This is a genomic window from Xanthomonas nasturtii (assembly GCF_023337365.3).
Classification (GTDB): Bacteria; Pseudomonadota; Gammaproteobacteria; order Xanthomonadales; family Xanthomonadaceae; genus Xanthomonas; species Xanthomonas nasturtii.
In genome coordinates, this window is sequence record NZ_CP142084.2 from 4,322,501 (window position 1) to 4,702,500 (window position 380,000).

Genomic DNA, 380,000 nt, shown 5'->3' on the forward strand with positions numbered 1-380,000 from the left:
CCGGCAGCCTTCAACGACCGTTGGACACGCCGCCATTGGATCCACGCCAGCCTGTTCGCCACCATCGGTGCGTTGGTTGCCACGATCGTGCCGGGTTTTTCCAACGCCATCGACACACCGCTTTCCAGCCATTCCACGCTGGCATTGCCGTTGCCGCCACTGGTGCCCAGCCGCAAGCAGCTGGCGCCAAGCACCGATTGGGAGATTCTGCAGGTCAAGTCGGGCCAGACGCTGAGCACCTTGTTCGGCGAGTTGGGCATCCCGACGGCGGTGATGTACCAGGTGCTGGCGCACCCGGGCACCAAGGAGGCGCTGACCAAGCTGCGCCCTGGTGCGGAAATTGCGTTTGACATGCCGACGCCGGGCCAGCTGCGCGCATTGCGCTTCGATCGCGATGACAGTCATCGGGTGGAGCTGCGCCTGCTGGGCGACAGCGTGCGCGAGAATGTAACCGAGCGGGCGACCACCACGCGCACGGTGGTGGCCAGCGGGGAGATCAGCAGCTCCTTGTATGCCTCCGCCGGGAAATCCGGGCTGTCGCCGGCGGCGGTAGCGGTCATGACCGACGACATCTTCAAGTACGACATCGACTTCGATAAAGACCTGCAGCCGGGCGACCGTTTCAGTGTGGTGATGGACGAGACCTGGCGCGAGGGCGAGCGGATCAGTACCGGCGACATCCTGGCGGCGACCTTCACCACCGGTGGCAAGACCTACACCGGCTTCCGCTTCGAGCGCGCCGGCAAGCCGGCCGAGTATTACGACATCACCGGCCGGCCGTTGAAGAAAAGCTTCATCCGCATGCCGGTGGCCTATAGCCGGATCAGTTCCACCTTCGGCGCGCGCAAGCACCCGGTGCTGGGCACGATGCGCATGCACAAGGGCGTGGACTATGCGGCCGCTTCGGGCACGCCGATCATGGCGGCCGGCGATGCGCGGGTGGTGTTTGTCGGCACCCAGCGCGGCTACGGCAATGTGGTGATCCTGGATCACGGCAAGAACTACAGCACGCTGTACGGGCATATGTCGCGCTTCGGCAAGATCAAGGCCGGCCAGCGCATCAACCAGGGCACGGTGATCGGCTATGTCGGCATGACCGGCCTGGCCACCGGCCCGCATCTGCATTATGAATTCCGCGTGGCCGGGCAGCAGCGCAACCCGATGTCGGTGACGATGCCGCCGCCGGAGCCGCTGCAGGGCGCCGAACTGGCGGCTTTCCGTGCACAGACTGCGCCGGCCATGGCGCGCATCGAGGGCATGGAAAAGTTGATCTATGCCGATGCCGCCGAGCCTGCCAAGGGTAAGTCGCGCGGTTGACCGCCTGCGGCCAGGTGACTGCGCTGCCGCTGTGGCGGCTGCGCGGGTGGACGACATAGAAAACGCAGACCAGCGTCTCTAGCCACGCCGCAAGCAATCGCGGTCTTGCAGCCATTTAGTGGACGCTGCCATTTCCGGCGCTTGGCGCCTGCCCTTGCCGGTCACCCTAGCTGACGTGAGTGCGAGCGTTGGCAACGCGGCATGCAGGGAGCCTTCGACGCACAGTTGGTCGTTCGCGACACGGGAGGCGAGCCTGCGACCCGGCAGTGATTCCCCTGCTATGCAGCCGATAAGAGCCTAAAGACCAGTTGACGGACCCGGCCCGGCTGCACAAGCTGGCCGGCCGTGTCTTTCTGGTTTCGGCATGCCTGTCTTGGAACACGTTGACTCTCCGCTGTATCTGGGCCTGATGTCGGGCACCAGCGCCGATGGGATCGATGCGGCGCTGGTGCGCTTTGCCGACACCACTCATCGCCGCTGCGACTTGGTGGCCGCGACGACGATGGCGTGGGAGCCGCAGTTACGCGAGACCTTGGTGGCGCTCGGCCAGGGCGCCGAGACGGTGGCCATCGATGCGCTGGGGCAGCTGGACGCGCAGGTGGGGTTGGCGTTCGCGGCAGCCGCCAATCAGTTGATCCGCGACAGTGGCGTGGAGCGCCAGCAGATTCGCGCGATCGGCTCGCATGGGCAGACCATCCGCCACCGGCCCAAGGCCGAGCCGGCGTTCACCTGGCAGATCGGCGATGCCAGCCGGATTGCCGAGCACACCGGTATCACCACGGTGGCAGATTTCCGCCGCCGCGACGTGGCCGCCGGTGGCCAGGGCGCGCCGCTGATGCCGGCCTTCCATCTGGCCATGCTGGGGGCGGGCGACGAAGACCGCGCCGTGCTCAATCTGGGCGGCATCGGCAACCTGACGCTGATCCCGCGCGATGGTGCGGTGCTGGGCTTCGATACCGGCCCGGCCAATGCATTGCTGGACAGCTGGTGCCAGCAGCATCGCGGCACGGCGTTCGATGCCGAAGGTGCGTTTGCCGCCAGCGGGCGCGCCGATACCCCACTGCTGCAGGCGTTGCTGGCCGACCCGTGGTTTGCGCTGGCGCCGCCCAAGAGCACCGGACGCGAGCAATTCCATCTGGACTGGGCGATGCAGGCGATGCGTTCGCTGGGAGACGTGGCGCTGTCTGCGGCCGATGTGCAGGCGACCCTGCTCGAACTGACCGCGGCCAGTGTCGCCGACGCGTTGCTGCAGCTGCAGCCCGATACCCGCCGGGTGCTGGTATGCGGTGGCGGGGTGCGCAATCCGGTATTGATGGCACGACTGGCGGCGCGATTGCCGGGCGTGGTGGTGGAATCCAGCGCGCGGCATGGGCTGGATCCGGACTATCTGGAGGCGATGGGGTTCGCATGGTTGGCCGCGGAGCTGCTCGCAGGCCGTGCGGCCAATCTGCCGTCGGTGACCGGGGCAGCCGGGCCGCGGTTGCTGGGAGCGATCCATCCGGCGTGACAGGCCTGGATCAGTTGCGAGCGCCCGCAGTCGCAGCATTCTCGCGCCGAATGGATGCGCACGCGAAGCAGCGCTGGCTGACCGTTTGCGGCTACGGGCTATTCCCCGCCGGCAGCGCCTTGAGCGCGGCGATCGCTTCGGCCAGGGCGTCGACTTCCGGGTGCTGCAGGCCGCCGGTGACTTCGTATTCGCTGGCGAACAGGCCTTGTTCGAGCAGATGCATGACGGTCTGGTGCTGGGTCCAGCCGCGTGCGACGGAAATGCGGCGAATGCGGTCTACCAGTACCGGGTCGATGTCACGCAATACCAGATCGGTCATGCCCTTCCTCGCGCGATGGTTTGCCCCGCCGGCATCATCGGCAACCTTGGTGGACGTTTCAATCCGGCTGCCTGTCGTGCGCCAACAGCCGCGGCCACAGCCAAGCCAGCAGCAGCAAGGTGGGAATAACGGTCAGCGCGCTGAGGATGAAGAAGGTGCTGTAGGAGGCAGCCTGGACCAGAAAGCCGGAAACACCACCAGCGAACTTGCCCGGCAGATTGGCCAGCGACACAAGCAATGCATATTGGGTTGCAGTGAAGTTGCGGTCGGTCAGCGATGACATGAAAGCTACCAGCACCGTTGCGGCAAAGCCCTGGAACAGGTTGTCGGCGCTGAGTGCGGCATAGAACGCCCACAGCTTGCCCGGGTTGTGCGCCATCAGCAGGAACGCCAGGTTGGACAACGCCACACCTAACGCGGCAACCAGCAACATGCGCCGGAACCCGAATGCGGCGACTGCCGCGCCGCCAGCGAAGGCACCGACAATGCCCATCCAGACACCGAACAGTTTGGACACGGTGGCGATATCGGCCTTGGTGTAGCCCGAATCCAGATAGAACGGCCCGGCCATGACGCCGATCACCTGGTCGGGGAACTTGTACAGGCCCACGAACAGCAACAGCACGATGCCCAGCGCCAGCCCGTTGCTGGAGAAGAAACTGGAAATCGGTTGCCAGAATGCACCGGCGACATCAACGCGGCGCACCACGGTCGCCTCGGGACGGTCGGGCTCGCGGCATAGCAGGGTGGTGATGATCGGCACCAGCATCAGTGCGGCCATGCCCACATACGCCCACGTCCAACCGAGGTATTCGGCCATGTACAAGGCGCCCGCACCGCCCAGGATCAGGCCGATGCGGTAGCCCAAGGTGTAGGTTGCCGCCAGCGCGGCCTGTGCGGTCTCCGGGGCGATTTCGATGCGATAGGCATCCACGACCGAGTCCTGGGTGGCGCCCCAGAACGAGGCGAACAGCACCCAGCTCACCAGACCGGTAACGCTCAGATCCGGACGCGAAAATGCCAGAGCAAACAGCCCGATCGTGACGCCGATCTGCGCCACCAGCAGCCAGGACCGACGGCGCCCCAGAAATGCGGTCAGCGGAAACGCATAACGGTCGATCAGCGGCGCCCACAGGAATTTGAGCAGATAAAAGAAGCTGGCCAGGCTGATCAAGCCGATGCTGCCCAGGTCCAGCCCCACATCACGCAAGCGGGTCGACAAGGTCTGCGAGGCGATCAGCAGGAACGGCAGCCCGCTGCCGAAGCCGAGCAGTGCCATGGTCGCCGCCGATGGCGTGGCGAATGCCTGCTGGATACCGCGCAGGCCTTTGTATCGTGGTGCGGACGTGGTCATGCGTGCAGCCGATGGACGCGGTTGGCCAAAACAAAGACGCCAGTGTCACCGGCCGGCGCGCGGGCAGCGCCGCCGGAGGCGAACATTCCGGTCATAGAAAGATGCGCACTACCAGCGCCGACCATCCTGCGGCGGCGTGCAGCCGGCATGCCGCTCCTTTTCACGGTCATGCGCCTGTTGGCCGCGGGCGCCGAACCGGTTGCACTGGCATGTCCTTTCCGCAGTGCGCCGACCAGCTGCAGGCGATCACTCACTGCGCGTAATCCACAATGTAAGGCGCGTGGTCGGAGAAGCGCTCTTCGCGGTAGATCGAGCAGGCCCGCAAGGTGTCGCGCAGGCCGGGGGTGACCAGTTGGTAGTCGATGCGCCAACCGACGTTGTTGGCGCGCGCGGCGCCGCGGTTGCTCCACCAGGTGTAGTCCTGGCCTTGCGGATGCAACACGCGGTAGCTGTCGACCCAGCCGCGGCCTTCGGCGGCGTTGGTGTCTTCCAGCGCATCGGCGCACAGTCCGTTGAGCCAGTCGCGCTCGGGCGGCAGGCAACCGGAGTTCTTCTGGTTGGACTTCCAGTTCTTGATGTCCAGCGCGGTGCGCACGATGTTCCAGTCGCCACACAGCACGTACTGGCGGCCACTGGCCAGCCACTCGTCCAGAATCGGCCGCAGCCATTCCATCACCTGGAACTTGTAGCCCTGGCGCAACTCGCCCGAAGAACCGGACGGGATATAGAAGGAGACCACGCTGAGGTTGCCGAAGCGCGCTTCGATGTAACGGCCCTCTTCGTCGAACTCGGGCCAGCCCAGCGCGGTGCGTACCTCGTCGGGCTCGTGCCGGCTATAGATCGCCACGCCGCTGTAGCCCTTCTTGGTGCTGGCGTCGCGAAACCAGGCCTTGTAGCCGGTGGGCAGGAACTCCGGTCCGGCCAGCTGATGTTCCTGCGCCTTGGTCTCCTGGATGCATAGCACGTCCGCGTCCTGGGTGGCGAACCAATCGAAGAAGCCTTTGCTGGCGGCCGAGCGCAGGCCGTTGGCGTTGAAACTGATGATGCGCATAGGCCGGGAATGGGGAGTCGGGAATGGGGAATCGTAAAGCCTACCCCAGCGCGGCCGCGAAGGCTGCCGAGGCGCGATGCGTTTACCATTCCCGATTCCCGATTCTCCATTCCCGTCCAATGACCGACCACCGCACCCGTTTCCTGCAGCTGGCCCTGGGCGCCGATGCCCTGCGCTTTGGCGAGTTCACGCTCAAGTCCGGGCGGCTCAGCCCGTACTTCTTCAACGCCGGGCGCTTCGATTCCGGCGCCAAGACTGCGCAGCTGGCGCAGTGCTATGCCGATGCGATCGATGCGGCCGGAGTGGAGTTCGACCTGCTGTTCGGGCCGGCCTACAAGGGCATCCCGCTGGCGACGGCGTTGGCCTGTGCCTACGCCGGGCGTGGGCGCGACCTGCCGTTGGCGTTCAACCGCAAGGAAGCCAAGGACCATGGCGAGGGCGGCAGCCTGATCGGCGCGCCGCTGGCCGGGCGCAAGGTGTTGATCGTCGATGACGTGATCACCGCCGGCACCGCGATCCGCGAGGCGCTGGGCATCATCCGCGCTGCGGGTGGCATCCCGTCGGGTATTGTCGTGGCGCTGGACCGCCAGGAAATCGCCTCCGAGCAGGATCGCCGTTCCGCTGCGCAGGCAGTGGCCGCCGAGGCCGGCATCCCGGTGATCGCGGTAGCCAACCTGGGCGACCTGCTTGCTTTTGCGGCAGGAAACGCCGACCTTGTGGGCTTCCGGGAACCGCTGCTGGCCTATCGTGGCCGCTACGGCACCGACACTACAGGCTGACGGCAGGCGACAGGGGGCTGCGATGATGCCGATACACACACGTTTGGCGTTATTGGCCGCCGTTGCCACGGCTGTTGCTGCGACATTTGCCGTGGCCGCACCCGCGAGCGCGCAAGACAAGCCGGCGGCCAAGAAGCTGTATTGCTGGAACCAGAACGGCGCCCGCGTGTGCAGCGATACGCTGCCGCCGGAAGCGGTGAACCAGGCGCGTGACGAGTTCAACGTCAAAAGCGGCATGCGCAGCGCCGAGGTGCAGCGCGCGATGAGCAGCGACGAGCGCGCCGCCGCCGCGGCCAGCGAGCAGCAACGCCAGGCCGACCTGGCCGCCGAGCAGATGCGCCAGCGCACCGACCAGGCGATGCTGATGTCGTATCAAAGCGAAGACGACCTGCGCCGGGTATTCAACGAGCGCATCGCCATCGTCGACAACAACATCCACACCGCGCGCTTCAATGTGACCAGCCTGCGCGAAGGCCTGGCCAGCATGCTGCGTAGCGCCGGCGACCGCGAGCTGGCCGGCCAGGCGGTGGCCGACAAGCTGGCCGCCGACATCCAGCAACGCCACCGCGAATTGATGGCGCAGCTGCGACTACAGACCAGCTTCGAGCAACAGCGCACCGCGCTGGACGGCGAAATCGCCGATATCCTGCAGCGCTACCGGGCCATGAAGGAGCCGCCCGGCGCCGCCTCGCCCGCAGGCTGAACCGCACGGCGTCATACCCGCTCGCCCGATGCCCCGCCGCGGGCGGCATTTCCCGATCCGACGCCCTGCCCGCATAATGGCCGGTCTTACTCCCTGCCCACGAGGCTCTCCCGCATGGCCCGGATCATCGCCATTGCCAACCAGAAAGGCGGCGTCGGCAAGACCACGACGGCAGTCAATCTGGCGGCCGGCCTGGCGCGCGCGCCCAAGCGTGTGTTGCTGGTGGATCTGGACTCGCAGGGCAACGCCACCATGGGCAGCGGCATCGACAAGCGCGATGTGGCCGCCTCCACCTGCGACCTGCTACTGGGCGAAAACACCGCCGCCGAGATCCGGGTGACTGCGCCGGAAGGCTTCGACCTGCTGCCGGGCAACATCGACCTGACCGCCGCCGAGATCCAGCTGATGGACCAGGGCGAGCGCGAGCAGCGGCTCAAGCGCGCGCTGGCGCCGATCCGCGACGAGTACGATTTCATTTTGATCGACTGCCCACCGGCGCTGTCGCTGCTGACGCTCAATGCGCTGACCGCCGCCGATTCGATCATCGTGCCGATGCAGTGCGAGTACTACGCGCTGGAAGGGCTGACCGCGCTGCTGGAAACCATCGAAGCGCTGCGCGCCAACCTCAACCCGGCGCTGGAAATCGAAGGCGTGCTGCGCACGATGTTCGATATCCGCAACAACCTGGCCAACGCAGTGTCGGCGGAGCTGACCGAGCATTTTGGCGACAAGGTGTTCCGCACCATCGTGCCGCGCAACGTGCGCCTGGCCGAGGCGCCCAGCCATGGCCAGAGCATCGTCGGTTACGACCGCACCTCGCGCGGTGGGGTGGCCTACCTGGGCCTGGCCGGCGAGATCGTGCGCCGGCAGAACGAGCGCAACAAGGCCTATCGGCCCGTGGAGACCGTCTGATGAACAAGCCGATCCCCGCAAAAAAGCGCGGCCTGGGCCGTGGCCTGGAAGCGCTGTTGGGTCCGAAGGGCGCAGCAGCGGCAGCGGCACCTCAGGCAAGCAGCGAGGATGCGCTACAGCCGGGCGATACGCTGCGCCAGTTGCCGGTGGACCAACTGCAGCCGGGCAAGTACCAGCCGCGCCGGGAGATGGACGAAGTCAAGCTGGCCGAGCTGGCGGAGTCGATCAAGGCGCAGGGCGTGATCCAGCCGATCGTGGCGCGCGCGCTGGCGCCGGGGCAGTTCGAGATCGTGGCCGGCGAACGCCGCTGGCGCGCCTCGCAGCTGGCCGGGCTGGCCGAGGTGCCGGTGGTGGTACGCGAGCTGGACGACCGCACCGTCATCGCGATGGCGTTGATCGAGAACATCCAGCGCGAAGATCTCAACCCGCTGGAAGAAGCGCAGGCGCTGCAACGGCTGATCGACGAATTTTCGCTGACCCATGCCGAAGCCGCCGGCGCGGTGGGCCGTTCGCGTGCCTCGGTCTCCAACCTGCTGCGGTTACTGGAATTGCCGGCGGCGATCCGGGTGCTGCTGGAAACCCGCCGCCTGGAAATGGGCCACGCACGCGCGCTGCTCACCCTGGCGCCGGAACTGGCCAGCAAGCTGGCACAGGAAGCGGCCGACCAGGGCTGGTCGGTGCGCGAAGTCGAACACCGTGCGCAGCAGTTCGCCGCCGGCAAGGTGCCCGGCTCATTGCGCAAGGGCAAGCCGGTGACCGTGGCGCCGCAAGCCGATATCGCCTCGCTGCAGACCGAGCTGTCCGAATCGCTGGGCACCAAGGTGGTGTTCAATCATGGCCGCGGCGGCAAGGGCAAGCTGGTGATCCATTACACCGACCTGGACACCCTGGAAGGCGTGCTGGAACGCTTGCGCGCCCGCCAGGGCTGATGCCCCCGGCGCAGGAGGATCAGCGATGCATCCCGCCAAAGTGGACCGCGCGCATCTGTTGCGCCTGACCGACCTGCCCAATGTCGGGCCGGCCTGCGAAAAGGACCTGCAGCTGATCGGCATTGGCATGCCGGCGCAGCTGCACGGGCGCGATGCCTACGACATGTACGCGCAGCTGTGCCTGCGCACCGGCGTCACCCATGACCCATGCGTGATCGATGTGTTCCTGTCGCTGCCGCGCGTCATGCAGGGCGAACCGGCGCGCAACTGGTGGGACTTCAGCGCCGAGCGCAAGGCAACGCTGGCGGCCGAGCGAGCGGGTGCACCGCCCACCGCTACGCTATCGCGGCGCCGGGTAGCCAGCAACAGCACTCGCACCGGCAACGACGGTGGACACGGCGCATGAGCCACGACGACGACGCGTTCAGCCCCTCCGGCAGCCCGATCCTGCATCACGCGCAGGCCAGGGGCTTCGCGCCGGCGCGCGGCGAAGAATGCATCGAGCAGATCAGCGCGCATATCGAACAGCATCTGGGGCCGATTTCCAGCGTATTTCATGAGGTCGTCTCCGACACCGTGCATCTGGACGTGCACATCGTGCCGCCCAACGCGCACTGCCCGCACCTGCGTCTGGTCACTTCGGGCATGAGCGATCTGCCGATGACGCTGCCCGACGGTGTGGAGGCGCCACGTTACATGGAGCTGATGCTGAGCCTGCCCGGCGATTGGCCGATGGACCAGCGCGACTTCGACGACGAGCGCCATTACTGGCCGATCCGCCTGCTCAAGAACCTGGCGCGGATGCCGCACAAGTTCGACACCTGGCTGGGGTTCGGCCATACCCTTCCCAATGGCAATCCGGCCGAGCCGTATGCGCCGGGCGTGGCCTTCGACGGCGCGATCGTGCTGCCGCCGGTGAGCACCCCGGAGCCATTTGCGCGGTTGCGCATCGATGCCGAAAAAACCATCGCTTTCATGACCGTGGTGCCGTTGTATCCAGAAGAAATGGCGCTGAAACTTAGCCAGGGCAGCGATGTGCTGCTGGACCGCTTCGATGCCTGCAACATCCGCGACAGCATCGACCTGCGCCGCCGCAACGTGGCAAAGAAGCGTTTCTTCGGGCTGTTCTGAGCGCCGTTCTCCCCGCCTTCCCTTTCGCTGTTTTCAGGATTACTGCCATGACCATCCTCGTTACCGGCGCCGCCGGTTTCATCGGCGCCTACACCTGCCGCGCCCTGGCTGCGCGGGGCGAGGCGGTGGTTGGGCTGGACAACTACAACAGCTACTACGACCCGCAGCTCAAGCGCGACCGGGTGGCGGCGCTGTGCCCCGGCATCGATATCCGCACGCTGGATCTGACCGATCGCGAGGGTCTGGCTACGTTATTCGAGCAGATCCAGCCCACCCGCGTGGTGCATCTGGCTGCGCAGGCGGGGGTACGGTATTCGCTGGAAAACCCCGCTGCCTACGTCGACAGCAACCTGGTCGGCTTCGTCAACATGCTCGAGCTGTGCCGGCACCGCGGCGTGCAGCATCTGGTGTACGCGTCGAGCAGCTCGGTGTACGGGGATTCGGCCACCCCGCCATTTTCCGAAGACCAGCGCGTGGACCAGCCACGCTCGCTGTATGCGGCGACCAAGGCGGCCAACGAGCTGATGGGTTATACCTACGCGCAACTGTACGGTCTGCGCGCGACCGGGCTGCGCTTTTTCACGGTGTACGGGCCGTGGGGCCGGCCGGACATGGCGCCGCTGATCTTCAGCCGCGCGGTGCTGGCGGGGCGGCCGATCGAGGTGTTCAACCACGGCAAGATGCAGCGCGATTTCACCTTCGTGGCCGACATCGTGGCCGGCGTGCTGGGCGCGCTGGACACCCCCAGCGGCGAGGCGATCCCGCACCGGGTCTTCAACCTGGGCAACCACACGCCGGTGGAGCTGGAATATTTCATCGACGTGATCGCCCAGGCTGCCGGCCGCCCGGCAGAGAAGGTCTACCGGCCGATGCAGCCGGGCGACATGATCCGCACCATGGCCGATACGCAACGCGCGCAGGCCGCCTTCGGGTTCGACCCAGCCACGCCGGTCGAGCGCGGATTGCCGCAGGTGGTGGAATGGTGCCGGCAGTATTTCGGCGAGCGCGTCTAGCGGCGGCCTGGATAGGCGGGTGGCGGCTGATGGTACGTGCGCGGCGTGGATGGGAGTGAGTGGCTGCAGGGCACGGGCTGCGAGGCGCTGTGGCGTGGCCCTTGACGCCTCGTCGCCCTCGCAGCATCTGATCGCGGGGCAGCGGGGCAGCGGGCAGCGGGCAGCGGGCAGCGGGCAGAGCAGCCTGCAGTACAAGCCCCCTGCACTGCTGCGCCAAGACGCATGATCTGCCCGCCAAGCCAGGTCTTTTGCGGTCGTCATGCGCCCGCACTGCACGCTACAGGCCGTTTTTTCGTTACTGCAATGCGCATAACGCGTGCTCGCTTCATGCCTGACTCAGACAGTCAGGGCACAATGCGCGATCTTTTTCGCTCAGCCTTCATCTGGCCACCCGCATCCATGAGCCAACCTCAGCTGTCCGTCGTCGTCCCGGTGTTCAACGAGCGCGATAACGTCGCCACGCTGGTGGGCGAAGTCGTCAGCGCATTGCGCGGCGTGGCGGCCTTCGAAATCGTCTATGTCGACGACCATTCGCGCGACGATACGCTGGCGGTGCTGCAAGGCCTGAAGGCCACCACGCCGGAACTGCGGGTGCTGCATCACGTCACCCAAAGCGGCCAGAGCACCGCGGTGCGCAGCGGGGTCAAGGCCGCACGCGCCAGCTGGATCGCCACGCTCGATGGCGACGGCCAGAACGACCCGGCCGACATCCCCAAATTGCTGATCGCACGCAGCCAGGCGCAAGCGCAGGTCAAGCTGTTTGCCGGCTGGCGGGTCAACCGGCAGGATTCCGGCTCCAAGCGCTGGGCCAGCAAGTGGGCCAACGCGATCCGCTCACGCATGCTGCACGACAACACGCCAGATACCGGCTGCGGCATCAAGCTGTTCGAGCGCGAGGCGTTTCTGGACCTGCCCTACTTCGATCACATGCATCGCTACTTGCCGGCGCTGATGCAGCGCGCCGGCTGGCGCACGGTGAGCGTGCCGGTGAATCACCGCCATCGCACCGCCGGCGTGTCCAAGTACAACAACCTCAATCGCGCCCTGGTGGGTATCCGCGACCTGCGCGGAGTGGCCTGGCTGATCACTCGCAGCAAGCGCACCGCGGTGCAGGAGCATTGATGGAACCGTCCTTCCTCGATCAACAGCTGACCTGGCTGTACTGGACCGGCATCCATGTCACCGGCTGGAAGCTGATCGGCTACGTGGGCGCGCTGATGTTCGGCGGCCGCTGGCTGGTGCAGTTCGTCGCTTCCAAGCGCGCCGGCAAGCCGGTGATCCCGCGCCTGTTCTGGTACATGAGCGTAGTGGGCAGCCTGATGACGCTGAGCTATTTCGTGTTCTCCGCCAAGCAGGATTCGGTGGGCGTGCTGCAGAACCTGTTCCCGGCGTTTACCGCGTTTTACAGCCTGTATCTGGATGTGAAACATCGGGGCTGGAAGCGGGATCGGGCGGGCCATTGAGGTTGGGATTGGGGATTGGGGATTGGGGATTTGAAGGGTGTGGGCCGGATATTTGGTTGAGGTCGAACCGAGTGGGTGAGTACCTGGCCGCGTGATGCGGTCCTGGCGTGTGTCGATGCAAAGCAGACTGTTGCCGCAGATTTTTGCTGATCGATCGTTGGTGGCGATGCCTCGGCGTACCGATGCGAGCCGAGTGCATTGCGGCTGCATCGCATCCCCTCACGCGTTTCTTTGTGCAGCGATTCATCTGATCGATGAGCGCCTGAGCGCATTGACGTGATCCGCGGACGTCAAATGATGTACCGCTTATCGTCGGACACGCGGCGATAGCGCTGAGGGTTGACGCCCGCTTTTCGGGCACGCCACCGCGCAAGTGGCCGACGCGATGACGGATGACCAGCCGATGTTGCCCCTGTCCGGTTGCGTGCAGGCTGTGGTCATGTCCAGCACGCTCCGCCATTGCCCCACATCCATGCCAACGCTCACTGCGGCGTATTGGCATCTACAGCTGCCCACGCATCAGAGCGTGCCCTTGTTCGCGGACTGGCGCTGCGCCCGCGCGGCAGCGGCAAGTTTGGCGCTGCCAAGGCATTGGCAAGATGCGCAGTTGCTGTGCTGGGTATTGCTGCCGGATGCGTGGTGCGGGCTGCTGCAGGCACCCGGCAAGGCAGGTCTGCTGCAGGCGGCTGCGACGGCGCGACAGCTGGCTGCCGATGCGGTCAATCGCGCACGCGGGCGTGGCGGAACGGTGTGGCAGCCGCAGATGCAGGCAACCGAGTTGCCGGTGCATGCCGATCATCGGCAGTTCGCCCGTGCCCTGGTCGCGCAGCCCCTGCGTGCAGGGCTGGCCGAGCAGATCGGCGGGTATCCGTATTGGGACGCGGTGTGGTTGGTGCAGGGTGATCACGATGCCGCACCGATCGCCGCGGCAGATGATCTTGCTCAGGTGACCGCGACGAGCAGAGCACGGTGGTGACCGTGTCTGCATGGCCGGTATCGCATGTCGCGCCGCCGCCTGTACCCGCTCAGCTGCACTGCCGCTCAACAGGCAGCACAGCTGCTGGACAGCTGCTGGTTCAGGCACCTGGCGATCAAAACGCCAAGGGCTGCTCCGGCAACAGGGCCTGCAGCTCGCTGCGGAACAACGCGCGGATGCGCTCCAGCGCAGCCTCGCTGTCGGCTTCGAAGCGCAGCACCAGGATCGGCGTGGTGTTGGAGGCGCGCACCAGGCCCCAGCCATCGACGAAGTCGGCGCGCAACCCATCGATCGTGGACAGGCGTGCCGATTCGAACGGCGACTCGTCCCCAGCCTGCGCACGCTCGACAAAGCGCGCCACCAACGCGTGCGCGTCGCCCTCCACCGGCACCTTGATCTCCGGCGTGGAGACGCTTTCGGGCAAGGCGTCCAGCACCTCGGACGGGGTTTCTTCGCGCTGGGCCAGGATTTCCAGCAGGCGAGCGGCGGCATAGATGCCGTCGTCGAAGCCGTACCAGCGTTCCTTGAAGAAAAAGTGCCCGCTCATCTCGCCAGCCAGTTCGGCGTCGGTCTCGCGCATCTTGGATTTGATGAGCGAATGCCCGGTCTTCCACATCAGCGGGCTACCGCCATTGCGCAGCACGTAGTCGGACAGCTTGCCGGTGCACTTCACGTCGTAGATGACCAGCGCGCCGGGATTGCGCTGCAGCACATCGGCGGCAAACAGCATCAGCAGGCGGTCCGGGAACACGACGGCGCCTTCCTTGGTGACCACGCCCAGGCGGTCGGCATCGCCGTCGAAGGCCACGCCGATATCCGCATCGAAGCGCTGCACCATCTTCACCAGATCGTCGAGGTTGTGCGGCTCGCTGGGGTCGGGGTGATGGTTGGGGAAGGTGCCGTCGATGTCGCAGTACAGCGGCACCACTTCGGCACCGATTGCTTCCAGCAGGCGCGGCGCGATGTCGCCGGCCGCGCCATTGCCGGCATCCACCACCACCTTGATCGGGCGGTCCAGCTGCACGTCGTCGGCAATGCGCTGGATGTAGGCGTCGCTGATGTCGCGCTGCTCCAGTTCGCCGGGCGTGGCAGCGGTATGCAGGCGGCCTTCGTTGATGCGCTGGTGCAGTTCGGCGATGGCGGTGCCAGACAGCGTCTCGCCGCCAATCACGATCTTGAAGCCGTTGTAGTCCGGCGGATTATGGCTGCCGGTCACCGCCACGCAGCTGCCGGCGCGCACCTCATAGGCGCCGAAGTACACCACCGGCGTGGGCGCCAGACCGATGTCGGTGACGTTGCAGCCGGCGCGGCGCAGGCCTTCGATCAGGCCATTGGTCAGCTCCGGCCCGGACAGCCGGCCGTCGCGCCCCACCACCACATCGCGCAGGCCCTGCGCCTGCATCACGCTGCCGATGGCCTGGCCGATCAAGGCGGCAACGCCGGGATTGAGGTCTTTGCCGACCACGCCACGGATGTCGTAGGCGCGGAACATCCCGGTGGCGACCTGCACCGCCGGCACCAGCGCTGGCGCTGCTGGCGACGTGTCGGCGTCCAGCGCGCGTGCTTCGCTGGCGACGCTGGCGTCGTGTTGCAGGCTCTGACTGAAGGTGGGCTCGTCGGCGCTCGACTCGCCAACGACCCGGCGCCGCGGCAAGGCCACGCGGCCGCGGCTGGCCAGCACCAGCAGCACCGCGATGCTGACCAGCAGCGCCGCCACGATGGCGCAACCGAGCGCGCCAAGGCCCAATGGGCCACTGTCGTTCTGCGGTACTGCGGCAGCCACGCGCAGGCCGCTGCTGGCCAAGGGCTTGGCCAGCGTCTCCGCCGCATCGGCCAGGCCCGCATCGCCCTGCTGGGCCACGTTGTAGCTGCCCTGGCGCAGCGCCAGATACGCGCTGCCAGGGACCGCGATCGCATCCAGCGGGCCGGTCAGCCGCAACAACGGCAGCCGGGCATACGCCACCGCCGGCTGCGCACCCAGGCGCACCGCCGCCGCAACGCCCAGGCGTACCTGCTTGGTGTCGCGCACCACGTGCACCTGCGCGCGTTCGGCCACCAGCGCCGACTCGAGCAGGCCCAGACGCGCGTAGCCGAAATCCTTGGGGTTTTCATACGCGGCGGCAAGGTCGCCAGGCAAAACCTGCACATCCTCGGCGCCCTTGAAGCGCTCGCGGATGGCCGATGCGGCCGCCAGCGCGTCGCCACCGGCCAGCGCAGCGACGACCGGCGGCTGTTTGAGCACGGCGTCGAGCTGGCTGGCCTGTGCGGCCATCGCCTGGCCCACGTCCTGCACCGCGCGGTCGCGCGCCTGCTCCAGGTCATGCGCCACCACGTCTTCGCGCCATTGCGCATAACTGCTCCAGCCGAACCAGGCGGCCAGCAGCAGTACTACGCCCCCCAACACCGGACCACTCGTACGCACGCTGGACATCGACTGCCTGCGCTCGTTCGCCTTGCTCATGTGACTTCCCCCGTCAGCGCACGCCGGTGTGGCCGAATCCACCCGCTCCCCGCGCGCTGTCGACGAAAGTATCCACCACTTGCAAGCCCACGCGCACGATCGGCAGGATCACCAACTGCGCGATGCGGTCGCCCGGCTCGATGGTGAAGGCGGCGCGGCCGCGATTCCAGGTGCTGATCAGCAGCGGCCCCTGGTAATCGGCATCGATCAGGCCGGTGCCGTTGCCCAGCACGATGCCGTGCCGGTGGCCCAGGCCCGAGCGCGGCAGGATCACTGCGCACAGCTGCGGGTCGGCAAGATGGATCGCGATCCCGCTGGGGATCAGCGCCGCATCGCCCGGCTCCAGCGTCATCGGCGCTTCCAGCGCGGCGCGCAGGTCCATGCCCGCACTGGATTCGGTGGCATAGGCCGGCAACGGCCACAGATCGCCAAAGCGCGGGTCGAGCAACTTCACCTGCAAGGACTGGGTTGGGGTGCTCATGCCTGCAATCTCTCCGCGATCAGGGCCAGCAGTTGGTCGGCCAGTTCGGTTTTGCTGCTACTGGGAAACGCGCGCTCGCCGCCCTGCCAATAGGCCGTTGCCGCGTTGTTGTCGCTTTCGAAGCCGCCGCCTTCGATGCCCACCTGGTTGGCGATGATCAGATCCAGCCGCTTGGCCGCCAGCTTGCCACGCGCGTAGTGCTCCACGTCGTGCGTTTCGGCAGCAAAACCGACCACCAGTTTCAAGGCGCCGGTCTGCGTGGCGACCTCGGACAGGATGTCCGGGGTGCGCACCAGTTCCAGGGTCAGCGTCTCACCGGTCTTCTTGATCTTCTGCGCGACCACCCGCTTGGGGGTGTAGTCGGCCACCGCGGCGGCACCGATGTAGATGTCGGCCGGGAATGCGCCCAGCACCGCATCGCGCATCTGCGCAGCCGAACGCACGTCGATGCGCTGCACGCCGGCCGGCGTGGTCTGGTGCACCGGCCCGCTGACCAGCACCACCTCGGCGCCCTGCCGGGCGGCTGCGGCGGCCAGGGCGTAGCCCATCTTGCCGCTGCTGCGGTTGCCGACGTAACGCACCGGATCCAGGTCTTCGAAGGTGGGGCCGGCGCTGATCACGATGCGCAGGCCATCCAACTGCGCGCTGCTGGGCACGAACGCCGGCGCAGCCGTGCCGCTGGCGCCGATTGGAGCGGCGCTCACGGGGGCGCCGCCAGCCAACGCGGCAATGATCTCCGCCGGCTCGGCCAGCCGCCCGGGGCCGGACTCGCCTTCGGCCAGCGGGCCGTCGTCCGGGCCCACCACGGCAACCGCGCGCGCGCGCAATGTCGCAACGTTCGCCTGCGTGGCCGGATGCAGCCACATCCGGTGGTTCATGGCCGGGGCCACGGTCAGCGGCGCGGTCGTGGCCAGGCACAGCGTGGTGACCAGGTCGTCGGCCAGCCCGTGCGCCAGCCGCGCCAGCAGATCGGCGGTGGCCGGCGCCACGATCACCCGGTCGGCCCAACGCGCCAGTTCGATATGGCCCATCGCCTGCTCGGCGGCGCTGTCCCATAGGGTGGTGCGGGTGGGTTGCCCGGACAGTGCCTGGAAGCTCAGCGGGGTGACGAATTGTTGCGCGCCGCTGGTCATGGCGACCTGCACCTGCGCACCGGCGTCGCGCAGGCGACGGACCAGTTCGAGCGATTTGTAAGCGGCGATGCCTCCGCCGACGCACAGCAGCAAACGCTGTCCGTCCAGGGGGCGGGCCTGAGTGGAGCCGATCACGTCGGGGTCGTCCTACGGTTACAAGGACAACTAGATTAGCCGATGCCCCCGCTTGGCCTGATGGGCGTGCGCGATGAGCACCGGCAATCTGGCCATATGCACATACACGACTGGCCCACCCACGAACGCCCGCGCGAGAAACTTCTGGCGCGCGGGGCCACTGCCCTCTCCGATGCCGAGCTGCTGGCGATCTTCGTCGGCTCGGGCCTGCGCGGCCAGGACGCGGTGCAGACCGCGCGCGACCTGCTGCACCGGCACGGCCCGCTGCGCCTGCTGCTGGACCGCCCGGCCAAGACCCTTTCGCGCCTGCCCGGGCTGGGCCCGGCCTCGGCCTGCAAGCTCGCTGCGGCCATGGAACTGGCCCACCGCCACCTGATGAGCGCGCTGGAACGCGGCGAAGCGCTCAGCGACCCGCCAAGCGTGGGCCGCTATTTCTCGCAGCGGCTGCGCGCGCGGGCCTACGAAGTGTTCGCGGTGCTGTTCCTGGACAACCGCCACCGCGCCATCGCCTTCGAAGAGGTGTTCACCGGCACCATCGACGGCGCCGACATCCACCCGCGCGAAGTGGTGCGGCGGGCGCTACTGCACAACGCGGCGGCGGTGATCGTCGGGCACAACCATCCGTCCGGCAATCCAGAGCCGTCCGAGGCCGACCGTGCGGTCACCAAACGGCTGCTGGACGGCCTGGATCTGGTGGACATCCGCCTGCTGGACCATTTCGTCATCGGCGATGGATGCCCCGTCTCGCTGGCCGAGCGCGGCTGGCTGGAATGACCGGCGTCGCGCTGACCTGAACCATCGGCCGGACCCCGGGCCGCGTGGTCGGGTAAAATCGCGGGTTTGGTTCCAAGCAGATCCCACGTGAAAGCCCTACTCCGCGCACTGATCGGCCAAGGCATCGAAGCCTTGCGCGCCAACGGCACCCTGCCTGCCGACACCCTGCCGCCGGACTTTGTGGTCGAGCGACCCAAGACCCGTGAGCACGGCGACTTCGCCACCAACGCCGCGATGCTGCTGGCCAAGGCCGCGCGCAGCAATCCGCGCGCGCTGGCGCAGGCGCTGGTTGCCGCGCTGCCGGCCAGCGAGGACGTGGCCAAGGTGGAAATCGCCGGCCCCGGCTTCATCAACTTCCACTTGGCCGCCACCGCGTATCAGCGCGAAGTGGCGCATGTGATCAAGCAGGGCCACGACTACGGCCGCGGGCTGGCTGGCAACGGCCGCTCGGTGGGCGTGGAATACGTTTCGGCCAACCCGACCGGCCCGCTGCATGTCGGCCACGGCCGCGCCGCGGCGATCGGCGACAGCCTGGCGCGCGTGCTCGATGCCAATGGCTGGAACGTCAAGCGCGAGTTCTACTACAACGATGCCGGCGTGCAGATCGAAAACCTGGCGTTGTCGGTGCAGGCGCGCGCGCAGGGGCTCACCCCCGACAGCGACGGCTGGCCGGAAAACGGCTATCGGGGCGACTACATCGCCGATGTGGCCAACGCCTACCTGGCCGGCGACAGCGTCGACCTGGAAGGCCATCTGGTCACTGGCACCAAGGATCCAGCCGATCTCGAATCGATCCGCCGCTTCGCGGTGGCGTATCTGCGTAACGAGCAGAACCACGACCTGGCCGCGTTCCGGGTCGATTTCGATATCTACTTCCTGGAAAGCTCGCTGTACAAGGACGGCAAGGTCGAAGAAGCGGTGCAAAAGCTGATCGCTTCCGGGCATACGTACGAGGAAGGCGGCGCGTTGTGGCTCAAGTCCACCGACTTCGGCGACGACAAGGATCGCGTCATGCGCAAGTCCGACGGCACCTACACCTACTTCGTGCCGGACGTGGCCTATCACCTGACCAAGTGGCAGCGCGGCTACGAGCGCGCCATCACCGAGCTGGGGGCCGACCACCACGGCTCGCTGACGCGCGTGCGCGCCGGCCTGCAGGCGATGGAGCTGGGCATCCCGCAGGGCTGGCCGGAATACGTGCTGCACCAGATGGTCACGGTGATGCGTGGCGGTGAGGAAGTGAAGCTGTCCAAGCGTGCCGGCAGCTACGTCACCCTGCGCGACCTCATCGAAGAAACCAGCGCCGATGCGGTGCGCTGGTTCCTGATCGCACGCAAGCCCGATTCGCAGCTCACCTTCGACATCGATCTGGCGCGCGCGCAGAGCAACGACAACCCGGTGTTCTACGTGCAGTACGCGCATGCACGGGTGTGCAGCGTGCTGCGCCAGGCGCAGGAAAAAGGCTACAAGTACGATCAGACCCATGGCCTGGCCGAGCTCGCACGCCTGGACGACGAGCATTCGCTCGCCGTGATGCTGGAGCTGTCGCGCTACCCGGAGGTTGTGGAAATCGCCGGCCAGGCGCTGGAGCCGTACCAGATCGCGCAATACCTGCGTGAATTGGCGCATGCCTTCCACACGTGGTATCACAACAGCAAGGTGCTGGTGGACGATGCCGCCGAGCGCGACGCCAAGCTCACCCTGGCCGTCGCCACCCAGCAGGTGCTTGCCAATGGCCTGGAACTGCTCGGCGTCAGCGCTCCGGAAAAGATGTAATCGCGCGGCAGCGTCAGGGAGCCAACGCAGGCAGCTGGCACAGTGCATGGCGCCGTGGCGAATGCCCGGTGAGCGCCACCTGGGGCGCTGCCGGCGCTCACCGGGCGATCAGTGCAGCAGCGCTGATCGCCGCAGCAAGTCGGGCCAGCTGGCTCGCAACGACACGATTCGGAGAAGTGGTAGATGGCAGCACGACGCGGTAAAAGTCAGGCCCGACGCAACACCAGCAATGGCACCCCAGGTTGGGTGTGGCTGGTGGCTGGCGCCGCGATTGCAGCAGTGATCTTCCTGGCGGCACCCAACCTGTTCAAAAAGGACGGCGACGGTTTCCTGCGTGTGGGCCCGCGTGCCAACCCGGATGCGCAGCCCGAGCCGGTGGCCGATGCCGACGTGGATACGCCGGCCGAATTGCCCAAGCCCAGCGCGCAGCCGCCCAAGCCGCAGGGCAAACCCGGCAATGCGCAGACCCAGTACGACTTCTACACCTTGCTGCCCGGCAAGGAAGTGCAGATGTCCGACGCCGAACTGGCTGCCAGCGCGCGCGCAGAAGAGGCTGCGCGTGCGCGCGCGGCATTGGAAGGCAAGCCGGTGCCACCGGCACCCGGTGCGGCCGCAAGCGTCGCCGCTGCGACGCCGGCCGCAAGCGTGCCGGTACCCTTGAACGAATCTGCCGCCAGCGCGCCCAAGCCGCTGCCGGAAACCGCTCCGGCACGGCCAGTTGCGACCCCGGCGCAGGCCGGTACTGCGGCCATCACCACGCCAGCGGCCACGGCGCCAAAGCCTGCGACAACGCCTTCGGCTGCTGCGCCCTCGCCCGCTGCAGCGGCGGTGACCGACAACACCCGCTACATCCTGCAGGCTGGCTCGTTCGGCGCCTCCGGCGATGCCGAATCGACCAAGGCCAAGCTGGCGATGATGGGCCTGGCCGCACGCGTGGAATCGGCCGAAATCAGCGGCAAGACGGTCTACCGCGTGCGCATGGGGCCCTACGGCAGCGCCGGCGAACTGGCCGAAGCCAAGCAGAAGCTCACCGGCAGTGGCCTGCCCGCCATTGCGATCAAGGCGCAGTAAGCGCGCGTGATGCGCCCCTGCGCTGGCGTGTTGCTGGGCGTGCTGGCGTGGGCCGGCCCGGCGCAGGCCACCGACCAGATTCCCGACCGCATCCAGATCGACGGCCAGCAGGCGACGTTGCTGGCCGAACCGCTGTCCGGGCCCCTGGACGACCCGGCCACCTGGAAGCGCTTCGCGGCGCACGCACGCAGTGCGATGGGCAGCTGCAGCGCCAACTGGCGCGGCTATCGCGCGGACTGGCGGCTGGACGCACAGCAGCTGGTGCTCGATCGCGTCGTGCTGGGCGCCTGCGCCGATACGCCACCGACCTTGCCGTTGGACGTCCTGTTCCCCGGCCAGCCAGCGCCAGTGCCGGCCGTGTGGATGGATGGCGAAGTCATCGTCGAGCTGCCGTCCACCGCGACGACGGCCACGCACGCAGCAGGCGCCTACGTGGTGCTGCGGCTGCGCCGTGGCCATGTCGTCTCGCGCGAGAGCTTGACCGAAGAGATGCTGCGTACGCGGCGTGCCGCAATGGCAAGTCCGCCCCCCCCTGCGCTCTGAAACCGCCTTGCATTGAACCCTGAATGCCCCCGTCCCCCTGGAGTTCCGCATGTCCAAGACCGTCCTGATCACTGGTGCCACCTCCGGTTTCGGCAGCGCCGCCGTGCGCCGCTTCGCCGCCGCCGGCTGGAAGGTCATCGCCACCGGCCGGCGCGCCGAGCGCCTGCAGGCGCTGGCTGCTGAACTGCCTGCCGGGCAGGTGCACACTGCCGCGTTCGACATGCGCGACGCGCAGGCCTTGTCCGCCGCGATCGATGCATTGCCGGCCGCATTCGCCGACATCGACGTGCTGGTCAACAACGCCGGCCTGGCACTGGGCACCGCGCCCGCGCAGCAGGCCGACCTGAGCCAGTGGCAGCAGATGATCGACACCAATGTCACTGCGTTGGTCACGCTCACCCACCGCCTGCTGCCGGCATTGATCGCGCGCCGCGGCGCGATCATCAACATCGCGTCGGTCGCGGCGACCTACCCGTACACCGGCGGCAACGTCTACGGCGGTACCAAGGCCTTCGTGCAGCAGTTTTCGCTGGGCCTGCGCGCGGACCTGCATGGCACCGGCGTGCGCGTGACCTCGATCGAACCCGGCATGGCCGAAACCGAATTCACCCTGGTGCGCACCGGTGGCAACCAGGTCGCGTCGGACACGCTGTACCGCGGCGCCACCCCGATGACGGCCGACGACATTGCCGAGCAGATCTTCTACGTCGCCAGCCTGCCGGCGCACTTGAACATCAACCGGCTGGAAATCATGCCGGTGACGCAATCGTTCGCCGGGTTCCAGGTGGCGCGCGACGCGCAATGAGGCAGTACGCCTGACAGGCGGCTGCAAACGGTCAGCGCGCAACCTGCGAGCTACGCGGTGTGATGCACCGCGCAAGCCATACGCCGCATCCAACGGAACATCGAAAAGCCGCGCACTGCGCGGCTTTTTCTTTTTCGGTTCCGCCCGTCAGATGGATGGACTGCAACCAGCACGTACAACGCGTCGTCGAGCTACGCCCACGACCCGGGCAGTGTGGCCACTAGCGCACCGAAGACTTGAGTGAACTCACCAGCCACTGACCGCATCACGCCAGCTCGGCATCACTGCGCGCAGCTGCACGTCGCCGTAGCAGCACACCGCGCAGCTGGAGAAACGGGCGCTCCACCGCGTAATGCAGCAACGCACCCGCCGCCAGCGCCACCACGCCATACACCACAAATGCCAGGATGCCGCGGCCGTCCAGCGTGGCGCCAAACCAGCTCTGGGTCACATGGAACATCGCCTTGTGGGTCAGATACACGCTGTAGGACATCGCCGCCAGCCACGCGGCGCCCGGCACGCGCAGCCGGCCAAGTGCGCTGCCGGTCGCAGTGCCCGCCAATACCAGCAACGCCAGCCCGAGCGAGAGCACCGGCCAGCCCACCGCGTTGCCGAGCAGGCCGGTGCGTTCGCGAAACAACCACATCGCCAGCGCCAGGACGGCCACGCCGGCAAGCGCCCAGGTGTTGCCGCGCTGCTGCAGCCACTGCCAGCTATGCTGGCGAAAGACCTTCAATACCGCCAGCACCACACCCGCCAGCAAACCATCCAGCCGGTTCCAGGTGGGGTAATAGATGTCTTCGACAAACCAGTTGCGCTGCTGCCCGCCGCCGAGTTGATCCAGCGCCGTGTTGTGCAGCCAGACGCTGGTGCGCAAGGCGATGCCGGCAAGAACTACCGCAACGCACACCGCGACCACGCGCTTGGCCGATGGGCGCCGCAACAGCAACGTCGCCAGCAGTGGAAACACCAGATAGAAATGCTCTTCCACACATAACGACCAGGCGTGCGAAAACGCGGCCTGCTCGCCGTAATCGACGAACAGGTTCAAGCTGAAGGTGACGAACATCCACCATGGCGCCAGCCCGGGCGACTCGCGGAAACCCGGCCATGCCATATATATCGCCAGCACCACCAAAAACGCCGGCAGGATGCGGAAGGCACGGCGCAGGTAGAAATCGGCAAAGTCCAACTGCTTGCCGCGCGACAGCGGAGTCAGCACCTGTGTGCCGATCAAAAAACCGCTCAGCACGAAGAACAGGTCCACGCCCATCCAGCCGTAGCGCGACAGCCACGCCCAGTCCGGCCCCAGCCCGCCGACCACGAACGAATGGAACAGCATCACCCAGACGATGGCGATCCCACGCAACAGGTCCAGAGCGCGATAGTGCATGCGGGCGCGAGCAGCCGAGGGAGCCCGATTGTGCCGTATGCCGATGGCGCGCAGCGCGTTGCTGGGCCTGCGTAGCAGCGCGATTGCGATCGCGATCAGAACCGACATCGAAACCGATGCGGCCAATCACAAGCATGGCGCACTGCTACCGCAGCTGCGTCCCCTCCCTGTGCCTGGCTGCTGGCGCATCACGACGGCGACGATTGCGACACGCGTACGCAGACTCGCATGCCGCTGCCAACCACGCAGTGCCGCGCTAGACGCTGCACTGCACGTTGCGAACGCTGCGGCCTGATCCGCAGCGTCCCCACGCTTACGCGACGGCATATTGCTCGATCCGTTACGCGACAGCGTGCTGTTCAGTGCGTGCGATCGCTGCTGGCAGCGCTGCAGCCGGTGCAAGCAGTTGCCAGGCTTCCAGCTGATCGACCGCATTGCGTACACCGTCTTCGTCGCGGATGCGTTGACCGAGCGCGCGCGCAGCCGCACGCATGGCCGGCGCGCTCGCCTGCTGGATGGCGGCGGCCAGGGTTTCCGGCTGCAACCCGACCCGCGCCAGCGCCGGCGGCGCAATGCCGCGCTGGGCCAGGCAATGCGCCCAGAACGGTTGGTCGTAGCCGAACGGCAACACCACCGACGGCACCCCGGCCGTCAGCGCCGCGCCGGTGGTACCGGCGCCGCCGTGATGCACCGCCACCGCCACGCGCGGGAATAGCCAATCGTGCGGGGCCTGTTCCAGATTGAAAAAGCGCTCGGCGTCCTCGTCGGCAGCGCTCTCCCCGGCCGCCAGCCCGCCCCAGCCGCTGGCCAGCAAGGCGCGTTGCCCGGTCAGCCGCACTGCCGCCTTGACCGTGGCAGTGAGCTGCGCCGCATCGCTGCTGGTCATGCTGCCGAAGCCGATGTACAGCGGCGGCGGGCCGGCCTGCAGAAACGCCTGCAGCGCCGCCGGTGGTTGCCACTGCGGCTGCGGCAGTTGCCAGAACCCGCAAACCTGCGCGCTGGGCGGCCAATCCGGCGGGCGCGGGCACAGCTGCGCGCTGTAGCCATAGATCACCCGCAGCGCACTGCGATCCGGGCCGGTCCAGGGATACGCCGGCAACCCCAGTGCCGGGCGCACGATGTCGTTGAGCGCCGGCCGCAGCAGCTGCCAGCCGGCAAAGCGCACCAGGTGATGCAGCGCCACGCTCACCCGCCCCGGCAGACGCACGCTGGGCATCACCATCAACGGCAGATGGCGCGACGCGGTGAGCGGCTGCAGTTGCGCGAACACCACCGGCACGCCGTACGCCTGGCCCAGGCTATGCGCCAGAAAACTCGCACTGCCCACGCCAAGGATCAAACCGGCATCGGCGCAGGCCGCGCGGCCCTGCTCGGCCCAGTCGCGTGCCCAGCTCAGCAGCTGCGCGCGCAAGGTGCCCCAGATGCCGCGCCAGCCACCACGCATCTCGGCCACCTCCGGGTTGCCCTGCAGCAGCTTCTGGTGATCGCCGCTGAGCGGGAAGAATTCCAGCCCGTTGGCGCGGATCATCGCTTCGAAATTGCTGCTGGTCAGGACCCGCACCGGGTAGCCGCGCGCCTGCAGGCCGCGGCCCAACGCGATGATCGGCCGCACATCGCCGTGGGTGCCCAGGGTGGCGATCACCACCGGACGGGTGGGCGTGATGCCAGCAAGAGACTCAGGCATATTCGGCCACCCCGTCGCTGGCGGTGGCGATGCTGCCGCTGCGTTGCGCGGCTTGCGCGGTGGCTGCATGCAGCAAACCACTGAGCGTGGCCGAATGCGCCGACGACAGCATCGAATGGTGATCGCTGTCCAGCGCGTGCAGGTGCAGGTTGCGCACGTATGGGCGCCAGGCCTGCGGGCGGTAATCCACCCACACCGCCTCATCGCCGCCGGAACTCATGCGCACGCTGGCTTCGACGAACAGCACGTCCTGGTCCAGCGGCTTGGGCCGATGACGCCGCGCCAGCTGCAGGTGATGCTGGGTCATACCTCCCATATCGTCCAGCAGCGTGGGGCGTTGTTCGAGCAGCTGGCGCACCGCGGGCAGATCGTCCAGCCCGTAGTGCGCCCACAGCAGGCTGGCCAGTTCGGCCACCGTGGTCGGCATCGGCTGGCCCGGTGCCGGATGCAGGCCCAGCGCGTGCACCGAGGCGCGCACGTTCTCCGATTCCGGCAGCGATGCGGCCTGCTCCAGATGCGGGTAACTGTCGAGCATGGCCAGCAACTCGACTTCTTCTCCAAGCGCAAGCAACTCGGCGGTCATGGCGTGCGCGATCAGCCCGCCCAACGACCACCCCAGCAACCGGTACGGCCCGGCCGGCTGCACGCTGCGCAGCCGCGCCAGGTAGTCGCGCGCGATCGCCTCGATACTTTCCGGGCGATGCTGCGGGTCGCTCAATGCCGGCGATTGCAGTGCATACACCGGCCACTGCGGATCCAGCTGACCGAGCAAGGTCAGATACGACCAGCCCAGCCCGACCACCGGGTGGATGCAGAACAGCGGCGTGATGCCGTCCGTGCCCGCACGCAGCGGCAGCAGCACGCTCAACGGGTCGTTGGGCGTGTGCGCGCTGCGCTTGATCACCTCGGCCAGGCCGGCGATCGTCGGCGCATGGAACAGCGTACCCAGCGGCAATTCCACCCCGAACAGCTGCGGGAAACGCGCAGCCATTTCCGCCGCACGCAGCGAGTCGCCGCCGAGTTCGAAGAAGTTGTCGTCCACGCCCACCACTTCGATCCCCAGCACGTCCTGCAACACTGCCGCCAGCTGGCGTTCGAGCGCATCGCGCGGCGCCAGGTGCGCGCGTTGCGGCAGCGCACCGGGCGCCGGCAATGCGCGCCGATCCAGCTTGCCGTTGGAGGTCAGCGGCAATGCCGCCAGCGGCACCCACAGGGTGGGAATCATCGATGCGGGCAACCGCTGCTGCAGATGCGCGCGCAGCAGTTCGGTCGATGGCGTGCTGCCGTGCTTGCCCACCACATAGGCCAGCAACTGCAAGGCGTGATCGCCATCGCTGTGGCCTACCACCACCGCCTGCGCCACCTGCGAATGCAGCAGCAACGCGTTTTCGATTTCGGCCGGCTCCACCCGATGCCCGCGGATCTTCAATTGCGCATCGGCGCGCCCGATGAATTCCAGCAGACCATCGCACCGCTGACGTACGCGGTCGCCGGTGCGGTACATGCTGCTGCCATCGTCGGCGAACGGATCGCGCATGAAGCGCTCGCTGGTCAGCTGGCGTTTGCCACGATAGCCCTTGGCCACGCCGGCGCCACCGATGTACAACTCGCCGATCGCACCGGTCGGCAGCGGTTGCCGCTGCGCATCCAGCACGTAGACGCGCGTATTGAGCAGCGGCCTGCCGATCGGCGGTGCGCCGGCATCGCTCAGCTGCAACGGCATGATGGTGGACCAGATGGTGGTTTCGGTGGGGCCGTACAACTGGGTCAGGCGCCCCACCCGGCTCAGCAAGTGCGTGGCCAGCTCCGGCACCAGCGCTTCGCCGCCGATCAACGCGTGGATGCGATCCAGCGCCAGATCCTGGTTGGCCAGCAGGATGCGCCACAGCGATGGCGTGGCCTGCACCACGCTGATCTGTTCGTGCGCGATCAGGCGCGCGAGGCTGCGCGGGTCGTGGGTGATGCCGGCTGGTGCGATGACCACCCGCGCGCCCACCAGCAACGGCAGATACAACTCCAGCCCGGCGATGTCGAAGGTGATGGTGGTGACTGCCAGCACACGATCGCGCGGACGCAATGCCAGCTCGTGCTCCATCGCATGCAGGAAATTGAACAGGTTGCGGTGGCTGATTTCCACGCCCTTGGGCGCGCCGGTCGAGCCGGAGGTGTACAGCACGTAGGCGGTGCCGTCCGGTGTGGCGAGCGGTGCGATCGCTTCCGGCAACACGGCCGGGCGCGGATCCAGCCAGACCATGCCGCCGAGCAGGTAGCGCTCGCACAAGGCCGGTTCGCACACCAGGGCGATCGCACCGGAATCGTTGAGCATCTGGCGGTTGCGCGCGGCCGGGCTTTCCGGATCCAGCGGCAGGTACGCCGCACCGCTCCACATCACCGCCAGCAACGCAACCAGCAGTTGCTCGCTACGCGGCAAGGCCACCGCAACCACATCGCCAGGGCCCACGCCATCGGCCACCCATTGCGCAGCGATACGCGAAGCGAGTTCGCACAGCGTGGCGTAATCCAGCGTGCGGTTGTCGTATTGCACCACCACCGCGGCGGGCATCAACTCGGCACGTTGCAGCATGCCATGCAACAGCGTGGCCGGTTCCGGCAGCGACGCTGCGGTGTTGTTCCAGGTGTGCAGCAGGCGTCGGCGTTCACTGTCGCCGAGCACATCGACCTGGCCCAGCGCACATTCCGGGTCGGCCAGCACCGCATCGGCCAGATGGGTCAGACGGCGGCAATGTTCGGCCAGCTCATCGCTGTCGTACAACGCCGGGTTGGCATCCAGATCGAACCGCAGTGCCGCGCCATCGCCACGCTCGTAGCAGAAGATGGTCAGGTCGTCGGCCGGGCCGTTGGAGAGGTTGTGCGGTACCGCGTACGCCTCGCCGAAACGCAAGGTGTAATCGAAGGCCTCGATGTTCACTGCCAGCCGCGCGAATTTCTGCTCGATGCCGAACATGCCCAGGTCGCGGCGCACATCTTCGAAACGATACTGCTGATGGCGCAAGGCATGCCGCACCACCGAGGAGACCTGCGCGAACAGGCTGTGGATCGGCTGTTGCGGATCCATTTTCAGGCGCAGCGAAACCACATTGGCGACCAGGCCTGCGGTTTGCCGGTAGCGCGCATTGATGCGGCCGGTCACCGGCATGGCCAGCACCAGATCCTCGGCACCGGTGCAGCGGTAGTAGTACGCGGCAATCAGCGAGATCAGCATCTGCGGCAGGCTGGCGCCGTGCTCCTTGCCCAACGCGCGCAAACGCACCACCTGCTGCGGCGAAAACTGCCCGGTGCCGCGCAACAACCCGGTGGACAGATGATTGCCCGGCCGCGCCAGCGTGGCCGGCGGCGGCAGATCGGCCAACTGCTGCATCCAGTAGGTGCGATCGCGCTGGAAGCGATCGGACTCGCGGTACTGCTGCTCCAGTTCGATCAGCGACAGCGCGCTGCCGTATTGCGCAGGCTCGGGCTCCACGTTGGTCACGTAGGCGTTATAGAGCACCGACATGCGCTGCATCATGATCGATGCGCAATAGCCATCCATCACCAGATGGCTGACGCACTGCACCCACATGTGGTGATCCTCGCCCAGGCGGAACACCGCGCAATGCCACAACGGCCCGTTGTGCAGGTCCTCCGGCTTGCGGATCTCTTCATCCACCCAATGCTCGGCAGCATTGCGCGGCGAAGGATCTTCGCTGACGTTGAAATACGGCACCGGGGCGGTGTACTCGGGCAGTACCACCTGCCGCGGCGCACCGTCTTCTTCGACGATGCACAGCCGCAAGGTGTCGAACTCGCGCGCCAGCTGCAAGGTGGCGCGGATCAGCAACGCGGGATCCAGCGGGCCGAACATTTCCAGCGCCTCGGACAACATCAGCGTGTTGTCGGTGTGCAATTTGCTGGCCACCCACAGGCCGCGTTGCGCTTTGGTCAAAGGAAAAACAGGAGAGGCGTCAGCGTGCATTGCGTGCATCCTTCTGGTGTGGCGCGCAGTCCGTCGATGCACCTTGACCGTCATGCGGTCAATGAACGCCGAATCAGCACCTGGCCTGAGAAAATGAGAGGTAAGAAACACCGCCGACTACCAGCGAGTGCCGGCAATACACGATGGAAACGCACAATTAAAGATGCCCAGCGAAGCAACGCACACCATCGAAACCACGATGCGCAACTGTCTTATTTGCAGCGCTTACATTCCTACAGGTAAAACGAACACTAACAATTCGCGCAGGTCTGAAACCGTGCAAAAAATCACGAAACACACGTGGTGCACGAAATATTTTTACCGAAGTGTGATTTCAACTAGTGTTCTGGATGCATACATACGTTCAACTCCGGCACCAAAGTCCAGATGGACCACAACGACAGCTCGCCTTATGCGTCGTGGGCGATAAATGCTGCTTTCAAGCGGAATTCGCGCTTTGCTTGGTATATCCGATGAGCGTTTGAATAAGACCAGTGATGCATCGACGTTGCTGCAATTACGTTATTCGGTAAATCACTTTGAGAGAGAAGTGCGTTTTACGGCGTCAGTGCCCGTTGCGGGCAACGATCACGCAACGGTCGTCCGGTTGTCATCGGTCTGCAGCACAACGCACTGAAAACGTGCACCGCCATGGCTTGCGACGCGTGGCATGCCGTCCGCACCAGCCGCATTTCTCGCTGCGGGCCTGCGTAGCAGCAGGCTGCGCAGGCCCGCAGCGGCCTGCGCAAGGCAATACAACACGGGGCACAGCAACGCATCAGGACAGCTCGGCGGCGCCGGTAGCCCACCGGCACGCCTATCCGGCGATGCTTCAAACACGCCCGCAACCGCTGCACCAGCGTGTTGTGCTTCCCTCGGCGCTGCGGCACCTGCCGCAGCGCGTGCACGATCAGCCCAACGGTTCGTCGGACAGATAGGTGTAGCCGGTGAGGCCGGCTTCCAGCGCCGCGCTGAGCTCCTGTGCGCGCTCGGGCGACAGCTGCGCGGCGGCGATGCGCTCGGCATAGGTGGCGCGCAGCGTATCCAGCTGATAGCCCACGTAGTCCAGCATCACATCGGTGGTATCGCCGCGGCGCTGCTGGGCGATGCGATAGCCATCGCCATCCACGGCCACTTCCACCGCATCGGTATCGCCGAATAGGTTATGGATATCGCCCAGGATTTCCTGGTAGGCACCTACCAGAAAGAAACCGATGCGGTAGCTTTCGCCCGGGTTCAACGTGTGCAACGGCAACGAGCTGTCCAGGCTTTCGTTCTCGACATAGGTCTTGACCATGCCGTCCGAATCGCAGGTCATGTCGGCGATGATGCCGCGCCGCTGCGGCGCCTCGTTCAAGCGCTCGATCGGCACGATCGGAAATACCTGGTCGATCGCCCACACATCCGGGATCGACTCGAACACGCTGAAGTTGACGAAGTACTTGTCCACCAGCCGCTCGTTGAGCTCGTCCAGCACCGGGCGATGGCTCTTTTCGTCGAAGCTCAGGCGCGCACGTACGCCGTGCGCGATGGCATAGAACAGGTCGTCGATGCGCGCACGGTGGGTCAGGTCGATCTGGCCCAGTGCATACGCGCTCAAGCCTTCGGCATGGAAGTGCTGCGCTTCCTGGAACAGTTCCACCGCCGGGCGCACATCCAGTTCGTCGTGGATCTCGCGCAGGTGGCGGATCGCCGCCGGTTCGTCGTCGTGCGCATCCGGCACGCGGCCTTCCGGCGCCTGCTCCACTTCGGACACGTTGGCGATCAGCACCGCATGGTGCGCAGTCATCGCGCGCCCGCATTCGGTGACGATGCGCGGCGGGGTCAGGCCGTGTTCTTCGCAGGCGCTGGCCAGCGGCTGCACGATGTTGCTGGCATACGAATGCAGGCCGTAGTTGATCGAGCAATAACTGCGCGAGCGGGTGCCTTCGTAATCGATACCCAGGCCGCCGCCGACATCTACGTGGCTGATCTTCGCGCCCAGGCGCGACAGCTCCACGAAATAGCGGGTGGCCTCGCGCATGCCGTTGGCGATGTCGCGCACGTTGGAGATCTGCGAGCCCATGTGGAAATGCAGCAACTGCAGGCAATCGGCGTACTCGGTGTCGCGCAAGGTCTTCCACAGGTCCAGCACCTGGCGCGGCGAGAGCCCGAACTTGGCCTTGTCGCCACCGCTGTTCTGCCACTTGCCTGCGCCCAGCGAGGCCAGCCGCATGCGCACACCCAGGCCCGGCTTGACCTCCAGCGCGCGCGCCTCTTCCAGCACCAGCTTCAGCTCGGAAGGCTTTTCAATGACGATGAAGGTCTGCAGGCCGAGCTTGCGCCCGATCAGCGCCAGGCGGATGTATTCGCGATCCTTGTAGCCGTTGCACACGATCAGCCCGCCCGGACGCGACAGTGCCAGCACCGCCATCAGCTCCGGCTTGCTGCCCGCTTCCAGCCCGAAACCGTCGCCGTGGTGGCCGGCCAGGGTGCCGGCCACGCCGCGATGCTGATTGACCTTGATCGGATACACCGCAGTGTAGCCACCGGCGTAATCCCATTCCGACTGCGCTTGCGCAAAAGCCGCCTGCAACTTGCCAAGGCGCTGGCCCAGGATGTCCGGGAAGCGCACCAGTAGCGGCAGCTTGGCGCCGGCCGCGCGCGCGGCGTCCACCACCTCGGGCAGCGACACCGCCGGGCCGTCGACGGTGGGGCTGACCACCACGTGGCCGGCAGCATTCACATCGAAATACCCGTCGGCCCAATGCGGGATCGAATAGGTCTTGCGGGCTTGGTCGAGGGACCAATCGCTCATTTCGCTGTCTCGGCTGGAATAAAAAAGGGCGTGAAGTGTAACGCCTGGCATGCGCAGGGTCCGTTACAATCCGCGCCGATTCACGCCCCTCGCCTGATTGGAGCGGGTGGAATGCAGGTTCAGCCACCGCGCAGTTTGACTGTACGAGGCTGCGCCCGACCCTCATCCGGCGCTTTGCGCCACCTTCTCCCGGTGGGAGAAGGAACAGCTCCCCTTTCTTTTCAGGATTTTTTGCATGAGCGCCAACGACAACTGGTACATCGAACACTTCCAGCCGACCGGCTCGGCGATCGGCTTCCGCATCAGCGGCAAGCTGGACGAGGTGCAGTCCCCGTTCCAGAAGATCGAGATCTACCAGACCACCGATTGGGGCAAGTTGATGCTCATCGACGGCGCGGTGATGCTGACCAGCCGCGACAACTTCTTCTATCACGAGATGATCAGCCACCCGGCGCTGTTCACCCATCCCGCACCCAAGCGCGTGGTGATCATCGGCGGCGGCGACTGCGGCACCCTGCGCGAAGTGCTCAAGCACCCGGGCGTGGAAAGCGCCACCCAGTGCGATATCGACGAGCAGGTCACCCGCATGTCGGAGACCTATTTCCCCGAGCTGTGCGACTCCAACCACGATGCGCGCGCCGAACTGTTGTTCGACGACGGCGTGGCGTACATGGCCAACTGCCCGGCCGGCAGCGTGGATATCGTGATCGTCGATTCCACCGACCCGGTGGGCCCGGCCGAGGGCCTGTTCAACAAGGCGTTCTATGAGAGCTGCTTCAAGGCGTTGAAGGACGACGGCATCCTGGTGCAGCAGTCCGAATCGCCGCTGGCGCTGCTGGACCTGATCAACCAGATGCGCACCGAAATGGGCAAGGCCGGCTTCCAGTCGTTCAAGACCCTGCCGTTCCCGCAGCCGTGCTACCCCACCGGCTGGTGGAGCGTGACCATGGCCAGCAAGCAGGCCAAGGCCGATTTTGCGTTCCGTCAGGACGCCGCGCAGGCCACGGGCTTCGAGACGCTGTATTACACCGCCCACCTGCACACCGGCGTGCTGGTCGCCCCGCCGTTTGTGGCCAAGGCGTTGGGCGAGTAAGCGCAGCGAACAACCCTTCGCCTGCGGGCGCGGACGGCGGGCGCAGGCGCGATGCTTGAATGGTTGCGGCCGATTAACGACACCGGCCGCAACGGCCTGGCAGTGACGCCCAGGTTGTCGGCAGCCACCCGTTGACGAGACTGCCTGCGCGCCTGCAACGCGCGGGCTGATCTGCCAGTGCGTTGCGCCTGGTGTGCTGGCGCACCGATGCCGATGGTGCGGCGATGCGCCGCTCACATTCCCTCGAACGGCGATCGATCGACAGTGCAGTCGTGCGCGGGATGCAGCGGTCTTGCGCGCCATTGCAGCGTCACGCTGCCGTCGATGCCGCTGCCCATGCCATGCCGACCAATGTATGGGACCGCGCAGCCTATAACCGGGCCAGGATTTCCGTTTTCTTGGCGTCGAATTCGTCCTGCGTGACCAGCCCCGCATCCAGCAATTGCCTGAGCTTGCTCAACACCTGCACCGGATCGTCTGTGGCGGGAACGGCACTGGCCTGAGATGGCACTGCCGCGCCGTGCGCACCCGGCGCGTGCACCACCACACCGCCGGCCGCCGCACGCAACTTGTCGATCTCCAGCTGCTGGCGCTTTTCGTAGGCGGATTCTTCCACCTGCTGCGCATAGGCATAGACGCGCCGCGCCTGTTTCTTGGGCAGGCTGTCGATGGATGCGTACGCGCCTTGCGTGGTGCGGCACATGATGGTCGCCCCAAGCATCTGTTCGCTCATGTGCACATCCAGCACCTCGCGCCAGGGAAAATCGCGGAATGTCATGCCGAACAACTTGGGGTAGACCACGATGAACCTGCGGTTGGTCAGTACCACCGCATCCGGCGACAGGTTCATCACCATCTTCTTCTGCACGGCGATGTACTCGACCTGCTCGTCGCGGGTCAGCAACTCGGTGACCTTGGGCAGGATCTTGCCGACTGCCACCGGGTCCTGCTCGTCTGTCAAAAACTGCGCCAATGCGTCCATCTGCCCTCGCCTACGGCTGATTCACTGCGTTGAGCGCGACACTACAACAACCCGCATGGATGGGTGTGCAATGCCGATGAGCGCCGGCGGCACGGCGTCACCTTCGCTGCGCTCAACTGCGCAGCCGATGCAATGCCAGCTCACGAAAAAGGGCGGACGTTGCCGCCCGCCCTTCGTGACCATCGCCCCGCATCAGAAGCGGACTTCGGCTCCGAAACTCAGCACTTCGGCACGATTGATCGTGAGATCTTCGTAGTCGTCGTAATACTCGTCAGCGTAGACATAATTCGTGTACAGCGCGCTCAAGCTGACGTGCTTGCCGATATCTACGCCAAGACCGGCGCCGACGTAGGCGCCATAGACGCGCTCGTTGTAGTCCTCACCTTTCGCCTTGCCGCCCCAATAGCCCAGCCGCACGAGCGCAAAAAGGGGAACATCGCCAAAGTTGAAGCGTGCCGTTCCACCGATGCTGCCAAAATCCACATTGGGAATGACGACAAAGCCATCCGCATCCTTGGAACCATCCACTTTCCCGGTTGCCGCTTCGATGCCGATCAATGTGACCGGACCTGCGCGCCAGCGGTAGCCAACGTTAAAGCCCTGCATATCCTGCTTGCCGTTTTCAAACACCTTGGCTTTGCCACTCTGCACGCCAAGGAACAGGCCGCTCTTGAGGCGCTGCTCTTCTTCGCGCAGCGGCGGCGGTACGTAGGCAGGCGCGACCGGCGCCGCTACTGTCGACGCCTGCTCGGCCACCGTACTGAATCCGCCAGCCTCACCGGTCTGGCTGGTGCCGCTTCCACCGACGGCAACCGGCGCGCCGCCGATGCCGGCTTGCGAGGGGCGCGACGACTGCGCTGCCGGCGCACTCGCGTCCTGCGTGCCGGTCTGCTGCTTTTGCTGTTGCCGGTAGCTGTCCCAGCCGCGCGACAACGATTGCGCCGAGGCCTGTGCCGTGACGCCGAAGGCCGTGCAGGCCAACAGCAGTGTTGCGGTCCTTTTCATCGCTTCCCCCAATGAGTCGTACTCCATCGTTCCCGCATCCTTGCGCACGCAGGGGTCACCTGACGGCGTCTGGAAGTGGCGCAGTTGCTGTCCAATTCGGGGGCTTTCCCCGCATCACCGGATGTCGTGCGACATCGATCCAGGCGCCGTCCCTGAGAACGTGCGCGTACTCACGCGTGATGCAGCCCCCTGACCGCAGCCGGCACAGTGTCTGGAGTCTCAGCAGCTGTCAAGAAGGGAGTGGATGGGCAGCTGGCGGTGGTCAAGGACTACGGCCGCTATCGCCGCACGCTGCTGGCCCCGATCGCGCGGCTGATGGTGCGCCACGAGGCCAGGATGCTGGCGCAGCTGAAGGGCTGGCGGCATGCGCCGGCCCTGCTCGGCACGCTGGGCGGCCTGGCGCTGGGCATGGAGTTCATTCCCGGCGACACGCTCAGCGCCAGCGCGGTAGTGGGCCAGGAGGTCTTTCAGCAACTGCAGCAGGCGTTACGCCGGCTGCATGCGTTCGGCATCACCCATAACGACCTGCATGGCACCAATGTGGTGGTCAGTGCAGGCGTGCCGGTGCTGATCGATTTCACTTCGGCGTGGCGATTCCCGCGCTGGTTGCGTCGCGGCACGCTGACGCGTCAACTGCAGCGCAGCGACGTGGCCAACTTCCAGAAAATGCGCCAGCGCCTGGCCGGCATCGCACCGACGGCCGACGAGTCGGCACGCAGCGCCGAACCGCGCTGGGTGCATGCCATTCGCAGCGGCTGGAAGCGGCTTTATCGGCGTTTGAAAGGCACTGCATAACCAGCGTTGCTGACCGAAAGCCGCTCTTGGAGCGGCTGGCCAACTTGCTACGTCATCCGCTGCGCTGATTGCATCGGTTTGATCTGCAGAGCGCAACATCCTTCGAGCGCTCTATGCCACGCCATGTGCTGCGATGCAGTGGCAGTGGCGCTGCCGCGTTTGCCTGCACCGCGACGCGAACAGGCACCCATGCGCGTCGCGGTGCCTGCGCATCAACCCATCACTTTGCCGGTGCCGAAGCGGCAACTGCCGGCGCGCGATAGGCGATCAAGCTCGGTGCATCGGTGACGAACCGGTCGAGCACGCCGTCGGCGATCTTGACCGGGCCCCCGAAGCGGGTGGCGCCGGGAATCGATGGGATGGCCGCGGCGTTGGCTGCAAGCGCAGCCGCCTGCGCAAACAACGCGGGCGCCTGCGTGTCGCCGCGACTGGCCGCATCCAGCCCGGCTGCGGTCTTCTGCAGCGCGCGGCCCCAGCCTTCCATTGCCTCCAGCCAGGGACGCGATTGCGCGGCAAAGCCCTTGTCGGCCACGCCGTCGCGGATGATCTGCGGCGCGGCCGCCAGCTCGTCGGCAGTGCGCGCCAGTTCGGCGATCGCCTGCGTGCGCGCTGCCGTATCGCCCAGCGCGATCGCTTCGCGCACATGGTCGAGCACGGCCTTCAGCCGTGGCGCCTGCTCCTGCCACGGCTGGCTGCCGAAGGTGGGCGCCAGGTGCTGGGTATCGAAGAAGGTCAGCAACGCTGCGGTGACGCGCGTATCGCCGCCGGCCAGATCGCGCGCCGCCGCATGCCAGGTGCGTTGTGCGTCGTAGCCTTTGTCGTTCCAGGCGAATGCGGTCACGCCCATCACCGCCACGCGGCTGGGCACTTCCTGATTCATCGGGTTGGAGACGATGCCCGACAACTCGGCCGACAGGCCGGCCTCGCGCCGCGCATACGGCGCCATCAGCAGGCGCCCGGCCGAGGTCTCGAAATCGTTGACCGGGTAGTTGTCCCACAGCAGCGTCTTGCGGCCGAACGCCTTGGTGGCAGCACGTGCATCGGGGATGGAAATGGCCGGCGGCACCACGTCGGTGCCGGTCCACTGCACCACCACCTTCGGGTCCAGATGCTTGCGCAGCGCCTCCTTGTACGGGCTTTCCTTGGCGTCGTAATACTCCGTCGGCACCATGATCAATTCCGACGCTGCATCGTGGCGCGCAACCAGATCGGCCTGCACCAGATTGAGCAGATGCGATTGCGCGATGCCCGCCGCCTGCGCGCCGGACTCACCGAAGGTGGTCTTGTCGCGCTCGCAATTCCATTTGGTGTATTCGATGTCGTCCAGCGCCACATAGAAACTGCGTACACCCAGTGCACGGAACGCATCGAACTTGCGCAGTAGCGCCTTGGCATCGGCCGGATCGGAGAAGCACACGGTGGGGCCCGGCGAAATCGCATAGACGAAATCGACGTGATTGCGCTTGGCAGTGGCAGCCAGCTGGCCCAGCGCCTTCAAGGTCGCCTTCGGGTACGGTTCGCGCCAGCGATCGCGCGCGTAGGGGTCGTCCTTCGGGCTGTAGATGAAGGTGTTGGCCTTGGTGCGGGCAAGGAAGTCGATGTGCTTGCTGCGGTCGCTCATCGACCACGGCGCGCCGTAGAAGCCCTCGATCGTGCCGCGGATCGGCATGGCCGGGTAATCCTGGATCGTCAGCGTCGGGATGGCCGGCCGCTCGAGCAGCTGACGCAGCGTCTGCGCCGCGTGGAACAGGCCATCGCCGTCGTGACCGGCCAGCGTGATCAGGCTGCCGCGATCGAGGGCAACGCTGGCCAGCGTGTAGCCCTCCTTGTGCGTGTCCTGCACCGCCCTGCTGCGCGTCAGCGCGTCGCGCACCACTGCGGCATCGCCGGTACCGAGCACGATGTGCGGGCGGTCCAGCGTGGCAGGCAGACGCGTGGCAGTGGCAATTTTGCTGACGCCGGCCGTCGTGAGGATGCTGCGCACCAGCGCGACTGTGGCCTTGTCCGCGCCCGGCGCGACCACCAGCACCACCGACCGGCCCAAGCTGACCGTCGCGCCGTCCAGAGTGATCGACACCGGCGTCGGATAGATCGCCGGCTGGGTCACCGGGTCGATCACCGCCTGCGCGAATGTCGGGGCGGCCACGCCCAGCCCGACCAATACCGAAAGCAGGCGCATGCCCGGCTTGCTGTTGCGTCGCTTCATGTCGAACTCCGGTATTGGAATGGTATTACGCCCTAGAGTAGGCAAGTCGCGCAGTGGCGACAAGCGCGGCCGCATTCGCGTCTGGGCCGGACCACTTAGCACGGTTGCCGGACCACTTAGCACGGTTGCCGGACCACTTAGCACGGTTTAGTTACGCGTCCGCCCAGCGCCAGCGCCGATCAGGGCGAGCCCGGCGGCGCCATGTGCGGTATTTAAATGGTATGAGCTTCGTTGGCCGGGATGGTCCCCATGCGCTGTCGCCGGCTCGGGAATGCACTCACTCGTCAGCCCGTCAGCCATCGCCATAACGACAATCGCCAGGCGCAGACGACCGGTGCCCGGCATCGGCATGTGCCACGCGCACGCTGCATTCCTGCGTGTCGCCAACACCCACCTGACGACTCCTTGCCGGGCAGCTTTAAGCCGCGACCTACAGCGCGTCGCTATCCAGCTCGCCGGTGCGGATGCGCACCACCGTGCCCAGGTCGTACACGAACACCTTGCCGTCGCCGATCTTGCCGGTGCCGGCCGCCGCCACGATCGCCTCGACCACGCGTTCGGCCTGGTCGTCGGTCACCGCCACCTCGATCTTCACCTTGGGCAGGAAATCGACCACGTATTCGGCGCCGCGATACAGCTCGGTGTGACCCTTCTGCCGGCCGAAGCCTTTGACCTCGGTCACCGTGATGCCTGCCACGCCGCAGCCGGCGAGCGCTTCGCGCACATCGTCGAGCTTGAACGGTTTGACGATGGCCATGATCATTTTCATCGGTGCAGATCCCAGGGCATGACGGCCGCGCAGCATACCGTGGACGCAGGCAACACTCATCCAATGCGGCAGCGCCGTCACCTCGGACCACAGCCGAATGGGACTATCCTTACTGCCTGCCGACTGCCTTGCCGATGTCCCGCATATCCCGGCCTGCATTAGGCTTCCTACGGACCTGCGGAGAACACCATGATCGATTTCAATCAGCTCGACGACCTCGCCCGCCGCCTCAGCGACCTGGTGCCACCGGGCCTGCGCCAATCGCGCGAAGAACTGCAGAGCACCTTCAAGGGCGCGCTGCAGGCCGGGCTGGGCAAGCTGGACCTGGTCACCCGCGAAGAGTTCGACGTGCAGCGTGCGGTATTGCTGCGCACCCGCGAAAAACTCGACGCGCTGGAGCAGACGGTCGCCGCACTGGAAGCGCGCGCGCCCGGTACGCCGCCCGCCGCACCGCCCACCACTCCCTGAGTTAAGGCCTTCCATCATGAGTCTGGCGCTGGTGCACAGCCGTGCCCGCGTGGGGGTGCATGCGCCTGAAGTTCGGGTGGAGGTGCATCTCTCCGGCGGTCTCCCCTCCACCCAGATCGTGGGCCTGCCCGAAGCAGCAGTGCGCGAATCACGCGAACGCGTGCGTGCCGCGCTGCTGTGCGCACAGTTCGAATTCCCCGCCCGGCGCATCACCATCAACCTGGCACCGGCCGACCTGCCCAAGGAAGGCGGCCGTTTCGACCTGCCGATCGCACTGGGCATCCTGGCCGCCAGCGGGCAGATCGACCGCCAGGCGCTGGCCGAGTACGAATTCCTCGGCGAGCTGGCACTCACCGGCGAGCTGCGCGGTGTCGACGGCGTCCTGCCCGCCGCGCTGGCGGCCGCGCAGGCCGGGCGAGGGCTGATCGTGCCGCTGGCCAACGGTGCCGAAGCCGCCATCGCCGGGCACGTCGAAGCCTTCACCGCACGCACCCTGCTGGATGTCTGCGCCGCACTCAACGGCAGCCAGAGGGCGCCCGCCGCCGAACTGGCGGTGCAGGCGCTCGGCGCGCGCGCCCTGCCCGACATGGCCGATGTCCGCGGGCAACCGCACGCCCGCCGCGCGCTGGAGATCGCCGCTGCCGGGGCCCATCACCTGCTTCTGGTCGGCAGCCCCGGCTGCGGCAAGACCTTGCTGGCTTCGCGCTTGCCCGGCCTGTTGCCCGACGCCAGCGAAGCCGAAGCCCTGGAAACGGCCGCGATCACCTCGATCAGCGGCCGCGGACTGGATCTGGCCCGATGGCGGCAACGGCCCTACCGCGCCCCGCATCACACTGCCAGCGCGGTTGCCCTGGTCGGCGGTGGCACGCATCCGCGCCCCGGCGAGATCTCGCTGGCCCACAACGGCGTGCTGTTTCTGGACGAATTGCCCGAGTGGCAACGGCAGACCCTGGAAGTGCTGCGAGAGCCGCTGGAATCGGGCCTGGTCACGATCTCGCGCGCGGCGCGCAGCGTGGATTTCCCGGCACGTTTCCAGCTGGTCGCGGCCATGAACCCCTGCCCATGCGGTTGGGCGGGCGATGGCAGCGGGCGGTGCCGCTGCAGCAGCGACAGTATCCGCCGCTATCGCAGCCGCATCTCCGGCCCGTTGCTGGACCGCATCGATCTGCATGTCGAAGTGCCACGGCTGCCACCGCAGGCGCTGCGCAGCGGCAACCTGGGCGAGGACAGCGCCAGCGTACGTGTTCGCGTGATCGCCGCACGGCAGCGACAACTGACGCGCAGCACCTTGCCCAATGCGCAACTGGATCAAGCCGACACCGACCGCCATTGCCGCCTGCAGCATGACGATCAGTTGCTGCTGGAGCGCGCGATCGAACACCTGCAGCTGTCCGCGCGCTCGATGCACCGCATCCTGCGCGTGGCACGCACCATCGCCGATCTCGACGACTGCGCAGACATCGCCACGCGCCATCTCACCGAAGCCATCGGCTACCGCAAACTGGATCGCGCGCTGAGCGCCGCCAGCGCCGCATAGCGCGCTGGGTGGGGTCATCCAGCGGCGTGCGATGTTGGGGTCAGGCACGGCCACACTGGGCTGCACATGCATGGCACGCGCAGTGTTAGGACGCTACGTAACTTCCAAGGGTGTTACTTCGTCGCAAGGGTGCTACGTCGTTCGCCGCCCATATGGCGTTCAACTCCTGACCCGCTCAATCAGTGGGGGACACGCTGGTCGATGGTTCAACGTGTTCAAGGCGCAGCATCAATACCCAAGCACGCCCAGCTCCCGCCCTGTCCGGCATCCCAACATTCATTTCATGGCGATGCACGTACAACGGGCGCCACTCCATTGTGCAGAGGCCCGTATGAGCCACCACCGCGAACTCGCTACCGTTCCCTCGCTGGATCTGAATCGCTATCTGGGCACCTGGTACGAAATCGCCCGCCTGCCCATTCGCTTCGAGGATGCGGACTGCACCGATGTCTCGGCGCACTATTCGCTGCAGGACGATGGCACGGTGCGGGTGCAGAACCGCTGCCTGACCGCCGAAGGCGCGTTGGAAGAAGCAATCGGCGAGGCGCGCGCCATCGACGACAGCCATGCGCGGCTGGAAGTCACCTTCCTGCCCGAAGGCCTGCGCTGGATTCCTTTCACCAAAGGCGATTACTGGGTGATGCGTATCGATGCGGACTACACCGCTGCGCTGGTCGGCGGTCCCGACCGCAAGTACCTGTGGCTGCTGGCAAGGCTGCCAAAGCTGGACGAAAACATCGCCCAGGCCTATCTGGCGCACGCACGCGAACAGGGCTTCGACCTGGCCCCGCTGATCCATACCCCGCACACCGGGCGACTGACCGAGCAACCGCTTCCCTGACGGCTGCGCGCAGCTCCAAAGGCTGCCAGCACTCTCACGGCGAGAGCCCGCACCCTTGCGCGGCGAGTGTCTCGTTCGCACAGGGAACTGGGGTGCACGGATAGATCAACCGTAGACGGCTGAACCGCTGCCGGGCTGCAGGCCCTCTGCCTGTCCACCATCGCGGCACACGCCGTGGATCCATTCCTCAAAGCTCTGATGCGGCATCCATGCCGCGTAGGGTCGCGCGATAGTGGGCAGTCAAAGACCCATCAAGATGTCGCTGTGCATCGGCGCAAACAGGGCAAGACGTGGGTTGTTCGGATGACGGTGTGCATCTCGAATGCCGCCCGGCTCAACCGTTGAGCGTGCCCAGATCCTTGGCGGCGGCCTGAGCGCCTTCCAGGCTGTCGAAAGCCACGCCGGTGTCGCCGACCACGTACTTGGTCAGTTCGCCGTCGCGTGTGGTTTCCTGCATCTTGAAGATCGGCACTGCATCGGTGCCGCCGACGCGTTCTTTCTGCGTTGTCATGGGTGATTCCTCCAGGTGAAAGCGCCTTGCATGGGACCGGATTGTCCCGCCGCTGCCGTGCGGCAGCGCAGGCGAGCCGACCCTAGCGCGGCGTCGCGTGCAGGCGCGTGAATCCACCGGCGAGCCCGACTGCCACGACCTACGGCGGGATGATCGGCAAAAAAATCACAGCCGCTTCGCTCCACCGACGCGCGCAATGCACGCGTGTGTCGTACATTCGCGACGTGCAGCCTCATCAGCCCATGCCCTGTGTCACCAATCGCTGCGTGCGACGCGCCCGCTCGCCTTCCGGGCCGGTGTGGGCCGTCCGCCAACGCCCGCGCTGTCCGCACTGCCCCGGGGGCTGTGCGTGAACTGGCCGCAGCGTCGATGCGGGTGGTGAGGTGAAGCGTCAACGCATCATCAGTGTGACCGTGCTGCTGGTGCTGCTGTGCGCAACACTTCCGATCGGTCTGTCATACTACCTGGCCTGGCGGCTGGCGTTGTCGCGCGAGGAGAGCAGGCTCAGCCAGCTGGCCGCACTGTCGATCCGGCGCACCGAAACTGCCTTCGACGAGGCGCATGGCGCATTGCTGAGCATGGCCGCCTCGCAGGCGCCGCCATGTTCGCCCGCGCACCTGGCGCAGATGCGCGCACTGGTGCTGACCAGCCATTACATCGTCGAGCTTGGGCATTTCCAGCAAGGTCGTCTGCGCTGTACCTCGTGGGGGCAACTGCCCGACAGCGTTCCGCAGACCGCTGCCGATTTCGTGGTCAAGCGCGGCATCGCGGTGACCACGCGGCTGCTGCCGTTGGCCAACCCGCAGCATCCCCTGATGGCGCTGCAACTGGACGACTACAACGTCCTGATCAACCCCAACACGCTGGCCGACATCAATATCCCGCCAGGCCTGCAACTGGCGATCGGCACACCGGACGGGCAGCTTCTCAGCAGCACCGGGACCGCCGCCGAACAGTTGCTGGTCGAGGCACCGGCAGACAGCGCGCCAGACCCTGAGCGAGCGCAGGTACTGTCCGGCCGCGACCGCCGGGGCGATTGGGCCGCGGTGGTCACCGAGCCGGTAGCCTATCTGCGCGGGCCACTGGCAGCGGCACGGCTGCAGGTGGTGCCGGCCGGCGTCGCGGTGGCGCTGCTGCTGGTCGGGGTGGTGCTGTGGATATCGCGACGTCGGCTTTCACCGCTGGCGCGTCTGGAGATTGCAGTGCAGCGCGGCGAGTTCATCGTGCACTACCAGCCGATCATCGCGCTCGACAGCGGTGCCTGCGTCGGCGCCGAGGCGCTGGTGCGCTGGCAGCAACCCGACGGCGTGCTGGTGCCGCCGGACGCCTTCATTCCGCTGGCCGAAGAAAGCGGCCTGATCTTGCCGATCACCGACCTGGTGGTGGCCGAAGTCATCCGCGAACTCGGCCTCACCCTGGCGGCCGACCCGGACCTGCATGTGGCCATCAATGTCTCTGCCGAAGACATCAAGAGCGGCCGCGTGCAAAGCGTGCTGGCGCAGGCATTGCGCGGTACCGGCGTGGACAGCGGGCAGCTGTGGGTGGAAGCGACCGAACGCAGCCTGATGGACATCGACGCGGCGCGCACCACCATCACCCATCTGCGTGGCGCCGGCCACACGGTGTCGATCGACGACTTCGGCACCGGCTATTCGAGCCTGCAGTATCTGCAGGGCCTGCCACTGGATGCGTTGAAGATCGACAAGTCGTTCGTGGACACCATCGGCACCCACTCGGCCACCAGCGCGGTGACCGCGCATATCATCGAGATGGCCAAGACGCTGCGGCTGCGCACCATCGCCGAAGGGGTCGAGCGGCAAGAGCAGCTTGATTATCTGCGCGCCCACGGCGTGGACCTGGCGCAGGGCTGGTTGTTCTCGCGCGCATTGCCGGCCACCGGCTTCATCGCGTATCACGCACAGGCGCGCAGCGGCACGCATTGACCGCAGCAACAAAAAAAGGCCGCCATGGGCGGCCTTTCGATGGCGATCACGCGCTGCGCAATGCGGTTACGCGCTCTGCAATGCCCCGCTGCGCTGGTGCACCGGCTTGGGCCGGCTCGGGAACGCGTGACGCACGATCCGCCACATCACCTGGCCGAACTGCCGCGGCAGCGAGCCGGTGTTGTAGTGCTGGCCGTAGCGCGCACAGACCTGCTTCACTTCCACGGCGATCTGCGCATAGCGATTGGCCGGCAGGTCCGGGTAGAAGTGATGCTCGATCTGGTGGCTCAAGTTGCCCGACAGCACGTTCATCAGCTTGCCGCCGGTGAGGTTGGACGAACCGCGCAGCTGGCGCAGGTACCAGTGGCCACGCGACTCGTTGCGGATCGATTCCTTCGGGAACACTTCCGCATCGGCAGTGAAGTGGCCGCAGAAGATGATCACGAAGGTCCAGATGCTGCGCAGCACGTTGGCGGCAAGATTGCCCAGCAGCACGGTCAGGAAGAACGGGCCGGCCAGCAGCGGAAACACGATGTAGTCCTTGAGCATCTGGCGGCCCATCTTGCGGCCGACCGGCAGGAACGAAGCGCGCAATTCGGCCGCCTTCATCTTGCCGGCAAACCAGCGGCCCAGACGCAGGTCCTGGATCGCCACGCCCCATTCGAACAGCAGCGCAAACACCACCGCGATGAACGGCTGCAGCAGGTAGAACGGGCGCCAGCGCTGCTCGGGGAAGATGCGCAGCAGGCCGTAGCCGATGTCATCGTCCATGCCGCGCACATTGGTGTAGGTGTGGTGCTTGAAGTTGTGCGTCTTGCGCCAGTTGTCGCCGGTGGCAACGATGTCCCACTCGTAGGTGTTGCCGTTGAGCTGCGGGTCGCCCATCCAGTCGTACTGGCCGTGCATGACGTTGTGGCCCAGCTCCATGTTCTCCAGGATCTTGGACAGCGTCAGCAGCACCACACCGGCAATCCACGCCGGAATCAGCACGCTGTGCACGAACGCGCCCAGGAACAGCAGCGCGCGGCCGGCCACGCCGGTCCAGCGCACGGCCGCCACGATGCGGCGGATGTAGCGCGCATCGTCGGCGCCGACCTGGCGCTGCACGCGGGCGCGGATGGCATCGAGTTCGTCGCCGAAGGACTGCAGTTCGGCAGCGGACAGGGCACGGTTATGGACTCGGCTCATGAAGATTCCTTACAGATCCAGGATCAGGTCAGTGCTCGGGGCACTGATGCACAGGCGGACCTGTGCGGTGGGTTCGTTGCTGCGCTCACCGGTCAACAGGTGCCGCGTGGTGCCGGATTGGCGCGCGCAGGCGCAGCTATTGCAAATGCCCATGCGGCAGCCATGTGCCGGCCGCAGGCCTTGCGCTTCCAGTCCTTCCAGCAGCGACTGGCCGCGCGCCAGGGTGAGCGTACGGCCGCTGCGTGACAGCTGGACCTGCACGTGCCCGGCTTCGCTTTCGTCCAGTGCCGGCACGCTGAAGGCTTCGGCCTGGAATGCGGCCACGCGCCCTTGCAGGCGCTCGCGCGCCGCCTGCACGAAGCCGCCCGGGCCGCAGACCATCACATGGCGCTGGTCCAACGCGGCAATGTGATCCAACGGATAGGTATCGATACGTGCGGCCGGCGTCTCGCCTTCGCGGGTGGTCAGCAACCGCACCCGCAGGCGCGGATGCGCGGCCACCAGCGCGTTGAATTCGTCGACAAAGCAGGCTTCGTCGCGCTGGCGCACCCAATACAGCAGGTCCACGTCCATCGGCATGCCGGCTTGCGCGGCGGCCTGCAGCAGCGCGCGCATCGGGGTGATGCCCGAGCCGGCGGCCAGCAGCAGTAGCGGGGCGGGCGTGGTCGGCAACAGCATGTCGCCGAAGGCCGGGTCCAGCGACACCACCGTGCCCAGCGCCGCATCGCGCGCCAGGTACCGGCTAACCTGCCCACCCTCGATCGCCTTGACGGTGATCGCAAGGCGGCCGTCGGCCAGCACCGTCGGGCTATAGCTGCGCAACAAGCGGCGGCCGTCGATCTCCACCCCCAGGCTCACATGCTGGCCGGCCTGCAGGCCCTGCCAATGCCCGTTGGGCTGCAACACCAGGGTCACTGCGTCGCGGCTGGCCGGGCTGCGCTCGACCAGCCGCGCCATCGGGCGCTCCAGCGTCCACAGCGGGTTGATCCGGGTTGCCCAGAAATCGAACAACTGCGGCGACACCAACCGACGCGCCAGGCGTGCCGGCAGCGGGGACTTGGACTTGGGAGGAGATGCCAGGTTCATGGGGTGCACTATACGCATGCATGCACAGCCGTGTATACACTTGTATATCGGCTGGAGGGGCTATGATTCACGCCCACGCCCGGCTGCCGACTCATGACCTCCATCGTCCTGCCTTCCCACGACGCGCCGCCGTCACGCAAGCCGGCGATTTCACGCGAGGACCTGATCGCCGCGGCGCTCTCGCTGATCGGCCCGCACCGCAGCCTGTCCACGCTGAGCCTGCGCGAAGTGGCACGCGAGGCCGGCATCGCGCCGAACAGCTTCTACCGCCAGTTCCGCGACATGGACGAGCTCGCCGTGGCCTTGATCGACCTGGCCGGGCGTTCGCTGCGCACCATCATCGGCCAGGCCCGCCAACGCGCCACCTCCACCGACCGCAGCGTGATCCGCGTTTCGGTCGAGGCGTTCATGGAACAGCTGCGCGCCGACGACAAACTGCTGCACGTGCTGCTGCGCGAAGGCGCGGTGGGTTCGGACGCCTTCAAGCAGGCAGTGGAGCGCGAGCTCAGCTATTTCGAAGACGAGCTGCGCGTGGACCTGATCCGCCTGGCCGCCGCCGACAACGCCAAGCTGCATGCACCGGCACTGGTATCCAAGGCGATCACGCGGCTGGTGTTTGCCATGGGCGCAGTGGCGATGGACTCCCCGCCAGAGAAAGACCCCGAACTGGTCGAACAGATCTCGCAGATGCTGCGCATGATCCTGACCGGCGCGCGCACCCTGGGCACGCACGGCGGTTGATTGTCTGCGTTGGCGATGGCGTCGGCACGCAGGAGCAGCGGCCTCTGCGCATGGACCAGCGTGCACGCCGATTCTGAGCGAGACGTACACACTGTCTGACGACTGCCTGCTACGTGCTGTCGGCGTGCGTCATCTGCAATGCCTGGCATCAAGTCATCGCCGGACACCGACCGTCGCATTCAAATGCAATACCGCCTTGCGGTCGTTACACAACTACATTCTCTTTCGACTATCCGAAGATAATCCGAAAAATAATTGCATAAAGTGCTTGCGCAATGAAAAAGACGCAGGTAATGTTCGCGCCCTCAGCAGGAATGCCTGCATTTCACCGAACCGACCTCATGCCCCTGCTCCATTCCGCCACATTCAATCGACTGCCCAGCGCACACCGCGCGGCGTCGTTTATGCGCACGAAGAAAGCAGCCGTGCGCATCACCCGATTCGACTGATGTCCTGACAAGGAGATCGGTCACCCGATCTCCGAGGCAAGCGAACGCCCTCGGATGCTGCATCCGGGGGCGTTTTTCGTTGTGCGTTCGCATCGTATCGTGTGGATGACCTTCCAGGCACCCGGGCATGGATTGCCCGACAACATGGACGTTGCAAAGCGGTCAGGCGCGAAAGCGCTGTGCCCAGGTGTCGGGCACGGGCGGCGCGTGGTCATGCACACACTAGAATTACCGTTTGAATAAAACGGTAATCAGAAACCGACGTCCCCCCGATTTTGAGTAGCGCCGCGGTTTGGATTCCAATTCCCTACCCGAAGGAGATTGGACGTGAAGAAACGTTTTACTGACGAGCAGGTCATCGGCTTTCTGCGTGAGGCCGAAAGCGGCGTGGCAATCAAGGGGAAAAGCGCGCGGTCAACTGCCACCACAACTATGTGCAGAAGGAGACGCACGCTGGCGAGGAGCTGTTGATCACCCGCAAGGGCGCAGTGAGCGCACGTGCCGGCGAGCTGGGCATCATTCCGGGCAGCATGGGCACGCGCAGCTACATCGTGCGCGGGCTGGGCAACACCGATAGTTTCCATAGCTGCAGCCATGGCGCCGGGCGCGTGATGAGCAGGACCGCTGCACGCGCGCAGATCACGCTGGCACAGCACCGCCAGGCTACCGTGCATGTGGAATGTCGCAAGGATGCGGCAGTGATCGACGAGTCGCCTGCCGCGTACAAGTCGATCGAGGCGGTAATGGCGGCGCAACAAGACCTGGTGGAAGTCCTGCACACCCTGCGCCAGGTGGTGTGCATCAAGGGATAGGCGAAGGGCCGCATGAGAGGCCCTTTTTTTGTCGCAGACAGGTTGCGCGCATGCGTCAGCAAGCTCATCCACGATGGCATGCACAGTTCAGTCATGTCGCGACAGCACTCACATCAAAGCACGCACGTTTCACTCTTCCAACGCCATCGTTGCGCCTCGTTCGCGGCCTGATTCCACAGGACGCATCCATCAGGCAACCGGAGGCGGTATGAGCAATCTCGACAAGCAGGAACGCAAGGAAGAAGCAAAGGATTTGAACCGCGACCCGATCTCCGGTGCACCCGGTTCGCATCCGGTAGGTGTGGGCGTCGGCGGCATCGCCGGTGGCGCGGCAGCGGGCGCGCTCGCAGGCACGGTGTTCGGCCCGTTGGGCACCTTGATCGGGGCGGCAGCCGGCGTACTCGCAGGCGCCGCAGCCGGCAAGGGCGTCGCCGAACGGCTCGATCCGACCGTGGAAACCGAATACTGGCGCCAGGAGCACCAGAACCGTCCTTACTACAAGGAAGGCACCGACTACGATCGCGATTACGCAACCGTCTACGGCTTCGGTCTGCAGGCACGCGAAACCCGCCCCACCAGTACCTGGGAAGAAACCGAAGCCACGCTGGCCGGCGAATGGCCGCGTAACCGCGGCGAATCGCGCCTGGAATGGGACCAAGCGCGCCTGGCGGCACGTGATGCCTGGGACCGTGCAGACCGTACCCACACCGTCTATCGCGACAACGACACGCATTACGAAGGCCGCTTCGACAGTGCCAGCTACCGCGATGCCGACTATTCCTATGACGACTATCGCCCGGCTTACCGCTACGGTATGCAGGCACGCCAGCAGCACGCCGGCCGCCAGTGGGACGACCATCTGGAACGCGACCTGGGCGATGGCTGGGACCGTTTCAAGGCCAATTCGCGCCTGAGCTGGGAGAAGGCCAAGCACGCAGTGCGCGAAGCATTCGATTCTGAGCAGCATGATGCAGCGGCCCATCGCAATCCGACCGATCCGCGGGTGTAAGCGCTGGGCATAGCCACGCGCTAACACGCAGCGCCACCAATGCACTCCGTTGAATCAGAACGGGCCCCAGCGGGCCCGTTCTGCGTTGCGCGGGTTATGCACGTTGAAAAGGGCGATCAGCGGCCGGCGAGGCAAATCGATGCCGGCATGCATTTCACGCCACGCATTCGCACAAGGCAACGCCAAGCGCGCTGCTCGTTGCAACACCGCAAGAACGACGCATGCGCGGTGGCCATCGCCACTGCATGCGCCTCAGCTCGTCACGGACCCTCAACCTGAAGTCTTTTCCACCGCACGGATATCGCCGCGGAATGCGGGAGCGACCTGTCCCGACGGCGTCGCAGCAGCGCCTTGCTGGCCCTTGAGCAATTGCTTGCGCGTGGCCACCACTTCCTTGGCCAGCGCGATGCGACGGCCGACCACCATTTCTGTCAGCCAGTCGATGAGTGCACGCGTGTATTGCTGCTGGTGTTCCTTGATGCTCAGCGCATGATCGGCGCCGGCAATCACCCGTGAGGTCAATGAACGTGCCTGCACGAAGGCCTCCGCATAGTTGCGTAGCACCGGATGCGGCACGATCACATCGTTTTCGGCTTCCACCAACAGCACATCGCCCTTGTAGGCAGCGCAGGCGGCCAGGGCGATGTTGTCCTGCGGAGCCAGGCGCTGCTGGCGATATGCCATCAACTCCGGGTCGGCATTGAGGCTGATCTTGGGTTGGTCCCAATGCGCATCCTTGTAGAGCGCCGGCGAACGCAACGCCAGCCATTCCACCGGGCGCTCGCGCGTCAGCAGCGCGGACAGATAACCGCCGTAACTCAGGCCGACCACCGCGATCGATTGCGCATCCACGTACGGCAGGCTCGCCAACTGATCGTAAGCGGCCTTGATGTCGTCCAGGTTCTGCGCGCGTGTGACGGTCTGGCGCATCGATGCATAGCCCTCATGGCCACGCAGATCGAAGGTCATGCAGATGCACCCCAGGCCCGCGGCCTCGCGTGCTCGTACCAGGCTGTGGTGCTGGCTGCCGCCCCAGCCATGTACGAACAGGACCGCAGGCATGCCTGAGGGCGTCAGCAAGGTGCCACTGAGTGCGTCGTTGCCGACCGGGATATCGATGCTGGAAAGTTTGGCTTCCATTACGTCGTAGCGACCCTCCTGTATTTGTAGCGCGGCCCCGGCCCGGGCTGCGTTGCGCGATAGTAGATCTGCGCGTCGGCCGGCGGCTCGCCCTGATAAATCTCATGGGTGGAGGCACTCACCCACTGCAATGCAGGATCGTGCTGGAACGCGCCAATTGCAGCGAGCTCGGCGGGCGTGGCGCCACCGATCCGCCAGGATTGTTCAAGCACGCCGCACACCCTCGTGTTGCTGGCATCCTCGCCGCTGACCACATCGTAGTTACGCCGCGAGATCTGCAGCTCAGGATAAGCAGCAGTGATGAATCGATCGTATCTGCAGGCCTGTTCGACCACACGCTGCTCCAGCGGCGGCAGCGCGGTCGCCATCAGCGCCTCCAGCGATCCCCGATACACGCGCAGCGACGAGCCGCCATAGACATCGCCGCCGTCTGCATTGCGCACGCTGCATTGGGTGCCGTAATACGCGATCCGGATGCCGGCGACACACAGCTCGCCCACGCTGTGGGTCAATGGCTGCAGGATATTGCGCTCCAACACCGCGCCATGCGTGCCCAGATAGTCCTCGGGCAGGCTATCCAACACCTGCATCAGTTGCACTGCATCGGCAATGCGCCACTGATCGTTGCCACCCACACCGGTGGGCAGTTTCAGGCGCACTTCCCCGCCGCTCGATAACGCCTGCCATGCATGTACCGCATCCGGGTGCGAAAACACGGTGTAGCCCGGTAGCGTTGCCGGAATCAATGCTTTAGCCAACGCCTGATCCCACCCCGCAAGACAGGCGGCATCGTCGGTCACCAGCGGGTGACCGATCACCTTGGTGGCAAGGAACGCATGCGGAACGATCCCACCAAGCAAATCGCCCGCGCCACGAATGCCAAGGCCACGTGCTTGCGTGGTGGTGAGCGTGTCGTCGGGCACATGAAATGTTCCAACCTCGATGAGGCCATCGCCCGCAACCCCGGCATCGCGCGCGCCCAACAACCTGGCGATCTCGCTGCATACCCATGCATGCGTGGCGCGTTCATGCCCATGCTCGGCCACCAGGCGCGTAGCGTGCCCACGCACCTGCCGATACTGCGTCTGAGCCATGACCTCTCCCCCTGCGGCTAGGCCGCGCGTCGTTGCTGGCCTCATCGCAGCTGAGGAACGGAAAGGACGGCGCAGTGGCGCGATACGGCTATTTCAATGCCAGATACAGGCCCAGCACGATCAGCACCACCACGATCAAACTGATGGCAACACGCCCACCACGCAGCTCCACCAAGGCATGCCACCACACCCGCGCTTCGGGAGTGCCGCTGGCATGGTGCGGCTTACCACCACTGCTTTTGCTGTCCTGCATCCTCAGTGCTCTTTCCATTACATCACCACACAGCTTAAGGATGCGACGTTACACAGGTGTGGAGCAGTTCAGAATCTTCCGTGAAATGCAGCACTGCGTGAGCGACTGCGCGTGTGATTTTGCATCGAGGCGCTTTCACAGCGTGCAAGGCGCAATCCGTTACGGTGAGCTGGCGTGCGAAAACGTGGCCGCCTTGCCATCAACGCCATGGCCACGGAGTCATCGCGTGCTTCATGTAATCACGTAGATACACCTGCATGCATAGCGTGTAGAAACGCCGGACCAGTCTGACCAATTAAGCCTGCACCGGCGCACAGCGCTGCAATGGTCGGGTTCGATGATCATTCGTTGACATACCCGCAGTTACCCTGCACGTCAAGTTTGTTTATCCCGGAACACCTCAAGTCATGAGCAGAGATCCATCCGTCATCGATGTACAAGCCGAAATCGCGCATTGGCAGGCGCGGCACGCCCAGGGCAACCTCGGCTCGGGCAAGTTCAGCGAGTTGTCCCCGGTGGTGAAAATGGCCTGCGATATCTATTTGCAGGCACCGCGATCGAGTGATCAGGAACGTCTGCGCCTGTTTCGCGACCGCTTGGAGCACCACTTCATTTCGTCCAACACCCAGTCCAACTACGAACAGCTAGCCACCGATTGCTGGCAGCGTCTGGGCACGCGCAATAGTTGAGTACGCAGTACCGAGCAATACCTGTTTTTCATTGGAGATCGTCATGAAAACCCCGTATCAAGTGCAGCAGGAGCTGGAACGACTGGAGCGGTTGGTTCCGCACATCGTCAGCGACCAGGGCGACCGCGCGGAGGAAATCCTTGGCTTCCACGTCGCCAGTTTGCTGGGTAGCGCCCCGACCAGCGAACACGCGCTGATCCGCGAACGCACGGCACGCATGGCACGCACCTGTCGCAGTGCGCAGGACGCAGTGCGCGCTCCGAAGATTCCAGCCAGATCATTGGGCATAACGCCCGTCGCCCAGCCGCAATGGGCCTGATCGACGCATTCCTCGGAGCCGCATAGCGGCTCCGTTGCATACACCCAGCGGCACTGCCGATTCATTCCAGGACATCCATGAAATCCACGCTCGTTACTGCTTCGCTGCTGGCCATGCTCACCCTTACTGCTTGCGATCGCCCTGGTGGCGATGCGTCGCGTACTGCCCCGGCAGTGTCGCCGGAACCGACCGCTGCACCGGTCAGCGGCAGCGGCGCGACCGAACTGGCCAAGGGGGACGCCGCAGTGCTGGGCGTGCTGGCAGCCATCGACGAGAACGAGATTGCGCTCGCCAAGCAGGCCATCGAACAGGATCTGGGCGGCGCCACCGGCGAATTCGCGCAGCAGATGCTGCACGACCACGAAGCCAACCTTGAAAAGACCAAGGCCCTCGGTGCAGCGGAAAGCCCGCGCGCCGACGCCATGCGTGCCAAGGGCAAGGCCTCCGTGGAAGCGCTGTCCAAGACCCTGACCCTGCCCGATGGCAAGGACGCCTACCGCAATGCCTTCATGCGCAACATGGTCATCGGCCACGGCGACACCATCAAGATCCTCGATTCGGAGCTGCTGCCCGCCGCCGAAAGCGCACCGGTGAAACAGCATCTGGAAGAGACCCGCCGCGTGGTGTCGGCACATTTCGAACGCGCCCACGCGGTGTCTTCGTCCAAGTAAGCAACTGATCAAGCCGTTACCTGCAAACGCGCCGGCACGCCCGGCGCGTTTGCGTTTGCGGGCCGGCAACGGCGTACCTGGGCCATGCGTTTGTCTTGGCCTAAGAGTGGCTGACAAAGTGCTGGGCAGTCGTGAGGCGGGCCCGACAACGCTTGGCATCGGCGCCGAAGTGCATCGGCATATAAGGATCTGGTGCGCCATGGCTCCTGGGCGGGTCCTTCCGCCTTGTGACGACTGCTCACCCTGTGTTGCCAGCCGCTCCGGGACCACAGCGCGACATGCAGCCGGCGTGCACGATGCATCGCCGCGCAGCTTCACCTCGCTTGGCTGCGCCCTGGCCTATCGTGCCGCATCGATTCGGCCCAGGGGCCTCTCATGCAATTGCTCATCACTGGCGGCACCGGCTTCATCGGCCAGGCCTTGTGCCCGGCATTGCTGCAGGCCGGGCACAAGGTCAGCGTCTTGACCCGCGACCCGCGCCGCGCCAGCCGCCAGCTGCCGGGCGTCACCGCAGTGGACACGCTGGACGGCGTGCGCGCCGATGCGGTAATCAATCTGGCCGGCGAGCCGTTGGCCGCCGGCCGCTGGAGCGATGCGCGCAAGCAGCGCTTCCGCGCATCTCGCCTGGGCATGACCCGCCAGTTGCATGACTGGATCGCGCAGCAGCCGGTCGCGCAGCGTCCCGCGGTGCTGATTTCCGGGTCGGCCGTGGGCTATTACGGCGAACGTGGCGACACCGTGTTGACCGAAACCGACACCGCCGGCGACGACTTTTCTGCCGTGCTGTGCCGCGACTGGGAAGCCGAAGCCAACACCATTGCCGCCCTCGGCCCGCGCGTGAGCTGGGTGCGCACCGGCATCGTGCTGGACCGCGATGGCGGCGCGCTGGCCCGCATGCTGCCGGCATTCCGCTTCGGCGGCGGCGGGCCGTTCGGCGATGGCCGCCACTGGATGAGCTGGATCCATCGCGCCGACATGGTCGCGCTGCTGCTGTGGTTGCTGCAGCACGGCGAGCCAGGCGCCTACAACGCGACCGCGCCGAACCCGGTCACCAACGCCGACTTCGCGCGCACGCTGGCCCAGGTGCTGCACCGCCCCGCCCTGCTGGCGCTGCCGGCCGGCGTGCTGCGGCTGGGCTTCGGCGAAATGGCCGACCTGCTGCTGGTCAGCCAACGCGTGCTGCCGCAACGCGCGCTCGCTGCCGGCTTCGGCTTCCAGTACGCCCACCTGGACGCGGCGCTGCGCGCCATTCTGCAGCGCTGAGCGGTAGCCAGGACGCTGGGCGGACGGCACGCCAGCCTGCGCTGCGTGCCGCCGGGGTGAAGTGACCCCCAAAAGTTGGACAGTTGGCAATCAGACGACGTGCGTGGCCTGTTGCCGGTACTTACCGGGCTCAGGCCTTTCAATTTCAGCTTGATGCGGTCTTCGTTGTGGTACCTGATGTACTCCACCAGCCCGGCTTCCAGGCTGTCGATGCTGTCAAAGCGGTTGAGGTAGAAAAATTCCGACTTCAGCGTCCCGAAGAAGCTCTCCATGGCCGCGTTATCCAGGCAGTTGCCGCGTCGGGACATGCTTTGTGTCAGACAGTGCTGTTCGAGCTGATGCCGGTAGGTCGCGTGCTGGTAGTGCCATACCTGGTCAGAGTGGACCAGCGGCCGAGCGTCGGGCGACAGTTTTTTGATTGCCTGATCCAGCACCAGCCTTGGCGCCTACGACGCGGCCAAGACCGGCATCCGCCCGGGCGCCAAACAGTTGGTCGAGGGGATGCGGTAGGCCTTGCTGCGCTCATCGCGTGCGTAGTGCGGGTGCGCAGGGAGAGTCCCTTCTCCCGCCGGGAGAGGTGCTCCGCAGGGGCGGATGAGGGTACGGGAGCAGCCTCGTGGGGTTTGGTGGTCGGAGCGTCGCGCTGCTGACCGAGCACCATGCGGTTGAACGAAGCGTCGCGCTGTCGAATGCGTGAGTGGCTTTGCCCCGTACCCTCACCCCAACCCCTCTCCCGCAGGAGAGGGGCTTTCAGTGGCGCGGTGCATCATCCCCTTCTCCCATCGGGAGAAGGGGCCCCGCAGGGGCGGATGAGGGTACGGGCGCAGCCTCGTGGGGTTTGGTGGTCGGAGCGTCGCGCTGCTGACCGAGCACCATGCGGTTGAACGAAGCGTCGCGCTGTCGAATGCGTGAGTGGCTTTGCCCCGTACCCTCACCCCAACCCCTCTCCCGCAGGAGAGGGGCTTTCGGTGGCGCGGCGCATCATCCCCTTCTCCCATCGGGAGAAGGGGCCCCGCAGGGGCGGTTGAGGGTACGGGCGCAGCCTCGTGGGGTTTGGTGATCGGAGCGTCGTGCTGCTGACCGAGCACCATGCGGTTGAACGAAGCGTCGCGCTGTCGAATGCGGGTGTGGCTTTGCCCCGTACCCTCACCCCAACCCCTCTCCCGCAGGAGAGGGGCTTTAAGCTCGGGGCTGTGCGAGGAGCGCCGACTTGTTTCAATACCGCACGTGGTGCGCACAGTGCACGCGGCCCGTTTAACCCATGCAACCCATGTGGCCCATGGGGCCTCCGCTAATGCTCCAACAGCGTCGCAGCATCAGCGCGTGACGCGCTTGACCGCCTTTTTCCCCACGGCCTTGCGGGCCGCAGTGGTCTTCGCCACGGCGCGCGTTGCCGGGGTCTTGGTGACCTTGGCGGCTTTCTTCAACGCGGTTTTGGTCACGGCCTTCTTGAGCGGGGCTTTCTTCACTGCGGCCTGTTTGGTTGCGGTCTGCTTGGCGACAGGCGCCTTCTTGGCTGCGGGCTTGGCCAGTGTCTTGGCAACCGGCTTCTTGACTGCCGCCGACTTGGCCGCTGCCTTCTTCGCTGCGGCGCGCGCATTCACCGTTGCCACGGCGGTCTTGCGCGCTGCGCTCTTGGCGGTGGTCTTGGCACTCAGCGCGGCCGCTTCGGCCTTGGCGTTGACCTTGGCGGTTTCCAGCTTCCGCTTGGTGGTGGCCTTGGTGTCGGTGATCTTCTTCTTGGCAGCGGCGCTGGTGCTGCTCAGCTTCTGCCTGGCTGCATCCCTGGTCGAGGTCAGCTTCTGCTTGGCCGCATCCCTGGTCGCGGTGAGCTTCTGCTTGGCGGCGTCCTTGGTGGCGACCAGCTTGTCCTTGGCAGCGTCTTTGGTGGCTGTCAGTGAGCGCTTGGTCTTGGTCACGCTGCGCTTCACGGCGGTGGCCGCATCGCCGGCTTTCCTGACCACGTTCTTTTCGGCCTTGACCACGGCCTTGCGCGCTTTTGCCACACGCGTCTTGACCTCTTCCACCGCCGTGCCGGCGACGTCCTGCACGCTGGCGACCGCCTCGCTGGTGGTGCTGGCGATGGTCTCGGTCAGCTCGGTGGCTGTGCTTTTTACGCTATCGACGGCGTCGGACAGGGTTGCCGTTACACCATTGCCGTTGCTCATAGACCCTCCTTAAGGGCGTCAGTGCGAAAAACCGGGCGATGCGCGACGGCACGCAACATGCTGAACAGGCATCGGATCAAGCGGACGCTACGCCGGGCCCGTCGGGCTGTCAACGCAATCGCCGCAAGGGGTGCGCGGCACTTTCACCGGCAGTTAAATTGCACGCAGGCACTCTCGTTCAGCTTGATTTACGCAGTCAGACGCCCTATTCCTCTTCCACCGCGTAACCCGGAATCCGTTCCATGCGACCGCTGCCTACCCTGCTGACTCTTTCGCTGGCCGCTGCCTTCGGCGGATTTGCCGCCACCGGCATCAATGCCTGGCTCGACAACCGTGCCGAAGCCACCCCGGCCGGCAATGCCGCCTTTACCCTGCCCGCGGCCGCCGCATTGCCGGCCGCGGTCGCCGGGCAGCCAGTGCCGTCGCTGGCGCCAATGCTGCAGCAGGCAATGCCGGCGGTGGTGAGCGTCAATACCAAGCAGGTGGTGCGCGTACGCAACCCGTTCTTCAACGACCCGATCCTGCGCCGGCTGTTTCCGCAGGTGCCGCAGGACCGCATCAACGAATCGCTGGGGTCGGGCGTGATCATCGATGCGCAAAAAGGCTACGTGCTCACCAATCACCACGTCATCGAAAATGCCGACGACGTGCAGGTGACGCTTGGCGACGGGCGCACCGTCAAGGCCGATTTCATCGGCTCCGATGCCGATACCGACATCGCGTTGATCCGCATCAAGGCCGACAACCTCACCGACATCAAGCTGGCCGACAGCAACGCGCTGCGCGTGGGCGACTTTGTGGTGGCGATCGGCAACCCATTCGGGTTCACCCAGACCGTCACCTCCGGCATCGTCTCGGCGGTGGGTCGTAGCGGAATTCGCGGGTTGGGCTATCAGAATTTCATCCAGACCGACGCCTCGATCAACCCCGGCAACTCGGGCGGTGCACTGGTCAATCTGCAAGGCCAGCTGGTCGGCATCAACACCGCCAGCTTCAATCCGCAAGGCAGCATGGCCGGCAATATCGGCCTGGGCCTGGCGATCCCGTCCAACCTGGCGCGCAATGTGGTCGAGCAATTGGTGACCAAGGGCGTGGTGGTGCGCGGCACGCTCGGCCTGGAAACCCAGAACCTGACGCAGCAGATGCTGCAAGGCCTGGGCGTGGATTCGTTGCGTGGTGCGGTGGTGACGCGCGTGCTGCCGGGCTCCGCAGCAGCGGCGGCGGGCGTACAACCGGGCGACGTGGTGGTGGCCGCCAACGACCAGCGCGTGGACAGCGCCGAGGCACTGCATAACTACGAAGGCCTGCAGGCGGTGGGCAGTGCGGTAACCCTGGATATCCGCCGCGATGGCAAGCCGCTCAAGCTCAAGGCCACGCTGAAGGAGCAGGACCGCGCGGTCACCGGCGACATGCTGGACCCGCGCTTGAGTGGCGCCACCTTCGTGGACCTGCCCGAATCGCTGCGTCAATCCGGCATTACCGGGGTGATGGTGAGTGAGGTCAAACGCGGCGGTCGCGCCGCAGCCAACGGCCTGGTGACCGGCGATGTGATCGTGGCCAGCAGCGTTGGCGAGTTCGCCGATCTGGCCAGCTGGCGCGCCAATTTCCAGCGTAAACCGCAGCAGCTGGTGGTGCGCATCCTGCGCGGCAACGCGCAGTACGACGCGTTGATGCGTTGACGCGATGTGCACTGCACGCCGCCTCCACTAACGCCTCCTACACCCCCCCGATGCTATTGATACTGCTCGACCGCACGTGAGTGGCGGCTGCCCTCAATGACCCAAGGAGATATCGCATGAGCCCCACCAATACCGATCAGCTGAAGGACAACCTGAGCGAAGCCGGCACCCACCTGAAGTCGGCCGCCAGCGCCGCCGGCGAAGCCGTCAAGGGCGCCACCAGCGCTGCCGGCGATGAGCTCAAGCTCGGCCGCGCCAACGTCAAGGCCGAACTGTCCGACACCGCACTGGCCGGCATGGCCGCTGCCGAGTTCGGCGGCGCTGCTGCCAAGGAACAGATGGACGTGCTGGTTGCCAAGGGCAACGATCTGCTCGAAAGCGCCACCGACCTGATCCGCGAGCGTCCGCTGGCCGCTTTCGGCGTGGCGTTTGCCGCTGGCTGGGTGATCGCCAAGCTGGCACGCAGCAACGACAACTAAGTCGTGACCGATCAGGCCTCTACTGCTGCCGGAACCGATGCGCTGAACGCGCGTGCGGAAACGCCAGGACTGGACGAAAGCGTACGTGCGGTCGGCGCTGCCGGCCGCGCGACGCTGGGCTCGGCCAAGGACACCAGCCGCGCATTGCGCCGACTGGTGTCGGCCGATCTGCAGCTGGCACGCAGCGCTTTCGGGCGCGGATTGGCGTGGGCGTGCGTGGCCGTGGTATTTGGTGCCTCGTCGTGGCTGCTGCTGGCCGGTGCGATCATCGCCCTGCTGCAACGCGCCGGGTTGTCGTGGTTCCATGCGATGTTCTTTACCGCGCTGGCGAGTCTGTTGGTGACCGGCATCGCGGCGTGGCGGGTGTTCTTCTACTTCGACCACACCGGTCTCAATGCAACGCGCCGTCAGCTGATCAAGCTGGGCATCTTCGACGACAGCAATGAAGACGACGATGCCGCCGCGACGTCGGCCAGTGGAGCACGCACATGAAGTTTGGAACCTTGCGTCAGCGCGTCGAACGCGCCGAGTTTCTGGTGGAAGGGCGTGCGCAGGAAACGCGCCTGCACTGGGGTGAATTGCGCCAGACCTGGCGTGCAGGGTGGTCTCCAGTGCGCATCGTGCTGGTCGGCTTCGGGCTGGGGTTTGTCACCGGCCGCAACGAGCCGCAGGCCGCGCTGGGCAGCATTGCCGGCAAGCTCGGCGGCATCCCCAAGATTCTGCAGATGATCAGCACGATCTCTGCGCTATTCACGGCGCATCGCGCGCAGGAAGCCTCTCAGCAGGCAGAACGGGCGGCCGACAATGCCGAGGAAGTGGCTGCCGACCCGCCGGTGACCGTGGTTCAGGTACCGGTCGACCGCGCAGCTTGATCCAGGCGTGGTGTATGCGGCGGCTGGCGATCTGCTACGCCGCCGCTCTTGGCACCGGCAGGTTCCGGGATCTGCATAAGAGCAGTTAGCAAAGCATCGGCGCGACACGGCCGCGGTGCGTGCTCCGGGTGCTTATGTACCGCTCGTACGCTGCGCTTGCGAAAGCACCGCCCGCAGCAAGCGACGATCAATCACGACATTTTTAGCCCGTTCAAGCCACTGCTGAACCACGGCAGCTGCCAGGGCGCATAGCCGGCGTGCCTATGGCTCGTTAATCAACCGGTATATCCCAAGCATGTATTTCGCTGCCTCGTGCCATCCTTATTCGCTGAGCAACTGCTTGTATCTTTTGTCGGCCTTTTCAGGCTTGAGATAGTGGGTTCGCATGCTCAAGATGGCGCGCCGTTTAGCCGAGCGCACTTTGCGTCGCAGCTAGCGTCAAACCGCGCGCAGGCTGTCCACGTTGAAGCCGCTCTGTCGCCAGAATCACAAAGGTCGCCGGCAGCGGCCACACGCGCGTCCACTCGACGTCTTGAGAACGGCACAAGTCCTTTTGCGGCCGAGGCCGCCAGGCAGCCGTCCGTTCCCTGACATCGCGCCCACAGGCTCTGTGCGCGCCGTTGACGCGTTGTGCCGATAATGGCGCACCGCTGGCGGTGTGCCAGTCTGTTGCCAGGGCGCGCATGTCTCTTCCCGTCGATTCATTGGATGCTGCCGCACCGGCAGAGTCGCTTCCACCCGCACCGGCGCCCCGCCCGCGCGCGCCTGCTTCGATGGTCGTGCTGGCCACGCTGGCCGTTGGCTACACGCTGTGGGCGGCACAGACGATCATCCTGCCGATCATGCTGGCCGCATTTTTCGCGCTGATCGGCAACCCGATCCTGCGCGGCCTGCGCAAGCTCTATATCCCGCGGTTTCTCGGCGCATTGCTGGTGTTGTGCCTCGGACTGGCCGGCACCGTGACCCTGGCTGCGCAATTGGCCGGCCCCGCCGCCGAATGGGCGCAGCAGGCACCGCGGCAGATGCGCCAGATTGCGCGCGATGTGCGCGACCTCACCAAGCCGGTGATGCAGGCCAACCAGGCCGCGGAAAATTTTGCACGCGCGGCCGGTGGCGAAGGCCAGCGCAGCGTGCAGATCGTGCGCACGCAGATGGACGACCCCTACAAGGCGCTGGTCCGCACGCCCAAACTGGCCGCGTCGGTGCTGGCCGTGGTGCTGCTGACGTTCTTCTTCATGGTGTATGGCGAGAGCCTGCAACGGCATGCGATTGCCTTGCTGCCCAACCGCCAGCAACAACGCTTCACCACCGAAATCATGCTGGATATCGAACGCGAAGTGTCGCGTTACGTGCTCACCATCAGCGTGATCAACACGCTGGTCGGGTTGATATTCGCCGGTATTTTATATGTGCTGCAGATTCCGCTGCCCGAGGCGATCCTGTGGGGCACGGTGGTGGCACTGCTGAATTTTGCGCCGTATGTGGGCCCCTTGATCGGCGTGATGCTGATGCTGCTGATGGGCTTTGTGGAATTCCGCACCACAATGTCTTCGCTGCTGCCGGCCATCCTGTATCTGGCACTGCACACCATCGAAGGCCAGGTGGTAACCCCTATCGTGCTGGGCCGCCGCATGGCGATCTCGCCGCTGATGCTGATCCTGGCGCTGATGCTGTTCGGCTGGCTGTGGGGCATGGTCGGCCTGCTGCTGGCGGTACCGCTGCTGGTCTGCATCAAGATGGTGCTGAGCCGGGTGGAGGGGATGCAGCGCTGGGCCAGACTGCTGGAGTAGCGGGGATTCGGGATTCGGGATTGGGGAATCGCAAGAGCGGTGGTGCTGCTCTGCCCATTTCCTACTCCCGATTCCCCATTCCCAACGCAAGACCGTAAAATCTCGCGATGAGCTTCCGCATCAGCGCCATCACTCTCGACCTCGACGATACGTTGTGGCCTTTTGCGCCGATCGGGGCGCGCATCGATCAGGTGTTGTACGACTGGATGTGCGAGCACAGTCCGGTCACCGCCGAGCGCTTTCCGTTGGAGGCGATGCGCGAGCTGCGTGAGCGCAGCTTTGCCGACAACCCGCACCTGCATCACGACCTCAGTGCGTTGCGCCGGTTGACGCTGGAAATGGCGCTGCGCGACAGCGGCGGCGATCTGGCGTTGCTGGAGCCGGCCTATGAAGTGTTCTATGCCGCGCGCAACCAGGTGGAATGCTATCCGGACGCGCTCGACGCGCTGGCGCGCATTGCCGCGCATGTGCCGGTGGCCGCGCTCAGCAACGGCAATGCCGATCTGCAGCGCATCGGGCTGATGCATCATTTCGCGTTTCAGCTGGGCTCGCGCGAACACGGCAGCGCCAAGCCAGACCCAAGCATTTTCCTGGCCGCCTGCGCCCGGCTCGAAGTGCCCCCCGCGCGCGTGCTGCACGTGGGCGACCACGTGCGCATGGACGTGCTGGGCGCACTGGATGCGGGCCTGCGCGCCTGCTGGATCAATCGCGACGGCGCCGTGTGGTCGCACCCCACCCAGCAGCCGGACCTGGAATTCGACAGCATGACCGGGCTGGCCGATTGGCTGGATGCGCGGCAGCCGCATCCCGGCCCCACGCACGCCGGCATCAGCATTCCCGCCTGAGCCCACTCTGCTCGGCGCATGGCGCCGCATTCGAGGATTTCCATGTCGCACCTCACCGGTTTCATCGATTCCAACGCCGCGGCCCTGCCGCTGTATGTGCTCGACCGCGAGGGCTTTACGCGCTGGTGCGCCGAACAACCCACCCGCGTGCTGTCGTGGGCGCAGGCCCAGCGTTTCGACGCGGCGCCAGGCAGCGTGCTGCTGTTGCCGGGCGACAACGGGCTGGCCGGTGCAATCCTGGGTGTTGGTGATCGTGCCGATGCCTACGCTTATGCGCATGCGCCGATGGCGTTGCCGCCAGCCAGCCGCTGGACCCTGGCCAACGCCTTGAGCGATGCCGAACAAGCGTTGCTGCACCTGGGCTGGGGCTTGGGCGCTTATCGTTTCGCGCGCTATCGCAAGGTGCCGCGCGCGCCGGCCGAGCTGGCCGCCACGCCATCGGCGCAGACGCGCGCCTTGATCGAGGCCTGCCTGCAGGTGCGCGACTGGGTCAATACGCCGACCGAAGACATGGGCCCGCAGCACCTGGAAGACGCCACCCGCACGCTGGCGCAGGCACATGGCGCGCAGGTCGATGCGATCGTGGGCGAGGCATTGCTGGCGCAGAACTTCCCCACCATCCATGCCGTTGGGCGCGCCTCGCATCGCGCGCCGCGGCTGATCCAGCTGCAGTGGGGCGATGCCGTGCATCCGCATCTGGTGCTGGTCGGCAAGGGCGTGTGCTTCGACACCGGCGGCCTGGATCTCAAGCCTGCCGATGGCATGCGCAACATGAAAAAGGACATGGGCGGCGCCGCGCATGCATTGGCGCTGGCCGGGCTGGTGATGGCGCAGCAGTTACCGGTGCGGCTGACGCTGCTGATTGCCGCAGTGGAAAATGCGGTGGGCCCGGACGCGTTCCGCCCTGGCGAAGTGATCACCACCCGCGCCGGCGTGACGGTGGAGGTGGACAACACCGATGCCGAGGGCCGCCTGGTGCTGTGCGATGCACTGAGCTATGCCACCGAACAACGCCCGGACCTGATCCTGGATTTCGCAACCCTCACCGGTGCGGCGCGCATCGCGCTGGGCCCGGACCTGCCTGCGTTGTTCGCCAACGACGATGCGTTGGCACAGGCCTGGATCAACGCTGGCGAACAGACCCGCGACCCGGTCTGGCGCATGCCGCTGTGGCGCCCGTACCTGCGTTATCTCAACAGCCATGTCGCCGACATGGCCAACGCCGGCTCGCGCATGGCCGGCGCCGTCACCGCCGCGCTGTATCTGGAACGCTTCGTGGCCCCGGGCCAACGCTGGGCGCATCTGGACGTCTACGCCTGGAACGACAGCGACCGCCCCGGCCGCCCGGCCGGTGGCGAAGCGCTGGCGCTGCGCTCGGCCTTTGCGATGCTGCAGCAGCGTTACGGCGGCTAACAATCCGGGCCGGTGTGGCGCTGGGGCCTTCGGCCCCGACCATCCCGGAAGCTGCAGGGGGGCGTTCGCTTGGCCAAGGACATGGAGGCTGCCGCGGGCATCACACGCCCACGGCAGCGTGTTCCGGATGATGCGGCACAGGCCGTGCCCGGCCGCGGGATGGTGACGCGGGCGCACACCCTTCCATACACCGCCCATTGCACCACCGGAGCCAGCCATGACGTTGCCACCTCCCTCGCCCCAGCACGCGCGCAGCCCTGTGCTGCCGCTGCTGGGCATTGCCGCCATTGCCGGCGGCGTTGCCATCGCATTCGCCTGGACGGCGGGCTGGATCGGCGGCGACCGGCTCACTGCCGCGCGCATGACCGATACCATCGAATCCAGCGGGCCGCCGCATCCGGGCTTCCGCCGCGCGCATACCAAGGGCGTGTGCGTGAGCGGGCAATTCCAGTCCAGCGGCAAGGCCACCTGGCTGTCGTCGGCGCGCATCTTCAGCCAGGCCAGCACGCCGGTGCTGGGGCGCATGTCGATCGGCGGCGGCGACCCCCACGGCCCCGATGGTCAGGCGCGCGTGCGCAGCATGGCGCTGCTGTTGCGCAGCGACGATGGGCAGGAGTGGCGTACGGCGATGAACAGCTTTCCGTTCTTCGTGGTGGCCACGCCGGCCGGCTTCCAGGCCCTGAATGTGGCCTCCAAGCCCGATCCGGCTACCGGCAAGCCGGACCCGGAGAAACTGGCGGCGTTCGGCAAGCAGTACCCGGAAGCGGCCAAGTTCCAGCAGTGGGCCAAGACTGCGCCATGGTCGGACAGCTGGGCCAATACGCAGTACAACGGCGTCAATGCGTTCCGCGCCATTGCCGGCGATGGGCGCGAACGCTACATCCGTTGGTCGATGCGCCCGCATACGCCATTCAAGGAATTGAGTGCAGAACAGCGCAAGCAGGCCGATGGCGATTTTCTCGCCACCGATCTGGACGCGCGACTGGCGCAGGGGCCATTGCGCTGGGACATGGTGCTGACCGTGGCCGAGCCCGGCGATGCGGTGGACGACCCGTCGCAGCCGTGGCCGGCCAGCCGCAAGCAGGTCGTGGCCGGCACGCTGTCGATCGAACGTGCGCAGCCGCAAGCCACCGGCCCCTGCCGCGATCTCAATTACGACCCATTGATTTTGCCCAAGGGCATTGCCGCATCGAACGACCCGATTTTGGCGGCGCGCTCGTCGGTGTATTCGCAATCGTTCAATCGCCGCGAGCGCGAAATCGCCAACGGCCAGGGCAGCGCAGCCACCGGACAGGGAGCACGCCAATGAGCAGCCGCACGCACTTCAATCTGCCCGCACGCGTGCTGCATTGGCTGATGGCCGCGATGATCCTGACCATGCTGTTCGTCGGTGTGGGCATGGTGGCCTCGGTGACGCAGCGGCCGTGGCTGATCGACCTGCATCGCCCGTTGGGTATCGCGATTCTGATCCTGGCGGTGCTGCGCTTGATCAACCGCTTGCGCCATCGCCCGCCGCCGTTGCCGGCAGACCTGCCGGCGTGGCAGAAGGCCGCCGCGATCGCGTCGCACTGGCTGCTGTATGCATTGATGCTGGGCATGCCGCTGATCGGCTGGGCGATGTTGTCGGCCGGCGGTTATCCGATCGTGTTGTGGCCAGGTGCGAACCTGCCGGCGATCGCACCGCACGACCCGGCGCTGTATGCCTGGCTGCGCAGCGCGCATGGCTGGCTGGCGTACCTGCTGTTCGCCACTGTGCTGGGGCATCTGAGCGCGGCACTGTTCCATGCCTGGGTACGCCGCGACGGCGTATTTTCCAGCATGGCGCGTGGGGAGCGGTCGGCACGTTGATGGAGTGGAGCTGGAGTGGATAACGTGTTGTGCAGAGTGATTTCGCTGCGCGGATGTACTCTCCACTGCGCGCCCTTTTCCAATGGGAGAGGGGCTTGTCCCTTCTCCCGTCGGGAGAAGGTGCCCCGCAGGGGCGGATGAGGGTACGGGCGAAGCCTCGCAATGCTCATTCCCATGTGGCTTCGCCCCGTACCCTCACCCCAACCCCTCTCCCGCCGGGAGAGGGGCTTGATTCCTCCTCCCCTTGAAGGAGACCGATGTCCCGACGAGAGGGGCTAGTGCACTGAATCCGAGGAATCGGATGTGATGCGTCGAGTTGGATCAGCGAAGGTCCATTTCAGCGGTTTTGGGTTTTTGTTGTACTGGCGGATGTAGCGCATGAGCTTCTTATCGAGGTCTTTGACTGAGGAGAAAACCCCGCGTGTGATGACATCACGCTGGATGCGGGCGAACCAGTTCTCGACCTGGTTCAGCCATGACGAGTAGGTGGGGGTGTAGTGCATATGAACGCGGGGGTACTCGGCCAGGAACGCATGCACGAGCGGCGTCTTGTGGCTGCTGACGTTATCGCAGATGACATGGATGTCCCGGCCGTTGGACTGACTGGCGACAACCTCTTCGAGGAAGGTCACGAACTGCTCGCTGGTGTGACGAGCTGCCGTTTTGCCCAGCACTTCGCCAGTGCCCGTATTGAGCGCGGCGAACAGGCTCAGTGTGCCATTACGCTTGTATTCGAATCCGTGGCTTTGCGCGCGTCCGGGTGCCAATGCAAGCATCCGGTCCTTGCGGTCCAGCGCCTGGATCGCGGTCTTTTCGTCCACGCAGAAGACCACCGCGTGCGCAGGCGGGTCCAGGTACAGGCCGATCACGTCTGCGGCCTTGGTCTCAAACTCCGGGTCGTTGGAGACCATGTGGGTGTCCAACCGATGCGGACGCACGCCGTGTTTGCGCCAAATGCGCTGGACGGCCGAGAACGACACATTGCCCAGCTCGGCAGCCAGCTTGCGACTGCTCCAGTGCGTCGAACCGTCTTTGGGCTTGTGCTTGAGCGTGCGGTTGAGCACACGCGCTTCCAGCTTGGCCGTCGGTATCTTCGGCGCACGCCCAGGATGCACCGACACCAGCCCGGCCAGTCCTTGCGCCTCAAACGCCGCCGTCCACTTCGAGACGAATGCGTCGTTGCAGGCAAGCTTAGTGCGTATGTGGACTCGACGTTCTCCATCGCTCCAAAGCACAACACACCGCGCGCGGCGCACCAAAGCGGCGTTGCCGTGACGCTTGCGCATCACCGCCTCCAATTCAGCACGCTGTTGGATCGTCAGCTTCGTTCTTTGCATGACACACTAACTGGGGATCATGCATCCGATTTCAATGATTCAGTGGACTAGTGTTTAACGCTGGCGTTTTGTTTTGACCGCAGGCGCAGATGCTTCGATGCCCTTGCCAGTCGCCGCCCAATAAATCCCGCCGTACAAATGCTCCAGATAACGTGGGTCGTTATAGGCCTCGGCCAGATGGCCTAGCGCAGTGGCGAAGACGCGGCCGCCTTCGAAGTGGTGGTACCACGCCACCGGGTGCTGTTTGCCCATGCCCTTTGCGACTTGGCCCGGCCAGATCAGGGTGGGGTCGTAGCTGCTTTCGTCCACAGTGAGCAGCGTGACCAGATCATCGCTGTAGGGCGGGTCGTATTCGTACCACTCATCGCTCCACACCCAGCGCTTGGGCAGACCGGCCGTGGCCGGGAAATTGGCATCCACCACATCCACCATCGCGGTCTGCATGTACGGGTGTGTGCGGAACGAGCGGCCGATCATGTGGTCGTACCATTCCCAATCGCCGCGCTTGATCGCAAACGCCTTGTGCACGGCGACCACGCCACCGCCGTTGCGCACGTAGTTTTGAAAGTTGGCCCGCTGCGCCGGGTCCAGATCGGTGGCCGGCGTATTGAGCAGCACGATGGCCGCGTACTGCGACAGATCGCCATCGAAGGCTTTCGCATTCCACGCCCACACCATCTCGACATAATGCTTGCGCGCCATCGCTTCGAATTGCGGCTTGGCCACGGGGATATAGTCGTGGTGATACTGGTTGGGAATGGCGGCCACCAAGATCTTGAATTGCTCGGCAGAGGCATTGAACGCGCACACCAACAGCAGGCCCGACAGCCACAGAGATTTCATGCATTACTCGCCATTTTTTCCGATGCTGCGCAGTGTACCTGCGTGCAAATCGCATTCCTTCGCACGCGTTTGGAATAGCTGCGCTTGGCCGAGTCAAGCGAGTGATGCCACGGTTTCGATGCGGGGTGCGTGAGGTGATTGCATCGAGCAAGCGCTGCCCACCTGCATGCAATCGCACGCGCAGAAACGCGAGCGGCCTGCGCACGCCATCAGTCGAATGAAGGCGCTACAACCAGCCCTTCTGCCGCGCCAGCCGGTACGCTTAGATGCGATTGGCCACGCCCAATTTGCCGATGCATTCGGACAGATAATTGCGCACGGTGCGATGCGAGAGCTGTAACTGCTGCGCAATCTCGCTGGCAGAGCGGCCTTCGCCGGCCAGCCGCAGCACGGTGCGCTCGCGTTCCCTCAGGGGGTCCGCTTCTACCCACGCATCGATGGCCAGCTGCGGATCGATCACCCGCCCGCCGCGCTGCACCTGGCGCAGCGCATCGACCAATTGTTCGGCCGGCGCATCCTTGAGCAGATAACCGGCCACGCCGGCGTCCAGTGCACGACGCAAAAATCCCGGGCGCGCGAATGTGGTGACGATCATGACGCGCACCGGCAGCGCGTGACGCTGGATCCGCTGCGCCAGTTCCAGCCCGGTCAGGCCGGGCATCTCGATATCGGTGACCAGCACGTCCGGCTGCAGGCGCTGCAGTTCGCGCCACGCGCTTTCGCCGTCGCCAGCGCTGCCGACCACGGCGATCTCGTCCTCCAGCCCGAGCAGGGCCACCAGCGCGCCACGCAGCAAGGCTTGGTCTTCAGCCAACAACACCCGGATCATCGGTTGCGCTCGCATGCAGACAACGATGGCGCACGATAGCAGCCGCTGCGCTCGCCGTGCATTCGTCCAGCTGCGGTCGGCGTCTGGGCGCTCAACGCGACTGCGGCACTGCCGGCATGGGCAGCGGCGACGTTGCCGGTGCGGTGCGCGGCAATGGCACGCTGGCGCGCAAGCGCATGCCACGCGGCAGCGCTTCCACCTCCAGTGCGCCGCCCAGGCCATGCAAGCGTGCGCGCATGCAGTCCAGGCCGTTGCCGGGCACGATCACGCCGCCGCGTCCGTCGTCGGTGATCTCCAGCACCGCCTGCTCTCCGTGCGCACGCAAATTTACCCGCACACGTGTTGCCTGGGCGTGGCGCTGCACATTGGTGGCCGCTTCGCGCACCACCAGCGCAAGCGCGGTTTCGTGTTCGGGCGGCAGCGGCAGCGTCTCCAGCTGCTGTTCCAGCGCGATGCCGTCCAGGTCCAGCAGCACCCGCGCCGATGCCAGTTCGGCCACCAGGCCAGCGGCACGGATGCCGGTGACCGCGCGGCGTACTTGCGCCAGCGCATCACGCGATATCTGCGCCACGGCGTCGATTTCGTTGCGTGCCGCCTGCGGGTCGCGTTCGACCAGGCGTGCAGCAAGATCGGATTTGAGCGCCACCAGCGACAAGGTATGGCCGAGCAGGTCGTGCAGATCGCGGCCAATGCGCTCGCGTTCGGCCGTGGCCGCCAGCCTTGGACTTCGTCCTGCGACAGGCGCAGAAATGCATCCTTGCGTTCGTTGATGCTGTACACCGCACCCACGGCTGCCATGCCCAGCACCGAAACGGGCAACCACACCAGCGACTGCAAGCGCGTGCCCAGCCAGTGCGCCCACCCCAGGTACAACGCGTTCATCAGCACCAGCATCGCGAAATGCCGCCACAACGCATGCCCCGTAGAGGGGCGCAGGCTCAGGCACGCGAAGCTGAAATAGCTGATGCCCGAGGGATATACCGGCAGCAACGCGGCACTGAGCGCGCCCATCGCCCAGGCATGGCGGTACAGCGTGTCGCGTGGCGCCAGCAACATGCGCGCATACAGCAGCAGGAACAGCGGATACGACACAACTGTGCACAGCAGCCAGGTGCTGCCATAGCCACGCGAGGAAAACACCGGCACCACGAACACCCATGCCGACCACAGCAGGTGCACACAGTCCATCCACGGCGACTGGCCTTGCGCCAGGCGAGCGGCCACTTGCGAATTTGCGGCCGGACGAAGCCAGGCCGGGAGCCTTGCATGCATCGGAGTGGATCCTAGTCGTTCAGCGGATTCTGCCACTGCCGGGTTCGCCTGCGTGCGGCTCCGTACAGGACGATATGGGGGAGCGGCCTCATGCATGCACGCCACCGGTGATTGCCAGGCTGCGATTGCGTGCTGACGCAGCCACTTGCCTGCGCAAGCGATGCAGATGCAGATGCAGATGCGAGCAAGGCATGCAGGTGGAACATTGCCGAGGAGCCGCCAGCATCGCCGCCCGCATCACTGGCGCACAGTTGCCGTTGTCATGCGCTGCAGGTGACAGCTGTCACTGGTGAGCGTGGTGGCGCTGGCTGCATGCTGCGCAGCATCTGGCCGTGCTCTCGGCGCACCGACCGTTCGTCGCCGCACCGCCGTTGGTGACTTCCGGCAGCTTGCGGCGCCGTCCGCAGACCGTCACATTTCGCGCAGCCTTCCGTCCTGGTCATCGATGAATACTTCCGCCGATCTGCTCAAGCAACTCCGCATCGACCGCCAGCGTCCTGCCACGCCACCGCCTGCACGTCGCGGCGGCTGGATCGCCGCTGCGGTTGTCATCGTCATCGTGCTGGCCGCCGCCGCGTGGTGGTTCACGCGCCGACCGGTGGTGAACGTGCAGACCGCGCCGGTGGTGGCGATCAGCGCCGGCAGCAGCAGCGCCTCGGTGCTGGATGCCTCCGGGTATGTGGTGGCGCGGCGCATGGCCACGGTGTCGTCGCAGGTCACCGGCAAGGTGCGCGAGGTCATGATCGAAGAAGGCATGCGTGTCGAACAGGGCCAGGTGATGGCCACACTCGACCCGCTGGATGCCGATGCGCAGCGTACCTTGTCTGCATCGCAGTTGTCGGCCGCGCGCAGCCAGGTCGACAACATGCAGGCGCAACTGGCGGTGGCCAATGCCGATGCCGCGCGCCTGCAGTCCCTGGTTGGCGCGCAATTGGTTTCCCGCTCGCAGTACGAGCAGGCCATCGCACAACGCGATGCCTTGCGCGCGCAGCTGCAGAATGCGCAGCGCAACGTGCGGGTTGCCTCGGACCAACTGGCCATCGCCGGCATCCGCTCGGACTTCAATGTGGTGCGCGCGCCATTTGCCGGCGTGGTGACGGCCAAGGCGGCGCAGCCGGGCGAAATCGTCTCGCCGTTGTCGGCCGGCGGCGGCTTCACCCGCACCGGTATCGGCACCATCGTGGACATGGAATCGCTGGAAATCGAGGTGGAAGTGGGCGAGTCCTACATCGGCCGCGTGCAGCCGAAGATGCCGGTGGAAGCCGTGCTCAATGCGTATCCGGAATGGAAGATTCCCGGCGAAGTGATCGCCATCATCCCCACTGCCGACCGCGGCAAGGCCACGGTGAAAGTGCGCGTGGCGCTCAAGCTCAAGGACCCGCGCATCGTGCCGGAAATGGGCGTGCGGGTGAGCTTTCTGGAACAGGCCAAGCCGCAGGAAACGGCCAAACCGCAGGGCGTACGCGTGCCGGCCGCCGCACTGGTGGAACGCGACAGGCGCACGGTCGCGTTCGTGGTTGGCGAGCACAACAGCGTCAGCGCGCGCGCGGTCACCACCGGCATGGTGATGGGCGAAGACAGGCAGGTGCTGTCCGGCCTGACCGCAGGCGACAGCGTGGTGCTGAATCCGCCGGCGGCGTTGAAGGAAGGCGACAAGGTGGTCGAAGCCGGGCCGGACGCCGAGTAACGCAAACCAAAGACAGTGCAGGCAGCCCAGCTGCTCGGGGGAACACGGCAAGCGTTGATGGAAGCGGTAGATATGCTGGCGCTGGCGCCGCGCTGCGATACACGCTGTCGAATTCAGTAAAGCACCATCGACTGCGTCAGCGCATGCGCAGTCGCGCTGCGCTTCAACATCGCTTCAATCGGTATAGCTGCACGCGTTCAAACATCGCTTCAGTCCGTGCAGCACTGCACGCGTTTCACACAGCGGCAGCGTGTTGCGGCGTGCATCGCCGTAGCAGCACCCGATACGCGGCAGCCGCAGGCAGCACCACTCCACCGCACACCACCTCGTCGTGTCACTGCAGTGCCGCATCCAACATCCGCAGTCGCGTTGCCGCATCGCTGTCACTCTTCCCATTGCACCGCCAGGAGTCGCCATGTCCGCTCTCGTCAGTTTGCGCAACATCACCAAGACCTACCAACGCGGCCCCGAGCAGGTGCAGGTGCTGCACGGCATCGACCTGGAGATCGCCAGCGGCGATTTCGTGGCGCTGATGGGTCCGTCCGGCTCGGGCAAGACCACCTTGCTCAATCTGATCGGCGGGCTGGACAACCCCAGCGGTGGCGAGATCGAGATCGAAGGCGAGCGCATCGACCGCATGAGCGGCGGCCAGTTGGCAACCTGGCGCAGCCACCACGTCGGCTTCGTGTTCCAGTTCTACAACCTGATGCCGATGCTCACCGCGCAAAAGAACGTGAAGCTGCCATTGCTGCTCACCTCGCTCAATGCGGCGCAACGCAAGCGCAATGCAGAAATCGCCTTGACCCTGGTCGGCCTGCAGGAGCGCCGCAACCACAAGCCCAGCGAGCTGTCCGGCGGCCAGCAGCAACGCGTGGCGATTGCGCGCGCCATTGTCTCCGACCCCACCTTCCTGATCTGCGACGAACCCACCGGCGATCTGGACCGCCACAACGCCGAAGAAATCCTGCGCCTGCTGCAGGAGCTCAATCGCGAACATGGCAAGACCATCGTGATGGTCACGCATGACCCCAAGGCTGCCGAATACGCCACGCATACCATCCATCTGGACAAGGGCGAGCTGGCCGACGCGCCGCTTGCACTGTAAGGGAGCGCTGCAATGAAGTATCTCTGGTTGGTGTGGGCCCAATTGTTCCGCAGCAAGACCCGCACCCTGCTGACCTTGCTCTCGGTGGTGGCGGCGTTTTTATTGTTCGGCATGCTCGATTCGGTGCGCGTGGCCTTCACCGCCGGCGGCAGCGTCAGCGGCGTGGACCGGCTGGTGGTGGCCTCGCGCCTGTCGATCACCCAGTCGTTGCCGATCAATCTGGAAGCGCAGATCCGCCGCGTGCCGGGCGTGCGCGATGTGACCTCGGCGATGTGGTTCGGCGGCATCTATCGCGACCCGAAGAACTTCTTCCCAAATTTTTCGGTGGCGCCCAATTTCTTCGATGTCTACAGCGAATACCAATTGCCCAAGGACCAGCTCAAGGCCTTCCAGACCACGCGCACCGGCGCGGTGGTCGGCGAAAGCCTGGCCAAGGAAAATGGCTGGAAACTCGGCGACACCATCCCGCTGCAGGCCACCATCTTTCCGCGCGGCGGCAGCAACGACTGGCCGCTGGAACTGGTCGGCATCTTTCGCATGAAAGACCGCACGGTGGCCGCCAACCAGGAACGTCAGTTGATGATGAACTGGAAATACTTCGACGAATCCAACGACTACATCAAGAGCCGGGTCAGCTGGTACACGGTGACGCTGCGCAATGCCGACCAGGCCTCGCGCGTGGCGCAGGCGATCGATGCGTTGTCGGCCAACTCCGATCACGAAACCAAGTCGCAGACCGAATCGGCGTTCCAGCAGGCCTTCCTCAAACAGTTTGCCGATATCGGCTTGATCGTCACCTCGATCATGGCCGCGGTGTTCTTCACCTTGCTGCTGCTCACCGGCAATACCATGGCGCAGGCGGTGCGCGAGCGCATCCCGGAGCTGGCCACGCTGAAGACGCTGGGCTTTCAGGACCGCACCGTGCTGAGCCTGGTGATGGTGGAATCGATGTTGCTGATCGGCCTGGGTGGCTTGATCGGCATGGGGCTGGCGGCGCTGGTGATCCCGGCAGTGGCAGCGCGCAGTGGTGGCCTGATGCCGACCCAGAGCGTGCCGCTGCAGACCCGACGTCCCCCCGATTTTGAGTAGCGCCGCAGTTTGGAGTCCAATTCCCTACCCGAAGGAGATTGGACGTGAAGAAGCGTTTTACTGACGAGCAGGTCATCGGCTTTCTGCGTGAGGCCGAAAGCGGCGTGGCGATCAAGGACCTGTGCCGGCGCCATGGCTTCAGCGAGGCCTCCTACTACCTGTGGCGCAGCAAGTTTGGCGGGATGAGCGTGCCCGATGCCAAGCGACTCAAGGACCTGGAGGCAGAGAACACGCGCCTGAAGAAGCTGCTCGCCGAGCAGGTGTTCCAGAACGATCTGATCAAGGAGGCACTGCAAAAAAAATGGTGAGCGCACCGGCGCGTCGTGCGCTGGTGCGCGAGTGGATGGGGCGAGGGGCCAGCGAGCGTTGCGCGTTGGCCGCGATCGGCATGAGCGCCAGTGCGCTGCGCTATTGCCCGCGCGAGGACCGCAACGTTGCGCTACGCGAGCGCATCGTGGAACTGGCGCATCGCCACAAGCGCTACGGCGTGGGGATGATCTATCTCAAGCTGCGCCAGGAAGGACGCCTGGTGAACTACAAGCGTGTGGAGCGCTTGTACCGCGAGCAGCAGCTGCAGGTCCGCCGCCGCAAGCGCAAGAAAGTGTCAGTGGGCGAGCGTCAGCCGCTGCTGCGGCCATTGCAGGCAAACCAGGTGTGGTCGATGGACTTTGTGTTCGACCGCACCGCCGACGGCCGGGCGATCAAGTGCCTGGTGATCGTGGACGACGCCACACACGAAGCGGTCGCCATCGAGGTGGAGCGTGCAATCTCGGGCCATGGCGTGACGCGTGTGCTGGAGCGGCTGGCCATCAGCCGCGGCTTGCCGCAGGTGATCCGCACCGACAACGGCAAGGAGTTCTGCGGCAAGGCGATGGTCACCTGGGCGCATGCGCGTGGCGTGCAGTTGCGACTCATCCAACCCGGCAAGCCAAACCAGAACGCCTATGTCGAATCGTTCAACGGCCGGTTGCGCGATGAATGCCTCAACGAGCACTGGTTCCCGACACTGCTGCACGCACGCACCGAGATCGAGCGCTGGCGACGCGAATACAACGAGGAGCGACCCAAGAAAGCAATCGGCGGCATGACGCCCTCCGCGTATGCCCAACAGCTGGCCAACACCGATATCATCAACCCCGGACTCTAGACCCGGCCGCTACTCAGGACGGGGGGACGTCGGACCTGGTTGGTCGCTTTCGGGCTGATGGTCGGCATCGGCCTTGTGGTGGGTGTGCTGCCGGCATTACGCGCGCAGCGCTTGAAGATCGTCGATGCACTCGCCGGCCGCTGACAGGAGCATGCACATGCAACGCAAATGGAAAGATCGTGGTTTGAACCTGCTGTCGGTCGTGCTGCTGGCGCTCGGATTGGCGGCCTGGATCGCGCTGCCGTGGATGGCGCTGCTGCCGATCGCGGCACTGCTGGCGGTGTGGCTGGTGGTCACCCGCAGCGGCCGGCTCTCGCTGGCGGCCGCGCGCATCGGTATCGCCACGTTGCCGCAACGCTGGGGGTCCAGCTCGGTGATCGTGGTCGGCATTGCCGGGGTGGTGGGCGTGCTGGTGGCAATGCTGGCGATGGGCCAGGGCTTCCAGGCCACGCTCAACAGCACCGGCGACGACACCACCGCCATTGTCCTGCGCGGCGGCTCGCAGGCGGAGACCAATTCGGTGATCACCCGCGATCTGGTGCCGCTGATCAGCAGCCTGCCCGGCATCGCCGCCGATGCCAGCGGCCGCCCGCTGCTGTCGCCGGAACTCTCGCAAGTGGTCAATATCGCCTCCCGCTCCGATGGCACCGACGTCAACGCGCAACTGCGTGGCGTGGGCGAACAGGCCTGGGCGGTGCATGACAAGATCAAGATCGTGCAAGGCCGCCGCTTCACCAACGGCCTGCGCGAAATGGTGGTGGGCAAAGGCGCGTTAAATCAATTTCGCGGACTGGAGCTGGGCAAGACGCTGACGCTCGGCAGCCAGCAATGGACCGTGGTGGGCGTGTTCGCCTCCGGCGACGCGCACGATTCGGAGTTGTGGACCGACGCGCAGACCCTGGCCACCACCTATAACCGCAGCGCCTATCAGTCGATCAACGTGCGCACCAGCGGCAAGGCAGGCTTCAGCCAGTTCAAGACCGCCATGGCCGCCGATCCGCGGCTCAAACTGGATGTGGAAACCACACGCGCCTACTACGGCAAACAGGGCGGCGGCTTGAACAAGTTGATCAGCATCCTGGGCACGGTGATCGGCGCGATCATGGCGGTGGGTGCGGTGTTCGGTGCGCTCAACACCATGTATGCGGCGGTGGCCACGCGGGCGCGCGAGATTGCCACCATGCGTGCAATTGGCTTCCGCGGCACGCCGGTGATCATGGCGCTGATGCTGGAAACCATGCTGCTGGCGCTGCTGGGCGGGCTGCTGGGCGGGGCAATCGCCTGGGCGGTGTTCAACGGCTACACCGTCTCCACGCTGGGCAACAACTTCAGCCAGGTGGTGTTCCAGTTCAAGGTGTCGCCGGAGCTGTTGTGGAGCGGGCTGAAGTGGGCGCTGGGCATCGGCCTGGTGGGCGGGCTGTTCCCGGCGCTGCGTGCGGCGCACCTGCCGATCACCACAGCCTTGCGCGAGGTGTAGGCGGGCCGTTGACCCGCCGGGATTCGGGATTCGGGGTTCGTAGAGCCGAGCTAGGCGATGCGCTTGGTATCTGAATGTATTGCAGGCTGTCATCGTTTTGTCACTGCGTTGCGGTAGATGCGCGGGCCAGGCAGGCCGTAGCCTGCCCGGCCGTTGCATCCATCGATCTTCGCCATGACGCGCCTGATTTTGCTGGCCTGCGCCTGCCTGTGGCTGGCCGGCTGTTCTTCCTCTTCGACCTCGCTCAGCGAGCGCCTGGTTGCGCCCGGCGGCACCTCACCGTTGCTGGACGAAGAACGCATTGCCGCCACCATCGCCACGGTGCCCAACCGCAGCGGGCATGTGGTCACGCGCGATGGCGTGCCGATCTTCTGGCGTGCGATCGATCCCGGCCAGTACGCCATGCAGTACCGCTACGTGGGTCAGCGCAACGACCCGGCGCATGCGCTGGATGTGGATTTCGGTTTCAAGGTCCCCACCACCGCGCCACCGACGCCACGCGGCACCGTGGTGCTGTTGCACGGCTGGATGATGGATGGCGATTCGCTGCTGCCATGGTCGCTGCAGCTGGCCCAGGCCGGCTATCGGGTGATCACCATCGACCAGCGCAACCACGGGCATTCCGGCGGTGGGCCGTCCGGCTACGGCACGCGCGAATCCGACGACGTCATTGATGTGCTCGATGCGCTGCAACCGCGCGGCGAAATCCGCGGGCCACTGTATCTGTTCGGGATTTCCTACGGCGCGGCCACCGCGCTGTTCACTGCCGACAAACTCGGCGCGCGCGTGACCGGCGTGGTGGCGATGGAATCCTTCGCCAATGCCGGGCGCGGCATTCGCGACATGGTGCCGCACCTGCTCGCCAGCCAGCCGCACGGGTGGCGCGGGCAGGCGGTGGCCGCCTATGCGCGTTGGCGCTATGCCGACCAGAATATCGATGCGGTGATTGCAGCAGCCGATACCCAGCTCAAGCTGGATCTTGACCATGTCGATGTCGCGCACGCCCTGGCCGACACGCGCAGCTGCGTGCTGCTGTTGCATGGCGATGCCGATCAGCACATTCCGGTGGCACATGGCCGCACATTGGCGTTGGCCAGCGCACGTGCGCATTACGTGGAGCTGCCCGGCGAAAACCATCTGAGCCTGCCGTTACGGCTGGATCTGCTCGGCGGGCCGATCGATCAGTGGCTGGCGCAGCTGCAACAAGACCCCACCCATTGCCCTGCGCCGCAGGCACTGCCGGCCTCCACGCTGGCGGTTGCGATGCCGCTACCGGTACCGCGTAGTTGAGCGCGGCAAACGCGCTACGCTGACGTGCAGCATTCGCGCTGCTCCATGCCACACGCATCACGTGCAGTGCGGCGCTGACTCAGCGCACGGCCACCGGCTGCCGCGAACGCGCCACGCTATCGCCGACGAACAGCAGCAAACCGACCCAGATCGCAGCGAAACCGATCACGCGCCCCTGGTCGAACGGCTCATGGAAAAACCACACGCCCAGCAACAGCTGCAGGCTCGGCCCGATGTACTGCAGGATGCCCACCAGCGACAGCGGGATGCGCCGCACGCCATACGCAAATCCGATCAGCGGCACCGCCGTCACTACGCCGCCGAAGATCAGCAGCAGATCGGTGCGCAGATCCCAGCCGCTGAAGAACGCGCCACCATGTCCCTGCTCGCCCCAGGCTGCGAGCAGCACTGCCGGCACGAACAGGTACACGCTTTCCACGCCAAGGCCGGCGACCGCGTCCACCGCTACCAGCTTGCGCAGCAAGCCATAAATGCCGAACGACGCCGCCAGCCCCAACGCAATCCATGGCGGGGCGCCGGCATCGATGGTCAGCCACAGCACCCCGATAGCGGCGCACGCCACCGCCAGCCATTGAATGCCGCGCAGGCGCTCCTTGAGCACCACCACGCCCAGCAACACGCTCAGCAATGGGTTGATGAAGTAGCCCAGACTGGCTTCGATCACATGCCCGGCATTGATGGCCCAGATATACAGGCCCCAATTGAGCGCGATCGCCACGCTGCTGCCGGCCAGCATCCACAACGCGCGCGGCTGGGCGGCAATCGTGCGCCACCACCTCAGGCCGGAGGTCGCCAGCAGCCACGCCACCACCAGCACGGTGCTCCACACGATGCGGTGCGCAATGATCTGCAGCGATGGCACCACCTTGAGCAGATGCCAATACAGCGGCACCAGGCCCCAGATCACAAAGCTCGCCGCGGTCATCAACAACCCACGCCGCGCTTCCAGCGCCGTCACCGGCACGGGCGCGCTCATCGCCGCGCCCTGGCGAAGGTGACCACCAACACGCCGGCCAGAATCACCGCCATCGCGCCGATATCGTGCGCACTGAAGCGCTCATGCCCCAGCCACGCACCCAATGCGACGGCAATCACCGGGTTGACGTAGGCATAGCTGCCGGCCAACGCCGGGCGCACGTGATGCAGCAGCCACACGTAGGCGGTGAACGCCACGATCGAGCCGAACACGCACAGGTACGCCACCGCCAGCAGCCCCTGCGGGCTCGGCACGCTGTGCGGGCGCTCGCCGATCAGCAGGCCGGTGCCGACCAGCAACACGCCGCCGCACAACATCTGCCCGGCGGCGGTCATGAACGGCGATGGCAGATCGCGTCCGCGCGACCACACCGAGCCGAACGCCCACCCGATCGGTGCGATCAGCAGCAACACCAGTCCGCCCGGTGTGGCAGTAAGGCTGCTGCCGGCGTTGAGCCACACCACCCCCAGAAAACCGATCACGATGCCCAACCATTCGCCGCCGCTGGCATGCTGCCCGCGCAGGGCACCGAACAAGGCCATCCACAACGGCACCGAGGCCACCGCCGTGGCGGCCAGCCCGGAGGACACGCTGCGCTCGGCCAGCACCACCATGCCGTTACCCAGCAGCAGCAACGCCGCGCCCATCAGCGCCACGTTCTTCCATTGCACGCGCGTGGGCGCTGCCACACCGCGCCAGCGCAGCACGCTGTAGAGCACGCTGCCGGCAATGATGAAGCGCGCACCGGACACCATCGTCAGCGGCTGCGCGCCGCCTTCCAGCGCAAACCGGATCGCCAGATAGGTCGAGCCCCAGACCACGTAGACCAGCAGCAACGCAAGAACGACCAACCCGCTGCGCGCAGGCGCGGCAGCATCGTGAGAGGAAGACATCGGAACAGTGCCAGGAAGTGCAGCGGAAGCTTCGATTCTAGAGCACATGCGCACGCCAGCAGCCGCCGGCTGCGCTATGGTGCCGGTCACCCCGCAACCGAGAGTGCATATGCAGCGTCGTCTTCCCTGGCTGGCCCTGGCCGCCCTGAGCGCACTGTCTACCACCGCAGTGGCACGTGCCCCCGAGCCGTGGGAACTCAGCGCAAGCAAGCTGATCGACGCCGGGCTGGACGGATCGCTGGCGCCGGAAATCACCGCACCGGAGCAGGCCGAACTCAAGGTCATGCTGTCGGCCAACCGCGCCGGCGCGTACCTGCTCGGCGTCGCCAGCGCCAGCTACCGCACCCAGTGGTGCATGCCGGCAGGCAAGGTCGGCCCGCCGGATCTGCAAGCGATCATCGCCGATATCGGCGCGCTGCCCGATGCCCGCCAGCACGACGCCGCACCTGACTTGATCGTGCAGGCGCTGGCCAAACGCTATCCATGCGGCAGCGGCAGCAAGCGCAAGAATGCCGGCAGCGGCAAATAAGCAGACGCCGGCGAGCCGTAGAGCGCATTTATCGGCAACCGCCCAATGCCTGGCCTTGGTCACCACGCCGGTCGTTTGCATTTACAGCGGAGACCCACACGTAGCAGCAGCCGCTTGCTGGCTTAGACGGCGCGCTGAGCCGCGCAGCGTACGAGTGGTGCCTGCCGATTACGGGCGCCAGCTGTGTCCGCCTGGCGATGCGCACAGTCGGTTTGCCAGGCGCTCTTCGCTGCGTGGTCGAGGGTGCGATGCCCTCACCACTCAAGCCTGACAGTGGCTGACAAAACGCTATCTGCAGTCGTCAGATGAGGCAGACGGCGCGGAGACACCGGAGTACATGCCGATTCCGGGCACCGGCCGCACCCGCAGGGCGGCGAGCGCAGTCGTCTTTAGCCACGCTTACTTACGCGCCGCATCGCTCCTGGCGCGGATCGCCTTGAACTCCGAGCCGTCCTGCCAGCTCGGCCACTGCCGGCCGTTGGCCAGCACCACGCCCACGTCGTACACCAGGGTGGTATCGGCGGCATGGCCGCTGGCATCCCATTGCGGCGTCCAGCGGTCGCACGGCTGGTGGTAGCAGTCGGCGAAGTATTTATCGCGCAGCGCCTTGCCCTTCGCGACGCCGCCATCGCGCATGTCCAGGCCGGGGCCAGCGGTGATCGCCGGCACGCCCATACGCGCGAACGCAAAATGATCGGCGCGGTAGAAGAAGCCCGCTTCCAGATTCGGGTCCGGCGAATAGCTGCGACCACGCGCCTTTGCGGCGGTTTCCAGGTCGCCTTCCAGCGACACCCGTCCACGCCCCCACGAGGCAATGTCGCGGGTCGGGCCATCCGGGCTGAACATCTCCATGTTGAGCACGGCCACGGTCTTGTCCAACGGCGCCAGCGGATGCGCCGCGTAATAATTGGCGCCAAGTAGGCCCTTTTCCTCTGCGGTCAATGCGATGAAGTACAGGCTGCGCTGCGGTTTGGAGCCGGCCGCGAACACGCGCGCCAGTTCCAGCACGCTGGCAACGCCAGTGGCGTTGTCCACCGCACCGCGTCGAATCGTATCGCCACCGGCATCGGCCTTGCCGATACCGAAGGCATCCCAGTGCGCGGAGAAGATCACCGTCTCATCCGGATGCTGGCTGCCGGTCAGTTTGGCCACCACGTTATGCGTGACCACACGCTCGCGCTTGAGCTTGAAGTCCACCGACAACGCCGAATCGCCCAGTGCCACAGGCGCGAAATCGCGTTGCTGCGCACGCGCCTTGGCCTGTTCGAAATCCAGACCAGCCTGTTCGAACAAGGACACTGCCAGTGCACGCTGCATCCAGCCACGCACCGGTACGTGCTGCATCCTGGCATCGGCGTCGCTGCGTTCGATGTCGAACAACGGCGACATGCCCGAGCTCTGCACCGTGGCCCAGCCATACGCCGCTGGCGCGGTCTCGTGCACGATCAACACACCGGCCGCACCACGCCGCGCCGCCTCTTCGTATTTGTAGGTCCAACGGCCGTAGTAGGTCACCGCCTTGCCGTCGAATGCGCCCGACTGCGGCGATTCGAAATCGGCATCGTTGATCAGCACCACCGCGATCTTGCCGCGCAGATCCACACCCTTGTAATCGTCCCACTGCCGCTCGGGCGCGCTGATGCCATACCCAACGAACACCAGCGGCGCATCCTTGAGCGCTACCGCCTTCTGCGGACGCAGGCTCTGCAAGGTCACATCGCTGCCGTTGACCAGCGCCTGCGTCTTGCCGCCAACGCGCAAGCTGGCGCGCACCGGGCCCTCCACCTGCGCACGCACCAACGGCACCGCCTGCGTCCAACCGCCCTGCTCGCCACCTGGCTCCAGGCCGGCCGCCTTGAACTGTTCCACCAGATAATCGACCGTGCGCTGCTCGCCAGCACTCGCCGGCGCGCGGCCTTCGAATTCGTCCGACGCCAGTAGACGCACATGCCGCGACAACGCCTCGGCATCGATGCCGCCGCCCGGCAGATCGTTGGCGGCCTGTGCCACACCTCCCACAAACAGGCAGGCGGACAACAGCAGGATGCGCATCGGATTCACGGTGAGGCCTTGCAACGGATAGATGACACACAGTTTACAAGCGTGCAGCCCGCGCTGGCGCGCTATGACACGAGAATGCATCAATCGCATCGGTTGCATGCATGACGAAGAGCGGCTGACAAAATGGTGCGAGCGGTCGTCAGGTGCGGGCAGGCGGCGCGCTCCAAACCACTGTGTACGAGTGGTACATGCCGGTTCCGAGTAAAACTGCGCACGTCTGATGGCTTCCGTGACGGTGCGCGGCCCAGGACCGTCGAGAGGGAGTCGGTGATGTTGCAATCAGCTCATAACTGACAGGGTTGCTGTAATTGCGTGCTCTACGAGCTTTCCAATTCAATCCAATTAACCGCAGAGCTTTGAAAAAAGTCCTCGACCAACTGTCAGATGCGGTGTCCTCATCGATTGCGGGACCGTTGGCGGCATGGATGCTGCCATCGAGCCCCATGGACGGGTGAACGGCGTGTCCTGCGGGCGGTGAGGGCACCGCGCACTCGACGACTTTGCGTTTTCTGCAGGGCCCTTGCCCGCCCACCATCGCAGGACACGCCGTGAATCCGTCCCTGGAGCCTCTGGCGCGGCATCCATGCCGCTCAAGGTCCCGCGACGGTGAGCGGGCAAGGACCAGTCGGGATGGTCGGTGCGCAGAGCTTTCAACAGCGCAACGATCAACGCTCTGGTGCGGAATTTTGTTTCTTCTGGTAAACCACCAGCCAACTCTCTGGTGCGGTGTCCTCGCCGATTGCGGGACCGTTGGCGGCATGGATGCCGCCACCGAGCCCCCATGGACGGGTTAACGGCGTGTCCCGCGAGCGGTGAGGGCACCGCGCACTCGACTGACCGGCTTCTAGCTGTACCCAAATGACGCGACAACTTGCTACGACGTTCTACAGACGTTGTCAGCCGCTCAAGCAGCCCTAATTCGCGCGTGTTGCACGATCCAGCCAACATCCCAGCCCTTGCGCGTTGAGCTCGATATCGGTTGCCAGCAGCTGCTCCACCGCCGCGTCGTCCAACCGACATCCATGCTGGCGTGCGCGCTCAAGATACAACGCGGTCAACGCCGCCACCATGCAGCGATGTCGGTCCGGACGCTGCGCGCAACCCAGCGCAATGTCGGTCATCGCATGAATCTGTTCGCCCAGCGCGCGTGCCAGTGGTGCTGGCGGCGCGACACGGCCGTAATGGGTGAGATACATCGCCTCCGGTGCGGTTTCCATCAGGCGCGCAATCGACTGCAGCATCGCTTCGGGCTCGAACTGCACCGGCGAGGAGGTTGGCAGGATGAAGGCGCCGGCCGCACTGTCCAGCTGCCGATACGACAGACCGAAGGTGTCGCCGGTAAACCAGCTGCGGCTGCGCGCATCCCACACGCACAGATGGTGGCGCGCATGCCCCGGCGTATCGATGGTATGCAGCGCGCGCGCGCCCAGCATCACCGTGTCACCATCGCTCGCCTGCACCACGCGCTCGGCCGGCACCGGCACGATGACGCCGTAACTGCGCGCCATTTCCGCCTCGCCATACACCGCGGTGGCACCGGCAATCAGCCGCGTGGGATCGATCAGATGCGGTGCACCGCGCGGATGCACCAGTACGCGCGCATTGGGCAGGTGCTGCAACAAGGCACCTGCACCACCGGCGTGGTCCAGATGCACATGGGTCAGGACCAACCACTCCACCTGCGCAGGCGTCAGCCCGGCGGCTTGCACTGCCGCCAGCATATGCGGCACCGACAAGGATGTGCCGCAATCAACAAACGCTCCGCGCTGCGCCTCGACAATCAGATACGCCGCGTCGAACTGCACGCCGCCAAAGCCGGTGTCGATGGTGTGGATGCCGGGATCGGCCAGTGCTGTCATTCCTGCTCCGTGGCGATAAGGACAGCCGCAGTGTAGGCGCAGGTAATGCGCGCGCGGTGTGCGGCTGGTTCCAGGCAACGATGAGTTAACACCGCTGCCTCACGCACAACAAAATCGTCTTGCCGGATCTCGGCACTGCACCTGCGATGCAATCCCCACGCGCAAGGCGGTCGCCGCACCTTGCGCGCGCATCGATCACGCCTCGCGCAACATCCGCATCGCCGCAAGGATCCCATCGGCTTGCACCTGCGCATGCACGCCTGGCAGCTGCAGATCGCTGGCCTGCTCGGCCTGTTTCAACCGTGCGATCAACTGGCCTGCATCGCGCGGCGAGGCGAAGCCATCGCTCTGCAACAGCAATGTGCCCGCGCCGTCGTTCAACTTGAAATAGAACTGGCCATCGCTTTCGCGGTATTGCTTGAACACCGGCAACGCAACCTTCTCGCCGGCATCGCTCGCCGCTGTGCCGGCCTGACTGGACAGATCGCGCAGGCCCACCGCATCGCGCAGCTCGGCCAGCAGCGGCGTGGCATAGCGCGCACGCAGGCGTGCACCACCGGCGCGCAGAATCGCTTCGATCTTGGCCGGCTCTGCCATCAATGCCTCGTAACGCGTCCGTAGCGGCGCGATTTCCTGATCGATCCGCTCGAACAGCTGCTGCTTGGCATCGCCCCAGCCGATGCCGTCGGCAAACACCTGCGCGAACACGGCAGATTCCTGCGGCGTGGCGAATGCCTGATACAGCTGAAACAACGCCGACCCCTGTGTGTCCTTCGCTTCGCCGGGCGCACGCGAATCGGTGAGGATGGAAAACACCAGCTTGCGCAATTGCTCGCGCGGTGCGAACAGCGGGATCGTGTTGCCGTAGCTCTTGCTCATCTTGCGGCCGTCCAGGCCCGGCAAGGTCGAGACCTGCTCGTCGATCACCGCCTCGGGCAAGGTGAAAAAATCGCGCCCGTAGACATGGTTGAAGCGCTGCGCGAAATCGCGCGCCATCTCGATATGCTGGAGCTGATCACGCCCCACCGGCACCTTATGCGCGTTGAAGATCAGGATATCGGCCGCCATCAGCACCGGGTACATGAACAAGCCTGCGGTCACGCCGGCATCGTCGTCTTCGCCATCGGCGCGGTTCTTGTCCACCGCCGCCTTATAGGCATGCGCGCGATTGAGGATGCCCTTGCCGGCCACGCAGGTCAGCAGCCACATCAACTCGGTGGTTTCGGGCACATCGGACTGCCGGTAGAACCACACCTTGTCCGGGTCCAGGCCGCAGGCCAGCCAACTGGCGGCGATTTCCAGCGTCGAACGCTGCGTGCGTGCCGGGTCCTGCGCCTTGATCAGGCTGTGCAGATCGGCCAGGAAATAGAAGCTCTCGGCATCGGCACCGGCGCTGGCCTGAATGGCCGGACGGATCGCACCGACGTAATTGCCCAGATGCGGGGTGCCGGAAGTGGTGATGCCGGTAAGGACACGAGTGGTCATCTGCGTAATGCCGGGAAGTCAGCGTGCAAGTTTAACGGTTCCGCGCCTGCCTTCGTCGCATTACGGCCGCAGCCAGGATTGAAGACGCGCAAACGCAGAACGGGCCGCACTGGGCGGCCCGTCGTCTGCAACCTGCCTGCCTCACCCGGCAAACAGCGTGGACAGCACTCAGGTGTCGTCGCGCAGCGACTTTTCGAACGCGCGCACTTCGGTCTGGGCGCGGTCGCGATCCCAGCCGTAACGTTCCTGGAGCTTGCCTTGCAGATATTCCGCATTGCCTTCGGCAACCTTGAAATCGTCATCGGTAAGGTCGCCCCACTTGGCCTGGGCCTTGCCCTTCAACTGGGTCCACTTACCGGAAATGATGTCAGTGTTCATGCGTTGACTCCGCTGATGCGGCCGCGATTGACCGTGCCGCCAGCGTGAGCACTGCTGCGTTTGCGATAGATCAAAAGGTGTCAAACCGCCGATCACGGCACTGAACCGTTGCCCACCCATCCACCCTGTTCGCGATGCGTCGATTGCGCCAAATACAGTACGTGGATCGCTTCCCGCCAGCGATCGTACACAAAAAAAACGGGCCTTGCGGCCCGTTTTTTGTTGCATGCGGCGTCACATTACTTACGCGCTGCGTCTTCCACTTTCTCGCCGGCACCCTGCACGTCCTTGCCAGCACCTGCGACGGTGTTGCAGCCCGACAGCATACCGACCGAGAACATCGACAGCACCAGCAGCACAATTGCACGCTTCATAACAAACTCCTTCGTGGGTAAAGCGGCGTGTTGCCGCAGATCAATCACATCAAACACGTGCCATGCGACGGTGACGAATCAGCACTTACCGTCGCTGCATTTATCGGCGGTCTTTTCGACCTTGTCGCCCGCACCCTGCATATCTTTGCCGGCGCCGGCCATGGTGTTACAGCCAGTCATCATGCCGGCCGAAAACAGGCCCAGCGCCATTAGTGTCAGCAGTCGCTTCATTGCTCTTCCTCGGTCTGCGCCCGGTGCCAACGCACCTCGCTTGGCGCCAAATCTGACTGCGCGGACGTGGACTTGATGTGAACGGCAGCACGCCACGTTCAGCACTGGATCAATCTCGCATCAGCGTGGACTTGCCGAACAGGCTCTCGACCAGATCCACCGCCAGCTCGGCGGTGGCGTTGCGGTTATCCAGCACCGGGTTCAGCTCGACGATATCCAATGACCCCATGCGCCCGGTGTCGGCAATCATCTCCATCACCAGCTGCGCCTCGCGGTAGTTGGGGCCACCGGGCACGGTGGTACCCACGCCCGGGGCGATGCTGGGGTCGAGGAAGTCCACATCGAAACTCACGTGCAGGTGCGTGTCGGCGCTCATGCCCTGCAATGCCGCTTCCATGGTGCGCTTCATGCCGGCTTCGTCGATGTAGCGCATGTCGTAGACATCGATGCGGTGCTGCTTGATCAGGCGCTTCTCTTCCGGATCCACCGAGCGGATGCCGATCTGCCGCACCTGCTCGGGCAACAGCGCCGGCGCGCTGCCGCCCAGATGCGTGAGCGCCTGCGGGCCCAGCCCGCACAGGCACGCCACCGGCATGCCATGCACGTTGCCCGATGGAGTCACTTCGCTGGTGTTGAAGTCCGAATGTGCGTCCAGCCACAGCACCCGCAGCGGGCGACCTTGCTCACGGCAGTACTTGGCCACGGCAGTGATGGAACCGATGCCCAGGCAATGGTCGCCGCCCAGCATGATCGGCATGCGCCCGCCCTGCAGTTCGGCGTAGCTGGCGTCCATCAGCGCCTGGTTCCAGGCCACCACTTCGTCCAGATGCCGGTAACCGGACTGCGGCGCCTGCCACGGATTGCGCGGGCCATCCAGATTGCCCAGATCGCGCACCTCCACGCCACGGCCGATCAAGGCCTCCTGCAAGCCGGCGATGCGCAACGCTTCAGGCCCCATCCGCGCGCCGCGGTGGCCGGCACCGATGTCGGTGGGAACGCCAATCAGGGAAACCGGCAGGTACTGCGTCGCCATGTATTGCTCCAGCATTGATAAAGCCGTGCAGTCTAGTGGCACGCCCGCGCAGTGACGCGCGGCAGCGCAGCACGCCAGGCCGCGCGCAGTGAACATGCGCACGAAACGACATGCCCACACACCAGAGGTTTAGATCTGCCTCGCCGCGCCGCTACAGTGACGTGCCACGGCACTTTGTGGCGCACCGGACTTTGCAGATCCTGCTTGTCTGACCGCCCAGTTAAGCAACTCAGGCTGGCGTGTCTGACTGCCCGGATATGGGTGGTATGGTGCGCCGGCCAGCGCGGCACGCCACACGCATGCATGCGCTCGGGCCATCAAGCAACAGGGGGATTTCATGCCGCATAACGCCGTCAACCAGGTCGTCAAGGCTGCCGTGGGCGAAGTCGCGCGGGCGTCGCATCAGTACGATCTGCAGCGCATCGGGCGCGAGTTTGCGCAGACCATCGAGCGCGAACCGGGCATTCGTCTGTTGATGCTCTCCACCGCCGACGGACGTGCCATTACCGAGCAATCCAGCCTGGATGTGGACGGTCGCCGACTGGCCGCCATGGCCAATTCGTTCCTGACCCTGGGCGAGACCCTGGCGCGCGAATCCAGCCTGAGCGAAGCCGACTACGCCACCATCAGCACGCGTGGCGGGCAGCTGGTGCTGATCCGCATCCGCGCCGACAAACCGCTGACGCTCACCGCCGTGGGCGGCAGCGACATCAATGCCGCTGCGCTGTTGTTCAACGCGCGCGACTGCGCCGGCCGCCTCGCCACCGTGCTGACGGTGCCGCAAGGCTGAGTGTTTGGCACTGTTCGTGCATGCCGCAAGGCATTCATTCCTCACCGTTTGCAAGGACCACTTGTGTCAAAACTCAATCTGGAACAACTGCATTCGCTGGCCGGCTTCGTCGGTGCGGCGCTGGTCGATAGCGACAGCGGCATGGCACTGGGCATGACCGGCGGCGCCGAGCTCAACCTGGAACTGGCGGCGGCCGGCAACACCGAAGTGGTGCGCGCCAAGCGTCGTATCGCCGAACAGCTCGGCTTGAACGACACCATCGAAGACATCCTGATCACGCTTGCGCGCCAGTACCACCTGCTGCGTCCGCTCGAAAGCAATGGCACCCTGTTCCTGTACGTGGTGCTGGACCGCGCCAAGGCCAACCTGGCCATGGCCCGTCACGAGCTCAAGGCGTTCGAAAAGACCCTCGATTTCGGTTGATGCCGACAGCGCGGTGCGACTGCACCGCCCGCTCCAGCCTGCCGGTGCTGACCGGCAGGCATCTCGCTATTCCAATGCGCCGCCACGGCGCCAGCTCATGACCACACCCATTCACGCCATGCGGGTCGCCACGGCCGGCCTGGACCTGCTGCACACCACGCGCCTGAAACTGGCGTGCTCGCTGCTGCTCGCCGAGCGCATCGACGTGCAATTGGGCGAATGGCCGCAGCACGCGGCCGATGTGGTGGTGCTAGGCCTGGAAACCGCCGACGGCCTGGCCGCCTGGCAGGCGCTGCAAGGCCAACCGGTGCGTGTGCTGGTGGTCTCGCGTACGCCGATGGCCGGTGTCTGGATCAAGCACGGCGCCACCGTGCGCGAACTCAACGAACACGTGCGCTTGCTGCTGTCCTCGCCGCACACTACCTCGGTGGCCGAGCCGGCGTTGTTGCTCCGGTATTGCCGGGGCGAATTCGGTACCGGCGCGGTGGTGTTGCAGCACGCGCAATTGCAGGTGCGGGTGGACCCGGCCAATGGCTGCGTGCAATTGCCGGCCGGGCTGGCGCTGGCCGATCTGGTCGCCGCACTGGATCGCCCGGGCTGGCAGGCCCTGCCCGCGCTTGTTACCGCTGCGTTACCGCAACGCATTTCATTCGAAGCACTGTATTTCGCGCTGCCCGAGCAGCTGCGCCCGGCACTGCCGGCGGTGGAGCTCAGCCATGCGCTGCAACTGCGCCAATGGCCGGAGCTGAGTGCAGAGACCAGCTCGCCGGCGCAGTTGCTCGCCATCGCCCATCTGCATGCGCGCCCGTGGCGCCCGCAGGCGCTGGCCAATGCTTGCAAGCTGCCGCTGCAAACGGTGGAATGCCTGTTCGCTGCTGCACTCGCCAGCGGCCTTGCCCAGACTGCGGAGATTCCCGTGCCTGCAACGCAGCGTCGTCCGGACAGCGGCAACTCGCGGTTCTTCTCCTGGGTCGCACGCCGGTTCGGCCTTTCCCTCTTTCAGGCGCAGTCATGAGTCTTCCAGCCAACAAGCTGGTGTTCGTCGGCGGCATGGGCGCCGGCAAGACCACCGCGGTGCGCGCCATCTCCGATGTGGAGCCGGTCAGCACCGAAATGCCGCTCAGCCAGGACGCCTACGGCGACAAGACCTACACCACCGTCGCGCTGGACTACAGCTCGATCGAGCTGGAAGACGGCGAGCTGTTGCACGTCTACGGCGTGCCCGGGCAGAAATACCTGGATTTCATGTGGCCGCTGGTGTGCGACGGCGCGCTGGGCGTGATCGTGCTGACCAATGCACGCGACCCGCAGATGCTCGCAGCCACCCTGGAGTTATTGCGCGAGTTTTCGCAGATTGCGCCCGAGGCCAGCCTGGCGGTGGGCATCACCATGACCGACGAGGTCGAAGACTTTCTGGTGCCGCCGTTCCGCGACGCCTTGGTGGCCGAAGGCTTCCGCATCCCGGTGATGCGTGTGGATGCGCGCTCGGCTACCCAGATCACCTTCCTGGTGAAGTCGCTGCTGTCGTATCGCTATACCTCGGCAACCAGCTGAGGCGGGCAGCTGATTGTCAGCGCGCGGGGCGCCGGCAGGTGCGGTAGCGACGTTCAAGAAAACAAGGAATCCGGTCACGACGGTGCCTGAGAGGGCGTCACGCGGGGGATGCCGCCTCTAGGGTGGCGGCGACGCGTCCATCTTCCTTGAAGCCAGAAACACGACTCGGTCGTGATACGAACGTGCCGTGTGTCTGACTTGTTCAGTATGGCGCGCAGCGAGAAGCGAAGAAATCGGGACATTCCCGACATCGAACAGGACATACCAGCGATAAGTAATAGGAAATATGCCGTCGCACGCGCCAGACCTTCTGCCTGGCCCGGCCAGTCACTGCAGACACAAGACGGCTGCAGCGAATGTCGCGATCGCGTCCGCAATATGCCCGCCTGTGCGGTGCAATCCGCCGCCGCGCGTTCGCCCACTCGGGTCGGTCACCGGCGGCCGCACTGCAGCGCCCCCCAAGACCCGCCCATCAGGATCAGCTTGCCGCAGCGCGGCCGGCTACAGATCCGTTGCCGCGATCAGATAAAGTAGCGTGATGACAATCGAACTGAAGCCCGGCGGTTTGTTGATCGCCATCGAAGGCATCGACGGCGCCGGCAAGACCACTCTCGCCCGCAGCCTGGCAAGCGCACTGGAAGCTGCCGGCGCGCGAGTCGTGCTGAGCAAGGAGCCGACCAACGGCCCCTGGGGCACCCAGTTGCGCCAGTCCGCCGCTACCGGCCGCCTGCGTGCGCATGAAGAAGCCGAGCTGCTGATCCGCGACCGCCACGAACACGTGGACACCCTTATCGCACCCGCGCTGGCGCGCGGCGACATCGTGATCCTGGACCGCTACTTCCCGTCGATGGTGGCCTACCAGGGCGCCGCCGGCCTGCCACTGGACGAACTGCTGGAACGCAACGCCTTCGCGCCGCGCCCGGATGTCCTGCTGCTGCTCGACCTGCCGCCGCCCACCGGCCTGGCCCGCATCCGCGCCCGCGGCGACGCGCCCAACCATTTCGAAACCCAGGACAACCTGGAACGCTGCCGCACCATCTTTGCCGGGCTGGAATTGCCGGGCAAACATGTGCTGGATGCCAGCGCCGAGGCCGACAGCGTGCTGCGTCAAGCCCTCACCATCGTCGTGGCGGCACTGGCCCAACGGCTGAGCGGCGACGCCGCCCATTCCGATGCAGACCAGGCCGCCCTGGAACTGCTCTCGGCCGGTCGCCCGGCCTGAGTTGCTGCGCACGCTTACGCGCAGATCACACCAGACTGCGCGAATCGAATGGCGTTAGTGGGCTGCTTTTATGCAGCACAACGCACTCCATCGCCCTCACCCCGCAAACCGATACCGCCGCCGAAATTCCGACGGCGTGCACTCTACTTCCCGCCTGAAAAACTTGTTGAAATTGGTCGCTTCATCGAAGCCCAGCTTGTCGGCGATGGCCGCAACCGGCATCGCCGTATGCACCAGCAAGCGCTTGGCCTCCAGATTGATGCGTGCGGCAATGAAGGCCTTTGCGGTGATACCCATTGCCGCGTGCACTGCGCGCGCCAGGCTCTTTTCCGTGCACCCGAGCCGGTCGGCGTAGTCGGCTACCTGATGCCACTGTGCATAGCTGTCGTCGACCAGCTGCTGAAACCGGTGGAAACGTCGCAGCGCCGCAGACACCGCAACGTCCCGCGCCTGGCGACGGCCATGCAGGATGCTCAGGCGCGTCAGCAGCGCATGCAGCTGATGACGCAACAATGCATGGAGGTCCTCTTGCGGCGCCTGCAGCAGCGTGTCCTGGCGCATTTGCGCAATCACATCGTTCAGCCGTTGCAAATCATCGCCACCGAGCAGCACGTGATCAGGCAGTGAGCCCAGATCGAAGGCGAGCTTCAGATCGCCCGGCGTTGTCGCTGCCGGCAGCACGAACTCCTGGCGAAAGATCACGTTCCAACCATCCCAGTGGTCCTCGATGCCATAGCTGTGCGCCTGCCCGGGCCGCACGATCAATAGCGAGCCAGGCGTGCAGGCGATCGCCTTGAAGTCGACCAGCTGGGTACACTCGCCCTGGGTGACGCACAGCAAGGTGTGGAACCCATAGCGGTGCGTCGCCTGCACTTCTTCCCTTGTCGCACGGGTTCGCAAATCGGCAACCGTGAAGATTTCAAGGTCGAGGCGATAGGAATCGGACGGCTGATAGGCCAGATGCGGAATCTGCAATGTCGCCTGCGCCACCGAGGCACGCCTGTGTCCGGGCGTCTTCATGCGTGTGCACCCTTCGAAATATGTCCAAAAATGATCATTACCCGTCCACTCTGGACCGCTCGTGCGGGTCAATCAAGTCCAATAATCACCCCACACCAAACACGCCCCCGCCTTGCCGAGAAAAAGACGATGCGCAGCGACATCGAACAGATTACCCAAACCATTCTGGCCGTGGACAACGGCATCAACGAACGCTGGAACCGCGGCGATGTTGATGGCGCACTGGAGGTCTACAGCGACGATGTGTCGTATTTCGACCCATTGACCGAATTGCGCCTGGACGGGCACGCGGCGGTGGAGGCGTATTTCCGCAAGGTGTTCGAGGGCAAGCTCGCAATCCTGCGCAACGACTACCTCCAGCCGGTGGTGATGGTCAGCGATGGCGGCGACATGGCCGTGCTGCACTACAACTTGCGCAACATCGTGAGCGACGGCCACGGCGGCGAGAAGCCGGGCACGCCCTGGAATTCGACACAGGTCTTCCGCCTCATCGACGGGCGCTGGCGCGTGGTTCATGTCAACTGGTCGATCACGTTGCATCCGGGCGCCCTGCAAAGCCTGATGTCCTGACCGATTGCCGCAGATCGCATGACGTTCTCCCACCACAAATCGGCCAGCCGGGCATGCACGCCTGCTGACCTTCCACCTCAACCTTTCAATCAACCAAGGAAAACAGCATGAACACCATCGACATTGCCAAGTCCTACATCACCGCAGTCCAGACTGGCGACTACGCAACGCTGGGCAGCATCATCTCGCCCGATGTGATCTGGCACCAGCCGGGTAACCATCAATTTTCCGGCACACACCACGGCATGGCCGTCGTCGGGCCGATGCTGGGCAAGATGATGGAAGTGTCAAACGGCACCTTCGCCATCAGCCGTGCAGACGACTACATGGCCAGCGGCGACTGGGTGGCCATCACCCTGGAATTTTCAGGCCAGGCCAATGGCGTCACGCTCAAGCAACCGGGCGTGGATCTGCTGCGCATCGAAGACGGCAAGATTGTCGAAGTCCGGCTGTTCTCGGCCGATCAAATCCAGGAAGACGCGTTCTGGGGACGGTGAGCCACGCTGCAGCCTTATTCCAGGCGACATGGACGTTGCCAGGATGCAGAGAAAGACCTGCGTGGTGCCGGCACCCGGATTCGAACTGGGGACCTACCGCTTACAAGTCAGGCGTTACACGCCTTGCCATGATTTGTAATCGGGCGGTCTGCCGGCGGCTTACAAGAGGATAGCACTGCGACCTAATGGCTTTCGAGGGAGCGCACGGCGCGACTGAACACAGCACTGTGTGGTGCGAAACCGTGTTCTCGCCGTGGCCCCGCAGCCCACGGAGCCAACAGATGAAGTCGAAGATTACCCAAGCGCTTGTCGAGCGCACCCCCGCCGCCGAGCGCGGCAAGAGCATCCTGCACGCGGACACAGAGATGAGGGGGTTCTACCTCATCGTCACCGCCAACAAGCGCAGCTTCTACGTCCAGTCTCTCGTCAACGGACGGCAGGTCCGCACGAAGCTGGGCGACCACCCCGCGATGGACGCCAAGCAGGCACGCGACCTCGCGAGGCAGACACTGGTCGGCATGCGAGGCGGCACCAACCCCAACGAGGAGCGCCGCAAGGCCCGTGCTCGCGGCATCACTCTGCGAGGGGCGCTGGACCTGCACCTCAACTCGCGCCGCCTCGCCGACAAGACGCGGAGCGGCTACGAGTACCACATCAGCTACTACCTCAAGGACTGGCTCGAGCGGCCTCTGACCGAGATTGGCTCCGACCGACAAGGCGTGCGCGAACGCCACCGCAGGATTACCGAGAGGAGCGGCGCCACCTCGGGCGACAACGTCATGCGGGTGCTGCGCTCGGTCTACAACCGAGCCCTGCGGCAGTTCCCCGACCTGCCGCCAAACCCGGTGGGCAACGTGGACATGAACGGCATGCGGCGTCGCGAGGTGGACGCCAGCCCCGACAAGCTCAGGGCTTGGGGAAAGGCGGTGCTGTCGCTGGGAAACCCTGTTCGTCGCGACCTCCAACTGTTCATGCTGCTGTCGGGCATGCGCCGGACCGCATCCTGTGAGGCAATGCGCTCGGAGCTTCGCGACGGTCAACTGCATGTGCCAAACCCCAAGGGCGGCTCTTCCAAGAAGTTCGACCTGCCGCTGTCGTCAGCGCTCGCTGACCTGCTCGCCCACCGAGCGGCCAGCGCAGACGGCGTGAGGCGAAAGACGCCCTACCTGTTCCCAGCCGACTCGGCGTCGGGCCGCGTCGCCGAGGTGCAGCAGCACGAGTTGGGCGACCTCACCGGCCACGCGCTGCGGCACGCGTACGCATCGCTCGCTCTGCAGGCAGGCGTGCCGCTGCTAGAACTGCGGTTCCTGCTGAATCACAGCGCGTCGAGCGGCGGCGTCACGATGGGCTACCTGCACCCGTCGATCGACCACCTGCGCGAATACCAAGAAAGGGCATCGCGCTACATCCTCGACGCACTCGGCCTCGTGCACGAGCCGGGAACGTGGCCGCCGAAAACCGCAAGCGCGCGCGCTGGTGCGTTGTAAATAAACGTTCTCTGGAACTGTCGATAGGACGGCAGTTCCAGCATTCGGTTACATACGGCGCCGAAAAGTGTGCTTAGCATCCCTCACCAGCTGGTCACCGGATCAGTGACAACCAATAAGCTGGGATATTCAAACATGAGCAGCAACAAGACGGCCACCAACAACCGTACCCTCGACAAGTGCATGGCCTTGGTGCGGGAAATCGAGTGCGGCAGTGACATCCGCATCTTCGCCGCACGGAACCTCTTCAAAGACAATGAGCGGTACGACCAGAACAGCTTCTATGCGGCGTGCCGCGATGAGCTGGGAGGCCGTGCTACGGCGGACGGGCTGTGCGAGGCCTACCCCGACAGCAAGGATCCTCTGAAGGATGCTTACGACACCTACCTAACGCTCTTCAAGGTGTACGGCGTCAACTGGCCCGAGCTCGCGCTGGCTCACTACTTCGAGCAGGTGCGCAAGTGCCAAGATCCCGTAGCGGCCGCCGAGCACCTGTGGGAGAACGTCATGCGGAACTGGTACAAGGACTTGGTGCTGCGCGCTGCCCACGACCACGGCCACAACGTCATCGAAGAGATGCGATTCGAGCAGCGGGACAACGATCTCGCCTCCGACATGACAGCCCGGCGCATCGACCAAGCGGCGATGTCGCGCCACAGCGCGGCTGCATAACCATCTGATCCGCAGTCGGTGCGCGATCGCGCACAAGGCGATGAAAAGAAAGGGTCACCTTCGCGGCGGCCCTTTCTCGTACACGGCGGGAGAACGGCGTCAGCCGTCGGACGGCGCGGGCTCGACCACGCGCACGGTGGACAGCGCCTCAGCGGACTCCTCCTCGTCCATGTCGGCCGGGTGGCGCTTCTGACGCATCGGCACCTCGACGCCCTTCTTACGCATGTCGTTGGCGTACCACCGGACCGACTTGGCCGTCGCCGCTGCACCCTCGATCTGCGCGTTGACCATGTCGGCCACCAGCGCGTGCGGGAAGCCCGCGGGGTCCATCAGGATCGCGCGCGCAAGCGCGCCCACGCCGAGACCGCGCGGCTTCTTTTCGGTCGCTTCGGGCGTCTCGGTGGCCTCGGCCTTCGGCTCTGCGCGCCGCTCGGCCGCCTTGGGCCTCTCCGGCTGCCCGAACGAGGCCAGGTCGATGTTCTTGTCGGCCGCGATCTGCTCGATCCGGGCGACTAGCTTGGTCCGCGTCGCGAAGGTCTTGGGTCCTGCGGGCTTGTCGGCAATGCGGTTGTGCAGGGCCAGCAGTTTATTGGTGGGCATTTCTTCCAGCTTCATGGCTTTCTCCTACGTGTGGGTGGGCACGTAGGCATTAGGTCGCGCTTCCCTCAATCTGGGAGCCCCCTCTTGCTTCTGCCCAACGTTATCCCCAAGAAGTACATGCCACCGAATCAGGAGAAGGCAATGCGCGACAACGATGAATGTTTGGGCACAGCACGTGTGCTTCACGAAGTAAGTGAGTACGACAAGCTTGAATCCGAGTACGACGAACAAACAGCGATTTCAGTCACCACCAAGGCATTTCAGCGCAAGTTCCCTGAAATTACTAAGCGAGATGTTCGGGGGCTGGTGAAGTGCACGCGTGCACTTCTTACCGGCAAAGTAGACATTGCCGCGGAGCATCGACTTATTGAAAATTCTGCGGCCAAGGCTGCAGAGGATCTTTTGGCTAGTGCTAGCCAAGCTATCGAGGTCGAACAGGTGGATTGAAGCTAGAAGTAGAAAGGAGGGGATGTCCCTCGGACATCCCCTCCGAAACACGGCCGGGCCACCCGTTGCCCTCTGCGCACCTAACCAACCCGGCCGGGTTTGCTCTGTCAGCCCGAGCAGAGCGCGAGGTGCGCCTGGTGGTAGCCAAGTCGGTCGGCCTGGCGCTTCGTGGCGCGGTCCACGTACAGGTCCAGCGCGCGGCAGTACGGCATCCCCGCAAGGCGCGCCGCGTCGTCGAAGTTGTCGGAGTAAGGGCGGACGCCCGCGGCCTCGGCCCGCTCGGCCAGGGAAGCGAGGAGGTCGTGGCCCGTGCGCAGGGCGGTGACCATGCCAGCGATTGCGATCGCCACCGGGTGGTCGGCCGCGTAGTGGGCCTGCTTATTCATCGCCGCCCCCGATCAGTTCGTGGTCGATGTCTTGCTCGCGCATCGCGAGCTGGATCGAGCTGATGGGGTTGGCCTTGCCGGCGTTCCAGGCGCGGATGTTGATCAGGATGCCCTGGAGGCGCGCGTCGCCCAGCTTCACGTACTCCTGGACCTTGAGGAAGTCGTTCATGCGCATGGCGGTGGCCAGCTCGACGGGGCTGACCGGGCGGTCCTTGGACGGCATGAGGTCAATCAGGGACAGCACGGCCGAGGCCAGGGCGACGTTCTTGGTGCCGACGGCGACCTGGGCCATGTGGCCGAGCTCGGCGGGGCCAGCGTGCTGGAGCTGCTGGAGGTACTCGGTGCGCTTCGGGTCACCCAGGGCCGCGCGGGCCAGGACCTTCGCCGGGGAGTCGTAGAACGGCTTCTGCGCGATGAGCTGCGCGTGCGGGTCGCCCGCCTCCTTAAGCAGCGCGTCCATCTCGGCCTTGGATTTGTCGCGGATCTCGCGAAAGGCCGCCAGGGTCTCATGCTGAGCGAAGCGCGCTAGCTCGCCGGAGCCGACGCCCGGAGCACTCTTCCAGCGCAAGGCGATCTCGGTCTTCCTGGCTGCGACGCTCTTATTGAGGCGCTCGATGGCCTTGAGGACGCGGGAGTGCAGCAGATCCAAGGTCGAGGCAAGCTCGCCGATCTGCTGGGTGCTGAGGAGGGGGGTGTCGCTGAGGGTTATCTTCATTGCTCATGTGCTCCGGTGGGTTGTCCTCCGGTCGCCTGTCACGAGCGCGTCCCCAGCCGCGGGTGGTCTGCGCGCCAATGCGCTGACCGGATGCGTTCAATGTGTCGAGGAGCGTGGGCGACGAACGCCATCGTTCTCCGACCGTGTTTCCTTCGATGCTGCCGCCGTCGTAGCGGCTTGCGGTTCATGGGCTTGGCGTTGCAGCGCTACCCGATCCATTGTCGGAAAGCTAAAAATGTCGCGGTATTTGCGACGCGCCCATGGTTTCATGCAAAAAGCATCGAACCGATGTGCGAAGGGGGGGCACCACTCATGGCCAATAATCTGATTGTTTCTTACGACCTGCACAGTCCCGGCCAGGACTACACGAAGGTTACTGATGCGATCAAAGCCCTAGGTTCGTGGGCAAAAGTCCATAAGTCGGTCTGGTACGTCAATTCGAGCTACACGGCCTCACAGGCGGTCGAGAAAGTCTGGGCAACGATGGATCGCAACGATTCCCTCTTCGTGGTCGATGCCACCAACAACGGTGCGGCTTGGCAGAATCTGAGCGATGAGGTCTCGAATCACATGAAGGATCAGTGGTTCAAGTAAGAGGGCGTTGGCCAACCACTGCGGCTAGTGCCCGCGGTTGACGCCGCCATACACACGGGCGTCTTCGTACTCGTCAGACATCGCCTGCCACGTCGCCGCGTCGAGGCGAGGCACCGGCCCGACGCAGGTCATCTGGCTGCGCCGGGCGAGTGCGTCGCGCCCGCCCATCATCGCAAGGGCCTCGGGGGCCGTCTGCTGGATCTCCCGCAGCGACACGTCGATCTGCTCGGCCTTGGCGAGCGCCTCGGCGACCGAGAACTTCTCACTCATCGTCTGGTTCCTCCTGCGGTCGCGCCGCGTTGTACTTGGAAAGCAGCGCCACTAGCTGCGCGCGCTCGTCGGTTGGCATCTGGAGTAGCGCGTCGGCGGACAGGCCGGTGTCCTCGACCTTGACCCGCAGCCTGTCCGCCATCTGCTCGCCGTAGCGGAACTTGAGCAGCACCTCCAGGAGCCTGTCACTGTGCTTCCTGACGGTGAGCGGCCTATCCTCGCCGGTCATCGGGTCGGGGATAGTGGCAAGTCGCCCCTGGTGGATCACGGGCTCGTCGTAGCCGAGCGCGGCGCGCCTGTACGCCTCGTCGAGCAGCGAGTCGAGCGCCACCTCGATCGCTTTCTCCCACCGGGTGCGGAACTCGACGTCGTTGGCCTTGTGGTAGAAGGCCGTCTGCCTGCTGATACCCGCCGCTGCCGCGGCCTGCTTGGGCGAGCACGTGTCCTCCAGCACCTGGAAGAACAGTTCGCGCCGCTCGGACGTGAAGGTGTTCGGGATGGACAGCACGGGTCGTCTCCGGGGTGATAAGTGGCTTGCGGCGTGATCGTGTCGTGCTTACGCGCGCGGGCACGCCATCGTTCAAGCAGTCGAATCAGCGACTTGGATCCCTCGGAACATCCGATGCACGATCGGAGGGCGCGGTCGCCCAGGGTAACGGGGGCGATGATCCTCGCGCGCGAGGGACACGGCGCTCACAGTCGGAAGGATGATCCGCAGCGTTTCCCCGCATCGGTCGCCACGCCCGCCGCGCTCGGCCAGGCTCAGTCCACACCGACTCCCGCACTCGACACGCAGCACGACTTTCTCAAGGGCAACTCGGAAGCCGTGCGTAAAGCTGTTCGTTGTTTTTCTTTGTTTTACTTAGCTTTATTGATCTATGAACAACTTGAACAACATGCACAGCATATTTCTCACCGACGACGAATCGATCATCTCCCTGCCACTGTCCGGGTCGTCGGTGGGGTCTGCGCGGCGCCGAAAATCCTTAAACGATTTCGGCGCCTAAAAAAACTCGTTCAGGCTGTTCGCCGAGCCTTAAGCGCATGATCCGAAAAGCAAAAAGAGCAAAAGGAACCCGTGCGACACGTCACGCGTCGCACGGCCTCGATGTTGTTCTCCCTCAGCCCCAGAGTTGCTTCTGGCTCATCCCTGCGATCGCTGCGAACTTGTCACGGGCCTGGTCGAGAGGGGGCACCACGTACACGCGCCTATCCTTGCGGGCGCCGCTCCTGATCTGTCGCCCGGTCACACCCACCTTGGAGAGCAGTACCTTCGCCAAGCCGGGGAACGGCCTAGGGTGCCTGGTACGGCTGCGGGCGAAGGTCAGGTAGCTCTCGTACAGGTCAGACTTGTCGAGCTCGACCTCGCCGGCCTGCCAGTCCCTTTCCTCGTCGTAGCCTGGCAGCTCGCCGTCGTAGAGCAGCGAGTGCCACCAGGAGAACTCGACGTCCATGCCGCGCAGCTTCTGCTCGGCCAGTGCGCCGTTCTGCGGGATGTCCTTGCGCGGGTGCCATCCCTCGATGTCGCGCGCGAGCATGTCGTGCAGGAATGCGGCGCGCCCCCCGTCGTTGAGCTGACGATTCAGCGCGTCGAAGAACGCGTGGTCGTCCTTGCGGGAGTCGTTTACCTCGAACACCGCGAAGCGCCGCTCCCCATCTAACCCTGCGGGGACCACCCAGTCGGAATTGGATGCCATGACGATGTGGATCAGGTTCTTACCCATCACGGCGTCCCGGCCCTTGCCCTCGTATGCGACCGTCGGCTCCGTCACGAGCGCCTTCAGCTTCGCCTCGCCTGACTTGTCGCCCGCCCAGAACGCCTCGTCGGCGAACAGGCAGATGCAGTTCTGGAGGTGCGAGTTGAAGCGGCCCGTAATGTGCTCCGGCGAGCTAATGTGCAAGCCCTGCGCCCCGGCAATGTGCTGGAGGATGCGCCCCAGCGTGCCCTTGCCCGTGCCCTTCGCACCCTTGAACGCGATCGCCACTTCCGCAGGCTGGGACGGTCGCTGGAACATCGCAGCTATCCAGTTCAGCACGTATCGATAGCCCTGCGGGTCGCCGTCGGTCAGCACCTCGCGGATGAGCCGGTCCAGCAGCGACCAGTCGCCCGGCGCCGGATCGACGGCCCAGCCGCGCCATAGGTTAAGCCAGCCGGCGTGGTCGCTCGACGGGTCGAAGGTGACGCCCTTGTACTGGCGACGCTGCGGGTGCTTCAGCCAGAACTGTGCCCGTGTCGTCGGCCTGTCGTTGAGCTGTTCGACGAAGCTGTTGCAGTAGAGGTTCTGGAAGTCCTCCTTGGTGGAGCGTTGGTAGAAGTGCCTTCTGAGTACCGGGTCGAACTCCTCGGTGAAGACGCGGAACTTGCCGTTCTCCATCACGACGCAGTGCTGGGAGTTCATGTCGTCCAGGGTCGCCTCCTTGCCCTCGGGCTTCGGGGGCTGGCGCAGCGTCGCGTCGTCCACGCCGCGGCCGAGCTCGGCTGGGTTCTCGTAGGCTTCGAAATCATCCTCAGGCGCGACGTGCGGGACGCCGGCCCCGTGCTTGGTGAGCACCTGGTGGAGGTGGCGCACCGTGGTCGGCCTGCCTCCCTGGCCGGTGCGAGAAGCAAGCGAATCCCAGCGGTAGCCGATGCTCTCCGCGTGGTCGTCGTACCCTGCGGCCTGCGTGCTCCAAGCAATGAACTCCTCGCGCGCCGCGCCCCCGGTTGAATGGTGACAAGCGCACATGAGTTGGAACCATTCGTCGTGTGCGCCCTCGCCGTATTCGTCTGGTGGCAGCTCGGCCAATGCGGCGGCGAGCTGCTCGGGCGCAATCTCCCCCCACCGATCTGCGTCACCGGTTCCGGCAGGCATTGCGATTTGGCGAACGCGCAGCAGTTCAAGCAGCGCGGCCGGGGCGTCGGGCGTCTCGTCGGGACCGAGCATCCAGAAGTCGGACTCGTACCTGCGCCCGGTCTCGGGGTGCACCGAGCCGGGGGCGACGACCTGCCCGCCCTGCTTCTTGAAGTCGATGCCGGGGTACTGCGGCAGCCGGCCGACCGTGGCGAGCCCCTCCGGCTTGCGCAGGTAGTAGTGGTGTCCCCCACCGCCCGTGGCGACGTGCGGGCAGCGATCCAAGTCCAGGCCGGCGTCTGCGACCAGTGCGCGGAGCGAGGCTTCGCCCCCGTTGCGCGGGTCTACGTCTACGACTAGATCGGTCGCACCGAGGCGCACGCCCAGATTCCCCCCGCGTGCGCGCGCCTCTGCGACCACGGCGGCGGGGTCGTATCGGCGATTCGGCCAGTCCCTGTCCCTTGGCGCCTTGCTGCCAGCCCTCAGGGGGATCACGTCGTGCCCGGCGCGGGCCAAGAATTCGGCGTCATCAAACGATGGCGTATCGGCGAGGCGCCGGACGGCATCATTGATCCCGTGAGCTTCGGCAGGCTCCGTCTCCTGGTTGGTCACCTCGCGCCCACGGTCTCGTACGCCGTGGGCGCTCTCTTTTGCGGCCATCGGTCAGCCCTCCGACTTCAGGCGGAGGCTGGCGGCGCGTCGGCGGCCGGCGAGCGCGGCCTGGGCGGCGCGCTGGACGCCGTCCCCCATCGCCTGGCCGCTGGCGTACTCGCGCAGGTCGCCCACGCGGTAGCGGATCAGCTTCGGGCCGACGCGGGAGAACTTGGGGCCGACGCCCTGGCACCTGTACCAAGCGAGCGTCGTGTACTTGAGGCGCAGGAACTGCGCGGCCTCGTCGGCGGTTAGCAGCGCCTCGTCGGGCAGCGAGTGCAGCTCCGCTAGCAGGTTCGTTTCCATCTCTCTTGACTCCGGGCAGGCTCCCGGCGCGGCGACGTGCCGCGTCGGGACTGCCTGCTGTGCGTCGCAGAGATGGACCCGTTATTCCCCTCAGTCGGCGGGGCGGGCCTCGGCTGTTTGGGCCACCGAAAGCCTGGCGGCGTCGGCGGTTGGTGGCGCCGACACGACACATGATGCGACAAGCCGGCGCGCGAATATGCCAACGTTCGTGCGGTCGCTCCGGTGAGTCCAGGAGGTCCGGCTAGGTACGGGCGGCTCAGCGCCGAGGCCAATGCGCCCGGACGCGGCACGGGCCAATCCGGGGATCGTGGTGGTACACAAACTGATTACGAAGCCCTGCGGTGATCTGACAGCCCCGCAACATCCGCATTCATCGACTTGTGTGACTCCGCAGGGGCGGTTAGCCTCACTGCATGAACGCAAATGCTCAGAATGACGAGGGATTGGATCCCACTGAAAAGAAGTTCCTCTGCGCAATCCGTCACCATCTCGCGGGATGGCGGAGCAAGATCAAAAAGGACTTTGGGAAAGAAGCTTACGATGAGGAACTCTTGAAGCTGGCTGGCGACCCGGTCTATTCAAAATTCGCTTTCGACTGCCCTGAATATGTACTCGTCCGCTTGATGGGGCGCATGAGCATCAGTGTGGGTCGGCGACTCGGTGAAATTTACGACAAAATCCCCCGGTTCGTGGCGTCTGCGCGCTTTGATGTCGCGCCTGAAAATGTCGCCGAGAAGTTCAACGGACTGGAACTTGACATCGGCCTTCGATATGAGCTTCTTTCCGACCAAGATAAGGCCCATTTGTCCGCCGTGCTGGCTAAATATGGTGCCGACGGCTCTGAGACTGGTGTAGGGATTGAGATAAGGTACAACTTCAATCCCAATGACAGCGCCCGACTCCGCAAAGACGTGGATATGGCGGGGTACGTGCAAGCCGAGGGCCTATTTCCTCTTTACCTCATCTACTCCGCAATCAGCCCGCGCGACGAAGCGATCGCGCGGCTAACTAGAGCTGGGTGGCACTTTCTTCAAGGCGAGGGAGCTTCTGACTTCACCACTCAACTCTTCGGTGCGGATTTCCTAGGCATCCTCGAACGACCAGAGGTGCGAGACAGAGTGCACGTAGAGGTGCGCGAACTCATGGCTAGCATCTTCACTTCGCACGCATTCGCGCAGGTTGCTCGTGAACAACCTGCAGTCGAGATTATTTCTTAGCGTAGACGATCGACTCGAAGAGATTTTTGCCGCTGTGGCGCCGGCGGAATCGGTGTACGTCAAACGTGCGGTAGCCAAGGCCCATGCGATCGACAATTTCACCTAGCATCACGTCAGTTTCGACGTAGATGCCTTTTATCCATGAGTTTCCAACTACATACGCGAGGCGAGCGTCCTTCGTAAGGATTGGCTCCATCTCTTCAATTTGCGCGGAAAGGCGATTGAAGTAGTGCATCACGTAGTTGGCCATTAGATTGTCTTGCGCCCTTATTGCCTCAGCCACGGGGCCTACAACGGCTGCAATCGCGGCATTCCTCGGCGCGAAGATTCCCTTGGACAGCTCTGAGGTCGCAGTGCCCCAAGTGCCGCCAATGGTTCTCTTATCAAGGTCCGACGCTTCCTTCGCGGTTTGCATCAAGCCCAACATAAAAAGATGAGGCCTCGTATTCCATACGTAGCTGTACCGATTCGGGTATGGCGGTGACGTAATTACCGCTGATACGCGTCGATCCAACTGTAGGTTAGACAGGTCAGTGCTGTTCTGGTGATAACAGCGGGCGCTTCCGCGCAAATGGGCTCCAGATGCACGTAGTTCGTCGAGATCTTCAGCGATCCGGCCAACATGGCTGCTGAAAATTGCCCAAACATCAATGTCATGATTGCTTCGGTCAATAAAATGCAACTGCAATCGTCCGAGCGTGACATTGGTAAGGTCTGGCACGAGAACTCCTGCCAGAGCAAGCAGGAGGAGGCGCTTTAAATGAGAGTCTTCTGTCGCGAAAATGGCGCGCCGTAAAAAGAGGAGCTGAACGAGCACATCGGGTCGCCACCAACGGGTTGGATTATGTATTGGCGGAATCGAGAGCCCGTGTACCTCGAGGTCGTCGAGCGAAACTCCGTCCGCTCCTGCGAACGCAGCACTGAGACGTGGCAGCTCATTGCGCAGCCGCTCAGGAGCCACCCCCCATTCGAGACTGGCTTCATTAACGAAGTGAAGCAGCGGATTGATTTCGAAGCCAACAGCGTCTCGACCCTCAAGCTTTGCCTCAATGAGAGTCGTGCCGGCACCTGCGAAAGGATCTAAAACGGTCTCACTGTCACAAACTTCTAGACGCTCCATCATCGCCTGAACCAACTCCGGCCCGAAGCTGGGCGTGAGCCTGAACCAGCGATGCACCTGGTTCGCGAGACCGTTTAGGAAAGTTGACTTGGAGACGTGAATGGCGTCGTAGCTTACAAGGCTGGAAACAGCCGCTGCTTCCCTCTCTTCAGCTTGAAATTCCAATGTCAAATTCTCATTCATTCTGTTTCCGGCCTCAGTACATTTTGCAGAGTAGATGTTGCTGTCGTCTCAAACTTAGAGACAGTGGAAACCATATCGCGACGCCACGAGTTAGTAAGCAATACAAGCTAAAAAGGGCAGCCATGTAGGCTGCCCTCCAGAATTGGTGCCGCTTGTCCGAATCGAACGGACGACCTACTGATTACAAATCAGTTGCTCTACCGACTGAGCTAAAGCGGCGATGTCGTACTTCTCTTGCTCAAACCGTGTCTGGCTCGCCTCGCAGTTTACGCGCTGGCGAGCCTAAAGCCTTGCCGTGCTTAGCTTTCGGTTCGGCTGACACAACAACCGCGTCCGAGTTACAAGGCGGTTGCTCTACCAACTGAGCTATGCCGGCACTGGTGGGCGCATTGCACACCGGACCACATTCTAGCGCAGGGCGGAGCAATCTAGCGATCGTTGACGCTTCGCACCTGCAGCGCTCTGCAAGGTGGCGGCCGCCACCGTGCTGCGCACATCGATCCACCAGCGCGATTGACCGTTGCCACTGGGCACCAACTGCGCGGGAAAGCCTGCGCTGACCAGACTGGCCTGGCGCCGCTCGGCGCGCTCGCGGCTTTGGTACTGCCCCAGCGCAACGGTGTTGTCCTCGCCCTGCGCAATCACGTAATAGTCGCCGATGCCGGCAGCCGTAATGCGCTTGACCAGAGCCTGCGCCGCGGCGCGGTCGCCCACATTGGGCAACATCACCCGGAACGTGCTGACCCCGGCGTCGGTATCCGCGCGCACGCTGGCGCGGCTGGCCTGGCCGCCAACGCGCGCCAGTGCGGCATCGGCGTCGCTACGTGCCGCGTACGGCCCGACGCTGACGCAGCGCTCCGGCGGTGTCGGCACGGACGCGGGCTTTGCGACGGCGGTGCTTTCGTCAACAGCTTTGGAAGCGCTGTTCGCTGCCGCTGCAGCGTCGACTGGACGCGGGGCCGTCTCGGCCATTGCCGGCGTTGGCACAGGCTCGGGCACAGACGCCGTCGCTGCCATCGGCGCAGGAGCCGGCGTCTTGGATGCAACCACTGCACTGGCATCAGGCGTTGCAGCTGTCGCCACGACGGGACGCGACACCGCGGCTGTCGCCTTGGTCGGCACCATCGGCAGCAGGTCCAGTCGAGCAACCCCGGGCGGTTGCGGCGGCGCGGCCGGCGGCGCCGGTGGTGGTTGCAACGCCCACCACAGCGCCACCCCGGCATTGAGGATGATCAGGACAACGATGAGCGCGCGTACAGACATGCGACGATTTTAGGGCCTGTCATGTGGCTTGGGGGGAGTGCGAAGCGGTCGCGGCTCGACCAGGCGCGCAACACACTCTCGGTGCGCCACCGGCCGGCGGCAACGCGTGTCCCCAGCTGCTCTGCCCGGGAGCTATGTCGCCGGTGTGCCAAGCACCCTGCTGCCGAGAACTCCGGCAGCCACTCGGCTACCGATGCCCCATGCTTCTCACCCAAGCCGCACACGGCAACGCTTTACAGCGAAGACGAATGCAGCGCCCAGGTCGCCAGTCCATCCAGCACCAGGGCCGCGCGGAAGGTGGCACCGGGCAGCAACGGCAGCAACGGCGGCGCGCCGCCGCCATGCACCAGCAGCCGCACCGGCACGCCCAGGCTGCGTTGCGCGTGCTGCAGGCTGCGCTCGATCAGCGCCACCGCCGCGCCATCGCAGCCGGAGGTCAAGGCATCGTCGGTGTCGTTGGCCAGCTCGACATAGTCGCCGCCGCTGGCTGGCAACTGCGCCGCGCGCGCATGCAGCGCTTCGCGCATGGTGGTGGGCGAGGCGGCGATCCGCCCGCCGTGGTGCTGCCCATCGGCACCGAGCACATCGATGGTCAGCGCAGTGCCCACCCCGGCCACCAGCACCGGTGCGTCGCCACGCGCACCCAGCAATGCCAGAAACCGGTCCACACCGAAGCGGCTCGGGTCGGCATAGGCGATGCGGATGCCGGCGCATTCGGCGGCCGTGCGCACGATGCGCACCTGCGCAAAGCGTTCCTGCAGGCAGGCGACCATGCGTTGCGTCAATGCCGGTGCAGCCACGCTGGCCACATGCGCGATACGCCCGGACGGCAGCGCCGCCAGCGCGGCCAGCGCGGCCGCATCCATGGCCTCGGCGCCGTGCGCCCATGCCTGCACCTCGCCGGCCCGGTCGCCGTGCAGCGGCGCGTACTTGAACCGCGAATTTCCCAGGTCGAACAACCACTCGCTCATGCAGGTCTCACGCTCACTTCTCCGGAGTGGAACAGGCGCACCGTGTCGCCCAGTTGCACCCGCAATGCACCGTCGGCGGCCAGGCCGAGCGCAACGCCATGATGTCGGGTGCCGGCCTCTTCGACCTGCACTGCCCGCCCGCTCAATAGATCCAGCGCCGCATAGCGCCCCAGGAAGGGCGCCAGGCCCTGTGCCTCGAACAGGTCCAGCGCCGGCAGCAGGCCGGACAGCACCGCTGCCGTGACCTGGTCGCGCGACACCGGCCGGCCGGCCAGGGTATCCAGATCGACCCACGGCTGGTCAATGCCGGCCGCTGCCGCCGCCGGCATGTGCACGTTCAACCCTAGCCCGATCACCGCACGCGCGTTGCCGGCCATCTCGCCGCCGCCTTCGATCAACAGGCCGCCCAGCTTGCGCTCGCGCGCCAGCAGATCGTTGGGCCACTTCAGCCCGACATCGGCGAACCCGCAGCCGCGCAGGGCCTCGGCCACCGCCACGCCCACGGCCAGGCTGAGCCCGGCCAGCTGGCCCAGCCCACCACTGAATCGGCGCGACGCCGACAGATAAATGTGCGCGCCCAGCGGCGAGGTCCATTGACGGCCGCGCCGGCCACGGCCGCCGGTCTGGCGCTCGGCCAGCAGCACCGCCACGCCCTGTTCGGGCGCCGGCTGCGCCAGCAAGGTGGTGTTGGTGGATTCCAGCGTCCAGGCCACGTCCAACGCCGCCAGGCCAGCGACTGCATCGGGCGCCATGCCGGCACGGATGCGCGCCGCATCCAGCAGGTCCAGCGGGGTGGCCAGGCGATACCCGTCGCCGGCGCGTCCTTCGATGTCGACACCGGCCGCGCGCAGGTTCTGGATGCGCTTCCACACCGCTGCGCGGGTCAAACCGGCATCGCGCGCCAGCGCATCGCCGGACAGCCGGCCGCCGGCAAGTCTGGCCAGCAACGCGCGGTCATCCACGGCTGCAACGCACGATAAGAGGTGAGGTGACGATGGCGCGGGCTTTTGCATGCCCAGACACGGCGAGCGCTGCACACCAGGCTGCTCGCCCGGGCAACGCGCAGAATGCGGCATCGGCGTGCCACACGACATCGGCCTTTGGGGTGGCTGGCAGCAGCGAAACTGCATGCGGCTGACCAATGCGCGCGCCAAGCTCACGCCTGGCAACCCGCGTGTCGCAGCGCCGGCCATCGGCGCCTCTCGTCTCAAAGTGCATCACACGCCCGAAGTACCGAATCCATCCGTGAAAGTATGCGCCAAGCCTTTCCGGGCGCCCAGCGCAGCTTGCGTGAGGGAGTGAAAAGCGCGTTATGATCGGCGACTCACGCCGCTTGCCCTGGATGTGGACGATGCGCCGACTCACGGTTTGCCTGCTCCTGTTGTTGGCTCCGCTTGCCGCCCTGGCATCGGACCAACTGGTCGACGGCGATCATGACAGCTGCGTCAGCACCAATTCGGCTGCACGCGGCAGAACGCCCCCCCCCGAGGCGGCACCGGTACGCACGGCTCCGCACAAGGCCGCACCGTCCACCGGTGGCGGTGGCAGCGATGGCGATTCGTTGTTCCCGCGCATGCGCACGATGCCGCGTTGGCACAGTTTCCTGCCGGGCATGTTCCGCTGATCCAGTGGTTGACGCGCTGGCTGCGCCGGCCGCCCCCCGAGATTGCTGATGCGTCGTGGCAGCGGCTGTGCCGCAGTTGCGCATGGGTTGCCGCGCTCGATCCGCCCCGCCAGCAACGGCTGCGCGCGTTGACCGCGCAGTTTCTGCAGCAGAAGACCATTTCGCCTGTCGACGGATTGCAGTTGCAACCGCACGACCAGCTCGTGCTGGCGGCCACCTGCTGCCTGCCGCTGCTGGAGATCGGCGCCGCCGGTTGGCGCGGCTGGTCGCAGCTGATCGTGTACCCGGATGCGTTCCGCGTGCAGCGCACGCATCTGGATGCCGCCGGCGTGATGCATGCGTGGGACGACACCCTGATCGGCGAAGCCTGGGAGCAAGGCCCGCTGATCGTCAGCTGGGCAGACGTACAGGCCGACCTGGACGATCCGCAGGCAGGCTTCAACGTGATCGTGCACGAGATGGCGCACAAGCTCGATGCACTGGATGGCGCGCTCGACGGCACACCGCCAATGCCACGCGATGCGCAACGCGCCTGGGCGCGGGATTTCCAGCGTGCCTACGATCTGTTTTGCCAACGCGTCTATGCCGGCGAAGCCACCGAGATCGACGCGTATGCAGCCGAAGCACCGGAAGAATTCTTTGCGGTGGTCAGCGAATATCACTTCTCCGCACCGCAGCTGCTGGCGCGTGCGATGCCGCAGGTGGCTTTGCACCTGGAACGTTTCTACGGGCCCTCGCCGTTCGCAGCGTCAGTGCAGCCTTGAGCGTGGTGCGCGGTTGACCTGCATGGTTGACGCCTTCATCGACGGCAACATCTGATCGAACGGCGAACCGCAGCCATCGCTTGCAGCACCTGCACCCGATGCCATGCGCATGTTTTACGCATGATCGATCGCCATTTGAACGCTCACACCAACCCGAGATCGCGCGGCGCGGCGCCGGGAAACACCCGCTCCAACTGCGCTGGCGACAGGCCCCACAAGCGACTGAGCAAGCCGCCAAACAAGCTGCGGTAATTGTTGAGGACCGGGTAATCGCGATTCTGCAGCAGCTGCGCCTGTTCGACCGCCACCTGTTCGCCGGCGATGCGGCCGCCGCGCACGCCACCGCCCAATACCCAATAGGTCGTGCCGTGCCCGTGATCGGTGCCCTTGCTGCCGTTTTCGCGGAACGTACGGCCGAACTCGGAAATCACCACCACCACGGTGTCGTTCCAGGCCGGGCCCAATGCATCGGCGTAAGCGGCCAGCCCTTCGCCGAGATTGCGCAGATTATTGGCCAGGCCCCCTTCCACACTGCCTTGATTGGCATGCGTGTCCCAACCACCGACATCGACGAATCCAAGGCGGTAGCGCTCGCGCATCAGCGTCGCCATGCGCCGGGTTTCATCGGCAAAGGTGCGTGCACTGGCGGCGCCGCGTCCGGCCTGCTCCATCTCTTCGCGCAACTGCGCGGTGACCTGCTGACGCAGGGCAAGACCGTCGCGCGCAGCTGCCGCCAGCGGCGTGCTGTCGTACATCTGCGACAGGATCTGCGCCTGCCGCGCATCCAGCCCACCCTTGCCGATGCCCCGCAACGACACGTTGGGCAAATCGCCACCGCCTTGAAAGGTCAACGGCAACGAATCGGTAAACGCGATCGCCGGCACCCCGCTCAGCACGCCCGACAGGCGCGCCATGAACCCGGAGCGGTAATCGCGACGCCTGCCCGCCTGACCGGATTCGATATCGTCCTGGGTTTCGAAATGGCTACGCGACAGATCGTCGGTGCCGGCGAACGGCACGAACGCCACCTGCTTGCGTTCCCACAACGGCAGCAGCGCATCGCGCATCACCGGGTTGAGACCCCACTGCGCGTTCAGCGCCACAGCGCTGTTTGGATTGGCGGCATCCGGCCGCGCAATCGCCAGGCTCGGCCGCGACTGGTAATAAAAATCGCTGCCGTGCGGCACCAGCAGGTTGTTGCTGTCGTAGCCACCGCGCAAAAACACCACCAGCATGCGCGCACTGTCGCGTGGCGCAGCGAACAGACGCCCGGCCCACGGCATGCTCGCAGCTGCTGCAGAGGCGAGCAGAAATTGACGTCGTTGCATGGCGCACTCCCGCGGCGATGACCGCTTGGCATTCGTTGTATCGGTGGGCGTGGATCGGTGGTGTTGAATCAGCTTCTCTGCATTGGCGAGCGTTGAGCCGGCAGCATTGAAACAGTGGTGTTGAGTCAGTAGCTTTGCGTCAGCGATAGTTGAAGTCAGGCGACGACAGTAGAAATCCATTCCATTCCGCAGGCGAGCGCGCCTGGTCCAGCGCCTGCCGCGTTCCGGCAGACAGCGACGGCGCCAGCCAGCGGTACGAAGGGCGCGTGTCGATTTGCGTCACCACCGGAATCGGCGTGTCCTTGTCGCCGTCCAGACGAAACAATTGCTTGGGCCCGCTGCCGATCGAACGCGCCACTTCGAAACGTCGCGCCAGTTGCCCGGAACTGGTCCAGGCCTGCGACTGCAGCGACCACCCATCGGGGGTGATGCGCCCGAACAACGGCTCGCCGAGCTGCTGCACCCAACTGGCCATCGGGGCGGCATTGATCACTGGCTGCTCCTCGTAGGCCAACCGCATCGCCGAGACGACATACCGGTTCGGGTCCTTGAACTTGCGCGGTTGCGCCTGTGCAAACTCCGGCGAGGCCAGCATGGTCTGCATCACCTTGGCGATATCGCCATCGCTGCGCTGGAAGGTGGCGGCCATGCGCGCAACCAGCGCAGTGGGCGGAGTGTCGCTGACGAAGTATTCGGCCAGACGTTGCGACACGAAATGCGCGCACGCCGGTTGCCGCACCAACAGCTGTACCGCGCGTTCGATCTCGTCCAGGCCACCACCGGCGATGCGCTGACCAAGCAGCATCTTGTCGCCGGGTTGATGACGCGCCGGATTGAATTCGAACAAACCTTTGCGTACGACCTGCGCCTGCCCGGGTGCGGCAGCTGGCAACGGCGGTGCGCCGTTTGCCTTGATCGGCACCAAACCTGCGCCGGTGAGGATCAGCGCCAACTGCTGCACATCCTGTTGGCTGTAGCCGCCGTGCACACCCAGCGTGTGCAGTTCCATCAACTCGCGCGCGTAGTTCTCGTTGACCTTGCCCTTGGCATTCTTGGCGTTGTCCAGGTATTCCAGCATCGCCGGGCTTTGCAGCGTGGCCATCACCAGCTCGGCGAACTTGCCGGTGGCATTCGGGCGGATCGCGTTCTCCATGTAATCGGCTGCCATCCATTTCACCCGCGCCTTGTCGGCATACACGCTGAAATGGTTGAGCCAGAACCACACCAGTTGTTCGCGCAGCTGGTCCGGCGCGTACACCGCGCGCAGCAATTGCGCCTGGCGCGCCTGCACCAGCATCTGCCCACCGCGTGCCTGCCAGTTCTTGCGCAAGGCAGCCTTGTCATCGCCATCGGGCATGCGCTGCAAGCGGATCTTGTCGGCCTCGTACTGGGTCAGCAGATCCACCAGCGGGGTGTGCAACGCATCGAAACGCTGCAACTGTGCGCGCACCGGTGCCGGCAACGCAGCGTCATCGCTGGGCTGCAGCAACAACGCACCGAAGCGCTTGGCCCCCAGCCGTGTCAATTGCGTCGCGCTGTTGGCATCCACGCCGTAGGTGGCGCGTTGCAGCCAGCGCTTCTGCGACGGTGTCAGTGGCACTTCGGCCGCGGTGCAGGCGAGCGCAGACAGGCTGCCGGCCAACAGCGGCAGCACGCGCCATCCACGCAGTTGCCGCGCGCGCGCCACGCGCGTGCTCACGCACACTGCCTGGTCAACCTGCTCGAACATGCAGCCCTCCATCGCAACGGCTTACCAAGCCAGTATGGTCAAGCCAACGCGCGAGGCGTTAAACGGTTGTCGGAACGGTTGCGGACATTGGCCACGGGTTCATCGGGCCAACGCCGACGGTCACAATCCCGGCGGCAGCGTCACATCGAAGCGGGCACCGCCCAGCTCCTGCGAGCGCACCACCTGCAGTTCGCCACGGTAGGCCTTGATCAGATCCTGCACGATCGACATGCCGATGCCATGCCCTTGCACGCGCTCATCGCCACGCACACCGCGCTGCAGAATCTTGGCCACGTCTTCCGGCGCAATGCCGGGGCCGTCGTCTTCCACCGACAGGATCAAGCCGGCACGGCGGCTGCCGGTGGTGGGTCCCGGTTGTGCGGTCAGCAGCACGCGGCTGCGCGCCCATTTGAAGCCGTTTTCCAGCAGGTTGCCGAGCAGTTCCTGCAAATCTCCCGGCTCGCCATGAAAGCGCGCTTCCGGCGAAATATCGAATTCGCACAACACGCCCTTGACCGAATACACCTTCTCCAGCCCGCGCACGATCTCTTCGGCGGTCGGCTCGATCGGCAACGGCGCGGCAAACAGCTTGTGCCCGCTGGAGGCTGCACGGGCCAGTTGGTAGGACACCAGGTCGTTCATGCGGCGTAGCTGCACATCCATTTCTTCGTGCAGGTCGCGCTCGGACTGCCCACTGTCCAGTTGCGTCCGCAGGACGGCGATCGGCGTCTTTAGGCTATGCGCCAGATCGGCCAGCGTATTGCGCTGACGCTCCAGGTTGTCGCGCTCGCTTTCGATGAAGGCGTTGATGCTGTCGGTCAACGGTTCCAGTTCGCGCGGATGCTGTTCGCTCATGCGCTGGATTTCGCCGCGCTGCACCTTGGTCAGCTCGTTGATCACCCGCCGCAGCGGGCGCAAGCTCCATTGCAGAATGAAGGCTTGCAGCACCAGCAACACCACACCGGCGCTGCCGAGGTAGAACCACACCGCACCACGGAACACGCGCAGCTGCGCGCCCATCGAGCGGGCGTCTTCCATTACGTAGATCGTGTACGGAATCTCGCCGCCGTGTTCGCGTTCGACATAACTCACGCCCAGGCCGTAGCGATACAACTGGCCCAGGCTGCCGTCGATCTGGGTCATCTCCAGCGGGCCGATGAATTCTTCCTGGCGCGGCTCCAGCATGCGGCCATGTGGAATGTTCGGGCCTTCGGCCGACATCGAGGTCCAGCTCTCGTCCGGCCGCACCACTTCCACGTACAACCCGCCACCGGGTACATCGAAGCGCGGGTCGGGCGGTTGTCCACCGATGTACAGCGAGCCGTCGCGGACGAAGTCGATATTGGCGGCGTACGCAGAGGCGTAGTTCTTCAGCCGCTCGCGCAGATTCTTTTCGGCAGTGTCGGCAAATGCCACATCCAGCGCGTAGCCCGCCAGCGCCAGGAAGGCCACCAGACTGAGACTGGCGGCCAGCAGCTGGCGGGCCTGCAACGAGCGCGGCCGCCAGCGTCTATACCACTTGGAGCGCACCGACACCGAGTTCTTCCTGTTTGCCGACGCGCGAACTCAGCCTTCGGTACGCGGAATGGCGAAACGGTAGCCACGACCGCGCACGGTCTCGATCGGCTTCAACTCACCATCGGGGTCGAGCTTCTTGCGCAGGCGACCGATGAACACTTCCAGCACGTTCGAATCGCGGTCGAAGTCCTGCTGATAGATATGCTCGGTAAGGTCGGCCTTGGAGACCAGTTCGCCGGCATGCATCATCAGGTACTCAAGCACCTTGTACTCATAGCTGGTCAGATCGACGTTGGCGCCATTGACGCTGACGGTCTGCGCAGCCAGATCCAGCGCCACCGGGCCGCATTCCAGCGTGGGCTTGCTCCAGCCGGCCGCACGTCGTAGCAGCGCATTGACGCGCGCCAGCAACTCTTCGACATGGAACGGCTTGACCAGGTAATCGTCGGCGCCCTGCTTGAGGCCTTCGACCTTGTCCTGCCAGCTCGAACGCGCTGTCAGGATCAGCACCGGAAACTTCTTGCCTTCGTCGCGCAGGGCCTTGATCAGCTCCATGCCCGACATCTTGGGCAAGCCAAGATCGATGATGCCGACATCGAACGGCACCTCACGGCCCATGTAGAGGCCTTCTTCGCCATCCTGTGCAGCGTCGACCGCAAAACCTTCGCGCTTCAGACGCGCCGCAAGGGTTTCGCGCAGCGGAGCTTCGTCTTCGACCAAAAGGATACGCATGCACTCTCCCTACTTACGTTGTCGGCCATCGGCCGGGGAATTAATGAGACTGAACGCAGAACTATCTACGTTCAGTGGTTATCGTCGCGTGGTGGCACATCGGCCGGTGCCGGGTTGCGCGGCGGCATGGCCTGCGCCTGCTCCGGCTCATACACGGTGTGCACGCGCCCGTCTTTCATGTACTTGACGCGATTGAGATTGCCGCCATCAAACGGCACGCGCTCGGCACCAAGGATTTCTCCGCCGGTTGTCCGCTGTACGTGCCGGATGGTGTCAGACAGTGTGCGCCCCTTGCTACGCGCCGAGGCGGGTAGCCCCTCGCGCCCGCTCTCCACCATCGGATAACCCTGCCCCCACGCCGACGGCGCGGCCATGGCGACCCAGAGGGCAACCAGAGCGACTTGGCGAGCGCGGCAGAGCAGTTGGGTCACAAACGAATCCTAGCGGGTTGTTCAGGAACATTCAAAATTCGTGAAAGCGGCCACGCGTCACAATGTGGCCGGACCCCGAAATCGAGCCAAATTCTTGATTTTTCGGGGTGAATCCGATCTGAACTTTTTAGCTTCGTGTTAACGGCATTCAGCGAAATGAATATCGATCGGGTCCAAAAACACCGCGGGGCGGGCCCTGCTGCAAACGCGCATGCCCCGAACGACCTCGAAACGTCCAATGTCCCGGCAGACCGTTCAGGAATGCAAGCGGTGGGCCAACCCTATGCGACCACCCGCCAGGAACGCGAATCGGTGCGCTGCAGGGCCTGCTCGACCAGCTCCCAACCGGCGCCCGGACGATGCGCGCCTTCGCTCAGAACCTGTCGGAACGCTCGCCCGCCGGGCTGACCATGGAACAGTCCCAGGACGTGCCGGGTCATGTGCTTCAAGGCCAGGCCCTGCTCCAGCTGGGATTCCACATAGGGCTGCAATGCGCGCAGCAAGGCGTCGCGCGGTTGCTCGGGCTGCTGGGTCAAGGCTGCGTCCAGGCGATGCAGGACATACGGGTCATGGTAAGCGGCACGGCCGAGCATCACGCCGTCGGTGTGCTGCAGGTGCGCCAGTGCGGTGTCCACGGCGGCGATGCCGCCGTTGAGTACCACCGCCAGGCCGGGCCGCTCCTGCTTTAGCCGGTAAGCCCAGTCGTACCGCAGCGGCGGCACTTCGCGGTTTTCCTTCGGCGACAGGCCCTTGAGCCAGGCGTTGCGGGCGTGCACCACCACCATGGCCGCGCCGGCCGCGACCACCTGGTCGACAAAGCTGGCGAACACAGCGTAGTCGTCATCGTCGTCCACGCCGAGGCGACATTTGACCGTGATCGGCAAGCGGGTGGCCGCGCACATGGCGGCAACGCAGTCGGCCACCAAAGCCGGCTCGCGCATGAGGCAGGCACCGAAGCGGCCGGCCTGCACCCGATCGGACGGGCAGCCGCAATTGAGGTTGATCTCGTCGTAGCCCCAGTCCCGGGCGATGGCGGCAGCCTGCGCGAGCAAGGCCGGCTCGCTGCCGCCAAGCTGCAGCGCCAGCGGATGTTCGACCGCAGCGAAGCCGATCAGCCGCGCGCGGTCGCCATGGATCACCGCGTTGGCATGCACCATTTCGGTATACAGGCGTGCGGACGGCGCCAACAGGCGATGAAAGACCCGGCAATGGCGGTCGGTCCAGTCCATCATCGGGGCGACGGACAGGCGCAGGGAGGCGGCGTAGCGATCGGCGGAAGCGGTCATCGACGGTTGGCCGCACTGGGCAGCCATTGGAATGCGAAGCAGGATCAACAGCTTACACGGGCGTCGATGAATCTGCGGCGGTGCGTCATGGCATGCTGGGCCCCCTGCCTTTCGGACCCGGCTGCATGATCACCTGTTCGCTGCGCTACGTCATCGACCCCTATCAACTGGCCGAATTCGAGCATTACGCGCGGTTGTGGATCCCGCTGGTGGCGCGCTTCGGCGGCCGGCATCACGGTTACTTTCTACCGTCGGAAGGGGCGAACAACATTGCGCTGGCGCTGTTTTCGTTTCCCTCGCTCGCCGAGTACGAGCGGTATCGGGAGGCATCGCTGCAGGATGCGCAGTGTCTGGCGGCGTTCGCCTATGCGGAGCAAACACGTTGCATCGTCAGTTACGAGCGGAGCTTTCTGCGTCCAGTGCTGCAGTAACCACTGCGCCCGGACGCCAGCCAGTCTTACGGGTTGCGGAAACCTACACGCTCTTCGGCGCTCAGCGGCTTGCCGAGGGCGTGGTACGAGGCGACCAGCGTGATCAGGGCGGTGCCCATGACCGTGTAGAAGCTCCACGACTTGGCCAACACGTGCACCTGGCCGAACACCAGCGCGACGACAGCGGTGGCGGTGCACAGCACCATGGCCAGCAGAGACATCAAGAAAGGGATGGAAGGATCGAGCTTCATGGTCGGGGGGTTCCAAGGTGCGATGCGATAGCTCCAGCATCGGCGTTCCCGGCGCTTTCTTGAACTGTTTCCTGCGCTTTTCTGCAGACAATTTTTAGCAGGTCAGCGAGCACTCAGTTTTCTGTCAAAGCCTTGGCGCACAAAGGTTTGCACGTCAGAAAATTCCTGACGCACTGGCGAAAAAATCACCACCTGTGCCAGAGTTCCAACGCGGCTGTGGCGGAAATCCGGCGGGGCTGCGCAGGGAGGTTCGGCGTTGCCAACAGCGGTTCCGGGAGTGCTGCGTTGCAGACACCCATCCCGGTCGATACGGGCGGTGGCGTTGCAGGACGACCCGAGGTGATGGGTGCAGAGGAGCGACCGAACGGGAACTCGGAAGGGGCGTGTACCACCACGCGTGGCGTCCTTCGCCTAGAGCTTAGGCATGTCACGAGAAGCGTTTTAGCGGCCGCCTGCCTGACGCAGGGCGAGCATCGGGCAGGAATGCGTTACGTGCCCACACGGGCACTGCACAGCGGTCAGAAACCAGGCATGGTCTCTTTCGCCCGGAACTGAGGAAGGTCGCAAGAAGAGCGCTTGAGCGACTGTCTGACGCCCGGCGACCTTCGTCCAGGAATGCGCCCCCCCCTTGCTTACGCGGGTAATCCGAAGCGAAACGAAGTGGGTCGCCTTGCGTCCGATTGGGGGCAGACCAGGAACGCGCGCACCTGACCGACAAACAAAACGGCGTATCAGCGCGCCGGAGCGGTGGCGAACTCGCCGCGTTGTAGCTTGGTCACGTCGTTGCCCTGCCCGTCCTTGAGGCTGAGGTCCGCGCCCTTGGCAGCCAGGTCCTTGAGCACGTCGGTGCGCTGGAACAGTGCTGCGTACATCGCAGCGGTCTGGCCGGCGCTGTTGCGCTGGTCGGGCGCGCAATCGGCCTGCATCAGGCGCTTGGCGATGCCCAGCTCGCCCTTGAAGATGGCGCCCATCAGCGCGGTGTTGCCACGCTTGTCCTGCGCGCAGGGGTCGGCGCCGGCGCCGAGCAATTGTTCCACTGCCGGGCGCTGGCCGTGGTACGCGGCCAGGATCAGCGCGGTGTAACCCTTCTCGTCGCGGGTGTTGAGGTCGTAATGCGAGCGGATGAACTCGGCCAGCATGTCCTGGCGGCCCTCGCGCGCTGCGTCGAAGAAATAGTCGCGCAGCTGCAGCTTGATCTGCGCAGGTGTGGCAGCCGCAGTGACATTGGTTGGGGTGGCAGAGGTGGGTGAGGCGGCGTTGGCGAGCGCAGACAGGCTGCCAAGCATCAGAAACAACAGGGTGCGCATGGGGATCTCCCGAAACGAAGACGCCATCGCGGCGCGGGCCGCGATGGCGTCGGGCGGATCAGTCCTGCAGGCTAGAGGCCAGCTGTCTGACGCGGGCCAGGTCGCCCTTGGCAACGCGGGCTACACCGGAACCGTACTCGGGGTCGGCCTTGTACAGGAACGACAGGATGAGGTGCTTGCTCTCGGTGTCGGTGGTGGCCAGCGACTCGCCAAAACTTTGCACCAGATCGGCACGATCCTTCTTGCTGTAGGAGCGATACAACTCACCGGCCTGCTTGAAGTTCTGCTCGCGGGTGATCTTGGCCTGCTGGGTGGTGCCCGACAGCGGCAACTCGCTGTAGCGCGCGGCGGTATCCTGCGGACGCGGCTCCAGACGGCTCGGCTCGTAGTTCACGCCGCTAGTGGTGTGCCCGGTGTTCGCTTCGCCATCCTGGTTGCCGTTGTTGACTGCCACGCGCGGGCGGTTGACCGGCAGGCTCAGGCCATTGGTGCCGATGCGATAGAGCTGGGTGTCGGCATAGGAAAAGATACGGCCCTGCAGCAGACGGTCTTCAGACGGCTCGATCCCCGGCACCAGATTGGCCGGCGCCATCGCCACCTGCTCGGTTTCCTGGAAGAAGTTGTCAACGTTCTTGTTCAACACCATCTGGCCGACCTTCTGCTCCGGCACGTCCGGCCAGATCTTGGTGGCATCGAGCGGGTCGAAATCGAACTTGGCCAAGTCTTCCGGCTTGAGCACCTGCACGTACAGGTCCCACTTCGGGTAGTCGCCCTTCTTGATCGCACCGACCAGATCATTGGTCAGGTGACTGTAGTCCCTGGACTGCACCGCAGCGACCTGCTTGGGATCGAGGTTCTTGATGCCCTGCAGCGTCTTCCAGTGGAACTTGACGTAATGCACTTCGCCCTGCGCGTTGACCAGCTTGTAGGCATGCACGCCATTGCCGTCCATGAAACGGTACCCGGCCGGCGTGCCTTCATTGGAATACAGCAGGGTCAGGGTGCGGGTGCTTTCGGGCACGTGCGAGAAGAAATCGAAGCGACGCGAATCGTCGTCCAGGTTGGTGCGGGGGTCCGGCTTGAAGGCGTGGACCATGTCGGGAAACTTGATTGCATCGCGGATGAAGAAGGTGGGGAAGTTGTTGCCGACCAGATCCCAGTTGCCTTCGCTGGTATAGAACTTGGTCGCAAACCCATGCGGGTCGCGCAGCGTTTCCGGCGAGTGATTGCCGTGGACCACGGACGAGAAGCGCACGAACACCGGGGTCTTTTCGCCGGCGCTGAACACCTTGGCCTTGGTCAGGTAGGACAGATCGGCGGTGGCAGTGAACTCGCCTTTGACGCCGGTCCCACGCGCATGCACCACGCGCTCGGGGATGCGCTCGCGATCGAAGCGCTGCAACTTCTGGATCAGCTGCACGTCCTGCAACAGCGTCGGGCCATTGGCACCGGCGGTTTGCGAGTTCTGGTTATCGCCGACCTTGGCGCCATTGTCGCGGGTCAGAACGGATTGGGCGAAGACCGGCGGAGCGATCAACGTCGGGGCTAGCAGGGCTAGCACCATGAGGGATCCAGGGCGCATGGCGTCAGCTCGTTTGAGGGAGTTGAATCATCGCTAGCAGGCAGAAGCGTGGGAAGTCGTTAGTTATGATCGCTGCGATAGGCGAACATGATGATGACTGCGTTGCGTGATTTACATCGCCAAACTCACGGGCAGTGGGTTACAGATAGACGCAACTTGAAGCAACTGCATGCGTCATTCGCTTTCGTCTTGCATGACCTGACGATCGATCACTCTCAGCGGATGCTGCGCTGCAAGGATGTGCGCACTGTCATCTCACGAGTCGTCATTGCGCGCCGCGCAATGCGGCTCTTGCCACGCATGCAGCGTGCATTGGCGGAAAGCTGCAGTGCGTAAGGTCATCAATGCTAGCAGTGCGCCGGCGCGGAGCGACTAACAACGCGTGATTGTTGCTGCACACTCCGGCGCTGGCGTGCATCGCGCGACAACCGCATTGGCGTGCCCCACGCGTCTTGGCTGCGTCAGCTCACACCAGCGCGCGCGCATGCGCGACGCGTCAGTGGTGGCGTGCGTAGTGGCAAACGATAGTCAACGCCCGATCACCCGCTTGAACGGCGGCAAGGCATCGATGATGCGTTTGCCGTAGCGACGGGTAAGCAGGCGCGAGTCGAGGATGATCACGCGGCCATGGTCGTTGGAGCTGCGGATCAAGCGGCCGGCAAACTGCGTGAGCGTGCGTAACGCATGCGGGATGGCGATCAGGTTGAAGGCGTTATGGCCGCGGCTTTCCAGCCATTCGCTCAAGGTGGAGGTTTGCGGATCGGTGGGCACGGCGAACGGCACCTGGGTGATGACCACCGTGGTGCAGGCTTCGCCGGGCAGATCCAACCCTTCGCCGAACGAGTTCAAGCCGAACAGCACCGAGCCTTCGCCGGCAGCGATGCGGCGCAAGTGTTCGGTGATCAGCTGCGACTTGTTGCCTTCGCCCTGCACCAGCACGCGGTTGCGTTGCACCAGCGGCATCAGGTCGGCGACCTTTTCCATCTTCCAGCGCGAGGTGAACAGCACGATGCTGCCCTTGGCGTTCCAGTCCAGTTCGCGCACCAGATACTTGGCCACTTCCTTGGGGTGCCCCTCGCGGTCGTCGGGCGTGACCGGAAAATTGGGCACGATCAATTCCGCCTGATTGGGCAGGTCGAACGGCGAAGCCAGCGAGGCCATTTCGGCGTGCTCGGGCACGCCATTGTCGATGGCGAAGGATTGAAAATCGCCGCCACCGGTGAGCGTGGCCGAGGTCATCACCACCGAATCCACCTCGTTCCAGATCATGGTGCGCAGCACCTGCGCAGCCGAGACCGGCGAGCAATGGCAGATCAGGTCGCCATCGCGCGAGAGGGTGATCCAGCGCGCCATCGGCGGCTGGCCTTCCTTGTCTTCGCGGCGCCAGCCGCTCCACAGATTGTGCTGCTGTTCGGCCATTTCCAGCGCCAGGCCCAGGCTGCGCTGCAAACGTTCGCGCGCAGAATCGTCCTGTTTTCCCTTGGCAATCGCGCTGTGCGCGGCATGCACCCAGTTGAACAGCGCGCGGGTTTCTTCGCCGAGCTCTTCGATGGCCGGGCCCCACTGCGGCGGCAGCTTGCCGTTGGACGCGCGCCACAACGGATCGCGCTCGCCGGGCTCGGGCTTCCACACGCGCTCGACTTCGGCATGGAAGGCCTTGAGCAATTTGGATACCCGCGCCGCCACCTCGATGGCTTCGTTGGGCAACAGGTTGCCGAGCTTGTCCTTGTCCACCGCGCGATAGGCGGCGGCGATGAGGATCTGCATGCGGCCGGTGCGCTTGGCCATCTCGTCCAGCGGCAGATTGGCTGCGCCCTGGTCGATGGCCACACCGGCGATATGGTGGCCTTCGTCGAGCACCAGCAGCATGTCCGACGGTGGCGCGATCAACGGCTGGCCGTTTTCGGCATCGCCCAGCGACAAGGAGGACAGCAGCAAGGCATGGTTGGTGACCACGATCTGCGCTTCGCGCACGTCGGTACGCGCCTTGAGCACCGGGCACTGCGCGGCATAACTGCAACGGCGGCCCGCACAGCCGGAGGCCGGCGTGGTGATGCGCATGCGCAACGGCACCGAGACCTGCTCGGGCGCGTCGTCCAGGTCGCCGTTCCAGGTGCGCGCGGCGTAAGCCTTGGCCAGCCGTTTGGCCAGATCGGCATCCACCGGGCTGAGCGGGCGGTCGTAGAGCACCTGTTCGTCTTCGAACATGGCGTTCTGGCTGGTGTCGCCTTCCAGCTCGGCGGCGTTGCGGGTGCACAGATAACGGGTACGGCCCTTGGCCAGCGCCACGGTGGCTTCCAGCCCCGTGGCCTTGAGGAAGGCCGGGATATCGCGCTCTACCAGCTGCGATTGCAACGCCACGGTGCCGGTGCTGATGACCAGCTTTTTCTTGGTGGCCAACGCGATCGGCACGCCGGCGGTGAGATAGCCCAGACTCTTGCCCACGCCGGTAGGCGCCTCGGCGATGCCGATGCCGCCGGAGGTGGCCAGCGCGCGCGAGACCAGGCCGATCATCTGGCTCTGCGCGCGCCGCGTAGCAAAGCCCGCCGTATTGGCCTGCAACTTGGCGTAGGCGTCGCGGATGCCGGCCTTGATCGGGTCGGTCAGAACTCGCTGGGTGGGAACGGGCGCCGACGGCGCGGCCGGTGGGGCAACTTCACTCATCGGGCTATTTTCGCACGGACCGGCGCAGTGCCTGCGACCGGCGTGGCGAACGGCTGAACGCGTTTGCCTGCCTGAGTCGGCGGTGCTGCCAACCTGATGCCGGGTGCGAACGCTGCACGGCCAGCCGCATGTTTCGGATCCGCTCATCGCACGCAAGCATTGGCGGCACGCTCGGACCCGGGTAATCGCGGGTTGAATGGCTCACCAAGCAACCGCGCTGCCTGACGAGCAGGCAGCGTCACTTCCAATGTCAGCGGCCTTGTGTCCGCGGCGACCACGCATGGCGCGCCCACACCAGGCCGATGGCCGCCATTGCCAGGCCCATCAGCAGCATGCCGACGCCCACGCCATTCGGCCCGAAGCGGTCGTACAGCAGGCCGCCGCGATTGACCGCCGCCAGCGTCTGCGGATGCAGCAGCGTCCACCCGCCCTGCCCGGCACTGAGCAGCCCCACCACCAGCGCGATGGCCTTGAGCGGAATCATGGGCGCGGGCCGGCGGTAGGCGGCACCCGTTGCAGGCTGCCTGCCAGCGTCCACACCAGCACGCCGATGCCCACGCCTTGCATGGCCATCAATACGAAGTGGGCGATGCTGACCACCATGCTGATCTGACGCACGTTGCCTTGCTGCAGCAACAGCATCGGAATGGCTTGGAAGGCGACCTCGGCAAACAGGCAGCCCAGCAGCAACCAGAGCGCAGCCAGCCCGGCGCGCCGCAACGCGGTGTGTGGCGCGCGCCACAGCAGCACCAGCCCGAGCAGCAACGCGATCAGCATCGGCACGCGCGACAGCAGGCTGGTGACCAGGGTCAGCAGGATATCGGTGGCGGAGACGCTGCCCACCTCAGTCGGCACTGATCAGCACGGCCTCGCGCGCGCGTAGCGCGGCGTAGACCGGGTCGGTGTCCGGGCGCACGCCGTGCCACAGCGCGAAGCTTTCGGCAGCCTGCTCCACCAGCATGCCCAAACCGTCGATGGCGTACCGACACTGGGCCGCACGTGCCCAGGCCAGGAACGCGATGGCGGTGGCGCCATAGTTGAGGTCAACCGCGGCGGTGAGGCTGTTGACCAGACCCAGCGGCATCGCGAACGCACCGGCGTCGCGGTCGCGGCCGGCAGCGGTGGCATTGACGATCAGCTCGAAGTCGCCCAGATCACGCAGGTCTTCGATGTAGCGCGACACCACGCGACCGGGTTCGCCCAGCGCGTCGCACAACGCATCGGCGCGCTCGGGCGAACGGTTCACCACCACCATTTCGGTGATGCCTGCCTCCAGCAGTGCCGGCGCCACGCCGCGCGCAGCACCGCCGGCGCCCAGCAGCAGCACGCGGCGACCGCGCAGATCCAGGCCATGCCGATCGGTGAGATCGCGGACCAGGCCGATGCCATCGGTGTTGTCGCCCTGCCACTGGCCATCGTTACGCACCAGCGTATTGACCGCTCCGGCCAGGCGCGCGCGGTCGCTCAGGCTGCTGGCCAGCGCACAGGCCGCTTCCTTCAACGGCAGGGTGACGTTGGCGCCCTTGCCGCCGTCATCGGCAAAGCGCTCCAGCGCGGCGGTGAACTCTTCCGGCGGTGCGTCGATGGCGGTGTAGTCCAGCGCAATGCCGGTCTGCTTCCCGAAGTCGGCATGGATGGCCGGCGACAGCGAATGGGCGACGGGGTGACCGAACACGGCATAACGGGATACGGGCATGAAACGCTCTCTGGTTGACTAGACTGTGCGCGATCTGAAGGCAGGAACACCGCATGCAATCTCGATGGACGCTGCTCACGCTGGCGGCAAGTTTACTCTGCGTCCCGTCTGCTTCGGGGCTTGCCGAATTCGGCATCGAGGGCATGGGCGTGGTCTCCACGCCGGCCAACGAGGCACGCGCCACGCTCAGCCCGGACGGGCAGCGCATCGTCTGGGCCAGCGACCGCGCCGGTGGCGCAGGCGGCTGGGATCTGTGGCGGGCACAGCTGCGCGGCGGGCGCTGGCAGGACGCGCAACCGCTGCCGGTCAATACCGCGCAGGACGAGACCACCCCATTGTTCAGTGCCGACGGCCGCTGGCTGCTGTTCGCCTCTAACCGGCCCGGCGGCGCGGGCGGCAGCGACCTGTACCGCGCGCCAGTGGATGCGCAAGGCGCAGTGGGTGCGGTGCAATCGTTGGGGACGGCGATCAACAGCGACGGCAATGAGCGCGCGCCGACGCTATCGCTGGACGGCACGCGTTTGCTGTTCGCCAGCAACGGGCATGGCGGCGCCGGCGGCATGGATCTATTCGTGGCGCACTGGAATGGACAGGCTTTTATTGCGCCGGTGGCCTTGGTCGACATCAACAGCGCCGCCGACGAACTGGACCCAGCCTGGCTCGGCGACGGGCGCGCGCTGGTGTGGGCGCGCGGAACAACCGATGGCCCCAGCCAGCTGCTGGTAGCCGCCTGCAAGGACGGGCATTTCGCCCAGGGCCAGGCGTTGCCGCTGTCGTTCAACGGGCCGCAGGAGCGCACCTTCGGCGCAGTGGTGGATGCGGCAAAGCCTGGCGAATTACTGGTGACCGGCAGCGCCCGCGCGCCGCGTGCCGGGCAACTGGATATCTACCGGATGAAGGCACCGGCGGCGAGTGGCGATGCGAGCTGCCGTTGAGGTGGATGCAGGCTGCTGACCAGCATGTGCAACCTGGTTGCAGGGCCCTTCCCCACTCACCATCGCGGGACACGCTGCAAGTACGTTCCTCTAGCTCTGGCGCCGCACCCATGCGTCTCAAGGTCCCGCGACGGTGGGCGGGCAAGGACCAGTCAAGTTGGTCGTTGCGCAGAGCTTTCCATAAAACAGCCAGCCAACTGTCTGGTGCGTTGATTCGTTCTTCAATAAACCACCAGCCAACTGTCTGGTGCGATGCCCTCACCGATTGCGGGACCGCTGGCGGCATGGATGCCGCCACCGAGCCTCCAGGGACGGATTCATGGCGTGTCCCGCAAGCGGTGAGGGCATCGCGCACTCGACCGAGCAGGCGTTTGATTGCATCACCAAGATAACTTCAACGGACCGCGCGCGGATGCCATGCAAAAGGCAAGCGGCCAACGCTCGGCATTGGCGTGCCATTCGTACGCCCCGATCCTGCGCTTGCGCAAGCGCTTAGCGCTCACTGACCTTGCTTGCTAGCCGATATGAGGCGCAGATACAGCAGTCGTCACCGCACTCAATACACATCGCGCCGATAACGGCCCGCCGCGGTCAACGCTTCCAGCCGCGTATCACCCAGGAGTTCTCGCAAGGTTGCGTCGACTTCGCGCGCCATGCTGTCCAGACTGCCGCAGACGTAAATCACTGCGCCGCGGTCGATCCAATGCCGCAGCGTGTCGCCGGCTTCGCGCAACTGATGTTGCACGTAGCGCTTATGCGGTTGATCGCGCGAGAACACCCACTCCAGTTGCTGCAGATGTCCACTCGCCTGCCAGGCCTGCAACTCGTCGGCGAACAGACGGTCGTGCGCGGCATGCCGTTCGCCGAACAACAACCAATGCCCATGCACGCCAGCCAGCTCGGCCTCGCGTAGCAGTGCGCGCAAGCCGGCAATGCCGGTGCCGTTGCCGATCAACACCAGCGGCGTTTTTTCGACGCGATGAAACCCGGGATTGGTGCGCAAACGTGCGCGCACCGACGTACCGATGGCCGCATGGCAGATCAGCCAACCCGAGCCCAGGCCGGGGCTGCCATCGGCGCGCGCAGTCAGCCGCACGACCGCCATCGCGGTACCGTCGGCCGGCACGCTGGCCAACGAATAGTCGCGGGTGGGCAACCAGGCGCAGGCATCCAGCCAGGTCTGCGGATCCGGACGATGGGCCGTTGGCAGTGCGGGCGGCTCCGGCAGCACGCGCTCGGCCGCGGCCTGCTGCAGCGGCAGCAACTGCGCATCCACGTGCACCAGTGCATCGGGCGATAACTCCCATGCAGCCAGACAGGCACGCACCTGCGCTGCGGCGTGCGCCGGCTGCACTTCGAGGATATCGCCGGCCTGCCAGCGTGACTCGGCAGGCGGCTGCAGATCGATGCGCCAGATCGGCGCGCCTTCGCTACCCGGGTTCAGATGCATGCGCGAGGACAACGTCCACCCGCTCAGCGTGGGCCGCGCCAGTGGCGCAGCGCTCACCGGCGCACCGGCAATCTGGCCCAGCTGCGCATGCCATTGCGCCAGCGCCTGCGGATCGACGTTGTCCATTTCCACCGCAGGAAACAGCGCGCGCGCGCCCTGCGCATCCAGCCACTGTTCGATACGCCGCGAGAACCCGCAGAACTGGGCGTACTGACGGTCGCCCAGCGCCAGCACCGCGTAGGCCAGTTGCGGTAATTCAACGCGTTGCCGCAGCAGTTCGCGCTCGAAGCCGCGTGCCGCATCCGGTGGCTCGCCGTCGCCGAAGGTGCTGATCACGAACAGCGCATGCCGGGTACGTTGCAGCTCCTGCGCGTCCAGCTGCGCCAGCGAACGCACCTGCACCGGCAAGCCGGCTGCCTGCAGGTGCCCGGCGGCTTGCCACGCCAATCGCGCGGCAAACCCGCTCTGGCTGGCGAAGGCGATCAACCATGGCGCAGCCTGCGAGGCCGGCGCCGCGCCTTGCAGCAGCACGCGTGCGGCACGCAGCTCGCGTTTCTTGCGGCGCCGATCCAGATACAGCATCCAGCCGGTAACGAAAAACACCGACATGCCGAGGCTGGCCAGCATCACCACGATGCGCCCCGGCAGCCCGAAGAAACTGCCCGAATGCAGCGCAAACATGCTGACCATCAGCTGCTGCCCGCGCGGCCTTGCCGCGTAGTCCTGCCTGCGCAGCACGGCGCCGCTGGCGGCATCGATGTCCAGGGCGTTCAAGGCGCGGTCGTGATCCGCGTGATCGGGCAGAAACCGCACATTCAAGGCCTGCCCGGCACGGGCGGGAATCCGCAGATCCAGCGCGGCGTGATGCGTGGCCGGGATGCCATCCAGGGTGCGTTGCACGCGCGCAAAATCCACCGTTGCCGGACGCCGGTCGCGCCGGTCGTCGCGCACCACGGGCTCGCCACCGAGCACGGCCGCCATGCCGTCGCGGTACCAGGTGTAGGACCAGGTCAGCCCGGTCAGTGCGACCAGCAGATACACCAGCAGGCACCAGGTGCCGAACACCGCATGCAGGCTCCACAGAAAACTGCGCCCCTGCCGCCGCCATTCCACTACCCACCAGGTGCGCGGGCTCCACCACCGTCGCGGCCAACGCAGATACAGCCCCGACGCGCAGAAGAACAGCAGGATCAAGGCGCTCGCGCCGGTGACCGCCTGCCCGCGCTTGCCGGCCGTCAGGTTGCGGTGCAGGTCTTCGATGAAGGCAAACGCAGCGCTCAGCCGCGGCGGCGCGACTTTCTCGCCCGTGTAGGGGTCGAAATACACCCGGCCACCACCCTTGCCGGCCAGGCGTGCGTTGGACGGGCGGGCGCCGGTGGGGTCGATCAACAGGCGCGTCACCGCCTGCTTCTGCCCCGCATCGGTCGGCGCCAGATCGAGCCGTTGCAGCAGCACATCCACCGGCAAGGGCCGTTCGCCTGCCGCGTGCCGCTGCGCCAGTTGCGCGATGGCCGGGTTGGCCACGCGCACGATCTCGTTTTCGAAGGACATCAATGCGCCGGTCAATCCCATCACCGACAGCACCAGCCCGGCGGTGATGCCAAGCAGCCAGTGCAGTTGGAACAGAACCGTCTTGAGCACGCGCGAACAACCTGAAGCAGCAGGGCTCGCCATTGTAGATGAGAATCGTTATCGCAGTTTCGTGAGGGATCGGTCGCAATTGCGTTGCCTCAGGCAAACCTGGCCGAGCACGACGCTTCTGTATCAGGACCAGGCATCTGCCTTGTCAGCTTGCGCGCCTTGGCGGGTGATCTGTCGGCTTGGCCAGTGACTGATCGAAGAAACGAGGTCACGCCACTGCAGTGCAGGTAGCCTTTGGTCGTTCATTACCTACGTGCGGAAACGAACCCGGCAAAACGATCAATTTCCCCTTCCTGCATCAGACGCAAGTGCGTCCGCATGCCTGGGAGGACGCGATGACAACACCTACAAAGCAACGCCGACAGACGCACTCAACCTTCGCGCAACCAGCGCGCCACCTGCGGCGCGAAATAGGTCAGCACGCCATCGGCGCCGGCACGCTTGAACGCCATCAACGCTTCGAGCACGCAGCTGCGCTCGTCCAGCCAGCCGTTGGCGCTGGCGGCCTTCAACATCGCGTACTCGCCACTGACCTGATACGCGAAGGTCGGCACGCGGAATTCGTCCTTCACCCGGCGCACCACGTCCAGGTACGGCATGCCCGGCTTGACCATCACCATGTCCGCGCCCTCTTCCAGATCCAGCGCGATCTCGCGCAACGCCTCGTCGCCGTTGGCCGGATCCATCTGATAGGTGGTCTTGTCGGCCTTGCCCAGATTGCCCGCGCTGCCCACCGCATCGCGGAACGGGCCATAGAACGCCGAGGCGTACTTGGCCGAATACGCCATGATGCGCACGTTGAGATGGTTCTCGGCATCGAGCGCGCGGCGGATCGCACCGATGCGGCCATCCATCATGTCCGAGGGTGAAATGATGTCCACACCGGCCTGCGCATGCGACAGCGATTGTTTGACCAGCGCCTCGACGGTGATCTCGTTGAGCACATAGCCCTTGTCATCGATAATGCCGTCCTGGCCGTGGGTGGTGTACGGGTCCAGCGCCACGTCGGTCATGACGCCCAGCTCCGGGAAGCGCGACTTGAGCGCCCGCACCGCGCGCTGCGCCAGACCGTCCGGGTTCCAGGCTTCGGCCGCATCCAGGCTCTTGCCGGCCGGGTCGATGACCGGGAACAGATCGATCACCGGGATGCCCAGTTCCAGCGCGTTTTCTGCCTCACGCAGCAACTCGTCCAGCGACAGCCGCTCCACCCCCGGCATCGAGGCAATCGGCGCGCGGCCGGGCAACTCGTGGACGAACACCGGCCAGATCAGGTCATCGGTGGTCAGCGTGTTTTCGCGCATCAGCCGACGCGAAAACACATCGTGGCGCATGCGGCGGGGGCGATAGTGCGGGTGGGCCATGACAAGGCTCCTGGAGACAGCGCATCAGTTTACGCCCGCCATCCCGCGCAGGACGCGCTGTGACGCAGCGTCGCAGCGCTGCAACGGCTAGATCACCCCGCCCCCAGGCTCAGGCGGATCACCCCGACCACGATCACCAGGCCGTTGAGCAGCAGGCCGGTCTTGGCGCGGCCGCGGTTGCCGGCCGAGGTAAACAACAGCGCGATCGCGGCGATCAGCGCGCCCACCGCTGCGAACGGAATCAGGAACCAGTTGCCCCAGCCCAGCAGCGGGATGAAGGCCAGCACCATCCACAGCAGCGCCACGATGCCCCATAACAGACTGATCAATCCCACGTGCCACCTCGCCTTGAAGAAAGCACGAGCTTACCGGCGCACCCGTCTTCACGCCGTGGGCGAGTGGTCATCATGACCAATGGCGGCTTGGCGGCAGCCTCACATCGGCATGGCTACGGTGCGCCAACGTCCGGTGGACTTCAGAACGGCCAACAACACGACTGCTCGCGCCGTCTTGTTAGCCACTCTTCAGTTCGGGCAACGGATTATCGCGGTCACTGTCGTTCAACAGGGGGCACCATCATGAACAAGCACATCGTCATCGGCGCCACGCTGGCATTGCTGCTGGCCGGCTGCGCCAGCAGTTCCAAGGTCATGCTGGGCCAGGCGCGCGCGCCGATCGACCCGGCGCAGGTGCAGGTGTATGCCAACGCCCCGGTCGGCTCGGTGGAGATCGCCCAGCTCGAATCCACCAGCGCCGCCGGCTTCGGCACCCAGGGCCAGACCGATGCCGCCGTGCAACGCCTCAAGCGCGAAGCCGCCAAGCTCGGCGCAAACGGCGTGGTCATCGTCGGCGTAGGCTCGGAACGCTCCGGCGGCGGCTTGTCGGTGGGCGGCGGCAGCTACGGCGGACGCGTCGGTGGTGGCCTGGGCATCGGCATCCCGACCACGCAGAAGCGCGCGGCCGGGATGGCGATCTGGGTGCCGGCGGGGGCGCAGCGGCGCGTTGCACCCGAGATGCCGCCTCCAACGCGCTGAGGCGGTCTACAGGATTGGAGAGCGTTTGCGAAGGCAGCGGTGCAACAGGGCGCGATGAGTGGCTGATTCCAGCTCCATCGCGCCCTACGTTTTTCACACAGCACCTTTTTACGCTGCATCGAACTGCTTAGCGCCTGCCTTGCTGCGCCGGAACGAACTGCGTCTCTACCGCCTTGGCCAGCTGGTCCGGCGGCAGCAGGCCCTGGTCGAGCAGGAAGTTGTTGAAGGCCAGGCGATCAAACTTCTTGCCTAGTGCCAATTCGGTGCGCATGCGTAACTCGAGGATGCGGGTGTAGCCGTAAAAGTAGCTGCCGGCCTGGCCAGGCGCGCGGACGGTGTAGCGGTCCAGTTCCTGGCGGGTCATCGCTGGCGAGAGGCCGACGTCGTCTTCCAGTACCTGGCGTGCGCGTTCGCGGTCGATCAGGCCTAGGTTGAGCATCGGGTCGAGCATGGCGCGGGCGGCGCGCAGCAGGCGGAACTGCAGGGCGATCAGCTGGCCGTCGAGCGGTTCGTACGGCACCATTTCGGCTTCGGCATACAGCGCCCAGCCTTCGACGTTGACCGAGTTGAACGCGAACAGGCTGCGCGCCAGCGAGACGCCGCGTTCGACCATGGCGGTGAACTGCAGTTCGTGGCCGGGGCGGCCTTCATGGGCGCTGAGCGTCCAGGCCGCCGAGCCGAAGTTGAAGTCGTCGTATTGCTCTTTCTTGGCGCCATCGGCGGTCGGGTTGCCCAGCGGCAGCACGAACTGGCCCTGCTGGCCGGTGTTGCCGATCAGCGGTGCGGGGAGGAAATGCGGCGCCGGTTGCGCGGCGCTTTCGGCGGCGCTGCCCAGGCGCATCTGCATCGGGCGGTTGGGCACATCGACGATGCGCTGCTGGCGAATGATCGGGTCGATCTGATCGATCACGCCGCGGTAGTGGGTTTCCAGCTGGTCGTCGGCGATGGTGTTGCCCTTGAGCGCACGGATCACCTGCACGTAATCGCTGCCCTGCACCCCCTTGGCCTTGGCCACCAGCGGGGCCAGCTGACGCATGGCCGAGCGGGTCTCCATGAACTCCAGTTGCGCGCGCTGGATCAGCTGCTGCGGGGCGATATCGATGCCCACCTGCTTGAGTTGATACGCATACAGCGGTTCCGGCAAGCGGGTGTCCTTGCGCGCCTTGGGCAGCACGTTGGTGCGAGTCCAGTTGGCGTAGTCCTTGAGCTGGGTTGACATGGCCTTGAGCGCTTCGTCGGCGCCGGCGATCTTGTACTTGGCGAACAATTCGCCGATGCCGGCGACGTAGGTGTCCACATTGGCCAGCGCCTGCTCCACTTCGCGCTGGGTGGGCTGCAACAGTGCGGTGTTGCCCAGCTGTTCTTCGTAGCGCTGGCGCGCCAGTGTAGTGGTGGGCGTGCTGCCCGGCACCAGGCCGACGTAACGCTTGAGGCGGTCCAGCGCCTTGGCGCGGCGCTCGGGCACGGTCTGGTCGGACAACAAGCCATTGAGGCCACTGAAGACCAACTCCGGGGCGTCGTTCCACGGCAGCAAATAACGCTCGTTGAGCTCGCTGCCTTCGATGTTCTGCTCGGCCGCACCGATCATGATCTGCAGATCCTGGCGCACGTTGGCATCGCGCTCGGTGGCCAGCTTTGCCTGCAATGCAGCGCGCGCCTTGCGCATCGCATCGCGATAGCGTGCGGCATTGTCCGGGCCCAGATCGATGACTTGATCGTCATAGCCCGGCACGCCGAAGAAACTGGCGTATTCGGGCTGGAACGGTGCCTGCGCGTTGAGCAGGATCTGCGCGTAGCCGTTGCTGGTCTGTACCCAGGCCGGGCTGGCGGGCTGGGTCGGCGCTGCCTTGCTGGTCTGTGCCTGCAATGGCAACGAGGAACCGAGCGCCAGCGCAACGGCGAGAACGAGTGGCTTCATGAGGCGGATCCGCAAGTTGAGTAGCGCGACCCTACCCATCTGCAGCAACCGCGGCAATCTGCCTTTGGTCATGGCAGGCAGGGCTACGGTAGCGATGCTGCGGCTGGCAACACATCGACCGGCTCGTCTCGAGTGCCGGCGAACGTCCGTGGTTGATAGGCCCAATGGCCATGCCTGCACGTGGCATGCACCTGCGCTCTGCCTTCGCGCGGAATCGGTGCGCAACGCGCGGACGCTCCGGTTCCTGGACGCCGCGCATGTCGAGCTGACAATCGCTCGCTACGTTTCGTGCGCCGCGCCTAGTCGTGCACCGGCATCAGACAGCGCTGCAAAAACGCTTCGGCGGTCTTGTAACGATGCAGTGCAGTGGCGCCTGAAAAACCATGTTTTGCACCGGGATAGGTCATCAGCTCGAACGCAGTGCCGCGTCGCTGCAACTCGCTCATCAGCGCAGTCGAATTGGTGAACAACACGTTGTCGTCGGCCATGCCGTGGATCAGCAGCAGCCTGGCGCGCAGGCCGTCCAGATGGGTGGCGATGCGTGCGTCGCGATAACCTGCCGTGTTTCCGGCCGGCAGGTCCATGTAGCGCTCGGTGTAATGGGTGTCGTACAAGCCCCAGTCGGTGACCGGCGCGCCGGCCACGCCGCAGGCATACGCGTCGCTGTGCTTGGCCAGCAGCATCAAGGTCATGTAGCCGCCGTTGGACCAACCCTGCACGCCGATCCGCCTGGCATCCACCCACGGCTGGCGCTTGAGCCAGGCCACGCCTTGCAACTGGTCCTCCACCTCGACGGTGCCCTGCTTGCCGTACAACGCGCCACCGAAGTCGCGCCCGCGCCGTGGGGTGCCGCGGTTATCCAGCGAAAACACCACGTAACCGCGTTGGGCCAGGTATTGATCGAACAGCGCATCGCCGCGGCTGGGCCAGGCATCGAGCACGGTCTGCGCGGCGGGGCCGCCGTAGACATAGACGATGACCGGGTAGCGCTTGGCCGGATCGAAATGGTCTGGCTTGGTCAGGCGGTACTGTAAGGGCGTCTTGCCGTCGGCGGCGCTGAGCGTGCCGAATTCGATCGGGCGCTGCGCGTCGCGGTACTTGGCGTATGGATGCTGCGGGTCGGCCAGGTCGTTTTTCAACAGCGTGGCGATTTTTTCGCCATTTGCGCGGAACAGTTCGATCTGCGGCGGCGTGGTGGTGTTGGACCAGCTGTCGACATACACGCTGGCGTTGTTTGCAAAACTGGCCGCGTGCGTGCCGCGGGTCTTGGAGCGTTTTTCGATCGCGCCGCCGGCCAGGGGTACCGCGTAGATCTGGGTCTGGGTCGGCGACTCTTTGCTGGCGGCGAAATACACCGTGCCGGCTTGCTCATCGACGGCCAGCAGTGCATCCACCACCCAGTCGCCGGAGGTCAGCGGCGTCAGCGTGCGACCGTCGTCGGAGGCAAGGTAGAGGTGCTCGTACCCGCTGCGTTCGGAGTTCCAGAGAAAGCGGCCGTCCTTGAGGAAACGCAGGTCGTTGGTCAGCGGCACCCAGGTGGGCGAGGTTTCGGTGATGAGCGTGCGCTGCGCGCCGCTGGCCAGCGTCGTTTCGATCAGCTCAAGGGTTTTCTGGTCGCGCGACTGGCGCTGGAAGGTCAGCCGCTGCGGATCGCGCCAGTCCACGCGTGCCAGGTAGATATCCGGATTCTTGCCCAGGTCGATCCAGCGCGGAGCCGCCTTGGCGCGCGGCGCGATCACGCCCAATTGCACCGCCACATTCGGCTGGCCGGCCTGCGGATAGCGCTGGCTGATCACCTCGGTGTGGTCTGCATACACTTCCGGGCGCTTTTGCACCGGCACCTGCGCTTCGTCGATACGCGCGAAGGCAATGGCCGAATCGTCCGGCGACCACCAGTAGCCGGTGTGGCGATCCATTTCTTCGTCGGCGACGAATTCGGCCACGCCATTGCCGATGGTCTCGCTGCCGTCGTGGGTGAGCTGCAGCGGCTTGCCGCTGGCCAGGTCGATCACCCACAGATTGCGTTCGCGCACGAAGCTGACGAAGCCGCCCTTGGGCGAGAGCTTGGCGTCGGTGGCGAAGCCTTCGCCGTGGGTGAGCTTGCGGACCGCTGCCGCGCCGGTCTTGCGCAGGTCGTACAGATACAGCTCGCCACCGAGCGGGAACAACAGTGCATGTGCGTCCGGCGCCCATTGGTAATCGACGATGCCGGTGAGCGCGGCGATGCGTTGGCGCTCGCGGCGCGCCTTTTCGACATCGCTCAGCACTTCGGTACCGGGCAGCACGACCTTCGAATCGACCAGCAGGCGGGTCTGGCCGCTGGCGATGTCGTATTCCCACAGATCCAGTTGATTGCGATCGCTATCCTTGCCGCGCAGGAAGGTCACGCGCGAGCCGTCCGGGGCCACCTTGGGCTTCATCAGCGTGGGGCCGGCGAGCGGCAATGGGCCGGTGATGGCCTCCAGGGTGAGTTTTTCGGCGTGGGCCATGGGCACGGTGCTGAGCATGAGGGCAAGGGCGGCGAACAGGGCGCGCATTGAAGATCCTGTCTGAAGACAGCGCACAGGATGCGGGGGCGTGCGATGTTTGAGAAGTGTGGCGGTCTTGGGTGGGGCGATTGGGAGACCGTAGGCGTGATGCTAGGTTGTATTAGGGATGTCGCGCACGGGCCAGCGAGTGTGCCGACTAAGTTGGCGCGCTGCGGATGGAGGCCACCGCGGGTTTGATGTGGCTCGGGTGATGGTGGCTTCGGATGTGATGCGAGATCCGTACCCTCACCCCAACCCCTCTCCCGCAGGGAGAGGGGCTCTGGCTTGCTTCTCCCAGCGGGAGAAAAAGTGGCTTAGCTTCCTTCTCCCGCCGGGAGAAGGTGGCGCGTAGCGCCGGATGAGGGTCGGGCGCAGCCCGGCCCTGCGATTGGTACCGCTGTGTAGTGCCGTGTCTGACCGCACTACTGCGCGCGGCGATCCAATCCAGGACATCTCCTATCCAAGGCAACCCCCGCGGCGCTCAACCCCAGCAGCCCTGCGCCTCAGCTCTCTGCCTCAGCACGACGCCTCAGCGCTTACCGAACAGGTGCTTGCGTTCTTCCTCGCTGAGCGGCTTGCCGGCGTTGGGGTTGACCTGCTCTTTCAGCGCGTAGGCGCGCTGGGTGGCCGGGCGTGCGGCGATGGCGTCGTGCCAGCGCTTCAGGTGCGGGAACGCGGCGAAGTCCGGCTTGAGGTCGCCATACACTTCGATCCACGGGTAGCTGGCCATGTCGGCAATGCTGTAGTCGCCGCCGGCCAGGAAGGCATGCTCGGCCAGGCGCTTGTCGAGCACGCCATGCAGACGGCGCACCTCAATGTTGTAGCGCTCGATCGCGTAAGGAATCTTTTCCGGTGCGTAGACGGTGAAGTGGCCCATCTGGCCACTCATCGGACCCAGCCCGCCCATCTGCCAGAACAGCCATTCCAGCGCGGCGATGCGCCCGCGTGCATCGCGCGGCAGGAAGCGGCTGGTTTTTTCCGCCAGGTACAACAGGATCGCGCCGGATTCGAACACGCTCTGTGCGCCGCCACCGTCGGCGGGTGCATGGTCGACGATGGCCGGCATCTTGTTGTTGGGCGAAATCTGCAGGAACGCCGGGGCGAACTGCTCGCCCTTGCCGATGTCGACCGGCTTGATGGTGTAGTCCAGCCCGGCTTCTTCCAGGAACAAGGTGACTTTGTGGCCGTTGGGGGTGGGCCAGTAGTACAGGTCGATCATGGGTGCTCCGGTAGGTAAGGGTGATGCGCGGCTGTGAGGGCGCCGCAGTTCCATCCGCGTGCACCGGCGTGCGTCAGCGATCGGCAACCGCGCTGTCGCCAGGACAATCTGCACGCCGGCTGTATGCGCCGATGCCCGCGCGGCCGCCCTGGCGGTCGCAGTGAGGCTAATTCGGGACGGAACACACATCAGGAGTACTACAGGCGTCGGCCAATCTCGAACGACGATCCCGACGCCTGACCTATGCCATCGACGCCCGATGTTACGACCCCCGCTGTCGTCCGCGCGTGCACCGGGCGATGCCCCTGCTGGAACGATGTGTGACGCGATTGGCTCGCGGCCGATGCTGCAGTGCAAATTGACTTCGTTAAGGCCGCACTAACAAATGCTCGATTGTTCCATCGACCTTTGCCTGTCCCGCTCGGGGCCGGCCTTATCTTTTGTTTGGGGAAGCAATCACCGTGAGAGAGACACGCACCCTGCCGCGCACGCGGCGCCTGACGTCTGCCCTGCTGTTCGCATTGTCGACGCCGCTGGCCGCGCAGACAGCGCCGGCGCCGCAATCGGCATCCACTGTCCCGGGCTCCAGCCAGGCCGACCCCGCCACCCTCGATACCGTCCAGGTCAGCGGTATCCGTGGCAGCCTCACCTCGTCAATGAACGTCAAGCGCGATGCGCAAGGCATCGTCGACGGCATCGTGGCCGAGGACATCGGCAAGTTCCCCGACACCAACCTGGCCGAGTCGCTGCAGCGCATCAGCGGTGTGTCGATCGACCGTTCGCTGGGCGAAGGCTCGCGCGTCACCGTGCGCGGCGTCGGCCCGGACTTCAACCTGGTGCTGTTGAACGGCCGGCAGATGCCCGGCGCCAGCATCGAAGAATCCAACGCCTCCAACTCGCGTGCGTTCGACTTCGCCAACCTGGCGTCCGAGTCGATCTCCGGCATCGAGGTGTTCAAGACCAGCCGCGCCAGCACGCCCACCGGCGGCATCGGTGCCACCATCAACATCAAGACCGCCCGGCCGCTGGACAACCCCGGCATGCATGCCAATGTGGGTCTGAAGGGCGTGCACGATCCGTCCAACGAGAATCTGCCCGGACGTTTGCAAGGCGATGCGCTGACCCCGGAAATCTCCGGCATCTTCAGCAACACCTCGGCCGATGGGCGCTTCGGCGTGTCGCTGAGCGGCAGCTACCAGGAACGCGACTTCGGCTACAGCCAGGTCGGCGTGCCCAACGGCTGGCGTTCGTTCCGTGGCGATTCCACCGCCTACGGCACCATCCCGCAGCCAGGTGCGCCTGGCTCGGAAAACATCGTCAACCGTCCTGGCCCGAACGATATCTATTCGGTGCCGCAGAACATCAACTACCGCGTAGTTGGGGTCGAACGCCAGCGCACCAACGGGCAGCTGGTGCTGCAGTACAAGCCGCTGGACAACATCACCACCACGCTGGATTACACGTACTCGGAAAACAAGATCCAGCAGCAGCGCAACGAAATGTCGGTGTGGTTCAATTACGGCCCGTCGGCCAGCGCCTGGACCAACGGCCCGGTGGCCGGTCCGATCACCTACTCGGAATTCGTCAACCCGGCCACCAGCGATCTGGCCACCGCCGGCTCCAACGCGGCCACGCGCAACCAGAACAAGTCGCTGGGCTTCAACGTGGATTGGGCGGTGAACGATCAGTTCAAGCTCAACTTCGACATCCACCGCTCCACTGCCGAATCAGGCGCGGACAGCCCGTACGGCTCGAGCAATTCGCTGGGCGTGTCCGGGTTCTACCGCGGCACCTCGGTGGTGGATTTCAGCAAGGATTTCCCGATATTGCAGCAGCAGCTGGGCTTCGGGCTGAACGGGCTGGATCCGTCGCGCACGCTGGTCACCGGCTCGGCATTCCGCAACAGCTACATGAAGTCGGAAATCGACCAGGCCCAGGTCAACGGCGACTTTACCTTCGAAAATTATTCGCAGCTGAAATTCGGCATCGGCAGCACCGAGGTCAAGAACCGCTCGGCGTTCTCCAACGTGCAGCGCGACACCTGGGGTGGCAACGGCACCGCGGCCGATTATCCGGACGACTTGTGGATTCCGAGCGCGTTCGCGCAATACTTCGATGCGATCGACGGCAGCGGCAATCCGGCGCAGTTCAATCAGTTGTTCCTGTTCGACTTCGAGCGCGCGCGCCAGGCCGCCGCGCAAGCAGCCGGCGACGAGGCGCTGTACCGCACCTCGCCGGTGTTCAATACCGACCGCCGCGTGACCGAAAAGTCCAAGAACGCCTATCTGCAGTGGAACAACAGCTGGGACGATCTGCGCGTGCCGATCAGCCTGGCCGCCGGCGTGCGTTACGAAGAAACCAAGGTGGACGCGCAGGCGCTGGTGCCGGTGGCAGTCGGCATCGATTGGGTTGCCAACAACGAGTTGCCGATCCGCCTGGCCGACTCGGCGTTTGCCGGCGGCAGCGGCAAGTACGAGTACTGGCTGCCCAGCCTGGACCTGAGCTTCAAGCTCACCGAAGACCTGGTACTGCGCGGCAGCTACGGCGAAACCATCGGCCGTCCGGGCTGGGGCGACATCCAGGGCGGGCAGACGCTCAACCAGATCGCGCGCCTGGAGGGCGGCACCGGCCAGGAAGGCAACCCCGGCCTGAAGCCGCTGCTGTCGCACAATATCGACCTGTCGCTGGAGTGGTACTACAGCGATGCCAGCTACGCTTCGGTGGGCTTCTTCCGCAAGAACATCGACAACTACATCGGCGTGACCACGCGCGACGATACCTCGCTGGGCTTGAATACCCCGATTGGCGGCACGTACTGGAACGAAGCGCTGGGCAACGGCTGCGCCTCGGCCGATCTGACCTGTATCCGCAACTACATCTTCCGCAACCGCGGCGGTGCGCCTGGCGTGGTGCGTGGCGCGGACGATGCCAACGGCAATGCCACCGGCGTGATCAGCGGGCAGCCGGGCGACCCGGTGGCCAACTTCGCCATCACCGCGCCGGCCAACCAGCGCTCGGCCTCGCTGGACGGTTGGGAATTCAATCTGCAGCACATGTTCGGCGCCAGCGGCTTCGGCGTGTCGGCCAACTACACCATGGTCGACTCCGGGCTGACCTACAACAATGCGGTGATCGGCGAGCAGTTCGCGCTGGAAGGTCTGAGCGATTCGGCCAACTTCGTTGGCTTCTACGACAAGGACAAGTGGCAGGTGCGTGCGGCCTACAACTGGCGCGACGAGTTCCTGGCTGCGCGTTTCGACGGCGGCAGCCAGCCCAACCCGGTCTATACCGAAGCCTATGGTCAGCTGGATCTGAGCATCGGCTACCAGTGGACCGAGAAGCTGTCGCTGAGCCTGGAGGCGATCAACCTCACCGACGAGGTGCAGCGCCAGCATGGCCGGCAGAAGAACCAGATCGTCTACGCCACCCAGACCGGCCCGCGCTACATGTTGGGCGTGCGCTACAAGTTCTGGTGATGCACGCCGTGGCGATGCAGGTTTGATGGCATCGCTGCAGTGACTCCATGCGTCCCCCGGCAGCCAGGCTACTAGGCTGCCGGGGGACGTACACGGCGATTGCATCCGGCCCGGCACGTAGGTGCGTGCGGGGCTTGCCGTGCAATGGCGATTCGTTGAAGCATGGGCCACGCGCCCCGCGTGCTGTACCACTCCCCATGACCAATGCCGTGTTGTTGAACAATCTGGATCATCGCGAGCTGCGCGTGATCACCGCGCACGGCGGCGCCTACGGCGACGACGTGATGTCGGCTGTGACCTTTCCGCAGGAATTCCGCCAGCTGCAGGCGCAATACCCCATCGTGTTCCATCGCAGCGACAGCGGGCGGTTTCAACCGCTTGCCCTGCTGGGACTACGCCTGGGCGAAAACCTGTTTCTGGATGGCACGCGCTGGGATGCGCCGTATGTGCCGCTGGCGATCCAACGCCAACCGTTTCTGATCGGCGAACAACCCGACGGGCCGATGGTGCACGTGGATCTGGACAGCCCACGCATCAGCAGCAGCGATGGCGAGTTGCTGTTTCGCGAACACGGCGGCACTACCGACTTTCTCGACCACATCAGCCAGGTGCTGCGCACGCTGCACGATGGGCTGGCCGCGAGTGAGGCGTTTGTCGAACGCCTGCTGCGTTACGACCTGCTCGAACCGTTCACGTTCGAAGCCAGCTTGAACAACGGTCTGGAATGCCGCCTGGTCGGGCTCTATGCCGTGCACGAAGAACGCCTGCGTGCGCTCGACGACGACGCGCTGCTTGCACTGCACCGGCATGGCGATCTGGAACCGCTGTACATGGCGGTGGCCTCGATCGCGCAATTCCGTCATCTGCTCGAACGCATGAATCGCCGTCATGCCGGCTGAGCCGCGCGCCATCGAAGAGCGCCACGGTCTGGACGCACGCCAGCTGGATCCGGCCATCCTTCGCTCCACCACGCCGCTGCTGCTGCGCGGGCTGGTGCGCGACTGGCCACTGGCGCAGGCCGGTGCGTCATCTGCGCAGGCAGCGGCAACGTACTTACGCGGTTTCGATCGCGGCCAGGCCGTGGTGGCGCAGGTCGGCCCGCCGGACATCGGCGGGCGCTTCTTCTACAACGCGGACATGAGCGGCTTCAATTTCCGCCCCGAGCGCGTGCCGCTGGCCGTGGTGCTGGACACCTTGTTGCGCGACCTGCACAACGCGCAGCCGCCGGCGATCTATGTCGGCTCCACCACCCTGGACACCTACCTGCCCGGCCTGCGCGCCGCCAATCCCATCGCGCTGCCGCAGGCCGAGCCGCTGGCCAGCATCTGGATCGGCAACCGCACCCGCATCGCCGCGCATCAGGACCTGCCGGACAACCTGGCCTGCGTGGTCGCCGGTCGCCGCCGCTTTACGCTGTTTCCGCCAGAACAACTGGGCAATCTGTATATCGGCCCGCTGGATCTCACCCCAGCCGGGCAGCCGGTCAGCCTGGTGGATATCGCCGCGCCAGATTTGCAGCGCTTTCCGCGTTACGCACAGGCGCTGGAACACGCATGTGTCGCCGAGCTGGAACCAGGCGATGCGTTGTTCATCCCCAGCATGTGGTGGCATCACGTCGAGGCGTTGGAAAGCTTCAACGTACTGGTGAACTTCTGGTGGCGGCAGAGCCCGGCCTACATGGATTCGCCGATGAACGCGCTGATGCTGGCGCTTCTCACCCTCCGCGACCTGCCAGCCGAACAACGCGCGATCTGGCAGGACGTGTTCGACCATTACGTGTTCGATGCCGACGCGCAGACCGCAGCGCACATCCCCGAGGCGGCGCGCGGCGTGCTGGCGCCGATGGACGAGACCCGCGCGCGCAGCCTGCGCGCGCGGCTGCTGCAACGTTTGAATCGCTGAGGATTTCGACATGCCCGACACCACGCCTTTGGACCCGCAACAGCGCCCGGTGCGCCGCGTCGTCATCGCCGGTGGCGGCACCGCCGGCTGGATGGCGGCCGCTGCGATGTCCAAGCTGCTGGGCCGGCACCTGCAGATCACCCTGGTGGAATCGGACGAGATCGGCACGGTGGGGGTGGGCGAAGCCACCATCCCCAGCCTGGTCACCTTCCACCGGTTGCTGGAGATCGACGAGGCCGCCTTCATGGCCGCCACCCAGGCCACCATCAAGCTCGGCATCGCCTTCGAACACTGGCGCGATGTGGACCGGCACTATATCCACTCCTTCGGCCATGCCGGTACCGATCACTGGAGTGCCGGGTTCCAGCACTTCTGGTTGAAGGGGCAGCAGCGCGGCGTGGCGCGCGACTTCGGCGACTACTGCCTGGAACTGCGCGCCGCGCAGGAAGGCCGCTTTGCGCACCTGCCCAATGGCGGCATGAATTACGCCTATCACCTGGATGCGGGGCTGTACGCGCGCTTCCTGCGCCGCTTCAGCGAAGGCTTCGGCGTGCAGCGCATCGAAGGCCGCATCGGCCAGGTGGAAACCGATGCAGAAAGCGGTTTTCTGACCGCGCTGACGCTGCAGGACGGCACGCGGGTGGAAGGCGACCTGTTCCTGGATTGCACCGGCTTTGCCGGCCTGCTGATCGGCAAGACGCTGAGCGTCGGCAGCGACGATTGGTCGCGCTGGTTGTTCGCCGACAGCGCGCTGGCGGTGCAGACCGAATCGGTGGGCCCACCGGTGACCTACACCCGCTCGCGCGCCGACCAGGCCGGCTGGATGTGGCGCATTCCGCTGCAGCACCGGGTGGGCAACGGCATCGTGTATTCCAGCCGCTACATGGACCAGGACAGCGCCCGCGCGGTGCTGGAACGCAACCTCACCGGGCGCGCGCTCACCGAGCCGCGGCCGCTGCGCTTCACCCCCAACCAGCGCCACCGGGTGTGGGAAAAGAACTGCGTGGCGCTGGGCCTGGCGAGCGGGTTCCTGGAGCCGCTGGAATCGACCAACATCCACCTGATCCAACGCGGCATCATCCGCCTGCTGCAGACCTTTCCGCAGGTCATCAACGCGGTGGACATCGCCGAGTACAACCGCCAGGCGGCCGAGGAGATCACCCATATCCGCGATTTCGTGATCCTGCATTACCACGCCACCGATCGCCGCGACACGCCGTTCTGGCGCGACTGCGCGGCAATGGACATCCCCGAGTCGCTGGGTCACCGGGTGGAGCTGTTCCGTCAGAGCGGGCGCGTGTTCCACCAGGCCAACGAGCTGTTCGCGGAGAACTCGTGGGTGCAGGTGATGCTGGGCCAGGGCATCGTGCCGCAGCAGCACCACCCGGTCGCCGACCTGATGGGCGATGCCGAGCTTCGTCATTTCCTGGACAACATCCGCACCCGGGTGGAAACGGCACTGGGGCGGCTGCCCGCGCACGCGGACTTCCTGCGCCATTACTGCCCCGCCCCGCCGCCGCCCGAACCGGCGGCACGCGTGCCGGCCGCCGCAGCCGTGGCGACCCCGGCGGGATGAATTTCGCCGGTTCGCCGCGCAACCCTTGGCTTAGACCGCCCCGGCAATGCTAGATTGCGGCATTGCCGTCCATTGCGGGAACAATGGCCGGCGCTCGCCGCAGCAACGTTATCTTTCGCACTCGGGGTAAGGGGGACGCATGTTGGATCTGACACAGGGCCGTATGGCACGCCGGATCGCGCCGGTCATTTTGCTGGTGGGCCTGGCCGCCTGCTCCAAGCAGGAAGACAAGGCCGCCAGCACCACGCCAGCCACCGGCGCAACGCCGGCCGCAACGGCCACCGCACCGACGCCGGCCACGGCGGTCTCGCCGCAGGTGCAGTCGATGGCTGCCGACCAGTTGCGCGCATCGGCCACCAAGGCGCTGCAGGACAACCGCATGTACGCCCCGGCCGGCGATAACGCGGTGGAGTACTACCTGGCCTTGCGTGAGAAGCAGCCGCAGGACGCCACCGTCAACAGCGCGCTGACCGACCTGCTGCCATACACGCTGATCGCCGCCGAACAAGGCATCAGCCGCGAAGAATTCCCGGAAGCGCAGCGGTTGATTGCGTTGATCGAAAAAGTCGACCCCAAGGCGCCGGCATTGCCGCGTCTTAAGGCCGGTCTGGAAACCGGCATGAAGACCGCCGCCAGCCGCTCCGAGCAGGATGCCGAGCAGGCCAAGAAGCTGGTCGAGGACAAGGCCAAGCAGGCCGCCGAGCAGAAGCGCCTGGCCGAGCAGCAGACCCGCGAAGCCGCCGCTGCCCAGCAGATTGCCGCCCAGCAGGAAGCTGCCCGCCAGCAGACCGCCGAAGCCGAGCGCCAAGCCGCTGCACGCCGTCAGGCCGAAACGCCGGCGCCGGCAGCACCGCGTCCGGCACCAGCGGCAGCGACGGCCGCTGCACCGGCCGCACAGTCGCTGCGCCCGATCAGCACCCCGGCGCCGCGTTATCCCCCTGAAGCCCTGCGCGCCGGCACCTCCGGCGAAGTGCTGGTGGAACTCACGGTCGGTACCGACGGCTCAATCACCGCCTCGCGCGTGCTCCGCGCCAACCCGCCGCGCGTGTTCGATCGCGAAGCGCTCAACGCGGTGAAGCGTTGGCGTTTCGAACCGGTTGCCGCACCGGTGACGACACGGCGTACGCTGTCGTTCAATCCAGGCGGTTGATGCCTGGAGCGTTGATAGCATAGAAACAGCAAAAGCCCGCAGCGATGCGGGCTTTTCGTCGTGGCTATGCTGCGCTGCGCTGCGTCGTAGCGCGCGGGGGCAACTGGTGCATGTGCGCGTGTGGCGGGTTGCAAGCCGTAGCTTCGCATACACGCTCAAGCATGCTGGTCGCAGACGCTCTAACCCGCCGCGAACTGCGCATTCCGTTGGTCTATCGCTTCCTGCGTTCTGGGGGCAATCATCTCGAGCCCGAAGTCGATCGCCTGTTTCTGGACCTCGTCGATGAATGGACGCAGGCGCGCGTCGTAGTCGCGGAAAGCATCTTCGTGCCGTCCCTCGTGTTCCATGAAGGCATCGGCAAGGGCTGCGGCCCCGACAATCGCCAACGATCCGCCCATGCCGGCAGCAGGCGTTGCGCAATACGCGGCGTCGCCGACCAATGCAACCCGTCCCTTGCTCCAGCTAGACATCCTTATCTGGCTGAACTTGTCGAAATAGAAATTGGGCGAACGCAACGCCTCTGCGATCATCTCGGGGGCGCGCCAGCCTTCGGTCTCGAAATGCTCCCGAATGATGCGGCGCTGCTGTTCGGCATCACGATAGTCGTAGTCGAATTCCTTCTCGGAATAGAAGCAGAAGCAGACATCGGTCTTCCCGTTGTAGGCGTTGAGCATCATCGTCTTGCTTGGCACGTTGTAAATCTGCGTGGTGTCCTGCGGAATCAGCAAGGTGTCGACGATGGCGATCGCGAAGTAGTTCTGCAGGAACAGGGCAAACTCCTTCTCTGGCCCGAAGATCATCTTTCGAAGCGATGAATGACTGCCGTCGCAACCGAACACCAGCTCGAACCGTCCTCGGTTCCCGCCCGAGAATGTCACCTCGACGTCGTCGCAGGACTGCTCGATCGCCGCGATACTGTCGCCAAAGATGCATTCGACCCGACCCTTGATCTTGCCCGATAGCAGTTCCAGAAGGACATCCCGTTCGATCTCATAGTCTTCTGCCTGCGGCAGCGTATGCTGGCCTTCCATCGTCGCGACGACCTGGTCTTGCGCGTTGCGGAACTCCGTTCGCTTCGGCGGCAGGCTCAAGGCGCGTATCTCATCGAGAAGCCCCATGCGGCGGACGATATCGACCGTTCCTTCGCGCACGTCGACGGGCGAACCGCCCTTCTTCAGCCCCTTGGCGACTTCGATCACCGTGACGGTGTAGCCGATCCGATCCATCCAGTAGGCAGTCGAGAGCCCGGCGAAGCTTGCGCCGACCACGAGGACGCGTGCGCCGCCGCCGATAGTTCCTGCTGTCGTGTCCATCATCGGTCCTGTGGGAATTCGTTGGGGTGTCGAGGTCATGGTGATCCGTAGCTGGCTCGGTCACGTGAGCCTCTATACGCCGGACCACTAGGCCGGGGCAAGTTTTAAAACAAGGCGTAGGGCAACCAACATCATCCTGAAATCGCAAGACGCTCCTGGTGATAACGGCGCAGTGCTGCATACCACAACAACGCCGCAACACCGAAACCCGCCAGCAGATACACCGCCCAGGTCTGCGCGTTGATGGTCTCGTGGCGGATCACCTTCAACAGCATCTGGTTCTGCGCCAGAAACGGCACCGCGAAATGCCATAGCTGCGTTTTCAGCGGATACGCCATCAGCGCGTAACCGGGCAGCATCGGCAGCAGCAACAGCCAGGTCATATGCGCCTGCGCTTCCTTCATGCTCTTGGCGGCGGCGGCCAGATAGGTCAGCAGCGAGGTGCCGACGAACAACATCGGCACCAGGATGAAGAGCATCTGCAGCATCGGCACGAAACCGACATTGAGCTGGCGCCCCAGATTCGAGGTGGATAGCTGCGCACTCAGTTTGAATGCCAACAACGTGAGCACTAGCGACACCATGCCGATCACGCAGGCCGCCGCGATCTTGCCGCTGACGATCGCGCTGCGTGGGGCGGGCGTGGCAAGCAAGGGCTCAAGCGATTGGCGCTCGCGCTCGCCGGCGGTGGCATCCAGAATCAACGAGGCGCCGCCCAAAAATGAGGTGATCACCAGCAGCACCGGCAACAGCATCGCCATCATCTGGCCGCGCTTGGCTTCGGCGGTGGCCAGGTCCTGCGCAGCGATTTCCAATGGCCGGCTCACCTGCGCATCGATACCGCGCGCCAGCAACCGCAAAGCACCGACCTGCTGGCTATAACCGCTGAGCGCGGCCTGCAGGCGCATGCTCGGCACGTCGGCCTCGCGCCGCGTGCTGTCCTTGATGACTTCCACCAGCGCCGGCCGGCCTTCGCGCCAATCCTGCGCATAGCTGTCGCTGATGCGCAGCGCCACGTCGACATCCTGGTTGCGAATCGCCGCGGTCAGATCGGCGGGCGCGTCCACCGCGTTGAGCCCTTGCGCAGCCAGAAACCGCACCAGATTCGGTGCGTTGGCGCGACCGAGCGTGGGGATGTCCAGCGGCTTGTCGATCTGCGTGCGCACCCGGCTTTCGCTCAGGGCGCCCATGCCCAGGATCAGGATCGGGTACAGCAACGGCGACAACAGCAACGCCAATGCCAGGGTGCGGCGGTCGCGTGAGATGTCGCGCAGTTCCTTGCGCAGCACGGTCCACAGCGTGGACAACAACGATGTGGTGCTCATGCGTGCAGCCCCTCGTCCGAGCCGATCACCTTGACGAAGGCGTCTTCCAGGTTGTCTTCGCCGGTGGCGGCGCGCAGTTCGTCGGCGCTGCCGGATGCCACCACCGTGCCCTTGGCGATGATGACGATGCGATCGCACAGCGCCGCCACCTCCTGCATGATGTGGCTGGAAAAGATCACGCAACGTCCCTCCGCGCGCAGCTGCTGCAGGAAGCCGCGCATGGCGCGGGTGGTCATCACATCCAGGCCGTTGGTGGGCTCGTCCAGAATCACATTGCGCGGGTCGTGCACCAACGCCCGCGCAATGGCGGTCTTGGTGCGCTGGCCCTGGCTGAAGCCTTCGGTCTGACGGTCCAAAATGTCGTCCATGTCCAACGCCTTGGACAGCAAACCCGTGCGCTGCGCGATCTGCGTGCGCGACAGGCCATGCAACTCACCGAAGTAGGCGATGTTTTCGCGTGCGGTCAGCCGCTTGTAGACCCCGCGCGCATCCGGCAACACGCCGAGCGCGCGGCGCACCGTCACCGGGTCGCGGGCGACATCCACGCCGTCGACAGTGACGCTGCCCTGGTCGGGCGACATCAGCGTGTAAAGCATGCGCAAGGTGGTGGTCTTGCCGGCGCCGTTGGGACCGAGCAGCCCGGTGATCTGGCCATCGCCAGCGCTGAAACTGACCCCATCGACGGCTTTCACCAGCCCGGTCTTGGTCTTGAACGACTTGTGCAGGGTATCGACGACGATCATGCGAGCGCCTCCGTGGCGTGGTCGATGCGGCTCATGGTTCCCATCCGTTGAACGAGGTAAAGGCAGGCACGGTGTTGAGGCTGGCCACGCAGCTGGTATCCAGCGCCTTGGCGTCGGCGGTCTGCAGAAACTGGCTCAGCACCTTGGGCATGCAACCCAGCCGGAACACGCCATGCCCCTGCCCGGGCGCAATCACGTGGCGGCCATTGGGCAGGCCTTGCAGCACCCGTTCGGCGTAGCGTGGCGGTGTCACCGGATCGAGCTGCCCGGAGAGCAGCAACACCGGCAGCGTCGAGCGGAACGGCGCGCTCGCAGCCGCCGGTGCCGGCTTTGATGGCCACACCTTGCACGGTGCGAAGAACATCTCGGCCACCTCGTTGCCCAGCAAGGTGGTGTCCTTCTGTGCGGGTGCGTGATAACGCCCGGCATCTTCGCTGCACAACACCGACCATTGCATCAGGCGATTCATCTGATCGGACATGCCCGATGCGCTCATCTGCGCCAACGCCATCAACGAGGCATAACGGCCTGCGGCGGCTTCGTCCAGCACCAGCGGCAACAGCGAGGCGGTTTCCGGCGCATACGAGAATCCGAACGCCAGCCCCACGACGGTGTCGGCAGTGACCTGCTCATGGCGCACGGCACCTGTGCGCGGGTCGCGATACTCCACGGCCACCGGTGCCTGCCGCAACCGCTCGACCACCTGGCGCAACTGCGTGGCGGTATCCACCGGAAAGCGCTTGGCGCAGGCAGGTTGTTGACGGCATTGCGCCGACTGCAGCGCGATCGCATCTTCGAAGGTGCGTGCGAACTCGCCGCCGATCACCAGATCGTTCGGCGCCACACCATCGATCACCACGGTGCGGGTGTGCTGCGGATAGCGCGCGGCATAGTGCTGCGCCACACGCGTGCCGTACGAGGCACCGATCAGGTTCAACGTTTGCACGCCCAATGCGGCGCGTACCGCGTCCAGATCGCCGATGGCTTCGCTGGTGGTGAAGTAGCGCGGGTCGGCATCGTTGCGCAAACCCTCGGCGCACCTGCGCGCATAGTCGGTCAGTTGCTCGGCGCTGGCCGCGCTGCTGTTTTCCAGGTCCAGCGGCTTGCCGGCCGCATCGCGACATTCCAGCGGATGCGAGCCACCGGTACCGCGCTGATCGACCAGAAAAATGTCGCGCTGCTTGCGCACCTCATGCAGCCCCATGTCCACGATGGCCGCGACCTCGGTTGCCGACTGCCCCGGCCCACCGGCAATGAAGAACACCGGGTCCGGCGTGCTGCCGGCGCCGGCATCGCTTTCCAGCCAGGCGATCTTCAAGGCGATGCTGCGCCCGCTCGGCGCGGCCGGATTTTCCGGCACGCGCAGACTGGCGCACTGCGCTTCGATATTGCCGGCGGCGCCGCCAGAGCTCAACGTGCACGGCGTGAACTGCAGCGCGCCGTAGCGATTGCCCGCGACGCTGCCGGGCGGCGTTGTCGCAGCGGGCTGCTGCGCGGTGTTGCCCGGGGTTGCGGCGGCAGTTTTTCCGGCAACGTCCCTCTCCTTGGCGGGCGCTGCGGCGCGCTGGCATCCGGCAGCCAGCATCGCGACCAGCACTGCCACCACTGTGGATTGCTTGAGCATCGTCATCCTATCTCCTGGTATTCCCTGTCCCCTGACATTGCATGCGGCCATACGTGACCGCTGCAACTAGAGCGTGTTATGTACTTTGAGGTGAGTGCGAAGCGTCCTGTGGCGCGTCGAGGCAAGGCGTGCGCTGCGGCCCAGGCTGCCCGCCTGGGCAAGGCGCGCAACGCGGTATCGGCGCGCCACAGGGCGCTTCCCGGAGGGTTGGCGGTCAGCGGCACGGAGCGCGCGCCGCTGACCGCCAACGCATCTCATCTCAAGGTGCATAACACGCTCTAATGCCCGTCTTCGTAAAGAAAAACGTGCTCGATCGACTCCCCGAACAACCGTGCGATCCGAAACGCCAACGGCAAGCTGGGATCGTATTTTCCGGTTTCCAACGCATTGATGGTCTGCCGCGACACGCCCAACCGCTCGGCCAGCTCCCCTTGCGACCAGCCACTGGCCTCGCGCAATTCGCGCACGCGGCTATTCATGCAAAACGACGCGTATGGATGCTTTTGGTGATGCCATAGATGGCGCACAGCAGCGGGAACACCCACAGCATCGCCGCGCTTGCCGGGATGTCGATCAGCTCGGCGGCCTGCAGAAATCCGGCGGTCATGTACGCAGGGCTGACCAGGCCGGCGGCAATGGCGATCGCTTCCAGCTCGATACGCCGTTGCATCTCGTCCCAATCGCGCACGTAACGCGCCACCGCGCGAATCACCAGCACCACCAGCAATGCCGGCAGCAAGGCAATCAGCACCCGCGCCCAGTTCGGGGCCACGTGCGCAAGCAGGTAACGCCAAAACAGCATCACCGCCACGTACACCAGCATCGGTACGCCGAATTCACGGTAATAGCGGTGTGCCAAGGCAGGGCGGGTGCTGTCGCGCATGTCGCTGCGCGCCAGCCACATCGGCAGCGACAGCAGCATGCACGAGCCACCGATACCGGCGCTAAGCCCGGCGATGTAATTGTTCAAGGGCAGCACCTGCCACACCCCCAGCAGCCCGATGCCGAGCAAGACCAGGCCCAGCAAGAACACCAGCAGCGCGTTGCGCTTGCAGCGGGTCATTTGCACGGCCTCGGCGCAACGGGTGCATGCACGGCGTACTCACTGCGCATACGTCCGGCGACGGTGTGCACAGCACGTTTTGCTGCGCAGCCATGCCCGCATTCCATTTGCTTACGCCGCTGCCGCATCGCATTCGCCTGTCAAGTGCGCTTGACAGGCAAGATGCGCTTGCCGAGTCCTTCTGTCAAGCATCCTTTACACATTCGAGCGGACACATCTGCGTACGTCTCCGTTGCCTGGTCCAGGAGCGGCTAACAACACGTCGCGAGCAGTCGTCAGTGGCTGCAGACGGCGCACAGGAACCGCAGCGTACGCGTGTTACGTCAGGGTTCGCAGCAACGGCGGGACCCGCCTGGCAAGTGCGCAGCCCGTCTGTCAGCCGTTCCATGTCACTTCGTCTGGTCTGCAGTGCTCTGCCGCACTGCGTTACGCTGCCTGCTCGACCTTCAGCGGAAGCGGCAATGCGTTCGGATTTTCTGCAAGCTGCCGATCGATTTCGTGACCACGCATACCTACGGCGTGGACGGCGGCTTTCTGGATGAAAACGGCAAGCAGGACGTCAAATTGTCTGCATCGCCGGATGCCATTGTTGGCGATGTGCGCCGCGTCCATGCACAGATCCAGGCCTCGCCATTCCCGGATCTGCCGCTGTACCTCACCGAGTGGAGCAGCAGCTACACGCCACGCGATTACGTGCACGACAGCTACATCAACGCATCCTACATCCTGACCAAGCTCAAGCAGGTCAAAGGCCTGGTGCAGGGCATGAGTTACTGGACCTATACCGATCTGTTCGAAGAACCCGGCCCGCCGCCTACGCCGTTCCATGGCGGGTTCGGGCTGATGAACCGCGAAGGCATTCGCAAGCCGGCTTGGTTCGCCTACAAATACTTGAACGCGCTCAAGGGCCGCGAGATTCCGCTCGCCGATGCGCATGCATTGGCCGCAGTGGACGGCAAGCGTCTGGCTGCGCTGGTGTGGGATTGGCAGCAGCCGGTGCAGGCGGTGAGCAATACGTCGTTTAATACCGAGCAGGCGCCAGCCACCGACAGCGCACCGCTGCGCATGCGCGTGACGCATGTGCCGGCTGGCACCTACCAGCTGCAGGTGCGCAAGACCGGCTACCGGCGCAACGACCCGCTGTCGCTGGATATCGACATGGGCATGCCCAAGGAGTTGGCGCCGCGTCAGTTGACGCCGCTGCAACAGGCCACGCGCGATGTGCCCCAACAGGATCGTCGCGTGCGCTTGGGCGCCGATGGCCTGGTCGAGATCAGCCTGCCGATGCGCAGCAACGATGTGGTGCTGCTGACACTGGAGCCGACGGCGCGCTGAGCGTGCATGGCACCGGGCCGCGCACTGCAATCGGCCATGCGCGGTCTGCGTCATCGGCACTCCACCTTGATGCAGGCACTCCAGCGCGCGACGCGCCTGTCCGCATCGCGCGCACCGTCTTTGCTGGCGTGAGGCGTGCGATGCGGTTTGTCACCCGCGTTGGCTCACGCGGTTGCATGCGTGAGACGGCCCGCGCATGCCGTACCAGGCGAAGACCACGCACACCTGACTACGCCCGCTCGTCGCGGTGGTCGCGCTTACTTGAGATAGGTCTTGAGGATGGCTGTGATGTCATCCACCGCCAGCTCGCGCTCGCCCAGTGCCTCCGGCGCGGCAACGTGATGCTTCAGATGCGCGCTGAGCAGCTCGACCATCAAGCCCTGCGCCGCGCCGCGGAACGCAGCCACCTGGGTCAGCAACGCGGTGCACTCCACGTCCTGCGCCAAGGCTTTTTCCAGCCCTTCCACCTGCCCACGGATCCTGCGCACGCGCGCAAGCAGTTTGGATTTGTCCTGATTCAGATGTGCCATCGAACTATACCCCCCAGGGGTATTTGGGATACCCTGTGGGGGTACCTTAGCCAGAGCCACCGCCGATGTCGATCACGCACCCCGCGCCGCATTGCACGCAGTCGCACACCTTTGCCAGCGCCAACCCGCTCGCCGAACGCAGCACCCGCAAGGCGGTGATCCTGACCGTGATCATGATGGTGGTGGAGATCGTGGGCGGTTGGACGCTCAACTCCATGGCCCTGCTCGCCGACGGCTGGCATATGAGTTCGCACGCGCTGGCGCTGGGGCTGGCGTTGTTCGCCTATCGCTTCGCACGGCAGCATGCCGGCGATGTGCGTTTCAGCTTCGGCACCTGGAAGGTCGAGGTACTGGGCGGTTACACCAGCGCGATCCTGCTGCTGGGCGTGGCCGGGCTGATGGCGTTCCAGTCGGTGGAACGGCTGTTGACGCCCAAAGCCATCCAGTATCAGGAAGCCACCGTGATTGCGGTGATCGGCCTGCTGGTGAACCTGATCTGCGCATGGTGGTTGCGCGATTCGCATGGGCATGGCCACGCGCATGGTCATCCGCACGGCCACGCGCACGCGCATGACAGTCATGGCCATGCGCACACGCACGGACATCATGGTCATGGTCATGGTCATGGTCATGGTCATGGTCATGGTCATCACCACGATGCGCACAGCGATCTCAATCTGCGTGCCGCATATCTGCACGTGGTGGCCGACGCGGCGACCTCGGTGCTTGCGATTGTGGCGCTGGTGGCCGGCATGCACTGGGGCGTGACCTGGCTGGATCCCATCATGGGCATTGTGGGTGCGGTGCTGGTCACCGTCTGGGCCTGGGGCCTGCTGCGCAGCACCGGCAGCGTATTGCTGGATGCGGAAATGGACGCACCGGTGGTAGCAGAAGTGAAGCAGGTCATCGCCGAGCTTCCCCATGCGATCGACATCGCCGATCTGCATGTCTGGCGCGTCGGCAGCGAGCGATATGCCTGCGTCGTCAGCCTGGTCACCGCAGCCGATATCGACGCGCAGCTGGTGCGCAACGCACTGCAGATCCACGAAGAACTGGTGCATGTCACGGTGGAGCTGCAGCGCCCGCCGGCGCTTCGGGCCGCAATGGCCTAGCGCCGCAGCAAGGCGGCGCCGCGCCGCCTGTCGTCACAGCGCACAGGCAGGGGCAGGCCGCGGGCGCGCCGCCTGCATGCCGCCTCAGACCTTGGGCGGCGTGGAGCTGACGTACTTCTCGCGACGGATCTGCGCACTGGGCAGCCCGGCCACCTTCAGCGCCTCCAGGCAGGTGTCCACCATGTCCGGGTTGCCGCACAGGTAGGCGATATCGTGCGCGGCATCGGGTGCGAACGCGGCCAGATGCTGCTGCACATAACCATGCCGCACATCGGCATGCGGTTGGGCGGGCAACTCGCGTGAGAAACACGGCACGTAGCGGAACTGCGGATGCGCCTCGGCAAACGCGCGGAAATCCTCGCCGTACAGCAGCTCGGCCGGCGTGCGCGCGCCCTGCAGCAGGACCACCTGCACGCCACGGGTGGCGATCGCCTCGGCCAGCAACGGCAGCATCGACCGGTACGGGGTGACCCCGGTGCCGGTGGCGATCAGCACATAGCGCTGGTTGTGGTCGCCCGGCTGCAGGCAGAGGCGGCCGTAGGGCCCGCTGGCCAGCAGCTGGTCGCCGATCTCCAGGCCTTCGAACAGCGCCGTGGCCGAGCCGCCGGGCACGAAGCTCACCGCGATCTCCACCGCCTCGCCCGGCCCCAGCGCGTGGTCGTGGATGGTCGCCAGCGAATAGCTGCGCTTGGTCGGCGTGCCATCGGCGTAATCGAAATGGATCTGGATGAACTGGCCGGGCTGGAAATCCAGCGGCTGCCCGTCGTCACGCACGAACTGGCAGTGGGCCACGGTGGGCGCAATCATGCGCCGGTCGACAAGCTTGAGGGGGAATTGAACGGGCACGAACGTATTTGGGACAGTCTGTGATCGGGGCAAACCCCAACGGGCTTCTATAATAACGGGCTGCAACTCGCTGCGCCGGCACCCTGGCGCGAAGGACCATCTTGAATTCACCCTCTCCCATGGCGCCCGCCCTGCGCGTGTGCGACCTGCGCAAGACCTACGACAACGGCACCCAGGCGCTCAAGGGCGTGTCGCTGGACGTGGTTCCGGGCGATTTCTTCGCCCTGCTCGGCCCCAATGGCGCCGGCAAATCCACCCTGATCGGCATCATCAGCTCGCTGGTGAACCTGTCCGGCGGGCAGGTTGAGGTGTTCGGTACCGACCTGGTCACCCATCGCAGCGAGGCGATGCGCCTGATCGGCCTGGTGCCGCAGGAAATCAACTTCAACCTGTTCGAAAAACCCTTCGACATCCTGGTCAACTACGCCGGTTTCTACGGCATGCCGCGGCGCGAGGCCGAGGCGCTGGCCGAAGTGGAACTGCGCCGCGCGCACCTGTGGGAAAAGGCCCAGGTCATGAGCCGCACGCTCTCCGGCGGCATGAAGCGCCGGCTGATGATCGCCCGCGCCATGATGACCCAGCCGCGCCTGCTGATCCTGGACGAACCCACCGCCGGTGTGGACATCGAGATCCGCCGCGACATGTGGCGCGTACTCAAGGACATCAACGCCGCCGGCACCACCATCATCCTGACCACCCATTACCTGGAAGAAGCCGAGCACCTGTGCCGCAACCTGGCCATCATCAACCACGGCCAGATCGTCACCCAGGGGCCGATGCGCGAGCTGCTGGCCAAGCTCGACGTGGAAGGTTTCCTGTTCGATATCGACGGTGACCTGCCCGCGCAGCTGCCGGCGATCGAAGGCACCACGCTCACCGCCATCGACGGCCATACGCTGGATCTGGACATGCCGCGCGCCATGGACCTCAACCGCGTGTTCGCCGCACTGGGCGATGCCGGCATCCGGGTGCGCTCGATGCGCACCAAGAGCAACCGGCTGGAAGAATTGTTCGTTCGCCTGACCGGGCCCGGCGAGACCCTTGCCGACCCGGCCCCTGCGGCAGCGGCGCCCGCGCGCCCGGCAGGTCACCCATGAGTCCTTCGGAGCCGTCGATGTCCGCCACGCCCGCCACACCCCGCCAACGCAACTGGATTGCGCTGGGCACCATCGTGCGCCGCGAAGTGCAGCGCATCCTGCGCATCTGGGGCCAGACCCTGGTGCCGCCAGCCATCACCATGACGCTGTACTTCCTGATCTTCGGCCGGCTGATCGGCTCGCGCGTCGGCGACATGGGCGGCTACAGCTACATGCAGTTCATCGTGCCGGGCCTGGTGATGATGAGCGTGATCCAGAACAGCTACGGCAACATTTCCTCCAGCTTCTTCGGCGCCAAGTTCGGCCGCCATGTGGAAGAGCTGCTGGTCAGCCCGATGCCCAACTGGGTGATCCTGTGGGGCTATGTCTCCGGCGCGGTGTTGCGCGGGGTGATGGTCGGGGCAATCGTGCTGATCATCGCGATGTTCTTCACCCCGGTGCGTATCCCGCATCCGTTCGTCACGCTGACCACCGTGCTGCTGGGCGCGATCATCTTTTCGCTGGCCGGCTTCGTCAACGCGGTCTATGCCAAGAAGTTCGACGATGTGGCGATCGTGCCCACCTTCATCCTGACCCCGCTGACCTACCTGGGCGGCGTGTTCTATTCGGTCAAACTGCTACCCGGCTGGGCCGAGGCGGCCACCCATGCCAACCCGATCTTCTACATGGTCAACGCCTTCCGCTACGGCCTGCTCGGCAGCTCGGACGTACCGATCTGGGTCGCCTACGCGCTGATGCTGGGCTTTGTCGCGGTGCTCAGCGCACTGGCGCTGTGGCTGCTGAGGCGTGGTGTGGGGTTGCGGAGCTGACAGTGCAGTTCAGCGACTACATCGTGTTTGTGGATGAAAGCGGCGACCACGGGATGGCCACCATTGACCCGGCCTTCCCGCTGTTCGTGCTGTCGTGCTGCTTGATCAGCAAACGCGATTACAGGGCTGCAGTGGTACCGGCCATTCAACGAATCAAGTTCGCGACGTTCGGCCACGATGCCGTGGTGCTGCACGAACGCGAGATACGCCGCGATATCGGCGCGTTTTCGGTGTTGCGTGATCGCCAGAAGAAACAGGCGTTTATCGATGCCCTGACAGATGCGTTGGCGTCCGCACCGATGACCATTTTTTCTGCTGTTATCGACAAGCGTCGCCTTCAGGATCGCCAGCGCGGGGAAAATCCTTACGAAATCTCGATGCGTTTCTGCCTTGAGCGGATGTACTACAAGCTCGGCAAACAGGGCCAGGTCGCGCAACGCGGGGCAGCATTGACCACGCACGTTCTGTGCGAGGCACGTGGACATAACGAGGATCAGGATCTGGAATTGGCATTTCGCCGCATCTGTGGCGGCGACAATTTTTCTGGTGTCGAAATGCCATTCGATCCGGTGATCTGCGACAAGAAAAGCAACGCGATCGGACTTCAACTGGCTGATCTGGTCGCGCGTCCAATCGGTATGCGGCAGTTGCGCCCCGACCAACCCAATCGCGCGTGGGATGTCATCGAGCAGAAGCTGGACAAGGATGCGACTGGCCGTTACCTCGGCTACGGATTGAAGTGCTTCCCATAAAACAAAAGGCCCCGGCGATTCTGCCAGAGCCTGATGCCGACCGAGAATCCCCGATCCGGTCGCCAGCTTAACACCCTGCCCCGACACGCTCCAACCATCAAGCTGAACGGAGATTTTGATGCATATCCTCATCCTCGGTGCCGGTGGCACCGGCGGTTATTTCGGCGGGCGCCTGGCGCAGGCCGGTATCGATGTCACCTTCCTGGTGCGCGATGCGCGCGCGGCGCAGCTGCAGGCCGAAGGCTTGCGCATCCGCAGCCCACTCGGCGATGCACAGGTGCCGGTGGCGCATGTCACCACGCAGGACTTGCCGGCGTTGGTGGCGCAGCAACCGTTCGATCTGGTGATCCTCAGCTGCAAGGCCTATGACCTGGACAGCGCGATCGAGGCGATTGCGCCTGCGGTGGGCGCGCACACCACGGTGTTGCCGATCCTCAACGGCCTGCGCCATTACGCAGCACTGGACGAGCGTTTCGGCGCGGCACGGGTGCTGGGCGGGCTGTGCTTCATCAGCGCCACCAAGGGCGAGCACGGCGAGATCCTGCATCTGGGCAAGCCGGCATCGCTGACATTCGGCGAGCGCGATGGCAGCGCGGATTCGGCGCGCGTGCAGGCGTTTGCCGCGGCGTGCACGCAGGCCGGCATCGACCATGTAGCCAGCGCGCAGATTGCGCAGGAGCAGTGGATCAAATACAGCTTCCTCACCGCGCTGGCGGCGGCCACCTGCCTGATGCGCGCGCCGGTCGGGGCGATCGTCGCCACCGACGATGGGCGGGCCTTGATCAACGGCCTGTACAACGAATGCCTGTGGGCGGCCGACGCGGCCGGGCAGTCGATCCCGGAAGCTGCGCGCGCCAAGGCGCTGCAGACCCTGCTGCAGGTGGACTCCCCGCTCAAGGCCTCGATGCTGCGCGACCTGGAAGCAGGCCAGGACGTGGAAGCAGCGCAGATCGTCGGCGACATGCTCAAGCGCGTACGCGAAACCGGCCGCAATGCACCATTGTTGATGGCGGCGCATGTGCATCTGCAGGCGTATCAGGTGTTGCGGCAGAGCTGATGGGGATGGCGGGCGACTGTGCGCATGCGACGCATGCCTCGCCCCCATCCGCCCTTCGGGCACCTTCCCCCGCAAGCGGGAGAAGGGAGTGATCGCTACCGCTGCATGACTGGCAGAACGGCCTGCGTACTCCTACGCCACTTGGCCCCGGCAGATCCGTCTCCCGCGTGCGGGAGAAGGTGGTGCGAAGCGCCAGATGAGGGCGCATCTGCTCGCCGTGGCCTTTGCGCCGCCGCGTCGACCTTCTTGCCACTCCACCGCCTAGCTCCGGTAGATCCCTTCTTCCGCATGCGGAAGAAGGTGGCGCAAAGCGCCGGATGAGGCCGGGTGTGCCTGGCGTAGCCTTCGCACCGCCGCGACGCCACGCACACGATGCTCTGCATCCCTCCATCGCCGTCATCATCATGAAGCTGCTTAGCCACCTGTTCCGTGCCGGTCATTTCGTAATCCTGGCGTTCTTCGTGCTGTGCGCGGTGGGTCTGGTGGCGATGGCCGGGTTGGAGTTGTGGCATGGCTTTACGCCGGGCGGCGACATGGTGGTACGCGACCGCTTCAACGTGGTGCTGGAGGCCATCGGCCTGCTTACCGTGGCACTGGTGACGCTGGAGCTGGGCCAGACCATCTTCGAAGAAGAGATCCTGCGCGATGTCAAAGTCAGCGGGCCCACGCGCGTGCGCCGCTACCTGTCGCGCTTTTTCGTGGTGATCGTGATCGCGCTGGCCATCGAGACGTTGGTGTCGATCTTCGAGCTGATGCACGACGACCCGGCCAAGCTGCCGTATGCGGCCGCGGTCGGCTCATGCGCAGCGTTGCTGCTGATCGCCTGGGGCGTATTCGTCAAGCTCAATCGCAGCGCCGAAGAGCTGGAGCCCGAAGCGATGGAAGAGACCAAGCGCGAAGACCGCGAGGTCGAGGAATAAGCGCAGCCAGCCGAAGCGCAGTCAGCCGGCGACGGCTGGCAACGGCGTCACCGCCGTCGGCTTGCCATCGGCACCGAGCGCAATCATCACGAAGTGGCCGCGCGTACACAGCTCGCGTGCGCCGCTGAGCAGGTCCTCGGCGATCAGTTCCACTTCCACCTTGATCGAGCTGCGCCCCACCGACACCACGCGCGCGACGGTTTCCACCATCTGGCCCTGCCGGATCGGCAACTTGAAATCCACCTGATCCGAGCGCGCAGTGACTACCGCACGCCGCGCATAACGCGACGCCGCCAGAAACGCGGCCTTGTCCATCCACGCCAACGCCTGTCCCCCGAACAGCGTGCCCATATGGTTGGTGTGGTTGGGCACACGATCTCGGCCATGCGGGCTTCGATCGGTGGCACGGATGTGGCGCTGGTCATGAGGCGGTACCGAAAGAAGAAAGGAAAGGCAGCACGATCAGCTGTGCAGCGTCGGCAGGAAGCTCAGGTCCATGGAGTAGCGCGCTGCGCGCTGCGGGTCGACGAACACGCGCAGCGCCTGCCCATCACTCAGGAACGGCTGCGGATCGGTCCACAGATTTTCGCTGCGATACTCGGTTAGCGTGTTGTGCGTGCGGTCGTGGCGTTGGGCAAGAATGCGAAACGGATGCTTGCCGTTGACCTCCAGCGAGGTATTGAGCTCGACCTCAACGAAGCTCGCTTCCACCACCGTGCCATGCCGGCGCAACCACGCGGCGCGGCGCGCATGCCACACGCGATAGCCGAGGATGCCTCCGCCCACGCCACCAAATGCCACACCCAACCGCAATAGGATCCAGCGCGCCTGATTTGGCAATAGCGCCGCACCGGTCAACAGCCCCAGCCCCGCCAGCAGGAAGCTCCAGGCGACGATGGTGACGGTCGTGCGCATTGCTGTCTGCGATGGACAGCCGGCATGCTCACAGGCCGTTGCGTACCGCCGCTTCCACCTGCGCCGGCGACTGGAAGCCAGGCAGCCGCGCCACCTCGCTGCCGTCGCGGTATAGCGCCAGGGTCGGCGTCTGGCGCAGGCCCAGGTCGCGGAAGAAGTCCTCGCCCACCACCTCCAGCTTGACCTTCAACAAGGCCACGCCATTGGCGGCATCGCTGTTGGCGAACTTGTCCAGCGACATGTCCAGCATGCGGCAACCCGGGCAGTTGTCCTTGTAGAAATCCACCAGCGCACGCGGATGCGCGGCCAGGGTCTGGGTGTAGTGCTCAGGCGACGTGACGGTAATGGTCTGCATTGGGATCGTTCTTGCATTGGGCCAGAACCGTATCGGTCCAGGCGACGATGGCCTGCGCGTCGCGCTGGCCGTGGGGCATCTGTTCGATGGTCAAACACGGGAACGGGCTGTCGAAGAAGCGCGCGATGCGATGCACCGCGCCGCAAAAAAATTCTTCGCCCCACTGCGTTTCGCCCGTCCCGAAGACGGCAACACGCGGCGGCTTGCCCAACGTCTCGACCAGCTCGACGATGAAACGTTTCATCTCTGCCGGCGTGCGGCCGCCGTTGCTGGTCCAGCTGCCAAGCAGAAACAAATCGTACTGCCCGGGCGCATGTGGCACCTGGTCAAGCCGCTGCACATCGGTTTCCAACCAGGTCACCGTGTGACCGGCCACCTCGCAGTGCAGCGCGACACTGCGCGCCACATCACGGGTGTTGCCGCTCAACGATGCCAGGGCCAGCAAAATTTTCATACGGTTCGAGTTACTTATCCGACTACTAATTTCAACTCTTCGAGCCTAATAGCCATGGCTTCATTACTGACGCCGAAAAGTTCAGCCAATGATTTAAAATTTTGCCCATTGAAACTAGCAGCACCCGCCAGATGCCGAGAAACATGACGAAGTGTTGGGAAAAGCTCTTCAACCTCCCATAGAGGCCGACCCATCAGCGCAAAAGAAGTCTGCTCATTAAGCGCAAATGGTCCGAGGAACCGCCAACCGAACTCTTCGCACACAAGCCGTTCTGGCATCAAAAAAATAGTTGCAAACGCATCAGCCTCGCGCTCGACGGGATTTCGCCCAATCTTCGCCCCCTTAAGAGGACGATCGCGATGTAGACCAGATAGATGTGGATGGAGAACCGCGTGCCCGATTTCATGAGCTGCAGTGAAGCGAGCAACGCTAGGCTCTATGTCTCGGGCAAGCTTAATCGTTCGACTAGCCTGGTCAATCAAGCCAGCCACAGCGATTTGCCTCCGACCTTGCATCATCCAACCGAGACTCGGTACTTCCTGAAATTCATAACCGAGTATTTTTGCTGCTAGCTCAGGTCGTAGAAGATCGATCGGCCGATGCCGAGAACCAAGTCCAAACTCATTCCTCCTGTTCCAAAGGTCGCGATGGAGAGCGCGCACAGCAAGCTTGATGGAGTCATCATTGTGAGATTTATCGACGTTGACCCTACGGCCTACGTCCCTGTCAGCATAACGATAAGGATTTTGGTAATGAGCAAGCTCCCATGCGCCTTCCAGTTCCTCGATGTGCGCGTACTGATTTCCAAGCAGAATTCTGCTTGCGCTAACCTCTCCGTCGATTTTGTTACCCATGACTACCTCAAAGTGAGATGAGAAGAGGCTAGCTTTCAAACAAAAAATCTGAAAGAGCTACAACCAACCTTACAAATCGTCGAAGCCGTTATCCGAGTTGGTCTTCTTGTAGCTGGCATTGCGCATCTCGAAGAAGTCGGTCTTGGTCTCGGTGAAGTTGTCGGCGTAGGCCTTGATCCACGGCATCACGTTGTCGTTGGCGCCTTCGTACAGCTTCTCGATGCCGAGCATGCCGGCCATCTTGTTGGCGCGGTACTTCACGTAGCGGATCATCTCGTCGACGTCGATGCCGTCGATGCCGTCCAGCACTTCGGCGGTCCACACCGTTTCCAGATCGATCGCGTGCTCGAAGGCCTTGTGCACGTAATCGGTGAGCTCATCGCCCTGCAGCGCCTGGTTCTCGCCGATGATGGCGCGAATCAGCTCGCTGATGAACTTGGAATGGGCCAGCTCGTCGCGGTTGATGAAGCTGATGATCTTGCCGGTGCCGGTCATGCGGTTCTGGCGGACCAGATTGTAGAAATACGCAAAGCCGGAATAGAAGTTGATGCCTTCCAGGATCGAGGACTGGATCAGCGCGCGGATCAGCGTTTCAGCCGTCTTGTCGCGCAGGAAGTCGTCGTAGGCGCCCATGATCGGTGCGTTGCGCTTGATGATGGTCGGGTGCGTGCGGGCAAGCTCGAACACGCGGTTCTGGTCAGCCAGGCCGGTGATCGAGGCCAGCACGTAGCTGTAGCTCTCGTTATGGATCACTTCCTGCTGGCCGATGATCGCGGCATTGGCATGCGCAGCCGGGTCGGTGATGTATTCGGCGACGTTGTAGATGAAGCGCGTCTGCGGCGAATCCAGCGTGGCCAGCAAACCGATGATCGAATCGTAGGCATTCTTTTCGCGCGCCGACAGCTCGTTGTACTGGCGCGCGTCGCCCTTCATGTCCACCTCGTCAGGGATCCAGAAGTTGGTCGACAGCTCCTTGTAGGCCCGATAGAAGGACGGGTACGGGATGTCGTTCCAGTTGAGGATGCCGGAGGTTTCGCCATTGATGATGGCGGTGGAGCGGTTCGGGTGACGCGGCTCCAGGATCTTGATGCGCTCAAGCGGTGTTGCGGACATGTGGGTCTCTACTCGTGTTCCGGGCAGTCGCCCGCGTGACGCGGGGACGGCGGCAGCAATCGTTCTGGAGGAAAGCCCCCTGAGTCAGGGGGCGCGCCAAAGGCGCGGGGTGTGGGAGCTGATGAAGCAGGGTCCACAGTTCGCAACGCGAACTGTGGAAGCGAAAGCGCGAATGCGCTTTAGCTACTGCACCACTCGCACTCGCTGATATCGATATCGTTGGAGCGCACGTAGTACGTGGTCTTCAAACCTTCGCGCCAGGCGGTCATGTGCAGATCCAGCAGCGTGCTCGCACGGATGGTGCTGGGCACGTAGAAGTTGAAGCTGATCGACTGGTCGATGTGGCGCTGGCGACGCGCGTTCTGGCGCACGCTGGCGAACTGGTCGACATGGTAGGCGCCCTTTTCGTAGTACGGCCAGGTTTCCAGCGACAGGCCGGGAGCGGCGACAGGACGACGGAAGTCCTTCTTTTCCTCGTAATAGAACGCGCTGTAGATCGGATCGATCGAGGCGGTGGAGCCGGCGATCTGCGCGGTGCTCATGTTCGGCGCAACTGCCAGCATCCAGGCATTGCGCACGCCGTTGACCGCCACCTGCGCCGACAGCTCCAGCCACTGCGGGCTATTGTAGTCGCGCGCACGGAAGTACTCGCCGGTGTGCCAGTCGCTGCCGCGAAACACGCTGTAGGTGCCCTTTTCCTTGGCCAGCTGCATGCTCGCCTGGACGGTCAGGTAGTTGATGCGCTCGTACAGCTCGTCGCTGTAGTCCTCGGCTTCCTTGGCATTCCAGTGGATGCTCTTTTGCGCCAGCAAATGGTGCCAGCCGAAGGTGCCAAGGCCAATCGCGCGGTACTTCTGATTGGTGATGGTGGCCTGCGGTACGGGGAGCTGATTGAGATCGATCACGTTGTCGAGCATGCGCACCTGGATCGGGATCAAGCGCTCCAGCACGTCGGCGCCCAGCAGATCGGCCTGGTCGTCCTGCGCGATGATCGCGCGGCCCAGGTTGATCGAGGACAGGTTGCACACGACGAAGTCGCCCGCTTTCTTGGTGGTGACGATCTGATTGCCGCTGATGATCTCCTGCATCATCCGCGTGGGGCTCATGTTCTGCAGGATCTCGGTGCACAGGTTGGACGAATAGACCATGCCCTCGTGCTTGTTCGGGTTCTTGCGATTGACTTCATCGCGATAGAACATGAACGGGTTGCCGGTTTCCAGCTGGCTGACCATGATGCGCTTGAAGATTTCGATCGCCTTGACCGTCTTGCGCGTGATGCGCTCGTCGGCCACCACTTCTTCGTACTTGCGACGGAAGCTGCTGTTGGCATCGCCCTTCTTCTCATCAAAGAAGTCCTGCAGGTACCAGCCCTTGATGCGCTTCACTTCGTGCGGGTCGAACAGGTACCAGTCGCCGCGACGCTCGACCGCTTCCATGAACAGGTCGGGGATGCACACCGAGGTGAACACGTCGTGCGCGCGCAGACGCTGGTCGCCGTTGTTCAGGCGCAGATCCAGGAACGACTCGATATCGCGGTGGAAGATGTCCAGATAGACCGCGATGGCGCCCTTGCGCTGGCCCAGCTGATCCACCGACACGGCGGTGTTGTTGAGCTGCTTGATCCACGGCACCACGCCGCCGGAGGAATTGGACACACCGCGGATCGCCGAACCCGACGAACGCACATAGCCCAGGTACGCGCCGACGCCGCCGCCGTGCTTGGACACGCGCGCCACGTCGGTGTTGGAGTCGTAGATGCCCTGCAGGCTGTCGTCGACGGTGTCGATGAAGCAGCTCGACAGCTGGCCGCCGACCTTGCCGGCATTGGCCAGCGTCGGGGTTGCCACCGTCATGTACAGGTTGGACAGCGCCCAGTAGGCCTCGCCCACCAGCTGCATGCGGCGCTCGCGGCTGCCCTTGCCGGTGCCGATCTCGTCCTGCATCAGGTACAGCGCAATCGTCAGCCAGCGTTCCTGCGGCAGCTCGAACACGCCGCGCGAGTTGTCGGTGGCCAGGTAACGGGTGGCCAGCAGATACAGGCCGTTATAGGCGAACAGCTTGTCGCGCTCGGGCTCGATCATCTTGCCGGCTTCGATCAGCTCGTCCTTGGAATAGCGGCGCAGGATGTCGTTGGAATAGACATTGCGGTCGGCCAGGCTTTCCTGCAGGCCCACGAACGAACCGTACTTCTGGCTGGCGTCGTAGAACCGGTTGCGGCTGGCGCGCTTGTACAGGCGGCGCAGGTACAGACGCGCAGCGAAGTGCTCCCACTCCGGGGTGGTCAGATCGACGCGGGCTTCTGCCTCGCGGATCAGGTGGTCGACCAGGTCGTCGGCGTTGACGCTGTCCTTGCGTTCGACAAAGCCGAACACCGAGCGCTTGTAGTCGGCCACGTCCAGCAGCGGGAATTCGGCGTGGATCTGGTCGATGGCGCGCTCCAGGCGCTCCGGCTCGAACGGAATCTTGCGATTGCCCGCTTCCTTGGTGATCCAGGTGGAGACGTTTTGTTCTTCGATGGTCTGTGCGTGCATTGCAATGGCTTGGCGGGGAGGCGGCACAACATCCGACGGGTCGGTGGATTCCGGCGCGCCGCAACCGGGCGCGCTGACACTGGCGGGAGCGCTGGTGGGTGTTGCGGTACCGGCGGCGATCGCGGCAAGGGTGTCGTTGGTGGTCATGCGTCCTCCATGCGTAGGCACACGAACCCGTTCGGGACGGGCTGCGACCGGATCCGGACTCCCTGGACAGCGATGACGGTGCGGGGCGAGCGGCACGCAAGACAGGAGTCTGCGGCGCATCGCCATCACCAGCCATCTCCTTACCGGAGATTCCACGGCCGCCACCGCGCGGTGTGCTGTCGCGAGGTGGTCGGTGGCGAAACAACCGCGGCGCAACAAGACCACGCCGCCGCGTCCAGGCCGAGGCCCGGATGGCTTGTAGTCTCTAAGTGCGACCGCTGCAAGGAGGCCCTCGACAGCGGCCCCGCCGCGATACGTGCTCCCACTGGTCCGGCCGCCTTGTGCGACCAACCACCGACTGCCCCAAGATAGTGGGGTCCCGGTGAGGGGTCAACACATAATGTGGGAAAAACCCGCAAACCCTTGTGGCGCAAAGCGCTGTCTGACGAACGGTCGATTCGGCCTCGCGGACTGCCCAATCCGGGTGCGCAGTCAAGGCCTGAGCGAGCGTTTTTGCTGACTGGTTGGGTCCGGTCGGGGTGGCTGTGACAGGCAGCGATATTGAAGCCGGTCACAGTTGGTCTTGCCGGTTGCTCGTTGAACCATGCACGCCGACCATCTCAACCGGTCTTCGCCTGCCCACTGTCGGGGGACCCTTGGCGGCATGGATGCCGTGCCAGGGCTACAAGGACGTACTTGCAGCGTGTCCTGCGATGGTGGGTGGGCAAGGGCCCAGCAGCCTCGGTCGAGCGCGCGGTGCCCTCACCGCTTGCGGGACACGCCGTTAACCCATCCATGGGGGCTCGGTGGCGGCATCCATGCCGCCAACGGTCCCGCAATCGGCAAGGACACCGCACCAGACAGTTGGTCGGTGGCCGCGTGAACGCTGTTTGTAGCGCGTTGCGCATCCGGTGTTGAGCCGGCGCGTCATGACCGAACAATGCGCACCAATCACGGCTCCTACTGAGCACACCGACCATCTCGACTGGTCCTTGCCCGCTCACTATCGCGGGACCTTGAGCGGCATGGATGCCGCGCCAGAGCCTCCATGGACGGATTCACGGCGTGTCCTGCGATGGTGGGCGGGCAAGGGCCCTGCAGCAACGGCACAGACGATCCGCTCTCTGCCCGATCTGTCCGTCATGAGCAATCAGATAGCGACGCCTGCATCGTGCCTATCGTGATCGCTTGGCGATCTTCAAGTCTGATTGAGGGCGTAGCGGCCTCAGATCTCGGTCGGGCCGACGTGGTGGCGCTTGCGGTAGCGGATCGAGGACCACACCGAGGCGGCGATGAAGGCCACCCCGATCAGGCCGGTCAGCACTTCCGGCACGTGGTAGACGGTGCCCACCAGCATGATGATCGCCAGTACGCCGATGGCGTAATGGGCGCCGTGCTCCAGGAACACGAACTCGTCCAGGGTGCCCTTGTGCACCAGGTAGACCGTCATCGAGCGCACGAACATCGCGCCGATCGCCAGGCCCAGCATGATGATCACCACGTCGCGGGTGATGGCGAACGCACCGATCACACCGTCGAACGAGAACGAGGCGTCCAGCACTTCCAGATACAAGAACGCGGCGATGCCCGAACGCTTGGCCGGGCCCATGCCGTCTTCGCTCTCTTCGGACTCGAACAGCGCATCCACGCTGCCGACCAGCAGATACAGCAGGATGCCGCCCAGCCCGGCGAACAGCACGCTCTGGAAGATGACCTCGGGCAGGAACAGCTTGGTGCACAGCAGGACCGTCACCGCCACGATCACCGACATCGCATCGGCCTTGCCCAGCTTGCCGACCAGCCGCTCCACCGGGCCCAGCCAGTGCAGCTTGCGCTCCTGGTCGAACAGGAAGTTCAGGAACACCAGCAGCAGGAACATGCCGCCGAAGGCGGCGATGGACGGGTAGTTGTCGGTCAGCACCTGGCTGTAGCGCTCCGGCTCCTTCAGCGCCATCTGCATCACCGGCACCAGGCCCATGCCGGTGGCGACCGAGACGATCACGATCGGGAACACCAGGCGCATGCCGAACACCGCGATCAGGATGCCCACGGTGAGGAACAGCTTTTGCCAGAACGCGTTCATGTGCTTGAGCACACCGGCATTGACCACCGCGTTGTCGAACGACAACGACACTTCCAGCACGCTCAGCACCAGGCATAGCCACAGCGCCTGCCACAGGCCCATGGAGGTGGTGTGGCCCCACCAGGCAGCAACGCCCAGGCAGACGGCTGTAACCAAGAACGACATTCTGAAATCGCGAAACATTGACACTCCCAGGCGGGCCGAGACGACAGCCGAAACAACGGGCCAGGGCAAGGCCCGGCAGATCCGGCATGCGGTGAGGAGGGGGAACCGCGGCGTGACGCGAAGGTCAGGCCGGGCGCGGCTCGCCCATTATAGGGAGTGTCACCGCCATCAGGGTCGCATCGTCCGGATCCGGGCGTACCCCGAAGCCCAGGCTCTGGCACATCGCCAGCATGGTGCGGTTCTCGCGCAGCACCTGGCCTTCGATCTGCTTCAGGCCCAGCCAACGCGCGTACTCGATCATGATGCGCATCAACTGCCAGCCGATGCCATGGCCCTTGAGGTCGGAGCGGATCAGGATGCCGTACTCGCCGCCCTCGTAATCGGCGTCGGCATGCAGGCGCACCGCGCCGAGCATGTCGCCGGTCTTGGGGTCGATGGCCACCAGCGCGATCGACCGCGCGTAATCGAGCTGGGTCAGCCGCGCGATGAATTCGTGGCTGAAATGCTTGACCGACTGGAAGAAGCGCAGCCGCAGGTCCTCGTCGGTGACCCGCGCGAAGAACGCGCGGAACAGCGCATCGTCTTCCGGGCGCACCGGGCGCACCAGCGCGTGGGTGCCATCTCCCAGGCCGATCTGGCGCTCCCATTCCTTGGGGTACGGAAAGATCGCAAAGCGCGGATGGCCGCGGCCCTTGTGCAGCTTGCGCGCCGGCGCCACCGCCACGCGCGCGTCCAGCGCAATCACGCCATCGCGGTCGGCCAGCAGCGGGTTGATGTCCAGCTCGGTGATTTCCGGGATGTCGGCCGCCAGCTGCGCCAGCTTGACCAGCACCAGCGCCACCGCGCGCTCGTCGGCGGCCGGCACGTCGCGATACGCCTTGAGGATGCGCGAGACGCGGGTGCGGCCGATCAGCTCGTGGGCCAGGCGCAGGTCCAGCGGCGGCAAGGCCAGCTCACGGTCGTTGATCACTTCCACAGCAGTGCCGCCGCGGCCGAACACGATCGCCGGGCCGAACACCGGGTCGTCGGCAATGCCGGCGATCAGCTCGCGCGCCTTGGGCCGCAGCACGGTGGGTTGCACGATCACCCCTTCGATCAGCGCGTTGGGGTGCGCGGCGCGGGCACGCGCCAGGATGCCGGTGGCCGCCTCGCGCACCGCCGCCACGCTGGACAGGTTGAACCGCACGCCATCCACGTCGGACTTGTGCGCGATCTCGCTGGACAACACCTTCAGGGTGACCGTGCGGCCGACTGCCAGTAACGGGTCTGCCAGCAATGCGGCTTCGTTGGCGGTGGCGGCCACCTGCAGCGGCACGATCGGGATGCCGTAGGCGGCCAGCAGCCGGTTGGTGGCCACCGGGTCCAGCCAGCGCCGCCCGGCCGCCAGTGCCTCATCGACCACGGTGCGGGCGATGCCGGCATCCACCACGAAGTCTTCCGGCAGGCTGGGCGGGGTTTCCATCAGCGCCGCCTGCGCCTCGCGATAGCGCACCAGGTGGGTGAAGCCGCGCACCGCATCCGATTCGGTGGCATAGGTGGGCACGCGCGCGGCGTTGAGCGCGGCGATGGCCGCATCGTCCTGGCCCAACCACACCGCAAATACCGGCTTGTCGCGCTGATAGCGGTTGCGCTGGTCCAGCGCGCGGGTCAGCGCCTTGGCCGCATCGGCAGAGGAAGTAAACGCAGTGGGCACGTTGACCACCAGCAGCGCGTCGTTTTCCGCATCGTCCAGCAGCGCTTCGATCGCCGCGGCGTAGCGCGCGCCATCGGCATCCACAATGATGTCCACCGGATTGCTGCGCGACCAGCCTTCGGGAAGCGACTGATCCAGCCGCTCCAGCGTCTTGGGCGACAACTCAGCCAGGGTGCCGCCGCGCAGCACCAGCTGGTCCACCGCCAGCTGCCCCACCCCGCCGCCATTGCTCAGGATCGCCAACCGCCGGCCGGGGAAGCTGCCGAGCCGGCCCAGGGTTTCGGCGGCGGCGAACAACTCGTCCAGCGCGCCCACCCGCAACAGGCCGGCACGCGCGAACGCGGCGCCATACACCGCATCCGAACCGGCCAGCGCCTGCGCGTGGGTGTCGGCATTGGGGTTGATGCGGAACTGGCGCCCCGATTTGACCACCACGACGGGTTTGGCACGCGCCGCCGCACGCGCGGCCGACATGAACTTGCGCGCATCGCCGATGCGTTCGACATACAGCAGGATGGCGCGGGTACGGTAGTCGGTGGCGAAATAATCGAGCAGGTCGCCGAAATCCACATCCAGCGTATCGCCCAGCGACACCACCGCCGAAAAGCCGACCGAACGTGCCACGCCCCACTCCACCAGCGCGGCGGCAATGGCGCTGGATTCGGAAATCAACGCCAGGTCGCCGGCCTGCGGGCAATGCGCGGCGATGCTGGCATTGAGCCGCGCGTGCGGCGCGATCACACCCAAACAGTGCGGGCCGAGGATGCGCATGCCTTTTGCCCGCGCAGCCGCCTCCATGCGTGCAGCGGGCGAGCCGGGCCCGTGCCCCAGGCCGGCGGTGAGGATGATCGCCGCGGCCACCCCGCGCCGCGCCGCGATGGAGACGATGCGCGGCACGATGCGCGCCGGCGCGGTGATCACCACCAGATCCGGCACCCACGGCAGATCGGTCAGCCGCGCCACCGTGCGCACGCCATCGATTTCGGTATAGCGCGGGCTCACCCAACCGATCTGGCCAGGGAAGCCGGCCGCGCGCAGGTTGCGCACCACCGCGCGCCCGGCCGAGCGCTCACGCGGGCTGCCACCCACCACTGCCACGGTGCTGGGGCGAAAGACCTGCTGCAGGTGGTAGGTACTCATCGTGCGGGGGACGCGGAAGCCATCGCGCTACGGTACACGCACTGGCGTGCGAGGGCATGGGGCAAGGGGGGCGAACGCGGAGTGGCGGTGGCCGATGGGTGCATGCAGGCCCTGCAATCAGGGACGCGGCGCAGCCGTCTTGCGGCATGGCCATCATCGACAATCGTTCGAGCGGTTTGCTGATAACCGTTCGCGCTGGCGATGTGTTGGTTGGTTGGGCAGTGCAGCACTGCCTGCGCCGGCGTGATGTCTTCCGCAGCGCGTTGCTGCGGCAAGCCCGTTGATGCCTGACTACTTCGACAATGTCGAGGTCGACGTGCTGCAACGCTCGGCGCCGTAGGCCACCGAATAAGATTCGTCGTAGCACTTGAGCAGGCCATCGACGACATCCAGATTGGGTGGCCAGCGCGCCTTTATCTCGGGCCGGCCCGATGTCGCCGGCAGGATCATGTAGCCATCCTGCAAGGGCGGCATGTCCTTGTCCTTCGGATACGGGACCGATGCAAGTCGCGCCCGTGCGGCTTCCACGCCGGCGCGGTCGCGTTTGAGGAACGCGATCATTGCGGCGACGTACGGATTCCACCCCGCAGCATCCTGATCGGCAGGCTTGTAGGATTGTTCGAACAAGGCGATCGCCTGCGCCGATTGCCCGGCCTCTGCACGCATCTGGCCTTCGTGCCAGGTCACCACGCCACCGGTAATCGCATGCGCCTGGCGGTAGTCGCGCAGCAGGTCGGCCGCGGCCAGCGCGCAACCGGGACGGTCGGAAATCGTGCGCCAGCCGCCCTGCAGATCCTGATCGAAGGCGTTTTCATCCAACGCCAGCATCGCCGCACGGTCGTAGCTGCACCCTGCAGGCTGGGCTGGGCCGGTTCGGCCCAGCCCGGCAGCGGCATGACGATCGATAACATTCCAGCCCACACGACGGACCACAGCACTCTGCCTCGCATCGCCAGCGCCTTGCCTGGGAGGAAACCAGACGCTACAACAACGTCCCGCTCAGGATTGCCGCAGCGATACTGAAATAAATCACCAGCCCGGTGACATCCACCAATGTGGCCACGAATGGCGCCGAAGCGCTGGCCGGGTCGAAGCCGAAGCGTTGCAGCACGAACGGCAGCATCGAGCCGGAGAGCGAACCGAAGGTGACGATGCCGATCAGCGCCGCGCCGATGGTCAGCGCCACCATCTGCCAATGCGGGCCGTAGTCGTACAGCCCGGCGTTTTGCCAGATCGCAATCCGCACGATCGCAAGCACGCCCAGGATGGCGCCCAGGGTGAGCCCGGTGGGCAGTTCACGCAGCGCCACTTTCCACCAGTCGCGCAGGCGGATTTCGCGCAGCGCCAGCGAGCGGATCAGCAAGGATGTGGCCTGCGAGCCGGAGTTGCCGCCAGAGCTCATGATCAACGGAATGAACAGGGTCAACACCACCGCCTTGGACAGCTCGTCCTCGAAGTGCTGCATCGCGCTGGCGGTGAGCATTTCGCCCAGAAACAACACGCTCAACCAGCCGGCGCGCTTCTTGATCATCTGGCCGAAGCCAATCTGCATATAGGGCTTGTCCAGCGCTTCCATGCCGCCGAACTTGTGCACGTCTTCGGTGGATTCGGCGATCAACGCATCCAGCACATCGTCCACGGTGACGATGCCGAGCACATGGCCGCGCGCATCCACCACCGGAATGGCGAGCAGGTCGTGGCGGCGGATCAGCCGCGCCACTTCTTCCTGGTCCAGCGCCGGGTCCACGGTGACCGGCGGATTGACTTGCGCCACCTCCAGGATCGGCGCATCCGCAGCCCCGGTGATCAGCCGGCGCATGGTGACCACCTGGGTCAGCACGCGGCTGTGCGGGTCGAGCAGATAGATGGCGTAGACGGTCTCGCGGCTGCGCTCCACTTCGCGGATGTGCTGCAGGGTGCGGCCCACCGTCCAGTCGGCCGGTACCGCCACGAACTCGGTGGTCATCAGCGCGCCGGCGGTGTTGGGCGGGTAGCGCATCAACGCCTGGATCGACAGCCGCGCTTCGGCGCTGAGCAACCACAGCAGCGGCTGACGCTGCTCGGCATCCAGGCCATGGAAGATGTCGGTGGCACGGTCGTCGGCCATCTGCCCGAGCAAGGAGGCGGCCTGCTCGGCCGGCAACAATGCCACCAGCGCGCTGGCATCGCGCAGCTCGGGTTGTTCGAGCAGCTTCACTGCACGCGGAGACGGCAACGCGGCCAGCACGTGCGCTGCGTCGTCGCGGTCGAGGGTGTTGAGATATTCCACCGCATCGGCCGTGTTGCGCTCGGCCAGGGGTGCGGTCAGTGCATCGACGCCTTGGGCAAGGCGCAGGGTTTGCTCGTACATGGTGGTTCGCCTGGTGACGACCGTCGTCGATGACAGCCGGCGAACCTGAGCCTCAGGCGCGCGCCAGCTGGGTCATCGACCCGGGTCTAGGGTGACTGTCGCTGGACATGGGTAGGGCTCCGAAGGCGCATACCGGCCGGTGATCCGGGCGGCGGCGCGGCGCAGTCTGCGCGCCTGAGCTGGCTTGGTCAATGCCCTGCTTAGGCGATGCTCAGCGGGCGTCCAGGCGGACGCCACAACGCAGGGCCTGTCATGTCGACAAGCGACTGCATTGCACCCGACTACCGGCCGTGCGCGACCGACCAGGACGGTGGATCATTGCCTGCAACGGCGGCTGCGTGCACGCGTGCAATGCGGAACGACGTGGCGCCATACGGCTCAGTCATGCGGACGACGTGGGAATTGCTGCCCGCGATGCGGTGCTGCCGGCTTGCATCACCGAACCAGAGCACACCGCCAATCCACACAGTTGCACGCAGCGCACGCCGATCCAGGCCAGCAGCCGACCGCGCGCGGCATAATGCGCACATCAACGGAGAGTGCACATGCATAGCGGTGGTCTGGAACTGGCGTTGGTGCTGATGCTGGCCGCCATCGTGGCAGTGCCGGTGTTCAAGCGCTTCGGCCTGGGCGCGGTGCTGGCCTATCTGGTTGCCGGCGTGGTGCTGGGCCCGGACGGCGTGGGCGTGGTCCAGGACGCCGAACGTATCAGCGGCGCGGCCGAGATCGGCGTGGTGATGCTGCTGTTCGTGATCGGCCTGGAACTGTCGCCGGCGCGTTTGAAAGTGATGCGGCATTCGGTATTCGGCGCTGGCGCCACCCAGGTGCTGGTGACCGCAGTGATCCTGGGCGGCCTGCTGATGGCGGCCCAGCTGGGCTGGAAGAGCGCGCTGATCGTGGGCGTGGCGCTGGCTTTGTCGTCCACCGCAGTCGGCTTGCAGCTACTGTCCGAACGCAAGGCGCTGGGCAGCGATTACGGGCGCTTGGCGTTCGCCATTTTGCTGTTTCAGGATCTGATCGCCATTCCATTGCTGGCGGCCATTCCGTTGCTCGGCGGCAGCAAGAACGCCACGCTGGAATGGCAGGACGTGGCCAAGGCGGTCGCGGCATTGACGCTGGTGATTCTCTGCGGGCGCTTTGTGCTGCGCCATCTGTTCAACATGGTGGCGCGCACGCGCATGCCGGAAGTGTTCACCGCCAGCGCCTTGCTGGTCGTGCTGGGCACGGCGTGGATCATGCAGGAGGCCGGATTGAGCGCCAGCCTGGGCGCGTTTTTGGCCGGCGTGCTGCTGGCCGATTCGCAATTCCGCCACGAACTGGAATCTCAGATCGAACCATTCGAAGGGCTGCTGCTGGGCCTGTTCTTCATTTCGGTGGGCATGGGCATCGACCTCAACCGCGTGGTGGCCGAGCCGGGCTTGATCGCCGCAGGCGTGGCGATCTTGCTGGCGGTGAAGTTCTCGCTGCTGGTCGGCATCGGCAGCGTGGCCAAGCTGCCGCTACGCAGTAGCCTGATGCTGGGCAGCGTGCTATGGCTGGGCGGCGAATTCGCCTTCGTGGTATTCAACGAAGCCGACCGCGTGGGCTTGCTGGACCCGGCCAATCACGACCGGCTGGTGGCCATCGTGGGCGTATCGATGGCGCTGACGCCGTTGTTGCTGCTGGGCATGCAACGCATCCTCAACGGGCCGCTGCGCCTGCGCGCGCCCAAAACCGATCGGCCATTCGACACCATCGATGCGCAGACCCCCAAGGTGCTGGTCGCCGGCATGGGCCGCTTCGGCCAGGTGGTTGCGCGCTTGCTCACCGCGCGGCATGTGCCGTTCGTGGCGCTGGAACATAACCCCGACACGGTGGAAGACCTGCGCCGCTTCGGCAGCCAACTGTATTACGGCGACCCCACCCGCCCCGAACTGCTGCGCGCCGCCGGCGCTGATCGCATCAAGGTGTTCGTGATCGCGGTGGACGACCCGGAAACCAATATCAAGACGGTGCGGCTGATCCGCCGCCTGTACCCACAGGCCACGGTGCTGGCGCGCGCGCGCAATCGTCAGCACGCCTGGAAGCTGATGGACCTGGGCGCTGAACCGTTCCGCGAAGTGTTCGCCTCCAGCCTGGAACTGGGCGAACGCGTGCTGACCTCGCTCGGCCTGGGCGAAGCACTGGCGCAGGACCACGTCAAACGCTTCCGCCAGCACGACGAAGACCTGCTGCGCCGCCAGCACCTGGTCTACGACGACGAAGCCAAGGTGATCCAGACCTCGCGCGATGCCCGCGCCGATCTGATGAATCTGTTCGAAGCCGACGTCAAGGCGGATGTGGACAGCGAGCCCGCGCCCACTACACAGGATCGCTAGCCTTTTCGTAGAAGCGCGCTTCTACACGGGTTTCATGCGACCGCAGCGGCTGCGTGTTGATCGCAGCACTCAGCTACGCGGTTTGCGCGCTACGGTTTTACTGGCCGACTTCTTCGCTGCGCTTTTGCCCGCCGCAGTTTTGCCGACAGCCTTTGCAGCGGCCTTTGCGACCTTCCTGGTTGCGCGTTTGGTCACTGCTTTCTTTGCGGCACTACCCGAGGACGCGCCCGCGGCTTGCGACGGTTTGGCTGCAGCGACCGATGCGCGCTTGGCTGGCGCCTTGCGCACAGGTTTTGCCGTCTTCGTGGTGTTCTTCGCCGTTTTCCTGGTGGCTTTCTTGATCGGCGTCGTCGCGCTGCTGCGTGCCTCCGGCGGCCGGCGCGGTGGCGGCTTGCGACCCGGGGTGAGCGCGCGCCAGGCGTGCCCGCCATTCATGGCCAGCAGTGCGTCCGCGGCCGATGGGCCGGCGCTGCCGGCGGCATAGTTGGGGAAGTCGCTTGGCGGTTGTTTCCACGCATCCAGGATCGGTTGCACGATGCGCCACGCGCCTTCCACCATGGCCGCGTCCTGGAACAGGCCGGCCTCGCCCTTCATGCAGTCCTGCAGCAGGCGTTCGTAGCCCACCGTGTATTCCTTGGGAAACCAGTCGCGGTAGCGGAAGTCCATGCGTACCGGGGCCAGCGCCACCTGGGCGCCCGGGCGTTTGACGTCGAACTGCAGCGAAATGCCTTCATCCGGCTGGATGTGCAGCACCAGCCAGTCGGGGCCGTAGCCGCCCACTTCGGTACTGCGGAACGGGGCCAGCGGCGCCGGCTTGAAACGGATCGCGATCTCGGTGGTGCGCTCGCGCAGGCGTTTGCCGGTGCGCAGATAGAACGGCACGCCGGCCCAGCGCCAGGTGTCCACCTGCAGCTTCATCGCCACATAGGTTTCGGTTTCCGAATCTTCCGGAACGGTGTCTTCTTCGCGATAGCCCGGCACCGCGGCGCGGCTGACCGCGCCGGAAGCGTATTGCCCGCGCACCACATCTTCGGGTTTGATCGGGCGCACCGCCTCGATCACCTCGGCGCGACGACGATGCATCGCTTCGGTAGTGAACGCGGCCGGCGGCTCCATCGCAATCATCGCCAGCAACTGGAACAGATGGTTCGGCACCATGTCGCGCAGGCAGCCGGTGGGATCGTAAAAACGCCCGCGGCCTTCCACGCCGATGGTTTCGGCGGCGGTAATCTGCACATGGTCGATACGGTCGCGGTTCCACACCGGCTCGAACAAGCCGTTGGCAAAACGGAACGCAAGAATGTTCTGCACGGTTTCCTTGCCCAGGAAATGATCGATGCGGAACACCTGATCTTCGTGCAGCACCTTGGCGACGGTGGCATTGAGATGCTTGGCACTGGGCAGATCGTGGCCGAAGGGTTTTTCCACGATGACGCGACGCCAGCCCTCGCCTTGGCGCTGCTTGACCAGACCGGCTTCACCCAGGTTCAGCAGCACCGGCTCGAAGAAACGCGCAGCGGTGGCCAGATAGAACAGCACATTGCCCTGGGTGCCGTAGCGCTTGTGCAGTTTTTCCAGCACGCCATCCAGCGCTTGATAAGCATCAAGGTCGGTGAAATCACCGCGCAGATAATGCATGCGCTCGCGCAACCAGTCCCAGGTGTCGGTATCGAATTCGTCGGTCTGGAATTCGGCATCGCGGCTGCTGAGCAGCTGCGTCATCGATTGGCCCATGGTGCTGCGCCAGGCGCGCTCGCTGATGTCGCCATGGTCCATGCCGACGATGGCGAATTGCTCGCCCAACGCACCGGCGCGGCGCAGGTTGTACAGCGCCGGCATTACCAGGCGCTTGGTCAGATCGCCGCGCGCGCCGAACACCACGATGATGCACGGCGGGGTGGTTTCTTGCTCACTCATGGATGCGTTTCCTTTTCGCCCATGCATCCATGCAGGCGCAATGCCGCATTGACCAGGGCCACGTGGGAATACCCTTGCGGGAAGTTGCCGAGCATGCGCTTGCTGCGCGGGTCGTATTCTTCGGCGAGCAGCCCCACGTCGTTGCACAGCCCGAGCAGACGTTCGAGCAGCGCACGCGCCTGGTCGGTGCGGCCGATCAGTGCATAGTTTTCCACCAGCCAGAAACTGCAGGCCAGGAAGGTGCCTTCGCCGGCCGGCAGGCCGTCGGCGCTGTCGTCGGCACGATAGCGTTCGACCAAGCCGTCGATGGTGAGGTCGCGCGCGATCGCATCGGCGGTGGCGGCGATGCGCGGATCATCCGCCGGCAAGAAACCGACGATGGGGATCAGCAGCAGCGAGGCATCCAGTCGATCGGAGCCGTAGCTCTGCACGAAGTGGCCGTCCGGGTGCACGCCTTTTTCCAGCACTTCGGCACGAATCTCTTCGGCAAGCCGGCCCCAGTGAGCGCGTTTTTCAGTATTCGCATTGGTGATGCCGTCGCGTGCGCCGCAGTCGAAGGCCAGCCACGCCATCACCTTGGAATGCACGAAGTGGCGGCGCTCGTCGCGGATTTCCCAGATGCCTTCGTCCGGTTCGCGCCACAGCGTTTCCAGTGTGTCCAGAATCTTTTCCAGCAGCGACGCAGACGAGCCATCGTCGTCCGATGGCGGGCCCACGCCTTTTTCGCGTGCGTAATGAAAGGCGCCGATCAACTCGCCATACACGTCGAGCTGAAACTGATCCACTGCACCGTTGCCGATGCGCACCGGGCCGGAATGTTCATAGCCGGGCAGCCAGTGCGCTTCCCATTCCTGCAAGCGGCGTTCGCCGGCAATGCCGTACAGCGCCTGCAATTGATCGGGCGAGCCGGCGATGGTGCGTTGGACCCAAGCGCGGAATGCCACCGCTTCGTCGCGGTACCCGGCCTGCAGCAAGGCGATCAGCGTGAACACAGAATCGCGCAGCCAGCAGTAGCGGTAATCCCAGTTGCGCGTGCCGCCCAGATGCTCGGGCAGCGAGGCGGTGGGCGCGGCGACAATGCCGCCGGTGGGCAGATAACTCAGCCCTTTCAACACCACCAGCGAGCGACGTACCTGCTCGGTCCACGGGCCGACGTCGGTGCACCGGCGCGCCCAGCCATGCCAGAACGCGGCGGTGCGCTGCAATGCCTGTTCGGGGTCGATCAGCGGGGGCGTGGCCAGATGCGAGGCGCCGTGACTGAGCAAAAACCAGGTACTTTCCCCTTCGCGCAAGGTGAAGTCGGTTTCGGTGCCCATGTCTTCGCCGTGCAGGGTTTGCGGCGAACGCAGTGCGAGTTGATCGGGGCCGGCAATGGCGCGGATGCCATCGACGATGCGCGTCACCCACGGCACCGTGCGGCCGTAGTTGAAGCGGAAGGTCAGGCGCATGTGCATCGGCACGCTGCCTTGCACGCAGCGCACGATGCGCACCAGATGCTGATGGATCTCGGTGTCTTCGCTGGCCACCATGAAGTCGACCAACTCCACCGTGCCGCTGTCGGTGCTCATGCGCGTGCGCAGCACCAGACTGTCGTCTTCGTAGGCGCGCTCGGTGCGGAAGTCGGCAGCCGGCGACAACGCCCATTGCCCGTGTTGCTCGTCGCCCAGCAGCGATGCGAAGACCGCATCGGAATCGAAACGTGGCAGACACAGCCAGTCGATGGTGCCGCGGTGGTCGACCAGGGCCGCGCTGTGGCAATTGCCCAGCATGGCGTGGTCCTCGATACGCACGCTCATCGTAGAGGCGCTTCCTTCGTGCGAGGGAGCGCCCAGTCTTGCATGCGCGGTGTCGGGATCAGGTTACGAATACGCCGGCAGGCGCAGCAACGGTGGCACCGTGTGTTCCAGCCGACGGATCAGTGCCGGGTCCATGTACGCATAGTCGTCGGGAATCTGCAGGCAGATCACCCGGCAATGGCGCAAATGTGCGGCGAAGCGTTTGCGCAGCAGTTGCAGATGGCGAGCTTCCATCACCAGCACCACTTCGGCTTCCTGCAGCAACTCCGGGGTGACCTGGACGTCGGCATCGGCGGCCAGCCCGGCCGATTGCGCCTGCACGCCGGGCCAGTCGGCGAACACGCGCTCGGCGGTGGGGCTGCGCAGGCGGTTGCGGCTGCACACGAACAACACCCGCAGCGGTTGCCCGCCGCGCCGGCTCAGCGGCCTTCGCGCAGGAAGCGCGCCATCGAGGAGACGCCTGGCAGCGCGGGTTCGAACTGGCCGGCCACATCGATGAAGCCGCGCATGATGGCGATCTCGCGCGGGGTGCGGTTGAGCGCGTCGCGCCGGTCGGCATCGGCGCCGGCGCGCAGCAGGCGCTGCACCAGCAATGGCAGCCCGTGCAATGCGGCCAGATGCAGCGGGCCGAAGCCGCGTTGGTCGGCCACATCCAGCGAGACATCTTCGTCGAGCAGGCGTTCGACCCCGGCCAGCACGACCTGCTCGTCGCAGGCGGTGCCCGGTTCGGCGCGCGCGCCCAGCAACAGCAGCAACGGGCTGACCCGGCCACCGGCCAGGGATTCCGGGTCGGCACCGGCCAGCAGCAAGGTGTCCAGCAAGGCCAGCAGGCGGCTCTTGTCGCGCGCGGTGAAACCGTACAACGCGGCGCAATGCAGCGGCGCCAGCCACTGATTGTCGGTGGCATGCACGTCGGCCGCGGCGGTGAGCAGGCGCGCCACGATGTCCGGCAGCCCCAGCGCACAGGCCAGCATCAGCACGGTGACCCCGCCCGGCAGGCGGTGTTCGATCTGCGCGCCGGCCTGCAGCAAGGCAGCGACGATCTCGGTCTGGCGCATGCTCACCGCCGCCGACAACGGCGTGGCGCCGCTGTTGGCCGCGCGTTGCGGATCGGCGCCGCGGCCGAGCAGATGCGCCACCACGCCAAGATGGCCGCCACCGGCGGCACGCAGCAGTGCGGTGCAGCCTTGTGCATCGATCGCATCGACCGGCAGGCCGAGGTCGATCAGGCGCCGCACCGCATCGGTGTCGCCGGTCATCGCTGCCGCCGGCACATCCGCTTCGCGCAGCGTGCGGCCTGGCAGCGACCAGATCCGCCAGTCCAGCCAGTCGGAAAGATCGCGGCGGCCGATCGACAGCGCCACGCCGAGCGGGGTCTGCCCGTCGGCAGCGCGCGCTTCCGGCGAGGCGCCCTGCTTGACCAGCAGTTTCAGCGACGCGTCGCGGCCCAGCGCGGTGGCCAGGTGCAATGCAGTCATGCCGTGGCTGTCGCGCGCTTCGCGGTCCACGCCATGTTCCAGCAACCACTGCTGCAGACGCAGCCAACCCAGCCGCACCGCCAGCGACAACGGCGGATCGCCAGCGGCCGACGGCGCGAACGGGTCGGCGCCGCGTTCGAGCAACTCCAGCGCGAACTGTTCCAGCCCGCGCGATGCCGCATCGTGCTGCACGCAGGCGCTGAGCAGCCGGGTCAGACCACCGGCGCCTGCCGGGGAGACGCCATGCCGCAGCAGCGCCTGCATGGCCGGCACCGCCTCCACGCCGCGCGAGAGCAGCGCGAACATCGGCACATCGCCGCAGGCGTCGCGCACTTCGGCATCGGCGCCGTGGCGCAGCAGCCAGTCGACCGCCTCGGCGTTCAAGGCCAGATGCGCGTCGTGCAACAGGCCGCCGAGTTCTTCCGCGGCACACAGCCGCGCCAGTGCAACCAGGCCGTCGCGCTGTCCGAACTGCAGGCCTTCGCGCAGCAACACCAGCGGCGGGCGATCGGGCAGCACGGTAACGCCAGGCGTGTCGCCATGCCCGTCGCTGACCGCGGCCGGCAACGGGTAGGCCGGATCGAGCAATTGCACAATCGCCCAACGCCCGGCCTCGGCCGCCACATCCACCGCGCGACGGCCGTGCGCGTCGACGCTGTCGGCCGGCACCTGCAGATCCAGCAACCGGCGGATCAATGCCGGCGACACGTTGTCGGCGGCGCAGGCCAGCATCACGGCATTGCGGCCGTCGCCGTCGATGGCCAGCACATCGGCCTTGCGCGCGACCAGGCGTTCGAGCACCGCGCTACGCGCCTGCCGCGCGGCGTCCAGCCACGGCGTACGGCCGAGCAGATCGCGTGCTTCCAGATTGGCCCCGGCCGACAGCAGCGCCTCGACGATGTCGCCGTGGCCGGCCAGCGCGGCTTCGTGCAGGGCGCTGCGGCGCTGCTTGTCGCGCGCATCCACGCGTGCCTTGTGCTTGAGCAGCAGCTGCACGCCGGCCGGGTCGTCTTCCTCGGTGCCGGCAGCAGCCAGAAGCACCGGTGCGCCACCGTCGGGTTCGGAATGCGCGCCGCGTTCCAGCAGGAACTTGGCCAGCCGCCAGTTGCCGACCTGGCAGGCCATCGCCAGCGGCGAGTGGCCTTCGTTGTTGAGCGCATCGAGCTCGGCGGCGGCATCGCGCAGCAGCGCGGCCACGCCCGGGTCGGAACTGCGCACCGCATGATGCAGCGGGGTATTGCCGTCGTTGTCGCTGGAGCGCGGGTCCGCACCGTTGGCCAGCAGCGTCATCACCGCATCCGGGCGGCCGTGCCAGCTGTCGCGGGTGGCGGCCAGCAACGGAGTCATGCCGCGGTGCGGTTGGTTGACGTCGACGCGGCGCACGATCAGCTCGCGCAGCAGGCGCAGGTCCGGCAGCACCGCAGCCAGCGCGGGCAGGCTGCGTTGGTCGCGCCATTCCGGCAGCGGCAGCGCCTGCGGGTCGGCACCGGCCTCCAGCAATTGCAGCGCGCGGTCCACCCGGCCACTGCGCGCGGCTTCGAACAGTTCGGGGACCAGCTGATGCTGGGCCACCGGCTCCAGCGGGCGCGGTTCGGCCGCAGCTTCGGAGAAGAAATCGGCCGCCTGGCGCGCCGGCGGCGCATCGCTGCGCATCGGCGCGGCGGTGCGTTGCAGCAGCAGATGGGCGGCCGGCAGCAGCACGCCGGCGGCAACCGCCAGGCCCCAGCGCAGGCCACCGGACAACCAGCCCGGCCACGCCAACACCACGGCCAGGGTGCACATCGCCAGCACCAGCGCGGCCGCCAGCAGGCCGCGCCAGGCCTGCAATTCCTGCGTGGCCAATGCGTGCCAGCGTGGCGCCAGCGCGCCGCCGTCGCGTTCCACCTCGCCCCACAGCGGCCAGGTGCGCCACAGCCCGAGCAAGGCGGCGCTGACCGCCACGCTCAATGCCAGCGCGGCGGCCAGGCTGCCGCTGTCGCGCAGGGCGGTCAGCGGCCAGCTGATCAGCGCGGCCAGTGCCAGCAGGCCGACGCCCCAGATCGCCAGCAACGGCGGCAGCGCCTGCGCGATGGCGCGCGGCTGGCTTGGCACTGTGCGCGTCCCGCGTGCCCACGACACCGCCAGCGCAAATGCCGGCTGCGCCAGCCACAGGCTCAGCGCGGCAACCACGCCACCAAGACCACCGAGTAGGCACAGCACCACGCCGGCCGCACCGGCCAGCGCTGCTGCACGCATCCGTGCGCCACGCGCAGGCTCAGTCATAGTCGCACTCGCCCGCGAGCACGAGCGTCTTGGGCAATTGCAGATAGAAGCCGTGCTTGGCCAGCGCTTCGCGCACCGTGGCCACATCGGCCTGCGCCAACCTGCGCTCGGGCGTCAACGCCACCTCCAGCACGAACGAAAACGGCGCCAGCTGCGCCTGCACGGCGGCAGGAAGACCGGAGAAGTCGTCACGCGTGGCGAGATAGACGAAGGTGTCCTGCTTGCGTTGGCTTTTATAGACGTAGGCGTGCATGCGCGCGTGGTCGCGCTCGATCGAGAAGTGGGTCGCATCGATTGTGTCGCAATTGCGGCGACGGCGAAAGCGCGGCCTGCGCGAAAAATCTCAGCCGCGTCAGCGACATGACCGCCACGTTCAGTTGCGCCATCCACGGGGCGGGCGCACGCCATCGATATACTGGCTTCACTTTTTGCCAGCCAGACCATCGTGAGCCAAGCGCAGCATTCGTCCCAGATGGCCCCGGTCGCCGTCACCGCGTTCACTTCCACCACCGCGCTCGGCGCCGGGCTTGCCGCCCAGGCCGCCGCGCTGACGGATCGCCGCAGCGGCCTGCGTCGCAACGATTTCGGCCCGCAACCGCTGCTGCCCTGCTGGGTTGGCCGCGTCGACGGCGTGGAAGCAGTGGCGCTGCCCGCCGCGCTGCAAGACTGGGATTGCCGCAACAACCGCCTGGCCTGGCTGGCCCTGCAGCAGGACGGCATGGCGCAGGCCGTGCAGGCGGCAGCGCAGCGCTATGGCGCCGAGCGCGTGGCGGTGATCATCGGCACCTCCACCTCCAGCATCGGCGCCAGCGAAGAGGCGTATACGCGGCTGGTGGAAGACGCCGACGGTGCGCGCTTCCCCGAGGATCTGAATCGCCCGATCGTGCACACCCCGCATTCGCTGGGCGACTTCGTGCAGCACGCCACCGGCTTGCGTGGCCCGTGCGTGACCGTGGCCACGGCGTGTTCGTCCAGCGCCAAGGTGTTTGCGCAGGCGGCGCGGCTGATGGATGCCGGGGTGATCGACGCGGCACTGGTCGGCGGCGTGGACACCTTGTGCGGCAGCGTGCTGTTCGGCTTCAACGCGCTGCAGGTGGTGGCGCCGGAGATGTGCCAGCCCTTCGATGCACGCCGGGTCGGCCTGAGCCTGGGCGAGGCGGGCGGCTTTGCGCTGCTCGAACGCCCTGCCGCCGCACCCGACGCACCGCTGTGGCTGTACGGCTATGGCGAATCCAGCGACGCGCACCATATGTCGGCGCCGCATCCGCAGGGGCTGGGCGCGCAGCTGGCGATGCGCGGGGCGCTCGACCGTGCCGGCCTGGAGCCGGCTGCGGTGGGCTACCTGAATCTGCACGGCACCGCCACGCCGGCCAACGACAGCGTGGAAGCGGCCGCGGTGGCCGCGATCTTCCCCGCCACCTTGCACGCCAGCTCGACCAAGGCCTGGACCGGCCACACCCTGGGCGCGGCCGGCATCGTCGAATCGGTGATCGCACTGCTCGCACTGCGCGACGACGTGCTGCCCGGCACGCTCAACAGCGCCGTGCCCGACCCGGCCTGCGGCCCGCAGATCCGCTTCGACAACGCCCATGCCCGGATCGACTACGCCATGAACAACTCCTTCGGTTTCGGCGGCAATAACTGTTCGCTGCTGTTCGGGCGGGCCCGCTGATGCTGACCGCCACCATCGAAGGCATCGGCTTCTGGACCCAGGGGTTGCCCAGTTGGGAAGCCGCCAGAGCCTTTGCGCGCGGCGGCGCGCTGCTGGAAACCCCCACCCGCCCGGCACCGCAATTGCTGGCCGCCAACGAACGCCGCCGCGCGCCGGACACGGTGGCGGTGTCGCTGGAATCCGCGCTGGCCGCCTGTCGCGCCGCTGGCCGCGACCCGGCCAGCCTGCCGTCGATCTTTACCTCCACCTACGGCGACCTGGCCATCTCCGACTACATGTGCACCACCCTGGCCAGCGACCCCTCGGCGATCTCGCCGACCAAGTTCCATAACTCCGTACACAACGCCGCAGCCGGCTACTGGACCATCGGCGCCGGCGCGATGACCCCGGCCACCGCGATCAGCGCCAGCCTGGGCAGCTTCGCGCAGGGCCTGCTGGAAGCGCTGGTCCAGCGCGCTGCCGGCATGGACGCGGTGCTGCTGGCCGGCTACGACGCGCGCTCGGTCGGGCCGCTGGGGCGGGTTGCCCCCAGCCAGGGCCTGCTCGGCGGCGCGCTGGTGCTGGGCGCGCCCGGCCAGGCCGGCAAGCCGCAGCTGCACGCGCATCTGGACGACGGCACGCCCTCGCCCGGCGCTGGCGCGCTGGCACGCCATGTGGCCAGCAATGCGATGGCGCCGATGCTGCCGCTGTTCGACCTGCTGGCCGGCAGTGGCGAGCGCGTGGCGCTGTATGCCGGCCCGGACCGGGTGCTGCACGTGGAGATCCGGCGATGAGCCGGCAACCGCTCAGCCGCGACGACACCGCCATCCTGGTGCCGGCATTGAACGAGGCGCTGCGCATCCGCGAAGTGGTGACCGACGCGCTGACCTATTGCTCCAACGTGATCGTGATCGACGACGGCTCCGACGACGGCACCGCCGAGTGCATCGCCGGCATGCCGGTCACGCTGATCCGCCACCCGCAGCGCATGGGCAAGGGGGCGGCCTTGCGCAGCGGTTTTGCCGAAGCGCAGCGGCTTGGCATGCGCGCGGTGATGACCATGGACGGCGATGGCCAGCACAAGGCGGCCGATTTCCCGCGCCTGCTGGCCGCCGCCAACCGTTACCCCGGCTGCGTGATCGTGGGTGCGCGCATGCGCAAGCGCGCCACCCAGCCCACCATCCGCCGCATCGGCAACGACTTCGGCGACTGGGGCATCGCCTGGGCCTGCGGCTTCCAGCTGGTGGACAGCCAGAGCGGCCAGCGGCTGTATCCGGCCTCGGTGTTCACCCTGCCCGACGTGCCCGGCGAAGGCTTCGTGTTCGAAGCGCAACTGCTGATCTCGGCCGCACGCCAGGCTGGCGCGCGCGTGGTCGCGGTGCCGATCGAAACCCGCTACGCCGGCACCTCGCCGGGCACCTTCCGCAAGAGCCATTTCCGGCTGGTGCGCGATCTGTGGGAAATCACGTCGCATGTCGTCGTCCAGGCCTGGAACTACGGGCATATCTGGCGCGAGTACCGACGCGTGCGCGCCAACCCGGTGATCATTGACGATGCCGACGGCGAATTTGCTACTGTCCCTGCGGTCACCAAGAGCAACCAGTCCCCATGAATGCACAGCGCACCGATGTCGTGATCACCGGGGGTGGCCTGGCCGGCCTGAGCCTGGCGCTGCAGTTGAAGCAACGCGATCCTGAGCTTGCCATCACCGTGCTGGAACGGCGCGCGCATCCGGTCCGCGAGGCCGCATTCAAGGTCGGCGAATCCACGGTGGAAATCGGCGCGCATTATTTTGCCGACGTGCTGGGCCTGCGCGAGCACCTGGAGACCGAGCAGATCCGCAAGTTCGGGTTCCGCTTTTTCTTCTCCGACAAACGCGAGGACATCGACCGCTGCACCGAGCTGGGCGTGAGCAAGATCCTGCCCACGCCGTCCTGGCAGATCGACCGCGGCCGCTTCGAAAATTTCCTCGGCGAGCGCGCGCGCGCGCAGGGCATCACCTTCGTCGACAGTTGCAGCGTCAAGGACATTGCGTTGTCCGAAGACGACACCGACCATGCGGTGCGCTTCGAACGCGATGGCACGCCCGGCACGCTGAGCGCGCGCTGGGTAGTGGATGCCAGCGGCCGCGCCGGCCTGCTCAAGCGCAAGCTCGGCCTGGCGCAGGACAACGACCACAACGCCAATGCGGTGTGGTGGCGCGTGGAAGGCCTGATTGATCCCAATGGCTGGTCGCAGGACAGCAGTTGGCTGCAGCGCTGCACCCCGCCGGACCGCTGGCGTTCGACCAACCACATGTGCGGGCCGGGCTACTGGTTCTGGCTGATTCCGCTGTCTTCGGGTGCGCATTCGCTGGGCATCGTCTGCGATGCGCAGATGCACCCACTGGAAGGCATGAACACCCATGAGAAGGCGATGGCCTGGCTGCGCACGCATCAGCCGCAGGTCGCCGCCACGCTCGACCAGGCCGACTACCGGCTGCAGGACTTTCTGTTCCTGCGCAACTTCTCTTATGGCTGCAAGCAGGTGTTCTCGCCGCAGCGCTGGGCACTGACCGGCGAAGCGGGCGTGTTCCTGGACCCGTTCTATTCGCCCGGCAGCGACTTCATCGCCATCTCCAATACCTACATTTGCGAATTGATCGGCCGCGACCGCGCCGGCAAATCGCTCAGCCCGTATGTGGAGTTGTACCAGCAGCTGTATTTTTCGTTCTACGAAAACACCCTGACCCTGTATCAGGACCAGTACGCGCTGTTCGGCGACGAGCAGGTCATGCCGGTCAAGGTGATCTGGGATTACACCTATTACTGGTCGTTGCTGGCGCCGCTGTTCTGCAGCGGGCGCATCGCCGACCTCAGTCTGCTGTCGCGCATGAAGAACGATCTTCTGTCTGCGCGCGACATGAATCTGGCCATGCAGCAGGTGCTGCACGACTGGGGCGCGCGCAATACTGCCCAGGGCGTCGCCACCGGTCACGGGCGGCTGCTGGATCAATACCTGATCGGCTGGTTCAACGAACTCAACGGCGCCTTGAACGACGCGCTCGACGACGACGCGTTTGTCGCACGCATCCACGGCAACGTGGCACAGATGGCGGTGCTGGCACGCGAGATCCTGCAACAGGCACGCCAACGCCATCCCGACCTGCCCGACCACGGCCTGGACGCACTGACCGCAAATGCCACTGGCGATCCGATCCTTACCGCCACCTGGTACGCCGACGCGGCGTGAGTTTGTCGAACGCGCCAGCCCTGGCGCGTTTTCCAGAAACGCGTGTTCTTGACCGGCACGTGCTGCACGTGGGCGCGCTCTGGTCATGAAGAGAAGCGAAGGCCGGCGGCCAAGCCGGTATGGTTTGCTCGCCGCCCTGCATACCGACACTCTCGACTGGTCCTTGCTCGCCTACCGCGGCGCGGCCTGACGCGGCATCGATGCCCCCGGAAGAGCGACAGGGACATACGTGCAGCGTGTCCCGCGATGATGGGCGAGCAAGGATCTGCAGCGCACGCGCAGCGTCGAGCGTGCGGTGCCCTCACCGCTCGCGGGACACGCCGTTAACCCGTCCATGGGGGCTCGTTGGCGGCATCCATGCCGCCAACGGTCCCGCAATCGGTAAGGACACCGCACCAGATAGTTCGCTGGTAGTTGTGTTGAAGAGCGAAGACACCGCGTCGCGCGGCTTGATGATCGCTGTTGAAACTGTGCGCACCGATTTGCTGATCGCTTGTTGAAAACTCTGCGCACCGACCTTCTCGACTGGTCCTTGCCTGCTCACCGTCGCGGGACCTTGAGCGGCATGGATGCCGCGCCAGAGCTTACACGGACGTACTTGCAGCGTGTCCCGCGAGGGTGAGCGGGCAAGGGCCCTGCAGCAAACTCAAAGACGTTGAGGGCGCGGTGCCCTCACCTGCCAGCCTGGTCGCGTGCTGATAGAAGCCACAAGGCAGGCCACGCCCACCTGGCGACTGCGCAGTAGTTTTGGTGGCCGCTCTCAGCCCATCCCACCATTGATGCCGATGACCTGCCCATTGATGTAGCTAGCCGCCTCCGAGCACAGGAACGCGACCAGTGCGGCCACTTCATCGGGCTTGCCGACGCGGCCGGCCGGTACCAACTGCTTGATCACCTCCGGCGCGAAACTGTCGCCGACCATCTCGCTTTCGATCACGCCGGGCGCAACCACATTCACTGCGATGCCGCGGCTGGCCATTTCGCGCGACAGCGACTTGCTGGCGCCGTGCAACGCGGCCTTGGCGGCGGCGTAGTTGGTCTGCCCGCGATTGCCGAGTACCGCGGCCACCGACGACACGCTGACGATGCGGCCCCAACGCGTGCGCGCCATCGGCAGCAGCAACGGCTGGGTGACGTGGAAGAACCCGTGCAGCGACACATCGATGACGCGGTGCCACTGCTCCACGTTCATGCCCGCCATCGGCGCGTCGTCGTGGATGCCTGCGTTGTTGACCACGATCTGGATCGGACCGCCTTCCAGCAAGGTCTCCAGCGCCGCCAAACTGGCCTGCGCATCGGCCACATCGAAGGCGACCGCCTGTGCGCTGCCGCCATCGGCCACGATGGCAGCCACCACGGCTTCTGCGCGCGCAAGGTTGCGATTGGCATGCACGATGACATGCCGGCCCTGCGCGGCCAGTTGGCGGCAGATCGCACCGCCAAGATCACCGCTGCCACCGGTCACTAGTGCACGACGCTGCGGAATGGATGTGCTCATGACAGTTCCGATAAAGCCGCGTAAAAGACGGCGGAAAGAGCCTCATCCTAACGACTGGCAGCAGGCACAGGAATAGGTCGCCCGCATCGATCGCCCACATCCGGTAGGAGCGCACGCGCGCGCGATGAGGCGTTAGCGGTGATGCTTCATCGCGCGCAAGCGCGCTCCTACAGGGCCTGCGCAGCGCCCAACATCACCGTCGCCCGTCCTTCGGCAAGCAATTGCTCGCCGTGGGTCAATCGAAAACTGTATTGCTGGCTGTCCTCGCCCTGCATCAGCACTTGCGCTTCGCAGTCGATCGCATCCGGCAGCGTGTCCAGATACGTCACGTGCAGCTCAACGCCACGCAGCGCCACCAGCATGCCCGGGCGTACCGGCTTGCCGGATGCACGGCCCAGCAGGCCACCATGCACGGCCATGGCCTGCGCGCCGTATTCGCACAGATGCAGCGCGCGCAAGCGCCCGTTGGAACGCAATGGATGGGTATCGCTGCGATGCGCGTGACTGCGCACCACGATGCGCTGCGCATCCCACTCCACGACCTCTTCCCACAGGCACATGCTGCCTTGATGCGGAATCAATGTGGCAATCGCGTCACGCCCCTGCATGCGGCTCTCCGTGTGCACTGCGTTCCAGCGCCGGTTCGCGCGACACCAGCAAGGCCAGAATGAAATTGAACAACACGCCCAGCGCCACCGTGCTGCCGATTGCGCGCAACACCGGAATGCTGGAGGCGGCCAACAACGCGAACACCAGCAACGTCATCAGGCTGCACACGATCAGCGCGTGCAGCGTGCGCAACTGATCGGCGTGATCGTCGCCGGCATGATCGAAGAACAACGCGTAATCCAGGCCCAGGCCGGCAGCCAGGATCAGCGCGATCAGATGGAACAGATTGAGCTCCACCCCTGCGCCGCGCAGGATCGCCAGGATCAGCACCGTGGTCAGCGCCATCGGCAGCAACACGCGCACGATGCGGCGCGGGCTGCGCAGCGCGATCGCCACGGTCACTGCCAGCAACACTGCGGCCAGCACCAGCGCGCCGAGCACGCGTCCACGGTAGGCAGCCACCAGCGATTCGGAAGCGTCCTTCAGATCCAGCAATTGCGCGCCGCTGCCCTGCACGGCGGCGGCCACCACGGCCGGGTCGCGCAGACCGGTCAACGAGACCAATGCCGTGCTGCGATCGCCGCGGCCCAGCAGCAACCCGCCCACCGACGTGGCCAGCGGCGAGCCGGCCAGATCCTTCGGCAATAGCGGTGCCACGCGCTTGGCCGCGTCCAGATCCTGCAGGAACGGCGCAAACGCATCGCTGCGGAACGGCGTGGTGGCGACGGCGCGCTCGGTCAATGCGCGCGCCTGCGCGGCGTCGGGCAATGCGGCCTGCCGCACACGCTGGGTCTTGGCGCTGGGCAGATAGCGTGCCGCCATGTCGTAACCGATCAGCGCACCATCGCGCACCAGCGCATCCAGGCGCGGGCGCAACTGCTCGCTGGCCTGCAACGCGGCCTCATCGTTCGCGGCCGGCAGCGCCAGCACGTAACGCACATCGGGGGCGCCCAGTTCCTGACGCAACTGGGTGTCCTGGGCCAATGCCTTGGGGGGCACCGGGGTCAGCTTCGACAGATCGTTTTGCCAGAACTGCCCCGGCGCAAACGCGATCACCGCAATGCCGATCAGCGCGATCACTGCCAGGCTCACACGCGGGCGCGGCAGCCGCGCGATGCCACGCCACAGCATGGCCAGCACGCGCGAGTCGGCGTAGTCGCGCGGCGCCGGGTCGATCAACGACGGCAGCAACCAGCGCGTGGTGATCGCAGCGGTGGCAAGGCCAGCGATGGTGAACACCGCCAACTGCCGCAAGCCATCCACCCCGGAGAACAGGAAGGTCACATAGGCAATGCAGGTGGACACCACGCCGGTGGCCAGCGTCGGCCACAGATGCCGCGCGTTCGCGCGCGGATCCAGGCCGGGGCGCTGATGACTGAACAAATGGATCGGATAGTCCTGCACCACGCCGATCAGCGTGAACCCGAACGCCACGGTGATGCCGTGCACGCCGTCGAACAGCAACGCCACCGCGCCCAGGCCGGCGAGGCCGGCACTGGCCAACGGCAACACGCCGAGTACCGGAATCTTCCAGCTGCGATATGCGACCAGCAGCAACAAGACCAAACCCACTGTATCCAGCGTGCCGATCCACTGCGCCTCGCCTTGCGTGCGCGCGGTAATTTCCACCGCGAACGCACCCGGCCCGGTCAGCGTCAGCCGCGTGGCAGTGCCCTTGCTGATCTTGGCAAACGCCGCCTGCACCGCGTCGTAAGCCAACTGCTGCCCGGTCGGATCGAACCCGGCCGCGCGCGTCTGCACGATCAGCAGTGCAGAAGTGCCGGCACGATCGAACCAGACCTCGTTGCGCGTCTGCGGTGCAGCGGCGGGCTGAAGGGTTTCGGCCAGGTGCAGGATTTCCAGGGTGGGGTCGCGTGGCAGCAACGGCTCCACCATCGCGGCTGCCGGCGAGCCCAGATCCTGCACGCGCGCCTGCAACGCCGCTTCCAGCGTTGAGGCATCCAGCGCAGTGGTGTCGAAGCTGTCGCTGAGCAGATAGCGATACGGCAGCAAACGCTGCGGAATCGCCTCCAACCCGGCATTGCCGCCGTTGCCGACCAGCTCGAACAGTTCGGGCTGTGCGGATAGCGCCTGCTGCAGTTGCTGCGACTGCTCGGCAAGCACCGCCGGATCGCTGTTGGACAACGCCATCAGCAGCAGCCGCGAGCCGGGGCCTTCGCCAAGTTCTTCGATCAGCAATTTTTGCGCCGGCGTGCGCGGGGCGGGCATGAATTTGCGCAGATCGCCGGTGACCTTGAGCGTCTCGCTCAGCCACAACCCGGCCGTTGCCAGCAATGCCAGCCACAGCAGCGCCAGGCCGATGCGGCGGTTTGCGTTCAACTCAAACGCCATGGTGTGGATGTCCTGCTGCAGCGGCCGAACGTCCACCGGCCGCGCGCGCGGCATCGGGCTGCAACGGCGCTTTGTTTTTTCTGCGGGCGGGCATAAATTTACGCAGATCGCCGGTGACCTTGAGCGTCTCGCTCAGCCACAACCCGGCCACTGCCAGCAATGCCAGCCACAGCAGCGCCAGGCCGATGCGGCGGTTTGCGTTCAACTTAAAAAACGCCATGCGGAAGCCTCACTGCGCCAGCGCAACGCCCGACGGCTGCATTCGCGGCATGCATCGTCATCGGCAGCACGCGCCTGCAGGATGCGGAGGTTGTGACTTTTCTGCAGACGACCCGCGCAACCCTCCCGCGCGCGGTCACGCGCCCGAACCGTGGCACAGCGTGGTCAGCGCGCCGGCATCGGTGACGCCGGCCGCTTCGCGCGCCGCACCAGCCAGCAGCGTGCGCTGCACGTCGCCCTTGGCCGGCACGCTTTCGATACACCGCAGCTCGTCGTTGCGCCCGTACAGACGCAGTTCGCGCACCTGCTTGGCCACGGCGGCGTCCTTGGGCTGCAGCGTCAACTGCCAGGCCTGCGGCTGGCCCTGCCCGCTGACACGGTACTGCTGCTCCAGCAGCGCGCGGTCGCCGGCCAGCAGCGCGCCGAAGCCGGATTTCAAACCGGCCAGCTCGGGCACGCGGCTCAACGAAAAACGTCGCGGCGTTTTGCCTTCGCGTTCCAGCACGCCTTCGTCGCCTTGCAACGTGGTGGTCTCGCGATACGGCGCGCTGACCTCGCGCACCAGCGTCTGCGCATCCGGGCGCCGGTAGTGGCCCTGCACGCGCAACGGTGTCTTCAGCAGGGCCGAGCCACGCAGTTCGACGAACTCGGTACTGACCGGTGCGGGGCGTGCCAGGCGCTGCAGCACCTGGCCGACGTCCAGCGTCTCAGGCGGTGCGGCGCATAGCGGTGCGGCGCTGAACAGCAGTATCAGCATCCACGGCAGGGTGCGGCACATCGGCATGGTGGGTGTTCCAGAAATCGTAGAAGTTGAACCAGTTGTACGGCGCGTAGCGGGTGTAATGTTCCAGCCTGGCGGCGTAATCGCGCATGAGTACCGCCAGCACCGGCGCGCGCTGACGACGCGGCACGTCCAGGCCTTCGCTGAAGGTCTCGAAGGCCAGCTCGTAATGATTGCCGCCGCGATACAGGCCGAATGCCAGCACCACCGGCACCTTGAGCGCAGCGGCGATCAGCCATGGCGAGGTCGGGAACATCGCGTTGCGGCCGAGGAACATCGCCGGCAACGCCGGGTCGCCTTCGCGCGGGCGATCGATCAGCAGCGCCACCAGCGCACCGGCATCGGTGGCTTCCTTGATCGCCATGACGATCGACGTCGCATCCATGCCGGCGTCGATGATGTTGGCGGCCAGCTGCGGGTTGAGCGCACCCAGCAGCTCGGTCATGGCGCGGTTGTGCGCCTTGTCCAGCACCACCTTGACCTGCACGTCGGGGCGCTCGGTGGCCAGCACGCGCAGCGCATCGAAGCTGCCCAGGTGCGAACCGAAGATCAGCACGCCGCGGCCGCGATCCATCTGCGTGTGCAGCTGATCCAGCCCGGTGATGTCGACGCGGAAGCGCTGCATCTGCCCGCACAGCATGTAGACGCGATCCAGAATGGTCGAGGCGAAGGTGTGGATATGCCGCGCCACGTCGCGCAGCGTTGCCTTCCGCCCCAGCACCCGCGCCAGATAGGCACGCGAAGCGGCGCGCTCGGGCGCACGCACCAGCAGGAAGTACAGCGTGATCGGATACAGCAGCGCGCGCCCCACCGCACGCCCGGCATGCCGTGCGATGCCGCGGATCAGCCACAACGCAAAGCGCCCGCCACCTTCCGGACGCTGCTTCCAGTGCTTGCTCATGCCGCCGCCTCCGCCACCAGTTCGCCGCTGACCAGCAGTGCCTCCTCACGCTGCACGCGGAAGCGCCAGCGCGGGCCATCGCCTTCCAGCACGACCGAGGCGGTCTGGCCGGGCAGCAAGGGCTGCACGAACTTCACCTGCGGCAGCCGTGCCGCAGCGCGCGGGCCATGCAGCGCTTCCACTGCCTGCAGCACATGGTCGAGCACGACCACGCCAGGCACCACGGGGCGACCCGGGAAGTGCCCGGGCAGGCAGGGATGATCATGCGGCACAACGAAATCCATAAGCGCAGAACTCAGATTCTGGGTTGAAGCATTGCAGCCACGGCCTTGTGTGCCTGCTCGGTCAGTTGTTGGCGATCCGGCGCATCCGGCCCGGTCACCGCGATCGGCGCACCGATCCGTACGCGAATGATGCCCGGGCGCACCCTGAACACACCATCGACCGGCAACACCTTGCCGCAGCCGTCCAGCGCCACCGGAACCACCTGCACGCCAGCATCGATAGCGGCCTGCAGTAGCCCGGCCTTGAATGGCAATAATGCGCCGGTGCGGCTGCGCGTGCCTTCCGGAAACAGACACAACTGTTTGCCCTCGCGCAGCAGCGCGGCGGCCTGACGGCGCACCAGCGCCCCGGCCCGGCGGCTGTCGCGGTCCAGAAACAGCATGCCGGTGGCGCGCGCATACCAGTTCACGAACGGCACCTTGAGCATTTCTTCCTTGAGCAAGAAGCGCAGCGGCACCGGCAGCGCGTAGAACAGCGCACAGATGTCGATGATGGACTGGTGGTTGCTCACGAACAGATAGTTCTTGGACCAATCGACCTGCTCGCGCCCTTCCACGATCACCGTGGCGCCCGCGCCGCGGAACAGCACCCGCGCCCACATCCAGGCGCCCATGCGCAGCAACCGGTCGGCATCGCGCGTGATCGCCAGCAATGCCAATGCGTAGACGATGCCGCCGGCGGTAAAGGCCAGTGTGAACGCCAATTGCAACAGGTTGAACACAGCCCACGCCAGGCGCGACGGCATCCTTGCCAACGGCATCTTTGTCTTGTCCCCGAAAATATGCACGTACGTCGCTGCCCCTGGCCACGCTCTCAGCGCAGCAGATCGCGCCAGAAGTCCGGCCCGAGCCGCGCCATCTGGCGCAAGAAGTCTGGCAGATTACGATAGGGGCGCTGTGGAAACCAGCGGCCGCGCACTAGATATTCCCCAATGAAGAAGCCGCCCACCACACCGTAGGCAAGCAGATTGGCGAATAACGAGGCGCGCGCGTCGCTGATCGGCAGCGGCGAGGCGTAACCCAGCTGCGCCAGCACGCCGCTGGGTTCGGCGCACAGGCCCAGCACCAGGTTGACCAGGGTCAGGCCGCACAGCAGCAGCGCCCAGGCCAGCGTAAGGCGGCGCGTGTAGCGGTATTGCTCCGGCGTGATCGGCATGCCGGCCTGGCGATACAGCCCTTCGACAATGCGCGTGATCAATGGCGTTCGCCCGCGGCGCAGGCTGCGCCCGAAGAACCAGGCGATCCAGCCGGTGAACACTACCGGCGGTGCGGCCAGCACCAGCATCGCGTACGGCGACTGCCACAGCGCTCCCAGTCCGGCAAACGTCAGCAGTGCCAGCGCCCAGGCCCAGGCCCGGCGCGCCACCATCGGTTCGATCAACACCATCAGCACCAGCAAGCCGCCGGCAATGACGGCCAACTCCGGGCGATGACTGGCATTGGCCCAATGCGCCAGCGGCGAATACGCCACCGCCAGCAGTACGCCCAGCCCCAGCACCCATGCGGGCGCGTCGGCGGGTTCTGCAGTTGGCAGATCAGACGGTCTTGTTGGCTTCGACATGCGCCGACAGTGCGCGCAGCGACGCGAAGATGCGACGGTTCTCGTCGTTGTCCGAGCGCAGCTGGAAGCCGTAGCGCTTGCTGATCGCCAGCGCCAGTTCCAGCGCATCGATCGAATCCAGCCCCAGCCCGGTGTTGAACAGCGGCGCCTCCGGATCGATGTCGGCGGGTTGGACGTCTTCCAGGTTCAGGCTTTCGACCAGGAGTTCGGCCAGTTCACGTTCGGCAGCGGTTTGCGAAGACATCCGGGATTTCCACAGGTCAGGGTCGGGCAACAAGAGTGAGAACGAGCAACCGGCATCGCGCGCGCATCGGCATGAGATGGGCGTTGCGCCGAACCGCAGTGTACGTTGCCGTCGCTGGCGTTCCGGGCGCCTGCAGCACCGGTCTGGCCGGTAGCTGCGCGCGTTGTCGGTCGTTGTTCAAATGGATCAATGGCCCGCACAGCTGTCCGGGCTGCCGGTCAGGCTATCATGACTGCATGACGCTCGCCCGCTGCAGGTTCGTTCCAGGATGATTCCCACCGCTGTTCGCCCCACCCCGGCCGCCATGCCGGCAGCCGGGCCGGCTCCCGGACCGGAGTGTCCGGATGTGCTCATCATCGGCGGCGGGCCGGCCGGCTGCGCGGCCGCCATCGTGCTTGCCGAGCTCGGCTGGGCCGTCACCCTGCTCGAAAAGGAGCAGCACCCGCGCTTTCATATCGGCGAATCGCTGCTGCCGATGAACATGCCGATCCTCGAGCGCCTGGGTGTGCTCGAAGAGGTGCGCGCCATCGGCGTGCTCAAGCGCGGCGCGGATTTCCCGAACGACAGCGGCGGCTACAACACCTTTCGTTTTTCGCACGCGCTCGATGCCAAGGCCGATTTCGCCTTCCAGGTGCCGCGTGCGCAATTCGACCAGGTGTTGTTCAAGCGTGCGCGTGCGGTGGGCGTGGATGCGCGCGAACAGGTCAGCGTGGAACAGGTGGCCTTCGATGGCGAACAACCGGTGTTGCAGGCACGCACGGCGGATGGCGGCATGCAGCAGTTCCGCCCGCGCTATCTGCTCGATGCCAGCGGCCGCGACACCTTTCTGGGCACCCGGCTCAAGCTCAAGCGCGCCAACCCCAAGCATCAATCCGCCGCGTTGTTCAGCCACTTCCGTGGCGTGACGCGGCGCCCCGGCGAGGATGCCGGCAACATCAGCATCTACCGGCATGCACACGGCTGGATGTGGCTGATCCCGCTGCCCGACGACATCATGAGCGTGGGTGCGGTCTGCTACCCGGAGTACATGAAGACCCGCAAGGGCGACAGCGAGGGCTTCTTGATGCGCACGCTGGCGCTCAATCCGGAGCTCAACGCACGCATGCTTGGCGCCGAGCGCGTGGCACCGGTGCATGCCACCGGCAATTACGCCTACGAGTGCACGCGCATGGCCGGGCCGCGCTGGTTGATGCTGGGCGATGCCTACACCTTCGTCGACCCGATGTTTTCCTCCGGCGTGTTTCTGGCCATGCATGGCGCCGAGCGCGGCGCGGCGATGGTGGATGCCGCGCTGCGCACGCCGCAAGCGGAGGCGAAACTGCAGCGCGCGTTGCAACGCGAACTGACCCGCGGCGTGGATGAATTCAAGTGGTTCATCTATCGCTTCACCTCGCCCACCATGCGCGCCCTGTTCGCGCAGCCGCAGAACACCTGGCAGGTGGAACAGGCGGTGGTGGCGATGTTGGCCGGCGATGTGTTCGACAGCCCCAAGGTGCGCATCCGCCTGCGCGCCTTTCGTGCGCTGTACGCGCTCACCACCTTGTCGATGATGCCGCGCGCCTGGCACTCCTGGCGCCACCGCCGGCGCCAGGCCAAGCTCGGCTTCGACGGCGACACCTTGCAACGCGACACGCAACAACGAGACGCTCAATGACCGCTTCCCAGGCCCAGACCACGCACGTCATGCGCCATCCCCGCCTGCAGGTCGACTATGTCGACCAGACCGACCCGGCCGTGCTGCTGGCCGACCCGCAGGTGCTGGCCGTGTTCGGCTTTGGCGATGCGGCGCCGCGCCTGCACGACCCACGCTATTTGCGCGTGCCGTTGCAGCCGTATCAGGCCAGCGTACTGGAAGTGTGGCGCACCGATGCGCCGGTGCGCAGCGGCCGTGAGGGCAACATCGCCTGGTCCAGCGACGGGCACCTGCAGTTCGGCGTGATCGAAATCGACGAGCAGGATGTCGACATCGAAGACGCTGCCGCCAAGGCGTATGCGCAGATCACCGCCTTCGTCAGCGGCAGCCAGACGCCGCGGCTGCTGCGGATCTGGAATTACCTGGACGCCATCACCCTGGGCAGCGGCGACCGCGAACGTTACCGCCAGTTCTGCGTGGGCCGTGCACGCGGGCTGGGCGCGTTCGATACCGCACAGCTGCCTGCCGCTACTGCGGTGGGCCGTTGCGATGCCGAGCGCATCATCCAGATCTACTGGCTGGCCGCTGCCGATGCCGGCACGCCGCTGGAAAACCCGCGCCAGGTCAGCGCCTACCACTACCCGCGCCAATACGGCCCGCAGTCGCCGAGTTTTGCGCGCGCCATGTTGCCGCCGGCCGGCAGCGATATGCCGTTGCTGCTGTCAGGCACGGCCGCGGTGGTGGGCCACGCATCGATGCACACCGGCCAGTTGCTGGCGCAGCTGGAAGAAACCTTCGCCAACTTCGATGCGCTGCTTGGCGCCGCGCGTCAGCATGCGCCCGCGTTGCCCGCGCAGTTCGGCGCCGGCACCCGCCTGAAAGTGTATGTGCGCGAACACGACGACCTACCCAAGGTCGCTCAGGCACTGGACGCCCGCTTCGGCGACGCAGTTCCGCGGCTGTTGCTGCACGCGGTGATCTGCCGCGATGAGCTGGCGGTGGAAATCGATGGGGTGCATGGGTAAGTCATTGAGCGCATTGGGCAGGGTCTATAGCAGTGACGGTGCCGTTTTCGTTCACTGTCACCTTGGCTAAGCCGGCGGGTGGGTTTGCAGCCCAGGTCATCGCCCATTGTTGGCCAAGCACATCGGCTCTCGCTAGATCTGCTGGCGTTGCTTGCCGCTGCAGCCAGGCCAAGTTGGCCTCGATCATCTCACGCGACCGTGGCGTCGCCGTTGCGGGTAGCAACTGAATGCCGCGCCGATAAAGCGCCAGTGAACTTGCCAAATCCGTTTTGACCACTTGAGCGAGGAAAAGCTTCTCTCCAGTATCACGACGTGGCGAATAGGCCGCTGCAAGTACAAGCGATGTTTGTAAGTCTCCTTGCGCAGATGCCTCAAGCGCCAGGGATTCTGCTTCTTTCCGATAGCGCTGCAATTCCGGCAGCACCTCCAACATCTCTCGCCGCCGGAATGCGTTGCCCACAACGTAATGCGCTAAGGCGCCGGAATTTCCGGCAAGCGCGCTCTGCCGCCACAACGCGACCAGCTCTGCTGCAGTGACTTGTCGAACGCCATCACAACGTTCTGCTGCCTGCACTATTCCAGGGGCCATGCTGTCCAGCATTCTCTTCCACGCCGCTCGGCCTTCCCGGTCAGCAACTTCGACATCATTTTTCTCTTCGGCGCGTTGTAAGCGCCATACCTGGTCGTCATAGCCGGCCAGCCGCTCCTGGATTCCGTCACACCGTTCGAGCTCGGCTGCTAGCCTGCACGCGGCGGCCGAATCACCTGCTTTTGCTCGCCGACTGAGCTCGTCAAACACTTGACGAAGGGGCGTATCAACAGGCGGTAATGGAGCAGACGTGACAACCGCACCAGGCTCCGCTGCCTGCCTGGCGATGGACGTGACTGGTACTGGTGCCACAGCACTACCGCGCTCGGCAGGCGGCGGACGCGTCCATATCAGATACATCGCCAGGACCACCAATAAAACCGTAGCAGTCATCAGCAACGTGTTTGCAAATCCCTTGCGCATGTGACGCCAGCTCCTTGATGTCCGCTAAGTATCGCTCAGCCGTTGAGCAATCCCAGCACCACATCGCGCGGCAGTTTGCCGGTTTCGTTGCGCGGCAGCGCGGGGAGTTTGCGCAGGCGGCGCGGCAGGAACACCGGGTCCACGCTGACGCGCAGGGCGGCCAGCACCTGGGCTTCGTCCAGGGTGGGGGCCACCACCAGCGCGGCGATGCGGCCGACCGCCTGACCGGGCTCGGCGGCGAGTTGCACGATGGTGCCGTCGAGCACGCCGGGGATGGCGAGCAGGCGCCGGGTGAGGTCGGCCAACGATGCCCGTTTGCCGGCAATTTCCAGCAAATCGGCCTGACGACCGTGCACCTGGAAACGGCCGTCGTCGGCCACGTCCATCATGTCGGCCAGCAGCACGGGCGTGGCCAGATGCGGCGCATGCACCAGCGTGCCGGCGGCCTGGGTTTCCAGGCGCACGCCGGGCAATGGCGTCCACGCCGCTTCCAGCGCAGTGCGACGCACGGCGAACACGCAGGTTTCGGTGGAGCCGAACATCTCGCGTACTTCACCGCCAAAACGCGCTTCGGCCGCAGCGGCGATCTCCTGCGCCAGCGGCGCGGTGGCCGACACGATGCCGACCAGCGGCGGCAGCGCCACGCCGGATTCGACCAACGCGCGCAGGTGCACCGGCGTGGTCACCAACACACGCGGTGCGGGAATATCGGCCAGCGCACGTGCCACATCGTCCGGGAAGAACGGTCGCCCGGCATGCACCGCCAGCGTGGTCACCATCGGCAGCAGCACCGACAGCTCCATGCCGTACATGTGCTGCGGCGGCACCGTGGCAACCACGTGCGGCACTGCATCGGTGTGCGCCCACAGGCTTTGCAGCGCAACCAGATCCTGGCGCGTGCTGGTCAGGAAACTGCCCCAGGTCTTGGGATTGGGTTGCGGGCTGCCGGTGCTGCCGGAGGTGAACCCGATCGCCACCAGCGCATCGTCGGCCAGCTGCGGAATCGGGCCGGCGGCCTGCGGCAACTCGGCCGGCAACTGCCAATACCGTGGCGGTGCCAGCTCCAGTGCCAGATCCCCTAAGCAATACGCATCGGCGTGACGCGCCTGCACTTCGCCCACCACCGCCGGTGCGCGCGAAGACGGCAGCAGTGACACCTGCCCGCGCAACGCGCATGCGTAGAACGCCACCATGAAACGGTAGCGGTCCTCGCACAGGTTCACCGCATGGCTGCCCTCGGGCAGTTGCTGCGCCAGGCCGTGCACGTGCGCAATGAAGGTGGCCAGATCGACCGACTGCCCCGCGCGCCAGGCCAGTGGCCGGTCGGGCGCACCAACGGCCATCGGGTGGGAAATAGCGGGAGCAGGCAGGCTGGACATGGAAACCGACAGTCGCAAAAGCGCGTTAGCTTGGCCGCCACCTGCGCTGCTGGCAAGTCGGGAGGTTCCTTCTGCGGCATGCAGGGTCGATCGATACGGGGCGTGGGTTGCCGCAGGCGAGCGCTATTGGCAGTTCGGCAGGCGCCGCTGCGGGCGGGCAATCACCAGCGCGCTTGTTGACGATCTTTCCCGTGCGGTTGCACGGTGCCGGTTTTCTTCCAATGCGGACGGCGAGCGTGCTGAATCGCTGCAAGCGTTGCGTTTCAGGCTTTACGGCAAGCCGTTCCTCGCTTGCACCTGTGTGCTTGCACCTGTGTGCTTGCACCTGTGTGCTTGCAGCAGCACGCGTGTGCGTTTGGCATCGCCGTCACAGTGACGTTGGTGTCTTCATTCTTTCGCTGTCGCACCTCGCCTGCCTGATGCCGCGCACGTCTGTGTCACCAGCGGCCGCGCCGTGCGCAGCGTACGAATGCCTGCGCCCGCTCAGCTCGAACGAGTGGTTCTGCCTTGCGCTGCACGTCGCCAGGCACGCATGACCTGTGGCCCAAGCCCGCGGTGGAGGCGAACTGCTAGGCTTGCGCGCTCTCCTTTGCGTCCAGCCGTGCCCGATGCCCAGATTGTTGCCGTTGACCCTTCTGCTGCTGGCCGCCACTGCGCATGCGCAGTCTGCCGCCCCGCTCACCATCGAACAGGCGATGGCCGACCCGGACTGGATCGGGCCCTCGGTGGACCAGGCCTGGTGGCAATGGGACGGCAAACAGGTGCAATACCTGCTCAAGCGCGATGGCAGCCCGGTGCGCGACACCTATCGCCAGAACACCGGCGGCGGCACCGCCGCACGTGTGGCCGACACCGCCCGCGCCGGCCTGGATGCGGCAAACCCCAGTTACGACGCAACCCGTCAGCGCATGCTGTTCGCGCGTAACGGCGACATTTTCCTGCGCGATCTGCGCTCCGGTGCGCTGACCCAGCTGACCCGCAGCAACGAGACCGAATCGCGTCCGCAGTTCGCCAGCGACGGCGGTGCGATCTGGCGCGCGGGCAACAACTGGTACCACTGGCGCGCCGATGGCGGCACCGCGCAGGTGGCGGTGGTCAAGGCCGAGCGCGACCCCAACGCCGCCCCCAAGGCCGATGTGCTGCGCGAGCAGCAACTGGCCACGCTGGCCACCTTGCGCCGCGACCGCGAGCAACGCGACGCACTGCGCATGCAGGAAGACGCCTGGCGCCGCGCCGATGCCACGCGTGCGGCAGCACCGGTGTATCTGGGCGATGAGGTGGAGATCGTCGACAGTGCGTTGTCGCCGAACGGTCGACATCTGCTGGTGGTGACCCAGGCCAGGAATGCCGAAGAAGGCCAGGCCGGCAAGATGCCCAGATACGTGACCGAATCCGGTTACGAAGAATTCCAGGAAACGCGCACCCGCGTTGGCCGCAACGCACCGGTGGCGCACGCACTGTTGCTGGTGGATGTCAGTGCGGGCACGGCCAAGTCGCTGTCGTTCGATCCACTCCCCGGCATCGCTACCGACCCGCTGGCCGCATTGCGCAAGGCGGCAAAGGGCGATGCACTCAAGGGCAACCGCGCGGTGCGCGTGGAAAGCGATGGCGACGGCAGCGGCCCTGCGGTGCACTGGAGCGACGATGGCCGCAACGTGGCGGTGGAAATCCGTGCGGTGGACAACAAGGACCGCTGGATCGCCAGCGTGGACCTGGACAACGCCATGCTGCAACCGCGTCACCGCCTGAGCGATAGCGCCTGGATCAACTGGGACTTCAACGATTTCGGTTGGCTGCCGGACAACCGCACGCTGTGGCTGCTGTCGGAAGAATCCGGCTATTCGCAGCTGTACACCGTGGAAGGCAACGGCAACCCGCGCCAGCGCACGCGCGGCAAGTGGGAAGTGTCGAGGCCGGTGCCCAACGCCGATGGCAGCGGCATGTTCTTCCTGTGCAACCAGAAATGGCCGGGCGATTACGAAGTCTGCAAGCTCGACCTGCGCAACGATCAGCTCACCGAAGTCACTGCGTTGAACGGCGTGGAAGACTTCAGCCTGTCGCCGAACGGGCAGCAGTTGCTGGTGAGTTACTCGGGTAGCTATCTGCCGACGCAACTTGCCGTGGTGCCGGCCATCGGTGGCCAGGCCACCGTGCTCACCGACACCCGCACACCTGCATTCAAGGCGCAGCCGTGGATTGCGCCACAGTACGTGCAGGTACCGTCCAAACACGGCGCCGGCACGGTCTGGGGCAAGTATTACGGGCCTAAGACGCCCGAGCCGGGCAAGCAGTATCCGATCGTGATGTTCGTGCACGGCGCCGGGTATCTGCAGAATGTGTCCGAGCGCTACACGCCGTATTTCCGCGAGCAGATGTTCCACAACCTGCTGGTGCAGCAGGGCTACATCGTGCTGGATCTGGACTACCGCGCCTCCGAAGGCTACGGCCGCGATTGGCGCACCGCGATCTACCGCAACATGGGCCACCCGGAGCTGGAAGATTATCTGGACGGCCTGGACTGGCTGGTCGCCACCAAACAGGGCGATCGCGCACGCGCCGGCATCTATGGCGGCTCGTACGGCGGTTTCATGACCTACATGGCGCTGTTCCGCAGTCCCGGCACCTTCAAGGCCGGTGCGGCGCTGCGCCCGGTCGCTGACTGGATGCAGTACAACCACGAATACACCTCCAACATCCTCAACACGCCCGAGCTCGACCCGGAGGCCTACAAGACCTCCTCGCCGATCAACTACGCCGATGGCTTGCGCGACCATCTGCTGATCGCGCACGGCATGATCGACGACAACGTGTTCTTCCAGGACTCGGTGGACATGACCCAGAAGCTGATGGAACTGCACAAGGACAATTGGCAGGTGGCGCCATATCCGCTGGAACGCCACGGCTTCACGCGTGCCGATTCGTGGCTGGACGAATACAAGCGCATCCTCAAGCTGTTCAACGAGCAGGTGAAGCCTTAGAGCGTGTTCTGTACTTTGAGGTGAGTGCGAAGCGTCCTGTGGGGCGTCGAGACAAGGCGTGCGCTGTGGCCCAGGCTAGCCGCCCGGGCAAGGCGCGCAACGCGGTATCGGCGCGCCACAGGACGCTTCTCCCGAGGATTGGCCGCCAGCGGCACGGAGCGCGCGCCGCGCAGCTTGCCTTGGCGCCAGCAGCACCCGCTCCGTACCGCTGGCGGCCAACGCATCTCCTCTCAAAGTGCATAACACGCTCCAAACCCGTCGAGACTGCGCGTGCCGCCCGTGGATAGAGATGGACGACACGCGCACGGCTCGGGTGTTGCACGTATTGCACGCAGATGCCGGGTCAGGCCATCTCGCAGTCACGATCCGCCCTGACCAACCGCGCAGAACCTTGCCGATCCGGCCATCGGCAGCGACGACGTTGCGATCATGATCAACGACGTGGCGCGTGCGCAGGCACACCAACCTCGGCGTCTGGGTTGCTTCGCACTCACCTGTTGCTACGCCAGTGGCTCTAAGCTTGGCGCAGGACCGGCAAGTTGCCATCGCTGCACGCGTGCTGCTCACCGGTCCGCCGCATGACCGGTGCGCCGCCGGCATGATGCCGCTTCCACTCACCAAGGGCGCAGGGAAGGGAGACGCGATGGGCCTGTGGGACCGTTTGTTTGGACGCAAGAGCACTGCGGCAAACACGCCGCGCACGGAACCGACGGCAGCGTCTGTCGCTGCCGCAGACGCGCCGCAGGCGACGGCCGAGATCGACCCCGTCCTGCAGCCGGCGCTGAGCGCGTTTCAGCGCGGCGACCATGTCGGTGCCTACAACGCTGCGCAGGCGCAGCTCCACCTTGGTGCCGATGCGCAGCGCCTGTGCGCGCTGTCGTTAAGCGCGCTGGACCGCTATCGCGAAGCCTACCCGCACTGGCTGGCGCTGTACGCGCTGGAGCCCAGCGCACACAACGCACTGCAGCTGGCAACCACCTCGGTGATGTGCAACGAGATCGCCCAGGGCGAGCAGTGGCTGCTGACCTTCGACGATCTCAATGCGCAGGAGCGGTCCACCTCGCCGGCGACCGCGCGTACCAGCTTCCTCACCGCGCTCACCCGCGCCGGCCACGGGGCGTACGCGCTGCCGCACCTGGAATGGCTGCGCGAGGCATACGCTGGCATGTCCATTACCGACAGCCACTTCCTGTACGTGCGCGGGCTGCCGTTTCTCGAAGCCTTTCTTGAGCGCAGCACGCCGCTGTTGCGCCAATGCCTGCCTGCGGATGCAGTGCCCGAGTGGTACGCGCAACTGCAACCTGCGCTGGATCCGCCAGGGCAGGCGATGGTGGCTGCCCACATCGCATCGCTGCAATGAGCGCCGTCCGGCCAGCATCGGCGCAGCAGCGTGGCGGCTTCGTCACACCGTTGGCGTGGGTTTCGCTGTTGCTGGGCGTGGTCAGCGTGCTGGCCAATCTGGTGCAGATCGCGCTGATCGCGCTGACCCCGGATGCAGGCTCGTTAGGACTGCCCGAAGGCATCACGCTGCCACACTCCTGGCAATGGCTGATCGACCATGCACTGTCGTTATCCGTCGCCGGCGTGGTGCTGTCGGTCGCCTTCGCGTGGTTGAGCTGGGCGCTGCTGCAGCGGCGCGAATGGGCAAGGGTCGGTTTCGTGATCGTGCTGCTGGTGACCGGCCTGCTCAATTTCGGCGGGCTGGCATTGATCGGACCGTTGTTCGACGGCGTGCAGACGCTATTACCCGCCGATGTGCTGCACAGCCCGGAATGGCCACAGATGCAGGCACGTTTGCAGGCAACCCGGCAGATGGCGTTGGTCCTCACCGGCCTGGGCGCAGTGGCAATCGGCTGCGTACACGCAGCAGTGGCATGGCGGCTGTGCACGCCTGCGGTGCGCGCGGGATTTGCCTAGGGATAGTGGCTTAGGCGTAGGCAGGGCCCTGCAGCAAACGCGCAGCATCGAGGGCGCGTTGCCTTCACCAGACAGTTGCTTGGCTGTTTTATTGAAAACTCTGCACACCGACCATCTTGACTGGTCCTTGTCCGCTCACCGTCGCGGGACCTTGAGCGGCATGGATGCCGCGCCAGAGCCTCCAGGGACGGATTCACGGCGTGTCCTGCGATGGTGGGCGGGCAAGGGCCCTGCAGCAAACGCAAAGTCGTTGATTGCGCGGTGAGGACACCGCACCAGACAGTTGGTTGGTGCCTTCATTGAAGAACGAATCAGCGCAGCAGACCGTTTGCTGATGGTTTCGTTGAAGAGCGAAGACACACCGTCGCCTGTTTCTGATCGCTTGTCGAAACCTGTGCACACCGACCATCTCGACTGGTCCTTGCCCGCTCACTATCGCGGGACCTTGAGCGGCATGGATGCCGCGCCAGAGCCTCCAGGGACGGATTCACGGAGTGTCCTGCGATAGTGGGCGGGCAAGGGCCCTGCAGCCAAACCTAAGATCAGCAGCTCTTCAGCTCTTCAGCTCTTCAGCTCTTCAGCAAAGCATCCACCTTCCGCATCGCCCTGCGACAGACGGGCGCATTTGCCTGAACGCACCACGTGCAATGCACCGCTTAGAATTGGGACATGAACGAATTCGACCGAGTACGCGATTACCTGACCGGCCTGCAGGACCGGATTTGCGCCGCCGTGGAAGCTGCCGACGGCAAGGCGCGGTTTGCCGAGGATCTCTGGAAGCGCGAGGAAGGCGGCGGTGGCCGCACCCGCATCCTGCGCGATGGCGCGGTCTTCGAGCAGGCCGGCATTGGCTTTTCGGATGTCTCCGGCACACGGCTGCCGCCGTCGGCCAGCGCGCATCGGCCCGAGTTGGCCGGCGCCACCTGGCGCGCTTGCGGCGTGTCGCTGGTGTTCCACCCGCACAACCCGCATGTGCCCACCACCCATGCCAATGTCCGCTATTTCCGTGCCGAGCGCGATGGCGAGGTGGTGGCGGCCTGGTTCGGCGGCGGCTTTGACCTGACCCCGTTCTACCCGGTCGATGAAGACGTGCTGCACTGGCACCGGACCGCGCAGTCGCTGTGCGCCCCGTTCGGCGAGGAACGCTATGCCGCGCACAAGCGCTGGTGCGATGAATACTTCTTCCTGCGCCACCGTAACGAGACCCGCGGCGTCGGCGGCCTGTTCTTCGACGACCTTGGCCAGGACTTCGAGCGCGACTTCGCCTACCAGCGTGCGGTGGGCGACGGCTTCCTGGATGCGTACCTGCCAATCGTCGAACGCCGCAAGGACACGCCGTACGGCGAGCGTGAACGCGAGTTCCAGCTGTACCGGCGTGGCCGCTATGTCGAGTTCAACCTGGTCTACGACCGCGGCACCCTGTTCGGGCTGCAGAGCGGCGGGCGGGCCGAAAGCATCCTGATGAGCCTGCCGCCACGGGTGCGCTGGGAGTATGGATTCAATGCAGCGGCTGGCAGTGCCGAGGCGCGCCTGCTGGACTATCTGGTGCCACGTGACTGGCTTGGCTGACTCGCTCAACTAAAACCGCGTTGAATGAAACGCTGTGTTGATTGAGCGAGTTAATCGCGCCCATTTACATTTGTGGTTGCCAACGCAGCTGCAGCATTCGCCATTGAATGAATGGCTTATGTTGCGCTGCAAGAATTTCGAGCCGGAAAATAAAAAGCCCCGCAGACCAGGGGGAGGTCGGCGGGGCCAGGGAACGGAAACTTGGGGAGGAGTTTCCGCTCCGAGATCTGCTCCAGGGGATGGGAGAGATCTGCCGACAGGCGTTGCGCCCGTCGAGGGATATAACAACATTTTGCACATTGATGGATCGTGAAGATAACTGTTAAAAAAATGTAGAATTTAGCGGTTATTCATTCCATCGGCGTTCCCCAGATACGCATTATGTCTGGTCTGCGCATTCAGCATATCAGCGCCATTCGCTGCGTCAGTGCGCCTCGTCCCAGTTATCGCCAACGCCCGAATCAACCACCAGCGGCACGCGCAATTCGGCCGCGGCCGACATGCGCGTGGTGACTTCGCTCAGCAGCGTGTCGACGAAATCGGCATCGGCCTCGAACACCAGTTCATCGTGCACCTGCAGGATCATCAGCGCGCGCTGCGCATGGTCGGCGATCCAGCCGTCCACGCTGACCATGGCGCGCTTGATGATGTCGGCCGCCGTACCCTGCATCGGCGCGTTGATCGCGGCGCGCTCGGCGCCGGCGCGCTGCCCCTGGCTGCCGGCGTTGATGAAGTCCAGATACAGCCGGCGGCCGAACACGGTTTCCACGTAGCCCTTGTCGCGGGCCTGCTGGCGGGTGGTTTCCATGAAGTCGCGCACGCCCGGGTAGCGGCTGAAGTACAGCGCGATGTAGTCCTGCGCCTCGCCGCGCCCGATGCCGAGCTGGCGGGCAAGACCAAATGCGCTCATGCCGTACATCAGGCCGAAATTGATCGCCTTGGCGGCGCGGCGTTCGTCATTGCTGACGGTGTCGATGGTGCGGCCGAAGACTTCCGCCGCGGTGGCGCGGTGCACGTCGGCCCCGGACTCGAACGCACCCACCAGGCCGGGGTCGCCGGACAGGTGGGCCATGATGCGCAGCTCTATCTGCGAGTAGTCACAGGCGATCAGCTTGCGCCCGGGCGGTGCGACGAAGGCGCGGCGGATGCGGCGGCCGTCTTCGGTGCGGATCGGGATGTTCTGCAGGTTGGGGTCGGACGAAGACAGCCGCCCGGTGGCGGCGCCGGCCTGGTGGTAGCTGGTGTGCACGCGCCCGGACTGCGGGTGGATCATCTCCGGCAGCTTGTCGGTGTAGGTGCTGCGCAGCTTGGTCAGGCCGCGGTATTCCAGGATCACCCGCGGCAGCTCGTGCTGGTCGGCGATAGCTTCCAGCGCTTCTTCATTCGTCGAGGGCTGGCCCTTGGGGGTCTTGACCACCGCGGGGAGCTTGAGCTCGTCGAACAGCAGCGCCTGCAGCTGCTTGGGCGAATCCAGGTTGAAGGTGCGCCCGGCCAGCTCGGTGGCTTTTTGCTGGGCGGCGAGCATGCGCTTGGACAGGTCCGCGCTCTGGCGACGCAGTTCGGCCGCGTCCACGCACACGCCGTTGGCTTCGATGCGCGCCAGCACTTCCACCAGCGGCATCTCGATCTCGCGGTAGACCTGCGCCAGGCCAGGTTCTGCGGCCAGCCTGGGGCCGAGCACCTGGTGCAGGCGCAGGGTGATGTCGGCATCTTCGGCGGCGTAGCGGGTGGCGTCTTCCAGGCTGATCTGGGCGAACGGGATCTGCTTGGCGCCCTTGCCGCAGACGTCTTCGTACTTGACCGTGTCATAGCCGAGATAGCGCTTGGCCAGGCTGTCCATGTCGTGGCGGGCGCTGCCGGAATTGAGCACGAAGCTCTCCAGCAAGGTGTCGTCGTGATAGCCGGCCAGGGCGATGCCGTGGCGGCGCATCACGTGCAGGTCGTACTTGCCGTGCTGGCCGAGCTTGCGCACGCCAGGGTCGGTGAGCAGCGGTGCCAGCTGCGCCAGCGCCTGGGCGCGTTCGAGCTGGGCCGGGGCGCCGGGGAAATTGTGGCCGAACGGCAGATAGGCCGCCTGGCCGGGCTCGGCGGCCACGCTCAGGCCGATCAGGTCGGCCTGCAGCGGGTCCAGGCTGTCGGTTTCGGTATCGAAGGCGAACTGGCCGGCGGCGCGCAGGCGGGCGATCCAGCTGTCCAGCTGTTGCTGGGTCAGGATGGTCTCGTATTGGCCGGGTGCCGACAGCGCCGGGTCCACCTCCACCGGGGCGCTGACCGGGCCGGACACGAAGCCGGTACCGCGGGCGCGCCCCGGCTCGGTGCGCGCCGTGGCGGCGGCAGCGCCCAGCGCCATCGGTTCGGACGACAGCCCGGCCTGTGCCGGCGCGCCGCCCATCTCGCGCAGCGCCTGGGTGAAGCCGTAGCGGGCGTACAGCACCGCCAGCGTTTCGGTGTTGGGCTCGCGCAGGTCCAGCGCGCGCGGGCCGCTGGCCAGGGTCACGTCGGTCTTGATGGTGACCAGTTCGCGGTTGAGCGGCAGCCGCGGCAGGGCGGCGCGCAGATTGTCGCCGATCTTGCCCTTGATCTTGTCGGCATTGGCGATGACGCCGTCGAGCGAATCGTATTCGGCCAGCCATTTGGCGGCGGTCTTGGGACCGCACTTTTCCACGCCGGGCACGTTGTCGACGGTGTCGCCCATCAGCGCCAGCAGGTCGACGATCTGGTTGGGCCGCACGCCGAACTTGGCGATCACCGCCGCGTCCGAATCCATGCGGCTGCCGCTCATGGTGTTGACCAGTTCGATACCCGGGCGCACCAGCTGGGCGAAGTCCTTGTCGCCGGTGGAGATGGTCACGCTCAGGCCATCGGCGGCGGCTTGCAGTGCCAGCGTGCCGATCACATCGTCCGCTTCCACCCCGTCGATGCGCAGGATGTCGATGCCCAGCGCATGCACGATGTCGCACATGGGTTGCACCTGCGCGCGCAAATCGTCCGGCATCGAGGGACGGTTTGCCTTGTAGTCGGCATACAAGTCATCCCGGAACGTCTTGCCCGGCGCATCCACCACAAAGGCGACGTACGCGGGGCGTTCCTTCAAGGTGGCGCGCAGCATGTTGACCACGCCGAACAAGGCGCCGGTGGGCTCGCCCTGGGCATTGGTCAGCGGCGGAAGCGCGTGGAACGCGCGGTACAGGTAACTGGACCCGTCGATCAGGACTAATCTGCTCATGCTCCAATTCTACGCTGCACACCCACGCCGCACCGCGCCGGCGCATACTGGCCGACGACCTAAACGGATGACGACGATGAAGAGAGCAAGTCTTTTGCTGCTGCCGTTGCTGCTGCTCGGCGGCTGTGCCACCAGCGGTGGTGGCGGCGATGTGCCGGCCGGTGCGGATGTCACCAGCAAGACCATGGGCAACGGCGACAAGGTCGACGAGTACCGCGTCAACGGCCAGCTGGAAATGGTGCGGGTGACCCCGGCACGCGGCGCGCCCTATTTCCTGTACGACCGCGACCACGACGGGCATACCGATGCCGAGAAGGACAAGGTCAACAAGGTGTATTGGCAGTTGTATAGCTGGTGATTCGGGATTCCCGAATCGGGAATCGGGAATCGGGAATCGTAGAGCGTAAGCACAGCGCCTGTTTGGCCACTGGTGCCGGTAACGTCGACATTGGGTGGCGTTGCAGGGTGCGATGGCACTTCGGTTTCAGTACTTCTTAGCACAGCAGCGGCTTGCGACGCCGTTGCTGCTGCTCCGCAGAATCAGGCGTGGCTGAAAGCAATGCTCAGCTGTCTTCCAGCGGGCCGGTGACGCGTTGCAGTTCGTCGATGCCGCCTGGGGCCAGTTCCTTCATCAGCGCCAGGAAGTCGCAGCCGACCAGGCGTTGCGCGCGACGCAGCAGCATCGGCACCGGGCTGGAGGGTTCATGCCGGGCGTAATAGGCGCAGATTTCTTCCAGTCGCCGTTTCACATCGTCCGGGCCGGCGATGTCGCCGTTGCGGCGCGTGGCAGTGGCTGGCGTGGCCGCGGGCTCTTCGCCGGCAGCTTGCTCGCCTTCTTCGGTCACCGCTGCGATGCCCTGCCGCGCCTGCCAATGCGGCAGCACGAAGCGTTCCAGGTCGCGCAGGTCGGTCAGCAGCGGGCGCAGGTCCGGGGCAGCGGTGCCGACGCGCTCGCTCAGCAGCGCATCGATGGCGCGCGCATGCGTTGCATGCCTCGCTGATCGCCTGAGCAGAGGCGGCCAGTGTCTCTGGAGCGCAGTCCTGACAGCAGGCTTCGATTTCGGTGAGGCTGGGGCCGCTCTGGCCGTCGGGCAACTTTATGCTGCCATTGGCCACGCGCAGATCGCGCAGGCTGAAACGGCCCAGCCGCGGCGATGTTTGATCCCAGGCTTTGATGGTGCATTATTTTCCCACGAATGGAAGGAAGCACTATGGGCCAGGTTCTGCATGGGAGCGCCACTACGACAGAGGCGATCCGTCGAGCGATACAAAATAGTCAAGAGAGCCTGAGAGCGCTCTCCAAGCGCTACGGCATCAATCAAAAGACGGTGGCCAAGTGGAAGAAGCGAACCTCGGTTGCCGATCTGCCCACTGGGCCGAGGCAGCCGTGTTCCACCGTGTTATCCGTTGAGGATGAGGCGGCGATCGTCGCCTTCCGCAAGCACACCTTGCTGCCGCTGGACGACTGTCTCTACGCGCTGCAGCCGAGCATCCCGCATCTGACGCGCTCTTCGTTACACCGTTGCCTGCAGCGCCATGGCGTCTCGCGCTTACCCGACATCCAAGGCGAAAAAGCCGTCAAGAAGCGGTTCAAAAGCTATCCGATCGGCTACTTCCATCTCGACATCGCAGAGGTGCACACGGCCGAGGGAAAGCTCTATGTTCGTGGCCATCGACAGGACGTCAAAGTTTGCGCTCACCGAGCTGCATGCCTCGGCCAACAAGATGGTTGCAGCGCAATTGCTGCGCAATGTGATCCAGGCGGTGCCCTACACCCTGCACACGGTTCTGACGGATAACGGCATCCAGTTCACCAACCGCAGTTCCGACCGCCATGCCTGCCCCCACATTTTCGGTCGAGTCTGCGAGGAACACGGCATCGAACACCGCTTGACCAAGGTCAAGCACCCCTGGACCAACGGGCAGGTCGAGCGGATGAATCGGACCATCAAGGAGGCCACTGTCAAACGCTTCCATTACGACGATCACGCACAACTGCAACAGCATTTGGCCGACGTCATCGACGCCTACAACTACGGTCGCAGGCTCAAAGCCCTGAAGGGTCTGACACCGTATGAATTCATCTGCAAACAGTGGACATCCGAACCCGATTTGTTCAAGGTGGATCCGATCCATCTAATGCCGGGACTGAACAACTACGTGCCGATGTGGGGTTTCATGCGCGAGCTGAGCCAGGATGCACAACACGGTTATGCACCGGCGCGTGCCGGTTCGCTGCTGGCGCATCCTGCTCCGCTGATGCATACCGAAGCACTACGGCGTCTTGCCCAGCCGGCACGCCGCTTTGCGGGTCAGCCGGAACCAATGGAAAACTGATCCGCTCGACGTAGGAGCACGCCTGCGTGCGATGAAGTGTTACCGATAACGCTTCATCGCGCGCAAGCACGCTCCTACGAAAGAATCGGCGCCCTGAACCATATGCCGCGTTGCGGGTGTTCTTGTGCAGCAAGACATCTGCCGATCAACGAATCACCAGCACCGGAATCGTGCTATGGGTCAGCACTTCCACCGTCTGGCTGCCGAGCAGCATGCGCCGCACACCGCGGCGGCCATGCGAGGTCATGATGATCAGATCGCTGTTGCATTCCTTGGCGGTCTGCACGATGCCTTCGGCCGCAAAGCGATCCAGCACGTGCCGCGGCGTGGCCTTGATGTTGGCGGCGGCGGCCAGCTCCAGCGCCGGGCGCAGGATCTTTTCGGCGGCTGCTTCGCGCTCGGCGCGGTATTCCGGGCTGGCCTCGTAACCCACACTCCAGCCCATTGCGTCGTACATACCCATCGCCCACGGTTCGGACACGGTGACGATATCCACTTTTGCAGCGGTCGCCTTGGCCAGCTCCAGGCCTTGGAACAAGCCGCGATGCGACAGCTCGGATGCATCGATGGCGATCAGGATTCGTTTGTACATGATGACCTCCCGGATGGACCGGCGGCCTCGCCGGCGACTTCAGATTGACAGCACTCAGCAACACATACCTTGATACGGATCAATCGGGCAACTGGCAGACGGTAACGCTTGCAATGCCGGCCCACCGTGGCGAGCGGCAGTCAAGCACGTGCCGGCAGCACGCGCGAACCTGCAGTGTAAAAGCGACATCCCTCGCGCGGTGTCGGCCGTGCCTGAATGACCGCACGCAGCCACCCTGTTCACCGCTGTCAGTCGGTGGGCACGGCATCGGCCGCGTGCCGCGGTTCGCGCACGCGCGCCGGGTTGCCAACGGCGGTGGCGCCGGCCGGCACGTCGCGCGTGACGACCGCACCGGCACCGATCAGCGCATCGTCGCCGATGCTGACACCGGGCAGGATGATCGCCCCGCCCCCGATCCACACGTTGCGCCCGATGCGGATTGGCCGCCCGAATTCCAACCCGCTGGCACGCCCGGCCGCATCGCGCGGATGGTCGGCGGCATAGAACTGCACCGCGGGGCCCACCTGGGTGCCATCGCCGATATGCACGTCGCAGATATCCAGAATCACGCAATTGAAATTGAGGAACACGCCCGCACCCAGACGGATGTTGTAGCCGTAGTCGCAATGAAACGGCGGCCGGATCACCGCGCCCTCCCCCACCTCGGCTAACCGCTCGACCAGCAATGCATGCCGCTGCGCGGGCGGCTGCGCGCCGGTGGCGTTATAGCGCACCATCCACTCCGCAGCTGCCGCCTGATCGGCCTGCAGCTGCGCATCGGCAGCGTTGTAGAGTTCGCCTGCCAGCATCTTTTGTTTTTCGGTTTGCATGCCGCCGCGTGCCTGTGTGCAATGAAGTGGTGGCAGGGTGGCATGGGTGGAGTTCGGTACGCATCGAGCGATGCACCAATCGACTCGATTACCGATCTAAAGCGGCTAATAAACGTAGTGCGCGCGCTTGGCAGCGAGGGCATGGTTTGTCGGCCGCAATGGTGGATGCAGTCGGAAATCCGGATCAAACCCTGAGTGAGTCGAGCGCGCAGTACCCTCGCCGCTCGCGGGACACGCCATGAACCCGTCCATGGGCTCGCTGGCGGCATCCATGCCGCCAACGGTCCCGCAATCGGTAAGGACACCGCACCAGATGGTTTGCTGGTGGTGTTATTGAAAGCCAAAAGCAACGGAGGCCACGCTTCATCCAGCTACCGCTTGCCGCACACAGTCACCCGATCTTGGCTCAGCGCGTAACCTGCACCAGCGGCCGGCTGCTCTTGCTCCGCTCACAATGCACTCGCGCGCCGTCTTCGCTGCCAAACAAAAAGCAATCGCAGGCAAGTGAAACTGACTACACCACCGTCAGATTCGCGTACGCCATCACCAGCCACTTGGCGCCGACTTCGTCGAATTGCACCTGCACGCGCGCATGCGCGCCGGCGCCTTCGTAATCGACGACCACACCGCCACCGAACTTGGGGTGCTCGACGTTGGCGCCGAGCTTGATCGGCGCCGCTTCCACCACGCCATGCACGGGCCCGCCGCGCGCCGCGCCCAGCGAAGCAGTGCGCGAAACCTGTACCTTCGGGCGCACTTCGTGCAGCAGATCGCGCGGGATTTCACGCAAAAAGCGCGAGGGCACGTTGTAGTTGTCCTGGCCGTGGATACGCCGCGATTCGGCATAGCACAGCACCAGTTTCTGCCGCGCGCGGGTGATACCCACGTACGCCAGGCGCCGTTCTTCTTCCAGCCGCCCGCTCTCTTCCAACGAACGCGCGCTCGGGAACAGTCCATCTTCCAGGCCGACCAGAAACACGATGGGGAATTCCAGGCCCTTGGCCGAATGCAGCGTCATCAACTGCACGCCTTCTTCGCCGGCCTGTGCCTGGCCTTCGCCGGCTTCCAGCGAGGCATACGCCAGGAACGCGACCAGCTCGGTCATGCCCTGGCTGTCTTCATCGTCGGGGCGATTGAAGCGCGAGGCGACCGAGACCAGTTCGTCCAGGTTCTCGGTACGCGATTCCGAATCCAGCCCGCCGCGGCTTTCCTTGGCCCAATGCTCGCGCAGGCCCGAACGCATCAGCACGTGGTCGATGCGTTCGGCCAGTTCCATTTCACCGGTTTCGGCATGCAGCTGGCCGACCAGGCTCAGGAACGTAGCCAGGGCGTTGCGCGCGCGTGCGGCCAGGGTGTTTTGCTGCGTGCACAGCATCGCCGCTTCCCACAACGACAGCGCATTGGCGCGCGCCAACCGGCGCACTTCGTCCAGCGTGCGATCGCCGATGCCGCGCGTGGGCGTGTTGACCGCGCGCTCGAACGCCGCGTCGTCGCTGCGATTGGTGAGCAGGCGCAGGTACGCCAATGCATCCTTGATTTCGGCACGTTCGAAAAAGCGCATGCCGCCATACACGCGGTAGGGCAGCTGCTCGGAAATCAGCGCTTCTTCCAGCGCGCGCGATTGCGCGTTGCTGCGGTAGAGCACCGCCACTTCGCCGTAGCTGCCGCCGTCACGCACCCACTGCCGTGCGCGCTCGACCACATAGCGCGCTTCGTCCACTTCGTTGTAGGCCGCGTACAGATCGATCGGGTCGCCATCGCCCGAGTCGGTCCACAGCTGCTTGCCGATGCGGTCCGGGTTGTGCGCGATCACCGCATTGGCCGCGCCCAGAATATTGGCGCTGGAGCGGTAGTTCTGCTCCAGCCGCACAGTCTGCGCACCAGGGAAATCCTTCAGGAAGCGCTGCACGTTTTCGACCTTGGCACCACGCCAGCCATAGATGGCCTGGTCGTCGTCGCCCACCACGAACACGTTGCCGGACTCGCCGGCCAGCACGCGCACGAAGGCGTACTGGATGGCGTTGGTGTCCTGGAACTCGTCCACCAGAATCTCGCGGAAGCGCGCACGGTAATGCGCCAGCAACGCAGGCGTGTCGCGCAGCAGTTCGTGCGCGCGTAGCAGCAATTCGGCGAAGTCCAGCAAGCCGGAGCGGTCGCAGCGTTCCTGGTAGGCCGCATACACCTGCCGGCGCACCTCGGTCCAATCGTCGTTGGGCTCGGGCTGGATGTGCTGGGGGCGCCGGCCTTCGTCCTTCTGTTCGTTGATCCACCAGCTCATCTGCTTGGGCGGATACTTGCTCTCGTCCAGTTCCAGCGATTGCACCACGCGCTTGACCAGCCGCAGCTGGTCGTCGCTGTCCATGACCTGGAACCCTTCCGGCAAGCGCGCGTCCTGCCAATGCAGACGCAACAGCCGATGCGCGAGCCCATGGAAGGTGCCGATCCACATCCCGCGGCTGCCATTGCGCAGCTGCAGGTCGGTGCGGTGGCGCATTTCGCCGGCGGCCTTGTTGGTGAAGGTCACCGCGAAGATGCCGTGGTTGGGCACGCCCTGGACTTCATTGAGCCAGGCGATGCGATGGATCAGCACGCGCGTCTTGCCGGAGCCGGCGCCGGCCAGCACGAGGTAATGCCCCGGCGGTGCGGAAACGGCCTCGCGCTGGGCGGGGTTTAAATGATCGAGCAAATGAGAGACATCCACCGCAGCATTTTACCGGTTGTGGCGTCGCTGCGGCTGAGATTGCGATGAAGCGGTTGGGATTGCGAGGCTTCGCACGTACCCTCATCCGGCGCTATGCGCCACCTTCTCCCGGCGGGAGAAGGAACAAAGCCCCTCTCCCGGCGGGAGAGGGGGTGGGGTGAGGGTACGGGGCGAAGCCGCTCCCAATGGTGGGTGGCCCAAGGCTTCGCCCGTACCCCCATCCGCCCCTGCGGGGCACCTTCTCCCGAGGGGAGAAGGGAACAATCGGACCAATCACCGCCCCAGCATTACCAACACATCCCGCGCAATCGCCGCAGCCTGCTCGCGCAACTCCGGCACCGCCAGGCTTTCCCACAACGAACCGATACGCAGGCTACCGATCACCCGCAGCCGCGGATTGGTGCGGCCATCGGCATCGATCAGGCTACCGTCCGCGGCACTCTCCACACCGATCCCGTGCGGGCCGGCCACCGCAATACCCTGCCCCAGCAATTGCTGCAGCAAGGGGTTGCGCATCGCCTGCACGCGCATTTCCACGCCGGTGGCATTGACCAGGGTCTGCACATCCAGCTGCAACGCATGCCCGGCACTGGCGGCCCCGGCGCTCACGCGTACGCAGGCGCCCACCTCGAAGGCCACATCCAGCCGCGCGCGATGCACCTGCAGCTGCCCACGTGCCTGCATCGCCTGCAGCTGCGCATGCACCGGTGCGGCGATGCGATGCCGATGCACATCCCAGTAACGCACCACATGCCGCAGAAAACGGCGCTGGTCGGCCACCGACAGCGTCTGCCACAGCGCCTGGCTCAACGGCCGGATGCGCTCCATCACCCTCTGCCAGGGCAGGCCCTGCGCTGCGGCGGCACGCACGTGCCGGCGCAGCGTGCGCATGCGCATGCGCAGCGGCATCGCCAGCAGCGGTTGCGGATCGAACGCGGCCACGCCGCCATGCGCCTGCGGCAACGGCAACAACCCATGCCGCGAGACCACATGCACGGCGCCGCGATGCGCCTGCGCCGCCAGCGTCACCACCGTATCGGCCATGCTCAACCCGGAGCCGACGATGCATACCGCCGCGTCCTGCGGCAATGCTGCCACCGCCTCAGTGTCCCAGGCCTCCACCCGCTGCGCATGCGACAACCCGGCGGCACCGCGCAGCGGTAGCGGCCGCAGCGCATTGCCGACCGCCAGCACCACGCTAGTGGCCTGTAGCGTTTGCCCATCGTCCAGTTGCAACAGCGCGCCGGCTGCGTTGGGCTGCAACGTCTGCACGCGTGCAGCGTGCATGGTCAGCGTTGCAGGGCTATGCACACGGGCAGCCTGCAGGCGATCGCGCAGATACGGCGCGTAATGCCGGCGCCCCACGAACTGCTGCGGCAGCTGTGCATCGTCCAGCTCGGGGCAACACGCATTCGCACGCAGGTAATCGACGAAATCCTGTGGCGCTTCCACCAACGCACTCATCCGCATCGCCGGCACATTGAGCAGGTGTTCGGCGCGCGCTGTGGAATACGCCACGCCTTCGCCAAGCGCCGCGTGCGGCTCGATCAACACGATTCGCACCGGCGCGGTGGCCTGACGCAACAGCTGCAGCGCCACCAGCACACCGGATGCGCCGCCGCCGACGATGGCGATCACTGCATCGCCGGGATCACGCAATGTATTCATGGGGCAATTGTAGGCGATGCGTCACGCCGCACCGATGACAGCCGCCATCCGGCCGGCGCGCAGATAGAGCGGTCGCCTGACGCGTCCGTTGCAGGGCCGGCACTCCAGGGCCTGGCCAGGGCGTGCCAATGCGCGCTTGCTCGCACCACTGCCCCCACAGCCGCAGACATCGACACACCTACCAACCGGCACTGCGCCGCCCCAGACCACGCATACGTGCACACCTACATCAATGCATCGGCCAGGCGCGCAATACCTTCGCGGCTGCGGCGCCAGGCCGGGCGGCGCCGCCACTGCTCCAGCTCCAGTTGGCGTGCATTGGCCAGATAGTCCTGTTCGATCTCGCGCAAGCGCCGCACCACGCCGCTGTCGTAGCACAGCATGCCGATCTCGGCGTTGAGCGCGAACGAGCGGATATCCAGATTGATCGAGCCCACCAGCGCGATGTCCTCGTCCATGCTCAGGTGCTTGGCATGCAGAAAGTGCGGGCGGTACAGCGCAATCTTCACGCCGCAGCGCAGCAGCTCTTCGAAATAGGCTTCCTGCGCCCACGCAGCCAGGCGCTGGTTGTTGCTCTCCGACAGGATCAACTGCACATCCACGCCCGAGACCCCGGCGATGCGCAACGCGCTCAGCAAGGCCTCGTCGGGCACGAAGTAGGGCGTCACCAGCACCACCTTGCGCCGCGCCAGATGGATCACCGCATTGATCGCATCGCGCGCGTTTTCGAACGGGTACGCCGGCCCGCTGGGCAGCAACTGCGTGGCGATATTGGCCTCGCACACCGGTGCGTCCGGCCAGACATCCAGACGCTGCCCGGTTTCGGTGAACCAGTCGCTGGCGAACACCGCTTCCAGATGATTGACCACCGGCCCGCGCACGCGCGCCACCAGTTCGCGATTGGGCACCCCATGGATGAAGCCGGCCTCGGCCAGATTCTGCGAGCCGACAAAGCCCACATGGTTGTCGATCACCGCAATCTTGCGATGGTTACGCAGATCCATGCGCCCGCTGCGACGCCAGCGCAGGCCGCCGGGCAATACCGCCAGCACCTCCACGCCGCCGGCCTGCAGCCGCTTGCGATAGCGCCGCAGACCGCGCTTGGCGCCCACCGCATCCAGCAGCACGCGGCAGCGCACCCCGCGCGCACTGGCGCGCTGCAGCGCCGCCACCACCGCATCGCCCACCGCATCGTCGAACATCAGGTAATACAGCAGGTGCACGCGCTTTTCGGCCGCATCGATCGCGGCGATCAGCGCCTGCAACGCGTGCGCGTAGTCGTCCAGCAATTCCACCGCGTTGCCCAGCGTCGGCATGAAATCACCTTCGCGCTCGATCAGCGGCACCACTTCGGCGCTGCTGGTGTCTGCCTGCGGGGTCCAGCGCAAGGCGTGCAATGGCAGTTGTTGTTCGCGAATCACCTGCGAGGCGGTGGCCTGCCGCTCCACCCGCAGACGCGACAACCAGGGGTGGCCGAACAGCAGATACAGCGGCAGGCCGACCACCGGCACGAAGCCGATCAGCAGCAGCCAGCTGCGCGCCGCACCGGGCGTGGTGCGGGCGGGAATCCATAGCAGCGCGGCCAGTCGGATTGTCCAGTCCAACGCCAGCAGCCAGGTCCCTGTCACCCAATCGGGCAGCATCAGTGTTCCGTTTTCATCAGAAAACCGATTCTGACTTGGCCGCGCGTAAACGCAACGGCAGCGGCGCACAGGCAGGCACGCAATAGCGAAACGGCCCGCCCTGCGCATCGGCCGGCTGCACGCGTTCGGCACAGACCTGCCGCAACGTCTGCACGAACGCCGACTGCGCGCGGGTGGGGTACCAGTCGCTGCGCGTGGTCATGCCGATCTGCCGGCGCAGCAACGGCCCGGCGCTGCCGATCTCTTCGAGCAGCCCGGCGCGCCGCTCGAACAGGAACTGATCGCGCGACATCAAGGTCAGCCAGTCGTCCTCCAGCAGCAGCCCGCGCACAGTCAGCTCGGCGCCGCATTCGATCCGCAGCGGCGGCGGCTCCAGCTGATGCTCGCGGAACAGTTGTTCCCAGCGCGCGCGCACCGGTGTGCCGGCGGCGGCGATCACCCAGGGGTAATCGAGCAACTGCGCGAACGCATAGGCCCGCCCGGCCAACGGGTGGCCGCTGCGCGCCACGATCACCGGCTCGTCGTCGAACAGCGGCTCCTGCAGCACATCGCGCACCGGCAGCGGCTCGCGCAGCGCACCGATCAACAGATCCAGCCCGCCTTCGCGCAGATGCGCCAGCAATTCAGCGTACGGGCCCTCGACCACCTGGACGCTGGCCCCGGGATACGCGCGCGCAAACCGCGCCAGTACCTGCGGCAACAGGATCGCCCGCGCCAGCGGCATCACCCCCAGGGTGAGGCGGCCGGCGTGCTGCGAGCGCAGTGCGGCGACATCGTCCAGCCCGGCACGCAACTCGGCCAACGCCAGCCGCACCTGCCGCAACAGCCGCACCGCCACCGGCGTGGGCTGCATGGTCTTGCCGCGGCGTACCGTCAGCGGCACTTCGATCACATCGGCCAGCGATTGCACCGCGCGGTAGATCGCCGGCTGCGAGACGCCGGCGCGCACCGCCGCCAGCGAATAACTGCCCGCCACATCCACCGACACCAAGGCCTGCAATTGGCCCAGCGACACCCGCCGTTCCAGGCCGGGGCGCGCCGGCAGGCGCAATGCACGCCGGGCCACCCGGATGCCCCGGCCCAGATGCGCCAGCACCCGCTCGATGCGCGGCACCAGCAACTGGGTGGCCTCGGTGCCCAGCATGCCGCCCGGATGCCGGTCGAACAGGCGTACCCCCAGTTGCTGCTCCAGCCGCGCCACCGCCTGGGTCAACGCCGGCTGCGACAGATTCACCTGCGGCGCGGCCGCGCTGATGCTCCCGGCCTGGTGCACCATGGCCAGGGCATAGAGGTGACGCAGATTCGGTTCCGGGATCGGCTGCATGCTCTAACTATAAGCAAAACCAATATGCATACCTCAAATTAATCTTGAGCCAGCTTGCTCTGCCCAGCCAGACTCGGCGCACCCTTAACGAGGATGGATGGATGAGCCAGGTCGTCACCCGGATCGCGCGCACCCCGCTGGCCATCGTCAACGGGCTGGCGCAGGCCGGCGTGGCCACCGTGCACGAGGCGCAGGGCCGCAGCGGGCTGCTGCATCACCGCCTGCGCCCCATCTATGCCGGCTGCCGCATCGCCGGCACCGCGGTCACCGTGTCGATTCCGCCCGGCGACAACTGGATGATGCATGTGGCCATCGAGCAACTGCACGCAGGCGATGTGCTGGTGGTGGCGCCCACCAGCGACTGTTGCGACGGCTACTTCGGCGACCTGCTCGCCACCTCGGCGCAGGCGCGCGGCTGCCGCGGGCTGATCATCGATGCCGGCGTGCGCGATGTGCGCGATCTCACCGCCATGCAATTCCCGGCCTGGAGCCGCGCCATCTGCGCGCAGGGCACCATCAAGGAGACGCTGGGCTCGGTCAATGTGCCGCTGGTCTGCGCCGGCGCCTTGGTGCAACCCGGCGATGTGGTGGTGGCCGACGATGACGGCGTGTGCGTGGTGGCGCGCGAACGCGCCGCCGATGTGCTGGCCGAAGCGCAGGCGCGCGAGGCACGCGAGCTGCTCAAGCGCGAGCGCCTGGCGAATGGCGAACTGGGCCTGGACATCTACGCGATGCGCGAACGTCTGGCAGCCAAAGGCCTGCGCTATGTCTGAGTGCGTGCGCGCGATGTGGATGCGCGGCGGCACCTCCAAAGGCGGCTTCTTCCTGGCCGACGAGTTGCCCGCCGACACCGCCGCGCGCGATGCGTTTTTGCTGCGTGCTTACGGCTCGCCGGATCTGCGCCAGATCGACGGCATGGGTGGCGCCGACCCGCTGACCTCGAAGGTGGCCGTGGTGTCGCGCTCCACACGTGCCGATGCCGACGTGGACTATCTGTTCCTGCAGGTGGCCGTGGAACAGGCGCAGGTCAGCGATGCGCAGAACTGCGGCAACATGCTGGCCGGCGTCGCCCCGTTCGCGCTGGAACGCGGCTTGCTACCCATACGCCATGGCCAGACCGAGGTGCGCATCTTCATGCGCAACACCGGCACCCTGGCCACCGCCACCGTGCAGACGCCCGATGGCCAGGTGCGTTATGACGGCGATACGCGGATCGATGGTGTGCCCGGCACGGCGGCGCCGATCGCGCTGGCATTTGCCGATATCGCCGGTTCTTCGTGCGGCGCGCTGCTGCCGACCGGACACGCGGTGGATACGCTCGACGGCTCGCAGGTCACCCTGATCGACAACGGCATGCCGTGCGTGGTGGTGCGCGCCAGCGATGTCGGCATCAGCGGTTACGAAGACCGCGCCACCCTCGATGCCGATGCTGCGCTCAAGGCGCGCCTGGAAACGCTGCGCCTGCAGGCGGGCCCGTTGATGCGGTTGGGTGATGTGCGCGAGGCCACGGTGCCGAAGATGATGCTCATCGCCGCGCCGCGCGCGGGTGGCGCGATCAGCGTGCGCTCGTTCATCCCGCACCGCTGCCATGCGTCCATCGGCGTGCTGGGCGCAGTCACCGTCGCCACCGCCTGCCTGTTGCCCGGCTCGCCCGCCCACGCGCTGGCGCAGTTGCCCGGTGGGCGGACACAACGGCTGGATGTCGAACACCTCAGCGGGGCGAGCAGCTGCCTGATCGATCTCGACGCACACGGCGCCGTGGTCCGTGCCGCGGTAGTGCGCACGGCACGCAAACTATTCGATGGGGAGTTATATGGCTGACTATTCCGATGCATCGCTGCGCTGCAGCGACCGCGATCACCGGGTCACATCTCTGCGTGTGCCGCGCGATGCGGCTGCTGGAACGCAGTGCGCGGCGACCTTTACGCGCCTGCATGCGGGACCTACGACATATGTCGGGGCCTGCAGATTCCGTGCACCCAACCGGCCCACCTTACGCACGGGCAACCGCTCGCTCGCCGCTTCCGCTGCAACCCACAGACCATCGCCATGATCATCGACTGCCACGGCCACTACACCACCGCGCCCGCCGCGCACGATGCGTTCCGCAAGGCGCAGATCGCGCATTACGACGATGCGCAAGCGCCTGCACCGGTGTATCCGCACATCGGCGACGACGCACTGCGCGAAAGTATCGAACTGCATCAACTGCGTCTGCTGCGCGAGCGCGGCGCCGACATGACAATCTTTTCGCCACGTGCCAGCACCATGGCCCATCACATCGGCGACGAAGCGGTCAGCCAGGTGTGGACGCGCCACTGCAACGATCTGATCGCGCGCGTGGTGCAGCTGTATCCGCAGACCTTCATCGGGGTGTGTCAGCTACCGCAGTCGCCGGGTGTGTCGATCGCGCATTCGATCGCCGAACTGGAACGCTGCGTCAATGAACTTGGATTCGTCGGCTGCAACCTCAACCCCGACCCATCCGGCGGCCACTGGAACGGCGTGCCATTGACCGATCGCGCCTGGTATCCGTTCTTCGAAAAGATGGTCGAACTCGACGTACCAGCCATGGTGCATGTATCGGGCAGCTGCAACGCCAACTTCCACGCCACCGGCGCGCATTATCTCAATGCCGATACCACCGCGTTCATGCAGTTTCTGGAAGGCGATCTGTTCGCTGATTTCCCCGACTTGCGCTTCATCATCCCGCACGGCGGCGGCGCGGTGCCGTATCACTGGGGCCGCTTTCGCGGCCTGGCCGACATGCTCGGCAAACCGCCGCTGTCCACGCATGTGATGCGCAATGTGTTCTTCGACACCTGCGTGTATCACCAGCCCGGCATCGATCTGCTGTTCGAGGTCATCGACATCGACAACATCCTGTTCGGCTCGGAAATGGTGGGTGCAGTGCGCGGTATCGACCCGCAGACCGGCCACTACTTCGACGACACCAAACGCTATATCGATGCCCTGGCGATTTCCGATGCCGACAAACGCAAGGTATTCGAAGGCAATGCGCGGCGGGTGTATCCGCGGCTGGATGCGCAATTGCGTGCGCGGGGTTTGTAGCCCTTCTCCCACCGGGAGAAGGTGGCCCGAAGGGCCGGATGAGGGTACGTGCGAAGCCTCGTGTCATCCGTCCCGAGTGGCTTCACCCGTACCCTCTCCCCAACCCCCGCTCCGCGCCCCGGCCCGCGCCAGCGGCGCGAGCGCTCCAAGGCACGCACACCTTCGGTGCGCAAGCCGTGCCTTGTCGCCCCGAGGGGAGAGGGGCTTTGTCACGCACCAATACGGAATTCCAAATCCACAAACGCAAACACCCGCCGTTCGGCGGGTGTTTGCTTGAATGCAGATCGCGTAATCGGTGGATTACTTGATCTTGCCTTCCTTGTACATCACGTGCTTACGCACGACGGGGTCGTATTTCATCATTTCCATCTTCCCCGGAGTGTTTTTCTTGTTCTTGTCCGTGGTGTAGAAGTGGCCGGTAGCGGCCGAGGAAATCATACGAATCTTGTCACGCTTGCCTTTTGCCATGACTGCTTACTCCTCAGACCTTTTCGCCGCGCGCACGCAGCTCTTTCAGAACGGCATCAATCCCGTTCTTGTCGATGGTGCGCAATGCATGCGCGGAGACACGGAGCTTCACCCAGCGGTTTTCGCTGGCAACCCAGAAGCGACGCTCGTGCAGGTTGGGCAGGAAGCGACGACGGGTTCTGTTGTTTGCGTGGGAGACGTTGTTACCCGTCTGCACACGCTTGCCGGACACTTGGCATACGCGGGACATTACGCACCTCGATAAAGTTTGGTGTCTTCCTTAGCCAGGAAAACGGCGGCCCCGACAGCAGTTTGGCTGCCACGCAACGTTGGGAATCAATCACTTAACGCTGGGAACAGGCCGGCACCACATCGCGCTGGGTGCCGCCGTCCGGAACGATCCGGGCACAGCGAGCCGCGCATTATGCACGGCAATCCCTTGTGCTGCAAGCACTTAGGCCAGGCGCCGGTGACGTGCGGCGGCCATCTTGCGCACGGTGCCTGCGATGCGGCCTGCCTGCCACATCGCTTGCCGTCGCCACCGCCAGACGTCTCCTGCCGACGCCGCGAGCGAGGTGCCGGCCGCTTGCGCGCGCTCGGGCCGCAGCAGAAAACGCCGCAGCACTCCCGGGACAGGTCCCGCCCCGGCATCGGCGCGAGCCCGCCCGCGTTGATCGCCGCCCCGGTTACACCCGGCGCCACCGATGTGCCTCCAGCGCGAACAGGACACGCTCACGCCCCGCCCCGCTGCGGAACAGCACCATCCGCTGGCGCCGCACGCGCGGCCTTGTCCCGATGCAGCCAGCGATACAGCACCGGCAACACCAGCAGCGTCAACAAGGTGGACGAGACGATACCGCCGATCACCACCGTGGCCAGCGGGCGCTGCACTTCGGCGCCGGCACCCACATTGAAGGCCATCGGCACGAAGCCCAGCGCAGCCACCAGGGCGGTCATCAACACCGGGCGCAAACGCGACAGCGCGCCTTCGCGCAGGGCCTGCTCCAGCGACATGCCTTCGGCACGCAAACTGCGCACGAAGGCGATCATCACAAGGCCGTTGAGCACCGCCACGCCCGACAACGCGATAAAGCCCACGCCTGCGGAAATCGACAACGCCAACCCGCGCAGCGCCAATGCCACCACGCCGCCGGTCAGCGCCAGCGGCACGCCGCTGAACACCACCAGCGCATCGCGCAGCGAACCGAACGACCAGTACAGCAGCGCGAAGATCAACAGCAAGGTGCCCGGCACCACCCAGGCCAGGCGCTGGCTGGCGGAGATCAACTGCTCGAAGGTGCCGCCGTAGCCGATCCAGTAGCCGGTGGGCAGTGCGACCTCCGCCCGCACGCGCTGCTGCACCTCGGCGACAAAACTGCCCAGATCGCGATCGCGCACGTTGGCGGTGATCACGATGCGGCGTTTGCCGTCTTCGCGATTGATCTGGTTCGGGCCAAGCACAGTCTCGATCCTGGCGACCTCACGCAACGGCACGGTGGTCGGCGCGCCGCTACGCCAGCCGGCCGCGCGGCTGGATTCGTCGACATCGCCACGCTCGCCGTCGCCGCGCAGCGGAATCGGCAGATCCGCCAATGCCGTCGGGTCCTGTCGCAGCGATTCCGGCAGGCGCACCACGATGTCGAAGCGACGGTCGCCTTCGAACAATTGCCCGGCCTGCCGCCCGCCCACCGCAGCCGCCACGGTGTCCTGCACCACGCCGGGATTGAGCCCGTAACCGGCCAGCGCGGCGCGATCGGGCACCACCGCCAGCATCGGTAGCCCGGTGGCCTGTTCCAGGCTCACATCGGCCGCACCCGGCACCGCGCTGGCAATCTCCTGCACGCGCTGCCCGAGCGTGACCAGCGTGTCCAGATCGTCGCCATAGACCTTGATCGCCACATCCGCACGCACGCCGGAAATCAGCTCGTTCATGCGCATCTGGATCGGCTGGGTGAACTCGTAGTTGTTGCCGGGCAGTTGTTTGACCGCCTGCTCGATCTCGGCCAGCAACTGCGCCTTGGGCTTGCGCGGGTCCGGCCATCGATCGCGCGGATGCATGATCAAGAACGTATCGGCCACCGACGGTGGCATCGGGTCGGTGGCCACTTCGGCAGTGCCGAGTTTGCCGAACACATGCGCCACTTCCGCAAACTGCTTGATGCGTTTTTCCAGTGTGGATTGCATGGTGATGGCCTGTTCCAGGCTGGTGCCGGGAATGCGCAAGGCATGCAGCGCGACATCGCCCTCATCCAGGTTCGGGATGAACTCGCTGCCCAGGCGCGTGGCCAGCACCGTGCATAACGCCACTGCTGCCAACGCCGCAATGCCCACCCAGCGCCCGTGTTGCAGCGCGCGATCGAGCAAGGGCGCATAGACGTCGCGCGCCCAGCGCATCGCACGATTTTCCTGCTCGGCCACCTTGCCGCCGAGCAGCAACGCAATCGCTGCCGGCACGAAGGTCAACGACAGCAGCATCGCCCCGCTCAGCGCCAGCACCACGGTGATCGCCATCGGGTGGAACATCTTGCCTTCGATCCCGGTGAGCGCGAACACCGGCAGATACACCGCGGTGATGATGCCCAGCCCGAACAGGCTGGGGCGGATCACCTCGGCGGTGGCTTGGGCGGTGAGCTCAAAACGCTCATCTCGCGCGAGCACGCGTCCCAGGCGCAATTGCGCTTGGCCGAAGCGGCGCAGGCAGTTCTCCACGATGATCACCGCGCCATCGACGATCAAACCGAAATCCAGCGCGCCCAGACTCATCAGATTGCCGGACACGCCGCCGCGCACCATGCCGGTGAGCGTGAACAGCATCGCCAACGGAATCACCGCGCCCGTGATCAACGCCGCACGCACATTGCCCAGCAGCAGGAACAACACCACGATCACCAGCAACGCGCCTTCGATCAGGTTCTTGGCGATGGTGACAATGGTGCGGTCGACCAATGCGGTGCGGTCGTACACCGGCACTGCCTGCACGCCGGCCGGCAAGCTGGCGTTGGCCACTTTCAACCGCTCGGCCGCGGCCTGCGCCACGGTGCGGCTATTGGCACCGACCAGCATGAACACCGTGCCGAGCACCACTTCGCTGCCGTCCTGGGTGGCCGCGCCGGTACGCAACTCGCGTCCTTCGCCCACCTGCGCGACATCGCGCACGCGAATAGGCACCCCTTCGCGCCGATCCAGCACAATCGCGCCGATCTGCGCGATGTCGTCCACCTGCCCCGGCACCCGCACCAGAAACTGCTGGCCGTTACGTTCGATATAGCCGGCGCCGAGATTGCGGTTGTTGGCCTCGACCGCCTGCGCGACGTCATCCAGGGTGAAGCCCAATGCCACCAGGCGCGCCGGATCCGGCGTGATATGGATCTGCCGCGCATAGCCGCCGATGGTGTTGACCTCGGTCACGCCCGGCACATTGCGCAGCTGCGGGCGCACCACCCAATCCTGCAGGGTGCGCAGGTCGGTCGCTGTCCACGCACTGCCATCGGGCTTGCGCGCATTCGGCTTGGCTTCGACCGTATACATGAAAATTTCGCCCAGCCCGGTGGCGATCGGGCCCAGTTGCGGCTCCAGGTCGGCCGGCAGTTGCGACTTGACCTGCTGCAAGCGCTCGGCCACCTGCTGCCGCGCGAAATACAGATCGGTGCCATCGGCAAACACCGCCGTCACCTGCGACAAGCCATAGCGCGACAACGAGCGGGTGGATTCCAGCCCAGGCAGCCCTGCCAGCACCGTCTCCAGCGGAAATGTCACCCGCTGCTCGGATTCCAGCGGCGAATAGCCAGGCGCCGCGGTGTTGACCTGCACTTGCACATTAGTGATATCGGGCGTTGCATCGATCGGCAAGCGCGAAAAGCTCCACGTCCCGATTGCAATCAACACGCCCGTCAGTGCCAGCATCAGCCAGCGCTGTGCGATCGCAAAGCGGATGATGTTAGTCAGCATGGCGACGACCTCCACGCACACGCAGCATGAGTGCGCGCGCTTGCGGTCGAGGAAGACGCAAACCGGAGACGCGAGGATCAATGATCATGCGAGGCCCCCGACTTCTCGATATCGGCCTTCACCAGATAACTCTGCTCCACCACCACCGCATCGCCCGCTGCCAGACCCGATAGCACTTCCACCTGCTGCGCATCGCGCGCGCCCAGCTTCACCGGCCGCGCCTCGTACACATCACCCACGCGCACGAACACCACGTCCCAGTCGCGGAACTGCTGCAACGCCCCCACCGGCACCACCATCGCCGCCGGCTGCTGCGCCACTGTCACCCGCGCCTTCACTGCAGAGCCCGGGCGCCACAAACCGTCGCTGTTGCGCAACACTGCGCGCGCCACCGTGCTCTGGCTCGCCGTGGCGGTGCCCGGCAATACGCGCTCCAAGGTGGTTTGCGCCACCATGCCATCGCTGATGCGCGTCACTGTCACCGGTGCGCCGGCGGTGATGTGGCCGGCGTCGGCGCCGAAGATGTGCAGATCCACCCACAAGGTGGACAAATCGGCGATTTCGAACAGCGTCTGGCCTTCACCGGCGTTGCTGCCCAGGCTGGCATTGCGGGCAAGCACGGTGCCAGCGATCGGTGCGCTCACCGAATAGGTGGTCAGGCTCAGGTTGCTCTCCACCGTGGCCAGTACCTGGCCGGCGCGCACCTGGTCGCCGACATTGACGCGCAGGCTGCGCACCGGGCCGGGGAAGCGCGCAGTGGCCTGCGCCTGCGCACCTTCTGCCGGCGTCAACAGACCTTGCACTTCATGCTGGTCGGCGATGCTGCCAGCGCCCACCGGCGCGATGCGAATGCCGGCGTCCTGGGCGATCTTCGCAGCGATGGTGGTGCGGCCTTCGTAGCTGGGATAGCGCCAGCGATGCGGCTTGCCCTGCACGGTGGCGCGCACGTCCACATCGAAGGAATGCGGTTCGCCCACGGTGCTGTCGGCCAGCAGGCTGCCATCGTCGCGTGGCCGCAGCCGATGCACTTCATCGACGCCGCCGAGCCGCTTCAGGTGCACTTCCACATTGCCGGCAGTGGCCGGCAACGGTTTGCCATCGCGGTAGAGCCAGGCCTGGTAGGTGGGCGGTGTGCCGTCTTCGGCGATCGCCAGCTCCACGCTGTCGCCGTCCTGGCTGAGCAGGCGCCCGCCATGTGCGCCTTTTTGTGCTTCTTCGCCATGTGCGTCGGCTTCGCTTTCGCCTTCGGCGGCGTGCCCTGCGTGGTCGTCGTGCGACTCTTCGCTACTGCGGCCGCAGCCGCTCAGCAGCAGCGCCAACAGAAGCGGCGCCATCAAAAAACGTGTCATCGCAATGGGTCCTGGTTGGCGCCGATGCAGTGCGTCGGGCGAACGAATGGAGATGGCTTGTGCTGGACGCGCGCCAGGCATGGGCAGTGCTTCGCGGCCGCTGGAGGATGCAGTTCCGACTGCAGTTGCAGTTGCAGCAGAGCCAACCGTGCGTACGCAGTCCGCGCGAGAAGATGAGAAGGCGTCAGCGCTCATGGCGTCACCTGCGCGGCGCTGTCGAGCACGAACGGCTGCCCGGTCAGGCGCTGGATTTCGATCAACGCGGTCTGCGCTTCCAGTGCGGCGGCCAGTTGCTGCTGACGTGCATCGCTGCGCTGCGCCTGCAGCTGCGCCCAATCCAGATAACTGGTGGCACCGGCGCGGTAGGCGCGTTCGGCGGCGGCATCGGCGCGCGCGAGTGCGGGCAGCACATCGCTGCGCATGCGCGTGGCTTCCAGCTGTGCGGCGCGGTAGCGGCCATGCGCATCGGCCAGCGTGGCGTACAGCACCAACGCCTGCGATTGGCGTTCGATATCCAGCAACGACAGCTCCGCTTCGGCGGCGCGAATCTCCGGCTGCACGCGGGCAGCGCTGCCCAACGCCAGCGAGACGCTGCCAAGCAATGCAGTGGCGTCGTTGCCTTCGAGCCGGCGCACGCCCACCTGCCAGTCCAGATCCGGGCGCGCCTGGCTGCGTGCCAGCCGCACACGCGCCTCGCGCACGCGCTGCTCGCCGTTCAGGCGCGCCAGTTCCGGCGTGGCATCGAGCAACTGCGCCAGCACCTCGAATTCGGGAATGGCCGGCAGCTGCAACGGATCGCCAGTGATTGCGCCGAAATCCGGCGTGCGCTGCCCCCACAACACCGCCAGCTGGCGGCGTGCGGCGAGCAGTTCCTGCTGGGCGCGATCGCGTTCGAGTTCTGCGCGCGCCTGCAGGGCCTGGGCGGTCAGCAGCACCGATTCGGGCGAGGCACCGGCCTGCAGCCGCTGGCGCGCGGCACTGACGGTGCGCTGGCGCTGGGCCAGGGTTTCCAGCGCCACCGCATGCCGTTGCGTGGCCATGCCGATGGCCAGATAACGCCGGGCGACATCGGCCAGCACATCCAGCCGCGCCATTGCACGCTGCGGCGCCAGTGCGTCGATACGCGCCTGCGCCAGGGTGCGGCGCGCGTCGAGCTTGCCGCCGCGTTCCAGCACGCCGGCCAGGGTGACAGTGAGCTCGGCCTGGTCCAGCGCGCGGGTGGGGCCGGTGCCGAACACGTTTTCCAGTTCGGCGCCGATGCGCAGTGGCGGGCGCAGTGCATCGCGCTCGGCGTCTGCTGTGAGGACCGCGCGTTGGCCATCGGCCAGGCGCAGGTCGGGATGCTGACGGGCGACGCGCGCAATGGCGTCGTCCAGGGTCAGCACGGGTTTGGGCAGCAGGCCCTGCGCATTGGCGCACGGCACAACTACAAAGACGGCAAGCGCCGTCAGTCGCAACCACATGAGGGTGTCTCCAAAATCGGGATCGATGGACAGGCCGGCAACTGCCGGCGGTGCATCAGGCCGCGATCGGAGGGCGCAACAAGGTCTCGCTCAGATGCGAGCGGTAATCGGTGGCCAGCACGGGCGGCTGGGTCTGCGCGCGCGCAGGCAACGGGCCCCAGGCCAGCGCCGACAGCATGGCCGGGCTATGCCCATGGCAATAGCCGCTGTGCATCAAGGCATGCAGCAAACCGGCGCCATCGCGCTCGCCGGCATCGCCTTCGTCGGCGCCGTCATGGCCGTGCGGTGCGGTGTCGTCCAGATGCGCCTGGTCGTGCGCCAGCGCATGCACATCGCCCAGCGCGCAGGCGATGGGTGCGACCAGCACGCCCATGACCAACACCGCCAACGCCAACAGGCGCAGCAGCGGGTGCAACAGGCGGGCGCGACGAAGCAGCATGGGCGCAGCGTATAGACCCCAGGGTGGTTACACAACTGCATGCGGGTGTGGCGTGGTTTGGTCTGCTCGGATGGTCTTTCTGCACGGATACTCTTAAAGCGTGGTGGGTCGAGTGCGCGGTGCCCTCACCGCTCGCGGGACACGCCGTTAACCCGTCCATGGGGGCTGGGTGGCGGCATCCATGCCGCCAACGGTCCCGCAATCGGTAAAGACACCGCACCAGACAGTTGGCTGGTGGTTTACTGAAGAGCGAAGTCAGCGCACCAGACAGTTTGCTGGCTGCTTTATTTTGCACACCGACCATCTCGACTGGTCCTTGCCCGCTCACTATCGCGGGACCTTGAGCGGCATGGATGCCGCGCCAGAGCCTCCAGGGACGGATTCACGGCGTGTCCTGCGATGGTGGGCGGGCAAGGGCCCTGCAGGTGAGTCGCAGCGTCGGTCGAGTGCGCGGTGCCCTCACCGCTTGCGGGACACGCCGTTAACCCGTCCATGGGGGCTCGTTGGCGGCATCCATGCCGCCAACGGTCCCGCAATCGGCGAGGACACCGCACCAGAAAGTTGGTCGGTGGTTTTACTGAAGAGCGAAGACACCGCGTCGCCGATCTGCTGATCGCTATTCTGAGAAGTCTGAGCACCGACCATCTCGACTGGTGCTTGCGCCCACCGTCGGGGGACCTTGAGCGGCATGGATCCCGCGCCAGAGCCTCCAGGGACGGATTCACGGCGTGTCCTGCGATGGTGGGCGGGCAAGGGCCCTGCAGCAAACGCGAAGACGTCGAGTGCGCGGTGCCCTCAGCGCTCGCGGGCTCTCAACTCGATGCCCTCGGACGCCGTTACCGGCACATCACGGTGCGCTGGCAGCGGCTGGCGTGGACTTGATCGGGCGTGCCTTGCTCTCGGCGATGAAGGCGCGCACCTGCTGCTCCAGCACTGGCAAGGTGACCGAGCCCTGGCGCAGGACCGCGTCGTGGAAGGCCTTGATGTCGAAGCGCTCGCCCAGTTCCTTTTCTGCCTCGGCGCGCAGCTTGACGATGGTGATCTCGCCCAGCTTGTAGCTCAGCGCCTGGCCGGGCCAGGAGATGTAGCGGTCCACTTCGGTGGTGACTTCGTGCTCGCTTAGCGCGGTGTGGTCGCGCAAGTAAGCCAGCGCCTGGTCGCGGCTCCAGCCGTCGTGGTGCACGCCGGTGTCGATCACCAGCCGGCAGGCGCGCCACATTTCGTAGGTGAGCCGGCCGAATTCTTCATACGGGGTTTCGTAGATGCCCATTTCCTGGCCGAGCTTTTCGGTGTACAGCGCCCAGCCCTCGCCATAGGCGGAAATGTAGTTCTGGCGCCGGAATGCCGGCTGGTCGCCCTGCTCTTCGGCCAGTGCGCCCTGCAGCGAATGGCCGGGCGAGGACTCGTGCAGGGTCAGCGCCGGCAGGTTGTACAACGGTCGCGAGGGCAGGTTGTAGGTGTTGAGCCAATACGTGCCCACGCCGCCGCGGCCGGCGGTCCAGAACGGGGCGATGTCGGCCGGCACCGGCTTGATGGTGAAGCGCCCGCGCGGCAGCGTGCCGATGAACTTGCCCACCTGCCCATCCACGCGCTTGGAAATCCACGCGGCGCGATCGAGCAGTTCCTGCGGGGTCTTGGCATAGAACTGCGGGTCGGTGCGCAGGAAGGTGAGGAACTGCGCGAAGCTGCCCTTGAAGCCAACCTGCTGGATGATCGCGTTCATTTGCGCCTGGATACGCGCCACTTCGTCCAGGCCGATCTGGTGGATCTGCTCAGGGGTCAGTTCCAGCGTGGTGTATTCGCGGATCTGCTGGCGATAGAAGGCCTTGCCGTCGGGCAATGCTTCGGCGGCCAGGGTGGTGCGCGCCTTGGGCATGTAGTCGTTGCGGAAGAAGGTCAGCAGCTTGCCGTAGGCCGGAAGGACGGCGGTGCTCAGCGCGGCTTTGGCCTGTTCGCGCAGCTGCGCCTGTTCGGCGGCGGGGATCTGCGCAGGCAGTTGCTTGAACGGCGCGTAGAAGGTCGATTCGGTGGGGTCTTTGACATCGGCCACGGTGGCGATGGAGACATCGCGCCCGTCCAGCACCGCGCGCGGTACGCTGAATCCGCGTGCCAGGCCGGTGCGCATGTTGACCATCTGCTGGTCGAAGTAGCGCGGCACATCGTTGAGGCGTGCGATATAGGCGCGGTACTCGGCGGCGCTCTTCATCGGCCGCTGCGCCATGAAGCCCAGGTTCGACCAGAACGAGCTGTCGGAGTTGAACGGCATTTCGTACAGGCGCAGGCGCACTTCGGCGGCCAGGTTTTCCACCTGCGGGCGGTAGATGGCGAGGTTGATCCGGTTGGCCGGCGAGAGCTGTTTCGGGTCGATGCCGTCGAGCTGCTTGAGCACACCGTCCCACACCGCCAGGCGCGCCTGCTGCGCGGCTGCGCTGACATCGGGCAGATGGGTGTTGTCGCCGGTGGTGTCGCTGTCCTCGTCGGCCTGGCCGGTTTCGGCCTGGCGCCAGGCCCACTCTTTTTCGTAGATCGTGCGGAAGCGCGCGTCGGCGGGTGCTTCGGCGGTGAGCGTGGCCGGGGCGGGCGGCGTGGCGGCCTGCGCCGAGGTGGCGGCGAAGCCTGCGCCCAGCAGGGCGAGCGAAAGTGCGGCGGCGAGCGGAGAGGTCACGTGCGGAAAGCCTGAGCTGGAACGAACGCCCGATGATGGCAGCAGCGGGGAGCGCTGCCATGGGCCGGAAGTCCCTGCAGGTGTCGTGGCGCGCTGCCGTGCCCGCTTGTTCTCAGGCGACGGCGCTGCCTATGCAGCTGCCATCGGTCTCGGCCCTCAGGCCTTGCGCACCACCACCAGATGCCGCTCGCCGTCCAGGCCGGGCACCTGCAGCGGATGCACCTCGCTCATGGTCCAGCCGGCGGGCAATGCGGCGATTTCGTCGTGCGGGTAGAGGCCCTTCATCGCCAGCAGGCTGCCGCCCGGGCGCAGCAGGTGGCCGCCGACGGCAATGATGCCGGCCAGCGTGTCCAGCGCGCGCGCGGTGAGGTGGTCGTAGGCGGCCGGCTCGTCCAGCGCTTCGGCGCGCGATTCGGCCACGCGGGCGTTGCGCAGCTCCAGGTGGCGCAAGGCCTCGCGCATGAAGCGCGCTTTCTTGCCGTTGCTTTCCACCAGGGTCACCTGCAGCTGCGGGCGGGTGATGGCCAACGGGATGCCGGGCAGGCCGGGGCCGGTGCCCAGGTCGGCCAGGGTGCCGCTGGCGATGTAAGGCTGCATGGCCAGCGAATCGAGCAGGTGGCGGGTGACCATCTCGCGCGGGTCGCGCACCGCGGTGAGGTTGTAGGTCTTGTTCCAGCGCACCAGCAACGTGAGGTAGCGCAGCAGCGGTGCGGCGAAGGCCGCGTCCAGGGATTGGGCCTGCAGGCCGCGTTCGAGCGCGGCGGAGACATCGGGGGCAAGTGCGGCATCGTTCATGGCGCGATTATCGCAGCTGGTGTGCCGTGCGGGCGCGGGGGTGCAGGTGCCTGTTGAGTGCAGACTTCTGTGCTGCGGCGAAATTGGTTGCTTGGTTGCTTGGTTGCTTGGTTGCTTGGTTTCTGATTGCTGGTTGCTCGGTCTGCCAGTGCCAGTGGCGGTCTGCAAGCATCACCAGTCGATGCGGCACCTGCCGCATCACCGCCGCCGCCCGTTTCGACCATGACGCCCTGTGCGTCGGCAGCGACACCCCTGCCGCTGCCACCGAACGGACATCCGCCGGTCGCACTATGGTCGCGTCCGCTAAATCGCTTGCGTCCTCATGTCCCTGATAGACCCGTCTTCCGCATCCCCCCTGCCCGGCCCCGACCACGCGACACCCCCGGTGGATCGCGGCCGCCGGCGCATCCTCGTTGCCGGCGCCGGCCTGGCGGCGGCGGGGCTGCTCAGCCCGTTCGCGCGCGCCAGTGGCAGTGCCGACCCCTTCACGCTGGGCGTGGCGGCAGGCGACCCGTTGGCCGACGGCTTCGTGATCTGGACACGGCTGGCGCCCCGCCCGCTGGACCCGGACGGCCGCGGCGGCCTGCGCGCAGTAGTGCCGGTGCGCTGGCAGGTGGCCAGCGACCCGAACATGCGCAACGTGGTGCGCCAGGGCGAGACTGTCGCCAGCCCGGCGTGGGGCCACGCGGTGCACGTGGAGCTCACCGGCCTGGCCGCCGATCGGCCTTACTGGTACTGCTTCCAGGCACTGGGCGCACGCAGCCCGATCGGCAGCGCGCGTACCTTGCCGGCAGCGCATCAGATGCCGGACACGGCGCGGTTCGGCTTCGTGTCCTGTTCGCATTGGGAGCTGGGGTACTTCAGTGCCTACCGCCACCTGGCTGCCGAGCAGCCGGATCTGGTGTTCTTCCTCGGCGATTACATCTACGAATACAGCAACCACGGCGAGGCGGCCAACAAGATCGTGCGCCCGCATGGCAGCGGCGAATGCCTGGATCTGGCCGGCTACCGCAACCGCTATGCGCTGTACCGCACCGATCCCGACCTGCAGGCGCTGCACGCCGGCAGCGCCTGCGTGGCGACCTGGGACGACCACGAGGTGCAGAACGACTACGCCAACCGCTGGTCGCAGGATCCGTCGATTGCAGTCGACACCTTCCTGGCCCGACGCGCCGCCGCCTACCGCGCCTTTTACGAACACTTCCCGCTACGCGCGCGGCACCGCCCGCATGGCGCGGACATGCGCATCTACCGCGCGCTGGACTACGGCCAGCTGGCACGCCTCTACGTGCTCGACGGGCGCCAGTACCGCAGCGAACAACCCTGCCCGCAGGCCAATGGCTGGCGCCGCGGCCGCGTGGTGGACGACAGTTGCCAGGAGCGCACCGACCCGCGCCGTACCATGCTTGGCTGGGAGCAGGAGCGCTGGCTGCATGGCGGCTTCGCGCAATCGCCCGCACGCTGGAACGTGATCGCGCAGGATCTGCTGGTGGCGCCGATGGCGCAGCCCGGTCGCGATGGCACGGTCGGCCACTGGACAGACGGCTGGGACGGCTACCCGGCCACGCGCACCCGCATGCTCGATGCGATCGCCAAGACCCGGCTGCGCAACCCGGTGTTCTGGGGCGGCGACATCCATTCGTACTGGGTCACCGATCTGAAGGCCGACCCGGCCGACCCGGATTCGGCAACGCTGGCCACCGAATTCGTCGGCACCTCGGTCACCTCCGACGGCCAGCGCAATGCCGAACTGCACCAGACCATGGCGCTCAACCCGCACGTGCATTACGTCGACGGCGAAACACGCGGCTATGTCTCGGTGACGCTGACGCCGGGCCGGATGGAAACGCGCCTGCAGGGCATCTCCGACCGCCGCGACCGCCAGGCCACGGTGTCGACGTTGAAGCGCTTCGTGGTCGAAGACGGCAAGCCCGGTGCGGTGGAGGCGTGAGTCCAGCGCTGCGCTGCGGCAGCTCGTGGTTGCTGCATCCGCCACTGCGCATGCGTCGTTCGCCGACAACAGTGGCAGCACGCATGCAGCGCTAGCCACGACCTCGCCATGCACACGCTCACCTGCGCGCTAGGCATTGCGCTGCCTGCACGCACACAGCGCACGCGCAGCTGCGCCACCGCAGCGATGGACACGTGCCGGTAAGACAGCGGCGCTATAGCTGGACACCGCTGCCAGAGTTTGGGGAACGCCATGCCCGCCGCCGCATCCTGCAAGGCCTGGGTGCCGGTTTGTCGCTGCCGGCCACTGCCGGTTGGCCCGCACGTCACCTGGCCGCACCGTCCGGGCGGCCGATCATCACCGATGGCGTGCAGAGCGGCGATGGCGTGGATGCCCGCGCCATGGTGTGGAGCCGCGCCGATCGGTCGTCGCGGCTACGTGTGGAATGGGATACGCGGCCCAGCCTGCGCCAGGCGCGGCGCGTGGACGGGACGATGGCCGGTTACCAGTTCTTCGGCGAAGTGGAAATCGATGGCGGCAGCGGCGTGCTCACGGTGACCTTGCGCGATCTGGACGGCGTGGCGCAGTTTCGTCAGCCGATCCTGCCGCACGGCGCCGCGTAGGCAACCGCAGCGGGCGTATCAGGCGCCCGCCAGCGGATAAAACGCCAATGCGGCACGACATTCCGGCGCGGCCCACCATTCGTGCAGCTGCCATTGCGCAGCCTGGCCAAGTGCCGGATCGCACCACTGCAGCCGCAGCGCACCTTCAGGCGTGAGTGCATACGCCAGCCGATGCAACCCGAACGACAGGCCATGCCCGTAGGCCTTGAGCAAGGCTTCCTTGGCGCACCACAGCCGAAAGAACAGCGCATGTTGTGCCTCCGGCGCCAGCGCGGTGAGCAAGGCGATTTCGTCGGGATGGAAGAAGCGTTGCGCGATCTCCAGAACCCGCGGACGCGCGCGAATGCGCTCCAGGTCCACGCCCAACCGCACGCCGTTGCCCAGGCCCACCAGCAAATACTCGCCGCTATGGCTCCAACCGGTATCTCGTTCGGGCAGCGCCGGCTGCAGCGAGGGACGCCCGCGTGCATCGCGCTGCAGCGGCACCTGCGCAGGGTCAATACCCAGCGCCGGGCCAAGCAATTGACGCGCCTGCGGCTCGCCACGTTCGCCATGCCGGTGCGGGCGCAGCCACAGCTGCACCGGCCCGACCTGCCAGCTTGCGTACGCTGTCACGCCTCGTGCACCAAACCGAACACTCGGCCATCTCGTTCATTGCGCTCGACAGCTGCTTCACGCACGGCTGCGTTGAATGGCGCCCATGCACCACTTCCGGTGCAATCGAACGAGGAGATCGGCAACATGGGCATCATCATCTGGTTGATCGTCGGCGGCATCGTGGGTTGGCTGGCCAGCATCATCATGCGCCGCGATGCGCAGCAGGGCATCATCCTCAATGTGGTGGTCGGCATTGTGGGCGCACTGATCGCCGGTTTCCTGTTTGGCGGCGGCATCAACCAGGCCATCACGCTGTGGACCTTCGTCTGGTCGCTGGTGGGCGCGGTGATCATGCTGGCCATCGTCAACCTGTTCACCCGAGGCCGCGTGCGCTAACGCGCAGCGGCAGTTACACATCGCGTCATCAACGCCCGGGCCTGCCCGGGCGTTGTCGTTTCAGCCCTCCGCCGCAAGCCGATCGGCCGGGTGGTGCACGCCGTCTTCCACCGGCACGGCGATGTTCAAGGCATACGGGTTGACGCCTTCCAGACAGCCGACGTTGTAGCCGTATTCGTTGGGGTTGGAGCGGCGCCGGTGATGCGTATAGATCCCGCACACACCGCAGAAATAATGCGCCGCCGTCTGCGTGTTGAACTGATACAGCCGCAACACGTCTTCGCCCTGCAACACATGCAGGCCGTCCAGCGTGACCGAAGCGACGATGGCGCCGCGCCGGCGGCACATCGAACAATCGCAGCGGCGCGGGTCGAGCAGGCCGTGCGGCAACTCCAGGTCGATCTGCACTGCACCGCAGTGGCAACTCAAACGGTGCACCGGCCCCAGCGTGACATCGCCCACCTTGTGCGTGCTGCGACGCAGATGCCGCTCGCTCATGCGCCCGCTTCCGCCAGCCGCACCCACGCCGGTGCGTGATCGCTGGGGCGCTCCCAGGTGCGCGGTTCGCGGTCGATGCCCGATTCCACGGCACGTGCGCGCAAGGCCTCCGAGACCAGGGTCAGGTCGATGCGCAGGCCGAGATTGCGGCGGAAACCGGCCTGGCGGTAATCCCACCAACTGAACTGCTCGGCTTCCTCGTGATGCAACCGGAATGCATCGTGCAGGCCAAGCGCCAACAATCTTTCCAGCGCGGCGCGCTCGGCGGTGGAAGTGAGGATATGGTGCTCGTTCCACACCGCCGCATCGTGCACGTCACGCGCATCCGGGGCGATGTTGAAGTCGCCCAGCACCACCAGCTGCGAATGGCGTTGCAGTTCCTGCGCGATCCAGTCGTGCACCGCGTCCAGCCAGCGCAGTTTGTAGGCGTATTTGTCGGTGCCCACGTCCTGACCATTGACCACGTACAGATTGATGATGCGCACGCCATCGACAGTGGCGGCGATCACGCGCTGCTGCACGTCGTCGAACCCGGGGATACCCAGTTGCACGTCCAACGCCGGCGAGCGCGACAGGATCGCCACGCCGTTATAGGTTTTCTGCCCGCAAAACACGCTGCGATAGCCCAGCTCGGCCAGCGCGGCATCCGGGAACTTGTGGTCTTCCAGCTTGGTTTCCTGGATGCCCACCACGTCCGGCGCAAACGCGCCGAGCCACTGTTGCAGGTGCGGCAGGCGCACGTTGAGCGAGTTGACGTTCCAGGAGGCGATCTTCATGGCGGCGGCCGTGGTTCAAACCGCCAATGGTACCGCGGCCATGCTGGTCAGTCCGACGCGCCCGGCCGGTCGTGATGCTCGGGGCCGGCCGTCATGGCCGCGGCCTGACCGTGCGGTATTGGTTGCGCTCCCCGCTGCGTGCTCCGCGTAGGTCGATGTTGGCGCACAGGCGGTTTCCACACAGGACGACATCGCTGTTGGCCACCGCGTGCAGCACCTTGGCGTCCAGCCGGTAGCGGGTCAGATCCTGGCGCGCCTCGGTCAGCAGGTACACGCTTGAAGCACAGGCCAGCACCGTCGCCACGATCAACCCAGCGCAGGTAAGCCAGGCGCGGGTGAGCCACCGCCTGCGCGGCGCCTCGTGCGCGGTTTCCGCCGCCTGCAATGCGGTGCCGGAGCGCGAGATCACTGCGTCCAGCCGGCGCGAGGCCGGTGCCAGACTGCTATCGAGCGCCCGTTGCCAGGCCTGCTGCAGCTGCGGCACCGCGCCGCCGACCAGGCGGTCGATTTCATCGCCGTTGCGCGCGAACAGGGCGCGCAGCGCTGCCATCTCCCGCTCCAGTGCGGCGTGCTGACGCTGATCGCGCGCTTCGATGGTGGCCGCCAGCGTGCCCAGCGCCCTGGCCAGGTCCTTGAGCTCTTCTTCGCGCATCCGTCTTCTCCGTCACCACGCATCTCACCCTGGACGTGATAGGCGACCACGGTGTCGGCGGTGTCGTAAAGCTGCACACCGGGCGTGCTCTTTGCAAAGCGCTGCGCGGTTTCTGGATGCAATCGGGCTGCGTTGAACGTGGTTGCCGGAACGCCGCTCACCGCCGAGGCTGCCGATCCCATGCCGCCGCCCAGGGAATGGCCGGCAATTTCAAAATCGATTCGCTGATCCTTCATGCGCAATGCCAATCGCATGGCGCGATCGTAGTAATCGGTCTGCATGCCAACCGACTGCGGGAAGTTGTTGGCCAGAAAATCTTCGGCGCTGGTGTCCCGCAGACCATCGGCGGTTGCCACTTCTCCCGCTGAGCCTTTGTAGACCACGGTGGGCTTGTAGCCGGGTCCGAGAACTGCCGGATCGGGATAGCTTCGATCGTTCCAGAGTCCATGCGATGCACGGGAACTCCTCTATTGAACACCAGCGTAGGATCCGCCTTGCGTTTCAGCAACCAATGGACCTCCTCGAATGCGCCACCAATTGCGTAATTATCGATCAGCGTTCCTCCCATGCCTGCTAACGCATTCACGTCAGCGCCGCGTTCGACCAACAACTGGATGTCCGCCCGTTTATTTTGTTTGATGAGTGCGTGAAAAAGTAAGGTTTCGTTGTTCGCATTGCGTGTATTGGGATCACCACCATGATCCAACGGCAATTTGAGATAGATCGGGTCATCCTGCTCGGCTGCCCAGACCATTGCATTTGAGTTATTGCGTGCGCCTCGATCCAACGTCTGGTAAGGCAGCGCCACATTCGGATCGGCCCCATTGTCCAGCATCGCCCACCCTATCCAGCGACACCGGCGCGTCGCCGCCGGCAGGCGCGGCCGGGACGGCGGGCTCGCCGGCATAGACGCTCAGGCTGGCGCTCACGCACAGCGCCAACAGGCACACACGGGGAAGCGGACAGGAGCGATCGCGTGACATGGGACAACCGTAGGTGACAGAGGCTACCGATTTAATACCTTACTGTGAATTAATTATTTCGTGGAAGCAGGTAAGCTAGCCATTCCCACGTGACACCGCTCGCCATGCCGTCCTCTGTCGCCGTCGCCTTGCCTCCACATTCGCCTGCCTTCCTCGGCCTGAGCCTCAACGAGCGCGACATGCTCGACCGCCTGCGGCTGGCCGGCGTGCTCACCCGCGCCGACCTCAGCCGCGGTACCGGGCTGACCGTGCAGACCGCAGTGCGCCTGATCGAAGGCCTGCAGGCACGCGGCATGGTGCAGATGGGCGAGGCGGTGGCGCGCATGGGCCGCGGCAAGCCCGGGGTGGCGGTGTCGCTGAATCCGGCGCACGGCCACACCCTGGGCATTTCCATCGCCACCGACGCGCTGACCCTGGCGCTGGTGGATTTTTCCGGGGCGGTGCTTGCCGTCAGCGAGGTCGCGCTAACCGATACCACGTTGTACGGCGTGCTCACCCAGTTGCAGGCGGCCGATGCCGCGGTGCTGGCGCGCGTGGACGATGCCGGCCAGCGGCTGGGCATCGGCGTGGCGATGAGCGGGTTTTTCACCGGCGAGGATGCCTTCATCAACCCGCCCGAGCCGCTGCGCGCCCTGGGCCAGATCGCACTGTGCCCGTGGCTGGCCGACGCCTTCGGGCAGCCGGTATGGATGGACAACGACGGCAGCGTCGCCGCTGCCGGCGAAGCGATGCTGGGCATCGGCCAGCGTCATCGCGACTTCGCCTATCTGTATCTGAGCTACGGCCTGGGCGGTGGCCTGGTCATCGACGGTCAGGTGATGCGCGGTGCACGCGGCAATGCCGGCGAGTTCGCCGGCATGTTGCCGGCGCTGCAGCTGGAACGCGCCACGCTGGAATTGCTGCGCGAACTGCTGGCCGAAGACGGCGTGACATTTACCGATGTGCGCAGCTTGCTGGCGGCTTACGACCCGGCCTGGCCGGCGATCGACCGCTGGATCGCGCGCAGCGCACCGGGGGTGTCGTTGATCGTGTCGGCCATCACTGCAGTGTGCGACCCCGAAGCCATCGTGTTCGGCGGCCACCTGCCCGGCGATCTTGCCCAGCGGCTGATCGCCGCGGTGCAGATCGACAACCTGCCACGCCATGGCCAAGCCCGCCCACTGCCGTTGCTGCTGCCGGCCGAAGCGCCCGCCGATGCCTGCGCGATCGGTGCGGCCACCTTGCCGTTGAAAGCGCGTTACTTTCGGTAACGCCGCAACCGCGCCGGCCGGCACCGAATCCGTCCCGGCATGCGCATCGCGCATCGCCCGGATTGGAGCAGCATCACTTGCATGGCGGCAAACATCTCAGCGAGCGCAGCACCTTGGCATGCAACTCGCGGGCAAGCAGGACCACCTGTTGCTGCGTGACTGCATCCATGTCGTCGAACATCTCCTCGCCGCGCAACGGCGTTGCGGGCTGCAACGGGCGGCCAAACGGCTGCTGGAACACCAGCCGCCCGGCATCGCCATACAGCGGCTCGGCTATGTCCAACAGGGGCGAAGACAGCAGCTGATCCAGCACCGGCATCGCTGCCCGGTCGCCGTGCATTGCCCTTTCTTCCAGGTTGGCCAGTGCCTGCTCGGCCTCGGCACGGCCCGGGAACGAGAGTGGTTGTGGCCGGCCATCGGCCCCGAGGTCGGGCTGCTGCTCGATGAACCGACGTGCGCGTTGACGCAACAGTTCGAGCTGCGCATCCGGATCACCGCCGACTGCGGCCTGACGCAGCGGTTGCTCCACCTGTGCGTAGTCGCCCTGGCCGATGTGCCGGCAGGCCATCAGTTGTGCCGCGTGGTCAGGCGCGCGTTGCAAGGAGCCCTCAGTCGCATCGCGCGCCGTCGCATCCGCGGCACCCACCGAGCCTGCGGTGGAATGCGCCGCCTCGGTGAGCGCGGCGCAACGCGCGTACATGTGCGCGCGCGCATAAGGCGCCGCGACGGCGGTGCGCATGGCGGCACGGCCACAGTGACGCCACTCGGCCACACCACCTTCCGCCAAAACGCAGAACGCCGGCACTGGGCCGGCGTTCTGCGTTGTCAGCCGTTGCTTGCGCTATCGGTCAGTGACCCGAGGCACCGCTCGCACCCAGGCCGGTTTCGGCACGGATCTGCTGCGCCTTGAACGCGGCACGTTCGTTGGCGGCCTGCGGGCTGCGGTCCAGCACCGAGAACAGCCAGATGCCGACAAAACCAACCGTCATCGAGAACAGCGCCGGCGAGGTGTACGGGAACGGCGCCGAGCCGGCCGCATTGCCCAGCGTGTCCACCCACACCGACGGCGACAGCACCGTCAGCACCAGCGAGGAGATCAGGCCCAGGAAGCCGCCAGTCACCGCGCCACGGGTGGTGCAGTTCTTCCACAACAACGACAGGATCAGCACCGGGAAGTTGGCCGAGGCCGCGATGGCGAACGCCAGCGACACCATGAAGGCCACGTTTTGCTTCTCGAACACGATGCCCAGCAGCACTGCGATCACCCCCAGCACCAGGGTGGTGGCACGCGAGACCTTGAGCTCCGAACCCGGCGCCGGATTGCCCTTCTTGATCACCGTGGCGTACAGGTCATGCGACACCGCCGACGCGCCGGACAGGGTCAACCCTGCAACCACCGCCAGGATGGTGGCAAAGGCCACCGCCGAGATGAAGCCCATGAACACATTGCCGCCCACCGCATTGCCGACCAACACCGCCGCCATGTTGGCTGCGCCCTTGCCGCCGTGGATGGTGCCGGTGGCGACATCGGCAAACTGCGGGTTGGTCAGCACCAGTGCGATCGCACCGAAGCCGATGATGAAGATCAGGATGTAGAAGTAGCCGATCCAGGTGGTGGCCCACAGCACCGACTTGCGTGCCTGCTTGGCATCGGGAACGGTGAAGAAGCGCATCAGGATGTGCGGCAGGCCGGCGGTGCCGAACATCAGCGCCATGCCGAACGAGATCGCCGAGATCGGGTCCTTGACGAAGCCGCCCGGCCCCATGATCGACAGGCCCGCTTTGGCTGCATCCTCCGGCGATGCACCGCCGTTGGCCGCAATCGCGGTCTTCACCCGCACGCCCTCGGCAAACAGCGCCTCGAAGCTGAAGTTGAAGTGCCACATGATCGCCACGGCCATGAAGGTCACGCCGGTCAGCAGCAGCACCGCCTTGATGATCTGCACCCACGTCGTTGCGGTCATGCCGCCGAACAGCACGTAGACCATCATCAGCACGCCGACCAGCGTCACCGCCACCCAGTAGTCCAGGCCGAACAGCAACTTGATCAACGCACCGGCGCCGACCATCTGTGCGATCAGATAGAACAGCACCACCACCAGCGTGCCCGATGCGGCAAAGCTGCGGATCGCCGTTGGTGCGAAGCGATATCCGGCCACGTCGGCGAAGGTGTACTTGCCGAGGTTGCGCAGGCGCTCGGCCATCAGGAAGGTCAGGATCGGCCAGCCGACCAGAAAGCCGATCGCATAGATCAGGCCGTCGTAGCCATTGGCCATCACCGCCGCGGTAATGCCCAGGAACGAAGCCGCCGACATGAAGTCACCGGCAATCGCCAGGCCGTTCTGGAAGCCGGTAATACCGCCGCCAGCGGTGTAGAAATCTGCGGCCGATTTGGTCTTGCTGGCCGCCCACTTGGTGATCCACAAGGTGCCCAGCACGAAGAGGCCGAACATGGCAATCGCCACCCAGTTGGTGGGCTGCTTGTCGACCTGGCCCATGTCGCCACCGGCGGCCAGTGCCAGGCCGGTCGGCAGCAGGCCGGCCAAAATCAGGAGAAGGCGCGAAGTCTTGCTCATTTGCGGGCTTCCTCCAGGATCTGCGCAGTCAGCTGGTCGTAGGTGTTGTTGGCACGGCGCACGTAGATGGCGGTGATGATGATGGTGAACACCATCACTCCGATCGCGATCGGAATGCCGATCGAGGTCACCCCTGCGCCGATCGGTTTGGCAAGGAATTCCTTGTCGAAGGCGATCAGGCCGATGTAGCCGTAATAGGCCAGCAACATCAGCACGGTGAGTGTCCAGCCCAGCGTATTGCGCTGACGCTTGAGTGCGTGGTACTTCGGATTGGCATCGATCTTGGCGATCAGTGCGTCATTCGAGACGGTCATGGTCTGTCTCCTGGAGTGCGGGCGGCACGGCCCGCCCACATGCGTGGCGGGCTGCCGGCGGGGTGAATCTTAGAAGCTGTACTTGGTGGTGAACTGCAGACGCGAGATGTCGCCGCTGTCGCCGTTTTCGGCTTCGCGACGGCCATACATCAGCTCTGCACCCACGTCGACCTTGGGCAGTGGCGAATAGAAGACGTTGGCACGGATGCTCTGCTGCGACTTGCTGGCAAGCCCGCCGGTGTTGGCCAGGCTGTGGTCGTAGTCCACGCGCGAATACATGATGGTGCTGCGCAGCTTGGCGTTGTAGTCGTGGCGCCAGGCCACCCAGCCAGCCACGGTGCTGACAGTCTGGATGTTGCCGTCGATGTCGATCTCCACATCCGAGCCGTTGCCCAGACCCAGATAGCGGCCAAGACCTTCGCCATAGGCCAACTGATAACGCAGGTCGTTGCTGGAGTTGATGATCCAGCGCCCGCCGCCGGCAATGGCGCCGCCGAAATCGGTGTCGTTGGTCAGCGCACTGCGGGTGCGGTACTGGCGCGCGATGGCCGACAGGCCGAACGTACCCCAGGTGCCCTTCCAGTTGTAGCGCGCGGTCAGGTCCGGCATCGCGCCGTGGTCTGCGGCCAGGATGGTGTTGCCGCCCTGGTAGGGCGTTGTCAGTGTTTCGGTGTTTTCGGCCGAGACGCTGAAGGCGCCGCGGGTGTAACGGATCTGGGTCTGACGGCTGAACAACACACCGTCGGTCGGCCCGACGATATCGGCCGCTTCGGGCAGGATGGTGGCATCGACGAAGTTGGACCAGGTCTGGCCGGCCAGCCAGTTGTTCCAGCTCATGTAGGCATGTCGCAAGGTGCCGCCGTACAAGTTGTTGACCTGGTTGGCCAGCGCGTTGCCGAAGAAATCCAGTTCGATGAAGCCGGTGAGCTTGTCGCCGTTTTCGGTAACCGTGTCCACGCCCAGGTTGAAGCGCGAGAACTTGGCGTGGAAGTCGGTGTCCGTGCTCGACGCCTGCCCCCCGACAGGCGTCTGCGTCGGAATGTACAGGTAACGCCCAACCGCACCTTCCGGCAAGGCGCCGTCGCTGGTCCGGGTGGTCATGAAGTCGGCCTTGATGAAACCGTCGAAACGAAACGTTGTCCCCGGCAACGCGTTCGGCGTAATGCTGCTCAGCTGGATCGGCCTTTTGCCGGCAGGCACCACCGGCGCGGCAGGCATCTGTGCCTGCAAGGTGCGCACTTCCGTGACCTGGGTCTGCGTCTGGGCAATCTGGCCCTGCTGCTGTTGCTGCGCCGAGACCAGCAGCTGAACCTGACGCTCGAGCTCGGCAATGCGGGCTTCCAGCGCTTTTTCCTTGGACGTTTGCGCGAACGCCACGCCCGGCAGGATGCTGGCCACGAACAAGGCAGCCGCCAACGGATGGCGCACCAGCGGTGCAGTACGGTGTTTCATGGAACCCTCTCCCCAATGAAGGCCTCGCGCTTGATGGCGATGCTGTGCGGAGCGTGAGGCAGTCCGCGCTTCGCAGCCTATTCGCCTTTGGTCGTAGCTGCAACGCAGCATTCCACAAGGTGACCATTGGTCGCACCAGAACTCGCAATGGGTGTGCGGCAGCGCACACCCCAGGTTACGACCATGGTCTAACGCGCCGTTGACTAACGGGACAGAGTGGATACGGCACACTGAGAACCTACTGAGGGCAGCGGCAACGCCTTCTCCCGACACGTTCATTGCAAGTGAGGCTGCCATGGCTGATGTTTATCCCGTCGATCCCGCGTTCGCCAACGGCGCACGCGTCAATGGCGAACAGTACGCAACGCTGTACCGCGAATCGATCGAGCATCCCGAGCAGTTCTGGGGCAAGGCCGCACAGCGGTTGAGCTGGTTCAAGCAACCTACCCAGATCAAGGATGTCAGCTACGCGCTGGACGACTTCCACATCCGCTGGTTCGGCGACGGCGAGCTCAACGCCAGCGTCAACTGCCTGGACCGCCAGCTCGCCACGCGCGGCGACAAGACCGCGCTGCTGTTCGAACCCGACAGCCCGGACGCAGCCTCTTACCCGGTCACCTACCGGGAGTTGTACGAGCGCGTCTGCAAGCTGGGCAATGCGCTGCGCAACCTGGGCGTCAAGAAGGGCGACCGGGTCACCATCTACCTGCCGATGATCGTCGATGCCGCCGTGGCCATGCTGGCCTGTGCGCGTATCGGTGCGGTGCACTCGGTGGTGTTCGGCGGCTTTGCCGCCAACTCTATCGCCGACCGCGTGATCGACTGCCAGAGCAAGTTGATCATCACCGCTGACGAAGGCCTGCGCGGCGGCAAGAAGATTCCGCTCAAGGCCAATGTCGATGCGGCGCTGAAGATTCCCGGCACCAATACGGTCGAAACGGTGCTGGTGGTGCGCCACACCGGCGGCGCGGTGGAGATGCAGGCACCGCGCGACCGCTGGTTCCATGATGTGGTCGACGGCCAGCCGGCCGAGTGCGAACCCGAGCGCATGAACGCGGAAGACCCGCTGTTCATCCTCTACACCTCCGGTTCCACCGGCAAGCCCAAGGGCGTGCTGCACACCACCGCCGGCTACCTGTTGTTTGCCAGCTACACGCACGAAGTGGTGTTCGACCTGCGCGAGGACGACATCTACTGGTGCACCGCCGACGTGGGCTGGGTCACCGGCCACAGCTACATCGTCTACGGCCCGCTCGCCAACGGCGCCACCGCGCTGATGTTCGAAGGCGTGCCCAATTACCCGAACGTGTCGCGCTTCTGGGAAGTGATCGACAAGCATCAGGTCACCTTGTTCTATACCGCGCCCACCGCGATCCGCGCGCTGATGCGCGATGGCGAAGCGCCGGTCAAGAAAACCTCGCGCAAGAGCCTGCGCCTGCTCGGCAGCGTTGGCGAGCCGATCAATCCGGAAGCCTGGCGTTGGTATTACGAAGTGGTCGGCGACAGCCGCTGCCCGATCGTGGACACCTGGTGGCAGACCGAAACCGGCGGCATCCTGATCTCGCCGCTGGCCGGCGCGGTCGATCTGAAGCCCGGCTCGGCCACGCTGCCGTTCTTCGGTGTGCAACCGGCGCTGGTCGATGCCGAGGGCAAGATCCTGGAAGGCGCCACCGAAGGCAATCTGGTGCTGCTGGATTCGTGGCCCGGCCAGATGCGCTCGGTCTATGGCGACCACCAGCGTTTCATCGACACCTATTTCCGCACCTATCCGGGCAGCTACTTCACCGGCGACGGCTGCCGCCGCGATGCCGATGGCTATTACTGGATCACCGGCCGCGTGGACGATGTGATCAATGTCTCCGGCCACCGCATCGGCACCGCCGAAGTGGAAAGCGCGCTGGTCTCGCACCCCAAGGTCGCCGAGGCGGCCGTGGTCGGCTTCCCGCACGACGTCAAGGGCCAGGGCATCTATGCCTACGTCACCCTGATCGCCGGCGAGACGCCGAGCGAAGAACTACACAAGGAATTGATCACCTGGGTGCGCAAGGAGATCGGCCCGATTGCATCCCCGGATCATCTGCAGTGGGCACCAGGCCTGCCGAAGACCCGCTCGGGAAAGATCATGCGCCGCATCCTGCGCAAGATCGCCGAGAACGCACCGGATCAACTCGGCGACACCTCGACCCTGGCCGACCCATCGGTGGTGGATTCGTTGGTAAGCGAGCGGTTGACGCGCTAACGCGCTGGCGCGCGTTGGGCATCGGGAGTGGGGAATCGATCAAGCGGTTCCCTGCGAACGGAGGGAATGAAGAATGGGGAATGGGGATCGTTGGGCCGGTTCCCTGCCAGCGGGCGAAGAGGCGGCAGGGGAATTGTAAAAACAGTCCTCCGCCCACCTCTGTTAACCGGTGTTTAGCACTCTCCCGAACCACCATCCGCACCCAATGCACCCATTTCTCGCTGCTGTCCTTAGCTGTTGATGTCACTCTTGGCGTTTGCTTTTGCGATTCCCGATTCCCGATTCTCGATTCCCCCTCCCGATTCCCGGCGCCAAAATGACCACCCTGCTGATCGCCGACGACCATCCCCTGTTCCGTGAAGCCTTGCGCGGGGCGGTGCAGCGCGTGATGCCGGGGGTGCAGTTGTTCGAGGCTGACACGGTGGATGCCTTGTACACCCTGGCAGATGCGCAGCCGGATGCCGATCTGTTGCTGATGGATCTCAACATGCCGGGCGCGCAGGGATTCAGTGCGTTGGTGCACATGCGTTCGCTGCATCCGCAGTTGCCGGTGGTGGTGGTGTCCGCGCGCGAAGAGCCTACCGTGATGCGGCGGGCGATCGACCACGGCGCGTTCGGATTCATTCCCAAATCTGCCGATTCGGACACCATCGGTCGCGCGCTCGCCACCGTGCTCGATGGCGAGCGCTGGATCCCGGCCGAAGCGCAGAACCTGCCGCCCACCGACAGCGAAGAGCGCGAGGTCGGCCAGCGGCTACGCGATCTCACCCCGCAACAATTCCGCGTGCTGCAGATGCTCGGCGCCGGGCGGCTCAACAAGCAGATCGCCTACGACCTTGGCGTGTCCGAGGCCACCATCAAGGCGCACGTCACTGCGATCCTGCGCAAGCTCGGCGTCACCAACCGCACCCAGGCGGTGCTGATGGCCGGCAAGCTCGCCATCGATGCCGACGGCATCGTGCTGCCGCCGCCGGAAGAGGATTGATTTGCGCGGTGCCTGCGGAGGGCGCACTGGAATCGCCGCATCGCGTCCGCGTCCGCGTCCGCGTCTACAGACCGATTCGCACTCCAGCTGGCCGTGCGGCAAGAGCAACAAACCAACACCGTTGTAGGAGCGCCCTTGGGCGCGAGGGCTTTATCGATAGAGCCTCATCGCGCGCCAGCGCGTACCGCTCCGGCGCCTTGCGCCCTGCCCTCGACTCCGGCGCGCGGGCAGGGCCTTGCGACCCTTCGGTGGCATGGACAAGTTGGTGAAGCCAGCGGGTCCAGCCGGTGGCGGCGAAGGCTCTGGAGATGTCGCTGCCGTCGTCCAGCAGCGCCAGCCCACACAGCCGGACGGAAAACGCCATCGCACGCATTACATGATCCTTCGCCGGTCGGCGCGCGCCGTGGCGCATGGCATAGGCAGGTATGGCCGCACGCCGGGTCGTGCATAGCGTTGCGCAGTAGTCCACCAGGTACTTTGGTGCATCTGGCGCTTCTGTGATGTGGTGCCACTGGTGCGCCTGGAAACCTGTGAACACCACGCTGGTGGCGAGCAAGCTCGGGGTTCGCTCGATCGCCGCGGCTTCTTGTGCCGGGAATCACGCACGTGGGCGAAATGGAACGGGGTTGGTTGTCGACCGCAAGCTGACGGACGCAGCGTTCAGCGCATCCCTTGGTCCAGCGTATCGCCTGCGTGCATTTCCGCGACCATTGCTGCGTGCACGTGGACCTGGGGTGACCTTGAACGCAGCGTTTAAACGTCAACACGCTTGTGTCTGCACACTCGCACCGACACGTCGTCGCACCGGTGCGCAAAGAGCTGATTGCGCAAACACCATCCCAACCGCCAAGCGCCAGTAACAAGCCCAAGCGCAGGGGCGTGATCGCATCCACAGCCGTGCGCCGCGCGCCATCTCAGTTGTCGATATCACCATTGACCATGAGCTGATGCCTGGGCAAGGCTCGGGCATCAAGGACGCTTTGGAGCTGGCATGGCGCGACGTTTCCCCTGGCTCTGGATGGGCCTGTTGATGGCATGTGCACTGATTGCGGTGCTGGCCTGGCAAAACAAGCAGCTGCGTGTGCAGCAGCAATGGCTGCAGGCGCGCATCAGCACGCCGTATGACGGCATGTATGTGCCGCGTATCGAAGTCACCGATGGCGATGGTCGGCGGCACATGCTGGGCGCACCGCACGGGCCGGCGCAGGTGTTGTTCTTTTTCACCACCACTTGCCCGTACTGCCAGCGCTCGGCGCCGACCGTCTTGCGCGCAGCGCGGCAGCTGCAGGCCAACCTGCCCGGCCGGCCGCAGCTGCTGGGCGTGTGCCATTGCGACGCCGCGCAGGCCGCGCGCTATGCGCATGTGCACGGCTTCGATTTTCCGGTGGTCACGTTGACCGATCGTCGCGCGTTGATGCTGTTTCGCGCGCGCAACGTGCCACTGCTGATGGCCATCGATGGGGAGGGGCGCGTGCGCCATTCGCATCTTGGCGTTTTCGATACCACGGAGCGGGTGCAGGACCTCGTCGCCGCCTTGCGCCGCACGGATGCGCCAGCGGCTTTTGCAACGGTGAAGGAGTAATGCATGAAGAAGCGTTGGGCAACCTTGCGCAGTGCGTTGATGGCGGCGACCTTTCTGGCCAGCACCGGGTTTGGTGCGTTCCAGGTGATGGCAGTCGACAACGTACAGCCGAAAGTGGAATCGTGTAGTGCATGGGCCTGCAAAGCCGAGTGTCCGGAGTTCGGCGGCGACCTGGGCCAGGGCAACGTCTGCTACTGCTGCGGCTAACAGCGCCCGATAGAGCAACTACGCCGCTGTCAGATGGAGAGGGCTGGTGGGACGGAAGCGGTGTGCACCACGCACACATGCCGGTTGTGCGTACTGCCAGCATCTTGCGGACACTGCACGCATCATCTTGATCATCGCTGTGACCAATGACGGCGAGGTCCCCCAGGGCTTCGCCGTTTATGGGTGAAATGCCGCAACCCGATGCCGGGACAGGGAAAGGAACGACCAAGACATCATGTCGTCATCCTCGTCATCGGATCAGGGCTGGTGTCTAGACCTCCGCGCCAGTGCAAGGCAACCGCGCCGGCCGCATCACACTTGCAACATCCAGCGCCCCGCTGATTTCGTCCGGCGAGGCGCCGTGTTGAACCGGCAGCGTCTCAGTTACGACCGGCCATGACGCCTCCATCGACATCCCAGATTGCGCCCGTCACCCAGGCCGCCTTGTCCGATAGCAGGAAAGCGACTGTCTCGGCCACATCCTGCGAGGTGCCGATACGGCCGATCGGGTGGAAGCTGTTGAAGCCCTGCAGCGCGTCATGTACCTGGTCCTTGGGAATGAAGCCTTCGTAGATCGGCGTCTGCACCACGGCAGGGGACACCGCATTGACACGGATGTTGTGTGCGGCCAACTCCATCGCCAGATGCTGGGTGAGCGAATGCAGGCCTGCCTTGGCCATCGAATAGGCCGAGGATGGAGTGGCCGCAATCGCCTGACGCGCCCACATCGAACCGATGTTGACGATGGCACCGGGGCGCGCATTGGCGATCATGCCGGACGCTACCTGCCGGGTAATGAAGAAGAACGCCTTGTTCAACTGCATGTACTGGTCGTAGTCGGCCTGGGTGTGTTCCAGGAACGGCTTGGGGAAGAACACGCCAGCGGCGTTCACCAACAGATCCACATCTGCATGCGAATTGCCGATGTCGGTCAACAGAGCGTCCAGACCCTGCGTGTTGCTCAGGTTGGCGGTCAGCGCGCTGACGTCGCCGATCTGCGCCAGTTCCGCGCGTGCCAGCGCGCTCTTGTCGGCGCGCTGGCCGACGATCACCGCGCGCCCGCCGCCTTGCAGCACCTTGCGCGCCGATTCCAGGCCGATGCCGCTGGTGCCACCGAGCACCAGAACCTTGTTGCCCTTGAAGATGTCGTTCACTTGGTGCCTCTTTAGTGTGCTTGGCTGGGAAATGCCGCGCGAATGGAAAACAGGATCAACCGGGGCCTGGCAGGGCTGCTTGCCAAGATCATCGCGTGCCGCCGTGCTGAGTCGACGGGGCAGATCCTGCGCCCGAGCGACGCTCCGCTCAAATGCTTTAATCTTTGCCGCACGAAAATAAAAACTATCTCAGGCATGAAGGCACATCTGAACTTTACGGGGCTGAGAGCACTTGAAGCTGCGGCACGTCATCGCAGTTTCAGTGGCGCGGCCGGCGAGCTGCACGTCACCCCAGCCGCGATAGGCCAGCTTGTTCGAGCGCTGGAAGATGCATTGGGCGTCGAACTGTTCGTCCGGGACAAGAGCGGGCCCCGGCGCCTGACGCCGACCGATGCCACCGAGCGCGCGCTGCCGGATATTCGCGCGGGCATGGAGCGACTCACGCGCGGACTTTCCCGCCTGCAGGAAAGTGCCAAGGGCGGTTTGCTCACCGTGACGACCAGCCCGGCGTTTGCTTCCAAATGGCTGCTTCCGCGCCTGGAGCGCTTTCAGTGCGACTGCCCAGAAACCGACGTACGTCTGCACACCGGGCTGAACCTGGTGGACTTCGAGCAGGACGGCATCGACATCGGCGTGCGCTACGGGCGGGGGCAGTGGGCGGGATTGACTGCCGAAAAATTGATGGACGAAGAGGTATTTCCGGTCTGCTCGGCGGCCTGGCTGCAGAGACACGGCCCGTTGGAGCGACCCGCTCAGCTGCAGGGACATCCGCTCATCCACGACTCGTCTGTCGATGGCCGCACCGGGTTCATGACCTGGCAGCATTGGCTGCACCGCGCAGGCGCCGACAACGTGGATGCTGCGCGCGGCATGCAGGTCAACAACTCGGCGGCGGTGCTGCAGTCGGCCATCGAAGGCAAGGGACTGGCGCTGGCGCGCAGCGTGATGGCGCAGGACGATGTCGCCAGCGGGCGGCTGGTGCGGCTGTTTCCTGAGCGATCGGTCGCGGCGGCGCTGGCCTACTACGTCGTGTATCGCCCCGAGTGCGCGTCCCTGCCGAAAGTGGTGCGCTTCAAGCAGTGGCTGCATGAGCAGGCGCATCAATGAACTGCCCGAATGACCTCGACATCTGCTGTGATCCGGGTGGTCGGCATGACCAACAAGCGCAATCCGCCCAGGACAGGCCTGCTGCCTGTCCGGCGACCCATCGTGCTATCGCGCGGTCCTGCAGGAAAGGACAGCTGCGCTGTCAGAGCACCCGCCAGAGCATGTAGCCTGCGGTGAGGAAGATGAGGAGCGCAAATGCGCTGTTGAGCAATCCGCGATGCCCGGCCAGCGCCGTCGCCGCACGTGCTCCCGCGACGCCTCCTGCGCTGCCAGCGACGATCAACACCGCGGCCAGGGGCCAGTTCACCAGCCCCGAGTACGCGTAGTTCAGCGCCGTGGTCAGGCCGAAGGCGAAGACCGCCACGAGTGAGCTCCCGACCGCCGCCAGCATTGGCATGCCGGTGGCGGTCATCAGGCCTGGCACGATGAGAAACCCTCCACCAATGCCGAAGAAGCCGGAAAACGCACCGGAGAGGGTCCCTAGCCCGATCAGCGCCGGCGCATTGCCCTTGCCGAGCCGGGCATTCGCATTCTCTTGGGCGTTGCGCCTGCGCAGCATGAGCACGCCGATCACCACCATCAGGACGGCGAACAGGGCCAGCAGCCGCTGTCCGTCGAAGGCCTTGCCCAGGGTCGAACCGAGGTAGGCGCCGGCGATTCCCGCCGAGGCGAAGACCGAGGCGCACGGCCACCTCACATTGCCACGGCGGGCATGCACGAACAGGTTGGACAGCGCGTTGGCAGCCACGGCCAGCGCGCTGGTGCCGATGGCCACATGCGGATTATCGACACCGATCAGGTAGAGCATCAGCGGCACAGCGAGAATGGAGCCTCCACCACCGACCAGTCCCAGTACGAAACCGACCAGGATTCCGGAGAGCCCGCCCAGCGCAAGCTGCAGCAGCGAAAGGGTCTGCATGGCGAATGGCTACTCAGGCTTGGGCGGTGGGGCGCAGCCGAGGCGCGGAGCGAGGGTGGAAAGGTCGTAACCTGCGCCGGAGGCAATCGACAGGAGCTGGTCGCAGGTGAGCCTGGCGCTGCGTACCTGGCACAGCGCCCACAACGACGTCGAGCGCGCACCTGTCCTGCAATAGGCGGCAACCGGAGCGGGAAGTTGCCCCAGCAGTTCGCAGAATTGCTGCACCTGGCGATCGGAGATGGCGCCGGCCACGACCGGTAGATAGGCAAAACGCATGCCCGCGCTTGCGCAGGCCGCCTGCATGGTCAGGTGATCGGGCTGATCCAGCTGCTCGTCGTCTGGCCTGTTGCAGACAACGCTGGCGATACCCTGGCTGGCCAGGGTGGTGAAATCGGCAGGAAGCAGTTGGTCGGTCACGAGTATGTCGGGCGAGAGCGAGCGAAGTTTCATGAGACGTTCTTTGCCCAGGGAGAGCGGTGCAGGCGCCAGTGGATGAGCATTCCCGCAACCAGCGATGTAGCGAAAACCAGTGCGAACGCGTGGCCGCTCGCCAAGAGCGCGACGGCTGGGCCTGGGCAGACCCCGGCAAGTCCCCAGCCGATGCCGAATAGTGCTGCACCGATGAGCAGCTTGCGGTCGATCCGTCGGTGCTGCGGCAGGTGCAGCGTTGCGGCAAGCAAAGGGACGTTGCGCGCGCGTACCCATCGGTAGGCGATGGTCGAAGGGATCAACGCGCTCGCCATCACCAAGGCCAGCGAGACATTCCAGGCGCCAGTGACATCGAGGAAGGCAAGGACACGCGCAGGATTGGCCATGTCCGAGACCATCAGGCCCAACCCGAACAACGCCCCGCAGAGAAACGCCGCCAAGCGGATCATGCGCCGGCTCCTGCGACCATCCGCACCACTGTCACCGTTGCCATGCCCAGCAGCACGAACACGGTGGTGGCGACGATGGACCGCGGCGACAGTCTTGCCAGCCCGCTCACCCCGTGTCCGCTGCTGCAGCCAGCCCCCAGACGCGTTCCATAGCCCACCAGCACGCCGGCCAAAATCAGCACAGGCATGCTGGTGCCGGTCAGCGGAACGAGGGGGATCGGCTTGATCGCCAATGCCACGCCAGCGCTTGTCAGAAGCCCGGCCAGGAACAGAAAGGACAGCGAACGCGCGCCGTTGGCCTGCAGGCCGAGCGCGTCGGCGAGCATGCCGGAGATGCCGGCAATGCGGCCGACGAGCAGGAGATAGGCGCCAGAGGCGGTACCGATCATCAGGCCTCCGATCACTGGCCAGTACCATGCAAGGTGTGGAAGCGTCATAACAGGTCCAGTGGCAGCTTCAGGTAATGCACGCCGTTGTCGTCCGGCGGCGGCAGATGACCGGCGCGCATGTTGACCTGCACCGATGGCAGGAGCAGGCGCGGCATCGGGAGTGTGGCGTCGCGCTTGTCACGCATCTCGACGAACTCCGTCTCGCAGACGCCTTCATGCACATGCACATTCGCGCTGCGTTGGGCACCGATCGTGGTTTCCCACGCGAAATAGTCGCGGCCAGCGGCCTTGTAGTCATGGCAGACGAAGACACGGGTGGCGTCCGGCAGCATCAGCAGCCGCTGGATGGACCGATAGAGCTGGCCAGCCGAGCCGCCCGGAAAATCGCAGCGCGCGGTGCCGTAGTCCGGCATGAACAAGGTGTCACCCGCAAACACCGCATCGCCGATGACGTAAGCCATGCATGCCGGCGTGTGCCCCGGCACATGCAGCGCCACCGCTTGCAGATGCCCGATGGTGAATGCTTCGCCGTCGGCGAAGAGATGGTCGAACTGGCTGCCGTCCCGCCTGAATTCCGCACCGGCGTTGAAAATGCTGCCGAAGGTGTCCTGCACGGAGCGAATGCGCTCGCCGATGGCGAGCTGCCCACCCAGGTGCTGCTGCAACCATGGCGCAGCCGACAGATGGTCGGCATGCGCATGTGTTTCGAGTAGCCACTGCACCTGCAGGCCCTGGTCACGCACGTATTGCGCAAGCGCCTCAGCCGAGCCGGTTGCGGTTCGGCCGGACGCCATCTCGAAGTCGAGCACGCTGTCGATGATCGCGCAGGCCGACGAGCCGGGATCCCGCACCACGTGGCTGGCGGTGAATGTCGCAGGATCAAAGAACGTCGCCACGTGCGGCGCGGGCATGCTGCCGGAGTGGGCGCCGGTCACCACCGTGCGCGCCATTGCCAGAGAGGTGTCGAGTGCGGCAGAAGCAATCACGATTACAACGCCGAGAGGAAGTGCAATGACAATTTCATAGATGCATATACACTGCAACTATTAATCGCTATGCGGAGCTGTCCGTTCAGTCGCCAGAGGGCTCAGCCGTTACGCTCTACATCTCCCTGACCCGTAGTCCTCCACGCCCCGTGACCGAAACAACTCTCTCCGTCAGTGATCTTGCCGCCATGAAGGAGCGCGTGCCGGAGGTGGCCGAACTGCTGCGCTTCATGGCCACACCGTCACGTCTGCTGCTGCTGTGCCAGTTATCGCAGGGCGAGTCCACCGTGAGCGGCCTGGAAGCAACGACAGGCATCCGGCAGCCGGCCTTGTCCCAGCAACTGGCCGACCTGCGGCAGCGGCAATTGGTCCTCACCCGTCGCGAATCCCGATCCATCATCTACCGCTTGGGCGATCCAAAGGTGGCTGCCTTGCTGAGCGCCATGCATGCGATCTTCTGCGCAGAAACCGGCCAGGACGATCGCCACCCCTGAGCCTTGCGTTTTGTTGACACTGCAGACTTCGCAAACGCAAGCGACGTGCAGAGGTGCAGAGGTGCTACGACACTGCGTCGAACCCCCGCACCACGTCTGCTGCTTGCTCGAATCAAGCGTCGACCCAGGGTTGCAGCACCACTTTGCCCGTCGTCTGGCGGCTTTCCAGCAGCCGATGCGCCTGGGCCGCCTGTGACAACGGCAGCACGGTGTTGACTTGCAGTGCAAGTTGTCCGGACAGGATCAAGCCCATGATTTCCGTCAGCGTGGACTGGATCAGTTGCGGGAACGCCAGGTAGCTACCCACATAGAAACTGGTCAGCGTGTGGTTGGGAACAATCAACTGCCATGGGTCGATCAGGGCGGTGTTGCCGCTGGATTGGCCGACGAAGATCAGGCGCCCGAACGGTGCCAGGGCCTTGAACGCCTCTGCGACGTTGTCGCCGCCAGCGATTTCGACGATGACGTCCACACCCTTGCCATCGGTCAGGGCACGGACCTGTTCGGCCCAGTCGGCAGCGGTGTAGTCCACCGCCGCGTCAGCGCCCAACCGGATCGCCATGTCCCGCTTTTCCTGCGTGCTGGCTGCAGCGATGACCTTGCCGGCGCCATAGAGCTTGGCCAGCTGCACCGCGAGGGAGCCCAGTCCGCCGGCTGCGCCTTCGATCAGGACGGTTTCACCTGGCGCCAGCCGCGCGGCATTGCGCAACACCAGCGCGGCGGTCAACCCGTTGGCCATCACGGCCGCGGCCTGGACCGCCGGTACGCCATCGGGCAGCGGCACCACGATCGCCTCCGGCACACAGATGTACTGCGCGTAGCCGCCGGCGCCCGGTGTTGCCAGTACCGACATGCCCGCTTGCAGCGCAGTCACCGCCTTGCCGACCGCAACGATCGTGCCGGCAACTTCCGCGCCCAGAATGAAGGGCGCTGGCGACGGCTCGGGATAATCGTCTCCCCGGCGTCGCATGACGTCGGCGAAGTTGAGGCCGGTCGCTTCGACCCGGATCAGCACCTCGTGGTCCTGCGGCGTCGGATCGGGAACGTCCTCGTAGATCAGGACATCGGCGTCGCCGGTCTGGTGAAATCGAACAGCTTTCATGTCGCATCCTTCATGTCGTGGATTGATGGGCCTGATGCCCGGGAATTACGCCAGTCCGAACTGCTTGTGCAGCACCTTGTCGAACAACGCGCGAGGCAGGAACCGACGGGCGAATGCGCCTTGTCTGGCGTCCTTGCCCGACGCATAGCGCAACTGCGGACGCTGCTCGCGTGCGGCCAGGACGATGGTGTCGGCGACGCTCTCGGCGGTGGCCGCGACGGCGATCGCGCTTTCGTAAGCCGCCCGATACTTGGCGCGGAGCGCGTCGTAATCGGCCAGTGGCCGATCCGACCAGACGGTGCTGGTCTCGAATGCGGTGCGGGTCGCGCCCGGCTCGATCACCACCACCCGCACACCGAACCCGCGCACTTCGTGGTCGAGGGATTCGGAATATCCCTCCAGCGCATGTTTGGTGGCCGAGTAATAGGCGTTGAATGGCGCAGGGATCAGACCCAGGCCTGAGCCGACATTGAGGATGCGCCCGCTCCCCTGCTTGCGCATGAGGGGCAAGACCGCGTTGGTAACGCGGACCACGCCGTAGAAGTTGGTTTCGAACAGCGAGCGGACCTGTTCGATCGAGCTTTCTTCCGCCGCACCCTGGACGCCGACACCGGCGTTGTTGACCAGCAGATCCAGACGGCCTTCGCGCTGCTGCAGCTCGGCGATCGCAGCGGCGACCGACGCGTCATCGGTCACGTCCAGCGCCAGCAGCGGAAACGCCGCCTGACCGGCTCCCGCACCGCGCCGGCTGGTGCCATAGACCGTATAGCCGGCGGCGAGGAGTTGCCGGGCAGCCGCTTCGCCGATGCCCGAGGAAGCGCCGGTGACCAGCGCCACAGGTTTATGTGTCTTCATGAAATGTCCTTGGTGAGGTGAGGCGGTGGTGGTCGACAGGTGCGTTCGACCGCGTGAATTTATGATGTCGATCAAACTCAAAAATGTCAACAACTTTGATTGTGGTCGACATCAATGTAAATTGGCGGCCTGCCGTCGACCCTGGAACACAATGAAAATCACCAAAGCGCAATCGCTGGAGAATCGGGCCCGCATCGTCGAAACGGCCTCCGCGTTGTTTCGTGAACGTGGCTACGACGGGGTGAGCGTGGCCGATCTGATGGCTGCCGCCGGCCTCACCCATGGCGGCTTCTACAAGCATTTCGGGTCCAAGGCGGATCTGATCGCCGAGACGGCCCAGCATGGCCTGCAACAGATCGCCGGCCAGATCGAAGGTACGGAAATCCGTCAATTCATCGATTTCTACGTCTCGAGAACGCACCGGGACGGGCGCGGCGACGGCTGCACAATGGCGGCACTCGGCGGCGACGCAGCGCGTCAATCGACAGATATCAAGGCGATGTTCACCGTCGGTATCGAGAACATGCTGGCGATGGTGGAGCGGACCGCAATGCTCTCTGGCGGCGATGGGCACGATGATGTTCGGTCCAGAACGATCAATCTGTTCGCGCATGCAGTGGGCGCGGTTGTGCTGTCACGGGCCTGCGCGGACGACTCGCCATTAGCGGATGAAGTTCTGGACGTGTGCCGCACGCAGTTGGTTGCGTCGCTTGCACCAGCTGACAGCGCTCAACCCATGCCTGCGTCTGATTGATCCAGGTTGCAGGCAAGCGCGTAGCCGCATCGCACGTTGCCAGCCTGGCGACCTCTCATTTCGACTCAGCCGCGCATGGCCATCGTCTGACACTGGATGAACGTGCAGGCGCGCATCGTCAGCCGGTCGCCGCCAGGTGAGCACGGAGACATCGGGCCACGCGTGGAGCGATGGTTCGGGAGCCTGACAATTCCTGAGCCGGTTAAGCCGCATAGCGCGGGCAAACGACTCCTAACTCTGTCGCTGGCTCACGCGCAGCGCCTACATGGCCCCCTCATGCTGCACTGCAGCGTGATCTGTTCATTGATGATTGCCATATTCATATGCGAACAGCCCGGCACCTGTCGGCTGGTGGACGTTGCAATGCTCAGCTCCCGCTTTCCAGATCCTTCCAGTGCCTGCGCTGCCGCCCTCGCTCCGGAGCGGTGCGCATGAGCGGCGTGGCACGGCAGCGTCTCGGCAGCACCGACGTGCAGCTGTCGGCACTGGGCTTCGGCGCTGCGCCGATCGGCAACCTGTACACCGAAGTGGACGAGGCGGACGCGCTGGCTGCGGTGACGGGCGCATTCGAGGCCGGCATCCGCCATTTCGATACCGCGCCCTACTACGGCTACGGCTTGAGCGAAGCGCGCCTGGGCCGCGGCCTGGCCGGCGTGCCGCGCGCTGCGTACACGCTGTCGACCAAGGTCGGCCGCTGCGTCTACGACGACGCCCAGGCCGTTGCCGGCCGCGATGGCTTTGCGGTGGGCGGCCGCCGCGCCGAGTTCGACTACAGCGCCGACGGCGTGCGGCGCGCCTTCGCCTCCAGCCTGGAGCGCCTGGGCACCGACTACATCGACGTGCTGCTGCTGCACGACATCGGTGCGCTGACCCACGGCGACAACCACGCCCATGTGCTGCAGCAGGCCTTGGAGGAGGCCTTGCCGGCGATGGCGGAGTTGAAGGCGTCCGGGGCGTGCGGGGCGATCGGCCTGGGCGTCAACGAGCAGGACGTGGCGCTGGAGGTGCTGCCGCGCTTCCCGCTCGACTGCGTGATGCTGGCCGGGCGCTACACCCTGCTGGAACAGCACGGCGCACGCGCGCTGCTGGATCAGGCGCAGCAACGCGGCGTGTCGATCCTGTCGGCCGGGCCATACAGCTCCGGCCTGCTCAGCGATGCGCGCGGCCCCGGCGCCACCTACAACTACGCCCCGGTCGATACCGCCACCTTGCAGCATGCGCAGCGCCTGTATGCCGCCTGCGCCGCGTTCGGGGTGGATATCGGCGCGGCCGCGTTGCAGTTCCCGCTGGCGCATCCGGCAGTGATCACGGTGGTGGCCGGCATGCGCACCGTGGCCGAGGTGCACTCGGCCGCTGCACGGTTGCAGGCGGCCATTCCGGCTGCACTGTGGCAGCGCCTGCGCGACGGCGGCCTGCTCGATACGGACCTGCCCACGCCATGAACCGCGTCGATGCGCATCTGCACTTCTGGCATCTGGCGCGTGGCGATTACGCCTGGCTGACGCCCGAGCTTGCGCCGCTGTATCGCGACTTTGCACCGCACGATGTCGGCGCTGCGCTGGACGCGGCCGGCGTTGGCAGCGTGGTCGTGGTGCAGGCTGCCGCAACGGAAGCGGAAACCTGTTACCTGTTCGAGCTGGCGCACGCTGCGCCGCGCATCGCCGGCGTGGTTGGCTGGGTGGATTTTGCCGCGTCCGACGCCGCCGCCCGCATCGGTGCGCTGGTGCGCGCCGGCGGCGGCCTGCTCAAGGGCTTGCGCCCGATGGTGCAGGACATTGCCGACGTGCAGTGGCTGGCAGGCGCCGAGTTGGACGCCGCCTTCGATGCGATGCTGGAACACGATCTGGCCTTCGATGCCTTGATCCGCGCAGCGCATGTGCCGGCCTTGCAGGCGCGCCTGAAACGGCATCCGGCGTTGCGCGTGGTCGTCGATCACGGCGGCAAGCCGCAGATTGCGGCCGGCGAATTCGTCGCCTGGGCCGCCGGCATGGCCGCGTTGGCGCAGCATCCCAACGTGCATTGCAAACTCTCCGGCCTGCTCACCGAAGCTGCCCGCGGCGCCGGCATCGACGCACTGGAGCCATATGTCGCGCACCTGTTCGCGCGCTTCAGTGCGCAGCGCCTGCTGTGGGGCAGCGACTGGCCGGTGCTGACCCTGCGCGCCGATTACGCACACTGGGTCGATCTTGCACAGCAGCTCGTCACCCGGCATGCCGCCGAACACGCCGATGCGGTCTTCGGCGACAACGCACGCACGTTCTATCGTCTGCCACGGCCGGCGGCCCCCACCCACGGAACTTTATCGGTATGACAGTCTCCATTCCCACCACACCCACCGCCCGCCTGCAGGGCAAGCGTTGCCTGATCACCGCCGCCGGCGCCGGCATCGGCCGCGAAAGCGCGCTGGCCTGCGCACGTGCCGGCGCGCAGGTGATCGCCACCGACATCGACGCCGCGGCCTTGCAGATGCTGACGGCCGAATCGGACGCCATCACCACCCAGCTGCTGGACGTCACCGATGCTTCGGCGATTGCTGCGCTGGTCGCGGAGCACGGCCCGTTCGATGTGTTGTTCAACTGCGCCGGTTACGTGCATCAGGGCAGCATTCTGGACTGCGACGAGCCGGCATGGCGCCGTTCGTTCTCGATCAACGTCGATGCGATGTACTACACCTGCAAGGCGGTGCTGCCAGGCATGCTCGAACGCGGACGCGGCAGCATCATCAACATGTCCTCGGTCGCTTCCAGCATCAAGGGCGTGCCGAACCGCTTCGTCTATGGCGTGACCAAAGCCGCCGTGATCGGCCTGAGCAAGGCCATTGCCGCCGACTACGTGGCGCAGGGCGTGCGTTGCAACGCGATCTGCCCGGGCACCATCAAGACGCCGTCGTTGGGGCAGCGCGTGCAGGCCCTGGGCGGCGACGAGCAGGCAGTGTGGAAGAGCTTCACCGACCGCCAGCCGATGGGCCGCCTGGGCGACCCGCGCGAAATCGCGCAGCTGGTGGTGTATCTGGCCTCGGACGAATCTTCGTTTACCACCGGCCAGACCCATATCATCGATGGCGGCTGGTCGAACTGAGAGGCGCTGGCGAAATGGCGTGCAGCGACAAGGTGCACGACGGCTTGCTACGTTCTTGATCGCTCTCTGCCCGCTGACACCAGGCCGCATCTCACACCTGGCGTCAGCGTTGTTTGCAGCATGCATCACCCGCATTCCTGTTCCGAGCGCACCTTGCGCACCCGTCCGCGCCGTGTGATTGGCCGCTCCACTCCTCCCCTGCAAAGGAAGACTGCATGAAACTCGTACGTATTGGCGCCGAAGGCCACGAACGCCCCGGCGTCATCGATAACGAAGGCCGTATCCGCGATTTGAGCGGCGTCATCGACGATGTGGCCGGCGAGCACATCACCAACGCCGGCCTGGACAAGCTGCGCGCGCTGGATGTGACCACGCTGCCGCTGATCGAAGGCGACGTGCGTTACGGCGCCGCAGTGGGCCGCATCGGCAAGTTCATCTGCGTGGGCTTGAACTACGCCGACCATGCCGCCGAATCGGGCATGGAAGTGCCAAAGATGCCGATTCTTTTCATGAAAGCCACCACTGCGGTGTGCGGCCCCAACGACACCGTGATCATCCCGCGCGGCTCGGTCAAGAGCGATTGGGAAGTGGAACTGGGCGTGGTGATCGGCGATGTGGCGCGCGATGTGTCGGTGGACGAAGCCTTGAACCATGTGGCCGGCTACGCGGTGATCAACGACCTGTCCGAGCGCGAATTTCAGCTCGAACACGGCGGCCAGTGGGTCAAGGGCAAGAGCGCCGATACCTTCGGCCCGATCGGCCCGTGGCTGGTCACCCGCGATGAAGTGCCCGACCCGCAGAACCTGTCGATGTGGCTGGAGGTCAACGGCCACCGTTACCAGAACGGCAGCACCCGCACGATGGTGTTCGGCGTGGCCGAACTGGTCAGCCACATCAGCCGCTACATGACGCTGATGCCGGGCGATGTGATCAGCACCGGCACCCCGCCGGGCGTGGGCCTGGGCCAGAAACCGCCGGTCTACCTCAAGCCGGGCGACGTGATGGAGCTGGAGATCGAAGGCCTGGGGCGCCAGCGCCAGCCGGTGGTGGCGCATCCGCGTGATGCGGCCTGAAGCCCCTCTCCCCTCGGGAGAGGGGTTGGGGTGAGGGTACGTAGCGACGTGTTCGAGCAGCTGTTCGCGATGTCCTTTGTTTTTAGGCCTGGCGTGTCGGCACGTGTGTCGATGTGTCATACGCATTTAAGCGGTGTGCGGGTACGTGGAACGTCCAGACGCTATAGCGCTTCGATGGCGATAAGCAGTTGGTCGTGCAATCGATTCTGTGATTTGAGTTGCACCCGCTTGAATCACTGCAGCGCTTCAACATCTTCAGCGCTACGCGTTCGTACCCTCACCCCAACCCCTCTCCCGGTGGGAGAGGGGCTAAAGCGCGCTTCACTGCTGTCGTTTTTTTGATCCTTCGTTCTTGCACCCATCTGTTTTCCGCCCGTTTTCACTTCCCGCTTGCCATCGCCAGGACTTTCATGCGCACCATCATCGCCCTCGAGACCCACGACGTCCGCTTCCCCACTTCGCGCGAGCTCGATGGGTCGGACGCGATGAATCCGGATCCGGATTACTCCGCCGCCTATGTCGTGCTGCGCACCGATGCGCCGGATGACCTGGCCGGCTACGGCCTGGTGTTCACCATCGGACGCGGCAACGATGTGCAGACCGCTGCGGTGGCCGCACTGGCCGAACACGTGGTCGGCCTGCACGTGGATGAGGTCGTCGCCGACCTCGGCGCCTTCGCGCGCCGGCTCACCAACGATTCGCAACTGCGCTGGCTGGGCCCGGAAAAGGGCGTCATGCACATGGCGATCGGCGCGGTGATCAACGCCGCCTGGGACCTGGCCGCACGCGCCGCGAAGAAACCGCTGTGGCGCTACATTGCCGAACTCACGCCCGAGCAGCTGGTCGACACCATCGACTTCCGCTACCTCACCGATGCGCTCACCCGCGATGAAGCGCTGAGCATGCTGCGCGCTGCCGAACCGCAGCGCGCGCAACGCATCGCGCAGTTGATCGAACAAGGCTACCCGGCCTACACCACCTCGCCCGGCTGGCTCGGTTATTCTGACGAAAAGCTGGTGCGGCTGGCCAAGGAAGCGGTGGCCGATGGCTTCCGCACCATCAAGCTCAAGGTTGGCGCCAACGTGCAGGACGACATCCGTCGCTGCCGCCTGGCACGCGAAGCGATCGGCCCGGACATCGCGATGGCAGTCGATGCCAATCAACGTTGGGACGTGGGCCCGGCGATCGACTGGATGCGCCAGCTGGCCGAATTCGACCTCGCCTGGATCGAAGAACCCACCAGCCCGGACGATGTGCTCGGCCACGCCGCCATCCGCAAGGGCATCACCCCGGTGCCGGTCTCCACCGGCGAGCACACCCAGAACCGCGTGGTGTTCAAGCAGCTGCTGCAGGCCGGCGCGGTGGACCTGATCCAGATCGACGCCGCCCGCGTGGGCGGGGTCAACGAAAACCTCGCCATCCTGCTGCTGGCTGCCAAGTTCAACGTGCGCGTCTTCCCGCACGCCGGCGGTGTCGGTCTGTGCGAGCTGGTGCAGCATCTGGCGATGGCCGATTTCGTCGCCATCACCGGCCAGATGGAAGACCGTGCGATCGAATTCGTCGACCACCTGCACCAGCACTTCCTCGACCCGGTGCGTATCCAGCACGGCCGCTATGTGGCACCCGAAGTCCCGGGTTTTTCCGCAGAAATGCATGCCGCCTCGATTGCGGAATTCAGCTATCCGCACGGACGTTTCTGGGTCGAAGACCTGGCTGCCAGCGCGCAAGGCTGAGCCTACGACCCCTCATCCGCCCTTCGGGCACCTTCTCCCGCGCGCGGGAGAAGGAAGCAGCGGCCGGAGGTCTGGGGATGCGCAGGCCGGCCATGGCCGGGCGGGATGGTGAGTCAGCCGGCTTGGCGCTGCGGGTCGGCGCTTCTGGGGCCAGGTCTTGGGCCTGGCGGAACAACGGGTGGCTGACACGCAGCCCGCTAAAGACACCAAGCAGGTGGGGTGCATGGCGCAGACGCACCACCGCCCCGGTGCCAACGCCGAATACGCCCTTCTCCCGCCTGCGGGAGAAGGTGCGTATGAGGCCGCGGGCTCAGCGCTGCGCCTGGATCGCTTCGCTCAATGCAAAGATGCGCCCGGCCTCGCGCCACTTTTCTCCAGGCGCACTGCCCGGCAGCGCTTTCTGGAACCGCCACATCAGGTCTTCCCACGCCTGAATCCGTGGATCGGCGGCGTCGCGCGCCGCCTTGGCGCTAGGGTCGTAGTCGTCGCCGACGTCCATCAGCATCACCAGCCGGTCGCCACTGCGAAAGATCTCCAGCTCACGAATGCCGGCCTGCTGCAGCGAGGCCACCACCTCCGGCCACACCTCGCCGGGCTGATGCCAGCGCTCGTATTCGGCAATCAGCGCGGCATCGTCGTGCAGGTCCAGCACATAGCAAAGACGCGGCATGCTCAGGCTCCTGCAATTACAGGCGCAGCGCGACGTGCGCGCAACGCGAACACCAAAATCACCGCGAAGCAGGCGCCTGGCACGACCATCGCCCAATGGATGCCGGCCATGTCCGACACCGCGCCCATCACTGCGGTGAGCAGCGCGCCGCCAATGATGGACATCACCAGCAACGAGGACCCCAGCTTGCGGGCATCGTCATGCATGCCGTCCAGGCCCAACGCGAAGATGGTCGGAAACATCACCGACATGAACACGCTTGCAGCCACCAGCGCGTACAAGCCGGTCCAGCCCGGCAACGCGATGGCAACGGCGCATAACACCAGATTGATCGTGGCAAAACTGGCCAGCAATTTGGCCGGCGCCAGATAGCGCAACAGCGCAGTGCCCACGAAGCGCCCGGCCATGAACAACACCAGCGAGATGGTCAGATACGTGGCGGCGGTTTTTTCCGGCGTACCGGGAACGGCATCCTGCAGATAGCGGATCAGGTAGCTCCAGATGCCGACCTGCGCGCCCACGTAAAAGAACTGCGCCACCACCGAAAACACGAACAGCCGGTTACGCAGCAGTTCGCTGAAGCGGGCGCGCCTGGGTGCCACGCCGGCATCGGCCTCCGGCGCGCCGGTGGGGAAGCGCACCAGCGCGATCAGGATCGCCCATAGCACCACCACCACGCCGATGATCAGGTACGGCATCTGCACGGCCGACGATTCGGTGGCGAAGAATGCCTCGCGCGCCGCCGGCGCCATCGCCGCCAACTCGGCCGGGGTGTGCTCCACGCCGGAGAAGATGAAGTGCTGGCCCACCAGCACGCCGGTGATCGAGCCGAGCGGGTTGAATGCCTGCGCAAGGTTCAGCCGCCGCGCCGCGCCGTCGGCGGGCCCCAGCACGGTCACCAGCGGGTTGGCGGTGGTTTCCAGAAACGCAAGACCGCTGGCGATCACGAACAACGCCAGCAGGAACAGCCAATAGGTATGCACCTGCGCGGCCGGGTAAAACAAGAACGCCCCGCAGGCATACAGCAGCAAGCCCAGCACCACCGCAGCCTTGTAGCTGTAGCGGCGCATGAACATCGCCGCCGGCATCGCGAACACGAAATAGCCCATGTAGAAGGCGCTTTGCACCAATCCGGCCTGCAGGTCGGTCAGTTCGAAGGCCTTCTTGAACTGCTTGATCAGGATGTCGTTGAGGTTGTTGGCCATGCCCCATAAAAAGAACAGGCTGACGATCAACAACAGGGGAACCATGGCGGTACGCGCCAGGTTGCCGCGCGGTGACGCGGCAATGTCACTGTGATGCATGCGACCGATCCCCTCCCAAGGCTGTGGCGCTTGCGTTGCAATCCGGCGAGCGTACTGCGCACGCCAACGCCATGCAAATATAAAATCTTTGTTTATATTTGCACGCACAGCATCCCCCTGACCCCTGCCGCGCTGCCTGTACCCTGGCGCACCGCAGCCTTGCCTGGAGCCGCAAACGGATGAGCACCGAACCCGCCAAGTACCGGGCGCCTGCGTTGGACAAGGGCCTGGACATCCTCGAACTGCTGGCCCGCCAGGCCCAGCCGATGAGCATGGGCGCGATCTCGCAGGGCATCGGCCGTTCGCGCGGGGAGATCTTTCGCATGCTGCAGGTACTGGAAGAGCGCGGCTATCTCACCCGCGATGGCGAAGGCGACTATGTGCTGACCAACCGGCTGTTCATGCTCGGCATGCAGCAGCCGCAGGTGCAGAGCATCAGCGAAGCGGCCTTGCCGGTGATGCGTCGGCTGGCCGATGCGATCTATCAACCCTGCCACCTGGTGGCGCCGTCGGGCGACCAGATCGTGGTGATCGCGCAGATGGACGTGCCCAGCGACCTGGGCCTGGTGGTGCGCCCGGGCCACCGCCGCCCGTTGACGCATTCCAGCTCCGGGCTGGTGCTGTTCGCCTTCCAGCAGCCGGAGGTACAGGCACGCTGGCTGGACATGCTCGACGCCAGCGAGGTGCCGTTCGGGCGCGCGCAGTTCCTCGCCGCTGCCGCGCAGGCGCGCAACGATGGCTACGCCATGCAACCCAGCGAGGCGGTGGTGGGCGTGGTCGACCTGACCGCACCCATCATGCAACGCGGCAGCGCCACCTATACGCTCACCGTGCCCTTCATCGCACGCCGCCCGGAGCTGGTTGGCCCGCAAGCGGCCTTGCAGGCCTTGTGTGCGGCCACTGCCGAGATTTCCGCCGCGTTGCTGTAGCCGCGGCGCGCGCCGGGAGTCCGATTCGGCGCGCTAGCAGCTTGCGTCGGCGCTGGTTGTTGCGGTTGCCCGCGTCTGGCGGCTGACTCCTGGTGTCTACCTGCTGCGCGGCTGGCCGTTCGCTTACAGCACTGCCCGATCATTCCGCCATGCTGCGATGGCAACCTGGGCATCGCACTCGACTCCACGGCTTCGCAAGCACCCCCTGCGACATCGCAAACCGCGCAAACCGAAGCGCTGGGGGAGATCGCTGCATCGTTGCTGGTGGCTGCATCGACGGCTTGAAAGTCGGCACCGAAGTGCTGGCTCTTGCACGCGCGGCCACACATGAAATGCCATCGTGCACTGCTTGCAGCACACCCCCACATCGGCGGCTTTTCCCGCGCTCATCGCTGCTTGCATCACCGGCATGAAATCCGTTCGTCACTATAGCCAAGGCTATCGCACGCCACATCGGTCCGTTGCGTGGACGTGTTTCCCCGGCTTTGACGCGTTTAAAAAGGCAAAAAACTCCATCAACCCGGGTCGCAATAGCCACGGCTATAAAGATCAGACCGACCTTCGCGTGCAGTGCAGACGCACCGAACGCTGCAATGCGTTGGTACACTGCGCGCCCCCTTGGGGAGTAGCCTGCTTTCGTCCATCGGAAGCGCCTGCATCAACATACTCGGCCGTTGCGCCGTGGTGCAGGCAACCAATCGTGGTTTGGCGAGACCAGCGGCATGCGCGCACAACAACGGTTGGCGCGGGCGCATGCCGGTGTGACCGTGCCCAACCCGAGAATGGCGATGTCCCCGTATTCCATTGTGTTGATCGGCTTTGCGATGTCCACCGATGCGTTTGCCGCAGCGATCGGCAAGGGCGCGGCGATGCGCAAGCCGCAGTGGCGCGATGCGCTGCGCGCGGGGCTGATTTTTGGCTGCATCGAAGCGATCACGCCGGTGATTGGCTGGCTGTTGGGCCGCGCCGCCTCCAGCCATTTGCAGGCGTTCGATCACTGGATCGCCTTCGGCCTGCTGGGCGCCCTGGGCGTGCACATGATCGTGGCCGGCCTGCGCGCCGATCCCGATGACGCCAACGACCAAGACGATGCGCCCAAGAAAAACGGCATGCTTGCACTGGCTGCCACCGGCTTTGCCACCAGCATCGATGCGATGGCAGTGGGCGTCAGCCTTGCGTTTCTCGATGTGCACATCGGCGTGGTGGCGGTGGTGGTGGGCCTGTGCACGTTCAGCATGGTCACCGCTGGCGTCATGCTGGGCCGCGCGCTCGGTAACCTGATCGGCAAGCGTGCCGAAATCCTCGGCGGTGTGATTCTGGTGATCGTTGGCAGCGTGATCCTGTACGAACACCTGCGCGGCGCGGCATAGCGCAAGGCTGTTTTGCGTAGGAGCGCGCTGGCGCGCGATGAAGCGTGATCGCTAAGCCCAATCGCGCGTTAGCGCGTTCCAACAATGCATGGCCTTGCTGTGCACGCGAAGAGGCATTGCCGCATTTTCAAGCAATGCCGCGTGCATCCTGCATCTCCCGGTGATGCACTCGATGCACCCGTCAGCGCTTCTTCGCATCGTGGTACGCACTCAAAAACGCGCGCAGCGAAGCCGGCTTCACCGGTTTGGTCAGCAGGCGGTAGCCGCGTTCGCGCGCAAGCTGCTTGAGCTCGTCGCGACCGTCGGCGGTGAGCAGGGCACCGGCGATCGGTGCGGTTGCCGCGGCCTGCACGGCGTCGAGCGTATCCAGGCCATCCAGGCGGTCGTGCAGGTGGTAATCCACCAGCATCACATCCGGTTGCTCGCGCGCGCAGGCCAGCGCCTGATCCACGGTGCTGGCGGTGATCACCTCCACCTGCCAGCGGCCGAACAGCGCGCGCATGCCATCGAGGATTTCGCGGTCGTTGTCCACGCATAGCACGCGCAGGCCGGCCAGCGACTCACCATTGGGCCGCACACGTGCGGCCGGCACCGGCAACAACGGCGCCACCGGCACCGGCGCCACGCGCGGCAACAGAATCGAGAACATGCTGCCGCAACCGACCTGGCTGCGCGCACTCAGATCGTGATCGAGCAGGCGCGAGATGCGTTGGCAGATCGACAAGCCCAACCCGAGGCCCTGCTCGCCCCAATCGAACGGCTGCTGATAGCGACGGAACTCTTCGAAGATCTGCCGCATGTGATGCTCGGGGATGCCCGGGCCGGTGTCCCACACCTGCAGTTCCACATGGTCGCCGCGCCCGCGCATGCCCAGCACGATGCGGCCCTGGCGCGTGTAACGCAGCGCATTGGCCAGGAAGTTCTGCATCACCCGACGCAGCAAACGGCGGTCGCTGCGCACCCAGATCGGCCGGCTATGCACCTGCAAACGCAAGCCGCGGCTGGACGCCACCGGCGCGTATTGCGCGGCCAATTCGTGCATCAGCGCGCTGGCATCAAAGTCTTCGACCGTAGGGCGCAGCCCGCCGGCGTCCAGCCGCGAGACGTCGAGCAGGCCGTCAAGCAATTCTTCGGCCGCACGCAGCGAGGCATCCACACGCTCGGCCAGGTGGCGCTGCTCTTCGTTGTGCTGATGGCTCTCGCGCAATGCGGACGCAAACAGCCGCGCGGCATTGAGCGGCTGCAGCACGTCGTGGCTGATGGCGGCCAGAAAGCGCGTCTTGGACTGCTGCGCCAGCTCGGCTTCACGTGAGCGATCAGCCACGCGTTGTTCCAGGTTTTCGTTGGCGTCCAGCAGCGCGCGCTCGGCGCGTTTGTAGTCGGTGATGTCGTTGTAACTGGTGACATAGCCGCCGCCGGGCAGCGCCTGGCCACGCATTTCGATCACCTTGCCGTCGCTGCGGGTGCGCTCGAACACATGTGGCGAGCCGGCACGCATGTGGCGGATACGGCGGTCGATCTGGTCTTCGATATCGCCTTCGCCCAACTCGCCACGCTCGGCGTTATAGCGGATCAGGTCGGCCACCGGGCGGCCCACATACAACATGCCATCGGGATACCCGAACAGCTGCTGGTAGCGGCGATTCCACGCGGTCAGGCGCATTTCCGGGTCGACCACGCTGACCGCGGCGCTGATGTTTTCCAGCGTGGTAGAGAGAATCTCGCGATTGAAGCGCAGCTCCTGGCCGGCTTCGTCCAGCACCGCCACCACCTCGCCCAGTTCCATGCCCGAACCGCGCAACAGGCTGGTCAGCACCAGCCGTGCGGAGGCGGCACCGATCGATGCGGCCAGCAGGCGCTCGGTGAACTGCACCCAGGCGCGGTCGGCCACCACGGTCGGCTGCAGCTCGCGCTCCAGCAGCAAGGCCTGGTCGACGAAGGCGCGATGCGCATGCCGCTCACCCACCACGCGCTCGGCCAGGGCTTGCAGATCGGCCACGCGCACATGCCCAGGCCAGTCGCCAGCCACTGCCGGACGCTGCGCATATGGGTCCAGAAACGGTGCTGCACGCAGCCGCTCGTCCACACCCGGACGCCAGCGTGCGGAAACCAGCATCATCGCGCCGACGTTGATCAGCAGCGACCAGAACGTGCCGTGCGCCAGCGGGTCCCAGCCGCGCATGCCGAACAACTGCTGCGGCTGCAGCCACGCGATGCCGAATGGCCCGTCCACCAGCCACTCCGGCTGCAGCCAGCCCGCGTGCGTAGCCGCCGGCAGCAGCAGCGTATAGATCCAGGTCATGAAGCCGAGCACCATGCCGGTTTCCACGCCCTTGCGGCTGGCACCGCGCCAATACAGCCCGCCGATCACGCCCGGCGCGAACTGCGCCACTGCCGCAAACGCCATCAAGCCATAGGCCGCCAGCGTGGTGCCGTTGGCCACGCTGCGGTGATAGCCGTAGGCGACCAGCGCCAGCAGCAAAATGGCGACGCGGCGGATCCACAGCACCCGCGAAGCCACCGCCGCCCGCGCATCGGCGCTGACGCGGCGGCGCAGCAGCACCGGCATCACCAGGTCGTTGCTGACCATGGTGGCCAGCGCGATGCTGGCCACGATCACCATGCCAGTGGCGGCGGAAAAACCGCCCACGTAGGCCACCAGCGCCAGCACCGTGTTGCCCTGGCTCAGCGGCAGCGCCAGCACCACCGCATCGTCCACCACCGCACTGCCCTTGCCGAACAGCGCGATGCCGGCCGAGGCGATCGGCACCACCATCGCCGAGATGATCACCAGGTACGCACCGAACAACCAGCGCGCGCGGCGGATGTCGCCGACATCGCTGCATTCCACCACCGCCACATGGAATTGCCGCGGCAGGCAGATCACCGCCAGAAAGCTCAGCAGCGTCTGCGAAATGAAGCCCACCGACGGCGTGTGTTCGAACAAGGTGCGCGCCGAATCGGCGATATGCAGCTGGTGGTCGCTCAACCACAGCCAGGCGAACAAGCCCACCGCCACGATGGCGATCAACTTGATCACCGACTCCAGCGCAATGGCCAGCATCATGCCGTGATGGTGTTCGGTGGCATCCACCTGGCGGGTGCCGAACAAGGTGGCGAACAAGGCCATCAACAGCGCCACATACAACGCCGGGTCGGCGAAGATGCCGCGCCCGGCACTGCTATGCCCGGTCAGCACCTCCAGGCTCATTGCCACCGCTTTGTACTGCAGCGCCAGGTACGGCACGATGCCGACCAACGCGATCACCGCCACCAATGCGGCCAACCGCCGCGAGCGGCCATAGCGCGATGAAATGAAATCGGCGATGGACACGGTGTTTTCGGCCCGTGCGATCAGCGCCAGCCGCTCGATGATGCGCCAGCCGAACAGCAGCAACAGCAGCGGGCCGAGATAAATCGGCAGATAGCCGATGCCGTTGCGCACTGCCGAGCCCACTGCGCCGTAGAACGTCCACGACGAGCAGTACACCGCCAACGCCAGGCTGTAGACCGCCGGCCGCAGCCAGGGCCGGTCCGGATACATCGGCCGGCGGTCGCCCCACCACGCCACGCCAAACAGCAGCGCGGCGTAGCCGAGCGAAACCAGCAGCAGGATCCAGCTTGATACCAAGGTGCATTCCCAGGCGGTGCGATGCGAGCCTGGAGTTTACGCAGTGGAATTGGGGATTGGGGAATCGTGCCTGACTGCTTGGCGGAGGATGATGCTCTGGAAGTTCCTGCCGTCTTGCAGGAGGCGTGGTGTCGTCATGTAGGCGGTCCGCGCTGCCGGGACGCCGCTGCTTTGAATCAGCCCCTGACCAGGGGCATCGGGCTGAGGGTCAAACGCTCCCCATCCGCCCTTCGGGTACCTTCCCCCGCGGGCGGGAGAAGGTACCGCGGTTGCGGTGTGCCACCCACCGGCCTGCCGCATATCCGGCCCACCAGGCCAGCCATGCGGCAGGAGGCGTCTGCCGCATGGCTGTACGAGATTGTGCACGGTCGGTCCACATGCACCGTTACGGTCGGGCGACGCTGCGCCGTTGTCGCGATCAGCCGATGATGCGGCGGCTACCCGGTGTTGGCCGCTCCCCTCTCCCGCCTGCGGGAAAGGGTGCCCGGAGGGCGGGTGAGGGCCGCTCAGCCCGGCAGCCGCACCTGCACCCGATACACCCGACCGGCGGTCACCGCGTGCACGTGCTGGTCCGCGCTGACCACGCCATCCACCAGCACCTCCGTCGCCACGCGTCCGGCTTCGCGCTGCAGCTGTACTTCGAACTGCGCACCGCGGAACTGGCGCGTCACCTGCGCGTGCGGCCAATGCGACGGCAGCTGCGGGCGGATCGCCAGTGCGTCGCCCTCGCCGACCAGCCCGAACAAACCTTCCAGCACGCAGCGATACACCCACGCCACCGTGCCGGTGTTGAACAACTGGCTGGACCGCCCGGCGGTACGCGGGTACTGATGCCACGCGCCACGGTAGTAGTTGGGCAGCGACACCGGCAGATGGCCGCGTTGCAGCACGTCCTCGCGCGTCGGGCCCGGCAGCATCGCGCGCAGGATCTCCCACGCGCGGTCGGCCTCGCCGATCTGGTACAGGCTGTACAGGTAGAACGCCACCGCATGGTTGTAGACCGCCCCGTTCTCTGCCGCGCCCGGCCACTTCTGGGTCAACCGCCCCACGTCGTCGCGCATGTGGGTGTAGGCCGGCGCCAGCATCACCGGTCCATACGGCGTATGCAGCTGCTCGCGTACCGCCTCCAATAGCGCCGCGCGTTGCTGCGCATCCGCAGTGCCGGCCAGCAGCGCAAAACTCTGCGGATTGAGATAGATGCGCCCCTCCACATCCTCGGCGATGCCGAAACGCACACCGTCGTCGGTGATGCCGCGCGCATACCAGTTGCCGTCCCACAGCTCACGATTGGCGTCGGCATTGACCGCGGCCACCGCCTGGCCAAATCTTTCCGCCTGTGCGCTGCGTCCGTGCGCAGCGCAGATGCTCGACCACAGCCGCAGCGCGTAAGCCGTCGCCACGGTCAGCCAGCCGGACACGCCCTTGCCGCGCCAGCCGACCATGTTCATCGGGTCGTTCCAGTCACCCTGGGCGATGAAGCTCAACCCGCGTGCATCGCGTGCGTCCAGCAACCATTGCATGGCCGCATCCAGCCGCTCGGCCACGCTGAGCGCGTGGCCGTCCCGCGTGCGGACCACTGCCTCCAGCACGCTGGCATCGCCGGTTTCGGCCAGATACGCGCTCAGGAAGATCGGCAACCACACGCAGTGGTCGGTATGCGGTACCTGGTTGATGTATTTGAGCTCGGCGCCTTCCACCAGCAGGATGCCGTCCGGCATCGCCCCGCTGGGTTCCTGCTGCGACAGCGCATGCAGCAGCGCCGCACGCGCGGTGGCCGGCTGCAGATAGGCCATGCCCATGTGGTCCTGCAGATAATTGCGCGTCTGCGGATCGGTGCTCAGGCGATTGACGTCGCCGTGATAGAACACCTGACGCGGCAGCCAATGGTTGACCAGGTTGTCCAACGCTGCATCCGGCGTGGCGATCTGCACGCAGCCATGGCCGGCCTGCAGGTACTGCGCATACTCACGCGCCGCTTGCGCAAAGCCTGCTTCCGACAGGTAGCGCGCACGCAGTGCGGCAATTTCTGCATCGTCCTTGGCCGGCCCGAATGCGAAGCGGTACACGCTGGCCGCATCGGCCTCCAGCTGCAGACGATATTGCAACGCGGCGGCCGGTGTTTCGTAATGCGCCTGGCTGTTGCCCAGCTGTTCGGCCTGGATGGCAGAGGGCGCATGCAACCCGCCCTCGCCTTCGAAGGCTAACTGCTGCGCGTCCCACGCTACCGGCGGCTGTTCGTGCAGCAGGAAGGTGCAGTCCTTGAAATCGCGCTGGCGAAAGTAGTCGTCCACTTTTTGATACGGCGCCACGCTACGGCAGACGATGCCGCCCAGCGCCGGCTCGTAGCCGCCGGCCTGATGCATCCAGGACATGTAGCCGACCGGGAAATACACATACAGGCTCAACCGCCGCGCGCGCCCGGAGGCGTTATGCACGCGACATTCCCATAGTTCCACCACATCGTCGGTGGGCAGGGCCACGCACAGCTCCACCACGATGTCGTCATGCTGCACGCGCCAACGCACATCATGCTTGCCCGCAGAAAATTCGAATGCCTGCGGCTGCGCGCGCACCGGCTCGTGCGGCACCGAGTACAGGGCACCGCTATCTTCATCCTTGAGATAGAAAAAGCGCCCGGGATGGTGCGCGTAATAAGGCTGTTCCGGCATCATGAAATTGCGCGCTTCCAGCACCGGCGCATGCGCGTACTTGGATGGCTCCGGCTGCATGAACTGGCCGGTGGCATAGCCACGGCAGGTGAGCTGCAACATCATGCGGCGGTTCCACAGGAAGCCGCCGGCAGTGGGCATGGCGGTGGGGCTGTAGAGCGCGTAGCGCGTGCCGTCGGCGCTGGGCGCCAGCAAGGTTGAAAGATCGTCGGACGCAGCAGTGGGCAGTGCAGACACAGTCAGGGGTGCTCCGGTTCGTCGCGCTTGCGCGCGGCCAGTTCAAGCTGGATGCGGCTCAACAAGCCATCGTCCAACGGATAGAAACGCATGGTCCAGGCGGCAAGCAGCGCGACCACACCGGGGATCACCGTCAGCAGCAGCACGATGCCGGTCAACGACCCGCTGGACTGCGCGCTGTTGGCCACATAGCCCATGCCGGCCAGAACCCAGGCGATACCGGCCGAGGCGAGCGCGCCGCCAAGCTTCTGCGAAAACGTGGCCGCCGCAAACGTCATCGCGGTCGCACGCCGGCCGGTGCGCCATTCGGTGTAGTCGGCGCTGTCGGCATACATCGAAAACGCCAACGGCGACTTCGGCCCCAATGCAAGGCCGATCAACATGTTCAACCCGAAGATCGCCCACACCGCATCGGCAGGCACGAAGTACATCGCACAGCTCAGCAGGCCAACGATCACCATCAGCCCGCACATCAGCTGGCGCTTGTCCCAATGCCGGGTCAGCAGCGGCGTGATCGCCGCACCCACACCCAACGCCACCGAATAGCAGCCCAGGAACAGGCCGACCAGATCCGGGCGCTGCACGTAATACTTGAGGTAGTACACGCCCGAACCGCCGCGCATGGTGATGGTGATCATGATGATCAGCGACAGCACGAACAGCACGCACCACGGCTTGTTCTGCAACAGGTCGGCGATATCGCGGCGCACCGGCGTGCGTTGTTGCGGCGGCGGCTGCACGCGCTCGCGCGTGGTCAGGGCCACACCGACGAACAGCGCCACCGCGATGGCGCCATACAGCATCATCGTGCGCTGCCAGCCCAGCGCATCGTTGCCGCCGCCGAACCAGCGCACCAGATCCATCGTGAAGTAATTGACCAGCGTGGTGCCCGCAAACGCGCCGATGAAACGCAGGCTGATCAGCCCGGTACGCTGCTGGCTGTCGGCGGTGATCACGCCCGACAACGCCGAGTAGGGAATGCTCACCACCGTGTAGGCCAGCATCATCACCAGGAAGGTGATCGTGGCCCACACCATGCGGCCGGTCTGATCCAGCTCCGGTGTGGTGTAGGCAAGCACGCCGGTCAGCGCCATTGGTATCGCGCCCCACAACAGATACGGGCGGAACTTGCCCCAGCGGCTGCGGGTGCGGTCGGCGATGGCGCCCATGGCCGGGTCGGCGATCGCATCGGCGATCTTGGTCAACAAAATCATCGTGCCGACCGCAGCAGCCGGCAGGTGCAGGGTGTCGGTGTAGAAGATCAGCAGAAACGCCGAGATGTTGGCCCAATAGAGATTCAGGCCCAGATCGCCGGCGCCGTAGCCGAGCTTTTCGCGCCAGCGCAGGGGCGCCGATGCGGGAGACGTTGCGGGTGGTGACGTCATCGGCAGACCTTCGCATGCGTTGTACCCGGCCGGGCACGCCGTTACGCTGGGTGCCCGCTCACCTGGCAAGGAGCGCCGACGCTACACCACGCATCGGCTGCCGCCAACGTGAATCCGCTCGAATGCCGAATCTACCCAGAGATATAACCTGACGTGATGGACACCGCTGCACATGCCACGCCCGCGTCCGCTTCGCCGCTTGCCATCGTGGTGATGGGCGTCTCGGGCAGCGGCAAGACCACCATTGCGCAGGCCCTGGCAGCGCATTACGGCTTCCGGTTTCTGGATGCCGACGACTATCACAGCGTGGCCGCGCGCGCGCAGATGGCTGCCGGCCAGCCGCTTACCGACGCACTGCGTTTGCCGTGGGTGGAGCTGCTCTCGGCCACCTTGCGCGACTGCGTGCAGGCCGGCGAATCGGTGGTGCTGGCGTTCTCCGGTTTGCGCGCGACGCACCGTCAGTTGCTGCGTGGCAGCGGCGTGCCGATGCGCTTCGTGTTCCTGCATGCGGCCCCGCACGTGATCGCCGCCCGCCTGAGCGCGCGCGCCGGCCACTTCATGCCACCCACGCTGCTCGACAGCCAGCTGCAGACGCTGGAGCTTCCGCTGGACGAAGCGGATGTGGTGTCGGTGGACGTGGATGCCAGCGTGCCCGCAGTGGTGCAGGACGCGATCACGCAGCTGGCATCGATCGGTCCCGCTGCGGTGCAACATGCATCGCGCGCATCGGAACGCGTGTGAGTGGGTAGGCGCGATTGTCGCGTGAGGCATGAGGTGATTGCCGCCTAGTGTGCGGTACGAGTGTTTGTCCCTCGATACGCTTACTCGGTGCGTTGTGCGTTGTGCGTTGTGCGTTGTGCGTTGTGCGTTGTGCGTTGTGCGTTGTGCGTTGTGCGTTGTGCGTTGTGCGTTGTGCGTTGTGCGTTGTGAGGGTGCCGCTCCTGCTTTACGTTTGGCAACACCCTTCTCCCTGCAGGAGAAGGTGCCCCGAAGGGGCGGATGAGGGTACGGGCCACGCCTGCATGACCCATCCCACTGCAATCGCACACTCACGCGACACTCTTGCCACTACGCAGCCCGATTACGCATAGCGCCCAGCCCGCAAACCCCTTCGACGCAGCCGCAGAGCGCACTGAACCCGGCCAGCTGCACACAGCACACCAGCCTCTTATCGCGCATCTCCCGCCACGCCTGAATCGCCGCAGCGCCACCTCCGCAAGGTTGCGCAAAATTTCCTGGTTACTTCTTGCAAACCACCGCATACCACGCAGATGCAGGCCTAATCGCACGAATCATTTTTTCTATCGCTGCCCCAGCAGATAGTGATGAATCATCACCATCTGTGCGAATAGCGAACACGATGAACGCAATTTTTCCGAGCTGGTTGCACCAGATGCAAACGGACCCGACCGCTCTCTGAATGCAGCGCCGTGCAGGTGTTGCGCGGTCAACTCAATCGTCCATCTTCGTTCGGCAGATCCGGGGGGATCCAGCGCTTCCTTCCATCTATGGACATGCCGTGATGACCAATTCCAAACGCCGTTTGCGGTTCCGCAGTTTGACGCTCGTTCCCTGCCTGCTGGTCAGTGCAGTGGCTTTCGCCCAGTCTGGCGCCACAACCGCGCAACAGCCGGTGTCGTCCCTGGATACCCAGGCGTTCGCGCGCTCCGGCGAAGTTTGGCGCAGCTTCGGCAGCAACCTCCCCTTCGCCAGCCCCAGCAGCTGGCCCACCGCCGGTGGCGGCTACTTCAATTCGCGCTTCGCTCCGGGTGAGTGGAAGATCAATCGCACCACCGTCAAAGGCCTCAAGCCGGCCTGGACGCTGACCACCACCGGCGACATCTCGGCCACGCCGAGCGTGGAAGGCGGCACCCTGTATGTGCCCGACTGGGGCGGCACCCTGTATAGCGTGGACACTCAGACCGGCAAGCCGAACTGGCAGGCCAAGTTGTCCGACTACACAGGCAACGCCGCCTCGGTGACGCGCAATACCCCGGCCATCAGTGCCAAGAGCATCATCGTCGGCGACCAAGCTGCAGGCACCGTACTGGCGCTCGACAAGAAGACCGGCAAGCTGCTGTGGTCGAGCACCGTCGAAGCCAACCCGCAGGCCCGCATCACTTCCTCGCCGGTGATCTACGGCAACCGCATCTACGTGGGCATCTCCTCCGGCGACTGGGGCAACCTGGACCCCACTCACACCTTCAGTTTCCGTGGCAGCGTGGTGGCGCTGGATCTGAACACCGGCAAGAAGGTGTGGCAGTTCTACAACGTGCCGGAGGGCTATAACGGTGCCGCGGTGTGGGGCCAGGTGGCCATCGATCCGATCAGCCGCCGCCTGTATTTCGGCACCGGCAACAACTACAGCGTTCCGGCCAATGTGGCCAATTGCGTGGCCAACATGCGCGCTTATCACAACGGTCCGGGAACGCCGATACGCGACGAACTCAACTGCATGGCACCGGACAACTATGTCGATTCAGTGATTTCACTGAATCTCGATAGCGGCAAGCTGGTCTGGGCCGATCGCGTCCAGGGCTATGACGCCTGGAACCTGTCCTGCATCGCAGCACCCACCAACGGGCTTTGCCCGAACACGGTGTACAAGGACCTGACCGGTCCGGATTACGACTTCAGCGGCGCCGGCGTCAACCTGTTCACCGTGCAGCGCAACGGCCGGTCGCAGCAACTGATCGGTGCCGGGCAGAAGAGCGGCATCTACTGGGCCTTCGACGCCAGAACCGGCGCCAGGGTGTGGTCCACCCAGGTCGGGCCGGGAGGCACCACCGGCGGCGTCGAATGGGGCACCGCGTTCGATCCGTACAAATCGCAGGTCTATGTGGCCATCAACAACAGTTCCAATGCCACCTATACGCTGGGCCCGGACAACACCGTCAGCCACAACGGTGGATCGTGGGCGGCGTTGGACGCAGCCACCGGCAAGATCAAGTGGCAGGTCAAGGTACCCGGCATCAACCGCGTCAATCCAACCGTACCTGCTGGCGGCCAGGGCTCGCTGACCGTGTCGCCGAACCTGCTGTATGCCGGTTCGATGGCCGGCAACATGGTCGCCCTCGACACCGATACCGGCGCCACGCTGTGGAACTACGAGGCCACCGGCTCGGTGATCAGCTCGCCCGCGATTGCGGACGGTGCGCTTTACTGGGGCGCCGGCTACGGCCGCTTCAACTTCGGCACGGCTGCAAGCAGCAACCAGCTGATCAAGTTCGTGCCGGACAGCAGCGCGGCCAAGTAAGCGTCAACGCAAGTGATCTGCGTTGAATGAGGCGTAGTCACGGCAGAGCGACGGCGCCACCTTCGGGTGGCGTCGTTGTGTGTGAGGTTGCCAGGGCCCTGACGCAGGATGCGGTGGACTGCCGATGCCTGCGCGCCGGTTGGCGCGGCGGCAATGACTTACATCGGAATCCCGTGCAAACCGCTACAACCGCGTAACCTGGCACAGCCGGATCTGCCCAGCCTCCAGCCCATGCGCCTCGGCCGCGCGACGGCGCAATGCGCACACCAGTCCGGCGGCATCCAACTCACCCTCGGCAGGTACCTCCACGCTGTGGGCGAGTTGCCCCCACAGCACCGGCCGACCATCGCAATAGCCTTCGTAGTCGGCGAAGTAATGCAGCTGACGCGGCTCAGGTACCGACGTGGACATCGCCCTGAATCTCCGTGCAGCCTAGATGTTCCAACGCGATTTCCAGCCCCAGCAGATAGCTCTGCGCGCAGTAACCACGCACCGTGGCGATGCATTCGCCAAGACCCGCCGGCAGGCAACGCACTGTCGTCGTGCGTTTCCACATAGGGATAGCGCAACGATGCCAGCACCCGATGCAGCCGCACGCTGTCCACGCAACTTCCCGGATCAATCAACGCGATTTCCATCCGCGCCTGACCGGCCACGCGCAAGGCATCCAGCAATTCCTGCTCCGAGCTACAAGCCCGCAGCGCCACCGTCCTGCCCGCATCCGCGGCACACTGCACCAGCTGCCGGATGACGGCCCGCGGCAATGGCTGCGGCCCGCGCACCAACGGCATCGCCGCCTCCGGCCCACGCAAGATCATGATCGACATGGCATGCTCCTCAGGCAGCAACGCACAATGGCGCGTGCAACGACGGCAGGCAGCGCGCAGCAATGCCCAGCGACATCGCATACGCACGCGGCGCATCGTGCGGCGTGATCACCACCGCCAACGGCGCGTGCTGCGCATGCAGCCACGGCTCCAGTTCCTGATCGGCATCGGTATGCAGCTCGATATACGGCGTAGGCAATGCATCCACGGCAACGCGCAAGGCCTTCGCACAACTGCGCTCAGACAACGGTAGATCGCCCGAATCCAGCAACACCAGCTCCACCTCGGCATTGCCACCGGCCGCATGCAACTCGGCGATCAAGCTCTCCACATCGGCACACGCCAACGTGCGCAATGCACGGCCAGCACACTCAGGCAACTGCATCGGCACCAACGGCGCCGGACCAGCCTGAGGACCTTGCAAAATCAGGATACACATCGTGTTTGGCTCAACGCACCACTGTGCGGGAGTGCCAAGGTAGGCTTGGGGTGCGTAAAGGGGCTAGGCACGCGCCGATGTGCTGGCATAAAGAGTGAGTAAAACGTATGGAAACCGACGCACGTCGGCCGGTCTCTCACCCTCCAAGAAAGGGCAAACTTAGTAGCGCTAAAGCTCGATCACGGCGTGCAACAACGGCCTTTTCCTGGGCTTGAACAAGCCTAAGGAAGCTCTGAACAAAGCAGCATGATCTGCGACAATCGATCAACGAACCGAGCGGACGATTTCGATGCAGCTGACCTTCGGCGATGCGGAGTACAACGGCAAGCGCAAGCAGACGCGGCGCGAGGTATTTCTGGCCGAGATGGATCAGGTGGTGCCGTGGAAAGACCTGCTGGCGCTGATCGAGCCGCATTATCCAAAGTCGGGGCAGCCAGGGCGACAGCCGTATCGGCTGGAGACGATGCTGCGCATCCACTTTTTGCAGCAGTGGTACGCATTGAGCGATCCATCGGCGGAAGAAGCCCTGTACGACACGGTGTCGATGCGGCGTTTTGCAAAGATCGGCGGCCTGGATGAGGTGCCGGACGAGACGACGATACTCAACTTCCGCCACTTGCTGGAGCAACACGATGTGGCGCGCAAGCTGTTCAACCGGGTCAACGCGCACCTGTCGCGCAAGGGACAGAGCCTGCGCAGCGGGACGATCGTAGACGCCACGATCATTTCAGCGCCAAGTTCGACCAAGAACCAGGACGGCAAGCGTGATCCGCAGATGCATCAGACCAAGAAGGGCAATCAGTATTACTTCGGAATGAAAGCGCATATCGGCGTGGACGATGTGTCCGGGTTGGTGCACCACGTAGAATGCACGGCAGCCAACGTCGCCGATATCACGCAGGCGCACAAGCTGCTGCATGGCAAGGAAGACACGCTCAGCGGGGATAGCGGATATACCGGGCTGGACAAGCGCGAGGAAATGGCGAGCAAGCGCACGTTGCGCTACCTGATCGCAGCCAAGCCCTCCAAGCTGAAGCAGATCAAGAACCAACGCGAATTGAAGCGGGCCAAGCGTTGGGAGCACACCAAGGCCAGCTTGCGCGCGAAGGTGGAACACCCGTTTCGGGTGATCAAACGCCAGTTCGGTTACGTCAAGGTGCGCTATCGCGGTTTGGCGAAGAACACCGCGCAGGTGCTGACGCTGTTTGCGCTGTCGAACCTGTGGCTGAAGCGAAAGCAGTTGATGCCTGTCGTGGGGAAGGTGTGCCTGTAATCCAGGCAACACCCCGCAAACGCGGCGGAAATGGCAAAAAATCGAGGGTCTGAGTGCCATCAGAGTGGCTGATGCGGTTTAGATCATCCTCCGACGCCGTTGATCAGACCATCCCTAAAGCATTACGCTGTTTGAATGAGACACCCCCTTTCGGCCAGATATCCAAGCATCCATCCATACAAAAGGCCGGCAGTGATTTTGAAGTCCCAAATTGGATCACCTTCTCCAAACTGACGCTTGCCGCTACCTGTGCTGTAGAGCTCAATCGCGCTCACCATGACGCTGGGGACACTTGCAAATAGCACCTCGCGCACAGCATCTACCTGTTCGGCAAAGCTGGAAACATCTTCGCGTTTAAGCTGATGGCCGAGCCTATGCCCTAGTTTATTTCGCAGTCCATTTAAATCAAGCGCCGCTAGTCCCATCTCCACTGGCATGCCAAATGCAGTGGCGAGCTGAACTTTGTGAGAAAAGTTCTGAGGCACCGTGATTATCTTTGCGATTTCGGTCGTTATTGACGAATTTAACAGTACAGCCAGCAACTCCTCAACATGAAGATGGAGACGAAGTACGCAGCCGATAATATCTTCAGTCTCGAGGGCCCTGACAAATTCGTCTTGAGAAGAGGGCCCGATAAAATCTGCAGTAGTTAGCATTATTTATCCTTCGCGCTCTTGCCATACTCGCTCTTCTGGACCGGAAGCTACTTCTCCCGCCGCCAGTTCACCGACCCCTTGGTCTCCACCGTGCTCGATTCGGCTTCCACGTCGAAGCCGCGGCTGAGCAGGTATTTCAGCGTCAGCACCGAGCCGCCGCCGATCATCGAGACGCCGTAGCCGACGTACAACTTGGGCGAGAGATATTTGCCGAAGCCCACCACCGAGCCCAGGGTGCTGGATTGGCTGACGCCGGCTTCGTCCAGGCCGAGCTTGGCGCCGATCTGCGAGGCGATCAGGCTGCTGCCGGCCGACAGTGCCGCCGAGGCGGCGCTGACCTGCTGGGTTTCGTCGCTGCTGGCGGTGGACAGCCCGCGGCCAAGCACCAGGTAGGAAAGTGCTTCGGATTGCGACATGGCCGGCTCGGACCACACATCGGCGCGCGGCGATTCGGCGCGGCCACTGACGTCGATGCCGGCGGTGACATCGCCGATCTTGCGTTCGGCGCGCAGGCTCACGCGCGGGTCGGAGACGATGTTGTTGTTCCAGGTCAACTGGCCGCGGCTGATGGTCAGATCCTGGCCGTAGGCCTTGTAGCGACCACGCACATCCAGCCCGCCGTTGGCCGTCATTTCGCGCCCCGGGCGCGCGCGGATCTGCATCTGCCCGCTCAGCCCCCCCTTCAGGCCGAAGCCGCTCATGTTGACCTTGTCGCCGAGCACGATGGCCAGGTCCATATCCAGCGGCGAGGCCGGCGTTTCTTCCGGATCCACCGGATCCAGCACCACCACGTCTTCGGACACCGAGGTGCCGCGGTCCAGCCGCTCCAGATCGATATCGGCTTCGGGCACGGTGACCTTGCCGCGCAGCTGCATGGCGTTGTCGGTGATACCGAACTGCATGTCCGGGTTGGCGATGATGCGCAGCTCGCTGGTGTTGTAGGCCAGCACATTCTGCCCGCGGATATTGAGCAGCAACGGCGTGCTGGTGCCGAACCACGACAGGCCGCCGTCGATATTCAGCGTGCCTTCGCCGGATCTGGCCGAGGCGGTGATCTTGGCCGAACCATCGGGCAGCGCGTCGAAACGGCCCTTGCCCTCGCTCAAGGTCAAACCCATCGACGGGTATTCGGCAGTGAAATCGCTCAGGGTGGCATCGCCGCCGAGCAGCGGCTTGTCGCGGGTGCCGCGCAGACTTACATGGCCTTCGACCAGACCCTTGGGCCGCACCACGTCAGCCACGACCAACTCCAGCCAGTACAGCCGCGACATGTTGAGATACAACTCGCCGTTGAGCGGCGCATACGCATCCCAGCCAGTGTTGAACTTGGCATCCACAAAGCCCGCGCCCTGGAAGCCGATACCGAGCTTGGCCTGGATCTGCTGCTGGGTGAAATCGGCCTGCACGCTGAATTGGTCGTAGCGCAGCGACTCGCCGCGATTGGGATTGCCGGCCACCGCGGCGTAGCGGGTTTCGCCGAGGCGGATGCCGCCTTCCGGCGAGGCGATGCGCAGGCTGCCTTCCCAGGCATTGCCGCGCGGCTTGAAGCTGCCGTCCAGCGACAGCTCGCCGCGCAGATAGATCTGCCGGCCTTCCTGCTTGGGCAACCACGGTTGCACCAGCGCCAGCGGCAATGCGTCGCCGTGGACCACCATGCCCTCACGCGGCCAGTTGGCGCTGGCGCATAACGCGCCGCCGGTGGCCGCGCCCAGGCAGGTATCGGACAAGGTAAATGCGGCGCCATCGGTGCTGAACTGCGCCGGCTGGCGCAGCGTCCAGGCATCGCCCTTGGACGGGGCGATGCGCAGCGTGGCGAGCTGGCCCTGCCAGCGCTCGCCATTGCGGCGCACATCACCCTGCAAGGCGACGCTGGCCATGCTGTTGGCGATCTCTGCATCAAGCCGCAGCGCTTCCACCGCGCCGCGCGCCTGCACGCGCACGCTATCCAGTACCGCGCCGGCTTCGATGGCAGTGCCCTGCAAGGCCAGTTGCCCATCGCTGCCACGCCACGGCAACCGGCCACGCAAGCTGATGCTCTGCGCGCTATAGGTGTTCCAACGCAGGCCGTTGCCGGCGATGTCGGCGGTGATGTCCGGCGCATCGCGCTTGCCGCTGACCTGCAGGTGCCCGCGCACGGTGCCGGTGGCCCCAGGCAGCGCGTCGTCCAGTTGCAGCGGCTGCAGCTGTGCGGCGATGTCCAGCTGGTCGCCGACCTTGCCCTTGGCAGTGATGCGGCTATTGCCCAGCGCCAGCTGCAGTTCGCCCTCGCCCTGCTCACCGCGCAAGGCGAACTTGCCATTGGCCGACAGTGCGCGCTGGCGCAGCTGGCCGGTCAGGGTCGGAATATCCGCGGTGGCCTCGAAGCCCGGCGACACGCCGCCGGCCGGTGCCGGCAACTGCCGGCCCTTGGAAGCGACGTTGCCAGAGAGATTGCCGTTCCAGCCCGGCGCAAAATAGCCCGGGTCGAACTTGGCCAGCTGCGCGGTGACATCCCATTGCAGTTCCGGTGCCCAGCCCACCTCGCCGGTGACATCCAGCGAGCCGCCCGGCGTCTTGGCCTGCACCTGCTTGAGCTGCGCGCGTTGGTCGTTGCCGCGGCTATCGAACACCAGCGCGGCCTGTTGGCCGTCGCGCTCCAGCGTGGCGCGGCCGATCGCCGCCCAGGCCTTCAAGGTGCCGGCAACGCCCAGGCGCGCCTCTTTCAACTCCACCGGCACCAGCGGTGCATCCGGGGTGGCCGGGTCTTGCGTCGGGGTGAAGCGCAGGCCACTGGCATTGACGGCAAAACGGAAACTCGGATTCTGGGTATCGCGGAAGTCGGCGGTGCCGCGCAGTTGCGTGCGGCCTTCGAAGGTGTCGATCACCAGCGGTTCGACGGTCAGCACCTGATCGGCCAGGCTGATATGCGACGGCTGCAGGGTGGCGCTCAACTCGCCCTGTTTGACGCTGCCCTGCAGGTCGGCGTTGCCGCCCTTGCCGGAGGCGGTCAGGTTCAATGCGATCGGCGTGGCCGGCGCGCTGGCCGCGCCATCGGCAGCCGGAATCAACAGCGAGGTATCCAATGCCTCGGTGACGGCCTTGAACGCCCAGGTCGGGTCGTCGCGGCCGGTGAACACCAGGCTGGCGTGCAGCGGTGCCGGCGCGCGGCCGGCGATGGCCACTTCCATCTTGTCCAGATCGCCGCGTGCCACCAGCCCCAGGCTGGCCGGCGTGCGCCCGCGTGCGGCCGGCAGCACCGCGGTGGCGGTGAGGTCGGCGCGGTAATCGTCGTTGGGGATGTAGTCGCCATGCAGGCGGAAATCGCCCATGTCGGTGTCGACCACCAGATCGCGCGTGCGCAGCTCGCCGGTGGCCACTTCCAGGCCACCCTGCACGGTGTGCAGCACGATCATCGGCTGCTGCAGCTGGGTGATGCGCAGGTTCTGCACATCGATCTTGTCGGCCTGGATCGCCAGCGGCACGTTGATCTGCGGCAGCGACTCGGGCCAGCTGGGCAAGGTGAACGGTTCGTCGCTCTTGCCCAGATTCAAGGTGGCGTTGCTGACCTGCACCGCATCCAGTTGCAGCTTGCGGCCGAGCAGCGGGCGCAGGTCCGGTTCCAGATACACGCGCTCGGCGGTGAAGTGGATGTCCTGATACTTGAAGTCGACATCGCGCAAGGTCAGCGGGCCGGCGACCGGGCCTTCGACCTTGCCGTAGGTAAACGTGGCGCCGACCGGCAAGCGCGCCACCACCTGCGCCAGCAACACATCGCGCCCGGCCACGGTCTGCAGCAACCAATACACCGCGATCAAGACCAGCAGCACCAATCCCAGCACGGTCAAGCCCGAGCCCACCCAGAACCGGCGGCGGCGATAGAAACGCGCGCGGCGCGGTGCGGGGGGCGGCGTAGGTGCGCTCACAGGTTGGCCCCGATATCGATGTAGAGCTGGAACTGCGAGTCGGGGTCATTCAAACCATGCGCGATATCCACGCGCACCGGGCCCACCGGCGAGCGCCACCGCAAGCCGAAGCCGATACCGGTGTGCCAATCGGGCGTGTCGTCGAAGGCGCTACCGCTGTCGACGAACACCGCCCCGCCCCACGGGCCGCCCTTGAGGTAATGCTCGTACTCGGCACTGGCGGTGACCGCGTTCTTGGCACCCAGCGCGAATTCGTCCGGCTTGGGCGTGCGTGGGCCGACTTCGCGGAACGCATAACCGCGAATGCTGTTGGCGCCGCCGGCAAAGAAGCGCAGGCTCGGCGGCATCGCCACCAGATCGCTGGTCCAGGTAGTGCCGCCTTCGCCGCGCAGGATCACCCGCCCGTTGTCGCCAGCGCCCAGAAACCAGCGTAGCTGGCCGTAGACCTGGCCGAAGTTGGTATCCGAGCCGGCGCCTTCGGCACCGCCGCGGATGAACGCCTGCCCGGACACACCACTGCGCGGAAACAGGCGGTCGTCGACGTTGACGTAGTTCACCTGCAACTGCGGATAGACCAGCGTGGAAGTCTCGTACACCGCACCTTCGAAATCGTCGCCACTGCTGAAACGCCAGCGCTCGCGCAAGGCGTTGATGGAGGCGATCGCGCTCCAGCGCTCGTTGATCTGGCCGCTGCGGCTGCCGGTGAGCTTGACGTTGCGCAGGTCGATGTATTCGGTCTGTTCGTCATACAACCGCGCCGAGGCCGTATACCAGCCGTCCAGCCAGCGAAACGCCGGCACCCGGTAACTGGTGGTCAGGCTCTTGCGGTTCTGCGCGTAGTCCAGCTGCGTGTCCATCTTGTGGCCGCGCGAATTGACGTAACGTCGCTCCACGCCGCCGCGCACACCGGCGCCGCTCTCGCTGCCGTAGCTCAGACCGGAGGTATAGACGGTGCGCTTGGCGCGGGTGAGCTTGACCTCGACCGGCACGCGGCCATCGGCGTCGGCTTCTTCGGGCTTGGGCTGGATATCGATGGTGCTGAAGTAATCCAGCTTGGTCAGCGACTCGCGCAGCCGATCCAGCTTGCCTTCGTGGTAGTAACTGCCCTCGTCCCAGTACACCAGCGGCTCGAACAGGCCGGGGCGGAAGTAGTCGTAGTCGAAGCGCACCTTGCCCATGTCGTAGCGGCGGCCGCTGTCCCAGTTCAGATCGATATCGGCGGCGTGCTCTGCGCGCGTCACCGCAACGCGGCGCTGGGTGAAATCGGCATCGAAGTAACCGCGCTCGGCCAGACGCCGGGTGATGCGCACCTTGCTGGCTTCATATTGCGGATGACTGAAGACCTGGCCTTCGCGCGGTTCGAACTGCTTGAGATCCTGGCCCAGGTAACGGTCCTGCTCGGCCCAGCCGGTGATGGAGATATGCGACTGCCGCACGCGTACCGGTTCGCCGCGCTCCACGGTGATCACCACCGTCACCTTGTCGCCGGTGCGCGGTGCGGCCAGCTCGATGGTTGGCGAGTAATAGCCAAAGGGCTCCAGCGCTTCGCGCGTCTGCCGCTCCGCCTGGGCCAGCAGGTACTCCAATCGCGACTCGCCCTGCTCCTTGCCCACGGCCTCGTACAGAGACAGGGAGACCTGGATGTTCTCGATCATCTCCGCGTCGGCGCCGCCGTCCAAGCCCTTGATTTCGATCTTGTCGATGGTTGCCCGGGCGAAGACAGGGCCGGCCAGGATGCACAAAAGCAAGAGAACGGGGCGAACCCGGAAAATGAATCGCATTGGCGCAGGATACCGGGAGGACCGCGAAGGTCTGTTAATGGGGCGTCTAGGGGTCGAGAGTGCCATGTCCCCTGTCACGTGCGCATGCACATTCACGCACATGTCGTTGGCCAAACGAGATCGCAGTCCTTGAGCGTGCATGGACGTCGGGAGGCAATCCCCTCACAGGGCCGACAGACCCGTAGGGGTCGACCTGATGCAACGTTCTCCTTTACCGGGAGGATGAGGCATCCATGCATCGTGTCGCACCACGGCGGCAACGCTGCAGCGCACCACTGATGAATCGGTCAGGCGCGGATATCACGGGCCGGTGTGTGACGGCGGCAAGGGCCGTCACGCCCATCGTCAATCAACTGGACAGATGCTCGATGGCGGCAACGCTGCCGAGACGGTCGCCGAGCTTCTTCAGCAAGGCCAGTCGGTTGGCGCGCAGTTGCGGATCTTCGGCATTGACCATGACGCCATCGAAGAAGGCATCCACCTGCGGGCGCAGGCGGGCCAGGCGGGCCAGCACGGCGACGTAGTCGTGGCGATGCAGCGCATCGCCGGTGTCGCCGATGGCCGCTTCCACGGCTTCGGCCAGGGCTTCTTCGGCCGGTTCGCGCAGCAGGCTGGTGTCGATGTCGCCGGGGATGTCGCCCTCGACCTTGCGCAGGATATTGCGGATGCGCTTGTTGGCGGCGGCCAGGGCTTCGGCTTCGGGTAGCGTGGCGAAGATGCCGATGGCCTCGATGCGGCGGTCGAAGTCGTAGAGGGAACCGTGGGTTGCGCCCAGGTGCGCTCCTACGAGCCCCGTAGGAGCGCCCTCGGGCGCGACCGAGAACAGTGCGGCGACCGCATTGAAGTGGGTTGCCGGCACACCTTTGTCGGCGTAATAGACGCGTAGGCGGTCGAGGATAAAGTCGAAGATTTCATGAGTGCTGGACAACCACTTCGCTTCAAAATCTTTCTGCTCGGGCAATTTATCGAGTAATTTTTCGGTGTTAAAACTAATTCCCATCGACGACATATCACTTGAGAGGGGTTCTGCCTTAACCAGAAAATCAACAGATCGCTTTCTGGTAGCTGCTAGCTCAGCATTGATAACCGCAGTGAGCACGCACTGTTTTAGGTTGAGATCAAACCCACTCTCAATCACCGTCCGCGCCAACCCCAGCGCATTACGCCGCAGCGCAAACGGGTCCTTGTTACCGGTCGGCTTCAGCCCGGCCGCAAACCCACCGGCCAGCGTGTCCAGCCGCTCGGCGATCGCCAGTACCTTGCCCAGCGGCGACAGTGCGATGTCGTCGCCGGCAAAACGTGGTTGGTAGGCCTCGTCGATGGCCAGCGAAATCTCGCTCGGCTCGCCAGCGGCCTTGGCGTAGTGACGCCCGGCGATGCCCTGCAATTCCGGGAATTCGTTGACCATGCGCGATTGCAGGTCGTTCTTGGCCAGTTCCGCAGCGCGCCGGGCCTGCACCGGGTCGGCACCCACCTGCGGCGCAATCGCCTCGGCCAGTGCCGCCACGCGCGCGACCTTGTCGGCCACGCTGCCCAGCTTGGCCTGATACGTGACAGTAGCCAGGCCTGCGCCCATCGCTTTCAGCCCCTGCTTGAGGTCTTCGTCGAAGAAGAACTTGGCATCGGCAAAACGCGGGCGGATCACGCGCTCGTAGCCCTTGGCCACTTCGGCCACGTTCCGGGATTCGATATTGGCGATGCCGATGAACTGCTCGGTCAACTTGCCACCGTCATCCAGCACCGGGAAGAACTTCTGGTTGATCTCCATGGTTTCGATCAGCGCTTCCTGCGGCACCGCCAGGAAATCGCGCTCGAAACTGCACAGCACCGCCGACGGCCATTCGACCAGGTTGACCACCTGCTCCAGGTTGTCGTCGCTGATGCGCGCACTGCCGCCGGCCTGTTTGGCGGCCGCTTGCACTTCTTCGACGATGCGGGAGCGGCGCGCGTCGGCGTCCACCAGCACATGCGCTGCGCGTAGCGCGTCGATGTAGTCGCCCGGCGCAGCCAACGACACCGCGCCTTCATGCATGAAGCGGTGCCCGCGCGTCACGCGATCGCCGCGCACGCCCAGCAATTCGGCCGGACTCACCTCGTTACCGAACAACAACACCAGCCACTGCACCGGCCGTGCGAAGGCGTACTCGTGCGCGCCCCAGCGCATCGGCTTGGGGATCGGCATGGCAGCGATGGCTTCGCGCAGGATGTCGGGCAGCAACGCGGCAGTGCGCGCGCCCGGCGTCACCGCGCGATGCACGAAGCGCTCGCCCTTGGCGTCGCTGGTGCGCTCCAGCGCGGTCCAGTCGATGCCGGCTTTTGCCGCAAATCCAGCCAGCGCCTTGGTCGGTTGGCCTTCGGCATCCAGCGCAATAGTGAGATACGGCCCAAGCACTTCGGAGCGCTGCTCCGGCTGCTCGGTCGCCACGCCCGGCAGCAGCACCGCCAGCCGGCGCGGCGTGGACAACGGTTTGGCATCGCCGCGGGTGACCGCGATACCGCGCTTTTCCAGCCCGGCCAGCACACCGTCGAAGAAAGCCTGCGCCAGGCCCGGCAGCGCCCTGACCGGCAGCTCTTCGGTGCCCAGTTCGACCAGCAGGGGAAGTTGTTCGCTCATGTCAGGTGGACCTTGTGCATTGTTCCCTTCTCCCATCGGGAGAAGGTGCCCCGAAGGGGCGGATGAGGGTACGGGCGAAGCTCTGTGGAGTTTGAGTGCATGAGGGCTGCGCCCCGTACCCTCACCCCAACCCCTCTCCCGACGGGAGAGGGGCTTGTTGCTTCCTTCTCCCACCGGGAGAAGGTTCCCCGAAAGGGGCGGATGAGGGTACGGGCGAAGCCCATGGAGTTTGGATGCAAGAGAGCTGCGCCTCCGTACCCTCACCCCAACCCCTCTCCCGGCGGGAGAGAGGCGTTGCGTTACTTCTTTACCCCGGGAAAGCCCAGCTTCTCGCGCTGCGCGTAATACGCCTGCGCCACGCCCTGGGCCAGCGCGCGCACGCGCAGGATGTAGCGCTGGCGTTCGGTCACGCTGATGGCGCGGCGCGCATCCAGCAGGTTGAACGCGTGGCTGGCCTTGGTCACCTGCTCGTACGCCGGCAGCGGCAGGCCCACCTCGACCAACTGCTTGGCTTCGGCTTCGCAGGCATCGAAGCGATGGAACAGCTCGGCCACATTGGCGTGCTCGAAGTTGTAGGTGCTCTGCTCCACCTCGTTCTGGTGGTACACATCGCCATACGTCACCGCGGCGCCATCCGGGCCGTAGGTCCACACCAGGTCGTAGACGTTGTCGCAGCTCTGCAGATACATGCACAACCGTTCCAGCCCGTAGGTGATCTCGCCCAGCACCGGCTTGCACTCCAGGCCGCCAGCCTGCTGGAAGTAGGTGAACTGGGTCACCTCCATGCCGTTGAGCCAGACCTCCCAGCCCAGGCCCCAGGCGCCGAGCGTGGGCGATTCCCAGTTGTCTTCGACAAAGCGCAGGTCGTGCACCAGCGGGTCGATGCCCAGCGCCTTGAGCGAGCCCAGGTACAGGTCCTGGATGTTGTCCGGGTTGGGCTTCATCGCCACCTGGTACTGGTAGTAGCGCTGCAGGCGGTTGGGATTTTCGCCGTAGCGGCCATCGGTGGGACGGCGCGAAGGTTGCACGTAGGCCGCATTCCACGGCTCCGGCCCCAGCGCGCGCAGGAAGGTGGCCGGATGGAACGTGCCTGCGCCCACTTCCAGGTCCAGCGGCTGGATCAGCACGCAGCCCTGCTCGGCCCAGTACTGGTTGAGGGTCTGGATCAGGCCCTGAAAAGTGATTGGAACGCGCCGGGAATCGGACATGCAGCAAAGGCCGTGCGGAAGGGGTGCGCTAGTATACCGGCCGACCCGTAGCGCTTTGCTGCGGAGCACCGCTGCAGGGGACCAACACGCATGGAACAGCGGCGCACCGCCGATCCGGATAACGCCGTGGCACTGCTGCCGCGCGGCCGGCTGATGTTCGACCCGGTGGCCGCTGCCCTGCTCGCCGATGGCATGGTGGTGCCGCACGAACACGAGCGTGTGCAGTTCTCCGCGGCCGGCGCGCGCACTGCCAGCGACGTGCATCCGCTGGTGCTGCTGGCCAATCTGAAGTTGCATGCCGCGCAGCCGCCGGCCGGTGAACTCGGGCTGGAACGACTCACCGAGTGGCTGGCCACCCGCACCGGCCTGCGCTATCTACGTATCGATCCCACCCGCATCGATGTGGCCGCGGTCACCGGCGTGGTCTCGCATGCCTATGCGCGCCGCCACCGCATCCTGCCGCTGGCGCTGGATACCGAACGGGTGCTGATCGCCACCAGCGAGCCGCTGGCGCTGGAATGGCTGGCCGACGTGCAGCACTTGAGCCGGCGCCGCATCGAGCTGGCGCTGATCAACCCGCTGGATCTGCATCGCTACACGATGGAGTTCTTCGGCGTGACCCAGTCGGTACGCGGCGCGCGCGGCGATGCGCGCAGCACCGAGTCGAACGCGGGCCTGCCCAGCTTCGAGCAATTGGTGGAACTGGGCCGCGCCGGCGACGTCAATGCCGACGATCACCACATCGTGCATATCGTCGACTGGCTGCTGCAATACGCCTACGAGCAGCGGGCCAGCGACATCCATCTGGAGCCGCGCCGCGAGGCCGGGCGCATGCGCTTCCGCATCGATGGCGTGCTGCACAAGGTGCTGGAAGTGCCGCCGTCGGTGATGACTGCCGTGGTCAGCCGCATCAAGGTCCTAGGCCGCATGGACCTGGCCGAACGCCGCCGCCCGCAGGACGGCCGCATCAAGACCCGCTCGCCGGGCGGGCGCGAGGTGGAAATGCGTCTGTCCACCATGCCCACCGCGTTCGGCGAAAAATGCGTGATGCGCATCTTCGACCCGGATTCGGCGTTCAAGAGCATCGAGCAACTCGGTTTCAGCCCCGAAGAAGCCGCCGGCTGGAGCGCGCTGGTCGAGCGACCGCACGGCATCGTGCTGGTCACCGGCCCGACCGGTTCGGGCAAGACCACCACGCTGTATTCCACGCTCAAGCGCCTGGCCACGCCGGACGTGAACGTGTGCAGCGTGGAAGACCCGATCGAAATGATCGCGCCGGAATTCAACCAGATGCAGGTGCAGCAGAACATCGACCTGGATTTTGCCAGCGGTGTGCGCACGCTGCTGCGGCAGGACCCGGACATCATCATGATCGGCGAAATCCGCGACCTGGAAACAGCGCAGATGGCGGTGCAGGCTTCGCTCACCGGGCACCTGGTGTTGTCCACGCTGCACACCAACGATGCTGCCTCGGCGATCACCCGCCTGCTCGACCTGGGCGTGCCGCATTACCTGGTGGCCTCCACGCTCAACGGCGTGCTGGCGCAGCGGCTGGTGCGCACCCTGTGCGTGCACTGCAAGCGCCCGCACACGCTCAGCGACGACGCGTGGGCGGCCATCCGCGAGCCGGGCGAAGCGCTGCCGGAGGTGCTCAACGTGCACGCCCCGGTCGGCTGCCTGGAATGCCGCCGCACCGGCTATCTGGGCCGCGTGGGCCTGTACGAATTGCTGCCGGTCACCCCGCGCTTGCGCAGCCTGATACGCGCCGACACCGATCTGGCCAGCTTCAGCCACGCCGCCCGCGGCGAAGGCCTGCGCACCCTGCGGCGCACCGGCCTGGAAAAGGTCGCCGCCGGGCTGACCACGGTGGAGGAAGTGCTGTCGGTATTACCGCCGCGGGAGTGAGCGGATCCTCCGTGCTGCTTGGGCGTGGTTGGCGACTGGCACGCGCGTGCATGATCGGGGGATTCTCGAGGCCGCAAGGCATCGAGGGTCGGAGGATTGAGTAGAGAATTTTTTGCGCACAGTGGGACCGATCCCTGCCGATCGCCCGTTTTCGCTCAGGCACGTTGTCGGTGGGCACGCACGCAGAAGCGTGCCCGGTTTCCACGCCGTTTTCGTACGCCGAGGGCTCGATCGCGATGACGACGACCGACGCACGCGCTCGATGTTGCCGCACCAGTGCAACTCGGCGCTCATGCCGTCATGGTGGAGACGCCATCTGGCCCGCAGCTCGATCTTTCCAACTGTCGCACTTGTCCACGTTCCGGAAGATGGATTGGCCTCATGCACGCGCTCCCAGACGCCCGACCCCGGCGGGTTTGCGCACCTTGGCGGTCATCTCGTGCATGGCCTTTTGGTGCGCTGCGATCTCCTGCGTCAGTTTTGCCTGCCTGACCGGATCGGGTTGAGGTTTTTGCTGCTGCTTGGCCAGCCTGCTCTGCGCCAACTGCATCCGCTTGTAAGGCAGGTGCGTTTGCGCCTTGGCGTTGAAACTCTCGGCCGTGTGGAACTGCACTTCAAACGCGTAGCCCTCGGCGTCGGTGAAGCTGGCATTGATGCCCCGGTAGGTGCCGTCTCCCGAGGTGAAGTAATTTTTCAGGTTCACGCACGTGATTCCTTGCCGACGCAGTGCGTCCTGTGCCGCCAGCACCTTGATCACGAAACCCTCGGACGGCAGCTCAAGCGCATAGCGCAGCGCATCGCCCACGCTCTGCACGGCCTGTTCGGCAGTCATGCCGGCGCGCAGATGGTGCCGGATCTTGTCCTTGATCGAGGCGACCGATTTCTGGAACGGGGCCTGTTGCACCTGCTCGATCCGACCCTGCTTGGCGTCGTAGCGTACGTTGCCCCAGAGCCGCGCGCCCAAGCCTTCGGCCAGCGTGTCGAGCACAGGGGTCAGCGCCGCTTGCTTGCTTGCGGCGGTGTCGAACACACCGGATGCCGACGATGGGTCTGCAATGCCGGCAGTCTGCTCGGCGCCGGGCGTGGGCGTCGCGCTTGGCAACGCCGGCACGGTCTCTTCCTGCCAGTTGTCGATCTCCTCGCATCCTGGCGGCGAGGCCACGCGCTTGAAGGCCTCCAGTGCAGGCGCCTGCAAGGTGCGTTGCTCGGCCCGCGACGCACCGCCAACCGCCAGCGCATGGGCGCGCTTGTACAGATCGTGGAAGCGCTCCTTGAGCGCGAAGGTCTCCGGCGTGTGGAACTGGATCTCCCACAGTGCACCCTCCGGGCTGCGCAGCGTGACGTTGATGGCCTTGAAGACTGGCGGGTAATCGGTGAATTGATTGGTCAGCTTGACCCGTGCATGGCCCTGATCGTCCAGCGCAGCCAGCGTGGCACGCAGACCGGTGGTGAAGTCCTGCGGTTCCAGCACCACGCTGTAGCGCAGCGCATCGTTGACGCCCGCCGCCGCTTCTTCCAGCGTCTGCTTTTTCAGTGCCACCCGCTGCTTGAGCTTTTCCTGCAACGAGCCGTAGGACTTCAGTTGATGCTGCGTGCCGGCCAGTTGCCCACCATGGCGGGCGGCAATGCGCTGCAGCATGTCGGTGACCTGCGGCTCCATCTGGCGAGCGCGCCCGAGCAAGGCCTGTGCCTCAGCCGCAATGTCCTGCGGCTGCACGGCGCGCAGCCGCTCGGCCGGCGGCTGCGAGCGGGCGATCCAGCCGGCCTGCTGTAGCGCCTCGAGCGCGTCTTCCATGACGCCAGCGGCCATCGATGGCATGCGCTGCAGCAGCAGCTTGGTCTGTTCGGGATCGAAGCGCCCGTCCTGCATGGCCCGGGCGGTCGCCCTGCTGTATGGCGGGACGCGGACCCGCTCTGCGAAGCTGCGCTCGGACCGTTCGCAGGCCTCCACGATCTTGGCGAACAACGCCGTGCCGGTGTCGGACTTCAGCGCATCGGTGCCGACCTTGATGGCAATGGTGAACAGGTTGCGCATGGTCAGTTCCGGCTCGCCGGGGACCAGCCCGGGTTGCCCATCCGGAAACTGCGCATGCGATAGCCGGCACACCGGGTAGTTGTCCAGGATGGCGTGGATGCGCGCCTGCACGCCAGAGGCGGCCGCGTAGGCCTTGGCCAGGCCGGGAAACGCCTCGGCCAAGGCCTCGGGCAACGCCGGCGCGGCGCTGTCGGCGGCCGAGCCCGTCTCAAGCGCAAGCAGCTGCGCGTGCAGCAATGCGGCCGCTTCCCGCGCTTCGGGCAGATGCGCGCGCTCGATCGCATCGCGCGCCTGCACGCGCAGCGTGGCCAACACCACTGGATCGCGGGCCGGCTCTTCGAGCAGCTCGCGCAAACCGTTGCGCAACTCGCGCTCGATGCCATCGTAGGTGCCGAACATCATGTCGCGCGCCATCGCTTCACGCAGCGCGTCCGGTTGCGCCATGAAACGCGACGCCAGCGTGGCCGCCGCCGAGGTGATGCGCTGACCGCGCTTGAGGGACATGATCTCCGACAGCCGCCCGGGCTGGTAGTGGCCGGTGACCGGCTCGATGGCCGGCGTGGCCGTCTTCGGCGGCTTGAAGGACTGTTGCCGGCCGCGCAGGGCCTGGCGATCCACCATCACCCGCGAAATCAGCGCCGCCAGCTTGGGGTAGCCTGCGTAGACAAACGCGTCGTCGCCGTCGGTATCCATGTTGCGTTTGCGCAACTCGTCAATCGGCAGTGCGCCCAGGCGCCCAGGCTCCACGATGTCCTTGAGCCGCAGGCTGCCGGTGCTGAGGATGTCGCGCGGCAAGGCACCGCGGTCGCGGCCGCTCGTCCAGCACGACAGCGTCTTCAGATCTTCCTTGGAGCAGGCCAGGTCGGTTTCGCTGAACGCGGCCGGCCACTGCTGCTCGGGCACCACCACCAGCATGCCCTTGCTGTGCAGCATCTGCGGATCGGCGCCGGAACGATCATCGAAACCGGTGTAGCTGTACTGGATGCCGAAGCACCGCGAGAGGAACGCGGCGGTGGCGTCGCCCTTGGCCACGGTGGCGATGCGTTGCTCCGGCACCGGCAGCAGATTCTCCTTGTCGTAGGGGGGCTTGCCGAGCAGCAGCGGGCCGCCGGCCAGGTCGAAGGCCTGACTGCGCTGCAGCGGCAGATGCACCTTGTCGTCGGCCGAAGGCACCGCCCGCACCCGCTGCCCCTGGTAGCCGCCGCTGATCAGCGGCCGGTAGACCCACAACGGGTCATCGCCCGTCGGCTCCAGTGTCTGCAGCCGGTCCTGCATCGCCGCGTGCGCCTCTTCCAGTGCCGCCGCATCGCGCGGGTAATGGTGCAGCGCCTGCGCTGGCATCAGCGAAGGGCCCTTGTCCTTGGCCACCAGCTCGCGCTGCTCCTCGGTGGCCTGGTTCGCCTGCACTGCGTGCCAGGCATCGTAGTGCTTGCGGAAGGCCGGAATGGACAAGGCCGCCTCCAGTTTCAGGAAACCGCAGCCATCGTTGGGGCACAGCGCCAGGGCAGTGCCATCCACCGCCAACGGCTTGAACGGATGCGCAGGGCCCTCGACGTCATCGAACACGCCCAGGCGCAGCGTGCCCTCCACGACATGGTCACTGGGCACCATCTCCAGCAGCGAGCGCTGCATGCGCGACCAGTCCTCGCGTTGCGGAGCGAGCTTGGCGGCCAGCTGCATCAGGCTGCTGCCCGGGGCGGTGTCGGCATAGCGGAATGCCGGCAACAGCGACGCTGACTCCTTGCGTTGGGAAATCACCAGACTGCTGCTACCGGATTTGCTGCGCGCGGCGCGGCTGCCGCCGAACAGGTCCAAGCGCCAGGGCTCGCCGTTGTAGTTGAACGTCCGCGCGAGCATGAAGGTCGATATGTCACCAGGCAATTGCACCTCCACCAGCGGCAGCCCGGTCAGGCGTGCAAACAGCGAGTACGGCTTGTCCGATTCGGACCGATTGGTCGACAGCTCCTTGCCCACCAGATCGACCACCACATGGGTCGTGCTGCCGCGGCCGGGCGCCGGCGCCACCGGCCGACCGGGAACCGTGGACATGCTCAAGCGCCCACTGTCCAGGTCGAAGCGGGTCGGTGGATGGGCCTGGGTGATCGTCGGCGCGTCCTTGGCCATGCGCAGGTCCAGGGCGTCGAACACCTGCTCGCCGGCCTCGATCTGCGCGATCAGGTTCCAGCTCATCTCGCCGAGGTCCACCTCGATCGCCTCGCGCGTGCGCGCCAGCGTCAGGTCCACCCACTTCACCAGCTCGTCGCGGCGCTGGCGCAGCTGCTTGCGCGGGCCGTCAAGATGGCGCGCTTTCCATTGCCGGCTCACCACCGCGTAGGCCTTGAGCACCTGGTAGAAGGTCAGCGCCGGGCAGCGTGTTGCATGTTCTTCGATGTCGGCCGACGCGCCCTTCTCGCCGCCACGCAGATAAAGGTCGATCTTGCGTGCGACGATGGGCTGCAACGCATCGAACACACGCAATGCCTGGCCCCGATGGCGGGGCCTGAGCTCCGGACTGCGGATCAGCGGCAACAGTCCCATGCACAGGCTGCCGATCCCCTCAAGGCTGGCCTGGCGTAATCCATCGTCCCCGATGAGGGCCGACACCCGCTCCAGCGCCGGCTCCCCCAGCGGACGCATCTGGCGTTGCAGCCCCGCCGATGCAAGGGCCTTGAAGAGCACGCCGATTTCGGCGGCCGAGGCGGACGCAAACCGCTCGCGGTGCAGGTCGAGGTGGCCGGCCATCGCCTGCAGCTTGGCGATACCCAACGTCCGGAACGGCTCATCGTCCTCATCGTCTAGGTGCAGCAGCCGGGACATCGCGTTGGCCATCACCGCGATCCCACGCATCTGGAACTGCCGCCACGGCTGCTCGGCCGAGCCTGCGCGCTCGGCGAGCAGCACGAATGCCGAGTGGCACACCGGCCTGGCGAGACATTTGCTCAGCGCGTTGAGCGCGATGGCCACGCCTTGCGCGTCCAGGGCCTTGCGCAAGCCGGGCTCGTTGGCCAGCTTCGCAGCCAACAGGTCGGTGGCTGTCTCGCAGGCCGGGGAGCCGGGCCATTTGCTCAGGGCGTTGAGCGCTTGGGTCGCGTCGATAGGGCCGAAGCCCTTGCGCAAGTCCGGATCGTCGGTCAGCCGCGCGACCAGCGCCATGGCGGCGGCTGCACAGCTCTCGTCGGCGGGCCATTTGCTCATGGCGCCGAGCGCATTGGCAATGCCTTGCGGGTCCAGGGCATGGCGTAACCCGGGATCGTCGGCCAGCCGCGCGGCGAGCGCGTAGACCGCGTCGCCACAGACCGGCGTGTCGGGCCATTTGCTCAGGGCGTTGAGCACTAGGGGCACGCCGGAAAAGTCGAGGGCCCCGCACAACTCGGGGTCGTTGGTCAGCCGCTCGGCCAGCGCGTGGGCCGCGTCGCCACAGACCGGCGTGTCGGGCCATTTGCTCAGGGCGTTGAGCACTAGGGGCACGCTGGAAAAGTCGAGGGCCCCGCACAACTCGGGGTCGTTGGTCAGCCGCTCGGCCAGCGCGTGGACCGCGTCACCACAGAACGGCGTGTCGGGCCATTTGCTCAGGGCGTTGAGCACGGTCGCCACGCCATGCGGGGTCAGGGCCTGGCGTAACTCCAGATCGTCGGCCAGCCGCCCGGCCAGCGCACTGGCGGCAGCCGCACAGACAGGCGTGCCGAACCACTTGCTCAGGGCGTTGAGCACGCTCGCCACGTGGTGGGGCTCCAGGGATTTGCACAGCCGGGGCTCGTTGGCCAGCCGCTTGGCCAGCGCGCTGACGGCGGCCCCACAGATTGGCGTGTCGGACCACTTGCTCAGGGCATAGAGCACGCTTGCCACGCCTTGCGGGTCCAGCCCCTGGACCAACCCAGGGTCGTCGGCCAGCCGCTCGGCCAGCGCGCGGGCGGCTGCCGCACACACCTGGTTGTCCGGCCATTTGCTCAGGGCATGGAGCGCGTTGGCCACCTCTTGCGGCTTGAGCGCTTGGCGCACATCGGGCTCGGATGCCAGCCGCGCGGCCAATGCGTTGACCGCGTCGCCACAGACCGTCGTGTCGGGCCATTTGCTCAGGGCGTTGAGCGTGATGGCCAAGGCTTGCGGGTCCAGGGCGTTACGCAACCTAGGATCGTCGACCAGTCGTGCGGCCAGTGCACTGGCCGCCGCAGCACAATCTTCGTTGTCGGGCCATTTGCTCAGGGCGTTGAGTCCGGTGGCCACGTCAAATGGATTGAAGGCCGTGCGTAACTCCGGATCGTCGGCCAGCCGGCCGGCCAGCGCATTGGCGGCGGCCGCACAGTCCGCTTTGTCGGGCCATTTGCTCAAGGCATTCAACGCATTGGCCACGTCCAGTGAATTGAAGGCAGTGCGCAACAGGCCATCGTCGACGACGCGCCTGGCTAGCGCACTGGCGGCTTCGGCACAGGCCTGGTTGTTTGGCCATTTGCTCAAGGCATTCAACGCGTTGGTCAGGTCTACCGCGTTGAGTGCCTCGCGCAAGCCGGGATCGTCGGCCAGGCGCTCGGCCAGCGCGCTGACGGCCTCGGCGCAATCGGCCATGTCGGGCCATTTGCATAGGGCGTTGAGCGCGGCGATCACGCTTTGCGGGTGGAGCGCCGTGCGCAAATCGGGCTCGCATGCCAGCCGCTGGGCCAGTGCGCTGGTGGCGGCCGCACAGCTCGCATTGTCGGACCACTTGCTCAAGGCTTTGAGCGCGACGGCCATCAGCAGCGGGTCGAGCGCCACGCACACAGCAGGATCGGTGAGCCGCTTGGCCAGCGCGCTGCCGGCGGACGCGCAGACCTCGTTGTCAGGCCATTTGCTCAGGGCATGGAGCGCGGTGACCACTTCTTGCGGCTTCAGGGCGTCGCACACATCGGGCTCGCATGCCAGCCGCGCGGCCAGCGCGCTGCCGGCGGACGCACACACCTGGTCGTCGGGCCATTTGCTCACGGCACCCAGCGCTTGGGTCAGGTTGATCGCGTCGAGGGCCGTACACAACTCCGGCTCATGGGCCAGCCGCCAGGCCAACGCACTGACGGCCTGCCCACAGATCGGCGTATCGGGCCATTTGCTCAACGCGTTGAGCACGTTCGCCACGCCTTGGCGGTCCAGGGCCTGGCGCAACTCGGGATCGTCGACCAACCGCTCGGCCAGCGCACTGGCGGCCTCTGCGCAGACCGGCGTATCGGGCCATTTGCTCAGGGCGTTAAGTACGTTGGACACGCCTTGCGGGTACAAGTCTTCGCGCAGCTCGGGATCGTCTGCGAGCTGCCTGGCGAGCGCAGCGACGGCGGCCGCACCGACCGCGTCGTCGGGCCATTTGCTCAGGGCGTTGAGCACATTGGACACGCCTTGCCCATGCAAGGCCGCGCACAACGCGGGCTTGTCGGTCAGCCGCCCGGCCAGCACGCTTGCGGCGGCCGCACAGACCAGCGAAATGGGCCATTTGCTCAGGGCGTTGAGCGCTTGCGCCACGTTGATGGGATCCAGAGCCGCGCACAACGCGGGCTCGTCGGTCAGCCGCTCGGCCAGCACACTGGCGGCGGCCGCACAGACCGGAGAATTGGGCCATTTGCTCAGGGCATTGAGCGCATTGGTCAGTTCTTGCGGACTGAGGTCCTCGCGCAACTCGGGTTCGTCGGCCAGCCGCTCGGCCAGCGCGCCGACGGCGGCTCCACAGACCGACGTGTCGGGCCATTTGCTCAGGGCGTTGAGCGTGGTTGCCACGCCCTGGGCATCCATCGTATGACGCAAGCGGTTGTCGCTTGCAACACGCGCGGCGAGCCGATGCGCCGCGACCTGGCAATCCGGATGATCGGACCACTTGCTGAAGGTATTGAGTGCCAGGCTGATCTGCTGCCCATTCAGAGACTGCCAGGCGTGGTCATCACGCAGCAGGTGACGTGCCACACGCGCCACCGCGCGTTCACACCGACCGCTGTCGATATTTTTTGCGAAGGCGTTCAGGAGCAGAACGGACGGGTAGCTACCCAGCCCCAAAAGATCATCGGCCTGATCGACTTGCCCTGCGATCCACGCGATTGCCTCCATGCACGCGGGCTGGTGCGGGTGCTTGCTCAGCTTGTTGCCCACATGCGCCAGCTGCGTTAGCGATGTGCCTTCGAACCACCCGGTCTGGTAGAGGTACTGCGCTGCAAGCTCGGTGCAACGATCGAGATCGCGGGATGGCGTTACCCCCCTGCCGCGCCGTGCATTGGCAACCAGCTGAAGGTATTTGTCGAGCCGACTGGCGTTGACTTGCGCATGCAAACTCTCTTCCAGGAAGGGCAACGCCATCCCGCCACGCATGCGATCGGCCAGCTCGTTGTCGCATGCCATCGATACGCACAGGCCGGCGTTGTGGTTCCGCCCGATTCCGTGAGGCTCGCTCAACTGTCGCCGCTGTTGCTGTCGCTGCGCCTGTAGCCGTTTTTGTGCCGCCACGTCCAGATGATCTTCGGCCCTGCGCAGTTCGGCTGTCAGCCGCGTGCCATGGCCTGAGCGCTTTGACTGGCGATCGGGTTCTTGCTCTTCGCGCGAGCGTTTTCCTACGATTCGCTCGGGTTGCCGCTCGGTCGGTCGAAAATTTTCCCTTGTTTCCAAACCATGCTGCGTCGGTCGTTGGGGCCGACGATGCGATGAAGAGGCGCCGACGTCGGCGCTCACCTTGTCGGGGTACCGCTCGGTTTTAATGCGCTCGTTTTTTACGGCCGGGGGCTGCCTGTCGCGCGTCGACGCTCCTCGGTCATCCGACTCCATCCTCCGCCGTTTTCTAGGCGGCAGTTCAAGGGGTTGATGCGTGCCGCTGGTGCTGGCCGCTGCCTGATCCTTCGTTAGCCTGGGCTTTTCTTCAGGAGCGTAAGGCGAGTTTGTGCGGAATGCAGTTGGATGGGTGGCATGGGTTTTCATGCCCAAAATTTTTAGTCAACCTGCCCGCGAGCGACTTGTTCGATACGAAGTATCGACGACGTGTGCGACGCGCGCTGCGTATTGGACAAGTGGCTCCCAGCACATTGCATGGATGAACGCCTGGGATGCAGCACGCCGGCACGGTGACGTGCTCCGCAGCCGTCAAGCACAGTGTGTTGATTGCTATGCACGATTCGACGTTTTTCCATATCAATCCAGCCGAACCTTGCGTCAACCTGACCACAGCGACGGCACCAAGGCCCTGTCAGTCCAGTCATGCGCTTTTCTGCCGATATATACGGCGTGCCACCGCCGGCAACGCCCGTCACCACCACCGCCAACCAGCTGCGAGGGAATCAGGACATGTCATTCGGCAATGACCCGCAGCACGCGTCCTGGAGTGCCGCTTGAAAAAAACACGCCCCTGCCGCCTACAATCGGGGGCATCTGTCGTGTCCGGGTCTTCGCGCATGTCTGTTTTGCCGTTCCTGATCATCGAAACCGGGCACCCCGTGCCGGAGATGAAGCGCTACGGCCGTTTTCCGCACTGGATCCGGGTGGCGGCCGGGCTGGCCGAGCAGGAAACCGTGGCCATCGACGTCGCCAATGGCGACCCTCTGCCGGACCCCGCCGGCTTTGCCGGCGCCATTGTCAGTGGCTCGGCCGCGTTCGTCACCGACCGCGCCGACTGGAGCGAACGCAGTGCCGAATGGCTGCGTACCGCCGCCCATCAGGGCATGCCGCTGCTGGGCATCTGCTACGGGCACCAGTTGCTGGCGCACGCGCTCGGCGGTGAGGTCGACTACAACCCGGCCGGGCGCGAATCGGGCACCATCGCGCTGGAACTGCACCCGCCGGCCGAGCAAGACCCTTTGTTTGCAGGCCTTCCGGCGCAGTTTCCGGCCCATGCCACGCATCTGCAGACGGTGGTGCGCGCACCGGACGGCGCCGTCGTGCTGGCGCATTCGCAGCAGGACCGCTGCCACGCATTCCGTTGGGGCCGGGCCACCTGGGGCGTGCAGTTCCACCCCGAATTTGCCACCCACCACATGCGCGGCTATGTCCGTGCGCGTGCCGAATGCATCGCCCGCCATGGCCGTTGCGCCCGCACGGTCGCCCGCGAGGTCACCGCCGCACCGGTCGCCCGCAAGCTGCTGCGCCGGTTCGTGCACCACGCACGCGGCATGCAAACAGTGCACGCTCATTCCGCCGCGCACACATAAAAGCAGCGATAATCGCGGTACGCCGGATGGTCCGGCGCGCGTATCGATTCGGAATGGGAATGAGCGAAATTCGCAAGGTGCCGGCATCTGCCGGCGCAGAATGGCTGTTGACCGGTTTCTCGCTGTTGAAGCGGGCGCCGCTGGCGCTTGGCTCGCTGGGGGTGATCTGGAGCGTGGCCGCCTCGCTGGTGGTGTCGCTGTCGCTGCTGGTCCCGCTGCTGGGCTCGGCACTGCAGTTCCTGCTGGTGCTGGCCGGCCCGTTATTCATGGGCGGCATGTTGTGGGCGATTCGCGAGGTCGACGAAGGCCGCATCGCCAAACCATCGCATCTGCTGCACGGCCTGCAGGATGGCCGCGCGCCGCATCTGCTGGTATCGCTGCTGCCGCAGCTGATTGCCGGCCTGCTGCTGGGCGTGCTGCTGCTGGCGATGATCGGTGCCAGCGGGCTGCAGCAGCTGGCGGAGGTGATGAACAAGATCAACCAGATCAGCCAGTCCGGTGCGCAGCCGGACCCGGTGCAGATCGAGCAACTGGCCGCCAGCCTGCCGGCCGGGCGCATCCTGCTGTGGCTGCTGCTGACCATCGCCACCTTTGCGGCGATGACGCTGGCGCTGTTCGTGATGCCGCCGCAGGTGATGTTCGACCGCAGCACCGGCGGCCACGCGCTGCGCGAAAGCCTGCGCGCCAGTCTGCATAACCTGCCGGCGATGCTGGTGTTCTTCGTGCTCGCCTTCATCGCCATCTTTGCGATCTATTTTGCGGTGATGATCGTCGCCCTGATCGTCGGCCTGGTCGCCGGCCAGACCGTGGCGATGTGGCTGGCCCAGCTGCTGCTGATGGCGGTGCTGATGCCGGTGTTCGCCGGCTCGGTCTACGCCGCCTGGAAGCAGATGTTCAGCCACGAAGGCGCCGTCGCTCAGCCCACTCCGCCCTCGCGCCCGGATGTGTTTGCGGCTTGAGCCAGGCTGGCACTGCCGATCCCTGATAAAAAAGCCGCTCGAAAGAGCGGCTTTTTTGTTTTTCCAGGGTGAATGGTGGAGCCCTGCCGACGCCAGATTCTCGTGTTTAGGGCATCGGCCACGGCATCAAGAACATCACCTCTATCCCTCAGCCAGCAGCGTTGGACGCAGTATCCTTCGGCCCCACAGCCCGCGAGGCGATGATGCCCAGCTCGTAGAGCAGGCACATCGGGATGGCCAGCATCAGCTGCGAGACCACGTCCGGTGGGGTGAGCACGGCGGCCAGGATGAAGATGCCGACGATGGCGTAGCCGCGGCCTTCGCTGAGCTGTTTCGGCGTGACCCAGCCCAGCAGCACCAGGATCACCAGCGCCACCGGCAATTCGAAACTCGCGCCGAAGGCGAAGAAGATCGCCAACACGAAATCCAGGTAGGAATTGGCGTCCGGGGTAATGGCGATCACGTCCGGCTTGAACGTGGTCAGGAAGTGGAACACCGCCGGCAACACCAGGAAATACGCGAACGCGCAGCCGATGTAGAACAGCGCCACCGCCGAGGCCAGCAGTGGGAATGCCAGTTTCTTTTCGCGCTGATACAAACCCGGCGCCACGAATGCCCAGGCCTGGTACAGCAGCCACGGCACGCTGAAAAACACCGCTACGAAAAAGGTCAGCTTGAGCGGGGCGAAGAACGCGCCGGCCGGGTTCATCGCGATCATCGTCTGCCCCAGCGGCAGCTGCGAGACCAGCGGCGCGGCCAGCCACGAATAGATCGCCCGCGAGAACGGCAGCAAGGCCAGCAACACCACGCCCAGGCCGATCAGCGCGCGGACCAGGCGGGCGCGTAATTCGATCAGATGCTCGATCAGACTGCTTTCGGCCTGTGCGTCGTCGAACAGGCTCACGGCTGTTTCTCCTGGATCTGGGTTGGCGCAGCAGGTGTGCCCACATCGACTGGCGCGACGCCTGCCGACGCAGGCGCGCTGGTGAGATGCGCGGCATGCGGCGCCGGCACTCGCGTGTCGTGGGGAGCCGGGACCGGGGTTTGATGCGGCGCAGGCGCAATGGGTTGAGCCTGCGCAATCACCGGCGCGGTGTGTGCAGTTCCTGCCGCATCCGTTGCGCCTGCTGCCGTATCGATAGCAGGACTGGAAGATAAGTCTGCATGCGCCAGTTCCAGCGGCGTTGCCACCGGCGTGGCGCTGCTGCGGATATCGATATCGCGGCCGACATCGTCGTGCAGCGCGCGGGCGCCCTGCTCCAGGTGCTGCTGCTTGTTGCGCAACTGGTCTTCGGCCTCGCGCAGCGAGGTCTGCACGTCCTGCAGGCTGCGCTTGAGTTCTTCGGCTTCCAGCTCACGCTCCAGTTCCTGCTTGACCGAATCCCATTGCATGCGCGCGCGGCGCACCCACAATCCGGCAAACCGGGCCGCCTTGGGCAGACGCTCGGGACCGAGCACCACCAGGGCGACGACCGCAATGAGCGTCAGTTCGCCAACACCTATGTCAAACACCGACGCCGCTCCGGATCAGCGCGCGTCGCGGTCGCGTTCGGCTTGCGCCTCACGCGCCTGCTCGGCCGTGCGTGCGTCGTCGCCAAGCTTTGCGGCCGGCTTGTCGTCGTCGTGCATGCCTTTCTTGAATTCCTTGACCGCGCTGCCGAGATCCTTGGCACCGCTGGTGAGCCGCTTGGTACCGAACACCAGCAACACGATCACCAGCACGATCAGCCAGTGCCAAATGCTGAAACCGCCCATGATCTGCTCGCTTGCTGAAAAGAAGGAAGACGCAGGATACCCCAGCGCACCGCGCAGGGGGATGACAGCGGTTTAGCGGTTGCCGTCCAGCGATTCGGTGCGAATTTCGCCATCGGAGACCGGCTGGAATCCCTGTTGCGGCGGCGGCGTGGTGCTGGGCTGCATCGGTACCGTGCTGGCCTCGCTGGCCGGCGGCGGGGCCGATTGCGCTGCCGGGGCGGCGCTAGCCGCGCGCGCCGGCGGCGGCGGCGGCGGGGTCTCGCCGCTGTCGCTGTCGCCATCGCTGGTGCGATTGGCGCGCGCGATGTAGGTGACTTCTTCCAGCCTGTCGCGGAAGGCGATCACATCGGTGGACGGGCGCTCGTTGGTGCGGCCTTCGAAGATCATGCGCGGGGTGGCGCCGCTGCCGTAGGCGTTGAGGTCGGCGGCATCGTCGATCTGCAGCACCGCGCCATCCAGCGCCACGCCGGCGAACAGGCCGCGGGCACGCGACCACGACCAGATTTCTGCCTTGAGCTGGCCATCGGTGGCGGCCGCGGCGTTGCGGCCCACCGGGCCTGCGGCCACGCCGGCATCGGCGCCGAGGGTGAACTTGCCGTTGACGATGTTGTCCAGGCTGCGGTCGTTGCGGAACACCAGCACCACGTCGGACGACTGCACGCCGGCCTGGAAGCCGATGCTGCCGCCGGTGAGCTTGACGAACACCGGCTGCGACCAGCTGCCGTCGGCGTTCTTCATCGACATCACACCGTGCCCGCGGCGGCCGCCGATCACCAGGCCGGCCTTGAGCGTGTCGGGGATGACCACGATGGCGCGCGCCTCGTCGAGCAGCTTGTCCGGGATGGACTGCTCGGGGATCTTCATGATCTCGTTGAGCACCCGCACCGCATTACGTGCGCGCTGGTCTTCTTCCGGGCCGGCGACGGCGTGGCCGGCGGCGAAGGTCAGCGACAACAACAGGGCCAGGCGCGACAAACGAGGCATGACAAGCTCCAAGGGATATTCCGTCAAAGATAGCAATGCCGCGACGGTAGTGCTGGCGCAATGAATCGGTGGTGAGCGCAAACCGGGTAGAAGGCGCGACCGATCGTCGCCATTGGTGCAGTGTTCTCGGCAGTTCTGCCCGGCTCTGCCAGAATGGCACGCATGAACACCACTCCTGATACCGCCCTGCTGGTCGTCAACCTCGGCACCCCCGAATCGCCGACCGCCCCGGCCGTGCGCCGCTACCTGGCCGAGTTTCTCAGCGACCGCCGCGTGGTCGCGATTCCGCCGCTGTTCTGGAAGCCGCTGTTGTACGGGGTGATCCTGCCGATCCGCGGGCCCAAATCGGCCGAAAAATACGCCAAGGTGTGGCTGCCGGACGGTTCGCCGCTGGCGGTGTACACGCGCCGCCTGGCCGAAGGCCTGAAAACGGCGATGCCCGACTGGCATGTGGAATGGGCGATGCGCTACGGCGAGCCGGCATTGCGCAAAACGCTGGATGGGCTGCGCGCGCGCGGCATCAAGCGCATCGTGGTGTTGCCGCTGTACCCGCAGTACTCCACCACCACCACCGCCTCGATCCAGGACGTGGTGGATGCCTGGCGCCCGAGCGCGCCGGAGATTGCGGTGCAGGTCATCCAGGACTACTGCGAAGACGCTGGCTGGGTGGCGGCGATAGCCGACTCCATCCGCGCGCATTGGCAGGCGCATGGGCGCAGCGAGAAGCTGATGTTCTCCTTCCATGGCCTGCCGCAGCGCGTGGCCAATGCCGGCGACCCGTATCCGCAGCAGTGCGAGCGCAGTGCGCAGGCGATTGTGGCGGCACTGGGCCTGGGCGCGGACGAATGGCAGATGGGCTACCAGTCGCGCTTCGGCGCCGAACGCTGGTTGCAACCCTACGCCGAACCGACCTTGTGGGCATTGGCCGAAGGCGGCGTGCGCAGTTTCGATCTGGTCTGCCCGGGCTTTGCCACCGACTGCCTGGAAACACTGGAAGAAGTGGCGCTGGGTTTTGCCGAAACGCTGGCCGAACGCGGCGCCACGCTCAGCTATATCCCCTGCCTCAACGCCAGCGATGCGCATGCGCAGGAACTGGCGGCCGTGGCGCGTCGCGCGTGAGGTTGGAGCCGTTTGCGTGCGAGCTGGCCATTGGCCGGGTTACCGGACTGCGCAACCCGGATCGCGGCGCGCGCCGGGTACTGGCCCTGCATGGCTGGCTCGATAACGCCGCCAGCTTCGTACCGCTGAGCGCGCATCTGCACGCGCAGGAGCTGGATCTGGTGTTACTGGATCTGCCCGGCCATGGCCACAGTGCGTGGCTGCCGGTGGGCGCCGAATACACGCTCAGCAGCGCGATCCACAACCTGTTGCAGGTGGCCGATGCGTTGGGCTGGGACCGGTTCACGTTGTTGGGCCATTCGCTCGGTGGCGGCGTCGCCAGCCTGATGGCCGCCGCCGCGCCGGAACGCATCGAGGCGCTGGTGGCCATCGAGGCGCTGGGCGCCCTGGCCGAGCCGGTAGAGAGCACGGCCGAACGCCTGCGCGATTCGGTACGTTCGACGCGCAACCTGCCGCAGCGGCCGCTGCGGGTGTTCGCCTCGATGGAGGCACCGGTGCGCGCACGCATGATGGCCAACCAGCTCACCGAACCGGCCGCACGGCTGTTGGCGGAACGCGGCCTGCGTGTGGTGGAAGGCGGCTATAGCTGGTGCACCGACCCACGCCTGACCCTGCCCACCGCCATCCGGATGACCGAGGCGCAGATCGACGCGGTGCTGGCTTCCATCGTGTGCCCAACCCAGGCGATCTTCGCCACGCCGGCGCAACCGTATTTCTCCGATACGCTGCGCGACCACCGCGTGGCGATGGTGCCCGACGCGCGCCTGGCGCTGCTGCCGGGCACGCACCATGTGCACATGGAAACGCCGCAAGCGGTGGCGGCGGTGATCAATGGGTTCTTGCAGGCGTTGCCGAACGCGTGATGCACGCATGCACAGCATGCAGGTGAACTAGAGCCTGTTAACACTAATGATTTGAGCGGTTAAACTATTGCGCATGGAAATCACACCCGCACAATTTTCTCTCATCGAACAGTGTCTGCCGAGGCAGCGCGGCAATGTCGGCATGACCAACCTGCAAGTAGTCAATGCCATCCTTTATGTTGCCGAGCATGGCTGCAAATGGCGCGGCCTGCCCAAGCGCTTTGGCAATTGGCACACGGTGTACACACGCATGAACCGTTGGGCCAAGGCAGGTGTGCTGGACCGGATGTTTGCTGAACTGCAGAAGTCCCACATCGTGCGCATCAAAATCGAGGCGGTCTCGCTGGACTCTACCAGCATCAAGGTGCATCCGGATGGGACTGGTGCGTTAAAAAAAACGGCCCACAATCCATCGGTAAATCGCGCGGCGGATGGAATACCAAGATTCATATGGTTGCCGCAGATGCTCGAACAGCGATCACGTTCGGATTGACGCCTGGCAACGCCCATGACGCACCTGCGGGCCGCACGTTGCTTGAACACCTTGGGCCTGTGGAGCGACCGATTCATTTGTTGATGGATCGTGCTTACGAAGGCAATGAGACGCGCCAACTAGCGCTTGATCTTGGCTACGTCCCGGTGGTCCCGCCAAAAGCCAATCGGGTCGAGCCCTGGGAGTACGACCGAGAAATGTACAAGCGGCGCAACGAAGTGGAGAGGCTGTTTCGTCGCTTGAAGGGCTACCGCCGGATTTTCTCGCGCTTCGAAAAGCTGGATGTCATGTTCCTCGGATTCTTAAGCTTCATCCTTGTCGTTGATGGACTTCGGATGTGTTAACAGGCCCTAGTTTGGCTTGCCGGGTTGGATCAGCCGCAGCTGCACGCCACGCGCATGCGCCCAGGCCACCATTGCCTTGCCGCAAAACTCCTTGCCGTTGTCGGTGCGGATCACCGTTGGCAAGCCGCGGCTGATGGCGAGCCGCTCCAGCACACGCGTCACGCCATGGCCCGAGATTGCACGCTCCACCTCGATGGCGACCGCTTCGTGCGTAGCATCGTCCACGATCACCAGGCACTTGATCGCCCGGCCGTCGGCGGTGCGGTCGAACACAAAGTCCATCGACCACACCTGGTTTGCCTGCAATGGCCGCAGCAGCGGCTGACGCTCGCCCACTGGCACTTTCTTGCGCTTGCGGCGGCGGACTTGCAGCTGCTGCTCGCGGTACAAGCGCTCCACACGCTTGTAGTTCACCAGGCGCCCTTCCTGGCGCAGCTTGAGATAGATCATCCCCACGCCGTAGCGCTTGTGGCGATGCGCCAGTTCCACGATGCGCTCGCGTAGCGCAACGTTGCGGTCCTCGCGCGGGCAATAGCGCAGCGCACTGGCGCTCATGCCGATCGCGGCCAACGCGCAACGCTCGCTGGCCCCTCGCCCCATCCACTCGCGCACCAGCGCACGACGCGCCGGTGCGCTCACCATTTTTTTTGCAGCGCCTCCTTGATCAGATCGTTCTGGAACACCTGCTCGGCGAGCAGCTTCTTCAGGCGCGTGTTCTCTGCCTCCAGGTCCTTGAGTCGCTTGGCATCGGGCACGCTCATCCCGCCAAACTTGCTGCGCCACAGGTAGTAGGAGGCCTCGCTGAAGCCATGGCGCCGGCACAGGTCCTTGATCGCCACGCCGCTTTCGGCCTCACGCAGAAAGCCGATGACCTGCTCGTCAGTAAAACGCTTCTTCACGTCCAATCTCCTTCGGGTAGGGAATTGGACTCCAAACTGCGGCGCTACTCAAAATCGGGGGGGCGTCGCCGGGAAAGCAACAAGGCTCTCCTGGCGCGGAGAAGCGTTTCTTGCAGCAACTGCGCGCATTGATTCCAGACGATGTGCGTCCGATCCTGGTCACTGATGCCGGCTTCCGCACGCCATGGTTTCGTGCGGTGTCGGCGATGGGCTGGGATTGGGTCGGGCGACTGCGCGGACACACGCAGGTCAAGCCGCAAGCCGTGCCCGATGATGTAACGCAATGGATCGATAGCCGGAACCTGCATGCATTGGCTTCCAACCGTGCAAACGAATTACCACCGATGCAGATCAATCGTAGCGATCCACTCAATTGCCGCCTGGTGCTCTATGCCAAAGCACGAAAAGGGCGTCAGCACCGCAACCGGCGCTCACCTGCCAACGTCTCGCGTGCATCATCGAGCCTGAAAGCAGCAGCGCGTGAGCGCGAGCCGTGGTTGATCGTTGCATCACCGCAGTTACAAGCACCCAGCGCGAAGCAATTGGTCAACCTGTATGCACGACGTATGCAGATCGAGCTGGCATTTCGTGATCTGAAGTCACATCGCTACGGCCAGGCGATGGAAGACAGCTTGACCCGACGCGGTGAGCGGCTGCAGATCCTGTTGTTGCTCAATACGCTGGCCACCTTCGCCAGTTGGCTGGCAGGACTGGGCTGCGAAGCCACCGGCATCGCGCAGTGGCTGTCGCCGCGCAACAGCACCCGCAAGCTCTATTCGACACTGCGTGTCGGCCGCGAGGCGTTGGTCAGGCGCTGGCCGATGGAACCGGTCTCACGCTGGCTAGAACGCTTACGCACACTGCCCGACGCAGTGCGCGAGCAGATGACGTTGGTGCTGTAAAACGTGGGGATACCTAAGAACCTGACCCTGTTCCTTAGCTGCAAGTTTCTGAAAAACATCCCGCCTTTGTAGCGGTCCAGCCACCCATCACCATGTGCTATGGCCGCATCTTTGCAGCGACCGTCCGTTACAACAAAAGACATGTGGCATAGCGATGGGGAGAAACGGAGTCAGATTGGCTTTACAGTCAGACTGACCCCGTTCTTTGGGGATTCGTAAGCGCACCCCGACCTATCACACTAAAAAAGAAGCATGATCGTCTACGGCGAGTGCCAATGCGCCTTGTCTATGACGTGATCATCCTGGTCTAGCTCCACAGACCAAGCTTCAATTCCTAAGCTCAGCTTGTTCTCAAACCATAGACGTTCCTTGCATGAGCCTTCGCAAGGTTTGCTCGCATAACGCGCAAATAGCTTTCCCGGTAGTTCGCGCACATCTGGAACGCCAAGCGCATCAACGACGGCTTCTCGGCTATCGCCATGTTTAATGACTTCGAACGCGTGCGACTTGCTTGCCGAAAGTCCAGAGCAGGTGGCTAAATATATAACTGCGCCACATACCAGTAACAGCACGACAATCTTCATTCTCCACCCTCTAATAAGTCGCCCCTGAAAAATCCCCTTCAAGCACCAAAGGTCAGCGGCGACCGGTGCACCAGGCTCAAGGATGCCCCTGCCATCGCCTGCAACCAGGCACGCAAAAAGGCGATCCAGCGCATCAGCCAGCGCAGGTTGTAGCCGGCGGCGCAGCCGAGCACGTGTAGTGCATCGCCTTGGGCACCCTTTAGATAGCAGCGATTCAAGCGGCAGTCCTGTTTCAGATGTCCAATCACCGGCTCCACCGCTTGCCGGCGTTTGATCCAGCTCCATTGCCGTCGTGTCAGCGTCTTGGCCTTGCCGCGATGCAGGATCTGCACGCCATCTACCTCACGTCCGCGATACCCCAGGTCCACGATCGCTACCTGCGGGGTCACATTCACATCCTGCAGCAACCCACGCGTCTGCTCCAGCTGCTCGGCCAACGTATCGCCGTCGTAAGGATTGCCGGGAAAACTGCGCGCGCCCACGATCAAGCCTTTGCGCGCACTCACCGCAATGCCGACCTTGACGCCAAATTCGTAAGGTGTCCTCGCCTTGCCCTTGCTCATGCATTCCACTTCCGGCGCATGCAGGGCGTAGAGCTTTTGCTTGTCCTTGGGGCGTTGTGTCAACACCCGTTGTGCGCGTTCCAGCCAGACACTGATGCGCTCACGCACCAAGGGGTCCAGCTTGCGTTGCAGATCGCGTAATACGCGTCCCAGGAGCGTGCGTTGGCGTCGCAGCACCTTGTGCATGCGCTTGAACTGGCGCGCATGCGCATAGCGCCCGGCCTTGCGGCTCAAGACCGGGCCTTGCCGCGCATAGGTCTGTCGTAGTGCGATGCCGTGGCGCTTGGCCAGCAGCACCAGCTTCTTGCGCGCCACCTCCAGCAGCCGGCTGTCGGTGGGATGGGCGATCGCCTTTTCCTGCACGGTGGTGTCCACGATCACCCGCGACAACTCGCGTGCATCCACCGCCTTCATCGCATGCGCGGTGTTGATCGTGTGCGCCAATAGCTCTTCCATGCCCGCTTCGCCCAGACGCTGTCGCCAACGTGTCAGGGAACTGGGATCGCACGGCAAGCAGGTCTGGAATACCACCTCGCCGGTGAAGAACTGCCAGTACGGATTTTCCAGCCAGCGCGCGCATACGGCCTCGTCGGACAGGTCGTAGGCGTGCTTGAGGTAGAGCAGCCCGGCGATCAGACGCATCGGCAGGCCGGGCCGTCCGCCGCTGGCAGTTGTGGCCGGCAATCGCGGCAATAGCGCCTGCTCCAACGCACTCCACGGCAGCCGATGGCTCAGCTGAACCAGTGGATGGCGCAGGTCGATCTGGTTTTCCAGACGCGAACGAAACAACTCATCGGCAGGCAACTGCTCGGCGGCAGGACGGCGTGTACGCATGGGCGAAAACTGCCAGAAACCAGCGCGTACAGTAACGAAAACTGGCAGTTCCAGCACGCCGAAAATGCGGGGGACGCCCTGCAATGGATGTGGTTTGGGGGTTTTTCAGGGGCGACTAATAATGGACCCCGATCAAAGACAGGCAGAATTTTTAACAATCCCTGTGGAATAGGACCGCGCTGCGGGATGAAGAAAGTTTGAGCGCCAGGCAGGGTTCCCGCTGCACGTGATAGACCGCCAGGAAATGGGGATTGGAGGGATGGCTTGCCTCCGGCCATCAAGCCCTCGTTAGTTCTGACTGCGCAGTTATCCAAGTAGCCAACATCATTCTTATCTGAGTGGTTCAGGCCTAGATATTTCGTAGCGGCAGCGTCCTGTGCTGCCGTGGCTGGAACGACTGTAACCGTCTGATTACGGAACTGGCTTTGGCTCTGCAGATAGCCAATAACAGAACCCCCAAGCGGCGTATCGTTCCCATAACTGAACATGCCGTTGCCAGTTATAGCCATACCGACATGACCGAAGAAATTAATGCTGCCGTCTCTAACGCCGCCACCGATCACCAAGAAGTCCAAGCCTGAAGGATCTATCTGCGCAACCGGGTTACCCCCGACATAGGCATATGTCGAAAGCCCTCCATTCAACCCAATCGGATCACTCTGCCCATACCGACCAGTCGCCGCATCATAATCCCGAAAGTAGTTCTGATTGAACCCGCTGGCCGCATCAAACCGCTGCCCTGGGAAACGCATGTCGAACACCATCGCAGTGCCATCTCCATCCGGATCCTGGTTGGGCGCGGTGTTGCCGAAGGCTTCGCCTTTCAGGCTCCAGTTCCATACGGCTACGTCGCGGGCGGCATCCACGACCACACGCGGGCTGCCTAGGTGGTCGGGTTCGATGTAGTGCAATTGACCACCGTTGGCCAGCAGGCCCACCGGCAGGTCGTCCAACCAGATCGCTTGTTGCTTGGGTGCACCGTTGGTGTCGTAGTCGCCGAGCCAGTGGCCGGCCTCGTCGTAGAGCGTATAGGTGTTGGTGGTGCCCAGATAACGGCTCACCTCCTCACCTTAGCGTTATACCAGCATCTAATGACCACGCTGCACTATCGCAAACATATTTAAAACTAGCTCCGGCTCCTTATCCTAAAATGAATGCCTGTCGCCAATCCAGCTCCCGCACCAAACAGCCAACCACCCAATACCAAAGAAATTGCCACATGAAGCAATATTAACTCGTACAAACCCCCGCCCCTTATTGATTTTAAATAATAACTATATCCGGAAGACCACACCGCAACCACAAAAGTAGATATCAACCCCAAAACAGCCCCTAGAATTACGCCAACAAGAATCTGAACCGATAATTCACCTGAAATATTCGAAATAGTTATGGGGAGCATAGCGAAAGACAAGGCAAAAATAATTTTGTAACCAAAGGCCATTCCATCGCTTTTAATAACCGATGACACAGAATAAGGCCATACATAAAAAGAAATTGCCAAATAAGTTAATGAAAGAGCAGCTCCCAACATTAAAAGAGAGAAAGAGTTTTTCATCGCTATTCCTCGCCAGGACAGGTATTTTACGATTCTCTTCTTTTTGCTTCGTCAGCCATTTCTGCTAATTTTCCTGGAAGAAACGTATGACTAATGTAACAGTAGCCGGACATTACTGAAGAAACGGAGTCCGCGCAAAATAAACCTCGCGGATCGCTTATCTCTTCAGCTAAATCCTTAAACTTCGCCTCTTGGCTAGCATTAGTGTTCAAAATAATAACCTTTACCTTACTACCCATACCTTTTCCTGATTAGCCCCATCCCTCAGCCATGGAAGTTGCTTGCCATGCGCAAAACGCGCTCTGGGCAAGGCATGCAGCGCATCAGCGCCGTCGCCAGTCGCGGCAGCATTTGCTCCAGATGAAACCTGCGGTTGAATCGATAGGCCGCTTCGGCCAGGTAGCGCCGCGCATACTTGGCTTGGCGCACCGCATGGTAGGTGCCGCTGATGGCACGTTTGACGTTGGCCAACACCACATTCAACCAACGCGCCCCCTGGACGTCGGTTGCGGCACGGCCACCGCCGGTGTCCAGGGTGGTGTGGGCATGCCCGGCCTCCTCCAGACGGCGGAAACACGCCAGCCCGTCGCTGTAGACCTCGCATTCCGGCTCCAGACGTCGTTCGATCCAGTCCTTCAGCGAGGCGTTGTCAAAGGCTTTCACCGGCTCGATCACCGCGAAGATAGGATGTTCGTGGTTGTGGTCCACTTGCACCGCGATCACGAACGGCTGTTTGTTCTCCGACCCTCGTCCGCGCTTGCCGCCGGTGCGTTCCCCACCCAGATACGCATCGTCGATTTGCACGAATCCGCTGAGTTTTCGCGGTTCTTCGCGCTCGACCATCGCCTGCATGATCTTGTGCTTCATGCGCCAGGCCGCCTTGTAGTTCACGCCAAGATGCCGCTTCAACTCCAGCGCTGCCACGTTGGTCTTGCTGGAGGTCAGCAGGTAGATCGCCTGCATCCACAAGCGCAAGGGCAGCTTGCTGGACTGGAACAGCGTGCCGGCACGCAGGGTTGTTTGATGCCGGCACGCCCGGCATTGGTAGTACACCAGCCCATCACGTCGAAAGCGCGAACGCGCGCGCCCCTCGCACTGCGGGCAGCAAAATCCGGTCGGCCAGCGCCACCGATACAACGCCCGGTAACACTTGGCTTCGGTTCCGTAGCCATCCACGAACTCGCTCATCGACAATCCAGGCTGAAACTGCACGATGTTGATACCCACGTCCCACCCCTGCTGTCTTCACGTGGGGTCATTGTCCAACTGACTTGTCGCAAATCCTGCAACCGCCGGCTGAGCGATGGGGCTAATCAGGATAAAATTTGACGAAGTAACAGAGCCAGGCGCCAAAGAACAGCAGATTGCTCACCCATGCAATACATTGGCCGTCCAGTATCTGGATCCAGCCAAACAACAGGATGATCAGGCCACCTACTTGATCCGCGCCCCCGTCCAGTGCAGGAAGACACAGCGCAACAACGTAAAGAAGTGCCGACGCGATCAGCAAAAATGATTTCACGAACGTCCTTGTTTGAGAGGGGGAACATGTGTCGCGCAGCGTGTTCTGGTATCCCGGGCGTGTTATCAACCTGCTGCCCCAGCACTATAACAAAGCAAGACTGCATCCATGCCTTGCTCGGCCGTGCTTTGTCGCACACGGATTTCCGCATTGCGCATGCTATGACATGCTGGCGTCCCACAGTAGCGACACGTCTTTCAGATTCCCCGACCAAATGGCGACACGTAAAAAACAGGATCTACCGGAAAAGGTATGCGTTCGATGCGGCCGGCCATTTCGTTGGCGCAAGAAGTGGGAGCGCGTGTGGGATGAGGTGAAGTACTGCTCTGACCGCTGCAGGGGCGAGAGCAAGCGCCAGCGCCCTGCTCCGTAGCCGGCACCTGCTCGGCGCAGGCTGCTTACCTGCAGGCCGCTGGTGCGTGCACGCACTCGCCTACGTGCAGCTTGCGCTTCCGCTGGGATTTGCCGATGCCGTTATTTCTTCCCTGCGCCGTTCTTCGGGGCGCCGTTCTGAAGTGACCCCCGGAAGTTGGACACCCCGTCCAACTCCGAGGATTTCATGAATCGATATGATGCACGCTTCAAACTTCAGGTCGCCAAGGAGGCCTGCAAGACCTCAATCTCGCTCAAGGCGGTGGCCCGCAGTTATGGTCTGGATTTCTCTACGGTCAGGCGTTGGGCAGCGACCTACCGGCTACATGGTTGGCGCGGGTTTGACCGCAAGCCTCGGTCCTACGATGTCCCGTTCAAGCTGGAGGTTCTTGAAAAGATGCGCCAGGAGGGGATGTCTGCGCGCGAGGCCACGAGCTACTTCCAGATAGGCAGTGCCGGCGCGGTGGCACAGTGGCAACGGCTGTATGCTGACGGCGGCGCCCAAGCGTTAGCGCCACCTCCATTGCCGCCTCACAAACCGATGAAAAAGACCAGCTCGTCCAAGCCCGCCGAGGACATGAGCCGCGATGAGCTGCTCAAGGAAGTGGCCTACCTGCGTGCGGAGACGGCCTACCTAAAAAAACTCGATGCCTTGATCCAGCAAGAGCAGGCGGCGCAGCGTACAAAGCGCACGCCGTCCAAGGATTGAGGCAGACCCACGCACTGCCGCTTTTGCTCGAAGCGGCCGAGCTATCACGCAGCACGTTTTACTACCAGATGCATGCCCTGGCCCATCCCGATCAGGGCGAGGTCGCGCTGTGTGAGCGCATCCGCGCGATTTACGATGAACACCAAGGGCGCTATGGCTATCGCCGCATCACACTGGAATTGGCCAATCAGGGTGAGGCGATCAACCACAAGCGGGTGCAGCGTCTGATGGCCGCACTGGGCCTGCAATCGCGGGTACGCATCAAGCGCTACCGCGCATTCAAGGGCGCAGCCAATGTCATCGTGCCAAATATACTGGACCGCCAGTTTGAAGCCGCTATGCCTAACCAGAAGTGGGTGACCGATGTCACCGAGTTCAAGGTGCAGGGCATGAAGCTCTATCTTTCACCAATCATGGATCTGTACAACGGCGAAATTGTGGCTTACCAGATGAAACGCCGGCCGGTGTTGGACCTGGTAGGTCAGATGCTGGATCAGGCAATCAAGAAACTGTCACCCGACGCTCGGCCGATGATCCACTCTGACCAGGGATGGCACTACCAGCACGAAAATTACCGGCATAAGCTCGCAAACCATTCTCTGAAACAAAGCATGTCCCGACGCGGCAACTGCTTGGACAACGCGGCCATGGAGAGCTTCTTCGGGACGCTGAAGTCAGAATTTTTCTACCTCAACAGCTTTGACAGCATCGAACGCCTAGAAGCCGGGCTGGTGGAGTACATCAGGTACTACAACGAAGACCGGATCAAGTTGAAATTGAACGGCCTGAGCCCGGTAAAGTACCGGCAACAGGCCGAGCTAGCTGTCTGATCGCCCAACTGTCCAGCTTTTGGGGGTCACTTCATTCTTCGGGGCGCTTGGCTTGGTAGCGCGCTTGGTCGTGCCGCGCTTGCTGGCCACCGCCATGTTATCCACCAGGTTCGGGTAAGGGCGGCCAGCCGCTTTGGCGCGTTTGCGGGCCTGGGTCTTTTGCGCCGCAGACAGCGGCTTGGCGCGCGCGGCGCCCTTCGGGTTTGATTGATTCCAGGGTGCCGAATTCTTGCTTGCAGCTTTTGTTGCAGTGCTTGCAACGGAGGCACTCTTCTTCGCCGCACCGCGCTTGGCCGGCGCCTTTTTGGTCGTGGGTCTCTTTGTAGCGGTTTTCTTTGTTGCGGTTTTCTTTGCGATCTTCTTGGATGCCTTTCTTGCAACTGGCGACGACGCAGCATTTTTGATGGAGGCACGTCCGGCCGCAGCCTTTTTCGTCGCGCTCTTCTTGACCGCGCTCTTTTTTGCACTTCCCTTCTTTGTTGCGGTCTTCTTTGACCCATCTCCAGTTTCAGCACCCTTCTTGGGGGTTACGTCCTGCAGACGCTGGTACAGACGGGCTGCCCAACGTTGGCCCGCATCGCCACCCCAGAGCAGCCAGGCGATGTAGCCGGCCGACGGTGCCTTGGCGTCCGCCCAGCCCTTGCCGTTCTTGTCGACACTGTGCCGTGCGAAGTACAAGTACATGCGGCGAATGATTTGAGCGGACAGCGCCTTTTGCGCAGACAGATCGCGCGCACGCGCCACACCGATCGCGGTACCACCACGGCCATGCTGCTGGCGCAACTTCAACCCGCGCGCCGCCGCCTGCGCAACGTTTTTGGGTGGCGACAGATCAATCGTATGAGATGTGGCGGTGCGCGGCATGCGGTGCTCTCGGTGTCCAAGGCTAGCCGGTAGTGTTCGCATGCAGCGAGCTAATCTGCGTGAAGGCACGAGAATAGCCTGGTGGCTATCGGCGAGCGGCTCTATCTGATCGGTGGGCGCGGCCAGCGGCCACTGGACATCTACGACACCCGAACGCAGCGTTGGTCGCAAGGCAGTGCGCCCCCGCTGATGGTCAGCCATGCGCAGGCAGTGGTGGTGTCGGGCAAGCTGTATTTTGTGGGTGGGTTCACCGGCGACTACCCGGAAAAAGCCTCGCTGAGCCACATGCTGATCTATGACCCGCAGACCGACACTTGGCAAGTGGGGCCGGAAATTCCCGCGCACCGTCGGCGTGGCGCGGCTGGCGCGGTTGCGCATGATGGCGTGCTGTATCTGGTGGGCGGCAACACGCGCGGGCACATGCGCGGTTATGTGCCGTGGCTGGATGCCTTCGATACCAAAACCCAGCAATGGACGCAGCTGGCCGATGCCCCGCATGCGCGCGATCATTTTCATGCAGCAGTGATCGACGGCAAACTGTATGCGGCAGGTGGGCGCCGGTCAGCGCATGAAAGCGGCAACACGCTGGCGCAGACGATTCCGGAAGTGGACATCTACGACATCAAGCGCGGCACCTGGTCGGTGGCGCAGGCGGCGTTACCGACGCAGCGTGCCGGCGCCGCTGCCATCGCTCGCAAGGGCCAGCTGCTGATCATCGGCGGCGAGAGCATGCGCCAGGTCAAGGCGCACGACGAAGTGGAGGCCTACGACCCGCACGCAGCCGTGTGGACCACGCTGGCTGCGCTGCCGCAGGGGCGACATGGCACGCAAGCCGCAACTATCGATGGACGGCTTTATCTCGCTGCAGGCAGCGCCAACCGAGGCGGCGGGCCGGAGCTGGACGACCTGCTGATGCTGGATGCAAAGACGTTGACAGAGTAGTCGGTGGCGCATCGAAGGCTCGGACATCGCTGATGCGGATGCATGTGAACGCAACCAAGTTGCGCGCGCATGTGTTGGATGCATCAACGTACGAACTGCAACCCCAGCGACTTCACCCGCACCCGCGTCAGCATCGCGTGCGAGGTCATGTACAGGGTGTGGCCATCGTTGCCGAACGCGCAGTTGGAGACCGCCTCGCCGGTGGCAATCCGGCCTAGCCGCTTGCCGGCTGCATCGAACACGATCACGCCACCGGGGCCGGTGGCGAACAGCGTACCGTCCGCGGCCACGGCCATGCCGTCGGGCAAGCCGGGGACGTCTTTGGCCATCAGGTCGGAGGCATCGGCGAACACGCGCTTGCCGGTGACCGCGCCTTGCGCATCGAGTGTGTAGGCCATCCAGATCGGGCGCTTCGGATCGGAGTTGGAGACGTACAGGGTGCGCGCATCCGGCGAGAGCGCGATGCCGTTGGGGAAGCTCAGGCTGTCGTCCAGCAGGTGCACGCTGCCATCGGTGTCCAGGCGATAGACGCCGTTGAAACGCAGCTCCTTGACCGGCGATTGATCCAGGTCCTTCAACCCGTACGGCGGGTCGGTAAAGAACACCACGCCATCGTTGCGCCGCACGACATCGTTGGGGCTGTTGAAGCGGTGGCCTTCGAAAGCGGTCGCAAGCGGGGTTTTCTTGCGCGTGACCGGGTCGAGCCTGGCCAGGATGCGGGTGCCGGAGTCTGCAAGCAGCACACTGCCGTCGGGCTCGGCATACAGGCCATTGGCGCCGGCTTCGCGCAGCGTGGGCAGCTCCGGGCCGGTGTAGCCGGAAGGCGACAGCAAGACCGACAGGCCGGCCTCTTCGGACCAGCGATACAGCTTGTTTTCCGGTACATCGGTGAACAGCAGATAGCCGCCGTTGCGCACCCATGCCGGGCCTTCGGACCAGGTGAAGCCTTCGGTGAGCTTTTCGATGCGTGCATCGCTTGCGACCACAGCACCGAAGCTGCGGTCGAATGTCTGCAACTGGCCGATGGCAGGGAAACGCGGCGTCGGTGGGGTCTGCTTGGTGCAGGCAGCAAGCACCGCCAGCAAGGGCACGGCCAACAGCAGATAAGGCGGCAAGCGCATCGGTCAGTCCTGTCTCAAGGTGCGGGCATGATGCCATCATGCGTGTGCAGGCTGCTGCGCGGGTTGGCAGCCGCTAGCGGACGTCGCTCGCCGCCGGCACCGCCAGCACCGCATCCAGCGCCGGTTTAGGCTGATGATTGCGGTCGAACAGCAGCGGATAGTTGCTGCGGCCAGGCACGGGGTAATCGTTCTTCCACGACATGGCATCGCTCACGCCCCACACGCTGACGCGCGCGAGTTTGTCGCGCTTGCGCCAGAACAGGGCGAACAGTTCGGCGTAGCGGTCGCGCAGTTGCGCCTGCACATCGGCAGGCAGGCCATCGCGATACGGGTCGAGGAAGCGCTTGAATTCCGGCAGTTGAAACTGCTTGTGCGCCAGCCCGGTGCCGATGACCTGGCCCTCCTTGGTGAGCGGCAGCACGTCGATGTCCAGCTCGGTGATCATGACCTTGACGCCAAGCGCGGCGTACGCATCGATGGCGTCTTCGATATCGCGCAGGCTGGGGTAATTCAGGCCCCAATGACCCTGCATGCCCACGCCATCGACGCGGATACCGGCCTGCTGCAGCATTCTGACCATGCGCACGATGCCATCGCGCTTGGCAGGCCGCCATGCATTGAAGTCGTTGTAGTAGAGCTGTGCATCGGGCGCGTAGCGCTGCGCAAAGCTGAAGGCATTACGCACCACTGTGTCGCCGTCGCCAATGCGCTGCACCCAGTTGGTCGAGCGGTAGCTGCCGTCTTCGTCGATGATTTCGTTGACCACGTCCCAGGCTTGCACCTTGCCTGTATAGCGCCCGGCCACCGTTTGGATATGTGCGCGCATGCGCTCCAGCTGTTGTGCAGGCGTATTGGGTTGACCATCGGCGGTGGTGAAAAACCATTCCGGCGTCTGGTTGTGCCAGACCAGGGTGTGGCCGACCACGAACTGCTGGTTGCGTTGTGCGTAGGCCACGAACGCGTCAGCGGCACTGAAATCGAACACGCCTCGTTGTGGTGCGAGCACTTCGGCCTTCATCACGTTCTCTGCGGTGACGGCATTGAAGTGGCAGGCCACCAGCGCGGCAGATGCGGCGTCCTTGCCGGAGACGATCTCGGCATTGACCGCAGTACCGAGCAGAAAGCCATCTGCATATGCATGCTTGAGCGAGGTGCCAGCGGTGCCGCACGCGGCCAAAGCCTGCGCCGTGAGCAACCCACTCACGCACGCCACAAGCAGTGCCAGGCATCTGCTGCGGCGAACGCCTTGATTGTGCATGGCAGAAGCTCCGTTGAGGTGCCGCAGGGTTCGATTGCACTGTATCGCCATCACTGCACCACCAGCTGTGTCTGTGCGCTTTGCAAGGTGTCCGATTCCACGTGCAGGGTGATCGTGCCGCGCGCCCCGGTTTTCGCACGCACAATCGCCAGGCATAGCCCGTTGAACGCGTTGCGTTGCGAGGAGGCGAACACTTCCAGGTTGGTGGGATCGCCGTTGTCGGTGGCCACCAGTTCGCCGGGGCCGTCGATGCGGAAACGCAGGCGGTCGCCGGCGGTCGGTGCAGGACGTCCCTCGCGGTCGAGCAGGCGCACGCTGACAAAGCTCAGGTCCTGTCCGTCGCCACGGATGTTGCTGCGGTCCGGCGTCAGCTGCATGCGTGCGGCGGGGCCTGCGGTGTGCACGCGCTCGCTCGCCCACGGCTTGCCGTGCTTGTACGCCTGCACGCGCAGTTCGCCGGGCTGGTACACCACCGCGTCCCAGCGTAGCCGGTACTGCAGCGGTGCCTTGCGCTTGCGCCCCTGCGAGATGCCGTTGACGAAGAGCTCGGCCTCGTCGCCGGAGGTGAACACATGCACGGGCGTGACCTGTCCTTCGCGCCCTGGCCAGCTCCAATGCGGCAACAGATGCGCCACCGGCACCTCTGGCCGCCAGCGCGATTGATACAGCCAGTAGCGATCCTTGGGAAAACCGGCCAGATCGAAAATACCGGAGTACGAACTGCGCGAACTGTAGTAAGGCGTGGGTTCGCCCAGGTAATCGAAACCGGTCCAGACGAACTCGCCGGCGACATAGGGGTGCCGATCCAACGCGGCGAACACCTTGTCGGCGCTGGAGCCGAAATCCACCGCATGCAGCTCGTAGGCGCTGACCTGATGCGCCACAGGGTCGCCCCCACGGCCATCGCGTACCGGTGCGCTGTTGTCCGGCGTGACCGGAAATAGATACACGCCGCGGCTGCTCAGTGCCGATGCGGTCTCGCTGCTGAGGATGGCCTTGTGCGGAAACCGCGCATGAAACGCCGGATACTGCGGCTGTTTGCGAATGCGCTCGGTGCCTTCGAACTCGGGCGCATCGCGAATACCTTCGCCTTGGTAATTGAGGCTGATGACATCCAGTGCAGCCGGTAGCGGCATCGCGGGCGAGGCGTAGTTCATCGCCACCGTGGCCGGGCGTGTCGGGTCTTCCTCATGCACGATGGCGTGCAGCGTGCGTGCGATCGCTGCGCCTTGTTCGCCGGTGTATTGCTCGCCGACCTCGTTACCCACGCTCCACAGCACCACCGAAGGATGGTTGCGGTCGCGCCGCAGCATCGCGCGCAGATCCGGCTCGTGCCACTGCGCAAATACCAGATGGAAATCCAGCGGGGTCTTCTTCATCTCCCAGCTGTCGAACACTTCATCCACCACCAGCAGGCCCATGCGGTCGGTGAGCTCCAGCAACTCCGGTGCAGGCGGGTTATGGCTCATGCGAACGGCGTTGGCACCCATCTGCTGCAGCAATTGCAGTTGGCGCTCGGCCGCGCGCACGTTGAACGCCGCGCCGAGTGCGCCCAGGTCGTGATGGTTGTTCACCCCACGGATCGGCACGGGTTCGCCGTTGACCAGTAGCCCCTTGTCGGCATCGAAGACGATGCTGCGGATGCCGAAGCGGGTTTCGTAACGGTCCACCACACGCCCGTGCTGGCTGACCTCGGTGATGGCCACATAGCGATGCGGTTGCTGTGTGGGTGGCGGCCCCCACAGACGCGGCGCCTGGATGCGGGCGCTGCCTTGCACGCGCGCGGAGCCATCGGCAGGCACGCTGACCGGCTGTGCTGGAATGCGCGCGACCGGCGCGCCGCTGGGCGTGCCGCTCGCATCGTCGAGCAGATAGATCGCCGTGTTCACCTGCGCCTGTGCCGCGCTGCGTGCTGTATTGTCCAGCGTCACCGCCAGCTGCACCTGCGCAACATCCGATGCCACCTGCGGCGTGGTCAGCTGCGTGCCCCACTGGGCGATATGCAATGGCGCCGCTTTGGTCAGCCACACATTGCGATACAGTCCGCCACCGGGATACCAGCGCGCAGACTCGGGCGGGTTATCCAGGCGAATGGCCAGTTGATTGCGCTTGCCCGCAATGGCGTACGGGGTCAGGTCCACGCGCCAGGAGCTGTAGCCGTACGGCCAGCCGCCGACAAGTTTGCCGTTGAGCCAGACCGTGGCGTACGCCATCGCGCCATCGAGATCCAGAAACAGCGCGCGGCCGCGATCGCTGGCCGGGATGTCCAGGCTCTTGCGATACCAGCCGATGCCCCAGCTCGGCAACCGCCCCATGCCACCGTACGGCCCATCGGCCAGGAACGGCCCGGCAAAGGCCCAGTCATGCGGCAGGTCTACGGTTTCCCATGCGTTGTCGTCGAAGTGCGGCTGCACGTAAGCCACCGTGCTGCCCGGGTTGCCCGGTGGGCGTGTGTGCCGCTGGGCCGGATCTGCGATCAAGCCGTTGGCGGTGGGCAGGATCCACGGTTTGAGCACGCGCACGGCCGCCGTATCGACGTGCTGCGCCTGTTCGGGTTGCGCATCGGCCACCTTGCCGTCTTCGCTGCGTATCATCTGTGGGCGTACCGCGTAATCCAGGGTTTCCTGGTTGCCGGGCGGGTCGCCACGCTGAAAGCGCCACTGCGCGTTGAGCGATATACGTTCGCGTGGGGTATCGGCGCTGGCGTGTGGTGCGGCCGCTGCGGGCAATGCGGGCAATGCGATGCAGAGCCAGGCAAGCGCTGCGCAGGCGCGTCGCGCGTGGTGCGCGAACAGGTGCCGCATCGTGCCGGTGCCAGCAGCGCTGCAAAGCCTTTCGCGCCGCTTCACAACCTGTACGCCTGCTTGGGCAGGCGATATGCCAGATCGATCGCCACCTCGAGCGCCTCGTCCTCTTCCAGCCGATGCTCGGCCACCAGTTTGGCGAGGAAGGCGCTGTCCACGCGCCGCGCCACATCGTGCCGCGCCGGAATGGACAGGAACGCGCGCGTGTCGTCGTTGAAACCCACGGTGTTGTAGAAACCGGCGCTGGCCAGGGTCTGTTCGCGAAAGCGCCACATGCCCTCCGGCGCGTCATGGAACCACCACGCCGGGCCGAGCAGCAGCGATGGGTAATGCCCGGCCAACGGCGCCAGTTCGCGGCTGTAGCTGGTCTCGTCCAGGGTGAACACGATCAAGCGCAAGCGCGGGTCGTTGCCGTAGCGATCCAGCAAAGGCTTCAACGCATGCACGTAATCGGTGCGCATCGGAATATCGGCGCCCTTGTCGCGCCCGTAGGTGTCGAACACCTGCCGGTTGTGATTGCGAAAACAGCCCGGATGCAGCTGCATCACCAAACCATCGTCCAGGCTCATTGCCGCCATTTCGGTCAGGACCTGTGCGCGGAACAGCTCGGCCTGCTCCGGCGTTGCAGCACCGCGCACCACCGTGTCGAACAGGCGCTGCGCCTCGGCCGGCGACAGATCTGCGGTGGCGGCGCTGGGGTGCCCATGATCGGTCGAGGTGGCACCGTGCGCAGCGAAGAACACACGCCGTTGCCGGTGCGCACGCAGATAGCCGGGCCAGCTCAGCACGTCCTCACCGGTGAGCGCGCCGAACTGCTGCAATGCACCGGCAAAGTGTTCGTGGTCCGGGTCCACCACCGGGTCGGGGCGATACGCAGTCACCACCCGTCCCTGCCAGCCGCTGGCGGCAATGGCCGCATGGTGCTGCAGCGGATCCAGCGGCGATTCGGTGGTGGCGATCACCTCGATGTTGAAGCGCTCGAAGAGCGCACGCGGGCGAAAGCCCGGCGTCTGCAGCGCAGCAGTGATGTGGTCGTAGTAGTGATCGGCGGTGCCGGCATCGAGCCGGATGCGCAGATCGAACACGTTGTGGAACACATGATTGAGCCACAGCGCCGACGGAGTGCCACGCAACAACGTGTAGTGCTCGGCAAACACACGCCACGCCGCGCGCGGGTCCACTGCTGCGCGCGTGCCATCGGCGCGTGGGATGCCCAGCGCATCCAGGCCGATGCCCTGGCTGTACAGTATGCGGAACACGTAGTGGTCCGGCACCAGCAACAACTCGGTGGCGTTGGCGAACGGCGCATTGCCGGCGAACCACGCCGGGTCGGTGTGGCCATGCGGGCTGATGATCGGCAGGTTGGCGATCTGCGCGTACAGCCTGCGGGCGATTGCACGCGTGCCGGGGTCGGCAGGCAACAGGCGGTCGTCGTGCAGCGTCAGGGGTGAGGGCATTGGCATGAGTCAGGACACCGGGCAAAAACGTGTGTGGGCGCTGCGCGTTGCAAGAGCAGTCATGGCGCAGGCGTGCCGGGGTGCGCAGCCACGTAATCACGCAGCCACGCCAGCGCGGGCCGCTCGCTGCCATTGGCGCGAATCAGATACGCCGCTTCCTTGTCCCGCCACAGACCGGGCCGAAACCCCCACAAGGTGATGCCATGGACTGCCGGGTGTTCCCAGAACACCGGAAACACGCGTTGATAGTCGGCCAGCTGCTGCGCATCGGTGGGCCCGTCCAGATCGAACTCGGTGATGTAGATCGGCAGGCCGGTGGCGGCCAGCGCATCCAGATTGTCGCGATGTACCGACATCGCCACGTTCGGCGTGGTCTCGAAGGCATGCTCCTGTACGCCGATGGCGTCGATCAGGTGCTCGCGCTGCAGCAGCCGTACGATCTGCAGATATTTCTGCGTGGCCTGCGTGCTGTTGGTGATGCTGTAGTCGTTGATCATCAGCTTGGTCTGCGGAAAGTGCTGACGCGCAAGCCGAAACGACTGCAGCACCCATTCCCAGCCGCTGTCGCCATCCCCGCCCAGTGCCTGCAGGTAGTTGCCGCCGCCGGTATCGGCCTTGCTTGGCGGGTCGTTGAGCGGTTCGTTCACCACTTCCAGCAGCGCGATGTCCGGGTAGCGCTGCGCAACGGCCGCAAACCATTGCTCGATCTCGCGGCGCTGCTCGGCCGGCCGCAAGGTCTTGATCCACTCCGGCTGCTGGTTGCCCCACACCATCACATGCATCTGGAACGGCAGGCCGTTGGCCTGCGCGAACCGGTAGGCGGCGTCGAGCGTGCTCCAGTCCATCTGGTCGCGCACCGCCTCCACGGTGCCCCATTTGCCGCCATTCTCCGGGGTGAGCTTGTTCCAGTACTGCACAAACCCGGGCGCCTGTTGCGGGGCATAGGCACTGCCCAGAAACTTGGATGCACCGGCCGCCAACGGCGCGGCCTGCGCAGTCGGTGCGTGGCTTGCCGCCAGCAACAGGGCCAGGGTGAACAGGCGCAGATGCATGATGATTCCTCAGGACGAAGAAGGCGTTGCAGTGGTTGCCGGCAGCTGCGCCGGGTCCAGTCGCGGCACCAGAGAGTGCACCACTGCCAGCGCCAGCAGATAGGCCGACCCTGCCATCAGGAACACCGGCACATAACTTCCGGTCGCCTGTAGCAAAAAGCCGATGAAGGTGGCAATGAGCATGCCGCCCACCGACCCGGCAAACCCGCCGATGCCCACCACGGTAGCCACCGCATGCCGCGGAAACATGTCCGAAGGCAGCGTAAACAGGTTGGCCGACCAGCCCTGGTGCGCAGCCGTGGCCAGGCCGATCAGCGCCACCGCCAGCCACAGGTTGTCGGCACGCGCGGCAAACACGATGGGCACGACCGAAATCGCGCAGATCAGCATCGCGGTCTTGCGTGCGCGGTTGACGCTCCAGCCGCGCGCGATGAACCGCCCGGCCACCCATCCACCGGCAATGCTGCCGATATCGGCCAGCACGAAGATCACAATCAGTGGCGCGCCCAACTGCAACAGGCTCAAGCCGTATTCGGCGTGCAGGAACTTCGGCAACCAGAACAGGAAGAACCACCAGATCGGGTCAGTGATGAGCTTGCCCAGCACAAATGCCCAGGCTTGGCGATGGCGCAGCACCTGCAACCACGACAGCCGGCGTTGCACCGGCTCATGCGCATCGCTGCGGATATGCGCCAGTTCTGCGGCCGACAACCCGGGTTGTTGCTCGGGCGGGTGATAACTGAACCACCACACCGCCAACCAGGCGGCACTGAGCACACCGGTGAACAGGAATGCCGCCTGCCAGCCCCAGGCGGTGGCGATCAACGGCACCAGCAATGGCGCAACGATGGCACCGATATTGGAGCCGGAATTGAAGATGCCGGTGGCCAGCGCACGCTCGCGGCGCGGGAACCACTCGGCCACGGTCTTGAGCGCTGCGGGAAAATTGCCGGATTCGCCAAGGCCCAGAAAAAACCGCGCAATCGCAAAGCCAAGCACGCTGGTAGCCAACGCATGCCCCATCGCCGCAAGGCTCCAGATACCGATCGCCATTGCATAGCCAAGCCGGGTGCCGAAGCGGTCGATCACCGCACCGCTGCACAGCAGGCCCAACGCATACGCAGCCTGGAATGCGGTGACGATGTAGCCGTACTGGATTTCGTTCCAGCCGATCTGCGTCTGCAAAAACGGCGCCAGCACGCCCAGCACCTGGCGGTCCACATAGTTGATGGTGGTGGCCGCCAGCAGCAAGGCGCAGACGCGCCAGCGCACCCGGCCCAGCCGTGCCGACGCAGCGACAGGCGCAGCGGTGGGCAGCTCACTCATGCGTGTGGCCTGCACCACCGCAGCCGATCGCCTGCGGTCTGCACAGGTTGCACGGCGCTATGCATGCGTGAGCCAGCCAGCTGCCAGCCGGGCATATCGCTGCCGCGTTCTTCGGTTCGATTCATCGGCCACTGCACCTGCACGAAGGTGGCCTTGCGCCACGGGTGATAGCGCTACCATTACCACGACATTGCGATAAATCCATCGCGCAGTGCAGCACTGCGCCACCGTATGCACGCGCTTGAGCGCTGGTTTCCGCGCTCGCGCCGGCTGCTTGCGGCCATGTCCACGCAACTATGCTGCCCTGCAGCGTGATGTTCCGAATTTGGTAGCGCTAACATCCAGCGCACTGATCGTCCGTCTCCCCCATCGCACCATCGTCGCGCCGCTCACCGGCAGCGGCACTCCCTGCGCAGGGGCGATGCGTAGGACATCTGCTCACCTGTTAGGGAAGGGATTACGGTGAAGAACAGCTACGCACGTACCGCGCTGTCCTGCGCGTTGGGGTCCATCCTGCTGGGAATGGCCAGCACCGCCGCCTGGGCACAATCCACCGACGCCGACAGCGCCGCGCAAACGCCACCGGCCGCTGCCGGCAACGCCGATGCAGTGACCCAGCTGGACACCGTCACCGTCTCCGGCTACCGACGCAGCATCCAGTTTTCCACCGATGCCAAGCGCGATTCGGTGGGCTTTGCCGACACCGTGTTTGCCGAAGACATCGGCAAGTTTCCGGACATGAATATCGCCGAGTCGCTCAACCGCATCCCCGGTGTGCAGCTGTCGCGCGACGTCAACGGCGAAGGCCTCAACATCGCCATCCGCGGCCTGGGCACCAGCTTCACCAAGACCACGCTCAACGGCGCCAGCATCGCCACCGCTTCGATCGGCTTGAATGCGCAGAACCAGAATCGCGAAGTCGATCTGAACCTGTTTCCCACCGAATTCTTCACCCAGCTCACGGTGAGCAAGACGCCCACCGCCAGCATGCTCGAAGGCGGCGTCTCCGGTGTGGTGGACATGCGCAGCGCGCGTCCGTTCGATCGCCCCGGTGTGCACTTCACTTATCAGGCGCAGGCCGACTGGAACAGCACCAGCGAGAAGACCACCCCGCGTGGCGCCTTCATGGGCAGCTGGACCAACGAAGCAGGCACGCTCGGCGCGTTGTTCGGCGTGGCGTCGGTGCGCAGCAAGCTCGGCGTGCGCGGCTTCGAGAGCGTGGGCTGGACCAACCCCGGCCTGACCTACACCCAGTGCGGTCTCACCCCGCCCGCGGGCACGCCGGCCACCAATCAACCGGCCGCCTGCAACGTCAATGGCGGCGGCAACTGGCGCATTCCCGACCGCGTGCCGGCCACCGCCGGCAGCGGGCTCACCACCGGCGAAACCATCGACGCGGCGTGGCTGCTGGCACGCAACCCGGGCCTGAGCATCGACCAGATCAGCGATGCCTTGATTCCGCGGTTAGGCCGCCAGGTCTACATGAATGGCGATCGCGACCGCGATGCCTCGGTGATGTCGCTGGAATGGCGCCCCTCCGACAGCATGCATTTCTACCTGGATACGCTGTATTCCGAAGCCAAGCGCACCACCGAGCGGATCAGCATGAATCTGATCGGCCGCAACGGCAACATGATTCCACTCGGCATGCAGCTGGACCAGAACAACGTGGTCACCAGCGCCACCTTTGCCAATGCGCAGTACTTTCTGGAAGCGCGCCCGTACCGCGAAGAGGTCAAGTTCTGGAGCGTCAATCCCGGCGCGGAACTGCTGTTCGGTGCCGAGCAGGACATCAAGCTCAATGTGCAGGCCAATGCCACGCGCAGCTGGCTGGACCGCGAATCGCCCAGCATCCTGGTGACCTCGCCGTTCACCACCGTGGACTATCGCAACCAGGGCGGCGACCGCCCCTCGATCAGCAGCCCGCTGGATCTCAACGACCCCAACCTGGGCTGGGGCTGGAACGGTGGCCGGGTCAATATCCAGAACGAAAAGCGCATCACCGAAACGCGTGGCGGCCGTGCCGACCTGCAGTTCGGCGAAGACAAGCGCAACATCAAGATCGGCGCCGCCTACGACCAGGCCGAGCGCACCATTCGCGGCTTCGACAACAGCGTGGCGTGGGAACAGGTGGTGTGCCGCGGCGGTGGCGGCAACGTGTGCAACGGCGGGCCTGGCTCGGCGATACCGAATTCGGCACTGGCCGGCTATTTGCGGCCAGGCCCGGACGGCTTCATCACCGCCGATTTCGGCCGCTTCCTGCGCGACACCAACTATTACCCACTGCGCGATTCCGCACCGGAAACCAACTCCGCCAACACTGGCGCTTCGGCCGGCGGCATTCGCGAAAAGAACCTGGGGTTCTACATCGAAACCAATGCCGAAACCGAAGTGTGGAACCGCACGCTGCGCTTCAACGCCGGCGTGCGGTATGTCACCACCGACCAGACCATCACCGGCCCGGTCACCATCAACGGCATCCGCCGCGTGCAGGTGCTGGATTCGGATTACAAGGAAACCCTGCCCTCGTTCAACGCCGCCTGGGATGTGGCCGACAACGTGGTGCTGCGCCTGTCCAGCTCGCGCACGCTCACCCGGCCGGATCCGAGCGCGATGTTGCCCAACACCAACTTCAGCGACCCCTCCGCGCAGACCGCAACCCAGGGCAATCCGAACCTGGCGCCGTACCTGTCCACCAATGTGGATTTCGGCGGCGAGTGGTACACCGGCGGCGAGGGCTATGTGGGCCTGACGCTGTTCAACAAGCGCATCAGCGGCTTCACCGTCAATGGCGTGCGGCGCATTCCCTTCAACGACCTGGGCGTGCCGTACGAGAGCCTGCTGCCGATCCAGCAGGCCGGGCTGGACCAGCGCGGTGGCCCGAACGCCGCCACGGTCGATGTGCAGACCCAGGTCAATGCCGATGGCGTGCTCAACATCCGCGGCACCGAAGCGATCTGGGTGCAGCCGCTGGACAAGCTGGTCGACGGCATGGGCTTCAGCGTGAACTACACCCATGTCACCCAATCCTCCGAAGGCGAAGGCATCCCGGCAGTGGCGGTCGGCGTGGCGCCGAACCTGTGGAACGGCACCGTGTACTGGGAAAAAGACGCCGCCTCGGTGCGCCTGTCCTACACCTGGAACGACGACATGGTGATCTCCGGCGCCAATCAGAACGGCATCCCGTACGCACGCCTCAACGCCGATGCACGCGGCCAGCTGGATCTGTCGGCCAGCTATGCGCTGGACTGGCTGCCGTCCAAGCCGCAAATCACCCTCAACGTCACCAACATCACCGACGAGCCACTGCGCACCACCTACGCCTGGCCCAACGCCACCTACGATCTGTACGAGCCCGGGCGCACGGTGATGCTCGGCATCCGCGGTACGTTCTGAGCGTGCGCATCGCCATGACGACGCAGATGCCGGGCCGATGCGGCCGCGCCACCGCACGCGCGTGGCCTTGCCGCATGCTCCGCGCAGCGCGCGCCGTCGCCCCCTCCCTGGCGACGGCGCGCACGGTTTTGCTGGACACTTCAGCCGCCATGCCTGCTGCCGCGATCCGGATGGGTCGCGGTCAGCAGCATGGCGCGCGCCGCGGCGTTTTCCGCAGCATTCTTCGAGCCCGCCTCACCTCATGAACGATCGGTCACAGCAGCTCTCCGTGCGCGAAAAGATCGGCTACAGCCTGGGCGACCTGGCGGCCAATCTGATCTTCCAGACGCTGGTCACCTTCCTGGCGTTCTTCTATACCGATGTGTTCCGCATCCCGGCGAGCGCGGCGGCCACGTTGATCTTCGTGGTCGGCCTGCTCGGCGCGTTCGTGTTCACGCCCATCATCGGCATCCTGGCCGATCGCACCCGTACCCGCTGGGGCAAGTTCCGCCCGTGGATCCTGTGGACGGCACTGCCGTTCGGCGCATTGTCGCTGGCGGCGTTCAACACGCCCGACCTGGGCGAGCACGGCAAGATCACCTACGCCTTCGCCACCTACACCTTGCTGATGCTGGTCTACGTGGCCAACAACCTGCCGTATTCGGCGTTGAGCGGCGTGCTCACCGGCAGCATGGAGCAGCGCAACAGCCTGTCTGCGTATCGTTTTCTGGCGGTGACCTTCGCGCAGTTCATCATCCAGGTGTTGCTGCTGCCATTGGTGTTGATCCTGGGCAATGGCGACAAGGCGCAAGGATTCCGCAACACCATGGCGCTGTTCGCGGCAGTCGGCACGCTGTGCTTTCTGATCACCTTCTTCACCACCCGCGAGCGCGTGCTGCCGATCGCCGAACAACGCAGCAGCGTGCGCCAGGACCTCACCGACCTGGTGCGCAACAAACCCTGGCTGGTGATGCTGGCACTGACGATTTTGGTCTTCATCAATCTCGCCATGAAGGGCGGGATGTACATCTACTACTTCAAGTATTACCTCGACGCCGGTGCGCTGACCCACTTTCTCGACGCAGCAGGATTCAACCGCTTCATTGCTGCCATCAACAGCGTGCTGACCGGCGCCGGCATGAGCGCCTTGCAATGGCCGCAGGACGCACCGACCTCGGCCTTCAGCGTGTTCAGTGCCGGCGGCATCGTGGCGATGATCGTGGGCATCGGTTTTTCCAAACGTCTGGCCGACCGCTACGGTAAGCGCAACGTCTTCGGCGGCGCGCTGCTGATTTCCACGCTGTTTTTGCTGGCGTTCTACGTGTATCCGCCAAATGCGATTGGCTGGGTATTCGCCTCCTACGTGCTGCACGGCTTTTTCTACGGCATCACCATCCCGCTGCTGTGGGCGATGATTGCCGACGTGGCCGATTACTCGGAGTGGAAGAACCACCGCCGCGCCACTGCGATTATTTTTTCGGCAATGTTGTGCGGCCTGAAGATCGGCCTGAGCGTGGGCGGCGCGCTGGTCGCCGGCATCCTGGCGTTTTACGGCTATGACGCAGCACTGCCGCAGCAGAGCGCGGCGGTCACCGACGGCATCCGCCTGGCGATCAGCGTGTATGCGTCCATCCCGTTCCTGCTCGGCACCGCGCTGCTGGCGCTGTACGAAATCGACAAACCGCTGGAAACCCGCATCGAACACGAACTGGGCGTGCGCCGTCAGGCCGTTCCATCCGCTTCGCTGTGATGTCTCTCTCCCACCTCATGCACAGGTACGCGCATGTCCGATGAACTGGAAGCCGCTGCATTGCAGGCGCTGACGCGCACCGCCATTTCCGCACCGCTGGTCACCCACCTCTACACCGCCGACCCGTCCGTACATGTGTTCGACGGCGCGTTGTACATCTATCCCTCGCACGACATCGATGCCGGCGTGGCCTTCAGCGACGACGGCTCGCATTTCGACATGGCCGACTACCACGTCTTTCGCATGGCGCATCCCGATGCGCCTGTGGAAGACCTGGGGCAGGTCCTGCACGTACGCGACGTGCCTTGGGCACAGCGCCAGATGTGGGCACCGGATGCGGCGCAACGCAACGGCAAGACCTACCTGTATTTCCCGGCCAAACGCGCCGACGGCATCTTCCAGATCGGCGTTGCGGTAGGCGACCAGCCGCAAGGCCCGTTCGTCGCCGAACCCGAACCGATCGACGGCACCTACTCGATCGACCCGGCCGTGTTCGCCGACGACGATGGCACGCATTACCTGTATTTCGGCGGCATCTGGGGCGGCCAGCTGCAGCACTACCGCAACAACGCTTACGCAGATACGCATCAGGAACCGGTGGGCGACGCGCCCGCACTCGGCCCACGCGTGGCGCGTCTCCGTGACAGCATGACCGAACTGGCCGAGCCCACCCGCGAGATCGTCATCCTCGACGAACGCGGCGCCCCGCTCCGCGCCGACGACCACGCCCGCCGCTTCTTCGAAGGCCCCTGGGTCCATCGCCACGCCGGCCGCTACTACCTGTCGTATTCCACCGGCGACACCCACCGCATCTGCTACGCCACCAGCGATTCACCCTATGGCCCCTTCGTCTACCAAGGCGTGCTGCTCGCACCGGTGGTCGGCTGGACCACGCATCACTCCATCTGCGCCTTTGACGGCCAGTGGTATCTGTTCTATCACGACGCCAGCCTGTCGCAGGGCCAGACGCATCTGCGCAGCATCAAGATGGCACCGCTGGCGCACGACGCCGATGGCAAGATCGCGACGATTTATCCATATGGGGCCGATGCGGTGTCGCCTTGGTGAGGCACCCTTGGGCAACTGCCTGCCGGGTTGCATCAAGCCCGTCATCGCTCGCCCGCTGGCATTGAACGACACGTCGTGTCACCGCTGCGGTTTCAAGGCACATCGTGATCTCACTGCGACGCATCAGACCTAGCGCAAACGGCTCATTGAGCGAGCATTTCGTGGCATGCGCAACGCGTGCCTCGGGGCGCTTCAACGCTACCGTGATGTGGCGAGCGCGACCGTCATGCCGCTGCCAACGACTGCATGTTGCGCCGAAGCCGGTACTGCAGCGCATGAGGTTGCATCCGGACGCATCGCAACTACGTAGGTGCATGCACCTGCCCTTGAGTTGGAGATTGCCATGCGACGTCGTTCGATGCTGCTGTTGCTGACGCTCGCGGTCTGGGGGAGTGCAAGCGGCAGCGAAGCGCGCTCCGCCCTGCCCCGCGCAGATAGCGTCGACGTGCCACGCTTCATGGGCGACTGGTATGTGATCGCACACATTCCCACCCGGCCGGAGCGCAAGGCCTATGACGCGGTGGAGAGCTATGCGCTGCGGCCGGACGGCCGCATCCAGACCACCTTCACCTTCCGCAAGGGCAGCTTCCAGGCGCCGCTCAAGTCCATGCATCCAGTCGGCCAGGTTGCAAAGGACGGCAATGGCGCGCTGTGGAGCATGCAGTTCCTCTGGCCGTTCAAGGCCGAGTACGTGATCGCTTGGTTGGATCCAGGCTATACACAGACCATCGTGGCACGCAGCAAGCGCGACTACGTCTGGTACATGGCGCGTACCCCGCAGGTCTCCGATGCCGACTATCAGCAGGCAGTTCAACGTATCGCCGCAATGGGCTACGACGTGTCACAGCTGCGGCGTGTACCGCAGTCGCAGCGATGATGCGGTAAAAGGTGCGACGAGCCCAGCGATGCAGTGACTGCATCGCAGGCTCTCGCACACCGACTGCGTCAGGCGTCCTTGTCATCCACGGAGAATTCCCAGCCGTCATTCAAGCCTCCCAACGGCTTGGCCTCCAGGTCCAACTCTTCCTCGAACGCCGAAATCGCCTTGTGCGACGGGATCATGGTTGGATACACCGTCACGTCCATCGGAAACGCCGTGTTTTCCGGGTAATGGCAGCAACGCACCTTTTGCTCGAAGCGCAGCATCGTCACCGAAAATTTCAGCGCAGACTCCTTGCTAGGGCCTGTTAACACATCCGAAGTCCATCAACGACAAGGATGAAGCTTAAGAATCCGAGGAACATGACATCCAGCTTTTCGAAGCGCGAGAAAATCCGGCGGTAGCCCTTCAAGCGACGAAACAGCCTCTCCACTTCGTTGCGCCGCTTGTACATTTCTCGGTCGTACTCCCAGGGCTCGACCCGATTGGCTTTTGGCGGGACCACCGGGACGTAGCCAAGATCAAGCGCTAGTTGGCGCGTCTCATTGCCTTCGTAAGCACGATCCATCAACAAATGAATCGGTCGCTCCACAGGCCCAAGGTGTTCAAGCAACGTGCGGCCCGCAGGTGCGTCATGGGCGTTGCCAGGCGTCAATCCGAACGTGATCGCTGTTCGAGCATCTGCGGCAACCATATGAATCTTGGTATTCCATCCGCCGCGCGATTTACCGATAGATTGTGGGCCGTTTTTTTTAACGCACCAGTCCCATCCGGATGCACCTTGATGCTGGTGGAGTCCAGCGAGACCGCCTCGATTTTGATGCGCACGATTTGGGACTTCTGCAGTTCAGCGAACATCCGGTCCAGCACACCTGCCTTGGCCCAACGGTTCATGCGTGTGTACACCGTGTGCCAATTGCCAAAGCGCTTGGGCAGGCCGCGCCATTTGCAGCCATGCTCGGCAACATAAAGGATGGCATTGACCACTTGCAGGTTGGTCATGCCGACATTGCCGCGCTGCCTCGGCAGACACTGTTCGATGAGAGAAAATTGTGCGGGTGTGATTTCCATGCGCAATAGTTTAACCGCTCAGATCATTAGTGTTAACAGGCTCTAGGGAACACCACGGAAAACGCAATCTCACGTGGCCTGGAAAGATCCACGCCCTGCTGAGCGATATGCCAGAGGGTCTCGCCGTTATCGTCTTTGGGATACAGCTCCGGGTTTCGTTGCATGGCACTTCGTTATTTGATGACCGACTGGCCGACAGAAAATTATAACGTGTGGTCGTGTTGCGCTGGTCATTAACTGCAGCCCTGAGACCAACTGGTGTCAGAATGCTCTTCAAGCTCACCATATTTCCGGCGATCGCACCATTTCCTGCCTCACTAGCTGTCGTAGTGAAGTTATTAATGTATCCGGCTGGGCTGAAACGCCTGCATGTTAATTTCTACATCTCTGCGACATGTCATTGATAACCGAAAGCGCGCGAGGATTCTAAGCCTACGTCTTGACTCATCCATGCATCGGTAGCACACTCCTCCACGGAGCGTAGCAACTCCGCAAACAGCGGTACCACCCCCGTCAAGCGGTGGTTTTTTGTGCCTGATGTTCGGGCACATGCTCGGCGTCTCCACGCCGGGAGGGCGGCGAATACAACACCCGCAAGGGAAATAAGCCCGCCGTCTGTTTGCGGTTGCTAACCTCCCGGCATCCCGCCGCATCGTGCGGCGGGAGCCTGTTCCGGAGGAGTAAGCATGGAGCAGTCTCTGTTCGGGTATTACCTGCTGCCGGAAGGCGCGCAGCTTCGGTTGCTGCAAACGCGTGATCATCTACGCTTTTTGGCAGCGTTGGCATGTCCCCATTGCACGTCGAACACCTCAGGCATCAGTAAGCCTCCCGTGTCACTGGATGCTCTGGCGTTTTGCTTCGATCTGTTGGCTGAGCAATTGGATGATGTGCTGACCCAGACCAAGGCGCCTGGCGACATGACAGAGCCGCATGCTTCGTAATAGCATGCATATAACTTGAATCAACAGTGGTAATCGCTGCGGCCATGAACCCGGCGACCTGATGCTGCTTTTACAAGCTATAAGAAATTTGACAGGAAAATGCACTAAGTCCCTGTACATCGTCAGGCAACAGAACTTTTCAGCTGTGCACTTGGCAAATGAAGGGAGCATGCGAAGTGAAATTCAAGGCAAATCTAGTGGTAGTCGTAGCACTTATCTGCTTGGCAACGTCTTGTGCAACTGCCAAACCTTCGGCTGAAGAACCTCGAGGAAGAGACATGACCACACACACTGAGCTGACACCCCAAGCCCTGCTGGACCGTCTCTTCTCTTTAATAGAAAATGTCGAAAGTTTTGATGAATTATCGCCATTACTTCTTGAGAAGTATCTAGAAGTTCCATTCACCAAGAGTGCAGGTGAAAATTCTGGGTTTTATACGCTCGATCAAACAGCTCCTTATTCAGGATACGGCATCACGTATAACTTCGACAAGAAATTTACGCAGTACTCCAATGTCACTCTGGAACTTTTACCACCGAGTAGCATCCCTCCTTCAACCACTCCTCCTTGCGAGCTAGCCTTCGAGCAATATGATAGAGCGTTGAAAGATGCTGGATTCAAAGCCGAGCTGGGACTCTATAACGAATTTGGATGGATTCTGTCTTTTCAGTACTCACGCAAAAATATACGTGCCCAGATCAATCCATGGCACCCAGCCTCCCCTGAACCTCAACAAGCAAGTGTCAGCTGCGTTAAGTCGATCAGTCTTCACAAGATTGAGGAGTAATGGTCATGGCCGTTCCAAACGCTCAACTGCAATCCGCTTTGACTCGATTTGCAAATCGACCGGATGTAACTCCCGATCAGGAAGCGCAGCTACGGGCAACGGTTGCGGCCGATCCAGACCTTACACAGAGGCTCAATCAAGAAGCAGCCAGGGGTCATCTGAGAGCATTCGAGCCAGGCGTTGGCGGTTCCGAACCGCTGACAGGCTCCTACGATAAGGCATCCGGAATCGTCACTCTCCCGACGCTTGATCCAGGATCCGCACCGACGGCGAGCTTGCGCGGTTCGCTCCGGCTGCAAGAGATGGGTATGCGTTTCGCCAATAGTTCGTATATGGATGCAAACCAACAAAGCCAGCCTGTAACGCAAGATATGGTCACCAACCTGCAGGCGACAATCAACAGTTCGCCGACGCTGGCGAACGAGATGAAGCGAGCTGTTACGACCATTGACAGCAGCGACCCCCAAAAACGCATGCTGCTGGAAAATTTCGCTCCTCTCGGCGGCACAGTAGCAGGGGGGACGTTCAACCCAACCAGTAAAACCATGAGCATTCCACCAGCCACGGTCGGGCAAACCCAAAGTCAATTCAATAAATTCAACGCTATTGATCTAACATTTGTTCTTGGTCATGAGACGCAGCATGCCTTCAATCAAGTAAGCATGGCCAACTCATACAACCAATTTGATTCCGCAGTGAAAGCGATTGCAAAAGATAATAATCCGGTCAACGATTACACGCTACCCGTAGAGAATCTAGTTAAAAGTGCGCGCGACGATGAGGCCAAAGCTCAGATTTCAGGTTGGAACGCATTGATTGATCGGGAGCGGCAAATCAACCCAGCCGTCGATTTGAATGCAATGAGACGTCTCGGAAACGGCCGTTTGGATGACTTTGTTGAAGCCAATCCGAGCAACAGAACGCAGACGCAGGCGCGGCAAGGGATTACGTTCAATCAGGACGGCTCACTGCCCATGACGCCTCAGAATGTATCTGCACAAGCGACCTACTACTTCGACAAACAGCCCAAAGGCACGCCAGGACTTCCGCAAAATCAGACAACAGGCATTGGATTCCACGGTGACTCGGACTATCCCAACTACTATGGAGCCGGTGCCGTCAGCCGTGCTATTGCATTCGATAGGGCGTATGCGCATCCAGTGGGTGGGGTTGCTCCGCAAATGCAGCTTGATATGCAACGCTTGCGCTTCAAGGAAGAACTTCTAGAACACAACGGAATCACGCTGCCCACGGGCACCACCGCTACACCGCAGATCTATTGGGACACCAGCAGCAATCCGCCGACCCGCGGGCTGTTGCAACACACAAAAGGATCGCACCAGCACATCAGCCCGACTCCCGACATCGACCCTCAACAGCCGGCACTCAACGTTCCCTACAAGACAGGGAGACCAGACAATGAGCTGTTGGAGAAGATCCGTAGTGGCGTTCGCGGACTTGATCAACAAGCAGGGAAATCATGGGATGAGAATAGCGACCGCCTAAGCGCAAGTTTGATGCTGATGGCTGCAGAAAAGGGCTTTACAGCAAAAGACGATCTGAAATTTGCATTTAATTCGCCAACCGAAAAAATGGCTGGCGGCGAAATTCTCCACATGTGGCGAGAGGGCCACCAGTCCCCAGATCCCGCTGCGCATCGAGCGCACATGCCTACGCAGGAAGCGCTTTCTGTTCCTGCGGATCAGCGTATGGCACAAGTAGAAGTAATCCAAGAAACAAAAGCGCAGGAAGTAATGCAAGCTCAACAACAAGAGGCTTTGCAGGCACAAACGGCACAAATCCGCTCGATGTAAGAAGTACCCGATCAGCCGGTGCCCCGGCTCCAGCGCCGGCATGCTTCTCTCTGCGTGGACATAGGCCTCCTGACTGAGAAACGTCGGGCCAGCCTATAAGTCAGCAACACCAACAGCGCTGCCCGTGAAAGGGTAAGGAGGACTGGTCTCGTCTGCGGGCTTATAGCTGCAGGGCCGCTGAGTACTAAGATTAATCAGGTTCTGCTCTAGAGTCCAGCGGCTATTTCTTGATCTTAAGCTATTTCTCTAGAAATAACCCAAAGCCGCATTTATTACACTCGATAAAATTGGGTCGTCCGCCATACCATTCTATCGAATCTTAAGAAAGGTGCGGTATGCAGGGTGTATTGCCCATGTAATGCGGCCCGCCCTATTTTCGTTTGATCTATACAAGTCGGGATCGTCGGAGAAATGTGTAAATTTCTTACCGTCCGGATGGACGCGTGAAACCAAATTTAGTTTATATAAAAAGTGCCCAAGGTCTTCTGCGTCCACATATCTTGAACCATCTATTGAGGGAATATCGGTCGAAATCCGACCCCTGATATAGTTTTCATTTATTAAATTATTAATATCCTGGTGTTTAAATTCTCGATCGGCGGCGCGAAACGCATCGATTAGAGCCTCAAGCTCTTTAAATTGATGCCCATGCTCTTTTATCAAATCATCGCGTCTTTTTTTACCAAAATCCTCTAGCACATAATCAATGTGATCAAAATTAATCTTTCTTTTCCTCATCTCTCTCGCTTTTGACGCAGACATCCGACACAGCTGCACCATCCAACGAGGCCTCCTATTGGAGAATGTGCTAATTGCATCGAATAGCTTAGCATCTCTATCTCCTCCCCATTCAATCGGGGAAATAAATACGAGATCAAGAATTTTATTATAGTCTCTTGATATCTGGTACTTCGCCTCTGGAGACTCCGGATTTTTCCTCTTAACATAAGAGAGAATTTTTCTTACAAGCATTTCTCGCATGTAGGCCTTATTCCAAAATATCTCAATTAAATACTGATCAAGCTTATCTAAATCTTCGAGATGCCGAAGACACGACCATACATCACTCCGCACAGTGGCTCTAATGCGAATGTTTTTTTGTTCAAATGCAAGCCCTCTGATCGCGCTGAAAAATGATCCAACCCGTGCTTGATATTCAGCATTGTTCTGGAATTTAGCATCAATATCGTCAACCAAAACCCACACGACGTGATTCTCGTATTTCGATTGGAAATTTTTCAAAAGTGCTTCACAATTTTCAGGGATAGAGTCCTTCTTTTCAAAATTTAGAAGAGGTATTTTCCCGAGAACTCGCGAAACCAGACTACCCACTAGATTTTTTGACTTCAGGCCATCCAATTCTGCCAATTCAACCATCGACATCTCGTCGCTGGTTAGGGCAATTTCAATTCTACTTCCTATTTCCAGAATTATTTTCTTACAGATGATTTGTTTCCAGTAATTTTCAAAATATGCCTGATCTTTTTTTGAAAAATCCCCTAGGCCCAGCAGATCGTTTCCTTTAGCTGTGACAATTATTGGATCATCATACAAAGCATCGAATTCAAGTCTATGCCTTAGTTGCGATATTAGCGCAGACTTCCCCATCCCTTTGCGGGCACTCACGACAGATATATTCTTGCTCTTATCGAAAAAAGAATTAAACACTTCATGATTAACAAAATGTTCGTTTAATCGAAACTGATCTTCGTCCTCACCGGCTTCGTTGCCAAATATACTTTCGTCAGACAAGTCAAGATTTAGCAATTTAGAGATCCTTTTTCGCCACTAATTAAATGCCTGAATTTCAATTGGAAATTTCGAATTCAGGTGTGCATGCGAGAGCCCTTAAGAACTTGCTCTCACTGCACCCAGATCAGGTTCATCAACTGCGGATCCGCCGTCACCTTGACCAGCTTGCCGCTGGGGCCGAACTGCACCTGGTACTCGGAGAAGCTGTCGCGCCAGTAGCGCCACAGCGAGGCTTCCAGGTTGGGGTTTTCGCTGCTGATCGGGTAGCCGACCGCCATCAGCACCTGCTCGCGGGTCATGCCACCGGTGAGCTTGCCGTCCACGATGGCCTGGCGGATCTTGGGCGGGAAGGTGGCGAGCTTGAGTTTGGGGTCGGCGGTGACAACGTAGCGGGCGGCGAAGGCGGTGTTGTCCAGGTCGCGGCTGTAATCGTTGCCGATGGACTGCTTTTCGCCGGCGATCTTGAGGTTGACGCGGTTGCGGCCAAAGCCGGTGACGCTGACCGGGGTGCCGACGGGCAGCACGCGCTTGCCGTCTTCGGCGTAGTTGCTGTCGCTGATCCAGCTGCCGTCGGTGCGCAGGTTGCAGCACAAAAAGCCGTCGTACTTGGCAACGTCGGCGGCGTTGGCCAGGTTGGCGGCGGTGAGCAGGCCCAGGGCCAGCAGGGAAGACTGCAAACGCATCGTAAAGACTCCTTTCTCGACGGCCGTGGCCGCGCGGCAATGATGGGATGAGGCGCGCCGCCGTTTCCCCGGGGGCGCGCTGGCATTGTCGCAGCCTTGGGCGGGTTGGCAAGCGCCCCGGGTGACGCGGCCGGCCCGTGGTTGTGTATGCTCGGAGCCGTGGAAACTCTCTCACCCGCCGAGATCACCGAGCAGATCGCCGAGTTGCGACGCGCCCATCGCGCGTTGGACGAGGAGATTCAGCGCGTGCCTGCGAACGTGGAGGACGAGTTGCAGATGAAACGCTTGAAGAAGCGCAAGCTGCATCTCAAGGACTGCATTACGCGGTTGGAGATGGAACTGGTGCCCGACGAACCGGCGTGAACTGAGGCGCGCGGCGGTTTGGATTTGCGCTGATGGGTCTTTAGCGCGGTGATGGGTGGTTCGATTACGGGGTGATGTGGCGGCTTGGTTTGTCGGGGCCGTCTGTTTGGGTCGGGGCGTGTCGGGTTGGTTGATTGGGCCGTACCCTCACCCCAACCCCTCTCCCGAGGGGAGAGGGGCTCTGATCTGCGATCTCCCGCTCGGGAGAAGGCTTTTGTCTCCCTGCCTTTTTGGCGCAAGCGCGCTTGAGCGGCCTGCGCTCCTGTCTTCAGCCTGCGCGCAGCAGGATCTTGCCGCGGCGGCCCGGTTCGGCGCTTGCGGCTGCCGCTTTTGCGGCATCTTCCAGGTCGAACACCGCTTCCACTGGCAAGGCCAGGCTGCCGTCGACGGCGGCCTTGAGCAATTCGCCGATCATGCGGCGCTTGTCTTCGGGTTTGGTGGCCTGCATGACCTTGCTGCCCCAGAAGCCGCGCACCGTGGCCTGCTTGAAGATCACATCGCCGCTGGAGATCTCCAGGGGCTCACCGGTCATCGAGCCGAACGAGACCAGTTCGCCACCTTCGGCAAGCAGGCCCAACAGATCGCCTGCCGCCTTGCCGGCGACCGAATCGATAGCACGCACGATCGGTGCGTCGCCGACCAGCGCGCGTACATTGTCCTGCCAGCCTGTTTGCGCGGTGGAAATCGCGTTGCCGATGCCCAGTGCCTTCAACTCGTCCACGCCGGCATCGCGGCGCACCAGATTGATCACGTTGATGCCGCGTGCGGCGGCGAGCATGGCCACGGTCTTGCCGACCGCGCCGTTGGCGGTGTTCTGCACGATCCAGTTGCCTTTTTCGACGTGCAGGGATTCGATCAGCATCAGGGCGCTGAGCGGCATGGCGATCAGCTGGCAGCCGCGATCGTCGTCTAGTGCGTCGGGCAGCGGGACAACGCCGGTTGCATCGGCCAGAAAGAACTCCGCCCAGCTTTCGTGCACGCCGGCCGCGACCACGCGCTGACCAACCTGCAGACCTTCAACGCCTTCGCCGAGTGCGTCGATCACGCCGGCCGCTTCGCTGCCGCCGATGGCGGGCAGCTCGGGCTTGTAGCCGTAATTGCCGCGCACCGTCCACAGGTCGTGGTTGTGGATCGGCGAGCGGCGCATCGCGATGCGGACCTGTCCCTTGCCTGGTTGCGGTGTGGGGCGTTCTGCGAGTTCGAGCACCTTGGCCGGGTCGCCGAACTGGGTGTGGATGGCTGCGCGCATGGAGGTCTCCTGCCGGGCACGCTCTTGCTGCGACGCGCCCGATCGTTGTGAAAGGTGGCGCGATGCTATCGGCAGGGCTGCAAGGGAGGGATGAAACGAACGGAACTGCTGTGTGAAGCTGTTGGCGTGCGCGAGCAGTGACGTTGGTCTGCAGCGCTGGAGGATTTGCGTGCTGGCCGACCCTCATCCGCCCTTCGGGCACCTTTTCCCGAAGGGAGAAGGGAAGCGCCTTGCGCGTCTGCGCCTACCTACGTGCCCTGCCATTGGCCCACCCTCAGGTGCGGCAGGGAGACGATGGCGGTTGCACCGCCGCTTACTCAGCCGGCGGCGACACCACATCCGGCTTTGCCGCTTCAGGGCTCACCCGCTCGATGGTGTGGCGCAGCTCGCGGCCAAGGATGAACTTGGCATCTTTCGCCCAGGCATCCAGTCGGTCGTCGAACATCAGCTTGCTGTTCTCGTCCGGCCACACCAGACGCAGCTCGCGCAGTTTCTGGATGAAGCTGCGGAACAGCGTCTTGTCGAAGAATTCCGGCGCGGCCGGTGCGTACAACAGGCTCAGACGCTGTGCGGCCTGTTGGCACAGGCTTTCCAGTTCGCCGGCACCGAGCACGCCGGGGCCATTCTTCACCAGCACCGAGATGGCGATGTAATAGCGCTCGAAGGCCTGCTGCAGCGAATGGCCGATCGCACGCAGACGGAACACTTCATCGGTTTGCCCGGTGTTGCGCGCCAGGATGCCGCCGTCGTCGTCGGTGACGTTGAGCAGCAGGCCTTCGCGCACGAACATGTCGATGGTCTGTTCGATGCGCTCGGCAAAGCGGTCTTCGCTCCACGGCAGGAACAACTCGGCCTGCAGGAACGGGTACACCGTGCGGCCCAGCCGCAACAGGCCGGCGCGGCTCATGCGGCGGTTGTTCTGGAAACAGCACGCCACCCACGAGGAGGCGGTAAACAGGTGCAGCACGTTGTTGCGGAAGTAGCTCAGCAACACCGCGGTGTCGCCGCTGACGCTGAGCACATCGCCCAGCGGATGCGACACGCGCGTGAGCACGTTGATCTCTTCGGCGTGGGTGATGATGCGCGCCGGGGTGTGCGGGGTGACGGTGACGCGGTCCGAATACGGCATTTCGGCCAGCAGCTTCTTGCACAACTCGATCTGTGCGATCAGGTCGGCCTCGCCCATCGCGTGCTTGGGCGTGGACAGCAGCGCCAGCGCCAGCAGGTTGATCGGGTTGACGTCGGCGGCGCAGTTGATCCGGGTCTGGATCTGGGTGGACAGCGTGTCCACCGCCGGTGCCAGCCAGCTGGGCTTTTCGTCTTCGGGCAGTGGCTGGCCGTCCCAATCCGGGGCGTGCTTGGCCAGCACGTCGTTGAGCGCGATCGGCTCGCCGAAGTTCACCACCACCTGGCCGTAGTTCTGTTTGAGCACCTTGGGAATCGACCACAGCAGGCCCCAGATGGATTCCTTTTCCTTGGGCCGGCCGGTGAGCTCGTCCAGGTAGCTGTTGCCTTCCATCAGCTTTTCGTAGCCGATGTACACCGGCTGGAACAGCACCGGCTTGCGCGGCTGGCGCAGGTAGGCGCGCAGCGTCATGGCGATCATGCCGCCCTTGGGCTGCAGCAACCGCCCGGTGCGCGAACGCCCGCCTTCGACGAAGTATTCGATCGAATACCCGCCGGCCACCAGCTGCGCGACGTATTCGCTGAGCACTGCCGAATACAGCGCGTTGCCCTTGATCGAGCGGCGGATGAAGAACGCACCGCCCTTGCGCAGCAGCGTGCCGACCACCGGCAGATTGAGATTGATGCCGGCCACGATATGCGGCGGCACGATGCCGCGTTCGTACAACAGGTAGCTCAGCAGCAGGTAATCCATGTGGCTGCGGTGGCTGGGCACATACACCACTTCATGCCCGGGCGCGGCCTGTTTGAGCTTGTCCAGGTGATGCACCAGCACGCCGGCGTAGATGCGGTTCCACACGTGGGTGAGCAGGAAGCTGGCCGAGCGCACCACCGGGCTGGAGTAGTCGGCGGCGATTTCCCAGGCATAGGCATGCGCCTTGCGCCAGGCATCGACCGGCTTGCTGCTGTCGCGCCGGGCCTGGGTGGCGATGGCCTCGCGCACCGAGTCGGCCGCCAGCACCTGGTCCACCAGCAAGCGGCGGGTGGACAGATCCGGCCCGATCACCGCCTCGCGAATGCGCCGGAAATGGGTGCGCAACACGCGCTGCAGCTTGCGCAAGGTGCGCTCGGGCGGCAGCCCTTCGGCCATGGTCTGGCGCAGCGAGATCGGCGGGGCGAACCGCACGATGGTGGTGCGGCCATTGAGCAGCACCGAGAGCAGGCGACGGAAGCGGCCGACCAGCGCCCAGTTTTCAGAGAACAGCACCGCGAACCAGCCGCTCTGCTTGTCCGGCGCACGGCCGACGAAGATCGACACCGGCACCAGATGCACGTCCAGGTCGTCGCGCACGCGGTGCGCCTGCAGCAGCTTGGCCAGCGAGTCGGAATGGGTCTTGCCGCCGCGCTGCTCGGGGATCAGCGAATTGCTGCTGCTCCGGCGCGACAACGCCAGATAGGCGCGCTTGCGTTCCAGCGGGTCGCCCGGCAACGGCACCAGCGGCGACGGCAGGCCGACTTCGCGGCAGGCCTTGTCCAGAATCAACGCGTTGGACAGGCCGTAGTCTTCCAGCACATACACCACCGGGCGGCCGTCGTCGTAACGACCCGGTTGGTCCGGTTCGATGGTCAGGCTCAGCCACGGGTCGGCCAGGCGGCCGAGCAGACGCGCCCACCAGGGGCGTTTGGCGCTGCGTGCAGCGGCGACGGCGGGCGCGATCGATGGCGCAACCTCCGGCGGCACCGGCTGGGCAAGCGGCAGTGCCGCCGTCGTGGCACCGGTGTCGGCGGCAGCGCTGGGCGGAGCGGGCTGGCCGTCCGGGAACGGCAGGGGATTCTGTTCTGGCATCACCGTCATTATCGCCCAGCCGGGCGTTGCCCGGTGTCGGCAGGCGTGGCCGCTGCGGTGTCGGGCGCTGCAGTGGCTCCGGGTAGGGGCGCGGCCTGGATGCCGTCGAGCAGCGCCTGCACGTCGTTCTGGGTCTGCAGCTGGTACCAGTGGCCATCGCGCTTGATCAGCGCAACGCTCAGATCGATGTCGTGCGCGGCCAGCGGATAGCGCAGCCGGACCTGGGCGGTGTCGGCGTCCTGCCTGATCAAGCCGGTGCGCAGCGCATCCAGGCTGCTGTCGATCGACAGGCCGTAACGCGCCAGCACCTTCTTGCAGGTTTCCCAGAACGGCCCGAGCCGGCGCAGGCTTTCTTCCATGCCCAGCCGCTGCAGGTCGGCATCGGCGGTGATGCCGGTGGCGCGGGCGGCGGCGACCAGGTCGGCGATGCTGGCCTTGGCGCGCGGGCGGTCGGCCAGCGGCGCGGTGGCGGCCCAGGCGCTCAGCGCGTCGACCAGCTGCACGTAATGTGCGCGCTGCTCGGGCTGGTAGTCGTTGCGGCTGCGCAGGTACTGCACGCCGAACTGGCCCAGCGATTGCGCGGCCTGGGCGATGCCCTGTGCCTGGCCGGCCAGCTGCGCATCGAAGGCCTGCTGCAGGCGGCGTTCGGCGTCGGGCGCCGACAACGACCCCAGCAGCGCGCCCACTTCATTGGGCAGCGGCAGTTCGGTCAGCGGCCAGCGGCTGGCACCGCTGCGCCAGGCCGCCTCCAGCTGGGTGAATTGCGCAGGCGTCACCCGGATTCGCGCATACGCCACCAGATCGTTGCGCCGCAGCGGCAGGGTCATCGACTGCATCGCCGCGGCCGGCTCGGCCTTGGCGCCGGGCAATGCAGCTGCGGTCTCGTTGCGCTGGCAGCCGCTCACGCATAGCGCGGCCAGCAGCAGCCACGCGACGGACTGAAACCGCCCTGCGCGGACGGTAGGTAGCGACATGCGCACGATGTTCCCCCTGATCGATCGGCGCATCTTGCTGTCTGAATGCATTGGCGGCAAGGCGCAGCCGAACCGTGCGCCAGGGTATGGTCGGCAGATGTTACGTTTTCGTAGTTCCTTGCACGTTGTCGACCAGTGTCCGACATTGACTGCCGATGTCTTATCTGGACAAACTTGTCCAGCGCTCGGGTTGCAGCCCTTGCGCCGCCAGCGTTTGGCACTATGCTGCGACGCATCATGTAAGCGCTTGCAGTTCCTGCTAGCGTGCGCTGCATCTCGCTTGGGGGGCGCCATCGGATGGGGCCGATGTCATTCATGTGCATGTGTGACACGAACGTTCTGCGCCAGCGGACCGTGCGCCCTACCCCGGCGCGCGACGCCACGCGCGTTGATTTGGAGAAAGCCACAGCATGAGTCGGCCACGGTCCGAAGGCGGCAGCGTCACCATCAAGGACGTTGCGCGCGTAGCGCAGGTGTCGGTGGCCACGGTTTCGCGAACCATGAACGGGCATCAGCACGTGGCCGAGTCGGTCCGCGAGCGTGTGCTGCAGGTGGCGCGTGCGCTCAACTACATCCCGCACCATGCTGCGCGCAGCCTCAGCAGCCGGCGCACCCACACCATCGGGGTGGTGCTGCCGGACCTGCATGGCGAATTCTTTTCCGAGTTGATCCGCGGCATCGACCAGGTGGCGCGTGACCAGGGCTATCACCTGTTGGTGTCCAGCTCGCATGGCGACCCGCAGGCGCAGCGCAGGGCGCTGGAGCGTCTGCCCGGGCGCGTGGATGGTGTTGTAGTGATGTCGCCGTCGCTGGGCGATTCGGGTGTGCACGAAGACGCCCTGCCCGGCGGCCTGCCGGCGGTGCTGCTCAACTGCGCCGGCAGCGCCAGCCAGCGCCCGGTGCTCAATGTGGACAACTACGGCGGCGCGCGGGTGATGACCCGCCACCTGCGCGAGAGCGGCCACCGCCGCATCGCCTTCATCGCCGGGCCGGCCGACAACTTCGATGCGCACGAGCGCCTGCGCGGCTATCGCGACGAACTGGCGCTGGATGCCGACGCACAACCCTGGGTGCTGCCGGGCAACTTCGATGAAGAATCCGGTTACCGCGCCGGCCAGGCGCTGGCGCAGGACACGCGCCCGGACGCGGTGTTCGCCGCCAACGACATGATGGCGCTGGGCTGCCTGTTCGCGCTCGGCCATGCCGGGCTGAAGGTGCCGCAGGACATCGCGCTGGCCGGGTTCGACGACGTGCCGATGGCGCGCTACGTGTTGCCGGCGCTGACCACCATGCGGGTGGATATCGCCGGCCTGGGCGCGCGTGCGTTGCGGTTGCTGCTGGGCCAGCAGCTGGTCGATGCGCCCGCCCCGCCTGCCGATGCCGCACCGCCGGCGTTTTCGGAGATGGTGCCGGAGCTGATCGTGCGCGCCTCCAGTGCACCGCGGGCCGCGCCTAACGGCTGAACACATGCGCAGCGTGGCATCTTCACTAATTATTTACTATTTCTTATGCTTTTTATAACGCCTGCAGCCCGCTTGCCGTTGTTCTGTCGTCTTTGACACATCGCACCACCCGCGCCACGCCGACCACTTTGCCGGTAAGCGCCTGACCCCTGGGAGGGGGAAAGCCATGAAGACCTACCGCACTGTCGTCACCCTGCCGGCGCGCAGCCTGTTGTGCTGCGCCCTGGCCGCCTCGCTGTTCGCCGCTGCCCCGGCCATGGCGCAATCCAGCAATGCCACGTTGCGCGGCCAGGTCGCCGCGACCCAGGCGGGGACCACGGTCACCGCGACCAATGTCGCCAGCGGCGCGGTGCGACGGGTCACCACCGGTGCCGACGGCAGCTATGCGCTGGTCGGCCTGCCGCCGGGCACCTACAAGGTCGACGCCGGTCCCGGTACCGAAAAGACGGTGACGCTGTCGGTGGCTTCCTCGGTCAGCCTGGACCTGGGCGGCGCCAGCGATACGGCGGCGGCTCCGGCCGGCGATGCCACCACGCTGGACGCGGTGCAGGTCACCGCCACCACGCTGCAGGAGGTCAAGACCTCCGAGGTGGGCACCAACATCTCGCTCAAGCAGATCAACACGGTGCCGCAGCTGACGCGCAACTTCCTGGAGTTTGCCGACACCGTGCCGGGCATGCAGTTCGAGACCGATGCCAACGGCAACAGCCGCATCCGTGGCGGTGCGCAGGCCAGCTCGGCGGTCAACGTCTACATCGACGGCGTGGGCCAGAAGAGCTATCTGTTTGGCGGCGTGTCCGGCCAGCAGCAGAGCGCGGGCAACCCGTTCCCGCAGTTGGCGATCGGCGAATACAAGGTCATCACCTCCAACTACAAGGCCGAGTTCGACCAGGTGGGCTCGGCGGCGATCGTGGCGTCCACCAAATCCGGTGGCAACGAATTCCACGGCGAGATCTTCGGGCGCACCACCAATACCGATTTCCGCGCGCGCCAGGCCGACGAGCGCGCCGGCGCGCCCAACGCCGACGGCAACAAACGCCAGACCCACCAGGACGAATACGGCGTTGCGTTCAGCGGCCCCATCGTCAAGGACAAGGCGCACTTCTTCTTCAGCTACGAAGGCAAGGGCTTTGAGGTCTCGGCCAACCCGGTCGCGGTGCCGGATCGCTTCAGCGCACTGAGCGACGACCTGCCGGCCGGCGTGCAGAGCCGCCTGGGCTCGGTCACCCGCCCGTTCAACGAAGACCTGTACTTCGGCAAGATCGATTGGGACATCGGCGACAACGATCGTGTGGAATTCACTGCCAAGTATCGCGACGAAGAAAGCCGCGACAGCGTGGGCGACCAGAACACCGCCATCGCCGCCAAGATCAACCTCAACACCGAAGAGCGCTACGACCTGCGTTGGCAGCATTTCGGCGAGAACTACATCAACGAAGCGCGGCTGTCGTACGAAGACGTGCTGTTCAACCCCACCGCCTACACCATCGGCAGCCAGACCGTGTACACGCGCGGCATCGCCGAAGACGATGTGCTGCTCAACGACGATGCCACCAGCGGCCTGGCAATTCAGCGCAAGGGACAAAAAGGCCCCAGCTTCCAGAACGACCTGACCTTCAACAACATCGAGTGGCACGGCAGCCACGTCATCAAGATGGGCGTGAAGTACAAGGAAGTGGAGCTGACCCAGAGCGAAAACTCTGCGGTCAACCCGTCGTTCTACTACGGTGTCAACGATGGTCAGGGCACCGCAGCGATTCCGTACCAGGTGCGCTTCAATCTGCCGTTTGCCGGCGCCGCGCCGTCGGTGACCACCACCAGCAAGCAGCTGGGCCTGTACATCCAGGACGATTGGGACGTCAACGACAAGCTGCAGTTGAATCTGGGCGTGCGCTGGGATGGCGAAAAGATTCCGTCCTACCTGGACAACGTGACCCCGCCGGAAGTGGTCGCCGCACTGAATGGCCCCGGCACCGATCCGGCGGTCAGCGCCACCTATGCCGAGCAGCTGGCCAAGGGCGGGGTCAACATCAACGACTACATCAGCAACGGTCGCAATCGCAAACAGGACAACAACAACTTTGCGCCGCGCCTGGGCTTTTCGTACGACTTCCGCGGCGACGAATCGCTGGTGCTGTTCGGCGGTGCCGGGCGCAGCTACGACCGCAATCTGTTCGACATCATGGGTCTGGAACAGGTCAAGTCGGCGCTGTCGCAGTACACCATCCGCTTTGTCGAATCCTCCAACTGCACGCCGGCGCCGGGCACCTGCACCAACTTCAACCCGGCCTTTGTCAGCAACCCGGACAGCCTGGGCAGCCTGGTCAATGCGCGCGTGCGCAATGGCGAGATCAACCTGCTCAACAACGATTTGAAGACGCCGTATTCGGACCAGTATTCCATCGGCCTGCGCACGCGGGTGGGCGAGTGGAGCAACTCGGCCACGGTGTCGTATATCCACAGCAAGGACGGTTTGATCCTGACCCTGGGCAACCGCTATCCCAATGGCGATTTCTTCCAGAATGGCGGACAGCCGTGGACCCAGTCACCGGCGGGGTTCGGCAACCTGATCATCGGCAACAATGGTGTGGAGACCAAGACCGCACAGCTGTTGCTGTCCACCGACAAGGCCTACACCAAGGAAAGCGGCTGGGGCCTGACCGCGGCGTACACGTTCTCGCGCGCACGCGGCAATCGCGGCAACGACGAGCAGTACGGATTCGATGCCGCCACCATCGCCAACTACCCGTACCTGGATCTGAACTCGGTGCCGCGCCATCGCCTGGTGGTCACCGGTATCTACGACCTGTTCTGGGGCATCAGCGCCTCGGCCAAGCTGACCCTGGCCACGGTGGCGCCGCGTAACGAAGCGGTCTCCTTCGACCAGTACGGTGGCCCGCCGTCGGACAACATCCGCATCGTCTCGGTGGATGCACCCGGCGGCAAGTTCCTGGCTGGTGGCGATATCTTCGGCACGCGGCAGCTGGATCTGTCGCTGTCCAAGGACATGCATGTCACCGATGCGCTCACCGTGCAGGTGCGCGGCGATCTGATCAATGCGCTGAACTTCCGCAACTACGATCAGTACGCCATCGACTGGGGCAACGGCGGGGTGTTCAACCCGCGCGCCAGCATCAACCAGTACGGCGCGCTGTCCACGCCGCCGCGCACCCTGTTCTTGAGTGCCCGCATCATCTGGTAACCGTCCCGGCGGCGTTTCGACAATGTGTTGAAACGCCGCAGGTCGCGCCACCGAAGTTCCGTTTTTATTTCCGCGCAAGGTCACCGCTTCGTTCTGGACTGGTAACGGTTACTGGTCCGTCGCTGACGGTGCACCGCTGCGCACGCCGTGCAGCAGCCCGCAGTGCAGGCGCTGGGCGCCCGGCGCGTGGTGGATCCATTGGCAGTCTTGTTTGTTTGCAGTCCTGTTGTTTAGTGCTGTTGCCCGTTGTCCCGTATCACTCACATCAAAGTACCAACCTCGACGCGCCAGTCACTCCACTGGTTCGCGCTTTACCCCTGGGAGGGGGAAAGTCATGAAGACCCACCGTACCGTCTCCATCCTGCCGGCGCGCAGCCTGTTGTGCTGCGCCCTGGCCGCCTCGTTGTTCGCCACCACCCCGGCCATGGCCCAATCCAGCAACGCCACGTTGCGCGGCCAGGTCGCTTCCGCGCAGAGCGGCAGCGAAGTCGTCGTCACCAACATCGCCACCGGCTCGGTGCGTCGTGCGCCGGTCAATGCGAACGGCAACTACACCATCGTCGGCTTGCAGCCGGGTACCTACAAGGTCGAATCCAACGGCATCAGCCGCACGGTGACCTTGTCGGTGGCCTCCAGCGCCACGGTGGATCTTGGCAACGACGCGCCTGCCGCGCCGGCAGGCGATGCAACCACGCTGGACACGGTCACGGTCAGCGCGCCGATGATTCGCGACGTCAAGACGTCTGAGGTGGGTAACACCATTTCCGCACGGCAGATCCAGCAGTTGCCGCAAGCCACGCGCAACTTTCTTGAGTTTGCCGACACCGTGCCGGGCATGGTGTTTCAGGTCGATGGCAACGGCAACACCAAGCTACGCGGCGGTGCATCCAACGCCAGCGCCGGCAATCTATATATCGATGGCGTCGGCCAGAAGAGCTACGTGCGCAGCGGCGGCGTTGCCGGCCAGAGCGATACGCAGGGCAACCCGTTCCCGCAGCTCGCCATCGGCGAGTACAAGGTCATCACCTCCAACTACAAGGCCGAATACGGCCAGATCAGCGGCGCTGCGATCACAGCAGCCACCAAGTCCGGCACCAACGAGCTGCACGGCGAAGTGTTCTACCGCTACACCGATCAGGATCTGCGCGACAAGCGGCCCGACGAAGAAGAAAACGGCAAGATCGATTCGCAGACCAAGGAATACGGGTTTGCGTTGGGCGGGCCGATCATCCAGGACCGCATGCATTTCTTCGTGGCCTACGAAGGCAAGGAGAACGTTGCGCCCAAGAGCGTGCAGCCGAGCGCCGAGGCAGCCGCCTTCGTCAACCAGCTGCCGTCCAACCTGGCCAGCCAGTACGGCCCGGCCAACATGCCGTTCGAGGAAGACCTGTTCTTCGGCAAGATCGATTTCGAGCCCACCGACCGCGATCGCATCGAGCTGAGCACGATTTATCGCGACGAAACCCAGACCGCGAATGTCGGCGGCACCAATACGCTTGCGCAAGCCACCGACAAGATCAACAAGGACAAGCGCACCAACCTGCGTTGGCAGCACAGCGCCGACAGCTGGTTCAACGAGGTCATCGTCGGCACCGAGAACTCGGAGAACAACCCGACCCCGCGTACGCTTGGCAACGGCATCGTCTACACGTACTTCCAGCCGCGCTCCGGTTCCACCGATATCGATGAGCGGACCTTCCTGACCACCGGCTCGGCGGGCGGTCTCAATGCGCAGCGCAAGAGTCAGAAGGGCTGGTTCATCCAGAACGATCTGACCTTCACCAGCTTCCAGTGGCATGGCGAACACACCATCAAGATGGGTGTGAACTACAAGGACGTCGAGCTGACCTCGCAGGATGCGGCGGCGGTGAATCCGCAATTCAGCTATCGGGTCAACGGTGGCAGCGTGGAGGCTACGCCGTATCGCGTCGACTTCGTGGCGCCCTACACCACGCCCGGCCAGCGCGCGACGGTGGTGTCGCCGTCCAAGCAGTACGGCATCTACCTGCAGGACGATTGGGCCGTCACCGACAAGCTGATGATCAACATCGGCGTGCGCTACGACTACGAAGACACACCGGCCTATACCAACTTCGTCACCTCGCAGCCGTTCGTGGACGCGCTGTACGCAAACGATGCGGAAAATCCGGGCCAGCCGTGGGCCAACCGTCTGCTGCCCAGCGGCATCAACGTGGCCGATTACATCAGCACCGGCAACAACCGCAAGAACTTCAAGGACGCCTGGGCGCCGCGCTTCGGCTTCTCCTATGATTTCTTCGGCGATGAAAGTGCCGTGCTGCACGGTGGTGCGGCGCGCTCGTACGACCGCAACCTGTTCGAGCAGTTGGCACTGGAAACCAGCAAGGCAGCGTTGTCGCCGGTTGCCGTGTATTTCGAAAATCCCGCGACCCAACAGTGCTATCGCGCCGACCGTCCCTGCATTGCGTTCGACCCGCGCTATCTCAACGGTATCGATCAGCTCAACACCATTCCCGACGTCAGCGGCAGCGCCGAGCTGTTCATGTTCAACAACAAGCTCAAGACGCCCTACAGCGACCAGTACAGCATCGGTATCACCAACCAGGTGGGCGAGTGGCTGACCGATGTCACCTTTCAGCGCATCCTGAGCTACGACGGCTTTGCGATGGGCTTGATCAACCGCTATCCGGACGGTTCGTACTTCCAGAATGGCAACGTGCCATGGGGCGAGCCGGTGCCGGGCTACCAGAACACCATCCTGGGCACCAATGGACTGGAGCAGCGCAACAGCCAGGTCCTGCTGTCGGCCGACAAGCCGTACACCAAAGAATCCGGTTGGGGCCTGACCTTGTCCTACACCCACACCAGCGCGCGCCAGAACCGCAACATCGATGAACCGTATGGCTTCGACAAAGCCACGATTGGCGACTATCCGTTTGTGAAGTCTGACGCGGTGGCCGCGCATCGCTTCGTGGCCTCCGGCTCGATCGATATCCCGTGGGGTGTGACACTGGGCGCCAAGTTGGTGCTGGCAACGCCTGAGCCGATCAACACGATCGCCTGCTTCGGCTTCACCGATCCCGATGGTGCGACCTGCCAGCAAGTGGGCGTCACGCCTCCGGGCAGCGGCAAGTTTCTGGTCGGTGGCGATATCTGGGGCTACCGCACGGTGGACTTCCAGGCCACCAAGGAATTCACCGTGGTTGGCGATTTCAAGATGTCGGCGCGCATGAACCTGCTCAACGCCTTCAACTTCAAGAACTACAGTGCGTACGCCTATAACGGCTTCGGCAGCAACGGTCAGTTCGATCCGGACATTGCGATCAATACCAGCGGCGAGATCACCTATGTGCCGCGCAGCGTGGTGCTGGAACTCGGCGCCAAGTTCTGATTGGCCTCCACCGCCACACGTGCCGGCATGGACGTGTGGTGTTTCGAACGGGGCCAGCTGGCCCCGTTCGTGTGTCCGTCCGCTGTCTTTGCTCAGGAATGCACAGGCATGAGTCCCGCTCCACTTCGCAACATCGTCATTGTCGGCGGCGGCACCGCCGGCTGGATGGCCGCCGCGGCCTTCGCACGCGTGCTGGGCCCTAGCTTCAACGTGCACTTGATCGAATCCGAACAGCTCGGCACCGTCGGTGTCGGCGAGGCCACCGTGCCGCACATCAAGGCCTTCAATAACCTGCTCGGCATCGACGAAGCCGAGTTCGTGCGGCAGACCCAGGGCAGTTTCAAACTCGGTATCGCGTTCGTCGATTGGCAACGCCCCGGTACCTCGTACATCCACGGCTTCGGCACCCAGATCGGGCATCCGCTCGGGCTATTGCCGTTCCACCAGTACTGGATCAAGCAACACGCACGCGGCAAAGCGCAGCCGCTGGGTGCGTACACGCTCAATACCGTGGCGGCCGCGCGCGGTAAGTTCATGACATCGGCTGGCGATGTGCCGGCCACCTCGCCGCTGGCCAACATTGCCTACGCCTATCACTTCGACGCCACGCAGTACGCGCGCTTTCTGCGCAAGTATTCCGAACAGCGCGGCGTCACCCGCATCGAAGGGCTGGTCGAGCAGGTGCAGCTGCATCCGGAAACCGGCCATGTGCAATCGCTGCAGCTGGCGTCCGGGCAGCTGGTGCATGGCGACTTGTTCATCGATTGCTCCGGCTTCCGTGGCCTGCTGATCGAAGCTGCGCTGCACACCGGCTACCACGACTTCACCCACTGGCTGCCGTGCGACCGCGCGTTTGCGGTGCCCTGCGAAAACGTGGGGCCGCCCACGCCGTACACGCGCTCCACTGCGCGCGCGGCCGGCTGGCAATGGCGCATTCCGCTGCAGCACCGCACCGGCAACGGGTATGTGTATTGCAGCGCGCACATCAGCGACGACGAAGCCGCCGCCACCTTGCTGGCCAATCTGGATGGCAAGCCGCTGGCCGACCCGCGCCCGCTGCGCTTCACCACCGGGCGGCGCAAGCAGGTCTGGAACCGCAACGTCGTCGCGCTGGGCCTGGCCAGCGGTTTTCTGGAACCGTTGGAATCGACCAGCATTCATCTGATCCAGTCCGGCATTTCCAAATTGCTGGAGCTGTTTCCGCGCGAGGGCATCAGCCCGGTGCTGGTGCAACGCTACAACGACCGGCTGGCATTCGAGTTCGACCGCATCCGCGATTTTCTGCTGCTGCACTACCACGCCACCGAACGCGACGACAGCGCGTTCTGGCGGCATTGCCGCAGCATGCCGATCACCCCGGAGCTACAGACCGCGCTGGACCTGTTCCGCGACAGCGGGCGGTTCTATCGCAATGCCGAAGAAATGTTCGCCGAGATCAGCTGGGTGCAGGTACTGGTGGGCCAGGGCATCCTGCCGCAGGGCTATCACCCGCTGGTGGATCAGGTGCCCGACCGCGACGCCGAAGGTTTCCTGGCCAGCGTGGCGCAGACCATCAGCCATTGCGTGGATGTGATGCCGACGCACCAGCAGTTCATCGACCGCTATTGCAAGGCGCCGGCAGTGCCGTAACGGGGCGGTGGTCGACCACGGGTCTCCGAGGCCGCACCGGCGTACCGAGCCGCGTGTGCTCGGTGGACTGCCGATGATGTTCCACCTTCCCTCGCCACTGGTCCTGGAACATCTGATGAGAGGCGTTGGTAGTCGGCGCTGCGTGCGCCGGCTTGGCAGCCGCGCGGTGCCCGCTGCGTGCAGCTTCCCCGCACCCCCCCATCCAGGAAGTGACCATTGGCGGCGCGCGAACGCCGGCCAAAAAAAAGGATCGGGCACAAGGCCCGATCCCTTCGAAAACCGGGACAAGCCCGGTGGACAATGAGTGGCACAGCTTCCGACTGACATCGGACGCGGCATGCTAACCAGACTTTAACGTTAAAGCAACACTTTAATTCTACTCAACTAACTCATTGATTTTGTTCATGCAGTAGGCACTGGCGTACGGTGCGCTCGATCAGCTGTGATGCTGGGTGAGAGCCGCCCGGATCTCGGCTTGGATTGCTGCTGCCGCCGCTGCCGGATCAGCCGCCAAGCGAATCGGGCGGCCGACGACAATCGCATCGGCGCCATCGGTGAAGGCCTGCGCCACGCCCACCGTGCGCTGCTGGTCGTCGCCGACCGGGCCGCCGGGGCGGATGCCGGGGCAGACGATCGAAAACGCAGCGCCAGTGGCACGGCGAATCGGCCCGGCTTCCTGGCCGGAGGCGATGACGCCGTCGATACGGGCGGCCTGTGCGGCCAGCGCGCGCTCCACCACCACGTCCACCGGTTCGCGGTCGATGCCCATCGCCGCCAGGTCCGGGCGGCCCATCGAAGTCAGCACGGTCACTGCCAGCAGCCGCATGTCGCCGTGATTGGCTTCGGCGGCGGCGTGCAGCATGCCCGCATGCCAGCCATGCACGGTGCAATAGCTCACCGGCCACTGCGCCAGGCGGCGGATGGTGCCGGCCACGGTGGCGGGGATGTCGAAGAATTTGAGGTCCACGAACACGCGCTTGTCGCGCTTGGCCAGCGCATCGAGCACATGGAAATACTCGCCGGAGGCCAGCAGCTCCATGCCGATCTTGTAGAACGCCACCGACTCGCCAAGGCGGTCCACCCAGGCGATCGCCTCGGCATGGCTGGGCACATCCAGCGCGAAGATCAGCCGCTCGTGCGCGGCCAGCGGTAAGGGGGGGCGGCTCATCGTGCAAGCTCCAGTGCGGCGCGCTTGGCGTCGTGGCGGGTCTGCCAGGGTTGTGCATAGTCGTTGTTGAACTGCGCCGGCTCCCAGCCACCGTAGCTGGGGTTGGGCAGCATCCACCAGCGTTCGCCGAACCAGTCGTGATACTGCTGCAGCAGCGCGCCACGCGCCTGGCCGGTGTTGGCGGTGACCTGCACGAAATCGCCCAGCTGGTCGCCGAACTGCATCAGCACGCGGTACTTCTGCCCGGCCAGCTGGCGGCGACAATTCTTCTCGCTACCGGCCTGCTCGCAGCCGGGCACCACCGTGCCCAGGCCGAGGAACACGCTGTCGTCGGCCACCGGCAGGCCGGCGCTGCGCAGGTTGGCCAGCGTGGCGTCCTTGAGGTGCACGGCGCGGTTGGAGATGTAGATCAGGGTGATGCCGCGGGCGTTGGCGGCCTTGGCGAAATCCACCACGCCGGGGATCGGCTTTGCCTTCTTCTCGGCCACCCACTGGTCCCAGCTCAGTTCGTCGTATTCCTTGCCATTGCGCAGCAGGCGCGCCTGGTAGGGCGAGTTGTCCAGCACGGTCTCGTCCACGTCCAGCACCACCGCCGGCGTCAGGCCGGTGGCGGCATTGCCGCGTTCTTCCGGCACCAGTGCGTCCCAGTTGGGTTGCTTGAGCGCGGCATCCAGCTTGTCGGCAGCGGCGCGGTAGGTCTGCCCGGCCACGGCGCGGTATTCCTCCGAGCGCTGCATCCACAACACTGCGTTGAGGTTGTCGTCGCCGGCCGGGGTGGTGGTCGCCGAGGTTGCGGCCTTGGTGACCGCGGCGCTGGCATCGGCGTTGGCAGTGGTGGCCGCATCCTGCGCGCGCTGGGCCGGCTGCGTGTCGCCAGGCTTGCAGGCGCTCAGGGCCAGCACGGTGCAGGCGAGCAGGGACAACGGTGCGTAAAGCGAGGGGCGCATGGCATCCACCAGAACAGGAGCGGTAATGAAGACCGCGATTTTAACGGGTTCGCGCCAGGCCGCTTGCTGTTGCTGATGGCGGTGCGGTTGGCACTGGTCGATGCACAGGGATGCAGGCTTGGGCGCGGCAGGCTTGCCGACGGCTTGGACCGCGACGGGGTTTCGGCACTGGCGATGCTGCGGGTAGATACCAGCCTGCCTGCACATGTGCAGGCTGCGGTTGCTGTCCTGGGCTGGCTTCGGCGCAGAAGTCGATACAGATGCGGCACGCGCGTAGCCGCGCCCAGCGGAACAATGCCGGCCCCGGATCGGCATATCCTTGTGCGCTGATTGCCCCAGGAGTCACCCATGACAGAGTCCTCGCCCCCGCCCGTCCTCGACACCGCCCAAGCCCGTGTGCTCGGCTGCCTGATCGAAAAAGAGGCCACCACGCCGGATGCGTACCCGCTCACCGTCAATGCCGCGCAGGTGGCCGCCAACCAGAAGACCGCGCGCGAGCCGGTGCTGAATCTGCAGACCGGCGTGGTGCATCACGCACTGCGGCAGCTGGAAACCCTGGGCCTGGTGCGCCAACAGTTTTCTTCGCGCGCCGAGCGTTACGAGCACCGCCTGGGCAGCGTGCTGGATCTGACCCGCCAGCAAGTCGCGCTGATCGGGCTGCTGCTGTTGCGCGGCCCGCAGACGCTGGGCGAGCTGTACGCACGCAGCGAGCGACTGGCGCGCTTCAACGACACCGAGGACGTGCGCCATCACCTGGACCGGCTGATCCAGCGCGGCCTGGCCGCGCAGCTGCCGCGCGCCAGCGGCCAGCGCGAAGACCGCTATGCGCATCTGCTCAGCGGCGAGCTGGATGTGGAAGCGCTGCAAGCCGCAGCGGCGCGTGCCGCACCGAGCACACGCAGCGGCAGCGACACCAGCGAACTGGAGGCGCGGGTGCAGACACTGGAAGCCACGGTCGCCGACTTGCAGGATGCACTGGCTGCGGTACAGGCACGGCTGGACGCGGCCGGCGCCTGATCCGACGGTCAGCAGCCGGCAGCAGCAGCGCTGTGGCCGGTCTGCAGCGCTGCTGCCTCTGGCCTTGGGTTGAGGCCAAGGGCGGCTAACGCAACGCATCGTCATTGCCGGCGCTCCGCCCGCGCTTCGACGCCGGGATCGGAGCACTGCCGGCTCAGGTCGGCGTATCCACCTCGTCCCACTCGGCATCTTCGAAGTGCAGCAGCCAGTTGAGCGCGTAATGCCGCTCGTACACCACGCCCGGCACGATGCCGGCGGGTACCGGCTGACCGGATGGCCCGGCCTGGCGCACCGCCCAGTGCAGGCGCAGGTGACGGTCCAGCACATCCAGCAGCTCGGGCAGCGGACGTAGCGCCAGCACAGGGCGCACCGCGGCGGCTGCGTGGTCCAGCGCGCGCTGGGCAGCCAGCGGTACGTCGCACGGGGCGACCGGTTCCGGCAGCGCAGCCGCCAAGCCCAGGGTCCATTGCAGCACGGCCAGGCTTTCGTAGCGCCAGCCGAAGTTGGCCAGCGCCTGCGCATCCGGTGCTGCCTGGGCGAAGAAGGCGCGCTCCTGCGGCGACAGCGCCACCGCTGCGCCGGGCAGACGCGCCGCCACCTCCTCCAACGATGGCGGCGTATCGCCGGCCGCCAGCATCTCTGCACGCAGTGCCACCGCAAACAAGGCCAGCATGCGTAGCGTCACCATCGCCGCGTCGCGCACCCTCGCTTCGCCCTCGCCGGCCACCGGTGGCAAGCTCGGCAGTACACGGATGCCCTGCGCGCTCAGCTGCGCCAGGTGGTGCGCCCGCCGTTCGATCGCATCCGGCGGATACGGCACCTGCGCATCGTCGTCGATGGCCGGCTCGCCCTGGCTGATCAACACCCGTCCCTGCCGGTCGCGCACACTGCCATCGGCCAGGAAGCACACTGCATTGGCCTGCTCGGCCCACTGCGCCAGCGCACCGAAGTCCGCGTCGTCGACATCGAACGTAAAGTGCTGCCGCAGAAGACAGCGCGTCGCTGGCGCTCAGCCAGCCCTACCGGCAGGCGCAAGATCGATCGCGTAATACAGCACTGCAGGAGTGTCGGGGCTCAACACCCGCAGGCCTTGCTGCTGCAACCCAAGCGTTTCCAGCGCACGGATCGAATCGGCATTGTCCGGCGACACGATCGCGCACAGCTGCGGCAAGCCCAGCACATCGCGGGCGTACGCAAGCACTGCGCGCCCGGCTTCGGTCACATAGCCCTTGCCGCGATACGCAGGCAGCAGCGCAAAACCGATATGCGGCACCGGCAACGTGTCGCGACACAACAGGCCCAACGTACCGATAAACGCGGCATCTTCGCGCGTCTCCACCGCCCAGTGCGCGAACCCATAACGGGCATGGTGGGCCTGCGCCCATTCGCGCAGATGCTCACGCACCTGCTCGCGGGTACGGATGCCGCGGTCGTTGATACCGGCGATGAAGCCGGGGTCGTTGACCAGTTCCAACATCGCATCGGCGTCATGCTCGGGGTCGAGCGTGCGCAAGCGCAGCCGCGGGGTTTCGATCACGACGGTCACAGCGCACTCAGGCATCGGGACAAGCCAGACTGCCGTGCCGCTGCGTTACTGGCAAGCGATGCAGCGCGTTGCGCGTGCAACGGCGCACCACGCGTCAGTCGAACAATGCCTGGATCGCCGCCAATCCCGCGCTGGCACGTTCTTTCTTGCGCTCGGCATCGGCCACCGGGTCGGCGCCGTCGCGTTGCAGTTCTTCGGCCGGAATCTCGTCGAAAAACCGGCTTGGCTTGAGCCGCACATGCTCACCGAACTTGCGCGTCAGCTTGCTGTGGCTCATCCACAGCTGCTCCTTGGCGCGGGTGATGCCCACGTACAACAAGCGGCGCTCTTCCTGCAGGTTGCCTTCTTCCAGGCTCACTTCATGCGGCAGCACCCCGTCCTCGCAGCCGACGATGAACACGTAGCGGAATTCCAGGCCCTTGGACGCATGCATGGTCATCATGCGCACCTGGTTGCCGCCATCGTCCTTGTCGTTGCGCGACAGCAATGCCAGCTGCGCGGCCAGATCGCTGGCACTGGCGCCACGCGGGCCGCCTTCGAACCACTCGGCCAGCTCGTCCAGATTGCGCTTGCGCCGCTGGAACCCGGTTTCGTCCTTGGACTGGTTGCGCAGGTCGTTGAGCAGGCCGGATTTTTCGGCCAGCGTGCGTACCAATTCGCCGGCCGGCATCGTGGCCGAGTGCTCGCGCATGTCGCGCAGGATATCGGTGAACGCACTCAGGCCATTGGCCGCACGCGGCGGCAAGTGCTGCAAGGCGCCCATCGATTCGGCCGCACGCGACATCGGCACCGACTTGGCGCTGGCAAGCTCGGCCAGGCGCGCCAGCGAGGTCGCACCGACTTCGCGCTTGGGCGATTGCACCGCACGCAAGAATGCCGCGTCATCTTCGGGGTTGACGATCAGCCGCAGCCACGACAGCACGTCCTTGACTTCTTGCCGTTCCAGGAACGCCGTGCCACCGGTGAGGTGATACGGCACGCGCAGCAGCTGCAATGCTTTTTCCAGCGGCCGCGATTGAAAATTGCCACGGAACAGAATGCAGAAATCGCTCCACGGCACCTGCTTGGCGGTGCCCAGAAACGAAATCTCCGCGGCCACTTTCTCCGCCTCATGCTCGCTGTCGCGGCACTCCCACACGCGGATGCGCTCGCCGTCGGCCTGGTCGCTCCACAGCGTCTTCAAGTGCTCGTGCGGGTTATGCGCGATCAAGGCATTGGCCGCGCGCAGCACACGATTGGAGCAGCGGTAGTTCTGCTCCAGCTTGATGATTTCCAGCGCCGGGTAATCGCGCGCCATCTGCTGCAAATTTTCCGGGTTGGCACCGCGCCAGGCGTAGATGCTCTGATCGTCGTCGCCCACGCAGGTGAAATTGCCGCGCGGCCCGGCCAGCATCTTCAGCAGCCGGTACTGCGCATCGTTGGTGTCCTGGCACTCGTCCACCAGCAGGTAGCCGATGCGCTCGCGCCAGCCCATCACGATGTCTTCGTTGGCTTCCAGAATCTGCACCGGCAAGCGGATCAGGTCGTCGAAGTCCACCGCATTGAAGGTGGTCAGCCGCGCCTGGTAGCGCTCGTACAGGCTGGCCGCTTCTTTTTCGCGATTGCTGCGTGCTGCCGCCATTGCCTGCTCGGGCGACAGGCCGGCATTCTTGGCGCGCGAGATCAGGTTCTTGGCATCTTCGATCGCATCGGGCTTGGCGCCATGCATCAGGTCCTTGATCTGTGCGGCGGCATCGTCCGAGTCGAAGATCGAGAAGCCGCGCTTCAAGCCGGCCGCGGCATGCTCGATCTGCAGGAACTTCAGGCCCAGCGCGTGGAAGGTGCAGATGGTCAGGCCGTCAGCCCCATCGCCGCGGATGCGCTTGGCCACACGCTCGCGCATTTCCTTGGCGGATTTGTTGGTGAAGGTGATCGCGGCGATGCGCTTGGCCGGATAACGGCCGATGGCGATCAGATGCGCGATCTTTTCCACAATCACGCGTGTCTTGCCGCTGCCGGCACCGGCCAGCACCAACAAGGGACCTTCGCAGTGCAGCACCGCGGCGCTTTGCGGGGGATTGAGACCGTGCATAGAGGCTTCCGACAGAGCGCGCCATTGTACCGGGGCTGCCCGCGGCTGGCCGGCGCGATGGGTTCATGTAGCTGTTGCAGCTGGCCTTCGCTGCGCAACTGCGGGCTGTGCACGCCTGCTCATCGACGCCACCGACGGTCACATCGCCAAGCCACGCCAACAGTGCGCACGCAGGGGCCGCATCCAGCCGCCCGGCCCGGTAAAATCGCCCGATGGCCAAGCTCTATTTCTATTATTCGGCAATGAATGCCGGCAAGACCACCACCTTGCTGCAGTCGGCGCACAACTACCGCGAGCGCGGCATGCGCACGCTGATCCTCACACCCAAGCTCGACCACCGCGCCGGTAGCGGCGTGGTCGCCTCGCGGATCGGCCTGCGCGCGGACGGACGCATCTTCGAGCGCGACACCGAGTTGCAGCAGTTGGTGGAACGCGACATCCACAGCGACGGTGCCTTGCATTGCGTGCTGGTGGACGAAGCGCAATTCCTCAGCCGTGCGCAGGTGTGGCAGCTGAGCGAGGTGGTCGACCGCCTGCGCATTCCGGTGCTGTGCTATGGCCTGCGCACCGACTTTCGTGGCGAGCTGTTCGAAGGCAGCCAGTTCCTGCTGGCCTGGGCCGACGAGCTGGACGAGATCAAGACCATCTGCCACAGCGGCAGCAAGGCGACCATGACCGTGCGCGTGGACGCGCAAGGGCACGCGGTGCAGGACGGCCCGCAGGTGGAAATCGGCGGCAACGAGCGCTATGTGTCGGTCAGCCGCGCCGAGTTCAAGAAGATCATGCGCGGCGAAGGCCGCATCGATCCGCTGCAGATCGCCTTGCCACTGCCGACGGCGTAGCGCTGAGCTCCGGCGACGCAGCCGTGGCGATCGCTGCATCGCAGCCAGTCTCGCCTGCGTGATCAACGCGATCGCGCACCTCTTCGCGCCGTCACACGCAACCGGTGTGGCAGCGCGGAGGCAACACAGGCCTGCTCGAACAGCAGGCGTTGCGCCACTCGGCCGCATTGCACACCATCAGCGCCGAGCGGATGCCAGCGGCGTAAAGCACCTTGCCTGCACGTGGCACAACATCGCCTTGCGCAGTGGCCAACTACGATCCACCAACCGCGATCTATGCGCTGCGCAGGCACTGCTACACCTGTGCGGGCATGCGGTCACGCAAGCATCGCCTTGACCGTTGGACCAGCGTATCGTGACGCATTAAGTGCAGCGCCGCGTCGCCCAACCGGGCGCAACCGCGGTCCTGTAAACTGGCGATCATCCACTCATCGGGAGGCATACATGGGTCCGCTTCCTTCCGAGTTACGCGCCGACATCGCGCGTGTTGGCCGGCTCTCGTCGGTTCCCGACGTCCTGACCATCCTCACCCGTCTGACCGGAATGGGTTTCGCCGCCGTCGCGCGCGTGACCGATACGCGCTGGATCACCTGCCAGGTGCGCGATGATCTGTCTTTCGGTCTGGCGCCCGGCGACGAGCTGCCATTGGTCACCACCTTCTGCGACAGCGTGCGCACCCAGGGCAACGCGGTGTGGTTCGGCCATGCCTCCGAGCACCCGGTCTTCCGCGACCACCCCACACCACGGCTATACGGCTTCGAAAGCTACGTCTCGGTCCCGATCAGGTTCGACGACGGCAGCGTGTTCGGCACCCTATGCGCGCTGGATCCGCTACCGCGCGTCATGGACGCGCCGCTGGTGGAAAAGGTCGAACTGCTCGCGCAGTTGCTGGCCGCACAGATCCAGGCCGAGCAGCGTGCCGAAGAAAGCGCGCTGGAATCGCGGCGGGCACGCAGCGAACTGGGCCGTGTCGGTGCGTCGGCGCGTTTGCGCGAAGAGTTCATCGGCATTCTCGGGCACGACCTGCGCAACCCGTTGCAGTCCATGCATGCGGTAGTGGACATGTTGTCCATCGACCAGCTCAACCAGCGCCATGGCAGCGCCATCCGTTCGATGCAGCGCAGCCTGCGACGCATGGAAGAGCTGATCGATTTCGCCTGCGATTTCGCCCGCGGCATCGAACGCGACTGGCTGCAGCTGGACTACGGCGACGGGAGCGATTTGCTCGATGCACTCTCCCAGGTCGTGGACGAAACCCGCGCGGCCTACCCCAACCAGGTGTTGTCCACGCATGTGGCCATCGATGAGCCGGTGCATGGCGATGCGGTGCGGTTGGCGCAGATGTTCGGCAGTCTGATGATCAACGCCGTGGTACAGGGCCAGCAGAGTTCGCTGATCAAGGCGATCGCCGTGACCGAGTACGGACGGCTGCGCATCGAAGTCTGCAATCTGGACGGCATCGATCCGCGCCGGCTGGATGTCCTGCACGCGTCCACCCATGTGCATACCGGCGGGCGCGCCCTGCCCGACGTCGATCTGGGCCTGCACATGGCAGCGCAGATCGCGCAGGCCCATCAAGGCGAATTACGCATCACCAGCGGCAAGGACGGCACCTGTTTCCGCGTGGAACCTGCCTGCATCCGCCCGCGCGGGCGTCTGCAACTGGTCAACACCTCGGCACCTGCCTGAGCGACGTCCGCAGGGACTGCAAGGCAGCGCGACGCTGGCGGCCAGCAACGGTCGCCAGCCGCTTTGCCATCCGTCCTCAGTAAATCCTGCGCTCGCTCGCCGCTGGCGGCGTCCACTGGTAGAGCCAGGTTTCGGTAAGCGGCTTGCCGTTGGCGCGCAGATACAGGCGGATATCGATCTGCTGGGTGCCTTCGTCCGGCGGCACCAGATCGAACATCGCCCGATAACCCTTGAGCTCATGCAGCGGCCGCGCCGACACGATCTCAGTGCTGCCGCGCGAAACCTGCAGCACGGTCTCGACCTTGGCCTTGGAGTCCTTCACCAGCGCTGCCAGTTGGCCGCCGGCAAAATCCACCGCAAACCGCCAGGAGAAATGACTGCGCTTTTGCCCCACAATGCCGCCCAGACCGGTACGCGTGGCCACGCAATGCGCCAGCGGCGAGCTGGCCGGCGGCTGCGCGCCCCAGTACAACCGGTAGCCCATCAGCAGTTCCTGCCCCGGCTGCGGCTTGGCCTGCGGGTTCCAGAACGCCACGATGTTGTCGAAGGTCTCGTCCACGGTCGGAATCTCGACCAGCTGCACCGAGCCCTTGCCCCAACCGCTCTTGGGTTCCACCCACAGGCACGGGCGCTTCTCGTAAAACACGCCATCGTCCTGGTAATGGTCGAAGTTGCGGTCGCGCTGCAGCAGCCCGAACCCGCGCGGGTTCTCGTCGACGAACATGTTGAAGCGCAGCTGCGGCGGGTTGCACAACGGCCGCCAGATCCATTCCCCGCCGCCGGTCCACATCGCCAGGCCATCGGTGTCGTGGATTTCCGGGCGCCAGTCCCAATCCATCCGGCTGTCGTTCTCGCCGACCTGGTACATGCTGGTGCACGGGCCGATGCCGAGCCGTTCGATTGCCTTACGCGGGTATAGCGCGCTGTCGATGTCCATCACCAGCACTTCGCCATTGGTGATGGCGAACCGGTACGCGCCGGCAATACTGGGCGAATCCAGCAAGCCGTACACCACCACCGTGTCCGAATCGTCGGCCGGCTGTTCCAGGTAATAGGCGATGAAATCGGGAAACTCCTCCGGCCCACCGGTGCCGGTATCGATCGCCAGCCCACGCGCCGATTGCCCGTACTGGCCTTCCTTGCCGACAGCACGGAAATAGCTCGCGCCCAGGAACGCCGAGAAATCGCGATCGGTGTCCTTGCGTGTATTGAGGCGAAAGCCGGCAAAACCCAGGTCCTTGGGCAACTGCTTGCCGCCCAGCCCGCTGCTGCCGTAATCGAACGCTGCCGGGTCGTAGGCCAACTGCTGCGCCTTGCCATCGACGATGTCGTAGATATGCACCGGGGTATGGAAATACAGCCCAAGGTGGAAGAACTTCGCCTGGAACTTGCCGTTGCCATCGGCCCACAGCGCATGATCCTGACGGTAGCGGATCGACTGGTACTGATCCCAGTTCAACGCCTCCAACGGTCCCGGCAACACCTGCTTGTGGCTTTTGTACGGCGCCTTGGCCAGCGCACGCGCCTGACCCTTCAGCCAGGCGTAGTCGAATGGCTGCGGCTGGCCGAGTCGACGCAGCCCAACGGCCTTGGCTGCCAGCGCCCAGTGCGGCAACGTCGGCAAACCGAGCGCGGCCAAGGCGGCAGCGGCATTCTTCAGGAAGTGGCGTCGTTGCATGCGCATCGATCTGGTCAGGGATTGGGCGACATCATAGCCACTGCCCGGCATCGCGGTGAATGCGCAACTCAGCGCGGCACGGGTGGCGCATCGCAGGCGTTGGCCAACTGCAACGCGTTGGCCTTGCCGCACAGGAACTGCCGCTGCGCCTGTTCGTCATCCGGCCCGGTGTAGCGCAGCAAGGTCCATTGTTCCTGCGCCTGCATCTGCGCCCCTGGCGCGAGCTGCCGGTACGGTGCGTGGACCTCCATTTCCAGCAGTCCCTGCTCGGGATGCTCAGGTGGCGCATCCAGGTACAACTCCACCTGCCCCTGCTCGGGATGGATCGCCGCCAACGGCTGATGAGCAAAGCGAATCACCAGCACCTGCCCGCCTGCAAAACCGGCCATCCACCCAGCAGACGGCTGCAGCAACAGCTTGCCGCGCTGGATTAAGCCGTCCTTGCGCGCATCGGCGCGCAGCGCAAGGACACCGCGCGCGTGCTTGTAATGGGGCGCCACCGTCCCGACTTCGCTTGGCGGCTGCACACGAATATCCGTCGCGGCGGCCACCGGCACAAAGACCCGTGTCGAGGCCGCAACCCGCGTGTTGAACCAGAGATCCCAGGCAATCGGCTGCGTGCGGATATTGCGTGCGCTGGCCTGGATGTCCACGGTATCCGCATGCGCTGCAGACAGTTTGATGTGCTTGCGCAATTGCACACCGGTCAGCGGGCTCGGCACACCTTCGAACTCCAGTGCGTCCTGACTGCGCTGGGTGATATGCGTCTGCGCCAAGGACAGATACGGATCCGGCGGCCACACTGCTGCCGCCGCCTGACGCGTGCGATTGAGCTGCTGATGCAGCCACCACTGGCTCTGTGGCCCGATCCATACATCATGGCCGAGATAGGCGATATCCCCCGCAGTGGCTGACACCTCGGGCGCCGGCTGTTGTTCCACCGCTGCGCCGACCTTCAGCACGTTGGGCTGACCGCGCAGGCTGAACGACAACACGCGCCCACCGAAGGCGGGCGTGGCGCTCAGCTCTACTGCCTTGCTGCTCAACTGGATGCGCTCTACGGCAGCTGCGTCCGTGGGCGCGGGCGCAACCGCACCCGTCGAGGTCATCGGCAGCAGCGCAAACGCGCCGATAACCGCCAAGGGAGTGAAACGCTGTGGCGAGTTCAGCATGGAATGCTTCCAAACAAGGGCATCGCGATTGTGGCCCGCTGCATGCAGGGAAACCAGACGCACACAGCGGTAGTCGCTTCGTTGCAGCTCGTTGGGTGAATCCGAGAGACGTGCCGGATCACTGCAGTTGTCGGCCATGCCTGGGCATGGCTTGGCGCTTACCGCTGACAACTCCCGCACCACACCGTCGCGCGTTGGCCGATGGTGGCGTGCTTCAGCACCCGCCCGCATTGTTTGCAGGCCTCACCTTCGCGTCCGTAGACGGTGAGTTCCTGCTCGAAGTAACCGGGCGCACCATCCGGACTGATGAAGTCGCGCAACGTGGTACCACCGCGGTGGATGGCGTACGCCAGGATGTCTTTCACTGCATCAGCCAGACGCCGGTAGCGATCCAGCGACACCTTTCCCGCCTCGCGCAACGGGCTGATTCCCGCCCGATGCAGGCTTTCGGCAGCGTAGATATTGCCAACGCCGACAACCACTGCCTGATCCATCAAGAAGGTTTTGACAGCGGCACGCCGGCCGCGTGCCAACCCATGCAGATAATCGCCAGTAAATGCATCCGATAATGGTTCCGGACCAAGCGCGGCAAGCAATTCATGTGCGTGTGTATCGGATTGCCACAACAGGCAGCCAAAGCGACGCGGGTCGTTGAAGCGCAGTACGCGTCCGTTTTGCAGGCTGATATCCACATGATCGTGCGCACGCGGCAACGTATCGCCAGGCAGGACACGCAGGCTTCCGGACATTCCAAGATGCAGCAGTGCACTGCCACCGGCGTCCGTATCGATCAGTAAATACTTCGCGCGCCGACGCACGCTGGTGATGGTGGCGCCGGGAAGCAGGCGCTCGATTTGCTCAGGGATCGGCCAGCGAAGATCGGGACGCCGCAGGATGACGCCATGGATGCGTTGTCCGAGCAGATGCGGCGACAGGCCACGCAGCGTTGTTTCGACCTCTGGCAACTCGGGCATCAATGCATCCAAGGAACGACCGGTCACGCACCGGCAAGCCAGCAGATGGAGGCTGAAACGCCCAAATGCAATCAACGTAACGCTGCTGCCGCTCAATTGTTACAGCGTTTTTGCTTCCCTGATATGGAAAACGCGCTTTCGATGTAACGATGCGAATTCATGCATTGGTTAAGTCGGCAGAAGCCATCGCATACGCGACGCATAAGCTTTGCGCTTCAATCGCCTTGGTCTTCCACCACTTATGAGTCAGCTGTTTGCAGCCTTGTGGAGCAACCCAGTACTTGCGAGCGTCTTGGTTTTCTCAAATTGCAGGCAAGAAGAAACCCTCCATCCTGTTGGATAGAGGGTTTCGGGTAAAGCCCCTGGCGATGACCTACTCTCGCATGGCTTGAGCCACACTACCATCGGCGCAGCTGCGTTTCACTTCCGAGTTCGGGATGGGATCGGGTGGTTCCACAGCGCTAATTTCACCAGGGAGACGGTTGGAGCGTCGCCAGTTGCTGCTTCCTCAAACGTATGCACGGGTGTGCAAGCGTTTGCGTATGGAAGCACCTACGGCGCTCAGCCTCGCATAGTTAACTTGTGACGTAGCTTGCGTTTGCGGATCTACCAACGTTCGTTGGGACCAAGGCAACTTGAGGTTATATGGTCAAGCCGCACGGATCATTAGTATCAGTTAGCTCAATACATTGCTGTACTTACACACCTGACCTATCAACCACGTAGTCTACATGGTTCCTTTAGGGGGCTTGTGCCCCGGGAAGTCTCATCTTGAGGCGCGCTTCCCGCTTAGATGCTTTCAGCGGTTATCGCTTCCGAACATAGCTACCCGGCAATGCCACTGGCGTGACAACCGGAACACCAGAGGTTCGTCCACTCCGGTCCTCTCGTACTAGGAGCAGCCCCTCTCAAACTTCCAACGCCCATGGCAGATAGGGACCGAACTGTCTCACGACGTTCTGAACCCAGCTCGCGTACCACTTTAAATGGCGAACAGCCATACCCTTGGGACCGACTACAGCCCCAGGATGTGATGAGCCGACATCGAGGTGCCAAACACCGCCGTCGATATGAACTCTTGGGCGGTATCAGCCTGTTATCCCCGGAGTACCTTTTATCCGTTGAGCGATGGCCCTTCCATACAGAACCACCGGATCACTAAGACCTACTTTCGTACCTGCTTGATCCGTCGATCTTGCAGTCAAGCACGCTTATGCCTTTGCACACAGTGCGCGATGTCCGACCGCGCTGAGCGTACCTTCGTGCTCCTCCGTTACTCTTTAGGAGGAGACCGCCCCAGTCAAACTACCCACCATACACGGTCCCTGATCCGGATAACGGATCTAGGTTAGAACGTCAAGCACGACAGGGTGGTATTTCAAGGATGGCTCCACTGCAGCTAGCGCCACAGTTTCATAGCCTCCCACCTATCCTACACAGACGAACTCAACGTTCAGTGTAAAGCTATAGTAAAGGTTCACGGGGTCTTTCCGTCTTGCCACGGGAACGCTGCATCTTCACAGCGATTTCAATTTCACTGAGTCTCGGGTGGAGACAGCGCCGCTGTCGTTACGCCATTCGTGCAGGTCGGAACTTACCCGACAAGGAATTTCGCTACCTTAGGACCGTTATAGTTACGGCCGCCGTTTACTGGGGCTTCGATCAAGAGCTTCGCCTTGCGGCTGACCCCATCAATTAACCTTCCAGCACCGGGCAGGCGTCACACCCTATACGTCCACTTTCGTGTTTGCAGAGTGCTGTGTTTTTGATAAACAGTCGCAGCGGCCTGGTTTCTGCGACCCTCTTCAGCTATAGCTCGCATGAGCCACCAAAAAGGGTGCACCTTCTCCCGAAGTTACGGTGCCATGTTGCCTAGTTCCTTCACCCGAGTTCTCTCAAGCGCCTGAGAATTCTCATCCTACCCACCTGTGTCGGTTTACGGTACGGTCTTCGTGAGCTGAAGCTTAGGAGCTTTTCCTGGAAGCGTGGTATCAGTGACTTCGCCATAAAGGCTCGTCTCGGTGCTCGGTCTTAAAGAATCCCGGATTTGCCAAAGATTCAAACCTACCGCCTTTCCCCGGGACAACCAACGCCCGGTACACCTAACCTTCTCCGTCCCTCCATCGCACTCACGCGAGGTGCAGGAATATTAACCTGCTTCCCATCGACTACGGCTTTCGCCCTCGCCTTAGGGACCGACTAACCCTGCGTCGATTAACGTTGCGCAAGGAAACCTTGGGCTTTCGGCGTGCGGGCTTTTCACCCGCATTATCGTTACTCATGTCAGCATTCGCACTTCCGATACCTCCAGCAGACTTCTCAATCCACCTTCGCAGGCTTACGGAACGCTCCTCTACCGCGCATAAAACCGAAGTTTTACGCACCCCAAGCTTCGGTTCACTGCTTAGCCCCGTTAAATCTTCCGCGCAGA

Annotated in this window: 305 protein-coding genes, 1 tRNA gene, 2 rRNA genes, 2 other RNA genes, 21 pseudogenes and 1 riboswitch (2 of these 332 running past the window's edge); of the genes and pseudogenes, 143 read left to right on the forward strand and 188 right to left on the reverse strand. The window is 64.9% G+C overall.

The features are described from left to right. Window positions 1-1,317, forward strand: the 3' portion of a protein-coding gene (locus tag M3O59_RS18950; RefSeq protein WP_064632623.1) for a M23 family metallopeptidase. The gene continues 102 nt to the left of window position 1, outside the view; 1,317 of the gene's 1,419 nt are visible here — the last part of the coding sequence; the start codon falls outside the window, past its left edge; its stop codon occupies window positions 1,315-1,317. Window positions 1,318-1,681: 364 nt separating this feature from the next. Then, entirely contained in the window at window positions 1,682-2,824 is a 1,143-nt protein-coding gene (locus tag M3O59_RS18955) for an anhydro-N-acetylmuramic acid kinase (protein ID WP_064632625.1), read from the forward strand. A 91-nt stretch (window positions 2,825-2,915) separates the two neighbouring features. Here the strand turns inward: M3O59_RS18955 and M3O59_RS18960 are convergent, their stop codons facing one another. The 3 genes from M3O59_RS18960 to M3O59_RS18970 form a co-directional block, all read right to left on the reverse strand. Then, a complete protein-coding gene (locus M3O59_RS18960) occupies window positions 2,916-3,143 on the reverse strand; it encodes a hypothetical protein (RefSeq protein WP_064632627.1) in 228 nt (75 codons plus the stop codon). 58 nt (window positions 3,144-3,201) lie between these two features. Further along, a complete protein-coding gene (locus M3O59_RS18965) occupies window positions 3,202-4,497 on the reverse strand; it encodes an AmpG family muropeptide MFS transporter (RefSeq protein ID WP_181920574.1) in 1,296 nt (431 codons plus the stop codon). Between the two features lie 250 nt (window positions 4,498-4,747). Continuing rightward, entirely contained in the window at window positions 4,748-5,548 is an 801-nt protein-coding gene (locus M3O59_RS18970; RefSeq protein ID WP_116906020.1) for an exodeoxyribonuclease III, read from the reverse strand. Between the two features lie 119 nt (window positions 5,549-5,667). Here M3O59_RS18970 and pyrE point away from each other — a divergent pair, with 119 nt between their 5' ends. The 10 genes and pseudogenes from pyrE (at window position 5,668) to M3O59_RS19020 (ending at window position 13,454) form a co-directional block, all read left to right on the forward strand. Further along, the gene (gene pyrE, locus M3O59_RS18975) at window positions 5,668-6,327 is read left to right on the forward strand and encodes an orotate phosphoribosyltransferase (protein WP_116906021.1); all 660 of its coding nucleotides are present in this window, start codon (window positions 5,668-5,670) and stop codon (window positions 6,325-6,327) included. A 52-nt stretch (window positions 6,328-6,379) separates the two neighbouring features. Continuing rightward, a complete protein-coding gene (locus M3O59_RS18980; RefSeq protein WP_147308506.1) occupies window positions 6,380-7,030 on the forward strand; it encodes a hypothetical protein in 651 nt (216 codons plus the stop codon). Window positions 7,031-7,144: 114 nt separating this feature from the next. Beyond that, window positions 7,145-7,942: a ParA family protein gene (locus M3O59_RS18985; RefSeq protein WP_064632635.1), complete on the forward strand. Its 798-nt coding sequence runs from the start codon at window positions 7,145-7,147 to the stop codon at window positions 7,940-7,942. Then, a complete protein-coding gene (locus M3O59_RS18990) occupies window positions 7,942-8,871 on the forward strand; it encodes a ParB/RepB/Spo0J family partition protein (protein ID WP_116906022.1) in 930 nt (309 codons plus the stop codon). Before M3O59_RS18985 ends, M3O59_RS18990 begins: the two co-directional genes overlap by 1 nt. 25 nt (window positions 8,872-8,896) lie before the next feature. After that, window positions 8,897-9,184, forward strand: a pseudogene (locus tag M3O59_RS18995) (helix-hairpin-helix domain-containing protein); the annotation flags it as partial. Window positions 9,185-9,273: 89 nt separating this feature from the next. Next, entirely contained in the window at window positions 9,274-10,002 is a 729-nt protein-coding gene (locus M3O59_RS19000; RefSeq protein WP_116906024.1) for a suppressor of fused domain protein, read from the forward strand. A 47-nt stretch (window positions 10,003-10,049) separates the two neighbouring features. After that, window positions 10,050-11,015 carry an SDR family NAD(P)-dependent oxidoreductase gene (locus tag M3O59_RS19005; protein WP_064632643.1) on the forward strand — a complete coding sequence of 322 codons (966 nt, stop codon included), beginning with the start codon at window positions 10,050-10,052 and terminating at the stop codon, window positions 11,013-11,015. Between the two features lie 399 nt (window positions 11,016-11,414). Beyond that, window positions 11,415-12,137 (forward strand): glycosyltransferase family 2 protein, encoded by a 723-nt coding sequence (locus M3O59_RS19010; RefSeq protein WP_116906025.1) that lies wholly within the window; start codon window positions 11,415-11,417, stop codon window positions 12,135-12,137. Continuing rightward, the gene (locus tag M3O59_RS19015; protein ID WP_064632647.1) at window positions 12,137-12,478 is read left to right on the forward strand and encodes a lipid-A-disaccharide synthase N-terminal domain-containing protein; all 342 of its coding nucleotides are present in this window, start codon (window positions 12,137-12,139) and stop codon (window positions 12,476-12,478) included. The genes M3O59_RS19010 and M3O59_RS19015 overlap by 1 nt, the downstream gene beginning before the upstream one ends. 403 nt (window positions 12,479-12,881) lie before the next feature. Beyond that, the gene (locus tag M3O59_RS19020) at window positions 12,882-13,454 is read left to right on the forward strand and encodes a hypothetical protein (RefSeq protein WP_064632724.1); all 573 of its coding nucleotides are present in this window, start codon (window positions 12,882-12,884) and stop codon (window positions 13,452-13,454) included. A gap of 115 nt (window positions 13,455-13,569) precedes the next feature. On the opposite strand, the gene M3O59_RS19025 is transcribed toward M3O59_RS19020, so the two are convergent. From M3O59_RS19025 to coaBC, 3 genes are read right to left on the reverse strand one after another with little or no spacing between them, the layout of a single operon-like run. Then, entirely contained in the window at window positions 13,570-15,915 is a 2,346-nt protein-coding gene (locus M3O59_RS19025; RefSeq protein WP_147308504.1) for a phosphomannomutase/phosphoglucomutase, read from the reverse strand. 13 nt (window positions 15,916-15,928) lie between these two features. Further along, window positions 15,929-16,396 (reverse strand): dUTP diphosphatase, encoded by a 468-nt coding sequence (gene dut, locus M3O59_RS19030; protein ID WP_064632651.1) that lies wholly within the window; start codon window positions 16,394-16,396, stop codon window positions 15,929-15,931. Continuing rightward, complete coding sequence (coaBC, locus tag M3O59_RS19035) at window positions 16,393-17,664, reverse strand: bifunctional phosphopantothenoylcysteine decarboxylase/phosphopantothenate--cysteine ligase CoaBC (protein ID WP_064632653.1); 1,272 nt, start codon at window positions 17,662-17,664, stop codon at window positions 16,393-16,395. Before coaBC ends, dut begins: the two co-directional genes overlap by 4 nt. Before the next feature lie 96 nt (window positions 17,665-17,760). Between coaBC and radC the strand changes: the two genes are divergently transcribed. The 5 genes from radC (at window position 17,761) to M3O59_RS19060 (ending at window position 22,633) form a co-directional block, all read left to right on the forward strand. Continuing rightward, entirely contained in the window at window positions 17,761-18,438 is a 678-nt protein-coding gene (gene radC, locus M3O59_RS19040; protein ID WP_116906053.1) for a RadC family protein, read from the forward strand. A gap of 87 nt (window positions 18,439-18,525) precedes the next feature. Next, window positions 18,526-20,214 carry an arginine--tRNA ligase gene (argS, locus tag M3O59_RS19045; protein WP_064632655.1) on the forward strand — a complete coding sequence of 563 codons (1,689 nt, stop codon included), beginning with the start codon at window positions 18,526-18,528 and terminating at the stop codon, window positions 20,212-20,214. Between the two features lie 183 nt (window positions 20,215-20,397). Further along, window positions 20,398-21,285 carry an SPOR domain-containing protein gene (locus M3O59_RS19050; protein WP_064632657.1) on the forward strand — a complete coding sequence of 296 codons (888 nt, stop codon included), beginning with the start codon at window positions 20,398-20,400 and terminating at the stop codon, window positions 21,283-21,285. 6 nt (window positions 21,286-21,291) lie between these two features. Continuing rightward, window positions 21,292-21,828 carry a hypothetical protein gene (locus tag M3O59_RS19055; protein ID WP_116906026.1) on the forward strand — a complete coding sequence of 179 codons (537 nt, stop codon included), beginning with the start codon at window positions 21,292-21,294 and terminating at the stop codon, window positions 21,826-21,828. A 49-nt stretch (window positions 21,829-21,877) separates the two neighbouring features. Then, window positions 21,878-22,633, forward strand: coding sequence for an SDR family NAD(P)-dependent oxidoreductase (locus M3O59_RS19060; protein WP_064632662.1), 756 nt, complete (start codon window positions 21,878-21,880; stop codon window positions 22,631-22,633). Between the two features lie 265 nt (window positions 22,634-22,898). Here the strand turns inward: M3O59_RS19060 and M3O59_RS19065 are convergent, their stop codons facing one another. The 4 genes from M3O59_RS19065 to speA all read right to left on the reverse strand — a co-directional run bounded on the left by M3O59_RS19065 (window position 22,899) and on the right by speA (window position 32,480). Continuing rightward, the gene (locus M3O59_RS19065; RefSeq protein WP_064632664.1) at window positions 22,899-24,026 is read right to left on the reverse strand and encodes an acyltransferase family protein; all 1,128 of its coding nucleotides are present in this window, start codon (window positions 24,024-24,026) and stop codon (window positions 22,899-22,901) included. A gap of 340 nt (window positions 24,027-24,366) precedes the next feature. Beyond that, window positions 24,367-25,710 carry a glycosyltransferase gene (locus M3O59_RS19070; RefSeq protein WP_064632668.1) on the reverse strand — a complete coding sequence of 448 codons (1,344 nt, stop codon included), beginning with the start codon at window positions 25,708-25,710 and terminating at the stop codon, window positions 24,367-24,369. Continuing rightward, on the reverse strand, window positions 25,703-29,626 hold the full coding sequence (locus tag M3O59_RS19075; RefSeq protein WP_249047071.1) for an amino acid adenylation domain-containing protein: 3,924 nt from the start codon (window positions 29,624-29,626) through the stop codon (window positions 25,703-25,705). The genes M3O59_RS19070 and M3O59_RS19075 overlap by 8 nt, the downstream gene beginning before the upstream one ends. Window positions 29,627-30,593: 967 nt before the next feature. Beyond that, window positions 30,594-32,480, reverse strand: coding sequence for an arginine decarboxylase (gene speA, locus M3O59_RS19080; protein ID WP_249046049.1), 1,887 nt, complete (start codon window positions 32,478-32,480; stop codon window positions 30,594-30,596). Between the two features lie 235 nt (window positions 32,481-32,715). Between speA and speE the strand changes: the two genes are divergently transcribed. Continuing rightward, window positions 32,716-33,573 carry a polyamine aminopropyltransferase gene (gene speE, locus M3O59_RS19085; RefSeq protein ID WP_116906030.1) on the forward strand — a complete coding sequence of 286 codons (858 nt, stop codon included), beginning with the start codon at window positions 32,716-32,718 and terminating at the stop codon, window positions 33,571-33,573. A 370-nt stretch (window positions 33,574-33,943) separates the two neighbouring features. Here the strand turns inward: speE and M3O59_RS19090 are convergent, their stop codons facing one another. Both M3O59_RS19090 and M3O59_RS19095 read right to left on the reverse strand, forming a co-directional pair. Then, window positions 33,944-34,555, reverse strand: a complete 612-nt coding sequence (locus M3O59_RS19090) for a PH domain-containing protein (RefSeq protein WP_116906031.1) — start codon at window positions 34,553-34,555, stop codon at window positions 33,944-33,946. A 192-nt stretch (window positions 34,556-34,747) separates the two neighbouring features. After that, a complete protein-coding gene (locus M3O59_RS19095; protein ID WP_116906032.1) occupies window positions 34,748-35,560 on the reverse strand; it encodes an outer membrane beta-barrel protein in 813 nt (270 codons plus the stop codon). 240 nt (window positions 35,561-35,800) lie between these two features. On the opposite strand from M3O59_RS19095, the pseudogene M3O59_RS19100 reads away from it, so the two are divergent. Next, window positions 35,801-36,355 (forward strand): annotated as a pseudogene (locus M3O59_RS19100) (RIO1 family regulatory kinase/ATPase domain-containing protein); the annotation flags it as partial. 220 nt (window positions 36,356-36,575) lie between these two features. Here the strand turns inward: M3O59_RS19100 and M3O59_RS19105 are convergent. Both M3O59_RS19105 and M3O59_RS19110 read right to left on the reverse strand, forming a co-directional pair. Then, a complete protein-coding gene (locus M3O59_RS19105) occupies window positions 36,576-38,561 on the reverse strand; it encodes a beta-N-acetylglucosaminidase domain-containing protein (RefSeq protein ID WP_116906033.1) in 1,986 nt (661 codons plus the stop codon). A 430-nt stretch (window positions 38,562-38,991) separates the two neighbouring features. Beyond that, a complete protein-coding gene (locus M3O59_RS19110) occupies window positions 38,992-39,366 on the reverse strand; it encodes a P-II family nitrogen regulator (protein WP_199680230.1) in 375 nt (124 codons plus the stop codon). Between the two features lie 153 nt (window positions 39,367-39,519). Between M3O59_RS19110 and ubiK the strand changes: the two genes are divergently transcribed. The 3 genes from ubiK (at window position 39,520) to M3O59_RS19125 (ending at window position 42,176) form a co-directional block, all read left to right on the forward strand. After that, window positions 39,520-39,798 carry a ubiquinone biosynthesis accessory factor UbiK gene (gene ubiK, locus M3O59_RS19115; protein WP_064632685.1) on the forward strand — a complete coding sequence of 93 codons (279 nt, stop codon included), beginning with the start codon at window positions 39,520-39,522 and terminating at the stop codon, window positions 39,796-39,798. Between the two features lie 16 nt (window positions 39,799-39,814). Continuing rightward, window positions 39,815-41,335, forward strand: coding sequence for a YifB family Mg chelatase-like AAA ATPase (locus M3O59_RS19120; RefSeq protein ID WP_116906034.1), 1,521 nt, complete (start codon window positions 39,815-39,817; stop codon window positions 41,333-41,335). A gap of 331 nt (window positions 41,336-41,666) precedes the next feature. Continuing rightward, complete coding sequence (locus tag M3O59_RS19125) at window positions 41,667-42,176, forward strand: lipocalin family protein (RefSeq protein WP_147308505.1); 510 nt, start codon at window positions 41,667-41,669, stop codon at window positions 42,174-42,176. 334 nt (window positions 42,177-42,510) lie between these two features. On the opposite strand, the gene M3O59_RS19130 is transcribed toward M3O59_RS19125, so the two are convergent. After that, window positions 42,511-42,687 (reverse strand): hypothetical protein, encoded by a 177-nt coding sequence (locus M3O59_RS19130; protein WP_010374782.1) that lies wholly within the window; start codon window positions 42,685-42,687, stop codon window positions 42,511-42,513. A 383-nt stretch (window positions 42,688-43,070) separates the two neighbouring features. On the opposite strand from M3O59_RS19130, the gene M3O59_RS19135 reads away from it, so the two are divergent. Next, window positions 43,071-44,630, forward strand: a complete 1,560-nt coding sequence (locus M3O59_RS19135; RefSeq protein ID WP_116906036.1) for an EAL domain-containing protein — start codon at window positions 43,071-43,073, stop codon at window positions 44,628-44,630. Between the two features lie 66 nt (window positions 44,631-44,696). On the opposite strand, the gene M3O59_RS19140 is transcribed toward M3O59_RS19135, so the two are convergent. Together M3O59_RS19140 and M3O59_RS19145 are read right to left on the reverse strand one after the other, a co-directional pair. Continuing rightward, the gene (locus M3O59_RS19140) at window positions 44,697-45,818 is read right to left on the reverse strand and encodes a fatty acid desaturase family protein (RefSeq protein WP_116906037.1); all 1,122 of its coding nucleotides are present in this window, start codon (window positions 45,816-45,818) and stop codon (window positions 44,697-44,699) included. Window positions 45,819-45,827: 9 nt separating this feature from the next. Next, on the reverse strand, window positions 45,828-46,904 hold the full coding sequence (locus M3O59_RS19145) for a ferredoxin reductase (protein ID WP_181920575.1): 1,077 nt from the start codon (window positions 46,902-46,904) through the stop codon (window positions 45,828-45,830). Between the two features lie 93 nt (window positions 46,905-46,997). Here M3O59_RS19145 and fabR point away from each other — a divergent pair, with 93 nt between their 5' ends. The 4 genes and pseudogenes from fabR (at window position 46,998) to M3O59_RS19160 (ending at window position 49,915) form a co-directional block, all read left to right on the forward strand. Beyond that, complete coding sequence (gene fabR / locus M3O59_RS19150; protein ID WP_116906039.1) at window positions 46,998-47,645, forward strand: HTH-type transcriptional repressor FabR; 648 nt, start codon at window positions 46,998-47,000, stop codon at window positions 47,643-47,645. Window positions 47,646-48,421: 776 nt separating this feature from the next. Then, a pseudogene (locus tag M3O59_RS21165) lies at window positions 48,422-48,493 on the forward strand (transposase); the annotation flags it as partial. Beyond that, window positions 48,490-48,906 (forward strand): annotated as a pseudogene (locus tag M3O59_RS19155) (RtcB family protein); the annotation flags it as partial. The pseudogenes M3O59_RS21165 and M3O59_RS19155, both read left to right, overlap by 4 nt. Before the next feature lie 208 nt (window positions 48,907-49,114). Beyond that, window positions 49,115-49,915: a hypothetical protein gene (locus M3O59_RS19160; protein WP_116906040.1), complete on the forward strand. Its 801-nt coding sequence runs from the start codon at window positions 49,115-49,117 to the stop codon at window positions 49,913-49,915. 270 nt (window positions 49,916-50,185) lie between these two features. On the opposite strand, the gene M3O59_RS19165 is transcribed toward M3O59_RS19160, so the two are convergent. From M3O59_RS19165 to M3O59_RS19175, 3 genes are all read right to left on the reverse strand, one after another. Further along, entirely contained in the window at window positions 50,186-51,055 is an 870-nt protein-coding gene (locus M3O59_RS19165; protein WP_116906041.1) for an alpha/beta hydrolase family protein, read from the reverse strand. Then, window positions 51,055-52,149 (reverse strand): DUF3182 family protein, encoded by a 1,095-nt coding sequence (locus M3O59_RS19170; protein WP_116906042.1) that lies wholly within the window; start codon window positions 52,147-52,149, stop codon window positions 51,055-51,057. The genes M3O59_RS19165 and M3O59_RS19170 overlap by 1 nt, the downstream gene beginning before the upstream one ends. Before the next feature lie 88 nt (window positions 52,150-52,237). Beyond that, a complete protein-coding gene (locus tag M3O59_RS19175; protein ID WP_064632714.1) occupies window positions 52,238-52,402 on the reverse strand; it encodes a hypothetical protein in 165 nt (54 codons plus the stop codon). Between the two features lie 407 nt (window positions 52,403-52,809). On the opposite strand from M3O59_RS19175, the gene M3O59_RS19180 reads away from it, so the two are divergent. The 4 genes from M3O59_RS19180 (at window position 52,810) to M3O59_RS19195 (ending at window position 55,344) form a co-directional block, all read left to right on the forward strand. Continuing rightward, window positions 52,810-53,091: a hypothetical protein gene (locus M3O59_RS19180; protein ID WP_064632716.1), complete on the forward strand. Its 282-nt coding sequence runs from the start codon at window positions 52,810-52,812 to the stop codon at window positions 53,089-53,091. Window positions 53,092-53,134: 43 nt separating this feature from the next. After that, window positions 53,135-53,410, forward strand: coding sequence for a hypothetical protein (locus M3O59_RS19185; protein WP_064632729.1), 276 nt, complete (start codon window positions 53,135-53,137; stop codon window positions 53,408-53,410). A gap of 77 nt (window positions 53,411-53,487) precedes the next feature. Further along, window positions 53,488-54,081, forward strand: coding sequence for a DUF4142 domain-containing protein (locus M3O59_RS19190; protein ID WP_116906043.1), 594 nt, complete (start codon window positions 53,488-53,490; stop codon window positions 54,079-54,081). Window positions 54,082-54,456: 375 nt separating this feature from the next. Continuing rightward, entirely contained in the window at window positions 54,457-55,344 is an 888-nt protein-coding gene (locus M3O59_RS19195) for a TIGR01777 family oxidoreductase (RefSeq protein WP_116906044.1), read from the forward strand. A 104-nt stretch (window positions 55,345-55,448) separates the two neighbouring features. On the opposite strand, the pseudogene M3O59_RS19200 reads toward M3O59_RS19195, so the two are convergent. Next, window positions 55,449-55,778 (reverse strand): annotated as a pseudogene (locus tag M3O59_RS19200) (IS3 family transposase); the annotation flags it as partial. Window positions 55,779-56,660: 882 nt separating this feature from the next. After that, window positions 56,661-57,512, reverse strand: coding sequence for a histidine biosynthesis protein HisIE (locus tag M3O59_RS19205; protein ID WP_116906045.1), 852 nt, complete (start codon window positions 57,510-57,512; stop codon window positions 56,661-56,663). A 242-nt stretch (window positions 57,513-57,754) separates the two neighbouring features. Between M3O59_RS19205 and M3O59_RS19210 the strand changes: the two genes are divergently transcribed. The 9 genes from M3O59_RS19210 (at window position 57,755) to M3O59_RS19250 (ending at window position 66,438) form a co-directional block, all read left to right on the forward strand. Continuing rightward, on the forward strand, window positions 57,755-59,191 hold the full coding sequence (locus tag M3O59_RS19210; RefSeq protein ID WP_064634429.1) for a Do family serine endopeptidase: 1,437 nt from the start codon (window positions 57,755-57,757) through the stop codon (window positions 59,189-59,191). Window positions 59,192-59,307: 116 nt separating this feature from the next. Further along, window positions 59,308-59,670: a hypothetical protein gene (locus M3O59_RS19215; RefSeq protein WP_064634428.1), complete on the forward strand. Its 363-nt coding sequence runs from the start codon at window positions 59,308-59,310 to the stop codon at window positions 59,668-59,670. Window positions 59,671-59,673: 3 nt separating this feature from the next. Beyond that, complete coding sequence (locus M3O59_RS19220) at window positions 59,674-60,162, forward strand: phage holin family protein (RefSeq protein ID WP_116906046.1); 489 nt, start codon at window positions 59,674-59,676, stop codon at window positions 60,160-60,162. Next, complete coding sequence (locus tag M3O59_RS19225) at window positions 60,159-60,542, forward strand: hypothetical protein (RefSeq protein WP_064634426.1); 384 nt, start codon at window positions 60,159-60,161, stop codon at window positions 60,540-60,542. The genes M3O59_RS19220 and M3O59_RS19225 overlap by 4 nt, the downstream gene beginning before the upstream one ends. A gap of 683 nt (window positions 60,543-61,225) precedes the next feature. Further along, a complete protein-coding gene (locus tag M3O59_RS19230) occupies window positions 61,226-62,332 on the forward strand; it encodes an AI-2E family transporter (RefSeq protein WP_064634425.1) in 1,107 nt (368 codons plus the stop codon). A 107-nt stretch (window positions 62,333-62,439) separates the two neighbouring features. Next, a complete protein-coding gene (locus M3O59_RS19235; protein WP_116906047.1) occupies window positions 62,440-63,177 on the forward strand; it encodes an HAD family hydrolase in 738 nt (245 codons plus the stop codon). Between the two features lie 42 nt (window positions 63,178-63,219). Next, window positions 63,220-64,590, forward strand: a complete 1,371-nt coding sequence (locus M3O59_RS19240; RefSeq protein ID WP_064634423.1) for a leucyl aminopeptidase family protein — start codon at window positions 63,220-63,222, stop codon at window positions 64,588-64,590. Window positions 64,591-64,807: 217 nt separating this feature from the next. Continuing rightward, a complete protein-coding gene (locus tag M3O59_RS19245; protein WP_116906048.1) occupies window positions 64,808-65,899 on the forward strand; it encodes a catalase family peroxidase in 1,092 nt (363 codons plus the stop codon). Next, entirely contained in the window at window positions 65,896-66,438 is a 543-nt protein-coding gene (locus tag M3O59_RS19250) for a cytochrome b (RefSeq protein ID WP_116906049.1), read from the forward strand. Before M3O59_RS19245 ends, M3O59_RS19250 begins: the two co-directional genes overlap by 4 nt. A gap of 275 nt (window positions 66,439-66,713) precedes the next feature. Here M3O59_RS19250 and M3O59_RS19255 read toward each other — a convergent pair whose 3' ends face one another. From M3O59_RS19255 to M3O59_RS19270, 4 genes and pseudogenes are all read right to left on the reverse strand, one after another. Beyond that, window positions 66,714-67,724, reverse strand: coding sequence for an IS630 family transposase (locus tag M3O59_RS19255; protein WP_082925906.1), 1,011 nt, complete (start codon window positions 67,722-67,724; stop codon window positions 66,714-66,716). Between the two features lie 105 nt (window positions 67,725-67,829). Continuing rightward, the gene (locus M3O59_RS19260; RefSeq protein ID WP_116906964.1) at window positions 67,830-68,618 is read right to left on the reverse strand and encodes a ThuA domain-containing protein; all 789 of its coding nucleotides are present in this window, start codon (window positions 68,616-68,618) and stop codon (window positions 67,830-67,832) included. Between the two features lie 262 nt (window positions 68,619-68,880). Beyond that, entirely contained in the window at window positions 68,881-69,447 is a 567-nt protein-coding gene (locus tag M3O59_RS19265; protein ID WP_116906963.1) for a response regulator transcription factor, read from the reverse strand. A 91-nt stretch (window positions 69,448-69,538) separates the two neighbouring features. Next, window positions 69,539-70,719, reverse strand: a pseudogene (locus M3O59_RS19270) (sensor histidine kinase). Between the two features lie 445 nt (window positions 70,720-71,164). Between M3O59_RS19270 and M3O59_RS19275 the strand changes: the two are divergent. The 6 genes and pseudogenes from M3O59_RS19275 (at window position 71,165) to M3O59_RS19300 (ending at window position 78,514) form a co-directional block, all read left to right on the forward strand. Further along, window positions 71,165-72,406, forward strand: a complete 1,242-nt coding sequence (locus M3O59_RS19275) for an efflux RND transporter periplasmic adaptor subunit (RefSeq protein ID WP_181920682.1) — start codon at window positions 71,165-71,167, stop codon at window positions 72,404-72,406. A gap of 415 nt (window positions 72,407-72,821) precedes the next feature. Continuing rightward, window positions 72,822-73,511, forward strand: a complete 690-nt coding sequence (locus M3O59_RS19280; protein WP_116906962.1) for an ABC transporter ATP-binding protein — start codon at window positions 72,822-72,824, stop codon at window positions 73,509-73,511. A gap of 12 nt (window positions 73,512-73,523) precedes the next feature. Continuing rightward, window positions 73,524-74,576: pseudogene (locus M3O59_RS19285) on the forward strand (ABC transporter permease); the annotation flags it as partial. Between the two features lie 68 nt (window positions 74,577-74,644). Next, window positions 74,645-75,747 (forward strand): IS3 family transposase gene (locus M3O59_RS19290; protein WP_330462629.1). Its coding sequence is split into 2 segments (ribosomal slippage): window positions 74,645-74,894 and window positions 74,894-75,747, totalling 1,104 coding nucleotides; the frame shifts between segments, so codons are not numbered across the junction. A gap of 157 nt (window positions 75,748-75,904) precedes the next feature. Next, window positions 75,905-77,224, forward strand: coding sequence for an ABC transporter permease (locus tag M3O59_RS19295; RefSeq protein WP_181920414.1), 1,320 nt, complete (start codon window positions 75,905-75,907; stop codon window positions 77,222-77,224). 174 nt (window positions 77,225-77,398) lie between these two features. After that, a complete protein-coding gene (locus M3O59_RS19300; protein WP_116904863.1) occupies window positions 77,399-78,514 on the forward strand; it encodes an alpha/beta hydrolase family protein in 1,116 nt (371 codons plus the stop codon). Window positions 78,515-78,593: 79 nt separating this feature from the next. On the opposite strand, the gene rarD is transcribed toward M3O59_RS19300, so the two are convergent. Together rarD and yedA are read right to left on the reverse strand one after the other, a co-directional pair. Beyond that, entirely contained in the window at window positions 78,594-79,511 is a 918-nt protein-coding gene (gene rarD / locus M3O59_RS19305; protein WP_116904862.1) for an EamA family transporter RarD, read from the reverse strand. Further along, window positions 79,508-80,452 (reverse strand): drug/metabolite exporter YedA, encoded by a 945-nt coding sequence (yedA, locus tag M3O59_RS19310; RefSeq protein ID WP_181920413.1) that lies wholly within the window; start codon window positions 80,450-80,452, stop codon window positions 79,508-79,510. The genes rarD and yedA overlap by 4 nt, the downstream gene beginning before the upstream one ends. A 28-nt stretch (window positions 80,453-80,480) precedes the next feature. On the opposite strand from yedA, the gene M3O59_RS19315 reads away from it, so the two are divergent. Next, a complete protein-coding gene (locus M3O59_RS19315; protein ID WP_064634411.1) occupies window positions 80,481-80,933 on the forward strand; it encodes a Rap1a/Tai family immunity protein in 453 nt (150 codons plus the stop codon). 399 nt (window positions 80,934-81,332) lie between these two features. On the opposite strand, the gene M3O59_RS19320 is transcribed toward M3O59_RS19315, so the two are convergent. The 8 genes from M3O59_RS19320 to rocF form a co-directional block, all read right to left on the reverse strand. Continuing rightward, complete coding sequence (locus M3O59_RS19320; RefSeq protein WP_147308427.1) at window positions 81,333-82,985, reverse strand: M28 family metallopeptidase; 1,653 nt, start codon at window positions 82,983-82,985, stop codon at window positions 81,333-81,335. Window positions 82,986-83,107: 122 nt separating this feature from the next. Then, window positions 83,108-83,184: non-coding RNA, sX9 sRNA (locus M3O59_RS19325), on the reverse strand. Between the two features lie 724 nt (window positions 83,185-83,908). After that, window positions 83,909-84,853: an MBL fold metallo-hydrolase gene (locus tag M3O59_RS19330; RefSeq protein ID WP_064629128.1), complete on the reverse strand. Its 945-nt coding sequence runs from the start codon at window positions 84,851-84,853 to the stop codon at window positions 83,909-83,911. A gap of 195 nt (window positions 84,854-85,048) precedes the next feature. Further along, window positions 85,049-86,338: a tryptophan--tRNA ligase gene (locus M3O59_RS19335; protein WP_116904860.1), complete on the reverse strand. Its 1,290-nt coding sequence runs from the start codon at window positions 86,336-86,338 to the stop codon at window positions 85,049-85,051. A gap of 168 nt (window positions 86,339-86,506) precedes the next feature. Next, window positions 86,507-86,716, reverse strand: coding sequence for a CsbD family protein (locus tag M3O59_RS19340; RefSeq protein WP_016904514.1), 210 nt, complete (start codon window positions 86,714-86,716; stop codon window positions 86,507-86,509). A 239-nt stretch (window positions 86,717-86,955) separates the two neighbouring features. Beyond that, the gene (locus tag M3O59_RS19345; protein WP_064629125.1) at window positions 86,956-87,090 is read right to left on the reverse strand and encodes an entericidin A/B family lipoprotein; all 135 of its coding nucleotides are present in this window, start codon (window positions 87,088-87,090) and stop codon (window positions 86,956-86,958) included. A gap of 78 nt (window positions 87,091-87,168) precedes the next feature. After that, window positions 87,169-87,321 carry an entericidin A/B family lipoprotein gene (locus tag M3O59_RS19350; protein WP_064629122.1) on the reverse strand — a complete coding sequence of 51 codons (153 nt, stop codon included), beginning with the start codon at window positions 87,319-87,321 and terminating at the stop codon, window positions 87,169-87,171. 109 nt (window positions 87,322-87,430) lie between these two features. Beyond that, on the reverse strand, window positions 87,431-88,354 hold the full coding sequence (gene rocF, locus M3O59_RS19355; RefSeq protein ID WP_064629150.1) for an arginase: 924 nt from the start codon (window positions 88,352-88,354) through the stop codon (window positions 87,431-87,433). 337 nt (window positions 88,355-88,691) lie between these two features. Between rocF and M3O59_RS19360 the strand changes: the two genes are divergently transcribed. The 5 genes from M3O59_RS19360 to tmk all read left to right on the forward strand — a co-directional run bounded on the left by M3O59_RS19360 (window position 88,692) and on the right by tmk (window position 92,343). After that, window positions 88,692-89,144: a roadblock/LC7 domain-containing protein gene (locus M3O59_RS19360; protein ID WP_064629120.1), complete on the forward strand. Its 453-nt coding sequence runs from the start codon at window positions 88,692-88,694 to the stop codon at window positions 89,142-89,144. Window positions 89,145-89,207: 63 nt separating this feature from the next. Then, window positions 89,208-89,567 carry a roadblock/LC7 domain-containing protein gene (locus M3O59_RS19365; RefSeq protein WP_064629118.1) on the forward strand — a complete coding sequence of 120 codons (360 nt, stop codon included), beginning with the start codon at window positions 89,208-89,210 and terminating at the stop codon, window positions 89,565-89,567. Window positions 89,568-89,664: 97 nt separating this feature from the next. Then, window positions 89,665-90,582, forward strand: a complete 918-nt coding sequence (locus tag M3O59_RS19370) for a hypothetical protein (protein WP_116904859.1) — start codon at window positions 89,665-89,667, stop codon at window positions 90,580-90,582. Next, complete coding sequence (locus M3O59_RS19375; protein WP_064629114.1) at window positions 90,579-91,121, forward strand: GTP-binding protein; 543 nt, start codon at window positions 90,579-90,581, stop codon at window positions 91,119-91,121. The genes M3O59_RS19370 and M3O59_RS19375 overlap by 4 nt, the downstream gene beginning before the upstream one ends. 538 nt (window positions 91,122-91,659) lie before the next feature. Next, a complete protein-coding gene (gene tmk, locus M3O59_RS19380; RefSeq protein WP_116904858.1) occupies window positions 91,660-92,343 on the forward strand; it encodes a dTMP kinase in 684 nt (227 codons plus the stop codon). Between the two features lie 96 nt (window positions 92,344-92,439). Here the strand turns inward: tmk and M3O59_RS19385 are convergent, their stop codons facing one another. Further along, complete coding sequence (locus M3O59_RS19385; protein ID WP_116904857.1) at window positions 92,440-93,363, reverse strand: AraC family transcriptional regulator; 924 nt, start codon at window positions 93,361-93,363, stop codon at window positions 92,440-92,442. 129 nt (window positions 93,364-93,492) lie between these two features. On the opposite strand from M3O59_RS19385, the gene M3O59_RS19390 reads away from it, so the two are divergent. From M3O59_RS19390 to M3O59_RS19405, 4 genes are all read left to right on the forward strand, one after another. After that, window positions 93,493-93,933, forward strand: coding sequence for a YybH family protein (locus tag M3O59_RS19390; RefSeq protein ID WP_064629109.1), 441 nt, complete (start codon window positions 93,493-93,495; stop codon window positions 93,931-93,933). Window positions 93,934-94,040: 107 nt separating this feature from the next. Further along, on the forward strand, window positions 94,041-94,430 hold the full coding sequence (locus M3O59_RS19395; RefSeq protein ID WP_064629106.1) for a nuclear transport factor 2 family protein: 390 nt from the start codon (window positions 94,041-94,043) through the stop codon (window positions 94,428-94,430). Window positions 94,431-94,711: 281 nt separating this feature from the next. Further along, window positions 94,712-95,917, forward strand: coding sequence for an integrase family protein (locus tag M3O59_RS19400; RefSeq protein ID WP_116904879.1), 1,206 nt, complete (start codon window positions 94,712-94,714; stop codon window positions 95,915-95,917). A gap of 135 nt (window positions 95,918-96,052) precedes the next feature. After that, entirely contained in the window at window positions 96,053-96,589 is a 537-nt protein-coding gene (locus tag M3O59_RS19405) for a hypothetical protein (RefSeq protein WP_116904856.1), read from the forward strand. Window positions 96,590-96,688: 99 nt separating this feature from the next. Here the strand turns inward: M3O59_RS19405 and M3O59_RS19410 are convergent, their stop codons facing one another. Then, window positions 96,689-97,204 carry a hypothetical protein gene (locus tag M3O59_RS19410; RefSeq protein WP_116904855.1) on the reverse strand — a complete coding sequence of 172 codons (516 nt, stop codon included), beginning with the start codon at window positions 97,202-97,204 and terminating at the stop codon, window positions 96,689-96,691. A gap of 126 nt (window positions 97,205-97,330) precedes the next feature. On the opposite strand from M3O59_RS19410, the gene M3O59_RS19415 reads away from it, so the two are divergent. Then, entirely contained in the window at window positions 97,331-97,636 is a 306-nt protein-coding gene (locus M3O59_RS19415; protein ID WP_147308424.1) for a hypothetical protein, read from the forward strand. Window positions 97,637-97,743: 107 nt separating this feature from the next. Here M3O59_RS19415 and M3O59_RS19420 read toward each other — a convergent pair whose 3' ends face one another. Then, a complete protein-coding gene (locus M3O59_RS19420) occupies window positions 97,744-98,022 on the reverse strand; it encodes a hypothetical protein (RefSeq protein ID WP_116904853.1) in 279 nt (92 codons plus the stop codon). Beyond that, window positions 98,015-98,737 (reverse strand): hypothetical protein, encoded by a 723-nt coding sequence (locus M3O59_RS19425; protein ID WP_116904852.1) that lies wholly within the window; start codon window positions 98,735-98,737, stop codon window positions 98,015-98,017. Before M3O59_RS19425 ends, M3O59_RS19420 begins: the two co-directional genes overlap by 8 nt. A gap of 186 nt (window positions 98,738-98,923) precedes the next feature. On the opposite strand from M3O59_RS19425, the gene M3O59_RS19430 reads away from it, so the two are divergent. Next, window positions 98,924-99,331: a hypothetical protein gene (locus M3O59_RS19430; protein ID WP_220375923.1), complete on the forward strand. Its 408-nt coding sequence runs from the start codon at window positions 98,924-98,926 to the stop codon at window positions 99,329-99,331. Between the two features lie 24 nt (window positions 99,332-99,355). Here the strand turns inward: M3O59_RS19430 and M3O59_RS19435 are convergent, their stop codons facing one another. Next, a complete protein-coding gene (locus M3O59_RS19435; protein ID WP_116904851.1) occupies window positions 99,356-99,601 on the reverse strand; it encodes a hypothetical protein in 246 nt (81 codons plus the stop codon). Continuing rightward, window positions 99,594-100,109, reverse strand: a complete 516-nt coding sequence (locus M3O59_RS19440) for a hypothetical protein (RefSeq protein WP_116904850.1) — start codon at window positions 100,107-100,109, stop codon at window positions 99,594-99,596. The genes M3O59_RS19435 and M3O59_RS19440 overlap by 8 nt, the downstream gene beginning before the upstream one ends. 156 nt (window positions 100,110-100,265) lie before the next feature. On the opposite strand from M3O59_RS19440, the gene M3O59_RS19445 reads away from it, so the two are divergent. Next, window positions 100,266-100,649, forward strand: a complete 384-nt coding sequence (locus M3O59_RS19445; RefSeq protein WP_147308423.1) for a hypothetical protein — start codon at window positions 100,266-100,268, stop codon at window positions 100,647-100,649. 73 nt (window positions 100,650-100,722) lie between these two features. Here the strand turns inward: M3O59_RS19445 and M3O59_RS19450 are convergent, their stop codons facing one another. Beyond that, window positions 100,723-103,092 carry a bifunctional DNA primase/polymerase gene (locus M3O59_RS19450; RefSeq protein WP_116904849.1) on the reverse strand — a complete coding sequence of 790 codons (2,370 nt, stop codon included), beginning with the start codon at window positions 103,090-103,092 and terminating at the stop codon, window positions 100,723-100,725. Between the two features lie 3 nt (window positions 103,093-103,095). Continuing rightward, the gene (locus tag M3O59_RS19455) at window positions 103,096-103,389 is read right to left on the reverse strand and encodes a helix-turn-helix transcriptional regulator (RefSeq protein WP_116904848.1); all 294 of its coding nucleotides are present in this window, start codon (window positions 103,387-103,389) and stop codon (window positions 103,096-103,098) included. Window positions 103,390-103,802: 413 nt separating this feature from the next. Here M3O59_RS19455 and M3O59_RS19460 point away from each other — a divergent pair, with 413 nt between their 5' ends. Beyond that, window positions 103,803-104,606 (forward strand): hypothetical protein, encoded by an 804-nt coding sequence (locus M3O59_RS19460; RefSeq protein ID WP_116904847.1) that lies wholly within the window; start codon window positions 103,803-103,805, stop codon window positions 104,604-104,606. Here M3O59_RS19460 and M3O59_RS19465 read toward each other — a convergent pair. From M3O59_RS19465 to birA, 5 genes are all read right to left on the reverse strand, one after another. Further along, on the reverse strand, window positions 104,596-105,909 hold the full coding sequence (locus tag M3O59_RS19465; protein ID WP_116904846.1) for a DNA methyltransferase: 1,314 nt from the start codon (window positions 105,907-105,909) through the stop codon (window positions 104,596-104,598). The two genes, M3O59_RS19460 and M3O59_RS19465, sit on opposite strands and share 11 nt — an antisense overlap. Before the next feature lie 143 nt (window positions 105,910-106,052). Beyond that, window positions 106,053-106,128, reverse strand: a tRNA-Thr gene (locus tag M3O59_RS19470). Between the two features lie 189 nt (window positions 106,129-106,317). After that, window positions 106,318-107,172 (reverse strand): SPOR domain-containing protein, encoded by an 855-nt coding sequence (locus tag M3O59_RS19475; RefSeq protein ID WP_116904845.1) that lies wholly within the window; start codon window positions 107,170-107,172, stop codon window positions 106,318-106,320. A gap of 233 nt (window positions 107,173-107,405) precedes the next feature. Next, on the reverse strand, window positions 107,406-108,143 hold the full coding sequence (locus tag M3O59_RS19480; protein ID WP_116904844.1) for a type III pantothenate kinase: 738 nt from the start codon (window positions 108,141-108,143) through the stop codon (window positions 107,406-107,408). Next, window positions 108,140-109,156: a bifunctional biotin--[acetyl-CoA-carboxylase] ligase/biotin operon repressor BirA gene (birA, locus tag M3O59_RS19485; protein ID WP_064629146.1), complete on the reverse strand. Its 1,017-nt coding sequence runs from the start codon at window positions 109,154-109,156 to the stop codon at window positions 108,140-108,142. Before birA ends, M3O59_RS19480 begins: the two co-directional genes overlap by 4 nt. A gap of 299 nt (window positions 109,157-109,455) precedes the next feature. On the opposite strand from birA, the gene M3O59_RS19490 reads away from it, so the two are divergent. Both M3O59_RS19490 and M3O59_RS19495 read left to right on the forward strand, forming a co-directional pair. Continuing rightward, entirely contained in the window at window positions 109,456-109,767 is a 312-nt protein-coding gene (locus tag M3O59_RS19490) for a hypothetical protein (RefSeq protein WP_064629071.1), read from the forward strand. Between the two features lie 8 nt (window positions 109,768-109,775). Continuing rightward, on the forward strand, window positions 109,776-110,531 hold the full coding sequence (locus tag M3O59_RS19495) for a M90 family metallopeptidase (protein ID WP_116904843.1): 756 nt from the start codon (window positions 109,776-109,778) through the stop codon (window positions 110,529-110,531). Window positions 110,532-110,674: 143 nt separating this feature from the next. Here the strand turns inward: M3O59_RS19495 and M3O59_RS19500 are convergent, their stop codons facing one another. The 6 genes from M3O59_RS19500 to dusA all read right to left on the reverse strand — a co-directional run bounded on the left by M3O59_RS19500 (window position 110,675) and on the right by dusA (window position 117,555). After that, on the reverse strand, window positions 110,675-111,859 hold the full coding sequence (locus M3O59_RS19500; RefSeq protein ID WP_116904842.1) for a DUF1501 domain-containing protein: 1,185 nt from the start codon (window positions 111,857-111,859) through the stop codon (window positions 110,675-110,677). Window positions 111,860-111,998: 139 nt separating this feature from the next. Beyond that, entirely contained in the window at window positions 111,999-113,588 is a 1,590-nt protein-coding gene (locus M3O59_RS19505; RefSeq protein WP_116904877.1) for a DUF1800 domain-containing protein, read from the reverse strand. A gap of 120 nt (window positions 113,589-113,708) precedes the next feature. Then, window positions 113,709-115,079 carry an ATP-binding protein gene (locus M3O59_RS19510; RefSeq protein ID WP_181920419.1) on the reverse strand — a complete coding sequence of 457 codons (1,371 nt, stop codon included), beginning with the start codon at window positions 115,077-115,079 and terminating at the stop codon, window positions 113,709-113,711. 75 nt (window positions 115,080-115,154) lie between these two features. After that, window positions 115,155-115,838, reverse strand: a complete 684-nt coding sequence (locus M3O59_RS19515) for a response regulator transcription factor (protein ID WP_002808458.1) — start codon at window positions 115,836-115,838, stop codon at window positions 115,155-115,157. Window positions 115,839-115,909: 71 nt separating this feature from the next. After that, entirely contained in the window at window positions 115,910-116,212 is a 303-nt protein-coding gene (locus M3O59_RS19520; protein ID WP_064629062.1) for a hypothetical protein, read from the reverse strand. Window positions 116,213-116,550: 338 nt separating this feature from the next. Beyond that, complete coding sequence (gene dusA, locus M3O59_RS19525) at window positions 116,551-117,555, reverse strand: tRNA dihydrouridine(20/20a) synthase DusA (protein WP_064629142.1); 1,005 nt, start codon at window positions 117,553-117,555, stop codon at window positions 116,551-116,553. A gap of 125 nt (window positions 117,556-117,680) precedes the next feature. Between dusA and M3O59_RS19530 the strand changes: the two genes are divergently transcribed. Next, entirely contained in the window at window positions 117,681-117,986 is a 306-nt protein-coding gene (locus M3O59_RS19530) for an NIPSNAP family protein (protein ID WP_116904841.1), read from the forward strand. Window positions 117,987-118,012: 26 nt separating this feature from the next. Here M3O59_RS19530 and M3O59_RS19535 read toward each other — a convergent pair whose 3' ends face one another. The 7 genes from M3O59_RS19535 to aroE form a co-directional block, all read right to left on the reverse strand. After that, entirely contained in the window at window positions 118,013-118,237 is a 225-nt protein-coding gene (locus tag M3O59_RS19535; protein ID WP_064629058.1) for a hypothetical protein, read from the reverse strand. Window positions 118,238-118,968: 731 nt separating this feature from the next. Next, the gene (locus M3O59_RS19540) at window positions 118,969-119,544 is read right to left on the reverse strand and encodes an ankyrin repeat domain-containing protein (protein ID WP_116904840.1); all 576 of its coding nucleotides are present in this window, start codon (window positions 119,542-119,544) and stop codon (window positions 118,969-118,971) included. Window positions 119,545-119,602: 58 nt separating this feature from the next. Continuing rightward, window positions 119,603-121,108, reverse strand: a complete 1,506-nt coding sequence (gene katB, locus M3O59_RS19545) for a catalase KatB (protein WP_181920411.1) — start codon at window positions 121,106-121,108, stop codon at window positions 119,603-119,605. A 546-nt stretch (window positions 121,109-121,654) separates the two neighbouring features. Next, on the reverse strand, window positions 121,655-123,790 hold the full coding sequence (dinG, locus tag M3O59_RS19550) for an ATP-dependent DNA helicase DinG (RefSeq protein WP_116904838.1): 2,136 nt from the start codon (window positions 123,788-123,790) through the stop codon (window positions 121,655-121,657). Window positions 123,791-124,040: 250 nt separating this feature from the next. Continuing rightward, entirely contained in the window at window positions 124,041-124,274 is a 234-nt protein-coding gene (locus tag M3O59_RS19555; RefSeq protein ID WP_181920410.1) for a hypothetical protein, read from the reverse strand. Continuing rightward, window positions 124,271-124,645, reverse strand: a complete 375-nt coding sequence (locus tag M3O59_RS19560) for a hypothetical protein (RefSeq protein ID WP_064629047.1) — start codon at window positions 124,643-124,645, stop codon at window positions 124,271-124,273. The genes M3O59_RS19555 and M3O59_RS19560 overlap by 4 nt, the downstream gene beginning before the upstream one ends. After that, the gene (gene aroE, locus M3O59_RS19565) at window positions 124,635-125,486 is read right to left on the reverse strand and encodes a shikimate dehydrogenase (RefSeq protein WP_116904837.1); all 852 of its coding nucleotides are present in this window, start codon (window positions 125,484-125,486) and stop codon (window positions 124,635-124,637) included. The genes M3O59_RS19560 and aroE overlap by 11 nt, the downstream gene beginning before the upstream one ends. Before the next feature lie 53 nt (window positions 125,487-125,539). Between aroE and M3O59_RS19570 the strand changes: the two genes are divergently transcribed. Beyond that, on the forward strand, window positions 125,540-126,421 hold the full coding sequence (locus tag M3O59_RS19570; protein WP_116904836.1) for a TolB-like translocation protein: 882 nt from the start codon (window positions 125,540-125,542) through the stop codon (window positions 126,419-126,421). A 556-nt stretch (window positions 126,422-126,977) separates the two neighbouring features. On the opposite strand, the gene M3O59_RS19575 is transcribed toward M3O59_RS19570, so the two are convergent. The 3 genes from M3O59_RS19575 to M3O59_RS19585 all read right to left on the reverse strand — a co-directional run bounded on the left by M3O59_RS19575 (window position 126,978) and on the right by M3O59_RS19585 (window position 131,202). Beyond that, window positions 126,978-129,512, reverse strand: a complete 2,535-nt coding sequence (locus M3O59_RS19575; RefSeq protein WP_116904835.1) for a PepSY domain-containing protein — start codon at window positions 129,510-129,512, stop codon at window positions 126,978-126,980. Window positions 129,513-129,883: 371 nt separating this feature from the next. Next, window positions 129,884-130,873: a porphobilinogen synthase gene (gene hemB, locus M3O59_RS19580; protein ID WP_064629038.1), complete on the reverse strand. Its 990-nt coding sequence runs from the start codon at window positions 130,871-130,873 to the stop codon at window positions 129,884-129,886. Between the two features lie 92 nt (window positions 130,874-130,965). Further along, the gene (locus tag M3O59_RS19585; protein WP_249054432.1) at window positions 130,966-131,202 is read right to left on the reverse strand and encodes a hypothetical protein; all 237 of its coding nucleotides are present in this window, start codon (window positions 131,200-131,202) and stop codon (window positions 130,966-130,968) included. Window positions 131,203-131,451: 249 nt separating this feature from the next. Between M3O59_RS19585 and M3O59_RS19590 the strand changes: the two genes are divergently transcribed. Continuing rightward, a complete protein-coding gene (locus tag M3O59_RS19590) occupies window positions 131,452-131,907 on the forward strand; it encodes a hypothetical protein (RefSeq protein ID WP_116904834.1) in 456 nt (151 codons plus the stop codon). 127 nt (window positions 131,908-132,034) lie between these two features. Here M3O59_RS19590 and M3O59_RS19595 read toward each other — a convergent pair whose 3' ends face one another. The 3 genes from M3O59_RS19595 to M3O59_RS19605 all read right to left on the reverse strand — a co-directional run bounded on the left by M3O59_RS19595 (window position 132,035) and on the right by M3O59_RS19605 (window position 137,572). Then, window positions 132,035-133,825, reverse strand: coding sequence for a DUF885 domain-containing protein (locus M3O59_RS19595; RefSeq protein ID WP_181920409.1), 1,791 nt, complete (start codon window positions 133,823-133,825; stop codon window positions 132,035-132,037). Window positions 133,826-134,124: 299 nt separating this feature from the next. Next, window positions 134,125-136,362 carry a S9 family peptidase gene (locus tag M3O59_RS19600; protein ID WP_181920408.1) on the reverse strand — a complete coding sequence of 746 codons (2,238 nt, stop codon included), beginning with the start codon at window positions 136,360-136,362 and terminating at the stop codon, window positions 134,125-134,127. A gap of 520 nt (window positions 136,363-136,882) precedes the next feature. Next, complete coding sequence (locus tag M3O59_RS19605) at window positions 136,883-137,572, reverse strand: glutathione binding-like protein (RefSeq protein WP_116904831.1); 690 nt, start codon at window positions 137,570-137,572, stop codon at window positions 136,883-136,885. A gap of 461 nt (window positions 137,573-138,033) precedes the next feature. On the opposite strand from M3O59_RS19605, the gene M3O59_RS19610 reads away from it, so the two are divergent. The 5 genes from M3O59_RS19610 (at window position 138,034) to M3O59_RS19630 (ending at window position 145,676) form a co-directional block, all read left to right on the forward strand. Next, entirely contained in the window at window positions 138,034-141,048 is a 3,015-nt protein-coding gene (locus M3O59_RS19610; protein WP_116904875.1) for a TonB-dependent receptor, read from the forward strand. Between the two features lie 197 nt (window positions 141,049-141,245). Continuing rightward, entirely contained in the window at window positions 141,246-141,947 is a 702-nt protein-coding gene (locus M3O59_RS19615) for a SapC family protein (protein ID WP_181920407.1), read from the forward strand. Further along, complete coding sequence (locus M3O59_RS19620; protein ID WP_116904830.1) at window positions 141,937-142,950, forward strand: cupin-like domain-containing protein; 1,014 nt, start codon at window positions 141,937-141,939, stop codon at window positions 142,948-142,950. Before M3O59_RS19615 ends, M3O59_RS19620 begins: the two co-directional genes overlap by 11 nt. Window positions 142,951-142,960: 10 nt before the next feature. After that, window positions 142,961-144,526 carry a tryptophan halogenase family protein gene (locus M3O59_RS19625; protein WP_116904829.1) on the forward strand — a complete coding sequence of 522 codons (1,566 nt, stop codon included), beginning with the start codon at window positions 142,961-142,963 and terminating at the stop codon, window positions 144,524-144,526. Window positions 144,527-144,665: 139 nt separating this feature from the next. Continuing rightward, window positions 144,666-145,676 (forward strand): energy transducer TonB, encoded by a 1,011-nt coding sequence (locus tag M3O59_RS19630; protein ID WP_116904828.1) that lies wholly within the window; start codon window positions 144,666-144,668, stop codon window positions 145,674-145,676. Between the two features lie 179 nt (window positions 145,677-145,855). Here M3O59_RS19630 and M3O59_RS19635 read toward each other — a convergent pair whose 3' ends face one another. From M3O59_RS19635 to M3O59_RS19665, 7 genes are all read right to left on the reverse strand, one after another. After that, complete coding sequence (locus M3O59_RS19635) at window positions 145,856-147,028, reverse strand: FAD-dependent monooxygenase (protein ID WP_220375922.1); 1,173 nt, start codon at window positions 147,026-147,028, stop codon at window positions 145,856-145,858. 92 nt (window positions 147,029-147,120) lie between these two features. After that, the gene (locus tag M3O59_RS19640; RefSeq protein WP_064629020.1) at window positions 147,121-148,314 is read right to left on the reverse strand and encodes an ABC transporter permease; all 1,194 of its coding nucleotides are present in this window, start codon (window positions 148,312-148,314) and stop codon (window positions 147,121-147,123) included. Beyond that, window positions 148,311-149,057 carry an ABC transporter ATP-binding protein gene (locus tag M3O59_RS19645; RefSeq protein ID WP_116904826.1) on the reverse strand — a complete coding sequence of 249 codons (747 nt, stop codon included), beginning with the start codon at window positions 149,055-149,057 and terminating at the stop codon, window positions 148,311-148,313. The genes M3O59_RS19640 and M3O59_RS19645 overlap by 4 nt, the downstream gene beginning before the upstream one ends. A 31-nt stretch (window positions 149,058-149,088) precedes the next feature. Beyond that, window positions 149,089-150,687 carry an alpha/beta fold hydrolase gene (locus tag M3O59_RS19650; protein ID WP_116904825.1) on the reverse strand — a complete coding sequence of 533 codons (1,599 nt, stop codon included), beginning with the start codon at window positions 150,685-150,687 and terminating at the stop codon, window positions 149,089-149,091. 272 nt (window positions 150,688-150,959) lie between these two features. Next, the gene (locus M3O59_RS19655; RefSeq protein WP_064629013.1) at window positions 150,960-151,160 is read right to left on the reverse strand and encodes a helix-turn-helix transcriptional regulator; all 201 of its coding nucleotides are present in this window, start codon (window positions 151,158-151,160) and stop codon (window positions 150,960-150,962) included. Next, window positions 151,157-151,744: a hypothetical protein gene (locus tag M3O59_RS19660; RefSeq protein ID WP_116904824.1), complete on the reverse strand. Its 588-nt coding sequence runs from the start codon at window positions 151,742-151,744 to the stop codon at window positions 151,157-151,159. The genes M3O59_RS19655 and M3O59_RS19660 overlap by 4 nt, the downstream gene beginning before the upstream one ends. A gap of 249 nt (window positions 151,745-151,993) precedes the next feature. Beyond that, window positions 151,994-152,068, reverse strand: a non-coding RNA gene (locus M3O59_RS19665) — sX9 sRNA. 156 nt (window positions 152,069-152,224) lie between these two features. Between M3O59_RS19665 and M3O59_RS19670 the strand changes: the two are divergent. Beyond that, window positions 152,225-153,079: pseudogene (locus M3O59_RS19670) on the forward strand (GH39 family glycosyl hydrolase); the annotation flags it as partial. Window positions 153,080-153,336: 257 nt separating this feature from the next. On the opposite strand, the gene M3O59_RS19675 reads toward M3O59_RS19670, so the two are convergent. After that, on the reverse strand, window positions 153,337-153,609 hold the full coding sequence (locus tag M3O59_RS19675; protein ID WP_064629010.1) for a metal/formaldehyde-sensitive transcriptional repressor: 273 nt from the start codon (window positions 153,607-153,609) through the stop codon (window positions 153,337-153,339). A 65-nt stretch (window positions 153,610-153,674) separates the two neighbouring features. Between M3O59_RS19675 and dmeF the strand changes: the two genes are divergently transcribed. Continuing rightward, entirely contained in the window at window positions 153,675-154,721 is a 1,047-nt protein-coding gene (dmeF, locus tag M3O59_RS19680) for a CDF family Co(II)/Ni(II) efflux transporter DmeF (protein ID WP_116904823.1), read from the forward strand. 84 nt (window positions 154,722-154,805) lie between these two features. Here dmeF and M3O59_RS19685 read toward each other — a convergent pair whose 3' ends face one another. Then, window positions 154,806-155,633 carry a ferredoxin--NADP reductase gene (locus tag M3O59_RS19685; protein WP_181920405.1) on the reverse strand — a complete coding sequence of 276 codons (828 nt, stop codon included), beginning with the start codon at window positions 155,631-155,633 and terminating at the stop codon, window positions 154,806-154,808. A 35-nt stretch (window positions 155,634-155,668) separates the two neighbouring features. Here M3O59_RS19685 and M3O59_RS19690 point away from each other — a divergent pair, with 35 nt between their 5' ends. The 5 genes from M3O59_RS19690 (at window position 155,669) to M3O59_RS19710 (ending at window position 160,202) form a co-directional block, all read left to right on the forward strand. Continuing rightward, window positions 155,669-156,664, forward strand: coding sequence for an ABC transporter ATP-binding protein (locus tag M3O59_RS19690; protein ID WP_064629004.1), 996 nt, complete (start codon window positions 155,669-155,671; stop codon window positions 156,662-156,664). Further along, window positions 156,661-157,473 carry an ABC transporter permease gene (locus tag M3O59_RS19695; protein WP_181920404.1) on the forward strand — a complete coding sequence of 271 codons (813 nt, stop codon included), beginning with the start codon at window positions 156,661-156,663 and terminating at the stop codon, window positions 157,471-157,473. The genes M3O59_RS19690 and M3O59_RS19695 overlap by 4 nt, the downstream gene beginning before the upstream one ends. Then, on the forward strand, window positions 157,437-158,225 hold the full coding sequence (locus tag M3O59_RS19700) for a DUF3800 domain-containing protein (RefSeq protein ID WP_116904820.1): 789 nt from the start codon (window positions 157,437-157,439) through the stop codon (window positions 158,223-158,225). The genes M3O59_RS19695 and M3O59_RS19700 overlap by 37 nt, the downstream gene beginning before the upstream one ends. A 118-nt stretch (window positions 158,226-158,343) precedes the next feature. Then, entirely contained in the window at window positions 158,344-159,282 is a 939-nt protein-coding gene (gene panE / locus M3O59_RS19705) for a 2-dehydropantoate 2-reductase (RefSeq protein ID WP_116904819.1), read from the forward strand. A 404-nt stretch (window positions 159,283-159,686) separates the two neighbouring features. Further along, window positions 159,687-160,202 (forward strand): hypothetical protein, encoded by a 516-nt coding sequence (locus M3O59_RS19710; RefSeq protein WP_064628997.1) that lies wholly within the window; start codon window positions 159,687-159,689, stop codon window positions 160,200-160,202. Between the two features lie 21 nt (window positions 160,203-160,223). Here the strand turns inward: M3O59_RS19710 and M3O59_RS19715 are convergent. From M3O59_RS19715 to M3O59_RS19755, 9 genes and pseudogenes are all read right to left on the reverse strand, one after another. Then, window positions 160,224-160,627: pseudogene (locus M3O59_RS19715) on the reverse strand (acyl-CoA thioesterase). Window positions 160,628-160,664: 37 nt separating this feature from the next. Next, on the reverse strand, window positions 160,665-161,117 hold the full coding sequence (locus M3O59_RS19720) for a hypothetical protein (protein ID WP_064628995.1): 453 nt from the start codon (window positions 161,115-161,117) through the stop codon (window positions 160,665-160,667). 28 nt (window positions 161,118-161,145) lie between these two features. Next, window positions 161,146-161,472, reverse strand: coding sequence for a thioredoxin family protein (locus M3O59_RS19725; protein WP_054318877.1), 327 nt, complete (start codon window positions 161,470-161,472; stop codon window positions 161,146-161,148). Then, window positions 161,444-161,926, reverse strand: a complete 483-nt coding sequence (locus tag M3O59_RS19730; RefSeq protein ID WP_116904818.1) for a flavodoxin — start codon at window positions 161,924-161,926, stop codon at window positions 161,444-161,446. Before M3O59_RS19730 ends, M3O59_RS19725 begins: the two co-directional genes overlap by 29 nt. Before the next feature lie 14 nt (window positions 161,927-161,940). Continuing rightward, the gene (locus tag M3O59_RS19735; protein WP_249047034.1) at window positions 161,941-162,780 is read right to left on the reverse strand and encodes an ImmA/IrrE family metallo-endopeptidase; all 840 of its coding nucleotides are present in this window, start codon (window positions 162,778-162,780) and stop codon (window positions 161,941-161,943) included. A gap of 69 nt (window positions 162,781-162,849) precedes the next feature. Continuing rightward, a complete protein-coding gene (locus M3O59_RS19740) occupies window positions 162,850-163,893 on the reverse strand; it encodes a ribonucleotide-diphosphate reductase subunit beta (protein WP_064628986.1) in 1,044 nt (347 codons plus the stop codon). 179 nt (window positions 163,894-164,072) lie between these two features. After that, a complete protein-coding gene (locus tag M3O59_RS19745) occupies window positions 164,073-166,571 on the reverse strand; it encodes a ribonucleoside-diphosphate reductase subunit alpha (protein ID WP_116904815.1) in 2,499 nt (832 codons plus the stop codon). 1,225 nt (window positions 166,572-167,796) lie between these two features. Then, window positions 167,797-168,837, reverse strand: coding sequence for a DUF475 domain-containing protein (locus M3O59_RS19750; protein WP_064628982.1), 1,041 nt, complete (start codon window positions 168,835-168,837; stop codon window positions 167,797-167,799). Between the two features lie 106 nt (window positions 168,838-168,943). Further along, window positions 168,944-171,652 (reverse strand): bifunctional acetate--CoA ligase family protein/GNAT family N-acetyltransferase, encoded by a 2,709-nt coding sequence (locus M3O59_RS19755; protein WP_064628981.1) that lies wholly within the window; start codon window positions 171,650-171,652, stop codon window positions 168,944-168,946. A gap of 146 nt (window positions 171,653-171,798) precedes the next feature. Between M3O59_RS19755 and M3O59_RS19760 the strand changes: the two genes are divergently transcribed. Then, window positions 171,799-171,936, forward strand: coding sequence for a hypothetical protein (locus M3O59_RS19760; protein ID WP_181920403.1), 138 nt, complete (start codon window positions 171,799-171,801; stop codon window positions 171,934-171,936). A gap of 7 nt (window positions 171,937-171,943) precedes the next feature. Here the strand turns inward: M3O59_RS19760 and M3O59_RS19765 are convergent, their stop codons facing one another. Together M3O59_RS19765 and mgtE are read right to left on the reverse strand one after the other, a co-directional pair. Beyond that, window positions 171,944-172,480, reverse strand: coding sequence for a hypothetical protein (locus M3O59_RS19765; RefSeq protein ID WP_249047033.1), 537 nt, complete (start codon window positions 172,478-172,480; stop codon window positions 171,944-171,946). Between the two features lie 154 nt (window positions 172,481-172,634). Continuing rightward, a complete protein-coding gene (gene mgtE / locus M3O59_RS19770; protein ID WP_116904814.1) occupies window positions 172,635-174,002 on the reverse strand; it encodes a magnesium transporter in 1,368 nt (455 codons plus the stop codon). A gap of 545 nt (window positions 174,003-174,547) precedes the next feature. Here mgtE and M3O59_RS19775 point away from each other — a divergent pair. Further along, on the forward strand, window positions 174,548-176,359 hold the full coding sequence (locus tag M3O59_RS19775) for a monovalent cation:proton antiporter-2 (CPA2) family protein (protein WP_116904812.1): 1,812 nt from the start codon (window positions 174,548-174,550) through the stop codon (window positions 176,357-176,359). A gap of 69 nt (window positions 176,360-176,428) precedes the next feature. Here the strand turns inward: M3O59_RS19775 and zwf are convergent, their stop codons facing one another. The 5 genes from zwf to M3O59_RS19800 form a co-directional block, all read right to left on the reverse strand. Continuing rightward, on the reverse strand, window positions 176,429-178,276 hold the full coding sequence (gene zwf / locus M3O59_RS19780; RefSeq protein ID WP_181920402.1) for a glucose-6-phosphate dehydrogenase: 1,848 nt from the start codon (window positions 178,274-178,276) through the stop codon (window positions 176,429-176,431). Then, window positions 178,273-180,072 carry a glycoside hydrolase family 15 protein gene (locus tag M3O59_RS19785; protein WP_064628971.1) on the reverse strand — a complete coding sequence of 600 codons (1,800 nt, stop codon included), beginning with the start codon at window positions 180,070-180,072 and terminating at the stop codon, window positions 178,273-178,275. The genes zwf and M3O59_RS19785 overlap by 4 nt, the downstream gene beginning before the upstream one ends. A gap of 63 nt (window positions 180,073-180,135) precedes the next feature. Then, window positions 180,136-180,465, reverse strand: a complete 330-nt coding sequence (locus M3O59_RS19790) for a low molecular weight protein tyrosine phosphatase family protein (protein WP_116904810.1) — start codon at window positions 180,463-180,465, stop codon at window positions 180,136-180,138. A 26-nt stretch (window positions 180,466-180,491) separates the two neighbouring features. Continuing rightward, window positions 180,492-183,812 carry an ankyrin repeat domain-containing protein gene (locus tag M3O59_RS19795; protein ID WP_116904809.1) on the reverse strand — a complete coding sequence of 1,107 codons (3,321 nt, stop codon included), beginning with the start codon at window positions 183,810-183,812 and terminating at the stop codon, window positions 180,492-180,494. Then, window positions 183,805-184,065, reverse strand: a complete 261-nt coding sequence (locus M3O59_RS19800) for a YcgL domain-containing protein (RefSeq protein ID WP_064628967.1) — start codon at window positions 184,063-184,065, stop codon at window positions 183,805-183,807. Before M3O59_RS19800 ends, M3O59_RS19795 begins: the two co-directional genes overlap by 8 nt. A 219-nt stretch (window positions 184,066-184,284) precedes the next feature. Here M3O59_RS19800 and M3O59_RS19805 point away from each other — a divergent pair, with 219 nt between their 5' ends. The 4 genes from M3O59_RS19805 to M3O59_RS19820 are packed head-to-tail and all read left to right on the forward strand — an operon-like array spanning window position 184,285 to window position 188,694. After that, a complete protein-coding gene (locus tag M3O59_RS19805) occupies window positions 184,285-185,484 on the forward strand; it encodes a beta-ketoacyl-[acyl-carrier-protein] synthase family protein (protein ID WP_116904873.1) in 1,200 nt (399 codons plus the stop codon). Next, window positions 185,484-186,257, forward strand: coding sequence for a beta-ketoacyl synthase chain length factor (locus tag M3O59_RS19810; RefSeq protein ID WP_116904808.1), 774 nt, complete (start codon window positions 185,484-185,486; stop codon window positions 186,255-186,257). Before M3O59_RS19805 ends, M3O59_RS19810 begins: the two co-directional genes overlap by 1 nt. After that, window positions 186,254-187,075, forward strand: coding sequence for a glycosyltransferase family 2 protein (locus M3O59_RS19815; protein WP_064628963.1), 822 nt, complete (start codon window positions 186,254-186,256; stop codon window positions 187,073-187,075). The genes M3O59_RS19810 and M3O59_RS19815 overlap by 4 nt, the downstream gene beginning before the upstream one ends. Next, entirely contained in the window at window positions 187,072-188,694 is a 1,623-nt protein-coding gene (locus tag M3O59_RS19820; protein ID WP_116904807.1) for an NAD(P)/FAD-dependent oxidoreductase, read from the forward strand. Before M3O59_RS19815 ends, M3O59_RS19820 begins: the two co-directional genes overlap by 4 nt. A gap of 760 nt (window positions 188,695-189,454) precedes the next feature. Here M3O59_RS19820 and fabG read toward each other — a convergent pair. The 10 genes from fabG to xanC form a co-directional block, all read right to left on the reverse strand. Next, the gene (gene fabG, locus M3O59_RS19825) at window positions 189,455-190,192 is read right to left on the reverse strand and encodes a 3-oxoacyl-ACP reductase FabG (protein WP_116904806.1); all 738 of its coding nucleotides are present in this window, start codon (window positions 190,190-190,192) and stop codon (window positions 189,455-189,457) included. Window positions 190,193-190,359: 167 nt separating this feature from the next. Further along, window positions 190,360-190,800 carry a hotdog family protein gene (locus M3O59_RS19830; protein ID WP_064628957.1) on the reverse strand — a complete coding sequence of 147 codons (441 nt, stop codon included), beginning with the start codon at window positions 190,798-190,800 and terminating at the stop codon, window positions 190,360-190,362. Beyond that, entirely contained in the window at window positions 190,787-193,153 is a 2,367-nt protein-coding gene (locus tag M3O59_RS19835) for an MMPL family transporter (protein ID WP_116904805.1), read from the reverse strand. The genes M3O59_RS19830 and M3O59_RS19835 overlap by 14 nt, the downstream gene beginning before the upstream one ends. Further along, complete coding sequence (locus M3O59_RS19840) at window positions 193,143-193,373, reverse strand: hypothetical protein (protein WP_116904804.1); 231 nt, start codon at window positions 193,371-193,373, stop codon at window positions 193,143-193,145. Before M3O59_RS19840 ends, M3O59_RS19835 begins: the two co-directional genes overlap by 11 nt. 135 nt (window positions 193,374-193,508) lie before the next feature. Continuing rightward, complete coding sequence (locus M3O59_RS19845) at window positions 193,509-194,156, reverse strand: LolA-related protein (RefSeq protein ID WP_116904872.1); 648 nt, start codon at window positions 194,154-194,156, stop codon at window positions 193,509-193,511. Next, window positions 194,080-195,054, reverse strand: coding sequence for an LpxL/LpxP family acyltransferase (locus tag M3O59_RS19850; protein WP_064628951.1), 975 nt, complete (start codon window positions 195,052-195,054; stop codon window positions 194,080-194,082). The genes M3O59_RS19845 and M3O59_RS19850 overlap by 77 nt, the downstream gene beginning before the upstream one ends. Next, the gene (locus M3O59_RS19855; protein ID WP_239686919.1) at window positions 195,051-195,278 is read right to left on the reverse strand and encodes a hypothetical protein; all 228 of its coding nucleotides are present in this window, start codon (window positions 195,276-195,278) and stop codon (window positions 195,051-195,053) included. The genes M3O59_RS19850 and M3O59_RS19855 overlap by 4 nt, the downstream gene beginning before the upstream one ends. 71 nt (window positions 195,279-195,349) lie before the next feature. Continuing rightward, the gene (locus M3O59_RS19860; RefSeq protein ID WP_116904803.1) at window positions 195,350-196,099 is read right to left on the reverse strand and encodes a lysophospholipid acyltransferase family protein; all 750 of its coding nucleotides are present in this window, start codon (window positions 196,097-196,099) and stop codon (window positions 195,350-195,352) included. Between the two features lie 53 nt (window positions 196,100-196,152). Continuing rightward, window positions 196,153-196,836, reverse strand: a complete 684-nt coding sequence (locus M3O59_RS19865; protein WP_181920417.1) for a COG4648 family protein — start codon at window positions 196,834-196,836, stop codon at window positions 196,153-196,155. Window positions 196,837-196,873: 37 nt separating this feature from the next. After that, window positions 196,874-197,143 (reverse strand): xanthomonadin biosynthesis acyl carrier protein XanC, encoded by a 270-nt coding sequence (gene xanC / locus M3O59_RS19870; RefSeq protein ID WP_011260626.1) that lies wholly within the window; start codon window positions 197,141-197,143, stop codon window positions 196,874-196,876. 304 nt (window positions 197,144-197,447) lie between these two features. Here xanC and M3O59_RS19875 point away from each other — a divergent pair, with 304 nt between their 5' ends. Together M3O59_RS19875 and M3O59_RS19880 are read left to right on the forward strand one after the other, a co-directional pair. After that, complete coding sequence (locus M3O59_RS19875) at window positions 197,448-198,797, forward strand: NAD(P)/FAD-dependent oxidoreductase (RefSeq protein ID WP_064628943.1); 1,350 nt, start codon at window positions 197,448-197,450, stop codon at window positions 198,795-198,797. After that, entirely contained in the window at window positions 198,794-199,801 is a 1,008-nt protein-coding gene (locus M3O59_RS19880) for a chorismate transformation enzyme, FkbO/Hyg5 family (protein WP_181920401.1), read from the forward strand. Before M3O59_RS19875 ends, M3O59_RS19880 begins: the two co-directional genes overlap by 4 nt. Before the next feature lies 1 nt (window position 199,802). Here M3O59_RS19880 and M3O59_RS19885 read toward each other — a convergent pair whose 3' ends face one another. Both M3O59_RS19885 and M3O59_RS19890 read right to left on the reverse strand, forming a co-directional pair. Then, a complete protein-coding gene (locus tag M3O59_RS19885; protein ID WP_147308422.1) occupies window positions 199,803-200,813 on the reverse strand; it encodes a hypothetical protein in 1,011 nt (336 codons plus the stop codon). 35 nt (window positions 200,814-200,848) lie between these two features. Further along, window positions 200,849-202,192, reverse strand: a complete 1,344-nt coding sequence (locus M3O59_RS19890) for an AMP-binding protein (protein ID WP_181920400.1) — start codon at window positions 202,190-202,192, stop codon at window positions 200,849-200,851. 617 nt (window positions 202,193-202,809) lie between these two features. On the opposite strand from M3O59_RS19890, the gene M3O59_RS19895 reads away from it, so the two are divergent. The 4 genes from M3O59_RS19895 to hemF all read left to right on the forward strand — a co-directional run bounded on the left by M3O59_RS19895 (window position 202,810) and on the right by hemF (window position 208,656). Continuing rightward, window positions 202,810-205,170, forward strand: a complete 2,361-nt coding sequence (locus M3O59_RS19895; RefSeq protein WP_249047167.1) for a S9 family peptidase — start codon at window positions 202,810-202,812, stop codon at window positions 205,168-205,170. Window positions 205,171-205,690: 520 nt separating this feature from the next. After that, window positions 205,691-206,530, forward strand: a complete 840-nt coding sequence (locus M3O59_RS19900; RefSeq protein ID WP_181920416.1) for a hypothetical protein — start codon at window positions 205,691-205,693, stop codon at window positions 206,528-206,530. Then, complete coding sequence (locus M3O59_RS19905) at window positions 206,527-207,087, forward strand: hypothetical protein (RefSeq protein WP_116904799.1); 561 nt, start codon at window positions 206,527-206,529, stop codon at window positions 207,085-207,087. The genes M3O59_RS19900 and M3O59_RS19905 overlap by 4 nt, the downstream gene beginning before the upstream one ends. 669 nt (window positions 207,088-207,756) lie before the next feature. After that, window positions 207,757-208,656: an oxygen-dependent coproporphyrinogen oxidase gene (hemF, locus tag M3O59_RS19910; RefSeq protein ID WP_116904797.1), complete on the forward strand. Its 900-nt coding sequence runs from the start codon at window positions 207,757-207,759 to the stop codon at window positions 208,654-208,656. Window positions 208,657-209,080: 424 nt separating this feature from the next. Here hemF and polA read toward each other — a convergent pair whose 3' ends face one another. Further along, complete coding sequence (polA, locus tag M3O59_RS19915) at window positions 209,081-211,882, reverse strand: DNA polymerase I (RefSeq protein ID WP_116904796.1); 2,802 nt, start codon at window positions 211,880-211,882, stop codon at window positions 209,081-209,083. Between the two features lie 76 nt (window positions 211,883-211,958). Here polA and M3O59_RS19920 point away from each other — a divergent pair, with 76 nt between their 5' ends. Further along, complete coding sequence (locus M3O59_RS19920; RefSeq protein WP_064634861.1) at window positions 211,959-212,240, forward strand: DUF2782 domain-containing protein; 282 nt, start codon at window positions 211,959-211,961, stop codon at window positions 212,238-212,240. A 205-nt stretch (window positions 212,241-212,445) separates the two neighbouring features. Here the strand turns inward: M3O59_RS19920 and M3O59_RS19925 are convergent. Then, a pseudogene (locus M3O59_RS19925) lies at window positions 212,446-213,037 on the reverse strand (type VI secretion system protein TssA); the annotation flags it as partial. A 56-nt stretch (window positions 213,038-213,093) separates the two neighbouring features. Here M3O59_RS19925 and M3O59_RS19930 point away from each other — a divergent pair. After that, window positions 213,094-214,036 (forward strand): annotated as a pseudogene (locus M3O59_RS19930) (IS481 family transposase); the annotation flags it as partial. Window positions 214,037-214,364: 328 nt separating this feature from the next. Here the strand turns inward: M3O59_RS19930 and M3O59_RS19935 are convergent. The 6 genes from M3O59_RS19935 to M3O59_RS19960 all read right to left on the reverse strand — a co-directional run bounded on the left by M3O59_RS19935 (window position 214,365) and on the right by M3O59_RS19960 (window position 222,977). Beyond that, window positions 214,365-214,811, reverse strand: coding sequence for a universal stress protein (locus M3O59_RS19935; RefSeq protein WP_064633116.1), 447 nt, complete (start codon window positions 214,809-214,811; stop codon window positions 214,365-214,367). A gap of 248 nt (window positions 214,812-215,059) precedes the next feature. Continuing rightward, window positions 215,060-215,641 (reverse strand): sugar O-acetyltransferase, encoded by a 582-nt coding sequence (locus tag M3O59_RS19940; RefSeq protein ID WP_064633114.1) that lies wholly within the window; start codon window positions 215,639-215,641, stop codon window positions 215,060-215,062. A gap of 514 nt (window positions 215,642-216,155) precedes the next feature. Then, window positions 216,156-218,342 carry a DNA helicase II gene (uvrD, locus tag M3O59_RS19945; protein ID WP_116904794.1) on the reverse strand — a complete coding sequence of 729 codons (2,187 nt, stop codon included), beginning with the start codon at window positions 218,340-218,342 and terminating at the stop codon, window positions 216,156-216,158. Between the two features lie 273 nt (window positions 218,343-218,615). Continuing rightward, entirely contained in the window at window positions 218,616-220,010 is a 1,395-nt protein-coding gene (locus M3O59_RS19950) for an FAD/NAD(P)-binding protein (RefSeq protein ID WP_116904793.1), read from the reverse strand. Between the two features lie 224 nt (window positions 220,011-220,234). Then, on the reverse strand, window positions 220,235-221,653 hold the full coding sequence (gene cls, locus M3O59_RS19955) for a cardiolipin synthase (RefSeq protein WP_064633108.1): 1,419 nt from the start codon (window positions 221,651-221,653) through the stop codon (window positions 220,235-220,237). 16 nt (window positions 221,654-221,669) lie between these two features. Next, the gene (locus M3O59_RS19960; protein WP_116904792.1) at window positions 221,670-222,977 is read right to left on the reverse strand and encodes a LysR substrate-binding domain-containing protein; all 1,308 of its coding nucleotides are present in this window, start codon (window positions 222,975-222,977) and stop codon (window positions 221,670-221,672) included. Between the two features lie 101 nt (window positions 222,978-223,078). Here M3O59_RS19960 and M3O59_RS19965 point away from each other — a divergent pair, with 101 nt between their 5' ends. The 3 genes from M3O59_RS19965 (at window position 223,079) to M3O59_RS19975 (ending at window position 226,049) form a co-directional block, all read left to right on the forward strand. Beyond that, window positions 223,079-223,750, forward strand: coding sequence for a 4-carboxy-4-hydroxy-2-oxoadipate aldolase/oxaloacetate decarboxylase (locus tag M3O59_RS19965; RefSeq protein WP_116904791.1), 672 nt, complete (start codon window positions 223,079-223,081; stop codon window positions 223,748-223,750). Next, entirely contained in the window at window positions 223,743-224,798 is a 1,056-nt protein-coding gene (locus M3O59_RS19970) for a 4-oxalomesaconate tautomerase (RefSeq protein WP_116904790.1), read from the forward strand. Before M3O59_RS19965 ends, M3O59_RS19970 begins: the two co-directional genes overlap by 8 nt. A gap of 228 nt (window positions 224,799-225,026) precedes the next feature. Then, window positions 225,027-226,049, forward strand: coding sequence for an amidohydrolase family protein (locus tag M3O59_RS19975; protein ID WP_064633100.1), 1,023 nt, complete (start codon window positions 225,027-225,029; stop codon window positions 226,047-226,049). A gap of 300 nt (window positions 226,050-226,349) precedes the next feature. Here M3O59_RS19975 and rpmG read toward each other — a convergent pair whose 3' ends face one another. The 8 genes from rpmG to rsmG all read right to left on the reverse strand — a co-directional run bounded on the left by rpmG (window position 226,350) and on the right by rsmG (window position 237,176). Beyond that, window positions 226,350-226,517, reverse strand: a complete 168-nt coding sequence (gene rpmG / locus M3O59_RS19980; RefSeq protein ID WP_002809462.1) for a 50S ribosomal protein L33 — start codon at window positions 226,515-226,517, stop codon at window positions 226,350-226,352. A 13-nt stretch (window positions 226,518-226,530) separates the two neighbouring features. Further along, window positions 226,531-226,767 (reverse strand): 50S ribosomal protein L28, encoded by a 237-nt coding sequence (gene rpmB / locus M3O59_RS19985; RefSeq protein WP_002809459.1) that lies wholly within the window; start codon window positions 226,765-226,767, stop codon window positions 226,531-226,533. 482 nt (window positions 226,768-227,249) lie between these two features. Next, the gene (locus M3O59_RS19990; RefSeq protein WP_181920399.1) at window positions 227,250-230,465 is read right to left on the reverse strand and encodes an efflux RND transporter permease subunit; all 3,216 of its coding nucleotides are present in this window, start codon (window positions 230,463-230,465) and stop codon (window positions 227,250-227,252) included. A gap of 77 nt (window positions 230,466-230,542) precedes the next feature. Then, window positions 230,543-231,814 (reverse strand): efflux RND transporter periplasmic adaptor subunit, encoded by a 1,272-nt coding sequence (locus M3O59_RS19995; RefSeq protein WP_064633096.1) that lies wholly within the window; start codon window positions 231,812-231,814, stop codon window positions 230,543-230,545. 191 nt (window positions 231,815-232,005) lie between these two features. Then, window positions 232,006-233,277: a TolC family protein gene (locus tag M3O59_RS20000; RefSeq protein ID WP_116904788.1), complete on the reverse strand. Its 1,272-nt coding sequence runs from the start codon at window positions 233,275-233,277 to the stop codon at window positions 232,006-232,008. 55 nt (window positions 233,278-233,332) lie between these two features. Next, a complete protein-coding gene (locus M3O59_RS20005) occupies window positions 233,333-233,716 on the reverse strand; it encodes a hypothetical protein (RefSeq protein WP_181920398.1) in 384 nt (127 codons plus the stop codon). 847 nt (window positions 233,717-234,563) lie between these two features. Continuing rightward, the gene (locus M3O59_RS20010) at window positions 234,564-236,381 is read right to left on the reverse strand and encodes a DUF885 domain-containing protein (protein WP_116904786.1); all 1,818 of its coding nucleotides are present in this window, start codon (window positions 236,379-236,381) and stop codon (window positions 234,564-234,566) included. A 156-nt stretch (window positions 236,382-236,537) separates the two neighbouring features. Then, window positions 236,538-237,176, reverse strand: coding sequence for a 16S rRNA (guanine(527)-N(7))-methyltransferase RsmG (rsmG, locus tag M3O59_RS20015; protein ID WP_064633088.1), 639 nt, complete (start codon window positions 237,174-237,176; stop codon window positions 236,538-236,540). A 322-nt stretch (window positions 237,177-237,498) separates the two neighbouring features. Between rsmG and M3O59_RS20020 the strand changes: the two genes are divergently transcribed. Continuing rightward, complete coding sequence (locus M3O59_RS20020; RefSeq protein ID WP_116904785.1) at window positions 237,499-239,127, forward strand: alkaline phosphatase D family protein; 1,629 nt, start codon at window positions 237,499-237,501, stop codon at window positions 239,125-239,127. A 230-nt stretch (window positions 239,128-239,357) separates the two neighbouring features. After that, window positions 239,358-239,663: pseudogene (locus M3O59_RS20025) on the forward strand (PhoD-like phosphatase N-terminal domain-containing protein); the annotation flags it as partial. 105 nt (window positions 239,664-239,768) lie between these two features. Here M3O59_RS20025 and M3O59_RS20030 read toward each other — a convergent pair. Further along, window positions 239,769-240,365, reverse strand: coding sequence for a 4'-phosphopantetheinyl transferase family protein (locus tag M3O59_RS20030; RefSeq protein WP_116904784.1), 597 nt, complete (start codon window positions 240,363-240,365; stop codon window positions 239,769-239,771). Window positions 240,366-240,491: 126 nt separating this feature from the next. On the opposite strand from M3O59_RS20030, the gene M3O59_RS20035 reads away from it, so the two are divergent. Beyond that, complete coding sequence (locus M3O59_RS20035; protein ID WP_116904783.1) at window positions 240,492-240,743, forward strand: GlsB/YeaQ/YmgE family stress response membrane protein; 252 nt, start codon at window positions 240,492-240,494, stop codon at window positions 240,741-240,743. Between the two features lie 60 nt (window positions 240,744-240,803). Here the strand turns inward: M3O59_RS20035 and M3O59_RS20040 are convergent, their stop codons facing one another. The 4 genes and pseudogenes from M3O59_RS20040 to M3O59_RS20055 all read right to left on the reverse strand — a co-directional run. Next, window positions 240,804-241,241, reverse strand: a complete 438-nt coding sequence (locus tag M3O59_RS20040) for a GFA family protein (RefSeq protein ID WP_064633075.1) — start codon at window positions 241,239-241,241, stop codon at window positions 240,804-240,806. Then, window positions 241,238-242,017, reverse strand: coding sequence for an exodeoxyribonuclease III (xth, locus tag M3O59_RS20045; RefSeq protein WP_116904782.1), 780 nt, complete (start codon window positions 242,015-242,017; stop codon window positions 241,238-241,240). Before xth ends, M3O59_RS20040 begins: the two co-directional genes overlap by 4 nt. 91 nt (window positions 242,018-242,108) lie before the next feature. After that, window positions 242,109-242,669, reverse strand: coding sequence for a hypothetical protein (locus M3O59_RS20050; protein ID WP_116904781.1), 561 nt, complete (start codon window positions 242,667-242,669; stop codon window positions 242,109-242,111). Between the two features lie 361 nt (window positions 242,670-243,030). Further along, window positions 243,031-243,507: pseudogene (locus M3O59_RS20055) on the reverse strand (ankyrin repeat domain-containing protein); the annotation flags it as partial. A gap of 249 nt (window positions 243,508-243,756) precedes the next feature. On the opposite strand from M3O59_RS20055, the gene M3O59_RS20060 reads away from it, so the two are divergent. Further along, window positions 243,757-244,902, forward strand: a complete 1,146-nt coding sequence (locus M3O59_RS20060; RefSeq protein ID WP_116904780.1) for an ROK family transcriptional regulator — start codon at window positions 243,757-243,759, stop codon at window positions 244,900-244,902. 73 nt (window positions 244,903-244,975) lie between these two features. On the opposite strand, the gene M3O59_RS20065 is transcribed toward M3O59_RS20060, so the two are convergent. The 4 genes from M3O59_RS20065 to M3O59_RS20080 form a co-directional block, all read right to left on the reverse strand. Then, entirely contained in the window at window positions 244,976-245,641 is a 666-nt protein-coding gene (locus M3O59_RS20065; protein ID WP_147308420.1) for a hypothetical protein, read from the reverse strand. Window positions 245,642-245,750: 109 nt separating this feature from the next. After that, window positions 245,751-247,478: a cation acetate symporter gene (locus M3O59_RS20070; RefSeq protein ID WP_064633066.1), complete on the reverse strand. Its 1,728-nt coding sequence runs from the start codon at window positions 247,476-247,478 to the stop codon at window positions 245,751-245,753. Next, complete coding sequence (locus M3O59_RS20075) at window positions 247,475-247,792, reverse strand: DUF485 domain-containing protein (RefSeq protein WP_005995490.1); 318 nt, start codon at window positions 247,790-247,792, stop codon at window positions 247,475-247,477. Before M3O59_RS20075 ends, M3O59_RS20070 begins: the two co-directional genes overlap by 4 nt. A gap of 69 nt (window positions 247,793-247,861) precedes the next feature. Continuing rightward, window positions 247,862-249,244, reverse strand: a complete 1,383-nt coding sequence (locus tag M3O59_RS20080; protein WP_064633064.1) for a DcaP family trimeric outer membrane transporter — start codon at window positions 249,242-249,244, stop codon at window positions 247,862-247,864. Between the two features lie 295 nt (window positions 249,245-249,539). Here M3O59_RS20080 and acs point away from each other — a divergent pair, with 295 nt between their 5' ends. From acs to M3O59_RS20100, 4 genes are all read left to right on the forward strand, one after another. Continuing rightward, complete coding sequence (acs, locus tag M3O59_RS20085; RefSeq protein WP_064633063.1) at window positions 249,540-251,483, forward strand: acetate--CoA ligase; 1,944 nt, start codon at window positions 249,540-249,542, stop codon at window positions 251,481-251,483. Between the two features lie 316 nt (window positions 251,484-251,799). After that, window positions 251,800-252,468: a response regulator transcription factor gene (locus tag M3O59_RS20090; RefSeq protein WP_016901792.1), complete on the forward strand. Its 669-nt coding sequence runs from the start codon at window positions 251,800-251,802 to the stop codon at window positions 252,466-252,468. Between the two features lie 1,018 nt (window positions 252,469-253,486). Further along, window positions 253,487-254,050 (forward strand): peroxiredoxin family protein, encoded by a 564-nt coding sequence (locus M3O59_RS20095; protein ID WP_181920415.1) that lies wholly within the window; start codon window positions 253,487-253,489, stop codon window positions 254,048-254,050. 3 nt (window positions 254,051-254,053) lie between these two features. Beyond that, complete coding sequence (locus M3O59_RS20100; RefSeq protein WP_116904777.1) at window positions 254,054-254,257, forward strand: hypothetical protein; 204 nt, start codon at window positions 254,054-254,056, stop codon at window positions 254,255-254,257. 380 nt (window positions 254,258-254,637) lie between these two features. Here M3O59_RS20100 and M3O59_RS20105 read toward each other — a convergent pair whose 3' ends face one another. Continuing rightward, a complete protein-coding gene (locus M3O59_RS20105; protein ID WP_116904776.1) occupies window positions 254,638-255,411 on the reverse strand; it encodes an SDR family NAD(P)-dependent oxidoreductase in 774 nt (257 codons plus the stop codon). Between the two features lie 42 nt (window positions 255,412-255,453). On the opposite strand from M3O59_RS20105, the gene gcvA reads away from it, so the two are divergent. Then, a complete protein-coding gene (gene gcvA / locus M3O59_RS20110) occupies window positions 255,454-256,518 on the forward strand; it encodes a transcriptional regulator GcvA (RefSeq protein WP_249046185.1) in 1,065 nt (354 codons plus the stop codon). A gap of 142 nt (window positions 256,519-256,660) precedes the next feature. Here gcvA and M3O59_RS20115 read toward each other — a convergent pair whose 3' ends face one another. Genes M3O59_RS20115 through M3O59_RS20135 form a run of 5 tightly spaced genes read right to left on the reverse strand, consistent with a single transcriptional unit; the run spans window position 256,661 to window position 259,615 of the window. Then, window positions 256,661-257,422: a sulfite exporter TauE/SafE family protein gene (locus M3O59_RS20115; protein ID WP_116904867.1), complete on the reverse strand. Its 762-nt coding sequence runs from the start codon at window positions 257,420-257,422 to the stop codon at window positions 256,661-256,663. A 24-nt stretch (window positions 257,423-257,446) separates the two neighbouring features. Beyond that, the gene (locus M3O59_RS20120; protein ID WP_116904774.1) at window positions 257,447-257,887 is read right to left on the reverse strand and encodes a protein tyrosine phosphatase family protein; all 441 of its coding nucleotides are present in this window, start codon (window positions 257,885-257,887) and stop codon (window positions 257,447-257,449) included. After that, window positions 257,884-258,315 (reverse strand): DUF6691 family protein, encoded by a 432-nt coding sequence (locus M3O59_RS20125; RefSeq protein WP_116904773.1) that lies wholly within the window; start codon window positions 258,313-258,315, stop codon window positions 257,884-257,886. The genes M3O59_RS20120 and M3O59_RS20125 overlap by 4 nt, the downstream gene beginning before the upstream one ends. Beyond that, the gene (locus M3O59_RS20130; protein WP_116904772.1) at window positions 258,312-258,752 is read right to left on the reverse strand and encodes a YeeE/YedE family protein; all 441 of its coding nucleotides are present in this window, start codon (window positions 258,750-258,752) and stop codon (window positions 258,312-258,314) included. The genes M3O59_RS20125 and M3O59_RS20130 overlap by 4 nt, the downstream gene beginning before the upstream one ends. Next, complete coding sequence (locus tag M3O59_RS20135; RefSeq protein WP_249046202.1) at window positions 258,749-259,615, reverse strand: MBL fold metallo-hydrolase; 867 nt, start codon at window positions 259,613-259,615, stop codon at window positions 258,749-258,751. The genes M3O59_RS20130 and M3O59_RS20135 overlap by 4 nt, the downstream gene beginning before the upstream one ends. Window positions 259,616-259,878: 263 nt before the next feature. Between M3O59_RS20135 and M3O59_RS20140 the strand changes: the two genes are divergently transcribed. Then, a complete protein-coding gene (locus M3O59_RS20140) occupies window positions 259,879-260,184 on the forward strand; it encodes an ArsR/SmtB family transcription factor (protein ID WP_064633056.1) in 306 nt (101 codons plus the stop codon). Between the two features lie 112 nt (window positions 260,185-260,296). Here the strand turns inward: M3O59_RS20140 and M3O59_RS20145 are convergent, their stop codons facing one another. Together M3O59_RS20145 and M3O59_RS20150 are read right to left on the reverse strand one after the other, a co-directional pair. Next, the gene (locus tag M3O59_RS20145) at window positions 260,297-261,286 is read right to left on the reverse strand and encodes a quinone oxidoreductase family protein (RefSeq protein ID WP_249047038.1); all 990 of its coding nucleotides are present in this window, start codon (window positions 261,284-261,286) and stop codon (window positions 260,297-260,299) included. Window positions 261,287-261,331: 45 nt separating this feature from the next. Further along, entirely contained in the window at window positions 261,332-262,123 is a 792-nt protein-coding gene (locus M3O59_RS20150; RefSeq protein ID WP_239686991.1) for an oxidoreductase, read from the reverse strand. Window positions 262,124-262,292: 169 nt separating this feature from the next. Between M3O59_RS20150 and M3O59_RS20155 the strand changes: the two genes are divergently transcribed. From M3O59_RS20155 to M3O59_RS20185, 7 genes are all read left to right on the forward strand, one after another. Beyond that, window positions 262,293-262,895 (forward strand): TetR/AcrR family transcriptional regulator, encoded by a 603-nt coding sequence (locus tag M3O59_RS20155; protein ID WP_249047039.1) that lies wholly within the window; start codon window positions 262,293-262,295, stop codon window positions 262,893-262,895. 237 nt (window positions 262,896-263,132) lie between these two features. Next, entirely contained in the window at window positions 263,133-263,330 is a 198-nt protein-coding gene (locus M3O59_RS20160) for a hypothetical protein (RefSeq protein WP_373419019.1), read from the forward strand. Next, on the forward strand, window positions 263,327-264,337 hold the full coding sequence (locus M3O59_RS20165; RefSeq protein WP_249047040.1) for an aldo/keto reductase: 1,011 nt from the start codon (window positions 263,327-263,329) through the stop codon (window positions 264,335-264,337). Before M3O59_RS20160 ends, M3O59_RS20165 begins: the two co-directional genes overlap by 4 nt. Next, entirely contained in the window at window positions 264,334-265,206 is an 873-nt protein-coding gene (locus tag M3O59_RS20170; protein ID WP_116904767.1) for an amidohydrolase family protein, read from the forward strand. The genes M3O59_RS20165 and M3O59_RS20170 overlap by 4 nt, the downstream gene beginning before the upstream one ends. Continuing rightward, on the forward strand, window positions 265,203-265,973 hold the full coding sequence (locus M3O59_RS20175; RefSeq protein WP_249047041.1) for an SDR family oxidoreductase: 771 nt from the start codon (window positions 265,203-265,205) through the stop codon (window positions 265,971-265,973). Before M3O59_RS20170 ends, M3O59_RS20175 begins: the two co-directional genes overlap by 4 nt. A gap of 215 nt (window positions 265,974-266,188) precedes the next feature. Beyond that, window positions 266,189-267,046, forward strand: a complete 858-nt coding sequence (locus tag M3O59_RS20180) for a fumarylacetoacetate hydrolase family protein (protein ID WP_116904765.1) — start codon at window positions 266,189-266,191, stop codon at window positions 267,044-267,046. Between the two features lie 410 nt (window positions 267,047-267,456). Next, complete coding sequence (locus M3O59_RS20185) at window positions 267,457-268,779, forward strand: L-fuconate dehydratase (RefSeq protein ID WP_249054638.1); 1,323 nt, start codon at window positions 267,457-267,459, stop codon at window positions 268,777-268,779. A 310-nt stretch (window positions 268,780-269,089) separates the two neighbouring features. Here M3O59_RS20185 and M3O59_RS20190 read toward each other — a convergent pair whose 3' ends face one another. After that, complete coding sequence (locus M3O59_RS20190) at window positions 269,090-269,449, reverse strand: L-fucose mutarotase (protein WP_249046190.1); 360 nt, start codon at window positions 269,447-269,449, stop codon at window positions 269,090-269,092. A 2-nt stretch (window positions 269,450-269,451) separates the two neighbouring features. Next, window positions 269,452-270,753, reverse strand: coding sequence for an L-fucose:H+ symporter permease (gene fucP / locus M3O59_RS20195; protein ID WP_116904763.1), 1,302 nt, complete (start codon window positions 270,751-270,753; stop codon window positions 269,452-269,454). 179 nt (window positions 270,754-270,932) lie between these two features. Between fucP and M3O59_RS20200 the strand changes: the two genes are divergently transcribed. Continuing rightward, window positions 270,933-271,682: an IclR family transcriptional regulator gene (locus M3O59_RS20200; protein ID WP_249046191.1), complete on the forward strand. Its 750-nt coding sequence runs from the start codon at window positions 270,933-270,935 to the stop codon at window positions 271,680-271,682. A 613-nt stretch (window positions 271,683-272,295) separates the two neighbouring features. After that, a riboswitch (yybP-ykoY riboswitch) is annotated at window positions 272,296-272,469 on the forward strand. A 1-nt stretch (window position 272,470) separates the two neighbouring features. After that, the gene (locus M3O59_RS20205) at window positions 272,471-273,052 is read left to right on the forward strand and encodes a manganese efflux pump MntP (RefSeq protein WP_116904865.1); all 582 of its coding nucleotides are present in this window, start codon (window positions 272,471-272,473) and stop codon (window positions 273,050-273,052) included. A gap of 181 nt (window positions 273,053-273,233) precedes the next feature. On the opposite strand, the gene M3O59_RS20210 is transcribed toward M3O59_RS20205, so the two are convergent. The 3 genes from M3O59_RS20210 to M3O59_RS20220 all read right to left on the reverse strand — a co-directional run bounded on the left by M3O59_RS20210 (window position 273,234) and on the right by M3O59_RS20220 (window position 280,974). Then, on the reverse strand, window positions 273,234-276,683 hold the full coding sequence (locus M3O59_RS20210) for a hybrid sensor histidine kinase/response regulator (protein ID WP_249046192.1): 3,450 nt from the start codon (window positions 276,681-276,683) through the stop codon (window positions 273,234-273,236). A 506-nt stretch (window positions 276,684-277,189) separates the two neighbouring features. Continuing rightward, window positions 277,190-279,589 (reverse strand): GH36-type glycosyl hydrolase domain-containing protein, encoded by a 2,400-nt coding sequence (locus M3O59_RS20215; RefSeq protein WP_249047043.1) that lies wholly within the window; start codon window positions 279,587-279,589, stop codon window positions 277,190-277,192. Between the two features lie 2 nt (window positions 279,590-279,591). Next, entirely contained in the window at window positions 279,592-280,974 is a 1,383-nt protein-coding gene (locus M3O59_RS20220) for an MFS transporter (protein WP_249047044.1), read from the reverse strand. Window positions 280,975-281,130: 156 nt separating this feature from the next. Between M3O59_RS20220 and M3O59_RS20225 the strand changes: the two genes are divergently transcribed. Both M3O59_RS20225 and M3O59_RS20230 read left to right on the forward strand, forming a co-directional pair. Further along, on the forward strand, window positions 281,131-281,715 hold the full coding sequence (locus M3O59_RS20225; RefSeq protein WP_116904760.1) for a gluconokinase: 585 nt from the start codon (window positions 281,131-281,133) through the stop codon (window positions 281,713-281,715). A 781-nt stretch (window positions 281,716-282,496) separates the two neighbouring features. Beyond that, entirely contained in the window at window positions 282,497-284,230 is a 1,734-nt protein-coding gene (locus tag M3O59_RS20230) for an outer membrane protein assembly factor BamB family protein (RefSeq protein WP_147308419.1), read from the forward strand. A 183-nt stretch (window positions 284,231-284,413) separates the two neighbouring features. Here the strand turns inward: M3O59_RS20230 and M3O59_RS20235 are convergent, their stop codons facing one another. The 3 genes and pseudogenes from M3O59_RS20235 to M3O59_RS20245 all read right to left on the reverse strand — a co-directional run bounded on the left by M3O59_RS20235 (window position 284,414) and on the right by M3O59_RS20245 (window position 285,496). Next, window positions 284,414-284,641 (reverse strand): hypothetical protein, encoded by a 228-nt coding sequence (locus M3O59_RS20235; protein ID WP_064631115.1) that lies wholly within the window; start codon window positions 284,639-284,641, stop codon window positions 284,414-284,416. Further along, window positions 284,622-285,057 (reverse strand): annotated as a pseudogene (locus M3O59_RS20240) (3-dehydroquinate dehydratase). Before M3O59_RS20240 ends, M3O59_RS20235 begins: the two are co-directional and overlap by 20 nt. Before the next feature lie 10 nt (window positions 285,058-285,067). Continuing rightward, window positions 285,068-285,496: a hypothetical protein gene (locus M3O59_RS20245; RefSeq protein ID WP_116904759.1), complete on the reverse strand. Its 429-nt coding sequence runs from the start codon at window positions 285,494-285,496 to the stop codon at window positions 285,068-285,070. 289 nt (window positions 285,497-285,785) lie between these two features. Between M3O59_RS20245 and M3O59_RS20250 the strand changes: the two genes are divergently transcribed. Further along, window positions 285,786-286,769 (forward strand): IS5 family transposase, encoded by a 984-nt coding sequence (locus M3O59_RS20250; protein ID WP_373418983.1) that lies wholly within the window; start codon window positions 285,786-285,788, stop codon window positions 286,767-286,769. A 122-nt stretch (window positions 286,770-286,891) separates the two neighbouring features. On the opposite strand, the gene M3O59_RS20255 is transcribed toward M3O59_RS20250, so the two are convergent. The 5 genes from M3O59_RS20255 to glyQ form a co-directional block, all read right to left on the reverse strand. Next, window positions 286,892-287,425: a hypothetical protein gene (locus M3O59_RS20255; protein ID WP_116906640.1), complete on the reverse strand. Its 534-nt coding sequence runs from the start codon at window positions 287,423-287,425 to the stop codon at window positions 286,892-286,894. A gap of 47 nt (window positions 287,426-287,472) precedes the next feature. Beyond that, window positions 287,473-291,327, reverse strand: a complete 3,855-nt coding sequence (locus M3O59_RS20260; protein WP_116906641.1) for a translocation/assembly module TamB domain-containing protein — start codon at window positions 291,325-291,327, stop codon at window positions 287,473-287,475. After that, window positions 291,324-293,108, reverse strand: coding sequence for an autotransporter assembly complex protein TamA (locus M3O59_RS20265; RefSeq protein ID WP_161945024.1), 1,785 nt, complete (start codon window positions 293,106-293,108; stop codon window positions 291,324-291,326). The genes M3O59_RS20260 and M3O59_RS20265 overlap by 4 nt, the downstream gene beginning before the upstream one ends. Window positions 293,109-293,457: 349 nt before the next feature. Then, complete coding sequence (gene glyS, locus M3O59_RS20270) at window positions 293,458-295,722, reverse strand: glycine--tRNA ligase subunit beta (RefSeq protein WP_116906642.1); 2,265 nt, start codon at window positions 295,720-295,722, stop codon at window positions 293,458-293,460. A 299-nt stretch (window positions 295,723-296,021) separates the two neighbouring features. Further along, on the reverse strand, window positions 296,022-296,930 hold the full coding sequence (glyQ, locus tag M3O59_RS20275) for a glycine--tRNA ligase subunit alpha (RefSeq protein WP_064631123.1): 909 nt from the start codon (window positions 296,928-296,930) through the stop codon (window positions 296,022-296,024). A 90-nt stretch (window positions 296,931-297,020) separates the two neighbouring features. Here glyQ and M3O59_RS20280 point away from each other — a divergent pair, with 90 nt between their 5' ends. Then, window positions 297,021-298,835 (forward strand): GspE/PulE family protein, encoded by a 1,815-nt coding sequence (locus M3O59_RS20280; protein ID WP_116906643.1) that lies wholly within the window; start codon window positions 297,021-297,023, stop codon window positions 298,833-298,835. 379 nt (window positions 298,836-299,214) lie between these two features. On the opposite strand, the gene xopAD is transcribed toward M3O59_RS20280, so the two are convergent. Further along, window positions 299,215-307,785 carry a XopAD/skwp family type III secretion system effector gene (gene xopAD, locus M3O59_RS20285; protein ID WP_181920645.1) on the reverse strand — a complete coding sequence of 2,857 codons (8,571 nt, stop codon included), beginning with the start codon at window positions 307,783-307,785 and terminating at the stop codon, window positions 299,215-299,217. Between the two features lie 470 nt (window positions 307,786-308,255). On the opposite strand from xopAD, the gene M3O59_RS20290 reads away from it, so the two are divergent. After that, a complete protein-coding gene (locus M3O59_RS20290; RefSeq protein WP_116906645.1) occupies window positions 308,256-309,008 on the forward strand; it encodes a glutamine amidotransferase in 753 nt (250 codons plus the stop codon). Window positions 309,009-309,067: 59 nt separating this feature from the next. After that, window positions 309,068-309,967 carry a BPSS1780 family membrane protein gene (locus M3O59_RS20295; RefSeq protein WP_064631131.1) on the forward strand — a complete coding sequence of 300 codons (900 nt, stop codon included), beginning with the start codon at window positions 309,068-309,070 and terminating at the stop codon, window positions 309,965-309,967. A 148-nt stretch (window positions 309,968-310,115) separates the two neighbouring features. On the opposite strand, the gene tatC is transcribed toward M3O59_RS20295, so the two are convergent. From tatC to M3O59_RS20315, 4 genes are all read right to left on the reverse strand, one after another. Beyond that, window positions 310,116-310,871: a twin-arginine translocase subunit TatC gene (gene tatC / locus M3O59_RS20300; protein ID WP_064631133.1), complete on the reverse strand. Its 756-nt coding sequence runs from the start codon at window positions 310,869-310,871 to the stop codon at window positions 310,116-310,118. After that, entirely contained in the window at window positions 310,868-311,479 is a 612-nt protein-coding gene (gene tatB, locus M3O59_RS20305; RefSeq protein ID WP_116906646.1) for a Sec-independent protein translocase protein TatB, read from the reverse strand. Before tatB ends, tatC begins: the two co-directional genes overlap by 4 nt. 15 nt (window positions 311,480-311,494) lie before the next feature. Then, complete coding sequence (gene tatA / locus M3O59_RS20310; RefSeq protein ID WP_006449086.1) at window positions 311,495-311,722, reverse strand: Sec-independent protein translocase subunit TatA; 228 nt, start codon at window positions 311,720-311,722, stop codon at window positions 311,495-311,497. Window positions 311,723-311,794: 72 nt separating this feature from the next. Further along, on the reverse strand, window positions 311,795-312,706 hold the full coding sequence (locus M3O59_RS20315) for a lipid-binding SYLF domain-containing protein (protein WP_181920646.1): 912 nt from the start codon (window positions 312,704-312,706) through the stop codon (window positions 311,795-311,797). Window positions 312,707-312,859: 153 nt separating this feature from the next. On the opposite strand from M3O59_RS20315, the gene hemH reads away from it, so the two are divergent. From hemH to M3O59_RS20330, 3 genes are all read left to right on the forward strand, one after another. Then, entirely contained in the window at window positions 312,860-313,825 is a 966-nt protein-coding gene (gene hemH, locus M3O59_RS20320) for a ferrochelatase (RefSeq protein WP_116906648.1), read from the forward strand. Beyond that, the gene (locus M3O59_RS20325; protein ID WP_116906649.1) at window positions 313,822-314,688 is read left to right on the forward strand and encodes an alpha/beta fold hydrolase; all 867 of its coding nucleotides are present in this window, start codon (window positions 313,822-313,824) and stop codon (window positions 314,686-314,688) included. The genes hemH and M3O59_RS20325 overlap by 4 nt, the downstream gene beginning before the upstream one ends. Window positions 314,689-314,761: 73 nt before the next feature. Continuing rightward, a protein-coding gene (locus M3O59_RS20330; protein ID WP_330462227.1) for an IS5 family transposase occupies window positions 314,762-315,525 on the forward strand; the annotation gives its coding sequence in 2 pieces (ribosomal slippage) (window positions 314,762-315,077 and window positions 315,077-315,525; 765 coding nt in all). Between the two features lie 9 nt (window positions 315,526-315,534). Here the strand turns inward: M3O59_RS20330 and M3O59_RS20335 are convergent. Continuing rightward, window positions 315,535-316,424, reverse strand: a pseudogene (locus tag M3O59_RS20335) (IS3 family transposase); the annotation flags it as partial. 65 nt (window positions 316,425-316,489) lie between these two features. Between M3O59_RS20335 and M3O59_RS20340 the strand changes: the two are divergent. Then, window positions 316,490-317,326: pseudogene (locus tag M3O59_RS20340) on the forward strand (IS4 family transposase); the annotation flags it as partial. 260 nt (window positions 317,327-317,586) lie between these two features. Here the strand turns inward: M3O59_RS20340 and M3O59_RS20345 are convergent. The 7 genes and pseudogenes from M3O59_RS20345 to M3O59_RS20375 all read right to left on the reverse strand — a co-directional run. Then, window positions 317,587-317,910, reverse strand: coding sequence for a hypothetical protein (locus M3O59_RS20345; protein ID WP_116907067.1), 324 nt, complete (start codon window positions 317,908-317,910; stop codon window positions 317,587-317,589). A gap of 38 nt (window positions 317,911-317,948) precedes the next feature. Then, window positions 317,949-319,307: an IS5 family transposase gene (locus M3O59_RS20350; protein ID WP_249061114.1), complete on the reverse strand. Its 1,359-nt coding sequence runs from the start codon at window positions 319,305-319,307 to the stop codon at window positions 317,949-317,951. 575 nt (window positions 319,308-319,882) lie between these two features. Further along, window positions 319,883-320,377, reverse strand: a pseudogene (locus M3O59_RS20355) (RHS repeat-associated core domain-containing protein); the annotation flags it as partial. A gap of 56 nt (window positions 320,378-320,433) precedes the next feature. After that, the gene (locus tag M3O59_RS20360) at window positions 320,434-320,865 is read right to left on the reverse strand and encodes a hypothetical protein (protein WP_147308619.1); all 432 of its coding nucleotides are present in this window, start codon (window positions 320,863-320,865) and stop codon (window positions 320,434-320,436) included. 26 nt (window positions 320,866-320,891) lie between these two features. Further along, a complete protein-coding gene (locus M3O59_RS20365; RefSeq protein WP_147308620.1) occupies window positions 320,892-321,104 on the reverse strand; it encodes a hypothetical protein in 213 nt (70 codons plus the stop codon). A 25-nt stretch (window positions 321,105-321,129) separates the two neighbouring features. Further along, on the reverse strand, window positions 321,130-322,092 hold the full coding sequence (locus M3O59_RS20370; RefSeq protein ID WP_330462198.1) for an IS1595 family transposase: 963 nt from the start codon (window positions 322,090-322,092) through the stop codon (window positions 321,130-321,132). A gap of 97 nt (window positions 322,093-322,189) precedes the next feature. Next, window positions 322,190-322,387 (reverse strand): annotated as a pseudogene (locus M3O59_RS20375) (hypothetical protein); the annotation flags it as partial. 214 nt (window positions 322,388-322,601) lie between these two features. Here M3O59_RS20375 and M3O59_RS20380 point away from each other — a divergent pair. The 4 genes and pseudogenes from M3O59_RS20380 to M3O59_RS20395 all read left to right on the forward strand — a co-directional run. Beyond that, complete coding sequence (locus M3O59_RS20380) at window positions 322,602-322,760, forward strand: DUF2256 domain-containing protein (RefSeq protein ID WP_116907062.1); 159 nt, start codon at window positions 322,602-322,604, stop codon at window positions 322,758-322,760. Between the two features lie 186 nt (window positions 322,761-322,946). Then, window positions 322,947-324,298, forward strand: a protein-coding gene (locus M3O59_RS20385; RefSeq protein WP_409350119.1) for an IS3 family transposase whose coding sequence is annotated in 2 segments (ribosomal slippage) — window positions 322,947-323,403 and window positions 323,403-324,298 — 1,353 coding nt in all. Because the reading frame shifts where the segments join, the coding sequence is not laid out codon by codon here. A 229-nt stretch (window positions 324,299-324,527) separates the two neighbouring features. Then, on the forward strand, window positions 324,528-324,905 hold the full coding sequence (locus tag M3O59_RS20390) for a hypothetical protein (RefSeq protein WP_249047166.1): 378 nt from the start codon (window positions 324,528-324,530) through the stop codon (window positions 324,903-324,905). Between the two features lie 320 nt (window positions 324,906-325,225). Further along, window positions 325,226-326,104: pseudogene (locus M3O59_RS20395) on the forward strand (Kelch repeat-containing protein); the annotation flags it as partial. Window positions 326,105-326,187: 83 nt separating this feature from the next. Here the strand turns inward: M3O59_RS20395 and M3O59_RS20400 are convergent. The 6 genes from M3O59_RS20400 to M3O59_RS20425 all read right to left on the reverse strand — a co-directional run bounded on the left by M3O59_RS20400 (window position 326,188) and on the right by M3O59_RS20425 (window position 335,122). Beyond that, window positions 326,188-327,225: an SMP-30/gluconolactonase/LRE family protein gene (locus tag M3O59_RS20400; protein WP_116906802.1), complete on the reverse strand. Its 1,038-nt coding sequence runs from the start codon at window positions 327,223-327,225 to the stop codon at window positions 326,188-326,190. A gap of 73 nt (window positions 327,226-327,298) precedes the next feature. Continuing rightward, window positions 327,299-328,483 (reverse strand): endo-1,4-beta-xylanase, encoded by a 1,185-nt coding sequence (locus M3O59_RS20405; protein WP_116906803.1) that lies wholly within the window; start codon window positions 328,481-328,483, stop codon window positions 327,299-327,301. A 50-nt stretch (window positions 328,484-328,533) separates the two neighbouring features. Next, window positions 328,534-331,287 (reverse strand): beta-galactosidase GalB, encoded by a 2,754-nt coding sequence (gene galB / locus M3O59_RS20410; RefSeq protein ID WP_249047165.1) that lies wholly within the window; start codon window positions 331,285-331,287, stop codon window positions 328,534-328,536. Window positions 331,288-331,328: 41 nt separating this feature from the next. After that, window positions 331,329-332,744: a glucuronate isomerase gene (gene uxaC, locus M3O59_RS20415; protein ID WP_116906804.1), complete on the reverse strand. Its 1,416-nt coding sequence runs from the start codon at window positions 332,742-332,744 to the stop codon at window positions 331,329-331,331. 59 nt (window positions 332,745-332,803) lie between these two features. Beyond that, window positions 332,804-333,796: an endo-1,4-beta-xylanase gene (locus M3O59_RS20420; RefSeq protein WP_116906805.1), complete on the reverse strand. Its 993-nt coding sequence runs from the start codon at window positions 333,794-333,796 to the stop codon at window positions 332,804-332,806. 9 nt (window positions 333,797-333,805) lie between these two features. After that, window positions 333,806-335,122: an MFS transporter gene (locus M3O59_RS20425; protein ID WP_116906806.1), complete on the reverse strand. Its 1,317-nt coding sequence runs from the start codon at window positions 335,120-335,122 to the stop codon at window positions 333,806-333,808. A gap of 462 nt (window positions 335,123-335,584) precedes the next feature. Here M3O59_RS20425 and M3O59_RS20430 point away from each other — a divergent pair, with 462 nt between their 5' ends. From M3O59_RS20430 to M3O59_RS20445, 4 genes are all read left to right on the forward strand, one after another. Then, a complete protein-coding gene (locus tag M3O59_RS20430) occupies window positions 335,585-338,518 on the forward strand; it encodes a TonB-dependent receptor (protein WP_181920664.1) in 2,934 nt (977 codons plus the stop codon). Window positions 338,519-338,759: 241 nt separating this feature from the next. Then, window positions 338,760-340,247, forward strand: a complete 1,488-nt coding sequence (locus M3O59_RS20435; protein ID WP_116906808.1) for an MFS transporter — start codon at window positions 338,760-338,762, stop codon at window positions 340,245-340,247. A 33-nt stretch (window positions 340,248-340,280) separates the two neighbouring features. Next, window positions 340,281-341,315: a glycoside hydrolase family 43 protein gene (locus M3O59_RS20440; RefSeq protein ID WP_116906809.1), complete on the forward strand. Its 1,035-nt coding sequence runs from the start codon at window positions 340,281-340,283 to the stop codon at window positions 341,313-341,315. Window positions 341,316-341,658: 343 nt separating this feature from the next. Next, window positions 341,659-342,192 carry a lipocalin family protein gene (locus M3O59_RS20445; protein ID WP_116906811.1) on the forward strand — a complete coding sequence of 178 codons (534 nt, stop codon included), beginning with the start codon at window positions 341,659-341,661 and terminating at the stop codon, window positions 342,190-342,192. A gap of 68 nt (window positions 342,193-342,260) precedes the next feature. Here M3O59_RS20445 and M3O59_RS20450 read toward each other — a convergent pair. The 3 genes and pseudogenes from M3O59_RS20450 to M3O59_RS20460 form a co-directional block, all read right to left on the reverse strand. After that, window positions 342,261-342,497: pseudogene (locus M3O59_RS20450) on the reverse strand (ribonuclease E inhibitor RraB); the annotation flags it as partial. A gap of 5 nt (window positions 342,498-342,502) precedes the next feature. Next, window positions 342,503-343,266 (reverse strand): IS5 family transposase gene (locus tag M3O59_RS20455; RefSeq protein ID WP_116906511.1). Its coding sequence is split into 2 segments (ribosomal slippage): window positions 342,503-342,951 and window positions 342,951-343,266, totalling 765 coding nucleotides; the frame shifts between segments, so codons are not numbered across the junction. A 44-nt stretch (window positions 343,267-343,310) separates the two neighbouring features. Next, window positions 343,311-343,430: pseudogene (locus tag M3O59_RS20460) on the reverse strand (ribonuclease E inhibitor RraB); the annotation flags it as partial. A gap of 522 nt (window positions 343,431-343,952) precedes the next feature. On the opposite strand from M3O59_RS20460, the gene M3O59_RS20465 reads away from it, so the two are divergent. From M3O59_RS20465 to M3O59_RS20475, 3 genes are all read left to right on the forward strand, one after another. Further along, entirely contained in the window at window positions 343,953-344,207 is a 255-nt protein-coding gene (locus M3O59_RS20465) for an XAC0095 family protein (RefSeq protein ID WP_116906512.1), read from the forward strand. A gap of 278 nt (window positions 344,208-344,485) precedes the next feature. After that, window positions 344,486-344,995, forward strand: a complete 510-nt coding sequence (locus tag M3O59_RS20470) for a hypothetical protein (RefSeq protein ID WP_116906513.1) — start codon at window positions 344,486-344,488, stop codon at window positions 344,993-344,995. Window positions 344,996-345,000: 5 nt separating this feature from the next. Further along, window positions 345,001-346,809, forward strand: a complete 1,809-nt coding sequence (locus tag M3O59_RS20475; RefSeq protein WP_116906530.1) for an XVIPCD domain-containing protein — start codon at window positions 345,001-345,003, stop codon at window positions 346,807-346,809. A gap of 309 nt (window positions 346,810-347,118) precedes the next feature. Here the strand turns inward: M3O59_RS20475 and M3O59_RS20480 are convergent, their stop codons facing one another. Both M3O59_RS20480 and M3O59_RS20485 read right to left on the reverse strand, forming a co-directional pair. Beyond that, window positions 347,119-348,561 carry a P-loop ATPase, Sll1717 family gene (locus M3O59_RS20480; protein ID WP_373418986.1) on the reverse strand — a complete coding sequence of 481 codons (1,443 nt, stop codon included), beginning with the start codon at window positions 348,559-348,561 and terminating at the stop codon, window positions 347,119-347,121. A gap of 110 nt (window positions 348,562-348,671) precedes the next feature. Beyond that, window positions 348,672-349,244: a hypothetical protein gene (locus M3O59_RS20485; RefSeq protein WP_116906515.1), complete on the reverse strand. Its 573-nt coding sequence runs from the start codon at window positions 349,242-349,244 to the stop codon at window positions 348,672-348,674. Window positions 349,245-349,403: 159 nt separating this feature from the next. On the opposite strand from M3O59_RS20485, the gene M3O59_RS20490 reads away from it, so the two are divergent. After that, a complete protein-coding gene (locus tag M3O59_RS20490; protein ID WP_042828019.1) occupies window positions 349,404-349,607 on the forward strand; it encodes a YdcH family protein in 204 nt (67 codons plus the stop codon). 268 nt (window positions 349,608-349,875) lie between these two features. Here the strand turns inward: M3O59_RS20490 and M3O59_RS20495 are convergent, their stop codons facing one another. From M3O59_RS20495 to M3O59_RS20505, 3 genes are all read right to left on the reverse strand, one after another. After that, window positions 349,876-350,856 carry a zinc-binding dehydrogenase gene (locus M3O59_RS20495; protein WP_116906516.1) on the reverse strand — a complete coding sequence of 327 codons (981 nt, stop codon included), beginning with the start codon at window positions 350,854-350,856 and terminating at the stop codon, window positions 349,876-349,878. A 313-nt stretch (window positions 350,857-351,169) separates the two neighbouring features. Then, complete coding sequence (plsB, locus tag M3O59_RS20500; protein WP_116906517.1) at window positions 351,170-353,836, reverse strand: glycerol-3-phosphate 1-O-acyltransferase PlsB; 2,667 nt, start codon at window positions 353,834-353,836, stop codon at window positions 351,170-351,172. Next, window positions 353,836-354,801 carry a hypothetical protein gene (locus M3O59_RS20505; RefSeq protein WP_116906518.1) on the reverse strand — a complete coding sequence of 322 codons (966 nt, stop codon included), beginning with the start codon at window positions 354,799-354,801 and terminating at the stop codon, window positions 353,836-353,838. Before M3O59_RS20505 ends, plsB begins: the two co-directional genes overlap by 1 nt. Before the next feature lie 410 nt (window positions 354,802-355,211). On the opposite strand from M3O59_RS20505, the gene M3O59_RS20510 reads away from it, so the two are divergent. The 4 genes from M3O59_RS20510 (at window position 355,212) to M3O59_RS20525 (ending at window position 364,465) form a co-directional block, all read left to right on the forward strand. After that, complete coding sequence (locus tag M3O59_RS20510; protein WP_116906519.1) at window positions 355,212-356,264, forward strand: LacI family DNA-binding transcriptional regulator; 1,053 nt, start codon at window positions 355,212-355,214, stop codon at window positions 356,262-356,264. A 166-nt stretch (window positions 356,265-356,430) separates the two neighbouring features. Beyond that, complete coding sequence (locus tag M3O59_RS20515; protein ID WP_116906520.1) at window positions 356,431-359,466, forward strand: TonB-dependent receptor; 3,036 nt, start codon at window positions 356,431-356,433, stop codon at window positions 359,464-359,466. 334 nt (window positions 359,467-359,800) lie between these two features. Next, entirely contained in the window at window positions 359,801-362,836 is a 3,036-nt protein-coding gene (locus M3O59_RS20520) for a TonB-dependent receptor (protein ID WP_116906521.1), read from the forward strand. A 27-nt stretch (window positions 362,837-362,863) separates the two neighbouring features. Next, a complete protein-coding gene (locus M3O59_RS20525; RefSeq protein WP_147308549.1) occupies window positions 362,864-364,465 on the forward strand; it encodes a tryptophan halogenase family protein in 1,602 nt (533 codons plus the stop codon). A 436-nt stretch (window positions 364,466-364,901) separates the two neighbouring features. On the opposite strand, the gene pyrF is transcribed toward M3O59_RS20525, so the two are convergent. Then, window positions 364,902-365,633 carry an orotidine-5'-phosphate decarboxylase gene (gene pyrF / locus M3O59_RS20530; protein ID WP_116906523.1) on the reverse strand — a complete coding sequence of 244 codons (732 nt, stop codon included), beginning with the start codon at window positions 365,631-365,633 and terminating at the stop codon, window positions 364,902-364,904. Further along, a complete protein-coding gene (locus M3O59_RS20535; RefSeq protein WP_116906524.1) occupies window positions 365,630-366,589 on the reverse strand; it encodes a 5'-nucleotidase, lipoprotein e(P4) family in 960 nt (319 codons plus the stop codon). The genes pyrF and M3O59_RS20535 overlap by 4 nt, the downstream gene beginning before the upstream one ends. A gap of 339 nt (window positions 366,590-366,928) precedes the next feature. On the opposite strand from M3O59_RS20535, the gene M3O59_RS20540 reads away from it, so the two are divergent. Further along, window positions 366,929-367,597, forward strand: a complete 669-nt coding sequence (locus tag M3O59_RS20540; RefSeq protein WP_116906525.1) for a YceH family protein — start codon at window positions 366,929-366,931, stop codon at window positions 367,595-367,597. A gap of 154 nt (window positions 367,598-367,751) precedes the next feature. Here the strand turns inward: M3O59_RS20540 and M3O59_RS20545 are convergent, their stop codons facing one another. The 3 genes from M3O59_RS20545 to rep all read right to left on the reverse strand — a co-directional run bounded on the left by M3O59_RS20545 (window position 367,752) and on the right by rep (window position 371,214). Then, entirely contained in the window at window positions 367,752-368,585 is an 834-nt protein-coding gene (locus M3O59_RS20545) for a DUF4272 domain-containing protein (protein ID WP_116906526.1), read from the reverse strand. Between the two features lie 21 nt (window positions 368,586-368,606). Continuing rightward, window positions 368,607-369,158, reverse strand: a complete 552-nt coding sequence (locus M3O59_RS20550; RefSeq protein WP_116906527.1) for a GNAT family N-acetyltransferase — start codon at window positions 369,156-369,158, stop codon at window positions 368,607-368,609. 79 nt (window positions 369,159-369,237) lie between these two features. After that, complete coding sequence (gene rep, locus M3O59_RS20555) at window positions 369,238-371,214, reverse strand: DNA helicase Rep (protein WP_116906528.1); 1,977 nt, start codon at window positions 371,212-371,214, stop codon at window positions 369,238-369,240. Window positions 371,215-371,426: 212 nt separating this feature from the next. Between rep and M3O59_RS20560 the strand changes: the two genes are divergently transcribed. Both M3O59_RS20560 and M3O59_RS20565 read left to right on the forward strand, forming a co-directional pair. Beyond that, a complete protein-coding gene (locus M3O59_RS20560) occupies window positions 371,427-372,056 on the forward strand; it encodes a thymidine kinase (protein WP_064634113.1) in 630 nt (209 codons plus the stop codon). A 444-nt stretch (window positions 372,057-372,500) separates the two neighbouring features. Continuing rightward, the gene (locus M3O59_RS20565; protein ID WP_116906529.1) at window positions 372,501-373,745 is read left to right on the forward strand and encodes a GAF domain-containing sensor histidine kinase; all 1,245 of its coding nucleotides are present in this window, start codon (window positions 372,501-372,503) and stop codon (window positions 373,743-373,745) included. A gap of 76 nt (window positions 373,746-373,821) precedes the next feature. Here the strand turns inward: M3O59_RS20565 and M3O59_RS20570 are convergent, their stop codons facing one another. The 3 genes from M3O59_RS20570 to mutM form a co-directional block, all read right to left on the reverse strand. Then, on the reverse strand, window positions 373,822-375,423 hold the full coding sequence (locus tag M3O59_RS20570; RefSeq protein WP_116906531.1) for a glucan biosynthesis protein: 1,602 nt from the start codon (window positions 375,421-375,423) through the stop codon (window positions 373,822-373,824). A gap of 68 nt (window positions 375,424-375,491) precedes the next feature. Then, complete coding sequence (locus M3O59_RS20575) at window positions 375,492-376,595, reverse strand: DUF4380 domain-containing protein (RefSeq protein WP_116906532.1); 1,104 nt, start codon at window positions 376,593-376,595, stop codon at window positions 375,492-375,494. Between the two features lie 158 nt (window positions 376,596-376,753). Further along, a complete protein-coding gene (gene mutM, locus M3O59_RS20580; RefSeq protein WP_064634117.1) occupies window positions 376,754-377,569 on the reverse strand; it encodes a bifunctional DNA-formamidopyrimidine glycosylase/DNA-(apurinic or apyrimidinic site) lyase in 816 nt (271 codons plus the stop codon). Between mutM and M3O59_RS20585 the strand changes: the two genes are divergently transcribed. Continuing rightward, on the forward strand, window positions 377,498-377,716 hold the full coding sequence (locus M3O59_RS20585) for a hypothetical protein (RefSeq protein WP_249050107.1): 219 nt from the start codon (window positions 377,498-377,500) through the stop codon (window positions 377,714-377,716). The two genes, mutM and M3O59_RS20585, sit on opposite strands and share 72 nt — an antisense overlap. A gap of 213 nt (window positions 377,717-377,929) precedes the next feature. Here the strand turns inward: M3O59_RS20585 and rrf are convergent. Continuing rightward, window positions 377,930-378,044 (reverse strand): 5S ribosomal RNA (gene rrf / locus M3O59_RS20590). Window positions 378,045-378,214: 170 nt separating this feature from the next. Next, window positions 378,215-380,000: ribosomal RNA gene (locus M3O59_RS20595) — 23S ribosomal RNA — on the reverse strand; it runs 1,097 nt beyond the window's last position.

Bases quoted from the DNA above. Each gene is read 5' to 3' on its own strand.
- M3O59_RS20165 (WP_249047040.1), top strand. From the start codon at position 263,327: ATGAGCGGCGTGGCACGGCAGCGTCTCGGCAGCACCGACGTGCAGCTG.
- M3O59_RS20470 (WP_116906513.1), top strand. From the start codon at position 344,486: ATGACCACACACACTGAGCTGACACCCCAAGCCCTGCTGGACCGTCTC.
- M3O59_RS19860 (WP_116904803.1), bottom strand. From the start codon at position 196,099: ATGCCGTTGGCAAGGATGCCGTCGCGCCTGGCGTGGGCTGTGTTCAAC.
- M3O59_RS19370 (WP_116904859.1), top strand. From the start codon at position 89,665: ATGACCACACCCATTCACGCCATGCGGGTCGCCACGGCCGGCCTGGAC.
- M3O59_RS19320 (WP_147308427.1), bottom strand. From the start codon at position 82,985: ATGCGCATCCTGCTGTTGTCCGCCTGCCTGTTTGTGGGAGGTGTGGCA.
- M3O59_RS20060 (WP_116904780.1), top strand. From the start codon at position 243,757: ATGCCGTCCTCTGTCGCCGTCGCCTTGCCTCCACATTCGCCTGCCTTC.
- M3O59_RS19845 (WP_116904872.1), bottom strand. From the start codon at position 194,156: ATGCCGATGTGCCGCACCCTGCCGTGGATGCTGATACTGCTGTTCAGC.
- M3O59_RS19205 (WP_116906045.1), bottom strand. From the start codon at position 57,512: ATGAGCAACGGCAATGGTGTAACGGCAACCCTGTCCGACGCCGTCGAT.
- M3O59_RS19385 (WP_116904857.1), bottom strand. From the start codon at position 93,363: ATGAAGACGCCCGGACACAGGCGTGCCTCGGTGGCGCAGGCGACATTG.
- M3O59_RS20050 (WP_116904781.1), bottom strand. From the start codon at position 242,669: ATGCGCGAAGAAGAGCTCAAGGACCTGGCCAGGGCGCTGGGCACGCTG.
- M3O59_RS19625 (WP_116904829.1), top strand. From the start codon at position 142,961: ATGCCCGACACCACGCCTTTGGACCCGCAACAGCGCCCGGTGCGCCGC.
- M3O59_RS20100 (WP_116904777.1), top strand. From the start codon at position 254,054: ATGAAGAAGCGTTGGGCAACCTTGCGCAGTGCGTTGATGGCGGCGACC.
- M3O59_RS20220 (WP_249047044.1), bottom strand. From the start codon at position 280,974: ATGACGTCACCACCCGCAACGTCTCCCGCATCGGCGCCCCTGCGCTGG.
- M3O59_RS19405 (WP_116904856.1), top strand. From the start codon at position 96,053: ATGAGCAGCAACAAGACGGCCACCAACAACCGTACCCTCGACAAGTGC.
- M3O59_RS20315 (WP_181920646.1), bottom strand. From the start codon at position 312,706: ATGCCTCGTTTGTCGCGCCTGGCCCTGTTGTTGTCGCTGACCTTCGCC.
- M3O59_RS19070 (WP_064632668.1), bottom strand. From the start codon at position 25,710: ATGCCTGAGTCTCTTGCTGGCATCACGCCCACCCGTCCGGTGGTGATC.
- M3O59_RS19965 (WP_116904791.1), top strand. From the start codon at position 223,079: ATGAGCCAGGTCGTCACCCGGATCGCGCGCACCCCGCTGGCCATCGTC.
- M3O59_RS19760 (WP_181920403.1), top strand. From the start codon at position 171,799: ATGGCCATCATCGACAATCGTTCGAGCGGTTTGCTGATAACCGTTCGC.
- M3O59_RS20380 (WP_116907062.1), top strand. From the start codon at position 322,602: ATGGCGACACGTAAAAAACAGGATCTACCGGAAAAGGTATGCGTTCGA.
- pyrF (WP_116906523.1), bottom strand. From the start codon at position 365,633: ATGAGCCGCCCCCCCTTACCGCTGGCCGCGCACGAGCGGCTGATCTTC.
- aroE (WP_116904837.1), bottom strand. From the start codon at position 125,486: ATGCCCGTATCCCGTTATGCCGTGTTCGGTCACCCCGTCGCCCATTCG.
- M3O59_RS19245 (WP_116906048.1), top strand. From the start codon at position 64,808: ATGACGTTGCCACCTCCCTCGCCCCAGCACGCGCGCAGCCCTGTGCTG.
- ubiK (WP_064632685.1), top strand. From the start codon at position 39,520: ATGATCGATTTCAATCAGCTCGACGACCTCGCCCGCCGCCTCAGCGAC.
- M3O59_RS19330 (WP_064629128.1), bottom strand. From the start codon at position 84,853: ATGACAGCACTGGCCGATCCCGGCATCCACACCATCGACACCGGCTTT.
- M3O59_RS19995 (WP_064633096.1), bottom strand. From the start codon at position 231,814: ATGACACGTTTTTTGATGGCGCCGCTTCTGTTGGCGCTGCTGCTGAGC.
- M3O59_RS19400 (WP_116904879.1), top strand. From the start codon at position 94,712: ATGAAGTCGAAGATTACCCAAGCGCTTGTCGAGCGCACCCCCGCCGCC.
- M3O59_RS19230 (WP_064634425.1), top strand. From the start codon at position 61,226: ATGTCTCTTCCCGTCGATTCATTGGATGCTGCCGCACCGGCAGAGTCG.
- M3O59_RS19675 (WP_064629010.1), bottom strand. From the start codon at position 153,609: ATGGCACATCTGAATCAGGACAAATCCAAACTGCTTGCGCGCGTGCGC.
- M3O59_RS20095 (WP_181920415.1), top strand. From the start codon at position 253,487: ATGGGCCTGTTGATGGCATGTGCACTGATTGCGGTGCTGGCCTGGCAA.
- M3O59_RS19145 (WP_181920575.1), bottom strand. From the start codon at position 46,904: ATGAACCTGGCATCTCCTCCCAAGTCCAAGTCCCCGCTGCCGGCACGC.
- M3O59_RS19505 (WP_116904877.1), bottom strand. From the start codon at position 113,588: ATGTTCGAGCAGGTTGACCAGGCAGTGTGCGTGAGCACGCGCGTGGCG.
- hemH (WP_116906648.1), top strand. From the start codon at position 312,860: ATGGCACGCATGAACACCACTCCTGATACCGCCCTGCTGGTCGTCAAC.
- M3O59_RS19240 (WP_064634423.1), top strand. From the start codon at position 63,220: ATGTCGCACCTCACCGGTTTCATCGATTCCAACGCCGCGGCCCTGCCG.
- M3O59_RS19635 (WP_220375922.1), bottom strand. From the start codon at position 147,028: ATGACCTCGACACCCCAACGAATTCCCACAGGACCGATGATGGACACG.
- zwf (WP_181920402.1), bottom strand. From the start codon at position 178,276: ATGAGTGAGCAAGAAACCACCCCGCCGTGCATCATCGTGGTGTTCGGC.
- M3O59_RS19630 (WP_116904828.1), top strand. From the start codon at position 144,666: ATGTTGGATCTGACACAGGGCCGTATGGCACGCCGGATCGCGCCGGTC.
- M3O59_RS20080 (WP_064633064.1), bottom strand. From the start codon at position 249,244: ATGAAACACCGTACTGCACCGCTGGTGCGCCATCCGTTGGCGGCTGCC.
- plsB (WP_116906517.1), bottom strand. From the start codon at position 353,836: ATGACGGTGATGCCAGAACAGAATCCCCTGCCGTTCCCGGACGGCCAG.
- M3O59_RS20540 (WP_116906525.1), top strand. From the start codon at position 366,929: ATGACAGAGTCCTCGCCCCCGCCCGTCCTCGACACCGCCCAAGCCCGT.
- M3O59_RS19905 (WP_116904799.1), top strand. From the start codon at position 206,527: ATGAGCGCCGTCCGGCCAGCATCGGCGCAGCAGCGTGGCGGCTTCGTC.
- M3O59_RS19255 (WP_082925906.1), bottom strand. From the start codon at position 67,724: ATGCGCAAGCGTCACGGCAACGCCGCTTTGGTGCGCCGCGCGCGGTGT.
- glyS (WP_116906642.1), bottom strand. From the start codon at position 295,722: ATGAGCGAACAACTTCCCCTGCTGGTCGAACTGGGCACCGAAGAGCTG.
- M3O59_RS19180 (WP_064632716.1), top strand. From the start codon at position 52,810: ATGAGCAGAGATCCATCCGTCATCGATGTACAAGCCGAAATCGCGCAT.
- M3O59_RS19935 (WP_064633116.1), bottom strand. From the start codon at position 214,811: ATGTACAAACGAATCCTGATCGCCATCGATGCATCCGAGCTGTCGCAT.
- M3O59_RS19335 (WP_116904860.1), bottom strand. From the start codon at position 86,338: ATGACCACTCGTGTCCTTACCGGCATCACCACTTCCGGCACCCCGCAT.
- katB (WP_181920411.1), bottom strand. From the start codon at position 121,108: ATGGTGCTAGCCCTGCTAGCCCCGACGTTGATCGCTCCGCCGGTCTTC.
- M3O59_RS19235 (WP_116906047.1), top strand. From the start codon at position 62,440: ATGAGCTTCCGCATCAGCGCCATCACTCTCGACCTCGACGATACGTTG.
- glyQ (WP_064631123.1), bottom strand. From the start codon at position 296,930: ATGTCCGATTCCCGGCGCGTTCCAATCACTTTTCAGGGCCTGATCCAG.
- M3O59_RS19130 (WP_010374782.1), bottom strand. From the start codon at position 42,687: ATGACAACGCAGAAAGAACGCGTCGGCGGCACCGATGCAGTGCCGATC.
- M3O59_RS19480 (WP_116904844.1), bottom strand. From the start codon at position 108,143: ATGAGCGAGTGGTTGTTCGACCTGGGAAATTCGCGGTTCAAGTACGCG.
- M3O59_RS19640 (WP_064629020.1), bottom strand. From the start codon at position 148,314: ATGAGCACCACATCGTTGTTGTCCACGCTGTGGACCGTGCTGCGCAAG.
- M3O59_RS19455 (WP_116904848.1), bottom strand. From the start codon at position 103,389: ATGGAAACGAACCTGCTAGCGGAGCTGCACTCGCTGCCCGACGAGGCG.
- M3O59_RS20350 (WP_249061114.1), bottom strand. From the start codon at position 319,307: ATGCGTACACGCCGTCCTGCCGCCGAGCAGTTGCCTGCCGATGAGTTG.
- M3O59_RS20245 (WP_116904759.1), bottom strand. From the start codon at position 285,496: ATGTGTATCCTGATTTTGCAAGGTCCTCAGGCTGGTCCGGCGCCGTTG.
- gcvA (WP_249046185.1), top strand. From the start codon at position 255,454: ATGGAAAACAGGATCAACCGGGGCCTGGCAGGGCTGCTTGCCAAGATC.
- M3O59_RS19120 (WP_116906034.1), top strand. From the start codon at position 39,815: ATGAGTCTGGCGCTGGTGCACAGCCGTGCCCGCGTGGGGGTGCATGCG.
- M3O59_RS19570 (WP_116904836.1), top strand. From the start codon at position 125,540: ATGCAATCTCGATGGACGCTGCTCACGCTGGCGGCAAGTTTACTCTGC.
- M3O59_RS19125 (WP_147308505.1), top strand. From the start codon at position 41,667: ATGAGCCACCACCGCGAACTCGCTACCGTTCCCTCGCTGGATCTGAAT.
- M3O59_RS20475 (WP_116906530.1), top strand. From the start codon at position 345,001: ATGGCCGTTCCAAACGCTCAACTGCAATCCGCTTTGACTCGATTTGCA.
- M3O59_RS19275 (WP_181920682.1), top strand. From the start codon at position 71,165: ATGAATACTTCCGCCGATCTGCTCAAGCAACTCCGCATCGACCGCCAG.
- M3O59_RS19475 (WP_116904845.1), bottom strand. From the start codon at position 107,172: ATGTCTGTACGCGCGCTCATCGTTGTCCTGATCATCCTCAATGCCGGG.
- M3O59_RS19970 (WP_116904790.1), top strand. From the start codon at position 223,743: ATGTCTGAGTGCGTGCGCGCGATGTGGATGCGCGGCGGCACCTCCAAA.
- M3O59_RS20180 (WP_116904765.1), top strand. From the start codon at position 266,189: ATGAAACTCGTACGTATTGGCGCCGAAGGCCACGAACGCCCCGGCGTC.
- M3O59_RS19750 (WP_064628982.1), bottom strand. From the start codon at position 168,837: ATGTTTCGCGATTTCAGAATGTCGTTCTTGGTTACAGCCGTCTGCCTG.
- acs (WP_064633063.1), top strand. From the start codon at position 249,540: ATGGCTGATGTTTATCCCGTCGATCCCGCGTTCGCCAACGGCGCACGC.
- M3O59_RS20290 (WP_116906645.1), top strand. From the start codon at position 308,256: ATGTCTGTTTTGCCGTTCCTGATCATCGAAACCGGGCACCCCGTGCCG.
- M3O59_RS20255 (WP_116906640.1), bottom strand. From the start codon at position 287,425: ATGCTAACTACTGCAGATTTTATCGGGCCCTCTTCTCAAGACGAATTT.
- M3O59_RS19025 (WP_147308504.1), bottom strand. From the start codon at position 15,915: ATGAGCAAGGCGAACGAGCGCAGGCAGTCGATGTCCAGCGTGCGTACG.
- M3O59_RS19300 (WP_116904863.1), top strand. From the start codon at position 77,399: ATGACGCGCCTGATTTTGCTGGCCTGCGCCTGCCTGTGGCTGGCCGGC.
- M3O59_RS19390 (WP_064629109.1), top strand. From the start codon at position 93,493: ATGCGCAGCGACATCGAACAGATTACCCAAACCATTCTGGCCGTGGAC.
- rarD (WP_116904862.1), bottom strand. From the start codon at position 79,511: ATGAGCGCGCCCGTGCCGGTGACGGCGCTGGAAGCGCGGCGTGGGTTG.
- rocF (WP_064629150.1), bottom strand. From the start codon at position 88,354: ATGGCGACGCAGTACCTGCCGGTTTCCCTGATTGGCGTTCCCACCGAC.
- M3O59_RS19805 (WP_116904873.1), top strand. From the start codon at position 184,285: ATGGCCCCGGTCGCCGTCACCGCGTTCACTTCCACCACCGCGCTCGGC.
- M3O59_RS18960 (WP_064632627.1), bottom strand. From the start codon at position 3,143: ATGACCGATCTGGTATTGCGTGACATCGACCCGGTACTGGTAGACCGC.
- M3O59_RS19920 (WP_064634861.1), top strand. From the start codon at position 211,959: ATGAAGAGAGCAAGTCTTTTGCTGCTGCCGTTGCTGCTGCTCGGCGGC.
- M3O59_RS20550 (WP_116906527.1), bottom strand. From the start codon at position 369,158: ATGCCTGAGTGCGCTGTGACCGTCGTGATCGAAACCCCGCGGCTGCGC.
- speA (WP_249046049.1), bottom strand. From the start codon at position 32,480: ATGAGCGATTGGTCCCTCGACCAAGCCCGCAAGACCTATTCGATCCCG.
- M3O59_RS20205 (WP_116904865.1), top strand. From the start codon at position 272,471: ATGTCCCCGTATTCCATTGTGTTGATCGGCTTTGCGATGTCCACCGAT.
- M3O59_RS19340 (WP_016904514.1), bottom strand. From the start codon at position 86,716: ATGAACACTGACATCATTTCCGGTAAGTGGACCCAGTTGAAGGGCAAG.
- M3O59_RS19110 (WP_199680230.1), bottom strand. From the start codon at position 39,366: ATGCTGCGCGGCCGTCATGCCCTGGGATCTGCACCGATGAAAATGATC.
- M3O59_RS20000 (WP_116904788.1), bottom strand. From the start codon at position 233,277: ATGTGGTTGCGACTGACGGCGCTTGCCGTCTTTGTAGTTGTGCCGTGC.
- rpmB (WP_002809459.1), bottom strand. From the start codon at position 226,767: ATGTCCCGCGTATGCCAAGTGTCCGGCAAGCGTGTGCAGACGGGTAAC.
- M3O59_RS20560 (WP_064634113.1), top strand. From the start codon at position 371,427: ATGGCCAAGCTCTATTTCTATTATTCGGCAATGAATGCCGGCAAGACC.
- M3O59_RS20135 (WP_249046202.1), bottom strand. From the start codon at position 259,615: ATGCCCGCGCCGCACGTGGCGACGTTCTTTGATCCTGCGACATTCACC.
- radC (WP_116906053.1), top strand. From the start codon at position 17,761: ATGCACATACACGACTGGCCCACCCACGAACGCCCGCGCGAGAAACTT.
- M3O59_RS19740 (WP_064628986.1), bottom strand. From the start codon at position 163,893: ATGTCCGCAACACCGCTTGAGCGCATCAAGATCCTGGAGCCGCGTCAC.
- dusA (WP_064629142.1), bottom strand. From the start codon at position 117,555: ATGACCGCTTCCGCCGATCGCTACGCCGCCTCCCTGCGCCTGTCCGTC.
- M3O59_RS20075 (WP_005995490.1), bottom strand. From the start codon at position 247,792: ATGACCGTCTCGAATGACGCACTGATCGCCAAGATCGATGCCAATCCG.
- M3O59_RS19515 (WP_002808458.1), bottom strand. From the start codon at position 115,838: ATGCGTATCCTTTTGGTCGAAGACGAAGCTCCGCTGCGCGAAACCCTT.
- M3O59_RS18985 (WP_064632635.1), top strand. From the start codon at position 7,145: ATGGCCCGGATCATCGCCATTGCCAACCAGAAAGGCGGCGTCGGCAAG.
- M3O59_RS20295 (WP_064631131.1), top strand. From the start codon at position 309,068: ATGAGCGAAATTCGCAAGGTGCCGGCATCTGCCGGCGCAGAATGGCTG.
- birA (WP_064629146.1), bottom strand. From the start codon at position 109,156: ATGCAAAAGCCCGCGCCATCGTCACCTCACCTCTTATCGTGCGTTGCA.
- M3O59_RS18970 (WP_116906020.1), bottom strand. From the start codon at position 5,548: ATGCGCATCATCAGTTTCAACGCCAACGGCCTGCGCTCGGCCGCCAGC.
- tmk (WP_116904858.1), top strand. From the start codon at position 91,660: ATGACAATCGAACTGAAGCCCGGCGGTTTGTTGATCGCCATCGAAGGC.
- M3O59_RS19265 (WP_116906963.1), bottom strand. From the start codon at position 69,447: ATGATCCGGGTGTTGTTGGCTGAAGACCAAGCCTTGCTGCGTGGCGCG.
- xopAD (WP_181920645.1), bottom strand. From the start codon at position 307,785: ATGAAAACCCATGCCACCCATCCAACTGCATTCCGCACAAACTCGCCT.
- M3O59_RS19500 (WP_116904842.1), bottom strand. From the start codon at position 111,859: ATGCAACGACGTCAATTTCTGCTCGCCTCTGCAGCAGCTGCGAGCATG.
- M3O59_RS19260 (WP_116906964.1), bottom strand. From the start codon at position 68,618: ATGAAATCTCTGTGGCTGTCGGGCCTGCTGTTGGTGTGCGCGTTCAAT.
- M3O59_RS19555 (WP_181920410.1), bottom strand. From the start codon at position 124,274: ATGATTCCGCTCAAGGCCATCGCGCTGGTGGTGGGGCTGCTCAGTGCC.
- M3O59_RS20575 (WP_116906532.1), bottom strand. From the start codon at position 376,595: ATGCTGAACTCGCCACAGCGTTTCACTCCCTTGGCGGTTATCGGCGCG.
- M3O59_RS19960 (WP_116904792.1), bottom strand. From the start codon at position 222,977: ATGCAGCCGATCCCGGAACCGAATCTGCGTCACCTCTATGCCCTGGCC.
- M3O59_RS19450 (WP_116904849.1), bottom strand. From the start codon at position 103,092: ATGGCCGCAAAAGAGAGCGCCCACGGCGTACGAGACCGTGGGCGCGAG.
- fucP (WP_116904763.1), bottom strand. From the start codon at position 270,753: ATGCATCACAGTGACATTGCCGCGTCACCGCGCGGCAACCTGGCGCGT.
- M3O59_RS19890 (WP_181920400.1), bottom strand. From the start codon at position 202,192: ATGTCCAGCCTGCCTGCTCCCGCTATTTCCCACCCGATGGCCGTTGGT.
- M3O59_RS19800 (WP_064628967.1), bottom strand. From the start codon at position 184,065: ATGCACGCCTACGTCTATAAAAGCCAACGCAAGCAGGACACCTTCGTC.
- M3O59_RS20365 (WP_147308620.1), bottom strand. From the start codon at position 321,104: ATGGGTAGTAAGGTAAAGGTTATTATTTTGAACACTAATGCTAGCCAA.
- M3O59_RS20565 (WP_116906529.1), top strand. From the start codon at position 372,501: ATGGGTCCGCTTCCTTCCGAGTTACGCGCCGACATCGCGCGTGTTGGC.
- M3O59_RS20070 (WP_064633066.1), bottom strand. From the start codon at position 247,478: ATGAGCAAGACTTCGCGCCTTCTCCTGATTTTGGCCGGCCTGCTGCCG.
- M3O59_RS19850 (WP_064628951.1), bottom strand. From the start codon at position 195,054: ATGAGCAAGCACTGGAAGCAGCGTCCGGAAGGTGGCGGGCGCTTTGCG.
- dinG (WP_116904838.1), bottom strand. From the start codon at position 123,790: ATGAGTGAAGTTGCCCCACCGGCCGCGCCGTCGGCGCCCGTTCCCACC.
- M3O59_RS19195 (WP_116906044.1), top strand. From the start codon at position 54,457: ATGCAATTGCTCATCACTGGCGGCACCGGCTTCATCGGCCAGGCCTTG.
- M3O59_RS20225 (WP_116904760.1), top strand. From the start codon at position 281,131: ATGGACACCGCTGCACATGCCACGCCCGCGTCCGCTTCGCCGCTTGCC.
- M3O59_RS19140 (WP_116906037.1), bottom strand. From the start codon at position 45,818: ATGAGCCGAGTCCATAACCGTGCCCTGTCCGCTGCCGAACTGCAGTCC.
- M3O59_RS19520 (WP_064629062.1), bottom strand. From the start codon at position 116,212: ATGGCCGCGCCGTCGGCGTGGGGGCAGGGTTATCCGATGGTGGAGAGC.
- M3O59_RS19375 (WP_064629114.1), top strand. From the start codon at position 90,579: ATGAGTCTTCCAGCCAACAAGCTGGTGTTCGTCGGCGGCATGGGCGCC.
- M3O59_RS19810 (WP_116904808.1), top strand. From the start codon at position 185,484: ATGCTGACCGCCACCATCGAAGGCATCGGCTTCTGGACCCAGGGGTTG.
- M3O59_RS20435 (WP_116906808.1), top strand. From the start codon at position 338,760: ATGAACGATCGGTCACAGCAGCTCTCCGTGCGCGAAAAGATCGGCTAC.
- M3O59_RS20440 (WP_116906809.1), top strand. From the start codon at position 340,281: ATGTCCGATGAACTGGAAGCCGCTGCATTGCAGGCGCTGACGCGCACC.
- M3O59_RS19315 (WP_064634411.1), top strand. From the start codon at position 80,481: ATGGTGCCGGTCACCCCGCAACCGAGAGTGCATATGCAGCGTCGTCTT.
- M3O59_RS20125 (WP_116904773.1), bottom strand. From the start codon at position 258,315: ATGATCCGCTTGGCGGCGTTTCTCTGCGGGGCGTTGTTCGGGTTGGGC.
- M3O59_RS19345 (WP_064629125.1), bottom strand. From the start codon at position 87,090: ATGAAGCGTGCAATTGTGCTGCTGGTGCTGTCGATGTTCTCGGTCGGT.
- M3O59_RS20190 (WP_249046190.1), bottom strand. From the start codon at position 269,449: ATGCCGCGTCTTTGCTATGTGCTGGACCTGCACGACGATGCCGCGCTG.
- M3O59_RS19720 (WP_064628995.1), bottom strand. From the start codon at position 161,117: ATGCGCACGACCGTCACCATCGTCGCCTGGAGCTTCCTGCTGGCGGGG.
- M3O59_RS19605 (WP_116904831.1), bottom strand. From the start codon at position 137,572: ATGATCGACCTGTACTACTGGCCCACCCCCAACGGCCACAAAGTCACC.
- M3O59_RS19050 (WP_064632657.1), top strand. From the start codon at position 20,398: ATGGCAGCACGACGCGGTAAAAGTCAGGCCCGACGCAACACCAGCAAT.
- M3O59_RS20425 (WP_116906806.1), bottom strand. From the start codon at position 335,122: ATGAGTGAGCTGCCCACCGCTGCGCCTGTCGCTGCGTCGGCACGGCTG.
- M3O59_RS20140 (WP_064633056.1), top strand. From the start codon at position 259,879: ATGAAGGAGCGCGTGCCGGAGGTGGCCGAACTGCTGCGCTTCATGGCC.
- M3O59_RS19725 (WP_054318877.1), bottom strand. From the start codon at position 161,472: ATGCAGACCATTACCGTCACGTCGCCTGAGCACTACACCCAGACCCTG.
- M3O59_RS20585 (WP_249050107.1), top strand. From the start codon at position 377,498: ATGGATGCGTTGTCCGAGCAGATGCGGCGACAGGCCACGCAGCGTTGT.
- M3O59_RS20420 (WP_116906805.1), bottom strand. From the start codon at position 333,796: ATGCATCTGCGCCTGTTCACCCTGGCCCTGTTGCTGGCGGCAAGCCAC.
- rep (WP_116906528.1), bottom strand. From the start codon at position 371,214: ATGCACGGTCTCAATCCCCCGCAAAGCGCCGCGGTGCTGCACTGCGAA.
- M3O59_RS19875 (WP_064628943.1), top strand. From the start codon at position 197,448: ATGCCGGCAGCCGGGCCGGCTCCCGGACCGGAGTGTCCGGATGTGCTC.
- M3O59_RS19410 (WP_116904855.1), bottom strand. From the start codon at position 97,204: ATGAAGCTGGAAGAAATGCCCACCAATAAACTGCTGGCCCTGCACAAC.
- speE (WP_116906030.1), top strand. From the start codon at position 32,716: ATGAGCGCCAACGACAACTGGTACATCGAACACTTCCAGCCGACCGGC.
- M3O59_RS19820 (WP_116904807.1), top strand. From the start codon at position 187,072: ATGAATGCACAGCGCACCGATGTCGTGATCACCGGGGGTGGCCTGGCC.
- M3O59_RS19940 (WP_064633114.1), bottom strand. From the start codon at position 215,641: ATGCAAACCGAAAAACAAAAGATGCTGGCAGGCGAACTCTACAACGCT.
- M3O59_RS20145 (WP_249047038.1), bottom strand. From the start codon at position 261,286: ATGAAAGCTGTTCGATTTCACCAGACCGGCGACGCCGATGTCCTGATC.
- M3O59_RS20280 (WP_116906643.1), top strand. From the start codon at position 297,021: ATGGAACAGCGGCGCACCGCCGATCCGGATAACGCCGTGGCACTGCTG.
- mgtE (WP_116904814.1), bottom strand. From the start codon at position 174,002: ATGTACGAGCAAACCCTGCGCCTTGCCCAAGGCGTCGATGCACTGACC.
- M3O59_RS20265 (WP_161945024.1), bottom strand. From the start codon at position 293,108: ATGCGATTCATTTTCCGGGTTCGCCCCGTTCTCTTGCTTTTGTGCATC.
- panE (WP_116904819.1), top strand. From the start codon at position 158,344: ATGCATATCCTCATCCTCGGTGCCGGTGGCACCGGCGGTTATTTCGGC.
- M3O59_RS19885 (WP_147308422.1), bottom strand. From the start codon at position 200,813: ATGCGCAAGGGATTTGCAAACACGTTGCTGATGACTGCTACGGTTTTA.
- rpmG (WP_002809462.1), bottom strand. From the start codon at position 226,517: ATGGCAAAAGGCAAGCGTGACAAGATTCGTATGATTTCCTCGGCCGCT.
- M3O59_RS20465 (WP_116906512.1), top strand. From the start codon at position 343,953: ATGGAGCAGTCTCTGTTCGGGTATTACCTGCTGCCGGAAGGCGCGCAG.
- M3O59_RS19530 (WP_116904841.1), top strand. From the start codon at position 117,681: ATGATCACCTGTTCGCTGCGCTACGTCATCGACCCCTATCAACTGGCC.
- M3O59_RS20495 (WP_116906516.1), bottom strand. From the start codon at position 350,856: ATGCGCGCAGCCATCCACACCCAGTTCGGCGACCCGGCCAAGGTGCTC.
- M3O59_RS19695 (WP_181920404.1), top strand. From the start codon at position 156,661: ATGAGTCCTTCGGAGCCGTCGATGTCCGCCACGCCCGCCACACCCCGC.
- M3O59_RS19765 (WP_249047033.1), bottom strand. From the start codon at position 172,480: ATGCTGGCGTTGGATGAAAACGCCTTCGATCAGGATCTGCAGGGCGGC.
- M3O59_RS20485 (WP_116906515.1), bottom strand. From the start codon at position 349,244: ATGCGTTTGCAGTCTTCCCTGCTGGCCCTGGGCCTGCTCACCGCCGCC.
- polA (WP_116904796.1), bottom strand. From the start codon at position 211,882: ATGAGCAGATTAGTCCTGATCGACGGGTCCAGTTACCTGTACCGCGCG.
- fabG (WP_116904806.1), bottom strand. From the start codon at position 190,192: ATGAGCACATCCATTCCGCAGCGTCGTGCACTAGTGACCGGTGGCAGC.
- M3O59_RS20020 (WP_116904785.1), top strand. From the start codon at position 237,499: ATGTCCCTGATAGACCCGTCTTCCGCATCCCCCCTGCCCGGCCCCGAC.
- M3O59_RS19215 (WP_064634428.1), top strand. From the start codon at position 59,308: ATGAGCCCCACCAATACCGATCAGCTGAAGGACAACCTGAGCGAAGCC.
- M3O59_RS19745 (WP_116904815.1), bottom strand. From the start codon at position 166,571: ATGACCACCAACGACACCCTTGCCGCGATCGCCGCCGGTACCGCAACA.
- M3O59_RS19735 (WP_249047034.1), bottom strand. From the start codon at position 162,780: ATGGGTAACAAAATCGACGGAGAGGTTAGCGCAAGCAGAATTCTGCTT.
- M3O59_RS19535 (WP_064629058.1), bottom strand. From the start codon at position 118,237: ATGAAGCTCGATCCTTCCATCCCTTTCTTGATGTCTCTGCTGGCCATG.
- M3O59_RS20185 (WP_249054638.1), top strand. From the start codon at position 267,457: ATGCGCACCATCATCGCCCTCGAGACCCACGACGTCCGCTTCCCCACT.
- M3O59_RS19415 (WP_147308424.1), top strand. From the start codon at position 97,331: ATGCGCGACAACGATGAATGTTTGGGCACAGCACGTGTGCTTCACGAA.
- M3O59_RS19775 (WP_116904812.1), top strand. From the start codon at position 174,548: ATGCATAGCGGTGGTCTGGAACTGGCGTTGGTGCTGATGCTGGCCGCC.
- M3O59_RS20035 (WP_116904783.1), top strand. From the start codon at position 240,492: ATGGGCATCATCATCTGGTTGATCGTCGGCGGCATCGTGGGTTGGCTG.
- M3O59_RS19755 (WP_064628981.1), bottom strand. From the start codon at position 171,652: ATGAGTACCTACCACCTGCAGCAGGTCTTTCGCCCCAGCACCGTGGCA.
- M3O59_RS19000 (WP_116906024.1), top strand. From the start codon at position 9,274: ATGAGCCACGACGACGACGCGTTCAGCCCCTCCGGCAGCCCGATCCTG.
- pyrE (WP_116906021.1), top strand. From the start codon at position 5,668: ATGACCGACCACCGCACCCGTTTCCTGCAGCTGGCCCTGGGCGCCGAT.
- cls (WP_064633108.1), bottom strand. From the start codon at position 221,653: ATGCTGCCCGATTGGGTGACAGGGACCTGGCTGCTGGCGTTGGACTGG.
- M3O59_RS18955 (WP_064632625.1), top strand. From the start codon at position 1,682: ATGCCTGTCTTGGAACACGTTGACTCTCCGCTGTATCTGGGCCTGATG.
- M3O59_RS19250 (WP_116906049.1), top strand. From the start codon at position 65,896: ATGAGCAGCCGCACGCACTTCAATCTGCCCGCACGCGTGCTGCATTGG.
- M3O59_RS19225 (WP_064634426.1), top strand. From the start codon at position 60,159: ATGAAGTTTGGAACCTTGCGTCAGCGCGTCGAACGCGCCGAGTTTCTG.
- M3O59_RS19165 (WP_116906041.1), bottom strand. From the start codon at position 51,055: ATGGAAGCCAAACTTTCCAGCATCGATATCCCGGTCGGCAACGACGCA.
- M3O59_RS19295 (WP_181920414.1), top strand. From the start codon at position 75,905: ATGCAACGCAAATGGAAAGATCGTGGTTTGAACCTGCTGTCGGTCGTG.
- M3O59_RS19170 (WP_116906042.1), bottom strand. From the start codon at position 52,149: ATGGCTCAGACGCAGTATCGGCAGGTGCGTGGGCACGCTACGCGCCTG.
- M3O59_RS19460 (WP_116904847.1), top strand. From the start codon at position 103,803: ATGAACGCAAATGCTCAGAATGACGAGGGATTGGATCCCACTGAAAAG.
- M3O59_RS20065 (WP_147308420.1), bottom strand. From the start codon at position 245,641: ATGCGCACCGCCGTCGCGGCGCCTTATGCGCGCGCGCACATGTACGCG.
- uxaC (WP_116906804.1), bottom strand. From the start codon at position 332,744: ATGCCCTCACCCCTGACGCTGCACGACGACCGCCTGTTGCCTGCCGAC.
- M3O59_RS19060 (WP_064632662.1), top strand. From the start codon at position 21,878: ATGTCCAAGACCGTCCTGATCACTGGTGCCACCTCCGGTTTCGGCAGC.
- xanC (WP_011260626.1), bottom strand. From the start codon at position 197,143: ATGTCTTCGCAAACCGCTGCCGAACGTGAACTGGCCGAACTCCTGGTC.
- M3O59_RS20570 (WP_116906531.1), bottom strand. From the start codon at position 375,423: ATGCAACGACGCCACTTCCTGAAGAATGCCGCTGCCGCCTTGGCCGCG.
- M3O59_RS18990 (WP_116906022.1), top strand. From the start codon at position 7,942: ATGAACAAGCCGATCCCCGCAAAAAAGCGCGGCCTGGGCCGTGGCCTG.
- M3O59_RS20360 (WP_147308619.1), bottom strand. From the start codon at position 320,865: ATGAAAAACTCTTTCTCTCTTTTAATGTTGGGAGCTGCTCTTTCATTA.
- galB (WP_249047165.1), bottom strand. From the start codon at position 331,287: ATGCGGCACCTGTTCGCGCACCACGCGCGACGCGCCTGCGCAGCGCTT.
- M3O59_RS19950 (WP_116904793.1), bottom strand. From the start codon at position 220,010: ATGAATACATTGCGTGATCCCGGCGATGCAGTGATCGCCATCGTCGGC.
- M3O59_RS19430 (WP_220375923.1), top strand. From the start codon at position 98,924: ATGGGCTTGGCGTTGCAGCGCTACCCGATCCATTGTCGGAAAGCTAAA.
- M3O59_RS19830 (WP_064628957.1), bottom strand. From the start codon at position 190,800: ATGCAGGGGCGTGACGCGATTGCCACATTGATTCCGCATCAAGGCAGC.
- M3O59_RS20345 (WP_116907067.1), bottom strand. From the start codon at position 317,910: ATGAAGATTGTCGTGCTGTTACTGGTATGTGGCGCAGTTATATATTTA.
- M3O59_RS19015 (WP_064632647.1), top strand. From the start codon at position 12,137: ATGGAACCGTCCTTCCTCGATCAACAGCTGACCTGGCTGTACTGGACC.
- M3O59_RS19425 (WP_116904852.1), bottom strand. From the start codon at position 98,737: ATGAAGATAACCCTCAGCGACACCCCCCTCCTCAGCACCCAGCAGATC.
- M3O59_RS19490 (WP_064629071.1), top strand. From the start codon at position 109,456: ATGATCGGCGACTCACGCCGCTTGCCCTGGATGTGGACGATGCGCCGA.
- M3O59_RS19160 (WP_116906040.1), top strand. From the start codon at position 49,115: ATGAGCAATCTCGACAAGCAGGAACGCAAGGAAGAAGCAAAGGATTTG.
- M3O59_RS20170 (WP_116904767.1), top strand. From the start codon at position 264,334: ATGAACCGCGTCGATGCGCATCTGCACTTCTGGCATCTGGCGCGTGGC.
- M3O59_RS20520 (WP_116906521.1), top strand. From the start codon at position 359,801: ATGAAGACCCACCGTACCGTCTCCATCCTGCCGGCGCGCAGCCTGTTG.
- M3O59_RS19975 (WP_064633100.1), top strand. From the start codon at position 225,027: ATGATCATCGACTGCCACGGCCACTACACCACCGCGCCCGCCGCGCAC.
- M3O59_RS19190 (WP_116906043.1), top strand. From the start codon at position 53,488: ATGAAATCCACGCTCGTTACTGCTTCGCTGCTGGCCATGCTCACCCTT.
- M3O59_RS19620 (WP_116904830.1), top strand. From the start codon at position 141,937: ATGCCGGCTGAGCCGCGCGCCATCGAAGAGCGCCACGGTCTGGACGCA.
- M3O59_RS19005 (WP_064632643.1), top strand. From the start codon at position 10,050: ATGACCATCCTCGTTACCGGCGCCGCCGGTTTCATCGGCGCCTACACC.
- M3O59_RS19815 (WP_064628963.1), top strand. From the start codon at position 186,254: ATGAGCCGGCAACCGCTCAGCCGCGACGACACCGCCATCCTGGTGCCG.
- M3O59_RS20040 (WP_064633075.1), bottom strand. From the start codon at position 241,241: ATGAGCGAGCGGCATCTGCGTCGCAGCACGCACAAGGTGGGCGATGTC.
- M3O59_RS19395 (WP_064629106.1), top strand. From the start codon at position 94,041: ATGAACACCATCGACATTGCCAAGTCCTACATCACCGCAGTCCAGACT.
- M3O59_RS20510 (WP_116906519.1), top strand. From the start codon at position 355,212: ATGAGTCGGCCACGGTCCGAAGGCGGCAGCGTCACCATCAAGGACGTT.
- M3O59_RS19835 (WP_116904805.1), bottom strand. From the start codon at position 193,153: ATGGCGTTTGAGTTGAACGCAAACCGCCGCATCGGCCTGGCGCTGCTG.
- M3O59_RS19420 (WP_116904853.1), bottom strand. From the start codon at position 98,022: ATGAATAAGCAGGCCCACTACGCGGCCGACCACCCGGTGGCGATCGCA.
- hemF (WP_116904797.1), top strand. From the start codon at position 207,757: ATGAACGAATTCGACCGAGTACGCGATTACCTGACCGGCCTGCAGGAC.
- tatA (WP_006449086.1), bottom strand. From the start codon at position 311,722: ATGGGCGGTTTCAGCATTTGGCACTGGCTGATCGTGCTGGTGATCGTG.
- M3O59_RS19650 (WP_116904825.1), bottom strand. From the start codon at position 150,687: ATGACGATGCTCAAGCAATCCACAGTGGTGGCAGTGCTGGTCGCGATG.
- M3O59_RS20445 (WP_116906811.1), top strand. From the start codon at position 341,659: ATGCGACGTCGTTCGATGCTGCTGTTGCTGACGCTCGCGGTCTGGGGG.
- M3O59_RS19880 (WP_181920401.1), top strand. From the start codon at position 198,794: ATGACCGCTTCCCAGGCCCAGACCACGCACGTCATGCGCCATCCCCGC.
- M3O59_RS19445 (WP_147308423.1), top strand. From the start codon at position 100,266: ATGATCCTCGCGCGCGAGGGACACGGCGCTCACAGTCGGAAGGATGAT.
- yedA (WP_181920413.1), bottom strand. From the start codon at position 80,452: ATGTGCTCTAGAATCGAAGCTTCCGCTGCACTTCCTGGCACTGTTCCG.
- M3O59_RS19540 (WP_116904840.1), bottom strand. From the start codon at position 119,544: ATGCGCACCCTGTTGTTTCTGATGCTTGGCAGCCTGTCTGCGCTCGCC.
- M3O59_RS20130 (WP_116904772.1), bottom strand. From the start codon at position 258,752: ATGACGCTTCCACACCTTGCATGGTACTGGCCAGTGATCGGAGGCCTG.
- mutM (WP_064634117.1), bottom strand. From the start codon at position 377,569: ATGCCCGAGTTGCCAGAGGTCGAAACAACGCTGCGTGGCCTGTCGCCG.
- M3O59_RS20405 (WP_116906803.1), bottom strand. From the start codon at position 328,483: ATGCACAATCAAGGCGTTCGCCGCAGCAGATGCCTGGCACTGCTTGTG.
- M3O59_RS19840 (WP_116904804.1), bottom strand. From the start codon at position 193,373: ATGGCGTTTTTTAAGTTGAACGCAAACCGCCGCATCGGCCTGGCGCTG.
- M3O59_RS20155 (WP_249047039.1), top strand. From the start codon at position 262,293: ATGAAAATCACCAAAGCGCAATCGCTGGAGAATCGGGCCCGCATCGTC.
- M3O59_RS19360 (WP_064629120.1), top strand. From the start codon at position 88,692: ATGCCGCATAACGCCGTCAACCAGGTCGTCAAGGCTGCCGTGGGCGAA.
- M3O59_RS19350 (WP_064629122.1), bottom strand. From the start codon at position 87,321: ATGAAGCGACTGCTGACACTAATGGCGCTGGGCCTGTTTTCGGCCGGC.
- M3O59_RS20120 (WP_116904774.1), bottom strand. From the start codon at position 257,887: ATGAAACTTCGCTCGCTCTCGCCCGACATACTCGTGACCGACCAACTG.
- M3O59_RS19065 (WP_064632664.1), bottom strand. From the start codon at position 24,026: ATGCACTATCGCGCTCTGGACCTGTTGCGTGGGATCGCCATCGTCTGG.
- M3O59_RS19210 (WP_064634429.1), top strand. From the start codon at position 57,755: ATGCGACCGCTGCCTACCCTGCTGACTCTTTCGCTGGCCGCTGCCTTC.
- M3O59_RS20505 (WP_116906518.1), bottom strand. From the start codon at position 354,801: ATGTCGCTACCTACCGTCCGCGCAGGGCGGTTTCAGTCCGTCGCGTGG.
- M3O59_RS19105 (WP_116906033.1), bottom strand. From the start codon at position 38,561: ATGAAGCGACGCAACAGCAAGCCGGGCATGCGCCTGCTTTCGGTATTG.
- M3O59_RS19175 (WP_064632714.1), bottom strand. From the start codon at position 52,402: ATGCAGGACAGCAAAAGCAGTGGTGGTAAGCCGCACCATGCCAGCGGC.
- dmeF (WP_116904823.1), top strand. From the start codon at position 153,675: ATGTCGATCACGCACCCCGCGCCGCATTGCACGCAGTCGCACACCTTT.
- M3O59_RS20175 (WP_249047041.1), top strand. From the start codon at position 265,203: ATGACAGTCTCCATTCCCACCACACCCACCGCCCGCCTGCAGGGCAAG.
- dut (WP_064632651.1), bottom strand. From the start codon at position 16,396: ATGAGCACCCCAACCCAGTCCTTGCAGGTGAAGTTGCTCGACCCGCGC.
- M3O59_RS19185 (WP_064632729.1), top strand. From the start codon at position 53,135: ATGAAAACCCCGTATCAAGTGCAGCAGGAGCTGGAACGACTGGAGCGG.
- M3O59_RS19660 (WP_116904824.1), bottom strand. From the start codon at position 151,744: ATGACCCGCTGCAAGCGCAACGCGCTGCTGGTGTTCTTGCTGGGCCTG.
- M3O59_RS19590 (WP_116904834.1), top strand. From the start codon at position 131,452: ATGAACAAGCACATCGTCATCGGCGCCACGCTGGCATTGCTGCTGGCC.
- M3O59_RS20200 (WP_249046191.1), top strand. From the start codon at position 270,933: ATGAGCACCGAACCCGCCAAGTACCGGGCGCCTGCGTTGGACAAGGGC.
- rsmG (WP_064633088.1), bottom strand. From the start codon at position 237,176: ATGAACGATGCCGCACTTGCCCCCGATGTCTCCGCCGCGCTCGAACGC.
- M3O59_RS19595 (WP_181920409.1), bottom strand. From the start codon at position 133,825: ATGAAGCCACTCGTTCTCGCCGTTGCGCTGGCGCTCGGTTCCTCGTTG.
- M3O59_RS19615 (WP_181920407.1), top strand. From the start codon at position 141,246: ATGACCAATGCCGTGTTGTTGAACAATCTGGATCATCGCGAGCTGCGC.
- M3O59_RS20525 (WP_147308549.1), top strand. From the start codon at position 362,864: ATGGACGTGTGGTGTTTCGAACGGGGCCAGCTGGCCCCGTTCGTGTGT.
- fabR (WP_116906039.1), top strand. From the start codon at position 46,998: ATGACCTCCATCGTCCTGCCTTCCCACGACGCGCCGCCGTCACGCAAG.
- M3O59_RS19730 (WP_116904818.1), bottom strand. From the start codon at position 161,926: ATGAAAATTTTGCTGGCCCTGGCATCGTTGAGCGGCAACACCCGTGAT.
- M3O59_RS19600 (WP_181920408.1), bottom strand. From the start codon at position 136,362: ATGCGCGCCCTGTTCGCCGCCCTTGCCCTCATGCTCAGCACCGTGCCC.
- M3O59_RS19435 (WP_116904851.1), bottom strand. From the start codon at position 99,601: ATGAGTGAGAAGTTCTCGGTCGCCGAGGCGCTCGCCAAGGCCGAGCAG.
- M3O59_RS19280 (WP_116906962.1), top strand. From the start codon at position 72,822: ATGTCCGCTCTCGTCAGTTTGCGCAACATCACCAAGACCTACCAACGC.
- M3O59_RS20400 (WP_116906802.1), bottom strand. From the start codon at position 327,225: ATGCGCTTGCCGCCTTATCTGCTGTTGGCCGTGCCCTTGCTGGCGGTG.
- M3O59_RS19010 (WP_116906025.1), top strand. From the start codon at position 11,415: ATGAGCCAACCTCAGCTGTCCGTCGTCGTCCCGGTGTTCAACGAGCGC.
- M3O59_RS20250 (WP_373418983.1), top strand. From the start codon at position 285,786: ATGCAGCTGACCTTCGGCGATGCGGAGTACAACGGCAAGCGCAAGCAG.
- M3O59_RS20515 (WP_116906520.1), top strand. From the start codon at position 356,431: ATGAAGACCTACCGCACTGTCGTCACCCTGCCGGCGCGCAGCCTGTTG.
- M3O59_RS20090 (WP_016901792.1), top strand. From the start codon at position 251,800: ATGACCACCCTGCTGATCGCCGACGACCATCCCCTGTTCCGTGAAGCC.
- M3O59_RS19090 (WP_116906031.1), bottom strand. From the start codon at position 34,555: ATGGACGCATTGGCGCAGTTTTTGACAGACGAGCAGGACCCGGTGGCA.
- M3O59_RS19020 (WP_064632724.1), top strand. From the start codon at position 12,882: ATGTTGCCCCTGTCCGGTTGCGTGCAGGCTGTGGTCATGTCCAGCACG.
- M3O59_RS20230 (WP_147308419.1), top strand. From the start codon at position 282,497: ATGACCAATTCCAAACGCCGTTTGCGGTTCCGCAGTTTGACGCTCGTT.
- M3O59_RS20235 (WP_064631115.1), bottom strand. From the start codon at position 284,641: ATGTCCACGTCGGTACCTGAGCCGCGTCAGCTGCATTACTTCGCCGAC.
- M3O59_RS19710 (WP_064628997.1), top strand. From the start codon at position 159,687: ATGAAGCTGCTTAGCCACCTGTTCCGTGCCGGTCATTTCGTAATCCTG.
- M3O59_RS19465 (WP_116904846.1), bottom strand. From the start codon at position 105,909: ATGAATGAGAATTTGACATTGGAATTTCAAGCTGAAGAGAGGGAAGCA.
- M3O59_RS20005 (WP_181920398.1), bottom strand. From the start codon at position 233,716: ATGCTGCTTCGTCGCGCCCGCCTGTTGCACCCGCTGCTGCGCCTGTTG.
- M3O59_RS19990 (WP_181920399.1), bottom strand. From the start codon at position 230,465: ATGCTGACTAACATCATCCGCTTTGCGATCGCACAGCGCTGGCTGATG.
- xth (WP_116904782.1), bottom strand. From the start codon at position 242,017: ATGAAGATCGCCTCCTGGAACGTCAACTCGCTCAACGTGCGCCTGCCG.
- M3O59_RS19655 (WP_064629013.1), bottom strand. From the start codon at position 151,160: ATGAATAGCCGCGTGCGCGAATTGCGCGAGGCCAGTGGCTGGTCGCAA.
- M3O59_RS19645 (WP_116904826.1), bottom strand. From the start codon at position 149,057: ATGATCGTCGTCGATACCCTGCACAAGTCGTTCAAGACCAAGACCGGG.
- M3O59_RS19095 (WP_116906032.1), bottom strand. From the start codon at position 35,560: ATGAAAAGGACCGCAACACTGCTGTTGGCCTGCACGGCCTTCGGCGTC.
- M3O59_RS19795 (WP_116904809.1), bottom strand. From the start codon at position 183,812: ATGACTGAGCCTGCGCGTGGCGCACGGATGCGTGCAGCAGCGCTGGCC.
- M3O59_RS19785 (WP_064628971.1), bottom strand. From the start codon at position 180,072: ATGAGCGTGCGTATCGAGGACCACGCCATGCTGGGCAATTGCCACAGC.
- hemB (WP_064629038.1), bottom strand. From the start codon at position 130,873: ATGGCCCACCCGCACTATCGCCCCCGCCGCATGCGCCACGATGTGTTT.
- M3O59_RS18965 (WP_181920574.1), bottom strand. From the start codon at position 4,497: ATGACCACGTCCGCACCACGATACAAAGGCCTGCGCGGTATCCAGCAG.